Annotated in this window: 442 protein-coding genes, 7 tRNA genes and 1 riboswitch (2 of these 450 cut by a window edge); of the genes, 278 read left to right on the forward strand and 171 right to left on the reverse strand. The window is 67.4% G+C overall.

Annotation, left to right across the window (positions count from 1 at the left end; genetic code table 11):
- Positions 1-687: the 5' portion of an ATP-binding cassette domain-containing protein gene (locus KIT89_RS10565; protein ID WP_297601314.1), read on the reverse strand. The gene continues 294 nt to the left of window position 1, outside the view; only the first 687 of its 981 coding nucleotides appear in the window; its start codon is at positions 685-687; its stop codon lies beyond the left edge, outside the window.
- Between the two features lie 143 nt (positions 688-830).
- On the opposite strand from KIT89_RS10565, the gene KIT89_RS10570 reads away from it, so the two are divergent.
- Positions 831-1,946: an acyl-CoA dehydrogenase family protein gene (locus KIT89_RS10570; protein WP_297601317.1), complete on the forward strand. Its 1,116-nt coding sequence runs from the start codon at positions 831-833 to the stop codon at positions 1,944-1,946.
- Positions 1,947-1,960: 14 nt separating this feature from the next.
- On the opposite strand, the gene KIT89_RS10575 is transcribed toward KIT89_RS10570, so the two are convergent.
- Genes KIT89_RS10575 through KIT89_RS10605 form a run of 7 tightly spaced genes read right to left on the reverse strand, consistent with a single transcriptional unit; the run spans position 1,961 to position 7,553 of the window.
- The gene (locus tag KIT89_RS10575; RefSeq protein WP_297601319.1) at positions 1,961-2,362 is read right to left on the reverse strand and encodes a VOC family protein; all 402 of its coding nucleotides are present in this window, start codon (positions 2,360-2,362) and stop codon (positions 1,961-1,963) included.
- Positions 2,359-2,670, reverse strand: coding sequence for a helix-turn-helix domain-containing protein (locus KIT89_RS10580; protein WP_297601322.1), 312 nt, complete (start codon positions 2,668-2,670; stop codon positions 2,359-2,361). The genes KIT89_RS10575 and KIT89_RS10580 overlap by 4 nt, the downstream gene beginning before the upstream one ends.
- Before the next feature lie 43 nt (positions 2,671-2,713).
- Positions 2,714-3,364 carry a prolyl oligopeptidase family serine peptidase gene (locus tag KIT89_RS10585; RefSeq protein ID WP_297601324.1) on the reverse strand — a complete coding sequence of 217 codons (651 nt, stop codon included), beginning with the start codon at positions 3,362-3,364 and terminating at the stop codon, positions 2,714-2,716.
- 2 nt (positions 3,365-3,366) lie between these two features.
- Positions 3,367-4,359 (reverse strand): serine hydrolase, encoded by a 993-nt coding sequence (locus KIT89_RS10590; RefSeq protein WP_297601327.1) that lies wholly within the window; start codon positions 4,357-4,359, stop codon positions 3,367-3,369.
- A gap of 11 nt (positions 4,360-4,370) precedes the next feature.
- Entirely contained in the window at positions 4,371-5,294 is a 924-nt protein-coding gene (locus KIT89_RS10595) for an LLM class F420-dependent oxidoreductase (protein WP_297601329.1), read from the reverse strand.
- 21 nt (positions 5,295-5,315) lie between these two features.
- Complete coding sequence (locus KIT89_RS10600) at positions 5,316-6,182, reverse strand: SMP-30/gluconolactonase/LRE family protein (RefSeq protein WP_297601332.1); 867 nt, start codon at positions 6,180-6,182, stop codon at positions 5,316-5,318.
- A gap of 24 nt (positions 6,183-6,206) precedes the next feature.
- On the reverse strand, positions 6,207-7,553 hold the full coding sequence (locus KIT89_RS10605; RefSeq protein ID WP_297601335.1) for an MFS transporter: 1,347 nt from the start codon (positions 7,551-7,553) through the stop codon (positions 6,207-6,209).
- A 113-nt stretch (positions 7,554-7,666) separates the two neighbouring features.
- Between KIT89_RS10605 and KIT89_RS10610 the strand changes: the two genes are divergently transcribed.
- Positions 7,667-8,509, forward strand: a complete 843-nt coding sequence (locus tag KIT89_RS10610) for a LysR substrate-binding domain-containing protein (RefSeq protein WP_297603956.1) — start codon at positions 7,667-7,669, stop codon at positions 8,507-8,509.
- 9 nt (positions 8,510-8,518) lie between these two features.
- On the opposite strand, the gene KIT89_RS10615 is transcribed toward KIT89_RS10610, so the two are convergent.
- Positions 8,519-9,094 (reverse strand): TetR/AcrR family transcriptional regulator, encoded by a 576-nt coding sequence (locus KIT89_RS10615; protein ID WP_297601339.1) that lies wholly within the window; start codon positions 9,092-9,094, stop codon positions 8,519-8,521.
- A gap of 65 nt (positions 9,095-9,159) precedes the next feature.
- Between KIT89_RS10615 and KIT89_RS10620 the strand changes: the two genes are divergently transcribed.
- The 4 genes from KIT89_RS10620 to KIT89_RS10635 all read left to right on the forward strand — a co-directional run bounded on the left by KIT89_RS10620 (position 9,160) and on the right by KIT89_RS10635 (position 13,346).
- Positions 9,160-10,143, forward strand: coding sequence for an SDR family NAD(P)-dependent oxidoreductase (locus KIT89_RS10620; protein WP_297601342.1), 984 nt, complete (start codon positions 9,160-9,162; stop codon positions 10,141-10,143).
- Between the two features lie 142 nt (positions 10,144-10,285).
- Positions 10,286-11,320 (forward strand): acyl-CoA dehydrogenase, encoded by a 1,035-nt coding sequence (locus KIT89_RS10625; protein WP_297601345.1) that lies wholly within the window; start codon positions 10,286-10,288, stop codon positions 11,318-11,320.
- The gene (locus tag KIT89_RS10630; RefSeq protein WP_297601348.1) at positions 11,314-12,609 is read left to right on the forward strand and encodes a bifunctional PIG-L family deacetylase/class I SAM-dependent methyltransferase; all 1,296 of its coding nucleotides are present in this window, start codon (positions 11,314-11,316) and stop codon (positions 12,607-12,609) included. Before KIT89_RS10625 ends, KIT89_RS10630 begins: the two co-directional genes overlap by 7 nt.
- Complete coding sequence (locus KIT89_RS10635) at positions 12,609-13,346, forward strand: glycosyltransferase (protein WP_297601351.1); 738 nt, start codon at positions 12,609-12,611, stop codon at positions 13,344-13,346. Before KIT89_RS10630 ends, KIT89_RS10635 begins: the two co-directional genes overlap by 1 nt.
- Here the strand turns inward: KIT89_RS10635 and KIT89_RS10640 are convergent, their stop codons facing one another.
- From KIT89_RS10640 to KIT89_RS10660, 5 genes are read right to left on the reverse strand one after another with little or no spacing between them, the layout of a single operon-like run.
- Entirely contained in the window at positions 13,347-14,579 is a 1,233-nt protein-coding gene (locus tag KIT89_RS10640; protein ID WP_297601353.1) for an alpha-hydroxy acid oxidase, read from the reverse strand.
- Between the two features lie 3 nt (positions 14,580-14,582).
- Positions 14,583-15,257: a GntR family transcriptional regulator gene (locus KIT89_RS10645; RefSeq protein WP_297601356.1), complete on the reverse strand. Its 675-nt coding sequence runs from the start codon at positions 15,255-15,257 to the stop codon at positions 14,583-14,585.
- Between the two features lie 47 nt (positions 15,258-15,304).
- A complete protein-coding gene (locus KIT89_RS10650) occupies positions 15,305-16,399 on the reverse strand; it encodes a Gfo/Idh/MocA family oxidoreductase (protein WP_297601359.1) in 1,095 nt (364 codons plus the stop codon).
- Positions 16,384-17,073: a ThuA domain-containing protein gene (locus KIT89_RS10655; protein ID WP_297601362.1), complete on the reverse strand. Its 690-nt coding sequence runs from the start codon at positions 17,071-17,073 to the stop codon at positions 16,384-16,386. Before KIT89_RS10655 ends, KIT89_RS10650 begins: the two co-directional genes overlap by 16 nt.
- Positions 17,070-19,667: a glycoside hydrolase family 78 protein gene (locus KIT89_RS10660; RefSeq protein ID WP_297601365.1), complete on the reverse strand. Its 2,598-nt coding sequence runs from the start codon at positions 19,665-19,667 to the stop codon at positions 17,070-17,072. The genes KIT89_RS10655 and KIT89_RS10660 overlap by 4 nt, the downstream gene beginning before the upstream one ends.
- A 100-nt stretch (positions 19,668-19,767) precedes the next feature.
- Here KIT89_RS10660 and KIT89_RS10665 point away from each other — a divergent pair, with 100 nt between their 5' ends.
- Entirely contained in the window at positions 19,768-20,619 is an 852-nt protein-coding gene (locus KIT89_RS10665; RefSeq protein WP_297601368.1) for an NAD(P)-dependent oxidoreductase, read from the forward strand.
- 11 nt (positions 20,620-20,630) lie between these two features.
- Here the strand turns inward: KIT89_RS10665 and KIT89_RS10670 are convergent, their stop codons facing one another.
- The gene (locus KIT89_RS10670; protein ID WP_297601371.1) at positions 20,631-21,515 is read right to left on the reverse strand and encodes an SMP-30/gluconolactonase/LRE family protein; all 885 of its coding nucleotides are present in this window, start codon (positions 21,513-21,515) and stop codon (positions 20,631-20,633) included.
- Positions 21,516-21,585: 70 nt separating this feature from the next.
- Between KIT89_RS10670 and KIT89_RS10675 the strand changes: the two genes are divergently transcribed.
- On the forward strand, positions 21,586-22,602 hold the full coding sequence (locus KIT89_RS10675; RefSeq protein WP_297601374.1) for a sugar-binding transcriptional regulator: 1,017 nt from the start codon (positions 21,586-21,588) through the stop codon (positions 22,600-22,602).
- Here KIT89_RS10675 and KIT89_RS10680 read toward each other — a convergent pair.
- The 4 genes from KIT89_RS10680 to KIT89_RS10695 form a co-directional block, all read right to left on the reverse strand.
- The gene (locus tag KIT89_RS10680) at positions 22,579-23,247 is read right to left on the reverse strand and encodes an aspartate/glutamate racemase family protein (RefSeq protein ID WP_297601377.1); all 669 of its coding nucleotides are present in this window, start codon (positions 23,245-23,247) and stop codon (positions 22,579-22,581) included. The two genes, KIT89_RS10675 and KIT89_RS10680, sit on opposite strands and share 24 nt — an antisense overlap.
- A complete protein-coding gene (locus tag KIT89_RS10685) occupies positions 23,244-24,155 on the reverse strand; it encodes a carbohydrate ABC transporter permease (RefSeq protein ID WP_297601379.1) in 912 nt (303 codons plus the stop codon). Before KIT89_RS10685 ends, KIT89_RS10680 begins: the two co-directional genes overlap by 4 nt.
- A gap of 1 nt (position 24,156) precedes the next feature.
- Complete coding sequence (locus KIT89_RS10690; protein WP_297601381.1) at positions 24,157-25,038, reverse strand: carbohydrate ABC transporter permease; 882 nt, start codon at positions 25,036-25,038, stop codon at positions 24,157-24,159.
- Positions 25,039-25,109: 71 nt separating this feature from the next.
- A complete protein-coding gene (locus tag KIT89_RS10695; RefSeq protein ID WP_297601384.1) occupies positions 25,110-26,429 on the reverse strand; it encodes an ABC transporter substrate-binding protein in 1,320 nt (439 codons plus the stop codon).
- A 250-nt stretch (positions 26,430-26,679) separates the two neighbouring features.
- Between KIT89_RS10695 and KIT89_RS10700 the strand changes: the two genes are divergently transcribed.
- Genes KIT89_RS10700 through KIT89_RS10710 form a run of 3 tightly spaced genes read left to right on the forward strand, consistent with a single transcriptional unit; the run spans position 26,680 to position 31,194 of the window.
- Entirely contained in the window at positions 26,680-28,662 is a 1,983-nt protein-coding gene (locus KIT89_RS10700; protein ID WP_297601387.1) for a beta-L-arabinofuranosidase domain-containing protein, read from the forward strand.
- Positions 28,659-29,915, forward strand: coding sequence for a RuBisCO large subunit C-terminal-like domain-containing protein (locus KIT89_RS10705; RefSeq protein WP_297601390.1), 1,257 nt, complete (start codon positions 28,659-28,661; stop codon positions 29,913-29,915). Before KIT89_RS10700 ends, KIT89_RS10705 begins: the two co-directional genes overlap by 4 nt.
- Positions 29,908-31,194 carry a four-carbon acid sugar kinase family protein gene (locus KIT89_RS10710; RefSeq protein ID WP_297601391.1) on the forward strand — a complete coding sequence of 429 codons (1,287 nt, stop codon included), beginning with the start codon at positions 29,908-29,910 and terminating at the stop codon, positions 31,192-31,194. The genes KIT89_RS10705 and KIT89_RS10710 overlap by 8 nt, the downstream gene beginning before the upstream one ends.
- A 7-nt stretch (positions 31,195-31,201) precedes the next feature.
- Here the strand turns inward: KIT89_RS10710 and KIT89_RS10715 are convergent, their stop codons facing one another.
- Genes KIT89_RS10715 through KIT89_RS10735 form a run of 5 tightly spaced genes read right to left on the reverse strand, consistent with a single transcriptional unit; the run spans position 31,202 to position 38,283 of the window.
- Positions 31,202-34,177: a glycoside hydrolase family 2 TIM barrel-domain containing protein gene (locus KIT89_RS10715; RefSeq protein WP_297601394.1), complete on the reverse strand. Its 2,976-nt coding sequence runs from the start codon at positions 34,175-34,177 to the stop codon at positions 31,202-31,204.
- Positions 34,174-35,109, reverse strand: coding sequence for an aldo/keto reductase (locus KIT89_RS10720; RefSeq protein WP_297601397.1), 936 nt, complete (start codon positions 35,107-35,109; stop codon positions 34,174-34,176). Before KIT89_RS10720 ends, KIT89_RS10715 begins: the two co-directional genes overlap by 4 nt.
- 10 nt (positions 35,110-35,119) lie before the next feature.
- Entirely contained in the window at positions 35,120-36,634 is a 1,515-nt protein-coding gene (locus tag KIT89_RS10725; RefSeq protein ID WP_297601400.1) for a DUF4038 domain-containing protein, read from the reverse strand.
- Positions 36,635-37,492 carry a phosphogluconate dehydrogenase C-terminal domain-containing protein gene (locus tag KIT89_RS10730; protein WP_297601402.1) on the reverse strand — a complete coding sequence of 286 codons (858 nt, stop codon included), beginning with the start codon at positions 37,490-37,492 and terminating at the stop codon, positions 36,635-36,637.
- Positions 37,489-38,283 (reverse strand): TIM barrel protein, encoded by a 795-nt coding sequence (locus tag KIT89_RS10735; protein ID WP_297601404.1) that lies wholly within the window; start codon positions 38,281-38,283, stop codon positions 37,489-37,491. Before KIT89_RS10735 ends, KIT89_RS10730 begins: the two co-directional genes overlap by 4 nt.
- Positions 38,284-38,398: 115 nt before the next feature.
- Here KIT89_RS10735 and KIT89_RS10740 point away from each other — a divergent pair, with 115 nt between their 5' ends.
- The 3 genes from KIT89_RS10740 to KIT89_RS10750 all read left to right on the forward strand — a co-directional run bounded on the left by KIT89_RS10740 (position 38,399) and on the right by KIT89_RS10750 (position 43,426).
- Complete coding sequence (locus tag KIT89_RS10740) at positions 38,399-39,169, forward strand: FadR/GntR family transcriptional regulator (protein ID WP_297601407.1); 771 nt, start codon at positions 38,399-38,401, stop codon at positions 39,167-39,169.
- Between the two features lie 2 nt (positions 39,170-39,171).
- A complete protein-coding gene (locus KIT89_RS10745) occupies positions 39,172-41,982 on the forward strand; it encodes an FAD-binding and (Fe-S)-binding domain-containing protein (RefSeq protein WP_297603957.1) in 2,811 nt (936 codons plus the stop codon).
- 175 nt (positions 41,983-42,157) lie between these two features.
- Positions 42,158-43,426, forward strand: a complete 1,269-nt coding sequence (locus tag KIT89_RS10750) for a hypothetical protein (RefSeq protein WP_297601408.1) — start codon at positions 42,158-42,160, stop codon at positions 43,424-43,426.
- Positions 43,427-43,489: 63 nt separating this feature from the next.
- On the opposite strand, the gene KIT89_RS10755 is transcribed toward KIT89_RS10750, so the two are convergent.
- Complete coding sequence (locus tag KIT89_RS10755) at positions 43,490-44,506, reverse strand: LacI family DNA-binding transcriptional regulator (RefSeq protein WP_297601411.1); 1,017 nt, start codon at positions 44,504-44,506, stop codon at positions 43,490-43,492.
- Between the two features lie 100 nt (positions 44,507-44,606).
- On the opposite strand from KIT89_RS10755, the gene rhaI reads away from it, so the two are divergent.
- The 16 genes from rhaI (at position 44,607) to KIT89_RS10835 (ending at position 63,027) form a co-directional block, all read left to right on the forward strand.
- Positions 44,607-45,773 carry an L-rhamnose isomerase gene (gene rhaI, locus KIT89_RS10760; protein ID WP_297601415.1) on the forward strand — a complete coding sequence of 389 codons (1,167 nt, stop codon included), beginning with the start codon at positions 44,607-44,609 and terminating at the stop codon, positions 45,771-45,773.
- Complete coding sequence (locus tag KIT89_RS10765) at positions 45,761-46,114, forward strand: L-rhamnose mutarotase (protein ID WP_297601418.1); 354 nt, start codon at positions 45,761-45,763, stop codon at positions 46,112-46,114. The genes rhaI and KIT89_RS10765 overlap by 13 nt, the downstream gene beginning before the upstream one ends.
- The gene (locus tag KIT89_RS10770; protein ID WP_297601421.1) at positions 46,111-48,141 is read left to right on the forward strand and encodes a bifunctional aldolase/short-chain dehydrogenase; all 2,031 of its coding nucleotides are present in this window, start codon (positions 46,111-46,113) and stop codon (positions 48,139-48,141) included. Before KIT89_RS10765 ends, KIT89_RS10770 begins: the two co-directional genes overlap by 4 nt.
- Positions 48,141-49,571, forward strand: a complete 1,431-nt coding sequence (locus KIT89_RS10775; protein ID WP_297601423.1) for a rhamnulokinase family protein — start codon at positions 48,141-48,143, stop codon at positions 49,569-49,571. The genes KIT89_RS10770 and KIT89_RS10775 overlap by 1 nt, the downstream gene beginning before the upstream one ends.
- 102 nt (positions 49,572-49,673) lie before the next feature.
- Complete coding sequence (locus KIT89_RS10780) at positions 49,674-51,398, forward strand: dihydroxyacetone kinase family protein (protein WP_297601425.1); 1,725 nt, start codon at positions 49,674-49,676, stop codon at positions 51,396-51,398.
- Complete coding sequence (locus KIT89_RS10785) at positions 51,395-51,871, forward strand: ribose-5-phosphate isomerase (RefSeq protein ID WP_297601427.1); 477 nt, start codon at positions 51,395-51,397, stop codon at positions 51,869-51,871. The genes KIT89_RS10780 and KIT89_RS10785 overlap by 4 nt, the downstream gene beginning before the upstream one ends.
- Before the next feature lie 20 nt (positions 51,872-51,891).
- Complete coding sequence (locus KIT89_RS10790; RefSeq protein WP_297601429.1) at positions 51,892-52,647, forward strand: triose-phosphate isomerase family protein; 756 nt, start codon at positions 51,892-51,894, stop codon at positions 52,645-52,647.
- Positions 52,644-53,429: a DeoR/GlpR family DNA-binding transcription regulator gene (locus tag KIT89_RS10795; protein WP_297601431.1), complete on the forward strand. Its 786-nt coding sequence runs from the start codon at positions 52,644-52,646 to the stop codon at positions 53,427-53,429. The genes KIT89_RS10790 and KIT89_RS10795 overlap by 4 nt, the downstream gene beginning before the upstream one ends.
- The gene (locus tag KIT89_RS10800; RefSeq protein WP_297601433.1) at positions 53,413-54,354 is read left to right on the forward strand and encodes an NAD(P)-dependent oxidoreductase; all 942 of its coding nucleotides are present in this window, start codon (positions 53,413-53,415) and stop codon (positions 54,352-54,354) included. The genes KIT89_RS10795 and KIT89_RS10800 overlap by 17 nt, the downstream gene beginning before the upstream one ends.
- A 5-nt stretch (positions 54,355-54,359) precedes the next feature.
- On the forward strand, positions 54,360-55,193 hold the full coding sequence (locus tag KIT89_RS10805; protein ID WP_297601435.1) for an aldo/keto reductase: 834 nt from the start codon (positions 54,360-54,362) through the stop codon (positions 55,191-55,193).
- A 37-nt stretch (positions 55,194-55,230) separates the two neighbouring features.
- On the forward strand, positions 55,231-56,181 hold the full coding sequence (locus tag KIT89_RS10810; RefSeq protein WP_297601438.1) for a 1-phosphofructokinase family hexose kinase: 951 nt from the start codon (positions 55,231-55,233) through the stop codon (positions 56,179-56,181).
- 120 nt (positions 56,182-56,301) lie between these two features.
- Entirely contained in the window at positions 56,302-57,594 is a 1,293-nt protein-coding gene (locus KIT89_RS10815) for an ABC transporter substrate-binding protein (protein WP_297601441.1), read from the forward strand.
- Positions 57,595-57,601: 7 nt separating this feature from the next.
- A complete protein-coding gene (locus tag KIT89_RS10820) occupies positions 57,602-58,567 on the forward strand; it encodes a carbohydrate ABC transporter permease (RefSeq protein WP_297601444.1) in 966 nt (321 codons plus the stop codon).
- Positions 58,567-59,430, forward strand: a complete 864-nt coding sequence (locus KIT89_RS10825; RefSeq protein ID WP_297601447.1) for a carbohydrate ABC transporter permease — start codon at positions 58,567-58,569, stop codon at positions 59,428-59,430. The genes KIT89_RS10820 and KIT89_RS10825 overlap by 1 nt, the downstream gene beginning before the upstream one ends.
- Positions 59,431-59,437: 7 nt before the next feature.
- On the forward strand, positions 59,438-61,801 hold the full coding sequence (locus KIT89_RS10830; RefSeq protein WP_297601449.1) for a glycoside hydrolase family 3 N-terminal domain-containing protein: 2,364 nt from the start codon (positions 59,438-59,440) through the stop codon (positions 61,799-61,801).
- Entirely contained in the window at positions 61,798-63,027 is a 1,230-nt protein-coding gene (locus KIT89_RS10835; RefSeq protein WP_297601452.1) for an endo-1,4-beta-xylanase, read from the forward strand. The genes KIT89_RS10830 and KIT89_RS10835 overlap by 4 nt, the downstream gene beginning before the upstream one ends.
- On the opposite strand, the gene KIT89_RS10840 is transcribed toward KIT89_RS10835, so the two are convergent.
- Together KIT89_RS10840 and KIT89_RS10845 are read right to left on the reverse strand one after the other, a co-directional pair.
- On the reverse strand, positions 63,024-64,055 hold the full coding sequence (locus tag KIT89_RS10840) for a LacI family DNA-binding transcriptional regulator (RefSeq protein WP_297601455.1): 1,032 nt from the start codon (positions 64,053-64,055) through the stop codon (positions 63,024-63,026). The genes KIT89_RS10835 and KIT89_RS10840 overlap by 4 nt on opposite strands.
- A 23-nt stretch (positions 64,056-64,078) precedes the next feature.
- Positions 64,079-65,293 carry an ROK family transcriptional regulator gene (locus KIT89_RS10845; RefSeq protein ID WP_297601458.1) on the reverse strand — a complete coding sequence of 405 codons (1,215 nt, stop codon included), beginning with the start codon at positions 65,291-65,293 and terminating at the stop codon, positions 64,079-64,081.
- Positions 65,294-65,399: 106 nt separating this feature from the next.
- On the opposite strand from KIT89_RS10845, the gene xylA reads away from it, so the two are divergent.
- Genes xylA through KIT89_RS10870 form a run of 5 tightly spaced genes read left to right on the forward strand, consistent with a single transcriptional unit; the run spans position 65,400 to position 71,539 of the window.
- Complete coding sequence (xylA, locus tag KIT89_RS10850; protein ID WP_297601460.1) at positions 65,400-66,590, forward strand: xylose isomerase; 1,191 nt, start codon at positions 65,400-65,402, stop codon at positions 66,588-66,590.
- A gap of 2 nt (positions 66,591-66,592) precedes the next feature.
- Positions 66,593-68,065 carry a xylulokinase gene (gene xylB / locus KIT89_RS10855; protein WP_297601462.1) on the forward strand — a complete coding sequence of 491 codons (1,473 nt, stop codon included), beginning with the start codon at positions 66,593-66,595 and terminating at the stop codon, positions 68,063-68,065.
- Between the two features lie 47 nt (positions 68,066-68,112).
- Positions 68,113-69,768 (forward strand): circularly permuted type 2 ATP-grasp protein, encoded by a 1,656-nt coding sequence (locus KIT89_RS10860; protein ID WP_297601463.1) that lies wholly within the window; start codon positions 68,113-68,115, stop codon positions 69,766-69,768.
- Entirely contained in the window at positions 69,768-70,697 is a 930-nt protein-coding gene (locus tag KIT89_RS10865) for an alpha-E domain-containing protein (RefSeq protein ID WP_297601465.1), read from the forward strand. Before KIT89_RS10860 ends, KIT89_RS10865 begins: the two co-directional genes overlap by 1 nt.
- Positions 70,694-71,539, forward strand: a complete 846-nt coding sequence (locus tag KIT89_RS10870; protein WP_297601467.1) for a transglutaminase family protein — start codon at positions 70,694-70,696, stop codon at positions 71,537-71,539. Before KIT89_RS10865 ends, KIT89_RS10870 begins: the two co-directional genes overlap by 4 nt.
- Here KIT89_RS10870 and KIT89_RS10875 read toward each other — a convergent pair.
- Together KIT89_RS10875 and KIT89_RS10880 are read right to left on the reverse strand one after the other, a co-directional pair.
- Positions 71,536-72,873 carry an MFS transporter gene (locus tag KIT89_RS10875; protein ID WP_297601470.1) on the reverse strand — a complete coding sequence of 446 codons (1,338 nt, stop codon included), beginning with the start codon at positions 72,871-72,873 and terminating at the stop codon, positions 71,536-71,538. The genes KIT89_RS10870 and KIT89_RS10875 overlap by 4 nt on opposite strands.
- Before the next feature lie 5 nt (positions 72,874-72,878).
- Positions 72,879-73,304: a MarR family transcriptional regulator gene (locus KIT89_RS10880; RefSeq protein ID WP_297601472.1), complete on the reverse strand. Its 426-nt coding sequence runs from the start codon at positions 73,302-73,304 to the stop codon at positions 72,879-72,881.
- Positions 73,305-73,377: 73 nt separating this feature from the next.
- Between KIT89_RS10880 and KIT89_RS10885 the strand changes: the two genes are divergently transcribed.
- From KIT89_RS10885 to KIT89_RS10905, 5 genes are all read left to right on the forward strand, one after another.
- On the forward strand, positions 73,378-74,247 hold the full coding sequence (locus tag KIT89_RS10885; RefSeq protein WP_297601473.1) for an alpha/beta fold hydrolase: 870 nt from the start codon (positions 73,378-73,380) through the stop codon (positions 74,245-74,247).
- Between the two features lie 214 nt (positions 74,248-74,461).
- Entirely contained in the window at positions 74,462-75,511 is a 1,050-nt protein-coding gene (locus KIT89_RS10890) for a biotin/lipoate A/B protein ligase family protein (protein WP_297601475.1), read from the forward strand.
- On the forward strand, positions 75,508-76,548 hold the full coding sequence (locus tag KIT89_RS10895) for an iron ABC transporter permease (RefSeq protein WP_297601479.1): 1,041 nt from the start codon (positions 75,508-75,510) through the stop codon (positions 76,546-76,548). Before KIT89_RS10890 ends, KIT89_RS10895 begins: the two co-directional genes overlap by 4 nt.
- Positions 76,545-77,318 carry a heme ABC transporter ATP-binding protein gene (locus KIT89_RS10900; protein WP_297601482.1) on the forward strand — a complete coding sequence of 258 codons (774 nt, stop codon included), beginning with the start codon at positions 76,545-76,547 and terminating at the stop codon, positions 77,316-77,318. Before KIT89_RS10895 ends, KIT89_RS10900 begins: the two co-directional genes overlap by 4 nt.
- Before the next feature lie 17 nt (positions 77,319-77,335).
- Complete coding sequence (locus KIT89_RS10905; RefSeq protein ID WP_297601484.1) at positions 77,336-77,641, forward strand: hypothetical protein; 306 nt, start codon at positions 77,336-77,338, stop codon at positions 77,639-77,641.
- A gap of 21 nt (positions 77,642-77,662) precedes the next feature.
- On the opposite strand, the gene KIT89_RS10910 is transcribed toward KIT89_RS10905, so the two are convergent.
- The 6 genes from KIT89_RS10910 to KIT89_RS10935 all read right to left on the reverse strand — a co-directional run bounded on the left by KIT89_RS10910 (position 77,663) and on the right by KIT89_RS10935 (position 83,681).
- On the reverse strand, positions 77,663-77,947 hold the full coding sequence (locus KIT89_RS10910) for an N-acetyltransferase (protein WP_297601487.1): 285 nt from the start codon (positions 77,945-77,947) through the stop codon (positions 77,663-77,665).
- Between the two features lie 35 nt (positions 77,948-77,982).
- Complete coding sequence (locus tag KIT89_RS10915; RefSeq protein ID WP_297601490.1) at positions 77,983-79,002, reverse strand: LacI family DNA-binding transcriptional regulator; 1,020 nt, start codon at positions 79,000-79,002, stop codon at positions 77,983-77,985.
- A 30-nt stretch (positions 79,003-79,032) separates the two neighbouring features.
- Positions 79,033-80,433 carry a glycoside hydrolase family 1 protein gene (locus KIT89_RS10920; protein ID WP_297601493.1) on the reverse strand — a complete coding sequence of 467 codons (1,401 nt, stop codon included), beginning with the start codon at positions 80,431-80,433 and terminating at the stop codon, positions 79,033-79,035.
- Positions 80,433-81,344 carry a carbohydrate ABC transporter permease gene (locus KIT89_RS10925; RefSeq protein ID WP_297601495.1) on the reverse strand — a complete coding sequence of 304 codons (912 nt, stop codon included), beginning with the start codon at positions 81,342-81,344 and terminating at the stop codon, positions 80,433-80,435. The genes KIT89_RS10920 and KIT89_RS10925 overlap by 1 nt, the downstream gene beginning before the upstream one ends.
- On the reverse strand, positions 81,341-82,306 hold the full coding sequence (locus KIT89_RS10930; protein WP_297601498.1) for a carbohydrate ABC transporter permease: 966 nt from the start codon (positions 82,304-82,306) through the stop codon (positions 81,341-81,343). The genes KIT89_RS10925 and KIT89_RS10930 overlap by 4 nt, the downstream gene beginning before the upstream one ends.
- 76 nt (positions 82,307-82,382) lie before the next feature.
- Positions 82,383-83,681: an ABC transporter substrate-binding protein gene (locus tag KIT89_RS10935; protein WP_297601500.1), complete on the reverse strand. Its 1,299-nt coding sequence runs from the start codon at positions 83,679-83,681 to the stop codon at positions 82,383-82,385.
- 218 nt (positions 83,682-83,899) lie between these two features.
- Here KIT89_RS10935 and KIT89_RS10940 point away from each other — a divergent pair, with 218 nt between their 5' ends.
- Both KIT89_RS10940 and KIT89_RS10945 read left to right on the forward strand, forming a co-directional pair.
- Positions 83,900-84,694 carry a M15 family metallopeptidase gene (locus KIT89_RS10940; RefSeq protein ID WP_297601503.1) on the forward strand — a complete coding sequence of 265 codons (795 nt, stop codon included), beginning with the start codon at positions 83,900-83,902 and terminating at the stop codon, positions 84,692-84,694.
- A gap of 54 nt (positions 84,695-84,748) precedes the next feature.
- The gene (locus tag KIT89_RS10945; protein WP_297601506.1) at positions 84,749-85,552 is read left to right on the forward strand and encodes a GntR family transcriptional regulator; all 804 of its coding nucleotides are present in this window, start codon (positions 84,749-84,751) and stop codon (positions 85,550-85,552) included.
- On the opposite strand, the gene KIT89_RS10950 is transcribed toward KIT89_RS10945, so the two are convergent.
- The 6 genes from KIT89_RS10950 to pgm all read right to left on the reverse strand — a co-directional run bounded on the left by KIT89_RS10950 (position 85,527) and on the right by pgm (position 92,736).
- Complete coding sequence (locus KIT89_RS10950) at positions 85,527-86,789, reverse strand: MFS transporter (RefSeq protein WP_297601508.1); 1,263 nt, start codon at positions 86,787-86,789, stop codon at positions 85,527-85,529. The genes KIT89_RS10945 and KIT89_RS10950 overlap by 26 nt on opposite strands.
- Before the next feature lie 88 nt (positions 86,790-86,877).
- Positions 86,878-87,978, reverse strand: coding sequence for a BMP family ABC transporter substrate-binding protein (locus KIT89_RS10955; RefSeq protein ID WP_297601511.1), 1,101 nt, complete (start codon positions 87,976-87,978; stop codon positions 86,878-86,880).
- A 120-nt stretch (positions 87,979-88,098) separates the two neighbouring features.
- Positions 88,099-89,067 carry an adenosine deaminase gene (gene add / locus KIT89_RS10960; protein ID WP_297603958.1) on the reverse strand — a complete coding sequence of 323 codons (969 nt, stop codon included), beginning with the start codon at positions 89,065-89,067 and terminating at the stop codon, positions 88,099-88,101.
- A 2-nt stretch (positions 89,068-89,069) separates the two neighbouring features.
- Positions 89,070-89,840, reverse strand: a complete 771-nt coding sequence (locus tag KIT89_RS10965) for a nucleoside phosphorylase (protein ID WP_297601514.1) — start codon at positions 89,838-89,840, stop codon at positions 89,070-89,072.
- 102 nt (positions 89,841-89,942) lie between these two features.
- Positions 89,943-91,139 (reverse strand): aminotransferase class I/II-fold pyridoxal phosphate-dependent enzyme, encoded by a 1,197-nt coding sequence (locus tag KIT89_RS10970; protein WP_297601517.1) that lies wholly within the window; start codon positions 91,137-91,139, stop codon positions 89,943-89,945.
- On the reverse strand, positions 91,126-92,736 hold the full coding sequence (gene pgm, locus KIT89_RS10975) for a phosphoglucomutase (alpha-D-glucose-1,6-bisphosphate-dependent) (protein ID WP_297601520.1): 1,611 nt from the start codon (positions 92,734-92,736) through the stop codon (positions 91,126-91,128). Before pgm ends, KIT89_RS10970 begins: the two co-directional genes overlap by 14 nt.
- A 61-nt stretch (positions 92,737-92,797) precedes the next feature.
- Here pgm and pheA point away from each other — a divergent pair, with 61 nt between their 5' ends.
- Complete coding sequence (pheA, locus tag KIT89_RS10980) at positions 92,798-93,751, forward strand: prephenate dehydratase (protein WP_297601523.1); 954 nt, start codon at positions 92,798-92,800, stop codon at positions 93,749-93,751.
- Between the two features lie 9 nt (positions 93,752-93,760).
- On the opposite strand, the gene KIT89_RS10985 is transcribed toward pheA, so the two are convergent.
- Positions 93,761-94,765, reverse strand: coding sequence for a diacylglycerol kinase family protein (locus tag KIT89_RS10985; protein WP_297601526.1), 1,005 nt, complete (start codon positions 94,763-94,765; stop codon positions 93,761-93,763).
- A gap of 51 nt (positions 94,766-94,816) precedes the next feature.
- On the opposite strand from KIT89_RS10985, the gene serS reads away from it, so the two are divergent.
- The 14 genes from serS (at position 94,817) to KIT89_RS11055 (ending at position 111,131) form a co-directional block, all read left to right on the forward strand.
- Positions 94,817-96,082, forward strand: coding sequence for a serine--tRNA ligase (serS, locus tag KIT89_RS10990; RefSeq protein ID WP_297601529.1), 1,266 nt, complete (start codon positions 94,817-94,819; stop codon positions 96,080-96,082).
- The gene (locus KIT89_RS10995; RefSeq protein WP_297601532.1) at positions 96,079-96,897 is read left to right on the forward strand and encodes an HAD family hydrolase; all 819 of its coding nucleotides are present in this window, start codon (positions 96,079-96,081) and stop codon (positions 96,895-96,897) included. Before serS ends, KIT89_RS10995 begins: the two co-directional genes overlap by 4 nt.
- Positions 96,898-96,988: 91 nt before the next feature.
- Positions 96,989-97,073, forward strand: a tRNA-Ser gene (locus KIT89_RS11000).
- Between the two features lie 37 nt (positions 97,074-97,110).
- Positions 97,111-98,418, forward strand: coding sequence for an LCP family protein (locus KIT89_RS11005; protein WP_297601535.1), 1,308 nt, complete (start codon positions 97,111-97,113; stop codon positions 98,416-98,418).
- Between the two features lie 50 nt (positions 98,419-98,468).
- Positions 98,469-98,558 (forward strand) — tRNA-Ser (locus KIT89_RS11010).
- Between the two features lie 315 nt (positions 98,559-98,873).
- Complete coding sequence (locus KIT89_RS11015; protein ID WP_297601538.1) at positions 98,874-103,103, forward strand: LPXTG cell wall anchor domain-containing protein; 4,230 nt, start codon at positions 98,874-98,876, stop codon at positions 103,101-103,103.
- A 363-nt stretch (positions 103,104-103,466) separates the two neighbouring features.
- Positions 103,467-104,645: an extracellular solute-binding protein gene (locus KIT89_RS11020; protein ID WP_297601541.1), complete on the forward strand. Its 1,179-nt coding sequence runs from the start codon at positions 103,467-103,469 to the stop codon at positions 104,643-104,645.
- 53 nt (positions 104,646-104,698) lie between these two features.
- Positions 104,699-105,565, forward strand: coding sequence for a carbohydrate ABC transporter permease (locus KIT89_RS11025; protein ID WP_297601545.1), 867 nt, complete (start codon positions 104,699-104,701; stop codon positions 105,563-105,565).
- On the forward strand, positions 105,562-106,389 hold the full coding sequence (locus KIT89_RS11030; protein WP_297601548.1) for a carbohydrate ABC transporter permease: 828 nt from the start codon (positions 105,562-105,564) through the stop codon (positions 106,387-106,389). The genes KIT89_RS11025 and KIT89_RS11030 overlap by 4 nt, the downstream gene beginning before the upstream one ends.
- A 54-nt stretch (positions 106,390-106,443) precedes the next feature.
- Positions 106,444-107,376, forward strand: coding sequence for an N-acetylmuramic acid 6-phosphate etherase (locus KIT89_RS11035; protein WP_297601551.1), 933 nt, complete (start codon positions 106,444-106,446; stop codon positions 107,374-107,376).
- 1 nt (position 107,377) lies between these two features.
- Positions 107,378-108,319, forward strand: a complete 942-nt coding sequence (locus tag KIT89_RS11040) for an N-acetylglucosamine kinase (RefSeq protein WP_297601554.1) — start codon at positions 107,378-107,380, stop codon at positions 108,317-108,319.
- 8 nt (positions 108,320-108,327) lie between these two features.
- Positions 108,328-109,347, forward strand: a complete 1,020-nt coding sequence (locus KIT89_RS11045) for a Gfo/Idh/MocA family oxidoreductase (protein WP_297601557.1) — start codon at positions 108,328-108,330, stop codon at positions 109,345-109,347.
- A 3-nt stretch (positions 109,348-109,350) separates the two neighbouring features.
- A complete protein-coding gene (locus KIT89_RS11050; RefSeq protein ID WP_297601559.1) occupies positions 109,351-110,385 on the forward strand; it encodes a serine hydrolase in 1,035 nt (344 codons plus the stop codon).
- Positions 110,382-111,131 (forward strand): glucosamine-6-phosphate deaminase, encoded by a 750-nt coding sequence (locus tag KIT89_RS11055; protein WP_297601563.1) that lies wholly within the window; start codon positions 110,382-110,384, stop codon positions 111,129-111,131. Before KIT89_RS11050 ends, KIT89_RS11055 begins: the two co-directional genes overlap by 4 nt.
- A gap of 25 nt (positions 111,132-111,156) precedes the next feature.
- On the opposite strand, the gene KIT89_RS11060 is transcribed toward KIT89_RS11055, so the two are convergent.
- From KIT89_RS11060 to KIT89_RS11075, 4 genes are all read right to left on the reverse strand, one after another.
- Positions 111,157-112,047, reverse strand: coding sequence for a MurR/RpiR family transcriptional regulator (locus tag KIT89_RS11060; protein ID WP_297601566.1), 891 nt, complete (start codon positions 112,045-112,047; stop codon positions 111,157-111,159).
- A 76-nt stretch (positions 112,048-112,123) separates the two neighbouring features.
- Complete coding sequence (rarD, locus tag KIT89_RS11065; RefSeq protein WP_297601568.1) at positions 112,124-113,014, reverse strand: EamA family transporter RarD; 891 nt, start codon at positions 113,012-113,014, stop codon at positions 112,124-112,126.
- Between the two features lie 212 nt (positions 113,015-113,226).
- Complete coding sequence (locus KIT89_RS11070) at positions 113,227-114,441, reverse strand: ATP-binding protein (RefSeq protein WP_297601569.1); 1,215 nt, start codon at positions 114,439-114,441, stop codon at positions 113,227-113,229.
- A gap of 75 nt (positions 114,442-114,516) precedes the next feature.
- Positions 114,517-114,855 carry a hypothetical protein gene (locus tag KIT89_RS11075; RefSeq protein WP_297601570.1) on the reverse strand — a complete coding sequence of 113 codons (339 nt, stop codon included), beginning with the start codon at positions 114,853-114,855 and terminating at the stop codon, positions 114,517-114,519.
- 104 nt (positions 114,856-114,959) lie between these two features.
- Between KIT89_RS11075 and KIT89_RS11080 the strand changes: the two genes are divergently transcribed.
- Both KIT89_RS11080 and KIT89_RS11085 read left to right on the forward strand, forming a co-directional pair.
- Positions 114,960-115,035 (forward strand) — tRNA-Arg (locus KIT89_RS11080).
- 339 nt (positions 115,036-115,374) lie between these two features.
- Entirely contained in the window at positions 115,375-115,938 is a 564-nt protein-coding gene (locus tag KIT89_RS11085; RefSeq protein WP_297601571.1) for a hypothetical protein, read from the forward strand.
- Positions 115,939-116,105: 167 nt separating this feature from the next.
- On the opposite strand, the gene KIT89_RS11090 is transcribed toward KIT89_RS11085, so the two are convergent.
- The 7 genes from KIT89_RS11090 to xerC all read right to left on the reverse strand — a co-directional run bounded on the left by KIT89_RS11090 (position 116,106) and on the right by xerC (position 121,373).
- Positions 116,106-116,240 carry a hypothetical protein gene (locus KIT89_RS11090; RefSeq protein WP_297601573.1) on the reverse strand — a complete coding sequence of 45 codons (135 nt, stop codon included), beginning with the start codon at positions 116,238-116,240 and terminating at the stop codon, positions 116,106-116,108.
- Between the two features lie 131 nt (positions 116,241-116,371).
- Entirely contained in the window at positions 116,372-116,740 is a 369-nt protein-coding gene (locus KIT89_RS11095; RefSeq protein ID WP_297601576.1) for a hypothetical protein, read from the reverse strand.
- Complete coding sequence (locus tag KIT89_RS11100; RefSeq protein WP_297601579.1) at positions 116,737-117,195, reverse strand: hypothetical protein; 459 nt, start codon at positions 117,193-117,195, stop codon at positions 116,737-116,739. Before KIT89_RS11100 ends, KIT89_RS11095 begins: the two co-directional genes overlap by 4 nt.
- Positions 117,192-117,566 carry a hypothetical protein gene (locus KIT89_RS11105; protein ID WP_297601582.1) on the reverse strand — a complete coding sequence of 125 codons (375 nt, stop codon included), beginning with the start codon at positions 117,564-117,566 and terminating at the stop codon, positions 117,192-117,194. Before KIT89_RS11105 ends, KIT89_RS11100 begins: the two co-directional genes overlap by 4 nt.
- A 1,257-nt stretch (positions 117,567-118,823) precedes the next feature.
- Positions 118,824-119,702 carry a HEPN domain-containing protein gene (locus tag KIT89_RS11110; RefSeq protein ID WP_297601585.1) on the reverse strand — a complete coding sequence of 293 codons (879 nt, stop codon included), beginning with the start codon at positions 119,700-119,702 and terminating at the stop codon, positions 118,824-118,826.
- 139 nt (positions 119,703-119,841) lie between these two features.
- Entirely contained in the window at positions 119,842-120,024 is a 183-nt protein-coding gene (locus tag KIT89_RS11115; RefSeq protein WP_297601587.1) for a helix-turn-helix domain-containing protein, read from the reverse strand.
- A 167-nt stretch (positions 120,025-120,191) separates the two neighbouring features.
- A complete protein-coding gene (xerC, locus tag KIT89_RS11120; protein ID WP_297603959.1) occupies positions 120,192-121,373 on the reverse strand; it encodes a tyrosine-type recombinase/integrase in 1,182 nt (393 codons plus the stop codon).
- A 249-nt stretch (positions 121,374-121,622) separates the two neighbouring features.
- Here xerC and KIT89_RS11125 point away from each other — a divergent pair, with 249 nt between their 5' ends.
- Both KIT89_RS11125 and KIT89_RS11130 read left to right on the forward strand, forming a co-directional pair.
- Complete coding sequence (locus tag KIT89_RS11125; protein ID WP_297601590.1) at positions 121,623-122,531, forward strand: pseudouridine-5'-phosphate glycosidase; 909 nt, start codon at positions 121,623-121,625, stop codon at positions 122,529-122,531.
- Between the two features lie 8 nt (positions 122,532-122,539).
- Positions 122,540-123,439: a carbohydrate kinase family protein gene (locus KIT89_RS11130; protein WP_297601594.1), complete on the forward strand. Its 900-nt coding sequence runs from the start codon at positions 122,540-122,542 to the stop codon at positions 123,437-123,439.
- Here the strand turns inward: KIT89_RS11130 and KIT89_RS11135 are convergent.
- The 6 genes from KIT89_RS11135 to upp form a co-directional block, all read right to left on the reverse strand.
- A complete protein-coding gene (locus KIT89_RS11135) occupies positions 123,411-124,310 on the reverse strand; it encodes an EamA family transporter (protein ID WP_297601597.1) in 900 nt (299 codons plus the stop codon). The genes KIT89_RS11130 and KIT89_RS11135 overlap by 29 nt on opposite strands.
- Positions 124,311-124,395: 85 nt before the next feature.
- Entirely contained in the window at positions 124,396-124,770 is a 375-nt protein-coding gene (locus tag KIT89_RS11140) for a hypothetical protein (protein WP_297601600.1), read from the reverse strand.
- Between the two features lie 96 nt (positions 124,771-124,866).
- Positions 124,867-126,225 carry a deoxyribodipyrimidine photo-lyase gene (locus KIT89_RS11145; protein ID WP_297601602.1) on the reverse strand — a complete coding sequence of 453 codons (1,359 nt, stop codon included), beginning with the start codon at positions 126,223-126,225 and terminating at the stop codon, positions 124,867-124,869.
- Positions 126,226-126,256: 31 nt separating this feature from the next.
- Positions 126,257-126,685, reverse strand: a complete 429-nt coding sequence (locus KIT89_RS11150; protein ID WP_297601605.1) for a MarR family transcriptional regulator — start codon at positions 126,683-126,685, stop codon at positions 126,257-126,259.
- A 252-nt stretch (positions 126,686-126,937) separates the two neighbouring features.
- Entirely contained in the window at positions 126,938-127,651 is a 714-nt protein-coding gene (locus KIT89_RS11155) for a winged helix-turn-helix domain-containing protein (RefSeq protein ID WP_297601608.1), read from the reverse strand.
- A gap of 344 nt (positions 127,652-127,995) precedes the next feature.
- The gene (upp, locus tag KIT89_RS11160) at positions 127,996-128,631 is read right to left on the reverse strand and encodes a uracil phosphoribosyltransferase (RefSeq protein WP_297601609.1); all 636 of its coding nucleotides are present in this window, start codon (positions 128,629-128,631) and stop codon (positions 127,996-127,998) included.
- A gap of 26 nt (positions 128,632-128,657) precedes the next feature.
- Here upp and KIT89_RS11165 point away from each other — a divergent pair, with 26 nt between their 5' ends.
- Positions 128,658-129,131, forward strand: coding sequence for a nucleoside deaminase (locus KIT89_RS11165; RefSeq protein WP_297601611.1), 474 nt, complete (start codon positions 128,658-128,660; stop codon positions 129,129-129,131).
- Between the two features lie 16 nt (positions 129,132-129,147).
- On the opposite strand, the gene KIT89_RS11170 is transcribed toward KIT89_RS11165, so the two are convergent.
- Together KIT89_RS11170 and KIT89_RS11175 are read right to left on the reverse strand one after the other, a co-directional pair.
- Positions 129,148-129,507: a hypothetical protein gene (locus KIT89_RS11170; protein WP_297601613.1), complete on the reverse strand. Its 360-nt coding sequence runs from the start codon at positions 129,505-129,507 to the stop codon at positions 129,148-129,150.
- 2 nt (positions 129,508-129,509) lie between these two features.
- Entirely contained in the window at positions 129,510-129,800 is a 291-nt protein-coding gene (locus KIT89_RS11175) for a hypothetical protein (RefSeq protein WP_297601615.1), read from the reverse strand.
- 61 nt (positions 129,801-129,861) lie between these two features.
- Between KIT89_RS11175 and proC the strand changes: the two genes are divergently transcribed.
- Both proC and KIT89_RS11185 read left to right on the forward strand, forming a co-directional pair.
- The gene (proC, locus tag KIT89_RS11180; RefSeq protein ID WP_297601617.1) at positions 129,862-130,689 is read left to right on the forward strand and encodes a pyrroline-5-carboxylate reductase; all 828 of its coding nucleotides are present in this window, start codon (positions 129,862-129,864) and stop codon (positions 130,687-130,689) included.
- Positions 130,690-130,781: 92 nt separating this feature from the next.
- On the forward strand, positions 130,782-131,156 hold the full coding sequence (locus KIT89_RS11185; RefSeq protein ID WP_297601618.1) for a hypothetical protein: 375 nt from the start codon (positions 130,782-130,784) through the stop codon (positions 131,154-131,156).
- 20 nt (positions 131,157-131,176) lie between these two features.
- Here KIT89_RS11185 and KIT89_RS11190 read toward each other — a convergent pair whose 3' ends face one another.
- A complete protein-coding gene (locus tag KIT89_RS11190; protein WP_297601620.1) occupies positions 131,177-131,848 on the reverse strand; it encodes a TrkA family potassium uptake protein in 672 nt (223 codons plus the stop codon).
- Positions 131,841-133,292 (reverse strand): TrkH family potassium uptake protein, encoded by a 1,452-nt coding sequence (locus KIT89_RS11195; RefSeq protein WP_297601622.1) that lies wholly within the window; start codon positions 133,290-133,292, stop codon positions 131,841-131,843. The genes KIT89_RS11190 and KIT89_RS11195 overlap by 8 nt, the downstream gene beginning before the upstream one ends.
- Positions 133,293-133,361: 69 nt before the next feature.
- Here KIT89_RS11195 and KIT89_RS11200 point away from each other — a divergent pair, with 69 nt between their 5' ends.
- The 3 genes from KIT89_RS11200 (at position 133,362) to KIT89_RS11210 (ending at position 134,317) form a co-directional block, all read left to right on the forward strand.
- Positions 133,362-133,847 carry a metalloregulator ArsR/SmtB family transcription factor gene (locus KIT89_RS11200; RefSeq protein ID WP_297601624.1) on the forward strand — a complete coding sequence of 162 codons (486 nt, stop codon included), beginning with the start codon at positions 133,362-133,364 and terminating at the stop codon, positions 133,845-133,847.
- A 106-nt stretch (positions 133,848-133,953) separates the two neighbouring features.
- Positions 133,954-134,148: a helix-turn-helix domain-containing protein gene (locus KIT89_RS11205; RefSeq protein ID WP_297601626.1), complete on the forward strand. Its 195-nt coding sequence runs from the start codon at positions 133,954-133,956 to the stop codon at positions 134,146-134,148.
- A gap of 70 nt (positions 134,149-134,218) precedes the next feature.
- The gene (locus KIT89_RS11210; protein ID WP_003792170.1) at positions 134,219-134,317 is read left to right on the forward strand and encodes an AURKAIP1/COX24 domain-containing protein; all 99 of its coding nucleotides are present in this window, start codon (positions 134,219-134,221) and stop codon (positions 134,315-134,317) included.
- 73 nt (positions 134,318-134,390) lie between these two features.
- Here the strand turns inward: KIT89_RS11210 and KIT89_RS11215 are convergent, their stop codons facing one another.
- Positions 134,391-135,107 carry an HAD family phosphatase gene (locus KIT89_RS11215; RefSeq protein ID WP_297601628.1) on the reverse strand — a complete coding sequence of 239 codons (717 nt, stop codon included), beginning with the start codon at positions 135,105-135,107 and terminating at the stop codon, positions 134,391-134,393.
- Positions 135,108-135,142: 35 nt separating this feature from the next.
- Between KIT89_RS11215 and KIT89_RS11220 the strand changes: the two genes are divergently transcribed.
- Positions 135,143-135,397, forward strand: a complete 255-nt coding sequence (locus KIT89_RS11220) for a glutaredoxin family protein (protein WP_297601630.1) — start codon at positions 135,143-135,145, stop codon at positions 135,395-135,397.
- Complete coding sequence (locus KIT89_RS11225; RefSeq protein WP_297601632.1) at positions 135,398-136,120, forward strand: SOS response-associated peptidase; 723 nt, start codon at positions 135,398-135,400, stop codon at positions 136,118-136,120.
- Here the strand turns inward: KIT89_RS11225 and KIT89_RS11230 are convergent.
- Positions 136,117-136,629, reverse strand: coding sequence for a thermonuclease family protein (locus KIT89_RS11230; protein ID WP_297601635.1), 513 nt, complete (start codon positions 136,627-136,629; stop codon positions 136,117-136,119). The two genes, KIT89_RS11225 and KIT89_RS11230, sit on opposite strands and share 4 nt — an antisense overlap.
- 75 nt (positions 136,630-136,704) lie before the next feature.
- Here KIT89_RS11230 and KIT89_RS11235 point away from each other — a divergent pair, with 75 nt between their 5' ends.
- Complete coding sequence (locus KIT89_RS11235; RefSeq protein ID WP_297601637.1) at positions 136,705-137,217, forward strand: hypothetical protein; 513 nt, start codon at positions 136,705-136,707, stop codon at positions 137,215-137,217.
- Between the two features lie 6 nt (positions 137,218-137,223).
- On the opposite strand, the gene KIT89_RS11240 is transcribed toward KIT89_RS11235, so the two are convergent.
- From KIT89_RS11240 to KIT89_RS11250, 3 genes are read right to left on the reverse strand one after another with little or no spacing between them, the layout of a single operon-like run.
- Positions 137,224-138,015 (reverse strand): DNA-formamidopyrimidine glycosylase family protein, encoded by a 792-nt coding sequence (locus KIT89_RS11240; RefSeq protein ID WP_297601639.1) that lies wholly within the window; start codon positions 138,013-138,015, stop codon positions 137,224-137,226.
- 10 nt (positions 138,016-138,025) lie between these two features.
- Entirely contained in the window at positions 138,026-142,609 is a 4,584-nt protein-coding gene (locus KIT89_RS11245; RefSeq protein ID WP_297601641.1) for an ATP-dependent helicase, read from the reverse strand.
- A 35-nt stretch (positions 142,610-142,644) separates the two neighbouring features.
- The gene (locus KIT89_RS11250) at positions 142,645-143,280 is read right to left on the reverse strand and encodes an alpha/beta hydrolase-fold protein (protein WP_297601644.1); all 636 of its coding nucleotides are present in this window, start codon (positions 143,278-143,280) and stop codon (positions 142,645-142,647) included.
- Between the two features lie 55 nt (positions 143,281-143,335).
- Between KIT89_RS11250 and KIT89_RS11255 the strand changes: the two genes are divergently transcribed.
- Positions 143,336-143,878 (forward strand): NUDIX hydrolase family protein, encoded by a 543-nt coding sequence (locus KIT89_RS11255; protein ID WP_297601647.1) that lies wholly within the window; start codon positions 143,336-143,338, stop codon positions 143,876-143,878.
- A 208-nt stretch (positions 143,879-144,086) separates the two neighbouring features.
- On the forward strand, positions 144,087-153,752 hold the full coding sequence (locus KIT89_RS11260) for a DUF5979 domain-containing protein (RefSeq protein ID WP_297601651.1): 9,666 nt from the start codon (positions 144,087-144,089) through the stop codon (positions 153,750-153,752).
- Between the two features lie 114 nt (positions 153,753-153,866).
- Here KIT89_RS11260 and KIT89_RS11265 read toward each other — a convergent pair whose 3' ends face one another.
- From KIT89_RS11265 to KIT89_RS11275, 3 genes are all read right to left on the reverse strand, one after another.
- Positions 153,867-155,435: a DEAD/DEAH box helicase gene (locus tag KIT89_RS11265; RefSeq protein ID WP_297601654.1), complete on the reverse strand. Its 1,569-nt coding sequence runs from the start codon at positions 155,433-155,435 to the stop codon at positions 153,867-153,869.
- Between the two features lie 333 nt (positions 155,436-155,768).
- A complete protein-coding gene (locus KIT89_RS11270) occupies positions 155,769-156,425 on the reverse strand; it encodes a DUF1684 domain-containing protein (RefSeq protein WP_297601657.1) in 657 nt (218 codons plus the stop codon).
- The gene (locus KIT89_RS11275; RefSeq protein ID WP_297601660.1) at positions 156,422-156,940 is read right to left on the reverse strand and encodes a hypothetical protein; all 519 of its coding nucleotides are present in this window, start codon (positions 156,938-156,940) and stop codon (positions 156,422-156,424) included. Before KIT89_RS11275 ends, KIT89_RS11270 begins: the two co-directional genes overlap by 4 nt.
- A 35-nt stretch (positions 156,941-156,975) precedes the next feature.
- Between KIT89_RS11275 and KIT89_RS11280 the strand changes: the two genes are divergently transcribed.
- Both KIT89_RS11280 and KIT89_RS11285 read left to right on the forward strand, forming a co-directional pair.
- Positions 156,976-157,539, forward strand: a complete 564-nt coding sequence (locus KIT89_RS11280; RefSeq protein ID WP_297601662.1) for a hypothetical protein — start codon at positions 156,976-156,978, stop codon at positions 157,537-157,539.
- A gap of 44 nt (positions 157,540-157,583) precedes the next feature.
- Positions 157,584-157,886 (forward strand): DUF427 domain-containing protein, encoded by a 303-nt coding sequence (locus KIT89_RS11285; RefSeq protein WP_297601665.1) that lies wholly within the window; start codon positions 157,584-157,586, stop codon positions 157,884-157,886.
- Here the strand turns inward: KIT89_RS11285 and KIT89_RS11290 are convergent.
- The 3 genes from KIT89_RS11290 to KIT89_RS11300 form a co-directional block, all read right to left on the reverse strand.
- The gene (locus KIT89_RS11290; RefSeq protein ID WP_297601667.1) at positions 157,878-158,351 is read right to left on the reverse strand and encodes a SprT-like domain-containing protein; all 474 of its coding nucleotides are present in this window, start codon (positions 158,349-158,351) and stop codon (positions 157,878-157,880) included. The genes KIT89_RS11285 and KIT89_RS11290 overlap by 9 nt on opposite strands.
- 66 nt (positions 158,352-158,417) lie before the next feature.
- Complete coding sequence (locus KIT89_RS11295) at positions 158,418-159,575, reverse strand: PQQ-dependent sugar dehydrogenase (protein ID WP_297601669.1); 1,158 nt, start codon at positions 159,573-159,575, stop codon at positions 158,418-158,420.
- Entirely contained in the window at positions 159,568-160,431 is an 864-nt protein-coding gene (locus tag KIT89_RS11300) for a spermidine synthase (RefSeq protein ID WP_297601672.1), read from the reverse strand. Before KIT89_RS11300 ends, KIT89_RS11295 begins: the two co-directional genes overlap by 8 nt.
- A gap of 152 nt (positions 160,432-160,583) precedes the next feature.
- Between KIT89_RS11300 and KIT89_RS11305 the strand changes: the two genes are divergently transcribed.
- Positions 160,584-160,955, forward strand: a complete 372-nt coding sequence (locus KIT89_RS11305) for a group 1 truncated hemoglobin (protein ID WP_297601675.1) — start codon at positions 160,584-160,586, stop codon at positions 160,953-160,955.
- Here KIT89_RS11305 and KIT89_RS11310 read toward each other — a convergent pair.
- Positions 160,952-163,621, reverse strand: a complete 2,670-nt coding sequence (locus KIT89_RS11310; RefSeq protein WP_297601678.1) for an AAA family ATPase — start codon at positions 163,619-163,621, stop codon at positions 160,952-160,954. The two genes, KIT89_RS11305 and KIT89_RS11310, sit on opposite strands and share 4 nt — an antisense overlap.
- A gap of 402 nt (positions 163,622-164,023) precedes the next feature.
- On the opposite strand from KIT89_RS11310, the gene rpoB reads away from it, so the two are divergent.
- The 20 genes from rpoB (at position 164,024) to KIT89_RS11410 (ending at position 189,912) form a co-directional block, all read left to right on the forward strand.
- Positions 164,024-167,515: a DNA-directed RNA polymerase subunit beta gene (rpoB, locus tag KIT89_RS11315; RefSeq protein ID WP_297601681.1), complete on the forward strand. Its 3,492-nt coding sequence runs from the start codon at positions 164,024-164,026 to the stop codon at positions 167,513-167,515.
- 54 nt (positions 167,516-167,569) lie between these two features.
- Entirely contained in the window at positions 167,570-171,418 is a 3,849-nt protein-coding gene (gene rpoC, locus KIT89_RS11320; protein ID WP_297601683.1) for a DNA-directed RNA polymerase subunit beta', read from the forward strand.
- A 205-nt stretch (positions 171,419-171,623) separates the two neighbouring features.
- A complete protein-coding gene (locus KIT89_RS11325; RefSeq protein ID WP_297601686.1) occupies positions 171,624-173,288 on the forward strand; it encodes a GspE/PulE family protein in 1,665 nt (554 codons plus the stop codon).
- Between the two features lie 92 nt (positions 173,289-173,380).
- Entirely contained in the window at positions 173,381-174,862 is a 1,482-nt protein-coding gene (locus KIT89_RS11330) for a PilT/PilU family type 4a pilus ATPase (protein ID WP_297601689.1), read from the forward strand.
- Between the two features lie 110 nt (positions 174,863-174,972).
- A complete protein-coding gene (locus KIT89_RS11335) occupies positions 174,973-176,094 on the forward strand; it encodes a type II secretion system F family protein (RefSeq protein ID WP_367275870.1) in 1,122 nt (373 codons plus the stop codon).
- 135 nt (positions 176,095-176,229) lie between these two features.
- The gene (locus KIT89_RS11340) at positions 176,230-176,637 is read left to right on the forward strand and encodes a type II secretion system protein (protein WP_297601692.1); all 408 of its coding nucleotides are present in this window, start codon (positions 176,230-176,232) and stop codon (positions 176,635-176,637) included.
- A gap of 136 nt (positions 176,638-176,773) precedes the next feature.
- Positions 176,774-177,190 carry a prepilin-type N-terminal cleavage/methylation domain-containing protein gene (locus tag KIT89_RS11345; RefSeq protein WP_297601693.1) on the forward strand — a complete coding sequence of 139 codons (417 nt, stop codon included), beginning with the start codon at positions 176,774-176,776 and terminating at the stop codon, positions 177,188-177,190.
- On the forward strand, positions 177,187-177,774 hold the full coding sequence (locus tag KIT89_RS11350; protein WP_297601695.1) for a prepilin-type N-terminal cleavage/methylation domain-containing protein: 588 nt from the start codon (positions 177,187-177,189) through the stop codon (positions 177,772-177,774). The genes KIT89_RS11345 and KIT89_RS11350 overlap by 4 nt, the downstream gene beginning before the upstream one ends.
- On the forward strand, positions 177,765-179,402 hold the full coding sequence (locus KIT89_RS11355) for a hypothetical protein (RefSeq protein ID WP_297601698.1): 1,638 nt from the start codon (positions 177,765-177,767) through the stop codon (positions 179,400-179,402). The genes KIT89_RS11350 and KIT89_RS11355 overlap by 10 nt, the downstream gene beginning before the upstream one ends.
- Positions 179,403-179,442: 40 nt before the next feature.
- Positions 179,443-180,228, forward strand: a complete 786-nt coding sequence (locus tag KIT89_RS11360; protein ID WP_297601700.1) for an A24 family peptidase — start codon at positions 179,443-179,445, stop codon at positions 180,226-180,228.
- A gap of 8 nt (positions 180,229-180,236) precedes the next feature.
- Entirely contained in the window at positions 180,237-181,286 is a 1,050-nt protein-coding gene (gene pilM, locus KIT89_RS11365; protein ID WP_297601703.1) for a type IV pilus assembly protein PilM, read from the forward strand.
- A gap of 62 nt (positions 181,287-181,348) precedes the next feature.
- Positions 181,349-181,954 (forward strand): hypothetical protein, encoded by a 606-nt coding sequence (locus KIT89_RS11370; protein WP_297601706.1) that lies wholly within the window; start codon positions 181,349-181,351, stop codon positions 181,952-181,954.
- Positions 181,951-182,637, forward strand: coding sequence for a hypothetical protein (locus KIT89_RS11375; RefSeq protein ID WP_297601709.1), 687 nt, complete (start codon positions 181,951-181,953; stop codon positions 182,635-182,637). Before KIT89_RS11370 ends, KIT89_RS11375 begins: the two co-directional genes overlap by 4 nt.
- Before the next feature lie 93 nt (positions 182,638-182,730).
- A complete protein-coding gene (locus KIT89_RS11380) occupies positions 182,731-183,549 on the forward strand; it encodes a hypothetical protein (protein WP_297601712.1) in 819 nt (272 codons plus the stop codon).
- A 287-nt stretch (positions 183,550-183,836) separates the two neighbouring features.
- On the forward strand, positions 183,837-184,211 hold the full coding sequence (rpsL, locus tag KIT89_RS11385) for a 30S ribosomal protein S12 (RefSeq protein ID WP_293170092.1): 375 nt from the start codon (positions 183,837-183,839) through the stop codon (positions 184,209-184,211).
- Complete coding sequence (gene rpsG, locus KIT89_RS11390; protein WP_293170090.1) at positions 184,211-184,681, forward strand: 30S ribosomal protein S7; 471 nt, start codon at positions 184,211-184,213, stop codon at positions 184,679-184,681. The genes rpsL and rpsG overlap by 1 nt, the downstream gene beginning before the upstream one ends.
- A gap of 85 nt (positions 184,682-184,766) precedes the next feature.
- The gene (fusA, locus tag KIT89_RS11395; protein WP_297601717.1) at positions 184,767-186,881 is read left to right on the forward strand and encodes an elongation factor G; all 2,115 of its coding nucleotides are present in this window, start codon (positions 184,767-184,769) and stop codon (positions 186,879-186,881) included.
- Positions 186,882-186,989: 108 nt separating this feature from the next.
- The gene (gene tuf / locus KIT89_RS11400; protein WP_297601720.1) at positions 186,990-188,183 is read left to right on the forward strand and encodes an elongation factor Tu; all 1,194 of its coding nucleotides are present in this window, start codon (positions 186,990-186,992) and stop codon (positions 188,181-188,183) included.
- A gap of 135 nt (positions 188,184-188,318) precedes the next feature.
- Entirely contained in the window at positions 188,319-188,771 is a 453-nt protein-coding gene (locus tag KIT89_RS11405; protein WP_297601723.1) for a hypothetical protein, read from the forward strand.
- Between the two features lie 190 nt (positions 188,772-188,961).
- Positions 188,962-189,912, forward strand: coding sequence for a hypothetical protein (locus KIT89_RS11410; RefSeq protein WP_297601726.1), 951 nt, complete (start codon positions 188,962-188,964; stop codon positions 189,910-189,912).
- 156 nt (positions 189,913-190,068) lie between these two features.
- Here KIT89_RS11410 and KIT89_RS11415 read toward each other — a convergent pair whose 3' ends face one another.
- Positions 190,069-190,842, reverse strand: a complete 774-nt coding sequence (locus KIT89_RS11415; RefSeq protein WP_297601727.1) for an IclR family transcriptional regulator — start codon at positions 190,840-190,842, stop codon at positions 190,069-190,071.
- An 81-nt stretch (positions 190,843-190,923) separates the two neighbouring features.
- Between KIT89_RS11415 and hutH the strand changes: the two genes are divergently transcribed.
- The 35 genes from hutH to KIT89_RS11590 all read left to right on the forward strand — a co-directional run bounded on the left by hutH (position 190,924) and on the right by KIT89_RS11590 (position 214,671).
- The gene (gene hutH, locus KIT89_RS11420; protein ID WP_297601730.1) at positions 190,924-192,465 is read left to right on the forward strand and encodes a histidine ammonia-lyase; all 1,542 of its coding nucleotides are present in this window, start codon (positions 190,924-190,926) and stop codon (positions 192,463-192,465) included.
- A 21-nt stretch (positions 192,466-192,486) separates the two neighbouring features.
- Complete coding sequence (hutU, locus tag KIT89_RS11425; RefSeq protein WP_297601733.1) at positions 192,487-194,184, forward strand: urocanate hydratase; 1,698 nt, start codon at positions 192,487-192,489, stop codon at positions 194,182-194,184.
- Positions 194,181-195,251: an arginase family protein gene (locus tag KIT89_RS11430; protein ID WP_297601736.1), complete on the forward strand. Its 1,071-nt coding sequence runs from the start codon at positions 194,181-194,183 to the stop codon at positions 195,249-195,251. The genes hutU and KIT89_RS11430 overlap by 4 nt, the downstream gene beginning before the upstream one ends.
- A 3-nt stretch (positions 195,252-195,254) precedes the next feature.
- Complete coding sequence (gene hutI / locus KIT89_RS11435; RefSeq protein WP_297601739.1) at positions 195,255-196,448, forward strand: imidazolonepropionase; 1,194 nt, start codon at positions 195,255-195,257, stop codon at positions 196,446-196,448.
- 39 nt (positions 196,449-196,487) lie between these two features.
- Complete coding sequence (locus tag KIT89_RS11440) at positions 196,488-197,477, forward strand: DNA topoisomerase IB (RefSeq protein WP_297601741.1); 990 nt, start codon at positions 196,488-196,490, stop codon at positions 197,475-197,477.
- A 64-nt stretch (positions 197,478-197,541) separates the two neighbouring features.
- On the forward strand, positions 197,542-198,012 hold the full coding sequence (locus KIT89_RS11445) for a hypothetical protein (RefSeq protein WP_297601744.1): 471 nt from the start codon (positions 197,542-197,544) through the stop codon (positions 198,010-198,012).
- Positions 198,013-198,409: 397 nt separating this feature from the next.
- A complete protein-coding gene (gene rpsJ / locus KIT89_RS11450; protein WP_047561503.1) occupies positions 198,410-198,718 on the forward strand; it encodes a 30S ribosomal protein S10 in 309 nt (102 codons plus the stop codon).
- Positions 198,719-198,730: 12 nt separating this feature from the next.
- Positions 198,731-199,381 (forward strand): 50S ribosomal protein L3, encoded by a 651-nt coding sequence (gene rplC / locus KIT89_RS11455; protein WP_297601749.1) that lies wholly within the window; start codon positions 198,731-198,733, stop codon positions 199,379-199,381.
- Entirely contained in the window at positions 199,381-200,034 is a 654-nt protein-coding gene (gene rplD, locus KIT89_RS11460) for a 50S ribosomal protein L4 (RefSeq protein WP_297603960.1), read from the forward strand. The genes rplC and rplD overlap by 1 nt, the downstream gene beginning before the upstream one ends.
- Positions 200,031-200,342, forward strand: a complete 312-nt coding sequence (gene rplW, locus KIT89_RS11465) for a 50S ribosomal protein L23 (protein ID WP_297601751.1) — start codon at positions 200,031-200,033, stop codon at positions 200,340-200,342. Before rplD ends, rplW begins: the two co-directional genes overlap by 4 nt.
- Before the next feature lie 19 nt (positions 200,343-200,361).
- On the forward strand, positions 200,362-201,201 hold the full coding sequence (rplB, locus tag KIT89_RS11470) for a 50S ribosomal protein L2 (RefSeq protein WP_297601754.1): 840 nt from the start codon (positions 200,362-200,364) through the stop codon (positions 201,199-201,201).
- A gap of 12 nt (positions 201,202-201,213) precedes the next feature.
- On the forward strand, positions 201,214-201,495 hold the full coding sequence (gene rpsS / locus KIT89_RS11475) for a 30S ribosomal protein S19 (protein ID WP_297601756.1): 282 nt from the start codon (positions 201,214-201,216) through the stop codon (positions 201,493-201,495).
- A gap of 27 nt (positions 201,496-201,522) precedes the next feature.
- The gene (gene rplV / locus KIT89_RS11480; RefSeq protein WP_297601759.1) at positions 201,523-201,924 is read left to right on the forward strand and encodes a 50S ribosomal protein L22; all 402 of its coding nucleotides are present in this window, start codon (positions 201,523-201,525) and stop codon (positions 201,922-201,924) included.
- A 2-nt stretch (positions 201,925-201,926) separates the two neighbouring features.
- Positions 201,927-202,700, forward strand: coding sequence for a 30S ribosomal protein S3 (gene rpsC, locus KIT89_RS11485; protein WP_297601761.1), 774 nt, complete (start codon positions 201,927-201,929; stop codon positions 202,698-202,700).
- Between the two features lie 5 nt (positions 202,701-202,705).
- Complete coding sequence (gene rplP, locus KIT89_RS11490) at positions 202,706-203,125, forward strand: 50S ribosomal protein L16 (protein ID WP_297601763.1); 420 nt, start codon at positions 202,706-202,708, stop codon at positions 203,123-203,125.
- Positions 203,125-203,460, forward strand: a complete 336-nt coding sequence (gene rpmC, locus KIT89_RS11495; protein WP_297601765.1) for a 50S ribosomal protein L29 — start codon at positions 203,125-203,127, stop codon at positions 203,458-203,460. The genes rplP and rpmC overlap by 1 nt, the downstream gene beginning before the upstream one ends.
- A complete protein-coding gene (gene rpsQ, locus KIT89_RS11500; RefSeq protein WP_297601767.1) occupies positions 203,460-203,780 on the forward strand; it encodes a 30S ribosomal protein S17 in 321 nt (106 codons plus the stop codon). Before rpmC ends, rpsQ begins: the two co-directional genes overlap by 1 nt.
- Positions 203,781-203,812: 32 nt before the next feature.
- Positions 203,813-204,181, forward strand: a complete 369-nt coding sequence (gene rplN, locus KIT89_RS11505) for a 50S ribosomal protein L14 (RefSeq protein ID WP_293170054.1) — start codon at positions 203,813-203,815, stop codon at positions 204,179-204,181.
- A 3-nt stretch (positions 204,182-204,184) separates the two neighbouring features.
- The gene (gene rplX, locus KIT89_RS11510) at positions 204,185-204,544 is read left to right on the forward strand and encodes a 50S ribosomal protein L24 (RefSeq protein WP_297601769.1); all 360 of its coding nucleotides are present in this window, start codon (positions 204,185-204,187) and stop codon (positions 204,542-204,544) included.
- Positions 204,544-205,149 (forward strand): 50S ribosomal protein L5, encoded by a 606-nt coding sequence (rplE, locus tag KIT89_RS11515; protein ID WP_297601771.1) that lies wholly within the window; start codon positions 204,544-204,546, stop codon positions 205,147-205,149. The genes rplX and rplE overlap by 1 nt, the downstream gene beginning before the upstream one ends.
- 90 nt (positions 205,150-205,239) lie before the next feature.
- Entirely contained in the window at positions 205,240-205,638 is a 399-nt protein-coding gene (gene rpsH, locus KIT89_RS11520) for a 30S ribosomal protein S8 (RefSeq protein ID WP_297601773.1), read from the forward strand.
- Between the two features lie 6 nt (positions 205,639-205,644).
- Complete coding sequence (gene rplF / locus KIT89_RS11525) at positions 205,645-206,181, forward strand: 50S ribosomal protein L6 (protein WP_297601775.1); 537 nt, start codon at positions 205,645-205,647, stop codon at positions 206,179-206,181.
- 2 nt (positions 206,182-206,183) lie between these two features.
- Positions 206,184-206,555, forward strand: a complete 372-nt coding sequence (gene rplR / locus KIT89_RS11530; protein WP_297601777.1) for a 50S ribosomal protein L18 — start codon at positions 206,184-206,186, stop codon at positions 206,553-206,555.
- 23 nt (positions 206,556-206,578) lie between these two features.
- On the forward strand, positions 206,579-207,241 hold the full coding sequence (gene rpsE, locus KIT89_RS11535) for a 30S ribosomal protein S5 (RefSeq protein ID WP_293170042.1): 663 nt from the start codon (positions 206,579-206,581) through the stop codon (positions 207,239-207,241).
- Complete coding sequence (gene rpmD, locus KIT89_RS11540) at positions 207,241-207,426, forward strand: 50S ribosomal protein L30 (protein WP_293170040.1); 186 nt, start codon at positions 207,241-207,243, stop codon at positions 207,424-207,426. Before rpsE ends, rpmD begins: the two co-directional genes overlap by 1 nt.
- A gap of 224 nt (positions 207,427-207,650) precedes the next feature.
- Positions 207,651-208,214: a 50S ribosomal protein L15 gene (gene rplO, locus KIT89_RS11545; protein WP_367275890.1), complete on the forward strand. Its 564-nt coding sequence runs from the start codon at positions 207,651-207,653 to the stop codon at positions 208,212-208,214.
- Positions 208,215-208,327: 113 nt separating this feature from the next.
- Positions 208,328-209,653, forward strand: a complete 1,326-nt coding sequence (gene secY, locus KIT89_RS11550) for a preprotein translocase subunit SecY (protein ID WP_297601781.1) — start codon at positions 208,328-208,330, stop codon at positions 209,651-209,653.
- Positions 209,650-210,240 carry an adenylate kinase gene (locus KIT89_RS11555; protein WP_297601782.1) on the forward strand — a complete coding sequence of 197 codons (591 nt, stop codon included), beginning with the start codon at positions 209,650-209,652 and terminating at the stop codon, positions 210,238-210,240. The genes secY and KIT89_RS11555 overlap by 4 nt, the downstream gene beginning before the upstream one ends.
- A 178-nt stretch (positions 210,241-210,418) precedes the next feature.
- Entirely contained in the window at positions 210,419-210,640 is a 222-nt protein-coding gene (gene infA, locus KIT89_RS11560) for a translation initiation factor IF-1 (RefSeq protein WP_021759551.1), read from the forward strand.
- A 72-nt stretch (positions 210,641-210,712) separates the two neighbouring features.
- Entirely contained in the window at positions 210,713-210,826 is a 114-nt protein-coding gene (gene rpmJ, locus KIT89_RS11565) for a 50S ribosomal protein L36 (protein WP_047561540.1), read from the forward strand.
- Between the two features lie 141 nt (positions 210,827-210,967).
- Positions 210,968-211,342: a 30S ribosomal protein S13 gene (gene rpsM / locus KIT89_RS11570; RefSeq protein WP_297601789.1), complete on the forward strand. Its 375-nt coding sequence runs from the start codon at positions 210,968-210,970 to the stop codon at positions 211,340-211,342.
- A gap of 47 nt (positions 211,343-211,389) precedes the next feature.
- Positions 211,390-211,788, forward strand: a complete 399-nt coding sequence (gene rpsK, locus KIT89_RS11575) for a 30S ribosomal protein S11 (protein WP_047561544.1) — start codon at positions 211,390-211,392, stop codon at positions 211,786-211,788.
- 166 nt (positions 211,789-211,954) lie between these two features.
- Positions 211,955-212,944, forward strand: a complete 990-nt coding sequence (locus KIT89_RS11580) for a DNA-directed RNA polymerase subunit alpha (RefSeq protein ID WP_297601792.1) — start codon at positions 211,955-211,957, stop codon at positions 212,942-212,944.
- Positions 212,945-212,999: 55 nt separating this feature from the next.
- Complete coding sequence (gene rplQ, locus KIT89_RS11585) at positions 213,000-213,578, forward strand: 50S ribosomal protein L17 (protein WP_297601795.1); 579 nt, start codon at positions 213,000-213,002, stop codon at positions 213,576-213,578.
- A gap of 64 nt (positions 213,579-213,642) precedes the next feature.
- Entirely contained in the window at positions 213,643-214,671 is a 1,029-nt protein-coding gene (locus KIT89_RS11590; protein ID WP_297601798.1) for a GNAT family N-acetyltransferase, read from the forward strand.
- Between the two features lie 38 nt (positions 214,672-214,709).
- Here the strand turns inward: KIT89_RS11590 and KIT89_RS11595 are convergent, their stop codons facing one another.
- Complete coding sequence (locus KIT89_RS11595) at positions 214,710-216,581, reverse strand: acyltransferase family protein (RefSeq protein ID WP_297601801.1); 1,872 nt, start codon at positions 216,579-216,581, stop codon at positions 214,710-214,712.
- A gap of 72 nt (positions 216,582-216,653) precedes the next feature.
- On the opposite strand from KIT89_RS11595, the gene KIT89_RS11600 reads away from it, so the two are divergent.
- The 4 genes from KIT89_RS11600 to glmM all read left to right on the forward strand — a co-directional run bounded on the left by KIT89_RS11600 (position 216,654) and on the right by glmM (position 220,043).
- Positions 216,654-217,526, forward strand: coding sequence for a tRNA pseudouridine(38-40) synthase TruA (locus KIT89_RS11600; protein WP_297603961.1), 873 nt, complete (start codon positions 216,654-216,656; stop codon positions 217,524-217,526).
- A 151-nt stretch (positions 217,527-217,677) separates the two neighbouring features.
- Positions 217,678-218,124 carry a 50S ribosomal protein L13 gene (rplM, locus tag KIT89_RS11605; protein WP_297601804.1) on the forward strand — a complete coding sequence of 149 codons (447 nt, stop codon included), beginning with the start codon at positions 217,678-217,680 and terminating at the stop codon, positions 218,122-218,124.
- Between the two features lie 30 nt (positions 218,125-218,154).
- Positions 218,155-218,658 (forward strand): 30S ribosomal protein S9, encoded by a 504-nt coding sequence (rpsI, locus tag KIT89_RS11610; protein WP_297601807.1) that lies wholly within the window; start codon positions 218,155-218,157, stop codon positions 218,656-218,658.
- Positions 218,659-218,681: 23 nt separating this feature from the next.
- Positions 218,682-220,043: a phosphoglucosamine mutase gene (gene glmM / locus KIT89_RS11615; RefSeq protein ID WP_297601810.1), complete on the forward strand. Its 1,362-nt coding sequence runs from the start codon at positions 218,682-218,684 to the stop codon at positions 220,041-220,043.
- A gap of 10 nt (positions 220,044-220,053) precedes the next feature.
- Here the strand turns inward: glmM and KIT89_RS11620 are convergent, their stop codons facing one another.
- Both KIT89_RS11620 and coaA read right to left on the reverse strand, forming a co-directional pair.
- Entirely contained in the window at positions 220,054-220,866 is an 813-nt protein-coding gene (locus KIT89_RS11620) for a methyltransferase domain-containing protein (protein ID WP_297601813.1), read from the reverse strand.
- Positions 220,866-221,825 carry a type I pantothenate kinase gene (coaA, locus tag KIT89_RS11625; protein WP_297601816.1) on the reverse strand — a complete coding sequence of 320 codons (960 nt, stop codon included), beginning with the start codon at positions 221,823-221,825 and terminating at the stop codon, positions 220,866-220,868. The genes KIT89_RS11620 and coaA overlap by 1 nt, the downstream gene beginning before the upstream one ends.
- Positions 221,826-221,904: 79 nt before the next feature.
- Between coaA and glmS the strand changes: the two genes are divergently transcribed.
- From glmS to KIT89_RS11675, 10 genes are all read left to right on the forward strand, one after another.
- Entirely contained in the window at positions 221,905-223,755 is a 1,851-nt protein-coding gene (gene glmS / locus KIT89_RS11630) for a glutamine--fructose-6-phosphate transaminase (isomerizing) (RefSeq protein WP_297601819.1), read from the forward strand.
- A gap of 27 nt (positions 223,756-223,782) precedes the next feature.
- The gene (locus KIT89_RS11635) at positions 223,783-224,136 is read left to right on the forward strand and encodes a holo-ACP synthase (RefSeq protein WP_297601822.1); all 354 of its coding nucleotides are present in this window, start codon (positions 223,783-223,785) and stop codon (positions 224,134-224,136) included.
- On the forward strand, positions 224,133-225,227 hold the full coding sequence (gene alr / locus KIT89_RS11640; protein ID WP_297601824.1) for an alanine racemase: 1,095 nt from the start codon (positions 224,133-224,135) through the stop codon (positions 225,225-225,227). Before KIT89_RS11635 ends, alr begins: the two co-directional genes overlap by 4 nt.
- Before the next feature lie 10 nt (positions 225,228-225,237).
- Positions 225,238-225,753 (forward strand): tRNA (adenosine(37)-N6)-threonylcarbamoyltransferase complex ATPase subunit type 1 TsaE, encoded by a 516-nt coding sequence (tsaE, locus tag KIT89_RS11645; RefSeq protein WP_297601827.1) that lies wholly within the window; start codon positions 225,238-225,240, stop codon positions 225,751-225,753.
- Positions 225,737-226,345, forward strand: a complete 609-nt coding sequence (gene tsaB, locus KIT89_RS11650) for a tRNA (adenosine(37)-N6)-threonylcarbamoyltransferase complex dimerization subunit type 1 TsaB (protein WP_297601830.1) — start codon at positions 225,737-225,739, stop codon at positions 226,343-226,345. Before tsaE ends, tsaB begins: the two co-directional genes overlap by 17 nt.
- A complete protein-coding gene (rimI, locus tag KIT89_RS11655) occupies positions 226,345-226,803 on the forward strand; it encodes a ribosomal protein S18-alanine N-acetyltransferase (RefSeq protein WP_297601833.1) in 459 nt (152 codons plus the stop codon). The genes tsaB and rimI overlap by 1 nt, the downstream gene beginning before the upstream one ends.
- Positions 226,800-227,849, forward strand: coding sequence for a tRNA (adenosine(37)-N6)-threonylcarbamoyltransferase complex transferase subunit TsaD (tsaD, locus tag KIT89_RS11660; protein WP_297601836.1), 1,050 nt, complete (start codon positions 226,800-226,802; stop codon positions 227,847-227,849). Before rimI ends, tsaD begins: the two co-directional genes overlap by 4 nt.
- Positions 227,850-227,957: 108 nt before the next feature.
- A complete protein-coding gene (locus tag KIT89_RS11665; protein WP_297601839.1) occupies positions 227,958-228,260 on the forward strand; it encodes a DUF4190 domain-containing protein in 303 nt (100 codons plus the stop codon).
- Positions 228,261-228,357: 97 nt separating this feature from the next.
- The gene (locus KIT89_RS11670; protein WP_297601842.1) at positions 228,358-228,600 is read left to right on the forward strand and encodes a DUF4190 domain-containing protein; all 243 of its coding nucleotides are present in this window, start codon (positions 228,358-228,360) and stop codon (positions 228,598-228,600) included.
- A gap of 81 nt (positions 228,601-228,681) precedes the next feature.
- Positions 228,682-229,356: a DUF4190 domain-containing protein gene (locus KIT89_RS11675; RefSeq protein ID WP_297601843.1), complete on the forward strand. Its 675-nt coding sequence runs from the start codon at positions 228,682-228,684 to the stop codon at positions 229,354-229,356.
- A gap of 22 nt (positions 229,357-229,378) precedes the next feature.
- Here KIT89_RS11675 and KIT89_RS11680 read toward each other — a convergent pair whose 3' ends face one another.
- Positions 229,379-230,560, reverse strand: a complete 1,182-nt coding sequence (locus KIT89_RS11680; protein WP_297601846.1) for an SAM-dependent methyltransferase — start codon at positions 230,558-230,560, stop codon at positions 229,379-229,381.
- A 138-nt stretch (positions 230,561-230,698) separates the two neighbouring features.
- Here KIT89_RS11680 and groES point away from each other — a divergent pair, with 138 nt between their 5' ends.
- Both groES and rarD (KIT89_RS11690) read left to right on the forward strand, forming a co-directional pair.
- Entirely contained in the window at positions 230,699-230,995 is a 297-nt protein-coding gene (groES, locus tag KIT89_RS11685; RefSeq protein ID WP_293169971.1) for a co-chaperone GroES, read from the forward strand.
- 102 nt (positions 230,996-231,097) lie between these two features.
- Positions 231,098-232,045, forward strand: coding sequence for an EamA family transporter RarD (gene rarD / locus KIT89_RS11690; protein ID WP_297601850.1), 948 nt, complete (start codon positions 231,098-231,100; stop codon positions 232,043-232,045).
- Here the strand turns inward: rarD (KIT89_RS11690) and KIT89_RS11695 are convergent.
- Both KIT89_RS11695 and KIT89_RS11700 read right to left on the reverse strand, forming a co-directional pair.
- Positions 232,042-233,373 carry an aminotransferase class III-fold pyridoxal phosphate-dependent enzyme gene (locus tag KIT89_RS11695; RefSeq protein ID WP_297601853.1) on the reverse strand — a complete coding sequence of 444 codons (1,332 nt, stop codon included), beginning with the start codon at positions 233,371-233,373 and terminating at the stop codon, positions 232,042-232,044. The genes rarD (KIT89_RS11690) and KIT89_RS11695 overlap by 4 nt on opposite strands.
- The gene (locus tag KIT89_RS11700) at positions 233,370-234,410 is read right to left on the reverse strand and encodes a phosphotransferase (RefSeq protein ID WP_297601855.1); all 1,041 of its coding nucleotides are present in this window, start codon (positions 234,408-234,410) and stop codon (positions 233,370-233,372) included. The genes KIT89_RS11695 and KIT89_RS11700 overlap by 4 nt, the downstream gene beginning before the upstream one ends.
- 65 nt (positions 234,411-234,475) lie before the next feature.
- Here KIT89_RS11700 and KIT89_RS11705 point away from each other — a divergent pair, with 65 nt between their 5' ends.
- Positions 234,476-235,732, forward strand: a complete 1,257-nt coding sequence (locus KIT89_RS11705) for an ABC transporter substrate-binding protein (protein WP_297601856.1) — start codon at positions 234,476-234,478, stop codon at positions 235,730-235,732.
- A 209-nt stretch (positions 235,733-235,941) separates the two neighbouring features.
- Positions 235,942-237,201, forward strand: coding sequence for an ABC transporter substrate-binding protein (locus tag KIT89_RS11710; protein ID WP_297601857.1), 1,260 nt, complete (start codon positions 235,942-235,944; stop codon positions 237,199-237,201).
- Positions 237,202-237,403: 202 nt separating this feature from the next.
- Here the strand turns inward: KIT89_RS11710 and KIT89_RS11715 are convergent, their stop codons facing one another.
- The 4 genes from KIT89_RS11715 to KIT89_RS11730 are packed head-to-tail and all read right to left on the reverse strand — an operon-like array spanning position 237,404 to position 241,347.
- Positions 237,404-238,177: an ABC transporter ATP-binding protein gene (locus tag KIT89_RS11715; protein ID WP_297601858.1), complete on the reverse strand. Its 774-nt coding sequence runs from the start codon at positions 238,175-238,177 to the stop codon at positions 237,404-237,406.
- Positions 238,149-239,078 carry an ABC transporter ATP-binding protein gene (locus KIT89_RS11720; RefSeq protein WP_297601859.1) on the reverse strand — a complete coding sequence of 310 codons (930 nt, stop codon included), beginning with the start codon at positions 239,076-239,078 and terminating at the stop codon, positions 238,149-238,151. The genes KIT89_RS11715 and KIT89_RS11720 overlap by 29 nt, the downstream gene beginning before the upstream one ends.
- Positions 239,068-240,048 carry a branched-chain amino acid ABC transporter permease gene (locus tag KIT89_RS11725; protein ID WP_297603962.1) on the reverse strand — a complete coding sequence of 327 codons (981 nt, stop codon included), beginning with the start codon at positions 240,046-240,048 and terminating at the stop codon, positions 239,068-239,070. Before KIT89_RS11725 ends, KIT89_RS11720 begins: the two co-directional genes overlap by 11 nt.
- Positions 240,049-240,060: 12 nt before the next feature.
- Positions 240,061-241,347, reverse strand: coding sequence for a branched-chain amino acid ABC transporter permease (locus KIT89_RS11730; protein WP_297601860.1), 1,287 nt, complete (start codon positions 241,345-241,347; stop codon positions 240,061-240,063).
- Positions 241,348-241,662: 315 nt separating this feature from the next.
- Here KIT89_RS11730 and guaB point away from each other — a divergent pair, with 315 nt between their 5' ends.
- Entirely contained in the window at positions 241,663-243,165 is a 1,503-nt protein-coding gene (gene guaB / locus KIT89_RS11735) for an IMP dehydrogenase (protein WP_297601863.1), read from the forward strand.
- A gap of 200 nt (positions 243,166-243,365) precedes the next feature.
- The gene (locus KIT89_RS11740) at positions 243,366-244,322 is read left to right on the forward strand and encodes a hypothetical protein (protein ID WP_297601865.1); all 957 of its coding nucleotides are present in this window, start codon (positions 243,366-243,368) and stop codon (positions 244,320-244,322) included.
- A gap of 128 nt (positions 244,323-244,450) precedes the next feature.
- Here KIT89_RS11740 and KIT89_RS11745 read toward each other — a convergent pair whose 3' ends face one another.
- The gene (locus KIT89_RS11745) at positions 244,451-245,482 is read right to left on the reverse strand and encodes a Gfo/Idh/MocA family oxidoreductase (protein ID WP_297601867.1); all 1,032 of its coding nucleotides are present in this window, start codon (positions 245,480-245,482) and stop codon (positions 244,451-244,453) included.
- 79 nt (positions 245,483-245,561) lie between these two features.
- On the opposite strand from KIT89_RS11745, the gene KIT89_RS11750 reads away from it, so the two are divergent.
- The 5 genes from KIT89_RS11750 to guaA are packed head-to-tail and all read left to right on the forward strand — an operon-like array spanning position 245,562 to position 251,223.
- Positions 245,562-246,680, forward strand: coding sequence for a GuaB3 family IMP dehydrogenase-related protein (locus KIT89_RS11750; protein ID WP_297603963.1), 1,119 nt, complete (start codon positions 245,562-245,564; stop codon positions 246,678-246,680).
- A 29-nt stretch (positions 246,681-246,709) separates the two neighbouring features.
- The gene (locus KIT89_RS11755; protein ID WP_297601869.1) at positions 246,710-248,440 is read left to right on the forward strand and encodes a glycerol-3-phosphate dehydrogenase/oxidase; all 1,731 of its coding nucleotides are present in this window, start codon (positions 246,710-246,712) and stop codon (positions 248,438-248,440) included.
- On the forward strand, positions 248,437-249,189 hold the full coding sequence (locus KIT89_RS11760; protein ID WP_297601871.1) for an SURF1 family protein: 753 nt from the start codon (positions 248,437-248,439) through the stop codon (positions 249,187-249,189). The genes KIT89_RS11755 and KIT89_RS11760 overlap by 4 nt, the downstream gene beginning before the upstream one ends.
- A gap of 4 nt (positions 249,190-249,193) precedes the next feature.
- Positions 249,194-249,652, forward strand: coding sequence for a DUF3817 domain-containing protein (locus KIT89_RS11765; protein WP_297601873.1), 459 nt, complete (start codon positions 249,194-249,196; stop codon positions 249,650-249,652).
- On the forward strand, positions 249,649-251,223 hold the full coding sequence (gene guaA, locus KIT89_RS11770; protein ID WP_297601875.1) for a glutamine-hydrolyzing GMP synthase: 1,575 nt from the start codon (positions 249,649-249,651) through the stop codon (positions 251,221-251,223). Before KIT89_RS11765 ends, guaA begins: the two co-directional genes overlap by 4 nt.
- A 45-nt stretch (positions 251,224-251,268) precedes the next feature.
- On the opposite strand, the gene KIT89_RS11775 is transcribed toward guaA, so the two are convergent.
- From KIT89_RS11775 to KIT89_RS11785, 3 genes are read right to left on the reverse strand one after another with little or no spacing between them, the layout of a single operon-like run.
- Positions 251,269-252,078: a Bax inhibitor-1/YccA family protein gene (locus KIT89_RS11775; RefSeq protein ID WP_297601877.1), complete on the reverse strand. Its 810-nt coding sequence runs from the start codon at positions 252,076-252,078 to the stop codon at positions 251,269-251,271.
- A gap of 35 nt (positions 252,079-252,113) precedes the next feature.
- Complete coding sequence (locus tag KIT89_RS11780) at positions 252,114-252,626, reverse strand: hypothetical protein (RefSeq protein WP_297601879.1); 513 nt, start codon at positions 252,624-252,626, stop codon at positions 252,114-252,116.
- Positions 252,623-253,009, reverse strand: a complete 387-nt coding sequence (locus KIT89_RS11785) for a DUF4190 domain-containing protein (RefSeq protein ID WP_297601881.1) — start codon at positions 253,007-253,009, stop codon at positions 252,623-252,625. Before KIT89_RS11785 ends, KIT89_RS11780 begins: the two co-directional genes overlap by 4 nt.
- A gap of 30 nt (positions 253,010-253,039) precedes the next feature.
- On the opposite strand from KIT89_RS11785, the gene KIT89_RS11790 reads away from it, so the two are divergent.
- The 6 genes from KIT89_RS11790 to sucD all read left to right on the forward strand — a co-directional run bounded on the left by KIT89_RS11790 (position 253,040) and on the right by sucD (position 260,748).
- Positions 253,040-254,119 (forward strand): glycerophosphodiester phosphodiesterase family protein, encoded by a 1,080-nt coding sequence (locus KIT89_RS11790; RefSeq protein ID WP_297601883.1) that lies wholly within the window; start codon positions 253,040-253,042, stop codon positions 254,117-254,119.
- 56 nt (positions 254,120-254,175) lie between these two features.
- A complete protein-coding gene (locus KIT89_RS11795) occupies positions 254,176-256,506 on the forward strand; it encodes an ATP-dependent helicase (protein WP_297601885.1) in 2,331 nt (776 codons plus the stop codon).
- A gap of 98 nt (positions 256,507-256,604) precedes the next feature.
- Entirely contained in the window at positions 256,605-256,940 is a 336-nt protein-coding gene (locus tag KIT89_RS11800) for an STAS domain-containing protein (protein ID WP_297601887.1), read from the forward strand.
- A complete protein-coding gene (locus KIT89_RS11805) occupies positions 256,933-258,543 on the forward strand; it encodes a SpoIIE family protein phosphatase (protein WP_297601889.1) in 1,611 nt (536 codons plus the stop codon). The genes KIT89_RS11800 and KIT89_RS11805 overlap by 8 nt, the downstream gene beginning before the upstream one ends.
- A gap of 125 nt (positions 258,544-258,668) precedes the next feature.
- On the forward strand, positions 258,669-259,832 hold the full coding sequence (sucC, locus tag KIT89_RS11810; RefSeq protein WP_297601891.1) for an ADP-forming succinate--CoA ligase subunit beta: 1,164 nt from the start codon (positions 258,669-258,671) through the stop codon (positions 259,830-259,832).
- 13 nt (positions 259,833-259,845) lie between these two features.
- Positions 259,846-260,748 carry a succinate--CoA ligase subunit alpha gene (gene sucD, locus KIT89_RS11815; protein ID WP_297601893.1) on the forward strand — a complete coding sequence of 301 codons (903 nt, stop codon included), beginning with the start codon at positions 259,846-259,848 and terminating at the stop codon, positions 260,746-260,748.
- A 63-nt stretch (positions 260,749-260,811) separates the two neighbouring features.
- On the opposite strand, the gene KIT89_RS11820 is transcribed toward sucD, so the two are convergent.
- Positions 260,812-261,579: an IclR family transcriptional regulator gene (locus KIT89_RS11820; RefSeq protein ID WP_297601895.1), complete on the reverse strand. Its 768-nt coding sequence runs from the start codon at positions 261,577-261,579 to the stop codon at positions 260,812-260,814.
- Between the two features lie 182 nt (positions 261,580-261,761).
- Here KIT89_RS11820 and KIT89_RS11825 point away from each other — a divergent pair, with 182 nt between their 5' ends.
- From KIT89_RS11825 to chrA, 11 genes are all read left to right on the forward strand, one after another.
- A complete protein-coding gene (locus KIT89_RS11825) occupies positions 261,762-262,523 on the forward strand; it encodes an MIP/aquaporin family protein (protein ID WP_297601897.1) in 762 nt (253 codons plus the stop codon).
- Positions 262,520-263,518, forward strand: coding sequence for a dihydroxyacetone kinase subunit DhaK (gene dhaK, locus KIT89_RS11830; protein WP_297601900.1), 999 nt, complete (start codon positions 262,520-262,522; stop codon positions 263,516-263,518). The genes KIT89_RS11825 and dhaK overlap by 4 nt, the downstream gene beginning before the upstream one ends.
- A gap of 38 nt (positions 263,519-263,556) precedes the next feature.
- Positions 263,557-264,195 carry a dihydroxyacetone kinase subunit DhaL gene (gene dhaL / locus KIT89_RS11835; RefSeq protein ID WP_297601902.1) on the forward strand — a complete coding sequence of 213 codons (639 nt, stop codon included), beginning with the start codon at positions 263,557-263,559 and terminating at the stop codon, positions 264,193-264,195.
- Positions 264,192-266,621 carry a phosphoenolpyruvate--protein phosphotransferase gene (gene ptsP / locus KIT89_RS11840; protein WP_297601904.1) on the forward strand — a complete coding sequence of 810 codons (2,430 nt, stop codon included), beginning with the start codon at positions 264,192-264,194 and terminating at the stop codon, positions 266,619-266,621. Before dhaL ends, ptsP begins: the two co-directional genes overlap by 4 nt.
- 65 nt (positions 266,622-266,686) lie before the next feature.
- The gene (locus tag KIT89_RS11845; RefSeq protein ID WP_297601906.1) at positions 266,687-267,910 is read left to right on the forward strand and encodes a DUF6350 family protein; all 1,224 of its coding nucleotides are present in this window, start codon (positions 266,687-266,689) and stop codon (positions 267,908-267,910) included.
- 9 nt (positions 267,911-267,919) lie between these two features.
- Positions 267,920-268,513 carry a phosphoribosylglycinamide formyltransferase gene (gene purN / locus KIT89_RS11850; RefSeq protein ID WP_297601908.1) on the forward strand — a complete coding sequence of 198 codons (594 nt, stop codon included), beginning with the start codon at positions 267,920-267,922 and terminating at the stop codon, positions 268,511-268,513.
- 18 nt (positions 268,514-268,531) lie between these two features.
- A complete protein-coding gene (gene purH / locus KIT89_RS11855; RefSeq protein WP_297601910.1) occupies positions 268,532-270,127 on the forward strand; it encodes a bifunctional phosphoribosylaminoimidazolecarboxamide formyltransferase/IMP cyclohydrolase in 1,596 nt (531 codons plus the stop codon).
- Positions 270,128-270,149: 22 nt separating this feature from the next.
- Positions 270,150-271,343, forward strand: a complete 1,194-nt coding sequence (gene ddaH / locus KIT89_RS11860) for a dimethylargininase (protein ID WP_297601912.1) — start codon at positions 270,150-270,152, stop codon at positions 271,341-271,343.
- Positions 271,344-271,604: 261 nt separating this feature from the next.
- Positions 271,605-273,446, forward strand: coding sequence for an ABC transporter ATP-binding protein (locus KIT89_RS11865; RefSeq protein ID WP_297603964.1), 1,842 nt, complete (start codon positions 271,605-271,607; stop codon positions 273,444-273,446).
- Positions 273,443-275,251, forward strand: coding sequence for an ABC transporter ATP-binding protein (locus KIT89_RS11870; RefSeq protein WP_297601914.1), 1,809 nt, complete (start codon positions 273,443-273,445; stop codon positions 275,249-275,251). Before KIT89_RS11865 ends, KIT89_RS11870 begins: the two co-directional genes overlap by 4 nt.
- 199 nt (positions 275,252-275,450) lie before the next feature.
- Positions 275,451-276,614, forward strand: a complete 1,164-nt coding sequence (gene chrA, locus KIT89_RS11875) for a chromate efflux transporter (protein WP_367275891.1) — start codon at positions 275,451-275,453, stop codon at positions 276,612-276,614.
- Positions 276,615-276,620: 6 nt separating this feature from the next.
- Here chrA and KIT89_RS11880 read toward each other — a convergent pair whose 3' ends face one another.
- From KIT89_RS11880 to KIT89_RS11895, 4 genes are all read right to left on the reverse strand, one after another.
- On the reverse strand, positions 276,621-278,066 hold the full coding sequence (locus tag KIT89_RS11880; protein ID WP_297601918.1) for an alpha-amylase family protein: 1,446 nt from the start codon (positions 278,064-278,066) through the stop codon (positions 276,621-276,623).
- 83 nt (positions 278,067-278,149) lie between these two features.
- On the reverse strand, positions 278,150-278,599 hold the full coding sequence (locus KIT89_RS11885) for a DUF4282 domain-containing protein (protein ID WP_297601920.1): 450 nt from the start codon (positions 278,597-278,599) through the stop codon (positions 278,150-278,152).
- Between the two features lie 73 nt (positions 278,600-278,672).
- Entirely contained in the window at positions 278,673-279,059 is a 387-nt protein-coding gene (locus KIT89_RS11890; RefSeq protein WP_297601922.1) for an MGMT family protein, read from the reverse strand.
- Between the two features lie 16 nt (positions 279,060-279,075).
- A complete protein-coding gene (locus KIT89_RS11895) occupies positions 279,076-279,528 on the reverse strand; it encodes a GNAT family N-acetyltransferase (protein WP_297601923.1) in 453 nt (150 codons plus the stop codon).
- A gap of 121 nt (positions 279,529-279,649) precedes the next feature.
- On the opposite strand from KIT89_RS11895, the gene KIT89_RS11900 reads away from it, so the two are divergent.
- Entirely contained in the window at positions 279,650-280,867 is a 1,218-nt protein-coding gene (locus tag KIT89_RS11900; protein ID WP_297601924.1) for an NADP-dependent isocitrate dehydrogenase, read from the forward strand.
- A gap of 365 nt (positions 280,868-281,232) precedes the next feature.
- Positions 281,233-283,161 (forward strand): heavy metal translocating P-type ATPase, encoded by a 1,929-nt coding sequence (locus KIT89_RS11905; protein WP_297601925.1) that lies wholly within the window; start codon positions 281,233-281,235, stop codon positions 283,159-283,161.
- Here the strand turns inward: KIT89_RS11905 and KIT89_RS11910 are convergent.
- The 4 genes from KIT89_RS11910 to KIT89_RS11925 all read right to left on the reverse strand — a co-directional run bounded on the left by KIT89_RS11910 (position 283,158) and on the right by KIT89_RS11925 (position 286,572).
- A complete protein-coding gene (locus tag KIT89_RS11910; protein ID WP_297601927.1) occupies positions 283,158-283,580 on the reverse strand; it encodes an Hsp20/alpha crystallin family protein in 423 nt (140 codons plus the stop codon). The genes KIT89_RS11905 and KIT89_RS11910 overlap by 4 nt on opposite strands.
- Before the next feature lie 157 nt (positions 283,581-283,737).
- On the reverse strand, positions 283,738-285,222 hold the full coding sequence (locus tag KIT89_RS11915) for an FAD-dependent oxidoreductase (RefSeq protein WP_297601928.1): 1,485 nt from the start codon (positions 285,220-285,222) through the stop codon (positions 283,738-283,740).
- Positions 285,219-286,154, reverse strand: coding sequence for an FAD:protein FMN transferase (locus tag KIT89_RS11920; RefSeq protein ID WP_297601930.1), 936 nt, complete (start codon positions 286,152-286,154; stop codon positions 285,219-285,221). The genes KIT89_RS11915 and KIT89_RS11920 overlap by 4 nt, the downstream gene beginning before the upstream one ends.
- The gene (locus KIT89_RS11925; protein ID WP_297601932.1) at positions 286,138-286,572 is read right to left on the reverse strand and encodes a hypothetical protein; all 435 of its coding nucleotides are present in this window, start codon (positions 286,570-286,572) and stop codon (positions 286,138-286,140) included. Before KIT89_RS11925 ends, KIT89_RS11920 begins: the two co-directional genes overlap by 17 nt.
- 198 nt (positions 286,573-286,770) lie before the next feature.
- Between KIT89_RS11925 and KIT89_RS11930 the strand changes: the two genes are divergently transcribed.
- From KIT89_RS11930 to KIT89_RS11960, 7 genes are all read left to right on the forward strand, one after another.
- Positions 286,771-287,913: an ROK family transcriptional regulator gene (locus tag KIT89_RS11930; RefSeq protein WP_297601934.1), complete on the forward strand. Its 1,143-nt coding sequence runs from the start codon at positions 286,771-286,773 to the stop codon at positions 287,911-287,913.
- A 68-nt stretch (positions 287,914-287,981) separates the two neighbouring features.
- Entirely contained in the window at positions 287,982-289,241 is a 1,260-nt protein-coding gene (locus KIT89_RS11935) for an extracellular solute-binding protein (protein ID WP_297601936.1), read from the forward strand.
- 107 nt (positions 289,242-289,348) lie between these two features.
- The gene (locus KIT89_RS11940) at positions 289,349-290,275 is read left to right on the forward strand and encodes a carbohydrate ABC transporter permease (protein ID WP_297601937.1); all 927 of its coding nucleotides are present in this window, start codon (positions 289,349-289,351) and stop codon (positions 290,273-290,275) included.
- On the forward strand, positions 290,272-291,126 hold the full coding sequence (locus KIT89_RS11945; RefSeq protein WP_297601939.1) for a carbohydrate ABC transporter permease: 855 nt from the start codon (positions 290,272-290,274) through the stop codon (positions 291,124-291,126). Before KIT89_RS11940 ends, KIT89_RS11945 begins: the two co-directional genes overlap by 4 nt.
- Positions 291,123-292,601 (forward strand): glycoside hydrolase family 3 N-terminal domain-containing protein, encoded by a 1,479-nt coding sequence (locus KIT89_RS11950; protein WP_297601941.1) that lies wholly within the window; start codon positions 291,123-291,125, stop codon positions 292,599-292,601. The genes KIT89_RS11945 and KIT89_RS11950 overlap by 4 nt, the downstream gene beginning before the upstream one ends.
- Entirely contained in the window at positions 292,598-293,569 is a 972-nt protein-coding gene (locus KIT89_RS11955; RefSeq protein ID WP_297601943.1) for an ROK family protein, read from the forward strand. The genes KIT89_RS11950 and KIT89_RS11955 overlap by 4 nt, the downstream gene beginning before the upstream one ends.
- A complete protein-coding gene (locus KIT89_RS11960) occupies positions 293,566-294,366 on the forward strand; it encodes a glucosamine-6-phosphate deaminase (protein WP_297601945.1) in 801 nt (266 codons plus the stop codon). The genes KIT89_RS11955 and KIT89_RS11960 overlap by 4 nt, the downstream gene beginning before the upstream one ends.
- Here KIT89_RS11960 and nagA read toward each other — a convergent pair.
- From nagA to KIT89_RS11975, 3 genes are read right to left on the reverse strand one after another with little or no spacing between them, the layout of a single operon-like run.
- Positions 294,363-295,523 carry an N-acetylglucosamine-6-phosphate deacetylase gene (gene nagA / locus KIT89_RS11965; protein WP_297601947.1) on the reverse strand — a complete coding sequence of 387 codons (1,161 nt, stop codon included), beginning with the start codon at positions 295,521-295,523 and terminating at the stop codon, positions 294,363-294,365. The two genes, KIT89_RS11960 and nagA, sit on opposite strands and share 4 nt — an antisense overlap.
- 28 nt (positions 295,524-295,551) lie before the next feature.
- Positions 295,552-296,409, reverse strand: coding sequence for a formyltetrahydrofolate deformylase (gene purU / locus KIT89_RS11970; RefSeq protein WP_297601949.1), 858 nt, complete (start codon positions 296,407-296,409; stop codon positions 295,552-295,554).
- Between the two features lie 9 nt (positions 296,410-296,418).
- On the reverse strand, positions 296,419-296,874 hold the full coding sequence (locus tag KIT89_RS11975; RefSeq protein WP_297601951.1) for a DUF2867 domain-containing protein: 456 nt from the start codon (positions 296,872-296,874) through the stop codon (positions 296,419-296,421).
- A 61-nt stretch (positions 296,875-296,935) separates the two neighbouring features.
- On the opposite strand from KIT89_RS11975, the gene KIT89_RS11980 reads away from it, so the two are divergent.
- The 8 genes from KIT89_RS11980 to KIT89_RS12015 all read left to right on the forward strand — a co-directional run bounded on the left by KIT89_RS11980 (position 296,936) and on the right by KIT89_RS12015 (position 304,941).
- The gene (locus tag KIT89_RS11980) at positions 296,936-297,499 is read left to right on the forward strand and encodes a TetR/AcrR family transcriptional regulator (RefSeq protein ID WP_297601953.1); all 564 of its coding nucleotides are present in this window, start codon (positions 296,936-296,938) and stop codon (positions 297,497-297,499) included.
- Between the two features lie 52 nt (positions 297,500-297,551).
- The gene (locus tag KIT89_RS11985) at positions 297,552-298,733 is read left to right on the forward strand and encodes an MFS transporter (protein ID WP_297601955.1); all 1,182 of its coding nucleotides are present in this window, start codon (positions 297,552-297,554) and stop codon (positions 298,731-298,733) included.
- 72 nt (positions 298,734-298,805) lie between these two features.
- Complete coding sequence (locus KIT89_RS11990; RefSeq protein ID WP_297601956.1) at positions 298,806-300,038, forward strand: MFS transporter; 1,233 nt, start codon at positions 298,806-298,808, stop codon at positions 300,036-300,038.
- A 202-nt stretch (positions 300,039-300,240) separates the two neighbouring features.
- Entirely contained in the window at positions 300,241-300,519 is a 279-nt protein-coding gene (locus KIT89_RS11995; protein WP_297601958.1) for a type II toxin-antitoxin system RelE/ParE family toxin, read from the forward strand.
- Entirely contained in the window at positions 300,519-300,824 is a 306-nt protein-coding gene (locus KIT89_RS12000) for a HigA family addiction module antitoxin (RefSeq protein ID WP_367275871.1), read from the forward strand. Before KIT89_RS11995 ends, KIT89_RS12000 begins: the two co-directional genes overlap by 1 nt.
- A gap of 62 nt (positions 300,825-300,886) precedes the next feature.
- Positions 300,887-300,970: riboswitch (ZMP/ZTP riboswitch) on the forward strand.
- 42 nt (positions 300,971-301,012) lie between these two features.
- Positions 301,013-302,290 carry a serine hydroxymethyltransferase gene (gene glyA, locus KIT89_RS12005; RefSeq protein ID WP_297601960.1) on the forward strand — a complete coding sequence of 426 codons (1,278 nt, stop codon included), beginning with the start codon at positions 301,013-301,015 and terminating at the stop codon, positions 302,288-302,290.
- A gap of 2 nt (positions 302,291-302,292) precedes the next feature.
- Positions 302,293-303,183 carry a bifunctional methylenetetrahydrofolate dehydrogenase/methenyltetrahydrofolate cyclohydrolase gene (locus KIT89_RS12010; RefSeq protein ID WP_297601962.1) on the forward strand — a complete coding sequence of 297 codons (891 nt, stop codon included), beginning with the start codon at positions 302,293-302,295 and terminating at the stop codon, positions 303,181-303,183.
- Positions 303,184-303,294: 111 nt separating this feature from the next.
- Entirely contained in the window at positions 303,295-304,941 is a 1,647-nt protein-coding gene (locus tag KIT89_RS12015; protein WP_297601964.1) for an ABC-F family ATP-binding cassette domain-containing protein, read from the forward strand.
- 11 nt (positions 304,942-304,952) lie between these two features.
- On the opposite strand, the gene KIT89_RS12020 is transcribed toward KIT89_RS12015, so the two are convergent.
- From KIT89_RS12020 to KIT89_RS12030, 3 genes are read right to left on the reverse strand one after another with little or no spacing between them, the layout of a single operon-like run.
- On the reverse strand, positions 304,953-305,849 hold the full coding sequence (locus tag KIT89_RS12020) for a biotin-dependent carboxyltransferase family protein (protein WP_297601966.1): 897 nt from the start codon (positions 305,847-305,849) through the stop codon (positions 304,953-304,955).
- Positions 305,846-306,466 (reverse strand): allophanate hydrolase subunit 1, encoded by a 621-nt coding sequence (locus KIT89_RS12025; protein WP_297601968.1) that lies wholly within the window; start codon positions 306,464-306,466, stop codon positions 305,846-305,848. Before KIT89_RS12025 ends, KIT89_RS12020 begins: the two co-directional genes overlap by 4 nt.
- Complete coding sequence (locus tag KIT89_RS12030) at positions 306,463-307,215, reverse strand: LamB/YcsF family protein (RefSeq protein ID WP_297601970.1); 753 nt, start codon at positions 307,213-307,215, stop codon at positions 306,463-306,465. Before KIT89_RS12030 ends, KIT89_RS12025 begins: the two co-directional genes overlap by 4 nt.
- 175 nt (positions 307,216-307,390) lie before the next feature.
- On the opposite strand from KIT89_RS12030, the gene KIT89_RS12035 reads away from it, so the two are divergent.
- From KIT89_RS12035 to KIT89_RS12050, 4 genes are read left to right on the forward strand one after another with little or no spacing between them, the layout of a single operon-like run.
- On the forward strand, positions 307,391-308,590 hold the full coding sequence (locus tag KIT89_RS12035; protein WP_297601971.1) for a hypothetical protein: 1,200 nt from the start codon (positions 307,391-307,393) through the stop codon (positions 308,588-308,590).
- Positions 308,587-309,771: a hypothetical protein gene (locus tag KIT89_RS12040; RefSeq protein WP_297601973.1), complete on the forward strand. Its 1,185-nt coding sequence runs from the start codon at positions 308,587-308,589 to the stop codon at positions 309,769-309,771. The genes KIT89_RS12035 and KIT89_RS12040 overlap by 4 nt, the downstream gene beginning before the upstream one ends.
- Positions 309,761-310,423, forward strand: coding sequence for a response regulator transcription factor (locus KIT89_RS12045; protein WP_297601975.1), 663 nt, complete (start codon positions 309,761-309,763; stop codon positions 310,421-310,423). The genes KIT89_RS12040 and KIT89_RS12045 overlap by 11 nt, the downstream gene beginning before the upstream one ends.
- Positions 310,423-311,109 (forward strand): thymidine kinase, encoded by a 687-nt coding sequence (locus KIT89_RS12050; RefSeq protein ID WP_297601977.1) that lies wholly within the window; start codon positions 310,423-310,425, stop codon positions 311,107-311,109. Before KIT89_RS12045 ends, KIT89_RS12050 begins: the two co-directional genes overlap by 1 nt.
- A gap of 72 nt (positions 311,110-311,181) precedes the next feature.
- Here KIT89_RS12050 and KIT89_RS12055 read toward each other — a convergent pair.
- The 3 genes from KIT89_RS12055 to KIT89_RS12065 all read right to left on the reverse strand — a co-directional run bounded on the left by KIT89_RS12055 (position 311,182) and on the right by KIT89_RS12065 (position 314,794).
- Positions 311,182-311,255 (reverse strand) — tRNA-Pro (locus tag KIT89_RS12055).
- A gap of 33 nt (positions 311,256-311,288) precedes the next feature.
- The gene (locus tag KIT89_RS12060) at positions 311,289-312,245 is read right to left on the reverse strand and encodes a metallophosphoesterase (protein ID WP_297601979.1); all 957 of its coding nucleotides are present in this window, start codon (positions 312,243-312,245) and stop codon (positions 311,289-311,291) included.
- The gene (locus KIT89_RS12065; RefSeq protein ID WP_297601981.1) at positions 312,236-314,794 is read right to left on the reverse strand and encodes a transglycosylase domain-containing protein; all 2,559 of its coding nucleotides are present in this window, start codon (positions 314,792-314,794) and stop codon (positions 312,236-312,238) included. Before KIT89_RS12065 ends, KIT89_RS12060 begins: the two co-directional genes overlap by 10 nt.
- A gap of 51 nt (positions 314,795-314,845) precedes the next feature.
- Here KIT89_RS12065 and KIT89_RS12070 point away from each other — a divergent pair, with 51 nt between their 5' ends.
- Positions 314,846-315,010, forward strand: coding sequence for a DUF4177 domain-containing protein (locus tag KIT89_RS12070; protein WP_297601983.1), 165 nt, complete (start codon positions 314,846-314,848; stop codon positions 315,008-315,010).
- On the forward strand, positions 315,007-315,468 hold the full coding sequence (locus KIT89_RS12075) for a RidA family protein (protein ID WP_297601985.1): 462 nt from the start codon (positions 315,007-315,009) through the stop codon (positions 315,466-315,468). Before KIT89_RS12070 ends, KIT89_RS12075 begins: the two co-directional genes overlap by 4 nt.
- Positions 315,469-315,499: 31 nt before the next feature.
- On the opposite strand, the gene acs is transcribed toward KIT89_RS12075, so the two are convergent.
- Positions 315,500-317,464, reverse strand: a complete 1,965-nt coding sequence (acs, locus tag KIT89_RS12080) for an acetate--CoA ligase (protein WP_297601987.1) — start codon at positions 317,462-317,464, stop codon at positions 315,500-315,502.
- A 441-nt stretch (positions 317,465-317,905) separates the two neighbouring features.
- On the opposite strand from acs, the gene KIT89_RS12085 reads away from it, so the two are divergent.
- The 11 genes from KIT89_RS12085 to KIT89_RS12135 all read left to right on the forward strand — a co-directional run bounded on the left by KIT89_RS12085 (position 317,906) and on the right by KIT89_RS12135 (position 328,442).
- Positions 317,906-318,937 carry a CpaF family protein gene (locus tag KIT89_RS12085; protein WP_297601988.1) on the forward strand — a complete coding sequence of 344 codons (1,032 nt, stop codon included), beginning with the start codon at positions 317,906-317,908 and terminating at the stop codon, positions 318,935-318,937.
- Positions 318,934-319,854: a type II secretion system F family protein gene (locus KIT89_RS12090; protein WP_297601990.1), complete on the forward strand. Its 921-nt coding sequence runs from the start codon at positions 318,934-318,936 to the stop codon at positions 319,852-319,854. Before KIT89_RS12085 ends, KIT89_RS12090 begins: the two co-directional genes overlap by 4 nt.
- 112 nt (positions 319,855-319,966) lie before the next feature.
- The gene (locus KIT89_RS12095; protein WP_297603966.1) at positions 319,967-320,188 is read left to right on the forward strand and encodes a DUF4244 domain-containing protein; all 222 of its coding nucleotides are present in this window, start codon (positions 319,967-319,969) and stop codon (positions 320,186-320,188) included.
- Positions 320,185-320,529 (forward strand): TadE family type IV pilus minor pilin, encoded by a 345-nt coding sequence (locus KIT89_RS12100; protein ID WP_297601992.1) that lies wholly within the window; start codon positions 320,185-320,187, stop codon positions 320,527-320,529. The genes KIT89_RS12095 and KIT89_RS12100 overlap by 4 nt, the downstream gene beginning before the upstream one ends.
- Before the next feature lie 5 nt (positions 320,530-320,534).
- The gene (locus tag KIT89_RS12105) at positions 320,535-320,924 is read left to right on the forward strand and encodes an Rv3654c family TadE-like protein (protein WP_297601994.1); all 390 of its coding nucleotides are present in this window, start codon (positions 320,535-320,537) and stop codon (positions 320,922-320,924) included.
- 82 nt (positions 320,925-321,006) lie between these two features.
- A complete protein-coding gene (topA, locus tag KIT89_RS12110; RefSeq protein WP_297601996.1) occupies positions 321,007-323,787 on the forward strand; it encodes a type I DNA topoisomerase in 2,781 nt (926 codons plus the stop codon).
- Between the two features lie 7 nt (positions 323,788-323,794).
- On the forward strand, positions 323,795-324,421 hold the full coding sequence (gene tmk / locus KIT89_RS12115; RefSeq protein WP_297601998.1) for a dTMP kinase: 627 nt from the start codon (positions 323,795-323,797) through the stop codon (positions 324,419-324,421).
- A 9-nt stretch (positions 324,422-324,430) separates the two neighbouring features.
- Positions 324,431-325,591 (forward strand): DNA polymerase III subunit delta', encoded by a 1,161-nt coding sequence (locus KIT89_RS12120; protein ID WP_297602000.1) that lies wholly within the window; start codon positions 324,431-324,433, stop codon positions 325,589-325,591.
- Positions 325,588-327,159 (forward strand): alpha/beta hydrolase, encoded by a 1,572-nt coding sequence (locus KIT89_RS12125; RefSeq protein WP_297602002.1) that lies wholly within the window; start codon positions 325,588-325,590, stop codon positions 327,157-327,159. Before KIT89_RS12120 ends, KIT89_RS12125 begins: the two co-directional genes overlap by 4 nt.
- 39 nt (positions 327,160-327,198) lie before the next feature.
- The gene (locus KIT89_RS12130; protein ID WP_297602004.1) at positions 327,199-328,284 is read left to right on the forward strand and encodes a septum formation family protein; all 1,086 of its coding nucleotides are present in this window, start codon (positions 327,199-327,201) and stop codon (positions 328,282-328,284) included.
- An 85-nt stretch (positions 328,285-328,369) separates the two neighbouring features.
- Positions 328,370-328,442 (forward strand) — tRNA-Thr (locus tag KIT89_RS12135).
- A 175-nt stretch (positions 328,443-328,617) separates the two neighbouring features.
- On the opposite strand, the gene KIT89_RS12140 is transcribed toward KIT89_RS12135, so the two are convergent.
- Positions 328,618-329,850 carry a cytochrome P450 gene (locus tag KIT89_RS12140; protein ID WP_297602005.1) on the reverse strand — a complete coding sequence of 411 codons (1,233 nt, stop codon included), beginning with the start codon at positions 329,848-329,850 and terminating at the stop codon, positions 328,618-328,620.
- Between the two features lie 305 nt (positions 329,851-330,155).
- On the opposite strand from KIT89_RS12140, the gene KIT89_RS12145 reads away from it, so the two are divergent.
- Together KIT89_RS12145 and KIT89_RS12150 are read left to right on the forward strand one after the other, a co-directional pair.
- Positions 330,156-330,860: a slipin family protein gene (locus tag KIT89_RS12145; RefSeq protein ID WP_297602006.1), complete on the forward strand. Its 705-nt coding sequence runs from the start codon at positions 330,156-330,158 to the stop codon at positions 330,858-330,860.
- Between the two features lie 36 nt (positions 330,861-330,896).
- On the forward strand, positions 330,897-331,871 hold the full coding sequence (locus tag KIT89_RS12150) for a DMT family transporter (protein WP_297602007.1): 975 nt from the start codon (positions 330,897-330,899) through the stop codon (positions 331,869-331,871).
- Here KIT89_RS12150 and msrB read toward each other — a convergent pair.
- Complete coding sequence (gene msrB / locus KIT89_RS12155) at positions 331,852-332,283, reverse strand: peptide-methionine (R)-S-oxide reductase MsrB (protein WP_297602009.1); 432 nt, start codon at positions 332,281-332,283, stop codon at positions 331,852-331,854. The two genes, KIT89_RS12150 and msrB, sit on opposite strands and share 20 nt — an antisense overlap.
- A gap of 55 nt (positions 332,284-332,338) precedes the next feature.
- Here msrB and KIT89_RS12160 point away from each other — a divergent pair, with 55 nt between their 5' ends.
- The 3 genes from KIT89_RS12160 (at position 332,339) to KIT89_RS12170 (ending at position 335,972) form a co-directional block, all read left to right on the forward strand.
- Positions 332,339-332,806, forward strand: coding sequence for a GNAT family N-acetyltransferase (locus KIT89_RS12160; protein WP_297602011.1), 468 nt, complete (start codon positions 332,339-332,341; stop codon positions 332,804-332,806).
- A gap of 84 nt (positions 332,807-332,890) precedes the next feature.
- Positions 332,891-335,605: an HtaA domain-containing protein gene (locus KIT89_RS12165; protein ID WP_297602013.1), complete on the forward strand. Its 2,715-nt coding sequence runs from the start codon at positions 332,891-332,893 to the stop codon at positions 335,603-335,605.
- Positions 335,606-335,654: 49 nt separating this feature from the next.
- Positions 335,655-335,972 carry a hypothetical protein gene (locus tag KIT89_RS12170; RefSeq protein WP_297602016.1) on the forward strand — a complete coding sequence of 106 codons (318 nt, stop codon included), beginning with the start codon at positions 335,655-335,657 and terminating at the stop codon, positions 335,970-335,972.
- Here the strand turns inward: KIT89_RS12170 and KIT89_RS12175 are convergent.
- On the reverse strand, positions 335,954-337,081 hold the full coding sequence (locus KIT89_RS12175; protein ID WP_297602017.1) for a hemin ABC transporter substrate-binding protein: 1,128 nt from the start codon (positions 337,079-337,081) through the stop codon (positions 335,954-335,956). The two genes, KIT89_RS12170 and KIT89_RS12175, sit on opposite strands and share 19 nt — an antisense overlap.
- Before the next feature lie 159 nt (positions 337,082-337,240).
- On the opposite strand from KIT89_RS12175, the gene KIT89_RS12180 reads away from it, so the two are divergent.
- From KIT89_RS12180 to groL, 5 genes are all read left to right on the forward strand, one after another.
- Entirely contained in the window at positions 337,241-337,513 is a 273-nt protein-coding gene (locus tag KIT89_RS12180; RefSeq protein ID WP_297602019.1) for a DUF3263 domain-containing protein, read from the forward strand.
- Positions 337,514-337,554: 41 nt separating this feature from the next.
- Positions 337,555-338,136 carry a LytR C-terminal domain-containing protein gene (locus KIT89_RS12185; RefSeq protein ID WP_297602021.1) on the forward strand — a complete coding sequence of 194 codons (582 nt, stop codon included), beginning with the start codon at positions 337,555-337,557 and terminating at the stop codon, positions 338,134-338,136.
- Positions 338,137-338,264: 128 nt separating this feature from the next.
- Positions 338,265-338,468 carry a cold-shock protein gene (locus tag KIT89_RS12190; protein ID WP_297602023.1) on the forward strand — a complete coding sequence of 68 codons (204 nt, stop codon included), beginning with the start codon at positions 338,265-338,267 and terminating at the stop codon, positions 338,466-338,468.
- A gap of 93 nt (positions 338,469-338,561) precedes the next feature.
- Entirely contained in the window at positions 338,562-339,608 is a 1,047-nt protein-coding gene (locus tag KIT89_RS12195; protein WP_297602025.1) for a DUF3048 domain-containing protein, read from the forward strand.
- Positions 339,609-339,718: 110 nt separating this feature from the next.
- Positions 339,719-341,347 carry a chaperonin GroEL gene (groL, locus tag KIT89_RS12200; RefSeq protein ID WP_297602027.1) on the forward strand — a complete coding sequence of 543 codons (1,629 nt, stop codon included), beginning with the start codon at positions 339,719-339,721 and terminating at the stop codon, positions 341,345-341,347.
- 167 nt (positions 341,348-341,514) lie between these two features.
- Here groL and KIT89_RS12205 read toward each other — a convergent pair whose 3' ends face one another.
- The 6 genes from KIT89_RS12205 to KIT89_RS12230 all read right to left on the reverse strand — a co-directional run bounded on the left by KIT89_RS12205 (position 341,515) and on the right by KIT89_RS12230 (position 346,437).
- Positions 341,515-342,183 (reverse strand): heme oxygenase (biliverdin-producing), encoded by a 669-nt coding sequence (locus tag KIT89_RS12205; protein ID WP_297602030.1) that lies wholly within the window; start codon positions 342,181-342,183, stop codon positions 341,515-341,517.
- Positions 342,184-342,275: 92 nt separating this feature from the next.
- The gene (locus KIT89_RS12210; RefSeq protein ID WP_367275874.1) at positions 342,276-342,611 is read right to left on the reverse strand and encodes a DUF2470 domain-containing protein; all 336 of its coding nucleotides are present in this window, start codon (positions 342,609-342,611) and stop codon (positions 342,276-342,278) included.
- A gap of 49 nt (positions 342,612-342,660) precedes the next feature.
- A complete protein-coding gene (locus tag KIT89_RS12215) occupies positions 342,661-342,951 on the reverse strand; it encodes a WXG100 family type VII secretion target (RefSeq protein ID WP_297602031.1) in 291 nt (96 codons plus the stop codon).
- 48 nt (positions 342,952-342,999) lie between these two features.
- Positions 343,000-344,712 (reverse strand): cell wall metabolism sensor histidine kinase WalK, encoded by a 1,713-nt coding sequence (locus KIT89_RS12220; protein ID WP_297602033.1) that lies wholly within the window; start codon positions 344,710-344,712, stop codon positions 343,000-343,002.
- A gap of 12 nt (positions 344,713-344,724) precedes the next feature.
- The gene (locus KIT89_RS12225) at positions 344,725-345,417 is read right to left on the reverse strand and encodes a response regulator transcription factor (protein ID WP_297602035.1); all 693 of its coding nucleotides are present in this window, start codon (positions 345,415-345,417) and stop codon (positions 344,725-344,727) included.
- Between the two features lie 72 nt (positions 345,418-345,489).
- Positions 345,490-346,437 carry an NAD(P)-dependent oxidoreductase gene (locus KIT89_RS12230; RefSeq protein ID WP_297602037.1) on the reverse strand — a complete coding sequence of 316 codons (948 nt, stop codon included), beginning with the start codon at positions 346,435-346,437 and terminating at the stop codon, positions 345,490-345,492.
- A gap of 291 nt (positions 346,438-346,728) precedes the next feature.
- Here KIT89_RS12230 and KIT89_RS12235 point away from each other — a divergent pair, with 291 nt between their 5' ends.
- The 7 genes from KIT89_RS12235 to KIT89_RS12265 all read left to right on the forward strand — a co-directional run bounded on the left by KIT89_RS12235 (position 346,729) and on the right by KIT89_RS12265 (position 354,405).
- Positions 346,729-348,042 carry an extracellular solute-binding protein gene (locus KIT89_RS12235; RefSeq protein WP_297602039.1) on the forward strand — a complete coding sequence of 438 codons (1,314 nt, stop codon included), beginning with the start codon at positions 346,729-346,731 and terminating at the stop codon, positions 348,040-348,042.
- A gap of 87 nt (positions 348,043-348,129) precedes the next feature.
- Entirely contained in the window at positions 348,130-349,059 is a 930-nt protein-coding gene (locus KIT89_RS12240; RefSeq protein WP_297602041.1) for a carbohydrate ABC transporter permease, read from the forward strand.
- A 3-nt stretch (positions 349,060-349,062) separates the two neighbouring features.
- A complete protein-coding gene (locus tag KIT89_RS12245; protein WP_297602042.1) occupies positions 349,063-349,968 on the forward strand; it encodes a carbohydrate ABC transporter permease in 906 nt (301 codons plus the stop codon).
- Complete coding sequence (locus KIT89_RS12250) at positions 349,965-350,720, forward strand: cyclase family protein (protein ID WP_297602044.1); 756 nt, start codon at positions 349,965-349,967, stop codon at positions 350,718-350,720. The genes KIT89_RS12245 and KIT89_RS12250 overlap by 4 nt, the downstream gene beginning before the upstream one ends.
- Positions 350,704-352,944: a glycoside hydrolase family 2 protein gene (locus KIT89_RS12255; RefSeq protein ID WP_297602047.1), complete on the forward strand. Its 2,241-nt coding sequence runs from the start codon at positions 350,704-350,706 to the stop codon at positions 352,942-352,944. The genes KIT89_RS12250 and KIT89_RS12255 overlap by 17 nt, the downstream gene beginning before the upstream one ends.
- A 4-nt stretch (positions 352,945-352,948) precedes the next feature.
- Complete coding sequence (locus tag KIT89_RS12260) at positions 352,949-353,680, forward strand: SDR family NAD(P)-dependent oxidoreductase (RefSeq protein ID WP_297602049.1); 732 nt, start codon at positions 352,949-352,951, stop codon at positions 353,678-353,680.
- Entirely contained in the window at positions 353,680-354,405 is a 726-nt protein-coding gene (locus KIT89_RS12265; RefSeq protein ID WP_297602050.1) for an SDR family oxidoreductase, read from the forward strand. Before KIT89_RS12260 ends, KIT89_RS12265 begins: the two co-directional genes overlap by 1 nt.
- A 25-nt stretch (positions 354,406-354,430) precedes the next feature.
- Here the strand turns inward: KIT89_RS12265 and KIT89_RS12270 are convergent, their stop codons facing one another.
- The 8 genes from KIT89_RS12270 to KIT89_RS12305 are packed head-to-tail and all read right to left on the reverse strand — an operon-like array spanning position 354,431 to position 364,670.
- Entirely contained in the window at positions 354,431-355,390 is a 960-nt protein-coding gene (locus KIT89_RS12270) for a 3-hydroxyacyl-CoA dehydrogenase family protein (RefSeq protein ID WP_297602051.1), read from the reverse strand.
- The gene (locus tag KIT89_RS12275; RefSeq protein WP_297602052.1) at positions 355,387-357,123 is read right to left on the reverse strand and encodes a dihydroxyacetone kinase family protein; all 1,737 of its coding nucleotides are present in this window, start codon (positions 357,121-357,123) and stop codon (positions 355,387-355,389) included. Before KIT89_RS12275 ends, KIT89_RS12270 begins: the two co-directional genes overlap by 4 nt.
- Entirely contained in the window at positions 357,120-358,118 is a 999-nt protein-coding gene (locus KIT89_RS12280; RefSeq protein WP_297602053.1) for a sugar phosphate isomerase/epimerase, read from the reverse strand. The genes KIT89_RS12275 and KIT89_RS12280 overlap by 4 nt, the downstream gene beginning before the upstream one ends.
- On the reverse strand, positions 358,108-360,453 hold the full coding sequence (locus KIT89_RS12285) for a glycoside hydrolase family 3 N-terminal domain-containing protein (RefSeq protein ID WP_297602054.1): 2,346 nt from the start codon (positions 360,451-360,453) through the stop codon (positions 358,108-358,110). The genes KIT89_RS12280 and KIT89_RS12285 overlap by 11 nt, the downstream gene beginning before the upstream one ends.
- Entirely contained in the window at positions 360,450-361,469 is a 1,020-nt protein-coding gene (locus tag KIT89_RS12290; RefSeq protein ID WP_367275875.1) for an NAD(P)-dependent alcohol dehydrogenase, read from the reverse strand. The genes KIT89_RS12285 and KIT89_RS12290 overlap by 4 nt, the downstream gene beginning before the upstream one ends.
- Before the next feature lie 5 nt (positions 361,470-361,474).
- On the reverse strand, positions 361,475-362,248 hold the full coding sequence (locus KIT89_RS12295; RefSeq protein WP_297602058.1) for an enoyl-CoA hydratase-related protein: 774 nt from the start codon (positions 362,246-362,248) through the stop codon (positions 361,475-361,477).
- On the reverse strand, positions 362,245-363,417 hold the full coding sequence (locus KIT89_RS12300) for a CaiB/BaiF CoA-transferase family protein (RefSeq protein ID WP_297602060.1): 1,173 nt from the start codon (positions 363,415-363,417) through the stop codon (positions 362,245-362,247). Before KIT89_RS12300 ends, KIT89_RS12295 begins: the two co-directional genes overlap by 4 nt.
- Positions 363,414-364,670 (reverse strand): iron-containing alcohol dehydrogenase, encoded by a 1,257-nt coding sequence (locus tag KIT89_RS12305; protein ID WP_297602062.1) that lies wholly within the window; start codon positions 364,668-364,670, stop codon positions 363,414-363,416. Before KIT89_RS12305 ends, KIT89_RS12300 begins: the two co-directional genes overlap by 4 nt.
- A 262-nt stretch (positions 364,671-364,932) precedes the next feature.
- Between KIT89_RS12305 and KIT89_RS12310 the strand changes: the two genes are divergently transcribed.
- Entirely contained in the window at positions 364,933-365,634 is a 702-nt protein-coding gene (locus KIT89_RS12310) for a GntR family transcriptional regulator (protein ID WP_297602064.1), read from the forward strand.
- 26 nt (positions 365,635-365,660) lie between these two features.
- Here the strand turns inward: KIT89_RS12310 and KIT89_RS12315 are convergent, their stop codons facing one another.
- Positions 365,661-367,088, reverse strand: coding sequence for an NAD-dependent succinate-semialdehyde dehydrogenase (locus tag KIT89_RS12315; RefSeq protein ID WP_297602066.1), 1,428 nt, complete (start codon positions 367,086-367,088; stop codon positions 365,661-365,663).
- A gap of 203 nt (positions 367,089-367,291) precedes the next feature.
- Here KIT89_RS12315 and KIT89_RS12320 point away from each other — a divergent pair, with 203 nt between their 5' ends.
- From KIT89_RS12320 to KIT89_RS12345, 6 genes are read left to right on the forward strand one after another with little or no spacing between them, the layout of a single operon-like run.
- The gene (locus KIT89_RS12320) at positions 367,292-367,645 is read left to right on the forward strand and encodes a Sec-independent protein translocase TatB (protein ID WP_297602068.1); all 354 of its coding nucleotides are present in this window, start codon (positions 367,292-367,294) and stop codon (positions 367,643-367,645) included.
- A gap of 47 nt (positions 367,646-367,692) precedes the next feature.
- Positions 367,693-367,941 (forward strand): twin-arginine translocase TatA/TatE family subunit, encoded by a 249-nt coding sequence (locus KIT89_RS12325; protein ID WP_297602070.1) that lies wholly within the window; start codon positions 367,693-367,695, stop codon positions 367,939-367,941.
- A 10-nt stretch (positions 367,942-367,951) separates the two neighbouring features.
- Positions 367,952-368,734, forward strand: coding sequence for a twin-arginine translocase subunit TatC (gene tatC, locus KIT89_RS12330; RefSeq protein ID WP_297602072.1), 783 nt, complete (start codon positions 367,952-367,954; stop codon positions 368,732-368,734).
- A 10-nt stretch (positions 368,735-368,744) separates the two neighbouring features.
- A complete protein-coding gene (locus KIT89_RS12335) occupies positions 368,745-369,569 on the forward strand; it encodes a sugar phosphate isomerase/epimerase (RefSeq protein ID WP_297602074.1) in 825 nt (274 codons plus the stop codon).
- A gap of 5 nt (positions 369,570-369,574) precedes the next feature.
- On the forward strand, positions 369,575-370,546 hold the full coding sequence (locus KIT89_RS12340; protein WP_297602076.1) for a Gfo/Idh/MocA family oxidoreductase: 972 nt from the start codon (positions 369,575-369,577) through the stop codon (positions 370,544-370,546).
- A gap of 48 nt (positions 370,547-370,594) precedes the next feature.
- Entirely contained in the window at positions 370,595-371,290 is a 696-nt protein-coding gene (locus KIT89_RS12345; protein ID WP_297602077.1) for an alpha/beta hydrolase, read from the forward strand.
- Positions 371,291-371,302: 12 nt separating this feature from the next.
- Here the strand turns inward: KIT89_RS12345 and KIT89_RS12350 are convergent, their stop codons facing one another.
- From KIT89_RS12350 to KIT89_RS12360, 3 genes are read right to left on the reverse strand one after another with little or no spacing between them, the layout of a single operon-like run.
- Positions 371,303-372,952, reverse strand: a complete 1,650-nt coding sequence (locus KIT89_RS12350; protein ID WP_297602078.1) for a DNA repair helicase XPB — start codon at positions 372,950-372,952, stop codon at positions 371,303-371,305.
- A 41-nt stretch (positions 372,953-372,993) separates the two neighbouring features.
- Positions 372,994-374,853, reverse strand: a complete 1,860-nt coding sequence (locus KIT89_RS12355) for a helicase-associated domain-containing protein (RefSeq protein ID WP_297602079.1) — start codon at positions 374,851-374,853, stop codon at positions 372,994-372,996.
- Positions 374,840-375,103, reverse strand: coding sequence for a multidrug ABC transporter ATPase (locus KIT89_RS12360; protein ID WP_297602080.1), 264 nt, complete (start codon positions 375,101-375,103; stop codon positions 374,840-374,842). The genes KIT89_RS12355 and KIT89_RS12360 overlap by 14 nt, the downstream gene beginning before the upstream one ends.
- Positions 375,104-375,270: 167 nt before the next feature.
- On the opposite strand from KIT89_RS12360, the gene KIT89_RS12365 reads away from it, so the two are divergent.
- From KIT89_RS12365 to KIT89_RS12375, 3 genes are all read left to right on the forward strand, one after another.
- Complete coding sequence (locus tag KIT89_RS12365; RefSeq protein WP_297602081.1) at positions 375,271-375,651, forward strand: cold-shock protein; 381 nt, start codon at positions 375,271-375,273, stop codon at positions 375,649-375,651.
- 8 nt (positions 375,652-375,659) lie between these two features.
- The gene (locus tag KIT89_RS12370; RefSeq protein ID WP_297602082.1) at positions 375,660-376,175 is read left to right on the forward strand and encodes a DUF3027 domain-containing protein; all 516 of its coding nucleotides are present in this window, start codon (positions 375,660-375,662) and stop codon (positions 376,173-376,175) included.
- A gap of 226 nt (positions 376,176-376,401) precedes the next feature.
- Positions 376,402-377,421: a hypothetical protein gene (locus KIT89_RS12375; protein WP_297602084.1), complete on the forward strand. Its 1,020-nt coding sequence runs from the start codon at positions 376,402-376,404 to the stop codon at positions 377,419-377,421.
- A 33-nt stretch (positions 377,422-377,454) separates the two neighbouring features.
- Here KIT89_RS12375 and KIT89_RS12380 read toward each other — a convergent pair whose 3' ends face one another.
- Entirely contained in the window at positions 377,455-377,688 is a 234-nt protein-coding gene (locus tag KIT89_RS12380; RefSeq protein ID WP_297602086.1) for a DUF2530 domain-containing protein, read from the reverse strand.
- A gap of 245 nt (positions 377,689-377,933) precedes the next feature.
- Positions 377,934-379,049, reverse strand: coding sequence for a phosphoserine transaminase (gene serC / locus KIT89_RS12385; RefSeq protein ID WP_297602088.1), 1,116 nt, complete (start codon positions 379,047-379,049; stop codon positions 377,934-377,936).
- Between the two features lie 110 nt (positions 379,050-379,159).
- Here serC and KIT89_RS12390 point away from each other — a divergent pair, with 110 nt between their 5' ends.
- Together KIT89_RS12390 and KIT89_RS12395 are read left to right on the forward strand one after the other, a co-directional pair.
- A complete protein-coding gene (locus KIT89_RS12390) occupies positions 379,160-379,849 on the forward strand; it encodes a metal-dependent transcriptional regulator (RefSeq protein WP_297602090.1) in 690 nt (229 codons plus the stop codon).
- Positions 379,850-380,057: 208 nt separating this feature from the next.
- The gene (locus tag KIT89_RS12395) at positions 380,058-380,933 is read left to right on the forward strand and encodes a C40 family peptidase (protein ID WP_297602092.1); all 876 of its coding nucleotides are present in this window, start codon (positions 380,058-380,060) and stop codon (positions 380,931-380,933) included.
- A 27-nt stretch (positions 380,934-380,960) separates the two neighbouring features.
- On the opposite strand, the gene KIT89_RS12400 is transcribed toward KIT89_RS12395, so the two are convergent.
- On the reverse strand, positions 380,961-381,233 hold the full coding sequence (locus tag KIT89_RS12400; protein ID WP_297602094.1) for a hypothetical protein: 273 nt from the start codon (positions 381,231-381,233) through the stop codon (positions 380,961-380,963).
- 81 nt (positions 381,234-381,314) lie between these two features.
- Between KIT89_RS12400 and KIT89_RS12405 the strand changes: the two genes are divergently transcribed.
- From KIT89_RS12405 to KIT89_RS12415, 3 genes are all read left to right on the forward strand, one after another.
- Positions 381,315-381,968, forward strand: a complete 654-nt coding sequence (locus KIT89_RS12405) for a hypothetical protein (protein ID WP_297602096.1) — start codon at positions 381,315-381,317, stop codon at positions 381,966-381,968.
- 341 nt (positions 381,969-382,309) lie between these two features.
- Positions 382,310-382,810, forward strand: coding sequence for an HNH endonuclease (locus KIT89_RS12410; protein ID WP_297602097.1), 501 nt, complete (start codon positions 382,310-382,312; stop codon positions 382,808-382,810).
- A gap of 213 nt (positions 382,811-383,023) precedes the next feature.
- Positions 383,024-383,962, forward strand: coding sequence for a nuclease-related domain-containing protein (locus tag KIT89_RS12415; protein WP_297602099.1), 939 nt, complete (start codon positions 383,024-383,026; stop codon positions 383,960-383,962).
- Between the two features lie 7 nt (positions 383,963-383,969).
- On the opposite strand, the gene KIT89_RS12420 is transcribed toward KIT89_RS12415, so the two are convergent.
- Complete coding sequence (locus KIT89_RS12420; protein ID WP_297602101.1) at positions 383,970-384,920, reverse strand: alpha/beta hydrolase; 951 nt, start codon at positions 384,918-384,920, stop codon at positions 383,970-383,972.
- A 47-nt stretch (positions 384,921-384,967) separates the two neighbouring features.
- On the opposite strand from KIT89_RS12420, the gene KIT89_RS12425 reads away from it, so the two are divergent.
- The 3 genes from KIT89_RS12425 (at position 384,968) to KIT89_RS12435 (ending at position 387,070) form a co-directional block, all read left to right on the forward strand.
- Positions 384,968-385,507 carry a hypothetical protein gene (locus tag KIT89_RS12425; protein ID WP_297602103.1) on the forward strand — a complete coding sequence of 180 codons (540 nt, stop codon included), beginning with the start codon at positions 384,968-384,970 and terminating at the stop codon, positions 385,505-385,507.
- A 75-nt stretch (positions 385,508-385,582) separates the two neighbouring features.
- A complete protein-coding gene (locus KIT89_RS12430) occupies positions 385,583-386,986 on the forward strand; it encodes a hypothetical protein (protein ID WP_297602105.1) in 1,404 nt (467 codons plus the stop codon).
- A gap of 12 nt (positions 386,987-386,998) precedes the next feature.
- Positions 386,999-387,070: transfer RNA gene (locus KIT89_RS12435), tRNA-Arg, on the forward strand.
- 134 nt (positions 387,071-387,204) lie between these two features.
- On the opposite strand, the gene KIT89_RS12440 is transcribed toward KIT89_RS12435, so the two are convergent.
- Together KIT89_RS12440 and KIT89_RS12445 are read right to left on the reverse strand one after the other, a co-directional pair.
- Positions 387,205-388,557, reverse strand: a complete 1,353-nt coding sequence (locus KIT89_RS12440) for an NAD(P)/FAD-dependent oxidoreductase (protein ID WP_179873105.1) — start codon at positions 388,555-388,557, stop codon at positions 387,205-387,207.
- 67 nt (positions 388,558-388,624) lie between these two features.
- Complete coding sequence (locus KIT89_RS12445) at positions 388,625-388,921, reverse strand: thioredoxin family protein (protein ID WP_179873106.1); 297 nt, start codon at positions 388,919-388,921, stop codon at positions 388,625-388,627.
- Between the two features lie 54 nt (positions 388,922-388,975).
- Between KIT89_RS12445 and KIT89_RS12450 the strand changes: the two genes are divergently transcribed.
- The 8 genes from KIT89_RS12450 to KIT89_RS12485 all read left to right on the forward strand — a co-directional run bounded on the left by KIT89_RS12450 (position 388,976) and on the right by KIT89_RS12485 (position 396,398).
- A complete protein-coding gene (locus KIT89_RS12450) occupies positions 388,976-389,380 on the forward strand; it encodes a heavy metal-responsive transcriptional regulator (protein WP_179873107.1) in 405 nt (134 codons plus the stop codon).
- A gap of 737 nt (positions 389,381-390,117) precedes the next feature.
- Positions 390,118-392,520, forward strand: a complete 2,403-nt coding sequence (locus tag KIT89_RS12455) for a heavy metal translocating P-type ATPase (protein ID WP_297602109.1) — start codon at positions 390,118-390,120, stop codon at positions 392,518-392,520.
- Positions 392,510-392,809 (forward strand): metal-sensitive transcriptional regulator, encoded by a 300-nt coding sequence (locus KIT89_RS12460; RefSeq protein ID WP_179873108.1) that lies wholly within the window; start codon positions 392,510-392,512, stop codon positions 392,807-392,809. Before KIT89_RS12455 ends, KIT89_RS12460 begins: the two co-directional genes overlap by 11 nt.
- 90 nt (positions 392,810-392,899) lie before the next feature.
- Positions 392,900-393,460: a DUF305 domain-containing protein gene (locus KIT89_RS12465; RefSeq protein WP_297602111.1), complete on the forward strand. Its 561-nt coding sequence runs from the start codon at positions 392,900-392,902 to the stop codon at positions 393,458-393,460.
- 36 nt (positions 393,461-393,496) lie between these two features.
- Positions 393,497-394,444 (forward strand): alpha/beta hydrolase, encoded by a 948-nt coding sequence (locus tag KIT89_RS12470; protein WP_297602113.1) that lies wholly within the window; start codon positions 393,497-393,499, stop codon positions 394,442-394,444.
- Positions 394,445-394,477: 33 nt separating this feature from the next.
- Positions 394,478-394,891, forward strand: coding sequence for a hypothetical protein (locus KIT89_RS12475; RefSeq protein ID WP_297602115.1), 414 nt, complete (start codon positions 394,478-394,480; stop codon positions 394,889-394,891).
- A gap of 77 nt (positions 394,892-394,968) precedes the next feature.
- A complete protein-coding gene (locus KIT89_RS12480) occupies positions 394,969-395,547 on the forward strand; it encodes a DUF305 domain-containing protein (RefSeq protein ID WP_297602117.1) in 579 nt (192 codons plus the stop codon).
- Between the two features lie 110 nt (positions 395,548-395,657).
- On the forward strand, positions 395,658-396,398 hold the full coding sequence (locus tag KIT89_RS12485) for a hypothetical protein (protein ID WP_297602118.1): 741 nt from the start codon (positions 395,658-395,660) through the stop codon (positions 396,396-396,398).
- Between the two features lie 520 nt (positions 396,399-396,918).
- On the opposite strand, the gene KIT89_RS12490 is transcribed toward KIT89_RS12485, so the two are convergent.
- The 11 genes from KIT89_RS12490 to KIT89_RS12540 form a co-directional block, all read right to left on the reverse strand.
- A complete protein-coding gene (locus KIT89_RS12490; RefSeq protein WP_297602120.1) occupies positions 396,919-397,329 on the reverse strand; it encodes a PIN domain-containing protein in 411 nt (136 codons plus the stop codon).
- Positions 397,326-397,526 carry a type II toxin-antitoxin system VapB family antitoxin gene (locus KIT89_RS12495; protein ID WP_297602122.1) on the reverse strand — a complete coding sequence of 67 codons (201 nt, stop codon included), beginning with the start codon at positions 397,524-397,526 and terminating at the stop codon, positions 397,326-397,328. The genes KIT89_RS12490 and KIT89_RS12495 overlap by 4 nt, the downstream gene beginning before the upstream one ends.
- 22 nt (positions 397,527-397,548) lie before the next feature.
- A complete protein-coding gene (locus KIT89_RS12500; protein WP_297602123.1) occupies positions 397,549-398,076 on the reverse strand; it encodes a hypothetical protein in 528 nt (175 codons plus the stop codon).
- Positions 398,077-398,172: 96 nt separating this feature from the next.
- Positions 398,173-400,023, reverse strand: coding sequence for a DUF2207 domain-containing protein (locus KIT89_RS12505; RefSeq protein ID WP_297602125.1), 1,851 nt, complete (start codon positions 400,021-400,023; stop codon positions 398,173-398,175).
- Between the two features lie 28 nt (positions 400,024-400,051).
- Positions 400,052-400,384 (reverse strand): transcription initiation protein, encoded by a 333-nt coding sequence (locus KIT89_RS12510; RefSeq protein WP_297602127.1) that lies wholly within the window; start codon positions 400,382-400,384, stop codon positions 400,052-400,054.
- On the reverse strand, positions 400,381-401,484 hold the full coding sequence (locus KIT89_RS12515; protein ID WP_297602129.1) for a crosslink repair DNA glycosylase YcaQ family protein: 1,104 nt from the start codon (positions 401,482-401,484) through the stop codon (positions 400,381-400,383). Before KIT89_RS12515 ends, KIT89_RS12510 begins: the two co-directional genes overlap by 4 nt.
- A 155-nt stretch (positions 401,485-401,639) precedes the next feature.
- Complete coding sequence (locus tag KIT89_RS12520) at positions 401,640-403,334, reverse strand: AarF/UbiB family protein (RefSeq protein ID WP_297602131.1); 1,695 nt, start codon at positions 403,332-403,334, stop codon at positions 401,640-401,642.
- Between the two features lie 4 nt (positions 403,335-403,338).
- A complete protein-coding gene (locus KIT89_RS12525) occupies positions 403,339-403,881 on the reverse strand; it encodes a PadR family transcriptional regulator (RefSeq protein ID WP_297602133.1) in 543 nt (180 codons plus the stop codon).
- A gap of 396 nt (positions 403,882-404,277) precedes the next feature.
- Complete coding sequence (locus tag KIT89_RS12530) at positions 404,278-404,673, reverse strand: phage holin family protein (RefSeq protein WP_297602135.1); 396 nt, start codon at positions 404,671-404,673, stop codon at positions 404,278-404,280.
- 41 nt (positions 404,674-404,714) lie between these two features.
- Positions 404,715-405,041: a helix-turn-helix transcriptional regulator gene (locus tag KIT89_RS12535; protein ID WP_297602137.1), complete on the reverse strand. Its 327-nt coding sequence runs from the start codon at positions 405,039-405,041 to the stop codon at positions 404,715-404,717.
- Complete coding sequence (locus KIT89_RS12540) at positions 405,038-405,520, reverse strand: SRPBCC family protein (RefSeq protein WP_297602139.1); 483 nt, start codon at positions 405,518-405,520, stop codon at positions 405,038-405,040. The genes KIT89_RS12535 and KIT89_RS12540 overlap by 4 nt, the downstream gene beginning before the upstream one ends.
- 162 nt (positions 405,521-405,682) lie before the next feature.
- On the opposite strand from KIT89_RS12540, the gene KIT89_RS12545 reads away from it, so the two are divergent.
- Positions 405,683-406,135, forward strand: coding sequence for a DUF6325 family protein (locus KIT89_RS12545; RefSeq protein ID WP_297602141.1), 453 nt, complete (start codon positions 405,683-405,685; stop codon positions 406,133-406,135).
- Between the two features lie 2 nt (positions 406,136-406,137).
- Positions 406,138-406,404 (forward strand): SHOCT domain-containing protein, encoded by a 267-nt coding sequence (locus KIT89_RS12550; protein WP_297602142.1) that lies wholly within the window; start codon positions 406,138-406,140, stop codon positions 406,402-406,404.
- An 18-nt stretch (positions 406,405-406,422) separates the two neighbouring features.
- On the opposite strand, the gene KIT89_RS12555 is transcribed toward KIT89_RS12550, so the two are convergent.
- Positions 406,423-406,563, reverse strand: coding sequence for a hypothetical protein (locus tag KIT89_RS12555; RefSeq protein WP_297602143.1), 141 nt, complete (start codon positions 406,561-406,563; stop codon positions 406,423-406,425).
- 25 nt (positions 406,564-406,588) lie between these two features.
- A complete protein-coding gene (locus tag KIT89_RS12560; protein ID WP_297602144.1) occupies positions 406,589-406,867 on the reverse strand; it encodes a helix-turn-helix domain-containing protein in 279 nt (92 codons plus the stop codon).
- A 103-nt stretch (positions 406,868-406,970) separates the two neighbouring features.
- On the opposite strand from KIT89_RS12560, the gene KIT89_RS12565 reads away from it, so the two are divergent.
- On the forward strand, positions 406,971-407,933 hold the full coding sequence (locus tag KIT89_RS12565; protein WP_297602145.1) for a sodium-dependent bicarbonate transport family permease: 963 nt from the start codon (positions 406,971-406,973) through the stop codon (positions 407,931-407,933).
- Between the two features lie 10 nt (positions 407,934-407,943).
- Here the strand turns inward: KIT89_RS12565 and KIT89_RS12570 are convergent, their stop codons facing one another.
- Together KIT89_RS12570 and KIT89_RS12575 are read right to left on the reverse strand one after the other, a co-directional pair.
- Positions 407,944-408,660, reverse strand: coding sequence for a cache domain-containing protein (locus KIT89_RS12570; RefSeq protein ID WP_297602146.1), 717 nt, complete (start codon positions 408,658-408,660; stop codon positions 407,944-407,946).
- On the reverse strand, positions 408,657-409,517 hold the full coding sequence (locus tag KIT89_RS12575) for a GntR family transcriptional regulator (protein ID WP_297602147.1): 861 nt from the start codon (positions 409,515-409,517) through the stop codon (positions 408,657-408,659). The genes KIT89_RS12570 and KIT89_RS12575 overlap by 4 nt, the downstream gene beginning before the upstream one ends.
- Before the next feature lie 137 nt (positions 409,518-409,654).
- On the opposite strand from KIT89_RS12575, the gene KIT89_RS12580 reads away from it, so the two are divergent.
- The 4 genes from KIT89_RS12580 (at position 409,655) to KIT89_RS12595 (ending at position 413,794) form a co-directional block, all read left to right on the forward strand.
- Positions 409,655-410,728 (forward strand): ABC transporter ATP-binding protein, encoded by a 1,074-nt coding sequence (locus tag KIT89_RS12580; protein WP_297602148.1) that lies wholly within the window; start codon positions 409,655-409,657, stop codon positions 410,726-410,728.
- Positions 410,729-410,795: 67 nt separating this feature from the next.
- Positions 410,796-411,974, forward strand: a complete 1,179-nt coding sequence (locus KIT89_RS12585; protein ID WP_297602150.1) for an ABC transporter substrate-binding protein — start codon at positions 410,796-410,798, stop codon at positions 411,972-411,974.
- An 88-nt stretch (positions 411,975-412,062) separates the two neighbouring features.
- On the forward strand, positions 412,063-412,974 hold the full coding sequence (locus KIT89_RS12590; protein WP_297602151.1) for an ABC transporter permease: 912 nt from the start codon (positions 412,063-412,065) through the stop codon (positions 412,972-412,974).
- Between the two features lie 7 nt (positions 412,975-412,981).
- The gene (locus tag KIT89_RS12595; protein WP_297602152.1) at positions 412,982-413,794 is read left to right on the forward strand and encodes an ABC transporter permease; all 813 of its coding nucleotides are present in this window, start codon (positions 412,982-412,984) and stop codon (positions 413,792-413,794) included.
- Between the two features lie 14 nt (positions 413,795-413,808).
- Here the strand turns inward: KIT89_RS12595 and KIT89_RS12600 are convergent, their stop codons facing one another.
- The 5 genes from KIT89_RS12600 to KIT89_RS12620 all read right to left on the reverse strand — a co-directional run bounded on the left by KIT89_RS12600 (position 413,809) and on the right by KIT89_RS12620 (position 418,559).
- Complete coding sequence (locus KIT89_RS12600) at positions 413,809-414,066, reverse strand: hypothetical protein (RefSeq protein ID WP_297602153.1); 258 nt, start codon at positions 414,064-414,066, stop codon at positions 413,809-413,811.
- A 95-nt stretch (positions 414,067-414,161) separates the two neighbouring features.
- The gene (locus KIT89_RS12605) at positions 414,162-414,467 is read right to left on the reverse strand and encodes a hypothetical protein (RefSeq protein WP_297602154.1); all 306 of its coding nucleotides are present in this window, start codon (positions 414,465-414,467) and stop codon (positions 414,162-414,164) included.
- A 94-nt stretch (positions 414,468-414,561) separates the two neighbouring features.
- Entirely contained in the window at positions 414,562-415,236 is a 675-nt protein-coding gene (locus KIT89_RS12610; RefSeq protein ID WP_297602155.1) for an SDR family NAD(P)-dependent oxidoreductase, read from the reverse strand.
- A complete protein-coding gene (locus KIT89_RS12615; RefSeq protein ID WP_297602156.1) occupies positions 415,233-416,111 on the reverse strand; it encodes a fumarylacetoacetate hydrolase family protein in 879 nt (292 codons plus the stop codon). Before KIT89_RS12615 ends, KIT89_RS12610 begins: the two co-directional genes overlap by 4 nt.
- A 69-nt stretch (positions 416,112-416,180) precedes the next feature.
- A complete protein-coding gene (locus KIT89_RS12620; RefSeq protein WP_297602157.1) occupies positions 416,181-418,559 on the reverse strand; it encodes a glycoside hydrolase family 3 C-terminal domain-containing protein in 2,379 nt (792 codons plus the stop codon).
- A gap of 81 nt (positions 418,560-418,640) precedes the next feature.
- Here KIT89_RS12620 and KIT89_RS12625 point away from each other — a divergent pair, with 81 nt between their 5' ends.
- The gene (locus KIT89_RS12625) at positions 418,641-419,909 is read left to right on the forward strand and encodes an MFS transporter (protein WP_297602158.1); all 1,269 of its coding nucleotides are present in this window, start codon (positions 418,641-418,643) and stop codon (positions 419,907-419,909) included.
- Between the two features lie 19 nt (positions 419,910-419,928).
- Here the strand turns inward: KIT89_RS12625 and KIT89_RS12630 are convergent, their stop codons facing one another.
- The 3 genes from KIT89_RS12630 to KIT89_RS12640 are packed head-to-tail and all read right to left on the reverse strand — an operon-like array spanning position 419,929 to position 422,797.
- A complete protein-coding gene (locus KIT89_RS12630; protein ID WP_297602159.1) occupies positions 419,929-421,164 on the reverse strand; it encodes an ABC transporter permease in 1,236 nt (411 codons plus the stop codon).
- Complete coding sequence (locus KIT89_RS12635) at positions 421,161-421,880, reverse strand: ABC transporter ATP-binding protein (protein WP_297602160.1); 720 nt, start codon at positions 421,878-421,880, stop codon at positions 421,161-421,163. Before KIT89_RS12635 ends, KIT89_RS12630 begins: the two co-directional genes overlap by 4 nt.
- A gap of 14 nt (positions 421,881-421,894) precedes the next feature.
- On the reverse strand, positions 421,895-422,797 hold the full coding sequence (locus KIT89_RS12640; protein WP_297602161.1) for an efflux RND transporter periplasmic adaptor subunit: 903 nt from the start codon (positions 422,795-422,797) through the stop codon (positions 421,895-421,897).
- Positions 422,798-423,071: 274 nt separating this feature from the next.
- Here KIT89_RS12640 and KIT89_RS12645 point away from each other — a divergent pair, with 274 nt between their 5' ends.
- Positions 423,072-423,347: a GlsB/YeaQ/YmgE family stress response membrane protein gene (locus KIT89_RS12645; protein ID WP_297602162.1), complete on the forward strand. Its 276-nt coding sequence runs from the start codon at positions 423,072-423,074 to the stop codon at positions 423,345-423,347.
- Between the two features lie 49 nt (positions 423,348-423,396).
- On the opposite strand, the gene KIT89_RS12650 is transcribed toward KIT89_RS12645, so the two are convergent.
- Both KIT89_RS12650 and KIT89_RS12655 read right to left on the reverse strand, forming a co-directional pair.
- A complete protein-coding gene (locus tag KIT89_RS12650; RefSeq protein ID WP_297602163.1) occupies positions 423,397-423,624 on the reverse strand; it encodes a hypothetical protein in 228 nt (75 codons plus the stop codon).
- The gene (locus tag KIT89_RS12655) at positions 423,621-423,944 is read right to left on the reverse strand and encodes an ATP-dependent DNA ligase (RefSeq protein WP_297602164.1); all 324 of its coding nucleotides are present in this window, start codon (positions 423,942-423,944) and stop codon (positions 423,621-423,623) included. Before KIT89_RS12655 ends, KIT89_RS12650 begins: the two co-directional genes overlap by 4 nt.
- A 125-nt stretch (positions 423,945-424,069) precedes the next feature.
- Between KIT89_RS12655 and KIT89_RS12660 the strand changes: the two genes are divergently transcribed.
- The 4 genes from KIT89_RS12660 to KIT89_RS12675 are packed head-to-tail and all read left to right on the forward strand — an operon-like array spanning position 424,070 to position 428,762.
- The gene (locus KIT89_RS12660; protein ID WP_297602165.1) at positions 424,070-425,104 is read left to right on the forward strand and encodes an agmatine/peptidylarginine deiminase; all 1,035 of its coding nucleotides are present in this window, start codon (positions 424,070-424,072) and stop codon (positions 425,102-425,104) included.
- The gene (locus KIT89_RS12665; RefSeq protein ID WP_297602166.1) at positions 425,101-426,840 is read left to right on the forward strand and encodes an amidase; all 1,740 of its coding nucleotides are present in this window, start codon (positions 425,101-425,103) and stop codon (positions 426,838-426,840) included. The genes KIT89_RS12660 and KIT89_RS12665 overlap by 4 nt, the downstream gene beginning before the upstream one ends.
- Before the next feature lie 9 nt (positions 426,841-426,849).
- Positions 426,850-427,719, forward strand: coding sequence for a tryptophan 2,3-dioxygenase family protein (locus KIT89_RS12670; RefSeq protein ID WP_297602168.1), 870 nt, complete (start codon positions 426,850-426,852; stop codon positions 427,717-427,719).
- Positions 427,716-428,762, forward strand: a complete 1,047-nt coding sequence (locus KIT89_RS12675) for a hydrolase (protein WP_297602170.1) — start codon at positions 427,716-427,718, stop codon at positions 428,760-428,762. Before KIT89_RS12670 ends, KIT89_RS12675 begins: the two co-directional genes overlap by 4 nt.
- A 13-nt stretch (positions 428,763-428,775) precedes the next feature.
- Here the strand turns inward: KIT89_RS12675 and KIT89_RS12680 are convergent, their stop codons facing one another.
- Together KIT89_RS12680 and KIT89_RS12685 are read right to left on the reverse strand one after the other, a co-directional pair.
- Positions 428,776-429,249: a hypothetical protein gene (locus tag KIT89_RS12680; protein ID WP_297602172.1), complete on the reverse strand. Its 474-nt coding sequence runs from the start codon at positions 429,247-429,249 to the stop codon at positions 428,776-428,778.
- Positions 429,250-429,616: 367 nt separating this feature from the next.
- A complete protein-coding gene (locus KIT89_RS12685) occupies positions 429,617-429,940 on the reverse strand; it encodes a ribonuclease E inhibitor RraB (RefSeq protein ID WP_297603968.1) in 324 nt (107 codons plus the stop codon).
- Positions 429,941-430,036: 96 nt separating this feature from the next.
- On the opposite strand from KIT89_RS12685, the gene KIT89_RS12690 reads away from it, so the two are divergent.
- Both KIT89_RS12690 and KIT89_RS12695 read left to right on the forward strand, forming a co-directional pair.
- Positions 430,037-431,113, forward strand: coding sequence for a Glu/Leu/Phe/Val dehydrogenase dimerization domain-containing protein (locus KIT89_RS12690; protein ID WP_297602174.1), 1,077 nt, complete (start codon positions 430,037-430,039; stop codon positions 431,111-431,113).
- Between the two features lie 92 nt (positions 431,114-431,205).
- Positions 431,206-431,679: an SRPBCC family protein gene (locus tag KIT89_RS12695; RefSeq protein WP_297602176.1), complete on the forward strand. Its 474-nt coding sequence runs from the start codon at positions 431,206-431,208 to the stop codon at positions 431,677-431,679.
- A 24-nt stretch (positions 431,680-431,703) separates the two neighbouring features.
- Here KIT89_RS12695 and KIT89_RS12700 read toward each other — a convergent pair whose 3' ends face one another.
- Complete coding sequence (locus tag KIT89_RS12700) at positions 431,704-432,558, reverse strand: DMT family transporter (protein WP_297602179.1); 855 nt, start codon at positions 432,556-432,558, stop codon at positions 431,704-431,706.
- Between the two features lie 93 nt (positions 432,559-432,651).
- Here KIT89_RS12700 and KIT89_RS12705 point away from each other — a divergent pair, with 93 nt between their 5' ends.
- The 3 genes from KIT89_RS12705 to KIT89_RS12715 all read left to right on the forward strand — a co-directional run bounded on the left by KIT89_RS12705 (position 432,652) and on the right by KIT89_RS12715 (position 435,741).
- On the forward strand, positions 432,652-433,494 hold the full coding sequence (locus KIT89_RS12705) for a putative RNA methyltransferase (protein WP_297602181.1): 843 nt from the start codon (positions 432,652-432,654) through the stop codon (positions 433,492-433,494).
- Positions 433,495-433,697: 203 nt separating this feature from the next.
- Positions 433,698-435,080: a sensor histidine kinase gene (locus KIT89_RS12710; RefSeq protein WP_297602183.1), complete on the forward strand. Its 1,383-nt coding sequence runs from the start codon at positions 433,698-433,700 to the stop codon at positions 435,078-435,080.
- A gap of 10 nt (positions 435,081-435,090) precedes the next feature.
- Positions 435,091-435,741, forward strand: coding sequence for a response regulator transcription factor (locus KIT89_RS12715; RefSeq protein ID WP_297602185.1), 651 nt, complete (start codon positions 435,091-435,093; stop codon positions 435,739-435,741).
- Here the strand turns inward: KIT89_RS12715 and KIT89_RS12720 are convergent.
- Positions 435,735-436,985: a hypothetical protein gene (locus KIT89_RS12720; protein WP_297602187.1), complete on the reverse strand. Its 1,251-nt coding sequence runs from the start codon at positions 436,983-436,985 to the stop codon at positions 435,735-435,737. The two genes, KIT89_RS12715 and KIT89_RS12720, sit on opposite strands and share 7 nt — an antisense overlap.
- Positions 436,986-437,067: 82 nt before the next feature.
- Here KIT89_RS12720 and KIT89_RS12725 point away from each other — a divergent pair, with 82 nt between their 5' ends.
- The 3 genes from KIT89_RS12725 to KIT89_RS12735 are packed head-to-tail and all read left to right on the forward strand — an operon-like array spanning position 437,068 to position 441,392.
- Positions 437,068-440,787, forward strand: coding sequence for an AAA family ATPase (locus tag KIT89_RS12725; protein ID WP_297602189.1), 3,720 nt, complete (start codon positions 437,068-437,070; stop codon positions 440,785-440,787).
- A 21-nt stretch (positions 440,788-440,808) separates the two neighbouring features.
- Positions 440,809-440,979, forward strand: a complete 171-nt coding sequence (locus KIT89_RS12730; protein WP_297602190.1) for a hypothetical protein — start codon at positions 440,809-440,811, stop codon at positions 440,977-440,979.
- Positions 440,979-441,392, forward strand: a complete 414-nt coding sequence (locus KIT89_RS12735; protein WP_297602192.1) for an ACT domain-containing protein — start codon at positions 440,979-440,981, stop codon at positions 441,390-441,392. Before KIT89_RS12730 ends, KIT89_RS12735 begins: the two co-directional genes overlap by 1 nt.
- On the opposite strand, the gene mscL is transcribed toward KIT89_RS12735, so the two are convergent.
- The 3 genes from mscL to KIT89_RS12750 are packed head-to-tail and all read right to left on the reverse strand — an operon-like array spanning position 441,389 to position 442,811.
- Complete coding sequence (mscL, locus tag KIT89_RS12740; RefSeq protein ID WP_297602194.1) at positions 441,389-441,817, reverse strand: large conductance mechanosensitive channel protein MscL; 429 nt, start codon at positions 441,815-441,817, stop codon at positions 441,389-441,391. The genes KIT89_RS12735 and mscL overlap by 4 nt on opposite strands.
- A 23-nt stretch (positions 441,818-441,840) precedes the next feature.
- The gene (locus tag KIT89_RS12745) at positions 441,841-442,155 is read right to left on the reverse strand and encodes an FmdB family zinc ribbon protein (protein ID WP_297602196.1); all 315 of its coding nucleotides are present in this window, start codon (positions 442,153-442,155) and stop codon (positions 441,841-441,843) included.
- A gap of 59 nt (positions 442,156-442,214) precedes the next feature.
- On the reverse strand, positions 442,215-442,811 hold the full coding sequence (locus tag KIT89_RS12750) for a 5-formyltetrahydrofolate cyclo-ligase (RefSeq protein WP_297602197.1): 597 nt from the start codon (positions 442,809-442,811) through the stop codon (positions 442,215-442,217).
- Between the two features lie 36 nt (positions 442,812-442,847).
- Here KIT89_RS12750 and galU point away from each other — a divergent pair, with 36 nt between their 5' ends.
- Both galU and KIT89_RS12760 read left to right on the forward strand, forming a co-directional pair.
- Positions 442,848-443,738, forward strand: a complete 891-nt coding sequence (gene galU, locus KIT89_RS12755) for a UTP--glucose-1-phosphate uridylyltransferase GalU (protein ID WP_297602199.1) — start codon at positions 442,848-442,850, stop codon at positions 443,736-443,738.
- 16 nt (positions 443,739-443,754) lie between these two features.
- Positions 443,755-444,417 (forward strand): GNAT family protein, encoded by a 663-nt coding sequence (locus KIT89_RS12760; protein ID WP_297602201.1) that lies wholly within the window; start codon positions 443,755-443,757, stop codon positions 444,415-444,417.
- A 12-nt stretch (positions 444,418-444,429) separates the two neighbouring features.
- Here the strand turns inward: KIT89_RS12760 and KIT89_RS12765 are convergent, their stop codons facing one another.
- Positions 444,430-445,125, reverse strand: a complete 696-nt coding sequence (locus KIT89_RS12765) for a hypothetical protein (protein WP_297602203.1) — start codon at positions 445,123-445,125, stop codon at positions 444,430-444,432.
- Positions 445,126-445,218: 93 nt separating this feature from the next.
- Here KIT89_RS12765 and KIT89_RS12770 point away from each other — a divergent pair, with 93 nt between their 5' ends.
- The 3 genes from KIT89_RS12770 to KIT89_RS12780 all read left to right on the forward strand — a co-directional run bounded on the left by KIT89_RS12770 (position 445,219) and on the right by KIT89_RS12780 (position 449,242).
- Complete coding sequence (locus KIT89_RS12770; RefSeq protein ID WP_297602205.1) at positions 445,219-446,148, forward strand: hypothetical protein; 930 nt, start codon at positions 445,219-445,221, stop codon at positions 446,146-446,148.
- Positions 446,149-446,198: 50 nt separating this feature from the next.
- Positions 446,199-446,274 (forward strand) — tRNA-Ala (locus KIT89_RS12775).
- Positions 446,275-446,599: 325 nt separating this feature from the next.
- A complete protein-coding gene (locus KIT89_RS12780) occupies positions 446,600-449,242 on the forward strand; it encodes a hypothetical protein (protein ID WP_297602207.1) in 2,643 nt (880 codons plus the stop codon).
- A 55-nt stretch (positions 449,243-449,297) separates the two neighbouring features.
- Here KIT89_RS12780 and KIT89_RS12785 read toward each other — a convergent pair whose 3' ends face one another.
- The gene (locus tag KIT89_RS12785) at positions 449,298-449,972 is read right to left on the reverse strand and encodes a VOC family protein (RefSeq protein ID WP_297602209.1); all 675 of its coding nucleotides are present in this window, start codon (positions 449,970-449,972) and stop codon (positions 449,298-449,300) included.
- 133 nt (positions 449,973-450,105) lie between these two features.
- Positions 450,106-450,945, reverse strand: coding sequence for a DeoR/GlpR family DNA-binding transcription regulator (locus tag KIT89_RS12790; RefSeq protein WP_297602211.1), 840 nt, complete (start codon positions 450,943-450,945; stop codon positions 450,106-450,108).
- Positions 450,946-451,186: 241 nt separating this feature from the next.
- Here KIT89_RS12790 and KIT89_RS12795 point away from each other — a divergent pair, with 241 nt between their 5' ends.
- The 3 genes from KIT89_RS12795 to KIT89_RS12805 all read left to right on the forward strand — a co-directional run.
- Positions 451,187-452,476, forward strand: coding sequence for a sugar ABC transporter substrate-binding protein (locus tag KIT89_RS12795; RefSeq protein WP_297602213.1), 1,290 nt, complete (start codon positions 451,187-451,189; stop codon positions 452,474-452,476).
- 86 nt (positions 452,477-452,562) lie between these two features.
- The gene (locus KIT89_RS12800) at positions 452,563-453,474 is read left to right on the forward strand and encodes a carbohydrate ABC transporter permease (protein ID WP_297602215.1); all 912 of its coding nucleotides are present in this window, start codon (positions 452,563-452,565) and stop codon (positions 453,472-453,474) included.
- Position 453,475: 1 nt separating this feature from the next.
- A protein-coding gene (locus tag KIT89_RS12805) for a carbohydrate ABC transporter permease (RefSeq protein ID WP_297602217.1) crosses the window boundary here: on the forward strand, positions 453,476-453,772 show its 5' end (the start). The gene runs 546 nt beyond the window's last position; only the first 297 of its 843 coding nucleotides appear in the window; it begins with the start codon at positions 453,476-453,478; its stop codon lies beyond the right edge, outside the window.

Here is a 453,772-nt window from a genome sequence, read left to right on the forward strand (position 1 = left end):
CGAGGCTTTCAGCTCGTCTGCGGTGCCCTTGGCGATGACCTGGCCGTTGTCGATGACCGAGATCGAGTCGGCGAGCCGGTCGGCCTCTTCGAGGTATTGAGTCGTGAGCAGCACGGTGGTGCCGTCAGAGACGAGCGTCTCGATGATGTCCCACAGGCCGATGCGGCTGCGCGGGTCGAGGCCCGTCGTCGGCTCGTCGAGAAAGAGCACGGGCGGCTTGATGACGAGCGCGCCCGCGAGGTCGATGCGGCGCCGCATGCCACCCGAATAGCCCTTGACGGGGCGGTTCTGCGCCTCGACGAGGTCGAACAGCTCGATGAGCTCGGTCGCCCGCTGTCGCGCCACCTTCGACCCGAGGTGGTAGAGCCGGCCCACCATCATGAGGTTCTCGAAGCCCGTGAGGTTCTCGTCGACGGCGGCGTACTGGCCGCTCGCGCCGATCATGCGGCGAATCGACTGCGGGTCGGCGAGCACGTCGACGCCGTCGATGACGGCGCGACCCGAGTCGGGGCGAATCAGCGTCGTGAGCACCTTGACGGTCGTCGTCTTGCCGGCGCCGTTCGGCCCGAGCAGGGCGGTGACAGTGCCTTGCGGAACCTCGAGGTCGAGGCCGTCGAGAGCGCGCACGACGGGCGCGCCCTTCGGGGTGTAGGTCTTGACGAGCTCGCTCGCCTCGATGAATGCCATGCGCGCGATGCTAGTGCCGAGATGTGACACCGTGGGGCGCCGTTCGCCCTCGGCGGAGCCGGACGAGTGGTCAGTTGTCGTCGCATCCGTCAGGCGATCCGACGACAAGCGACCACTCGGGGGTGCACGAGTAGCGTGGGGGCATGTCGAGCGTGCTGACACCCGAGCTGCTGCGGCGCGTGCGCGAGCGTGCGCCCGGCTACGACGAGCGCAACGAGTTCTTCACCGACGACCTCGACGAGCTGCGCGCGGCGGGCTATCTGCGATCGCGCAGCTTGAGCGCAGCATCCGCCGATCAGAGGGCGCTTGCCGCGCACGCACCGGCCACGGCCCTGGGGCTCACGATGCACCTGGTCTGGGTGGGCGTCGCGCGCGACCTGCTCGCCGCGGGCGACGCGAGCCTGCAGTGGGTGCTCGACGACGCCGAGCGGGGTGAGCTCTTCGCTTTCGCCATCAGCGAGGCGGGCAACGATCGGGTGATGAGCGACTCGGTGACGCGGGTCGATCGCACAGCAGCGGGCTGGGCGTTCACGGGCACCAAGATCTTCACGACGCTCTCGCCGGCCTGGACGCGGCTCGGCGTGCTCGGTCGCCACGACCCGGCAGAGGGTGAGCCGCAGCTCGTGCACGGCTTTCTCACGCGCGAGAGCAGCGGCATCGAGATCGTGCCCGACTGGAACACCCTCGGCATGCGCGCTACTCAGAGCCACACGACGAGGCTCGACGGCGCCGTCGTGACCGATGGGCGAGTGGCCCGCCTGCTGCCTGTCGGGCCGAGCGGCGACCCCTACACCCTGGCGATCTCGGCCAACTTTCACACCCTCATCGCGAGCGTCTACGCAGGGCTTGCCGATCGCGCCCTCGAGCTCGCGGTCGAGAGTGCGCAGCGCCGCACCAGCCTGCGCTCGAGCGGGGCGGTGCAGGCTCTCGACCCCGACATCCGCTGGCGCATTGCGGATGCTGCGCTCGCCCTCGACGCGCTGGCACCGCAACTGCAGGCCGTCGCACGCGATCGCGATCAGGGTGTCGACAGGGGGGTGCGGTGGCACCGCGACCTGGCGGGGCTCAAGCATCGCAGCGTCGAGACGGCGCGGCACGTCGTCGACCAGGCCATGCGCATCGCGGGCGGCGGGGCCTACCGCTCGTCGGCCGAGCTCAGCCGCCTGCAGCGCGACGTGCTCGCGGGCATCTACCACCCGAGCGACACCGAGGCCGTGCACGCGACCGTGGCCGCCGACCTGCTGGGGCCGCTGCCGTAGCAGGCTCGCTGGGTTCAGTTCGTGAGCTGCGCGAGCTGCACCAGGTTTCCGACGGTGTCGTCGATGATCGCGACCGACACCGGCCCGAGATCGGTGACGTCTTGCACGATCTCGACCCCGTCGGCGCGAAGCTGCTCGACCGCAGAGGTCACATCGGCAACGCCGATCGAGAAGAACGGAATGCCCTCTTCTCGCAGGGCCTTCTGCAGCGCCTGCGCTTGCGGATGCTCGTTCGGTTCGAGCGACAGATCTTGGCTCGGTGCGCCATCGGGCAGGCCGACGGTGAGCCAGTGGTGCTCACCGAGCGGAATGTCGGCACGAATCACATAGCCCAGCAATCGCGTGTAGAAGTCGCGCGCGCGGTGCTGGTCGTCGACGAAGACCGACGTGGTGGTGGTGAGGGGGGCGATGGTCATGATGTCTCCTGAGTAGGGCGAGAGGGGTTCGGTGCAGGGAGGGGCTCGAACCAGCGGCGGGCCGTGGCCAGAGCGTCGAGCTCGAGGTGGTGCCGGGTGGTGCGCCCGTCGCGTTCTGCGCGGACGACGCCGGCGTCGACGAGTACGGCGATGTGCTTCGCGACGCCTTGACGTGTGATCGACATGCCGTGCGCGATCAAGCGTGTGCAGATCTCGAACAGCGCCTGACCATCGCGGTCGAGCAGCATGCCCACGATCGCCAGGCGAACGGGGTCGCCCAGCGCCCGAAAGATCTGGTCAGGCGCCACGGGACAAGATTAGGCAACTAAAAGGTTGCCTGTCAAGGGTCGCTCAGTCGACCCAGCCGAGCTCACGCAGCCACTCGGCGCAGTCGCGCGTCCAGTGCACAGCGGCCCCGGCGGCCTCGCCATCGGACACGCCCGCGACGAGCCCGAGCCCATGCCGCCCGTGCGGGTAGACGTGCAATGAGTGCGGCACGGCGTGGCGAGCGAGGGCGCGAGCGAGTCGATAGCTGTGCTCGACCGGAACCCCGGAGTCTTCGGCCGTGTGCCACAGGAACGTCGGGGGCATGCGGGGCGTCACGAGCCGCTCGATCGACAGCGCAGCGCGCCTCCACGGCGGCGCCCAGCGGCCGATCAGCGCGTGACGAGACCCCGCGTGCGTGGGTGTGAGCATCGACACCACCGGGTAGCACAGCACCGCCGCGTCGACGAGGCCGAGGCTTGCCGCGTGGCCGGCGAGGTGGCCGCCTGCGGAGAAGCCGAGGATGCCCACCCGCTGCACGCCATCAGCTCGCAGCTCGGCGACCCGCGAGCGCACGGCCTCGATCGGGCCGGGGTGCCTCGTCGACACGGGGTAGCGCAGCACCGAGCCGTCGAGACCGAGCGAGCGCACCCACTCGACGACGGGTTCGCCCTCGTGGCTCGCGTGATGGGTGTACCCGCCGCCCGGCAGCACGATGATGTGGGGTCGATCGGCCACGATCACGCCCTCGCGAAGACGGTGTTCTGCAGTTCGTCGAAGCGCACCCCTACGTCGGGCTCGGTCGCATCGAGCCGGTTGGTGAGCAGCACGACGCACACCCCGGTCTTCGGCGAGACCCAGAACTGGGTGCCGCTCCAGCCCGCGTGCCCGAACACGCTGTGGTCGATGAGGCCGGGCCGGCGCGGCAGGTTGAACCCGAGACCGAAGTTCTCGAACCGCTTCGCCGGGTCGGCGTCGATGATGTAGAGCCCATCGGTGAGCGGTCGCTGCATCGCGGTGAGCGTCGCCGAGCTCACGACGGCTCCATCGTCGGTCAGCAGCGAGGTGCCGATGGCGAGCAGGTCGGTGGCTCGCGCGGCGGCGCCGGCGGCGGGGTGGCGCAGACGCAGAAGATCGGCTGGGTCGTGGGCGTAGCGCGCGCCGCCGTGCAGCGCGTGCACGTCGTCGGTGTCGAACGACAGACCAGCCGCGCCGACCGCGGCCGTCAGTTCGGCGAACTCTGCCTCGAAGTCGCGCCCGGTGGCGTGCTCGATGAGGGCGGTGACGCCGGCCCACGCGAGGTTGTTGTACCGGCGGGCGGTGCCCGTGATGAACTCGAGGGGGGCGCGCTCGACGGCGTCGCGCAGGGTGGTCGCACCGCCGTGCGCGGGTGCGCCGAGCACGAGATCGACGATGCCCGATGTGTGACTCACGAGGTGCCGCAGGGCCACCTGCGGGTGTGCGAACTCGGGTAGGGCATCCCGAAGCGGAGTGTCGACCGTGAGCAGACCGCGTTCGACCGCCCGCATGGCGGTGAGAGCGACGAGGGGCTTGGTCACCGAATACAGCGCGAAGCGGTCGTCGACTGCGGCGGTGCGACCCTGGTCGGTGCCGAAGGCTTCGAGGTGCAGCACTCCCTTCGTGTCGGCGATGCCGAGCACGGCGACGGGCAGGCGGCCGGCGTCGACGTGTCGGCGCGTCCACTCGGCGGCGGCAGAGAACGAGGGGGTCATGGATGCTCCGCTCACGTCAGTGCCGGCAGCACGTCGGCCGCGATGAGGTCGAGGTGCTCGAGGTCGGTCATGTCGATCGTCTGCAGGTAGACGCGATCGACCCCCAGCTCGGTGAGAGCACCGAGCCGGTCGGCAACCTCAGTGGGAGTGCCGACGAGCCGCTCGCCGTGGTCTGACGCGGGGTCGATGCCCACGGCGGCGCAGCGCCGCGCGATCTCGGCCGCGTCACGGCCGACGACGGTCGGCCACGCGATCGAGACATCGAGCGTGGCGGGGTCGCGGTCTTCTTCGACGCAGATCGCGCGCACGTTGGCGATCACCTCGGCGAAGCTCTCGAGCGAGCGGAAGCCGATGTTGAACTCGGTGGCATAGCGAGCGGCGAGCTGGGGCGTCTTTCGCGGCCCGCCGCCGCCGACGATGACGGGCATGCGCTCTTGCACGATCTTGGGCAGCGCGGGCACGTCGACGAGCGTGTAGTGGTCGCCCTCGAACGAGAAGGTGGCGCCGTCGGGGGTGGCCCAGTAGCCGGTCATGATCGCGAGCTGCTCGTCGAGCATGCCGAACCGCTTGTCAGGAAAAGGGATGCCGAACGCCTCGTGCTCGCGCGCGTACCAACCGGTGCCCAGACCGAACTCGACGCGACCGCCCGACATCTGATCGACCTGCGCCACCTGCACAGCCAGGATGCCGGGGTGCCGGTGAGTGGCCGAGCTCACGAGGGTGCCGAGGCGAATCGTGCTCGTCTCGCGGGCGAGCCCTGCAAGGGTGGTCCACGCGTCGGTGGGGCCCGGCAGGCCGTCGTCGTCGCCCATCACGAGGTAGTGGTCGCTGCGAAACCAGGCGTGAAAACCGAGTCGTTCAGCGTGCTGTGCGTGGGCGACGATCGTGTCGTAGGTGGCGCCCTGCTGGGGCTCGGTGAAGACGCAGAACTGCATGAGTCGAGCCTACGGCGCGAGTCAGTGGCGTGAGGCCAGCACGGGTGCCCCAGCCACGTCGACTCGGGTGCAGAAGACGGCGCCCGCGTGAGGCTCGAGTGCGCGATCGATCTTGACCGACGAGGTCGTGATGAACAGCGTGCGGCCGTCGTCGCCACCGAGCGTGCACGCGGTGACGTGGCTCACCGGCAGCGTGACGACGTCGGTGAGCTCGCCGTCTGCCGTGTAGCGATGCACGGCAGAGCCGCCCCACAGCGCGACCCAGATGCCACCCTCGACGTCGACGCACAGGCCGTCTGGGGTGCCCTCGGCGGGGTCGATCTCGACGACCACCTCGTAGTCTGCCCACGGGCCATCGTCGGCGGGCAGCCGATAGCGGCGCACCTGCTGCGTCGGCGAGTCGACATACACCGCGCTCGCGCCGTCGGCGCCGAACGCGAGCCCGTTCGAGATGGTGACGCCGTCGAGCACCGTGGTGGTCGACCCGTCGAGCTCGAGGCGGTGCAGCGAGCCTCGACCCTCAGCGGCGTCGTAGGCCATCGTTCCGCAGAGAAATCGACCCTGGGTGTCGCACGCGCCGTCATTCATGCGCACGCTAGGGTCGCTCCATATCTCGGGCAGCGTCGAGAGGTCGCCCTCGGCCGACAGCAGCGCGAAGCCGCGCTCGACGGCGATCACGAGCCCACCGTCGACCCGCGGGCGGAAGGCTGCGGCGACGTCGCCGACGCGCAGCCGTTCGACGAGGGCGCCCGAGCCGTCGATCGTCACGATCTCGCCCGCGAGCATGTCGACGAATCGCAGCTGACCGGTGGCATCGAACCAGACCGGACCTTCGCCGTGCTCGGCCAGAACGTCGGTGAGAAGGGTGGCTGCTCGCGTGTCGACCATGGTGTCGACCCTAACGTCGTAGCCCTAACGCTCGGCGGGAGTGATGCGCGAGCTCGCCACGATCGACACAATCGACTCGCCGCGTCTGAGCCGCACCTGCAGCCGCAACGAGCCCGAGCGGGCGATGAGAATGCCGATGACGACACCTGCGAGCGCGGGCACCGAGCCCGAGATGACGAGCGCGGTCTGGGGCCCGAGCAGCTCTGCGAGGCTGCCCATGAGCGGCCCGCCGATGGCCTGCCCGCCGACCATGATGATGACGTAGAACGACATGACGCGGCCCCGGATGCCCGGGTTGCAGCTCAGCTGCACGAGCGAGTCGGCCATGATCGCGTAGACGAGTCTGGCGATGCCGACTCCGACGAGCAGCGCGAGAAAGACGGCGTACCAGGGCGCCAGCCCGGCCATGGCCTGCAGGCTTCCGTAGATGATGACCGCGGTGATGATGGTGCGCAGGCGCAGCGTGCGCAGCCGCGTCGACAGCAGAGCGCCGGTGAGGGCGCCGACGGCGACGAGCGAGGTGTAGAGCCCGTACCCGGTCGAGCCCGTCTCGTAGACCTCGTTGGCGAAGCCGGTGAGAATCACGGGCAGCGGCATGCCGAAGACGGCGACGAACATGAGCATGAGCATCGGCCAGAAGATGGTCGGCTTCGAGCGGGCGTACCGCAGAGCTTGACGAATCTGGCCGCTCTGCCGCGGCTGCACCGGAAGGATGCGCAATTCGTCGCTGCGCAGCGTGGCGAGGGTGATGACGACCACGGTCGCCGCGATCGCGTTGGCGCCGATGGCCCAGCCCGACCCGGCGACGGCGATGATGACGCCGGCGACGGCCGGCCCGATAAAGCCGCCGAAGTGGAAGACCGAGGCGTTGAGGCTGATGGCGTTCTGCAGCAGCTTCGGCTCGACCATCTCGCTCACGAGCACGACGCGGGCGGGGCTCTCGACGACGAAGACGCAGCCGATCACCGCCGAGATGACGTACACGTGCCACAGTTCGACGACGCCGGTCAGGGCGAGTGTGGCGAGCAGCGCGCTCAGGGCGCCGAAGACCGAGTAGACGACCATGAGCAGCTTGCGCTTCGAGAAGCGGTCGGCGATGACGGCGCCGTACGGCCCCAGCAGCAGCATCGGGCCCCACTGCAAGAAGACGGTCAGACCGACGGCGGCGATGTTGCCGGTGATCTCGAGCACGAGCCAGTCGGTGGCGATGCGCTGCATCCACCCAGCAGTGTGGGCGAGCAGCTGCGAGCCCTGAAACCGGCGGTAGTTGAGCACCTGCAGCGATGAGAACGAGTCGCGCAGGCTCGGAGTTCCGCGGTGCACCGGAATCGGCTCGGTGGGCGGAAACGCTGGAGCGGTGGGATTCGGCACGGTTCTTCAGTCGCGAGCGGTGGGCAGTGCATCCACCCTATGGTCGCCCCGGCCATAGCGAGCAATAATGACGGCTATAAGTGACATGACGAAACGCAATGAAAGGCGGCACCGTGCTCGACCCCGTGTTCTTGCGCAGCTTCGTAGCCGTCGCCGATCTGGGCAGCTTCACCCGAGCCGCCGTGGCCCTGTCGCTCAGTCAGCCCACGATCAGCCAGCACGTGCGCAAGCTCGAGGCAGCGTGCGACCGCACTCTCATCGATCGCGACACGCGCGCGGTGCGTTTGACCGATGACGGGGATGCCCTGCTCGGGTTCGCGCGCACCATTCTCGCCGCGCACGATCAGGCGGTCGGATACTTTCGCGGCTCAGCCATGCGCGGGCGCTTGCGGTTCGGCGCCGCCGACGATCTCGCCCTCACCCAGCTGCCGCAGGTGCTGCGCGACTTTCGCCAGTCGAACCCGCAGATCACCCTCGAGCTCACGGTGGGGCAGAGCGGTGCCCTCATCAGGCGCCTCGAGGCCAGCCAGCTCGACCTGGTGTACGTCAAGCACGAGAGCGGCGAGACCACGGGCAGGCGCGTGCGGCGAGACCGCATGGTGTGGGTGGCCCACCGCGGGTTCGTCATGCCGCAGGCCGGCCCGGTGCCGCTCATCGCCTACCCCAACCCGAGCCTGTCGCGCACGCGCGCGATCGACGCGCTCGAGAGTGCCGGCCGAACGTGGCGGGTCACGTGCACGGTGCGCGAGGTGAACGGTGCACTCGCAGCGGTGCGTGCGGGACTCGGCGTGGCGGTGTTTCCGTCGTCGTTGATTCCGGGCGACCTCGCCGCCCTGCCGTCGACCCTCGAGCTGCCCGAGCTCGGCGAAGTCGACTTCACGCTGCTGGCGCGCGTCGGGGCTGCAGAAGACCCCATCGCTGCACTCAGTGCCGCGATCGTCGAACGGTCGGGGTGAGCGCTGCCGCTATCGCGAGCTGACGACGTCGAGCACGGTGCGCACTCGCGGAAGGGCATCCTGCACTCGATGCACGAGATCGGGGCCGTCGTCGTCGGCGAGCCAGGTGTGCAGCGAGCGCACGAACAGGGCGAAGCCGATGGCCGAGAGCACGTCGGCGTGCTCGGCGGCAAACCCGCGCTCGATGAGCGCCTCGGTGACCGCCTGCTGCCAGCGCGCCTGCTTGGCGAGCTCGCGGCCGGTGAGTGAGACCTCGGTGTCGACGATGCGCTGCCGGGCGCGCAGGACGTCGCGCCCCGGTTGCATGGCCTCGGCGAGCGAGGTCAGCGCGCGGTTCATGAGGTGCTCGGCCGACACCGGCCCGGTCGGTTCGAGAATCGTCGCGATGAGGTGCGGCATGAGCGAGTCGTCGTCGGAGAACAGCACCTCTTCTTTGTCGCCGAAGTGTCGAAAGAAGGTGCGCGCCGTCACCCCGGCCCGCGCGGCGATCTCGTCGATCGTCGTCGCCCCGTAGCCGCGCTCGACGAAGAGACCGAGCGCAGCATCGACGAGTCGAGCGCGAGAGTCGGTGGGCCATCGGGGCATGCGGCAACTCTAGTGTCGGTCGAGACCCAGTTGTGTCAGTTCATGACATCACCTATTCTGCAGCTATGACAGTTTCTGACATCACTCGTCCCACCGTCCTCCTCACCGGCCCGACCAGCGGCATCGGCGTCGGAATGCTCCGCGCGCTCCTGCGGCACCCCTCCCGCCCCCACCTGCTGCTGCTCGCCCGCAATGCGACTGCTCTGGATGCCGCACTCGAGCAGGCGCGAATCGCGGGGCTCACTGCCCACGGAGTGCGGGTCGACCTCGCCGACCTCGCCTCGGTGCAGCGGGCGCTCGCCGAGGGGCGAGCCCTCATCGATGCAGGAGTGATCGCTCCGATCGATGCGGCCCTGCTCAACGCCGGCACGCAGTTCATGTCGCGCGCGAAGCGCGGCGAGCAGGGCCATGAGCGCACCTTCACCGTCAACGTCATCGCTCAGCATCTGCTCGTGACCGGCCTCGAGCCGCTGCTGGCACCGCGTGGGCACGTCGTGGTGATGGGCTCGTCGACGCACCGCGGCAAGAAGCAGTCGTTCAATCTCATCCCCGACCCGCAGTGGCAGGCGCCCGCCGAGCTCGCCACCGCCGACCCGCACGAGGCCCCGACCGAGGCCGCCGGGCGTGAGCGCGGCGGCATCGCCTACGCCTCGAGCAAGCTCGCGCTCGTCACCGCGGCGCACGTCTGGGCCGAGCGGCTCGCCGCGACGGGTCGACGTCTCAACACGTACGACCCCGGGCTGACGGTCGGCACCGGCCTCGTGCGCGACATGTCGGCCTTCCGCTACTGGGTGTGGAAGAACATCATGCCCATCATGGCGCTGCACCCCAAGGCGACCACCTCGCGCATCACGGGGCGGCACGCGGTTGCGCTCGCCCTCGGCGATACCCACATTGGTGTGAACGACGGCTATGTCGAGATCGGCAAGCTGACCCAGGCCGAGCAGGTGACCTTCGATGCTGAGCGCCAACGAGGTCTCGTGCGCTGGCTCGACGAGGTCACCGGGCCCTTCACGGCGATCGACAAGACTGCGCGGGCATCGAGCTAGGTGCGTGAGGGCCTTGCTCTCCGAGCGACCACGACAGAGAGTGAGTGCCGTGTCAACCCGTTGATGCGATGTCGGCGACGCGAGACAGTGACGAGCATGACTCGCTCGCGGCACTGCCCGTTTCACATCGAAAGCTGACTGCATGACCTCGCTACCGGCGGTGACCATCGACTCGACACCGCACGACGCGGGGCCGATGACGGTGCTCGCCGCTCGCCACGCCCCGCGTGAGCTCGACGACTCACTCGCGACTGCCCAAGCACTGGGCCGAGTCTTCACCGCTGCTCCCCGCCGCGACCTGATCGACGAATGGGAGGCCCTCGCGACGCTCGCGTCAGTCGACGTCGGTGCAGCGCGCACCATCGAGCCGCACATCGACGCCCTCTCGATTCTGCGGGATGCTCGCCGCACGGCGTTCGACGGCTTCGAGGTGACGGCACTGCTGTGGGGAGTGTTCGCGGCAGAGGGAGGCGACGAGCCACTCGTCGCGACGCCGAGTGGGCAGACTGCGACGCTCGACGGTGTGAAGCCGTGGTGCTCGTTGGCAGGCCGTCTCGATGCCGCGCTCGTCACGGCGCGCGTCGAGGGCGACGACGAGCGCTCGCTGTTCGCGGTGCATCTCGACGAGGGAGTCACCGTCGACGACTCGGCGTGGGTAGCACGAGGGCTCACCGAGATTCCGAGCGCACCGGTGCGCTTCACCGCAGTGAGGGCGGTGCCCGTCGGCGGGCCTGGGTGGTATCTGCAGAGGCCGGGGTTCGCATGGGGCGGTGTCGGGGTCGCCGCCTGCTGGTACGGAGGGGCCGTCGGCATCGCCCGCGCCGTGCTCCACGCTGCGGCAGCATCGCGCGACCCCCACGCTCTCGCACATCTCGGTGCCGTGGACGAGTTGCTGCACTCCGCTCGACGAGCGATCGCTGAGGCCGCCGAACTGGCGACGCTCGACGACGGAGCCCATCGACTGACCGCCAAGCGCGTGCGGGCGACCGTCGCCCGTGTCTGCGATGAGATCATCGATCGCGCGCACCGAGTGCTCGGCCCTGCGCCGCTCGCGCTCGACGTCGAGTACACGAAGCGAGTCGCCGACCTGCAGCTCTATGTGCGCCAGCATCGCGCCGAGCGAGATCTCGCTTCGCTCGGTGCGTCTCTGACCGACAGCGAGCGACGCCCATGGTGACGTTCGACAGTCGCGTCGCAGGCACCGACCCCGAGGCCTGGCGGCGAGATGCACGACTCCGCTCAGCGCCCCGCTTTACCCTCGACGACCTTGTCGAGCTCGTCGTCGTGGCCGCGCACCCCGACGACGAGACGCTGGGTGCCGGGGGGCTCATGGCTGAAGCATCGCGTCGGGGTGTGCCGATCAAGGTCATCGTCGTGACCGATGGTGCCGGTTCGCACCCTGGCAACCCGGCGATCGCCGACGAGCGATCGCGTGAGCTCGCCTCTGCCGTGACGCGCGTCGCGCCCGACGCGTCGCTCTTGCAGTTGCGTCTCGCCGACGGGCGAACGCTTGAGCAGCGAGAGACCGTGCGGTCGCTGCTCGAACCGCTCATCGAGTCGGCCTCACCCGCGGCGCACATCGTGGCACCCTGGCGTGGTGACGGGCACCGCGATCATCGCGTGGTCGGTGAGGTCGTGGCCGAACTGACCGGCTCGCGCGTACTGCTCGAGTACCCCGTGTGGATGTGGCATTGGGCCGAACCGGGGTCGGCAGACGTTCCATGGGGTCGCATGGTCGCCGTCGAGATTGATCGCGCGCTCAAGCAGCGCGCTCTGCGTGACTTTCCGTCGCAGATGGGCGGCGATGCTCCGGTGCTGCGCCCTGACATGCTCGCGAACTTCGACCGTGGCACTGAGTACTTCTTTGTCACCACGAACTCGATGCCGAGCGACTACTTCGACGACGTGTACGCCAGGCATCGCGACCCGTGGGGGTTCGAGTCTCGGTGGTACGAGTCGCGCAAGCTGTCGATCACCGTTGCGAGCCTGCCTGATGAACGGTACGAGCGTGCCCTCGAGATCGGATGCTCGATCGGGGTGCTGACCGAAGCTCTTGCAGCGCGATGCGACGAGGTGCTCGCGATCGACATCGCTCAAGCTGCGGTCGATCGTGCGCGGCGTCGACTGGGTCGACGTGCACGCGTCGAGCGCGTTGATGCTCTGCGCGACTTTCCCGAGGGCCCATTCGACCTCATCGTGCTCTCAGAGACCGGGTACTACTTCGACGCCAGAGGCCTCGACGCCCTCCTCGACGAGATCGAGAACGCCATGACTGCGAGCGGAACGCTGCTCGTCTGCCACTGGAGGCATCCGGTTGGCGACTACCCGCTCACGGGCGCTCAAGTGCATCGCCGCGTCGTCGCGCGCGGGCTTCCGCTCATCGCGCACCACAGCGAAGCCGACTTCATCCTCGCGGTGTTCTCACGCGACGGTCGCTCGGTCGCTCGCCGCACGGGGCTGATCTAGTGCACGTCGGCGTGGTCGTGCCCGCCCGCGACGAGCAAGCCTTCATCGCTCGCTGTCTCGACGCGCTCGCAGTCGCTCGAGAGCGCGTCACTGTGCCCGTCACAGTCGTCGTCGTGGCCGACTCGTGCGATGACGCCACGGCGGAGGTGGCGTCGAGTTTCGCCGACGTCATCGTGCGTCGAGTCAACGATGGCAATGTCGGCGCCGCGCGCAGCGTCGGATCACGAATCGCGCTCGATCAGGGTTGCACGTGGCTCGCCCACACCGACGCCGACTCTGTCGTGCCACCCCACTGGATCCACGAGCAGGTCATGCTCGCGAATGCAGGCTATGACGTCATCGTCGGCACAGTGCGCCCCGACTTCGCCGACCTCTCTGCGGCCCACGTCGAGCAGTGGCGTGCGACGCATGAGCGCGGCAAGCCCAACGGTCACGTGCACGGCGCGAATCTCGGGGTGCGCGCGGCGACGTACCGGTCGGTCGGCGGATTCGCGCATCTTGCCGAGCACGAAGACAACGACCTCGTCGATCGACTCGTCGCGATGGATGCAGCGATCATCGCGAGCGATCGCGCCGAAGTCATGACGTCGGGCCGACTGCAAGGGCGGACAGCGGGCGGCTACGCCGGGTACCTTCGGCAGGTCGCCGCTGACCTCGAGATCACGCAGTGGGCTCGAGGCGAAGAGAAGGGCCCCGCCGCGAAGACCACCACAGCCTCGCGACGGGGCCCGGCCTAGTCAGCCGCGCGGTACCAGCCGCTGCAACTGGGTCACGTGCCCCGGTTCTAGCTCGTCGAGCGAGCGTACTCCGAGAAGCTTCATGGTGCGCACGATCTCTTCGCGCAGAATCTCGATCGCCCGATCGACACCCTCCCGCCCGCCGGCCATGAGGCCGTAGAGGTAGGCGCGGCCGATGAGGGTGAAGCGCGCGCCGAGCGCGATGCTCGCCACGATGTCGGCGCCCGACATGATGCCCGTGTCGAGGTGCACCTCGGTGTCGTTGCCGACCTCGCGCACCACGGCGGGCAGCAGGTGAAAGGGGATGGGTGCACGGTCGAGTTGCCGACCGCCGTGGTTCGAGAGCGTGATGCCGTCGACGCCGAGGTCGGCGAGGCGCTTCGCATCATCGACCGTCTGCACTCCCTTGACGACGAGCTTGCCTGGCCACTGCTGCTTGATCCACGCCAGGTCGTCATAGGTGACGGTGGGGTCGAACATGTGGTCGAGCAGTTCGGCGACCGTGCCCTTCCAGCTCGACAGGCTCGCGAACGCGAGAGGCTCGGTCGTCAAGAAGTCCCACCACCACCACGGGCGGGGCAGAGCGTTGATGATGGTTCCCGCCGTCAGCGCAGGCGGAATCGAGAAGCCGTTGCGCTTGTCTCGCAACCGCGCCCCCGCCACGGGAACATCGACGGTCACGAGCAGCGTGTCGAAGCCTGCGGCAGCTGCCCGGTCGACGAGCTGCATCGACCGTTCGCGGTCTTTCCACATGTAGAGCTGAAACCAGTTGCGGCCCTCGGGTGCCGCTGCGCGAACATCCTCGATGCTCGTCGTTCCCATCGTCGACAGCGAGAACGGGATGCCCGCCGCCGCCGCCGCAGACGCCCCCGCGATCTCGCCCTCGGTCTGCATCATGCGCGTGAACCCGGTGGGCGCGATGCCGAAGGGCAGCTCGACTCGTGACCCGAGAACATGCCAGCCGGTGTCGACCTGGCTCACGTCGCGCAGAATCGCGGGGTGAAACTCGATGTCGCTGAAGGCCTGGCGTGCTCGGGCGAGGCTCAGCTCGCCCTCGGCCGCGCCCTCGGTGTAGTCGAAGGGGGCCTTGGGCGTGCGCCGCTGCGCGATCGCCCGCAGGTCGTGAATGGTGAGCGCGGCGTCGAGGCGGCGCTTCTTGGCATTGAATGTGGGCGACTTGAAGCGCATGAGCGGTGCGAGCTCACGCGGTCGCGGAAAACGGCGTTTCACCATGGTTCAGTCCTTCGCGTGGGTGAGGTCGTAGCGGGCGAGCAGGCGGTCGCGCGCGCCCTCGATGTGCGCGCGCGTGAGGGTGCCGGCGAGCTCGCGGTCGCCGGCGGCGACAGCGTCGAGAATGGCCTGGTGCTGGGCGACGACGTCGTCGAGCGCGAGCAGGCGGTGCGCCTGCACCTGACCGGTGCACAGCTCGATCTCGCCCATGAGCAGCGCGTGCAGGCGGGCCAGGCGCGGCGAGTGCTGCGCTTCGACGAGTGCGCGGTGAAACGCGATGTCGGCTCGCGCGAGCGGCGCGGCATCGGGAGCGGTCGACGCGGCCGCATCGGCGAGCATCCGTTGTGCGGCGATTGCGGCGACCGGCAGCACGCCGTCGGCCGCGAGATTGCGCAGGGCTGCCTCTTCGACGACGGCGCGACTGGCGTAGAGATCGGCGATGTCGTCGCGCGTCAGCTCGGGCACTCGCGCGGTCTTGTGCGCCGTGCGCCGCAGCAGCCCGTCGGCGACGAGCCGCTCGAGGGCGACCTTGGCGGTCGGCCGTGCGACGCCGAAGCGGTCGGCGATCGCCTGCTCGGTGACGGCGGTTCCGGGTGCTTCGCGCTGGGTCAGGATGCTCTCGCGCAGTGCCTCGTAGACCGCATCGGGCACGCGGGTGACGGCGAGGGCTTCACTGCTCATGTCGGCGACAGTAGCAGATTGTTATACAAGTGCACCAGACGAGCGCGTCAGCGTCGAGCCAGCTCGCTCAAGGCAACAGCCGGTGGGCGGGCAGCCGTCGTGCTGATCTCGAGCGTGGACTTCATCCGCGAGGCCGAGAGAATCGACTGCATGACGTCGAGCACGTGCAGGGCGAGCTCGCCGCCGGCTCTCGGTTCGGCACCGGGTGGGGTGGCAGCGAGATCGACCAGGCCGACGCCCCGGCCCGCGTCGATGTAGCCGGCGTTGACCTCGAGCGTGCGCCACTGATTGTCGCCGAGCGACAACAGCTCGGCGGCGCCGTCGAACCGGTTCGGGTCGGGCACCGTGAGCGTGCCCGATTCACCGTGAATCTCGATGCTCGCCGACCGTGTACCGACGGCGTCGAAGCTCATCACGACGGTGCTGAGCGCGCCGCTTGCGTGCTGCAGCAGAGCGGTCACATGCGAGTCGACGGCCACAGAGATCTCGGTGCCCGCCCGCTCGCCGGTGCCGATCACGCGACTGCCGCGCATCCGGCTGCCCATTCCCGACACGGCCACGACCGGGCCCAGGAGGGTGATGAGCGCCGTGAGGTAGTACGGCCCCATGTCGAGCAGCGGGCCACCACCGGGCTGATAGTAGAAGTCGGGTGCCGAATGCCACCGCTCGTGGCCGGGGGTCACCATGGTCGCGGTCGCGGCGATGGGTGTGCCGATCACGCCGTCGTCGATCGCACGGCGTGCCGTCTGCACGCCCGTGCCCAGCACGGTGTCGGGAGCACAGCCCAGGCGAACTCCCGCGGCCGCGGCCGCCTCGACGATGCGGCGACCGTCGGCGGTGTTCGTCGCGAGCGGCTTCTCGCCGTAGACACCACGACCCGCCTCGATCGCTGCGAGGGCGATCGTCGTGTGCTCGGCAGGGATGGTCAGGTTGAGCGCCACATCGATGTCGTCGCGCTGCAGCAACTGCGGCGTGCTCAGGGCGAGCACGCCGGGCCGAGCGTCGGCGACTGCGATCGCCCGCGCGGCATCGAGGTCGCTCACGGCGACCAAGTGCAGGTCTGCGAGCGAGTCGATCGATCGCAGGTATTGGCCAGAGATGGTGCCGATACCGACGACGCCGACTCTCAGCGGCTCGCCCACAGCAAGCCCCGCTCGATGATGGTGCGCACCGACGGGTGGTCGAGCACCTCTACGCGATGCCCGGCCGTGCAGACGAAGACGCGGCCTGCTCCCCACTGACGCGTCCACACCGACGGGCTGACCACGGGCCGCTGCCAGGCGTCGAACGGTCGTGCCGCGATCGTCGTCGTCGCGAGCACGTCGTTGTAGGCATCGCTCAGCACCCAGTACTGCTCTGTCGTCAGCTCGAAGTCGTCGAGCCCGGCAACGATCGGGTGGTCGCGGCGCTCGGGCACGATCTCGATGGTGTGCGTCAGGTAATTGTCTGACTGCTCGCCGATGCGCTTCTCGGGCTCGATGCCCGCGTGGTGGGCGAACTGCCCTCCGATCATGTGCAGATAGTCGGCGCTGTCGCGATACGAATCAGCGATGCCGCCGTGCCAGCCGCCCAGGCCTGTTCCGTTGCGCACCGCGGCGGTGAGGCCAGCGAGGTGAGCGGCATCGATCGTGCTCATGGTGTTCGCCTGCATGATGAGGTCGACGGTCGCCATGTAGTCGGCGTCGGCGTAGACCTCGGTCGCCTCCTCGACGCGCACCGTGAAGCCGTTGCGCTCGAGATGAGGGATGAACCGCTCAGTCGCTTCTCGGGGTTGGTGGCCATCCCAGCCTCCGCGAACGACGAGCGCAGTCTTCATGATGCGACGGTAGCCCACTCGGCACGCACCTCGTGCTCGCCCGAGCTGAGTGGGTAGACATCGTCATCGCCCAGGTCGAGCACCGCCTCGGTGCCCACCGGAACACGCATCGTGATGACGAGCTCGTCGCCCTCTCGCTTCCAGGCGATCGCCGCGCGGCCGTAGGGGGTCTCGTGTTCGGCCCTCGCCCACGTGAGACCGCCCCCGGGTCGCGGGGCGAACCTGATGCGCCGATAGCCGGGAGCCGCGGGGGCGAGGCCGGCGACCACACGGTGCATCCAGTCGGCGACGGCGCCGAGCGCATAGTGGTTGAACGAGGTCATCGTGCCGGGGTTCACCTCGCCGTTGGGCAGCAGGCTGTTCCAGCGCTCCCAGATCGTGGTCGCGCCCTGCGTCACCGGGTAGAGCCACGACGGGCACTCGGTCTCGAGCAGCAGGTCGTAGGCCGCCTCGAGCTCACCCTCTGCGCTCAGTGCGTCGCAGACGAGCGGCGTGCCCACGAATCCGGTCGCGATGCGGTTGCCCGATTCGCGCACGAGCTCTGCCAGCCGACGTGCCGCAGGCCGGCGCAGCGACGCGGGCAGCAGATCGAAGGCGAGTGCGAGCGCGTAGGCCGTCTGGGCATCGCTCGTCATCGTGGCGTCGTCGTTCACGTATTCGCCGACGAAGGCGTCGCGCGCTGCCTCAGCGAGCGTGCCGTAGCGCGCAGCGTCGTCGTCTCGGCCGAGCAGCGCTGCCATCTGCGACACCTTGCGTGCCGAAGCGCAGAAGTAGGCGCTCGCCACGAGGTGCCGGTCGGTGCGCGCATCGGCCGGGTCTTGCGGGGGTGCGGCGGGGTCGAGCCAGTCGCCGAGTTGAAAGCCCTCGTTCCAGAGGTGATCGTCGCCCGCGAGCGAGTCGATGAGGTCGACCCAGCGTCGAGCGCTCTCGAACTGACGCTCGACGACACCGAGGTCGCCGAAGCGTTCGAAGAGAGTGAGAGGGGTGAAGGTGGCCACGTCTCCCCAGGCCGCGCCAGGTCTGATGGGAGTCCACATGTGATGAGCGGGGATGACGGGCACGTACCAGGGGATCGTGCCGTCATCGAGCTGCTCGCGCGCGACATCTTGCAACCACCCCGCGAGCATGCCCGACGTATCGAACAAGAAGCTCGCGGTCGGGGCGAAGACCTGCAGGTCGCCCGTCCAGCCGACGCGCTCATCGCGCTGCGGGCAGTCGGTGGGAATGTCGACGAAGTTGCCGCGCATGCTCCAGACGACGTTCTCGTGCAGCTGGTTGAGCATGTCGTTCGACGACTCGAACCACCCGGTGCGCTGCAGGTCAGAGTGATAGACCCGCGCGACGATGTCGCCGAGGTCGACGGCGGCATCGAGGTCGCCGGGCCACCCGTCGATCTGCAGATACCGGAAGCCGTGAAACGTGAAGCGCGGCTCCCACTCTTCGGGTGCGGCACGGCCGGCCAGCGTGTACGAGTCGGTCGAGCGGGCATCCCGCAGCGGCCTCGTGTAGATCTCGCCCTCTTGCATGACTTCGGCGGTGCGCATCGTCACGGTCACCCCGCGCTCGCCGCGAACCCTGATGCGCGGCCGGCCGACGAGGTTCTGACCGAAGTCGAGCACCGCAGCGCCTGACGGCGTGCGCAGCACCGCGACGGGCCGCACCTCTTGCGTGCATCTGACGGGCGGCCCCGAGGGCGCTCGCAGCGTTGCCGGGTCGCGTTCTGCGATGGCGACCGCGCTCCACGCGCTCGCGTCGAAGCGCGGAGTCGACCAGCCGTCGAACTCGTCGCGTGCGTCGTAGTCTTCACCGTCGTAGATGCCCGAGCGCACGATCGGAGCGGGTGCCGCGCACCATGAGCCGTCGGTCGCGATCGTCTGACGGCGGCCATCGGCGTAGACCAGTTCGAGCTGCGCGATGAACGACAAGTCGCTGCCGAAGAGGTTGCGAAAGCCGCCTCGCCACCCGAGTCGCCCCCGATACCAGCCGTCGCCGAGCCAGGCGCCGATCGCGTTCTGCCCCTGGGTGATGTGCGCGGTGACGTCGTAGGTGTAGTACCGCAAGTGCTGCGGGTAGACCGTCCAGCCGGGTGAGAGTGCGTCGTCGCCGACGCGCGCACCGTTGATCTCTGCCTCGTAGAGCCCATGGGCGCTCGCGTAGAGCCGTGCCGAGACCAGGTCGGCGTCGACGGTGAACGTGGTGCGCACGAGGGCGGCGCGTCGGTCGTCTGACTCGGGGTCTTCTGGCCACGCTGGCCCGACGGGAGCAGCGCGCCAGTCGCGCGCGGCGAGCAGCCCCGCCTCGAGATGGGTCTCGTCGCTCCACGGCGACCATTCGTCGTCGGCGCCGCGCACGCGCACCCGCACGACGGCGCGCTCGCGTGACGAGAGCGGAGCGTCTGGCCAGTCGACGAGCACCTGGTCGGGCGAGTCGACGCTGAAGGTCGTCGTCGTGCCGCGCGACACTTCGACCTCATAGCCCTTCTGCACCCAGCCGGGCCCGGCGCTCGACTTCCACGACAGTCGCGGTCGCGCCTCGCCGATGCCGAGGGGTTCACGGTGGTGCTCGACGGTGAGCGCGAGAATGCGGGCAGTCACAAGAGTCCTCACTGAATATTCGTGCAGCCATGCATGAGAATGCTGTCGCTGTCATACTAGGTGATGCACCCAGAACCGCACGAGCCCCGGGAGGCCGTTCATGCACGTCGCCGTGACAGGTAGCTCAGGAACCCTGGGGCGCTACGTCGTCGAGCAACTCAGGTCAGACGGCCACGATGTCATCGGTTTCGACCTCGCGGGCCCTCAGGGAGTCGGCTTCACACGCGTCGACCTCGCCGACTACGGGCAGGTGCTCGACGCCCTGCACGGCATCACCGCGCGCCACTCGGGGCTCGACGCCCTCGTGCACCTCGCCGCGATTCCAGTCAATGGTCTCGTGCCCGATGTCACGACGTTCCACTCGAACATGACGGTGAGCTTCAACGTCTTCCACGCGGCGATGCGAGTCGGCATTCCGACGATCGTCTACGCCTCGAGCATCACCGCCATGGGGTTTCCGTTCATGGATGCTCCCGCAGCGCTGCCCGTCGACGAGAGTGCGAGCGAGGCCAACAACACCTACGGCCTCGTGAAAGTGCTCGAAGAGACCATGGCCGCCCAGCTCGTGCGCTGGAAGCCTTCACTGTCGGTGACCGCACTGCGCTTCACGAACGTTGTCGCACCCGGGCAGTACTCCACCTTCGCGCGCGCCGCCGACGTGAGCTACCGTCGCGACCTCATCGGCACCTACATCGACGCGCGCGACGGAGCCCTCGCGGTATCACTCGCCCTCGCTGCCGCCGAGCCGGGGTTCGAGGTCTACAACATCGCTGCGCCCGACTCGGGGCTCGAGATCGTGAGCGACGACCTCGCCGCCACCTGGTTTCCTGACACGCCGATCACGCGACCGCTCGGGCGGTTCGAGTCGCTCATCGACACGACCAAGGCGCAGTCGCGGCTCGGCTTTCACGCGCAGCACCTCTGGCGAGACGAGTTCGCGCGCGAGTCGTGAGTGGCTCGTGATCACCGCGAACGCACGGCAGCAGCATCCCGAGTCGTCGTCCGCAGCCGGTAGAGGCTCGTCGTTGCGGTGATGAACAGGTCGGTGCCGTCTGGCCCGCCGAAGCACACGTTCGATACCGTCTCAGGCACGGCGATGCGCTCGAGCAGCGCGCCGTCGTGAGAGAAGACCTGCACCGAGTCGGCGCTCGACGACCAGATGCGGCCGTCGACATCAACACGAAGCCCATCGGTGGCACCGGGAGTCACCGCGACGACCTCGCGGCCCTCGGCGACCTCGCCGTCACGCACCCGGTAGGCCCTGATCGCCCTCGGTGCACCCTCGATCTGCAGGTAGCCGGTGTCGGCGACATAGAGCGTCGTCTCGTCGGGCGAGAACGCCAGGCCGTTCGGATGCACCATGTCGGTGATCACGGCGGCGACCTCGCCGCTGGAGGGGTCGAACCTGAAGACGAAGCAGCCGCCGTACTCGGGCTCGGCCGGGTGGCCCTCTCGCCCGCTCTCATGGATGCCGTAGGGAGGGTCGGTGAACCAGACGGCGCCGTCTGACGTCACCACGACATCGTTCGGCGAGTTGAAGCGCCGACCCTGCCACTCAGCGCAGAGCGACGTGATCGTTCCGGCGTCATCGCGCTCGACCTGCCGACGGCCGTGCGAGCACTGCACCACTCGACCTTCGCGATCGAGCGTTCGGCCATTCGCGAAGCCCGAGTCGTGGCTGTAGACCGTCGTCTCTCCCGTCGCCGCGTGCCACTCAAGCACGCGGTTGCCCGGCACGTCGCTGAAGCGAACGCGACCAGGGGCCGGAAGCCAGACGGGCCCCTCTGCCCACTCGCACCCCGTCGCGAGTCGTTCGAGAGTGTCGCTGACGGCGATCGCAGAAACCATGGCTACCACTCTGCCACCACGCTGAATAGAATTGCGCTACAGCATCAACATTCGAATGGAGCCTCTTCTCGTGACGACTCGACGCTACGCACCGCCGGTCGATGCGCAGCTGAGGCTGCTCACGAAGGTGGCGCGAATGTACCACGAGCGCGGCATTCTGCAAGCGGAGATCGCCTCGCACTTGAACATCTCTCAAGCCAAGGTGTCTCGACTGCTCAAGCGCGCCGCGGCCGTCGGCATCGTCAGGACGACCGTCACGATCGCACCGGGCCTGCACACCGCGCTCGAAGAAGAGCTCGAGCAGCGGTTCGGCATCGCCGAGGCCGTGGTCGTCGACGTCGACCCCGAGGCAGACGACCGCGAGATCTTCTCGGCGATCGGAGCGGCCGCCGCCACCTATCTCGAGACCACCATGAGCGGTGATGAGAAGGTGGGCATCGCGTCATGGAGCCAGACCCTGCTCGCGACGGTCGACCGCATGCGGCCCCTGCCGAGTCGCGGCGCAACCGATGTCGTGCAGCTGCTCGGTGGCATCGGCGTGCCCGAAGTGCAGAGCCAGGCACATCGACTCGTCGATCAGTTCGCTCGCATTCTCGGCGCGAACCCGGTCTACGTGCAGGCCCCGGGCATCGTGCAAGACAAGCAGATGCAGCGCCGACTGATGCGCGACCCGGCCCTGGCCGACGTCGGCCGGCGGTGGAAAGAGCTCACCACAGCCGTGGTCGGCATCGGCAGCATTCAACCCTCTGACCTGCTCGCGGTCAGCGGCAACGCCTTCTCTGCCGATGAGACAGAGAGCCTCGTGGCTGCTGGCGCGGTGGGCGACATCTGCCACCGCGTCTTCAGACTCGACGGATCTCTCATCACCGGCGACATCGATGACCGCACGGTGTCGATTCCGGTCGACGACTTCCGGGCCATCCCGCGGCGCATCGGGGTCGCCGGTGGATCACGAAAGCTCGCCCCCATCTTGGGCGCTCTGAACGGCCGCTGGGTGACGACGCTCGTGACCGACGTGGTCACCGCCGAGGCGCTGCTCGCCGACGAGCGTGCCGACGACGCGTCAGCGAGCGAGGAAGTCGCCTAGGCGGCGAATGCCGAGCTCGAGGCTCGTGAGCACAGGCACCTCGACGCTCACCGTGTCGGCGGCACCAGCCATCGAGGCCTGAGCGAGTACGATGACGTCACTGTCAGCACTCGCGGCGACAATCGCGTCGCCGACGAGTCGGTCGTGAGTGGCGCGGTCGCCGCTCACGATGGCCTCGAAGGCGCCGTCGACGACGACACCTGTGATGGTGGGGCTCGTGCCCAGCAGCGCTGCGCGCTCATGCAGCAGCGCGGTCGTCGGCGCACTGGTGGTCGCGAGCGTGGCGATCACCGTGATGCGGCCTCCCTCTGAGACGGCAGTATCTGCCATCGCCTCGTCGATGCGCAGCACCGGAATGCCGACGGCGCTTTCGAGTGAGGCCGCGTAGCCAGAGATCGACGAGCACGTGAGCATCACCGCCTCGGCCCCCGAGCTCTTCGCGGCCGAGACCAGGTTCTCGAGCCGGGCGCCGACCGACTCGCGCGACTCGTCGGCGCCCAGGTCGGCGACGATGCGGTCGTCGAGGTAGTTCACCGCGACGACATCGGGCAGGTGCTCGGCGCGCAATCGTGCGACCGGTTCGATCACGACGGCGCCCGTGTGCACGAAGGCCACTCTGGTCGATGCTGGCTGCGACATGGTCATCCCTTCAGTGAGCCGGCGGCCAGGCCCGCCATGATCTTCTTGTTCAAGAACGCGAAGATGATGAGCAGCACGATCACGTTGATGCTGATCGCGGCGAAGAGCGGGCCGTACTGCTGCGTGCCGTACTCGTCGCGCAGGCTCAAGAGCCCCACCTGGATGGTGGCGAGGTTGCGGTTGGTCGTGAACGTCAGGGCGATCAGCAGGTCGTTGAACACGCTGAAGAACTGGATGAGCCCGATCGTGAGCATCGAATTGCGCATGAGCGGCAGCCCGATCACGAAGAACGACCGCAACGGGCTCGCACCGTCGACCGTCGCCGCCTCGAAGATCTCTCGAGGCACCGACCTGAAATAGGCCGCCATGAGGAACGTCGTCAAGGGCAGGCCCATCACGGTGTAGGTGATGATCATCGGCAGCAGCGAGTCTGTGATGCCGAGACGGAAGTAGGCGATGAAGAGCGGAACCAGAATCATCTGCCCCGGCACCATGATGCCGGCGAGCACGAAGAGCAGAGTGGCCCGACGACCCTTCCAGATCATGACCTCGAGCGCGTACCCGGCAGCGACGCCGAAGAAGATGATGAGCGCCACCGAGGGGATCGTCACCAGGATGCTGTTGCGGTAGTTGATCGCCACGTTGCCGCGAGTGAACGCATCGACGTAGTTGTTGAAGTTGAAGAAGTTCTCGGGCAGCGCCCACGTGGGGTTCGTGAAGAACTCGGTCGGCGTCTTGAGCGACCCGAGAATGAGCCACACCTGCGGGTACAGCACGATCACGAGCACGACCGTGACGATGATCCAGACGGGAATGCGGCGTGCGAGGCGAATGGCGCGACGGCGTCGAGCGCCGACTCGCGTGCCGCGAGGCTGGCCAGAGGGGCGCGAGGCGTCGGTGATGGCGGTAGTCATATCAGTCCTCCACTCGCTTGCTCGACGACCGGAAGACGGCGAGTGTGAACACGAGGCACAGCACGGTCAGGACGAGCGCGAGCATGCTGCCGTAGCCGTAGTCGGCATATTCGAACGCGGTGCGGTACATGAAGAGCGTGAGGGGGGCCGTGGTCGTGCCAGGGCCGCCGTTGTTGAGGGCGAGGAGGCTGTCGAAGACCTTGAGCGTCGAATTGAGGCTGAAGATCACCGACGCCAGAAGAATGGGCATCGAGAGCGGAATGATGATGTGCCGCACGAGTCGCAGCCCGCTGGCACCGTCGATGCGCGCTGACTCGATGACCTCTTCAGGAATGTCGAGCAGGCCGGTGTAGAGCAAGACGGCGTAGAAGCCCATCGAGCTCCAGAGCGACATGACGATGGCCACCGTCATGGTGCCGATCGTCGAGGCGAGAAACTCGACGCTGTCGAACCCGAAGGCGTTGAGCAGATCGTTGATGGGGCCCTGGTTCTGGCCGACGGCGACGAAGCTGCGGAAGAGCAGGGCGACCGCGACGGTGGGCAGCACCATCGGAAAGAACACCGCAGTGCGCACGAAGGCCGAGCCCTTGCGCAGGATGAAGACGTACATGAGGGCCAGCAGGTAGCCGAAGGTCACTTGCGCAATCGTGACGATCACCGCGAACGAGACGCTGATCCACAGCGAGTGAATCGCGCGGGTGTCAGTGGCGAAGGTCGCGAAGTTGTCGAAGCCGACGAACGTGAAGCCGCGCAGAGTGTTGCCTGAGAAGAACGAGAGACCCAGCGACCACGCGCTCGGCACCACCTTCAGCAGTACGTACGTGCCCAGTGCGGGAAGCAGCAAGATGAGAACCGTCTTGCGATCTCCGAATACTCGGTTCATGATCGATGCCTACTCCTGTCATGGCAAGGCCCGGCCGCACCCCAGGGTCGCGGCCGGGCCTTGCGTGTCACCTATCGGTTCGAGTCGAGGCTCGACTGCAACTCGGTCATGTACTGCTCGGGCGTCATCTGCCCGGTCGTCAGCAACGACACGTTCGACGACGCGAGCGAGTTCGACTCTGAGTCGAAGAGCGCCTCGAACCAGAGTACGGTCTGCTCGATCGTGGTGATGGTCTCTTGCACGGCGGCGGTCGTGGCAGGCACGCCCGTCACGTCTGAGTTCACCGCGAAGCCCGAGATGACCCCGGCGCTCTCGAGAGCCTGCGCACCGTAGTTCTCGGTGATGCAGACGAGCCAGTCGGCAACCCGCGAGTCGTAGGTCTCGGGGTTCACCGCGTGCGCGGTGCCGGCGTTGGCAGCCCAGTGGTTGATGTCGCCTGCGCCGCCGCTGACACCGGGGAACGGCATGAGGCCCACGTTCTCGGCGCCGATCTGGTTCTCTTCAGCGTTGTTGATGTTGCTCAAGAACCACGATCCGTCGTACTTCATGGCGGCCTGCCCCGACAAGAACGCCGCGTTGGCGGCTGCGGGCTCAGTCGAGATGAAGCCTTCACCGAAGTAGCCGGCCGCTGCCATGTCGGCGAGCGCTTGCGCGCCAGCCAGGTACTCGGGCTCGGTGAGCTCGCGGTTTCCGTCGCGCACGTCGATCATGGCCTCGGGGCCGACGTTGCGGTGGATGTACATGCCCATCAGTCGAGTCAAGGGCCAGTTGGCCGAACCCGGCATGGCGAACGGCTGGTAGCCGGCGGCCAGCAGAGCGTCGCTTGCCGCGATGAGCTCGTCGAAGGTCTGGGGCTCAGAGATGCCCACCTCTTCGAAGATCGCCTTGTTGTACCAGATGCCTTCGATGTTGTATTGGTACGGCAGCGAGACCATGTGACCGTAGACGTTCTTCACGGTCGACGCAGCGGCCGGAAGCACGTTGCCCCACGCGCCCGCCTCGGTCAGAGCCTGCTCGAGGTCGAGCACGAGGTTGGCCTGCCCCAGGTCGCCGCTCGGGCGAACCTGTGCGGTGCCGGCGATGAAGTGAGCGGGCAGTGCGCCCTGGCTCGCGCGCAGCGTGATGGTCTGCACGGTGTCGGCCTGCGCAGTGGTCTGGTGCTCGAGCGGCAGCACCTCGTTTTCGGCTGCGCACTGGTTCGCCGCGAGAGCGTCGAGCTGGTTGCGCAGGTTCTCGTTCTCGTTGGCACTGAGCACCGTGAACGACTCGAGGTTGCTCAGGGTGTCGTCGCCACCTGGTTCGCTGGTCTCGGCGCACGCAGCGAGCGGCACGACCAGAGCGAGAGAGAGACCTGCCGCGAGCGTGAGCCGGCGGCTGTGTCGGATATTCATGCGTCCTCCTTGACGGCGGTCGTCGCGGGCGTCGACCGGATGTGATTGTGAACCTTCGGGAGTGACAGTAGGCGTCTTCGGCGCCTGTGTCAACAGTCAGTGTTGCATATTCATTCACTCCGCCCCATGTTACTGAATATGCATGCAGGCTTGCGCAGACATTCAGGTGCTCCTATGCTGATCCCGCTCGCAGTCGCGCGCAGCGTCGCCCGTCAGACAGACTGACCTCGACGCAGGAGGGAACCTTTCGATGCCGACCACCAAGCAAGGGCGCTCGGGCCGCACTGGATCGAACGCGACGGTGCGCTTCAGCAGCGGGTTCTGGGCCGGCGTGCAGCGTCGCATCGGCGAGACCACGGTTCCCGCCATGGGCAACGACCTCCGCGACGACTCGGTGAGCCCCGCCTGGCGCAACTTCCGCATCGCTGCGGGGCTCGATGAGGGCGCCCACGCTGGCCCTCCCTTTCTCGACGGCGACTTCTACAAGTGGCTCGAAGCCGCACTGAACGAGTACGAGGTGCGCCCGACCGATGCCCTCAAGTCGATGATCGACGAATCGGTCGAGCTCATCGCGAGCGTGCAGCGTGACGACGGATACCTGCACACTCCGACCCTCATCGCGAGCCGCACTGCCGAGGGTGCCCTCGCCCTCGCCGACCGCTTTCACTTCGAGACCTACAACCTCGGGCATCTCATCAGCGTAGGTGTGCGGCACTTCGAGGTGACCGGCGAGCACTCTCTGTTGACGGTGGCACGCGCCGCCGCTGGCTTTCTGCAGCACCTCGCCGACGACAAGCCCCTCGAACTCGCCCGATCGGCCATCTGCCCCTCGCACTACATGGCGGTCATCGAGCTGTACCGAGCGACGGGCGAAGACCAGTACCTTCGGCTCGCCGAGAAGTTCGTCGAGGTTCGCGACGACTTTCAGGGCGGCGACGACAACCAAGACCGGCTTCCGGTGCGCGAGCAGAAGACCGTCGCCGGCCACGCAGTGCGCGCCAACTATCTCTACGCAGGGCTCGCCGACCTCGTGAACGAGACCGACGACGACGAGCTCGAAGCGGTGCTCGTCGGGCTGTGGAACGACGTGGTCGACACGAAGCTCTACATCACGGGCGGGTGCGGGGCACTCTATGACGGGGCATCGCCCTACGGCTTTCCGTGGCAGTCAGAGATCTCTCGCGTGCATCAGTCGTACGGTCGCCCCTACGAGCTGCCGAACACGACAGCCCACAACGAGACGTGCGCCAACATCGGCATGATCTTCTGGAGCGAGCGGATGCTCGCGCTCACCGGTGAGGCTCGCTACGCCGATGTGATCGAGCGCATCGCCTACAACAGCCTGCTCTCGGGCGTGAGCCTCGCGGGCACCGAGTTCTTCTACACCAACCCCCTTCGTCAGGTGCGAGAGCTGCCGTTCGCACTGCGCATGCCCGGCGACACGAACCTGCGACCGATTCCCGACCCTCCGCCCTCAGACGCGCGGCTGCGTCAGCGGTACATGTCGTGCTTCTGCTGCCCGCCCAACGTGGCCCGCGTGCTCACGCGGTTTCACGAGCGAGCGGCAGCGGTCACGAGTGACGGAGTGCGCTTCACCCTCTACGGCGGCTCGACCGTCGATGCCGAGCTCGAGCCGGGTGCGAGAGTGCGGCTCACCGAGGTCAGCGACTACCCCTGGAACGGCACCGTCACCGTCACGGTCGACGAGGCGCCCGATCGCGACCTGCGTGTCGAGCTGCGGGTTCCGGGTTGGGTGACCGGCGCCACCGTCAGGGTCAACGACGAGGTGCCCACGGCTGTCGAGAGTTCGACCTACGCGGTACTCGAGCGTCGGTGGCAGGCGGGCGACCGCATCGTGCTCGAGCTTCCGATGCCCGCACGAGTGCTGCGTGGTCACCGGCTCGCCGAAGACGTGACCAACCAGGTCGCTGTCGTGCGCGGACCGCTCGTGTATGCCGTCGAGAGCCACGATCTGCCCGAGGGCCTGCGGGTCGAGCAAGTGGGCCTTCGTCGGTCGGCGGTGTTCTCGCCGATCACCGTCGATGTGGCCGGCCACGAGCTCGTCGCGCTCGAGGGCACCGCGGTCGCCCTCCCGCCCGCGGGCACCGAGCTGTACAGCGATGTGCCGCACGACGCCGTCGACGAGTTCGCCGTCAGGCTCATCCCCTACTTCGCGTGGGGCAATCGCGGCCCGTCGGAGATGTCGGTGTGGATGCCGGTGGTGTGGTCATGAGCGCCCAGCATGTTCTCGCCACCTACGAGATCGAAACCTCGCTGCCTCTCGAGCACGCCGCCGAAGCTCTGGCCGGCGAGCAATCGACTGGCACCTTCATTCGGGTTCAGCGCGAGAGTGACGACCTGCGAGCGCGCTTCGCGGCCCAGGTCGTGTCGCTCGACGAGCTGCCGCTGTCGGGCCAGACCCCGCTGCCCGGCTTCAGAGGCGACGCCCACGCGGTGCGCCGCGCGCGGCTCGTCATTCGCTTCCCGCTCGACAACTTCGGGCCATCGCTTCCCAACCTGTTGGCAGCTGTTGCGGGCAACCTGTTCGAACTGCGCGAGATGGCTGGCATCAAGCTCATCGACCTCGATCTTCCGAGAGCGTTCGCAGAGCGGTACCCGGGCCCCGCCTTCGGCGTGCCGGGCACTCGTCGACTCATGTCGCGCGACTCGGGAGCCATGATCGGCACGATCATCAAGCCGAGCATCGGCTTGGCTCCGAGTGAGCTCGCCGAGGTGGTCGACGAACTCGTCGGTGCGGGCATCGACTTCATCAAAGATGACGAACTGCAGGCGAATGGGCCGCATGCGCCGCTCGAAGAGCGCATCAAGGCGGTGATGCCCGTCATCGAGCGGCACGCTGACCGCACGGGCAAGAAGGCCATGTACGCCTTCAACATCACCGACGACATCTCACGGCTCGAGCGCAATCACGACCTGGTTCTCGAGAACGGCGGCACGTGCATCATGGTGTGCGCGAACCTCGTCGGCCTGCCGGGGCTCGCGTTCGTGCGAGAGAAGTCTGCCTTGCCCATTCACGCGCACCGTGCGATGCTCGGTGCCCTCATGCGTTCACCTCAGCTGGGCTTCGGCTACACGGCCTGGCAGAAGCTTGCTCGCCTCGCCGGCGCAGATCACCTGCATACGAACGGCCCGCGCAACAAGTTCTATGAGAGCGACCCAGAGGTGTTCAACTCGATCGCCGACGTGCGCCGACCACTGCTCGACTTCGAGTCGACGGTTCCGGTGCTGTCGTCGGGGCAGTGGGCGGGCCTCGCTCACGAGACCTACGCGGCCGTCGACACGACCGACCTCTTGGTCATGGCGGGCGGTGGCATTCACGGCCACCCCGATGGCGCGGTTGCCGGGGTCGAGAGCATGCGCACGGCGTGGGACGCCGCGGTGAGCGGCGAAGACTTCGCAAGTGCTCTCAGCAGGTCGGTGCCCTTGCGGCGAGCAGTGGAGGCGCTGGGCGGCATTCGTGCCTGAGAGCACCGTCGCCTACTACGGTGATGACCTCACCGGCAGCGTCGACGTGCTGCTGCAGTTCGCCCTCGAGGGCTGGACGGGTCGACTGTTCGTCGGGCGGCCAGACGCTGACCGCTTGCGCGCGGCGGCCGAGGCCGTCGACGTGGTGGGCATCGCCGGCATCGCTCGGTCGCTGCCGACCGAGCGGCTCGATGACGAGGTGCGGCCAGCGCTGACCGCGCTTCGCGAGCTCGAGCCCGCGATCGTGCAGTACAAGGCCTGCTCGACGGCCGACTCGTCGCCCGAGATCGGCAGTCTCGGTCGCGTCGCCGAGATCGCCGGGTCGGTATTCGGGGGGGATGCTGTTCCGGCACTGTTCGCGCAGCCCGACTTCGGGCGGTACACCGTCTTCGGCCACCACTTCGCGGCCGAAGCGGGCCGCGTCTACCGGCTCGATCGCCAGCCGACCATGTCGACCCATCCCTCGACTCCCATGAACGAGTCGGATCTCACCGTGCACCTGGCTCACCAGACGGCTCTGCCCGTCGAGTCGATCAGTGTGACCGAGATCGGCGACTCGCGCGCATTCGCAGAACGCCTCACCCGCGAGCACTCGGTGCTCGTGATCGATGCGGTCACCGATGAGCACCTGCTGCTCATCGGCGACGCGCTCTGGCGTCGCGCGGAGCTGTCGTCACCCCTGTTCGTGATCGGCTCGGGCGGGCTCAGCTCGGCGCTCGCGCGGTCGCGTTCTCGACTCGCGAGCACCAGCCCGCCGCTCGGCGCTCTGCCCGACGGCGACGGCCCGGTGCTCGTGGTCTCGGGCAGCCGCTCGCCGCGCACGCGCGAGCAGGTCGAGCATGCGCGCGACGCCGGATGGAGCATCCTGACCCTCGAGACCCACGCTGCCGAGGCGACGGCCCTGAGCGCCCGCGTGATCGCAGAGCTCACCGCGGGTCGAGACGTGGTGGTGAGCGCCGAAGGTGCGCGCCTCGACCTCGAGACTGGCGTGCCGCCCCTCGAGCAGATCGCTGAGGCGTCGGCGCGCATCGTGCGCGACGCGGTGCACGCGACGGCGACACGGCGCGTGATCGTGTGCGGCGGCGACACCTCGGGCAGGGTCACAGCAGGGCTCGGCATCGCGTCGCTGCGCATCGGTGCGAACCCGATCGGCAACGTCGTCGTCTGCATCGCCGAGGCCGAGGCTAGCCCCGTCGACGGCCTGCAGCTGCTGCTCAAGGGCGGGCAGGTCGGCCCGGTCGATCTCTTCACGCGCATCAAGCACCTCGACGCACCGTAGCGGCGCGTCAGGCGAGCAGCCTGATCGTCCACTCCGCGGGCTCGAGCGGCACTCGGTACTGCTCGGGCAGCGCCGGCCCGACAGACGCCGAGCCGAGACCCTGCTGGCGCTGGTCGAGGTTGAGCCAGACGTGACCCGAGTCGCGCAGCTCGAGGGGTGACCGCGCGTCGGCGAGCTGCTCTGAGGTGTGCCGTCTGGCGGTGACGTCGATGAGCGGTGCACCTTCGATGCGCAGGGCAGGCACGCCGAGCCCCTCGAGGGCGAGCCATCGCGTGCGGCTGCGGTTGCCGTTCTCTTGGGGCGTCGGGTAGGGCACCGCGAGGTCGTCGATGTCGGCCGCGTAGCGCCCGACCCGCGAACCCTCGATCGAGTCGACGTAGGTCTCGCCCGGCCCGTGACCGAACCACTCGACTCGGGTGTAGCCGGCCGGCAGTCGCCACCGGGAGCCGAGCCGTGGCACGACGATGTCGCGCGCGCGGTGCGGGGTGGGGCTCCACGGCCCCTTAAACTCGACGCGCATCGTGAGCTCGAGCCCGCCGTCGATGGCACGCCAGCTCGCGGTGTGCTCGACTCGGTGCGGGTGGGCGGCGGCGCCCGTGCGGGTCACGACCTCGAGGCTCTCGCCGGTCAGGGTGACGCGCTCGGTGCGGTGCACGAGTCGGTCGAGCCCCACCGCCGTCCACACCGCGGCGAGGTCGTTGCGGCCACCCTGCCCGCGGTCGTTCTCGGTGGGGGCGCGAAACAGGTCGAGCCAGGGGCCTTCGACGGGTGCGCCGCCGAGCTCGAGCAGCCGGCCGCTGTCGCGGTCGAAGAGCGCCCCACCCAGGGCGATGCCGTCGTCACCGCTCGGTCGGCGGGTGACGGTGCGCGCGGGCGGGGGCGCCGCACGTGCTGGCGCCGCGGGCAGCTCGAGGTCGGGCATCCGGTGCTGCGCCCACGCGACGACGTGACCCGCCGCTGCCCAGGGGGCGTCGTCGCGCGTGCGCGCCTCGACGGTCAGCCAGACTTCGCCGCCCTGGGCCGCCTCGGTGTCGAAGGTCGGCAGGGCACAACGAGACTCGCCCCCGGCGAGTGCGGCGGGCATCGGCAGTTCTGCCTGCGCGAGCCGCTCGCCGTCACGGTCAAGCGTGCAGGTCACTCGAAGGTCGGCGGTGTCGCGAGCGTGCCGTTGATTGCGCAGCACGAGGTCGCCGCCGTCGATCGTGAGTCGCACAGGCTCGAAGGCCTTCGCCACTTCGGCGAGCGCAGGGCTCGGAGTGCGGTCGGCGAAGAGCAGGCCGTCAAGGCAGTACCGTCCGCCGTTCGGCCGATAGCCGTCGACATCACCGCCGTGCATGACCCGTTCGCCCGGCAGGTCGGGGCGGTCGAAGCCGTGGTCGATCCATTCCCAGATGAATCCGCCGCTCAGGCGAGGGTGGGCGTCGAAGATTCGCTCGTAATCCTGCAGCGAACCCGGCCCGTTGCCCATCGCGTGCGCGTACTCGACGAGCACGAACGGCAGCGTTCGACGTCGGGCATCGTCGTCGTCGCTCACGCCGTCGGGGCGCGGCTCGTCGCCACGGCCGATGAGCTCGAGCGCCTCGAGCGAGGGGTACATGACGGCGTAGAGGTCAGAATCTCGATAGCTGGGGTCGCGTTCGTACAGAATCGGCCGGCTGCCGTCGATGCTCAGGATGCTCTCGCGCAGCACCTCGAACCCGCGACCCGCGCCGCTCTCGTTCGCCATCGACCACATGACGACGCTCGGGTGGTTCTTGTCGCGGTGCACCATGCGCTCGAGTCGCTCGGCGAGCATCGGGTACCACTCGGGCTCGTCGGGCGGGTTGCCCTGCCAGCCGGCGTAGATGAAGCCGTGGGTCTCGAGGTCGCACTCGTCGACGACCCACAGGCCGTACTCGTCGCACAGGCTCAGAAACTCGGGGTGCGGGGGATAGTGGCTCGTGCGCACGGCGTCGATGTTGTGCTGCTTCATGAGCTCGATGTCGCGCACCATCGTCGCGCGGTCGAGCGTGCGGCCCGTGCGGGGGTGATGCTCGTGGCGGTTGACGCCGCGAAAGCGCAGCGGGCGGCCGTTGGCGAGCAGCACTCCGTCGGCGATCTCGATGCGCCTGAAGCCGATGGCGAGCTCGATGGTCTCGTCGCGAGTGCTGAGCGTGCCGCGATACAGGCGCGGAGCATCCGCGCTCCACGGATGCACCGGCACGCTCGCTGTCTCGCCAGCGTCGAGATCGAGGCTCAGCTCGGGCACCGCGATGCGTGCCGCACTGCCGTCGCCGACGCTCACGTCGACGCGCAGCGTGCCGAGGCCCGTCGCGGGGTCGAAGTCGGCGTGCACGTGGTGATCGTCGATGGCGGCCGCCGGCCGGGCGAGCAGGTCGACGTCGCGGAAGATGCCGGGTAGCCACCACTGATCTTGGTCTTCGAGATAGGTGCCGATCGACCAGCGGTGCACGCGCACGCACAGCACGTTGCGGCCTGGCCGCACCGTGACGTCGAACTCGGCGGGCAGCCGACTACCCGTCCAGTGACCGAGCTCATGCCCGTTGAGCCAGGCCTTGGCGCATGAGTCGACGCCGCGAAAGCGCAGCACCGCGTGCGTGCCGAAGCCCTCGGGCACGTCGAACGCGAGCCGGTAGTCGCCCGTGGGGTTCTCGTGCGGCACTCGAGGCGGGTCGAGCGGAATCGGGAGCGCCGTGTTCGTGTAGAGCGGACCCTCGGCGTCGCCGCGCAACGAGCGTGCAGGGCCGCCAGCGAGGGGAGTGATCTCTTCGAGCACCCAGTGCGAGGGCACGGCGATGGCATCCCACTGCGCGTCGTCGACGTCGTCGGCGAGAAACTCCTCGCCGGTGCCCGCGGTGGTCGGGCTGAGCCGAAAGCGCCAGTCGCCGTTGAGGCTCAGCCGGGGTGCATCACTGGGGGCGTCGGCGCGAGGTCGGCGCGTGCCGACGCTCGGCCCGATGCGCTCCCAGTAGGCGTCGTTCACGCCCCGGCACCGGCGAAAGGCGAGGGGGCGGGGCCGAGATCGGCGAGCTCGCTCCACACTTCGTCGGGCGGCACCGCAGCGGCCATGGCCTCGAGCTCGGCCATGCGCTCGGGCCGCGAGATGCCGACGACGGTCGTGTCGACGAGCGGCGAGCGCAGCGAATGGTGCAACGCCACGGTGCGCAGCTCGACGCCGTGTCGCGCGCACACGGCGCGAGCCGAGTCGAGCCACTGCTGCAGGCTGCTGTCGATCTCGCGGTAGCCGTAGCGATCTGCTCGACCCGCCCCCAGAATGCCCCCACCGAAGGGCGCCGCGTTCATGACGCCCATGCCGAGCGAGCGGGCCTTCTCGAACAGCTCACGGGCGTCGCTGTCGACGATCGTGAACCGGTTGTGGCTCAGCAGCACGTCGAGGGCTCCCTCGTCGACGAATCGCTCGAGCAGCGGCAGCGGGCCTGCGGCGATGCCGATCGCTCGAACGAGACCCTGCTCCTTGAGCTCGCGCAGGCCCTCGACCGCTCCGCCGGGGGCGAGCGCCTCGTCGATCGTGACGGTGTACGGGTCGTGCAGGTGCAGCAGTTCGAACCGCTCGAGCCCGAGCCGTTCGCGGCTCTCGTCGAACGAGCGCCAGACCCGGTCTCGATCGAAGGCGCCGGTCTCGGGGTCGCGGTCGACCTTGGTGATGATCGTCGGCAGGGCGTCGCCGGTCGACTGCCGCAGTGCATCGCCGAGCACCTCTTCGCTGCGCCCGCCCGCGTACTCGTTCGACGTGTCGATCGCACGGAACGGGCCGGTGAGCATCGCCGCGGCGAGGGCCAGGGCATCCGCGTCATCGATGCCGCGACGGGTGTCGCGCCCGAGGCCCGAGGTTCCGAGCGTGATGGCGCTCACGGGCAGGCCTGAGGCGCCGAGGGTGCGGGGTGCATTCGTCATGGGGTCTCCGTCAGTCGACTCGAGTGATGAGCAGGGCGAGCGCTTCGCCCGCCGGCAGGGGTACGGGTTCGCTCGCGGTCGCGAAGGCGTCGTTGCGGCGAACGTCGTCGAGCACGAACCGGCCCTCGACGGGCGTGCGCGTCATGTTCCACGTGTCGATGATGGTCACCTCGAAGGCGTCACCGGGCTGAAGCCGGTCTCCCGTGTTGCCCTGCGGCAGCCTGAAGACCCACTCGGCAGGCGCCGAGCGGCCGAGGTACTGCACGTACTGCTGCCGGGCGACCCCCGCCACGAAGGCGGGGTCGTCCCACTTGTCGATGGGGTCGAGGCCGGTGACCCAGAGTGAGCGCAGCGTGTCGAGCAGAAAGCGCAACCGCGTGGGGCTCTCGCCCTGCAGGGTGCCGCCCTCGACCATGTGCAGGCCGTCGTCGGGCTTCACGAAGCTCTCGCCGTGCGTGCCGTGGCAGCCAGACACAGTCGTGATCCAGAACCGGTGCACGAGTTCGGCGCCGGTGAGGTTGCCCCAGCGCTCGACCGTGTCGCCCTCGTACTTGAACTCGTCGAGCACGATGGGCTTGCGATAGGCATCGCGATAGAGCACGGCGCGCCCGAAGTCGGCGGGAGCGAGCGCGTTCTGAATCGAGGCGTGCGTGACCCACGGGCGGTTGTGGTCGAACAGCTCGATCCAGTTGTGAATCGAGCGCAAGCGGTCGTAGGGGTCGACCTCGCGCAGCAGTTCTCCCATGGCATCCCACCGAGACCACGGGCGCTGCATGAGGTCGAACTCGTTGCACAGCGACCACCACACGTGCGGGTGCGCGGCGAGCCGGGCGACGAGGTAGCGCAGGTAGATGGCGTCGTCGTCTTCGCTGAGCGCGTCGAGGCCCACACGACCGTTGTCGTACGCATTGAAGATCAGCACGTCGGCCTGCATGCCGCGTGCACCGAGCGCCTCGACCGCGGCGTCGAGTCGGTGAAAGAACTCGGGCACCGGCCGGCGCACGTCGAAGCCGCCGTCGGCATCGTGCTCGAAGGGCAGCAGCTCGGGAATGCGCGGCACGTGGGCGCCCGTCTGCGGAAAGACCAAGAAGCGCAGCTTGGTGAACCCGGCCTCGGCGATCGAGTCGAGCGTCTCGGCCATGAGCTCGTCGCTCTGGTGCATCCAGTTGTAGACGGTCGTGCCGAGGTGCCAGTGCGTCGAGCCATCGGCGTGGGCGAAGTGAAACATGTTCGCGACGCGAACCGGGCCGGGATGCTCGCTCTCGACGACCGTGAACTCACCGGTCGCGCCCGAGAGCTCGGCAGCAGCGCTGCGCGTCGACCACGACCAGCGGCCCGGCCGCGAGGCCGCGATGCGCACGAGATACCGCCGGCCGCCATCCCAGAAACCCGGCACCGAGATGCTCTCGCCGTCGTCGTGCGTGACGAGCGCCGTGACGGGAGCTTCGGCGCCCACCGGCAGAGGCTGCTCAGGGCCGGTGAGCGTCAGTTCGACGACGTCGTGCTGAGCGAACGTGCTCACCATTCAGCGCTCGATGTGGTCGAGGTGCAGCATGCGCGCGAGGTTCTTGTCGAGCTCGTCGTCGCGGAAGACCTTCTTCCAGTCGTCTTTGATGATCGCCTCGCGGCCGTAGTCCATGGCGATGAGGCACGCCTCGCTGAAGGGGTTGTCGCCGCGCAGGGTGTTGGCGAGCGCCACTTGCACGTGGCCGAGCAGAATCGCGCGGGCGGCGGGCTCTGGCACGCCCATGGTCGTGACGGCTTCGTCGAGCGACTCTTTCAAGAGGGCGCCGATCATGCAGGCAATCGTCTCGACGAGCGTCGGCTCGAGCTGCGCGAGCTGCTTGATCGTGACCCAGTGCACGTCGACGACGGGGGCATAGATCGCCCGCACGGTCGTCTCGACGAGGTCGCGCTGGTCGGGGTCGTCTGACTCGACCGCGGCGATGACGTCTTGCGGCGCCGCGATGCCGCCGAAGGTGTCTGCGTATTCTTCGGGCGTCGTGCGCTGCAGAAACACCGAGGGGTGGCACGGGTGGGCGACGGCTTGCGTCACGTCGTCGCGCGTCGTGAGCAGGCCCGCGTATGCGGCGGCGGGGTCGAGGGTCAGCAGGGTGGCGCCGCTGCGCATCTTCGGCACCAGCTCAGCGCTCACGGCACCGAGCGCGAGGTCGGGCACGGCGAGAATCACGATCTCGGCGGCGGCGACCGCGTCGTCGGCCGAGCTCAGCGCGCGGCCTGCTGCGGTGACGCGCTCTTGCCCTACGGGCGAGTTCTCGACGTAGTGCACGGTGTGCTCGGTGCGCTGCAGATTGTCAGAGATGCGCGTCCCCATTTTTCCGCCGGCGCCGATCACGGCGATGGTGCGAGTGGTGCTGGTCATCGGATGCTCCTCAGGTAGTCGAGCGCGCTAGCAGTCCACTCGCGCTCGGTTCGAATCGTGGTCTCGGGGTCGTGCTGCCAGGGCAGCCAGTGCTCGACGATCTCGTTGATGCCCCGCTCGCGCGGAGCGACGGTGCTCAGCAGGTGCGCGTAGTCGTGGCGACCGGTGCCGAGCGGGGTTCCGCTGTAGGTGAAGCCCACCCAACCCTCTTGCCGGGCGAACGCGAAGTCTTTCGCGTGCACGTTGCGCACCCACGGCGCGCACAACTCGACGGCGTCGCGCGGCGACTCGTAGTTGGCGACGACGTTGCCGGGGTCGAGGCAGATGCCGAGGTGCTCGCTCTCGAACGACGCTACGAGGTCGATGAGCACCCGTGTGCCGATGAGCTCGTAGGTCTCGAGGGCGAGCGTCACATCGGCGGCGGCGAAGTCGTCGAGCACGCTCGCGATCGCCTGCCGCGCTGTCTCGACCGAGTCGATGCGGTCGTCGAAGCGGATCATCGAGCGCACGAGTCGCGCGTCGAATCGTTCGGCGAGGCGCAGATACGCCTGCAGGTGCTCGGGTGCCACACCTTTCGTGCCGAGCTCGATCGTGAGCTCGAGCTCGCGGGCGTGGTCGACGAGCCCGCTCAGCTCGCGCTCGTCGGCGCTCGCGATCGACTCGGTGTCGCAGATCTGAAACAGACCGACGTCGAGCGCTCGTGTCGCCGTGAACGCCTCGCGCAGACCGAAGCGCTCGGGGTTGCGGTCAGAGAGCTGCCAGAAGAAGGCGTACGAGCCCAGACCGATCACGACCGGGCCGCCGATCGAGAGAGGGCCGTCGTCGGCACTCGCGCTGCAGTCTTCACTCGGCCCATAGTGGCAAACCGGTTGACCAATTGCAAGCGGCCACGACTAGCATGAGCGCATGGCAGCCCAGGGTGCAGAGGCAGAGCCTCGCGGTGTCGACTCCATCACGAGCGCACTCGGTTCGGCGCAATCGGCCTCGGCGGTCTCGAACGTCGCCACGCGCATGCTCGACCTCTTTCTCAGCGGCGATGTCGCGCCCGGCACGCGACTGCCCGCCGAGCGTCACCTCGCCGAGAGTCTCGGCGTCGGCCGGTCTGCCGTGCGCGAGGCGCTCGCCGCTCTCGAGATTCTCGGCATCGTCTCTGTGCGGCCCGGCTCTGGCACATACCTGCGCGGCAGCGCGAGCGAGTTGCTGCCGCAGACACTGCGGTGGGGGCTGCTCGTGGGCCCGAGCACCACTGATGAGCTCATCGAGTTGCGCTCGGGCCTCGAGATCTTCGTGGCGCGCATGGCGGCCTCGCGAGCCGAACCCGATGCCATCGATAGGCTTGCAGCGCACGTGCAGCACATGCGCGACACGGTCGACGATCTCGCCGAGTTCGCGCGCGCAGACCGAGCTTTTCACCGCGAGCTCGCGCGCACGGCGGGCAACAGTCACGTCATCGATCTGCTGCACGTGACGACGTCGCTGCTGCAGGTCTACGACGATCGCGCCGTGCACGATGCCGACGCGGCAGCACTCGCACTCGCCGAGCACGAAGAGGTGTTCCGCAGCGTCGAAGCGGCAGACCCCGACGCCGCGGCGTCGGCGATGGCGACCCACATGACCACCGCGGCAGCACGCGTGCACGACGAATCGACCGCTCGACGCAGATCGAAGGAGACATGACGATGCCCCTCGCCGGGTTGCTGAGTGCCGTGGCCGACCCCGGCCGTGTGCGCACGGGCGCGATCGACCTCGTGGCCTACGCGAGCGACGCCTCGCACTACCTGCACACGCCCGAAGTGGTCGTCGTCGCCGCCGATGCCGCTGAGGTCGGCGCCATTCTTCGCGCAGCGGCCGAGAGCGGCCGGCACGTCACGTTCCGCTCGGGCGGCACGAGCCTCTCGGGTCAGGCGTCTGGCGACAGCGTCATGGTCGATGTGCGGCAGCGCTTTCGCGGCATCGAGGTGCTCGACGACGGCCGCCGTGTGCGAGCCCAGCCCGGCGCGACGGTGCGACAGGTCAACGCTCGGCTGTCACGGTTCGGCTACCGGCTAGGCCCCGACCCCGCGAGCGAGGTGGCCTGCACGATCGGTGGTGTCGTCGCCAACAACTCGAGCGGCATGGCGTGCGGCATCGACGAGAACACCTACCGCACGCTCGAGTCGGTCATTCTGGTCTTGCCGTCGGGCACCGTCATCGACTCGGCGCACCCCGATGCCGAGCAGCACTTGCTCGAACGCGAACCGGCTCTCGTCGAGGGGCTCATAGCCCTGCAGCGTCGCGTGCGCGAGAACCCCGACTCGGTGTCGATCATCGAGCGGCACTTCGCCCTCAAGAACACCATGGGCTACGGCATCAACAGCTTTCTCGACCACGAGTCGCCGCTCGACCTGCTCGTGCATCTGCTCATCGGCTCAGAGGGCACGCTCGGCTTCGTCGCCGAGGCGACCTTCCGCACCGTCGAAGTGCGCACGCTGCTGGCGACGGGCATCGCGGTGTTTCCGAGCTTGCACGCCGCCACGTCGGCGCTGCCCGCACTCGTGGCGTCGGGCGCGGCGACGCTCGAGCTCATGGATGCGACGTCGATTCGGGTCGGCCAGACCCTCGCCGATGCTCCGGCCGAGATTCTCGGCTTCGAGGTCGGCGACGAGGCCGCGCTGCTCATCGAGTATCAGGGGCGGGATGCTCAGGAGCTCGCCGAGCGCGTTGCACGCGGTGCCGCGGTGCTGCCCGACGCGATGCTGAGGGCTCCGCTCGAGCTGAGCGCCGACCCGCATCGGCGTGCGCGAGCGTGGGCGTTTCGCAAGGGGCTCTACGCCTCGGTCGCGGGGGCCCGCCCGTCGGGCACGACCGCCCTGCTCGAAGACATCGCCGTGCCCGTCGAGGCGCTCGCCGACACGTGCCGCAGTCTGCAAGAGCTCTTCGACCGTTACGGCTACGCCGACAGCGTCATCTTCGGCCACGCGAAAGACGGCAACATCCACTTCATGCTCACCGACCGCTTCGAGGGCGTCGAGGCGATCGGCCGCTATCTCGCGTTCACCGACGACCTCGTCGAGCTCGTGCTGAGCCATGGCGGCAACCTCAAGGCCGAGCACGGCACGGGGCGCGCGATGGCGCCGTTCGTGCGCCGTCAGTACGGCGACGAGCTCTACGAGGTCATGCGCGAGCTCAAGCGCTTGTGCGACCCCGAAGGCATTCTCAACCCGGGTGTCATCATCGACGACGACCCCGAAGCGCACATCCGCAACATCAAGCTCTCGCCGAGCGTCGAAGCAGAGGTCGACCGCTGCGTCGAGTGCGGCTATTGCGAACCCGTGTGCCCGAGCCGCGACCTCACCCTCACGCCCCGGCAGCGCATCGTGGTGCGTCGGGCCGAGGTCGCGGCGAACGAATCGGGCGACGTAGCGCTCGCGGCCGAGCTCGCGAAGGCCTACGACTATGCCGGCGTGCAGACGTGTGCCGCTGACGGCATGTGCGCCACGGCGTGCCCTGTGAGCATCGACACCGGGGCGCTCATGAAACGGCTTCGTCGTGAGAACGCGTCGCCGGTGCTCGCCGCCGGCTGGTCGGCGGCGGCACGCAATTGGGCAACTGTAAGCCGGGTCGGCTCGACGGCCCTCAGTGTCGCCGACGCTCTGCCCGCTGCCCCCATCGTCGGCGTCACCGCCGTGGCCCGCGCCGTGCTCGGTCACGAGACCGTGCCGCGCTACTCGAGCGAGCTGCCCGGCGGTGGCGCCAAGCGCCGATCACTGCGGGGCTCGGTCGGCGGCGCCGCCGATGCGCCCGTCGCCGTCTACCTTCCCGCGTGCGTCTCGAGCATGTTCGGGCCCGGCGGCGAGGGCGGCGGAGCGACTTCGGCGCTCGTCGCCCTGCTCGAGCGCGCCGACGTCTCGGTCATCGTGCCCGAGAGCATCGAAGGGCTGTGCTGCGGCACCCCGTGGTCGTCGAAGGGGTTCAGCGCGGGCTACGACGTCATGCGCGAGAAGGTGCTGCAGAGCATCCTGGATCTCACCGATGGTGGCCGTCTGCCCATTGTGAGCGATGCGAGCAGTTGCACTGAAGGTTTTCACCGGATGCTCGAAGCGAGCGGCACACGCGTCATCGACGCCGTGACGCTCGTTCGTGAGCACGTGCTGCTCCGCGTCGCCGTGACGCAGCGAGTGGGGCGGCTCGCGCTGCACCCCACCTGCTCGACCCGCAAGATGGGCATCGATGGCGACGCGCACGCGATCGCCGCGGCCGTCGCCGACGAGGTCTTCGTGCCGGAGTCGTGGGGGTGCTGCGGCTTCGCGGGGGATCGCGGCATGCTGCACCCCGAGCTCACGGCCTCGGCGACCGCCGATCAGGCGGCCGAAGTCGTGGCGGCCGATGCCGACGTGCACGCCTCGACGAACCGCACGTGCGAGCTCGGCATGACGCGCGCGACCGGTCGCACCTACGAGCACGTGCTCGAGCTGCTCGAGCGCGCGACGCGGACTCTAGACACCGCTTGAGAATGTCTCTACGTTGAGCACTGCTCCACTCCAGTAAGGCTGTCAGGGCGGTGAGCTCTTCTAGCAGTGCTCTTCGCTGTGGAGGAGACACTCGCCGGTTCGCGTTTGCTTTCGCCTGCTGCACGGGCAAGCCGATCGAGAAGTGCGGAACTCAACGAATGCAGGGGTGTAGTTGATGGAGAGTCGACCTGACACTCGCCGCGCGTGGTTGTTGCCTGTCGAGGGCGAGTTCGCGAGGTTCTCGACGATCCTCTACCGGGTCTTGTTTTGGCAATCTGCTCGCGTGGTGTGGGATCAGATCCTTGTGAATCATGACGGTGAAGAGTCGATTCGCGACCGAATTGCCCGTCGAGATGTGACGACTCACTCGCTGGCTCGATACCCGATCGTCGATGCCCCCAAGTGGGGACCTGTGCAGGTGTATCAGCGCGTGTTTCGCATTGACGGCGACCACGAGAAGGCCTTAGGGCAGCGTTCTGATGGCGAGGCCGGAAGCCCTGCCTTCCCCGACCACGAGAAGATGATCCAGGACCACGTCCGAAAGCTTGTGCCCGATGATCTGAATACTGCCGAGCCGATTTCGGAGAGCGAAGTGCTGACGCTTCTCGCAGAACACCGGCACGTTGGCCAAGTTGGGCAACAGGTGGAGGCCGTGGTGCACGACCTGGTCGGACGGGGTGCGACCTACATCATTGGATTCGCGAAGGCGCTCGCGCGATTGATTGACGAACGACAAAGAGCTGCGCTTCTGCCCGAGCAGGAAAGTAAGTCGTCGCTATCGACCGATGTCTTCGCGATTGCCTGGAGTCTGCTTCGCGACAGGCCGATCGATGGGGCCATGATTGACGGCGAAGACTGGGCCTCTGGAGAGTTGTTGCTGAATGCGGCGACGACGGCGTACTTCGATCTCACCGGAAAGAATGTCAATCTCGATCTCGAGCTTCTCGCTGCACTCGAGAGTGCTTCAACGAAGCTGCCCCAGACGCCGCTCTCTGCAGCACCGGCTCCCGGGTCGCTTGCCACACCGGAGAGAGTGGCGGCTCACATCGCGGAGTGGAAGAGGACGTTGGAGTATCAGAGGAAATCGCCAGGGGCGCCGGCGAGTCTGCGTGACGGTGATCCATGGTGGGATCCAGCGATCTTCCGACGGTGGTACACAGTTCGCCTACTCTTCGGAGTGGCTGATCTGATGACCGAGGAGTTGTGGGTCATCTCTTTGCCCGAGATCGGACCGCACCTTCCTCTCGCACCGGGAGTGGTGAGTGTGCGGTACGAAGTCGACTCCTTCGTCGCCTGGCGGGCAGCAATGACCCCCGGAGAGCTGTTGAGAAGCGAGGTGACGAACACAGGCTGGCACCAGAACAATACTGAGGTGCTTAACCTGAAGAGACGATTCGGAGGGACTGTCGAGGAGTACAGGGCGAGGTACGTTGACTCGCTCTGAGCCGAAGAGCTGGTCTGGGAGCCGTGCCTTGAAGCCGCTCGTCTTCGCACCCACCAATATTGTCTAGGGAGCCCCTGGCCGGCTACTCGCGCGCACGACGAGCTCGGGCTGAAACACGACGTCGCGCGGTTCGGTGGGCGGTTCGGCGGTGGCATCGAGCAGCAGTTCGAGCGCTGTCGCTCCGATGAGGTGGCTCGGCTGCCGCACCGACGTGAGGGGCACGATCGTGGCACTCGCGAAGTCGATGTCGTCATAGCCGACGAGCGCGATGTCATCGGGCACCCGTAGTCGGCCCGACATGACGAGTGCCTGTAGCACTCCGACGGCTATGAGGTCGTTGACGGTGAAGATCGCGTCGGGTCGCGACGAGGCTGGTCGTGCGGCGATCTCGTCACCGGCGCGACGGCCATCGATCACCGTGAGGCCGGCTGCTGTGATGACCTCGAGCGAGATGCCGGGCGACTCGGCGACGGCGCGACGGGCGCCCTCGAGTCGGTCGGCCACCTGGCGAATCTCGAGCGGGCCGCCCAGGAAGGCGATGCGCGTGCGGCCCTGCTCGATGAGGTGCTTCACCGCGAGAAAGCCTCCCGCGACGTCGTCGACCGAGACTGCTGAGAATCCCGAGCCGTCTCCGCTGCGGTCGACGAGCACGGCGGGCGTGCCGCGTTCACGCAGTCGCTCGAGCCGCTCAGTGACATCGCCGATCGGCGAGATGAGCACGCCATGCACGCGTTGCTCTTCGAAGAGGTCGAGGTAGGCGGCCTCGCGCGCGGGGTCGTCGTCGCTGTTGCCGAGCAGCACCGAGAGACCGGCGGCGGCAGCGCGGTCTTCTGCCCCTCGCGCGAGGTCGGTGAAGAAGGGGTTGCGCACATCGAGCACGATGAGGCCGACGGTGCTGCTGCGACCGACGCGCAACTGACGCGCGGCGTCGTTGCGCACAAAGCCGAGCTCGTCGATGGCCGCGCGCACGCGGTCGACGGTGGCGGCACTGACCCGATCAGGGCGGTTGAGCACATTCGAGACCGTGCCTACCGAGACGCCCGCGAGTCGCGCGACGTCCTTGATGCTCGCGGCCGCCATGAGGCGAGGCTAGTCGAAACGATTCACTTGACGCGTGAAGCACCCGCGCCTAGAGTTGTGAATCGATTCAATTCGCCTCACGAGAGAGCAGCATCCGTCAATGACGACCTTCGACTCCATCGCCGCCCAGCTCGAGCGCCAGGCCATCGAGCTGCCCTCGTGGGCCTTCGGCAACTCGGGCACGCGCTTTCGGGTGTTCACGACTCCCGGTACGCCGCGCGACCCCTTCGAGAAGATCGCCGACGCTGCGCAGGTGCACGCGCACACGGGGCTCGCGCCGAGCGTCGCCCTGCACATTCCGTGGGACAAGGTCGACGATTACAACGCCCTGCGGGCGCACGCCGAGAGCCACGGAGTCGCGCTCGGCACCATCAACTCGAACACCTTCCAAGACGAGGAGTACAAGTTCGGGTCGCTCGCCGCCAGCGACCCGAAGGCCCGTCAGCGCGCGATCGATCACCACTTCGACTGCATCGACATCATGCACGCCACGGGCTCGCGCGACCTCAAGATCTGGCTCGCCGACGGCACCAACTACCCCGGCCAAGACGACATGCGGCGCCGTCAAGACAACCTCGCCGAGAGCCTCGCCACCATCTATGAGCGCATCGGCGACGAGCAGCGACTCGTGCTCGAGTACAAGTTCTTCGAGCCGGCGTTCTACCACACCGATGTTCCCGACTGGGGTACGGCCTACGCCCAGGTGGCCGCCCTCGGCGACAAGGCGATGGTCTGCCTCGACACGGGCCACCACGCGCCCGGCACCAACATCGAGTTCATCGTCATGCAGCTGCTGCGCCTCGGCAAGCTCGGCTCGTTCGACTTCAACTCTCGCTTCTACGCCGACGACGACCTCATCGTCGGGGCGGCCGACCCCTTCCAGCTCTTCCGCATCATGGTCGAGGTCGTGCGCGGCGGGGGCTATGACGAGGGCAGCGAGGTCGCGTTCATGCTCGACCAGTGCCACAACATCGAAGAGAAGATTCCCGGCCAGATGCGCAGCGTGCTCAACGTGCAAGAGATGACCGCGCGTGCACTGCTCATCGACCGTGAGGCGCTCGACGCCGCCCAGCGCGCCAACGACGTGCTCGCGGCCAACGGCATTCTCATGGACGCCTTCTACACGGATGTTCGCACCCCGCTCGCCGAGTGGCGCGAGTCGCGCGGCCTGCCCGCCGACCCGCTCGCCGCCTACGCCGCGAGCGGCTACCGCGAGCGCATCATCGAAGAGCGCGTGGGTGGGCAGCAGGCCGGATGGAACGCGTGAGAGTCGCCTTCCGCCTGCAGGTGCGCCCCGAGCTGCTCGACGAGTATCGCGCGGTGCACTCGCCCGTGCGCCGCGAGATGCTCGAGGTCATCTCCGCGAGCGGCCGCCGCAACTACTCGCTCTTTCTCGACGAGACCGACGGCTCGCTCTTTGGCTACTACGAGGTCGATGACGACGAAGCGGCGCAAGCGCACCTCGCCGCGAGCGAGGTCGCGACGCAGTGGGAGGCCGAGATGGCTCGCTTCTTCGTCGCTACCGTGGGCCGCGCAGACCAGGCCGCGCGCCGCCTGCCCGAAGTGTTCAACTTGTCAGACCAACTCGAAAGCTCATCACCCTCATGACCGCGAAGACAGAACTCATCGCCCGCAGCAACCGCCTCGGCGCCGAGCCGCACATCACGAACTACGCCGGCGGCAACACCTCGGCGAAGGGCACCGACACCGACCCCGTCACGGGCGAGCCCGTCGAGCTCATGTGGGTCAAGGGCTCGGGCGGCGACCTCGGCACGCTCACCGAGCAGGGCCTCGCGGTGCTGCGCCTCGACCGCATGCGCGCACTCGTCGACGTCTACCCCGGCCTCGATCGCGAAGACGAGATGGTCGCGGCCTTCGACTACTGCCTGCACGGCAAGGGTGGGGCCGCCCCGAGCATCGACACGGCCATGCACGGGCTCGTGGATGCTGCCCACGTCGACCACTTGCACCCTGACGCCGGCATCGCGATCGCGACCGCGAAAGACGGCGAGAAACTCACGAAGAAGATCTTCGGCGACAAGGTCGTGTGGGTTCCGTGGCGCCGACCCGGTTTTCAGCTCGGGCTCGACATCGCCGCGATCAAGGCGAAGAACCCGAACGCGATCGGCTGCATTCTCGGCGGGCACGGCATCACGGCGTGGGCCGACACCTCGAAGCAGTGCGAAGCGAACTCGCGGTGGATCATCGACACCGCGCAGGCCTACCTCGACGCGAAGGGCAAGAAGGCCCCGTTCGGTCGCCCGCGTGCGAAGTTCGCGGCACTGCCCGCCGACGAGCGCCGGGCGAAAGCCGCCGCCCTCGCGGCGACGATTCGCGGCATTGCGAGTCACGACCGCCCCATGGTCGGGCACTTCAGTGACGACGAGCGAGTGCTCGACTTCATCGCGTCAGCGAAGGCCCCCGCACTCGCCGAGCTCGGCACGAGCTGCCCCGACCACTTCTTGCGCACCAAGGTCAAGCCCATGCTGCTCGACCTGCCGGCCGGCGCGAGCGTCGAGGCGAGCATCCAGCGCCTGAAAGAACTCCACGAGCAGTACAGGGCCGACTACACGAAGTACTACCAGAAGCACGCCGATGCCGACACGCCAGCCATGCGCGGCGCCGACCCGCTCATCGTGCTCGTGCCGGGCGTGGGCATGTTCAGCTACGGCGCGAACAAGCAGACCGCGCGCGTCGCCGGCGAGTTCTACCTCAACGCCATCAACGTCATGCGCGGCGCCGAATCGGTGAGCACCTACACCCCGATCAGCGATCGCGAGAAGTTCCGCATCGAGTACTGGGCGCTCGAAGAGGCCAAGCTGCAGCGCATGCCGAAACCCAAGAGCCACGCCACGCGCGTCGCGTTCGTCACGGGCGCCGCGAGCGGCATCGGCAAGGCCATCGCCACACGGCTCGTCGCCGAGGGCGCGTGCGTCGTCATCGCTGACCTCGACCTCGAGAAGGCTCAGGCCGCCGCGGCCGAGCTCGGCTCGAGCGACGTCGCGATCGGCGTGCAGGTGAACGTCACCGACGAGGCACAGGTCGAGCAGGGCATCCGCGATGCCGTGCTCGCGTTCGGCGGCATCGACATCGTCGTCAACAATGCGGGGCTCTCGCTCAGCAAGCCGCTGCTCGAGACCACCGAGGCTGATTGGAATCTTCAGCACGACGTCATGGCCAAAGGCTCGTTCTTCGTGTCGAAGGCGGCCGCGCGCGTGCTCATCGAGCAGGGCATGGGCGGCGACGTCATCTACATCTCGAGCAAGAACTCGGTCTTCGCGGGCCCGAACAACATCGCCTACTCGGCGACCAAGGCCGACCAGGCGCACCAGGTGCGGCTGCTCGCCGTCGAGCTCGGCGAGCACGGCGTCAAGGTCAACGGCATCAACCCCGACGGCGTCGTGCGCGGCTCGGGCATCTTCGCCTCGGGCTGGGGCGCCAACCGTGCCAAGACCTACGGCATCGATGAAGAGAAGCTCGGCGAGTTCTACGCCCAGCGCACCATTCTCAAGCGCGAAGTGCTGCCCGACCACGTCGCCAACGCGGTCGCGGTGTTGACCGGCCCCGACCTCTCGCACACGACCGGGCTGCACATTCCCGTCGATGCCGGAGTCGCTGCAGCCTTCGTGCGCTGATGACCGAATACCGCGACGTTGTTGAAGTGCACTGTGCGGCGGTCGACCTCGGGGCGACGAGCGGTCGCGTCATGCGCGCCGTCATCGGCCCCGACTCGCTCGAGATGGTCGAAGTGGCGCGCTTCGCGAACGGCCCCGTGCGCCACGGCGACGCGCTGCACTGGGATATCAATGCGCTGCGCGCACACATCATGGCCGGTCTGCGGGCGGCGCTCGCCGAAGACCCCCTCATCACCTCGATCGGCATCGACTCGTGGGCGGTCGACTACGGCCTCGTCGCCGAGGGGCGGCTGCTGAGCGCGCCGTATCACTATCGAGACGAGCGAAATGCCGCCGCGGTGGATGCTGTGCACGCCCTCGTGCCGCCCGACGAGCTCTACGCGGCCACAGGTCTGCAGCACTTGCCGTTCAACACGCTCTTCCAGCTCGCGGCTGAGGGCTCGCGACTCGAGCGCGCCGAGCACGTGCTGCTCATTCCCGACCTCGTGGCGTGGTGGCTCACCGGGCGTGCGGTCGCCGAAGCGACCAACGCCTCGACGACGGGGCTGCTCGACCCGCGCACGCGGCAGTGGCACGAGCCGCTCATCGCGAAGCTCGGGCTGCCGCGCGGCATCCTCCCCGAGATCGTGCACCCTGGGGATGAGATCGGCCCGCTGTCGACGGATGCTGCTGCCGAGCTCGCCGCGCCCTCGGGAGTGCGCGTGGTCGCAGTCGGATCCCACGACACGGCCTCAGCCGTCGCGGCCGTGCCCTTCGCGCAGCTCGACGCCGCGTACATCAGCTGCGGAACCTGGGGGTTGGTGGGGCTCGAGCTCGAGCATCCCGTCATGACCGACGCCAGCCGCGAGGCGAACTTCACCAACGAGGGCGGCGTCGACGGCCGCGTGCGGTTCTTGCACAACGTGACGGGGCTGTGGCTGCTGAGCGAGTCGGTGCGCTCGTGGGAGGCGACCGACGGGCCGATCGACCTGCCCGCGCTGCTCGCCGACGCCGCCCTCGTCGAGGGGCCGATCGCGGTGTTCGAAGCGAACGACGCGCGGCTCTCGGCCCCCGGCGACATGCCGCGACGCATCGCCGAGATCATCGCCGAGACCGGCCAGCTCGTGCCCGACTCGCGTGCCGCGTTCGCCCGCGCGATCGTCGAGAGCCTCGCGGCCGCATTCGCCGACGCGGCGCACACCGCCGCACGACTGGCCGATCGTGAGGTGTCGGTCATTCACATCGTGGGGGGCGGATCGCTCAACACGCTCCTGTGTCAGCTGACCGCAGACCGCGCAGGGCTGCCGGTGCTCGCCGGGCCTGTCGAGGCGACCGCGATCGGCAATGTGCTCGTGCAGGCCAGAGCGCTCGGGCTGGGCGGCGACCTCGAGAGTCTGCGGGCGCTCGTCGCTGCGACGCACCCGCCGAGGCGCTTCGACCCCAACCTGTGATACATAACAGCATTTGAGTTAGAATTATCGTCATGCTCGCTCTCGCCAGAAGAGACGGGTGCGACCACCGAACCAGCGTGCACAGAAATGCAGGGCTCGACGATGACCTACCTCACCAATGACCCGAGCGACTTCGTCGCCGAGATGCTCGACGGCTTCGTCGCCGTGCACGGCGACACCGTCTCGCGAGTGCCGGGAGGCGTCGTGCGAGCGCACGAGACGCCGACCGGTCAGGTCGCGGTGGTCATCGGCGGCGGCTCGGGCCACTACCCGGCCTTCTGCGGACTCGTCGGGCCGGGGCTCGCGCACGGTGCGGCGATGGGTGAGGTCTTCGCCTCGCCATCGGCCGCGCGCGTCGAATCGGTGGCGAGGGCGGCCCACGGCGACGCCGGCGTGCTGCTGAGCTACGGCAACTATGCGGGCGATGTGCTCAACTTCGACGAAGCGCAAGAGCGCTTGCGTGCCGACGGCATCGACTGCCGCACCGTCATCGTCACCGACGACGTCTCGAGTGCGCCCGTCGAGCAGTGGCGCACGCGCCGAGGTGTCGCGGGCGACCTCACCGTCTTCAAGGTCGCGGCGGCCGCGGCCGAAAAGGGGCTCGACCTCGACGCGGTGGTCGCGATCGCCGAGCGCGCCAACGAGCGCACGCGCACGATGGGCGTCGCCTTCACCGGATGCACGCTGCCGGGTGCGACCGAGCCGCTGTTCACCGTGCCGCGCGGGCGCATGGGTGTCGGCATGGGCATTCACGGCGAGCCCGGGGTCAGCGAGACCGATGTTCCGATCGCCGACGAGCTCGCCGAGATGCTGGTCTCGACGCTGCTCGACGAGGTGCCAGACGGCGTCGAGCGCGACGGTGCGCGAGTGGCCCCCCTCGTCAACGGGCTAGGCTCGATCAAGAACGAAGAACTCTTTCTGCTCTACGGTGCGGTTGCACGGCGGCTCGAGGCCGCGGGGCTCACACTCGTGCAGCCCGAGGTCGGCGAGCTCGTCACGAGCTTCGAGATGGCGGGCGTCTCACTCACCCTGTTCTGGCTCGACGACGAGCTCGAACGACTGTGGGCCGCGCCCGCATCGGCACCCGCATACCGCAAGGGGGTCGCGTCGAGCGCACACGGAGTGCAACGCGCAGCGGCAGTCGATGCCGAGTCGGCGGTCGACGGTGACGCCGCGCCCGAGTCGATCGAGACAGCACGGATGCTCTCTGCCATGCTCGCGACGACCGCCCGCACGATCGATGCCGTTGCCGATGAGCTCGGGCGGCTCGACGCCGTCGCGGGTGACGGCGATCACGGCATCGGCATGCAGAACGGTGCGCGCGCCGCGAACGAGGCGGCCGCGAAGCTCTCGGGCACGGCCGGCGCCGAGAGCCTGCTGCGGGCGGCCGGCGATGCGTGGGCCGATCGCGCTGGGGGAACCTCGGGCGCGCTGTGGGGGGCGATGCTGCGGGAGGCAGGTCAGGTTCTCGGCAACGACGAAGCACCGGATGCCCGGCGAGTGTCGGCGGCGATCACGGCCGCGGTCGACGCGGTCGAAGCGCGAGGCGGCGCCCAGCTGGGCGACAAGACCATGGTCGACGCTCTCGTTCCGTTCGCACAGACCTTCGAGGCAGAAGTGAGCGGCGGTGCGACGGTGGCCAGTGCTGCACACGCGGCGTCACAAGCTGCGACGCACGCCGCCGCCGCCACGGCAGACCTGACACCGCGTCGAGGTCGTGCCCGCACCCATACCGAGAAGTCGATCGGCACCCCAGACCCCGGCGCGCACTCGTTCGCCCTCATCGTGACGGCCATCGCGGCCGAGTTCGGAGACAGCACCTCATGACCGCACTGCAACCGCTGCGCATCGTCGTCGGCTCAGACGGCGCCGGCTACCGCTACAAAGAGGCGATCAAGGCCGACCTGCTCGCGAGCGACCTCGTCGCCGACGTGCACGATGTCGGGGTCGACGCCGACGGGCACACGCCGTACCCGACCGTCGCCATCGAGGCGGCAGAGAGGGTGGCTCGCGGCGAGGCCGATCGCGCGCTGCTCGTGTGCGGCACCGGGCTCGGAGTCGCCATCGCGGCCAACAAGGTGCCCGGAATCCGGGCGGCGACCGCGCACGACAGCTTCTCGGTCGAACGCCTCGTGCTCAGCAACAACGCGCAGGTGCTGACCCTCGGTGAGCGTGTCGTCGGCCTCGAGCTCGCGCGCCGGCTCGTGCGCGAGTGGTTGACATACCGGTTCGACGAGTCGTCGGCCTCGGCAGAGAAGGTCGCCGAGATCTCCGCCTACGAGCAGCACCACGTCGCGTAGTCCGCGAGCGGCAGGCCGACATGAGCGCGTCGACTCTCATCGGGTTCAGCAGCAAGATGTACTTCAGCCACGCCCGCATGCTCGAGTGGGCTCGCACCGTCGCAGAGACCTGCGCTGAGCATCCCGCGCTGACCTCGAGAGCCGCCGAGCTGTTCGTACTTCCGAGCGCCCCCTCGATCGACGCGGTGTCATCGATTCTGCGCGGCACGGGCATCGCGTGGGGTGCTCAGCACTGCCACCCCGACGACTCTGGTGCGCACACCGGCGACATCAGCGCCGCCGTGCTGGCCGAGTTGGGATGCTCATTCGTCGAAGTCGGGCACGCCGAGCGGCGCCGCGACCATGGCGAGGGCGACGAGCTCGTCGCACGCACGACGGCTGCCGTGCTGCGCAACGGCATGGTGCCCGTGCTGTGCCTCGGAGAAACCGAGCAGACCACCGCAACCGCGGCCGCCGAGGTGGTGCTCGCGCAGGTCGACGCGGCGCTCGCCGACGCACCGGAGGGCCGAGTCGTGGTCGCCTACGAGCCGGTCTGGGCGATCGGAGCGCCGCAGCCCGCGCCCGACGCGCACATTCGCGCCGTGGTCGCCGCGGTGCGTTCAGCCCTGTCGGCGACGGAGGCGAGAAGAGGCAGCGCGGTGATCTACGGTGGAAGCGCGAATCCGGGTCTGCTGACCCGGCTCTCCGACGGCGTCGACGGCCTCTTCCTGGGGCGGTTCGCGCATGATCCGGCAGCGATTCGCGCGATTCTCGACGAAGCAGGAGCACGGGTGTGAGCACCGACAGCAGCGCCGCTGCCCGCCCTGAGCGACTCGCCGACATCACCGAGGCGGTGCTCGCCGAAGGCACCGTGCGCATCGAGGCCCTCGCTGAGCGGTTTCAGGTGTCGCTTATGACCGTGCATCGAGATCTCGACGAGCTGCAGCGTCGCGGGCTCGTGCGCAAAGAGCGCGGCGTCGCGACGGCGCTGCCGACGAGTCTCGTCGAAGCGAGCGAGCAGTATCGCGTGACGAGGCAGAGCGCCGAGAAGGCCGCGATCGCGCGAGCGGCGATCGGGCACCTCTCACCCGGCCAGTCGGTCTTTCTCGACGACTCGACGACGGTGGCCGCACTCGTTCCGCTGCTGCACTCGGTGACGCCGCTCACGGTGATCACCAACTCGCTGTCGCTGCTCACCGACCTTCGCTCGGTTGCCGACGTGACGCTCATGGCGCTCGGGGGCACCTACTACTCGTGGTGCAGCGCGTTCATGGGCGGCGTGACGAACGCTGCGATCAGGCACTTGCGTGCCGACGTCGCGGTGATGTCGTCTGCCGCGGTCGTCGACGGCGTGTGCTTTCACCAGAACGCCGAATCGGTCGAGACGAAGCGGGCGATGTTCGAGCAGGCCGCCACGCGCATCATGCTCGTCGACCACACGAAGTTCGAGCGGCGGGCCCTGCACGCGCTGCTGCCGCTGGCCGACTTCGATGCGGTGGTCGTCGACGCGGGCACGCCCGCTGCGGTTGTCGACGATCTCCGCGCGCGGGGGGCGGTCGTGCATGTCGCCTCGCAGTAGCTCGGCTCAGCGCGTTCTCGTCACGGGCGGTGCCGGCCGCCTGGGGCGCAGCGTCGTGCGGGTTCTGCACGATGCCGGTCACGACGTCATCTCGGTCGATCGGGTGCACGACGAGGGCAGCCCCGGCGAGCAGTACGTCGCCGATCTGAGCGATGCCGCCGCGACCGCCGACCTCGTCGGCCGCATTCGCCCCGAGATCATCGTGCACCTCGCCGCGATCGCGGTGCCGTTCAGCGCGCCCGATGCTGCGATGTATGCCACGAACACCGGCCTCTTCTTCTCGGTGCGAGATGCCGCGCTCACGGCCGGGGTCGCCAGGCTGCTCGTGGCGAGCAGCCCGACGGTGCTCGGCTACGGCGCCCCGCAGGGATGGTCGCCGCACTACCTCCCTCTTGACGAGGCCCACCCGCGCGCGCCGTGGAACGGATACGCCATGTCGAAGGCCGCCACCGAAGACCTCGTGTCGATGACCGCGCGACAGCACCCTGCATCACTCACGATCGGCGCCTTCCGGCCGTGCTTCGTGGTCGCGCCTGAAGAGTGGCACGGTGCGGTCACGCAGCAGGGGCACACGATCGCCGAGCGACTCGACGACCCGTCGCTGTCGGTGACAGCGCTGTTCAACTACATCGACGCTCGCGACGCCGGCGAGTTCGTGCATGCGTGGATCACCGCGCCGGCCGACGTCGTCAACGGCCAGACCTACATCGTCGGCGCCGGCGATTCGCTCGTGCGAGAGCCCCTCGGCGACGTGCTCGCTCGCGTGCGCCCCGAGTGGTCAGAGCTGGCGTCGCACCTCGCACCCACGGCGTCGCTCTTCTCGAGTGACCGCGCGCGAGCCGACACGGGTTGGCGGGCGCGCCGCTCGTGGCGCACCGAGTTCGCGGCAGATGCTTCCGCGACGACGCATTCTGCGTCACGATGAGCACCATGTTCGACCGGCCCGGAATCGTGCTCGGGGTGGCGGCGCTCGTGCTCAACGAGGGCGCCACCGATGAGCGCGCTCGAGACGTGGTGCGCGCGGCCGTGGAGGCGGGAGCGGTCGCGATCGACACGGCGCGCGCCTATGCCAGGGTCGACGACGACTCGGTCGGCGAGCGAGTTGCCGTCGCAGGCCGAGAGGCTCGACCGGAGGTGCCGATCATCACGAAGGCCGGCCACTACCGCGTCTCGGCATCGGCGTGGAACACCGACGGCGGCGAGCAGCGACTGCGCGCCGACGCTGCGCTGAGCGCCGAGGTTCTGGGGGCGCCGCTCGACCTGCTCCTGCTGCATCGAGCCGACCGGGTGGATGACCTCGACGACTCGGTGCGCACCCTGGCGGCGCTGCGCGACGAGGGGGTGGCGCGGGCGATCGGGCTGTCGAACGCCTCGCTCGAGGTGCTGCAGCAGGCGAGCTCGCTGACCCGCATCGACGCAGTGCAGAACCGGCTCGGGCTCGGGGTCGACGCCTTCGCCGAGTACCGCCACTGTCACGAGGCAGGCATCAGCTTCATGGCGTATGCGCCGTTCGGCGGCCCCCGCGCAGCACCGCTGGCCACTCGGGTTCCGCGCGTCGCCGCCCTCGCGGCGAACCGCGGCTCGTCGGTGCATCGCGCCGCGCTCGCCGCGATGCTCGACCTGCTGCCAGGGTTGTGGCCGGTGATCGGCGCCACGCGCGTCGAGTCGGTGCGCGACGCGATGGCCGCCGTCGACGACGTCGTCGATGACGAGCTTCGCGGGGCGTTGACCGACGACCTCGCGTCTCGCGGGGTGGCGATCTAGCCGGGTGCTGCAGCGGCGAGCCTCGTAGGCTGAACCCATGGTCGACCCCACGCCACGACCCGCCCCCATCGTCACGCTGACGATCAACCCTGCGCTCGACGTGAGCACGAGCACCGTCACCGTGCGGCCCGAGCACAAGATGAGATGCGGCCCGAGCCGCGTCGACCCGGGGGGCGGGGGAGTCAACGTCAGTCGAGTCATCGAGAGGCTCGGCGGCAGTTCGACGGCGATCTATGCGGTGGGCGGCGCCACCGGCCAGGCATACCGCCAGCTGCTCGAGGCAGAGGGCATCATCGGCAGGGCGGTGGCCATCGAGGGCAGCACGCGCGAGAACCTGACGATCGATGAGACGTCGACGGGAAAGCAGTTTCGTTTCGTCTTGCAGGGCCCCACGCTCAGCGACGACGAGTGGCAGCGCTGCCTGACCGCGACCGAGGCGGCAATGCACTGGGGCGGCTATGTCGTGCCGAGCGGGTCGCTCGCACCCGGTGTGCCAGACGACCTCTATGCACGGGTGGCCCGGCGAGCGCGAGAGCTGGGCGTGCGCTGCATCGTCGACGCATCGGGAGCCGCGCTCGCTGCTGCGCTCGACGAGGGCGTGTACATGGTCAAGCCCTCGGGCCGTGAGCTGGGTGAGCTCGTCGGCTCGCCCGTGTCGACGATCGACGAGAAGACCGAGGCTGCCCGGCAGCTGGTTGCCGAGCAGAAGACCGAGGTCGTGGCGCTGACGCTCGGCGGTGACGGTGCCGTGCTCGTGACCTCTGAGAGGGCGGTGCACGTGCCGACCGTGCCGATCACCGTGCGCTCGACGGTGGGGGCCGGAGACAGTTTTCTGGCGGCGCTGGTCTTGCGACTTGCCCAGGGTCGAGACCTCGACAGCGCCTTCAGGGCGGGCATCGCGGCAGGGGCGGCGACGTCGACCACTGAGGCCACCGAACTGTGCCACCGCGCCGATGTCGAGCACTTCGAGGAGCAGCTCGCCCGCTGAGGGGCGGAGCGGGCGTGACCGCATCGCAATATGTTGTTGTTGACAGCGAATACGACCCGACGTATATTCAGAGCGTCCAGATCACTTTCGGCAATGTTGTCGAAACTTTCGAGAGGTTCAATGATGAACAGACGAGCACCGAGTCGCTGGGCGGCACTCGCCGTCGCCAGCCTCACCGTCGGAGCACTCGCAGCATGTGCGCCCACCGACGACTCTGCGTCGGAGGGCGACGTCACCATCCGCTGGTGGCACAACGCCACCTCTGACCCGCTGCAAGGCCTCTGGGCCGATGTCGCGGCCGAGTTCGAAGCAGCCAACCCCGGTGTCACCGTCGAAGTGACCGGCTACCAGAACGAAGACCTGCAGCGCACCCTGATTCCGAACGCCCTGCAATCGGGCGACGCCCCCGACATCTTCCAGGTGTGGCCAGGCGGCGAAGTTCGCGCGCAGGCCGAAGCGGGCTACCTCAAAGACCTGAGTGCGGTCGCGGCCGACCTCATCGCCGAGTACGGCGGATCGGTGAAGCCGTGGGAGGTCGATGGAGTGCAGTACGCCATGCCCTTCTCGTTCGGCATCACGGGCATCTGGTACAACACCGAACTGTTCGAGCAAGCAGGAATCTCATCACCCCCCTCGACGCTCGACGAGCTCGAAGATGCCGCGGCAGCGCTCAAGGCGATCGGTGTCGCACCCATCGCCGTCGGCGCGGGCGACCTCTGGCCGGCAGGCCACTGGTGGTACCAGTTCGCGTTGAACGCGTGCTCGACCTCGGTGCTGCAGCAGGCGATCCCCGCTCGCGACTTCGACGACCCGTGCTGGATCCAGGCAGGCGAGAACCTCGAGGCGTTCCTCGAGACCGAGCCGTTCAACGACGGCTTCTTGGCGACGCCCGCTCAGACCGGCGCCGACAGCTCGGCCGGACTCGTCGCCAACGGCAACGCGGCCATGGAGTTCATGGGGCCGTGGAACTCGGGCGTCATCGGCTCGCTGACCGCCGACGCCGAGGTGCCGCCGTGGCTCGGCTGGTTCCCCTTCCCGAGCGTGCCCGGCGGAGCCGGTGACCCGACGGTGACGATGGGTGGAGGCGACGGCTTCGGCGTGAGCGCCAACGCTCCCGACATCGCCGTCGAACTGCTGAAGTACATCCACAGCGCCGAGGTGCAGCAGCGCTTCGCGGCGACCGGTGCCGGCATCGCCGCCCACCCTGCGGCAGCAGACAGCCTCGAAGACGAGAACCTGCGGCAGATCGCCGACGGTCTCGCCGGGTCGTCGTTCGTGCAGCTCTGGCTCGACAGCGCGCTCGGCCCGGAGTTCGGCAACCCGCTCAACCAGGCCATCGTCAACATCTTCGGTGGCGTGGGTACGCCCGAAGACGTCGTCAAGGCACTGAAAGACACGGCCGCAGCGCTGTAGCTGATAGATGACAACCTCACTCCAGGCAGGGCCCGCGGTCACCGCGGGCCCTGCCCCCACCTCGCGTCGTCCACGCACGACGGGCACCGGGCGAAAGTGGCTCGAGATCGGGCTCTTCGCCGGGCCTGCCCTGATCGTGTTCATCATGTTCGTGATCGTTCCCGTCGCGCTCGCCGCGGTCTACAGCCTCTACAACTGGAACGCGCTCGGCCCGCTCGAGCGCTTCATCGGCATCGACAACTATGTGCGCGCGCTGAGCGACCCGCTCTTCTTGCGCGCGATCGGCAACAACTTCACCATCCTCATCGCCTCGATCCTCATTCAGGGGCCACTCGCGATCTCGATCGCCCTCCTGCTCAACCGCAAGCTTCCCGGCCGCGCGGTGATCCGCGCCCTCATCTTCGTTCCCTACGTGCTCGCCGAAGTCATCGCCGGGCTCTCCTGGAAGCTGCTGCTCTCACCCCGAGGCGGTGTCAACGCCCTCCTCGAGGCCATGGGCCTGGGCGACCTCACGCAACCGTGGCTGGCGAACCCCGACATCGCGCTCTGGGTGATGTTCAGCATCCTGACCTGGAAATATCTGGGCTTCGCAATCTTGCTCATGCTGGCCGGGCTTCAAGGAGTACCCGAAGAACTCCATGAAGCTGCGGCCATCGACGGCGCCAACTGGTGGCAGATCCAGACACGCATCACGCTGCCCCTGCTCGGCCCGACCATTCGCATCTGGGTCTTCTTGTCGATGATCGGCTCACTGCAGCTGTTCGACATGGTCTGGGTGACGACGAAGGGCGGCCCGGTCGGCGCCACCAACACCATGGCGGTCTACATGATTCAGTACGGGCAGGGGCAGTACGGCTACGGCAGCGCCATCGCCGTCATCCTGTTCGTCATCTCACTGGCCGTGGCGCTCGTCTATCAGCGCTTCGCGATGCGGCGAGACCTCGCCGGCTCGATGACGACGGGGGTGCGCTGATGACCGTCACGACGAGCTACAAGCGCCAGAAGGCGTTCGACTGGAGTCAGCCCTGGGTCTACCTCGTGGCACTCTTCGTGGTCGTCATCTCGGTCGGCCCCGTCGCCTACATCTGGATCGGCGGCTTCAGAACCACCGCAGACATCAACGCGAACCCTGCGGGATGGCCGACCCCGTGGTCGATCGACAGCTACGTCACCGTGCTCACGTCGACCCGATTCTGGGGCTCGGTGTTCTCGTCGACCGTCGTGGCCGTGGGCACCACCGCAGGCGTCGTCATTCTCGGGGTCATGGCGGCATTCGTCATCGCGCGCTACACGTTCTGGGGCCGCGGAGGGCTGTATGCGCTGTTCGCCGCCGGCCTGATGTTTCCCGTCACGGTCGCCGCGCTGCCGCTCAGCGTGCTGCTGCGTGATCTGGGGCTGCAGGGTTCGTTCGTCGGCCTGATCATTCCGCAGGTGGCGTTCGCCTTGCCCGTCACGATCATCATTCTCGTGCCGTTCTTGCGCGCGATTCCGGCCGAGCTCGAAGAAGCAGCGGTCATCGACGGCGCCACGCGAGTCGGATTCTTCTGGCGCATCGTGCTGCCACTGTCTGGCCCCGGGCTGGTCACGGTCGGCGTGCTGGCCTTCGTCAACAGCTGGAACGCGTACCTGCTGCCGCTGCTCGTCATGGCGGCCGGAGGCATGCCGCAAGATCTCTGGACCCTGCCACTCGGGGTGCAGCAGTTCTCGACGCAGTACTCGCAGAACACCGGTGCGGTGCTCGCCTACACCTCGCTCTCGATGGTGCCGGCGATCGCGTTCTTCTTGTTCGCCGAGAAGCGCATCGTCGGCGGTCTCACCGGCGCGGTCAAGGGCTGAGGCGCGCATGAGCAACAAGACTGCGGCCGTCGTGGGCCTGTGGAGCGACGCCACGGCTCCTGCGCACGAACGCGTCGAGGCGCTCGTCGGTGCGATGTCGACCGCCGAGAAGATCGCCCAGCTGTACGGCGTCTGGGTCGGCGCCGGTGCCGACGGGGGCGATGTGGCCCCGCACCAGCACGACCTGGTCGACGTCGTCGACTTCGACGAGCTGCTGCCCCTCGGTCTGGGTCAGCTCACCCGGCCGTTCGGAACGGTGCCGGTGGATGCTGGGCTCGCGGCGCTCTCGCTGCTCACGACCCAGCGTCGCATCATCGGCGAGAGCCGTTTCGGCATACCCGCTGTCGCTCACGAAGAGTGCCTCGCCGGGTTCGCCGCCTGGGGTGCGACGGCCTACCCGGTTCCGCTGTCGTGGGGCGCCACGTTCAACCCCGAACTGGTCGAGCAGATGTCGCACCGCATCGGTGACGACATGCGGTCGGTCGGTGTGCATCAGGGCCTCGCGCCCGTGCTCGATGTGGTTCGGGATGCTCGATGGGGACGCGTCGAAGAGACGATCGGCGAAGACCCCTATCTCGTCGCCACCGTCGGCAGCGCCTACGTTCGCGGGCTCGAGGCCGCCGGCATCGTCGCCACGCTCAAGCACTTCGTGGGCTACTCGGCGTCACGAGCCGGGCGCAACCTCGCCCCCGTCTCGGTGGGGCCGCGCGAGCTCGCCGACGTGCTCCTGCCACCGTTCGAGATGGCCGTGCGCGAGGGTGGTGCTCGCAGCGTGATGAACTCGTACACCGACCTCGATGGGGTTCCGAGTGCCGCAGACCGCAGCCTGCTCACCGAACTGCTGCGCGACGAGTGGGGCTTCACCGGCACCGTCGTCGCCGACTACTTCGCGATCGCCTTTCTCAAGCTGCTGCACGGCACGGCAGACAACTGGGCCGACGCTGCGCGCGGCGCCCTCGAGGCGGGCATCGATGTCGAGCTGCCGACGGTCAAGACCTTCGGCGAGCCGCTGCGGCGAGCCGTCGACGAAGGGATCATCGCCGAGTCGCTCATCGACACAGCGGTGACGCGCGTGCTGCGGCAGAAGCTCGAACTGGGGCTGCTCGACGCAGACTACGACCCCGTGCCGCTCGCATTGCGCGACCACAGCGCGCTCGACGGCGAATCGGTGCGCGGCACGATCGACCTCGACTCGGCCGAGAACAGGCGACTCGCCCGCGAGCTGGCCGAGCAGGCGGTGGTGCTCGTCAGCAACGACGGGCTGCTGCCGCTCGCTGCTCCCGCGCGCGTCGCGGTCATCGGCCCGAACGCGGCCGAGCCGTATTCGATGCTCGGGTGCTACTCGTTTCCGACCCACGTCGTCACCCAGCACCCCGGGGTCGAGATGGGCATCGACATCGCGACGGTGCTCGATGCCGTGCAGGCCGAATTCGCCTCCGCTCACGTCACTCATGTGGTGGGCACGGGCATCGACGACGGCGCGACGGAGGGCATCGCGCAGGCGGTCGACGCCGCGCGGTCGGCCGACGTGGCGATCGTCGTGCTCGGCGACCGCGCCGGACTCTTCGGCCGAGGCACGAGCGGCGAGGGCTGCGATGCTGAAGACCTCGCGCTGCCCGGCGCGCAGCAGCAGCTGCTCGACGCCGTGCTCGACACCCCGACCCCCACCGTGCTCATCTTGCTGTCTGGTCGGCCATACGCCCTCGGCGATGCACCCGAGAAGGCGGCGGCAATCATCCAGACCTTCTTCCCCGGTGAAGAGGGCGCCGGCGCGATCGCCGGAGTGCTGAGCGGGCGGGTCGAGCCTTCGGGTCGACTGCCGGTGAGCATCCCGGTGCATCGCGGAGTGCAGCCGTCGACGTATCTCGCGGCGCCGCTCGCCCGCAAGAGCGGCGTGTCGAACATCGACCCCACTGCGGCCTTCGCCTTCGGCCACGGGCTCGGCTATGCCGACGTGGTGTGGACAGATCTCGAGAGCCCCGACACCGAGGTGGCCATCGACGGCGAAGCGGTGCTGTCGCTGCGGCTCGTGAACAGCAGCGATCGCGACGCCATCGAGGTCGTGCAGCTCTACCTGCACGACCCCGTCGCCTCGGTCGTGCGGCCCGTGCAACGGCTCATCGGCTACCGCCGGGTCGCTGTCGCCGCGGGCGAGAGCGTTCGCGTGGCGGTGACCGTGCCGATCGACCTGGCTGGTTTCACCGGGCGCGACGGGCGACGCATCGTCGAGCCGGGCGACCTCGAACTCGGCTTCGGGCGCTCGAGCGCCGACATTCCCCTCGTGCATCGCGTGCGCGTCGTCGGAGCCGTGCGCGAACTCGGAGCCGACCGAGCGGTGCACGCGCGGTTCGAGGTGACCGCGGGCTCATGAGCGACCCATACGCGCACCGGCGCGCGTCGGCCGAAGTGACCGTCATCGACGAGCACGGAGCCGCGCAGCCGCATGCCGAGCTGGTCGTCGAGCAGACGAGGCACGACTTCGCGTTCGGCTGCATCGGCTTCGATCTCATCGACCACGCGAATGGCACGGCCGATGAGAGCCGCCTCGCCGACGACTGGCTCGAGCTCTTCACCCTGGCCGTGCTGCCGTTCTATTGGGGAGACTTCGAGCCGCAGCGCGGCAAGCCCGACACGGCGCGCCTGCAGCAGGCCGCCCGATGGTTTCGCGACCGCAAGGTGCGAGTCAAGGGCCACCCCCTGGTCTGGCACACCGTCAAAGCTGCCTGGCTCGACTCGTTGCCCACGCACGAGGTCGAGCGCCTCGTGCGCGAGAGGGTGCGTCGTGAGGCCGCCGACTTCGCGGGGCTCATCGACGAGTGGGACGCCATCAACGAGGTCGTCATCATGCCCGACTTCGTCAACGAGCCCGACGGCGTGCCCAACGCGATCAGTCGGCTCGCGCGCACCCTGGGGCGCGTCGAGATGGTGCGGCTCGCTGTCGACGAAGCCCGATCTGCAGACGCGACAGTGCGGGTGCTGCTCAATGACTTCGACCTCTCAGCCGACTATGAGCGGCTCATCGCCGAGGTGCTCGACGCGGGCGTGCACCTCGACGCCATCGGTGTGCAGACGCACATGCACCAGGGGTTTCGAGGCGAGCAGCTGCTCGACATCGCCGATCGCTTTGGGCGCCTCGGCCTGCCCGTTCACTTCACCGAGACCACGATTCTGTCGGGCGACCTGATGCCGCCCGACATCGTCGATCTCAACGACTACACGCCCGCCGAGTGGCCATCGACGGCTGAGGGCGAAGAGCGCCAGGCGCACGAGCTCAAGCAGCACTACCGCATGCTCGTCGGCCACCCTGCCGTCGAGTCGATCACCTACTGGGGCATCACCGACCGCGGAGCCTGGCTGGGCGCACCCGTCGGTCTCGTGCGCGCTGACGGCAGCCGCAAGCCCGGCTATGACGCGCTCGCGCGACTCATCCGCGACGAATGGTGGCTGTCTCCGCGTGAGATGCGCACCGATGATGCCGGTCGCATCCGCATCGAAGGATTCGCAGGCGACTACAGACTGTCGATGATGGATGCCCGGGGCGAGCTCGCGCTGCCTCGCGGCAGCTCGGCATCAGTCGTCGCGCTCGCCGGGCCCTAGTCGGCGGGCGGCGCCGTCGAATCGCGCACGACGAGACTCGTGGCGAGGTCGATGCGCGGCGAGCTCGCCGACGCGTCGTCGGTGCGGGCGGCGAGCACGAGCTTCGCGGCCTCGACGCCCATCTGCCGCAGCGGCTGGTGCACGGTCGTCAACCGGGGGCTCACCCATCGGCTGAGCGGAATGTCGTCGTACCCGACGATCGACAGATCGTGCGGCACGCTGAGGCCGAGCGCCCGCGCCGCCTCGAGCGTGCCGAGCGCCTGCAGGTCGCTGCCGGCGAAGATCGCGGTCGGGCGATCGGGGCGGTCGAGCAGCTGCATCGCCTCGCGGCGCCCGCCTTCGACATGGAAGTCGCCGAAGCGCACCCACTCGGCCTCGACGGGCAGGCCGGCCGAGTTCATGGCCGAGCGGTAGCCGTCAAGGCGGGCGAGCGAGCACATCATGTCGGCCGGGCCGGTGATGGCGGCGATGCGCCGGTGGCCGAGCTCGATGAGATGCCTGGTCGCGGCGAGGCCGCCTGACCAGTTCGCCGAGCCGACCGAGGGAACATCGGGCGACGGGTCGCCGGCGGGGTCGACGATGACGAAGGGGATCGCGCGCGACCGCAGGCGCTCACGCAGGTCTGGCGGCAGGTCTGAGAAGACCAGCACGACGCCTGCGGGTCGCCGGCGCAACACGCCGTCGAGCCACTCGCTGCCCGGAGAGTGACGATCGCCGGTGACGGTGAGCACGAGACTGAGGCCGTTGTCTTTCGCGACCTTCTCGACGCCGTCGATGAGCTCCATCGACCAGATGCGGTCGAGCTCGTGGAAGACGAGCTCGAGAAGCTCGGCCTTGGTCGATGTTGCACCGTTGCGTCGCTGATAGCCGTGGTGGGCGAGCAGCTGCTCGACGCGAGCTCGAGTCGGAGGTGACACGTCGGGGCGGCCGTTGAGCACCTTCGAGATGGTCGCGAGCGAGACGCCGGCCTCAGCGGCGACGTCGGCGAGGGTGACGCGCGTCTCGGTGCCCTCTGCGGTTGTCGACATGTTTCGAACTCTATCGCCGAAAGTTACGGTGCTGGTGCCGCTGACGGAGCGATCGAGTCGAGAGGGTCGGCGATGAGGCCATCCCACGCCAACTCGGCGGCCCCGATGAGCAGTCGGTGAGAGCCCAGGGCGGCGGGTTCGATGCGCACATCTGCGGCACTCGCCGGCAGCGCGCTCGTGAGCAGCGACGATCGCTGAGCAGCACTCGCCGCGCGCCAGAGCGCAGCGAGGTGGCCGCCGAGCACGATGCGCTCGGGGTTGAGCAGGTTCACGGCACCGCGAAGGGCGATGGCGAGCCACTGCAGTTGTCGTGCGACTTCTGAGTGCACGGGGCCGGTCTCGGCCTCGGCCTCGATCGCCGCGACGAGTGCGAGCTCGAGTGCGTCGTCGTCTGGGTGGCTGAGATCCACCGCAGAGACGAGCGCCTCACGTGAGACGAGCACTTCGAGGCAGCCCCGCGCCCCGCACGCGCACGGCGGCCCCACCGGGTCGATGCCGAGGTGGCCGATCTCACCGGCGTATCCCGCGGCGCCATCCATGGGCCGACCATCGACGACGAGGCCTCCGCCGATGCCGCTCGGCCCGCCGTTCAGGTAGAGCAGCGCGCGGCTGCCGACTCCGGCGCCGAAGGTCTGCTCGGCGCGGCACCCGAGGTGCGCGTCGTTCGCCGCGGCCACCGGCATGCCGAGCGATTCGGCGAGCAGGGCGGCCAGTGGCTCTTCACGCCAGCCCAGGTGCGGCGCGAGGCGCACGTGGCCGTCGCGTCGACGCACCAGCCCTGGCACCGCGACGCCGGCTGCCAGCACCGTCACACCCTGGTGCTCGACCGTCAGCTCTCGCACGGTCTGCGCTGTCAGGGCCACGGTCTCGGCAACGGTCGGCACCGAGTCGACGGGCACCCGCCGACGAGCGATGATCGAGCCGCCGAGCGAGACGAGGGCCACGTCGATCGCGTCGAGTTCGGGGTTGATCGCGGCGACGACACGATCGTCGCGAGGCGCGACCCGCGGGCTCGGCCGGCCCACGCCAGAGCGCGGAACATCGTCGCGCTCGTCGACCCAGCCGTGCTCGGCGAGCACAGACACGAGGTCGCCGATCGTCGAGCGGTTGAGCCCGAGAGCGCGCGTGAGGTCGGCCCGGGTGACCCCTCCGTGGCGGTGCACGATGTCGAGCACGGCAGAGAGGTTTCGGCGTCGAACCGCGCCCGCATCCATTGCTTCTCGCTCTCTGATTCTCACGATCTCAGTCTGGTGCCCATGGTCGCCCACGTGATAGGTTGTGTCAACCAACAAATACGTTCCCGCCCACCGCAGTGACGCGGAGGCGCACCGAGGAGACTCTCTCATGGCACTGAAGCCCACGCCCGCAGATCTGTTCACGTTCGGCCTCTGGACGATCGGCTACAACGGCGCCGACCCCTTCGGCGGGCCCACCCGCGCACCCCTCGATGTCGTGCACGTCGTCGAGAAGCTCGCCGAGCTCGGCGCCTACGGGCTCACGCTCCACGACGACGACCTGTTCGCCTTCGGCTCGAGCGACGCCGATCGGCGCAAGCAGATCGACCGCCTCATCGAAGCGTCGAACGCCACCGGCGTCAAGGTGCCCATGATCACCACCAACCTCTTCAGCGCCCCCGTCTTCAAAGACGGCGGCTTCACGTCGAACGACCGCGCTGTGCGGCGCTTCGCGCTGCGCAAAGTGCTGCGCAACCTCGACCTCGCAGCCGAGCTCGGCGCCCACACCTTCGTCATGTGGGGCGGCCGTGAAGGCGCCGAGTACGACTCGGCGAAGAACGTCGGCGCGGCGATCGAGCGCTACCGCGAGGCCGTCAACCTGCTCACCCAGTACGTCACCGACAAGGGGTACGGCATTCGGTTCGCGATCGAGCCCAAGCCGAACGAGCCCCGCGGCGACATTCTGCTGCCGACGCTCGGCCACGCGATGGCCTTCATCGAGACGCTCGAGCACCCCGAACTCGTCGGCCTCAACCCCGAGGTGGGTCACGAGCAGATGGCGGGCCTCAACTTCACCGCCGGCATCGCCCAGGCGCTCGAAGCGGGCAAGCTCTTCCACATCGACTTGAACGGCCAGCGCGGCATCAAGTACGACCAAGACCTCGTCTTCGGCCACGGCGATCTGCACAACGCCTTCTCGTTGGTCGACCTGCTCGAGAACGGCGGACCGAACGGCGGTCGTGCGTATGACGGCCCTCGCCACTTCGACTACAAGCCTTCGCGCACCGAAGACGAGAACGGCGTGTGGCAGTCGGCTGCGGCCAATATGCGCACCTATCTCTTGCTGAAAGAGCGCGCGGCGGCGTTCCGCGCCGACCCCGAGGTGCAGCAGGCGCTCGCCGACGCGCGCGTGGCCGAACTCACCGAGCCGACACTCGCCGCGGGCGAGTCGGTCGACGACCTGCTCGCCGATGAGAGCGCCTACGAGTCGTTCGACGCGGGCGCATACTTCAACGGCAAGGGCTTCGGCTTCGTGAAGCTGCAGCAGCTCGCCACCGAGCACCTCATGGGCGCTCGATAGCGATGCGCCTCGTCGCGGGCGTCGACTCGTCGACGCAGAGCTGCAAAGTGCTCATCGTCGACGCAGCGACGGGCTCGATCGTGCGCGAAGGGCGAGCGGGGCACCCCGACGGCACCGAAGTCGACCCCGCCGCGTGGTGGAGCGCACTCGTCACGGCCGTCGACGAGGCGGGCGGGCTCGACGATGTCGCCGCGATCTCGATCGGCGGTCAGCAGCACGGGCTCGTCGCCCTCGACACCGAGGGGCGCGTCGTGCGCGACGCCCTGCTCTGGAACGACACCCGCTCGGCCGGAGCGGCCGCCGACCTCATCGCCGAAGTGGGTGCCGACGAGTATGCGCGCCGCACCGGCGTCGTGCCGGTGGCCTCGTTCACCGCGACCAAGCTGCGCTGGGTGCGCGACCACGAGCCAGACAATGCGGCGCGCATCGCGGCCGTCGCGCTGCCCCACGACTGGCTGACCTGGCGCCTGCGCGGCTACGGCCCGAGCGACGAGAGCCCGCTCGGCCCCGTGCTCGACGAACTCGTGACCGATGCGTCTGACGCCAGCGGCACCGCCTACTTCTCAGCGCTCACCGGTGAGTACGACCTCGATGTGTTCGAACGCGCCCTCGGCCGTTCGGCCCGCGTCGCCGGCCCCGCGGGCGTCGACACCCCAGCACCATCGCGCGAGGTGGTGTTGCCGCGCGTGCTCATGCCGCACGAGTCGGTGACGGTCGACGCCGAGACCGCTGAGGTGTCGACGCTGCACGCGGGGGTGCTCGTCGCCGGCGGCGCGGGCGACAATGCGGCAGCCGCGCTCGGCCTCGGGGCCGCCCCGGGTGACGTCGTCGTGTCGATCGGAACAAGTGGCACCGTCTTCGCCGTGAGCGAGCATCCCGTCTCTGATGCGAGCGGCACGGTCGCAGGGTTCGCCGATGCCGCCGGATTCCACCTGCCGCTCGTGGCCACGCTCAACGCGGCGCGCGTGCTCGACGCCGGCGCTCGACTGCTGGGCGTCGATCACGATGGTCTCGCCGAGTTGGCGCTCGCCGCCGAGCCCGGCGCCGGCGGGCTCGTGCTGCGCCCCTACTTCGAGGGCGAGCGCACCCCCAACCTTCCCGATGCGACGGCGACCCTCAGCGGCATGACGCTCGCGAGCACGACGCGAGAGAACCTGGCGCGTGCCGTCATCGAGGGCATGCTGTGCGGGCTCGCCGACGGGCTCGACGCCATCACCTCGCTCGGCGTTCCGGCAGAGCGGCTGCTGCTCATCGGCGGCGCTGCGCGCAACCACGCCGTGAGCGCGATCGCGGCGCAAGTGTTCGGCCTGCCGGTCGTCGTGCCGCACCCCGGCGAGTATGTCGCGCTCGGCGCTGCCGCGCAGGCCTCATGGGCGCTGAACGGCGAGCGGCCGCAGTGGCAGATCGAGTCGCACGCCGACCTGCCCGCCGACCCGCGACGTGAGATTCGCACCGCATACGCCGCGGCCCGCTGAGCACGCACCGAAACATCGCCGCAACACGCCGAGACTAGGCTGAGCCAATGGCCGACCTTTTCGACGGGTATGCGGCGACCGCCGCCCGTTCTGGGTCGGCCGTCGCCTTCGATGAGATGTTCGCGCCCGACAGCGAGGTGCGCCTGCCCTATCGGCAGATTCATGCGGCGCTCGCCCAGATGAGCACCGACGAGCTTCGCGGGCGCACCGAGGCGCTCGCCTCGAGCTATCTCGCGCAAGGCGTCACGTTCGACTTCGCGGGCGAAGAACGACCGTTTCCGCTGGATGCTGTTCCGCGCGTCATCGACCGTGCCGAGTGGAGTCACCTCGAGGCCGGAGTCTCGCAGCGGGTGCGAGCCCTCGAGGCCTTCCTCGCCGACATCTACGGCGCCCAGCGGTGCATCGCCGACGGCGTGCTGCCGGCCAGGCTCATCTCGAGCTCGAGCCACTACCACCGCGAGGCGGCCGGAATCGAGAGCGCCAACGGCGTGCGCATCCAGGTCTCGGGCATCGACCTCATCCGCGATGAGAACGGCATCTGGCGGGTGCTCGAAGACAACGTGAGGGTGCCGAGTGGCGTGAGCTACGTCATCTCGAATCGTCGGGTGATGGCGCAGACTCTGCCCGAACTGTTCGTGTCGATGCGCGTGCGCCCCGTGGGCGACTACCCGAATCAATTGCTGCACGCTCTGCGAGCATCCGCCCCCCGCGGTGTCGACGACCCGACCATCGTCGTGCTCACGCCCGGCGTCTACAACTCGGCGTACTTCGAGCACACCCTGCTCGCGCGGCTCATGGGGGTCGAGCTCGTCGAGGGCCGCGACCTCTACTGCTCGGGCGGGCGCGTGTTCATGCGCACCACCGCAGGGCCGCAGCGCGTCGACGTCATCTACCGTCGCGTCGACGACGAGTTTCTCGACCCGCTCACCTTCAGGGCCGACTCGATGCTCGGAACCCCGGGGCTCATGCTCGCGGCCCGACTGGGCAACGTCACCATCACCAACGCCGTGGGCAACGGCGTCGCAGACGACAAGCTCGTCTACACCTATATGCCCGACCTCATGCGCTACTTCCTCGACGAAGACCCCATCATTCCGAACGTCGACACCTGGCGGCTCGAAGACCCGGGATCGCTCGAGGAGGTGCTCGATCGACTGCACGAGCTCGTCGTGAAGCCCGTCGACGGCTCGGGCGGCAAAGGGCTCGTCGTCGGCCCCGCAGCCAGCCGCGACGAACTCGAGACGCTGCGGTCTCGGCTGCTGGCCGACCCGCGCGGATGGATCGCCCAACCTGTCGTGCAGCTCTCGACGATTCCCACTCTCGTCGATGAGGGCATCAGGCCGAGGCACGCCGACCTGCGGCCGTTCGCCGTCAACGATGGGCACGACGTGTGGGTGCTGCCGGGCGGGCTCACGCGGGTGGCGCTGCCCGAGGGGCAACTCGTCGTCAACTCCAGTCAGGGCGGCGGCTCGAAAGACACCTGGGTGGTCGGTCAGCTGCCCATGGTGGCTGACAGTCACGACGTGCAGGGCATCGTCGCCGAGCAGGCCACCGTCACGCAGTCGATTCCGATCATCTACGACGCGGCGGCTCACGTACCCGACCACAACCCGGCCGACGACCCGCGCAACGACCAGCAGCAACAGCAGCAGCAAGTGAAGAAGAGCAACGGCGCTCCCGCAGTTTCGAGGGGGGCCGAGTGATGCTGAGTCGGATTGCCGAGAGTCTGTTCTGGATAGGCCGATACGTCGAACGGTCTGATGGCACCGCGCGCATTCTCGACGTGCACCTGCAGCTGCTGCTCGAAGACCCGTGGATCGACGAAGACACCGCGTGCCGCTCGCTGCTGAGCGTCATGGGCAGCGACGCGAAGCCCGAGCATGCGCTGACGCGTGCCGACGTGCTGAGCATTCTCGCGGTCGACCGCTCGCATCCCGCCTCGATCGCGTATTCGCTCGGGGCTGCGCGCGAGAACGCCCGCCGTGCGCGCGAAGTGGTCAGCACCGAGCTGTGGGAGGTGCTCAACACGACGCGAGCCCGCATGCCCCGCAAGGTCGCGCCTGAGAAGGTGCACGAGTTCTTCGGCTGGGTGCGCGAGCGGTCGGCGCTCGCCGTGGGCATCGTCGAGTCGTCGACGAGCCGTGACGAAGCGTTCTCGTTCTTCACCTTGGGCCGCTCGCTCGAGCGCGCCGACATGACCGCGCGCCTGCTCGCGACCCGGTCGCTCACCGAGGCGAGCGGCCCCTCGTGGACGACGATCTTGCGCAGCGTCGGAGCCTATGAGGCCTACCTGCGCACCTACCGCGGGGTGCCGAGTGCGAAGAACGCCGCCGAGTTCTTGCTGCTCGACCGGCTGTTTCCGCGCTCGATCTTGTTCGCCGTGTCTCGCGCCGAGCAGTGCTTGCGCGACATCGAGCCCCGCTCTGACCGCGCTGGCATCGGCGATCAGGCGCTGCGGCAGCTCGGGCAGATCCGCAGCGAGCTCGAATACCGGCCCATCGCCGACATTCTCGACGATCTGCAGCGCCACATGGATGCCGTGCAGACGGCGACGAGCGCGACGAGCGAGGCTGTGCGGCAGCGATACTTTCCGACCAACGCGGCACCGAGTTGGGTGGCTGAGAAGTCATGAACCGTCTGCGCGTGCGCCACATCACCGGCTTCCACTACGAGGGAGAGGTGACGGCGTCGTACAACGAGGCCCGCATGCTGCCCGCGAGCGGTGATGGCCAGCTGGTGCTGTTCTCGCACCTCGACATCAACCCCACCTCATCGCAGCACCACTACGTCGACTACTTCGGCACGCGGGTCACCGCGTTCGAGCAGTTGGCGCACCACCGCGAGCTCTCGCTGACGTCTGATTGCCTGGTCGAGTTGCGTTCGCGCCCCTCCACCGAGGGAACGGTGAGCTGGGATGCCCTGCCGGGGCTCGTCGAACGCACCGTGTCGCACGTCGAGAACACGGTGCAGACCCGGCTCACCGAGCCTCCCGCCGAGGTTGCCGAGCGCGCCCGCGAACTCGCGGGCGCGTCGGCCGACCCCGAGTCTGCAGCCCGTGCCATCTGCGACTGGATCCACGACGAGGTCGAGTACATGCCCGGCGTCACGGGTGTGCACACGACGGCCGCCGAGGCCTGGCAGCAGAAGCGTGGCGTGTGCCAAGACATCACGCACCTCGCGCTCGGAGCCTTGCGTACCGCGGGCATTCCGGCCCGCTACGTCAGCGGCTATCTGCACCCCGTGCCCGACGCTGAGATCGGGCAGACGGTCGCGGGTGAGTCGCACGCGTGGGTCGAGTGGTTCGACGGCGCCTGGCAGGGTTATGACCCGACGAACGCCATCGACATCCACGATCGCCATGTCATCGTCGGCCGAGGCCGCGACTACCGTGACGTGCCGCCCCTGCGCGGGGTCTACGCGGGGCCGTCGAGCTCGAGACTCTTCGTCACCGTCGAGATCACGCGCGAGGCCTAAGACTTGCGCGTCTCGGCCTCGACGATCGCGAGTTCTTTCGTGGCCGTGTCGAGGTCGCGCATGCGCGTCGAGTAGTCGTCGCCGTCGTAGCGCACGCGCAGGCGCCACCAGCGGTCGTCGGTGAAGCCACGCCGCACACGCAGATTGCGTGTCGCCCGCATCCATGACAGCGCGATGATGACCGCGGCGAGTCCGCCCACAGCGCCGACACCGAGCGCCCATCGTGGGCCGAACCCGTTCGCGACGAGGCCGACGAGGGGTGCTCCAAGGGGGGTGCCGCCCATGAAGATCGTCAGATAGAGGGCGAGCACGCGACCGCGAATCGACGATCGCACGGTGGTCTGCACGTAGGCGTTCGACGAGGTGACCATGGTCATCGCGCTGTATCCGACGGGCACGAGGGCGACGGCGAAGAGCTCGAAGGTGGGCATGAGTGCGGCGATCACCATCGACACGAAGACGCCGAATGAGGCCAGCACGATCACTCGCAGCCTGGGCCGTTCTCTGCGCGCGGTCGTCAGGGCGCCCAGCACCGAGCCGATGGCGAGCACCGATGACAGCAGCCCGAACTCGGTCGCTCCGCGCCCGAACTCGACGGCCGCCATGGTGGCGGTGAAGATGGCGAAGTTGAACCCGAAGGTTCCGATGAGAAACACCATCGCGAAGACGATGAGCAGGTCGCCGCGCGCCTTCACATAGCGGATGCCCGCGCGCAGCTGCCCGCGCTCTTTGCCCGCCTTGCGCAGGGGGTGCAGCTGCTCTGCTCGCAGCAGTGCGATAGCCGTGAGCATGGCGGCGAAGGTCAGCACGTTCAGCAGCACGACCCAGCCGGCACCGAGCAGTGCGATCAGCACGCCGGCGATGCCCGGCCCGATGAGGCGTGCGCCGTTGAACGAGGTCGAGTTGAGGGCGACTGCGTTCGGCAGCTGCTCTTTGCCGACGAGCTCGCCCACGAAGGTCTGCCGCCCGGGGGCTTCGATCGCGGTCGTGACGCCGAGTGCGGCGGCCAGCACGTAGACCATCCACAGCTCGGCGACGCCGGTGACCATGATGGTGCCGAGTATGGCGGCGAGCACGATCTGCACCGACTGCGTGCTGAACACGAGCCGTCGGCCGGGCACCCGGTCGGCGATGATGCCGGCGAACGGCCCGATGATGAGGGCGGGGCCGAACTGCAGGGCGAGCACGACGCCGACCGCCGCGGCGTCGTTGTCGGTCAGCTCGGTGAGCACGAACCAGTCTTGGGCGGTGCGCTGCATCCAGGTGCCGATGTTCGACACGAGTGCGCCGATGAACCAGATGCGGTAGTTGACGATCGAGAGTGAACGGAACATCGCCTTCACGAGTCGGCGAGCCGTTCGAGCAGCGGTCGGGCCGAGTCGAGCACCGCTCGCTCGTCTGCGGTCAAGGTGGTGAGTTGAGCGTGAAACCACTGCCGGCGAAGCCGTCGGGTCTCGACGATCATGTGCTGGCCGCTCGCCGTCAGCGACACTCGCACCTTGCGGGCGTCGTCATCACTCGGCTCGCGCATGACGAAGCCGCTGGCTTCGAGCGCGTTGAGCGTGCGGTTCATCGAGGGCGCGCTCACTCGCTCGGCGGCGGCGAGCTCGCCCGGAGTGCTTGCTCCGTCGGTCTGCAGTCTCCACAGCACGCCCAACTGCGTGTCGCTGATGCCATCGCTGGCCCGCTCGGCCCTGATGCGCCGCGCCAGGCGCTGAATGACGACACGCAAGTGCTCTTCGGGGTCGGTATGCTCGCTCGTCACCTCGTTAGCTTAGCTCATGAGCGTTGCTAATGAGTTCTTCCCGCCTAGGATCATGCGCAGGAGGCCACACCCTATGCCCACGATCATCGCTGAGCGCCAGCACCGCACCTTCACCGATGACCACGGCGTCGTCATCCACTACTACGTGTGGGCGCCCGGCAAGCCGAAGGCGGTGGTGCAGCTGGCGCACGGCGTCGGCGAGCACGCGCTGCGCTACGAGGCGCTCGCGCAAGCGCTCGTGAACGCCGGCTATGCGGTGTACGCCGACGACCACCGCGGCCATGGTGCCACAGGGGTGGAGTACTGGAAGGGCGACCTGAGCAAGATCGGCAAGCTCGGCGTGGGCGGCCTGCGCGCCACCCAGAAGAATCTGCTCGAGCTGACCGCGATCGCTCGAGCCGAGCATCCGTCGCTGCCGTTCATCATGCTCGGCCACTCATGGGGTTCGCTCATGGTGCAGAACCTGCTCAACGAGGGGGCGCAGCCGTGGAACGCGATCGTGCTCACCGGCACCGCATACCGCTCGCCTTTCGCCATGAACGGGGGCGACCTCAACGCGCGGCACAAGCACCTGGGAACGACGGGGGCCGAGTGGCTCAGCCGCGACCCGGCGGTGGCCGCGGCCTTCGTCGCCGACCCGCTCACGACCGACGCGAAGGTGCTGCAGCTCTTCGGCGTTCGCGACGGCCTGCGCCTCTACGGGTCGCCGAAGCGCATCGACCCATCCATGCCCCTGCTCATCATGGTCGGAGACGATGACCCGCTCGGCGGCGAGAAGAGTGCGAAGAAGCTCGCCGACGCGTACCTCTCGCGTGGCGGCCTCGACGATGTGACCCTCATCGTGTACCCCGGCGCGCGGCACGAGGTCTTCAACGAGACCAATCAAGAAGAGGTGCGCGCAGACCTCATCGCGTGGCTCGACGAGCGGTTTCCCTCCGCCTGATCGCACGCCGTTCGCGCGTCCACCCGGTGCGCGCACGCGCGTGGTCGCGAAGCCTGTCTGGTACCGACGCCCACCGGTGCTGCGTGCATCCGCCCCTTCCACAACAGCGGAGCGCGTGAGGCCCTCTCAGCCTTTCCGCTGTTGTGGAAGCGTGGCAGAACGAGTCAGGCGCCTCCCGGCAGCCGGTGGGGTGCCGCCAACTAAGGTTGACCTTATGCACGGTGAGTTCAAAGTGCCCGGCGGCAAGCTCGTCGTCGTCGACCTCGACTCGACCGACGGCCGCATCAGCGGCTTCCGCCTCGCCGGCGACTTCTTCGTCGAGCCCGACGAGGCCATTCCCGCGATCGAAGCGGCCGTCGACGGGTTGCCCGTCGACGCTGACGCCGCAACGCTCGCCCGCACGATTCGGGATGCCCTGCCCGACGGCGCCGTGCTGCTCGGGTTCAGCCCCGAAGCCATCGCGACCACGATTCGACGCGCGCTCGCGAAGGCGACGAGCTTCGCCGACTACGACTGGCAGCTCGTGCGCGGCCCGGCACTCGAGCCCTTGCAGCAGATGGCGGTCGACCAGGTGCTGTCTGAAGAGGTCGGCGAAGGGCGTCGCGGCCCCACCCTGCGGGTGTGGCAGTGGAGCAGCCCCGCTGTCGTCATCGGCTCGTTCCAGAGTGTGAAGAACGAGGTCGACCTCGGCAACGCTGAGAAGTACGGCTTCGAGGTCGTCCGCCGCATCTCAGGCGGAGGGGCGATGTTCATCGAGCCCGAGTCGGCCATCACCTACTCTCTCTACGCTCCCATCGACCTCGTGCAGGGCATGAGCTTCGCCGACTCGTACGCGTTTCTCGACGACTGGGTCATTCAGGCGCTGCGCGGTCTCGGTATCGACGCCACCTATCAACCGCTCAACGACATCGCGAGCCCCGCCGGCAAGATCGGCGGTGCTGCGCAGAAGCGCCTCGGCAGCGGGGCCGTGCTGCACCACGTCATCATGGCGTATGACATGGACGGCGCGCGAATGGCCGAAGTGCTGCGCATCGGTCGCGAGAAGCTGAGCGACAAGGGCATCGCGAGCGCCGCCAAGCGCGTCGACCCGCTGAAGTCGCAGACCGGCCTCTCTCGCGACGAGATCATCGAGCGCCTCATCGCCACCTTCGGGGCGCAGACCAGTCTCACCGAGTCTGCGCTCACCGACGCCGAGCTGGCCCGGGCGCAGGCGCTCGTCAGCGAGAAGTTCTCGACCCCCGAGTGGCTGCAGCGGGTTCCGTGACCGCGCGTTCACGCGCGTTCGCGCTCGTACTGCTGCTCGCCGGCGTGCTCGTCGGCGGCATCGTGCTGTCGGCCATCACGGGGCAGCTGGCGATCACCCCCACCGAGGTCGCCGGCTCGCTGCTGCGCGCGATCGGCATCGACACCTCCTGGGCTCCGACCGATCCCATCATCGAGAGCACCCTCTGGGTGGTGCGCTTTCCGCGCATCGTCATGGCTCTCGTCGTCGGCGCCGCCCTTGCCGTCGCCGGAGCCGTCATGCAGGCGATCTTCGGCAACCCGCTCGCCGAGCCGGGAGTCGTCGGTGTCTCGTCGGGGGCCGCTCTCGGGGCGGCGACCGCGATCGTGCTCGGCGCATCCGTTCTCGGCGGAGCCGGCATCGCCCTCTTCGCCTTCCTCGGCGGGCTCATCGCCACGCTCCTGGTCTACGTCGTCTCACGGGCGGGTGGGCGCACCGAGGTCGTCACGCTGCTGCTCACGGGTATCGCCGTCAACGCGATAGCCCAAGCCGGCATCGCCTTCGTGCTCTTCATCGCCGACACCGCCAGTCGCGAGCAGATCGTGTTCTGGCAGCTCGGCTCGCTCGGCGGCTCGCTGTGGTCGCAAGTGGCCATCGTCGCGAGCGTCGCCGTCGTCGGAGTGCTGCTCGCGTTCGCACTCGCGAGGCGATACGACCTGCTGTCGCTGGGTGAGCGCAACGCTCGCCACCTCGGCGTCAACGTCGAGCGACTGCGACTCGTCTCGATCGTGCTCGTCGCGCTGCTCACCGGCGTGGCTGTCGCCTTCACCGGCATCATCGCGTTCGTCGGGCTCGTCGTGCCGCACATCATCCGAATGGTCATCGGGCCCGCCCACCGTGGCCTGATTCTGGCGAGCGCCGTCGGCGGTGGTGCGTTGCTCGTGCTTGCCGACCTGTTGACGCGCACGCTCGTCGCCGGCGCTGAACTGCCCATCGGCATGCTCACGTCGCTCGTCGGCGGCCCATTCTTCTTCTGGCTGCTCTACCGCCAGCGTCGACGCAGCGGAGGCTGGGCATGAGCGCCGTCATCTCTGTGCGCGGCGTCAGCGTGCGCCGCGAGACCCGCGATATTCTGCTCGACATCGATCTCGACGTGCGCCTCGGCGAAGTGCTGGCACTCGTCGGCCCGAACGGCGCAGGAAAGTCGACACTGCTGTCGGTGCTCAGCGGCGACCTCTCGCCCGCCTCAGGTTCTGTCGAGCTCGACGATCGGCCGATCTCGAGCTACCGCGCTCTCGAACTGGCGCGCCGCAGGGCCGTGCTGACTCAGGCCAACGTCGTGAGCTTTCCGTTCCGCGTCATCGAGATCGTGCAGATGGGTCGCAGCCCGTGGATGCGCACGGCCGAGCTCGCCGACGACCAGCAGGCCGTGCTCGAGGCCATACAGGCCACCGACATCGAGCACCTGCTGGGTCGACGCTTCACGACCCTCAGCGGCGGTGAGCAGGCGCGCGTCTCGCTCGCGCGGGTGCTCGCCCAGCGCACCCCGGTGGTGTTTCTTGACGAACCGACCGCTGCGCTCGACCTGCGCCATCAAGAAGACGTCATGCGGCTCAGTCGCGAACTCGCCGGCCAGGGTCGAGCGGTCGTCGTCGTCGTGCACGACCTCTCGCTCGCCGGCGCATACGCCGACCGCATCGCCCTGCTCGACGCAGGCCGGCTCGACTGCGTCGGCACACCCGCAGAGGTCATGACGGCAGACCGTGTCGGTCGAGTGTATGGACTCGACGTGCAGATACACCGACTGGGAGCATCCGATCGCCCGGTCGTGCTGCCGCTGCGCGACTGACTCGGTAGGCTCCTGGGGTGATCGAGTGGTGGGGATGGGTGCTCATCGTGCTCGGCGTCGGCGCTCTCGGCACGATTGCTCAGCGTCTCGGCTGGATCGACCTGCGCGGAGACGCCGCTCGACGCGGCGGATCGGGCGGAGGACTCGTCGGCATCGGCGACGAGGTCTTCAACCCCACGCGGCACGAAGCGCAGCTCGAACTCGATCGGCAGACCACCCTTCCGGCGCCGGCTCCGCTCGCTGGTGACGGCGACCTCGGCGTCATCCAGACCGACGGCGATCCCGATGCCGGCGAAGGGTATGAAGGGCGCATCCGGCTCTGACGGCGCAGCGCGCGAGCGCGGTCAGCGCGTCGTCAGCTCGGCGTACTCGGGGTGTCGACGCATCCACGAGACCACGAAACCGCACACCGGCTGCACCCGGTCGGTCGACTGGGCACGCAGCTCATCGAGCACCACTCGCACCACCTCGCCGCCGACACCCTGCCCGCGCTTCACCGGGGGAACCTCCGCGTGCAGCAGGCGAAGAGTCGTGCCCGCGCGCTCATAGATGATGAAGCCCTGCAGCTCGTCGCCGTCGTAGACGGCATAGCGATCGGCGTCTGGCTCGTGCGTGACGGTGAGACTCATGGCTGGCACCCTACCGGCCCGAGGTGGGTGAGCCCTCAGACCGAGTCGCCCTCGGCGAGCGTGGTCGGCAGAATCGTGACGTGGGCAATCTCGCGGCCCTCGATGCGGTCGATGAGCAAGCGCGCCATCGCACGCCCGACGTCGACTGAGGGCTGGTCGATCGCAGTCAATCGGGGTGTCGAGTTCTGCGCGAAGTAGTCATTGTCGATCGAGGTGATCGCCACGTCGCGCGGAACCTCGAGCCCGTGATCGCGCAGCACGGTGAGCGCACCAGAGGCCATCTGCGAACTGGCCGCGAAGAGAGCATCGAACGGGATGCCCCGCTCGAGCATCCGTCGCATCGCGTCTGCTCCGCCCGCGGGCGTGAAGTCGGCGCGCTCGACCAGGTCGGCTTGCAGCCCCGCGGCCTGCAATGCCCGTCTCCAGCCCTCGACCCGGTCGAGCCCGGCGGCCATATCGGCCGGACCCGCGATGGTGGCGATGCGCCGCCGGCCATGCTCGATGAGATGTCTCACTGCGTGCTCGGCCGCGGCCACATTGTCGACGTCGACGTAGTAGGCGCGATCGCCTTCATCACTCATGGGGCGGCCGCCGAAGACGACGGGAAGTGATCGCGAGAGCGCGAGGTATGAGCGGTCGTCGGAGTGGTGACTCAGAATGAGGGCGCCATCGACGTTGCCCGCCTGCAAGAAGTTGCGGGTCTTCTCGGCGTCGCTCTCGGGCGCGATGAGCAGGCTCAGGGTGTATGCCGTGCTCGACAGCGCGAGCGCTACCCCCTGGATCACCGAGGCGAAGTAGGGGTCGGCGAAGAACTTCGCCGTGTTCTCAGGAATCACGAGGGCGATCGCGAACGTTCGTCGAGAGGCCAGGATGCGCGCCGCACGATTCGGCACATAGCCGAGCTCGGCTATCGCGCGCTCTACCGCCGCGATCGCCTCAGGCGTCACGCGCGGCGATGCGTTGATGACCCGTGACACCGTCGACCGCGACACGCCTGCGACGACGGCCACCTCTTCGAGGGTGGGCGCGCTCGAGTGCTGGGTGTCGTGGCTCATGATCGATGTGCGCTCATCATACGAGCAGCATCACTGGATGCTCGCTCGCTGCGATGCGATGAGGGCACGAAATGCGTGGCCGCTGCGCTTGATGGTGCGCTGCTGCGTGTCGTAGTCGACGCGCACGATGCCGAACCTCTTGTCATAGCCCCAGGCCCACTCGAAGTTGTCGAGCAGCGACCAGACGAAGTAGCCCCGCACGTCTGCACCTTCAGCGATCGCCTGCGCGACGGCGTCGACGTGATCAAGCATGTACCGCTCGCGCTCGACATCGTTGATCGAGCCGTCGGGTTCGACGACGTCGTCCCACGCCGATCCGTTCTCGGTCACGTAGAGCGGCGGCAGGGTCGGATACTCGCGACCGAGACGCACGAGCAGGTGGCGCAGGCCATCAGGATTGATCTCCCACCCCATCGCCGTTCGCGGCAGGTTGCGCGTCGGGAACGTGAGATGCTCGCTGCCGACGAACGGGTTGCCCGTGGCATAGTCGGTCGGCCGTAGCCCAGGGGGAGTGCCCTCGGGCAGCGGCCGACCGCTGACCTGGTCGTCGTGATAGTGGTTCACGCCCAGAAAGTCGATGGGTTGTGCGATGGTCTCAAGATCGCCGTCGAGGATGAGCGACGCGAAGTCGTGGTCACGCACGTCGTCGAGAAAGTCGACGGGGTAGCGGCCGAGCACGAGGGGCTCGAGAAACGCACGATTCCAGATGGCGTCGAGCCGCCTGGCCGCGTCGAGGTCTGCCGGGTCGCTCGGGTCTGCCGGCACTGCGTTCGTGAGGTTCAGGGTGATGCCGAGCTGCTGGGCTCCCCGCTCGCGCAATGCGCGTGTGGCCAGGCCATGCGCGAGGTGCTGGTGGTGCAGGGCTGCGAGACCAGCCCGTGGCTCGCTGCGGCCCGGAGCGTGCTCACCGCCGGCATAGCCGATGAGCGACGAGCACAGTGGCTCGTTGAAGGTCGTCCAGTGCGTGACGCGGTCGCCGAGCGCCTCGTGCACGATCACCGCGTAGTCGCGGAAGCGCGCAGCGGTATCGCGGTTCGCCCAGCCACCGCGCGCTTCGAGCGATTGCGGCAGGTCCCAGTGATAGAGCGTCAGCCAGGGCAGAATGTCAGCCTCGAGCAGTTCGTCGACCAGTCGACTGTAGAAGTCGAGACCCGCGGGGTTGACTTCACCGTCGTCGGGTCGCACACGGGCCCAGCTCACGCTGAACCGATAGGCGTCGAGGCCGAGCTCGCGCATGAGAGCGACATCGGCGGGCATCCGTCGATAGTGGTCGACCGCGACAGCGGGAGTATCACCGTTCGCGATCGCGCCGGGAACCCGCGCGAAGGCGTCCCAGATCGAGTCGCCCTTGCCATCGTCAGAGCCCGCGCCTTCAATTTGGGCGGCGGCAGTCGCCGAGCCCCAGAGGAACCCGTGAGGAAATGTGCTCATTAGCCTTTCACGGCTCCTTGCATGATGCCCGAGATGAGTTGCCGACCTGCTGCCAAGAAGAGGATGAGCAGTGGCAGCGTCGCCAGCACTGCACCCGCGAGCACGATCGAGTAGTCGACGTAGTATCCCGACTGTAGCTGGCTGAGCGCCGTCTGCAGCGTCGGGTTCTGCGGGCTGAGCACGATGAGGGGCCACAAATAGTCTGTCCACGCCATCATGAAGGTGAAGAGCCCCAGGATCGCCATCGCGGGGCGGGCCGCGGGCACCGCCACTGTGAAGAAGGTGCGAATCTGGTTGGCGCCGTCCATGCGAGCCGCTTCGATGAGCTCGTCGGGGATGACGCCCACGAGGTACTGCCGCATGAAGAACACGCCGAATGCGGTGACGAGGTTCGGAATGATGATCGCACCGAGCGTTCCCGTCCACCCCAGTTCACGCATCACGATGAACAGCGGGATGATTCCGAGCTGGGTCGGAATCGCCATGGTGGCGATGACGAAGATGAGCAGCCCCTCGCGGCCACGAAACTTGAGCTTCGCGAAGGCGTAGCCGGCGAGAGTCGAGAAGCTGACGACGGCGACCGTGATGACCGATGAGACGAGGATGGAGTTGCCGAGCGCGAGCCAGAAAGGAATCGCATCGAACACCTTCACCGCGTTGGCAAGAAAGTTGCCGCCAGGAATGAGGGGCAGTGTCTCGCCGCGAGTGGCGTTGGTGCCGCTCGCGACGACGAACGACCACCACAGGGGGTAGGCGGTTCCGAGCACCCAGGCGAGCAAAAGGCCATAGCTGAGAAAGCCGGGGCGCAGCGCGATGCCGGAACGGTTTCGGCGACGGCGTGAGCTGGGGGAGTCACCCGCGGCAGGCGCCTCGGTGGGCCTGACGGGAACAAGTGTGGCCGGGGCTGTCATCGTGGGTCTCCCTTGCGCAGAGCGAGCTGTCGCCGAGTTCGGCGGTTGATGCGAGCGCCTTCGGCTGTGGCGATGCGGCGCGAGATGGCGAAGTTGATGAGCCCGATGCCGACGATGAGCAAGAAGAGCAGCCATGCGATCGCGGCGGCGCGGCCGAAGTCTTGTCTGAAGAACGCCATCTCCCACAGGTAGAGCACTGTGGTCTGGAACTGCCGTTGGGCCCCGCCGATGCCGCCGGCGTTGGAGACGTCGAAGAGGCGCGGCTCGGCGAAGATCTGCAGCCCACCGATTGTCGATGTGATGATCACGAAGATGACGGTGGGGCGGATGCTCGGCACTGTGATCGAGAAGAAGCGGCGCGGCGCTCCCGCTCCGTCGATGGCGGCCGATTCGTGCAGGTCGCGGGGCACCGCCTGCATGGCCGCGAGAAGGATGAGGGTGTTGTAGCCCGTCCAGCGCCAGTTGACCATCGTCGCGATGGCGACGTGGCTGGCGAAGACGTCATGCTTCCACTGCACGGGGTCGATGCCGATGAGCCCGATGAGATTGTTCACGAGCCCCGACTGCTCACCGAACACGCTCGAGAAGATCAGGGCGACGGCGACGGGGGTGACGACGTAGGGCAGCAGCACGCTCATGCGCCAGAAGGTGCGCGCCTTGAGGTGCTGGTCGAGGATGGCGGCGAGCACGAGGGCGACGAGCAGCTGGGGGATCGTCGAGAGCAGGAAGATGCTGATCGTGTTGCCGATCGAGTTCCAGAAGAAGCGGTCGCCGAGCACCGCGGCGAAGTTGTCGAAGCCGACGAACTCGCCCTGACCTTTGAGCAAAGGCCAGTCGTGCATCGAGACGACGAGGGTGTAGACGAGCGGAAAGAGCCCGGTGATCGCGAACAGCACGAAGAACGGCGCGATGTAGAGGTAGGGCGAGGCCTTGAGGTCGAGCCGTGCGAGCGAGAGCGACATGCTGATCCGTTTCGAGTGCAGGGGTGGTGACGGGGGTCACGACTTCGGGTCGGTCGTGACCCCCGTCTCGGTAGTACTAGCCGACGAGTTCTTTGAGCAGTTGCAGCGCTTCTGCCCACGCCTCGTCAGCGGTCATCTCACCGCGGTCGAGTGCTTGCAGCGGCGGGCCGAAGACGTTCTCCTGAATGAGCGAGTCATCGGGTCCCTTGAACTGCGCGACCACGTTCACTGCACGTCCGGCGAGGATCGTGCCGACCGGCGCGTCATTGAAGAACGCGTTCGGAGTGGGGTTGGCGGCGAGCTCTTGCTGCGCGGCGATCGTGCTTGGGAAGTTGCCGGCTGCAGCGAACTGCTTGAGCTGCTGCTCAGGCTCGGTCAGCCACGACGCGAGCTTGGCGGCTTCTTCTTTCACCTGGCTGGTCTCTGAGACCGCGAGGAACGCGCCGCCCCAGTTGGCCGCACCGCCGGGGAAGACGTCTGCGAAGTCCCACCCAGTCGAGGCGTCGCCGCCTCCTGCCTCAGTGTTGCCCTGCACGACACCCAGCATCCAGCCAGGGCACACGAAGGTGGCGAAGGTGCCGTCGACGAACGACTGCCCGCCGTTCCAGTCCCACGCGCCCTGGGCGGCCGACTGGCCGCTGAGGGTTGCCGCGGCGAGCTGGTCGAAGCGCGACTTGAGCTCGGCATTGCCCTCGACGTTGAGTTCGCCGTCGGCGGTGTAGTAGCCCTCATCAAGCTGGTTGACCATCGCGTTCCAGACGAAGCCAGAGTGGTCGTACCAGGCCTTGCCCGTCGTGGCGACGTACTCGGCGCCGACGGCGAAGTAGGTGTCCCATCCGCCGTCGAGCAGTTCGGCGACTCCCTCGCGGTCGCTCGGGAGTCCGGCGGCTTCGAACAGCGGGCCGTTGAAGCAGATGCCCTCTGGCCCGATGTCGGTGCCATAGCCGATGACGCGGCCGTTCGGGTCGGTCGCTTGCGCGTACTTCCAGTCGACCCAGTCGCCGGCGCGGTCTTCGATGCCGTAGTCACGCAGGTCGACGAAGTTCTCGCTGACCTCCATGATGGCGCCGAGCCAACCTTCTTCGAGGGCGACGATGTCGCTCAGGCCGCTGCCCGAGGCCAGCTTCGTGAACGTGTCGGTGCGCGCGTTGCCGCCCGTGTCGATGTTGTTCGCGACGATCTTCACCCCGGGGTTGAGGCTCTCGTACTCGGTGTAGAGGTCTTCGTACCCGAAGGTGCCGAAGGTGGTGATGGTGATCTCGACTGAGTCGCCGTCGGCGGGTGCTTCGGTGGGGCTGCAGCCGCTCGCCACGAGGGCGAATGCTGCGGCGCCGGCCGCTGCCGAGATCACGGTGGTGCGTCGTGAGAATGTCACGGTCACTCCTTTGTGTGCGTGGATGGGATCGTGGGAGCGCTCTCACGTGGTGGCATGAGAGCGCTCTCACACTTCGTGGAACACTACGCATAGGGCGACTGCAATGTCAACGCTGATTCCATGTCGAGATGAAACCCCTGATCAGAAGGCACATTCACGCACACGCTGGCGCGGACGAGACTGAACGCAGGGCCGTCTTGTCGCGTTAGGCTCGTTCTGTGGAACGCCCTCGCCCTCTCTGCGCGACCGCCGTGGCATCGATCGTCATGGGCTTGCTGCTCGTCGTGGTCGCCGGTTGCGCCGACGCTCGAGAGCCCATCCCGATGCCGACTGCGTCGGCGCCGTCGGCGAGTGCGACGTCGACGCCGTCGCCGACCCCGACGCCCACTCCGACTCCGACGTTCGACGCAACTCGACTGTCGATCGATGACCCGGCATCGCTCTGGGTGGTCGTGAACAAGCTGCGCCCGCTCAACCCGACCGATTACGCTCCGAGCGACATCGTGAGGGTGCCGGTGCCCTACGCCAACGAGCCCTTCTTGCGGCAAGAAGCCGCCGATGCCGTCGTCGCGCTCTTCGCCGCCGCCGAAGCCGAGGCGGGCCTGCGCCTGCAGGCGCAGAGCGCATACCGCAGTTTCGCCGTGCAGGTGAGGGTCTACAACGGCATCGTCGCGTCGCGCGGGCAAGAGTATGCGAACGTGCGCAGCGCGAGGCCCGGCCACAGCGAGCACCAGACCGGGTTGGCCATCGACATCAGCTCGATTCCGTCAGTCTGCGCGCTCGACCCGTGCTTCGGCGACACCGAGCACGGCCGGTGGCTGGCGGCTAACGCTCATCGCTTCGGCTTTCACCTGCGCTACCAGCCCGGCATGACCGGCATCACCGGCTACAGCTACGAGCCCTGGCACTTCAGGTACGTCGGCGTCGAGCTCGCGACCGAACTGCACGAGACCGGGGTGAGGTCGCTCGAAGAGTTCTTCGGTCTCCCTGCTGCGCCCACCTATGCCGAATGATCCACCCCTGAGGTATAACATCATATTCCCGAGAGTATTCAGGAGGATCCTGGCGTGAGCGACGACGCTACCGTGAGTGGCGCCGAGGCCTTCCTCGGCGAACCGATCCTGGTGTCTCCGGGACAGCCGCTGCGGGTCGCCGTGTATTCGCGCCTCTCTCAGGGGATTCGTGACGGGGTTCTCGCTGCCGGAACGATCCTGCCTCGAGAGACAGAGCTTGCGGAGCTCATCAAGGTGAGCCGCACCGTGGTGCGTGAAGCTCTCATGCTTCTCGAAGAAGACGGGCACATCGTCACGAGGCGTGGGGTGGGTCGATTCGTCGCCGACGCGCTCCCGCACGGCGGCCTCGAGAGGTTTCAATCGATCGAGTCGCTCGTCGGTGCCGGCGCGCGTTCGCTCTCGACGACGGTGCTCATCCACAATCGACAAGAGCCGACAGACTTCGTGCTCGATCACCTTCCCGATACGACCTCTCTGTGGTTCCGCGAGTCGGTGATCGAGGTCGACGGTCGTGGAGCGGCGCTCGTGCAGGAGTATCTTGTCGACGAGCAGCAGCTCGCTCTTGCAGGTCGGGCCCTCGCCGACGCAGCCGAATCGGTCGACCGCGAGGGCACGACGATGCTGGCATCGTTGCTCGAGAGGCTGCCCGGTTCTCTACTCTCGCCCGGCGCGTGCATCGTCGCCGCCAGCATCGCGGGCCCGACTCGTGCAGCGCACTTGTCCATCAAGGCGAACGATCCAGTGCTCGTGATGACTCAGGTCGTGCGCGCCCGATCGACGCCGATTCTCGTCGTGAAGAGCGCGTTCGCTCCGGAGGCGAGCCACCTGTCGATCACCCAGAGTTCATCGACTCGGTAGCCGAAGGGTTGCTCGCGACGAGGCCGTGCGCCAGCGCCATGACCAGCAGGGCCACCGATGCACCGACGGCGACGGCGAAACCCGCTGCGGCGCCCGACTGCTCGACGAGCACCCCGGTGAGTGCGGTGACCAGGGCCTGACCCACCGTCAACATGCTCTGCAACGTGACCAGAACCGTGTTGCGGCGTCGCTCGTGAGCGGCGTTGGCCCCGAGGCTGAACAGGGCCACGAGCACCGCGCCGACGCCGCACCCGGCCACGAACAAGCCGACGAGCACAGCGCCGTCGCCGGGAACGAGGGCGAGCACGGCGGTTCCGGCGACGGCCACGCACGCGAACCACCGCCAACGGCTGCGTAGAGAGATCGTGGGCGGGAGCAGCCCTACGGCGAGCGCAGTGATGATGGCTCCGATGCTCATGATCCCGTAGACGAGGCCCGCGAGCTCGGTCTGACCGAGTGCCGCGAGGTATGCGGTGACCGACGTGAGGGTCGAACCGAAGACGGCGCCCACAGCGAGCATCGCCACGGCGAGCAGCGACAGCTCTGCGCTCCAGGTCGACGGCCGCCGGGCCATGACATCGAGCTCGTGAACCGGGCGAGCAGTCCCGAGTCGTGCCGTGGGGTGCAGAGCGAACGCGATGACGACCGTGGCGGTGAGCACCATGCTGGCGACGAGCGGGGCGGTCGGTGCGAGCAGCGAGGCCAGCAGCCCTACCGCGACGGGGCCGAGCACATACGACGACTCGTCGACGATCGACTCGTAACTCATGGCGAGCGGCAGGGCACGACCGCGGGCATCCGGCGAATGGTGCTCGAGCCGCTGTGCCACGACGGCAGCGCGTGATCTCGACAGCGGTGCCACTTGCGGCATCGTGGCTCCGACCGCCGCTGCCGAGAGCCACAGCGCGGCATCCGATGCTCCGTCGCTCACCGCAGTCAAGAACGCGATCGATGCCGCAATGCTGATGAGCGCGCCGCCCAGCAGCACGGGCCGTTGACCCCAACGATCAGCGAGAGCGCCGAAGACGGGGCCCATGAGTGCCGTACCGATGCCGGCGACCGCGGTGAGGCCCCCCGCGAGCGCGAGTGATCCGCGCTCGATCGTGGTGAGGCTCAAGATTCCGACGAGCATCATGGCGAAGGGAAGGCGAGCGATGAACGAGAGCGGCAGATAGGGGCGACCGGCGACCGTCACCATCTGCCGTGCGAGGTCGCGGGGCGAGAGCGCGTTCGTCACAAGAGGGTCTCCTCGTCAGCGTTCGTGTCGTCTCGGGCAGAGTGAGGCCCCCGCGGCGCGGAGCGCGCGCGGGGGCCGGTGTGATCGTCTAGCCCCGTGGTGAGGAAGGCGAGTCGACGACGAAGGTGCCGGCGATGATGTCTGCTGTGAGCTGCTCGATCTCGGCGATGAGCGATGCACTCAACCGCGACTCCCACTCGTGGAAGGGCGCAATGCCCACGCCACCGTTCTCGAGAGTTCCTACATACGGGTCAGAGCTGAACGAGCCGTCGTAGGTCGACATCGTGACTTCGTGCGCGGCGGTCGTGAGGTTCTTCATCACCGACGTCAGCAAGTAGGCGCCGTAGTCAGGAGCCGTCAGGTAGGCATCGGAGTTGACGCCGATGATGCCCGCATCGGTGCCGCGCTCGTTGATCGCGTCGATCGATGCGATGAAGAGGGTGCCGGCGACCGGCATGATGATGTCGACGTCTTGGTCGAGCAGCCCCAAGGTGATGTTCTTCGCTTGCAGCTGGTCGTCGAAGCTGCCGACGAAGAGTCCGTTCTGGGCTTCGCGATCCCAGCCGAAGAGGCGCACAGAGGTTCCGTGCACTTCGTTGTAGTGCTCGATACCGACCTGGAATCCGTCCATGAACACTGTCACTGACGGAAACGGCATGCCGCCGTAGGTTCCGACCGCCCCGGTGGTGGTCGCACCCGCGGCCGCGTACCCTGCGAGCGCTGCCGCCTGCGCCGTGTCGAAGAGCACCGGCTTGACGTTCGCGAGCTCGAGCGGGCTGAAGTCGTCGTTGGTCACGGTGCTGTCGATGAGCGCGAATCGAACATCCTCGTTGACCAGCGCGACGTCGCGAGTCGCGTTGGCGAGCGCGAATCCGACGGTCACGATCAGATCGCACTGCTGATCGATGAGAGCTTCGATGTTGCCGACGTACTGGTCTTCTGAGGCGGATTCAGCGCCGCGCGCTGTCGTTCCGATCTCGGCAGCTGCCTGCTGCACGCCCTCGAACGTCAACTGGTTGAAGTCATTGTCATCGAAGCCGGTGAGGTCTGACACGGCGCAGGGCAGAAAGTCGACGGCGGCCGGATCGGTCGCGCCTGGCTCTGCCGGTGGTGCAGAGCACGCGCCGAGGGTGAGTGCGATCAGGGCGGCGATGGTGATGCCGCCGGTCACGTTCTTGCTGTGCTGCATGGTGGGTCTCCTCTTTGAGATTCAGGCTGTGGTGGTTCGGGCAGGCACGGTTCGCCTTGAAGTAGGAGGTTATACCTCATACCCTCAGGCGGCAAGGCGGAGTCTCGATTGCCGAGCCGCTCATGTGAGCTTCGCCAGAAGTCGCGCGCGGTCGTCGTCGCCGACGAATGCAGCGTCGACGCTCGTGCGATCGAGGTCTCGAAGGTCTTCGGCGCTCCACGAGAAGGCGCTGCCGAGTAGCGCACGCTCGTGGGCCAGATCGGTGCCGGTCTGCATGGGGTTGTCGTCACCGAGCACGAGCGGCACGCCCGCCGTGCGAAAGCGATTGGCTGGATGCTCGCTCAGGCTCGCGATCGCTCCCGTGAACACGTTCGAGGTCGGGCAGATCTCGACAACGACTCCGTGGTCTGCGCACCACGACAGCACCTCGGGGTCGTCGACGATGTGGGCGCCGTGGCCGATGCGGGTCGCGCCGAGCAGCTCGACGGCCTGGCGAGCAGCCGCGGCCGGACCGGCCTCCGCAGCGTGGCACGTGATGCCCAGACCTGCGGCCCGGGCGATCGCGAAGGCCTCTGCATGGGGTTCGAGCGCCGGGTAGAGAAGCTCGTCACCTGCGAGATCGAATCCCACCACGCCCTTGCCCGCTGCTCGAGCAGCAGCTCGCGCGACACCTCGGTTGGTCTCGTCGTCATGGTGCCGCAGTGCGGCGATGACGAGGCCGATGTTCACTCCGGTGAGGGCGGCTGCTTCGCGCATGCCCTCGCACGCTGCGCTGATGATGTCATCGAGCCCGGCCCTGTCAGTGACGTGGGTAGCGGGCCCGAACCGCAGCTCGAGATGGTCATGCGCGCTGGCGGCGGCATCGATCACGGCCTCGCGCGCGATTCTTCGAACGAACTCTGGCGACTGGAAGAATCGATAGGTCGCGGCGACCTTGACGAGGTATTCGGTGAGGGTTCCTGGCCGCTCGAGCGCGATGGCGCGCTTCCAGCCCTCCGGCGGGTCAGGCTCGCCCGACAAGCGCGCGAGCTCTGCTGCCGTCTCGGGTCTCACCCGGCCCTCGAGGTGACTGTGAAGATTGACGAGCATGGTCACAGTTCCAGTCGCACAGCGGTCTCGAGTGCCGCCTCAATGCTGAGCATCCACCCTTGCTTGAGCGCTTCCTTCACCCCTGAGTACAGGCTCGTTCCGTCGACCAGGTTGCTCGACGTCGAGCAGATCATGCCAGAGCGCACGCCGCGCAGTCGTGCCACCACGTAGAGCGCTGCGCTCTCCATCTCGACGTTGAGAACACCGAGTCGGTTGAGCTCAGAGATCCATTCGGGGGTCTCTGCGTAGAAGGCGTCGTCGCTCGCGTTGATGCCCGAGTGCACGGCGACGTCTGTGCCCGCGGTCAGTTCGCGTGCCACGTCGGCGAGCGTCATCGCGATGCCGAGATCTGGCACTGCCGGAAAACCGTGGTGCGCGTACGCCGCCGTCGTGCCGTCGTTGCGCAGGGCACCCTCGCTGACGAGAAGGTCGCCGGGCTTGACTCCGGCCTGCAGCCCCGCCGACGAGCCCACGCGGATGAACGAGGTCACGCCCACGCGGATCAGTTCTTCGACCGCGATTGCCGTCGAGGGGCATCCCATGCCCGTCGAGGTCGCGGTGATGTGACGGCCCTTGTACCAGCCGGTCATCGTCATGTGCTCGCGGTTGTGCGCGACGGTCTTCACATCGGTGAGAAACTCGGCGACGAGCGGCACACGGAAGGGGTCGCCTGGCAGAAGCGCAACGCTTGAGACTTCGCCGGGGGCGATCGCGATGTGGTACTGGCGTTCGCCTACGCCGGCGGCGTCTTTGTCGACGACTGTGGTGCTCATGGGGACTCCTCGGTGAGTTGATCGGACAATGAGTAAGAGGTTATACCTCATACCTATTGAGGTCGACCCCCTCGTGAGACGGTGACGGCTCTGCCGAGACAGCTAGGTGCGCGATGCGCGCACGACCGCGTCGACGATCTGCTCGACGACCGGCCGGGGCGTGGCCAGAATGATGCGCACGTGCCCAGCGCCGGCCGCGCCGCACGCGCGCCCGTCGGTCACCGCGAGGCCAGCGCGGTCGAGCAGCGTCGTCGCGGGGTCGTCGCCGAGGCCCAGGCGCGAGACGTCGAGCCACGCGATGTAGGTTCCTTCGGGCATCCGGTACCCCGCTTCGGGAAGGCGCTCGGCCAGCAGCTCGCCCAGCAGGCGGCGGTTCGCGTCGTAGTAGTCGACGGTCGCGTCGAGCCACTCGCGACCGTGCCGGTAGGCGGCGGTGTTGCCGATGACACCGAGCGTGCTGGCGCCGTGGCCGGCGATGGGCCCGAGCGCCTGCCAGGTGTGCTCATCGGCGTCGTTGGTCGTGATGAGCTGGGCCGCCTTGATGCCGGGCAGGTTGAACGCCTTCGACGCGCTCGTGGTCGTGATGCTGTGACCGGCCGATGCCGCGCTCACGCTCGCATACGGCACATGCCGCGCCGAGCCGAACACGATCGGCGCGTGCACCTCGTCGGCGAACACGCGGGCCCCGTGCCGTTCGACCACGTCAGAGAGTGCCTGCAGTTCGTCGCGCTCGAACACACGCCCACCCGGGTTGTGCGGGTTGCACAGCACGACGAGGCCCGCGCCCGCCGCGAGCTCGCGGTCGATGGCGTCGAGGTCGAGCACCTCGCGGCCGTCCTGCCGGGCGTGCGGCACTTCGATAACACTGCGACCATGCCGCTGCGGCAGCGTCAAGAACGGCATATATGCCGGAGTCGGCACGATCACGGCAGAGCCAGGGCGCGAGTAGTGCCCGATCGCGGCATCGAGGCCGCTGATGACGTCGCCGACGGCGTGCACGCGCCCGGGCGTCACGACCCAGTCGAAGCGATCGAGCATCCACTCAGCTGTGGCGCGAGCCATGTCGGCGGCGATCGCTCGCGGCAGGTACCCGGTGTGCCCCGCCTGCACGGCGTCATGCAGGGCTCGAGTCACGACGGGGGCCGTGCCAAGATCGCTCTCGGCGACCCACGCGCTGATCGACCTCGCGAACCGGGTCCACTTCATGCTGCCGCGGGCATGCAGCGCTTCGGGGGTGAGGGCGTCCCACGAGGCGAAGAGTGCGGCGCGGTCGAGCGGCGCGAGCTCAGGCGAGTGCATCGTCGACGATCCGCTTCGCCTCGGCCTGCACGGCGCGCAAGTGCTCGATGCCGCCGAACGATTCCGCATAGATCTTGTAGACGTCTTCGGTGCCGCTCGGCCGGGCGGCGAACCACGCCCGCTCGGTGACCACCTTGACGCCGCCGACAGCGGCGCCATTGCCGGGTGCCTCACTGAGGGTCGCCGTGATCGGGTCGCCCGCGAGAGTGTCGGCCGTGATGGCCGCGCCGTCGAGCTTGCCGAGCGCTGCCTTCTGGGCGGGCGTGGCAGCAGCATCCACCCGTTCGTAGACCGGCGAGCCACAGCGATCAGTGAGCGTCGCATACAGCTGCGAGGGGGTCGACCCGGTGACGGCGGTGATCTCGGCGGCGAGCAGCGCGAGCAGAATGCCGTCTTTGTCGGTCGTCCACGCCGAGCCGTCGTGCCGCACAAAACTCGCCCCCGCGCTCTCTTCGCCGCCGAACGCCACCGAGCCGTCGATGAGGCCAGGCACGAACCACTTGAACCCCACCGGAACCTCCCACAACCGCCGCCCGAGACCAGCCGCCACGTGGTCGATCATCGTCGACGAGACGAGGGTCTTGCCGACCGCCGCGTCAGGTCGCCAGTGGGGGCGGTGCGTATAGAGGTAGTCGATCGCGACGGCGAGATAGTGGTTCGGGTTCATGAGCCCGGCGTCGGGCGTGACGATGCCGTGCCGATCGGCGTCGGCGTCATTGCCCGTCAGCAGGTCGAAGTCATGTCGGCGGCTGAGCACGCTTGCCATCGCGCTCGGGCTCGACGGGTCCATGCGAATCTTCTCGTCCCAGTCGAGCGTCATGAACCCCCACTGCGGGTCGACGTGCGGGTTCACCAGGGTGAGGTCGAGCCCGTACCGCTCTGCGATGAGCGCCCAGTAGTCGACGCTGGCGCCGCCGAGCGGGTCTGCCCCGATGCGCAGGCCGCTCTCGCGAACCGCATCGAGGTTCAGGATGCTCGCCAGATCGGCCACGTAGTGCTCGCGGTAGTCGTACCGCTCGGCCGTGAGCTGCGACTGCCGACGTACCCCGCGGTTGCCTCCGGCGATGAGCTCGTTGGCCCGCGCGGCGATCCACCCGGTCGCACCAGAGTCTGCGGGGCCGCCGTGCGGCGGGTTGTACTTGAAGCCGCCATCGCGCGGCGGGTTGTGGCTCGGGGTGATGACGATGCCGTCGCTCTTCGCTTCGGCGTCTCGGTTGTGCCGAATGATCGCGTGGCTGATCGCCGGCGTCGGCACGAATCCGTCGTGCGCATCAACGAGCGCGGTGACGCCGTTCGCGGCGAGCACCTCGAGGGCCGTCTGCTGCGCGGGTGCACTGAGCGCGTGCGTGTCGGCGCCGACGAAGATCGGCCCGCTCGTGCCCTGGCTCGCCCGGTACTCGACGATCGCCTGAGTGATGGCCGCGATGTGGATGTCGGTGAAGGCGCCGTCGAGGCTCGAGCCGCGGTGACCGCTCGTGCCGAACACGACGCGCTGCGCCGGGTCATCGAGGTCGGGCACCCGATCTGCATACGCGGCGAGCAGCGCATCGACGTCGATCAGGTCACTCGGCTGGGCGGGGGTTGCGGCGCGAGACATGCGTCCATCCAACCACCGGCAGGTTCGAAGAGCACCGGATGCCCGCCCATAGACTTCGAGCATGAGCACGCAGCCCGACCCGAAGGCGGTCTACAGCTACCTCGGCCCGGCCGGAACCTTCACCTGGCACGCCCTCGCCCAGGTCGAGGCGGCGGCTGGTGCCGAGTGGCGCAGCGTCAGCAACGTCGGTGAAGCCCTCGACGACGTGGTCTCGGGCCGCAGTGTGGGCGCCATGATCGCGGTCGAGAATTCGGTCGAGGGCGGGGTGAGTGCCACGCAGGATGCGCTCGCGACGATTCCGGGCCTGCGCATCATCGGCGAATACCTGGTGCCCGTGAACTTCGTGCTCGTGGCCCGGCCCGGGGTGACGCTCGACAACGTGCGGGTCGTCGCCGCGCATCCTGTCGCCTACGCGCAGTGCCGGCGCTTTCTCGAGAGCGCGCTGCCCGCCCACGGGCACATTCCGGCCGCCTCGAATGTGGCCGCGCCCGTCAGCCTGCTTGAGCCAGACTCACCGGCGCAGGCCGCCATCGCGCCGCCCGGCATCACCGAGCTGCACGACCTCGTCGAGCTCGCGAGCGAGATCGGCGACAACTCGAACGCCGTCACGCGATTCGTGCTCGTGAGCCGCAGCCACGCCATCGCGCCGCGCACCGGAGCCGACAAGACGAGCATCATCGCCGAACTGCCCGACGACGCTCCCGGTCGACTGCTCGAGATGCTCGAGCAGTTCGCCACGCGCGGCGTCAACATGAGCCTCATCGAGTCGCGGCCCATCGGCGATGCTCTCGGGCGCTACCGCTTCATCATCGACCTCGACGGCCACGTGCTCGATGAGCGCGTCGCCGACGCCCTGCTGGGCCTGCGGCGTTTCAGCCCCAAGGTGATCTTCTTGGGCTCGTACCCGCGCGCAGACCAGCGGCCGGTCGAGTTCGTTCCGCAGTACGGAGACGACATCTTCACGGATGCCCGCGACTGGTTGCGCGGCATCCTCAGCGGCGAGCCCGAGGTGTAGCGAGCCCGCTCACACGCGCTCGTCGGCCTCGCCGGGGGGCACGCGCACGATGAGCGCGGCGGGCAGCACGCGCACCGAGATCGCCGTCACCGTGCCCATCGAGTCGCCGTCGATCTCGAACTCTTCTGGGCGGTCGAAGGCGAGGGTCATGCGGCGACCCTGAAAGTAGCGCAGCGCGCGCACGCGCTTGTCGGCGGCCATGATGCGCCGCCCCACTTTGCTGCGCTGCAAGACGCCGTTCTCCCAGACCACGGCGTAGCTCACGCGCATCCACCCCCACAGATTGCGGGGGCGCATGGCCACCACATCGAGCAGCCCGTCATCGATGCGGGCGTCGGGCAGGATGAGCACGCCGCCGGGCAAGGCTCCGCAGTTGCCGATGAGCAGGGTGTGCACGTTGGTGGTGCGCTGAGCGCTGCCATCGAGGGTGTAGTGCAGTCGCACAGCGTCGACGTCGCGGGCGATGCGCGCGATCGCCTCGACGTAGGCGAGCCACCCGACGCGCTTCTTCAGCTCGGGCTTGGTGGCGCTGACCATCTTGGCGTCGAGCCCGATGCCGACCATGACGACGAAGGCGTGGGTCTCGGTGCTGCCGTCGGGTCGAGTGATCTCAGCCTCGCCCACATCGATCGCGAGGTCTTCGCCCCGCATTGCCGTGGCAACGGCTTCGGGCATGCGGTTGATGCTCACACCCAGGTTGCGCGCGAGCAGGTTGCCGGTGCCGGCGGGCAGCAGCACGACAGGCACGCCCGTATTGGCCATGCCTTCAGCGACGGCCCGCACCGTACCGTCGCCGCCGGCGGCGAGCACGCTCGACACTCCCGCTTCGACGGCCCGGCGCGCGCACCCCTGACCGGGGTCGTCGACGCTCGTCTCGAGCCACAGCGACTCAGCCCAGCCCGCCTCTTCTTCGACCGCTTCGATCTCGGTGCGCAGGGCCTTCACGTCGACCTTGATCGGGTTGTAGATGACGGCAACGCGATGCGGCTGATCGGCCCGTTTCGGCGTTGGCATGGGCACAGAGTAGAGCACTGGCCTTTGAACTCGCGTGACAGACTAGACGGCGTGATCGACCCCCAACTGCTGCGCGACGACCCCGACCGAGTTCGACGTTCTCAACATGCCCGCGGGGCGAGCGAGGCACTCGTCGACGAGGCGATCGCCGCAGATGCCGACCGTCGTTCGGCGATCACGGCGTTCGAGGCGCTGCGTGCCGAGCAGAACGCCTTCGGCAAGACGGTGGCAGCCGCCCCGAAAGACGAGAAGGCCGCGCTCGTCGCCCAGGCGCAGCAGCTCGCCGCCGACGTGAAAGCCGCACAGGCCGCGGCGTCAGAGGCCGATGAGCGTTTCGTGTCGGTGGCAGGGAGCATCCAGAACGTCATCATCGACGGCGTGCCGCCGGGTGGCGAAGACGACTTCGTGACGCTGCGCGAAGTGGGCGAGAAGCCAGCGTTCGACTTCGAACCGCGCGACCACGTCGCGCTCGGAGAGTTGCTCGATGCGATCGATATCGCCCGCGGGGTCAAGGTGTCTGGCTCGCGCTTCTACTTCTTGAAGGGTGTCGGCGCTCGACTCGAGCTGGCCCTCATGAACTACGCGCTCGACACCGCGCTCGACGCCGGGTTCACTCCGCTCATCACACCCACCCTGGTCAAGCCCGAGATCATGAGCGGCACCGGCTTTCTCGGTGCGCACGCCGACGAGGTCTACTATCTGGCCGATGACGAGCTCTACTTGACGGGCACGAGCGAAGTGGCGCTCGCCGGATTTCACGCCGACGAGATCATCGACGTCTCGAACGGCCCGCTGCGCTATGCAGGCTGGTCGACGTGCTATCGCCGCGAGGCGGGCAGCTACGGCAAAGACACCCGCGGCATCATTCGCGTGCACCAGTTTCAGAAGCTCGAGATGTTCAGCTACATCGACCCGGCAGACGCCGAGGCCGAGCACGAGCGGCTGCTCGCGATGCAAGAGGGCATGCTGCGCTCTCTCGGTCTCGCCTATCGCGTCATCGACACGGCAGCGGGCGACCTCGGGTCGAGCGCCGCGCGCAAGTTCGACGTCGAAGCCTGGGTGCCCACGCAGGGGGCATACCGCGAGTTGACGAGCACGAGCAACTGCACCACCTACCAGGCGCGTCGGCTCGACACCCGGCACCGCGGCGCTGAGGGCAAGACCGCCCCCGTCGCCACGCTCAACGGCACGCTCGCGACCACTCGGTGGCTCGTCGCCCTGCTCGAGACCCATCAGCGCGCCGACGGCTCGGTCGTCGTGCCCGAATCGCTGCGCCCCTACCTGCGCGGCTTGTCTGTTCTGGAGCCGACCGGATGACCTCCGCCCCCCGCACCGACAAGAAGCTCATCGCTCTCGACATCGACGGCACCGTGCTGCATGAAGACGGAACCCTGCCCGATGAGGTGGTCGAGCAGGTGCACCGACTGCGAGACGCGGGCCACGAGGTCATGCTGGCGACCGGTCGTTCGGTGGCGATGACGCTGCCCGTGCTCGACCGGCTCGACATCTCACCTGAATACGTCGTCGCCTCGAACGGCGCGATTCTGCTGAAGCGCGACGCCGAGGCGCCGACCGGGTATCGGCGCCACCACGTCGAGACGTTCGACCCCACCGAGGTTCTCACGCGCATCCGCCCGCATCTGCGTCACGCGAACTACGCCGTAGAAGACGAGACGGGCCTCTATCGCTACTCGGGCTCTTTTCCGAACGGCGCGCTCGGGGCGATCAGCGAAGAGGTCGAGTTCGACGAGCTGTGCAACGAGCCGGCGACCCGCGTCGTCGTCATCTCGCCGGGTCACGCCATGGAGGAGTTTCTTGCCGTCGTCGAACTGATGGGGCTGCATCAGGTGAGCTACAACGTCGGCTGGACGGCGTGGCTCGACATCGCCCCCGACGGCGTCAACAAGTCGACCGCTCTCGAGCGGGTGCGCACCGCACTCGACATCGATGGCGCAAACGTCATCTGCGTTGGCGACGGCAGAAACGACATCGAGATGCTGCAGTGGGTGGTCGCGCACGGCGGGCGCGGAATCGCCATGGGGCAGGCCCCTGATGACGTCGTGGCGGCCGCGTCTGAGGTCACAGCGCGCGACACCGACAACGGTCTCGCTCAGGCGCTCGCCACCGTCTGACCGAGCAGCGGCCTCGTTGTCGGCAGATGCATAGGCGCCCCGACCGGGGGTTTCGAAGAACTGTCGGTTAGCATGGAAGACTGATATCCAAGGAGGGCTGTCCGAGCGGCCGATGGAGCCAGTCTTGAAAACTGGTGGGCAGAAATGTCTCGTGGGTTCGAATCCCACGCCCTCCGCTGCTGGCGGCCCTCAGCCATGTGCCTAGGGGAGAAGATGAGCGAACCGATTCGCGATCGTGCGACACGCTCTTTGCCGACGACGGCAGTGCGGCACGGCCGACTGCGACGGTCGCGCGCATGGACGACCATTCTCGGAATTCTCGGCGCGACGATGGCCGTCGTTCTCGTCAGCGGAGTCTCTGTCGCCGCCATCACCATCGCCCAGTTCAATGCCGACATCGACGTCATCGACCTCGTTGAAGCCGAGGGCGAACCGCCCCGAGTGATTCCCACGGTCGGTGAGTGGGAGGGCGGCTTCAATGTGCTCGTCGTCGGGATCGACAACGAGCCTGGCCAGTATGACTCGCGCGCTCGCGGCAGTGCGACGCTCAATGACGTGAACATTCTTCTGCACGTCTCCGAAGACCAGCAGTCTGCAGTCGCGGTCAGCATCCCCCGTGACATGGTGGTTCCTATTCCCTCGTGCCCCGACCCCGAGGGTGGCCGAGCGTCAGGCGCCATGTCGGCACAACCCATCAACGTCGCGTGGTCGTACGGCGGATTGAACTGCGTCGTGCTGACGGTCGAGAAGTTGACGGGCCTGTCGATTCCTTACGCGGGCGCGATCTCGTTCAACGGCGTCGCACAGCTGTCGAACGCCGTTGGAGGCGTCGACGTCTGCATCGACGGGCCGATCAAAGACCGCTACACCGGGCTCGACCTGCCCACGGCTGGCACGCACACCCTCATCGGAGAAGACGCACTCGCGTTTCTGCGCACCCGTCATGGCGTCGGCGATGGCAGCGACCTGGGTCGCATCAGCAACCAGCAGGTCTATCTCTCGTCCTTGATGCGCAAAGTGCAGAACGAGGGCGTGCTGACCGATTTCACCAAGCTGTACGGCATCGCCCAAGTGGCCACGTCGTCGATGCAGCTCTCGTCGAGCCTCGTGAGCCTCGACACGATGGTGTCGATGGCACAGGCGATTCGCAAGGTGCCCACCGAGAACATCGTCTTCGTGCAGTACCCCAACCGGTACGGCACCGCAGAGCCCTACCTGGGCAAGGTGCAGCCGCTCACACGTCAGGCGACGGCGCTGTTCGACCGCATTCGCAACGACGAGAAGTTCGTGCTCGAAGAGGGCAACACCGGCGTCGGTTCGAAGCTCGACACGAGTGAGCCAGCGCCCGAAGAGACTCAGGCCCCCGAGCCCGAGCCGACCGAGGCCCCGAAGAACGGCAAGAACTTCGTCGAGCCAGAACCCGAAGCCACGCTGCCGCCCATTGACGCCGCCCCGCCGGCCGTTCTCGAGGGAGTGCAGGGCCAGACTGCTGCCGACCGCACCTGCTCGCGCGCGAACTGAGGGCGAGCATCCGTCGCCGCAGGGCGGCTATAGTAGTGAAGGCTTCGCCAGGAGACGTCGCATAGTCCGGTCGAGTGCACCACCCTGCTAAGGTGGAGACCCCGTTAAGGGGTCCGAGGGTTCAAATCCCTCCGTCTCCGCAACACGGTTCGATCCACGGTTCGATCCACGGTGCGACGCGCGATCGAACGCGCATCTCTTCTGACGACTCATCGTCGATGCGCTGTCTCGTGCTTCGGGTTCACGGCGAGCTCTGCGTGCTCTGACCGATTCGTCGCCGCAACGGCGTGCGGGTTGCGAAAATTCCTCCGCCCCGATAGGTTGCGAATATTCGCGATCTGTGGGGGATGCGAAAATGAATTCCCGTCGGGGGAGGGATGCTCGAGATGACTCGCACGAGGTCACCACAGCGCGCGGCGCGAACGAGATCGGTGGTGCGAGCGATCGTCGTCACCATGACGACGCTGGCGCTCGTCATCATGTCGAGCGTTCTCACCGTCGCCCCCGCCCACGCCGCGACGGCTGCCGTCACGATCACCCCGTCGACGGCGACCGCCCAGAGCAATGTGCCGGTCACCTTCACGCTCTCGATCACCTGCAACGGACCGGGCAGCTGCGAGAACACCCAAGTGTCGTTCCCCACGCAGGCGGTCACCGGCAATGGGGCCCTCACCGACCTCAGCACCTGGATCGGCAACTCCTCGTGCGGTTCGGTGACGAAGACGGTCAGCCCGGGCCTCGTGACGTTCAACTACGGCACGGTGCTGCCGGGCACGTCGTCGTGCACCTTCCCCGTGCGCGCTCCTGACTACACGACGCTCAATGGCGCCCAGGCGACACTGACTCCGACCATCAGCGGCTCGACATTCCCGTCGAGCACTGCGGCGTCGGCCGTGCTGACCCTGACGGCCGGCCACAACATCTCGATGGGTGCGTCTGCGACCGCACGGGTGCTGCCCGACTCGCAGACGAACTTCGTCATCGCGTTCAACTGCGGCGCGGGCGGCGGCTACACGGGCAATATCGGACTGAGCGCGGTGCGCATCGAGATCCCCCTGCCCTCCACCGTCGTCTACACCGGGTTCACGCCGCGAAACGCTCTGCCCGGCACGTTCACAGCGCCACCCGTCGGCAGCATGGGAGGCACGATCGTCTACGACGATCCCACCGGCGCATCGTGCGGCAACCCGCCCCTCACCATCTCGAACTCCATCGTCATCACTGTCACCGGCACCGTGACCGGAGCAGTCGGCACCCAAGCGTGCATCAACGCCTCCTCGACCTACACGTACATCGATCGGTCGGTCGCCGAGAGCTCGAGCACACCGACGGCGTGCACCCTCATCGTCGACCTGCAGACGCAAGTGACGAAGAGTGTTACCACTCGCTCGCTCGGAAACGCCGGTCAATACCGCTTCGCCGGCAGCACCTACCCGTACACCTTCCCCGGAGACTGGGACCAGTCGGCGGCCTCGGCGTTCTACGAGATTCGCGTGTCGACCGTGCCCACGTCGATTTCGTCAGGGCTCTCCTACCTGATTCGAGACCCCCTGCCGTGCATCGACAACCTTGTCAGCAACGTCTATCTGAGCAATGCGGCGGGGGTGCCGTGCGCGAACCCGGCATTCATTCCCCGACGAGTCACCGCGACAGGATTCGCGCCCACGGCCGCGAACGAGATCGTCGTGCACCACGCAGACGGGTCCACCACGAACGTGGCCTTCGCGAGCGGGGGATGGACCATTCCCACCGGCGGCAGCCCGGTGTCGGAGATCGAGATCCCAGCGTTCGAGAACCAGGGCACGAACTCCGCGGGAGCCATCACCTTCCGGGTGACCGGCTACGCTGCGCCGACCGTCGAACCAGGGCGCCTCATGCGCAACACCGCGACGTCGCAGCCCTACCTCTCGGGAACGACGTCGACGCTCGGCAACCTTCAGACATCGACCACCAACGTGCTCATCGCCGATCTCGGCACCGGCGACATCGGCCGCACCATCTTCCAGCCTGCACTCGTCAGCACCATGACCGGCACCTGCACTGCCGTCGTCGGCCTGCGCAACAACACGGGGCGCAATACCCTGCTCGAGATCACCGCGGTGCCATCGGCGGCGATGTACCTCGACTATCTCGCACCTGTGGGCGCTACCGTCACCGGCACGACCATCAGTCCGCAGCTCGCCGGGCTCACGAACGGTCGCACCTACAACGTGGGGGCGTTGACGCCCACTGTCGTGACCGACTACGACGGAACGGGGCGAACCCTCTATCGCTGGACCATTCCCGCGGGCGTTGTCGCTGTTCCCGGCGTCTATGTCGTGGCCGGGGTGAACGTCACGCTCAACCTCGGGCCGGGATGTGCCGGTACGTATCAGAACGACATGACCCTCGGGTACGGCGAGCCGCTCGAGAGTTGCATCTCGACCTCGAGCGGAGCGCAGAGCGCCCCCCTCAACCCTGCGCAGAACGCCGACCTGCGCACGAACGGCTCGCCGCTGATCGGCAACTACTGCGGAGCATCCGCACCCCTGTCGGTCGCAGCGATCAATCCGGGCTTCACCGTCTCTATGACAGTGCAGGGAAGCCTCGATGCAGCCCCCGCCGCCGCGGGAGTCAACGGCAAGGTCGGCGCCAGCGGGGGAGAAGCCACCTACTCGCTGTCGGTCGTCAACTCCGGCGAGTCGAACCTCGAAGACCCGGTCGTATACAACCTGCTGCCGCGCGTCGGCGACACTGAGGCGTCGACCATGACGGGACGAGACTCGCAGTTCGCGGTGACCTTGCTCACTCTCGGCCCGCTGCCCTCGGGCGTCACCGTGCAGTACTCGACGGCGAACAACCCGTGCCGGCCCGAAGTGCTGCCGAGCAATGCTGGATGCGTGGACGACTGGAGCTCGGCACCGCCGGCGGCGCTCTCGTCGACCACCGCGCTTCGATTCGCCTACTCGGGAACCCTTGTCGTGAACGGCGCGCCAGGAACCTCGGGGTTCACGGTGACGTACGAGGTTGAGACCCCTGCGATCGCGAGCGGCTGGGTCGCCTGGAACAGTGTGGGCGTCAATGCGCTCTCGGGCGGGTCGTTGTTCGGCGCAGCGGAGTCGACGCACGTCGGCATCGAGGCTGCAGGCCAGCCGACCATCGTCAAGGCGTCGGCGACTCCTGAGTACTCCGCCGTGGGCGACATCATCGAGTTCACCTTCACTGTCACGAATGAGTCTGAGGTGAGCGTCTCGAATGTCTCTGTCGTCGACCTGTTCGTCGATGCGGCGACTCAGTCGATCGCTCCTGACGCGACGTGCTCTGCACTTGTCGACCCCGCCGGGGTGTGCGACGGCGAGTCGACCGATCTGCTGCCGGGTCAGTCAGCGGTGTTCATCGCGAACTACGTCGTCACGCAGCACGACCTCGACCACGGCGTCATCGTCGACCGAGCCACAGTGACTGCTGAGCCTGAGCGAGGAGCACCGCTCAGCAACACCTCAGACGATGTCACGGTCGTTGCCGCCCAGGCACCTGCGCTCACTCTCGACAAGACCGTGAGTCCTGTTTCGGTCGATGCTGCAGGAGACGTGGTCGAGTACAGCTTCGTCGTGACGAACACCGGAAATGTGTCGCTGACCGCGGTCGGGGTGAACGAGCTGGTGTTCGGCGGCAGCGGGGCGGTTCCGAGCGCAACATGCCCGAGTGGCACGCTTGCGCCCGACGCCACCGTCACGTGTTCTGCGCAGTACACCGTCACGCAGGCCGACATGGATGCCGGTGCGGTCGAGAACATCGCCGTAGCGATCGCCGAGTTCGGCGGTGTGGGCGTCGTCTCGGCGCCTTCGGCGGCGAGTTTTGCTGCAACCCAGCTGCCTTCGTTGCAGCTCTCGAAGTCTGCAACACCCGCAACGGTGGGCTCCGCCGGGCAACCAGTCACCTACTCGTTCCACGTGACCAACAACGGCAACGTGACGATCGTCGACATCGAGGTGCTTGAGAACGACTTCACGGGCACCGGCACACTCGGCGACGTCGACTGCCCCGCGTCGGTGCTCGCACCGAACGCTGACATGATCTGCACGGCGGCATATGTCGTGACCCAGGACGACGTCGATGCCGGTGTCATCAGCAACAGTGCCAGTGCGAGTGGCGACGACCCGTCGGGAGAATCATTGCCGGCCCCGCCCACGTCGAGCGTCGAGGTCGAGGTTGTTCAGGCCCCGGCCTTGACGCTGGTCAAGACGGCCGACGTCACCGTCGTGAAGGCACCCGGTGATGTTGTGCGCTACGAGTTTCTCGTCATCAACAACGGCAACACCACCTTGAGCGAGATCTCGATCGACGAGACTCACTTCACCGGAAGCGGAGCGCTGGGTCAGATTACGTGCGCGCAGCACACGCTCGAGCCGACGGCGAGCACGACGTGCGCAGCAGAGTACATCACGGTGACCACTGACTTCTCGAACGGCGACCTTCGCAACACGGCGCGCGCGACCGCGTGGTACGGATCGTCGAGCGGAAGCGTCGAAGTCAGCTCCGCTGCGTCTACAGCCTTGATCGAGATCGAGAGCTCGGCAGGCGCCCTTCCCGACACCGGGGCTGCTCTCGCCGTGCCGGGTCTGCTCGCAGGCGCCCTCGCGCTCTTGCTGGGTGGAGCGCTCGTGGCGAGCCGGCGGCGCACTCGCCTTCTCTGCTCCGCGTAGTTCGAGAAAACGTACTGGGCGGGCCTCTAGGGCTCTGCTTCACTGTTGTTCGGGGCGCATGTGCGCGGCCCTCAGGCACGCCCACTCTCGACTGCACTGGCGCGCGGGGTGCTGTGAACTTTGAGTAGGTAAATCTATTTCCAAACGGGCGACTATTCGGTAAAGTGTTGTCACCCGGCCACGGGTGCGCCGACGGAGTCCCACCGCGGCTGTTGAGACACCAGAGAAAGAGGCCACACAGTGAAGAGATCAAGAGTTCTGGGCGCGGCAAGCCTGGCCGTCGTCTTGGGCATAGCCGGTTGCGCCGAGGGAGGCTCGCCGGAAGGACCGACCCAGTCTGACGAGGCGCCCGAGTCGCTGACCATGCTGGTCACGGCGAGCCCGAGTGCCGACGGCCTTCGCGCGCTCGCCGCGGTCTACGAGCAAGAGACCGGCATCGCCATCGAGTTCGTCGACGTGCCATATGAGCAGCTCGCGACGCGCATCATCCTCGCCGGGCAGAGCGGCGAGTCAACCTTCGACATGGCGCAGGTCGACGGATTCACCCTGCCGCAGATCGTGCGGGGCAACGGGTTGCTCGCGCTCGACGACTACCTCGCCGGTGACGACGAGTACGACTACGACGACTTCCCCGAGGGCTTGAAGGCTTACGCGAAGCAGGATGGAGTGAGCTACGGACTACCCCTCTCTACCGAGCCGTATCTGCAGTGGTACCGCACCGACCTGTTCACCGAGCTCGGCCTTGCTCCCGCAACGACGTGGGACGAGGTGTACGAGAATGCCGACGCACTGCAGAGTGCCGGATACTTCGGCCACGCCGGCACCTATGCCGCGACCGGATCCGCGCACCACTTCAATGCTGTTCTCGTGGGATCGGGTGGACGACTGCTCGACCCTGAGACGTTCCGCCCCATGCTCGACACCCCGGTCGCGGCCGCGGCTCTCGACCGGTATCTCGGACTCGTGGAATATGGACCCTCAGGTACGCCCTCGGCGACCATCTTCGACGCCGTCAACTCGTTCAGCCAACTGGAGGTGGGACAGATGACCACGCTGGCATCAGGCTGGTGGAGCACGGTCAACAACCCCGACGAGTCGCCGAACGCGGGCAACTTCGGCACCGCTCCTCCTGCCACAGCGGCCGACGGTGACTACACTCCGGCTGCTGTGCTCTACGGCTGGGTCGCCGGAATCTCGAGCGCCTCGCCGTACCAAGACGCGGCGTGGGACTTCCTCTCGTGGGCGCTCAGCCGTGAGAACGTCAGCAGCTTCATCGACGCGGGTGCGCCGCCGCCGGCTCGTATCTCGACCACGAGCGACCCTGCCTACCTCGAGCAGCTGCCCTACCTCGCTGCGGTCGGCGAATCAGTCGAGACGGGTGTGCCGATCGATCGCATCCCCGAGATGAGCCAGATCATTTCCTCGTTGAGCCAGATCCTCAATGGTATTGCGACCGGTCAGACCAGTCGCGAGGAGGGTCTCGAACGCGCGCAGGATGCCTTGCTGAACATCCTCGTGCAGTCCGGGCGGTACACCGGGTGACGGCTCCCATCGCTCCGGCCGGTGCTCCCCTCCTGGGGGGGAGCACCGGCCGGGTGTTCACTCGCAACGGGCTGAAAGAGAAGGCTGCGTCGCTCGGGTTCGTCGCGCCGATCTGGGTGTTCATGCTCACAGTCGGGCTCATTCCCATTGGGTTCGCGGTGTGGATCTCGTTCAGCAACCTGAGCATCTACAGCGACGGAAGCCAGTTCGTCGGGGTCGACAACTACCTTCGGGCTGTCTTCACCCCGCGATTCGGCGGAACCCTTGCCGTGACCCTGGTCTTCGTCGTCGTCGGGCTCGCCATCCAGTTCGTGTTCGGCTACCTTCTCGCGACGGCACTGCACCGGCAGCTCAAGGGCTTCCGCATCGCTCGCACCTTGCTGCTCGTGCCGATGCTGCTGACTCCCGTGGTCGTGGGCCTCATCTGGGGGTTCATGTTCAACCCCGACCTGGGAATCATCAACGCGGTGCTCGGCACCTTCGGGTTGCAACTGAACTTCTTCGCCGACCCGATTCTCGCGCAGGGCTTGGTGATCCTCATCGACGCGTGGATGCACATCCCATTCGTCATGCTCATGCTCGTCGCCGGCATGGCGAGCGTCTCGGATGAGCCGCTCGAGGCGGCGGCGCTCGACGGTGCCAATTGGTGGCAGACGACCCGTTACATCGTCTTGCCCGCGCTCGCTCCCGTGATCATGGTCACCATGATCGTGCGCTGCATCGACATCGTTCGCATCTTCGACATCGTCTTCACGACCACGCGCGGCGGCCCTGGCACGTCGACCGAGACCGTCTCGATGCTCTCGTACGTCACCACCTTTCAGTTCTACGAGTTCAGCGACGGGGCCGCGATGTCGATCGCGCTCGCCGCCCTCATGTTCCCGGTCTACTTCCTCTACATCAGGTTGACGCGCATATGAAGACACGACGAGCACTCGCCAATCTGCTCACGCACGCGACACTGATCGTCGCTGCGTTCTTCGCGATGTTTCCGCTGTTCTGGGTGCTACTGACCTCGTTCAAGAACAATCGCGATGCCGTTGCGCCCGCCGAACGGGCCTTCGACTTCGTCCCCACAGTCGAGAACTACATCCAGCTCTTCGAGTCGAGCGTCTTCATTCGCGCCGCCGGAACCTCGGTGCTGATCACGCTCGTCGCGACCATGATCGTCGTCGTCGCCGCAACCCTCGGCGGCTACGCCTTCGCACGACTCCGTTTCGCTGGCCGTCGAACTCTGGCCTCGGTCATGGTGATCGTGCAGGTGATCCCCGGAGTGGTGCTGATCGTGCCCCTGTTTCGCATGGTGAGCGGACTCGGAGCCTACGATTACTGGTGGCCGATCGCCCTGGTGCTCGGTGGGCTCAGCATTCCTTTCGGCACCTGGCTCATGCTCGCGTTCTTCCGCGGCTCTCCAATCGAGATCGAGGAAGCCGCCGTGGTAGACGGCGCCAACCGGTTCAAGCTGTTCCGCTACGTGCTGATTCCCATGGTGGCTCCCGGCATCGCCACGGTCGCCATCTTCACGGCGATCGCCGTCTGGAACTCCTTCCTCATCCCTCTCGTGCTTGGTCAGACGCGCGCGCAGACCCTGACGGTGTTCGCGGCCCAGTTCATCACCTTCCAAGGCGTCAACTGGGGGCCGCTCTCGGCCGCGGCAGTGCTCATCATCGCCCCGATCGTGCTCTTCGTGCTCGCCATGCAGCGCCCCCTCGTTCGCGGTCTCACCGCGGGCAGCGTGAAGTGAGTACCACGAGATGACCACGGTCGACACACACCCACACAGGATGTCGAGAGAATCATGAACCCCACACTCGCTTCTGGTGAGAACCCGTCGGCACTGCCGGGCACCGAGCAACGCAACCCTCGCTCGACGCGGCTCGATGAGATGAGCAGTATCGAGATCGTGCGCTTGCTCAATGCGGAAGACCTCCATGCCATCGAGGCGGTCGGCGCGGCGGCCGAATCGCTCGCTGCGCTCGTCGACGATGCCGAGTCGATCGTTCGCGCAGGCGGCAACGTGCACTACTTCGGTGCGGGCACCTCGGGTCGTCTTGGAGTGCTCGACGCTGCTGAGCTGATTCCCACGTTCGGCATCGAACCGACGCTTGTGCGTGCGCGCATCGCCGGCGGTGACGAAGCGATCGTCAACGCCGTCGAGGGCTCTGAAGACTCGGCAGACGACGGGGTTCGGGATGCCCTCGAGCAGGTGCGCGAAGGCGATCTCGTCATCGGCCTCACGGTCTCAGGTACCACCCCTTATGTCGAGGGCGCGTTGCGGTGTGCCCGCGAGTGCGGCGCGCGCACCGCGCTCGTCACGAGCAACCCTGAGGCCGCGATAGCGCCTCTCGCCGATCATGTCATCGTCGCCGACACCGGACCCGAAGTGCTGACCGGTTCGACGCGACTCAAAGCGGGCACGGCGACCAAGGTCATCCTCAACGGGTTCTCGACAGCACTCATGGTGCGGCTCGGCCGCACGTACTCGAACCTGATGGTGGCCGTGGTTCCAGGCAACAAGAAGCTGCGCGAGCGAACCCTGCGAATTCTGCACGAGGTGAACGGAGCCTCGACTGAGCACAATGCACAACTCATCGATGAGGCGGGGGGAGACCTGCGCGTCGCCGTCGTGGCGGCGGCCACCGGAGCCACCGCGGCGTTGGCCCGCGACTCGCTGCTCGACAGCGGCGGCTCGGTGCGAGACGCCATCGTCGCGCTGACACGGGGTTCGTGACGTGACGGTCATCGGGATAGACCTCGGGGGCTCCGGATCTCGAATTGTCGCGGTCGACGGGCACGAGGCTTCGGCGCACGGCCCAGCCTTCTCGGTCGTCGACGGTCGGGCTGATCACGCGTCTCTGATTGACGTGCTCGCCGATCAGCTCGGCCCCATCGAAGGCCCAGTGCTCTCCGTCTCTGCCTCGGTGGCCGGGCTCGTCGCTTCGGGTGAACCTGCCGCGATCGGCGCGGCGGTCGAGCGCGCGTGGCCCGGAGCGCGTTTCGTACTCAGCTCTGATGCTGTGGCGGCGGTGATGGCAGCCTGGGGCGAGCACGGGGGGGCCGTTCTCGCCATGGGCACGGGAGTGGTGGCGTTCGCGACCGACTTCTCTGCAGTGTGGCAACGTTCAGACGGTTGGGGATACCTGCTCGGTGACGAGGGCGGCGCGGCGTGGATCGGTGCTCGCGGCATATCCGCCGCCCTTCGCGAATTCGATCATCGGCCCAGGGGCTCGTCGATGCTGCTCGATGCGCTTGTCGAGCAGATGGGCGAGCCCCACGGAGTACCCGACCTGGTGAGAAGCGCTGCGAACTCAGCCACCGCGCTCGCCACGTTCGCGCCTCAGGTCACGTCAGCCGCCGAACGGGGTGATCACGCTGCGCAGCGCATCATCGACGACGCTATCGACCACCTCGTCGAGACCGGTCTCAGCGTGCTCCACGACGGGGTTCCTCCCCAGCTGGCACTCGTGGGCGGCTTGGCGGCGGTGCCGCTGCTCGCCCACGGGATCATCACCAGGGCGAATGAGCTTCGCCCGGAGGTCTCGGTGATCACTACGCCGCACAGTCCGCTCGACGGCGCCATCCACTTTGCTCGCCTCGCGAGCCGCGACCTGCTGCCTGATCCGCATCCGCCCTATCTCTACACGTCTCATTCATCCATCACCTTCCACTCTTGAGGAGCACAATGAAATTCGGTGTCATCGGCGCGGGAACCTTCGGTTCGCGCCATATCCAGGCTTTCGATCGCCATCCCGATGCTGAGCTCGTCGGTGTGCTCGATCTGAACCGCGAACTCGCAGAGAACGCGGTCGCGAACTTCGCGACGTCGCCGGTGCCGGTGTACACCGACATTGACGAGTTTCTGCAGATCGAAGGGCTCGAAGCGGTCTCTGTCGCCACCCCTGACCACCTTCACGCCGCCCCCGCGATCGCGGTGGCGAAAGCCGGCAAGCACCTGCTCGTCGAGAAGCCGCTCGCAACGACCGTGGAAGACGCCAAGGCGATTCTCGCGGCGTCGCGCGAGGGGGGCGGCCTGCTCATGGTCGACTTCCACAACCGGGTCAACCCTCCTTTCGTCGACGCGTATCAGGCCGTGCGCGACGGTCGCGTCGGAGACGTCAAGTACGTCTATGCGCGTTTGAGCAACACGGTGACCATCGCTTCGATGATCAAGTGGGCGTCGTCTTCGTCGTCGCTGTGGTTTCTTGCCAGCCACATGGTCGATATCGCGCAATGGATCGTCGGCGAGCGCATCGTCAGGGTGACTGCCCGACAACTGACCGGCACGCTGCACGATCGAGGCATTGAGACTCCCGACCTGTTCGTGATCCTGGCGGAATTCGAGTCGGGGGCGTTGGGGGTCTTCGAGCATGCCTGGATTCTTCCGGCCGGCAATCCCAGCAACACCGACTTGAAGTTCGAACTCTTGGGCAGCGATGGGGCGGTGCACATCGACACGACACACAATCGCACGGTCGAGATTCACACGGCCGACGCGCTGCAGTACCCTGCAGTGCTCGTGCCCCCCTACGGCCCGCGAATGACGGGTTTCGTGCTCGACGCTCTCGCTCAGTTCGTCGACGCCGTGCACGGTCGGGGAGACGTTCTCGCGACGGGCGAGGAGGGCCTGCAGGTGACCGCTGTGCTGTGCGCGATTCTCGACTCGATCGAGGCGGGAGAAGCTGTCGAGGTCGAGGCCGTCTGACGGATGCGTATCGACGAGGTGCACGACGACGCTCTGCAGGCGCTGCTGACACAAGGGGTGTCGCAGCAGCTCTTCTCCGGGGCGGCGGCCGCCGTCTCGATCGATGGGAGACGTCAGTTCGCCTGTGCCGGCACGCACGCGTTCGGCGACTCGACGGCAGTCGGGCCGCAGAGCCTCTTCGACCTCGCCTCTGTCACCAAGACGTTCACGGCGGCGGCCATCGTGCGCCTTGCCGTGGCAGGCGAGATCGAGCTCGATGCCGATGTGTCTGAGCTGCTCGAGATCGGGGGAGGCGCGAAAGGCATCACCGTGCGGCAGCTGCTGACGCACACTGCCGGCCTGCCCGCAGAATCCGGAGCATGGCACGACTCGGCGGTTCAGCCAGAAGCGAGAGCCTCGACAGTGCTGAGCGCACCGTTGCTCGACCCGCCGGGCAGCGTTCACCGGTATTCGTGCGTGGGGTACATCGCGGCGGGGGTTGTCGCAGAACGAGTGACGGGCGCGCCGCTCAGCGAGCTGCTGAGAGAGACTGTTCTCGATCCGCTCAGCCTCGGCTCTATCGGGTTCGGCCCCGTCGATCGCACTCGCGCTGTCGCGACCGAGGAGCAGCCCTGGGTCGGTCGTGCGATGCTGCGAGGAGAAGTGCACGATGAACTGTCGTGGTATCTCGGTGGCAAGACAGGCAACGCTGGACTGTTCGCCACCGCTGACGACGTGCTCTCGTTCGCAGAGAGCTTGATCGACGACCGTCTGTTCAACGATGAGGCGAGGCGACTGCTGACCGTCAACGCACTGACCTCTCGTCACCGTGCGCCCTACGGCCAAGCGCTGGGAGCGAGGATCGGTGATCGCGATATCGTCGGCGACCGGCAGGTGCTGTGCCACCCTGGGTTCACCGGCACGATGTGGCTGGCTGATCCCGAGCAGAAGGTTGCTGCGGTACTGCTCACCAATCGGGTTCACCCTCACCGAGATCGAGTCGATCTCGGCGACTTCCGTCGACGCTTCAGCTCTACCGTGCTGGGAGCGCCCCGATGACCCGCATCGTGATCGCTGAGCACTCGGCCGCGGCCGGAGAATTCGCCGCAGATCTCGTCGTCGAGCAGCTTCAGCGCACGTCGACGCCGACGCTCGGTGTCGCGACAGGGTCGACGCCTCTGCCGATCTGGGCGGCGCTGTCGCGACGCCGCATCCCGATGGGCGGGGTGACGGTGTTCGCGCTCGATGAGTACTTGGGTCTCGCTCCAGGGCACCCGCAGAGCTATCGGGCTGTCATCGAACGCGAGATTATCGGGCCGCTCGGCATCGACCCAGGTCGCGCGTTCACACCGCGCACGACGGGTGACCACGAGCTGGCCGCACGCGACTACGAAGCGCAGATCAGAGCGGTGGGCGGCGTCGATGTTCAAGTGCTGGGCATCGGACGAAACGGGCACATCGGGTTCAACGAGCCAGGCTCGTCGCTCGCAGGATCAACCCGCGTCGTGACGCTCTCAGAGGAGACGCGCCGCGACAACGCACGATTCTTCGCCGATGCTCGCGAGGTGCCGACGCACTCCATCACTCAAGGCGTCGGCACGATCTTGCGTGCCCGGCAGCTCGTGCTGGTGGCGTTCGGGCGTCACAAGGCCTCAGCCGTCGCGCGCGCCGTGGAGGGCGCCGTGTCGACGGCGACTCCCGCATCGGCACTGCAGCTGCATTCGGATGCGTGGGTCGTGCTCGACCCCGACGCTTCGGCTGAACTCACGTTCGCACGCGATAGCGCGCTGCGTCTGGAGAGATGATCGGGGCATCGGCGAACTGACCTCGTCAGTGCCCGGTGCGCGGCCGATCGTAGCTGAGTCGATGCGGCTGCACCGCGTTGTACGTCTGCTCCAGAGGTTCGGCGAACTGATCGGTCAACTGCTGGGCGACTCGCACGAACAAGAAGTCGATCACGGCTAATTGAGCAATACGACCAGACATGGCGCCGGGCCGATATCGAGTCTCGCTCGCACTCGTCGTCAAGAGGTGATCGACGTCTCGAGAGATGGGCGACGCAGGAAAGTTCGTGACGAGCACCGTGGTCGCGCCGCGAGCGCGCGCTGCGGCGAGGCTCTCACCGATCTCGACCGTCAGGCCGCTGTGCGAGAAGCCGATGGCAACGCAGCCAGGTGTGAGCACTGCTGCGCTGGTGAGTGCGAGGTGCACGTCACTCCACGCGAACGACACCATGCCGACACGGTGAAGCTTCTGCTGAAGGTCGGTGGCAGCCACTCCGCTGGACGCGACGCCATAGATGTCGACTCGCGGGGCCGCGACGATGGCGCCGGCGACCGCGTCGAGCGTCTCGAGGTTGATCGCAGCGGCTGTGTCTTCGATTGCCTTCCCCTCGTGAAACGCGACTTTGGCCACGACCGATTGAGCGTCGTCGTCTGCAGAGATATCGCTGTCAGAGACTCCGAATCTGCTTCGCGACACTTGTTCTCGCCCGACGGCAGAGGCCAGCTCGCGGCGGAACTCCGCGTACCCGCTGTACCCCAGACTCCTCGAGAACCTCACGACCGAGGCGACCGATGTGTTCGAGGCCTCGGCCACCTCTGTGATGCTTAGGTTGACGGCCAGTGTCGGATCCGTCTGCACGAATTCGCCCACGCGCCGTTCTGAAGGGCGAAGTGCGGGCAGTGACGCTCGCAGCTTGCGCATCACGTCGTCGACCACCGCGGCCTGCCTCTCTCGTGTCTCATCCGGGGTGCTGTCGTGATCTGCTGCGCCGATGCAGCCACGATCGTGGTGTTCACGGTACAACAGCCGGTGGCCGTAGTCGTCGCGCAACGGTCAGCGTGATCATGCCGTCGAGTGCCATGAGGAACAACGCGGCGACGAGCATGATGAACAATATCCAGTCAAAGACTGAGAGCGATTCTCCAAGGGCTATCGCCGCGACGAAGAGCAGCACAGACTCCAGGTAGCCGAGGAGTCCGAACGCAGGCATGCTCAGCCTGAGTGCGGCGTTGAGGTACAACCACATGGCGAGAGCAGCCACGATTGCCATGAGCAGGAGCAAGGGGGTTGGTGCGCTGAACGGCGAGGGCGAGAGCGCGATGAGGGCGACAGCGACCGGCATCAGCATTGCGCATTCGATACCGAAGGCCGCCGGCATGTCGAGACGGAAGCGCCGACGCAATGAGAAATAGAGCGTGTATCCACCGCAGATGACGAAGGTCACCCACGAGGCAGGGCCAGACACTGTCGCGTTGGCGACGACCGCGATGCCGGCGATCGCGACCGCTACCCATTGCAGTGTCGAGAGAGGGTCGCGAAAGACGAGGCGCCCGACGACCACGAGGCAGAGCGGCAGCAGCAGGTAGCCGAATGAGGCGTCGAAGGCGTGCCCGTGAGCGGGGGTCCAGGCGAACATCCACATCTGCACGCCGACGAGCAGTGCGGTGAGCACGAGCACGCCGACGAGCACCTTCTTCGCCCTGATCAGCGTCGACAGTGCTGAGAGCGCTGCTCGACCGGCACCGGTGACGGCGAGCGCGGCGAGAAACAGGGCGGTGATCACGATCCGCCACCCGAGAACCTCTGTCGGCGTCGCGTCGACGACGCCTGCGAGGTAGAAGGTGACGCCGAAGAGCGTGCTCGCGCCGACCGATGACGCGGCTCCTGCAGTCAGGAAGCGCACGATTCTCGCACTCGCGTCGAGCCCAGTTCAGAGGCGTGCAAGCGTCTTTACCCCTCAGAGATCACGCCATCGCGAAGCGCGGAGCAACAACAGTACATCAATTACAGAAAAGTCAATCTACACGAAAATTCTTGACACAGTGTGCGTGTGCCGTGTGCTCACCGGTCGTGAGCGGAAGCGCAGTTCCACTGACTGCATATGTCGATACCTTGCTATCTCGCGATTCTTTGGATCGGCATCTCGATAGTGACGGTCGTGCCGACCCCGAGCTCGCTCGTGATCGACACCGTGCCGCCGTGTGCGTCGACGATCTGCTTAACCAGCGGCAGCCCGAGTCCGACGCCCGGCACCGCCTCGTCGTCGGATCGGTCGGTGCGAAAGAAGCGCGTGAACAACTGCGCGGTGTCGACTTCGGCAATGCCGCTGCCGTTGTCGGCGACCTCGAGCCTGACGCGATCAGAGCCCAGGGCACTCGTCGAGATCGTCACCTGCCCGTTCGCCGCCACCGCGCTGAGCGCGTTCGACAGCAGAGCCCCGATCACTCGCGTGCAGAGCGACAGGTCGGCGCGACACTGCACGGGGCCTCCGACCACCCGCACTGTCACGTCGCCGCGCAGTGCCACGAGTGCAGATTCGCTGACGATCGACGTGGCGAGCGCGGTGAGGTCAAGGTCGATCTCGTGAACATGCAGTCGACTCGTGAACGAGTTCGCCGCCAGAATGAAGTGCTCGATGACCGCTTGCTCGCGTTCGAGATTGCGATCGACGATCGCAAGATAGTGCGCCAGCAGGCTCTCGTCATCGGTGATCTCGTCGCGAGCGAGCTCGAGAAAGCCTTTCATCGCTGTCAGCGGCGTTCGCAGCTCGTGCGACACCGTGCTGATGAGCCGGTCGCGCACGCGCACAGCGTCGACCAGCTCGGTGACGTCGCTCAGGGCGACGACCGTGGCTTCCACCGCGCCTCGAGCGTTTCTCAGGCGACTCGAGCTCGCGCGAAAGGCGTGCGGTGTTCCGTCTGCCTGATGCACCCAGAACAGCTCTTCGACGTGGTAATGGTTGGCCAGCGCGCGGGCGATGGGGCCGTCACCAGGGGGGTATGGCGTCACCCCGTCGGCCTCGTAGGCCTGAATGCTGCGCAGAGTGCTCGTATCGACACTGCCTGCGCCCGCCACGACCGGATGCTCGCGAATGGTGCGATTGACGAGCAGAACCTCGGAGTCAGAGTTGAGCACCACGATGCCGGCATCGACTGTCTCGACGATCGCATCTCGCAGCTGTCGAACCGTGCTCTCGGCAGTCGACGCCGACGCCGCTTCGTCGACCAGCGCGTAGGCGAGGAGGGCAGTCAGCACCATCGCGACGGGAAAGAAGGCGAGCAGTGAGAGAGAGCCGGCGTCAGCCGTGACTGCGCCGGAGGCCAATGACACGACGTCGGGAACGACGAGCAGACACGCGAGGGCTCCCGTGAGCGCCAGCGAGCGCAGGTAGCCGCTCGTGCCGAGCTAGACCGCAGGAATGGTGAGGGCGAGCAGAAGTCGGGTCGTCGAGGTCGGGGCCTGCGCTCGCATGGCGAAGAGTGCGAGCGCGTCGAGAACCGGCACCGCGTAGAAGAGCGCGACGGTGGGTGTCAAGTCCAGGGGGGGCCGCATGACGATCGTCGTGGCCACGATGAGCAGCACGGCGCCGATGGCGGCGCCTGTGGTCAGGAGGGCTTGCGCATCGATCGCCACGATCACGGCGATCGGCAGCAGCAGCGTGCCGATGAACAGCCACTGGGTGACCTGAATGGTGGCGCGCGCGTCATAGGGCTGGGGGAACAGAGTGATGGTCGGCCACCTCATCGCGGGCCCTCCGCTTCGTCACGCACGACCCTAGTGCGAACCGGCCCGACGCACCGAGCCCCGCCCGAGGGCTGATATGCTCGCTCAGTCGCTGTGTGCGATGTGCGCCCGTAGCTCAATGGATAGAGCATCTGACTACGGATCAGAAGGTTGGGAGTTCGAGTCTCTCCGGGCGCGCCACATAAATCCCTGGTCAGGGGCTACTTCTCGAATGGTGCTCCGCCATGCCCGCTACAGTCGTGCAATCTGGGTGCAATTCAGGGGCCGAAAGAGGCCCTCGAAGGCCGAGTCTTGAAAGACGAGCGGGGCTAGTCTTTGGCCATGGATGACCTTGTTTGCGAAGAGTGCGGCTCCGAGCCGATCTACCGTCAGTTCGATACAACTCAGTTGACGGACACCTCCCGGTCTTTCGAGAGCGTTCCCGACCGCTGTTCAAACGATCAGTGCGAGAACGCCTACGGGGGGGCCTTCTCCGGCTTCACCGTGCCGCGGTCTCAATGGAACGCGCGGAGTTAGGGGATGCTGAAACTACTCCGTGCCCTGATTGCGCTCGCACTGCTAGGTGGCGTCGCGTGGGTGATCGTGTGGTTGGCCATCCTGGTGGTCGAGTGGTTCGTTTCTCTCCCGCCAGAGACCATGACGCCGGTCGCGGCGCTACTGGGTGTGCTCCTGGTGCCGATCATCACCTTCTTCACATCGAGGGCACTGGAGCGACGGCGGGGGCGTGAGAACGCAATCCGTGAGAGCAAGACGAAGCTCTATGACGAGATGATGACCGGGCTGATGCGAATGCTGAATCTGCGAAAGAACGCCCCGATGCCCGAGAAAGAGATGGTCGCCTTCTTTGCGGACATCACTCCGCAGATCATTACCTATGGGTCGCGGCGGGTCATTCGAGCGTGGAACGAGTTCCGCAAAGTCTCCCGGGTCTCTCCGAACGACGGCAAGGCGGCTCTGCTGGCCTTTGAGGGTCTCTTGAAGGCGATGCGCGCAGACCTTGGACACACAGTGTTTACGCACCCTCAGGGCGAGTTGCTCGGGGTGTTCGTGAACGACATAGACGAGGCCTTCAAGAACAAGTAGGAGAGATGGGGAGCCGCGCTCCGTGCCAACACAACGCGACTCCCCGGGGGTGCTGTCCTCCGTCAACCGCCCGAAGCCGGAGGCCAGCGGCGCGGCCACCTAAGCAAGGAGGGCTGTGAAGACCGCGCGGTCTGGAAAATTCTTGTTTGGTCAGTAGATGCCTGTGGTCAGTCGTTCACGAATTCTTGATTCTTGTTTGCGGGCTTGAAGTAACGGCGGCGGATTGCATTCTGGAGTTCGGTACTCAGTTCGATTTCGCCCCGCTCGACAAAGCAATGAACCGTGCCGTCGTAGAGGGCCACGTACGCGAGCTTCTTCGAACCTGCTGGATGCGCGACCCGGCACCCTGGCGGGATTCCGTAGGTGACCTTCCCGACCCTCAGCGGCATCGCATTCCCGGCGAACGTAGGTTTCGTGACCTTGAGTCGCGGTCTCATGAGCGGGCCTCCAGACGGTCTCTGAGGAGCGTTGCGAGGGTGCGCAACGACATGATGGCGAATTGATCTTCAGCGGGTCGAGCGGCTCGAAACTGGACGGCGACGCCCAGAGGATTCTGGTCGTCTTGGGCGGCACGCTCGGCGCGGTCGAGAAGCTCGCCGGGTCGAATTTCGTAGGAGGTCGAAGTCAGAATTGAGACACCCTCGACCCCGACGACGTGGCCGTGCGGAGGTCGGAATGCGTCGCTCATGCGATTGGCCAGCGGCACCGGCTGAGCGGTCTCGATGCCCTCGGCCCGCAGTGCGAGCGCGATGCGCTCTCTGTACTCGCGCGAGCGCTTGCGGTTCTGTGCGTCGGCCATCATCGCCCCCGGGTCTCGCCGCGCGTCACGAGCGCACGAGCGGGCGCTGAGTTGATCGTCCGCGATGTCTGGAGACGCCCGAACTTCTGATCGATGTCCCGGAGGGCCTTGCGGCGCTCGCCGTCGTCCACGATGGCGTATGCGGCTCGGCGGGCCTGCTCTCGTGCCTCGTCTGCTTCTGGTGTGCCGGGCGTCCACGATTCGAGGTCATCGGGAGCGGGGCCGGGTCGGAATCGAACCTCACCCCAGCGGGCGAACTGTGCCGCCTCATCATGTACGAGCGCGGGCCATCCGGGAGCGCCGTGGCGGTCTCGTGCGGCCTGAATCAGATCGTCTGTGATGGTGATGGTCTCGCCTCTGGTGGTCACGTGACTGAGCGCCATGATTCCCGTGCTCGTCGGAATCGTGAGTCCAGTCACCAAGAAATGAACTTGGTCGCCAGGCTTGGGCAATTTCATGATTTATTCCCTTCGATGGAGGCGAGCGCCGCGGCGGCGGTCTCTCGGATTTCGTGCGCGAGGTCGCCGCGCTCCCGGGTTTCGAGAGCTTCGGCCAGCGGCTCGGCAAGATGCGGATGGTCGCGGATGACGCGGCCCAGAGCCGCGGCGATGTCTTTGGTGTTCTCGACCTGGCGGAGGATGTCCTCGCGCTCGACCCCCAGGCGCGTCCAGATCGCCATAGCGGCTTTCACAACGGAGTCACCGGCCCGGAGCGCATCCTTCGTCTGACCTGCCGACATAGCGGCATCTGCGAGTGCCTGAGCGCGCTCTGCGGTCTCGATGACCGCGGCCAGCAATGAGAACGGGTCGCTCAGCGTGGTGGCGGTCACGGAGTCCCGCACCGCGGCCCCAGCGTGCGAACGTCCGTGTCTCCGGAGGGCATCGGGAGAGATTTGAAACTGAGCGGCAATCCGCACAATTGGCGCACCGTTGAGCAACGCGCGCTCGACCTCTTGGCGCTGTGGATGCTCGCACGTCGTGCAGGGTCGGCCTGCTCGCTGAGGGGTCGAGGTGGTCATATTTAGTACTATCGTCCAAACCCCTCCAGAAGTTACGTCTCGGTTCGTGACTGCTCCCGAAGGTGCCTGCGCATCCGGTACAAGGTCGCGCGACTACGAGGTTTCGAGCGCCATGCGTTGTACTGCAAGAAGGCGTCCCGGCTCGGCAGTCGGGCGAACAAGGCGAGCACCGCGAGGTCGTCGGTGTCCCACGTGGCTGGCTTTCTGGAAATCGACCCGCCCTTTCGCCCTGCTTCACGTCGCTGAGAAATCCACTCCTCAGACCAGTCTCGGAGTGCCGCGGTCGCGGCGAGGTCGGCCATGGTTTCTACTGTTCCCAACTCAAGGCCGATGCCTGCCCCGTCGTGCAGGCTCCAGGTCTGGCCACGCTCGCGGACGCGAGCTTCGAACAGGGCCGCGAGTTGCGCATGCGATGGCGGAGCGAAGCCATCTCCCTGGAGGTCATTGATAGTTCGATAGCCCCAGTGCTGGAGATAAGTCCAGACATCCAGGTAGTAGCTTCGGGCCGGTCGCACGACCTCGCCCGTTTGCTCGTCTACGAGCGCTCGGGCGTAGTGGCGTCGGAGCGTCGGGAATCGAAGCTGCTTGCGGTCGTCTTTACCTGCGCCTCTTGCTTGAGTTGCCCTGTTCGCGGCGCGACTCACTACTGCGTGATCTGGTTCTGGATTCCCCCTACCGGGGGAACTGGCCTTATCTGAGACAGAAGGGGGCACCTTATCTGAGACAGCCCGAGCGCTGATGTTTCGAGTGCCGGACGGTAGAATGGCGGTCATAGTCAACTCCCGACCGTCGCCTCTCTCTCCAGGATGGGGCGGCGGTCATTTTTCGTAGAGGGTGCGCTAAACGGGCCTCGACCTGTCGCGCGTTGTCTCTCAGTACTATCGACCCGCGAGGCGAGAATCTTGCGGCGAGCGCCGAAGTCGTTAGGCGCATACGGTGCATCAATGCCGATTCGTTTAGCGCATACCGTTTAGCGCGTACGGGCTGACGGGGGTCGTATGCGCTAAGGGTTTAGCGCGAACGTCGCTCAAGTGTTTAGCGCGACGTGCTGGCAAGTAGGCGTGCCAGTTAGATCGATAGCGAAGGCTCGTCTGACGCAGGCAAGCGAAACACAGGTCGATTTCCATTGCCTGACTTCTCCAGGACGCCCGCAGCGACCCGACGACCCATGAAGGCCAGGAAGCTCTCGTACAAGGGCCTGTCCGCATTGTTCAGAGGTCTGACGATTCCGACAAGCGCTTGAAGTTCGATTCCTGTTGCGGACTCGTGCTCCGACAGGTGTCCATGAACCTCTCTCCACCACTCGGAGTCTGCATCCGCTCGAATCGTCATCCATACGCGGAAGTGATAGTCCATCTCCTGCACAAGTTTCGGAATGAACTCACGCCACTTCTTCACATCCTGCGCCCACAGACGCGCGCGGGTTCGCCCTGTGTGCGCAATCTCCCCTCTGATGGTCACGAACCTCATGAGCTTCGTTCGAATCGTCGAGTTGGTCGAGTTGTGCCACGAAACAGAGTCGAGAACTGACTCCCCCAGAACGGAATAGTGCAGTTCCGCAACGCCTTTGGGATTGGCATTGGAGAGTCCGAAGCTTGAGGGGTGATCGTCAAGACCTCGAACGTATGTCCCGACCACCTCCGGAAGTACCTGACGCCAACCACCATCAACTAGTTGCCAAGGATCGATCTTGTTCTTGCTAGTGATGAAATCTTTGGTGGCCTGAGGCAACTCAGCCGCAGGTCTCGTCGCCAGCCATTCGACTAGTTCGACCAGGCTCTCCTCGACGTAGACTTCCCACGCTGCGTACATGAGCAACATGCACGAGCGAAGCAGAGGCCGCTCGTTCTTGGTGGGGAAACTAACCTTTCCATCGGCGCTCTCGTGCCTCATGAGTAGGTTGTCAACGTCGCCAATCAGCCGGTTGAAGAGAACAACTGCTTCCATCTGCGGGACACTTGGGACTAGTCGAACGGGCATCTCGTAGCAACCTTCCCGACATCGCGGAGGCGGGTTCCTTGTCGAAGCCTCAAGTCTCTCCCATAGTACGGACAGGCATCGACTCGCCCCTATGAGCACGTCGAGTTCAGCGGTTCGGCACAGTAAGCGGACGCCCGAGCGCCTCGAGCGCATCCAGGGGGATTCGGATAGAGCGCGCACCGATACGTCGTGCTGGAAGCTCGCCGCGGGAGATGAGTCGGCGCACCGTCTTCTCGGAGATTGAGAGACGCTCGGCGGCGGTGGCGATGGTGACGAGTTGCGAGGTCATGGGGTTGTCCCTAGAACGAAGTCGAGCGAACCCAGGCTTCTGCCTGTCCGCGACTCCGGCCCCTCAGAGGGCGCGCTGGGGTTCGTCATTCCGCCAGCCGCACCGGGTGACCCGGCGCGACCACTCTAGGGCATTCGTGAGAAGCGTTCTTATCTCTCGAATTTGGGCTACTGGTCTGTGCCTGTGTGCGGAAGCTCGGTGACGTTCAACGGGACGACGGGCGGGAGCAGGGGCATCCTGTCGGCCAACTCCGCAGAGCGGTCGTTGACCTTCTTGACGTAGTGGCGCTCGGTTACGGCACTGTCGGAGTGTCCCGAGAAATCTCGCGCCTCGATGAGGCTCGCGCCCGCCGATGCAATCACGTGAGAGACACCGAAGGTTCGCAGGTCGTGCTCCCGAACTACGTCACGGACACCAGCGGCATCGCGCGCGCTGTTCCAGGACTTGTTGAAGTCACTGTCGTGGATGAACTCGGAGCGGCCCTTCGGGGCGAACAACAACGAGTCCGGAAACGCACCCACGTGCGCGGCCAGGTGCGCTTCAACCTCAGGCGTCATCCACGTGGGCAGGGTCTGCACTCGGATGCCACGGTCGCTCTTGGGGGCGCTGACGAACCAGCCCTGACGGGCCACGTAGAGCGCCTCTCGGTGCACGTCAATGACGTAGCGGCCATCGATGAGGGCGAGGTCGCGGCGGCGCAGAGCGCGCCACTCAGAGAGCCTCAGACCGCCGTAGGCGGCGATGAGCACGGCCATCCTGTAGCGGCCCTCGACGCGCTCCGCCAGGATGGCCAACTCATCGAGCGTCGGGGGTCGGTGTGACAACCCCGTAGTGCTCTTCGTGAGCTTCGCCTCGACTGGATTCTTCGTGATGATGCCGTCATCAATGGCAGTGTTCATAATCGCGCGCAAGACTCGCGCCTCTGCGCCCGCTGTGGTTCCACCGACCTTCATGCGACCCGCGTGCCAGGTGCGCACTCGTGCGCTAGTGATCGTCGTGAGGCTGTCTTCTGCGAACTCGGAGAGACCCTTCGCAACATGTCGCCGGTACTCCGTGGCCGTTTTCGGGCGCAGGGGCTGACCCTTGGCATTGGTGCGCTGTGCAATCCAGGTCTCGGCGTACACCTTGAAGGTCTCGGCGCTCGCCGTCTTGGGATTGCGCCATGTTCCCCTCTCGATTTCGACCCGCACGCGTGACTTCCAGGCGCGGGCATCCGGCATTGACGAGAAGGTCATCGGCGCGTTGTAAATGACGCCATCTGGCCCGGGGTAACGCACCTGGATGCGACCGCTCGGGAGTCTGCGGACGTGGCCCCAGTCCTCGCGATTCTTCTTGTACTTGCGCGCCATGGTCACTGCCCTCTCGTGAATTGCACGTGCAATCTGCGTGCAATTCAATCCGTCATCTAGTGTCCATCCTAGGGCACTCGATCAGACAGGAGGGTTCGATAATTCATGAAATAACAGGCATCGAGCGGGGTTCGGCCCTATCGTGCAATCCCGCCAAAAATGGAGACTTTCTGACTACGGATCAGAAGGTTGGGAGTTCGAGTCTCTCCGGGCGCGCTCTTTCCTGTCGATCACCGCTAACCTTGCTCGGTGACCAGCCTGATGCTCTCTGACGAGGTCGCCTCCGCCGTCGCGGACGGCCGCCCCGTCGTCGCCCTCGAATCGACCATCATCAGCCACGGCCTGCCGCGCCCTCGCAACCTCGCGGCGGCGATCGAGTTCGAAGAGATCCTGCGAGAGCAGGGCGTGACTCCGGCCACGATCGCTGTGCTCGACGGGGTTGCTCGCATCGGGCTCGACGCCGAAGGAGTGCGTCGCATCGCCGACGACGAACTGGCGAAGGCGAGCGTGCGCGACCTTCCGATTCTCGTCGCGCGCGGCGCGAGCGGCGCGACGACGGTCGCCGCCACGGCGCATCTCGCGGCACGCGCGGGCATCCGCGTGTTCGCCACAGGAGGCCTCGGCGGCGTGCACCGCGGAGCCAGCGAGACGTTCGACGAATCGGCCGACCTCTCGACCCTGGCGGTGACACCCATCACGGTCGTCTCGGCCGGCGTGAAGAGCGTGCTCGACATCGCTGCCACGCTCGAGCGGCTCGAGACGCTGTCGGTGCCCGTCATCGGCCTCGGCACGACCGAGTTTCCGAGCTTCTGGCTGCGCGAGAGCGGCTTCACGCTCGACTGGTCGGTCGACAGCCCCGAGCAGATCGCCGACATCATGGCGGCGCACGATGCGCTCGGTCACGGTCAGGGCATCGTGGTGGCCAACCCGATCGCTGCCGAGCAGGCGTGGCAGCGAGACGAGCACGACCGAGTGCTGAGCGTGGCGTTCGCCGAGGCCGAGCAGCAGCAGATCAGAGGCAAGGCGGTGACCCCGTTCTTGCTCGGTCGCATCGTCGAGCTCAGCGGCGGGCGCAGCCTCGAGGTCAATCTCGACCTGGCGCGCAACAATGTGGCCGTCGCGGGTCGCATCGCGACGGCCTGGGCCGCGCGAGACTGAGGCGCGACATGACCGGGTCGAGGGTTGTCGTCGTCGGTGACGTCATCGACGACATCATCGTGGTGCCGGCAGGGCCGATTCGCCCCGATACCGATACGACAGCCCGCATCTCACGTCATGCGGGCGGTTCTGCCGCGAACACCGCGGCGTGGATGTCGAGCCTCGGCGTCGACGTCGATTTCGTCGGCTGCGTGGGGGCTGGCGATCGAGAGCGGCACTCGGCCGCGCTGCGAGCGCACGGAGTCACCGCGCACCTGAGCGAAGACTCCGAGCTCGTCACCGGAACGATCGTGATCATCGTCGATGGCGAGCAGCGCACGATGCTGACCGATCGCGGAGCCAACTCGAGCCTCGGCGTTGCGCAGGTGACCGACGAGCTGCTGGCGAACGCCGGGGTGCTGCACCTCACCGGCTACAGCCTCGTCGACTCGTTCACCGCCGACGAGCTGTCGACGCTCATCGAGCGGGCGCACGCGCACGCCGTGCTCGTGACGCTCGACCCCGGCTCGGTCGGCTTCATCGACGACTACGGAGCCGACGCCTTTCGCGACGCGATTCGCGGCATCGACGTTCTGCTGCCCAACCACGACGAGGGTCGGCTGCTCGCCGGCGTCACCGACACCGCCGTCGATGGCACCGAGGCGATGCTGATCTCGCTGCTCGACCTGGCGCCCGCCGTCGTGCTCACTCACGGTGCAGGCACCGTTGCCGTCGCTCGACGAGACCGCGGAGTCGAGAGAGTCGACGTGCACCCGGTCGAGGTCGTCGACCCGACCGGGGCCGGCGACGCCTTCACCGCAGGGCTGATCTCGGCGCTGCTCACCGGCGTCGATCTCGTCGAGGCTGCAGCCGCCGGCGTTCGCGTGGCGGCAGTCGCCGTCACCCGGGCGGGGGCTCGACCGGCCTGACGGCAGCAGACGGCGCCGAGGTCGCGACTGCCCCCGCGCAGGCGATGACGACCGCGGCGATCGCGACGAGCTGCAGCACGCCGAGCGCCTGCCCGAGCACGAGCAGCCCGGCCAGGGCGGCCACGGCGGGCCCGAGGCTCGAGATCACGCCGAACACGCGCGTCGGCATGCGCTTGAGGGCGAGAAATTCCAGAGCGTACGGCAGGGCAGAGGTCATGACGGCGATGCCCGCGAATGCGACGAGCAGCATCGGGTCGATGACGACGGCCTGCACCGCGGGAGCGACTCCGATCGGCACGACCATGATGGCCGCGATGACCATCGAGACGGCGATCGCGTCGACGCCCCGCACTCGGGGCCCCAATCGCGCCGAGGCGATGATGTAGAGCGCCCAGAACACCGCCGCGCCGAGGGCTGCGATGACACCGTAGGCCTCGAGCGCTCCCTGCTCGTCGAGGCCGAGGGCGACCACTCCGAGCGCGGCGAGGGCGACCCACACGAGGTCGCGCCAGCGTCGGGTTGCGGCGACGGCGACGGCGAGCGGGCCGAGAAGCTCGATCGTCACGGCGACACCGATCGGGATGCTCGCGATGGCCTGATAGATGAGCACGTTCATTCCGGCGAGGGCGAGGCCGAGCATCCCGACCCAGAGCCAGGTGCGGCGGGGCCACTCGCGCACGCGCGGCCTGATGACGATGAGCAGCAGGGCCGCGGCGAGCGCGAGGCGCAGGGCCGCCGCCCCGAGTGGGCCCACCTGCTCGAAGAACGAGCCGGCGATGGCGTTGCCGAACTGCACCGACACGATGGCGAGCACGGCCAGCAGCGCGGGGGCGGGCGCGGCGCGAGCAGCGGGCGCGGGGGGCGAGGGCACGAAGGCGAGTATGCCGCACAAGACAATGCGCCCCGCGCGGTTCACGTGAAGAACCGCGCGGGGCGCATCGACCGCTGCGCGTGGCTCAGTCGACCGAGTCGACGCTCCACGGGCTGTCGACCGAGGCGGGCGACGCCGGCGAGGCGGGGCTCGGCGGGCTCGGCGGCGACGGCGGCGACGGAGGCGAATCGACCGAGACGGGCGAGTTGCTCACCGGTGACTGCGGGCTGTTCGAGCTCGACGGGCTGGGCGTCATGATGCTGTCGCTCGACACGCTGAACGCGATCGCGTTGCCCTTCGCATCGCTCGCCGACTCGCCGACCGAGATGCCGGGCACAGAGAGGTTCGTCGATCCGGCGACGAGAGGCAGAGCGTTGGCGGTCGAGACGGCGCCGGCGGCCATCACGCCGATGCTGAGCGCGGAGGCGGCGCCGATGGCGATCCAGTTCTTCGTTTCCATGAGGAGTCCTTTCGTGGTGCGGTGATGCCACTCTCGCTGCCCTGCATGAGACGACCAGGAGGAACGCATGAGACGACTCTCATGCTGCAGCGCACGTCAGGGGGACTTCGCCGCCTTCACCGCGTCGTAGGCGGCGAGCGCCTCGGTGCGCGAGGCGGCGAGGTCGACGATCGGCGTCGGGTAGTCGGGGCTGTCGATCTCGGGCACCCAGCGCCTGACGTACTCGCTCTCGGGGTCGAACTTCTGCGCCTGCAGCATGGGGTTGAAGACGCGAAAGTAGGGGGCGGCATCGGCGCCAGAACCCGCCACCCATTGCCAGCTGGCCGCATTGCTGGCCTCGTCGGCATCGACCAGGGTGTCCCAGAACCACGCTTCGCCCACCCGCCAGTCGACGAGCAGGTTCTTCGTCAAGAACGAGGCGACGATCATGCGCACCCGATTGTGCATCCAGCCACTCGACCAGAGCTCGCGCATGCCGGCGTCGACCATCGGCACGCCCGTGCGGCCCTGCTGCCATGCCGCGAGGTGCTCAGGCTCGGTGTCTCCCCACGGAAAAGCATCGAACTCGGGCCGGTAGTTCGCCGTCGCGAGGTCTGGTCTGGCGAACAGGATCGTGTACGAGAACTCGCGCCAGCCGATCTCGCTGAGAAACTTCGCACGGTTCGCCTGCGCCTCGGGGGCGAGGGGCTCGTGCAGGCGCGACCATACCTGGTGCGGGCTCACCTCGCCGAACCGCAAGTGCGGGCTCAGGCGGCTCGTGGCCTCGAGCGCGGGCTCGTCTCGTCGGTGGTAGAGAGCCAGTCCGTGCTCGACGAACTGCTCGAGTCGATCGTGCGCACCCTCGCTGCCGGGCACCCACGACGCGCGAAGCCCTTCAGCCCAGTCGGGGCGCGTGGGCAGCAGACCCCAGTCGTCGAGCGCATCGCCGTCGACCGCGAGACCCTCGATCGACGCGGGGGTCGGCAGCGGCGGTCGTGGGTCGCCCGTCGCGAGGCACGCGCGCCAGAACGGCGTGAAGACCCGGTAGGGCTCGCCCGAGCCTGAGGTGATGCGCCAGGGCTCGTAGAGCAGCGAGGCGCCGAAGCTCGAGACCACGAGCCCCAAGTCGGTGAGGCGCGACTTGAGCGCAGCATCCACGTCGCGCACAGCGCCGTACCGGCGGTTCCAGAACACGGCCGTCGCACCGGTCTCGGCGACGAGCGACGGGATGACCGTGCCGGCTGCTCCGCGACGCAGCGTCAGGCTCGCACCCAGATCGGCGAGGTCGTCGGCGAGCGCGCTCAGGCTGCCGTGCAACCACCAGCGACTGGCACCACCCAGCGGGCGAGACCCCGGCGACTCTTCGTCGAGCAGGTAGACCACGACGACACGGCCTCCGCGCTCGATCGCCGCGGTGAGTGCCGGGTTGTCGGCCACCCGCAAGTCGTCGCGCAGCCAGACGATGCTCGAGTTCATGCCAGCCACGGTATGGCCGCGACCTGAGTGTTCAGTCGCGCAGGCGCCGGCAGAGCACCGTCAGCTGCTCGAGCTCGTCGGCGGACAGTCGAGTGCCCACGCGTCGCGCGATCGCGTCGGCGTGCGCGACGGCCACGCGCTTGAAGAGCTCGTAGCCTTCTGGCCGCAGCGCGACGATCGTGCCTCTCGCGTCGGTCGCGTCTGGCAGCTTGTCGACGAGCTGGCGGGCCGCGAGCCGATCGATGAGTCGACTGACGCTGGGCTGGCTCAGCAGCAGGTGCGGAATGAGGTCTCGAATGCGCAGGCGCCGTTCGGGCGCACGCGAGAGGTTGAAGAGAACGTCGTACTCGGTGAACGAGATCTCGTTCGTCGGAAACTCGGCGCTCAGCGTGCGCAGCACCGACACCTGGGCGCGAAACAGCGCCTCCCAGGCGTCGACCGCCAGAGCCTTCTCCGTCATGCGATAACTCTAAACGCGGGGTGAGCATGCATCGGCATCACCTCGCTATGGCACAAGTAAGGGCCGGTCACCGAGGCGAGCGACCGGCCCTTTTCCCTTGCACCAAGAGTGTCCTGCAATCACATTCCGCGTCTTCCGCCACAGCAAACGGTTGACGCTCTTGAAAGATATAACGAAAAGGTAACGCTGTCTAGTTATCAATCCGTTATTTTTCAGATTCTTCTGGAGGGGCCGCCAGATGCCCGCGAGGGCCTAGAAGAAGTCGGGGCTCGGCGTCGACGCGTAGCGGATCGACACGTCGGCGTGACGGTCGAAACGGTACCCGGCACCGCGCACCGTGCGCACGATGTCGTCATAGCCGCCGAGCTTCGAGCGCAAGCGGCGCACGTGCACATCGATCGTGCGCTCGTTGGGCACATCGTCGCCCTCGACGGCGTCGGCCCAGAGCGCCGAGATGATCTCGGTGCGCTCGATCGTGCGCCCTTCGCGCAGCACGAGATACTGCAGCAGCTCGAACTCTTTGTAGGTGAGCGAGGCATTCACGCTGTCGAGCAGCACCCTCTTGCGCGAGATGTCGATGACGACGCCCGGCACGATCTTCTCGGCGGGTGCATCGTCGGTGCGGCGGTAGCGCGCGAGGGCCGTGGGGTCTTGCAGGGCGAGCCGCACGACGTCGACGTCACGGCCGCCAGCGCCGGCGGGAGCCAAGGCGACGGCGGCGTGCGTCTCAGCGCCGGGGGCCAGTTCGGTCGTGAGCCGCTTGAGCTCGGTGACGAGCCGGCCGAGGTCGATGCCGGCGGCGGCGGCCTTCGCCTCGTCGAGTCCGACGTAGAGCACGAACCCTCTGGCCTCGGTGCCCTCGGGCACGGCGCGCAACCGAGGAGCCGGCTGCGGTGCGGGTTCTGCACGAGGAGTGACGGGCTGCGGTGCGGTGCGAGTTTCGGGGGCAAGAGCTGCGAGAGACATGGTCGAGACGCTTTCTGCAGAGTCGAACGGCTCGCCGTTCGAGTCGGCGGCGTTCGCGCGAGAGGGAGTGCTGGTGTGCGCATCGTGAGCCAGAGCATCCGGCCCCGATGGGGAGAGGCCGTGGTCGTCGCGGTCGCTCATCGTCAGGCGACAGGGCGGCGAGTCAACGGCACTCGGGCGGGCAGCGAGCTGATCAGGCGCACATTCGACAGCGCGCGTCAACGCCCACCGGCATCATCATGCCAGCGGTCTCCGAGGCCTCGAGGGCGGTCAGGAGCTTCGCGGTGACGGTCATGCGGCTCAGTATCGCTGAGCGCGGCGCAGACCGTCAAGTCAGGCGGAGCCTACGAGACGGTGCCGTAGAGGCGATCGCCGGCGTCGCCGAGGCCCGGAACGATGTAGCCCTTCTCGTTGAGCTTCTCGTCGAGGGCGCCCAGCACGATCGTCACATCGCGGCCCTCTGTCGCCTTCTCGATCATCGCCAGACCTTCGGGGGCGCCCAAGATGCACACCGCGGTGACGTCGACAGCACCGCGCTCGAAGAGGTACTCGATGGCCGACAGCAACGAGCCGCCGGTGGCGAGCATCGGGTCGAGCACGAAGCACTGCCGATTCGACAGGTCGTCGGGCAGGCGCTCGGCATACACGCTCGGCTCGAGGGTGTCGTGGTCGCGCACCATGCCCAAGAAGCCCACCTCGGCGCTCGGCACGAGCTTCACCATTCCCTCGAGCATGCCGAGGCCCGCGCGCAGAATCGGCACGATCAGGGGGCGGGGTTCGCTGATGGCCAGGCCGGTCGTCTCGGCGACCGGAGTGGTGATGGTCACCTCGTGCGTGCGCACATGACGGGTGGCTTCATAGGCCAGCAGCGTCACGAGCTCTTCGGTGAGCGCACGGAAGGTCGGCGAGGGCGTCGAGGCATCCCTCAGCACCGTCAGCTTGTGGGTGATCAGAGGGTGGTCGGCTACGTGCACTCGCATAGGCTCACCGTATCGGAAGGGATGGCATGACCGCAGTGGCCGACAGCGACCGGCGCGCGATGCGTGAGGCGCTCGCCGAGGCGCGCGCGGCGCTCGCCACCGCCGATGTTCCGGTGGGCGCGATCGTGCTCGACGAGTCGGGCACCGTCATCGGCCGCGGCCGCAACGAGCGCGAGAAGCTGCACGACCCCACCGCCCACGCCGAAGTGGTCGCGTTGCGTGCGGCCGCGCGAGCGCGGGGCGACTGGCAGCTGACCGGATGCACGCTCGTGGTCACCCTCGAACCCTGCGTGCTCTGCGCGGGTGCGATACTCGCCGCGCGCATCGACCGCGTGGTGTTCGGCGCCTGGGACGACAAGGCGGGGGCGGCCGGCAGTGTGGTCGACCTGCTGCGCGAGCGGCGACTGCCCTTTCGCGTCGCCGAAGTCGTCGGTGGCGTCGATGATGTCGAGTGCGCGGCGCTGCTGCGCGAGTTCTTCGAGCAGCAGCGCCGCCTCTAGATCAGTCGATCGAGGGTCACCAGAAGACGGCGAGCACCACGTTGATGAGGGCGAGCCCGCCCGCGGCGTGGAAGAACTTCTTGATCGAACGGTCATTGCCGCTCTTGCGCGCGCGCAGCCAGCCGAGCAGCGCCGCGACGAACACGAGCAGGGCGAGCACGAGCTTCACGGCGATCTTCACGTGGTTCAGCTCGGCACCGCCCATCTCGGCGACGCCCACGAGCAGCAGCCCGGTGACGAGCTGCGTGATCGCTCCGCCGAAGACGGCGGCGATCGCGAAGTCGCTGTTCTTGCGCATCTGCAGCAAGAACGGGCCGACGATCGCGGCGAGTCCGATGAAGTGTCCGACGACGAGGGTCGAGTACACGTACTCCATGATCAATCTGCTCCTCTGATGACGAAGATGTCGGTGGGCGGGTTCGCGTCGCCGCGGGGCGCGGCGACTTCGGGTTCGAGCACGACGTCGACGAGCTCGGGCGCGGTGGCGCGCAGGTTGGTGCGCGCTGCGCTCATGATCATGACGACGTCAGAGACCGGAGTGGCGGGGCCGAAACCCACGCGGGCCGCGACGACGGTGGCGCCGTTCACGGTCGACAGCAGATCGACGGTGCCGACGCTCTGCACCCCGGGCGTCGTGAGCAGCACGTCACGGATGGTCGTTGCGAGCACGAGTGCCTCCTCCGCCGCCCGATGCCCGTGTGGCGGCTGTTCTCCAACCTACACTCGACTCATGAGCGAACAGTTGCCCCGCATCGCGATCCTCGGGTCTGGCTCGATGGGCGGGGCCATTCTCACCGGGCTTCGTCACCCCGACGTCGAGGTCGAGGGGGTGCGGGCGACGACGAGGTCTGACGCCTCAGCGGCCGCCTTGCGATCGCAGGGCATCGACGCTCGAGGCGTCGAGCACGACTCAGAGGCGAACACCTGGGCGGTGACGGATGCCCGCCTCGTGCTGCTCGCCGTCAAACCCGCGCAGATCACGAGTCTTCTGGCCGACATCGCCCCGAGTCTGCACCCTGAGGCGCTCGTGGTGAGCGTCGCCGCGGGCGTCACCACAGACGCCATGCAGGCCGTCGTGCCGAATGCAGTCGTCCGGGCCATGCCCAACACTCCCGCCCTCATCGGCCGGGGTGTCACGGGCATCAGCGGTGGCTCGCGAGCGACCGCCGCCGATCTCGCACTCGCCGACGACCTGTTTCGCACCGTCGGCACCGTGGTCGAACTGCCCGAGTCGCAGATCGACGCGCTCTCGACCATCAGCGGCTCTGGCCCCGCCTATGTGTTTCTGCTGATCGAAGAACTGACCCGTGCGGCTGAGGCGATGGGGTTCGAAGAAGACGTGGCGGCGCTGCTCGTGCAGCAGACCTTCACCGGTGCCGCCCTGCTGCTCGAGTCGACCAGCGACGACCCCGCCGAGCTTCGCCGCCGCGTCACGAGCCCGAGGGGCACGACCGAGCAGGCGATCGCCGTGCTGCAGGAGGCCCGGTTGTCTGAACTCTTCGGCCGGGCGGCCGATGCCGCTCTGCAACGAGCAAGGCAACTGGCCGCTGGCGCATAGACGGGGCATAGGCGGCGCATAGTCGGGCCGCGCACGGTGTGAACGGTGATTCGCGAACCTCCGCGACTCTTCGACCGCAAGGGAGCATCCCGATGACTGATCAGACCAGCCCCGCTGCCAGCGCTGACGACCCTGTCGCACCGGCACCGGCACCCGCACCCGCACCCGCAGCGCCGCCACGCGCGCGCGCCCCTCGCGCGCTCGCCATCACCGGCATCGCCGCGGCGGGAGCACTCGCACTCGGCCTCGCGTTCGCCGGCGGAGTCGGCGTCGGGCGCCTGCTGCCCGATCATCGCCCACCGATCTCTGTCGAGGTGCGCGGCCCCTTCGGCGGGCCGAGTGCTGAACGCTTCGACGATCGGCAGCAGCGCGGCGACGATCGCCAAAGCGAGCGGGCCGAGCGGCGAGAGCTGTTCGAACGCTGGCTCGAGCAGCAGCACGACCTTCCGGTCGACTCCGACGAGTAGCGCCGACGGCGTCGGCCGGTTCAGCTGTCGAGCGACGCGAACCGGTCGATGTCGGCCTCGGTGCCCGAGACGATGATGAGGTCGTGGTTCGACACGACCGTCTGCTCGGTCGCATAGGTGAAGGGCTTGCCAGGGCTCTTCACGCCGACGACGGTGATGTTGTACTTGGTGCGCACTTGCGACTCGGTGAGCGACAGACCGCGGATCGGCTTCGGCGGGTACATCTTGACCAGCACGAAGTCGTCGTCGAACTCGATGAAGTCGATCATGCGACCCGAGACGAGGTGCGCCACCCGCTCGCCCGCCTCGGCTTCGGGGTAGATCACGTGGTTGGCGCCGATGCGCGCCAAGATCTTGCCGTGCGACTGGCTGATCGCCTTCGACCAGATCTGCGGAATCTTGAGGTCGACGAGATTGGCGGTGATGAGCACGCTCGACTCGATCGATGAGCCGGTGGCCACGACCGCGATGCTGAACTCGTGGGCGCCGACCTGCCGCAGGGCGTCGATCGATCGAGCATCGGCCTGCACCGTGTGCGTGACGCGCTCTGCCCACTTCTGCACGAGGTTGGCGTCTTCATCGACGGCGAGCACTTCGCGGCCCAGCCGCTGCAGCTGACCGGCCGTGGCGGCACCGAACCGCCCGAGACCGATGACGAGCACGGGAGCGTCGTGGCGAATTCTCTCAACCAACGATGGGCCTCTCTTCTGCCCGCCGGAACAGTCGCCGGCGCTGACTTGCCGCGAGGGCCGCGGCGAGGGTCACTGTACCAACGCGACCCGCCCACATGGTGGCCGCGAGCACGTACTTCGCCGAGTCGGGCAGGTCGTTGCTCGTCAACCCGGTTGAGAGCCCGCACGTGGCGAAGGCAGAGATCACGTCGAAGAGCACCATGTCGAGCGGCGCTTTCGTGATGTGCAGAATGATGATCGACGCAGTGGCCACGATGGTGGCGCCCCACAGCACGATGCTGACGGCGAGGCGCAGAACGTCGTTCGGAATCCTGCGGTCGAACACTTCCATGTCGTCGACGCCCTTGGCCTCGGCGTAGGCGGCCAAGAAGAGCACCGCGAGGGTCGTCACCTTGATGCCGCCGGCCGTCGACGCCGAGCCGCCGCCGACGAACATGAGCATGTCGAGCACGAGCAGGGTCGAACCGTTCATCGCCCCGATGTCGATCGTGCTCAAGCCGCCTGAGCGGGTCATCACCGAGGTGAACACCGCGGTCATCGGTCGTACGGCGCCGTCCTGGGCGCCGAGCGTGTTGCTGTTGTTCCACTCGAGCAGCAGAATCGCGAAGGCCCCGAGCACGATCAGCGCCAGCGTGGTCACGAGCGTCAATCGGGCGTGGATGCTCAGCCGAACCCGCGACCGCGCCCAGCGCGCGAGCGCGAAGATGACCGGAAAACCGATGGCCCCGAGAAACACCGCGACGGCGAGCACTGTGAGCATCCACGGGTCAGCGGCGAACTGCTCCATTCCGTCGGCGAAGGGAACGAAGCCGGTGTTCGTGAAGGCCGAGAGCGAGATGTAGAAGCCCTGCCAGATCGCCGTCCAGACGTCGAACCCGGCGAGCAGCAGGCGGGGCACGACGAGAGCGGTGACGACGAGCTCGATGACGATGGCACTGAGCGCGACCGTGGCCAAGAGCGAGCCGATGTCGCCGAGCCGCACTGCCTGCGATTCAGACACCGGGCCGGCGTGGCCTCGAGCGGGGTTCGTGTCGCTCGCGGCGATGAGCTTGGCGCGCAAGCCGATGCGGCGCGCGACGACGAGGCCGAGAATGCTCGCCATCGTGAGTACGCCGATGCCGCCGATCTGCATCGCGAGCACGATGACGACGTTGCCGAAGACCGACCAGTGCGTCGCCATGTCGACGGTGACGAGCCCCGTCACGCAGATCGCTGAGACGGCGGTGAAGACGGCGTCGGCGAGCGGGGTGCCCGAGCCCTCGCCCGCGCGCGCGATCGGCAGCGTGAGCAAGAGCGTCGTGATCGTGATGAGCCCTGTGAAGACCACGATGGCGAAGCGAGCCGGCGACGCCGTGGCCGAGTCGGTGACCGTGCGCCACGCGCGCGCAAGCGGGTTGCTCGGCTCGTCGCGACGGTTGCCGCGGATGCGATTGCTCGTAGCCATCGACGCTCCTCACCGGCCCGCAGACCGCGTGCAATGGTACTCCCGGCCCAGGCTGACTAGCCTGTTGTCATGGCCGACATCTTTGACGTGATCGCCGACGTGACGCGACGCGAACTGCTGCAGCACCTGCTCGATGCCTCTTTGCGAGATGACGCGGGGCTCGGTGAGCTCAGCGTGAGCGAACTGGTCGAGCGCATGGACGCGACGCAGCCGACCGTGTCGAAGCATCTCAAAGTACTGCGCGACCATGGTCTCGTGACGGTGCGAGAAGAAGGTCAGCATCGCTACTACGCGGTCGACGCCGGCCCTCTCGAAGAAGTCGAAGACTGGGTCATCTCGTTCTTGAGCGCCGGGTTCGACCCGAACGACGACTCGACCTCGCCCGTCTTCGCAGCGTGGGCAGGAGCCGACGTGGCGAACGCCGGCAGCTCGGTCGGTCGGGCAGCGGCTGACGCGTCGCACCAGGCGCGCACTGTCATCCACGGGGCTCAAGAGAAGCTGCACGATGTGGGCGAGGCGGTCACCAAGCGCCTGCCGTGGAAGCGCGACGACTGAGGCCCCCGTTCGCGCGTCTTTACACCAGTCACACCAGCCCCTACCCTGAACGACAGGCACTCGCGCCACATGGCGCGGTGCGATGCCCAGGTGAAGGACACAGCCCATGACGAGAGATCTCTCAGACGTGCGGTTTCTCACGGTTGCCGAAGTCGCCGACATGATGCGCGTGTCGACGATGACGGTGTACCGCATGGTGCACGCCGGCGAGCTCCCCGCGATCCGCTTCGGGCGCAGCTTCCGCATTCCCGAGTCGGCCGTCGCCGCCGCCATCGAGACCCCCATCGCCGACGTCGGCTAGACTCTCGGGGTACACGACACGGTCCTGAACGGGCCGTTGATCCCGTTCAGTTGACGATCAGAGGTTTTTCATGGGTTCAGTGATCAAGAAGCGCCGCAAGCGGATGGCCAAGAAGAAGCACCGCAAGCTGCTGCGCAAGACGCGTCACCAGCGTCGCAACAAGAAGTAGGGCTACGCCCGCACGCCGAGGCGCTCGACCGAGAGGGTCGGGCGCCTTTTCGTGTGCCCAGGGGTCGAGATGCTCAGGGTCGATCGCGCATGATGGGCCAGTCGCGCGCCACGGCATGCCGAGCCAGTTCGGCGTCGGGGTTCACGACCTGCTGGTGGCCGACGAGCTCGAGCAGCGGAATGTCATTGCGCGAGTCGCTGTACGCCCAGCAGTCTGAGAGCCGAATTCCCTTCTCGCCCGCGAGCCGGGCGGCGGCGTCGGCCTTGTGGCCGCCGTGCATCACCGGGCCGAGCAGGGCACCGGTGAAGACGCCGTCGATGCTCTCGACTCGAGTGCCGAGAGCGCCGGTGAGACCGAGCCGCAGCGCGATGACGCTCGCGCAGGCCTCGGGGGTCGCGGTGATGAGCCACACCTCATGACCGTGAGCGATGTGGTCGCGAGCTCGGGCGACGACCTTCGGCAGCATGAGCGCGTGCAGGTAGGCGTCGTAGGTCTCGACGGCGAGCTCTTGCAGCTCTTGCTCGGTGTGGCCCGCGACGAGTTCGAGCGCGCGTTCTCGAGCGCTGAGCTGGTGGCGGTAGTTCTCGCCCACCGACTTGAACCTCGCCTGCTGCCACGCGAACCGTGAGAGATCTCGCCACGTCACATAGCCTCGGCGCCACGCGACACGAGCGAGGTGGTAGATGCTGGCGCCGTGCACGAGCGTGTTGTCGACGTCGAAGAACGCAATCACGCTGGGTGCGTCGCTCGGCCGCTGCGCTGCGCCGGCGTCGTTGTCTGGGGTGGACATCGTCTCCAGCATAGGTCGGTGTCTAGGGTGGTGGTGTGCCCGCTGCCATTGTCACTCTGCTGAGCAAGCCCGGCTGCCACTTGTGCGACGACGCGCGTGCGGTCGTGGCCGAGGTGGTGCGCGACTTTCCGAACGCCGAGCTGGTGGAGGCGAGCATTCTCGACGACGCCGAGCTGCACGCGCGGTACTGGGATGAGATTCCGGTCGTGCTCATCGACGATGTCGTGCACTGCATCTATCGTGTCGACCCAGGGCGACTGCGGGCGGCGCTCGCCGAAAGGGGCCACTAGATGTGCGGTCGATATGCCAACACGAAGAGCGGAGAAGAGCTCGGAGCCTACTTCGAGGCCGATGAGGTCGACGACGTGGCCATGCCTCCGAGCTGGAACATCGCGCCGACGCAGCAGGTGCCGGTGGTCGTCGATCGCGTGCCGAAAGACGAGCCAGATGCGATGCCGTCGCGGCTCGTCACGACGGCCCGCTGGTCGCTCGTGCCTCGATGGGCGACCGAACTGACCAGCAAGTACCCGACGTTCAACGCCCGCAGCGAGACGGTCACCGAGAAGAGCACGTTCAAGAATGCCGTGGTGCGCTCGCGCGCCATCCTGCCCGCCGACGGCTACTACGAGTGGCACACGGTCACCGGCGCCTCGGGCAAGCCCGTGAAGACCCCGCACTACATCACCGATCCCGAAGCGGGCGAGCTCGCCTTCGCGGGTCTCTACTCGTGGTGGCGGGCACCGGTGGCTGACGGTGCCGTGCCGGGGCCGTGGGTGCTGACTGCCACCATGCTGACTCGGGCTGCGCACGGGCCTGCGGCGAGCATCCACGATCGGTCACCCGTCATGCTGCCTCGTGAGGTGTGGGACGAATGGCTCGACCCCACCGTCGAGGGCGACCAGTCGCTCGTCGACATGATCGTTGCCGAGAGCGATTCGGTGCTCGAGCGCCTGCAGTTTCACGCGGTCGCGCCCCTGCGGGGCGATGGCCCAGAGCTGGTGGAACCCGTCTAGCAGGCGCTCCACAGCCCGAGGCCGGCATCGCGCGCCTGCCGCTCCAGTGCCCGCAGCTCGTTCCAGTGCCGGTCGTTCGGCTCGAACAGCACCGCCGTAGCGAATCCCTGTTCGACGAGCGCGGCGTTGATGAACACTCCATCGAGGGTGAACAGGTACATCAGTTCACGATCAAAACGGTCGCGACGGTCGACATCGTAGGTGAACGTCAGTTGAGAACCCTCCGGCGCGAGCTCGGCGATGGCCGCGCTGGCTTCGGGGCCGAAGCACTCGATGTCGGGATACACCTCGGGGGTGTCGATGCCGATGAGTCGCACGCGCACATCGTCGCCGTCGACCTCGAGCCGCAGCGTATCGCCATCGATGATCGAGGTGACGGTGCCGACTCCGTCGTGCTCCGAGGCCGTCGGAGAGGGCCCGAACGTGCTGCCCTGCTGGCACCCGCCGACCCCCGCAGTCAGGCCGATGATGAGGGCCGCTGAGCTGAGGCGGCGAGCGATCGGGGGCATGCTGTGAGGCTACCGGGCGACCGGCGATCGGGCGGGTGGCCGGCGTTAGGCTATGCCCGCGATGAAGGAGCGCTGATGGTCACGAAGAAGTCGAGCGACGTCGACCCGCGGTTTCCGCCCGTCTACCAGCGTGGTGGAGAGTCAGCGTTGCCGCCGGTCAATTCCGCTCCGCTCAGCACCCCTGAGCTCGACGACGCGCCGCTCGCTACCGGTGCCGCGGCCCGATTTGTCTCGAGAGATCGTGAACGGATGCCCTTCGCCACAGTCGCCGCGTCGGCAGTCGACCCGCAGGGCGACGGCCGGCACTTCGAGCTCGTCGTGGCCGGAAACCCGTGGTTGCGCGCACTGTGGGTCGTGGGTTCGGCGGCCACTGCTGTGGGCTTCGCCCTCACGTTCTATGCGGAGTTCGCATTCAGCGCTCCGCCGCCGGGGGGCATCTACGACCCGAGCTTCTACGTGGTTCCGCGCCTGGCCGAGGCGGTCTCGCTGCCGCTCGTCATCGCTGGAGTGGTGGCGCTCGTCGCCGCGACGACGCTGCGTTTAGTGGCGTGGCGCCCCAGCGGCACGTCGGCGATCGAGCGAGAGTAGCTCGACTCAGCGCTGACATTGGGGGCAGAACCAGGTGATGCGCTCGGTGAGTGCATCGTCTCCGAGCAGTCCGCGACGAATCCGCGTGCCGCAGCGGCGGCAGGGCCGACCGTCGCGGTGCGCCACCCAGAGCCGCTCGCCCCGCCGGGTATTGCCGGTGGTCGTGCGCTCGTCGCGGTCTCGATTGGCGCGGATGAGCCGCACGCCCAGGTCGAGCGCAGCCTCGACGTCGATCGCGCCCACGGGCGTCTCGGGCAGCACGCCGCGCAAGAACAGCAGCTCGTTGCGGTAGTCGTTGCCGAAACCGGCGACGGCGCGCTGGTCGAGCAGCGCGAGGCCAATAGGCCTCGCGGGGTTTGCCGTGAGCCGCCGCACCGCCTCGTCGCGATCGAAGTCGGGCGAGAGTGGGTCGGGCCCCAGGTGGCCGATGACCTCGTGCTCGGCGTCGTGCGCGAGGAGGTCGAGCTCGCCAAGCGCGAAGCCGACGGCTTGCCAGGGCGCGCCCTCGGTCGCGGTGGTCTCGAGCACCATACGCGCCTCGAACACGGGGCGACGCCAGCGCTCGCCGAGCCGCATGAGGTGCCAGGCGCCTTCCATCTTGAGGTGCGAGTGCACGGTGATGGGGCCGATGCGCATGAGCAGGTGTTTGCCGCGGGCGACCACCTCGTCGACGGCGTGGCCGCCCAGATCGGCGGTGGCGAAGCGCGGCACGCGCACGTCGCTGCGCAGCACCGTCTGCCCCGCGAGCGCGGCGTGCAGTCGCGCCGCTGCGCGGTGAACGGTGTCGCCTTCGGGCATCTCGTCCCCCTCAGATCCTGATGCGCATGCCTTGAGGCGTGGCGACGAAGCCTGCGGCCTGCAGGGCGTCGGCGAGGGGGGTGCCGAAGGCGCTCGCACCGTTCACCCGTTCGACCCGCAACGACCGCAGGCGAGCGCGCACGACACCCGCCAACTCGTGCGAGGCGGCGGCGAGCACCGCCGGTTCATCGGTGAAGGTCAGCACGCTCTTGCCGCCGCGCTCGAGATAGATCGCCAGGTGTCCGTCGACGAGCACCACGAGGGCTCCGGCTTTGCGCCCGGGTCGGTGCGCTGTCGCCCCAGCGGCCGCGTCGGGCAGGGTCGCGGGCCACGGAAGCGCCGCGCCGTAGGGGTTGGCAGGGTCGGTCGCGGCGAGCACGAGGGGCGACAGTGCTGGAGCCGCATCCGCGTCCCGTGAGAACGTGCGCACCCGGTCGACGGTCGCGGGCGTCGCGAACTGCGCCGCCCCGAGCCCTTCAACGACATAGCCGCGGCGCACTGAACCAGCCTCTTCCATGCGCGCGAGCACCGAGTAGGCCAGCGCGAAGCCGCCGCGCAAACCCTCTGCCTGCACGGCTCCGCGGGTCACGACGCCGTGCCGCTCGATCAATCGATCGACTGCCGCGGTCGTGCGGCGGGTCGCGTCGCTCTCGCGGTCGGGCAGCAGCGACCAACGGCCGGCGACGGTGGGCGGCCCCGATGCGGCGACGGATGCTGGGCGCGCGTACCCCCGGTAGGCACGCGAGCGGGGCGCAGGGCGGCGGGTGCTCGAGCCACCGCCCAGCGTTGCTCGCAGCGGCGCAAACGTGTCATTCGTAAGGTGCCCGGCCCAGACGAGTTGCCACAGTTCGTCGACGAGGCCTGCGTCGTCGGAGGCACCCTCGTCGGCGACCGCGCTCGCAAGCTGCCGAAAGAAGAAGCCGCCCCCGCCCGCGAGCGCGTCGAGAATGCGCTGCTGCCGAGCCGTGAGGTCGATGTCGTCGGGGTCGGTGAGGCTCAGGGGCGCGGTGCCTGCAAGGTGCAGGCTCACCCAGCCGTCGTTACCGGGCAGGCTGCCCGCCCCCGCCCAGATGACGTCGCCGCTCGCACACAGCTCGTCGAGCCACGCGGGGGAGTACTCGCGCACACGGCTCGGCAGCACGAGCGTCTCCCACGCGCTCGCTGCCAGCGCAGCCCCCTGCAACTGCTCGATGGCCTGCAGCACACCGTCGATGCCCTGCAGGCCGGGTCGGGGAGCCGACGAACTCGCCCCGGAACTCGCAGAACCAACGTTCTGCCACGACGGCAAGAATCTTCCCAGCGTGCCAGCGCTGACCGGCTCGATTTCGCGACGCAGGGCCGCGAGGCTGCGCGATCGCAAGCGGCGCAGCACCTCGGCATCGACCCATTCGGTGCCCGAGGCGCCCGGGCGAAACTCGCCCTCGATGATGCGCCGGTCGGCAGCGAGCCGGCGCAGGGCATCCGTCGCGACGGCGACACCAACCCCGTAGCGGCTCGCCGCATCGCTCGCGGCGAAGGGCGTGTGGGTGCGGGCATAGCGCGCCATGAGGTCGCCGATGGGGTCGGGCACGGGGTCGAGGAAGGCGCTCGGCACACCGTGCGGGATCGGAGTGCCGAGCGCATCGCGTAGCCGCGCGGCATCTTCGACCACGGCCCACCGGGCGTCGCCCGCGATCGTGGCCGCGAAGACCCGGTTGGTGCGGGCGAGTTGCTCGAGCGCCGCCGTCACGTCGACCTCGTCGAGAGTGCGGTCGTCGATCTCCGCGATGGTCAACGGCCCCAGGATGCGCAGCAGGTCGACGACCCCTTCGGCGTCACGCGCGCGGCGGTCGGGCGCGAGCCGCTGCAGCTCGGCCTCGGTCTGCTCGATGACGGCCGGGTCGAGCACTTCGCGCAGCTCGGCCCGGCCGAGCAGCTCGGCGAGCAGAGCCGGGTCGATGCTGAGGGCTGCTGCCCGACGCTCGGCGAGCGGGCTGTCCCCTTCGTAGAGAAACGCGGCGACGTAGCCGAACAGAAGGCTGCGCGCGAAGGGCGACGGCAGTTCGGTCTCGACCTCGATGATGCGGATGCTGCGCTGGGCGATGCTCGCGGCCACCTCGATGAGCGACGGCAGGTCGTAGACGTCGCTCAGCACCTCGCGCACGGTTTCGAGAATGATCGGAAAGTCAGGAAACTCCCGCGCAACTTCGAGCAGCTGGCTCGCCCGCTGGCGCTGCTGCCAGAGCGGACTGCGTCGACCGGGGTCGCGGCGCGGCAGCAGCAGGGCGCGCGCGGCACACTCCCTGAAGCGGGCCGCGAACACCGCAGAGCCCCCGACCTCGGCCGTCACGAGATCGTGTAGCTCGTCGGCCTCGAAGAGAAACAGCTCGGCACCCGGCGGCTGCGCATCAGTGTCGGGCAGCCGCACGACGATGCCGTCATCGGCCGCGACTGCGGCGCCGTCGTAGCCATAACGCTCACGGATGCGCGCCGTGATCGCGAGCGCCCACGGTGCGTACACGGCGAGGCCGTATGGCGAGTGCAGCACGACGCGCCAGTCTCCGAGCTCGTCGCGGAACCGCTCGATGATGAGCGTCTGCTCGCTCGGCACCTGCCCGGTGGCAGCTGCCTGCTCGGTCAGAAGCGCCTCGAGGTTGGCGATCGCGCGGTCGTCGAGGCCCGCGGCGGCGAGGCGCTCGCGGCGGGCATCCGTCGACGCGGTAGCGAGCTCACGAGTCGTGCGCCCGACCGCGCGGCCCAGCTCAGCGGGGCGGCCGAGGCCGTCGCCCTTCCAGAACGGCACCTTGCCGGGCTGGCCGTACGCGGGGGTCACGATGACCTGATCGTGCGTGATCTCCTGAATGCGCCAACTCGTCGTACCGAGCGCGAAGACGTCGCCGACGCGAGACTCGTAGACCATCTCTTCATCAAGCTCACCCACCCGCCGACCCGCGCCCTCGCCCGCGATGAAGACGCCGAACAGGCCGCGGTCAGGAATCGTGCCGCCGCTCGTCACCGCGAGCCGTTGCGCACCGGGTCGACCGGTGAGGGTGCCTGAGACGCGATCCCACTCGATGCGTGGGCGCAGTTCGCTGAACCGGTCGCTCGGGTAACGGCCGCTCAGCAGGTCGAGCACGGCGTCGAAGGCGCTGCGGGGCAGGGCTGCAAACGGTGCCGCTCGACGAACCAGGTCGAACCACTGCTCGACGTCGCACGGTTCGAGCGCCACGTGGGCGACCGTCTGCTGCGCGAGAATATCGAGCGGGTTTGCGAGCACGCGCAGCTCTTCGATCAGCCCGGCGGTCATCCGCTCGCTCGTCACCGTGGCGTGCAGCACGTCGAGCCGGTGCTTCGGCACGAGCACACCGCAGCTGATCTCGCCGACCTGGTGCCCGGCGCGCCCGACGCGCTGCAGGCCGCTCGCCACGCTCGGCGGCGCTTCGACCTGAATGACGAGGTCGACCGCCCCCATGTCGATGCCGAGTTCGAGGCTGCTCGTCGCGACGACGCAGCGCAGCCGCCCGGTCTTGAGAGCCTCTTCGATCTCACCGCGCTGCTCTTTGCTCACCGAGCCGTGGTGGGCGCGGGCAAGCAAGGGCTCGGCGCCGCCGGTGGAACCAGCTTGGGCCATCATCGCCGCCGGGATGCTCGCCTCGGGCAGCTCGCCGCCCATGCGCAGGGTGTAGATCTCGTTGAGCCGCGCGGTCAAACGCTCAGCAAGCCGACGCGAGTTCGCGAACACGATCGTCGAGCGGTGCTGCAGCACGCGGTCGACAATGCTCTCTTCGACGTGCGGCCAGATGGAGGGGGTCGGTGGGGCGCCCGACGTCTCGAACGCATCGTCGCCGCCGATCACGGGTGGTTGCGTCATGTCGTCGACCGGCACGACGACGCTGAGGTCGAACGTCTTGGCGGCGGGCGGCTGCACGATCGCGACGGGCCGCCCGCCGCCGAGAAAGCGAGCGACCTCGTCGGGTGGGCGCACGGTCGCCGAGAGCCCGATGCGCTGGGCAGGGTGGGGCAGTCGAGCGTCGAGCCGCTCGAGCGTGAGCGCCAGGTGCGCACCGCGCTTCGTGCCGGCGACGGCGTGCACCTCGTCGACGATGACGGTCGTCACGCCGTCGAGCGTCTCGCGCGCGCTCGCCGTGAGCATGAGATACAGGCTTTCGGGAGTCGTGATCAAGATGTCGGGGGGCGTCTTCTGCAGGGCTCGGCGCTCGGCGCTCGGGGTGTCGCCGCTGCGCACGCCCACAGTGATCGTCGGAGCGGTGCCGCCGAGCCGCAGCGCCGTCTGCGTGATGCCGATGAGCGGCGAGCGCAGGTTGCGCTCGACGTCGACGCCGAGCGCCTTGAGTGGGCTGATGTAGAGCACGCGCGTGCGGTGGCGCGGGTCGTCTGGCGGCGGCTCGGTCGCGAGCCGATCGATCGACCATAGGAAGGCCGCGAGTGTCTTGCCCGAGCCGGTCGGGGCGATCACCAGTGCGTTGCCGCCCGTTGAGATCGACTGCCATGCGCCAAGCTGCGCGGGCGTCGGGGCCGCGAAGGCCCCGCCGAACCACTCACGAGTGGCGGGCGCGAAGCGACCCAGCACGTCGTCGGGGGCTGGCGAGGTCATCCCCTCATTCTCGTCCCGCTCACTGACAGCCCGCCTCAGGGGTACTGCTCGCGCATGAAGGTGAGCACGTCGGCGAGCTCAGCCTCGCTGACCGCGTGCTCGAGCCCTTCGTAGATGCGTTCAGTGAGAGTCGCGTGGTGTGGCAGCCAACGTTGCGTGGCCGTCACGAATGAGTCGGGAATCACCGTGTCATGCGTGCCGCGCCCCCAAAACACCGGCGGAGCGAGTTCGCTCAGCCGGGCATCCGCCGGCGCTGGCCCTGGCACAACGAACCCCGCCAACGAGACGGCGAACGCGAATCGTTCGGGGGCGTGCCGCATGAGTTGGATGCTCATCGCACCGCCCTGCGAGAAACCCAGCAGCCCGACCGACGTCGCTTGCACGCTGTCAAGCCAGTGCAGCACTCCTCGCGCGGCAGCGTTGGCACCGTCGGATCTGCTCTCGTTGCTCGCGCCCTCAAGGTCGTACCAGGCGTAGCCGGGGCCCGCGCGCAGGGGAGCGCGCAGTGATGCGATGACGGGTTGCAGCGGCAGATGGGGTGCAAGCCCGAACAGGTCTCCTTCGTGCGAGCCATAACCGTGCAGCAGCACGAGCAAGGGTCGGTCGGCGCGCTCTGACTCTGGAGCCGACCACAGCACGGCGGTCTCGTCGATCAACTGCATTTCAGTCATGCCCTCCATCGTGTCAGGTGCCCCAGGTCACCGCCCGAACGGTGACAATGGAGCCATGGCTTCTGTGCGCACTCCCGACCCGAACCCGGGCTGGCTCTCTGACGAAGAGCTCGAGCAGATCCGTCAGCGCTTGCCGCTGGTCTATGTGGAGGCCGTGCCCGTTCGCGTCGACGGCATGGGGTCGGTGACCGAGGTCGGAGTGCTGCTGCGGGTGAACCCGGCGGGCAGCATGACGCGCACGCTCGTGAGCGGTCGCGTCATGCACGGTGAGACGTTGCGCGACGCCCTGTTTCGGCACTTGGAGAAAGACTTGGGGCCGATGGCGTTTCCGCAGCTGCCGCCGTCGCCGACCCCCTTCTCGGTGGCCGAGTACTTTCCGTTTCCGAGCCCAACGCGCTTCAGCGACGATCGGCAGCACGCCGTGGCGCTCGCGTATGTGGTGCCGGTGACGGGCACGTGCGAACCGCGACAGGATGCCCTCGAGCTCACTTGGATGACCCCCGACGAGGCAGCATCGCAGCGCGTCGCCGATGAGCTCGAGGGCGGTCGTGGAGCACTGCTGCGCGCTGGGCTCGCCTCGGTGGGCGTGCTGCCGTAGTCACGGGTCTCGACCTCGCCACGAGGCGAAAGTGAAACTCTTTGCCCCCCGAAGTGGGGCGCAAATGACCCCCTCGTGGGGTACGGTTCGCGGCGCGCCTTCGCCCTAGATTGAAGAGTGTTCGCGGTAAGGCGAACAGTCTTCACGTCGCTCGCACGGGGTGCTCCCACCATCCTGACGGGCCGACACCCGGGGGGAACACCGCATCATGAGTCTGTCGTCATCGCACCGCCGCCGAAGCCGGCGCTTCGTTCCCGGGGTGGCCGTCGTGGCCCTCGTGACCCTGTTCTCTCCGTTCATCGCGTTCCAGCCCGCGACGGCAGGCGAAGGCGACCCAGACGAGCCGGTGCTGATCCAGTTCGAGAAGGACGCGATTCCCGCAGCACCGACCGCCGTCGGCCCCGGCCAGACCGTCACCTATCAGTTCACGATCAACTGCTCCTCGCTCGAGACCGACTGCCTCGACCTGACGCTCGCCGACTCGGTTCCTGCTCCGCTCGTGCTGCAGTCGGTGACGATGGCAACGCAGAACCCGCCGATCGACATCCAGATCACCGGCAACGACTTCACGGTCGAGGTGGTCGACGACCTCGGCGGCGGCGCCACCGGCATGCAAGCGGGAACCGGCGTGCAGCTCAACGCCACCGCGACCGTGCCCGCAAACCTCTCCGCTGACTTCGACGGCACCACTCTCGTGAACACCGCGGTCGTGACGGTGTCGAATCGTGCCGACCTCACGCTCGATCCTCCGCGACCCAACGTGGTCGAATCGAGCGCCGAGGTGCTGCTCGCCGTGCCGCGGGTGCTCGGCTCGAATACCACGAAAGACGTCACCCCCGCGACGAGCCCCGCAGTGCAGGGCCGCTCGGTCGCTTTCGCTCTCGGCGCCACCAACACCAGCAACGGCTCGGTCGACGAGCTCGTCATGCAAGAGCCGGCCGACCCTTCGTCGTCGATCCTCACCTACGTCGAGATCACCGGGCTCAGCGGCCTCAGCCTGCCGGCGGGGGCCAACCGGGTGCGGGTCGACTGGTTCGACGGCGCCGACTGGAACGTCGGCACGCCCGCCGCCTCGGCCGCTCTGCCGCCGGGCGTCGACACGGCCGACCTGCGCGGCCTGCGGTTCGTCTTCACCTCGACGACGGGGCGCGTCGATCGCGGCGCGACCGCCGCGATCACGATCGAAGGCGAGTTGACGTCGACGGCGGCGGCAGTGCCGTCGACCCTGACCGTCACGAACACGGCGAGCTCGTGGGTGCGCTTCGGCGACGACTCGACCACGCCGGTTCTCGCCGCCGACACCATTCGCCTCGACCCGACGAGCGTGTCGCCCGTTGCCTCGAAGCAGTTCGAGAACTCGTACGTCATCGGCGGCGTGCTCGAGCGCGTCACCATCGGCGGGCAGAACGGCGGAGACTTTCCCCTCAAAGAGATGACGCTCACCGAGCCCGCCCCGGGCTCGACGTCGCTCGCCGGCCAAGGGTTGAGCTTCGACGGCTGGGTCACCGCCGACATCGAGTGGCCCGTCGGTGCGACCAGTGCCGAGGTCAGCTACTGGTACGAAGGCGATGCCGACTTCAGCGCCCCGGTCACCACCACGACGGTCGACACGATTCCAGCCCCGGTGGATGCCGAGCTCGTGCAGAGCATCCGGGTCAGGTTCATCAGCACCCTGCCGGGGGGCATGGCGCCCGGCCAGTACGCCTCGCTGCCGTTCCGCGTGCTCACCGGCACCGTCGAGACCGACGTCACCACGGTCAACCAGGTTCGCGTCGACGTCGTGACCCTCGACGACCAGACCGGCACGGCGCTCGCCTCAGACGATCTGACCCGCCGAACCTCTCGAGTGAACACGCTCGCGAACAAGACGATCACTCCAGACACTCTCTACGGTGTCGAAGGGGCCACGACGCTGATCTCGCTGCCGAGCAGCATCACGCCTCTGCCCACCTCGGCGGTCGACCCCACCTCATCGACGGTCGGTTCGGTCTCGCTCGTCATCACCGACCCGGTCGACAGCGCCGCCGACGAGTTCTGGAACCACTTCGACCTCACCAACATCGTCGCGACGGCGGTGCCGGCGAACACGACGCTGACCGTGGAGTACTTCACGGGCTCTGAGTGGCTCGTGCTGCCCGGTGCCGACGCGCTGCTCGGCCCGACCTTCTTGAACACGACCATCAGCGGGTCGTTGCGCGAGCAGATCTCGGCGATCAGGTTCACGTACCAGCACCGAGACTTCGAGACCCTCGGCACGCTGCTCAACCCCGGCTTCACCGTGCAGCCGAACCTGCGTTTCGCTCTGCGCGACGAGTTGCGCGACGGCACCGGCGACGCCGCATCGGCGACGCGCACCGAGTCGATCGAGCTGACCAACACGGTGTCGACCGCCGTCACGAACCCCGTCGCGACGCCGCCCGAGGCCACCGACGATGCCGTCGCCTCGATCGAGCTGCTGCCCACCAACGATGGCTCCGGTGGTGGCACAGGCAACATCTCGGCGATCTCGAAAGACTGGCAGCCGGTGCCGAGCACGGGCTTCGAGGCCGTGAATGCTCGCAGCGGCGAGCAGGCGACGGCGCGCATCCGGTGGGGCACCGCCGGCACCACCTTCCACACGGTCGTGCTTTCTGACACCGCATCTGACCCCGCCACGACGCCGGTCGGGCAGACCGTCTTCGAGGCGTTCAACCTGGTGCGCATTCCCGCGATCACGAGCGGAGTGGATTCGCGCCTCACGTTCGACCGAGTGGCGGCCGTGCAGCTCTACATTCCCGGTAGCGGCTGGGTCGACGCGAGCGGCAGCCCGTGCCCCGCGAGCTGCGACGGCACCTTCCCCGGCTACACACTCACCACAGCCGAGCGCACCACCGCCACAGGTGTGCGCCTCATCATCGAAGAGAGCCCCACGCGTGCCGCCCGCATCGGCACGAACCCCGCCGCACCTCCCGTCGGGTCGGGAGTCGCCGCGTCGATGAACCTCGACCGGCGGTTCGATCTGGTCTTCGAGGTGCGCGACGTGCGCCGCTCTGACCCCTCGGTTGCTGTGCTCGGCAGCACGCGCGAGGCGCTCTACAACACGGGGTCGTTCGGTGTCGTCAACAACACCGTGCGCTTCGACGGTCGAGACGCCGACAACGCCGTGGTGCTCACCCGCACCTCGGCTGACTCGATCCAGATCTTCGACCAGCCGCTGACGATCGAGGTGACGAAGACCTGGGTCGACGGACCCCTCGGCACCCCGCCCGACGGAACGCCTCAAGAGTTCTATCCACGAGCACGCATGACCATCGAGGCAGAGAACACCTCGGTCTCGCGGGTCGACGAGTTGTCGATTCTCGACCCCGTCGCGGGCACAGACCCGTTCGACGCCGTCAACCTCTTCGACATCGTGTCGCTCACCGTGCCCTCGGGCGCCACCGACACGGTCGTCATTCTCGAGCGCGAGTCGGGCGACTTCGACTCATTCACCCGCACTGCCGCCCTGGCCTTGATGGCCTCGCAGCTTGCCGACGTCGTCGGCATCGAGGTCGTGCACACCGGACGCATCGACGTGCAGGCGACGACGCGCCTCGTCGTCGACACGCAGTTGCGAGAGTTCTTGCGCAGCGCCCCCGCCACTCGAGTGACCGCCGCCACCAGCGCCTTCGTGCCCAACACCGTGCGAGCGACCATCAGTGATCCTGGTGGACTCACCCAGCCGCCCGAGGGGCAGTCGAACAACACCCTCATCGCGCAGGCGACCGCCAGCGTGTCGGTCGAGAACCTGTCATACGGAGTCACTGCCACCAAGGGCATCCAGGCCGACACCACGGCGACGATCACGGTGCCCGCCACCCAGTTCGAGGGCAACTCGCGCATCGCGACGGTCACCCTCACCGGTCAGCCGTCGGGCAACGTGCGGTCGACCGACATGGTGTTCGAAGACCTCACCCCCTCGTTCTGGAACGCCTACAACTTCACCGGCTTCGGCTCGCACTCGTTCGCCAGCCCGCTCAACCGCGTGAAGGTCGACGTGCTCATCGGGGTCGACTACGTCATCGACGGCAGCGGCGGCATCACAGCAGAGTGCGGCGGTTCGGCCGTGCTCGACGACTGCTGGGTCGAGGGTGCCTTCGGCTCGACTCTGACGCTGCCGACGCTGCCCCCCGGGGCCGTCACCGCTGACATCCGCGGCGTGCGGTTCCACTACACGCGGGCCGACGGTGCCGCATGGGAGCGGCCGTTCAACCCCCTCCAGACCGTGCGCTTCACGGTGACGCGGCGCGATCTGCTGGTCGAGCCGAGCGACCAGCCCGTGCCGTCGACGCTCTACATCTATGACGAGCCGGCACCGGGCGAGTCGCAGATCGGCATCTTCACGAACGACGTCACGGTCACGTCGTGGGCAGATGATGGCTCGGATGCTCCGCTCTGGCAGGCCACCGCCGACGACACCCGGCAGATCCTCTTCCAGCACCGGCCGGCGAAGGTTCGCGTCATCAAGACCCCGTTCGGCCCGCTCACTCTGGGCGCCCCGATTCCCTATGAGATCGAGGTGCGCAACCTGGGCACCGGTCACGACAAAGACCTCGCCGAGCTGCAGATCGTCGACCTCATCCCCGTCGACCTCAGCGGGCCGATGCTCGTGCTCGGCATCGACCCCGAGACGGGCGTCAGCTACCTGCCCGAAGACCTCATCAGCCTCTCGCTCGTGAACACCTCGGGCACGGCAGTGGCTGCCCCATCGTTTACGGCGGTGCTCGGCGCGAGCGGCCCGGGCGGGCAGGCGCTGACGATCACCCCCGACCCGGCCTTCGTGCTGCCGAAGGGGTGGACCTTGACGATCAAGGCGCCGCTGCTGTTCCGGCAGTTCCTCGAAGCGGGCTCCGAGTCGAGCAACTTCGTGCTCAACAGCGCGATCGTCACGAGCGACCAAGAGTTCGACCGCTGCGAGTACTCGACGAACGGTGCTCTCGAACTCGACCCCCAGCTGTTCGTGAGCAGCTGCACCGCGACCACGAAGGTCTGGGCCCTGCCGAGCGCACCGATGAACATCGTCAAGGGCGTCAAGGGCGTTGAAGCGGGCCCGCTCGACCTCGACGGCAACCTCATCATCGACCCCGACACGGGGCTGCCGTTCGACGACCTCGGGGTGATCCGCACCGTCAACAACGGCATCGACTGCAGCGCGCCGACGCTCGATGTCGACGGCACCGACTACTACCGCTACCCATGCGTGCCGATCACTCGACCCGGCGGCACCGAAGAGTGGGTGGGCAACTTCTTCAACGCGGGCAACGTGCGCGTCTTCGAGGTCGTGGCGATCGATGTGCTGCCGCGCCAGAACGACCGAGGCGTCATCATCAACGACGCGCGCTCGTCGCGCTGGGCCCCGGTGCTCACCGAGCGCCCGCGGCTGGTCGGCTGGCCAGACGAGGCGCTCACGGTGTACTACACCGACCGTCTCGACCTGGCGACCCCGCAGTGCAACGGCGCAGACATCCAGTTCGAGCTGGGCATGAACGCGAGCTCGACCCCGCCGATGGTGCAGTCGTATCTGCCGTGCATCACGAGCGGTAGCCCGGGTGGCCTGCCTGATCGTGCTGACCCCATCACGGGGTGGAAGGTCATGCCGTCGGCCCCCGACGCCGCGCTGCTCGAGAGCGTCATCGCCCTCAAGTTCGTCGTCGACTTCACCGTCGGTGTCGACGTCGCAGACCACGGTCTGGTGCCGGGCGACGACATCTCGATCGTCTACCGGTCGCAGACCGCCTCTGAGCCCGTGCTGCGAGAGACCAACGCGAACCTCGCGCGCGACTCGATCGCCTACAACTCGATCGCGGGTGCCGCTCGCGGCCGTGACGGAGACAACGACCTGCCCTACCGGTTCGTCACCGAGCCTCGTAAGGTCGGCGTCGCCCTCGCGACCGGCGCGATCGACCTCGCCAAGGTCGTCGACGGCGCCGCGGCGGCGTTCGCTCCTGCGACCTTCGCGATCGACGTCGCGTGCTCAGTCGACGGAGAGCCGATCTCGCTGCTCGACAGCGCCGGCAACAACCGTTCGCCGTTCACCCTCACCGGCAATGCGGCGTCGACGCGCATCCTCGGCATCCCCCTCTACGCAGAGTGCGACATCACCGAGGTCGGCACCACCGGTGCCACGACCACGGCAGCGCTGCCGCAAACGGTGACCGTGCGGTCGCTCGACTCGAGCCCGTCGGTGGTCTTCAACCCCAGGCCCGCGTTTGACGAGCGCGACCCGATCGAGCTCAGCGAGGTGACCAACACCTACGAGTCTGCGTCGCTCACGATCAGCAAGACCGTGAACATGAATGGTGCCGTCAACGCGGCGGGTGCTCCGGTGATGCAGACCAGCTTCACCTTCAGCATCGCCTGCACCTTCAACGTCGGAGCAGGCCCGCAGCCGGTGTCGGTGACGCCGGCGACCTTCACCCTCAACGACGGCGAGTCGCGCACCTATACGGGGCTCCCCGCCGGTGCCGTCTGCACCGTCACCGAGACCAACACCCGTGGCGCCACCGTGACCAAGACGATCACCACCGGCGGCGCGTCGACCGAGCCGAACGCGACGACCGCGGTGGTGACGCTGTCGCCCGACGCCGAGGGGGGCGCAGCGACCAACACGGTGGCGTACACCAACAGCATTCCGGTCGCCTCGCTGACCGTGAACAAGGTGCTCACGGGCGCGGGTGCGACGCAGTACGGCACCGGCACCTTCACGATCCGCGTGAGCTGCACGAAAGCGGCCACCGTCAACGACATGCCGACTGGTGCCCCGACGAACTCGGTCTGGTACGGCACCTTCACCCTGTCGTCGGCCAGCGGGCTGAGTCGCACGATCGACAACATTCCTGCCGGCTCGAGTTGCACGGTGACCGAGACCGAGAGCGCCGGTGCCACCCAGGTGACCACCCAGGGGGCGATCACCCTCACGGCATCGCCCACGGTCACTCGGTCGGTGACCAACCGATTCGCGCTCGCCTCGCTCGTGGTCGGCAAGACGGTGCAGACCGCAGCCGTCGACGCTGAGGGCAACCCGGTCTACCCCATCGACCCGTTCGCCTTCGAGGTGGCCTGCACCTTCCAGGGCGGCACCGTGCTGGCCACCGGCTTCGCAGCCTCGCCCATGACCTTCGCACTGCGGCACGGAGAGACTCGCACGCTCGCAGGGCTGCCGGCGGGTGCCTCGTGCGTCGTCACCGAGACCGACGATCTCGATGCCGATTCGACCTCGATCGCGCGCACCGTCAACGCCACCTCGACGTCGATCGAGGGCACGTCGACGACGATCGCCTCGCTCGCCGAAGACGTGTCGGGAGCGCCGCGCAACAGCACCCAGTTCACCAACCGCTACGGCGTCACGAGCTTCACGATCTCGAAAGACGTCATCGGCGGGGCAGCCGGGCAGTTCGCGCCCGAGTCGTTCACGGCGAACCTGGTCTGCACGTCGCCCCTCGTCGGTGAGTCGTTCAACGACGACCTCACGGTGCCGGCCAACGGCTTCGTGACGATCGAGAACCTCGCCGACGGCTCGACGTGCACGGTCTTCGAGCGCGATGTCGCCGCGACCGGTGCCGACGCTCACCGTATCGTCGACGACGAGGGCACCGTCATCGACGGCACCGACATTCTCGTGACCACGGGCAACCCCGCGTCGGTCACGCTCGAGAACTACTACCTCACCGGTGAGCTCGAGGTGTCGAAGTCGGTCATCGGCGCCGGCGCCGTGTACGGCGATGGCCCATTCGAGGTGACCCTGGCCTGCGTGCGCGACGGCATCGCCGTCGACATCGCCGGCGGCGCCACTCGCGAGCTCGCTCCCGACGGCACCGTCAGCTACACCCTGCTGCCGTCTGGCGCAGAGTGCACGCTGACCGAGACAGATCGCGGCAGCGCCACCTCGAGCCGCGTCCTCGACGAGAACGGCGACGAGCTGACCACCAACGTCGGCACGGGTTACACCTTCACGGTGATCGTCGACGCCTCTGAGCTCGTCGATGACCAGCCGCAGCCCTCGCTCGAGGTCGAGAACACCTTCGAGCTCGCGAGCCTCGCCGTCTCGAAGACCGTGTCGAGTGCGGCCGTCGATCAGAACGGCGATGCGATCGAGTTCGGGCCGTTCCCGGTCACGGTCGACTGCCTCTTCCAGTCGGTCAACGTCTACGGCACCGGCTACGACGCCGAGACTCAGATGCAGCGCGAGCTCGTCGACGGCGAGACCTGGGTTCTCACCGGGCTGCCCGACGGCGCCGTGTGCACCGTCACCGAGACCGACACCATGAGTGCCGTCGAGACGCGCATCACCACGGTGCGCGACGGCGCCGGCTCGTCGACGACCACCTCGAGTTCGGCGGTGGTCACGCTCGGCACCGAGACGACCGCCGAGATCATGAACGACTACACGGTCGGCTCGATCGAGTTGTCGAAGGCGGTCATCGGCGAGGGCACCGGCGAGTGGGCGGATGCTCCCTTCGAGATCGACGTGACGTGCGTGCTCGACGACAGCACGGGTGAGCGAGTGGTCTTCTCTCACAGCTTCACGTTCGTGCGCGGAGACGACCCGGTGACGATCGAGAATCTCGCGTCGGGTGCGCTGTGCACCATTACCGAGACCGCGACCGGTGGCGCGAGCTCGACGACCGTGACGATCGATGGCGACTCCGTGAGCGGCGTGACCGCCGATGTCGTCATCGCCGATGACCTCGTCGCGGCGACCGTGACGAACACCTTCGGCCTCGGCGAGGTTCGTGTCGAGAAGGTGCGCGACGGCGAGGGCGCAGACACGTGGGGGGCGGGCCCCTTCGAGGTCGAGCTGTCGTGCGTGCGCGACATCGACGGCGTCGACGAGCAGATCGAGATTCCGGGCGGCGCTCTGCGTCTCCTGACGTCTGAGGGGTTCTATCGAGCGACCTACGACCTGCTGCCGATCGACGCGGTCTGCTCGCTCGTCGAGACCCGCACCGCTGGTGCGACGAGCACGAGCATCGATGTCGACGCGGTGACCGTGGGGGCCGCGCCCGTGCAGTTCACGGTGACCAACACCTTCGATGTCGGCAGCGTCGCGATCGAGAAGACGTTCGCCGGCGACGGCACCGGCCTGTTCGTGCAGGGTCCGTACGAGGCGAGCCTCGCGTGCACCCTCGAGATCGACGGTGTCATCACTGACCTCGAGATTCCCGGTGGTGCTGCACGCGAGCTCACCGAGGTGAACGGATACCGCAACGGGTGGCATCAGATTCCGGCGGGCGCAGAGTGCTCGGTGACGGAGACCCGCACGGGTGGTGCTACTCGAGTCGACGCCGTCGATGCCGAGTTCACCGTTGAGGCTGACGAGCAGCACACCGTGATTCTCGAGAACACCTTCCTGCTGGCCGCGTTCTCGATCACCAAAGACGTCACGGGGCCGTTCGCGCACGAAGCGCGTGACGCTGTGTTCCTCATCGAGACCGAGTGCGTGTGGGATCGCGATGGCGAGCAGGTGCCGCTGCTTCCGGGCGGCTGGCCGCGCGAGTCGATCGATCAGGCCGAGAGCGACGACGAGGCGACCGAGCAGCCGACGAGCGTCCGCTCTGAGATTCGCCATGGCGTCACGGTGACCTTCGACAACTTGCCGGCCAGCGCGGTCTGCTCGGTGTCAGAGGTCGACAGCGGCGGCGCGACGATGCAGCTGATGTGGCTCGACGGCGTGCTGCAGCTCGGTGAGCTCACGCTCGCCGACGGCGAGAACGACTCGACCCTCGCGAACGTCTTCATGCTCACGCTCGCCAACACGGGTGTCGAGATCATGCTCTGGCTGTGGGTCATCGCCGCGCTGCTGTTCAGCGGCCTCGTGCTGCTGACGATCGCGCGTCGACGAGCGTCGGCGGGCTAGACCGACAACGCCTCGGCGCAGGGTTCGACGAGAACTGAGCGCAGAGAAGGCCGGGCCCCGGTGGCGCGAAGGCGCGACCGGGGCCCGTGAGCCATCGTGAGCGTGTGGTGACGGTCAGCGCCCGCGGCGCTGCCCTCCCGACGAGTTCGCACGCACGACCTGGCCGACGCGAATCGCTCCGCCCGAACCGCCGCTGGGCGCGGATGCTCGGCGCGAGCCCTGACGAGCTCTCGCCGGTGCTGCCGCAGCCGTGTCGGTCGAGCGTGCAACGGGTGCCGCTGATCCTGACCGTGCCGGGGCCGCGTCGGTGCGCCGCTGGCTCGAACGCTGGCCGCCCTGGCCCGAACGCTGCCCGCCCTGGCCCGTACGCTGACCGCCCTGCCCCGAACGGTTCGCACGCTTGCGCTGAGCGTTCGCACCCTGCGACGAGCCTCCGCCTTCGGGCTGACGCTTGAGCACTGCCGGAAGCTCGTGCTCGGCGACCTTCGGTGCGACATCGCCGATGAGGCGAGTCACTGCTGGCGAGGTCGCGGTGACCTGCTGGGGCTGCACGCGAATCGAGGCCTTGCGCAGCAGGTCGGCCGTGTCTCGACGCTGTTCGGGAAGCACGAGGGTGACCACGTCTCCTGCTGCTCCGGCACGCGCCGTGCGGCCCGAGCGGTGCAGGTAGGCCTTGTGCTCGGTCGGCGGGTCGACGTGGATCACGAGCTCGATGTCGTCGACGTGAACTCCGCGAGCCGCGACATCGGTCGCGACGAGCACTCGCACGCTGCCGTCGCCGAACGCGGCGAGGTTGCGGTCTCGCGCAGGCTGCGACAGGTTGCCGTGCAGGTCGACGGCGGGAATGCCGTCGGCCGTGAGCTGCTTCGCGAGCTTCTTGGCCGTGTGCTTCGTGCGCATGAACAAGATGCGGCGACCGCTGCCCGAGGCAAGGGCCGAGATCATGCGCTTCTTCTCGTCGGTGCCCGAGAGCTCGAACACGTGGTGGGTCATGTCGGCGACGGGCGAGTTCGCCTCGTCGACCGAGTGCGTCACCGGGTCGTGCAAGAACTGCTTGACGAGCTTGTCGACCCCGTTGTCGAGGGTCGCGCTGAACAGCATGCGCTGCCCACGAGCGGGCGTGGCCTTGAGAATGCGGGTGACGCCGGGCAAGAAGCCGAGGTCGGCCATGTGGTCGGCCTCGTCGAGCACCGTGATCTCGACTGAGTCGAGCGAGACGAAGCCCTGCTTCATGAGGTCTTCGAGGCGGCCGGGTGCGGCGACGACGATGTCGACGCCGCGCTGCAGCTGCTGCACCTGCTTGCCCTGCGAGACGCCGCCGAAGATCGTCATCGCGCGAAGTCCGTAGGCCTCGGCCAGCGGCTCGATGACCGCGAGAATCTGGGTGGCGAGCTCGCGAGTCGGCGCGAGCACGAGGCCGAGCGGCTTCATCGGCCGGCGCGGTGCTCCCGTGCGCATGCCGAGGCGCGCGACCATCGGAATCGAGAAGGCGAGGGTCTTGCCCGAGCCCGTCTTGCCGCGGCCGAGCACGTCGCGACCCGCGAGGGTGTCGGCGAGCGTGTCGACCTGAATCGGAAACGCCTCGGTCTTGCCCTGGCCGTCGAGAACCTCGACGAGCGGGTAGGGCACGCCGAGCGCGCTGAACGTGGTGGTGCTGGGGGTGATGAGTGTGGTGCTGGTCATTCTGGTGGTGCCTTTCGTGGTGCTCCGCGCCGCAGCATGCTTCAACTTGCCACGTGTTGCCGCTACGCCGCCGCGATGCGGCAACAAGTGGCAACTCGGCGAGTGTCATGCGCGAGCGAGGGATTGTGGCGACGGCGGCAGTGGCCGACATCGTTCGCCGTGAGAAAGTGTCGAACCGCTCCGGTGCGCGAGTCGGTGCGCGGCGGGCGGGAGGAGTAAGCGTTCTACGACGCAGGAGAACTGAGAACAGTTCTGCCTATGAATCAACCGTAGCAGGTCGCCCTGAAGGGTGCGCTCGAGCCGCATCGCGGTGCCTGCCGCACTCCGCCCAGCTCAGAGCACGAGCCGCCCATCGCCGTAGCGCTCGCCGACCTCAATGTTGACGTCGACGACGTTGCCGGGCGGCGCGAGCGGGCATGCCCAGGCCTCGTCGTAGGCGCACGAGGGGTTGTAGGCGAAGTTGAAGTCGAGCACGAGCGACCACGGTGCGCGACCCCCGCCGAGGTCGGCGCCCTTGACGGTGTCGAGCAGGTAGCGACCGCCGCCGTAGGTTCCGCCGGGCACACGCGAGAGCGCGTCGCGCACGGGCACGAAGATGCCACCGCCGTACGAGGCGAGCCTCCAGACGTCGAGCGTGCCGACGCCGGGCACGTCGACGAGCCCGAGCCGCTCGAACGGCACGACTCCGTCGGTGCCCGTCTCGACGTCGATGCGCGCCGGCTCAGCATCCTGAATCACGCACTCGAACCGCCACGCGGGGTCGTAGGGCTTCACGCGCAGCCCGGTGAACGCCTCGCGGTCGGCGGGCAGCAGGGGCGAGGCGGGGTGGTGGGCGAAGAGCTCGTCGCGGGTGCGCCGCCAGTGGTCGTGCGCTGCGGGCAGGTCGGTCGCGGCACGCAGCTCGCAATAGAGCGCGGCAGTGCGCCGACGCCAATCTGCGACCGCGAGCGCGCTGACGGCCCGGTCAGAAGCGCCGGATGCTGCGCTCATGCCGCGCCGCCTCGAGAGCCGCCCGACTCGCCGAACTGCGCCACCCAGCCGGGCGCGAGCCGCCGCAGCTGTCGGCCCCGCAGTTGCCAGAACACCCAGAACCCGAGCCAGGCGAGGGGCGTCAGCACGCCGGCGCCGAGCTCGAGGGTGTCGCGAAACCGTGTGCGAGCATCCGGTGCAGACGACTCGGGGCTGATCGCCATCTGGTGGTGCCAGCGCGTCACGATGCGCATGGCTCCCGTGAGCGGGCCGCCCTCGTCGTGCACGATGCGGGTGCCGTCGGTCAGCGTCTCGTCGCGCAGTCTGATGAGCTGCGTGCCCATGGGCAGCACGCCGAGCAGCCGCAGCCGCACCCGATGCTCGGTGTTGCTCCAGTGCTCGGGAAAGCCTGCAGGCTCGAGCGACTCGGCCGTCGTGAACGGCCCAGACACCGCGCGGAACACGGCGGGCGAGTGCACGGCCCGCCACGCCGCATCGGCGGGGCAGTCGAGCAGCAGGTCGAGTCTCACGCGCATGCACCCAGTGTGCGCCACCTCGGTACGATCGACCTGTGACCGCGCTCCACGACGACGATCGCCCCGACGCCCAGCAGCGCTATCAGGTGCGCTTCGATGTGGGGCTCGACGGCGCTCGACGCATCGGCGCGAGCGCGCACCTGCTCGTCTGGTGCGACGGTCTCGCGACCGAGCCTCTGCCGACTGATGCTCTGCCACCGCATCTCGAGGTGATCGACGCGCGCTGCGGCGCTGCGGGGACGATCGCCCAGCGGCTGCTGCAGCTGCAGGCAGCGCGCGGCGAGCGAACGATGGTCGCCGTCGTGGCCGCTGGAGCGCCCGTGGAGGCGCCGGAGGGAATCCCGGTCGAAGACCACTTGCTCGCGGGCGCCGTCATCGACGCGCTCGGCGCGGTCGGCATCGATGCGACGAGCCCCGAAGCCGCGGTCGCCGCGGCGGCCTATCAGGGGCTGCGTGGTGCGGTGGCGCACATGCTGAGCGCCTCGGTGGGCGGGCGGATGCTCGCCGCGAGCGCCGGTGCCACTGCCGTGAGCGAGGCGCGGGCGCGCTGGGAATCGACCGAACTCGTCGTGCTGCGGGAATTCGACCTGCCAGCCTGAGGTTGGGTCGAACGACCCGCCATCACTCGACCGCAGGAGGACCCATGAAGGCTCACATCAACGGCACCGTCATCGCCGAGGCCGCAGAAGACGACCTCATCAAGATTGAGGGCAACTGGTACTTTCCGCCGTCGAGCATCGTCGACGGATTTCTGACGACGAGCCCGACGCCGTACACCTGCCCGTGGAAGGGCGAGTGCCAGTACTTCACCGTGACGGTCGACGGCCAGAGCCTGCCCGATCGTGCCTGGAGCTACCCGACCCCGTACGCGAGCGGTATCGAGCGGGTCGGCAAAGACTTCAGCAACTATGTCGCCTTCTGGAAAGAGGTCACCGTCTCAGAGTGACTGAGCCATCGGCGGGGCTGTCTGGTCGCGCCAGGTGATGAGCGCTGCACGGCTGAACGATCGCGAGCACCGGCCGCACGACACGTCGCGGCTGGGTCGCCGAAACCGCACGAACTCGTGCCCTCGCGGGCACGACCCTCGCCAGCGCGCGCGATCATCGGCGATGGGCCCGTCATGGGTGGTGCCGCCGACATAGCCGAGGTCGCGCGCGATCTGGCGCCACACCGGCCCGTGCCCCGTGCCGGGCCCGGCGAGCGCGTGGGCGACTTCGTGCAGCAGGGTCTGGTGGATGGCGTCGTCGTCGAAGCGCTCTGCGAGGTGCCGTGACACCGAGATGCGCTTGCGCCTGAAGTCGCACAGCCCGGCGCGGCGCGTGGCGTTGTCGAACGCGAAGCTCCACGAGTCGTCGAGGTGCAGGGCGATGAGCGATTCGGCCCAGTGCCGCACCCTCTGCATCTCGCTCACGTGGTCGATGCTAGGGGCAACCACCGACACTGCTGTCACCGACGCGGGATGCGCGTGGTGAGCGCCTCAGTCGCGTTGGGTGAGGCCCAGCACGAGCAGCCGATCATCGTCGGGCCCCGGGCGCCCGTTGGCGTCGGTGTTGCTCGTGAGCACGAACAGTCGACCGTCGGGCGTCGCGACCGCATCGCGGATGCGCCCCAGCTGCTGCTCGACGTGCGCCTCGCTCGTGGTCGCCCGCTCGACGTCGATCACCCACAGGCGTTGACCGCGCAACGACGCCATGAACAGGGTGCCGCCCACGAGGCCGAGGCCGCTCGGGCTCGCCTCGCTCGTCGCCCACTGCTGCACGGGGTCGACGAACTCGGGCCTGCCCTCGATTCCTTCGACGACGGGCCAGCCGTAATTGGCACCGGCCTCGATGAGGTTCAGCTCATCCCACGTGTTCTGCCCGAGTTCTGACGACCACAGCCGGCCGTCGGCGTCGAACACGATGCCCTGGGGGTTGCGGTGCCCGAGCGAGTACACGTACGACCCGGCAAAGGGGTTGTCTGCCGGTACCGCGCCGTCAGCGGTGAGTCGCAGTATCTTGCCGGCGAGCGAGTCGAGGTCTTGCGAGAGGCCCGGCGATTGAGCGTCTCCGGTCGTCGCGTAGAGCATGCCGTCTGGCCCGAATGCGAGCCGACCGCCGTTGTGATTCTGCGCTTTCGGGATGCCCGAGAGCAGCACCTCGCTGGCTCCGAGCCCGTACGACCCTGGTGCTCCTTCGAGGTCGAAGCGCACGATGCGATTGTCGGCGGCCGCAGTGTGGAAGGCGTAGAGCGCGGGAGTCGGGTCGTCGAGCACGGCAAGCCCGAGCAGGCCCCCCTCTCCGCCCGCGACCACGTCGGCAACCGTGCCCACCACGCGCACCGAACCGCCTGCCGTGAGTTCGAGAACCTGACCGGTGTCGCGCTCGCTGATGAGCACTGAGCCGGAGGCGAGGGGCACGACCGACCACGGGGTGCGCAGGCCGATGATGAGGGTCTCGACGGTGCCGTCTGGCACCCACTGCTCGATGGCCGGTTCGACCGGCGGCGGCTGCGTCGAGGGGGGCGTGCTCGCGCCGGTGGGGCTGCGATCTGTGCCGCTCGACGAGCAGCCCGCGAGTGCGAGCAGCAGGGCCACACCGAGGGCGACGGGCGAGCGAGCACCCTGAGCGCTGGGCGACCGGCGGCGCTCAGCCACGTCGGCCCGTCATCGTGAAGAGCCCGGCCGAGGGCGCAGGCGACGGCACGGCGTTCTGATCGCTCACCACCGAGGCTCCTGCCACCCACCTCGTGAGGTCGGCGCCGGCGGTGACCGTGGCGGGGTGAGGCCCGCGGGCCATGAGGCGCGGCATCCACTCGAGGGGCAGCTTGGTGCTCGAGGCGATGAGCACGACGTTGCCGAACCGTCTGCCCTTGAGCACGCTCGTCTCGGCGAGCGCAGCGACCTCGGGCAGCACGAGCTGCAGGGTGGCGGCCTGGCCTCGGGCGAAGGCGAGGCCGGGCCCGTCGGCAATGTTCACCGCGAGCACGCCGCCGGGGGCGAGAAAGACCGCGAGCTCTCGATAGAACTCGACGCTCGTGACGTGAGCCGGAATCTGGGCGCCGCTGAAGACGTCGACCACGATGAGGTCGACGGCGCCGTGCAGCGCAGCCGGCAGGCGCCCGAGCGTTGCGCGGGCGTCGCCATAGCGCAAGCGAATCGACGAGTGTCGAGGCAGCGGTAGGTGCTCTCGCACGAAGGCAACCAATGACTCATCGAGTTCGATGACCTGTTGACGAGACCCGGGTCGGGTCGCGTGCACATAGCGGGGCAGGGTGAGGGCTCCTGCTCCGAGGTGCAGCGCGGTGAGCGGTGCGCCGGGCTCACCCCACTCGTCGATGACGTGCCCGATGCGCTGCACGTACTCGAAGAAGAGTCTCGCGGGGTCGTCGAGGTCGACGTGCGATTGGGGTGTGCCGTCGACGATGAGCGTGTAGCTGCCATCGGCCCAGCGATCGGGCTCGATCACGGCGCGCTGCCCGCTCGGCAGGCGCAGTTCGAGGGCGGCGGTCATGCTCGACAGCGTGCCACATGTCACCGTGCGGCACATGAGTGAGCATCCCTCGATAAAAATGAGTAATCGCCGACCTGCCTCGTTCGCCGCCCGCGCGGAAGAATGGCACGGCGGCATGGTGCCGCACGATGACACGAGCAAGGGGGTGCGAGGTGAGTCTGTACGACGACATCGGCGGCGCCCCGGCGATCTCGCTCGCGGTCTCGGTGTTCTACCACCGCGTCGCCGCCGACGAGAGCCTTGCCCGATGGTTCGGCGACGTCGACATCGATCGTCTCGTCGCGCACCAGCGCGCCTTTCTCACCGTCGCGCTCGGCGGCCCCGACGTCTTCACCGGTCGCCAGATGCACGCGGCGCACGGTGGCCTGGGCATCACCGACGAGGCGTACGACGCCGTCATCGAGCACCTCGCCTACGCGCTGCTCGACGTGGGCCTCTCGCACGAGCAGGTCACCGACGTGATCGCCGGCATCGCGCCGCTGCGGGTCGAGATCGTCGACGAGCCTGCGGCGGCCGACGCCTAGGCGCTCGCCAGCAGCCCGAGCGCTTCGGGCAGCTCGTGCCGACTGCGCACACCGAGCTTCGTGTAGGCAGACTGCAAGTGGTTGTTGACGGTGCGGGGCGAGAGAAAGAGCTTCGTGGCGATGTCGTTGCTGGGCAGTCCGCGCGCGGCGAACGTGGCGATCTCGCGCTCGCGGGCGGTCAAGGGCTCGAGCTCATTGCTGAAGTGCAGCGGGGCAGTCGAGGCACCCTCCGTGCGATCGGCCACCGACCGAGCACGCCCGACGAACTGCGCCGCGTCTCGCGCTCGGCCCGCCTGACGGGCTGCGTCAGCGGCGAGCGCGAACGCCTCGGCCGCGTGCAGCAGGTAGCCGTGGCGCTCCCACTCGGTGCCGACGGCGGCCAGCTCGTCGAGAGAGCTCTCGACCATCGCCCGAGCGGTGCGCGTGCGCAGTCGCATGACGGGCGAGTCGGCCTCGGCGAGCATCGTGCCGAGAAGCTCGGCCGCGGTCGCCGGGTCTCCGAGTCGGGCCACGTCGAACGCGAGAATGCTCGCGAAGTCGACGTCGCCAGAGGTCATGCGCAAGCGCGTGCGCTCGATGAGCCGTTCACGAGCCGCCACAGCATTGCCCCCCACGGCTTCGACCCATGCCCACCCCAGCAGCAGCAGCGAGTCAGTCTCGATGAGGTCGTCTGGCACCTCGGCGAGCACGGTGCGAGCCTCTGCGACAAGACCCTGCTGTGCTCGAACTCGTGCGAGCATTCCCCGACCGAGCGGCTCATACCCCCGTGGGCCGCGGGTGCGCGCCCCGGCGATCACGTCTTTCAGCCAGCGGGCAGACGACTCGAGGCGACCCATCGCGAGCATGACAGCCGCCAGAGTGAACTCTGCCTGGCGCCCCCGCAGCTCGTCGTCGAGCTCGATCGATTCGCGCAGTGCATCAGCGGCGAACTGCCGAGCCTCGTCGAGCCGGCACGCCTGGGCGAGCGTCACGGCACGCATGAGATACGCCACCCGCAACGGAATCGACGAGTCGCTGAGGCGAGCCGCCGCCAGCGCTCGCTCGGTGATGTGCAGTGCGTCGTCGGTGCGCCCGAGCGCCACATACGGCACGGCCGTGTTGATGTCGAGCTCGGCCTGCTCGGCGGCGGTGCCGTCGTCGACGATCTTCTCGAGCTCGGCGAGCGCTTCGCGGGGCCGTTCGAGGCCGACCAGAATGCGCGCGCGAGCCTGGAGCAGTCGCCGCGCGGCGTCAGGCAGTCGCTCGGGGGCACCGTCGAGAAGCTCGAGAGCCTCGTCGAATCGACTGCTGAGCGTCACGAGGGCGGTCGCCGTCATCGTGAGGATGCGCGCCGTGCGGTGCTGGTCTGCAGGGTCGGCCTCGTCGAGCCTGCGTGCCGCGTCGAGCGTGGCCAGTGCGTCGTCGACGCGGCCGAGCTTGATGAGAGCATCCGCGTGAATGAGCAGCAGTTCGGTGTCGACGGCGCCCGCTTGCGCAGCGGCGGTCGCCAATCGGGCGACCAGGTCGAAGTCTTCGGTGAGCAGAGCGAGGCGAGCCGCGTCGCCCAGCAGCTCTGCGTCGCCCGGTGCGCCGGCGTCGAGCTTCCAGGTGGCGATGCGCACAGCGTCGACATCTCGGTCTGGTGAGGCCTCTGCGCGGGCGGCGTGGTCGAGCAGCAGGTCGATGCGGCGCAGCGTCGGCACTCGTGACTGCACCGCGGCGATGTACTGCGGGTGCGCGATCGTCGCCACGTAGCGCCCGGCCTCGAGCCGCAGCTGCACGAGCTGACGCTGCTCGAGCTCGCCGAGTGCCGTGCGCAGCTCGGGCTCGCCGAGGTGCGACAAGGGCAGCGACTGGCAGACGGCCAATCGCTCGAGCACATCGAGGTGCGCCTCGCCGAGTGAGCTCAGGCGCGCGGTGATGAGTTCGCCCAGCGCCGCCGAACCCCCCGGAGAACCCTGCAACACCCACGACCCGTGCTGCTCAGAGAGCGCACCAGTGGCGAGTGCGTGGGCGACGAGCTCGCGCAGAAAGAGCGGGTTTCCGCCAGAGGCGCCGTGCAGGGCGACGATGGTCTGGTGCGCGACCGTGTTGCCGAGCACCTCTGGCAGCAGCTGATCGAGGTCGTCGACCGTGAGGGGCGAGAGTGCGATGCGCAGACCGCGATCCGACGTCCACAGCGACACCATGGGCTCGGGCAGCAGCTCGCCGTCGCGAGCGGTGGCGAGCAGGCTCAGCGAGCCGATCGTCGCCAACTGCGCGAGCACGGCCACCGACAGCGGGTCGAGCTGCGGCAGGTCGTCGACGACGACGAGCAGCGGCCCCTCGTCGTCACGGGCGGTCGCGAACTCTTCGACGAAGGCCATGAGCGATGCGGTGTCGGCACCGATGCGGGAGATGTCGTGCCGAGTCGCGCCCAAGATCGGCACGAGGGCCGCGAGCGGCACCGCCGAGAGGCTCGAGCTCGCCACGAGCCGACTGACGCGCCAGCCATCGTTCTCGAGCGACTCGGCGAGCTCGCTCGCGAGCCGAGTCTTGCCCACCCCCGCGTCACCCGACAGCACGACGAGCGACGTGCGCCGCGACGCCAAGGCGGCGGCGGCCTGCTCGAGCGAGGCACTGCGACCCACGAGCGGCCACAGCCCGGCAGCGCGTGCCTGCTGCACACCAGGGGGCATCGAGCTCATGGGGGTGGATCCTCCGCCTGCCAGTGACGGCGCCAGAAGAGCGCTGAAGCGAAGTGTACTCACCGGCAGTGGCCAGTGCAGGGCAGTCACGAGGCGGCGAGAGCACCTGACGCTGCGGGATGCTCGCCTCGGGCATCCCGCAACTGCGCGGTTATAGCGCAGCAGGCCGAATTGGTCAAGAAAGCGACTGGACACGGCGGCGCCAGCGCCCCTAGTATTGAGGTTTGCGCTCCCATGTCTGATCGGCCGTCATATGGCGGACGCCGATCGTGCCCCGAGTATAGCGGCGGGGTGGATTTCTCGTGAGAGGAATCCCCGCGGGTCAGAGCGCGTCCATTCGACCGCATTCACCTGTCGACGTTCGACAGAACCCGGGCCATAGAGCCCACGGAGGTTAGATCCTTGGCTGCTGCGCGCACCGCTAAGAACCAGTCCCCCAAGAACGGCCGCACCGCAACGCGGTTGTCGTTCGCCAAGATCAGCGACACGCTCACCGTGCCTGACCTTCTCGCCCTCCAGACCGAGAGCTTCGACTGGCTCGTCGGTGGAGACGGCTGGAAGGCCCGCCTCGAAGAGGCGCAGGCCGCGGGCCGCAGCGACGTTCCGTCGCACAGCGGTCTCGAAGAGATCTTCGAAGAGATCTCGCCCATCGAAGACCTCGGCGAGACCATGCAGCTCTCGTTCACGAACCCCTACCTCGAAGAGCAGAAGTACTCGATCGACGAGTGCAAAGAGCGCGGCAAGACCTACGCCGCGCCGCTCTACGTCGAGGCCGAGTTCATGAACCACATGACCGGTGAGATCAAGACCCAGACCGTGTTCATGGGCGACTTCCCGCTCATGACCGAGAAGGGCACGTTCATCATCAACGGCACCGAGCGCGTCGTCGTGTCGCAGCTCGTGCGCAGCCCCGGTGTCTACTTCGAGCGCCAGCTCGAGAAGACCACCGACAAAGACATCTACACCGCGCGCATCATTCCGAGCCGCGGTGCGTGGCTCGAGTTCGAGATCGACAAGCGCGACCAGGTCGGCGTGCGCATCGACCGCAAGCGCAAGCAGTCGGTCACGGTCTTCCTCAAGGCGCTCGGCCTCACCACCGAAGAGATCCGCGAGAAGTTCGCCGGGGTCGACTCGATCGAGCAGACCCTCGAGAAAGACGCCATCCTCACCAAGGAAGAGGCGCTCAAAGACATCTACCGCAAGCTTCGCCCGGGCGAGCAGGTTGCCGCCGAGGCCGCGCGTGCGCTGCTCGACAACTTCTACTTCAACCCGAAGCGCTACGACCTCGCCAAGGTGGGCCGCTACAAGCTCAACCGCAAGCTGGGTCTCGACGCTCCGCTGAGCGACTCGGTGCTGAGCGTCGACGACATCGTGGCGACCATCCGCTACATGGTGTCGCTGCACGAGGGCCGCGAGACCATGCCGGGCGTCCGCGCTGGCAAGGCCGTCGACCTGCGTCTCGACGTCGACGACATCGACCACTTCGGCAACCGCCGCATCCGCGCTGTGGGCGAGCTCATCCAGAACCAGGTGCGCACGGGCCTCAGCCGCATGGAGCGCGTGGTGCGCGAGCGCATGACGACGCAAGACATCGAGGCGATCACGCCGCAGACCCTCATCAACGTGCGCCCCGTCGTGGCCGCGATCAAAGAGTTCTTCGGCACCTCGCAGCTCAGCCAGTTCATGGACCAGAACAACCCCCTCGCGGGCCTCACCCACAAGCGCCGCCTGTCGGCGCTCGGCCCGGGTGGCCTGAGCCGTGAGCGTGCCGGCGTCGAGGTGCGAGACGTGCACCCCTCGCACTACGGCCGCATGTGCCCCATCGAGACGCCTGAAGGCCCGAACATCGGTCTGATCGGCTCGCTCGCGTCGTTCGCGCGCATCAACTCGTTCGGGTTCATCGAGACCCCGTACCGCCGCGTCACCAAGGGCAAGGTGTCGGCGACGATCGACTACCTCACCGCGAGTGAAGAAGACGACCACGTCGTCGCGCAGGCCGGTGCGCCGCTCAACAAAGACGGCTCGTTCGCCGAAGAGCGCGTGCTCGTTCGCCGCAAGGGCGGCGAGGTCGAACTGGTGCCGGCCGAGCAGGTCGACTACATGGATGTCTCGCCGCGCCAGATGGTGTCGGTCGCGACCTCGCTCATCCCCTTCCTCGAGCACGACGATGCGAACCGTGCCCTCATGGGCGCCAACATGCAGCGTCAGGCTGTGCCGCTGCTGCGCTCAGAGTCGCCGCTCGTCGGCACGGGCATGGAGAGCTACGCGGCCGTCGACGCCGGCGACGTGATCACGGCGACGGCACCCGGTGTCGTCACCGCGGTGGCTGCCGACTCGGTGACTGTGCAGCTCGACGAAGGCGGAACGCAAGACTACGTTCTGCGCAAGTTCGACCGCTCGAACCAGGGGACCAACTACAACCACCGCGTCGTGGTCAGCGCTGGTGACCGCGTCGAGGTCGGCGAGGTCATCGCCGACGGCCCCGCCACCGAGAACGGCGAGCTCGCGCTCGGCAAGAACCTGCTCGTCGCGTTCATGTCGTGGGAGGGTCACAACTTCGAAGACGCCATCATCCTGAGCCAGAACCTCGTGAAAGACGACACCATGTCGTCGATCCACATCGAGGAATACGAAGTGGATGCTCGCGACACGAAGCTCGGAAAAGAAGAGATCACCCGCGATCTGCCCAACGTGAGCCCCGAGCTCTTGGCCGATCTCGACGAGCGCGGCATCATCCGCATCGGCGCAGAGGTTCGCCCCGGCGACATCCTCGTCGGCAAGGTCACCCCGAAGGGCGAGACCGAGCTCAGTGCTGAAGAGCGACTGCTGCGCGCCATCTTCAACGAGAAGTCGCGCGAAGTGCGCGACACCTCGCTCAAGGTGCCGCACGGCGAGCAGGGCACGATCATCGGCGTCAAGGTGTTCGACGCGCAAGACGGCGACGACGAGCTCGGCTCGGGCGTCAACCAGCGCGTGGTCGTCTACATCGCCCAGAAGCGCAAGATCTCCGAGGGCGACAAGCTCGCCGGCCGCCACGGCAACAAGGGCGTCATCGCGAAGATCCTGCCCGTCGAAGACATGCCCTTCCTCGAAGACGGCACTCCTGTCGACATCGTGCTCAACCCCCTCGGCGTGCCGGGCCGCATGAACTTCGGTCAGGTGCTCGAGATTCACCTCGGGTGGGCGGCATCGCGCGGCTGGAAGGTCGAGGGCAACCCCGAGTGGGCATCCCGTCTTCCCGCCGAAGCGCGCGAGGCGGCTCCCGGCACGAAGGTGGCGACCCCGGTGTTCGACGGCGCCAGCGAAGAAGAGATCGCCGGCCTGCTCGACTCGACCCTGCCCAACCGCGACGGCGTGCGCATGATCGACTCGAGCGGCAAGGCGCGACTGTTCGATGGTCGCACCGGCGAGCCGTTCCCCGACCCGGTGTCGGTCGGCTACATGTACATCTTGAAGCTGCACCACCTGGTCGACGACAAGATTCACGCTCGCTCGACGGGCCCGTACTCGATGATCACCCAGCAGCCGCTCGGCGGTAAGGCCCAGTTCGGCGGCCAGCGCTTCGGTGAGATGGAGGTCTGGGCGCTCGAGGCCTACGGTGCCGCGTACGCGCTGCAAGAGCTGCTGACGATCAAGTCTGACGACATCCTCGGTCGCGTGAAGGTGTACGAGGCCATCGTCAAGGGCGAGAACATTCAAGAGCCCGGTATTCCCGAGAGCTTCAAGGTGCTCATCAAAGAGATGCAGTCGCTCTGCCTGAACGTCGAGGTGCTCTCGGCCGACGGCACGGCCGTGAGTCTGAAAGACAACGACGACGAGGTGTTCCGCGCGGCGGAAGAACTCGGCATCAACATCTCTGCCCGCTTCGAATCGTCGTCGATCGACGAGATCTAAGCCGGCTCCGGTATTCACGAGACACTGACGAGACGTTAGAGAAGAGAAGAACTAGTGCTCGACGCAACAACTTTCGATGAGCTCCGCATCGGCCTCGCTACGGCCGACAACATCAGGGCATGGTCGCACGGCGAGGTCAAGAAGCCCGAGACCATCAACTACCGCACCCTCAAGCCCGAGAAAGACGGCTTGTTCGGTGAGCAGATCTTCGGGCCGTCGCGCGACTGGGAGTGCTCGTGCGGCAAGTACAAGCGCGTGCGCTTCAAGGGCATCGTCTGCGAGCGCTGCGGCGTCGAGGTCACGAAGTCGTCGGTGCGCCGCGAGCGCATGGGCCACATCGAGCTCGCCGCCCCGGTCACGCACATCTGGTACTTCAAGGGTGTGCCGAGCCGACTCGGCTACTTGCTCGACATGGCGCCGAAAGACCTCGAGAAGGTCATCTACTTCGCGGCGTACATGGTCATCTCGGTCGACGAAGACGGCCGTCACGCCGACCTTCCCGGGCTCGAGAACGAGCTGCGGCTCGAGATCAAGACGCTCGAGGGCCAGCGAGACAGCGGCATCGCCGCGCGCATGCAGAAGCTCGAGACCGAGCTCGCCGAGCTCGAGGCTGAAGGCGCCAAGGCCGACCAGAAGCGCAAGGTCAAAGACGCTGGCGAGAAAGAGATGGCCCAGCTGCGCAAGTCGTTCGACGAGCAGATCGGTCAGCTCGAGCGCGTGTGGGAAGACTTCCGCACCCTCAAGGTCGGCGACCTCAAGCCCGAAGACGCCGTGTTCCAAGAGCTGCAAGACCGCTACGGTCTGTACTTCGAGGCGCACATGGGTGCCGAGGCGATCAAGAAGCGCCTCGAGGCCTTCGACCTCGCCGCTGAGAGCGAGCTGCTGCATGAGCAGATCGCCGGCGGCAAGGGTCAGAAGAAGATCCGCGCGATCAAGCGGCTGAAGGTCGTCAACTCGTTCCTGCAGACCGGCAACTCGCCGGCCGCCATGGTGCTCGACGTCGTGCCGGTGATTCCTCCGGAGCTTCGCCCGATGGTGCAGCTCGACGGCGGTCGATTCGCGACGAGCGACCTCAACGACCTGTACCGCCGCGTGATCAACCGCAACAACCGACTGCGCCGCCTGCTCGACCTCGGGGCTCCCGAGATCATCGTCAACAACGAGAAGCGCATGCTGCAGGAGGCGGTCGACGCCCTCTTCGACAACGGCCGCCGTGGCCGCCCCGTGACGGGCACCGGCAACCGCGCGCTCAAGTCGCTCAGCGACATGCTGAAAGGCAAGCAGGGCCGGTTCCGCCAGAACCTGCTCGGCAAGCGCGTCGACTACTCGGGCCGTTCGGTCATCGTCGTCGGCCCGCAGCTCAAGCTGCACCAGTGCGGTCTGCCGAAGATCATGGCGCTCGAGCTGTTCAAGCCCTTCGTCATCAAGCGGCTCATCGACCTCGGCCACGCTCAGAACATCAAGAGCGCCAAGCGCATGGTCGAGCGGTCGCGCCCGCAGGTGTGGGATGTTCTTGAAGAGATCATCCGCGAGCGCCCCGTGCTGCTCAACCGCGCACCCACCCTGCACCGCCTCGGAATCCAGGCCTTCGAACCGCAACTGGTCGAGGGCAAGGCCATCCAGCTTCACCCGCTCGTCTGCGCGGCGTTCAACGCCGACTTCGACGGCGACCAGATGGCCGTGCACCTTCCGCTGTCGGTCGAGGCGCAGGCCGAGGCCCGCATTCTCATGCTCGCGTCGAACAACATCCTCAAGCCGTCTGACGGCCGACCGGTGACGGTTCCGACTCAAGACATGATCATCGGTCTGCACCACCTCACGACCATCCGCGAGGGCGCCATCGGCGAAGGCCGCGCATTCTCGTCGGTCTCCGAGGCGATCATGGCGCTCGACCAGGGCTCGCTGCACCTCAACGCCCCCGCGCGCATCCGCCTGTTCGGCGAGAAGTTCGCCGACGGCCGCGAGCTGCGTGAGACCACGCTGGGGCGCGCGCTGTTCAACGAGCTGCTGCCGGCTGATTACCCGTTCGTCGACGACGTCGCCGACAAGGGCACGATCTCGCAGATCGTGAACGACCTCGCCGAGCGCTACCCCAAGACGATCGTCGCCGCGACGCTCGACAAGGTGAAAGATGCCGGCTTCTACTGGGCGACCCGCTCGGGTGTCACCGTCGCGCTCAGCGACGTCGTGACGCCGCCGAAGAAGAAGCAGATCGTCGCCGAGTACGAGAAGAAGGCCGCCAAGATCCAGTCGCAGTTCGACAAGGGTCTGACGACTGACGACGAACGCCGTCGAGAGCTTGTCGAGCTCTGGACAGAGGGCACCAAGGCCGTCAACGACGAGATGCGGGCGAACTTCCCGGTCGACAACACCATCAACCGCATGGTGACGTCGGGCGCTCGAGGCAACTGGCTGCAGGTCGGCAACATCGCCGGCATGCGCGGCCTCGTGTCGAACCCGCGCGGTGAGATCATCGCGCGCCCGATCATCAACTCGTACCGCGAGGGCCTCTCGGTGGCCGAGTACTTCATCGCCACCCACGGTGCCCGCAAGGGACTGGCCGACACCGCTCTGCGCACGGCCGACTCGGGATACCTGACGCGTCGACTTGTCGACGTGGCACAAGACGTCATCATTCGTGAAGACGACTGCGGCACCACCAAGGGCCTCGACTTCCCGATCGCTCACGATGTCGACGGCACCATCGTGCGCGACGACAACGTCGAGAACCTGGTCTTCGCCCGCACACTCGCGGCCGACGCCGTCGACGCGAAGGGCTCGGTCGTGGCCGAGGCCGGCGCCGACGTCGGCGACGTGCTCATCGACACGCTCGTCGGGGCAGGTGTGCGCGAGATCAAGGTTCGCTCGGTGCTGACTTGCGAGTCGGCAGTCGGTGTGTGTGCATCCTGCTACGGCCGCTCGTTGGCCACCGGAACGCGCGTCGACCTCGGAGAAGCCGTCGGCATCATCGCGGCGCAGTCGATCGGTGAGCCGGGAACCCAGCTCACCATGCGCACCTTCCACACGGGTGGTTCGGCGTCGGCCGACGACATCACGCAGGGTCTGCCCCGCGTGACCGAGCTGTTCGAAGCCCGCACCCCGAAGAGCGCGAGCCCGATCGCCGAGAGCGCTGGCCGCATCTCGATTGACGACTCCGGTGCTCAGTTGAAGATCGTGCTGACGCCAGACAACGGCGACGAAGAGGTGGCATACGCCGTCTCGCGCCGCTCGAACCTGCTCGTCGAAGACGGTCAGCACGTCGAGCTGGGCCAGCAGATCTTCGAGGGTCCGGTCGACCCGAAAGAGGTGCTGCGAGTCAAGGGCGTGCGCGCCGTGCAGCAGCACCTCGTCGAGGGCGTGCAGGGTGTCTACCGCTCGCAGGGTGTGCCGATTCACGACAAGCACATCGAGGTCATCGTGCGGCAGATGCTGCGGAAGGTCACCGTCGTCGACCACGGCGAGACCGACCTGCTGCCGGGCGAGCTCGTCGACCGCTCGAAGTACAACACGTTGAACCGTGCTGCACTGAGCGAGGGCAAGAAGACCGCTTCTGCGCGTCAAGAGGTCATGGGCATCACCAAGGCCTCGCTCGCCACCGAGTCGTGGCTGTCGGCCGCGTCGTTCCAAGAGACCACCCGGGTGCTCACCCAGGCGGCGATGGAGGGCAAGCGCGACCCGTTGCTGGGGCTGAAAGAGAACGTGATCATCGGAAAACTGATTCCGGCGGGCACGGGCCTCTCGAACTACCGCAACGTCACAGTCGAGGCGACAGAAGAGGCGAAGGCCGAGCGGTACCCCAACCGCATCTTCGCCGATGACTCGACCTTCAGCGAGGCCGACCTGTCGATCATCGACTTCGACACCTTCTCGAGCGACGACTACACGCCCGGCGCCTACAGCTAGGCTGCAAACCGAACCGCCGAAGGGCCCGCACCGAACACGGTGCGGGCCCTTCGCGTTCGCGGGGCGCATGTTAACAATGTGACTGGTGTGGACTACCCCCGAACGCGGGGCTATTGTCGGCAGTGCGGCGTGTCATACCTTTGCGGTCAGGCAGTCCGTGCAAGCGGCCCATCGGGGCGTTCGCATCCAGGGGGGAGGGTTTGCCGTGGTTTCCGTCAGTGAAGTGCTCATCATCCGTGGGTTGCTGCCCATCGAGACGCTCGACAAGGTGCGCGACGTCGGCGACGACGCCGTCGTGGGCGAGCTCATCGACAGTGGCCTTGTGTCGGCCTCGCAGGTCGCCTCAGCCAAGGCAGAGGTCGCCGGGCTGTCATTCGTCGAACTCGCTGAGTACCCCGTCGACCGCGCCGCCGTCGCTCTCGTGCCCGCCGCGCTCTGCCGTCGGCACAGCATCCTGCCCATTCACGCGACCGCCACCACGATCACGCTCGCGATGGTCGAGCCCGGCGACGTTCTCGCCATGGACGACGTTCGCGCGCTCACTCGCATGCACGTCGTGGCGGTCGTTGCCGAGCGCAATGACCTGCTGGCGGCCATCAACCGGTTTCACCGCGCCGACAGCGAACTCAGCGACCTCACCACGGCGATCGAAGAAGAGACGGCTCCGTCGCAGTCTGACGAGTTGGCGCTGCGCGATGCCGACCCCGACGATGCGCCGATCGTGCGGTTCGTCAACCTCATCATCGGGCAGGCGATTCAAGACCTCGCGTCTGACATCCACATCGAGCCCGGCGAGTTCGAGATGCGCGTGCGCTACCGCATCGACGGCGTGCTGCACGATGTGCAGCAGGCGCCCAAGAACATTCAGAACGGTGTCATCTCGCGGCTCAAGATCATGAGCGACATCAACATCGCCGAACGTCGACGCCCTCAAGACGGCCGCATGTCGGTGCAGCACGCCGGGCAGGTCATCGACTTGCGCGTGGCGACCCTGCCGACAGTGTTCGGCGAGAAGGTCGTCATGAGAATCCTCGACAACAACGCGACCCGTCGCGACATCGGTGAGCTCGGCATGCTCGAGCGCAATCTCACGGTCTACCGAAACTCCTACACCAAGCCGTACGGCATGATTCTGGTCACCGGCCCGACCGGGTCGGGAAAGTCGACGACGCTGTACACCACGCTGCACGCCGTCTCACGGCCCGAGATCAATGTGATCACCGTCGAAGACCCGGTCGAATACCGCATGGCGGGCATCAACCAGGTGCAGGTGAACCCCAAGGCCGGTCTCACCTTCGCGAGCGCGCTGCGCAGCATCCTGCGATCTGACCCTGATGTCGTGCTCATCGGTGAGATCCGCGACCAAGAGACGGCGCAGATCGCCATCGAGGCCTCGCTCACCGGCCACCTCGTGCTCTCGACTCTGCACACCAACGATGCGCCGAGCGCCATCACCCGACTGATCGAGATGGATATCGAGCCGTTCCTGGTGGGCTCTGCACTCGACTGCGTGGTGGCCCAGCGACTCGCCCGCCGCCTCTGCGACCGCTGCAAGCAGCTGCAAGAGTATGACACCGCCCACCTCGATCAGCTCGGGTTCGGTCGGCGCGAAGATGAGTTCTCGCCGCGGTTTTACCACGCTGTCGGCTGCTCGGCCTGCTCGGGCACGGGCTATCGTGGCCGGCTGGCGCTGCATGAGGTCATGCAGGTGAGCGAAGAGATCGAGCGGTTGGCGGTCGCGCGAGCGTCGAGCGTCGAGATCATGCACACCGCCACGGCGCAGGGCATGCTGACACTGCGTCAAGACGGCTGGGCGAAGGTGCGCGCCGGCATGACGTCGATCGAAGAGGTTTTGCGCGTCGTCGCGTGACGACGCGCTGTGCACGTGCGGCCGTGTCGGGGGGACGCGGCCGCACGGGGGTCGGCAACAATGACAGGCAATCACGAACCGAGGGGGAAGCAATGACCGATCCACAGGGCGCGAGCGGAGCCGTCGACGCGACCGTGGGCGCGCGCAGGGTGTGGTCGGTCACGACCGACGACGCGATGCCGCCGCAGTCGGCGACTCCGCACCTTGCACCTCCTCCTCCGGTCGGCAGCCCCATCGCCACTCCGCCGCCGTCGCCGAGCGCCCCGCCGTTCGCCACGTCGGCGGCTGCATCGATACCGCTGTCTGCACCCAGCCCGATTGCTGTCGCTTCTCCGCAGCTCGCGCCGCCGCCCTCCGCACCGCCCATGCGGCTCGATGCCCCACCTCCGGTCGGCGCCGCCCCCCACGATGCACCGCCTCCGGTGAGCATCGGGGCGGTCACCATGCCGGGCATCCACCCCTCCCTGCTCAGCGCCCTCGACGATCTGGTCGCGCGCGGAGGCTCAGACCTTCACATCGCCGGCGACTCTCGCCCGATGCTGCGGGTCGACGGCGAGCTCGTGCCGGTCACCGACTCTGCCGTCTGGGCTCGTGCTGAGTCTGAATCGGTGCTCGGCAGCATCCTGACCGATCGGCAGCGCTCGGCATTCGAAGACGAGTGGGAGCTCGACTTCGCGATCAGCCCGCGCGGCGACAACCGATTCCGTGTCAACTACTACCGCGAGCGCGACACCATCGCGGCGGCCTTCCGACTGATCCCGAACGAGATCAAGTCGCTCAAGCAGCTCGGTGTGCCGAGCGTGGTCTCGCGCTTCGCCACTCTGCCGCGCGGTCTCGTGCTCGTCACGGGCCCCACCGGTTCGGGCAAGTCGACCACGCTCGCAGCCCTCATCGATCTCGTGAACCGCTCTCGTGCCGACCACATCGTGACGATCGAAGACCCGATCGAGTTCGTGCACCAGAACCAGCGCTCGCTCGTCAACCAGCGCGAGGTCGGCGCAGACACGCACTCGTTCGCCGACGCTCTCAAGCGCGTGCTGCGCCAAGACCCCGACGTCATCTTGATCGGTGAGCTGCGCGACCTCGAGACGGTCTCGACCGCCCTCACCGCGGCCGAGACCGGCCACCTCGTCTTCGCCACGCTGCACACCCAGTCGGCCGCGCAGACGATCGACCGCATCATCGACGTCTTTCCGCCGCATCAGCAGGGCCAGGTGCGCTCGCAGCTCGCGCTGACCCTGCAGGGTGTGGTCTGCCAGACCCTGCTGCCGCGCGCGACAGGCTCGGGCCGCATCATCGCCACCGAGATCATGGTCACGACGGGTGCCATCGCCAACCTCATCCGTGAGGGCAAGACCTACCAGATTCCCTCGTCGCTGCAGGCGGGTCGAGAAGCCGGCATGCACACGATGGACCAGCACCTCGCCGATCTCGTCAACAGCCACATGGTGACGTACGAGGCGGCGGTCGCGAAGATGCAAGACGCTGAGAGTTTCATGAGGCTCGTCCATGCGACGGGCTCACCCTCAGGTGCGGCTGCAGGCTTCGGCGACGTTGCAGGAGGGCAGCGCTAATGGCCTCTACATTGACCTATGCATACACCGGTCGTGATTCAACGGGCAAAGTCGTAAAGGGTCGGGTCGATGCTCCAGGAGAGGCCTCGGTCACGTCGAGGCTTCGAACCATGGGTATTGCGCCGATCTCTATACAGCAGGTATCTGCCGGGTCGGGTCTGAACCGCGAGATCTCGATGGGCGGACTCTTCGACAAGCGCGTGACCATGAAAGACCTGGCCGTCATGAGTCGCCAGATGGCGACCATGATCGGTGCCGGTCTGCCGCTGCTTCGAGCCTTGGCAATTCTCGCGGAACAGTCAGAGAACCCCAAGCTGGCTCAGACTCTCGAGGAGGTGCGTGCCGCCGTAGAGAGTGGTGCCACGTTCTCAGACTCTCTTGCGAAGCATCCAAAGGTGTTCCCGCCTCTCTTAATCAACATGGTGCGCGCAGGAGAGGTTGGCGGATTCTTGGAGTCTGCGCTGGAGTCAGTGGCGCGAAACTACGAGAAGGAAGTGCAACTGCGCGCGACCATCAAGTCGGCTCTGACCTACCCGGTGGTGGTGCTCATCATGGCGCTGGTCGCCGTCGTCGGCATGATCCTCTTCATCGTTCCCATCTTCGAGCAGATGTTTGCTGACCTCGGCGGCACACTGCCCGTACCCACCCTCATACTCGTCGCCATCTCGAACAGTATGATCTGGCTGGGGCCGCTCCTACTGGTCGCGATGATCATCGGCACAGTGTGGTGGCGAGCGAACCGGCACACGCCCAAATTCCGGTCGGTGTACGAGCCGGCACTCTTGAAGATGCCGGTGTTTGGCCCACTCTTCGCCAAGGTCGCTATCGCTCGCTTCTCGCGCAACTTCTCGACAATGGTCGGATCTGGAGTGCCGATCTTGCAGGCACTCTCGATCATCGGCTCGACATCCGGCAACTGGCAGATTGAACAGGCGATCATCAAGGTGCAGGACTCTGTGAGGCAAGGACGCTCGATCTCAGCTCCGCTGCAAGAGGAATCGATCTTTCCGTCTATGGTGACCCAAATGATCGCGGTGGGCGAAGACTCGGGCGCTCTAGAAGCCATGCTCGACAAGATTGCCGACTTCTATGACGCCGAGGTTCAAAGCACGACCGAGCAACTCACGGCACTCATCGAACCGATCATGATCGCCTTCCTGGGAGTCATACTCGGGGGCATGATCGTGGCTCTGTATCTGCCCATCTTCGACATCTTCAATCAGGTCCAGTAGGCGCGCCGAATGCCCCCCGCACTGGGGATGTTCGCGCCCGAACAACGCATACATCATTAGTGGCGGGGGGCCGGTTTCATGTTCCGTGGGGGGCCCACCTATCAACCTTCACTTGATGGGAAAGGAAACGGACACATGTCCATCACTACCGCACTGGAAACACAGCGACGTCGCATCGAGGACAACGAGAAGGGTTTCACCCTGATCGAGCTCTTGGTCGTCGTGCTCATCATCGGCATTCTCGCTGCGATCGCCATCCCGGTCTTCATCGGCCAGCAGAACCAGGCCCGCGACGCTGCAGCGACCTCAGACCTCGCGAACATTCGCGTGGCTATGGTGTCGTACTCGGTCGCCGAAGGCGGCACCTTTGCAGGGGTCACCGTCGCTGACTTGCAAGGCAACGGCTATGTTCAATCGACCACCGCCGCTCCGACTATCGCCAGCGCAGATGCCAACGGCTTTTGTGTGTGGGTGCAGTCAGACTCGGGTACCAACTTCCAGGTGACCGAGGCCGCTGGCGTGACTGAGGGCAACTGCACGTAAGCCTGACAAGGCATGAAGACAGACGTCTTGTCTGTCGGCGGGGCGAGGGCACCAGCTTAGGTGCTCTCGTCCCCGTCGGGCCTCGCTGCAATGGAGAAGCAGAGCAGCGACAGCAATCTGACCGGGGGGAGCAGAGATGAAAAGCGTCGAGACAGCACACCGATTTGCCGCTTCGCACGATCGCGAAGCGGGTTTCGGCTTGATCGAGATCGTCGTCTCGATGTTCCTCCTCGCACTCCTCGCCGTTGCGTTTGCGCCAGTTCTCATCTCTGCCATTCGCGCGAGCGCTGCGAACACCACCACGGCGACAGCTACCCAGCTGGTCAATGAGCGCATGCAGATTGCCCAATCACTCAGCCCAATCTGCGCGAACGTCGCCGGCCTGGTGGGCTCGGCCACTCTTGTCGACTCCCGCGACGTGACCATTGAGGTCACGACCATCGTGGGGGAGTGTCCCGGGGTTGTTGGCACCGTCCGCGTCGAGAGTGTCGCAGTTCGCCTTGACACAGAAGAAGAGTTGGCGCGCGCGTCGACGCTGGTGTTTGTCGAATGACACTTGCGCAGCGACTCCAAGGCTACGAGCAACGGCGAGACCGTGGACTGACACTCGTCGAGCTCGTCGTCGCGGCAAGCCTTCTCTCTCTCGTGCTTGTGGTGGTGGGCGGTATCTTCACCAGCTTGATCAATGCAGAGCGCACGGTGACTCCCCAAAGCCAGGGTGCGACCGCCGCTCAGCTGGCTGCGAGTTCCATCAGCACAGCGATCCGCAACTCGTCGGAGTTTCGCATCACCGACGTGGGGGCAGACCAGCTACTGGTTGCTCGCGTCGCCGGTACGGCCGCGAACATCGAATGGTCGTGCCAGGCGTGGTACTTCACGACGGCCGGCGACGGAGAGATCCGCTCTACCATCGTGAACGATGGTGCCGCCATACTTGCACCCACCCCGGCACAACTGGCCGACTGGACTCTGCTAATCGCTGGGGTTGCACCACCAGCGGGTCAGAACGTCTTCGTTGCAGCAGGATCCAGCTTGACTGTCGCGTTCGACGCGGATGCTGGCGATTCACCAACTATCGCGATCCGACTGACGGCCGCGAGTCTCACCTCCGCGGGAGAGGAAGCCACATGTTTCTGACCAATTTGGTGCGTCGAGTTCGCTCTGACGACCACGGCGTCGCTCTCGCCTCTGTCATCGGCATGATGGCGGTGGGGCTCATACTCACTGCAGTCATATCGACCACAGTGGTGAGCTCGGTCAGCTTCACGTCTCTTACACGGGCTGGTGTGCAGTCGCAGGCCGGTGCCGAAGCGGGAGTCGCGGCCGCGCGCGCGGGTCTTGTCGCCGGCACTTGCGTCGTCAACGGCGGTGTCTATGAGAATGTCCCTGGCGAAGAGCCCGTTTTCGAGGCGACGATCTGGCTCGAGACACCAAGTGGCTGGACGCGAGGTTGCCCGACCAACACTTCGACGCAGGTGCGGATTCTCTCGACAGGATTCGCCTCCGAGACCGGAGCCGGGCAATCATCGGCTCGTGATGAGGCACAGCTAGAGGCAGTGCTGGGCTCAGTCACCGGGACGGGCGGCATCTTTCCGAGCGGCCCCGCCATCTACGCGTATAGCGCTTCAGGGTTCGGCGGGTCCGGAACACTCCTTGCTGTCGACGGTTCAAGCCCCAGCGTCTTGGTCAAGCAGGGAAACGTCACGTGCTCCGGCGCCAGCGGAGGTGATGCCGACTGGGTTGTCGACAACGGCAACTTGACCATCAGTGGATCGTGCCACATCGCTGGTAATGCGTGGGCGTCAGGTTTCACCACGATGTCGGGTGGCGTGCGCGTGAACGGCAACCTGGTGTCAAACGGCATTGACGTTTCGGGAAGCTCGGTCGTTCAAGGCAATGCTTGGTCGACGACTGGGATCACGTTGAGCGGCGGTGGCACCACCATCGGCGGCAACGCAAGTGCGAACGCACTCACCATGAATTCGAGCACTCGCATCGGGGGAAACGCCTGGGTGGCAACAAACACGTACATGACGTGGGGCAGCCAGATCGGCGGTCGATTGACAACGCAAAGCCGCACTGGCCCCAGCGGCACGGTTGGTTCGTTGTCGTTGATTCCGGCCGGTCCTGGCCCGAGCCCGTACCTGACTCCGCCCCGACCGTTCGTTCCAGATTGGGTCGACTATCGGTTCGACCCAGACCTGTGGCCGGGCTTCACTGTTGTCACCTTGAGCGGAGCCTGCAACTATGGCACGTTCAACACCGCACTCGCCACCATTGGGTCGAGTCAAGGCGTGATTGATGCGCGTGGATGCACGAATGGCGAGTTCAATCCAGGAAGCTGGCAGAAGTTGAATCTCGTAAATGACGTCGCCATTATTGCAAACCGGTTCACCATGAACGGGAGCGCCGGGTTCACCGCCACCAACGATGTGCGGCTGTGGCTCATCACCCCCGACACTGTCATCGACGGCTTGCCTACGTGCCCTTCAGGTGCTTCGTTCACGATCGGAGGCTCGTTCACCTTCTCGACGCCGATCTCGACCCTCATCTACACACCCTGTGATGCGAACATCGCCTCGGGCCTTCGCATCAAAGGACAACTGTTTGCCGGTGAGGTTAGCGTTGGCGGGGCCGCTCAGATCTCTTATGACCCCATTGGTATCCCCGGCGTCAACCTCTCGACCGGCGAGCAGTCAGCCGGTGGCACCTCTGAGTCTGACCGGCAAGTACTTTGGATCCGGTCGGTCAACGGTGTCGGCTAGCCTGGTCGCACCCGCGATCGTTGCGGCGCTACTAGGTGCGATGATCGGCTCATTTCTGAACGTGGTGATCCACCGTGTGCCCGCTGGCCGTTCGATCGTTCGACCAGCCAGCGCCTGCCCCGCCTGTGGAGCACGCGTGCGACCTCGTGACAACGTTCCAATCGTGTCGTGGTTGCTTCTCAAGGGTCGTTGCCGCGACTGCGACGCCCAAGTATCGCGCCGCTACCCGATCATCGAACTGGTCACCGCGGCCGCTTTCGCTGGTGTCACCCTCGTCATGGCGGGCGCAGTACTCGATGCTCGCTCGGTGCCATATGCCCTCGCTGCAGTAACCGCACTCGTCGCGCATCTCTACTTCGCGTCGATCTCGATCGCACTTGCGGCGATAGATCTCGACACGCATCGGCTACCCGATGCAATCGTCCTTCCGTCATACGCGGTGGGTGGAGCATTGCTATCGATTGCTGCGATCGCCGCCGACGATCTCGAGGGGCTGGCGACTGCGGCCGCCGGTGCAGGAATCCTCTTCAGTCTCTACTTGACGCTCGCCATGATCACGCCGCGCGGGATGGGTATGGGCGATGTCAAGCTTTCGGGCCTCATCGGCCTCTACCTAGGGTGGGCAGGATGGTCAGCGATCGCCGTCGGCACACTCGCTGCATTTTTGCTCGGTGGTGTGCTCGGCATCATTCTCCTCGCCACTCGGCGGGCGAGTCGCAACACCGGAATACCCTTCGGGCCGTGGATGCTAGGGGGAGCCTGGATGGGAATCATGCTCGGTGAGCCGATCGCGCAGGGCTATCTCGCGATCTTTGGTCTGGACTAAGGGGCAGCATGTCAAGCGGAGTGGTCGGAATCGACATCGGCAGCTCTCTGTTGCGCGCAGTCGAGATTGATGATGCATCAAAGGAACGGCCTACCGTATTGAGGGCACACGAGGTTCCGCTACCCGAGGGTTCGGTCAAACGCGGTGAGGTGCTTGAAGTCCACACAGTAGCTTCTGCCTTCAAGCGATTGTGGGCCGCGGGAGGCTTTCGATCGAAGAATGTCGCGCTGGGTATCGGTGGGCAGAGCGTCATTGTGCGCGATCTTGCTGTGCCCCGCATGCCTTTGCCCCAGATTCGAGAGTCGCTTCCTTTTCAAGTTCAAGACCTATTGCCCGTGCCGGTCAACGATGCGGTTCTCGACTACTACCCGATCTCGGAGGGCCAGGCAGAGTCGGGGCCAATCGTCAACGGTCTGCTCATCGCTGCGTTCAAGCAAGCGGTGAGTTCCAACGTCACTGCGGCGACGATGGCCGGGCTCACTCCCATCAGCATGGATCTCTTGCCGTTCGCCATGACGCGAATGCACAGCTTGTCGTCGCCGACCAACGGATTCGCCGTGCACATGAGTATCGGAGCGAACACCACTTCCATTGTCATTGCACAGGGGGCCGTTCCTCTGTTCGTGCGAATCGTTCCTGCGGGAGGCGACGATGCAACACGTTCACTCATGACGCGTTTGAATGTGCCGCGGGAGAAAGCGGAGGCCCTCAAGCGCGAATTGGGCCTGACCTCCCCCGGCGCGACTGACGAAGAGCGTCGCGCCGTCGAGGTCATCCACGAATCGACCAGCGAACTCCTGACTGCGGTTCGCAACACCCTGGCCTATTTCGCGGGGGTGAGAAGCGGCGTAACGTTCGAGCACCTCTCCGTTGCGGGAGGGGCTACCCGCATGAAGGGATTCGCTAATGCACTTGCAGAATCGACACGGATATCTGTGGTGCCGGTGAACCCACTGGCCGGTGTGACCGTCAGTCGTGCTCTCCGCGGAAAGACGAATGACGAACGAATCCAAGAGTGGATCACCGCGATCGGTCTCGCCATGGGAAGTGCATCGTGAGTCGGCGTGACGCGCGGGAGACGACCTCCATCATCTTGGGAGCCGCCCCACGAGCACGCCTCATGCCGCCAGAGGTTGCTCTGCGTCGCAAAGAAACGGGGCGCAGGCGAGGCCTCATCGCGGTCATGGTTCTGGTTGTTTCGCTCGTTGCTGGAGGCGTTGCAGCCGCCTTCTGGTATGCGGGACAGGCTGAGGCGCGCCTTGCAGCTGAACGCCAGGTTACGGACGAGCTGCTCACTACTCAATTGCAGTACGCCGAAGTAATTCAGGTTCGTTCGCAGCTCGACAGCATCAAGGGAGTTCGAGATCGATTGGGTGCGACGGAAGTGTTGTGGCGCGACGTAGTGACTCAATACTTGGCAGTGCTGAACGCAGAAGAGATTCTCGAGGCTGCCTCGATCACAGGCATTGACCCCAACGGGCCTGCGCTGGGGCTCGCAGACCCATTGAGGAGCCCCCGAGCCGCGACGATTATCATGACGGTGGCGACAGTCGATCTACCGACACCTCACCAATGGCTGCGGTCGTGGAAGCTCTTGGACACGTTTGCGGATGCCAGCATTGACTCCATCCTCGAGGAGGACGGTTGGTATCTCAGCACTGTGACGATCAACTTGGACAGCACCGCGCTCTCAGGACGGACCAGTGAGTCGGAGGTCGAACAATGACGACTGCATCCACGAGGATCTGGACCTTCGCGACCGTCATCGTTGTCATCGTCGTCATCGCGCTCGGGTGGTTTCTCGGGGTCTCCCCCAAGCTCGCTGAGGCTGCGAGACTCGATGCCGAGCGCGCGGCGATCGAGTTGCAGAACGAGGCCACCCGAGTGGTCAATGCGCAACTCGAGCAAGACTTCCGTTCGATCAATAGCCTGCGAACCCAGATCGATGAACTCAGGGATCGTTTTCCCTCCGCCGTCGAATATGACAACGCCATCGAAGAGCTTCTGGCGGGCATCGTTGGTGAGTCGCTGTCGTTGCAGAGTGTTGTTTTGGCGGCGCCAGTGGCTGACAGTCCTGATGCGATTGTCGATGAAAATGGACAGGTTGCCGCTGGCACTCTCGTGCGTGTACCAATCACCATCACGGTGAAGGGGGACTTCAACCGGGCGTTGGGACTTATCAACAGAATGCAGTTGTCAGAACGCTTTGGCATCGTCGTTACCGCCGACTATGTCGATGGTCGGGATGAGGAAGAACGCACGACTGTCATCAACCTCGTGATATTCGTGGTTACCGACTCACCTGTGTCACTTCGTGATGGCAATGATCCGAGCGAGAGTGACGGTGAACCTGTCCCGAGCCCGAGTGCGTCACCCACCGCGGAACCTGACGACGAAACCGATCAGTAGGCGCGATGAAGCTACGCTTCGCAGTCTGAATCTCTTCGGCCACCTCGCCTTGGTAGGGTGACGCGTTCGGATGTCTCAGTGAGAGGACGCGTCATGGCTACGAAGCCCGCACCAGAGCCCGCAGAAGAACCGACGGACAACGAGACCCCGGCGGCGCCAGACTCGACCGCGCCGAGCGCGACGGCAGAGCAGCCCGTCGTCGAGCCGGCGCCCGCCGAGCCCGCACCGGCGGCCGATGCCGCTGAAACTGCTCCGGCAGCGCCCGCGGACGCCCCCGCGACGCCCACGTCGACCGAGGCGACAGCCCCAGTCGCCCCCGAGCAGCCCGCCGTCGTCTTCGTCACGGCGCCGCAGCCGCCGAAGAAGCGCGGCGCGCGCGGGGTCGGAGCCCTCGTCGTCGTGCTGAGCACCGTGCTCTTCGCCGCCGTCTATGCGGTGCTCGTGTTCATCATCGCTCTGCTGAGCGGCGTCAGTGGCGTCATCCAAGCCGCTCAATTCGTCTCATCGGTCAACTTCTACGTTCCGGTGATCGTGTTCTTCTTCGCGCATCTGCTGCTCGTGATCATCGTCAACCGGGGCGGCTGGTGGGCGCATGTGCTCGGCGGGTTCTTCGTCGCACTCGTGGTCTGGATCGGATTCGTCGGCGCCGCCCTCATCTCGGCCGGCGCCGTCGGTGCCGCGTCGAGCGTGGTCTCTGCCATCGTGCTGCAGCAGCTCACGAACCCGCTCGGCTTCGCCGCGGCGATCGCGGCGCGCGAGGTTCCGATCTGGGTCGGCGGCATCGTCTCGAAGCGCGGACGCACCGCTCGCGCGCGCAACGTCGAAGCTCACGCCGCCTACGAGCGCGAATTGGCCGAGCACCGTGCCACCGTCTCGAGCGCACCCAGCACGAGCACGAGAACTGCCGTTTGACCGCGAGCGCACCCGCACTCTATTCTTGACTTCGTGTGTGCTTCGGCGCGCGCTTGTGCCGTGCCGTGAAAACGGCCCGGTCGAGTTCGCGAAGGGCGCACGCAGAGGGTCACTGGATGCTCGTCCGCTTCGGCTGGCGGCCCCACACCCCCACGGCATATCTGTCACCGGTTGAGCCTGCTCGACTGATCCGTCAGATTTCGCGTGAGCCCGAGAGCGATTGAACTCGCACTCGGGGACATCCAACCGCAATCGCTGTCACCGTGCAGCACAGTCAAGGAGCAGTTTTGCCCACTATTCAACAGCTGGTCCGCAAGGGCCGCTCGCCGAAGGTCTCGAAGACCAAGGCGCCGGCCCTCAAGGCCAACCCGCAGCAGCGCGGCGTCTGCACGCGCGTCTACACGACCACTCCGAAGAAGCCCAACTCGGCTCTGCGCAAGGTGGCCCGTGTCAAGCTCAGCAACGGCACCGAGGTCACCGCCTACATTCCCGGTGAGGGCCACAACCTGCAAGAGCACTCGATGGTGCTCGTGCGCGGCGGTCGTGTGAAAGACCTGCCCGGCGTGCGCTACAAGATCGTGCGCGGTGCGCTCGACACCCAGGCGGTCAAGAACCGGAAGCAAGCGCGCAGCCGCTACGGAGCGAAGATGGACAAGAAGTAATGCCACGTAAAGGCCCCGCACCCAAGCGCCCCGTCGTCGCAGACCCCGTCTACGGCGCTCCGATCGTCAGCCAGCTCGTCAACAAGATTCTTCTCGACGGCAAGAAGGGCCTCGCCGAGCGCATCGTCTACGGTGCCCTCGAAGGCGTGTCGGCCAAGAACGGTCAAGACGCTGTCGCGACCCTGAAGAAGGCCCTCGACAACGTGCGCCCCACCCTCGAGGTGCGGTCGCGTCGCGTCGGCGGCTCGACCTACCAGGTGCCCGTCGAGGTCAAGCCGCACCGCGCGAACACGCTCGCGCTGCGCTGGTTGACCAGCTACGCCAAGGCGCGTCGCGAGAAGACGATGACCGAGCGGCTCATGAACGAGATTCTCGACGCCTCGAACGGCCTCGGTGCCGCGGTCAAGCGTCGTGAAGACACTCACAAGATGGCCGAGTCGAACAAGGCCTTCGCGCACTACCGCTGGTAACGACCAGCCTGCGGGCAGGGGCTGAGGGCCCCGGTCATCACCCCTGCTCGCACCCGCAACTTTTATCGAACCGGAGGAACCCCCCGTGGCACAGGACGTGCTCACCGACCTGAACAAGGTCCGCAACATCGGCATCATGGCGCACATCGACGCCGGCAAGACCACCACGACCGAGCGCATCCTGTTCTACACAGGCATCACGCACAAGATCGGCGAGGTGCACGACGGCGCCGCGACCATGGACTGGATGGCGCAAGAGCAAGAGCGCGGCATCACGATCACGTCGGCAGCCACGACCTGCTTCTGGAACAAGCACCAGATCAACATCATCGACACCCCCGGCCACGTCGACTTCACGGTCGAGGTCGAGCGCTCGCTGCGCGTGCTCGACGGCGCCGTCGCGGTCTTCGACGGCAAGGAGGGCGTCGAGCCCCAGTCTGAGACGGTCTGGCGTCAAGCCGACAAGTACGACGTTCCGCGCATCTGCTTCGTCAACAAGATGGACAAGCTCGGTGCCGACTTCTACTTCACGGTCGACACGATCATCAAGCGACTCGGTGCGAAGCCTCTCGTCATCCAGCTTCCGATCGGTTTCGAGAACACCTTCGAGGGTGTCGTCGACCTCGTCGAGATGCGCGCCCTCACGTGGCGCGGCGACTCGAAGGGTGACGTCGAGATGGGCGCCAAGTACGAGATCGAAGAGATTCCTGCCGACCTCGTCGACAAGGCGGCTGAATACCGTCAGGCGCTGCTCGAGACCGTCGCAGAGTCAGACGATGTGCTGCTCGAGAAGTTCTTCGGGGGCGAAGAGCTCACCGTCGCCGAGATCAAGGGCGCCATCCGCAAGATGACGGTGGCCTCTGAGATCTACCCGGTGCTGTGCGGCTCTGCGTTCAAGAACCGGGGCGTTCAGCCGATGCTCGACGCGGTCGTCGACTACCTGCCGAGCCCGCTCGATGTTCCTGACACGATCGCTCACGACCCGCGTGACGAAGAGAAAGAGATCGTGCGCAAGGCCAACTCGACCGATCCGTTCTCGGCGCTCGCGTTCAAGGTCGCTGTGCACCCGTTCTTCGGCCGCCTCACCTACGTGCGCGTCTATTCGGGCGCCATCGAGTCTGGCGCCCAGGTCATCAACTCGACCAAGGGCAAGAAAGAGCGCATCGGCAAGATCTTCCAGATGCACGCCAACAAAGAGAACCCGGTCGACTCTGTCACGGCTGGCCACATCTACGCGGTTATCGGTCTGAAAGACACGACGACGGGTGACACCCTCGCCGACCCGAACGCCCCCGTGGTGCTCGAGTCGATGACGTTCCCCGAGCCCGTGATCGAGGTCGCGATCGAGCCGAAGACCAAGGCCGACCAGGAGAAGCTCGGCACGGCCATCCAGAAGCTCGCCGAAGAAGACCCCACGTTCCGCACCGAGCAGAACCAAGAGACGGGTCAGACCGTCATCAAGGGCATGGGCGAGCTGCACCTCGACATTCTGGTCGACCGCATGAAGCGCGAGTTCAACGTCGAGGCCAACGTCGGCAAGCCGCAGGTGGCCTACCGCGAGACGATCAAGCGCACGATCGAGAAGTACGACTACACCCACAAGAAGCAGACCGGTGGGTCGGGTCAGTTCGCGAAGATCCAGATCATGCTCGAGCCGCTCGAGGTGACGCCCGAGACGAGCTACGAGTTCGTCAACTCGGTGACGGGTGGGCGGGTTCCGCGCGAGTACATCCCCTCGGTCGACGCGGGCATTCAAGACGCGATGCAGGTCGGCGTGCTCGCCGGCTTCCCGACGGTCGGCGTCAAGGCGACGCTGCTCGATGGTGCATCACACGACGTCGACTCTTCGGAGATGGCGTTCAAGATCGCCGGATCGATGGCCTTCAAAGAGGCCGCTCGCAAGGCGAACCCCGTGCTTCTCGAGCCGCTCATGGCGGTCGAGGTGCGCACCCCCGAAGAGTACATGGGCGACGTCATCGGCGACCTGAACTCTCGTCGTGGTCAGATCCAGTCGATGGAAGACGCGACGGGTGTCAAGGTCGTCCGCGCCCTCGTGCCGCTGTCAGAAATGTTCGGATACGTCGGAGACCTCCGGTCGAAGACCTCCGGGCGCGCCGTCTACTCGATGACGTTCGACAGCTACGCGGAGGTCCCGAAGGCCGTCGCCGACGAGATCGTCCAGAAGAACAAGGGCGAGTAATCGCCCGACCTGCGAGGGCTCGCCGAGCCTGAGTACGATACATACACACCAAATCGCGCGGCTTCTGAAACACGGATGCTGGGCAACAAGTCCTGAGGAGGACCCACAGTGGCTAAGGCCAAGTTCGAGCGGACCAAGCCGCACGTCAACATCGGAACCATCGGTCACGTCGACCACGGCAAGACCACGCTCACCGCCGCCATCTCGAAGGTGCTTGCAGACAAGTACCCCTCGGCGACCAACGTGCAGCGTGACTTCGCGTCGATCGACTCGGCTCCGGAAGAGCGTCAGCGCGGCATCACCATCAACATCTCGCACGTCGAGTACGAGACGCCCAAGCGTCACTACGCTCACGTCGATGCCCCCGGCCACGCCGACTACATCAAGAACATGATCACCGGTGCTGCGCAGATGGACGGCGCGATCCTCGTGGTTGCGGCGACCGACGGCCCGATGGCTCAGACGCGTGAGCACGTGCTGCTCGCCAAGCAGGTCGGCGTGCCCTACCTCATGGTCGCCCTCAACAAGAGCGACATGGTCGACGACGAAGAGATCCTCGAGCTCGTCGAGATCGAGGTTCGCGAGCTGCTCTCGAGCCAGGGCTTCGACGGCGACAACGCTCCCGTCATCCAGGTCTCGGGCCTCAAGGCTCTCGAGGGCGACGAGAAGTGGACCGAGTCGATCCTGAAGCTCATGGAAGCTGTCGACGAGTCGATCCCCGACCCGGTGCGCGACAAGGACAAGCCGTTCTTGATGCCCATCGAAGACGTCTTCACCATCACCGGTCGTGGCACGGTCGTGACGGGTCGCGCCGAGCGCGGCACCCTCGCGATCAACTCCGAGGTCGAGATCGTCGGCATCCGCCCGACGCAGAAGACCATCGTCACGGGTATCGAGATGTTCCACAAGCAGCTCGACGAGGCATGGGCCGGCGAGAACTGTGGTCTTCTGCTGCGCGGCACCAAGCGCGAAGACGTCGAGCGCGGCCAGGTCGTCGTGAAGCCGGGTTCGGTGACCCCTCACACGAACTTCGAGGGCACCGCGTACATCCTCTCGAAGGACGAGGGTGGCCGTCACAACCCCTTCTACACGAACTACCGCCCGCAGTTCTACTTCCGCACCACCGACGTCACCGGCGTCATCTCGCTGCCCGAGGGCACCGAGATGGTCATGCCCGGCGACACCACCGACATGACGGTTGAGCTGATTCAGCCCATCGCCATGGAGGAGGGCCTCGGCTTCGCCATCCGCGAGGGTGGCCGCACCGTCGGCGCCGGAACGGTCACGAAGGTTCTCAAGTAGTCCTTCTGCGTCACTCCGTGAGCGGGGGTCGGGCATTGCGCCCGGCCCCCGCTTCGTCGTTCTCGGCGCCCTGTTGCAGGCGGCCCCGACGGCAGTACGCTCGTCGCACGGGCAAGAGGCAGAGCGGAGTAGGCGATGCGCGTCGTGCGCGAGGTGCTGGTGCTGGTCGGGTCGACCGTGCTCGTCTTCGCCGTGCTCGTGCTGCTGGTCTACAACGCTCTCGCGGGGCTCGACGTCGCTGAGCTGGTCACCGTGGTGCCCCAGTTCGTCTTGGGTTTCGCCGGCGCCGCCATCGCCACGTGGGCGCTGCTGGTGACTCTCGCCGCCATCCTGCTTCGCAACCGCGGCTCATGGTGGCGCATCGGCGCCCACGTTCTCTCTGCTGGCATCGCCGGCATCGTCAACATTCCGATCGTGGTCGCCCTCGGTGATGCGGCGGATGCACAAGGCGGGTTCGTCGGAGCCCTCGGCCTGCTCGGCTCGGCCCTCTTCGTGCCGCTCGCCATGCTCGCGACACCGATCGTCGTGCTGCTGCTCGACCGCGGTCGCGCGACGGCCCCACCTCAGCACACTCCGCCATCGCCCTGACGCCAGGGTCGCACCTTCTGGGCGCCAGTGTTCCCGTTGCGCGCGAGCGTGCTCCCTCGGGCCAGAGACTGTCGCGCGCGAAGGGCACAATCGATGGGCGCTTCGTCCACGAGAGGGCTCTGCGGCGGTGCTCTCCACCGAAGAGGCCGGCATTGCAGGCGTCCGAGCTGCGTAGGCGAGCATCCGGAGCATGGATGCTCTGCGCACACCACTCGTCACTCCCGACCCTCGCTCGCGAGGGTGGGGAGTCGAACCGCGCCTCGATGCGCGGGCACGAGCCGGCGAGCTCGTGCGCGTGCGCCGTGCTGTCTACGTGCCCGCGCATGAGTGGGTGCCCGACGATCGTGTGGCGGTCGCGACGCTCGGGGCGCGCGCCGCGCAGGCGAGAGCATCCGTTCCGCTCGTGTTCTCGCATGCGACAGCGGCGCTGATTCTCGGGCTGCCGGTCGTCGGAGCGCACGACCGCTCGCTGCACGTCACCAACCTCACGGCAGCGGCGCGACGCACGCGACACGGCATCGTCTGGCATTCGACCTCTCGGCCTGAGGCCATCGAGGTTCAGACGCAGGGCGACCTGACCGTGACGACACCGCGCCAGACTGCGCTCGATCTTGCACGGTCAGCGAGCGCAGTGACGGCGTTCATCGTCGCGGATGCGGTGGCGCACCGCTCTGGCAACCCGGCGGAGGTGCGCGAGTGGTGGGTTCAGCGTCTGGGCGAGCTCGGGCCAGCTCGCGGAACCCGACGAGCAGCGAGCGTGCTGGGGCTGGTGACGGGACTTGCCGAGTCGCCGCTTGAGTCGCTCAGTCTGCTGCGGATGCATGAACTCGGGTTTCACCTGCCCGAGCAGCAGATCGACGTGCTGACCCGTCGAGGCCTCTTCAGGCTCGACTTCGGGTGGGAGGGCGGCGCGATAGCCGGTGAGGCGGATGGGCGATCGAAGTACGGCGGCATCGAGTCTGCGGCGCAGATGGAGCAGCGACTGTGGGAGGAGAAGCTTCGGCACGACGCGGTGCGCGAGAAGGCGCGGGCTTACCCACGGTGGACGTGGGACGATGCCTGGCTCGGCTCTGGGCCTGAGCGCGCGCTACTCGAAGCGGGGGTTCCTCGGCCGCACAAGCCTGTGCGACTTTCGTACTGACGGGGTTTCGCCGCGAACCCGGGCGGGCGCGGCGGCGAGTGTGCACGCTACGCGCAACTGTGCACGTTCCGGAGGGGCACACTCGTGCGCAGCAGGCACACTCGCGGGGAGGATGCCGCGGGGTGCGGCGCGGGGCCGCGCCGCAACGCGCCGCGCCTACGAGCGACCCTGCAGGCGCGCGCTGAGCGCGGCCGCGGCGTCGCGCACGGCGTCGGTGAGGGCATCCACGTCGGAGGGCGCGACCGCTTCGGCGCGGTAGGTGACGCCGAGCGCGGCGGCGGGGTAGCCCGTGCGGTCGATGCCCGTCGCGGCGACGGAGGCGTAGCCAGCGGTGATCTCGCCGTCTTCGGTGGCGACTCCGTGCTCGCGCGACACTGCGAGGATGCGGTCGAGCTCGGGCAGCGTGCGCGGGCCGACGCCGCGGCGGGTGATGAGCGAGTCGCGGTGGGGGAAGAGCGCCCGAACTTGCGGCTGCGGCAGCGCCGCGAGCATCGCGCGGCCGGTCGCCGTGAGGTGCGCGGGCAGGCGCACGCCGACGCGCACGACAGTGGTCGGTGCGCGCGGCGCTGACGCCTGAGCGACATACGACACGTCGCCGCCGGCGAGCACGGCGAGCTGCGCGACGACGGGCACGGGGGCGGCTCGCACCAGCCGGTCGAGCAGGGGGGTGCCGAGGCGTGCGAGCCGGCTCGCGCTGAGCACTGAGCCGCCGATCTCGGCGACGAGGGCACCCAGGCCGTAGGCGCGCGCCTCGGGGTAGTGCACGACGTAGCCTTCGTCTTGCAGCACGCGCAGCAGCTGGTAGATGCTCGACCGCGGCAGATCCAGCTCGCGCGCGAGGGTCGAGGCGGGCACGGGGTCGCTGTGGTGCGCGAGGTGCGTGACGATGCGCAGGGCGGCGCGGGCGGCGGGAACATCGGGCACGAGCATCCACCACCTTTGTCTGATATCTCAGACAGATTATCGTGCGCGCACGATGCGCGGCGGGGCGCTGCGGCGTTCACTGGAGGAATGCAGATCACGCTCGGCCGCCAGCCCCTCACGATCGACGAGGTCGTCGCCGTCGCCCGGCACGATGCGACCGTCGCCATCGACGCCGGCGCGCTCGACGCGATGGCGGCGACGCGCGCGATCATCGACGGGCTCGCCGACGACGTCGAACCGCACTACGGGGTGTCGACCGGGTTTGGCGCGCTCGCGACCACGCACATTCCCGCCGAGAAGCGCGCCGAGCTGCAGCGCTCGCTCGTGCGCTCGCACGCGGCGAGCAGCGGCCCCGAGGTCGAGCGCGAGGTGGTGCGCGGCACGATGCTGCTTCGGCTGCAGACGCTCACGACCGCACGCACCGGTGCCCGCCCGGTGGTCGCCGAGACCTACGCCGCGCTGCTCAATGCCGGCATCACGCCGATCGTCGGCGAGTACGGCAGCCTCGGCTGCTCGGGCGACCTCGCGCCGCTCGCGCACTGCGCGCTCGCGGTCATGGGCGAGGGAACGGTGCGCGACGCCCGCGGCGCGATCGTGCCCGCGGCCGAGGCGCTCGCCGCGGCGGGCATCGAGCCGATCGAGCTGCGTGAGAAAGAGGGCCTCGCCCTCATCAACGGCACCGACGGCATGCTCGGGATGCTCGCCCTCGCCCTCGCCGACCTCGACCGCCTCGTGGCCACAGCCGACCTCGCCGCGGCCATGAGCGTCGAGGCTCTGCTCGGCACCGATCGCCCCTTCGCCTCGGATCTGCAGCAGCTGCGCCCCCACCCCGGCCAGGCGACCAGCGCCGAGAACATGCGCCGCGTGCTGAGCGGCTCGGCGGTGGTCACGAGTCATCAGACCGATGCCTGCACGCGCGTGCAAGACGCCTACTCGCTGCGCTGCGCGCCGCAGGTGCACGGCGCGGTGCGCGACACGATGGCGCACGCCGCAAGCGTGGCGAATCGCGAGCTCGCGAGCTCGATCGACAACCCCGTCGTCACGCTCGATGGCCGCGTCGAGTCGAACGGCAATTTTCACGGAGCGCCGCTCGGTTATGTGCTCGACTTTCTCGCGATCGCCGTCGCCGACCTCGCGAGCATGAGCGAGCGCCGCACCGACCGCTTTCTCGACGCGAGCCGCAACCAGGGGCTGCCACCCTTTCTCGCTCATGACCCGGGTGTCGACTCGGGCCACATGATCGCGCAGTACACGCAAGCGGGAATCGTGAGCGAGCTCAAGCGCCTGGCCGTGCCGGCGAGTGTCGACTCGATTCCGTCGAGCGCGATGCAAGAAGATCACGTGGCGATGGGCTGGTCGGCCGCGCGCAAGCTGCGGCGTGCGATCGACGGGCTGACACGCGTCGTCGCGATCGAGGTGCTGACGGCCGCACGGGGCCTCGACCTGCGCACCGCCGCACTGGGGGTCGACGCGGCACCGGCGACCGCTGCCGTCGTGAGAGCCCTGCGCGAGCACGTGCCCGGCCCCGGCCCCGACCGCTACCTCGCCCCCGAGATCGAGCATGCCGTGCAACTCACGCACGACGGCACGCTGCTCGCCGCCGCCCGCGCGGTCACCGAGATTCGCTGAACGCCCGACAGGAGAACCGCCATGACCCTTAGCCGTGCGACGAGCTCGAGCGCAGCATCCGGAGCCCGCCCCGTGCGCGCCCACCGCGGAACCCAGCTGCACACCCTCGGCTGGCAGCAGGAGGGCGCGCTGCGCATGCTGCAGAACAATCTCGACCCCGAGGTGGCCGAGCACCCCGACGAGCTCGTCGTCTACGGCGGCACGGGCAAGGCCGCGCGCGACTGGGCGAGCTTCGACGCGCTGACCCGCACGCTCGCCACCCTCAAGGGCGATGAGACGATGCTCGTGCAGTCGGGCCGACCGGTCGGCGTCATGCAGACGCACGCGTGGGCGCCGCGCGTGCTCCTGGCCAACTCGAACCTCGTCGGCGATTGGGCGAACTGGGACGAGTTTCGGCGCCTCGAAGCGCTCGGCCTCACGATGTACGGCCAGATGACGGCCGGCTCGTGGATCTACATCGGCACCCAGGGCATTCTGCAGGGCACCTTCGAGACCTTCGCCGCCGTCGCGACGCAGAGGTTCGGTGGCACCCTCGCCGGCACCATCACCCTCACGGGCGGGCTCGGCGGCATGGGTGGCGCGCAGCCCCTCGCCGTGACGATGAACGACGGCGTCGCCATCTGCGTCGACGTCGACCCCAGCCGCATCGCCCGGCGGCTCGAGCACCGCTACCTCGACGTGCAGGCCGACTCTCTCGAGCACGCTCTCGAACTCGCGATCGAGGCACGGGATGCCCGTCGCGGGCTCTCGATCGGCGTGCTCGGCAATGCGGCCGAGGTCTTTCCGCGCCTGCTCGCGATGGGCGCCCCGATCGACATCGTCACCGACCAGACGAGTGCGCACGACCCGCTCGCCTACCTGCCCGTCGAGCACACGGTCGACGAGTGGCACGCGGCGCGCGAGCGCGACCCGATTGGCTTCGCGGCCGCGGCTCGGGCGTCGATGGCGCTGCAGGTCGAGGCCATGGTCGGGTTCCAGCGCGCGGGGGCCGAAGTCTTCGACTACGGCAACAACATCCGCACCGAGGCTCGCGCCGCGGGGTATGCCGACGCGTTCAGCTTTCCGGGGTTCGTGCCCGCCTACATCCGCCCGCTCTTCGCGCAGGGCAAGGGCCCATTCCGCTGGGCGGCGCTCAGCGGAGACCCCGCCGACATCGCCGCGACCGACCGCGCTGTGCTCGAGATGTTCCCCGAGAACGAGAGCCTGCAGCGTTGGATTCCGATGGCGCAGCAGCGCGTGCACTACCAAGGGCTGCCGGCGCGCATCTGCTGGCTCGGCTACGGCGAGCGCGACAGGGCGGGCGAGCGCTTCAACGACATGGTCGCGTCGGGTGAGCTCATCGCTCCCGTCGCGATCGGCCGCGACCATCTCGATTCGGGCAGCGTCGCGAGCCCCTACCGCGAGACCGAGGCCATGAAAGATGGCAGCGACGCGATCGCCGACTGGCCGCTGCTCAACGCTCTCGTCAACACGGCGAGCGGAGCGACGTGGGTGTCGATCCACCACGGCGGGGGAGTCGGCATCGGCCGCTCGATCCACGCCGGCCAGGTCGTCGTCGCCGACGGAACGGCGCTCGCCGGTGAGAAGGTGCAGCGCGTGCTGACGAACGACCCCGGCATGGGCGTCATCCGCCACATCGACGCGGGCTACACCGAGGGCGAGCAGGTCGTCGCCGACCTCGGCGTGCGCATCCCGATGCGCGAGGGCGGTCTCGAGTGAGCACGTCCGGCGCGAGTGTGCCTGACCCGGGCGGGCACACTCGCGCGCAACGAGCACACTCGGCAGGTGCGGGCGCGGATGCGGGCGGGCTCGCGCACGACCCGCTCTGGCCGCGCGCGGGCGACTGGCCGGCCTGGGCTCCGGGGTCTCGGGCCGATGCTGTGCTCGTCGGCATCCCAACCTGGCGCACCTCGCTGTCGCCGGGCCAGACGCACACCACTCCCACCGCGATTCGGGATGCCCTGCGCTACTACTCAGCCGACGCACTGCTGCGCATTCCTGCTGTCGATCGGTCACTCGTTGCCGATGAGCCGTCGAGCGACCGCAACGAGCGCCCGATCGACGGCGAACTCGCACGACTGAGAGTGCTCGACGCGGGCGATGTGCTCGAGCCCGACGGCGCCGGTGAGGCGGCCGCCACGGCCAGGGTCGCCGAGATCGCGAGCGCAGCATCCCTCGTTATCGTGCTCGGCGGGGACAACGCCGCGACGGTGCCCGCGGCGCTCGGGGCGTGGGGCGACCGCATCGCCACGGCGGGCCTCGTGACGCTGGATGCCCACCACGACCTGCGCGACGGCGAGAGCAACGGGTCTCCGGTGCGCAGGCTGCTCGAGGCAGGGCTTGCCGGTGAGCGAGTCAGCCAGCTCGGCATCGAGCCGCTCGCGAACTCGCGCGCCTACGCGGCGCGAGCCGCCGAGCACGGCATCACCGTCGTCTCGCGCGCCGAGCTGCTGCGCACCCCGATCGACGTCGCCATGAGCGCAGCCCTCCACCGCGCGGCGTCGGCGGGCGGCCCCGTGCACGTCGACCTCGACCTCGACGTGTGCGACCGCAGTGTGGCGCCCGGCTGCCCCGCGAGCGTGCCGGGCGGGCTGAGCGCGATCGAGCTGCGCACCGCCGCGCGCCTCGCCGGGGCGCACCCCTCGGTCACGAGTATCGACTTGACCGAGCTCGACGCTGCGCGCGACAGTGCAGACCGGCGCACCGTTCGGCTCGCCGCGCTGTGCGTGCTCGAGGCGATCGCGGGGTTCGCGACCCGCGCGGGCACAGCGACCAGGCAGGGTTGACGCATGAGCCCCACCACCGGCAGCACCCTGATCACGAACATCGGGCAGCTCGTGACGGTCGACCCGACCGAGCCCGACCGGCCAACGCGTGCCCATGCCGCCCTCGTGATCGACGACGGCTTCGTCGCATGGCACGGCCACGCGGCTGACGCCCCCGCCGCAGATGCGCGCATCGACGCCGACGGAGCCGCCGTCATCCCCGGCTTCGTCGACAGCCACAGCCACCTCGTCTTCGGCGGTGATCGGGTCGATGAGTTCGAAGCACGCATGGCCGGGCGGGCGTACACAGCGGGCGGTATCCGCACGACGGTGGCCGCCACTCGTGAGGCGACAGACGAGGCACTGCGCACCCGACTCGTCCACCTGGTGGCGCAGGCGCGCGCGCAGGGCACGACGACTCTCGAGATCAAGAGCGGCTACGGACTCACCGTCGCCGACGAGCAGCGCGCTCTGCGGCTGGCCCGCGAGGTGACCGCCGAGACCACGTTCCTCGGCGCGCACGTCGTGCCCGCCGACTTCGCCGACGATCGAGACGCGTACGTCGACCTGGTGTGCGGCAGCATGCTCGAGGCCTGCTCCCCGCACGCGCGCTGGGTCGACGTTTTCATCGACTCGGGGGCTTTCACCGTCGACGAGGCGCGCCGCATCCTGCTCGCCGGCCGCGATGCCGGCCTCGGCCTGCGCGTGCACGCCGGCCAGCTCGCCGCCGACGGGGGAGTCGCCCTCGCCGTCGAGCTCGACGCAGCGAGCGTCGACCACTGCACCTTCCTCACCGACGACGACGTGGCACTGCTTGCCGGCAGCGGCACGGTCGCCACGCTGCTGCCGCTCGTCGAGTTCGCGACTCGCCAGCCGTTTCCGGATGCCCGGCGCTTGATCGATGCGGGCGTCGCGGTCGCGATCGCCACCGACTGCAACCCCGGCTCGAACTTCTCGAGCAGCATGCCGCTCGCGATCGCTCTCGCGGTGCGCGAGCTCGGCATGACACCACTCGAGGCCCTGCGCGCCGCGACGATCGGTGGCGCCCGAGCGCTGCGCCGTGACGATGTCGGGCACCTCGGCGTCGGCGCGCGGGGCGATGCCGTCATTCTCGATGCCCCCGACTACCGCTATCTCGCCTACCGGCCCGGGGTTCCGCTCGTCCGCACTGTCGTTGCCGGCGGCATTGTCACGAGCCGCACGGTTCGTGGCGAGTAGGCTCCGATGCCGTGATCGTCGTCTCGCTACCGACCGCCCATGCCGCGACTGCGACGCTCTGACGTCTCGCGGCCGGGTATCGTGCGCGTGCGCGCGGGCCGCGGGTTCAGCTACCGCGATGCGACGGGCTCACGCATCGATGACCCTGTCGTCATCGATCGCATCCGCGCTCTGGCCATTCCGCCCGCGTGGGACGACGTGTGGGTCAGCCCTCACTCGAACGGACACATTCAGGCCGTCGGCACCGACGATGCCGGGCGACGTCAGTATCTCTATCACGCTGCGTGGAGAGAGCGGAAGGATCGCGAGAAGTTCGAGCGCATGCTCGAGCTCGCTGCGAGCCTCCCCACTGCACGTCGCTCTGTCACGCTCGATCTGAAGCGCTGTGCGACTGATCCGAGCGCCGCGCTCGATCGAGCGGTGGTGCTTGCGGCTGCATTCCGCATGCTCGACTCAGGCAGTCTGCGCGTCGGTTCAGAGCAATACGCGGCGGGCAATGGCAGCTACGGTCTGTCGACGCTGCTCTGCGCCCACGTTGCCGTCACGGGTGACAGGGTTGTCACACTGCGGTTTCCGGCGAAGAGCGGTCAAGAGTGGAAGTCGGAGATCGACGATGCGTTGCTCGCCCTGATCGTGCGCAGACTCAAGCGCCGCGGAAGCCGGGCGCGCCTGCTCGCGTGGCGCGACGGCGCAGGGTGGCATCGAGTGTCGGCCAGTGAGATCAACGACGACCTGCGACGACGCACTGGCGGAGACTTCACGGCAAAAGACTTCCGCACTCTCCAGGGCACCGTGGCTGCTGCCAGAGAGCTCGCAGTGCAGGGGCCGCAGACGACACCGACGGCGCGCCGCCGGGCCATCGCGAGAGCCGTGGCTGCTGCGGCGGAGACGCTCGGAAACACGCCAGCTATTGCCCGCTCAAGCTACATCGACCCGAGAGTCATCGATCGGTTCGATCAAGGGCTGACGATCCGCGTCGGCGGCCGTGCGTCGATCGAGTCGGCTCTGTGCGAGTTTCTGCGCGATTGACGAGACCTCCGCCGCCCGGCGAAGAATGACTCCGCCTGACCCTCCGGTGTGCAAGGCTGAGCGCATGGCTCGAGCTCTGCTGCGTGTGGTTGCGACCCTCATCATCACGATCGTGCTGGCGCTCATCGGGCTCGGCATCATGAGCCTCATCTCCGGCAGCGACGCCACCGAGGCGTTCACCGACAGCGCGCCGAGATCGCTGTTCGGCATGACCGGCATCGCCCTCGGGCTCTGGGCGCTCATGCTCATCATCGGTGCGATCGCGCACCGTCACCGCAGAGCGGGCTGGCGTATCGGCACGAGCATCGTGAGCCTCGTGGTGGCGATCGCCGTCAACCTGGCAGTGTTCGCCGTGCTCGCCTTCACGTCGCTCGACGGCGGAGGGTGGGGCTTGCTGATTCTCGCGATCGCCGCCGTGTCGGGGGCCGTGCTGCTCGTGACGGGAGTGGTGGCGGTGCTGCTCGTCGAGCTGGCGATCGTGCGCTCTGCCGCCCCTGTCGCACCCGCTGAAACGGTCGCAGACGAGGTGTCGTAGACCAGTTTCACCATTGTGCGGCGTGTCGCGGCGCAGCGCGACACGCCCGGGTTGCAGCACGTCGTGCGCTGTGGCAGACTCTTCTAGTTCAACACGCCGTGCTTCAGCGCGGCTCACTGCCAGGCAGTGCATAGGACGAGCACCCTTGTGAGAGATCGCAAGCCGGTTGCCAAGAGCCTAGGCCGCGGGTAGCAGAACACAGCTCACACCGATCACCACCATGCCCAGGGGCAACTCTGTGCGTCGTGAGGGCGACACGCCCGAGCGCGGGGGTCGGTCTGCGCAGGAAACAGAACTGCGTTCGTTTGACAGAAGAACAGTGGTGCGACAGCGATTGCGCTCCGCGTGAGGTGCGCCCTGATGGGTGCATCACGTCTAAGAAGGAAGAGAGTTGAGCATGGCGGGACAAAAGATCCGCATCCGGCTTAAGTCGTATGACCACGCTGGTCTCGACGCATCGGCGCGCAAGATCGTCGACACGGTGACCCGTGCAGGCGCCACGGTCGTGGGCCCTGTGCCCCTGCCGACGGAGAAGAACGTCATCGCCGTCATCCGGTCGCCCCACAAGTACAAAGACAGCCGCGAGCACTTCGAGAAGCGCACGCACAAGCGTCTCATCGACATCATCGACCCGACGCCGAAGGCCGTCGACTCGCTCATGCGACTCGACCTGCCCGCCGACGTCAACATCGAGATCAAGCTCTAAGGAATCCGGGACATGTCTGCAATCAAGACGACCAAGGGTCTGCTGGGCACGAAGCTCGGCATGACGCAGGTCTGGGACGAGAACAACAAGCTCGTGCCCGTCACCGTCGTGGAAATCGCTCCGAACGTGGTGACCCAGGTGCGCACGCCCGAGGTCGACGGCTACTCCGCCGTTCAGATCGCCTACGGCGCCATCGACCCGCGCAAGGTCACCAAGCCGCTCACCGGCCACTTCGAGAAGGCCGGCAGCACGCCTCGCCGTCACCTCACCGAAGTGCGCACCGCTGACGCCTCCGAGTACACCGCCGGCCAGCAGCTCAGTGTCGACATCTTCGAGGCCGGTCAGCTGGTCGACGTCGTCGGCACGAGCAAGGGCAAGGGCTTCGCCGGTGTCATGAAGCGTCACAACTTCAAGGGCGTCTCGGCGTCGCACGGTTCGCACCGCAACCACCGCAAGCCGGGCTCGATCGGCGCATCGTCGACCCCCAGCCGTGTCTTCAAGGGCATGCGCATGGCCGGCCGCATGGGTGGCGACCGTGTCACCGTGCTCAACCTCAAGGTTCACTCGGTCGACCTCGAGAAGGGACTGCTGCTCGTCAAGGGCGCGGTTCCCGGTGCTCGTGGCCGACTCGTCTTCGTCCGCAACGCCGTGAAGGGAGCGTAATCGCCATGGCAACCACGCTCGACGTTCTCGACGCCTCAGGCAAGAAGACCGGCTCGGTCGACCTGCCTCCTGCCGTCTTCGACGTGTCTACCAATGTTCCGCTGCTGCACCAGGTCGTCGTCGCGCAGCTCGCCGCCGCCCGTCAGGGCACGCACTCGACCAAGGGTCGTGGCGAGGTCTCGGGTGCCGGCCGCAAGCCGTTCAAGCAGAAGGGCACCGGCCGCGCTCGTCAGGGCTCGATCCGTGCACCTCAGATGACCGGTGGTGGCATCGTGCACGGCCCGACCCCGCGCAACTACGCTCAGCGCACCCCCAAGAAGATGATCGCCGCAGCGCTGCTGGGTGCCATCTCTGACCGGGCTCGCGGAGAGCGGCTGCACGTCGTCGAGTCGTTCGGCACCGACGTGCCGTCGACGAAGGCGGCGGCATCCGTCATCGAGCTGCTCACCACGGGCCGCAACGTGCTCGTCGTGATCGAGCGCGACGACGAGGTCAACCTCAAGAGCGTGCGCAACCTCAAGAACCTGCACGTGATCACCCCTGACCAGCTGAACGCATACGACGTTCTCGTCAGCGACGACATCGTGTTCACGAAGGCGGCATTCGACACCTTCGTCAACGCGAAGACGAAGAAAGAAGAGGTGGAGGCATGAGCATCCACGCCGCCGCGCAGAACAAAGACCCGCGCGACATCATCATCGCCCCGGTCGTGAGCGAGAAGAGCTACGCGCTCATCGACGACGGCAAGTACACCTTCGTCGTCGACCCGCGCGCCAACAAGACCGAGATCAAGCTCGCCATCGAGAAGATCTTCAACGTCAAGGTGGCCACGGTGAACACGCTCAACCGTCAGGGCAAGACTCGCCGCACCCGCTTCGGCACCGGCAAGCGCAAAGACACCAAGCGCGCCATCGTCACGCTGAAGTCGGGCTCCATCGACATCTTCACGGCCGTCGGCTAGGCACGAAGGAACAACGACAATGGCTATTCGCAAATACAAGCCCACGACGCCGGGTCGTCGCGGTTCTTCGGTGGCAGACTTCGCCGAGATCACGCGCTCGACCCCTGAGAAGTCGCTGCTGAAGCCGCTGCCCAAGACGGGTGGTCGCAACAACTCTGGCCGCATCACGACGCGTCACATCGGTGGAGGCCACAAGCGCCAGTACCGCATGATCGACTTCCGTCGCAACGACAAAGATGGCGTCAACGCCAAGGTCGCCCACATCGAGTACGACCCGAACCGCACGGCGCGCATCGCTCTGCTGCACTTCGTCGACGGCACCAAGCGCTACATCCTGGCGCCGAACAAGCTGTCGCAGGGCGACATCGTCGAATCGGGCCCCTCGGCCGACATCAAGCCGGGCAACAACCTGCCGCTGCGCAACATCCCCGTCGGCACGGTCATCCACGCCATCGAGCTGCGCCCCGGTGGCGGCGCGAAGATGGCGCGCTCGGCCGGCGCCTCGGTGCGACTCGTCGCGAAAGACGGCCCGTACGCTCAGCTGCGTCTGCCGTCTGGCGAGATCCGCAACGTCGATGCACGCTGCCGCGCGACGGTCGGCGAGGTCGGCAACGCCGAGCAGTCGAACATCAACTGGGGCAAGGCAGGGCGCATGCGCTGGAAGGGCGTTCGCCCGACCGTGCGTGGTGTCGCCATGAACCCGGTCGACCACCCGCACGGTGGTGGTGAGGGCAAGACCAGTGGTGGTCGTCACCCGGTGAGCCCCTGGGGCCAGTCGGAAGGCCGCACTCGTAGTCGCAAGAAAGCGAGCGACAAGCTCATCGTCCGTCGCCGCACCGCTGGCAAGAAGCGCAAGTAGGAGTCGAGAACAATGCCTCGCAGTCTCAAAAAGGGTCCGTTCGTTGATGACCACCTGCTTCGCAAGGTGTTCGCGCAGAACGAGGCCAAGAGCAAGAACGTCATCAAGACCTGGTCACGTCGTTCGATGATCGTGCCGGCCATGCTCGGCCACACGATCGCCGTGCACGACGGTCGCAAGCACATCCCCGTGTTCGTGACCGAGACCATGGTCGGTCACAAGCTGGGCGAGTTCGCGCCCACCCGCACCTTCCGCGGTCACGAGAAGGACGACAAGAAGGGTCGTCGCCGGTAACCCGGCGGCGTGAAGAGGAGTAAAGACATGGTGGAGTCGATCGCCCGCGTGCGACACATCCGCGTGACGCCTCAGAAGGCTCGTCGCGTCGTCGACCTGATCCGCGGCAAGCAGGCCCTCGAGGCTCTTGCCATCCTGAAGTTCGCGCCCCAGGGTGCGAGCGAGCCCGTCTACAAGCTCGTCGCGTCGGCCATGGCCAACGCGCGAGTGAAGGCAGACGCTGCGAACACCTTCCTCGACGAGCAAGACCTCTACGTGTCTCGCGCCTTCGTCGACGAGGGAGCCACCCTCAAGCGGTTCCAGCCGCGAGCCCAGGGTCGCGCGTTCCGCATTCTCAAGCGCACCAGCCACATCACCGTCGTGCTTGCCACGCCCGACGAACTGGTCGCAGCGGGCTCGAGCACCGGCAAGAAGAAGGCGAGCAAGTAGTCATGGGCCAGAAAGTCAATCCTTACGGTTTCCGTCTCGGAATCACCACCGACCACGTGTCGCGCTGGTTCTCTGACAGCACGAAGCCCGGTCAGCGGTATTCCGACTACGTGGCAGAAGACGTCAAGATTCGTCGGATGCTCACCACGAGCCTCGACCGCGCCGGCGTCGCCCGCATCGAGATCGAGCGCACCCGTGACCGGGTTCGCGTCGACATTCACACCGCCCGCCCCGGCATCGTCATCGGCCGCCGAGGCGCAGAGGCCGAGCGCATCCGCGCCGACCTCGAGAAGCTCACGGGCAAGCAGATTCAGCTCAACATTCTCGAGGTCAAGAACCCCGAGGCCGAGGCGCAACTCGTCGCCCAGGGCATCGCCGAGCAGCTGAGCGCCCGCGTGGCCTTCCGCCGCGCGATGCGCAAGGGGCTCCAGGGTGCTCAGCGCGCCGGCGCCAAGGGTGTTCGCATTCAGGTGTCTGGTCGACTCGGCGGCGCTGAGATGAGCCGGTCAGAGTTCTACCGCGAAGGCCGTGTGCCGCTGCACACCCTGCGCGCGAACATCGACTACGGCTTCTACGAGGCCAAGACGACGTTCGGCCGCATCGGTGTCAAGGTGTGGATCTACAAGGGCGACATCACCAACAAAGAACTCGCTCGCGAGCAGGCGAACCAGAAGTCGTCGCGCCCCGAGCGTCGTGATTCCGACCGCGGTCCCCGTCGTGATGGTGGCCGCCCGGCCACCGCCGCGGCGCCCGTCGCGGCCGGAGCGGAAGGCTAGAGACAATGCTTATTCCCCGCAAGGTCAAGTTCCGGAAGCAGCACCACCCCAAGCGGAGTGGTCACGCGACCGGTGGCACCGAGGTCTCGTTCGGCGAGTTCGGCATCCAGGCCCTCACCCCGGCCTACGTCACGAACCGTCAGATCGAGTCGGCGCGTATCGCCATGACCCGCCACATCAAGCGTGGCGGCAAGGTGTGGATCAACATCTACCCCGACCGTCCGCTCACGAAGAAGCCTGCCGAGACCCGTATGGGTTCGGGCAAGGGTTCACCGGAGTGGTGGGTCGCCAATGTCAAGCCGGGCCGCGTCCTCTTCGAGGTCGCTGGTGTGAGCGAGGAACTCGCTCGCGAAGCCATGACCCGTGCCATTCACAAGCTGCCCCTCAAGGCACGCATCATCAAGCGCGAGGAGGGCGACGCGTAATGGCGATCGGATCGAAAGAGCTGGCACCTGTCGAGCTCGACACTTTTGAAGACGAGCGACTCGTCGACGAGCTGAAGAAGGCGAAGGAAGAACTCTTCAACCTTCGCTTCCAGGCCGCGACCGGTCAGCTCGAGAGCCACGGACGACTGCGCGCCGTCAAGCGCGACATCGCCCGCATCTACACGATCATTCGCGAGCGCGAGCTGGGCATCCGTGCCACGCCCGCCCCTCTCGAGGTTCCTGAGAAGCCGGCCAAGAAGTCGAAGGCCAAGGCCCCCGCGGCCGACGCCGAGGCCTCGGCTGAGCCCACCGACAGCACTGAGGAGAAGAACTGATGGCGACGACCGAGAAGAAGGCCGCTGCCGGCCACGAGTCGGCTGCGCACGACGTTCGCGACGAGTCGGCACGCGGGTACCGCAAGGTGCGCCGCGGCTACGTGACGAGCGACAAGATGGAGAAGACCATCGTCGTCGAGGTCGAAGACCGCGTGAAGCACCCGCTCTACGGCAAGGTCATCCGTCGCACCTCGAAGGTCAAGGCTCACGACGAGCAGAACTCCGCCGGCATCGGCGACCTCGTCCTGATCTCAGAGACCCGCCCCCTGTCCGCCACGAAGCGCTGGCGCCTCGTCGAGATTCTCGAGAAGGCCAAGTAGGCCTTCGCCTGCTTGACCACTAGGAGTAAGAAATGCTTCAGCAAGAATCCAGAGTCAAGGTTGCCGACAACACCGGCGCCAAAGAGCTCTTGACGATCCGCGTGCTGGGCGGTTCGGGTCGGCGCTACGCCGGTCTGGGCGACGTGATCGTCGCGACCGTCAAAGACGCGATCCCCGGCGGCAACGTCAAGAAGGGCGACGTCGTCAAGGCCGTCATCGTGCGCACCGTCAAGCAGACGCGGCGCTCAGACGGCTCGTACATCAAGTTCGACGAGAACGCTGCCGTGATCCTGAAGGCTGACGGAGACCCTCGCGGTACCCGCATCTTCGGCCCCGTCGGCCGTGAGCTTCGCGACAAGAAGTTCATGAAGATCGTCTCCCTCGCACCGGAGGTGCTGTAACCCATGGCCAACATCAAGAAGGGTGACCTCGTGCAGGTCATCACGGGCGCGACCGAGGCTCGCGGCGGAGACCGCGGCAAGCAGGGTCGTGTCATCGAGGTCTTCGCCGAGAAGAACCGCATCCTCGTCGAGGGCGTCAACTACGTCACCAAGCACGTTCGCGTCGGCCAGACGCAGCGCGGCACGAAGACGGGCGGCATCGAGACGCAGGAGGCGCCGATTCACATCTCGAACGTCGCACTCGTCGACCCCAAGACCAAGAAGCCCACGCGCGTCGGTTTTCGCGAAGAGACCGTCGAGAAGAACGGCGTCAAAAAGACCGTGCGTGTGCGGTACGCCAAGAAGTCAGGTGAGAAGTTCTGATGTCAACTGAAACTGCCGCGCCGGCTGGCGCTGCCTTGGCGAACAAGGTCCAGCCGCGCCTCAAGCAGAAGTACCGCTCTGAGATCCACGCTGCTCTGACCAAAGAGTTCGGCTACACCAACCCCCACCAGGTTCCCGGTCTCGTGAAGATCGTCGTGAACACCGGTGTGGGCGAGGCTGCCCGCGATTCGAAGGTCATCGACGGCGCGATCAAAGACTTGACGGCGATCACCGGGCAGAAGCCGCAGGTGACGAAGGCCCGCAAGTCGATCGCGCAGTTCAAGCTGCGTGAGGGCATGCCCATCGGCGCTCACGTCACCCTGCGCGGAGACCGTGCCTGGGAGTTCCTCGACCGACTGCTGTCGCTCGCGCTTCCGCGCATCCGCGACTTCCGCGGCCTGAGCCCCAAGCAGTTCGACGGCAACGGCAACTACACCTTCGGTCTTCAAGAGCAGAGCGTGTTCCACGAGATCGACCAGGACAAGATCGACCGCGTTCGCGGCTTCGACATCACCGTCGTCACCACGGCGAAGACTGACGATGAAGGCCGTGCTCTGCTGCGTGCCCTCGGGTTTCCCTTCACCGCGACCGACGCACCTCAGTAACACTCCACTCGGCCTTCACGGGCCACGATCGGCCAGGTCGGCCCCGGTGTACCGGGAGTCGAAACCGGACGAGAAACGGAAAACCCCATCATGACGATGACTGATCCGGTCGCAGACATGCTGACCAGACTGCGCAACGCCAACTCGGCGTTCCATGAGTCGGTGTCGCTTCCCAGCTCGAAGCTGAAGACGCACATCGCCGAGATCCTCAAGCGCGAGGGCTACATCTCTGACTGGGCCGTCGAAGACGCCCGAGTCGGCTCGACGCTGACGCTTTCGCTGAAGTACGGCCCCAACCGCGAGCGCTCGATCGCGGGCATCAAGCGGGTCTCGAAGCCCGGCCTCCGCGTGTACGCGAAGTCGACCGAGATTCCGAACGTGCTCGGCGGACTCGGTGTGGCCATCCTGTCGACTTCCTCCGGTCTGCTGACTGACCGCGAGGCGATGAAGAAGGGCGTGGGTGGGGAAGTCCTCGCCTACGTGTGGTAACTCGTCATGTCACGAATCGGACGCATGCCCATCGACATCCCCGGTGGTGTCGAGGTGAAGATCGACGGCCAGGCCGTCTCGGTCAAGGGCCCCAAGGGTGAGCTGTCGCTCACCGTGGCGAGCCCCATCGAGGTCGCCCTTGAAGACAACCAGGTCGTCGTGACGCGCCCCGACGACGAGCGCAACTCGCGCTCGTTGCACGGTCTCACGCGCACGCTCATCGCGAACCAGATCATCGGCGTCACCCAGGGCTACTCAAAGGGCCTCGAGGTCGTCGGCACCGGTTACCGCGTGCAGGCCAAGGGCGAAGGGGTCGAGTTCGCACTCGGCTTCTCGCACCCCGTCACCGTGAACCCGCCTGCGGGCATCACCTTCACGGTCGAAGGCAACAACAAGCTCACTGTCAGCGGTATCGACAAGCAGGCCGTCGGCGAGGTCGCGGCCAACATTCGCAAGATTCGCAAGCCAGAGCCCTACAAGGGCAAGGGTGTGCGGTACGCCGGCGAAGTTGTGCGCCGCAAGGCCGGAAAGGCTGGGAAGTAATCATGGGTCTCGGTACTCGAGGAAAGAGCAAGACGGCCGCTAAGGGCCGCCGTCACGCCCGGCTGCGCAAGCGCATCACGGGCACGACCGATCGTCCGCGCCTCGTGGTGACGCGTTCTGCGCGCCACGTGTTCGTTCAGATCGTCGACGACAGCAAGGGGCACACCCTTGCCAGCGCGTCGACGATGGAAGGCGACCTGCGCACGTTCGACGGAGACAAGACTGCAAAGGCACGCAAGGTGGGCGAGCTGCTCGCCGAGCGCGCGAAGAAGGCCGGTGTGGATGCTGTGGTGTTCGACCGTGGCGGCAACCGATACGCCGGTCGCGTCGCAGCGATCGCCGATGGAGCGCGAGAGGGCGGACTCAACCTGTGAGCGAGATCGAGAAGGAGCAGCCCGTGGCTGCAGAGGCCCCCGTCGAGACGGCGGCGTCGTCAGAGCCGAGCACCGAGCCCCGCGAGGCTCGTCGTGGCGGCCGCGAGCGCAGCCCGAACCGCGACCGCGGTCAGCGTGATGCCGAGAAGAGCCAGTTCCTCGAGCGGGTTGTCACCATCAACCGCGTGTCGAAGGTCGTGAAGGGTGGTCGTCGCTTCAGCTTCACCGCCCTCGTGGTCGTCGGCGACGGCAACGGCATGGTCGGAGTCGGCTACGGCAAGGCCCGTGAGGTGCCAACGGCGATCTCGAAGGGTGTCGAAGAGGCGAAGAAGAACTTCTTCCGGGTTCCTCGCGTCGCCCAGACCATCCCGCACCCTGTGCAGGGTGAGGCCGCGGCCGGTGTGGTGCTGCTGCGCCCCGCCGCTGCGGGTACCGGTGTTATCGCCGGTGGTCCCGTCCGCGCCGTGCTCGAGTGCGCCGGAATCCACGATGTGCTGAGCAAGTCGCTCGGTTCGTCGAACACGATCAACATCGTGCACGCCACGGTCGCCGCACTGCAGCAGCTCGAAGAGCCGCGCGCCGTCGCCGCTCGTCGTGGGCTCGAGTTCGAAGACGTCGCCCCGGCGCGTCTGGTGCGTGCTGAGGCGCTGGCCGCCGAAGCCGCTTCCGGAAAGGGTGGTGCGTGATGGCCGCGCAGCTCAAAGTGACCCAGATCAAGTCCGTGATCAGCGAGAAGCAGAACCAGCGCGACACGCTGCGCAGCCTCGGGCTCAAGCGCATCGGCGACATCGTCGTGCGCGAAGACACCCCGGCGAACCGCGGGTACGTGCGCACGGTCGCCCATCTGGTGACTGTCGAGGAGATTGACTAATGGCAGAAGAGAAGAAGCCCGCCGCCGACAAGGCGCCGGCGAAGAAGCCTGCGGCGGCCAAGCCCGCCGCTGAGAAGAAGCCCGCAGCGAAGAAGCCCGCAGCGAGCAAGACCGCAGCCGACTCGGCGCCGGCCAAGAAGGCTCCGGCGGCGAAAGCCGACTCGGCCGACAAGCCCGCCGCGAAGAAGCCGGCCGCGAGCAAGCCCGCTGCGGCCAAGGCTCCGGTGACCAAGGCCGCTGCTGCCAAGGCGCCCGCTGCCACGGCAGACTCGAGCGACAAGGCAACGGCGACGAAGGCTCCGGCCAAGAAGGCGCCGACGAAGAAGGCCCCAGCGGCCGACGTCGCGCGCCCTCAGGTTCTCAAGGTGCACCACCTTCGCCCGGCACCCGGGTCGAAGAAGGAGCGCACGCGCGTGGGTCGCGGTGAAGGCTCGAAGGGCAAGACCGCGGGCCGCGGAACCAAGGGAACCAAGGCTCGCTACCAGGTCAAGCCCGGATTCGAAGGCGGCAACCTGAACTCGGTGATGCGCGCACCCAAGCTGCGCGGCTTCACCAACCCGTTCCGGGTCGAGTACCAGGTCGTCAACCTCGCCGCTCTTGCGGCCCTCTACCCGAAGGGCGGCGATGTGACCATCGCCGACCTCGTGTCGAAGGGTGCTGTGCGCAAGAACGAGAAGGTCAAGGTTCTCGGCGACGGTGAGATTGCGGTTAAGCTCAACGTGACCGTCGACAAGGTCTCGCGCTCTGCTGAGCAGAAGATCGTCGCTGCCGGCGGTTCGATCCAGTAAGCGTCGGGTGGCCCTTCGGGGCCACCCTCGCTTGCGGGTCCGGCCCACTCGGGCCACAGCATCCCTTCGCCGCCGGGCGGGCGGATGCTCATGGTTTTTCTACGGGAGGTCTCGTGTTCAGAGCTATCGGGCGGATCTTCCGCACGCCCGACCTGCGCCGCAAGATTGGCTTCACCCTCGGGATCGTCGCCCTCTTCCGTCTGGGTTCTTTCATTCCCGCGCCGTTCGTCGACTTCCAGAACGTGCAGATCTGCCTCGCGGGCAATCAGGGCGCGACAGGTCTCTACCAGCTCGTCAACCTCTTCAGCGGCGGCGCACTCCTGCAGCTCTCGATCTTCGCGCTCGGCATCATGCCGTACATCACGGCGTCGATCATCACGCAGCTGCTGCGCGTCGTCATCCCGCACTTCGACACTCTTCACAAGGAGGGTCAGGCGGGTCAGGCGAAGCTGACGCAGTACACGCGGTACATGACGATCGCCCTCGCCGTGCTGCAGTCGACGACGCTCATCACGGTCGCTCGTGCCGGCGCGCTCTTCCCGACGACGAGCGGCGTGCCCCAGTGCAGCGACCTCATCACCAACGACTCGTGGTACGCGATCTTGCTCATGGTCATCACCATGACGGCGGGCACCGGTCTCATCATGTGGATGGGCGAGCTCGTCACCGAGCGCGGCATCGGCAACGGCATGTCGCTGCTGATCTTCGTCTCGATCGCTGCGACCTTCCCCTCGGCACTGTGGGCCATCGCGGTCGCCCAGGGCTTCGAGATCTTCCTGCTCGTGCTGGCCCTCGGCCTGCTCGTCATGTCTGCCGTCGTCTTCGTCGAGCAGTCGCAGCGGCGAATCCCCGTGCAGTACGCCAAGCGCATGGTCGGACGCCGCACCTACGGCGGCAACAACACCTACATTCCGATCAAGGTCAACATGGCCGGCGTCGTTCCCGTGATCTTCGCCTCGTCATTGCTCTACCTGCCCGCGCTGATCGCACAGTTCAATCAGCCGGCCGCCGGTGAGACGGCACCCGAGTGGGTCGTCTGGATTCAGAACAACCTCGTGTCGGGTGACAACCCGATCTACATGGTCGTCTACTTCTTGCTCATCGTCGGATTCACCTACTTCTACGTCGCGATCACCTTCAACCCCGAAGAGGTCGCCGACAACATGAAGAAGTACGGCGGCTTCATTCCCGGCATCCGCGCGGGTCGCCCGACGGCCGAGTACCTCGACTACGTGCTCACCCGCGTGACCCTGCCTGGCTCGCTCTACCTGGGTCTTGTGGCACTGCTGCCGCTCATCGCCTTCGCGATGGTCGGCGCGAACCAGAACTTCCCGTTCGGTGGCGCGAGCATCCTGATCATCGTCGGTGTCGGCCTCGAGACCGTCAAGCAGATCGATGCTCAGCTGCAGCAGCGGCACTACGAAGGTTTGCTGCGATGAGTTGCCGCCTGCTGCTCATCGGCCCGCCAGGGGCCGGCAAGGGCACGCAAGCGCAGCGCCTCTCGCAGGCCCTGGGTGTGCCCGCCATCTCGACCGGCGACATCTTCAGAGAGCACTTACGCAACGAGACCGAGTTGGGTCTCAAGGCGAAGGCGTTCATGGATGCCGGCAACAACGTGCCAGACAGCCTGACGAACGACCTCGTGCGCGACCGGCTCTCGCAGCCTGACGCGGCAGACGGCTTCTTGCTCGACGGCTACCCGCGCACAACCGACCAGGTGCGCGCGCTCGACGAGTACCTCGCCGAGCACCACGCAGCGATGGATGCCGTCGTCGAACTCGTCGCCCAGCCCGATGTCGTCGTCGAGCGCCTCAAGCAGCGGGCGCTCGACCAGGGCCGCGCTGACGACGACGAATCGGTCGTGCGCCACCGTTTGGCGGTCTACGCAGAGCAGACGGCTCCGCTCATCGACGTGTATGCCGAGCGCGGTCTGCTCGCGAAGGTCGACGGCATCGGCGAGATCGCCGAGGTCACCGAGCGCATCGAGCGAGAACTCGCCGCGCGCGGCATCCTCTTCACCGCCTGATCGGTTCTCGGCGCCCGACTTGCTGTCAGAGGCCTTTATCACCTAGGCTCGACCCTTGGTGCTTTCGGCACGCCTTCGGCGTGTCTCCATCACTCCCGCCGTGCAGACGGGGGCGACCAGCAGTGGCACCGAATCCGCACGACCAGTAGAGAACCCCACTTACAGCGACGAAGAGGCAATGGCCAAAAAAGACGGTGTCATCGAGATCGAAGGCTCGGTGGTCGAAGCGCTGCCCAACGCGATGTTTCGCGTCGAGCTGACCAACGGCCACAAGGTGCTCGCCCACATCTCGGGCAAGATGCGCCAGCACTACATCCGCATTCTTCCTGAAGACCGCGTGATCGTAGAGCTGAGCCCCTATGACCTGACCCGTGGCCGCATCGTCTACCGCTACAAGTAAGGGTTCGCTGCCGGATAAGGAACGGCCCGGGAAACCACCCGGCGCACGAGGCCAGCGAAAGAAAGTACAGCCATGAAGGTCAACCCCAGCGTCAAGCCCATCTGCGACAAGTGCAAGGTGATCCGCCGTCACGGCAACGTGATGGTCATCTGCGAGAACCCTCGGCACAAGCAACGGCAAGGCTGACTCGAGCCGCAGCTCGACACAGACTCACAACTGAACACACGAATCGGCAGTGCCAGACTCCGCGAGAGCGGATGACACCCCGGGCGGGAGGCCTGGGCACCGGCACTGCTCCACACCTCCCACTCACCTGAAGGAGCCATCATGGCCCGTCTTGCCGGAGTCGACATTCCGCGCGATAAGCGCGTCGAAGTCGCCTTGACCTACATCTACGGCGTTGGCCGTACCCGCTCGCTGCAGACGCTTGCCGCGACCGGAATCGACCGCAATGTGCGCGTCAAAGACCTCACCGACGATCAACTCGTCTCGCTGCGTGACCACATCGAGGGCACGTTCAAGGTCGAGGGTGATCTGCGCCGTGAGGTCGCAGCCGATATCCGCCGCAAGGTCGAGATCGGCTCGTACGAGGGAATCCGTCACCGTCGTGGCCTTCCCGTGCGCGGCCAGCGCACCAAGACCAACGCGCGCACCCGCAAGGGCCCCAAGCGCACCGTCGCCGGCAAGAAGAAGGCGCGCTAGTCCGGCCCCGCCGCGACCCGCGCAATCTACAGGTTTAGGAGAAGACCATGGCAGCACCGAAGTCGGCCGCGCGCAAGCCCCGCCGCAAAGAGAAGAAGAGCATCGCCGTCGGGCAGGCTCACATCAAGTCCACCTTCAACAACACGATCGTCTCGATCACCGACCCGAGCGGCGCAGTGATCAGCTGGGCCTCATCGGGTCAGGTCGGCTTCAAGGGCTCGCGCAAGTCGACGCCCTTCGCCGCGCAGCTCGCCGCCGAGTCGGCCGCGCGCCAGGCGCAAGAGCACGGCATGAAGAAGGTCGACGTCTTCGTCAAGGGGCCCGGTTCGGGTCGTGAGACGGCGATCCGTTCACTGCAGGCCGCTGGGCTCGAGGTGGGCTCGATCAGCGACGTGACGCCTCAGGCGCACAACGGCTGCCGCCCGCCCAAGCGTCGCCGGGTCTGACCTTCTGGCGTTTTCTGTGACGCGGTTCACAGGAGACGCGACGGAGCGCGCGTGACGCGCGCTCCATGCTGACCGCACGAACCACGACAACTCAACACTCGGCGAGCCAGCCACTCGCCGCGCCACAAGTGTCATATGGCGGACACTTTGCCGAAAGGAATCAACAGTGCTCATCGCACAACGTCCCACTCTGACCGAGGAGAGCGTCTCCGAGTTCCGGTCACGCTTCATCATCGAACCCCTCGAGCCCGGGTTCGGGTACACCCTCGGAAACTCGCTGCGCCGCACGCTGCTCTCATCGATTCCGGGTGCCGCAGTGACGAGCATCCGCATCGACGGCGTGCTGCACGAGTTCAGCACCATCACCGGTGTGAAAGAAGACGTCACCGAGATCATCTTGAACATCAAGAACCTCGTCGTCTCGAGCGAGCACGACGAGCCGATAACCGCATACTTGCGCAAGCAGGGCGCCGGCGAGGTCACGGCCGCTGACATCTCGGCCCCGGCCGGTGTCGAGATCCACAACCCCGAGCTCGTCATCGCGACCCTGAACGACAGCGCCAAGTTCGAACTCGAGCTGACCATCGAGCGCGGCCGCGGCTACGTGAGCGCGACGCAGAACCGCAGCGAGTTCAGCGAGGCCGGGCAGGTTCCGATCGACTCGATCTACTCGCCCGTGCTGAAGGTCACCTACCGTGTCGAGGCCACTCGTGCCGGTGAGCGCACCGACTTCGACCGCCTCGTCGTCGACGTCGAGTCGAAGCCGGCGATCACCCCGCGCGACGCGATCGCATCTGCGGGTCGCACGCTCGTCGAGCTGTTCGGTCTCGCTCGCGAGCTCAACACTCAGGCCGAGGGCATCGAGATCGGCCCCGCGCCGGTCGACGCGGTGCTGTCGACCGAGCTCTCGATGCCGATCGAAGACCTCGATCTCTCGGTGCGCAGCTACAACTGCCTCAAGCGCGAAGGCATCAACACGGTGAGCGAGCTCGTTGCGCTCTCAGAGACGCAGTTGATGAACATCCGCAACTTCGGCCAGAAGTCGGTTGATGAGGTCAAAGACAAGCTCGTCGAGATGGGCCTCTCGCTCAAGGACGCGGTTCCGGGCTTCGACGGTGCTCACTTCTACGGCGGCTACGACGACGAAGAGAGCTAAGGGCCTCACGGCTCTCGCTGCTTCTTCCCGACTCTGATACGAAAGAACTCACACCATGCCCCAGCCCACGAAGGGTCCCCGCCTCGGAGGCGGCCCCGCCCACGAACGCCTGCTGCTCGCCAACCTGGCGACGGCGCTGTTCACCCACAAGCGCATCACGACCACTGAGACGAAGGCGAAGCGGCTTCGTCCGCTGGCCGAGCGCCTCATCACGTTCGCGAAGCGCGGCGACCTGCACGCTCGCCGTCGCGTCATGACGGTCATTCGCGACAAGAGTGCCGTGCACGAGCTCTTCACCGAGATCGCGCCGCTCATGGCTGAGCGCGAGGGCGGCTACACGCGCATCACGAAGGTCGGGTACCGCAAGGGCGATAACGCTCCGATGGCCGTCATCGAGCTCGTGCTCGAGCCGGTGAACCCGAAGCCGAAGAGTGCGAAGAAGTCTGCGGCTGCCGCACCGGCACCCGTCGATGAGCCGGCAGACGTCACGACCGACGACGAGCCGGTGGTCGACGAGGCCGTCGCTGACGAGACCGCCACCGACGACTCCGCAGCTGACGAGGCCGCGACCGACGAGGCCGCGACCGACGAAGCAGCTGCCGATGACGTCGAGCCCGAGGCAGAGTCGAAGTAGCACTGCATCGAACGATTGCGTCACGGCCCCCGCTCAGTCGAGCGGGGGCCGTACGCTTTTCAACGTGAACCACGAACCATCTCCCGTGCGCGACCGAGTCGTCGCCCCCGCGCAACTCGACCTGCCTTCCGGGCCTGACGGCATCCACTGGCGCCCTCTCGCCGACGACGATGCTGTGCTCATCACCGATCTGTCTGAGCGCATGAGCCGCCGCGATCATCCGAGTTGGAGCGAGTCGCTCGAAGAGCTGCAAGAAGAGCTCGAGCACTCGTGGGTCGACGCCGCGCGCGACGGGGTCGTGGCCTTCGACGACTCCGGCCTGCTGCTCGCGTTCGGCCTCGTGGTCGAGCCTCCTGAACCACAGTCGATCGTGCGGGTCTTCTTGTTCGGGGGTGTCGACCCCGAGCATCGCGGCCGCGGCATCGGTCGACGGCTGCTCGAGTGGCAGAAGGGTCGCGCGCTGCAGAAGCTCGCAGAGAACGACCACCGGCTGCCCGCGTGGGTGCTGAGCTACGCGGCAGACCTCGCGCCCGAGCACGGTGCACTGCTGCGACGCAGCGGATTCGACGCCGCGCGATGGTTCACGACGCTCGAGTGCGACCTCGCGGCACCGGCCGTGCACAGCCCCGTGCCCGAGGGCGTGGTCGTCGAGCCGTTCACGGCCGAGCGCAGCGATGCTGCCCGGCTCGCGAAGAACGCGGCGTTCGCCGACCACTGGGGCAGCCAGCCTTCGACGCGCGAGCAGTGGGAGTCGATGCAGAAGCTGCCCACCTTCAGGTCAGAGCTGAGCCGGCTCGCGGTCGACGGCGACGAAGTGGTCGGGTTCGTCACGACCGAGGTGAACGAAGACGACTGGCCCCGGCTCGGAGCCAGCTCTGGCTATATCGGGCTCGTCGGCACCGTGCGCCGGTGGCGGGGCCGTGGTCTCGCGGCAGCCCTGCTGAGCGATGTTCTCGAGGCCTATCGTGCGGTCGGCCTCGAGCGTGCGGTGCTCGACGTCGACACCGACAACCCGACGGGTGCGCTGGGCGTCTACACGAGGCTCGGCTTCGCCGCGACCGCTCGCGACGTCGCCTACCGCATCGAGGTCTGACGGTCGCCGCCGTCAGGCTCGGGATGCTCGCGCGCTGTTCACTGCAGCGTCGGGGCTCCCGGCCCGGGTGGCGGCGGGTCGGGCGGGGGGAGCGCGCGCAGAGCATCCACCGCCTCTGAGATCAGTTGGGCGTAGACGCGCCCGCCCGCAGCACCCGGATGCACCTGGTCGCGGGCCAGCAGCCCGAGCTGCGGCGTGATCGTGCCGTGCCAGTCGGCGATGACGACATATCTGAACCGATCGTCGAAGTCGCGCAGCGTCTCGTTGACTCCGGCAATCCAGCCGCGGGGGGCCTGCACGCTGACGAGCACGAGTCGACGCTCGGCGCCGATGGTGCGCCGGATCTGGTGCAGGGTGCTCGCCGCTATCGGCCCATTGGTGCCGAGGCCGATGACCACCACGTCTCCGAGGCGATCGTCGTCGATGAGCGCGGTGAGAATGGTGGGCGCCTCGCGCATCTGCCGGCTGACGGCCGCGTGCACCTCGATGCCGGGCAGCTGCTCGGCCAGGTACGGGGCCGAGGCGAGCATGACAGAGTCGCCGATCGCGGTGATGCCGGCGCCCGCCGGCGGAGGCGGTTCGATCTCGGGCGGCGTGCGCGGTCGCTTCAACGGCACCGCGGGTGGAATCGCGAGGTGCTGGGCACCGAGCACGATGTACTCGGCCGCCTGAGAGCGCTCGGGTGCCCGCACGACGGCCGCTGCCGTGCCCGCCACCATCGTGACCACGAGAGCGCCGGCGAGCCCAGCCACGGTGACGCGGCGAGTGCGTGACCACCCGGCCCCTCCGCGCAAGGCGGGCACGAGGGTGCGCTCGCGCACGGGCTGCTCGACGAAGCGCCAGCTGAGCGCGGCGAGGGCGATCGAGATCACCAGGGCGATGCCGCCGAGCGCCCACGCCTCGGCGCTCCAGCGGTCGATGGCGGGCAGGGCGGCACCGAGCACGATGATGACCGGCCAGTGCCACAGATAGAGCCCGTACGACCGTTCGCCGAGCCAGCGCGGCAGGGGAGCGTCGAGCACCCCCGCTGCCTTTCCGGTGGGGTGCGCGGCGCTGACGATGAGCACCCCGGTGAGCAGCACGGCCGCGACGAGCCCGCCGCGGTAGGTGAGGGCCGAGTCGATCGACAGCACGATCGCGAGGGCGACGAGCCCGAGCGCGGCGAGCGCGGCGGCGAGGTCGGCCGCCCACGCCGCGGGGCGCACGCGACCGGCCGCCGTCGCCAGCGGCTCGCGAGCGAGTGCGAGCCCGGCGCCGAGCAGCAGACCGAACCCGTGGGTGAGCGTCGAGAAGTACGCCGTCGACGCGGCCGCCGGGTCGACCGCGGGGTCGCCGGCGACGATGCCCATGGCGACGGCCGAGGCGAGCGCGAGAGTGAGCGGCAGCGTGATGCGCAACCTGCGCACCGGCAGGGCGAGCAGCGCGATCGTGACGAGGGGCCAGATCAGGTAGAACTGCTCTTCAACCGCGAGCGACCACAGGTGCCGAAACAGTTCGGGGCTGGTCTGGTCGAGGTAGCTGGCTCCATTGGCGATCGACCACCAGTTGCTGCTGAAGGTGAGGGCTCCGGCCAACTGCCACTGAATGCCGACGAGCACGTCACCGCCGATGATGGCGGCGACGGTCGCCGACACTCCGATGACGACGACGAGAGCGGGCAGTAGTCGCCGTGCACGTCGTGCCCAGAATCGCCTCAGTCGCACGCTGCCCGTCGACCGCTTCTCGGCGATGAGCAGCGCGGTGATGAGATAGCCGCTGACCACGAGAAACACGTCGACACCGATGAATCCGCCCGGCGCAAGACCCGGAAAAAGGTGATACGCCAGCACGAGCGTGATGGCGAGTGCGCGAAGCCCGTCGAGGCCCGGCAGGCGCGCGCCGGGCGCCGGGCTGATGGTGACGGCAGACATGGTGGTTACAGCGTCGCGCCGCGCGCCCCCCGGGTCAAATGCTGAGCCGTAGACTCGTCGGTCGTGGAGACTGTGCGGCTGCGGCTCGACGTCGCGTACGACGGGGGTGCCTTCTCGGGGTGGGGCCGCCAACCGGCGCTTCGCACCGTGCAGGCCGAGCTCGAAGACGCCCTCGCCACGCTCGTGCGCGCGCCAGACCCGAGCGTTCGTCTCGTGGTTGCGGGTCGCACTGACGCCGGTGTGCATGCCACTGGGCAGGTCGCGCACTGCGACCTCACGGCAGAGCAGTGGAGCTCGCTCGCGGCGTCGCGGCGTGCGGGCACCGTCGAGCAGTCGATCACTCGTCGACTCAACGGCATCGTCGGGCAGCGGGGCGGCGACGTGGTGGTGTCGCGCGTCACGAGAGCACCCCAGGGCTTCGACGCTCGCTTCTCTGCCGTCTGGCGCAGGTATGAATACCGCATCGCCGACGCGGTGGCCGGCCATGACCCTCGGCATCGCGGATACACGCTGTGGCACGCCGCCGAGCTCGATCATGAGGCGATGGATGCCGCGAGCCGCAGCCTGACTGGCCTGCATGACTTTGCAGCCTTCTGCCGACCACGCGAGGGGGCGACGACCATTCGCACGCTGCTCGACTACGAGTGGAACCGTGACCCCCACGGCGTGCTCGTCGCGACCGTGCGGGCCGATGCGTTTTGCCACTCGATGGTGCGAGCGCTCGTCGGGGCGGCGATCGCGGTCGGCCGCGGTCGACTCGACACTGCTGCCCTGCACACCGTGCTGGCGGGAGCGCGGCGCGAGAATCTGTTCTCGGTCGTCGCCGCTCGAGGGCTCACACTGGTTGAGGTGGGGTACCCGCCTGACGACGAGCTCGACGCTCGTGCCCAGCTCACCCGCGCTCGGCGCGAGCCGCTCGGCCGCTCGTCAGACCCCTCAGATTGACCGGTCGCCCGCGGTGCACTAGGCTCGCTCCTTGGTGTCCGTCGCCGACGGGCATCCGGTTGAGCCCTCCACCGTGGCGTTCTCGTGCGATCTGCACGCGAACTCCCCCCGGAGCGGGATTCACGAACTACTCGACACGAAAGCCGTGATTGTGACGCGCACTTTCAGCCCCACTCCCGCTGACGTTCAGCGCAACTGGGTCGTCATCGATGCCAACGATGTCGTCCTGGGCCGCCTCGCCAGCCACGCCGCCGCCCTGCTGCGCGGCAAGCACAAGCCCACCTTCGCCCAGCACATGGACATGGGCGACTTCGTCATCGTGATCAACGCCGAGAAGGTGGCGCTCACCGGTTCGAAGCTGACGCAGAAGAAGGCGTACCGCCACTCGGGCTACCCGGGCGGATTGACCGCGACGACCTACTCTGAGCTGCTCGAGAAGAACCCGGTGCGCGCGGTCGAGAAGGCCATTCGCGGCATGCTGCCGAAGAACTCGCTGGGCCGTGCCCAGATCAAGAAGCTCAAGGTCTACGCGGGCGCTGAGCACCCGCACGCTGCGCAGCAGCCGACGACCTACACCCTCGACCAGGTCGCCCAGTAGCGGCCGCGCAGACGCTAAAGGACACACATCGTGGCAGACGTTACGAACTCTGACGACACCAACACTCTCGACGAGGCGGCTCCCGAGTCGTACACCACCGAGTCGGCTGCGCCCGTCGCAACCGCCGCGCCCCGCGCCATCTTGTCGGTGGGCGGTCAGGCTGTTGGTCGACGCAAGCAGGCCATCGCCCGCGTGCGCATCACCCCCGGCGCCGGCACCTACTCGGTGAACGGGCGCACGCTCGAGCAGTACTTTCCGAACAAGCTGCACCAGCAGCTCATCAACGACCCGTTCACGGTGCTGCAGCTCGGCGGCGCATACGACGTGATCGCGCGCATCACCGGTGGCGGCCCCTCGGGCCAGGCCGGCGCTCTGCGGCTCGCGATCGCTCGCGCCCTCAATGAGATTGACCGCGAGAACAACCGCGCCACGCTCAAGAAGGCGGGCTTCCTCACGCGCGACGCCCGCGTCATCGAGCGCAAGAAGGCCGGTCTCAAGAAGGCTCGCAAGGCTCCTCAGTACTCGAAGCGCTAGTCGCCCGGGTTCAGGTCGAACACATGGGTCGACTTTTCGGCACCGACGGAGTTCGAGGGCTGGCCAACGGTGACCTCACCGCTGACCTCGCCCTCGGGCTTTCGCAGGCAGCCGCGCTCGTGCTTACCTCTGGTCGGCACGCCGAAGAGCTGCGTGCTGCCGGCAAGAGGCCGACGGCCGTGGTCGCTCGCGACCCGCGGGTCTCTGGGCAATTCTTGACCGCTGCTGTGTCGGCGGGGCTCGCGAGTTCGGGCATCGATGTGCTTGATGCCGGAGTGATTCCGACCCCGGCCGCCGCCTTCTTGGTGAGCGATATCGGGGCCGACTTCGGCGTCATGATCTCGGCCTCGCATAACCCGGCGCCCGACAACGGCATCAAGTTTTTTTCGTTCGGCGGTACCAAGCTTCCCGATGCCGTCGAAGACCGCATCGAGCAGGCGCTCTCGGGCGACAAGCTGGCCCCCACGGGTGCCGGGGTTGGCCGTATTCGACGATTCGCCGACGCCGAAGACCGCTATGTGCTGCACTTGCTGGCGACGCTCGACGTCTCGCTCGCAGGCCTGCACGTCGTCATCGACTGCGCACACGGTGCGGCTGCGGGCATCTCGCCCCGAGTCTTCGCCGACGCCGGGGCGCGCGTGACCGTAATCGGCAGCGACCCCGACGGGCTCAACATCAATGACGGGGTCGGGTCGACCCACCTCGAGCCGCTGCAGGCGGCGGTCGTCGAACTGGGCGCCGATCTCGGTATCGCTCACGACGGTGATGCAGATCGCTGCTTGGCGGTGGATGCTCAGGGCGCGGTCATCGACGGCGATCAGATCATGGCGATTCTTGCCTTGTCGTTGAAGGCGAAGGGTGCGTTGATCGATGACACCCTCGTCGCCACGGTCATGAGCAATCTCGGGCTCAAGAGAGCCATGCAACAGCACGGCGTGCACATGATCGAGACCAAGGTGGGTGACCGCTATGTGCTTGAAGCGCTTGCCGAGCACGGTCTGAGCCTCGGTGGCGAGCAGTCGGGCCACATCATCTTCAGCGAGCACGCGACGACGGGCGACGGCATTCTCACTGGCCTGCAGCTCGCGGCCGAGATGGCACGCACGGGGCGGTCGATCGCTGACTTGGCGGCGGTCATGACGGTGTTTCCGCAAGTGCTCATCAACGTGCGCGGTGTCGACCGCAGCGCGCTCGAGGGCCACGAGGTGGTCGCCGCTGCGGTCGCCGACGAAGAGAGCGCCCTCGGCGAGAGCGGGCGCGTGCTTCTGCGGGCGAGCGGCACCGAGCCGATGGTGCGCGTCATGGTCGAGGCCGCCGACCACCACACTGCTCAGGCCGTCGCCGAGCGCCTCGCCACAGTCGTGCGCGAACAGCTCGCCACCTAGCGTTCGAGAGTTAGCGCGGGCCTGGGCTCGCGAGTAGTTCTCCGTGCGTCATGGTGAGCCAGCCGTGGTCATGCTCTGCCCACTGCGCCCACGCGTCGCTGATGGTCTGCAATTCGTCTCGGCTCGCGTGGCCGCCGTCGAGAGCGTGCCGGGCGAAGTCAGACTCGAGGGCCCGCCGGGCCCACGCGCCGCCCCACCACTCGCGATCGGCTGGTTCGGTGAAGAGCCACACGCTGGCGCTGAAGCGCGGTTCGACGAGGTTCGCTTCGAACGCCCAGGCCCGCAGGTGGCGGGCGGCGTCTGGCTCGCCGCTCGTCGCCCGGTGCACGCGGCGATAGAGGTCGAGCCACAGTGCAAGCCCGTCGAGCTTCGGAAACCATGTCGTGGCCGCGTAATCGACTTCGCGTGCGGCGAGCACTCCGTCGGCGGCGGTGACGCGCGCCATCTCGCGCAGCATTGCCACTGGGTCGGTGACGTGCTGCAGGGTCTGGTGCGTGTGCACGATGTCGAATGAGCCATCGTCGAAGGGCAGTGCGAAGGCGTCGGCTTCGAGAAACCTGACGTCAGTGTTGGGTGACGCCTCGGCAGCGAAGGCGGTGGCGGCCGCGACGGCAGCGGGGGCTGCGTCGACGCCGACGACCGAGGCTGGAGCGAGTCGTTCGGCGAATTCGACCGTGATGGTGCCGGGCCCGCTGCCGACATCGAGCAGGGTGCGACCTGCGGCGAGGTGCGGTTCGAGGTAGTGCGCCGAGTTCGCGATCGTGCGCCACCGATGTGTCGCGAGCACGCTCTCGTGGTGCCCGTGCGTGTACTCCCTGCTCATCAGACCTTCCTCAGCAGCACTGTCTCGACGGTGTGATCGCGCGCCTTGCGCAGCACGAGCGACGCTCTCGCACGGGTCGGCAGAATGTTCTCGACGAGGTTCGGCTCGTTGATCTCGCGCCAGATCTCGCGAGCCTTCGAGCGAGCCTCGTCGACGGTGAGGGCTGCGTAGCGATGAAAGTAGCTGCGCGGGTCGGCGAAGGCACCGCGCTGCAGCGCGAGAAACCGCTCTTCGTACCACTGCGCGATATCGCTCGTGCGGGCGTCGACATAGATCGTGAAGTCGAACAGGTCGCTCACCGCGAGCGAGGCACCTGGCCCTGGCGGCTGCAACACGTTGAGCCCTTCGACGATGAGAATGTCGGGGCGGCGAACGATGATCTCAGCGCCGGGAACCCGATCGTAGGTGAGGTGGCTGTAGACAGGTGCGCGCACTTCGTCGACACCAGATTTCACCCGCGCGACGAATCGCAGCAGTGATCGACGATCGTACGATTCCGGAAAACCTTTGCGATGCAAAATACCCCGGCGGGCGAGTTCAGCAGTCGGCAGCAAGAAACCATCTGTCGTGACGCGCTCGACGCGAGGGGTGTCTTCCCACCTCGACAACAACTCGCGCAAGAGCCGCGCGATCGTCGACTTGCCGACGGCCACCGACCCGGCGACGCCGATCACGAACGGAGTGTGCGAGCCGGTCTCGCCGAGAAAGCTGCGTGTGGCAGCGTGCAGCGAGCGGGCTCCGACGGCGTAGAGGCTCAGCAGTCGGCTAAGGGGCACATAGACCTCTGCCACTTCGCGCATGTCGAGCGCGTCGCCGAGACCGCGCAGTTGCACGAGCTCGGTCTCGCTGAGCGGTTGGGGTGTCTCGGGTGCGAGCGCCGCCCACCGCCGCCGATCGATTTCATCGAACGGACTCGTGTCGCGCGCCATCGCATCGCGCGGTGCACTCGACTCGGCCATCACGCCCACAGTACCCCTGCGCAGGCCCCGCCCGGCCCTGGCGGTCTGTGCAGAGTGACGAGCCCTAGAATGGGCGGCTATGTGCGGAATCGTGGGGTATGTCGGAACCCGGGGCAGCGTCGAGGTGCTGCTGGGCGGGTTGAAGCGACTGGAGTATCGCGGCTACGACTCGGCAGGCGTCGCCGTCATCGACGGTGAAGGGCACCTCGGCACGCGCAAGCACGCCGGAAAGCTCGGAATTCTGACCGACGATCTCTCGGCGACTCCCATCGCTGATGGCAGCACCGGCATCGGTCACACCCGCTGGGCGACCCACGGTGGGCCGACCGACGAGAACGCGCACCCGCACCTCGGCGACAACGGGCGCCTCGCCCTCATTCACAACGGCATCATCGAGAACTTCTCTGAGCTCAAGAGCGAACTGCTCGAGCGTGGCCACGAGTTTCATTCGCAGACCGACAGCGAGGTCGCAGCGTTGCTGCTCGGCGAGGCGTTCACCGAGACGCACGACCTCACGGCGGCCATGCTCGCGGTGGTGAGCAGACTCGAAGGCGCGTTCACGCTCTTGGCGGTGCACGCCGACCAGCCGAACGTGGTCGTCGGCGCTCGCCGCAACTCGCCTCTCGTGATCGGCCTCGGCGACGGCGAGAACTTTCTCGGCAGTGATGTCGCCGCCTTCGTCGAGTACACCCACCGGGCGATGGAGATCGGCCAAGACCAGCTCGTGACGATCCGCCCCGACAGCGTCGAGGTTGTCGACTTCGAGGGAAACCCGGTAACGCCCAGCACGTTCGAGGTCAACTGGGATGCCTCTGCTGCCGAGAAGGGCGGCTGGTCGAGCTTCATGGCGAAAGAGATCAGCGAAGAGCCTGAAGCGGTGGCTAAGACCATCATCGGTCGTGTGCACGAGGGGCTCGTCGATCTGCCCGAGGTCACCGCCTTGGGCGCTGAGGTGCTGTCGAGCATCGACCGCGTGCTCATCATCGCGTGCGGCACCGCCGCCTACGCAGGGCTCGTCGGCAAGTACGCCATCGAGCAGTGGGCCCGCATTCCGGTCGACGTTGAACTTGCCCACGAGTTCCGCTACCGCGAGCCCGTGCTGTCGCCGAACACGCTCGTCGTCTCGATCAGCCAGTCGGGCGAGACCATGGACACCCTGATGGCCGTGAAGTACGCGCGCGAGCAGGGAGCGCGCACGCTCTCGATCTGCAACACCCAGGGCGCCACCATTCCGCGCGAGTCCGACGCCGTGGTGTACACCCACGCAGGCCCCGAGGTCGCCGTGGCCTCGACAAAGGCCTTCGTCGCGCAGATCACCGCGATCTACCTGCTGGGCCTGCAACTGGGCCAGGTGCGCAGCACCCTGAGTGTCGAGCGTGCACGTGGCCTCGTCGCCGAGCTGCAGTCGGTGCCCGAGAAGTTGTCGGCCGTGCTGGCCACCGGTGAACGCATCAAAGAGCTGGCCCATTGGATGGCCGACACCCGCTCGGTGCTCTTTCTCGGGCGGCACGTCGGCTACCCGGTCGCGCTCGAGGGCGCGCTCAAGCTCAAAGAGCTCGCCTACATCCATGCCGAGGGTTTCGCCGCGGGAGAGCTCAAGCACGGGCCGATCGCCCTCATCGAACCGGGGCAAGTGGTGTTCGTGATCGTTCCGAGCCCGCGAGACCCGAGCTCGCTGCACGCCAAAGTGGTCTCGAACATCCAAGAGATCAGGGCCCGCGGCGCGCGCGTCATCGCGATCGCCGAAGAAGGCGATGTGGCCGTGCTGCCACACGCTGACGAGGTCATTCGCATTCCGCTCGCCTCGCCGTTCTTCGAGCCACTGCTCGCCGTCGTGCCGCTGCACATCTTCGGCATGGAGCTCGCTGCCGCCAAGGGCCTCGACGTCGACCAGCCGCGCAACCTCGCCAAGTCGGTCACGGTCGAGTGACCACGGCTGCGTAGGGCGGGCCGCGCTGTGGCGATCGTCGGAGTCGGGGTCGATGTCGTCGACCTCGCACGCTTCGAACGGGCGCTCGATCGCACCCCTCGACTGGTCGACAGACTGTTCACCGACGACGAGCAGGGCCTGCCGCTGCGATCGCTGGCGAGCCGTTTCGCAGCCAAGGAGGCGCTCTTGAAGGCCCTCGGCGAGACATCGGGCGCGCGCTGGCTCGACATGCGCGTCGTCTCGGGGCCCGACGGCAACCCCGACCTCGTCGTCAGCGGGCGGGTCGCCGAGATCGTCGCCGAGCGCGGCATCGGCTCGCTGCACGTCTCGCTCTCGCACGACGCCGGCGTCGCGATCGCCTTCGTGGTGGCCGAGTCATGAACGGGCCACTGCGTGAGGCGCGCATCTCTACTGCGGCGATCACCGGCAACACCGAACTGCTGCGGGCCCGTATCGCGACGCGGCACGCCATGGCGGTCGTCAAGGCAGACGGCTACGGTCACGGTGCGGTGGCTGCCGCACGGGCTGCCCTCGAGGGCGGCGCCGATCACCTCGGGGTCGCCGACCTCGATGAGGCCTTCGAGCTGCGGGCGGCGGGCATCGATGCGCCCGTGCTCGCGTGGCTGCACGGCAGCGCTCTCGACTGCGATGCCGTTGCCGAGGCGGGCATCGCACTCGGCATCAGCTCTCTCGACCAGTTGCAGCTGGCGGCCTCGAGCAGCCACCGGGTGGCCGTGCACATCAAGGTCGATACGGGCCTCAGCCGCAACGGTGTCGCCGAGGCCGACTGGGGGCGGCTCGCCGAGCGGCTCGCGCTGGCGGTGCGCGCGGGCTCGGTGCGGCTCGAGGGGGTCTTCAGCCACCTCTCGAACACCGCGCCAGACGACGATCGAGCGCAGATCACGTCGTTCGAGCGCTTTCTGGATGCCCTGCGCAGCGTCGACCTCGACCCCGGCATTCGCCACATCGCCGCGTCGGCCGCGGCGCTCGACCACCCCGCAGCGCACTACGACATGGTGCGCTTCGGCATCGCGCTCTACGGCATCGCTGCTGAACCGCACCTCAGAGGCACGCTGCCGCTGCGCCCGGCCATGCGGCTCAGTGCCGACGTCGTGGGCGTGAAGCGCGTGCCGGCCGGCAGCGGCGTCTCGTACGGCTACCTGCATCGCACCACGGCCCCGACCACTCTCGCCCTCGTGCCGCTCGGTTATGCCGACGGCGTGCCCCGCGCGACCCAGGGCGCGTCGGTGCGCATCGGTGACGCGGTCGTGCCGGTGATCGGTCGCGTCGCCATGGATCAGTTCGTCGTCGACGCCGGTGACGCCCAGGTTGCCGTCGGCGACCGCGCCGTGCTGTGGGGCGACCCAGCGCAGGGCGACCCCTCGGTCGACGACTGGGCCGACGCGGCGGGCACCATCTCTTATGAGCTCGTCACTCGTCTCGGCAGGCGAGTGCATCGCACGGTGCAATGAACGAGGTGCCATGAACGACTCGACCGTGACGCTGCGGATCGACGACCCCGACGCGATGGCGGCGCTCGGTGCGCGCATCGCGGCCGAAGTGCGCGCCGGCGACGTCGTGCTGCTGAGCGGCGAGCTCGGCGCGGGCAAGACGACGCTCACTCGCGGCCTCGGTGCGGCCCTCGGGGTGCGCGGAACCGTGACGAGCCCGACCTTCGTGCTCGCCCGCACGCATCCCCGCACCGATGCGCCCTCGCTCGTGCACGTCGACGCCTACCGTCTCGGCGGCGCAGACGAGCTCGACGACCTCGACCTGGCCTTCGACGAGTCGATCGTCGTCATCGAGTGGGGAGCCGGACTCATCGAGCACCTGGTCGACGAGTGGCTCGCTGTGACCATCGAGCGCCCGACGGGCGCGGCCGCGCACGCGGTGGCGAGCGACGCCGATCTCGAGCCCATCGAGCCGCGCACCGTGACGATCGAGGGCGTGGGCGCGAGGTGGAGCGACCTAGGCTGGCTGCATGCTGCTGGCGATTGACACTTCGGCGGGCACCTCGGTGGCTCTCGTCGATGACGATGGTCGCGTGGTCGCCGAGCGCTCGACCCCCGACACGCGTCGTCACGCCGAGGTCATCGGCCCCTACCTGCACGAGGTGGTGGCCGCTGCGAGCCCGACCGCTCTGACCGGAGTGGTGGCGGGCATCGGGCCGGGCCCGTACACGGGCCTGCGCGTCGGCATCGCGGCTGCGCGTGCCTTCGCGTTCGGGCGGGGCATCCCGCTGCACGCCGTGGCCAGTCACGACGCGGTGGCCCTCGCTCTCGTGCAGGGCGGCGCTGTCGCGGGGCGATTCGCCGTGGTGACGGATGCGCGTCGTCGCGAGGTGGCCGTCACCGTGTACGGCGCGGCACTGCCCCTGCCGCACACGATCGTGCCCGCTCACCTCGTCGCCCGCATCGACTGGGTGCCAGAGCAGGGCGTGGTGGCACACGAGGTGAGCGAGATCTCTGCAGCCTCGCTGGGTCGCGTGGCGCTCGCGCGCCTCGCAGCGACTCTGCCGGAGGTCGACCCTCGGCCGCTCTACCTGCGGGCGCCCGACGTGACCCTCTCGACACCGAAGCGGGTGAGCTGATGACGGGCGTGGTGATTCGCGAGGCCGGCCTCACCGACCTCGACGCCATCATGCGTCTTGAGGCAGCGACCTTTCCGTCAGACGCCTGGAGCCGAGACATGATGGCGGCCGAGGTCGCCTCACCCCACACGCTCTACCTGGCCGCGCTCTCCGACGGTGAGCTCGTGGGCTATGCGGGCCTCAGCGCTCCGGCGTCGTCGACTCAGGCCGACGTGCAGACCATCGCCGTCGACACCACGCACCGGCGGCTCGGCATCGGCACCGTGCTGCTGCGCCGGCTGCTCGACGCCGCACGGCAGAGGGGCGCGCATGAGGTGCTGCTCGAAGTGCGCGCCGACAACCCTGCAGCGCAGCGCCTCTATGAGCTGCACGGGTTCGCGGCGATCGCGGTGCGGCCGCGCTACTACCAGCCAGACGACGTCGATGCCGTCGTCATGCGGTGCGAGGTGATGGCATGAGCGCGCTGGTGCTCGGCATCGAGACCAGTTGCGACGAGACCGGCATCGGCATCGTGCGCGGCACAGAACTGCTCGCCAACGTCATCTCATCATCGATGGACGAGCATGCTCGCTTCGGGGGCGTCGTGCCTGAAGTGGCCGCGCGAGCGCACCTCGAGGCGCTCGAACCCGCCCTGCAGCAGGCGCTCGCCGAGGCAGGCGTGACGCTCGCCGACCTCGATGCCATCGCCGTCACGAGCGGCCCAGGCCTGTCGGGCGCGCTCATGGTGGGCCTCGGCGCCGCGAAGGCGCTCGCCGTCGCCCTCGACAAGCCCTTCTACGCGGTCAACCACCTCGTCGGCCATGTCGGCGCCGACGTGCTGAGGGCCGACGGTGATGGCGCGATCGAGCTGCCCACGATCGCACTGCTGGTCTCGGGGGGTCACACCTCGTTGCTGCACGTGCGCACTCTCACGAACGATGTCGAGCTGCTCGGCGAGACCATCGACGACGCCGCGGGGGAGGCCTTCGACAAGGTCGCTCGGCTGCTCGGGCTTCCCTACCCCGGGGGCCCGCACATCGATCGAGTCGCGGCAGAGGGCGACCCCGCCGCCGTGAGGTTTCCGCGCGGGCTCACGCTGCCGAAAGATCTCGAGCGGCACCGCTACGACTTCTCGTTCTCGGGGCTCAAGACCGCAGTGGCCCGCCACGTCGAACGGCTGCGTGATGACGGCGCTGCGGTGTCGGTGCCCGATGTGGCGGCGAGCTTTCGTGAGGCCGTCGCCGACGTGCTCACGGCCAAAGCGGTCGCTGCGTGCCGCGACCTCGGGGTGCCGCGACTGCTGCTCGGCGGGGGAGTCGCCGCCAACGCGCGGGTGCGAGCACTGGCCGCCGAGCGCTGCGACGCGGCGGGAGTCGCGCTGCGCATCCCGCCCCTGTCGCTCTGCACCGACAACGGCGCCATGATCGCCGCGCTCGCGGCCCAGCTGATCGACGCCGGGCACGCACCCTCGTCGCTCGACGTGAGCGCCGACTCGACCCTGCCGGTGACCACGATTCACGCCTGATCGCGGCGGCCAACTCGCGGCGCGTGCCGTTGACACCCCGCCGCGGCGCTGAAACGATGAGGGGTGCCCGCTCGGGCGCCACCTCGACCCTCATCAGGAGAGCAATCAATGTCTGACGTCACCCCGCCCCCCGCCCCGGAGCCCACGCCGTACGCTTCGGCACCGGCCGGCCCCAAGACCAACACCCTGGCGATCATCTCGCTCGTGCTCGCGTTCTTCATCTCGCTCGGCGCCGTCATCTGCGGCCACATCGCACTGGGCCAGATCAAGCGCACGGGTGAGGGCGGACGCGGCCTCGCCATCGCCGGCCTGATTCTCGGCTACCTCGGCCTGCTCGTCGGCCTGCTCGTCATCATCTTCTGGGCGAGCATCTTCGGCATCGCTGCGTCGCAGGGCAGCTTCACCTACTAGCAGTCGTGAACGGGCCCGCATCCACGGTGAATCCGAGGGTGCGGGCCCGTATCATGTCTCACACTGCATTCGACGACCCGAAACGGCGTGACGCACCATGACCGACGACAGCGCGACCAGACCGACCAATCGGCTTGCGCCCGTGGCGCTCATTCTGGCGATTCTCGTGCCCATCGCCGGCGCCATTCTCGGCCACATCACCCTGCGCCAGATCGCGCAGACCGGCGAGCCCGGCCAAGGGCTGGCGATGGCCGCCACCATCATCGGCTGGATCGGCACCGTGGCGTGGTTCGTCTTCTGGGGCATCTTTCTCGCCACCCTCGGCTCGCTCTCTGCCTGATCAAAGGCACGACTCGATAGCCTGGTGACAGTGCAGGCGCACCGCCTGCCCGCCGTCTTCCGCCGACGATGAGGAGTCACCGTGGCCAGCTCGAACGTTCCCCCGCCCCCGCCCGCGCCGGGCGGCACTCCGCCTGAGAGCCCGATTCCGGGCACGGGTGACAGTGCGCCCACCACGAAGCGCACCGCTGCGGCGAAGAAGCCCGCGGCGACCAAGAAGCCTGCGGCCGCACAGCTCGCCGCCTCGAAGCCTGCCGCGTCTGCGCCTGCCGAGTCGAAGCCAGCTGCATCACCCGCGCCCTCGGCCGCCGCCGCGCCCGCCGCCGCAGTGCCCCCGCCCCCCGCGCCCGCGGCTGCTCAGACCGCGGCCCCCGCAGCTGCGGCCTTCGTCGAGTCGACGCGCCCCGACCCCTACGCGACACCGCCGGCGACACCGTATGGCGGTACACCCGCGACCCCGTATGCCGGCGCGCCCGCCGGCCCCAGCTCGACGCTGAGCGTGCTCGCACTGGTGTTCGGCATCATCGGCCTCGTGCTCTCGCTGTTCTTCATCGGCCTGCTGCCGGCGATCGCGGGTGTGATTCTCGGCCACCTGGCGCTCAAGCGCGAGCCGCACGCGCGCGGCATGGCCGTCGGCGGTCTCGTCACCGGCTATGTCGGTGTCGCCATCTCGATTCTGTGGGGGCTCGTGATCATCGTTCCCCTCATGCTGCTCTGGTTCGCCGTCGGGGCCGCGGGCACCTTCGGCTACTTCTAGAACCTCCGCAGCGTCGCCGTCGTCAGTCGGCCCGCTCGGCGAGCAGGGCAACCCGTTCGCCGGCGACGCGGGTGAGTATCAGCACGCCTGAGTTCGCGCCGCGCAGCTTCAACCGTGGCCGCAGCGTGGCGGGGTCGATGTCGACACCGCGCTTCTTGATCTCGAGCACACCGATGCCGCGAGCGGCGAGTTCGCGAGCGAGCAGCTTCACGTCGAGCGGAAAGCGCTCGAGCACGCGGAACGCTCGGGCGAACGGCGTCGGCTGCACCCGATCAGCGGTGAAGTAGGCGATGGTCGGGTCGAGCATGCTGCCGTGCAGTTGTCGCGCGAGGTCGCCGATGAGCCTCGCGCGAATGACGGCGCCGTCGGGTTCGTAGAGGTACTCGCCGAGGTCGCCGGCGTCGACGTCGTCTGAGTCTGCGGCGGCGCGCAGTTCGGCTGGCGGCTCGTCACCGCGCAGCACGAGCGCCGCGCGAGCCACCCCGGGCCGAGCGAGCCCGCCAGTCCACAGCACGAGCTCGACGACCTCGCCGTCGATCGACACCCACTGGGCTTCGACATCGTCGGGAATCAGGTCTCGAGGCATGCCGGGAGCGAGCTTGATACCCGAGGGCAGCCGGCGGGCGAGCGACAGCGCCTCGTCGAGGCTCGGCGACCAGTCGTCGGGCGACGTCAGCCTCGTGACGCCCTCACGGCGCGCTGGGTCGAGCCAGAGGCCGTCGACGCCGTCGAGCGGCTGCTCGAGAGCGTCACCGTGCACGACCACCGCCGAGGGCCACGGCGCGAGGTTGTATGAGGCGATGGCCGCCGTGACCTCATCTCGCTCGACGGCGGTGACGCTGAGGTCGAGCGCGGCGAGCGCCATCGCGTCTCCGCCGATGCCGCACCCCAGGTCGGCGACACGGTGGAGCCCGGCGGCCGAGAACCTCCCGGCGTGCAACGCGGCCACCCGCAACCGAGATGCCTGCTCGAGGCCGGGCTGGGTGAAGAGCATCCGATCGGCGAACGGGCCGAACTTCGCGACGGCACGCCGCCGCAGTCGGTACTGCGTGAGCACTGCGGCGACGCGGGCCGGCGAGTGCCCCTCGCGGCGCAAGCGCGACACGAGCGCCACGGCGTCGTCTGTCGTCGCGCTCGGCTCGAGCGAGTCGAGCAGCCCGAGCGCTTCGGGGGTGAGCAACTCGCGCAATTCACTCGCGTCCATCCCCCGATGATGCCACTCGAGCGCCGCGCCCACGTTGGCACTCGGATTGCGTGAGTGCTAACGCCTTCGATACAGTAGGTCTGGCACTCGCAGGTCGAGTGTGCCAACCCCATCGTCGTGAGAAAGAAGAGGTCAACCGTGTCGGTCAGCATCAAGCCGCTCGAAGATCGCATCGTCATCAAGCAGGTCGAAGCAGAGCAGACGACTGCGTCGGGTCTCGTCATCCCCGACACCGCCAAAGAGAAGCCCCAGGAGGGCGAAGTCGTCGCCGTCGGCCCCGGCCGCATCGACGACAACGGCAACCGCGTGCCGATCGATGTCGCTGTCGGCGATCGCGTGCTGTACTCGAAGTACGGCGGCACCGAAGTGAAGTACGGCGGCGACGAGTTTCTCGTGCTGTCGGCTCGCGACGTGCTGGCGGTCGTCGTCCGCTAGTCAGCGACGCAGTTCAGACAACCCCCGGCTCGCCACGGCGAGACCGGGGGTTCGCTGCATCGGGCGGCGCTCGTCTCACTCGGCGCGAGATACAGTGGGCGAGTGCCCGAGAACCGCCTGTCGTCATCGGGACTCGCACTCGCGATCGGCGCATACGGGCTCTGGGGAATCCTGCCGATCTACTTCTTGCTGCTGTCACCGAGCGGCCCAGTCGAGATCGTCGCGTGGCGGGTGCTGCTCTCGCTCGTGTTCTGCCTCGCGCTGCTGGCGCTGACACGCGCATTCACCGCATTCGCCGCCCTGCTGCGAGATCGCCGGGTGATGCTGCTCAGCCTCATCGCCGGCCTGCTCATCGCCGTCAACTGGGTCACCTACGTCTCAGCGTCGACCACGGGCTTCGTCGTCGAGGCCGCGCTCGGCTACTTCATCAACCCCATCGTGTCGATCGCTCTCGGCGTGCTGTTTCTGCGCGAACGCCTCAGAATCGGCCAGTGGGTCGCGGTGGGCATCAGCGTGATCGCCGTGCTCGTGCTCGCGATCGGGTACGGCGAACCGCCCTACATCGCGTTGACGCTCGCCTTCTCGTTCGGCCTCTACGGCTACCTCAAGAACCGCATGGGGCGTCGGGTCTCAGCCGTGTCGGGCCTCACGCTCGAGACGGCCTGGCTGCTGCCGGTCGCGATCGTCGCCCTGCTCTGGGTGCAGCTCGCAGGCGGAGGGCTCACGGCAGGGTCGGCTGGGTGGGGCCACGCAGTGCTGCTCAGCTTCGCGGGCATCGTCACCGCCGTGCCGCTGCTGCTCTTCGCCGCCGCGGCCCGTCGACTGCCGCTGAGCGTCATGGGGTTCATTCAGTACTTCGCGCCGCTGCTGCAGTTTATCTTCGGGGTCGCCGTGCTGGCCGAGCCGATGCCCCTCGAGCGCTGGATCGGCTTCGCGCTCGTGTGGCTCGCGCTCGCCGTGCTGACCATCGAGGCGGTGGTGCAGCGTCGCCGAGCGCGCCGCGAGCAGCGAGCCGAACCGCCCGAGACCGGCCCGGTGCAGACCGTCTAGCTCGTGCGATCGAGGTCGCGCAGCGCGCCATCGAGCTCGGTCGCGAAGCGAACGGCGTCAGCGCTCGAGAACGGCAGCGGGGGGCGCAGCTTGAGCGAGGCGTTGTCGCGACCCGACGCGCTGATCAGGATGCGCCGCTCGCGCAACGCGCCCACCAGCGTCACCGCCGCCCGAGTGTCGGGCTCGCCAGACGCCGGGTCGACCACGTCGACCGAGAGGTAGAGGCCCTGGCCCCGCTCGCCGCGAAGCCGATCGTGCCGCGACACCAGCTCGGCGAGGTGCGCGAGCAGCTCGTCGCCGATGGCGGCCGCGTGCTGGGGCAGCCGCTCGTCGTGCAGCACCTGCCAGGTGGCGTGCGCTGCGGCGACCGCCACCGGAGTGCCCGCAAAGGTGTTGAAGTAGCGCACGCGCTCGCCGAACGCGCGCATGAGGTCACGTCGAGCGACCAGCCCCGCCACCGGAAAGCCGTTGGCCATCGGCTTGCCGATCGTCACGAGGTCGGGTTCGAGGTCGTGCTGCAGATAGCCCCACAGTCGCGACTCGTCGCCGACCGCCCCGAGCCGCCCGAAACCGGGCTGCACCTCGTCGGCGATCACCAGGCCACCGGCGGCGTGCACCTGCCGCTGCACGTCGGCGAGCGCCGCGCGGGTGCCGGGCGATGGCGCGATGAACCCGTCGCTCGCGAAAGCGGTGTCGACGATCAGCGCGGCGACCCCGTGGCCCGCGGCCTGCAGGTCGGCGATCGCGGCGCGAGCATCCGCCATCATGCCGCTGCCGTCACCGATCGGAGGGCGCACGGTGCGCACCCACTCGGCCAGCGAGTCACGACCGCCGAGCGAGGGTGAGATCGCCGCGATCTCGGTCGTCACCCCGTGATACGCGTTCTCGGTGACGATCACCCCGCGGTGCCCCGTCGCCTGCTTCGCCACGCGCAGGGCGAGGTCGTTGGCCTCAGAGCCGGTGCAGACGAGCGTGAGCGCGTCGAGCCCGGTCGAGAACGACTCGAGCAGCACCTCGGCATAGTCGATGAGGCCCTCGTGCAGATATCGCGTGTGCGTGTTGACCAACGCCGACTGCTCGGCGATCGCCGCCGTCACGCGGGGGTGCGCATGCCCCACCGACGGCACATTGTTGTAGACGTCGAGAAACTCGACTCCGTCGCGGGTGTAGAGCTTCGTGCCCGACCCCCGCACGAACTCGACAGGGTGATCGTAGAACAGGCGGTAGGCGGGTGACAGCACCGCCTCGCGCCGCTCGACGAGAGCGCGCGTGCGCGGGTCGAGAGCGTCGCGCCGCTCGGGCCTGAAGTAGGTGGCAGGGCCGATCACTCAGTGCCTCCGATCGATGGCGGCGTGCGTGCGCCGAGCTCGCGGAGGTCGCGAGCGATGCCGCTCAGGTTGCGGCTCGCGTACGGCGCGGCGGCCGGGTTCGCTGCGGCGATGGCCGAGTTCAAGAGCGCGCGCTGAGCAACGCGCAGCAGCACCAGCTCGGGCAGCAGCGTGCGCTCGACGGCGGTGAGCGGCTGCACTGACTCGTAGCCGCTCGCGTAGGCCTGCGCGGCGTCCCACGGTGCGCGCTCGTCACTGACGCATCCGCGCGCATACGAGGCCGCGATCGCGAGATCGGCGACTCGGGGCGTGCGCGTCATATCGCCGAAGTCGAGCACCCCCGTCACGCCGAACGGCTCGGTCGAGACGAGCACATTGTCGCCGTGCAGGTCGTTGTGGGCGAGCAGTGCGGGCAGGGCGGCGAGGCGCGGCAGCACGGCATCCGATGCCCGATCGATCACGCGCGCCACCTCGTCGCGCAGAGAGGGGGTGCTGATCGCCGAGAGCTGTGCGGCGTAGAGGTCGAGCCGCGCGAGATTCCACGCGGTGTCGCTGCCCTGCAGGGCGGGCCGGGAGGTTCCGATGGCGGCGATGGCGGCGGCGAGGCGGGCGTGGAATGCGCCGAGAGTGCGCATGGCCGTCAGCGTGCGGGGCCGGGCGCCGAGCAGCTCGCCGTCGAGAAACGTCAGCACCCGCACGACGCGAAACTCGCCGTGCGCGTCAGGCACTCGACTGACGAGGGCGCCGTCGCGCGAGGGCAGCACTCGCTGCACCGGAAGCTCGTCGTGGTCGCGGGCGAGTTCGGCGAGCACCGACACCTGGTCGAGCACCGCGGCGGGGTCGTCGAGGGGGTGGGCGAACTTCGCCACGACGGTGCCCCTCGGGGTGACGATGCGAAAGCTGTCATCGCGCTCAGTGGCCAGGCGCACGATGCTCTGCACCGTCAAGCCGTGGCTCTCGGCGAGCAGCTGCGAAGCGCTCGACTCGTCGATCGGAGAGAACCCTGCGGTGAGTTGGAAAGGCGACGGCGCGGTCACGGCCACAGCCTATTGCGAGAGAGATAGGGTGCGTCGTACCCCTGGTCTGCAGAAGGAGCACCGCCATGACGCGATCGACCGCCGTCGCCGCATGCATCGCCGCCGCGCTCGTGCTCGCGGGGTGCGCCGAGCCGCGCCCGCTGCCCACACCCACGCCGACGCCGACCGAGGCAGTCGAGCCGACGGGCGATGGTGTTCTGCGCATCGGTGCACTGCTGTCGATGGGAGGTGACGTGACCACGGTGAGCCCCGGAATGGTCGCCGCCATCGAAGTGGCCACTCGAGACATCAATGCCGCCGGCGGTGTGCTCGGGGTTGCGGTCGAGGCCTACTACCGCGATGCGGGCACCCTCGATTCTGAGCAGCTCGAGACGGCATTCGCCGAACTCGTCGCGCGTGGTGTCGACGTCGTCGTCGGCCCGACCGCACCGGCACTGCTCGAGCGGCTGCTGCCGCTCGCCGCCGAGGCAGGAGTCGTGGTGCTCGCCTCAGCCGCCCCGAGCCCAACCGCGGGATCGGTCACGCCGGCCGGGTGTCTCGTGCGCACCATTCCGGCAGTCGACCGCCAGGCCGTCGCGATCGCCCAGTCGCTCGTCGACGACCGTGCCGACTCCGTCGCGGTGATCGCGGGCACCGATGCGCAGGGCCTCTCGGTCGTCGACTCGGTGCGCGCTGCGCTCGACGGCTCGACCACGTCGCTCACCGCCGTCGAGCGAGCCGACAGCAACACGACACCGAGTCGACTCGCCTTCAGCATCACCTCGGCTCAGCCCGACTCGATCATCATCGCGGCCGACCGGTTGACCACGAGCGAGACGGCCGGCATCGTCGCGGCACTGCTCGATCGGGGAGTGCGCGCCGAGCAGCTCTGGTTCACCTCGAGCGCCGTGGCCGACTACTCGAGTGCTCTCGCCGGCGCATCGCTCGAGGGCGCACGCGGGGTGACCGAAGGGGCTGACGCGGGCGAGGCCTTCACCCTCAGGCTGCTGCAGTCTGACCCTCGCCTCGACACCGTGCGCTTTGCGGCCGAGACCTACGACGCCGTCGTGCTCGCGGCCCTCGCAGCGGTGATCGCCGCAGACGATGGCGGCGCCTCGATCGCCCGCACCATCCGCCTGGCGATGACCGGCGGTGTCGCCTGCGTCAGCTACGGCGAATGCCTCGATGCACTCGACAACGACCAGACCGTGAACTACGACGGGCTCTCTGGCCCGCTCGATGTCGACGACGCCGGAGACATCGTCTCGGCCGAGCTGAGAGTTCTTCGGTACGACGCTTCGAATCGCCCGCAGATCGACGGGTCGCTGTCGCTGCGGCCGTAGCGTGGCAGGCCGCAGGCGACGAAAAACGTCGCAGACACGGGGTCGGCAGTAGTGAAATCGTCGTGCTCTGCACTGAGTTCGCAGGTTTCAGGGCGTTACAGGGATGTAACCCGAATGAGTTGTGAATGAAGTCTGTGCACCGTACGGTGACTAGACGGTCATCTTTCGCATGACCTCTTCCTGAACACATTCGAAACCCAAGGAGCAACATGGGCGTATTCACTTCCGGCTCAGGCCGCCGCTCTCGTTCTCTCTCGTCAGTCCTCGGCGGCATCGCCGTCGTGGGCGCCAGTGCACTAGTCCTCGCGGGCTGCGCACCGGCCGAGAGTGAAGAGCCGGCTGGACCGACCGAAGAACTCAGTCTCAAGATCGGCACCATCCTTCCCCAGAGTGGCGCGCTCGCGTTCCTCGGCCCGCCGGAGGAGGCGGGCGTTGCTCTTGCCGTGCAAGACATCAACGAGGCCGACCTCGGCATCACGGTCGAGGCGATCTACCGTGACTCGGGCGACACCACCACTGACACCGCGACCGTCTCGGTGACCGACCTGCTCTCGCAGAACGTGTCGGCCATCGTCGGCGCAGCGTCGTCGGGTGTGTCATTCACGGTCATCGACCAGATCGTCGGCGCTGGCGTCGTGCAGATGTCGCCGGCGAACACTTCGCCGAACTTCACCACGTACGACGACAACGGCCTGTACTGGCGCACCGCCCCCAGCGACTTGCTGCAGGGCGAGGTGCTCGGCAACCTGATCGCTGAAGATGGTGCAGCCACGCTCGGCATGCTCGTGCTCAACGACGCCTACGGCACCGGCCTCGCGGCCGCGCTCGCAGCGACGTTCGAGGCAGCCGGTGGCGAGGTCGTCGCTGAAGAGCTGTTCAACGAGGGTGACACGAGCTTCGATGCTCAGGTCTCCGCGCTGACCGCAGCCGCTCCTGACGCGATCGCCGTCATCACCTTCGACCAGGCCAAGATCGTTGTTCCTGCCCTCGTGGGCGCCGGCTACCCCGGTAGCCAGCTCTACTTCGTCGACGGCAACCTCGCCGACTACAGCGCCGACTTCGAGGCGGGCCTCGTCGAGGGCGCCAAAGGCACCCTTCCGGGCCTCGACATCGCGACCCTGGGTAACTTCCAGGACCGCCTGCTCGAGGTTGACCCCAACCTCACCGAGTTCAGCTACGCGGCCGAGTCGTATGACGCCGTCGTGCTCATCGCGCTCGCGGCTCTCGCCGCTGGCTCGACCGAGGGCGTCGACATTGCGTCGAAGCTGCAAGAAGTCTCGGGTGGCTCGGGCGATGGCGAGAAGTGCACCGACTTCGCGTCGTGCGCTCAGATCATCCTCGACGGTGGAGTGGTTGACTACGACGGCCCCTCCGGTCCGATCACGTTCGACGAGAACGGCGACCCGACTGAGGCGACCATCGGCATCTTCCAGTACAACGCCGACAACACCTTCAGCCGCATCAACTAGTCACGACTAGCGCGACTGAGAAGGGCCCCGACGTCACGTCGGGGCCCTTCTTCGTGCCCAGAGCCAGTGACTCTGCGCGAGTGAGATCTGAGTGGCCTCTGCGCGACAAGATCTGAAAGCTCTGAGCGCGACCGATCACACATACAGAGGTCCCCGCACAGCCTGAACGGCTCTGTGGGGCCCTGTGCGGCGATCTGAGGGGCTAATCCTGCCCGAGAGTTCCGAGATACAGCCCGATGACCTTGGGGTCGTTCATGAGCTCTCGACCCGTGCCGGTGTAGGCGTCGGTGCCCTGATCGAGCACGTAGCCGCGGTCGCAGATCTGCAGGCAGCGGCGCGCGTTCTGCTCGACCATGATCGTCGTGACGCCGGCCTTGTTGATCTCTTTCACGCGCAAGAACGCTTCGTCTTGCCGCACGGGCGACAGACCCGCGCTCGGCTCATCGAGCAAGATCACCTCGGGGCTCATCATGAGCGCGCGGCTCATGGCCACCATCTGCCGCTCGCCGCCCGAGAGCGACCCAGCACGCTGGCCGAGGCGCTTGCCGAGCTCGGGAAAGATGCTGACGACGTAGGCGAGGCGAGAGTCGAGCTCTTTGGGCTTCTGAAACAAGCCCATCTCGAGGTTCTCTTGAATGGTCAGCGTCGGAAACACATTGTTCGTCTGCGGCACGAAGCCCACGCCCTTGGCGACGAGCTTGTTCGCCTTGAGGTTCGTGATGCCGTCGCCGTAGAGCGAAATCGACCCTTCGCGCACCTTGACGAGCCCGAAGATGGCCTTCAGCAGCGTCGACTTGCCGGCCCCGTTCGGGCCGATGATGCCGATGAGCTCACCCGCGTATGCGGTGAGCGAGCACTCGTTCAAGATGTTGATGCCCGGCAGGTACCCGGCGGTCACGTTGTCGACGTGCACGACCAGGTCGCGCGTCTCAGTCGTCATCGTCGCCTCAGCGCTTGTCTTCGTCGGCGTCGTCATCGGCCAGCTCCTTGATCGCGGTGATCACTGCGGTGTCGAGGTCACCGAGGTCTTCGTCGTGGTGCGAACCCAGATAGGCGTCGATCACCGCAGGGTTCGCCATGACCTCGTGCGGGTCGCCTTCGGCCACCACGCGCCCCTCAGCCATCACGACCACCCAGTCGGCGATGTGCCGCACCATGTGCATGTCGTGCTCGACGAAGAGCACCGTCATGCCCTCTTTCTTCAAGTCGAGAATGTGGTCGAGCAGCGATTGCGTGAGCGCCGGGTTGACACCGGCCATCGGCTCATCGAGCATGACGAGCGTCGGCTGGCTCATGAGGGCACGCGCCATCTCGAGCAGCTTGCGCTGCCCGCCCGAGAGGCCGGCGGCATAGTCGTCTTTCTTCTCGACGAGCTTGAACCGCGTGAGCAGGTCGAGCGCACGCGCCTCGATCTCGGCCTCTTCTTTGCTCCAGAACCAGGGGAACAGGGCGCGGGCGAGGCTCTCGCCGCTCTGGCCCTTGGCGCCGAGCTTCATGTTGTCGAGCACCGTCAGCAGCCCGAGCGCCTTCGTGAGCTGGAAGGTGCGCACCTGACCCTTGCGGGCCACCTTGAAGGCGGGGATGCCAGAGATGCCCTGGCCGTCGAAGGTCCACTCGCCGGTGTCTGGCTTGTCGAAGCCCGTGAGCAGGTTGAAGAGCGTCGTCTTGCCGGCACCGTTCGGGCCGATGAGAGCAGTGATCGCCCCGCGCGGAATCTCGAGGTGCTCGACATCGACCGCCGTCAAGCCGCCGAAGCTGCGCTTGATGTGGTCGGCGACGATGATGGGGTCGACCTTCTTGACTCCGGGAGCGGGCTCGCCGATGTGCAGACCGACTGACTTGACCGGGGCGCCCTTGGCGCCAGCGCTACTTGACAAAGGCCAGCTCCTTCTTGTTGCCGAAGATACCTTGCGGTCTATATATGACTATCAGCATGATCGCGAGACCGACCAGGATGAAGCGCAGCTGACCCGCCTGCACGGTCGTCAAGAACGGCAGCCAGCCCACCTCGACCGCGCGAGCGATGAAGCCCGAGAAGAACGACAGCAGCACCCAGAAGATGACCGAGCCGATGATCGGGCCGAACACCGTCGCCGCACCGCCGAGCAGCAGGATCGCGTAGATGAAGAACGTCAGCGAGGTCTGGTAGTTCGACGGAACGACTGCACGAGGCAAGATGAAGATCATGCCGGCGAGCGAACCGAAGACGCCGCCGATCACCAGCGACTGCATCTTGTAGAAGTAGACGTTCTTGCCGAGCGCGCGCACGGCATCCTCGTCTTCGCGGATGCCCTTGATGACGCGGCCCCAAGGGCTCTTGAACAGTCTCCACGTGATGAACGCGGCGAGCGCCACCAGGCCCCAGCCGAAGATGCGCACCCACCAGTCGTACTCGTTGTAGACCCACGGGCCGAAGCCGTAGGTGCCAGGCGGAATCGGGTTCAGCGCGGCGAAGCCGCCCTTGTAGCCCTGCAGACCGTTCGCCGAGCCGGTGACCGAGACGAAGGTGTTCGTCGTGAACAGCAATCGCACGATCTCGGCCGCCGCGATCGTCACGATCGCGAGATAGTCGGCCCGTAGCCGCAGCGTCGGTATGCCCAGAATGAGGGCGAAGACGATGGATGCCACGACACCGGTCAAGATCGCGGCCCAGACCGGCCATCCGAACGTCAGCGTCGCGATCGCGAAGCCGTAGGCGCCCAGCGCCATGAAGCCCGCCTGCCCGAAGTTCAGCAGGCCGGTGAACCCGAAGTGGATCGCCAGACCCAGAGCGGCGAGGGCATAGGCGGCCGTGGTCGGAGAGATGATCTCCTGTGCGGCGTTGGAGATGAGAAGAATCCAGTCGATCATGGTCTGCCCCTAGCCGATTCGTTCTTTGCGTCCGAGGATGCCCTGAGGCCGCACGAGCAGCACCAGGATGAGGATCAACAGCGCCCCGACGTACTTCATGTCTGAGGGGATGATGAGCGTCGACAGCTCGACGAACATTCCGACGATGAGGGCACCGACCAGGGCGCCGAACGCGGTGCCGAGCCCACCGAGCGTGACCGCCGCGAAGGTCAGCAGCAAGATCTGGAAGCCCATGTCCCAGCTCACCCCGGGCCTGAAGTAGGCCCAGAGGATGCCCGAGAGGCCCGCGAGCGCGCCCGCCATGACCCAGACGATGCGGATCACCCGGTCGACGTCGATGCCGCTCGCCGCGGCGAGAGCGGGGTTGTCGCTCACCGCGCGCGTCGCCTTGCCGATGCGCGTGCGCAGCAAGAAGTAGGCGACGGCGAGCAAGACCACGACGCTCAGCGCCATGCTGCCGATGTCGATCCACGACAGGCCGTAGAAGCCGAGCGACAGGGTCGTGTCGGTGGCCCGCGGCAACTGCTGAGTGTCGCCGCCGACGAAGATCTGGTAGACGTACCGCACGGCGAGCGAGAGGCCGATCGAGACGATCATCATGGGGATGAGGCCCACGCCCCTGCGGCGCAGAGGCTTCCACAGCGCGGCATCGTTGAGATAGCCGAGAGCGGCACTGAGCACGAGCGCCATCGGAATCGCCACCCAGATCGGAATGCCCATGATGGTGCCGAAGAGCAGCGCCATGAGGCCGCCGAACGTGACCAGTTCGGCGTGGGCGAAGTTGCTCAGGCCCGTCGTGCCGAACACGAGCGAGAGGCCGATGGCGGCGAGCGCCAGCAGCAGGCCGAAGTTCAACCCGTTGAAGACTCGCTCGATGACCTGGTCGAACAGGCTCGTCGTGTTGCGCTCGCCCTGGCCGATGAAGAAGTTGGCCACGGCACTGCCCGACTGCCCGACGGTGATGGTGCGCACGTTCGGCTGCTCGAGGTTGTCGTCGATGACCGCGATGCCCTCGGGCAGCGTCTCTTCGTTGAGCGTGACGGTGTACTCGCCCCGCTCAGGAACCCCGACGACCCAGCGGCCATCGTCAGCCGACACGGCTTCGACCCTGAACCCGCCGCCCTCGACGACGAGCTGCACTCCGCCGAGCGGTTCGTCGGCGAGCCGCACGATGCCGCTGATGCGGTACTGGTACTCGACGACGACGACGGCTTCTTCTTCGTCTCCGACATCTTGCGCGGCCGCCGGAGCGGCGGCGCCCATGGTGAGTGCGGCCACGACAGCGGCGAAGAGCACTGACGCGAAGCGTCGTCGTGCGTGCCGGGTGTGCGGCCTGCTAGCAGCGTGTGCCACGAAACCTCCAGTTGTTTCGGGTCGGGGCATGCGCTGCCCCGCGGGCCAGCAGGCCCGATTCGTCCACGGTGACGATACGGTCGGATTGTTGCCGAGTTGTTTCCAGAAACAACCGCAACCGCTCAGCCATTATGGTCACGGAATACGTTTCGACCTAACCCGCTTAAGATGAGACACCGGCATTCAGCGCGGCATCCCGGTTGACGACGCACGAGAAATCGTGCTCACGACCCTGTCACCCACGATGCAAGGGGACTCATGGACCAGCCAGACCCGTTCGGCTTCGTCGGACTCACCTACGACGACGTGATGCTGCTGCCCGCGCATACCGACGTGATTCCGAGCGAGGCCGACACCACCTCGCAGCTCACTCGTCGCATCCGCGTGCACGCTCCGCTGATCTCTGCCGCGATGGACACCGTGACCGAAGCACGCATGGCCATCGCCATGGCGCGTCAAGGCGGGCTGGGCATCCTGCATCGCAATCTGTCGATCGAAGACCAGGCGCAGCAGGTCGACAAGGTGAAGCGGTCAGAGTCGGGAATGATCACGAATCCGGTGACCACCACCCCCGATGCGACCGTCGCCGAAGTGGATGCTCTCTGCGCGCAATTCCGCGTGTCTGGCCTGCCCGTGGTCGAAGGAGACGGCCTGCTCGTCGGCATCATCACCAACCGTGACATGCGATTCGTCTCGCGGTTCGAAGCCGACTCGACCCTCGTGCGCGATGTCATGACTCCGACCCCGCTCATCACCGGGCCCGTGGGCATCAGCCAAGACGACGTGCTCGCCATCTTCGCGCAGCACAAGATCGAGAAGCTGCCCCTCGTCGACGACTCGGGGCGCCTGCACGGGCTCATCACCGTCAAAGACTTCGACAAGAGCGAGCAGTATCCCAACGCGACGAAAGACGCTGAGGGCCGGCTGCGAGTCGGCGCCGCGATCGGGTTCTTCGGTGACGCGTGGGATCGCGCCGGTCAGCTGCGCGACGCGGGCATCGACGTCATCGTCGTCGACACGGCCAACGGCGACAGCCGGGGCGTGCTCGAGATCATCGCGCGGCTCAAGGCAGACCCTGCCTTCGCGCACATCGATGTCATCGGCGGCAATGTCGCCACTCGCTCGGGCGCCCAGGCGCTCATCGATGCAGGTGCAGACGCCGTCAAGGTCGGGGTCGGGCCCGGCTCGATCTGCACGACCCGCGTCGTCGCCGGCGTCGGAGTGCCGCAGGTCACCGCCGTCTACGAAGCATCACTCGCGGCACGCCCTGCGGGGGTGCCGGTCATCGCCGACGGAGGGCTGCAGTACTCGGGCGACATCGCCAAGGCGCTCGTCGCCGGCGCCGACACCGTCATGCTCGGGTCGTTGCTCGCCGGCACTGACGAGAGCCCCGGAGACTTGATCTTCGTCAACGGCAAGCAGTTCAAGTCATACCGGGGCATGGGCTCGCTCGGAGCCCTGCAGACCCGCGGCAAGAAGACCTCATACTCGCGCGACCGCTACTTTCAGGCCGACGTGCCGAGCGACGAGCAGCTCATCGCCGAGGGCATCGAGGGCCAGGTGCCTTACCGCGGGCCGGTCGGCTCGGTCGTGTACCAGCTGCTCGGGGGCCTGCGGCAGTCGATGTTCTACACCGGAGGCCGCACGATCGACGAGCTCAAGCAGCGCGGCAAGTTCGTGCGCATCACGGCGGCGGGGCTCAAAGAGTCGCACCCCCACGACATCCAGATGGTCGTCGAGGCGCCCAACTACCGCCGGTAGGCGCGCGGCCGCTCGGCGCGCTCGGGCAACCCGTCGGGGAACACTGCACCTGTTCCGGCGCAGGTGAGGTGAGCCCGGGCGGGTGCGTCGCGCGGGTGCGACGGGTGAGCCGCTCCTTCTCAGGCCGACCGGCCCGAGTGCGTGCCCCCACCTGAGTCGGGTCGCCGCACGACACGGGCGACGTCATCCACACTGCGCGGATGAATCCAGCAGTCGCGGCAGCACTCGATCGGCTCGTCGTCGCGCGAGATCATCGGCTCGAGACGAACTCCGGTTCACGGCTCACGCGCGCGCGGCGTGCCGGCAGGCTGATCTCGCTCGCCCACGGCATCGATGTTCCGGCCGAAGCGGTCACCGGCCTCAGCCGCGCTGATCTGGCGTTGCTGCGAGCGCTCGCCGTTGCCCGTCACGGCCGTGCCCGTCGTCCGCTCGCTCGCCGCTCAGCGGCGCTCGTCTGGGGCATCCCGCTGCTCGACCCTCCGCCGGCGACGGTCGAGGTGCTGGGGTGGAGCCCGGCCGCGACGCGCACCGCGGGCGGCCTGCGGTATTGGGGAACAGCCCATCCGGATGCGCAGCTCGACGAGCGCCACTCGGTCGAGATCACGAGCCTCGCTCGAACGCTCGCCGAGCTCGCCGCATCGAGTTCGTTCGCGGCAGGTGTCGTCGCTGTGGACTGGGGAATACGCGCCCGTGCCAAGCCCGGCGAGCCGAGCGTCACGGTGTCTGAGATCGCCGCAGCCGCTGACGCACTCGGCATGCGCCGAGGACGCGCTCAGGTCGAACGCGTGCTGCGTTTCGCCGATGGCCGTTCGGAGTCGCCCGGCGAGTCCTGGAGTCGAGTGCTCATTCAGCGGCTGGGGTTCGTTGCGCCTGACCTGCAGGTCGGCGTTCGGGGGGTCGACGGAGAGCTGTTCCGAGCTGACTTCGGCTGGGATGACGGCCGCATCCTCGGAGAGTTCGACGGACGCGAGAAGTACACCTCCCGCGCGATGCGCGGCGACCTCTCAGCATCGGAGGTCGTTGTGGCGGAGAAGCGCCGGGAAGACTCGGTGCGAGCGGCAGGGCGCGGCGTCTGCCGCTGGGATTGGTCGGATCTGGTGCATCAGCACCGACTCGCGGCCACGCTGACCACCGCGGGCGTGCCCCGCCGACAGTGACCCGCGCTTCGCCCTTCCTGGAGCAAGCCGCCCGTTCCGGAACGGGTGAGAGGTTCCAGGGCGGGTGCGGGGCGGGTGCGGGGTGCTGGTTGCGGGGTGCGGGGCGCGGCGCGGCGCGGGCCGGGCGGCTAGGGGGTCGCGGAGGGCGTCGGCACCCGGGCGCCCGACTCGTGCGAGCGGATCACCGCATGGGCGAGCTCAAGCGCCCGGCGACCCGCCGACGCCGGAACGGGCGGCGGTGAGCCGGCCCGCAACGCCGTGAGCACAGCATCCAGATGCCGGTCGAAGGTGCGCTCGAATGACCGGGCCTCGTCGTCGAAGTAGCCGGGCCGCCACACGCGCTCGGTCTCGTCGCCGACCGACTGCACGGTCAGCGCTCGCACGGTGTCGTGGATGACCGCGCGGCCCGCAGTGCCGTTGAGCTCGACGCGCTGGGTGTCGGGGTAGGCGTACGACGAGTCGTACGAGCCGAGCATGGTGCCGACGGCTCCCGAGGCGAACTCAAGGGCGATCGCCACTGTGCTGTACGCGCCGTAGGTCATCGAGGTCATCTGCGCGGCGACCGAAGCGATGGGCCCGCACAGGTGCTCGAGCATGTCGAAGCCGTGGCACTGTGTCTCGATGAGGTTGGCGTGCGGCGAGGGTCCGCGGTTGGCCTCGCCGCCGAAGCGCCAAGTGGCGAACACGATTTCGCCGAGCTCTCCGGCCTGCAGAGCCGCCCGCGCGCGCAGCACGGGCTCGGCGAAGCGGTGGTTGAAGTTGATGGCGAAGAACGTGTCGCCGGCGGCGTCGAGCAGCGCGTCTGCCTCGTCGAGGTCGAACACGAGCGGCTTCTCGACGAGCAGCGGCACGCGCGCGCGCAGCAGCTCGAGCGTGGGGGCGAAGTGCTCTTCGTTGGGCAGGCAGACGGTGACGAGGTCGGGATGCTCTGCCTCGAGCATCCCCGCGATCGAGGTGTAGCCCCGCGTGCCGTAGGCCGTAGCGCGGTCGCGGGTGCGCTCGGTATCGCGACCGACCACCGCCACGAGCTCGGTGTCGGTGCGCTCGGTGATGACGCGAGCGTGCTGAGCGCCCCAGCCCCCGGTGCCGACGACGGCGACGCGCAGCGGGGCGACGCCGCGGGTGCCCGGTCGCTCGATGCTGAGTGCGCTGCCCGCCATGGTGACTCCTTCGTCGGGCGGGCCCGTCGCCCGCTGCTCGCCACGCTACCGGCCGCCCCGCCGATAGAGTGGAGCCGTGATGGAGATCGAGATCGGCCGCGCCAAGCGGGCACGCAGGGCGTACTCGTTCGACGACATCGCGGTGGTGCCCAGCCGCCGCACGCGCGACCCCGAGGTCGTGTCGCTCAACTGGAGCATCGATGCGCTGACGTTCAGCATCCCGGTCATCGCCGCCCCCATGGATTCTGTCGTGAGCCCCGCGACGGCGATCGAGATCGGTCGCCTCGGCGGGCTTGGAGTGCTCGATCTCGAGGGGCTCTGGACTCGGTATGAGGATGCTGATGCCCAGCTCGAGCGCATCTGCGAGCTCGACGACGCTGGTGCGACGGCCGAGATGCAGCGCATCTACTCCGAACCGATCAAGCCCGAGCTCATCAGCGCGCGACTCGCCGAGATCCGCGCCGCCGGCGTGCCTGTGGCGGGGGCCTTGAGCCCCCAGCGCACGCATGAGCACCACCAGGCGGTGCTCGATGCGGGCGTCGACCTCTTCGTCATCCGCGGCACGACGGTGAGCGCCGAGCACGTCAGTCAGAGCGTCGAGCCCCTCAACTTGAAGAAGTTCATCTACGAGCTCGATGTGCCCGTGATCGTCGGCGGTGCCGCGACCTACACCGCGGCGCTGCACCTCATGCGCACGGGGGCGGCCGGGGTGCTCGTCGGCTTCGGCGGCGGGGCTGCGAGCACGACGCGGTTGAGCCTGGGCATCCACGCGCCGATGGCGACGGCGGTGAGCGATGTCGCCGCCGCCCGTCGCGACTACCTCGACGAGTCGGGCGGTCGCTATGTGCACGTGATCGCCGACGGCGGTCTCGGCACGAGCGGCGACATCGTCAAGGCTGTGGCGATGGGTGCCGACGCGGTCATGCTGGGCACGACGCTGGCGCGGGCGACGGATGCCCCGGGCAAGGGCTGCCACTGGGGGGCCGAGGCGCACCACCCCGAGCTGCCGCGCGGCCGCAGGGTGAAGGTGGGCCAGTTGGCGCCGCTCGAGCAGGTGCTGTTCGGCCCGAGCGAGACGGCCGACGGTCAGGTCAATCTCATGGGCGCTCTGCGACGATCGATGGCGACGACCGGGTATTCCGATCTCAAAGAGTTTCAGCGGGTCGACGTGGTCGTCGCCCCGTACCCCGCCGGCTGACCCTGCCGGGTCTCGACACTGGAGGTTCTATGGCTCGCACGGTCACCCGCTCGTCGAAGCTCGGCCCGGCCGAACGAGCCGCGGCTATCGAACGCCTCAAGTCGAAAGAGCTCGACGTGCTCGTGGTGGGCGGTGGCATTGTCGGCACCGGCGCCGCTCTCGATGCGGTGACGCGCGGGCTGAGCACCGGCATGCTCGAGCAGCGAGACTGGGGCAGCGGCACGTCGAGCCGGTCGTCGAAGCTCGTGCACGGCGGAATCCGCTATCTCGAGCAGCTCGACTTCAGGCTCGTGCGCGAGGCTCTGCTCGAACGCGGTCTGCTGCTGCAGCGTCTTGCGCCGCACCTCGTGAAGCCGGTGAGGTTTCTCTACCCGCTCACCAAGCCCCTCATCGAGCGGGCGTACATCGGCGCCGGCATGGCGCTCTACGACGTGTTCAGCTACACGGGCGGTCGGCCGCCCGGGGTTCCGCACCACCGGCATCTGTCGAAGCGGCAGGTGCTCAAGGCGGCTCCCAGCCTCGCCGATGACGCATTCACGGGCGGGCTCACCTACTACGACGCGCAGGTCGATGACGCCCGCTACGTCTCGACGCTTGCGCGCACGGCCTCGTTCTACGGTGCGCACGTGGCGAGCCGCGTGCGGGTCGAGGGCTTTCTCAAGGTGGGCGAGCGTGTGGTCGGCGTGAAGGCACACGATCTCGAGACGGGCGAGCACTTCGAGGTGAAGGCTCGCCAGGTGGTCAACGCGACGGGCGTCTGGACCGACGACACGCAGGCGATGGTGGGCGAGCGCGGTCAGTTCAAGGTGCGGGCCTCGAAGGGCATTCACCTGGTGGTGCCGCGCGATCGCTTCCAGTCGACGGTCGGGCTGCTGCTGCGCACTGAGAAGAGCGTGCTGTTCGTGATTCCGTGGGGCCGTCACTGGCTCATCGGCACGACCGACACCGACTGGGATCTCGACAAGGCGCACCCCGCCGCGACGGCTGCCGACATTGACTACGTGCTGTCGAAGGTCAACGAGGTCTTGCGCGTGAAGCTCACGAGAGAAGATGTCGAGGGCGTGTTCGCGGGGCTTCGCCCACTGCTGTCTGGCGAGTCTGACGAGACGTCGAAGCTGAGCCGCGAGCACATCGTGGCCCACACGGTGCCCGGCCTCGTGGTCGTGGCGGGCGGCAAGTGGACGACGTATCGCATCATGGCGAAAGACGCCATCGATGAGGCGGCCGCTGCCCTCGATGGCACGATCGCCCCGTGCGTCACCGAGCACATCTCGCTGCTCGGCGCCGAGGGCTATCAGGCCGCCTGGAACAAGCGCCGCAAGATCGCCCGCGCGTTCGGCGTGCACACCGTGCGCATCGAGCACTTGCTCAATCGCTTCGGCGTCTTGACCGATGAGCTGCTCGACCTCATCGTGGCGCGCCCTGAGCTGCAGGAGCCGCTGCCGGGGGCCGACGACTACATCGGCGCCGAAGTGGTCTATGCGGCCACGCACGAGGGTGCGCTGCACATCGAGGATGTGCTCGCGCGCCGCACGCGCATCTCGATCGAGGCCTGGGATCGCGGTGTCGCTGCCGCCCCGGTGGTCGCCGAGCTGATGGCGGCCGAATTGGGGTGGGATGCTGAGCGCACGCAGTGGGAGATCGACCACTATCTGCGTCGCGTCGCCGCCGAGCTCGCGAGCCAAGAGCAGCCCGATGACGTGAGTGCTGATCGGGTGCGCCTGGAGGCGCCCGACATCGTCGCGTCCACCCGCGCGTGAGCTTCTGGGCGATCGCCCGCCGACCGCGCTGGATCGTGGCACTGCTCTTGGCGCTCGGGGTGGCTGCGGCATTCGCGGCACTCGGCCAGTGGCAGCTCGAGCGGTCGCTCGAGACCGCGGTCGTCGACGAACGAGACACCGAGACCCCCGTGCCGCTCTCGACCCTCGCCGAACCGCAGCAGGTCATGACGAGCGAGGCGAGCGGGCGCATCGTCACCGTCGAGGGGGCGTGGGTCGACGGCGACGAGGTCATCGTCACCGGGCGGCTCAGCGGCGCGGGGGGCGCGGGTGCGGGGGCATCCGGCTCTGAGGGGGCGCCGGGAGACTGGGTGGTGCGGCACTTCGTCGCCGACGACGGCGCGAGCCTCGCGGTCGTGGTGGGGTTCGTGCAGCCGGGGGCGGGCATCCCGACTCTGCCGACGGGTGAGCAATCGATCACGGGTCGATATGTTCCCAGCGAGTCTCCGCAGCTGAGCGACTTCGAGAGCGGCGAGCGCTCGATGATCTCGGTCGCCGAGCTCATCAACCTGTGGGCCGGCGTCGACACGGTGTATTCGGGGTATCTCGTGCTCGACACGGCCCCAGCAGGGCTCGAGACTGTGGCGGCTCCTGCACCAGAGCTCGGCGTCGAGGTGAACCTGCTCAACCTGTTCTACGCGATCGAGTGGGTCATCTTCGGAGGCTTCGCCGTGTACCTCTGGTGGCGCCTGGTGCGCGACGAGCAAGAGAAGCTCGCCGCCGTAGACTGAGAGCATGGTGATCGGCCCGCAGCCTCGAGACGTTCCCCTCATCAGACGAACCCTGAGCGTCTTCAAGGTGTCGTCGATCGTGACGGGCATCTTCTTGCTCGGGCTCGTCGTCATGATGGTGACCCGCTACGGCTTCGGGCGAGACATCGAGCTCGGCGGTGAGAGCGGATTCCTGGCGCTCACGCCGATCGACACACTCACCGGCGTCAACGTCTCGATTCTGCTGCTGACGATTCACGGCTGGCTCTACGTGCTCTACCTGGCGTGCGACTTCGTGCTCTGGCGGGTGGCCTACCAGGGGGCCGTGCCGTGGGCCTTTCTGCGCTTTCTCTGGATCGCCATGGGCGGCATCGTTCCCTTCCTGTCGTTCTACTTCGAGCGCCAGGTGCCGCGAGAGGTCGAAGCGATCATCGCGAGCATGCAGGCGGCCCGCGAGACCGAGAGCGCCGAGACCACCGCATGAGCGACACCGCGCACCGCCCCGTTCTGGTCGTCGACTTCGGGGCGCAGTACGCCCAGCTGATCGCGCGCCGCGTGCGCGAGGCGAGCGTCTACAGCGAGATCGTGCCGCACACGATCACGGCGGCCGAGGTGGCCGCGCTGAACCCTGCAGCCATCGTGCTGAGCGGCGGCCCGTCGAGCGTCTACGAGCCGGGCTCACCGAGCCTCGACGCGGGCATCCTGCAGCTCGGGGTACCGGTCATGGGCATCTGCTACGGCTTTCAGGTCATGGCCCAGCAGCTCGGCGGCGAGGTGGCGAAGACGGGTCGCCGCGAGTACGGCGCGACCACGATGACGGTGCACGGCGACGGCGGGGCGCTGCTCGAGGGGCAGCCCGCGTCGCAGACCACGTGGATGAGTCATGGCGACTCGGTGGCGCGTGCGCCCGAGGGGTTCGCCGTGCTCGCGTCGACCCCAGACACTCCCGTGGCGGCGTTCGCGAGCGACGAGAAGCGGCTCTACGGCGTGCAGTGGCACCCCGAGGTCAAGCACTCAGAGTTCGGGCAGCGCGTGCTCGAGAACTTCTTGCACAAGGCTGCGGGCATCGCCGCCGACTGGAACAGCGGCAACGTCATCGCCGAGCAGGTCGACCGCATTCGCGGGCAGGTGGGCTCGGCGCGCGTGATCTGCGGGCTGTCTGGCGGCGTCGACTCTGCGGTCGCGGCAGCCATCGTGCACGAGGCGGTGGGCGATCAGCTGGTGTGCGTCTTCGTCGACCACGGCCTGCTGCGCGCTGACGAGCGCCGGCAGGTCGAAGAAGACTATGTGGCGGCGACGGGCATCAGACTGGTGACGGTGGATGCTCGCCAGCAGTTTCTCGACGCCCTCACGGGTGTCACCGAGCCCGAGACGAAGCGCAAGATCATCGGCCGCGAGTTCATCCGCACGTTCGAGAACGCCGCTGAGGCTCTCGTGCTCGAGGCGCAGGGCGACGGCGAGGCCGTCAAGTTTCTTGTGCAGGGCACGCTGTACCCCGACGTCGTCGAGTCTGGAGGCGGCACCGGCACGGCCAACATCAAGAGCCACCACAACGTCGGCGGCCTGCCCGACGATCTCGAGTTCGAGCTCGTCGAGCCCCTGCGCACACTGTTCAAAGACGAGGTTCGGGCGATCGGCCGCGAGCTCGGCCTGCCCGAAGCGATCGTGTCGCGCCAGCCTTTTCCCGGCCCTGGCCTCGGCATTCGCATCATCGGCGAGGTCACGCACGAGCGGCTCGAGCTGCTGCGTGAGGCCGACGCGATCGTGCGCGCCGAGCTCACGGCAGCGGGGCTCGACGCCGAGATCTGGCAGTGCCCAGTGGTCTTGCTCGCCGACGTGCGCTCGGTGGGAGTGCAGGGTGACGGGCGCACCTATGGGCACCCGATCGTGCTGCGACCGGTCAGCTCAGAAGATGCGATGACCGCCGACTGGACTCGCGTGCCATACGACGTACTCGCGCGCATCTCGAACCGCATCACGAACGAGGTCACCGGTGTCAACCGCGTCGTGCTCGACGTCACGTCGAAGCCCCCCGGCACGATCGAATGGGAATGAGAAAGGGCCGCCCCGAAGGGCGGCCCTTTCTCATGAGGCACAGAATCAGTCGCCGCGCAAGATCGCGAGCATGCGCAGAATCTCGAGGTACAGCCAGATGACGGTCACCATGATGCCGAAGGCTGCCTGCCAGCCCCAGACGGCAGGGGCGCCGCGCTGCACGCCCGTCTTGATCGACTCGAAGTCGAGCACGAGCGAGTATGAGGCGAGCAGGATCACAAAGATGCCGATGATGACGCCCCACGGAATGCCGAAGATAAAGCTGGGCTCACTGCGCAGTCCGAATGCCGAGTCTGTCACGCCAAAGATCATCAGGCCCAGGTTGATGAGTGAGAACAGCATGTACCCGACGATCGCGACGAGGAAGACCTTGGTAGCGCGCTTTGAAGCGCGAATCTTGCCGCTCGCAAAAAGCGCAAGCACCACTCCGACGACGGCGAAGGTTCCCAATACCGCTTGCGTCACGATTCCGGGGTAGATCGTCTCGAAAATGCCCGAGATGCCCCCGACGAACAGGCCCTGCACGGCCGCGTAAGCAAGCACGAGGCCGGGAGACGGCTTCTTCTTGAAGATGTTGACGAGGGCGAGCACGAAGCCGATGATCGCGGCGGGAATCGTCAGCGCGGGAATGAACCATCCGATCGCTGCGCCGACGAGCAGCACGAAGAACGCCACGACGGTCTTGACGATCGTGTTCTCGTAAGTCATGCGGTCCATCTGCTCGGGCGTCGCCGCCGAGCGCGCGTACAGCTCGTCGAGCTGCTGAGCCGAGGGCTCTTGAGTCCACTGGATCGCCTTCGTGGCGCTCTGCGTGAAAGCAGGTGAGTTCGAGAATGCGGGGTTCGAGGAGGCCATAAGAGCAGTGTAGAGAATCTCTCCGCGAATGCGCTTCACCCAGGCTCAGCAGCGGCTGTGGGGCGTGCCCCTCGCGCGAGCGCGGCAGCCCACCACGCAGAGCCGACGAGCACGACGGTCGAGATCGACATCGCGGCGAGCATCCCGTCGTATTCGCTGAAGACGGCCACCGCGACCACGCCGTTGAGCAGCACGGGCCCGAGCGCCAAGTAGCTGCGGGCTGGCCGGTGCCGCACGATGAGCCAGCAGACGAAGGGCACGGTGAGAGTCCACATCGACTGCGGGCCGGTCAGCAGCAGCCAGACCACGAGGGTGCTCGGCAGCAGGGGCACCAATCGCCTCCATGCCGTCGCCGGCATGAGCAGCCAGCCGAGAACGTGCGCGGACGACCCGACGATGAGCGGGATGAGGTTGAGGGTGCTCGCTGCCTGCAGGTGCACGAGGCCGCCGGCGATCAGCACGAGGCCCACCACGACGCGCTCGCGGTAGCGCCCCCAGCGCAGCTCGAGCTGGGCGGCAGCCTCTGGCACTGCCGCAGTAGCGCTCATCCCGTGAGCACCTGCCAGATGACCACGCCGGCGATGATGGCGCCGACGAGCCAGAGGTAGCCGAGGCCGACCGCGACCCAGGCGATCACGACCCCTCGCTCGCGACCCTTCGATCGTGAGATCTGCCCGGCTGCGATGTGCCCGAAGAGTGCGGCGAGCGGGCTCAGCAGTATGGCGAGGATGAGTGCGGCGACGGCCAGGGCATTGAGGGGGCGGTGCTCGCGGCGGGCTCGCCTCGACGAGGGCTCGTCGAGTGAGACCCCGGGCACTCCCGCGAGCAGATCGGCCCTCGGCTCGCCAGCAGCGAGAGGCGCCGCGGCGGGCGCGGGCGGCGACGACGGGGTCATCAGCGACGGCGGCGGCTCGGGAGTGACGGCGCTCATGCTCAGACGCTATCGCGTAGCGTGGTCGCCGTGACTGAGCCAGGGCCCGCGTCGTCGACGCACCACCCCCAGCCCCCGCTCGTCATCGCGCACCGCGGCGCCAGCGGGTACCGCCCTGAGCACACCGAGGCGGCCTACCGGCTCGCGCTCGCGCTCGGTGGTGAGGCGATCGAGCCCGACGTCGTGGCGACTCGCGACGGCGAGCTCGTGCTGCGCCATGAGAACGAGATCTCGGGCACGACCGATGTGGCCGATCACGCCGAGTTCGTCGATCGTCGCACGACGCGCGAGATCGACGGCGAGCGCGTCACCGGCTGGTTCACCGACGACTTCACGTGGGCCGAGCTCTCGACGTTGCGGGCTCGAGAGCGGTTGCCGAAGGTGCGTCAGGCCTCAGCCCGCTTCGACGATCGGTTCAGCCTGCTGCGGCTGCGCGACCTCATGCGCCTCATCGACGACGCACCGCCCGTCCCCGGCACAGGGCGCCCTGTGCGCCTGGTCGTCGAGGTCAAGCACGCCACCTACTTCGCGGGCCGCGGCCTGCCGCTCGACGAGCTCGTGGCGGACGAGCTGCGCGACTGGGGTTCGCCGGGCCAGCTCGTGGTCGAGTCGTTCGAGCAGACCGTGCTCACCGAACTGCGAGAGCGCGGTCTGCCTGCCGAGTATGTCTACCTGCTCGAGAAGTCGGGCAGCCCCGCCGACCTCGTCGCCCGCGACGGTGCCTCGGCGCTCACCTTCGCCGACCACCTGACGGATGCTGGGCTCGCGCGACTGCGCGCGGCAGGCATCGACGGGGTCAGCGTCGACGCCTCTCTGCTCGTCACGGCGGCCCCCCGGGGTGCGGGCCAGCCTGGCTCTGCCTGGGTGCCGCTCGACAGCGGCCTCGCGGCATCAGACCTCGTCGCTCGCGCTCACGCGGCGCGCCTCAACGCCTACACCTGGACCTTGCGGCCCGAGAACCGCTTTCTGCCCGCCCCGTGCCGCATCGGCCCAGCGGCAGCGGCCCACGGCGACTGGCTCACGTACTTTCAGTCGGTCATGCGCACCGGTGTCGACGGGGTCTTCGCCGACCACCCCGACCTCGCGCTCGAGGCTCGCGCGGCACTGTGAACGAGCCGTCGCCCTCCACGGCGCGCGTCGGCGCATCGACCTAGACTGGGTCGGTCATGAGCACCCCTGCCGCCGCTGCCGTCACCGACGCTGACCCGCTGCTCGACGGGCTCAACCCGCAGCAGCGCACAGCGGTGCTCAGCCGGTCGCAAGCGCTGCTCATCGTGGCGGGCGCCGGGTCGGGCAAGACCGCGGTGCTCACGCGCAGAGTGGCTCGGCTCATCCGCGATCGAGAGCTCTGGCCGAGCCAGATTCTCGCCATCACCTTCACCAACAAGGCGGCAGCCGAGATGCGCGAGCGCGTCGAGCTGCTCGTCGGCCGCGAGGCTGCCCAGGGCATGTGGATCTCGACGTTCCACTCGGCGTGCGTGCGCATTCTGCGCCGTGAGGCTGAGCACTTCGGGTTCGGTGCGGCGTTCACGATCTACGACTCCGCCGACTCCCGTGCCCTCATCAAGCGCATCGTCAAAGAGATGCAGGCCGACACCATGGGCTTCACGGTGAGCGGAGTCGCTGGCAAGATCTCTCGGCTCAAGAACGAACTCATCGACGCCGAGGGCTACAGCCGCCAGCTCAACCCGAATGATCCGACCGAGGTCATGTTCCTCGAGATCTTCCGTCGGTACTCGGCCGAGCTGCGCCGGGCCAACGCCTTCGACTTCGACGACCTCATCGCGCAGACGGTCTATCTGTTCCGCGCCTTTCCGACAGTGGCGGCGCTCTACCAGCGGCGCTTCCGGCACATCCTCATCGACGAATATCAAGACACCAATCACGCGCAGTACGCCCTCATTCGTGAGCTCACGCGCCCGGTCGAGCCGCAGCATGTGCCAGACGACACTCGTGTCGAGCTCGACTCGAGCGGGGGCATCCCCGGTGCGAATCTCACCGTGGTCGGCGACTCCGACCAGTCGATCTACGCCTTCCGTGGCGCCGATATTCGCAACATCGTCGAGTTCGAGCGCGACTTCACGGGCGCAGAGGTCGTGCTGCTCGAGCAGAACTACCGCTCGACGCAGACGATTCTCGACGCAGCCAACGCGGTCATCGCCAACAACTTCGACCGCATCGCCAAGAACCTGTTCACGGCGGTCGGCGCCGGCGACAAGATCGTCGGCTTCACGGGCTACAGCCAGCACGACGAAGCGCAGTTCGTCGCCGACGAGATCGGCACGCTGCATGACTCTGGCATGCCATATAGCCAGATCGCGGTGTTCTACCGCACCAACGCGCAGACCCGAGCGCTCGAAGAGATCTTCATCCGCTCGGCCATCCCCTACCGCGTGCTCGGCGGCACCAAGTTCTACGAGCGAGCCGAGATCAAAGACATGATGGCCTACCTCATCGCGGTCGCGAACCCGTCCGATGGCCTCGCGATGCGGCGCATCCTGAACACCCCGAAGCGGGGTATCGGGCCGGCGACCGAGACCGCCTTGGCGAATCACGCCGACGAGCTGGGCGGCACCATGCACGATGCGCTGCGCGACGCCGCCGCCCTGGGGCTCGGCCCGAAGGTGACGAGCGCCATTCTCGACCTCGCGACGCTGCTCGACGATGTGGCAGAGAAGATCGAGTCGATGCCGGTTCCGGATGCCCTCACGACGATCATCGAGCGCACCAAGTACCTCGAGCTACTGCGAGGCAGTCGCGACCCGCAAGACGAAGCGCGGGCAGAGAACGTCGAAGAGCTCGTGGCGGTGACGCGCGAGTTTCAGAAGAACAACCCCGAGGGCCGGCTCGTCGACTTTCTCACCGAGGTCGCGCTCGTCGCGGCCGCCGACGACCTCGATGACTCGAGCGGCACGGTCTCGCTCATGACCCTGCACACCGCGAAGGGCCTCGAGTATGACGCCGTCTTCATCACCGGAGTCGAAGAGAACCTGCTGCCGCACCAGATGAGTGCCGCTGAGCCGGGCGGCCCCGCCGAAGAGCGGCGCCTGTTCTATGTGGGCATCACTCGCGCCCGCAAGAAGCTGCACGTGAGCCTCGCCATGACGCGCTCGACCTTCGGCGACACGACCGTCGCGAGCCCGAGCCGATACCTGCAAGAGATTCCCGCTGAGCTGATCGACTGGCGCGACTCTCCGGGAATGGGCACTCGGTCGTCGACCCGAAGCCTCGGTGGGGGTCGCGAACGGTTCAGCTACGGCACGTCGCTGCCAGCAGGCAAGCCCAAGACCGAGTGGGCGAACCGGGTGACGGCAACCGTGCGCGACAACGGCGACCTCACCCTCGCGGTGGGCGATCGCATCAGGCACGTCGACTTCGGAGACGGAACGGTGAGCGCCGTGACCGGTGTCGGGGCGAAGAGCATCGCCGAAGTGCAGTTCGACACGGCCGGGCGCAAGCGCCTGCTCATCAAAATAGCTCCGATCGAAAAGCTGTAGCTTTTCGAGCAGACTTTCTGTTCAACGCTTGTCCGCGTTGAACCCGATCGAAAAGCTGTAGCCATAATGGGGTAACACGTCGACCGTAAGGATGCGCGATGGATCTCACAGTGGTGCACCACCCGTTCGGAGTGGCCGAGGTCTCGGTCGCCGGCCGCCTCAACATGGTGACCGCCGCACGCATGCGGGAGGCCATCCAGAGCGCGATCGATGACAACCACCCGAACGTGGCTGTCGACCTCTCACGGGTGGTGTTTCTCGATTCGTCTGGCCTCGGTGCGCTGATCGCGGGGCTCAAAGCGGTGCGGGCGGCAGGAGGAGACCTGCGGCTCGTGCGCCCCGCAGAGCAGGCTCAGCTGGTGCTCGAGCTCACCAACATGAGCTCGACGCTCAAGAGCTACGATTCGGTGGGCGACGCCTTCACTCATGCCTGAGGTCATCGCCCGTTCGGTGCGCTTGAGCAGCCCCCCGGACACGGTCGACACGGTGCAAGATCTGCTGGCCACGATCTGGGCGCAGACCCCCGGGCTCGACCCGGCCGATCGCATGGGAGCCGAACTCGCGATCGTCGAGCTCACGGCCAACGTGATCGAGCACGCGAACGAGGGCGGCGAGATCAGCTTCTCGCTCAACATCGTCGTGTACGACGACCGTATCGAGGCGACCGTGACCGACGGGGGCTCGGTCGATCGCGTCGAGCTCGCCGATCGTGAGATGCCCCACACGCTCGCTGAGCGGGGGCGGGGCCTTCCGCTCATGGAGGCACTCAGCGACAGCGTCGAGCATCGCCGCGTCGAAGGCGTGAATCACTGGACAGTCGTGCGGGCTCGACGGGCCGCATCGGCACCGGCTCGCAAGCCGATGCCGTCGATCTCGATCGCCGGCGTCATCGACGAGATGGCGCGTCAGCGCGCCCTCGACGACATGGGCATTCTCGACACCCCGCCGGAAGAGCGGTTCGATCGTGTGACCCGGCTTGCCGTGCAGCTGTTCGGTGTGCAGAGCGCTGCGGTGAACTTCATCGATCACGACCGGCAGTGGTCGAAGTCGATCGTGGGGCCGGCGAGCCCCGAGATCAGCCGCTCGAAGTCGATGTGCTCGCTCGTGGCGCAGTCAGGAGAGCCGCTCGTGGTCGGCGACATGACGGTCGACGAACGCTACGCAGACAAGGCCGACCCAGACACGATCTCGTTCTACGCGGGTTTTCCGCTGCAGGCCCCCGGCGGCGAGCGCATCGGCGCGTTCTGCATCTACGACCCTCGCCCTCGGCACTTCTCGGCCCGAGAGACCGAGATGCTTCGAGACCTCGCCGTGTGGGTGCAGCAAGAACTGACGGTGAGCCAAGAGCTCAGCAGGGCGTCTGAGGTGCAGCAGGGTCTGCTGCCGCAGAAGCTCCTCAGCATGCCGGGGTGGTCGATCGCTGGCGTGTGCATTCCGGCACGGGCAGTGGGCGGTGACTTCTACGACTGGTACCCGGTGGGGGAGGGGGCGGCGATCACGCTCGCCGACGCCATGGGCAAGGGAATCGGCGCGGCGATCATCGCGGCGACCGTGAGGGCGGTGCTGCGTTCTGCCTCTCGGTTCGGCGACGTGGCGGGCGCGGTCGACGCGGCCTCGGCCGCGCTCTCGATCGATCTCGACAGCGCCGGAGTGTTCGTCACGGCGTTTCACGGGCGCCTCGACATGGATTCTGGAGTGCTTTCATACGTCGACGCAGGTCACGGCCTGTCGGTCATCGCTCATGCCGACGGCACCTCGCAGCGGCTCAGGTCGGCGTCACCGCCCCTCGGCGTCAGCGTCGAGACCGAGTGGTCGCAGCAGCAGGTCACGCTCGAGCCCGGTGACACTCTCGTGGTCATGAGCGACGGTGTGCTCGACCTCTACGACGGCACCCTCGGCTCGCTCGACAATCTGGTCGCCCTCGCCATGCTCACGAAAGACCCGTGGGAGATCATCGACGCCATTCGGGCACGCGCTCGCGGCGCACGCGCAGACGACGTGACCATGCTCGTGGTGCGGCGCGACGACGACGCCTGACGGTCACGGCGTGCTCGACGCGACGGTACAGTAGACACTGCGATTTGTCTCGATATCGAGAAATCTCGACGTCGAGAGACTGATCGCGCTTCCTCTTTCTTGAGCACGCGGATGGGACGAACAGCGTGGATCTTTTCGAGTATCAGGCCCGAGACCTCTTCGAGAAGCACGGTGTTCCCGTGCTGCCGGGCATCATCGCCGACACCCCTGCCGAGGCTCGCGCGGCCGCCGAGTCGATCGGCGGGGTGACGGTCATCAAAGCCCAGGTCAAGATCGGTGGTCGAGGCAAGGCTGGTGGCGTCAAGGTCGCCAAGACTGCTGACGAGGCCGAGCAGCACGCGCAGAGCATCCTGGGCCTCGATATCAAGGGCCACGTCGTGAAGCGCGTCATGGTCGCCGCCGGCGCCGACATCGCTGAAGAGTACTACTTCTCGGTGCTGCTCGACCGCGCCAACCGCAACTATCTGGCATTGTGCAGCTTCGAGGGCGGAGTTGAGATCGAGCAGCTGGCCGAAGAACGGCCGGATGCCCTGGCTCGCGTCGCCGTCGACCCAGGTCGCGGCATCGACCTCGAGGTCGCTCGTGAGATCGCCACCGCAGCGAAGTTTCCCGCCGACCTGGTCGACACGGTCGCGCCGGTGTTCGTGTCGCTCTACGACGTCTTCGTGAAAGAAGACGCCACGCTCGTCGAGGTCAACCCGCTGGTCAAGACAGGCTCCGGGGCCATCGTGGCGCTCGACGGCAAGGTGAGCATTGACGAGAACGCCGAGTTCCGTCAACCGCACCACGCCGAGCTCGCCGACTCTGATTCGGCCGACCCGCTCGAGGCGAAGGCCAAGCAGTATGACCTCAACTACGTGAAGCTCGATGGCGAGGTCGGCGTCATCGGCAACGGCGCCGGTCTCGTGATGTCGACGCTCGATGTCGTCGCCTATGCCGGCGAGGCCCACGGCAACGTGAAGCCCGCCAACTTTCTCGACATCGGCGGCGGCGCCTCGGCCGAGGTCATGGCCGCGGGGCTCGACGTCATTCTCGGCGACCCCCAGGTTAAAAGCGTGTTCGTCAACGTCTTCGGAGGTATCACGGCGTGCGACGCCGTCGCGAACGGCATCGTGAAGGCACTCGAGATTCTCGGTGACTCCGCCACCAAGCCGCTCGTGGTGAGGCTCGACGGCAACAACGTCGACGAGGGTCGGCGCATTCTGGCGGCCGCGAATCACCCCCTGGTGACGCTCGCCACCTCGATGGACGACGGCGCCGACAAGGCCGCCGCGCTGGCTGCGAAGTAAGGGACCACGAACCATGTCGATCTTTCTGACCAAAGACTCCAAGGTCATCGTTCAGGGCATCACGGGCGGTGAGGGCACCAAGCACACCGCTCTCATGCTCAAGGCCGGAACCCAGGTGGTCGGTGGCGTCAACGCTCGCAAGGCGGGCACGACCGTGGCCCACACGGCAGCCGACGGCTCGGCCATCGAGCTGCCGGTGTTCGGCAGCGTGGCCGAGGCGATGGCGCAGACGGGTGCCGATGTTTCGATCGCGTTCGTGCCGCCTGCGTTCGCGAAAGACGCCGCGATCGAAGCCATTGATGCGGGAATCGGTCTTCTGGTGATCATCACCGAAGGAATCCCGGTGCAAGACTCCGCCGAGCTCTGGGCGCACGCCCAGGCCAAGGGCAATGCCACGCGCATCATCGGCCCGAACTGCCCCGGCATCATCACGCCGGGCGAATCGCTCGTGGGCATCACTCCGGCGACGATCACCGGCAAGGGCCCGATCGGCCTCGTGTCGAAGTCGGGCACCCTGACCTACCAGATGATGTACGAGCTGCGTGATCTGGGCTTCTCGACCGCGATCGGTATCGGGGGCGACCCGATCATCGGCACGACGCACATCGATGCGCTCGCCGCCTTCGAGGCTGACCCTGAGACGAAGGCCATCGTCATGATCGGCGAGATCGGCGGCGATGCAGAAGAGCGTGCTGCCGACTTCATCAGGGCCAATGTGACCAAGCCGGTCGTCGGTTACGTTGCCGGATTCACGGCCCCTGAGGGCAAGACGATGGGCCACGCCGGCGCAATCGTCAGCGGCTCTGCAGGAACCGCGCAGGCCAAGAAGGAAGCCCTCGAGGCGGCCGGAGTCAAGGTCGGCAAGACGCCGAGCGAGACGGCGACTCTCATGCGTGAGGTCATCGCGGCGCTGTAGCTGACCGGGGCGCCCACTCGCGGCGCTCGTGGGCGACTCGCGGCACGCGCCGAGGGCCTTCGCTCAGTCGTCGTGGGCAATGACCTTCGGCGGCCACTCTGAGTAGCCGAGCTCGCGCGAGATGTTGCGCGCGGTCTCGCGAAGGTCGTTGAGCACGCCCGCTTCGGGCGGCCACTCGCTCGAAGGCATGACGACCGAGACTGCTGCGATGACCGCACCGCTGCGATCGACCACGGGCACGGCCACCGACGACTCACCGAGCACGGCTTCGTCTTCTTCCATGGCCAGGGCCCGTTCGGCGACTCCGGCGAGTTGCAGGCGAAGCGTGGCGGGGTCGGTCACGGTGTCGCCCGTGAGCGCGCGCAGCGGCTTGGCGAGCAGCTCGTCGGCGGCGCTCGGGTGATATGCGAGCAGCACCTTGCCGAGCGCCGAAGCGTGGGCAGGTATGGTGATGCCCGTTTCGAGCATCTGCTGGCTGCCGTCGGGGCGACGGTTGTGGTGAATGATGATGACCTCGTCAAAGAGTTCGGCGCCCAGTCGCGTCGAGAGCCCGGTGCGTCGAGCGAGTTCACGGGTCCAGCGCATGGCGCGCGCCCGAACGTCGAGGGTGTCGAGGTAGACGTTCGAGAGCTTCAGCAGCGCGGGGCCGAGCATGTAGCGCTGGCTGCCCGGCTCTTTGGCCACCAGCCCGTGGGTCTGCAGCGATTTGACGATGCCGTGCACCGTCGAGGGGGGCAGCTCGAGAATGCCGGCAAGCTCGGTGATGCCCAGGTGCCGAGCACCCTGCAGCGATGACAGCACGCGCGCGGCGCGGTCGATTGCTTGGATCACCGATGAACCTTTCGTGGGGTCTGACCATTATGCGCGCGAACTGATCGCATCTTGTGCAGATTCAGTCTTGACATGCCCCCGTTTTGCGGCAAGTATTCGACATTATCGAATGACGTTCCAGAATCGTTCGGGAACGTGGGGCACGGAGCCCATCGATGATCCGCATGTTCGAAGGAGCACATATGGATGACAACCGGCAGTGGCAGAAGCTCGCCGCCGAATTTCTGGGCACGGCCTTCCTCGTCTTCGTCGGGGTGGGCTCGGTGCCGGCAACTCTCATCGTGAACGGTGACGCGCCGTTCACGATGGCCGATCTGGGCATGATCTCGCTCGCGTTCGGCACCATCGTGGTCGTCACGGTCTACGTGTTCGGCTACATCTCGGGCAACCACATCAACCCGGCTGTCACGATCGGTCTCGCGGTCGCAGGCAAGTTTCCCTGGCGACAGGTGCCGGCATACCTCGCCGCGCAGCTGCTCGGTGCGATCGTCGGCGCCTTCACGATCGTCGGCGTGCTGGGCATGCGCGCGAGCGAGGTCGGCCTCGGCGTCGCCAGCTATGCGAGCGAGACCCCCTGGTACCAGGCGTTCTTCGCCGAGTTCGTCGGCACCTTCTTGCTGGTCTTCGCCGTCTTCGGCGTGATCTACCGCAAGGCCTCGCCCGGCTGGGCGGGGCTCGCCATCGGGTTCGTGGTCTTCGCCGCCATCATTCCCGTGGCTCCGACCACGGGCGCTTCGATCAACCCCGCGCGCACCACCGGCCCCATGCTTGTGCAGCAGATACTGGGCGGCGAGGTCGCCTGGGAGCAGTGGCCGGTCTACGTCGGGGCCGAGCTGCTGGCGGGAGTTCTCGCCGCGCTCACCTTCGCACTGATTGCACACACCTCGACCGACAAGACTGGTCTGAAAGACACCCTCGCGAAGCAGGACGGAGAGGTTCGATGAAGAAACTGATCAATGCACCCGAAGCGGTGCTCGCCGATGCGCTCAAGGGCATCGAGGCCGCGCACCCCTCGCAAAGGGTCGACCACGTCAACCGGGTCATCTACCGCGCCACCCCGAAAGATCACGGCACCGTCGCGCTCGTGAGCGGCGGCGGGTCGGGTCACGAACCGCTGCACGGCGGCTTCGTGGGCTTCGGGATGCTCGACGCAGCCTGCGCAGGAGAAGTGTTCACGTCTCCGACCCCCGACCAGATGCAGGCGGCCACGACTGAGGTCGACCGGGGCGCGGGAGTGCTGCACATCGTCAAGAACTACACCGGCGACGTCATGAACTTCGAGATGGCGGCCGAGCTCGCGGCGATGGAGGCCAAGGTCGAGGTGAAGACGGTCGTCGTGAACGATGACGTCGCCGTGCAGGATTCGCTCTACACGGCGGGCCGTCGCGGAGTCGGTCTCACGGTGCTGCTCGAGAAGATCGTCGGGGCGGCTGCAGAGCAAGGTCGCAGTCTCGACGAGCTGGTGACCCTGGCCGAGGCGGTCAACGCCACCGGTCGGTCGATGGGCATGGCCCTTACGAGCTGCACGGTGCCCGCCGCGGGCAAGCCGACCTTCGACCTGCCAGACGACGAGATGGAGATCGGTGTCGGCATTCACGGCGAGCCTGGTCGTCACCGTGTTCCACTGGCCGACGCACGACACATCGCAGAGCAACTGGTCGAGCCCATTCTCGGCGACCTCGACTTCGGCGGCGCGCCGTCGATCGTCATGCTCAACGGCATGGGCGGCACGCCCATGATCGAGCTCTACCTCATGTATGGCGAGGTCGCGGCAATTCTCGAGAAGCACGGCGTCACCGTGGCTCGTACGCTCCTGGGCAACTACATCACCTCGCTCGACATGGCCGGCTGCTCGGTGACGGTGCTGCGCGCCGACGACGAGATGCTCTCGCTGTGGGACGCCCCGGTCGAGACTCCCGGCTTGCGCTGGGGTCGCTGACTCGGGCATCGGCCAGAATTCGCACATCAAGGAGAACCATGAGCGACACCCTCACCATCGACGGCTTCATCGCCTGGCTCGCGGCATTTCACGCGAGCGTCACCGAGCAGAAGTCGTACTTGACCGAACTCGACTCGGCGATCGGCGATGCCGATCACGGTTCGAACATGGCCCGCGGAATGGCCGCGGTGATGGAGAAAGTGGGCGACGCTCCCGCGGCGACCGCCGACGAGTTGTTCAAAGTGGTCGGCATGACCCTTGTCACCTCGGTCGGCGGCGCCAGCGGGCCCCTGTACGGCACGTTCTTTCTGCGACTCGGCATGGCCGCGGGCCCCGTGACTGAGTGCGACGCTGCCGCGCTCGCCACGGCACTGCGCGCAGGTCTCGACGGCGTGGTCGCGCGAGGCAAGGCAGAAGCGGGCGACAAGACCATGTTCGACGCGATGTCGCCGGCGCTCGATGCTCTCGATGCGTCGGTCGCGGCGGGTGCCACGCTCGCCGAGGCCACCGCGGCTGCGCGCGATGCCGCCGCGGCCGGCCGCGACGCCACTGAACCGCTCGTCGCCCGCAAGGGTCGAGCGAGCTATCTCGGTGAGCGCAGCGCCGGCCATCTCGACCCGGGTGCGGCGTCGACCGCTCTCTTGTTCGACGCTCTCGCGCGGGTCGCAGCAGCATGAGCTCAGTCGGTGTCGTCGCCGTCTCGCACAGCCGCGCACTGGCCGACGCGGCCATCGCGCTCGCTCTCGAGATGACGAGTCAAGGCGGCCCGGCCATTGCCGCTGCGGCCGGCTCGGCCGAGGGCGGCACCGGAACCGACGCCGCCCGCATCGCGGCCGCGATCACCGAGGTCGATTCGGGCGACGGCGTGGTGGTCATCATGGATCTCGGGTCGGCGATCATGAGCGCCGAACTCGCCCTCGAGTTTCTCGAGCCCCCGCTCGCCGATCGAGTGAGACTCGTCGCGGCACCCTTCGTCGAGGGCATGCTCGCAGCCGTCGTGCGCGCGGCCGGTGGAGCACCGCTCGATGAGGTCGCCACCGAGGCGGCAGCGGCTCTCACCCCGAAGCTCGAGCACTTGGGGGTCGCGACGGCGCCTGCCCTGCAGCCGACTGCCGACGGCGGAGCGCCTGATGCCACCGCTGAGGTGGTCGTGCGTAATGCTGCTGGCCTGCACGCTCGACCCGCCGCGATCATCGCGGGCGTAGCGGCAGAGTTCGAGTCGGCCGTCACGTTGAGTGCCGGCGACCGAGCACCAGTCTCGGCAGCGAGCCCGATCGGCATCGCCACGCTCGCCGCGAAGGCGGGCACGGTCGTGCGCATCTCAGCTCATGGTCATGACGCGGGGGCCGCTGTCGCTCGACTGCACGAGCTCATCGACGAAGGCTTCGGCGAAGAGCTGGTCGGCGCAGAGGCGGGGCCTGCGGCCCCTGCAGAGCCAGCTGCCGCTGAGACCGTGCCGCTGACGACCGGCCCGATCGGCGTGAGCGGAGGGCGGGTGATCGGCCCCGTCGTGGTGCTGCGCCGCAGCGTGCGTGAGCCCGATCCGGCCGAGCGGCTCGCCGAGGGTGACATCGAGGCGGCCGTCGAGGCGACGACGGATGCTCGAGAGCGAGTTGCCGATGACTATCGAGCGCGCGCGGCCAGCGTCGATGGGCAGCGTCGCGCGGTGCTCGAGGCGACCGTGGCGATGGCGAACGATCCGGCGTGGATGACGGGGGTGACCACGCGCATCCGCGAAGCCCGCTTGAGCCCAGCGCGGGCGACGTGGGAGACAGCGGCAGAGCTCGTCGAACAGTATCGGCAGGCTGGCGGTCTCTTCGCCGAGCGCATCACCGACCTGCTCGACGTGCGCAACCGCCTCGTGGCGGCGCTGCGGGGCGAGCAGCCGCCGGGAATCCCTGATCGCAGCGAGCCATACATCCTCATCGCCGACGACCTCGCTCCGGCAGACACGGTGACTCTCGACCCGTCGATCTGCCTCGCCCTCGTCACCGAGCAGGGCGGCCCGACGTCGCACACCGCGATCATCGCGCGCGAACTCGGGCTGCCCGCCATCGTCGGCCGCGCTGGGGCAACAGAGATCGCCGATGGCACGCTCGTGCTCGTCGACGGAGACACGGCAGAGTTCATCCTCTCTCCCGACCACGCGGCGCAGGCCACGGCGACAGGCGTCATCACCCTTCCCCCGTTCGTCGGCCCGGGCGGCACCGCCGACGTCCACCGCGTGCTACTGAGCGCCAACGTCGGAGCGCCGCGAGATGTGGCGCGCGCGGTCGAACGAGGAGCCGAAGGGGTGGGGCTGTTCCGCACCGAGTTCTGCTTTCTCGACCGAGACACCGAGCCGACCGTCACCGAGCAGGTGGCCGACTACCGCGCGGTGTTCACGGCGTTTCCTAGCCAGCGAGTCGTCGTGCGCACGCTCGACGCCGGCAGCGACAAGCCGTTGCCCTTTCTCACCGCCGACAACGAGCCGAACCCGGCGCTCGGTGTTCGTGGCGTCAGAACGGCACGGCGAGACCCCGGCGTGCTCGAGCGCCAACTCACGGCGATCGCTGAGGCAGCGGCAGCCGAGAGCGCCGACGCCTGGGTCATGGCACCCATGATCGCCACGCTGGCCGAGACCGAGCAGTTCGTCGCCCTCGCGCGCAGTGCGGGCATCGCGACCGTCGGGGTCATGATCGAGACGCCCGCGGCGGCGCTCACGGCGCGCGAGCTCATGGCTGTCGTCGACTTCGTCAGCATCGGCACCAACGACCTCGCGCAGTACACCCTGGCGGCCGATCGCATGGTGGGGGACCTGGCCGACCTCGCCGACCCCTGGCAGCCCTCACTGCTGCGACTCATGGCGATGATCGGCGAGGCCGGTGCGGCGACGGGCACCCCGGTCGGGGTGTGCGGTGAGGCCGCCGCCGATCTCGCGTTGAGCGCCGTGCTCGTCGGCCTCGGAGCCTCGAGCCTGTCGATGGCGGCCCGCGCGATCACTCCCGTCGGGCGCCGACTCGCCGACGTGACGCTCGATGACTGCAGAAGGGCCGCGCACGCGGCCGTCGAGGCACCCGATGCGCGCCGAGCTCGTGACGCGGCACGCAGCATTCTGGGCTGAGGGCGCCGCGCCCTCGGCGCGGGCGGTCGGCGCGCGCGCCCGACCGCAGTAGGCTCGCGAGCGCCATGACCCGCCGCCTGACCGTCATCTACAGTGCCCTCGAGGCGCTGCTACTCGTGGGGCTGGGCATCGCGGCTCCGTTGAGCATTCTCACGGTGATGTGGGCGGCGCACTACGGCTTCCAGCTCGACTGGGTGATCTTTTGGCACGCGGCCGTCATTATCTGGATGCTCGGCCACGGCGTCACCGTCACCTTTCAGCTCGACCCCGAGGTGGCCGAGTCGCTCGAGCTGGTGGCCGTCGCCGACCCCATCGTGGTCACTCTCGCGCTCAGCGGCTTCGCGCTCGTGACAGCGCTCGCAGGGGTGGCGCTCGGGCGCCGACTGCGCACTCAGCGGCATCGCATTCTCGGTGAGCTGGTCGCGATCACGGGGGTGACGCTGCTCTCAACGCTCGTCATGCTGAGCGCCGCGAACGCCGCGGCACTGCCCTCCCGCTGGCAGGCGGTGCTCTTTCCGGCGCTCGTCTACGGCCTCGGAGTGGCGATCGGGTCGATCGGTGCGACGAACCCGGCGCGAGTGCGGCTGCGCGCGCTCATCGACGACGGGCCGCAGCCGCTCACGGCCGCTCTCGGGGCGGGGCTGCGGGCGGGGCTCGGAGCCGTCGCGACGGTCGCCGCCGCTGGCTCTCTGCTCACGACAGCAGCGCTCGTGCTCGGCTATGGCCAGGTGATCGCGCTCTATGAGGCGCTGCAGGTCGATGTGCTGGGCGGGGTGGCACTCACTGCACTGCAACTGGCTCTGGTGCCGACCCTCGTGATCTGGTCGGCCGCCTGGCTGATCGGGCCAGGGTTCGCGATCGGCGCCGGGTCGACTGTGAGCCCCATCGGGGTGTCGCTCGGCCCGCTGCCGGCGCTTCCCGTGCTCGGGGCGCTGCCGACCGAGCCTTCACCGCTCGGCTTTGCCACGATTCTCGTGCCGGTGCTCGCCGCGTTCGTCGCGGGAGTCGCGGTGCGCCAGCGCATCATGCGCCGCATCGGCGACGCAGCGCTGTGGCCCTGGGCGCTCGCAGCAGCGACGGTCGCCGCGGGGGTCGCGGCCATCGCCGCCGCCTTTCTGGCCTTCGTCGCCGCCGGATCCGCCGGCCCCGGGCGCCTCGCGGTCGTCGGCCCCGACCCGATGGCGATTGCCCTGTGGATGTTCGCCGAGACCCTCATCGGAGCTGCCCTCGGCCTGCTTGCCGGCGGTGCGCGGGCACCTCGGCACGAAGCCCCCGTGCGCACGCGGTAGCCTGGGCGCGTGCTGAGGGTCGTCGTGCTGATCTCGGGCGGCGGGTCGAACCTGCGCGCTCTTCTCGAGCAGTGCCGTGACCCTGAGTACCCCGCGCACGTCGTCGCGGTCGGAGCCGACCGCGACGCAGAGGGGCTCGCGCACGCCGAAGTGTTCGGCATTCCGTCGTTCACGGTGCCCTTCACGTCATACTCGTCGCGCGACGAGTGGGGTGCCGAGATGCTCGCGTCGATCACCGAGTGGCAGCCCGACCTCGTCGTGCTGAGCGGGCTCATGCGCATTCTGCCGCCCGTCGTCGTCGACGCACTCGCCCCCCGCCTGATCAACACTCACCCCGCCTACTTGCCCGAGTTTCCCGGCGCCCACGGCGTGCGCGACGCGCTCGCCGCAGGGGTCACGCAGACAGGGGCGAGCGTCATCGTTGTCGACTCCGGGGTCGACACGGGCCCCGTGCTCGCACAAGAACGAGTGCCCGTGTTGCCCGACGACACCGAAGACCGCCTGCACGAGCGCATCAAGCCTGTCGAGCGGCGCCTGCTCATCGACGTCGTTCGCGGCATCGCTGACGGGTCGATCGAGCTCGGCGCAGCATCCACCCACTGACGATCACTGGAGACACCGATGGCCGGACCCGCCCACGACCCCGCCCTGTACCGCGACCGCGACGCGATTGCTGTGCGTCGCGCACTCGTGAGCGTCAGCGACAAGACCGGCCTGCTCGAGCTCGCGGCGACGCTCGCCGCGGCCGGTGTCGAGATGGTGTCGACCGGTTCGACGGCGGCGACTATCGCGGCGGCAGGGCATCCGGTGACCGAAGTGGCGCAGGTGACGGGCTTCGCCGAGACGCTCGACGGGCGCGTCAAGACGCTGCACCCGAGCGTGCACGCCGGCATTCTCGCCGACCTGCGGCTCGAAGCGCACGAGGCCCAGCTCGCCGAGCTCGGGGTGGCCCCGTTCGACCTCGTCATCGTCAACCTCTATCCCTTCGTCGAGACCGTCGCGTCGGGGGCGCAGGGTGACGCAGTGGTCGAGCAGATCGACATCGGTGGGCCCGCGATGGTGCGCGCCGCCGCCAAGAACCACGCGAATGTCGCCATCATTGTCGACCCCGCCGATTATCGTCTGGTGACCAAGGCGATCACGCTGGGCGGCACCACCCTTCTGCAGAGGCAGCGATTCGCCGCGAAAGCCTTCGCGCACACGGCCGCCTACGACACCGCGGTTGCAGGCTGGTTCGCCGACAACCTCGGCGTGCGCGGCGATCACCCCGCCGCCGACGGCAGCCCGTCGACGATTGATGTGAGGGCGAGCCTGCAGCAGGTGCTGCGCTATGGCGAGAACAGCCACCAGCGCGCCGCCCTCTACCGCGCCGACGGCTCGCACGGCATCGCCCAGGCGACGCAGCTGCACGGCAAAGAGATGTCGTACAACAACTTCGTCGACGCTGACGCCGCCGTGCGGGCGGCCTACGACCAGTCTCAGCCCGCCGTCGCGATCATCAAGCACGCCAACCCCTGCGGTATCGCCGTCGGCTCGTCGATCGCCGCCGCCCATGCCGCAGCCCACGCCTGCGACCCCGTCTCGGCATTCGGGGGAGTGATCGCCGCCAACCGCGTCATCACGCGCGAGGCAGCCGAATCGATCGCGCCCATCTTTACCGAGGTTGTCGTCGCGCCGGGCTTCGAGCCCGAGGCACTCGACGTGCTGCGTGAGAAGAAGAACATCCGGCTGCTCGAGCTGCCCGCGGGCTTCACGCTACCCGACGTCGAGCTGCGGCAGGTGAGCGGCGGGTGGCTGCGACAGAGCGCCGACCGCACGTTTGCGGCAGCGGCCTCGTGGAGCCTCGTCTCCGGGTCTCCGGCGTCGGCCGAGCATCTCGCCGACCTCGAATTCGCCTGGCGCGCGTGCCGCGCCGTCAAGTCGAATGCGATTCTGCTGGCCTCGGGCGGAGCATCCGTCGGCGTGGGCATGGGGCAGGTCAACCGCGTCGACTCATGCCACCTCGCCGTATCGCGCGCCGGTGACCGGGCTCGCGGCTCGGTCGCCGCGTCTGACGCGTTCTTCCCCTTCGCCGACGGTCTGCAGGTGCTCATCGACGCGGGCGTCGCGGCCGTCGTGCAGCCCGGCGGCTCGGTGCGCGACGACGAGGTCATCGCGGCGGCGCACGCAGCCGGCGTGACCATGTACCTCACGGGCGAGCGGCACTTCTTCCACTAGCTCGCGCAGTAGCGTTGTCAGCATGACCCCCCTCGCTCGCCGCCTGCTCGACTCTGCCCTCGCCGCGTTCGCGGTCGCCCTCGTCACGCACCTCGTGACGATCGTGCTCTACTCGGCGATCAACGGCGCGACGCTCGATGTTCTGGTGCAGCTCAACGGCATCTTCGGGTTCTCGTCGCTGCTGCTGTTCGTGTTTCTGACGATCGTCGGCACGGCGCCCATCTTCGAGCACCCACTGCTCACCGCGCTCGTCGGCGTGCTCGCTGCATTCGTCGCCTCATGGCTGGGCGCGCTGCTCGCGCTCGTCGCCTCGGGCAACGCGATCTCGGGCGAGCTCATCGACTACTTGTGGGTGAGCGTCTTCGGCTTCAACCTGCTGTTTCAGGTCGTCGCGGTGCTCTCGCTCGTGACGGTGGGGCGTCGCGTCATCACCATGCGCGCGGCGAGCCGCCCGGCGCGGCGCATTGCGATCGTGCGGATGCCCTCCGCACGTCTCGCCGAAGGCGAGGTGACTCACCTAGAGCACGTGCCCGTCGACGCCGACCTCGCCGATCAGCAGTGGGAGGCCTATGTCGAGACGCTGCGCGCCGAGGGCTTCACGATCGTCGATGTTCCTCCGGCCGACGAGCTGCCCGACTCGGTGTTCGTCGAAGATGTGCTCGTCGTCATCGGATCGACCGCTGTCGTCACGCGGCCAGGAGCAGACTCGCGCAAGCCCGAGGTCGATGCCGCCGAGCAGACGGCCCGAGAGCTCGGGCTGCGCATCGAGCGCATCGTCGCTCCTGGCACGCTCGACGGCGGTGACGTGCTGCAGATCGCCGACACCATCTACGTCGGCCGCGGGGGTCGCACCAACGCCGAGGGCATCCGTCAGCTGCGTGAGATCGCCGGCCGACTGGGCCGAGAGGTCGTCGCGGTGCCCGTGTCGAGAGTGCTGCACCTGAAGAGCGCGGTGACGGCGCTGCCCGACGGAACAGTGGTCGGGCATCCCTCGACGGTCGATGACGTGTCGATGTGGAGGTCGTTCTTGCCGATGCCCGAGCCCGAAGGCGGCCACGTGGTCGTGCTCGGTGACGACCGCGTGCTCATGGCGGCGTCGGCGCCCGAAAGTGCCGAGCTCATCAGGTCGCTCGGCTACCGCGTCGTGACCGTCGACATCAGCGAGTTCGAGAAGCTCGAAGGCTGTGTCACGTGCTTGAGCGTGCTCGTGCGCTGAGGGCTCTCGATAACGCCCGAATCACGATTGCGCCTCACGTCGACAAAGGTATGACCTGAGGCATAGTCTGGAGGGCTGCCCGCCGACCGCGAGCCGCACCACAGCACGCCACCACCACGCCACCGCATCCACCGCACACCGCTGCGGCCACGAGCCGCAGCGACACCTCGAGGACCAACTGTGTCGACGACCACCCCCAGCGCGCCCCGACTGAGCACCTTCAGGGCCATCGCCCGCATCTACCCCTACGCCAAGCCGGCCATGCCGTGGATCTACGCGGGCATGGGCGCGGCGCTCGCCGCGGGCATCGTCACGCTCGTCATCCCGATCGTGCTGCAGGGCCTCGTCGACGGTCCGCTCGCGACGGGCGACCCCGGCCAGATCTGGCCCGCGGCGATCCTCGTGCTCGTGCTCGGCGTGCTCGAGGCCGTGTTCATCATGCTGCGCCGCCTGTTCGTGCTGACCCCCGGCACCCACATCGAGGCCCGCATGCGCAACGGCCTCTACGCGCAGTTGCAAGACCTGCCGGTCGCCTTCCACGACCGCTGGCAGTCGGGCCAGCTGCTGAGCCGCGCGGTGAGCGACCTCAACCTCATCCGCCGCTGGCTGTCGTTCGGCTTCGTGCTGCTCATCGTCAACTCGATCACGATCGTGATCGGCTTCGTGGTGCTCATCAACTGGAGCCTCTGGCTCGGACTGCTCTTTCTCGTCATGAGCATTCCGCTCTGGATCTACGGCTACCTGTTCGAGAACAAGTACTCGGTCATCGCGCGCCGCGCGCAAGACCAGCAGGGCGACCTCGCCACGGCGGTCGAAGAGAGCGTGCACGGCATCCGTGTCTTGAAGGCCTTCGGGCGCGGCAAGCACTCGCTGCTGAAGTTCGCCGACCAGGCTGAGCTGCTGCGCGGCACCGAGATCGAGAAGGCCAAGGCGATCGCCGGCATCTGGTTCTGGCTGCTGCTCATTCCCGACGTCGCGTTCGCCCTGTGCCTGCTCGGCGGCGTCGCGCTCGCGTCGGCCGGTGAGCTCACAGTGGGCGAGCTCTTCGCCTTCTTCGCGACCGCGACAGTGCTGCGCTTCCCGATCGAGTCGATCGGCTTCCTGCTCTCGATGACGTTCGATGCGCGCACGGCGACCGACCGCTTCTTCGAGGTCATGGACGAGATCAACACCATCACCGACCCCGAGTCGCCGAGCACGATCGCCTCGCCGAGCGGCCGGCTCACGTTCGAGAACGTGGTCTTCAGGTATCAGGATGCTGCTGCCGACACCCCCGGAACCCTCAACGGCATCGACCTCACCCTCGAACCCGGCGAGACCATGGCGCTCGTCGGCATCACGGGCAGCGGCAAGACGACGATGACCGCGCTCGCCACGCGCTTGTACGACGTGACCTCGGGGCGGGTGCTGCTCGACGGCGTCGACATTCGCGACCTCACGCGCGAAGAGCTGCGCCGCCACATCGCGATGGCCTTCGAAGACGCGACGCTCTTCTCGGCGAGCGTGCGCGACAACGTGCTGCTCGGCCGGCCCGAGCTCACCGACAGCGACTCGCCCGAGGCGGCGGCCGAGGCAGAGCGAGTGCTCGCCGAAGCGCTCGACATCGCGCAGGCCGACTTCGTGCACAGCCTGCCCGACGGCGTCGACACGACCGTCGGCGAAGAGGGGCTGAGCCTCTCGGGTGGGCAGCGGCAGCGGCTCGCGCTCGCGCGCGCCGTCGCGGCGAACCCCGCCGTGCTCGTGCTCGACGACCCGCTCAGTGCGCTCGATGTCGACACCGAGGCCCTCGTCGAGGCGGCGCTGCGGCGCGTGCTCGCGACGACGACGGGTCTCATCGTCGCTCACCGCCCCTCGACCGTGCAGATGGCCGACCGCGTCGCGCTGCTGCAAGAGGGCCGCATCACCGACGTGGGCACTCACAGCGAGCTGCTCAAGCGCAACGAGCACTACCGCTACGTGCTGTCGTCGCTCGAAGACGAAGAGCTCGCGACTGCCGAGCGCGTCGACCGCGAGCTCAAGCTCGCCGAGCAAGAGGGCCGACGGCGCGACGCCATCGACCGAGAGAGCAGAGTCATCGACAACGAAGGCGAGGTGACCCGATGAGCGTCACAGGAGTAGAAGGCGAAGAGCGCGATGACTTCTCGCGCGCCGAGTCGAAGCAGATTCGCGCCCGGTCGTTGCGGCTGCTGGGTTCGCTCGTGCGCCCCTTGCGCTGGCGCATCGCGGGCACGATGGTCGTGCTCGTCATCTCGATCGCCCTGCAGGTCGCAGGCCCGGCGCTCATCGCGCTCGGCATCAACAACGGCCTGCCGGCGCTGCTCGAGCAGAACGACTGGATGCCGGTCGCACTCGTCGTGGGCGCCTACGTGTTCACGGGCATCGCTGGTGCCTCACTCGCTGCCGCCTTCCAGGTGATCAGCGCTCGGTTGAGCCAGGCGATTCTGCTCGACCTGCGCAAGCGCGTCTTCTTGCACACGCAGCGGTTGTCGCTCGAGTTTCACGAGTCGTACACCTCGGGCCGCATCATCGCGCGCCAGACGAGCGACCTCGACTCGATTCGTGAGCTGCTCGACTCGGGGCTCACGCAACTCGTCTCGGGCATCCTGTACATGGGGTTCACGGCGGCGGCACTCGTCATTCTCGACCCCGTGTCGGGCATCGTGCTCGCCGTGTCGCTCATTCCGCTGCTGGTGCTCACGCGCTGGTTCCAGGTGCGCTCGCAGAAACTCTTCCGGCAGACGCGCGTGGCCTCGGCCCGCCTGATCGTGCACTTCGTCGAGACCATGACGGGCATCCGTGCCGTCAAGGCGTTCCGCAAAGAGCCCCGCAACGAACGCCAGTTCGCCGACCACGTCGAAGACTACAGAGATGCGAACGCCCGCGTGATTCGGCTGTTCGGCATCTTTGACCCGGGCCTTGTGCTCATCGGCAACGTCACGGTCGCGGCGGTGCTCGTCGTCGGCGCTTTCCGTGTCGTCGACGGGGCGTTGCTGGTCGGCTCGCTGCTCGCCATCGTGCTCTACACGCGCCGGTTCTTCGACCCGGCCGAAGAGATGGCGATGTTCTACAACTCATACCAGTCGGCCGCTGCCGCGCTCGAGAAGATCTCGGGCGTGCTGGAGGAGAAGCCGGGCGTGCCCGACCCGACGACGCCGATCGACCTGTGGAAGGCGCGCGGCACCGTGCACTTCGACCAGGTGCGCTTCTCGTACAACGACGAGGCCGTCGTGCTGCCCGAGCTCGAGCTCACCATTCCCGCCGGGCAGACGATCGCGCTCGTCGGCACGACCGGCGCCGGAAAATCGACGCTCGCGAAGCTCATCGCGCGCTTCTACGACCCCACCGAGGGTGCCGTGACGCTCGACGGCGTCGACCTGCGCAAGCTGCACCCGAAAGATCTGCGGCGCGCGATCGTCATGGTGACGCAAGAGGCCTACCTGTTCTCGGGCACGGTCGCCGACAACATCGCGCTCGGCAACCCCGAGGCGAGCCGCGACGAGATCATCGCCGCGGCGAAGGCCGTCGGAGCCCACGACTTCATCGAGTCGCTGCCGAACGGCTACGACACCGACGTCAACAAGCGCGGTGGACGCGTCTCGGCGGGGCAGCGTCAGCTGATCTCGTTCGCTCGGGCGTTTCTCGCCGACCCGGTCGTGCTGATTCTCGACGAGGCGACGGCGTCGCTCGACATTCCGAGCGAGCGCCTGGTGCAGCTCGGCCTGCAGACCCTGCTCGCCGATCGCACTGCGGTCATCATCGCCCACCGACTCTCGACGGTGGCGATCGCCGACCGGGTTCTGGTCATGGAGCACGGCCGCATCATCGAAGACGGCACGCCTGCTGAGCTCATCGCCGGCACGGGCAAGTTCGCCCAGCTGCACGCCGCCTGGCGCGAGTCGCTCGTGTGACACCTAGCCCCGCTGCGCCTCGCCTGCCCGGGAACATCTCACCCGCGCCGGAACGGCAGAGGTGCTCCCCGGCGGGTGCGACGCACGTTCACGGCGGCCGGGTAGGGTTCGGCACGTGAGCGATCAGCCGACGGATGCTGCGCCCGAGCCCGAGCGTGCGGAGGCGCCGCCGCACCGCCCCGAGGGCACGCCACTCGAGGTGCTGCGCGAGTTCACGGTGCTCGGCCTCACCTCGTTCGGCGGACCGGTGGCGCACCTCGGCTACTTTCGCGAGCGGCTCGTGCTGCGGCGCCGGTGGATCACCGAGCAGGGGTACGGCGAGCTCGTCGCCCTCGCGCAGTTCTTGCCGGGGCCGGCGTCGAGCCAGGTCGGCTTCGCACTCGGGGTGCACCGAGCGGGGGTGCTCGGCGGGCTCGCGGCGTTTCTCGCCTTCACTCTGCCGAGCGCGGTGCTGCTCGTGCTCGCCGCGCTTGCCGCGCCATTGCTCGACGGCCAGATCGCGCAAGGGCTCGTCGCAGGCCTGAAGGTGGTGGCCGTGGCGGTCGTGGCTCACGCGGTGTGGGGCATGGCGCGCACGCTGACCCCTGACCTGCGTCGTGGGCTCATCGCGCTCGGGGCGGCGCTCGCTGTGCTGCTCGTCGGCACGGGTTGGGCGCAGATCGCCGCGATCGCGCTCGGAGCCGTGGCGGGCCTCGTGCTGTGCCGTGCGGGTGTCGAATCGATGAGCGATCGGCTGAGCATCCCGATCTCACGTGTCGTGGGAGCGGCGTGCCTCGCCGTCTTCGCCGTGCTGCTGCTCGGCCTGCCCGTGCTGGCGGTGCTCGCGCCGAGCCAGCCGGTGGCGGTGGCCGACGCGTTCTTCAGGGCGGGCGCGCTCGTGTTCGGGGGAGGGCACGTCGTGCTGCCGCTGCTCGAGACGGCGGTCGTCGGGCCCGGCTGGGTCAGCAGCGAGCAGTTTCTCGCCGGCTATGGTGCCGCGCAGGCCGTGCCGGGGCCGCTCTTCACCTTCGCCGCCTACCTGGGCGCGACGATCGCGCCGGGCGCCGAAGGGCTGCTGCTCGCCGCGATCGCCCTCGTCGCCATCTTCGTGCCCGGTTCGCTGCTCATGGTGGGGGTGCTGCCGTTCTGGGGCGCGCTGCAGTCTCGGCCGTCGGTGCGCGCGATCGTGCGCGGGGCGAATGCGGCCGTGGTGGGCATTCTCGCCGCCGCGCTCTACGACCCCGTCATGACGAGCGCGCTCGTCGACGTTTCGACCATCGGTCTCGCGGTCGTGTGCACGGTGCTGCTCATCGTGGTGCGGGTTCCGGTGTGGGCGATCGTCATCATCGGCGCCGGCGGCGGCATGCTGCTCTCGGCGTTCTGAGCGTTCTTATCGCTCGACGGCGCCGACGTGCAGCGCGACGACGCCGTAGCCGGGCACCGTCGCCGTGAAGCGCCCCGCCCCGTCGACCTCGATGAGCTCGCCCGACACCACGTCGCTGTAGCGCCCGGCAGCGAGCGAGGTCTCGAAGGTGGCCTCGGTGCTGGTCGCGCCGGCATTGAAGGCGACGAATCCGTAGGCACCGCGCCCGAAGCCGGTGACCGCTCGCAGCGCGCGATCGTCGAACGTCACGGCGTCGGTCAGCGGCGCATCGCCGACCGCCGAGCGGAAGGCGAGCATGCCCTGCACGAGGGTCCACCGCTGCGGGCACACCCACGCTCCGGGGTCGTAGCGCGGCTGCGGGGCGGCCGAGGCGCCCTCGCACGTCGCGGGCAGCACGGCTCCGGCGTCGTCGAGGCGCGGCCCCGCGTCTCGACCCACGAAGGCGTAGCCGCTCGTGAGCTGCGGCGTGCCGTAGGGATGCGCGAGCAAGAAGGCGAGGCCGAGGGCATAGCGATCACCGTCGGCGTACGAGAGCGTCTCGCCGTTGCGCTCGGTGTCATGGTTGTCGACGAAGCTGATCGACTGCTCGCTGGGTGTTGAGCCGCCCTCGGGCCCGAAGACCACGCGAGGGTTGAGTCGGCCGCTCTCGACCATGCTCGTGATCGTGCGGGCGGAGGTGAACTCCCAGACGTGCCCGTTGCCGAGGTACTGCTCGGGGGTGATGGGCTCGCCTTGGCCGCGGATGACCTCTTGATAGATGCGCGTGCCCGAGGGCAGCCCGGCGACGATCGCGGCGATGTCGGCGGCGGGCATGTGCTTGGCGGCGTCGATGCGAAAGCCTGCAACTCCGAGCGAGAGCAGATCGTCGAGGTAGGCCCGAAGTCGTTCGCGCACGTGGGTCTCGCCCGTGCGCAGGTCGGCGAGGTTCACGAGCTCGCAGTTCTGCACCTCGGCCTCGTCGCGATAGTCGATGATGTCGCCGGTGGGCGACTCGGTGCACTGGTGAAAGTCGTCTGGCCCCCAGATGCCGGGGTAGTCGTAGTGCTCGAAGGCGCTGCCGGCCCATCCCACGCCGGGTGTTCCGAGCCCGGTCATGTGGTTGATGACGGCGTCGGCGACGATGTCGACGTCGTGCTCGGCGCAGGTCGCGACCATGGCGGCGAATTCGTCTCGTGTGCCGAGCCGCGACTCGAGCTGGTAGCTCACGGGCTGATAGTGCACCCACCACTCGTCGCGCACGACGTGCTCTTGGGGTGGGCTCGTGAGCACCCAATCGATGCCGATCTCACCGAGTGCGGGGCATTCGGCTTCAATGGCGGGCCAGGTCCATTGAAAGAGCAGGATGCCCGCGTCGCGTGAACCGGCCGGCTCGGGCGGCGCGGCCGTGGTGGTGCAGCCTGCGGTGATGAGCAGCGCGGCGGCCGCGGTCGCGGCGAGCAGTGCGCGGTGCATCGCGAACCCCCTCGTTCGCGCTCACGATCTGCAAGCGCTTGCAGATACTGTACATCGGCGCGGCGCTGAGGCCGCGGCAACGACTACTTGCGCAGCCCCGCGGTGTTCTCGGCGATCGCGACGAGCGCCACGTTGACCTCGACGAGCATGCGCGCGAGCACGATCGCGACGAGGGTGGCGATCGGCACGAGCACGAGAGCCCCGAGAATCGTGAGAATGCCCGAGATGGGTTGCGCGTTGACCGGCCCCGTCATGAGCCCGACGCCCATCACGACCACGCTGAAGAACGTCACGAGCCCTGCCAGCAGAATGCTGATGAGCAGAATGCCGTAGATGAATCCGGCGATGCGACGGGTGATGAAGGTCGTGAACCTGAAGTCGACGAGCGCCTTGAAGAAGCCCGGAACAGCGCTGACGTCGAGCGACAGCGTCTGCTCGGCCGGGGTGGCCGCGGGGGGCGACGCCGGCGTGGGGGCTGCCGCAGCAGTCTTCGGCTTGCGCGCGTTCGCGGGGGTGGTGGGCGAGTCGGTCACGAGAACCTCCGGAGGGTCAGGATGCACGGCGCACGCCGTCTGGGGCCACGGTATCGCCGCAGACCGTCGAACGCTATGACGACGTGCGCGTGGGCGGGTCGTCGTCGCGCCACGGCGCCCAGCGCGCCGCGGCGAGGTCGAGCCGATAGTCGAGCTCGCCGCTCGTGCCCGAGCGCACCGGCGTGCCCTCGGCGAGGTAGTGCTCGAGTGCCGCTCGCTCGTGGCCGGCAGGCGGCCGCCCGTCAGCCCGCACGACCCGCCACCAGCAGACGCTCGACCCCTCCATCGCCATGACCCGCCCGACCGCGCGGGCACCGCGCGACCCGAGCTCGGCGGCGACGTCGCCGTAGGTCATGACGCGACCCGTCGGAATGCGGTCGACGACGAGCAGCACCGCGGCGCCGAAGTCGAGGGCGGTGCGGTCGAGCGAGTCGTCGGGCGCAGCGCTCGCGGAGGGCATCCGTCGACGGCCCCGATCAGATGGTGAGGGCGCCGATCTTCTCGCCGTACTCGGTCTCGCCGATCTCGACGAAGCCGATGCGGCGGAAGAACTCGCCTGGGCCGTCATCGCCCGTCTCCCAGATGACGGTCACTGTCGAGAAGCCGCGCGCGCGTGCTTCGTCGGCGAGGGCGTGGGCGGCGAACTTGCCGATGCCTCGACCCTGCACGCTCGCGTCGACGTTGATGCGCCAGATGCAGCTGCGAAACTCTTCGCGCGGGTGGTCGGGGTCGAAGTTGCCGCGCACGAAGCCGACGACGTCGTCGCCGTCGAGCACGACGCGCGCCCACGTCGTGGTCGGGTTCACATAGGCGTCGGCTTCGGCATACGAGACCGGAGTCACGAACTGCTCTTGCCCCGGCCGGAGGGTGAGACCGTTCGCCGCCACGATGGTCTTCGCCGACAACTCTTCCAGTCTCAAATCACCCATGACCCCAGGGTAGACGGAACCGCCGAGCCCCGGGGCCGTCGATATATCTTGATGTCGAGATACCGCCCGGAAACGATAGGCTGAAACGCTGAACCGCAGTACTCGAGGGAAGGAATCGCACGTGGAGAAGATCAAGGTCGAAGGAACCGTCGTCGAACTCGACGGCGACGAGATGACGCGCATCATCTGGCAGTTCATCAAAGACCGTCTGATTCACCCCTACCTCGACCTGACGCTCGAGTACTACGACCTCGGCATCGAGCACCGTGACGCCACCGACGACCAGGTGACGATCGACGCGGCGCACGCGATTCAGAAGCACGGCGTCGGCGTCAAGTGCGCCACGATCACTCCTGACGAGGCGCGTGTCGAAGAGTTCGGCCTCAAGAAGATGTGGCGCAGCCCGAACGGCACCATCCGCAACATTCTGGGCGGGGTCATCTTCCGCGAGCCGATCATCATCTCGAACATTCCCCGCCTCGTGCCGGGCTGGAACAAGCCGATCATCATCGGCCGCCACGCTTTCGGCGACCAATACCGTGCCACCGACTTTCTCTTCAAGGGCGAGGGCACGCTCACGGTCGAGTTCACACCGAAAGACGGAGGCGAGCCGCAGAAGTTCGAGGTCTTCCAGTCGCCGGGCGACGGCATCGCTCAGGTGCAGTACAACCTCGACGCCTCGATCGCCGACTTCGCGCGGGCCTCACTCAACTACGGCCTCGCGCGCGGCTACCCCGTCTACCTGTCGACCAAGAACACGATTCTGAAGGCCTACGACGGCCGCTTCAAAGACATCTTCCAAGAGATCTTCGACACCGAGTTCAAGGCCCAGTTCGACGCCGCGGGCATCACCTACGAGCACCGCCTGATCGATGACATGGTCGCCTCGGCCATGAAGTGGGAGGGCGGCTATGTCTGGGCGTGCAAGAACTACGACGGCGACGTGCAGAGCGACACGGTGGCGCAGGGCTTCGGCTCGCTCGGCCTCATGACGAGCGTGCTCACGACCCCCGACGGCAAGATTGTCGAGGCCGAGGCCGCTCACGGCACGGTCACGCGCCACTACCGCCAGCACCAGCAGGGCAAGCCGACGTCGACCAACCCGATCGCCTCGATCTTCGCGTGGACTCGCGGGCTCATGCACCGCGGCAAGCTCGACGGCAACCAGGCCCTCATCACCTTCGCCGAGACGCTCGAAGACGTCGTGATCACGACGGTCGAGAGCGGCAAGATGACGAAAGACCTCGCGATTCTGGTGAGCGACGACCAGGCCTACCTGACGACAGAAGACTTCTTGGCGGCGCTCGACGAGAACCTGCAGCAGCGTCTTGGCTCGTAGTCACTGATCGAACGAGTGGATGCCCGGGGCTGCGTGCCTCGGGCATCCGTCGTTTCGCTGTCTCTCGTCGGCCACTTGCACGCATATACCCCCAGGGGTATTATTGACCCGCGCGTATCCGCGCACCGAACGAAAGGCTCGCCCATGTGCTCACCTGCCCGATGCTCCGCGTGCGGAAAGATCACCTGGTCGGGATGCGGCCAGCACATCGCGCAGGCGCTCGAGGGAGTGCCGAGCGATCAGCGCTGCACCTGCTGACACGATCACCGCTGCCGAACTCGCCACCGGGCTGAACGACGGTGCCCGCGGCAGAGAAGCCCTTTCGGCCCTGGCGGAAGAGCGAGCGGCGCGATAGACCTGACGCTGTGACTCGACTGCTCGCGCTCACCCGGCGGTTTCCGCTCGTGGCGCTCACCCTCGTGGTCGGCGTCGTGGCCGGGGTGCTCGTCGCGACCGTCGGCGAACCCGCCGCTCGATGGCTCATCTCGATCTACGCCCTGGCCATCGCGGCGCTTGAAGCCGTGCACATGATTCGCGGGCTGCTCGCGCGGCAGTTCGGCCTCGACGTGCTGGCAGTGATCGCGATCGTCAGCACCGTCGTCGTGGGGGAGTACTGGGCGAGTCTCATCATCGTGCTCATGCTCACCGGGGGCGAGGCGCTCGAGGTCGCAGCGGCGGGTCGGGCGCAGCGCGAGCTGCGCGCACTGCTCGATCGCGTGCCGCAGCGAGCGCACCGCGTCGACCCAGATGGCACAGTCGTCGACATACCCGCAGCCGATGTTCGCGTCGGCGACCAGCTGCTGGTGCGACCGTCAGAGATCGTCGCGGTCGACGCGGCACTGGTGAGTGCGAACGCAAGCTTCGACGAGTCGTCGCTGACGGGCGAGAGCCTGCCCGTCGACAAGGTGGCCGGAGACCCGGTGCTGAGCGGATCGGTCAACGGCTCAAGTGCCGTCACCGTGATCGCGACGGCCCTCGCCGCAGATTCGCAGTACCAGCGCATCGTCGAACTCGTGCGGGAGGCGGCCAGCAGCAAGGCGCCGCTCGTGCGGCTCGCCGATCGCTATGCCCTGCCGTTCACCGCGGTGTCGCTGGCCATCGCCGCGCTCGCGTGGGCCCTGAGCGGCGACCCCGTGCGGTTCGCCGAGGTGCTCGTCGTCGCCACACCGTGCCCTCTGCTCATCGCAGCGCCGGTGGCCTTCATGGGAGGCATGAGCAGCGCCGCCAAGCGCGGCATCGTCATGAAGAACGCCGGATCGCTCGAGAAGCTCGCTCGAGCACGAACCGTGGCGTTCGACAAGACCGGAACCCTCACCGCGGGCCGACCCGAGGTTGTCGGCGTGCACCCTGAGCCGGGCGTCGACACCGATGAGCTGCTGCGCCTGGTCGGCTCGATCGAGCAGTACTCGTCGCACGTGCTCGCCCTGTCGATCACGCAGTCGGCGGTCGACCGAGGCCTGACCCTCAGCCCGTCGACCGACGCGAGCGAAGCGGCCACATTCGGAGTCGCCGCGACCGTCGAGGGTCGCCGCGTCGTCGTCGGCAAGCCTGCTTTCGTCGCTGAGCACGCGCCCGACCTCACGATTCGGCCGATCGAGAGCGGCGAGGCCGTGGTCTACGCGGCGGTGGATGGCCGATTCGCGGGCGTGCTCGTGCTGCGAGACGAGGTGCGCGACGATGCGGCCGACACTCTCGCGGCGCTGCGCGAGCTCGGAGTCGAGCGCGTGCTGCTGGTCACCGGTGATGTCGAGGCGACCGCGGCGCCGATCGCGGCCCGACTCGGCATCAGCGAGGTGCACGCAGAGTGCCTGCCAGGCGACAAGGTGCGCATCGTGCAGCATGCGCGGCCTCGCCCGGTCATCATGGTCGGCGACGGCGTCAACGACGCGCCGGTGCTCGCCGTCGCCGATGTCGGCATCGCCATGGGGGCAAAGGGCTCGACGGCGGCGAGCGAGTCGGCAGACGTCGTGATTCTGCTCGACGACATCTCGCGCGTCGCGCGCTCGGTCGCGATCGGGCAGCGCACGGTGCGCATCGCCCTGCAGAGCATCTGGCTCGGCATCGCGATCTCTGTCGGGCTCATGCTCATCGCGGCCGTGGGCCTGCTGCCCGCCATCGTCGGGGCGGCCCTGCAAGAAGTTGTCGACCTCATCGCCATCGTGGGTGCGCTGCGAGCGGTGCGCGCGGGCGACGCGCCCGTGCCGGGGCTCGACACTCGAGCTCGTGCCGAGAACGCCGTCGGCCCCGAACCTGCGAGTTCGGGGCCGACAGATGGTGCTGGGGTGGCGGTCTAGGCCGAGACCTCCTGGCGGTCTCCGCTCGTGGCCACCTCGATCTTGCGCGGCTTCGCCTTCTCGAGCACGGGGATCATGACGCTGAGCACTCCGTTCTCGTAGTGCGCCGAGATCTGCTCGGTGTCGATGTCTTTGCCGAGGGTCAGCTGGCGCAAGAAGGCGCCCGCTGCGCGCTCGCGTGCGAGCCACTGCACGCCCTCGTGCGAGCGCGCGGTGCGCTCGGCACGGATCGTCAGCAGCTGGCCGTCGACATCGACGTCGACCGAACCGGGGTCGATGCCGGGCAGGTCGGCGGTCAGCACGTAGTGGTCGCCGTCGCGGTAGAGATCCATCGGCATCACGCGCGGGTTCTCGCGGCGGTCGAGCAGGTTCGCGGCGACGCGGTCGAGCTCGCGGAACGGGTCGAAGATCATGCTCATCGTTGTCGGTCTCCTTTCACGTCGCCCGCCTCAGGCGGGTCGGGGTTCAAGAGTTGAGTCGGTGTGACTCAACTACCGAAATGTTAGCACTCGGCATGCGAGAGTGCCAAGGGTTCGCGCACGGCGAAACCCCTGATGAGCGGCCGTTGTCGACGCGTCAGTACCCGGCGAAGTAGTCGGTCTTGACGCGCTTCGCCCCGGCCCGGCGCAGCGCAGAACGGCCCGCAGACACCAGCCCGGGCGCCCCAGACACGAATGCCCGCCGCGACGCGATGTCGGGCACGGCGGCGAGCAGGGCATCCGGTGTCATGTCGTCTCGCCGCATGACGACGAGTCGCGCGCCCGCCGCCTCGATGACCTCGCGGTAGAGCACCTCGTCATCGTTCGACGGCACGACGATCACGACGATGTCGCGCTGCTCGCCGCGAGCAGTGAGGTCGGCGAGCTGGCTGGCGAATGGGGTCATGCCGATACCGCCGGCGAGCATGACGAGGGGGATGCTTGCATCGCGCGGCAAGGTGAAGTCGCCCGCGATCTGGGTGGCGGCAATACGGGTGCCCGGCTCGAGCGCGGCGAGCGCGGCCTTGAACGAGCTGCCGCCCTCGGGGGTGCGCATGCCGATCGAGAGCCGGGGCGCAGGTGAAGCCGCAAGCTGCGGAGCCGACGCTATCGAGAACGTGCGTCGCATGCCGCGGATGTCGGCCTTGTGCGGCAGGTGCAGCTCGAGGTACTGCCCCGCGTCGAACCGCAGTGGCCGCGAGGGGGTGAAGTGCCACTCGGTCGCCGTGGGCGAGAGCGGGCGGCTCTCGCCCACGCGCACCGAGAAGCCGGTGCGGCGCGAGAGGCCGAAGGCCACGAGGTTGCCGACCACGAGTGCGAGCTCGGGCGACGTGTAGATCGGCCCGAGGCTGAACGGCACCGAGAAGACTACGGCGACGACCGCCGCTGTCAGCCACTGCTGCCAGCGGAGGGGTGGCAGCGTCAGCGGTTCGCTCAGCATGAAGCCGGCGAGAAAGACCACGGGCAGCAGCAGCAGCACCGTCGTGAGCGCCCCGAACGGATCGGTGCCCGTGGCGACCAGTCGCGCACCGACGATGATGACCGCGAGCACGACGAACACGAGACCGACATCGACGCGGCGGGTTCGATCGAGCAGCAGCAGCGCACCCAAGGCCACGATCGGCAGCAGGGCCGGGGTCGCGATCCACCACACTCCGACAGCCTGCCCAGTGTAGTAGCCGATCACTCCGGTGATGAGCACCCCCGCCGCAGCCGGGTTCAGAATGTGCCGACCACGCCACACGATGAGGTACTTCGACAGTGCTGCGATCACCCCGGCGCCCGCCGCGGCGATGAGGCCTGCCGTCGTGAGGCTCGGCAGCACGAGGCACGTGACGATGAGCGCGGTGATGACGCTCGACTCGCGGTGGGCGACCGTTCGTGCCAGCCGTGCCGCGACCTCGTTGGCGCCGAGCGCCGCCACGAGCACGACCCCGAGCGTGCCCAGAATGGCATAGGGGTCAGGACCGATGGCGCCGAGAAAGGCGAGCACGACGGCGAGCGCGAGCACGGCCACGAGCGTCATCGTGGCCAGGCGGTACATGCTGACCTGGCCGGTCACGGCATCCAGTCGTGCTCTCATGCGAACAGCTCCCCGGTGAAGTTGGCGCTCGCCTCGAGGCGACCGTCGATGGTCAATCGAACCCACTGCAGGTCGAACTCGGCGGCAAGGCGCGCCGGTTCGGTCACGAAGAGCGCCGTCGCCAGCGCATCGGCTTCGAGAGCGGTCGCCGCCACGACCCACGTCGCGAGCACCTCGTCGGTCGGCCTGCCGGTCACCGCATCGACGATGTGGTGCAGGCCGTCGCCCCACGATCGCCGCGTGATCGCCGAGGCGCAGACTGCGGCGTCGCGCACGTCGACGACGCCGATCGCCTTCGACGCATCGACGGGGCTCTCAAGCGCGACCCGGATGCTGCGCTCACCCCGCACGCGCACATCGCCACTGGCGTCGATGAGGGTGTCGGTGACGCCGCGCTCGGCGAGCAGGTCGCCGACGATGTCGACGAGGTATCCCTTGCCGGCGGCTCCCACGTCGAGCATCACCGGAGTGATGGCGTCGAGCTCGAGCCTCTCGGCAGTCGGGCGCAGGCTGATCGTGTCGCTCCAGCGCGGCGCTGCGACGGGCTCGCCCGAGGGCTGCAAGCGGTAGGTCGCGTCGTAGCCGAGCCGCTCGAGCGAGGCGCCGACGAGGGGGCTCAGGCGAGCATCCGTCAGGGCGAAGAGTCGCTCGTAGATCGCCATGAGCGGGCCGGCGTCGGCCGGCAGCCGATGGGTTCCGCCGGAGCGGGCGATGCGGGTGACGAGCGAGTCGTCGCGAAACCTCGACCAGTCGCGGTCGAACTGCTCGATGCGCTCGAGCACGGCGTCGAGGTCGTGCGCGGCGAGCGGCGAGCCGAGGTCGGCGCGCGGAGTGCCGGCACCCCCGACCCCGATGCGCCAGGGCGCTCCGATGGCGTCGAACTCGGTGGCGCTCACCGTCGTCGGCGCGGCGGGCTCAGCGCTCGATGGCATCGGCCTTGATCGCGTCGAGCGCGGCACGGAAGCCGTTGCTGGTCAGCGATGAGCCGGCGACGACGGTGACATCGAGGTCATCGATGTCTTGGCCGATGATGAGGTCGCCGATGCCGCCGGCGAAGAGGCTCTGAAAGTTGGCCGTGGTCGGGTTGTTGGGGTTTGTCGTGATCTCGACGCCGGTGACGACGTCGTTCTCGAGCTCGATCACGACGATGATGTTCTCGCTGCCGTTGGGTGATTCGTAGGTTCCGTTGGCCTGGTAGACGCCGTCTCGGTAGCTCTCGTCGACGGGTTCGGTCACCTCGGCGGCGGTCGAGCACGCGGTCAGGGTGGTGAGCAGGGCGGTGGTCGCCCCGAGGGGGGCGGCGAAGCGGGCCACGGTGGTGCGGCCGCGCGCTGTCAGGGTGCGAGTCACGGGTTCTCCTGATGTCGGTCTGCGGTGCGCTGGGCAGAGCGGGCCGGGCAGGGCACCCAGCGTGCGTTCGTGCACCACTCAGCTTGGCGTCTCTCGTTGCATATTCGCTGTGGGCGCTCGAGGGGTTTGCTGGTGCCCACGCACCCCGATCGCCGAGAAGACTTGCAATTTGTTTGTTCGTAAGGTGTACTAACAAACATGACAACGGATGTCGCCGGCTTCGGGCAGCGCCGGGCGCTGCGCCCCAGCACCAAACTGCTGCCCGAGCAGGCCCGCGCGCACAACCGATCGCTCGTCTTGCAGACCCTCTACCGCAACGGTCCGCTCAGCCGGGCAGACCTCGCCCGCGAGACCCGACTCACGCGCGTCACCGTCGGCGACCTCGTCGCCGAGCTCATCGACGAGTCGCTCGCCATCGAGCTCGGCACGCGCGTCGACGGCAACCGGCCGGGCAAGCCGGCGACCCTGCTCGACCTGCACCGAGACGGCCACCGCATCGTCGGCCTCGATCTCGGCGACACCGACGTCTTCCGCGGCGCCGTGCTCGATCTCGACGGCACGATTCTGCATCGCCACGACGTGGATGCTCGCGCCCTCACCGGCGCCGCAGCGACCCGCGCTGTGCACGAGCTCGCCACGGCCCTCATCGCCCTCGCCGATCGCCCCGTGCTCGGCGTGGGCATCGGCAGCCCCGGCGTCGTCGACCTCGATGGCACGGTGCTGAGCGCCCCGAACCGCGGCTGGCGCAACGAAGCGCTGCAGCGCGACCTGCAGCTCGCGCTCGGGGTACCCGTCATCGTCGCCAATGACGCCAATGCGGCCGTGCTCGCCGAGTTCGGCTTCGGCGGAGCATCGCGCGACCTCATGCTCGTCATGGTCGGGTACGGCGTCGGCGCCGGGCTTCTGCTCGACGGCACCCCGCACTTCGGCCCGCGTTCGGCGGCCGGTGAGATCGGCCACGTCGTCGTCGGCACCGACGGAGGCGAGCCGTGCGCGTGCGGCAAGCGCGGCTGCCTCGAGACCTGGCTCGCCGTGCCGCGGTTGCAGGCGCGCATCAGCGCGGGTGAACCCCGCGACGAGGTGCTGCGCCAAGCCGGCGAGCGCCTCGGCATCGCCCTCGCCCCCGTCGTCGGGGCCCTCGACCTCAGCGAAGTGGTGCTCTCGGGCCCCGCAGAACTGCTGGATGGACCGCTCGCCCAGGCGACGGTCGACACCCTCCGTGACCGCACGATGGAGCAATTCCACGGTGCGCTCACGGTGCGCATGACCGCGCTCGGAGCAGACATCGTGATGCGCGGAAGCGCCGTCATGGTGCTCTCGGCGCGACTCGGAGTCTCGTAGCACGAGGCTCCCGCATCACCGGACGCCGGCGTTCGCCGGAGACCATCGCCCTAGGAAAGGAACACAGCATGAGGAAGCTCAGCATCGTCGCGCTCGGCGCGGCGGCTGCCGTCGCCCTCGCCGGCTGTGCGACAGCAGAAGCCCCCGAGGCTTCGACTGGCGCAGAGATCCGTGTGTGGCTCGTCGGCACCGACACCCCCCAAGAGGCCCGCGACTATCTCAAGCAGACCTTCGAGGCAGAGAACCCCGGCAACACCCTGGTCATCGAAGAGCAGGCGTGGGGCGGTCTCGTCGACAAGCTCACGACGAGCCTCTCGGGCAGCGACAGCCCCGACGTCGTCGAGGTCGGCAACACGCAGGCGGCGGCCTTCACGAGCGCAGGCGCCTTTCTCGACCTGACCGACGACTTCGCCTCGCTCGGCGGCAGCGACCTGCTGCCCGGGTTCGTCGAGGCAGGCTCGTATGATGGCGCCTTCTACGCGGCGCCGTACTACTCGGGCGCTCGCGTGGTGTTCTACGACACCGCGCTCTACGACGAGCTCGGCCTGAGCGTGCCCACGACGCTCGACGAGTACGTCGCCAACGGTCAGGCCATCGCCGCGGCGAAGCCCGGAGTCTCGGGCATCTACTTCCCCGGCCAGGACTGGTACAACGCCCTGCCGTACGTGTGGGAGCACGGCGGCGACATCGCCACCTTCGAGGGCGGCGAGTGGGTTGCCGGCCTCTCGAGCCCCGAGTCGATCGCGGGCCTGCAGATGGTGCAAGAGGTCATGACGACCGCTTCTGTCGCCCCGAAAGACGGCAACGAAGCCGAAGCGCAAGTGCCCTTCTGCGCCGGTGAGATCGGGCACCTCAGTGCGCCGAGCTGGTTCAAGTGGGCGATTCTCGCGCCCGCCGACGCCGATGCTCCCGGGTGCCCGGAGCGCGAAGCATCGCTCGGCGTCTTCGCTCTCCCCGGCCTCGACGGCGGGCCCGCGCAGGTCTTCGCCGGCGGATCGAACATCGCCGTCTCGGCCAACTCAGCGCACCCCGAGCTCGCCAAGAAGGCGCTCGCGATCATGCTGAGCGAGGGCTACCAGTCGATCATGGGCGCGGCAGGCCTCGTGCCCGCGCTCGTCTCGCTCGGCGACACGATCGGCACCGACGCGACCGCGCAGGCGATCTCGGCGGCGGCGAGCAACGCCAAGCTGACGCCCGCGTCGCCCGCATGGGCCGAAGTCGAAGCAGCCGGCGTGCTGCAAGACTTCTTCGTTCAGATCGCGCAGGGCGGCGATGTCGCCGCGCTCGCGGCCGCCGTCGATGCCCGCATCGCCGACATTCTGAACTAGTCGCACCTCGACCCGGTGGTGGCCAGTTTGCCCTGGCCACCACCGGACGGTGACCATCGCCCTAGGACGGCGACGGCACTCGCCCAGTCTAGAAGGAGACACCCGTCATGGCCCTGGCACCCACCGCCGTCGGCACGCGCCGTCGCCGCAGCGGAGCCCTCGCCCCCGCGATGCTGCTCGTGCCCACCGGCATCGTGCTGCTCGCGATCATCGGCTGGCCGCTCGTGCAGCTCATCATCATCTCGTTCCAAGAGTACGGGCGGGCCCAGGTGTTCGGGCGGCCGCCCGAGTGGGTCGGCCTGCAGAACTACATCGACGTGCTGGGCGACTCGTTCTTCTGGGCGGTGCTCGGGCGCAGCATCCTGTTCGCCGCTGTCAATGTGGTGCTCACCATGCTGCTCGGCACGCTCGTCGCGCTGCTCATGATGCGACTGCACAAATTCTTTCGACTGCTCGTCTCGGTGGGGCTGCTGCTCGCGTGGGCGATGCCTGCCCTCACCGCCGTCGTGGTCTGGGGCTGGATGTTCGACACCCAGTACGGGGTCATCAACTATGTGCTCAGCCAAGTGCCCGGCGTCGACCTGATCGGCCACTCGTGGCTGATCGAGCCCCTGAGCTTCTTCGGTGTCGCCACCATGATCATCACCTGGCAGAGTGTGCCGTTCGTGGCCTTCACGGTCTATGCGGGCCTCACGCAAGTGCCAGACGAGGTGCTCGAGGCTGCTCAGCTCGACGGCGCGGGTGCCGTCAACCGCTTTCGCCTCATCGTCTTTCCGTACCTCAAGTCGATCTTCGTCGTCATCACCATCTTGCAGATCATCTGGGATCTCAGGGTCTTCACGCAGATCTACGCCCTGCAGGGCATCGGCGGCATTCGAGAGCAGACGAGCACGATCGGCGTGTACATCTTTCAGACCTCGCTCGGCACGGGCGACTTCGGAACAGGCGGAGCGATCGCCGTCATCTTGGTCATCATCATGATGACCATCTCGATCTACTACGTGAAGAAGTCGATTCAAGAGGAGACACTGTGAGCCCAGCACGCGTGCGCCGACGCCTCTGGTCGGTCATCTGGAGTGCGATCGCGGTGGTGGTCTTTCTCTGCAGCGTGTTTCCGGTCTACTGGATGGTCAACACGAGCCTGCTGCCGAACAACCTCATCAGGGGGCCGGTGCCGCACTTCTGGCCAGACGAGCTGACCTTTCGCAACTACGAGCTCGTGCTCTTCGGCGACACTCGCGCACCCTTCCTTCCGGCGCTCGGCAACTCGCTCGCGGTGACGCTGCTGACGGTCATGATCGCGCTGCTGTTCGCCTTCTTGGCGGCGCTCGCCGTGACGCGGTTTCGCTTCAGGGGGCGCAAGGCGTTCATTCTGACGATTCTCGTGATCCAGATGATTCCGGGCGAGGCGATGATCGTCTCGACCTTCCGGGTGCTCGACGGCTGGCAGTTGCTCAACACGATCGCCGGCCTCACGCTCGTCTACGTGGCCACCGTGCTGCCCTTCACGATCTGGACTCTGCGCGGCTTCGTCAACGGCGTGCCGATCGAGCTCGAAGAGGCTGCCATGATCGACGGCTGCACTCGCACGCAGGCGTTCTGGCGAGTCACGTTTCCGCTGCTGGCCCCCGGTCTCGTCGCCACCGGCGTCTTCGCCTTCATCCAGGCCTGGAACGAGTTCTTGCTCGCCCTCGTCGTCATGAGCCGACCCGAGATGATGACGCTGCCGGTGTGGCTGCGCACCTTCCAGCAGGCGACGCAGACCACCAACTGGGCGGCGATCATGGCGGGCTCCACGCTCATGGCCATCCCCGTCATCATCTTCTTCCTCATCGTGCAGGGGCGCATGACGAGCGGGCTCGTCGCCGGGGCGGTGAAGGGATGACCGCGCTCAGCACCGCGCAGGTGCGCGCTCTCGCCGCCGCGACCCTGCTGCCCGGCTTCACCGGAACCTCGCTGCCCGAGTGGCTGTCTGGGCGCTTGCGCGCGGGGCTCGCCGGTGTCTGCATCTTCGGCGGCAACATCGTCTCGCGCCACCAGCTGGCCGCCCTTGTCGGCGAGATCCGCGCCGCCAATCCGCGCGCGATCATCGCGATCGATGAAGAGGGCGGCGACGTCACACGGCTCTACTACGACGTCGGCTCGCCCTACCCCGGCAATGCCGTGCTGGGCCGTCTCGACGACGAGGCCTTCACCGAGCACGTCGCCCGCATCGTCGGCTGGGAGCTGCGGAGAGTGGGCATCGACCTCGATCTGGCCCCAGACGCCGACGTCAACTCGAACCCCCGCAATCCGGTCATCGGCACGCGATCGTTCGGTGCCGACCCCGCTCTCGTCGCCCGGCATACTGCGGCCTGGGTGCGCGGCCTGCAATCGACCGGCGTCGCCGCGTGCGTCAAGCATTTTCCTGGCCACGGCGACACCGAGCTCGACTCGCACCTCGCCCTGCCCGTCGTGCACGGCTCGCTCGAGGCCCTGCGCGGCCGCGAGCTCGTGCCCTTCGCCGCTGCGGTCGCGGCCGAGGCGCGCAGCATCATGACCTCACACATGCTGCTGCCCGACATCGACCCCGACCACGTGGCGACGTTCTCGAGCCGGGTGCTGCAGGGCGTGCTGCGCGGCGAGCTGGGCTTTCGAGGGCTCATCGTCACCGATGCCCTCGACATGGCGGGGGCGAGTGCAGACTCGGGCATTCCCCGTGCCGCGGTGCGCGCACTCGCCGGCGGCAGCGACCTGCTCTGCCTAGGCACCGACACCACCGCCGAGCAGCTCGACGACATCGAGGCGGCGGTCGCTGAGGCGGTCGCGAACGGTGCACTGACTGATGCTCGTCTCGCCGACGCGGCAGACCGAGTCGCCGCGCTCGCGACGGCGTCGGCCGCGCACGCCGATCGGCTGCCGGTGCCCGAGTGGGTCACGCTCGACGACGAGCCCGAGTTCGACGGCGCAGTGCTGCAGCGCGCGATCGATGTGCTGCCCGGCACCGTCGTCGGTGCCGAGAGGGTGCTCGTCGCCCTGCAGACGGTGGCGAACATCGCCGTCGGCGTCGCCCCGTGGGGCCCGGCGGCTGCCGGCGCAGACGTGCGCGGCGTGCACGACCTCGCCGCCGTCGACGCGCTGCTGCTCGAGGTGCCGAGCGATGCGCAGCTCGTGGTGGTGGGGCAGGGCATCCACCGTCATGCCTGGACGATCGCCGCGGTCGAGCGATTGCGACAGCACCGCACCGACACGATCGTCGTCGAGATGGGCTGGCCAGACGCCGCCGCCCTCGAGGTCGACGTGACCACGTGGGGAGCCTCGCGCGCCATGGGCGCGGCGCTGCTCGCCACGCTCGACGCACTCGCGGGCGGCACGGCATGAGCGCGGTGCGAAGCCCCGAGCGCGTGGGAGTCGACATCGGCGGCACGAAGACCCACGGAGTGGTGCTCGACGCGGGGGGCTCGGTCGTCGAGCAGTGGCGCAGCCCGACGGGCTTCGGGCCCGAGCAGGTCGTGGCCACCGCCGTCGCGGCCGTCGAGCGGCTCGCCGAGCTGCGCGGCATCGCCCCCCTCGACTTCGCCACCGTCGGCATCGGAATACCCGGCCGCGTCGACAGTCAGACCGGCCACGTCTCTCACGCCGTCAACCTCGGGGTCGACTCGCTCGACCTCGGCCCGCGCCTCGCCGAGCGGCTCGGCCGGCCCGTGCACGTCGAGAACGACGTCAACGCCGCGGCGCTCGGCGCCCATCACCTCGTGGCTCGACGAGAGTCGCGGTCGCTCGCGTATCTGAACCTCGGCACGGGGCTCGCCGCCGGGCTCGTGCTCGACGGCGCACTGTGGCGCGGCGCGCGCGGAGTCGCCGGAGAGATCGGGCACATTCCCGTCGACCCGAGCGGCGACGTGTGCGCGTGCGGTCAGCGGGGGTGCCTCGAGACTCTCGCCTCGGGGTCGGCACTCGCCCGCCTGTGGCCCGAAGGGTCGGTCGACGGCCGCGCCCCGCGCGCGGGCGAGCTGTTCGCGGCAGCCGAAGCGGGCGACGCGGCAGCGGTGCGCGCAGCCGAGCGCATCGTCGACAACATCGCGGCGGCCGTGCGCATTCTGGTGCTCACGGTCGACGTCGACGCGGTCGTCATCGGGGGAGGCCTGAGCTCTCTCGGTGCGCCGTTGCTGGGCGGGGTGCGCGCGCGGCTCGCCGCCGATGCGCGCACCTCGCCGTTTCTCGCCTCGCTCGACCTCGGCGAGCGCCTGCTGCTCGTGCCGCGCGACGTCGACGTCGCGGCCGTCGGCGCAGCGCTCGTCGGGTCGACCGCACACCCCCACCTCGAGCACGAGCCGGTGCCCGCGTGACCGAGGTCATCATCGTCGACGACCGTGCACGTGCGGGCGCGCTCGTCGCCGACGAGATCGTCAGGCTCGTGCGGCGGCGGGCCGACGCAGTGCTCGGCCTCGCCACCGGGTCCACCCCGCTGCCCGTGTATGAGGCACTGCGCCCCCACGCGGCCCTGCTGCGCGACGTGCGCGGGTTCGCACTCGATGAGTACGTGGGGCTGCCGGCCGGGCATCCTGAGTCGTATCGTGCGGTCATCGAGCGCGAGGTCATCACACCGCTCGGGCTCGACGCCTCACGCGTCAGGATTCCCGGTGACGACGTGCCCGAGATCGACGACCGCGCCGACGAGAGTTCGATCGCCGCAGCGGGCGACCGCTACGAGGCCGATCTCGCAGCGGCGGGCGGGGTCGACCTGCAACTGCTCGGCATCGGTGCCACGGGCCACATCGGATTCAACGAGCCGGGGTCGTCGTTCGCGTCGCGCACTCGCGTGAAGACGCTCACCGAGCAGACGCGGCTCGACAATGCGCGGTTCTTCGCCTCGATCGACGAGGTTCCGTTGCACTGCATCACGCAGGGGCTCGGCACGATTCTCGACGCACGACACCTCGTGCTGCTCGCGTTCGGCGACGCGAAGGCAGAAGCACTCGCCGCGGCCGTCGAAGGGCCGGTGACCTCGTCGCTGCCCGGGTCGGCGATTCAGCTGCACGGCCATGTCACCGTCATCGTCGACGAGGCCGCGGCCGCCCGCTTGCGATTCGCCGACTACTACCGGCACGCGTGGGCGCACAAGCCGAGCTGGCAGGGGCTCTAGGCGTTGTCAGGCAGCTCGGTGACGGCCTCGGAGCCGGCGGCCCAGACGCGCTCGACCCTCCAGTCGTCGTCGAGCACCACCACGTCGGCTGCGTAGCCCACGGCGAGCCGACCCCACTCGTCGTCGCGGCCGAGCACGCACGCGGGGGTGAGGGTCATCGCCTCGACGGCGCGCTCTTCATCGACCCCGGCAACCACGATCGCCGTGCGCAGCGCTGCGTCTTGCGTGAGCGTCGACCCTGCGATGGTCGACGTGCCCGCGAGGTGCGCGATGCCTGCGCGCACCTCGACGTTGAGCGAACCGAGGCGGTAGTAGCCATCGGCGCCGCCGGCAGCGGCCATCGCGTCGGTCACGAGCGCCACGCGGTGGGGTGCGGCCCTGAACGTCATCTGCACGACCGAGGGGTGCACGTGCACGCCATCGGCGACGAGCTCGAGCGTCACACGATCGTCGTCGAAGCCGGCCACGATCGGCCCCGGGTCTCGGTGGTGGATGCCCGGCATGGCGTTGAAGATGTGCGTCACGAGTGTCGCACCGGCATCGAAGGCCGCGCGCGCGAGGTGCTCATCGGCCTCGGTGTGCCCGACCGCGACCACGATGCCGGCGTCGACGAACTGCCGAACCGCCTCGAGCGCCCCCGGCAGTTCGGGGGCGATCGTCACCTGCCGAATGCACCCGTCACCCGCTTCGATGAGAGCGGCGACGGTCTCACGATCAGGTTCGCGCAAGAACTCGGGCGAGTGCGCCCCCCGGCGCCCGATGGCGAGGAACGGGCCTTCGAGGTGCGCCCCGACGACAGTCGGGTCGCTCTCGGTGAGCGAGGCGACCACTCCGAGGCTCGCGACGACATCGTCGATCGGGTTGGCGACGAGCGAGATCACCGATCGAGTGGTGCCGTGCGCGCGGTGGGTGGCGAGGGCCTGGCGAATCTCGTCGGGGCCGTTGTCGTAGGCGGCACCGCCGCCCCCGTGGCCGTGCAGGTCGATGAAGCCTGGTGTGATCGTGCGGCCGCGCAGCTCGAGCGTGGTCGTGGCGTGCGGCAGGGCATCCACGTCGGTGAGGCCGGTCGCCGCGATGCGGTCGCCGTCGAGCAGAACCCAGCCAGGGCGGGAACCGTCGGCGTCGAGCAGTCGAGCGCCAGTGAGCAGGGTGGTCATGGGGCTGCCCTTCGGGTCGGCGAACGGGTCAGTGGAAGATGATGGTGCGCTGGCCATCGAGCAGGACGCGGTCTTCGGCGAACCAGCGCACCGCTTGGCTCAGGGTGCGGCTCTCTTCGTCACGGCCGATGACGACGAGCTCTTCGGGCGAGCGCGAGTGGTCGACCCGCACGACGTTCTGCTCGATGATGGGGCCCTCGTCGAGGTCGCTCGTGACGAAGTGGGCGGTGGCCCCGATGAGCTTGACGCCTCGGGCGTGGGCGCGCTTGTAAGGGTTGGCGCCCTTGAACCCTGGCAAGAACGAGTGATGGATGTTGATCGCGCGCCCCGCGAGCGCGTCGCACAATTCGGGCGAGAAGATCTGCATGTAGCGCGCCAGCACGACGAGCTCGATGTCGAACTCGGCGACGACCTCGAGAATGCGCTGCTCGAACGCCGCCTTCTCGTCGGGGTTCGTCACCGCGTGCGACTCGAACGGGATGCTGTAGAAGGCAGCCAGCTCGGCGAGGTCGGGGTGGTTGCCGAGCACGAGCGGCACCTCGATCGGCAGGTGGCCGCTGCGGTGGCGGAAGAGCAGGTCGTTGAGGCAGTGCGCTGCCTTCGAGACGAGCACGAGGGTGCGCAGGGGCCGACCGACGAGGTCGATGCGGCATTCCATGCCGTAGCGCTCGATCACGCCATCGAGTGCCGCTCGAAGCTCATCGTGGTCGGCGACCGTCTCGGTCTGCAGCCGCAAGAAGAATCGACCAGAGTCGAGGCTCGAGAACTGCTGCAGCTCGGTGATGTTGCCGTCGGCGGCGACGATCGCACCGGTGACCGCGTGCACGATGCCCGGTCGGTCGTCGCAGACGATCGTCACGATCCAGTGGTGGGGGGTCTCGCTCACCTGCTCAGCCTATGCCGCGGCGAGGCGCCTTCTTGCGCGCTCGAGCATCGCGTCGACGACCAGCGGGTGACCTAGCCTGACCGGCCAGAAATAGACACGACCCCGCCAGCCTTTCAACCGCACGGCGGTGACGACTCGCACGAGCCGCGACTCAGGGTCGACTCCGACTCCAACTCTGAAGTCGAGGTGACGATCGTCGATGCTCAGCAGGGCTTCTTCACCGTGCACGGCGCGCACGTCGAAGACATCGCGCGAACCTCGCGGCACTCCGATGAGGGGCGCCATGAGCTCTCTCAGGGCGAATGCAGCCCGAACCCATAGGGGCATGCTGCGCGCGCTGAAGACGGTTCGTGCCCAGAGCGCGGGGTCGATGGGGGCGCCGGGCGGGAGGGCAATGATCGACATGTCGGCGTAGTCGGGCGCGGGCAGGTCGACGAAGACAAGAGAGCGAAACACCGGTTGCATGAGCGCAAAACCCTTCCACACGCCACCGTACGCGGCGTCCCCATACGGTAGCGTATGGTGAGTGAGTACAGCAACGATCGGTGCGCGAGAAACATGGGTCGATGCCGCGTACGCCAGATTTCAGTCGGGGGGCCTTCGCGACGTGAGAGTAGAACTGCTCGCTCGCGACATCGCTACGACGAAAGGCTCGTTCTACTGGCACTTCAGCAACCGCAGGGCGCTGGTCGATGCGGTGATGGCGCGCTGGGAGGCCGAGCAGACCGAAGCGATGATCGCGGCGGCCGAGCATGGCGGTGATGCTCTGTCGCGGTTGCGGCTGCTGTTCTCTGCGGTCGCCGCCGACGCATCGCGGCGCCGTGGTGAAACCACGCTCTATGCAAGCGCGAACGACGAGGGGGTCGGTGACATCGTGGGTCGCGTCTCTCGACGACGCATCGACTACCTCGCCACCACGCTTGGCGAGCTGGGGTTCGACACCGACGAAGCCCGCCGTCGATCAGCCATCGCGCTCGCCGCAGTTGTCGGTCTGCAGCAGCTCACCGTCGTCGCGGGGTACGCGCTCGACGGCATCGAGAGTGACGCCTTGACCGCCACGGCTCTCGCGATGACGACCACTGCCCCCTAGGGGCAGGCATCGCCCTGCCGACAAGGGCCATTCACGGCGCTACGCTGAGCGCGTGCGACTGCCCTGGTCATCTCTGCTGCTGCTGTCTGCCGCCATCTTCGTCGCGGTGACGAGCGAGTTCTTGCCGATTGGTCTATTGCCGCAGATGGCGAACGAGCTGGGCGTCACAGAAGCGCAGATCGGCATGCTCGTGACAGTGTTCGCGGGCACCGTGGTCGTGGCGACGGCGCCGCTCGTGCACGTCACTCGAGCACTGCCGCGCAAGAGCCTGCTGCTCGTGTTGCTCGCCGTCTTTGCGCTCGCGAATCTGCTCGCTGCGATCGCACCCGGCTATGCCGTACTGCTCGTCTCTCGAGTGCTGGGCGGTGCCGCTCACGGGGTGTTCTGGGCCGTCGTCTCGCCCTACGCGGCACGACTCGTCGCACCCGAGCGGCTGGCGAGCGCCGTCGCCATCGCCACGTCGGGAGCCACCCTCGCCTCCATCGCCGGTGTTCCCCTCGGCACGCTGCTGGGGGTCGCCGTCGGCTGGCGCAGCTCGTTCGCGGTCATCGCCGTGGTCGTCGTCGTGATCGCCCTCGCCGTCGCGATCGTGTTGCCCCCCGTCGAGCGCCGTTCGGCGCCCGACCCCGCAGCGCCCGTCGTTCGGGCCCGCGCCTTTCGCGACGCGACGTTCTGGCCGGTCATCGTGTTGTGCGTCACGGTGGCGCTCGTCACCCTCGGGCACGCGACGTTCTACACCTACATCGCCCCGTGGGTCATCGGCGTCGCCGGTTTCGCGCCGGCGAGTGTCGCGGGGGTGCTGCTGCTCTTCGGCGCGGCAGGAGCCGTCGGGGTCGCCGCCGCGGGCGTGCTCGGCGATCGATTCCCGCGCGGGCTCTTGCCCGTTCTGCTCGTCGGTGTCATCGTCTCAGTCACGGCCGTCTCGGCGTTCGCCGCTGTGCCGCCTGCCGTCATCGTGTTTCTCGTGCTGTGGAGCGCCTTCCTCGGCGGTGTGCCCATCATCTTCCAGGCGCGACTGCTGCGCACTGCCTCAGAGTCACTGCGCGACATTGGTTCGGCGTGGTTGACAGTGGCGTTCAACGTCGGCATCGGCGGCGGCGCACTCGCGGGCGGCCTGGTGCTCGAGACGTGGTCGCTAGCCGCGCTACCGCTCGTCACCACCGCGTGTCTGGTCGTCGCGCTCGTGATGGTGCTCGTGAGCATCCCGACGCGGCGACGAGTGGCGGTAACGTAGACGGCGGATTCCCGTCTCGGGGTCACCGTGCTCGTCAGCGGCGTCTCGCTGACCGCGAAAGCTCTTCTCGTCATGACGTCTGCAGACCGCCCGTTTCCGTGGGTGGGGCTCATCACCCTCGCCATCGCCATCTTTCTGCTCGTCACGAGCGAGTTCTTGCCCACCGGGCTGCTGCCCGCCATGGCGAGCGACCTCGGGGTGACGCAGTCGCAGATCGGCCTGCTCATCACGATCTTCGCCGGCACCGTGGTGGTGTCGGCTGCGCCGCTCGCGGCGCTCACGCGGCAGTACTCGCGCAAGAGCCTGCTGCTCGTCGTGCTCGCGGTGTTCGCCCTCGCCAACGTGCTCGCCGCGATCGCGCCCAACTATGAGATGCTCGTCGGCTCGCGCGTGCTCGGCGGTCTCGCGCACGGACTCTTCTGGGCGATCGCGGGCGCCTACGCCGGCCATCTCGTGCCGCGCCATCAGCTCGCTCGCGCCGTCGCCGTCACGAGCGCCGGCGGCACGACCGCGTTCGTGCTCGGAGTGCCCCTCGGCACCGCGCTCGGCCTCGCGCTGGGCTGGCGGGCAGCGTTCGGTGTCATTGCGGCGCTCGTCATCGTCATCGCCGCGCTCGTCATCAAGTTCTTGCCCGCCGTCGACCACCGCATCTCACTCGCGACGGGAGAGATTCGCCTCTCGGTGCGCCGAGACCCGACCATGCCCTCGGTGCTGTTCGTGTGCCTGCTCGTCGTCATCATCATGACCGGCCACAACGTGTTCTACACCTACATCGCACCCTTCGTGCTCGACACCGCAGGGTTCGCGCCCGAGGCGCTCAGCGTCTTGCTCTTTCTCTACGGGGGAGCGGGCGCGATCGGCCTCGTGCTGGCCGGAGTGGTCGGCAGCCGGTACCCCCGAGGCGGCCTCTATGGGATGCTCGCCACCGTCATCCTCGCCGTGAGCGTCTTGGCGCTTTTCGCCGGGGTGCCCCTCGTGGTGGTGTTCGCATTCATCGTGTGGGGCGCAGCCTTCGGCGGGCTGCCGACCCTGCTGCAGACGCGCTTGCTGCAGGTCGCCTCTCCCAACGTGCGCGACGTCGGCTCTGCTCTGCTCACGACGGCCTTCAATATCGGCATCGGCGGCGGAGCGGCGATCGGCGCTGGGCTGTTCGCGCTGTCCGGAACGTTGTGGTTGCCCTGGGTCGAGGCCGGGGCGCTCGGGCTCGCGATCGTCGCACTGCTCGTCATGGAGGCGAGGCGCCGGGCGCGCGGCGTGCCGCTCGTGACGAGACCTATCCCGGTCGTGAGGAACGATTCGCCGTAGGTCGCGCGAGCTGCCGCGGCATTCGCCCGGCGCGTCGTCCCCGACCTGCGATCGACGACGTCAGGTTGTGGACGATGGCGGGCGTTCTCGAGTGAGCTTGGCCACACTTGCCGCTTGCTCACCCAGCACAGGCAAGGAGCCGACTCGACATGAACAATCCCACGAGTGTGTTGCGTGATGCGCAACGCGGTACGCTACCATCGTGATCAAGTCCTTCCGACACAAGGTCTTGCACTTGTTGTTCGAGACGGGCAGTGCCGCAGGAGTGCAACCGAACCACGTACCGAAGCTGCGCATGCAACTGGCCGCGCTCGACTCGGCACAGACGATCGATGACATGAGCATCCCGGGCTTCCGACTCCACCCGCTCAAGGGCGGGATGGCCGGGCGCTGGTCGATCACCGTGAGCGGCAACTGGAGAGTGACGTTCGAGTTTCGCGACGGAAACGCCTACGTTCTGGACTACGAGGACTACCACTGATGGATGAGCTGACCCCCATGCACAACCCGCCGCACCCCGGCGAGTTCCTCGCCACTGTCTACCTCGAGCCGTTCGGCGTGAGCGGGCGTGAGCTCGCTGCTCAGCTCGACGTCTCGCCCTCGACCCTGAGCCGAATGCTCAAGGGCACCAGCCGCGTGACGCCCGAAATGGCACTGCGGCTGTCGAAGGCAGTCGGCCGCAGTGCCGAGAGCTGGTTAGCGATGCAGGATGCTCACGACCTGTGGCTCGCGCGCCAAACCCTCGACCTTGCGCGCGTGCGCCCGCTGTGGCTCGCCGCATCCTGACCGCAAAGCGAGCATCCCGAACTGCGACCTGACCGCGCGCCCGCAGGCACGCCGCGGTAGACTGGCTCTGTCGCGACTGGCGTTCAGATGGGTCACCATCAGGAAGCGACTGACACGGTGTGGGGCCGTACGCCTGGGCCCCAAACGCACACCCGCCGGCGAGTCCGGCCGAGCCCAAGGAGCCCTCCGTGTCTGATCGACTGCCTTCTTCATTCAACGACGCGCTCGTCGACGTCGACCCCGAGATCGCCGCCGTGCTCGATCAAGAGCTCAGCCGCCAGCGCCACACCCTCGAGATGATCGCGAGCGAGAACTTCGTGCCGCGCGCGGTGCTCGAGGCGCAGGGCTCGGTGCTCACGAACAAGTACGCCGAGGGCTACCCCGGCAAGCGCTACTACGGCGGCTGCGAGTTCGTCGACATCGCCGAGAGCCTCGCCATCGAGCGCGCGAAGTCGCTCTTCGGTGCCGAGTTCGCCAACGTGCAACCGCACTCGGGCGCCACAGCCAACGCCGCAGTGCTGCATGCGATCGCAAGCGCCGGCGACACGATCCTCGGCCTCGAACTCGCCCACGGTGGGCACCTCACGCACGGCATGAAGCTCAACTTCTCGGGCCGCCTCTACAACGCGGTCAGCTACGGCGTGAATCCCGAGACGATGCTCATCGACATGGATGCTGTACGCGACGCCGCCCTCGAGCACAAGCCTCGAGTCATCATCGCAGGCTGGTCGGCGTACCCCCGCCAGCTCGACTTCGCAGCCTTCCGTTCGATCGCCGACGAGGTCGGTGCAACCCTGTGGGTCGACATGGCGCACTTCGCCGGGCTCGTCGCCACCGGATTGCACCCCAACCCGGTTCCCTTCGCCGACGTCGTGAGCTCGACCGTGCACAAGACCCTCGCGGGCCCGCGCTCCGGTGTGATTCTCAGCAACAACGAAGACCTGTTCAAGAAGCTCAACTCGGCCGTGTTCCCCGGCCAGCAGGGCGGGCCGCTCATGCACGTCATCGCGGCCAAGGCCGTGGCGTTCAAGCTCGCCGCGTCACCCGAGTTCGCCGACCGTCAGCAGCGCACGGTGCGGGGTGCGAGCATCCTCGCCGATCGGCTCACCTCAGACGACGCGCGCGCCGCCGGCGTCGACGTGCTCACGGGCGGCACCGATGTGCACCTCGCGCTCGTCGACCTGCGCACGAGCGAGCTCGACGGCAAACAGGCCGAAGACGTGCTGCACGAGGTCGGCATCACGGTCAACCGCAACTCGGTGCCCTTCGACCCGCGGCCTCCGATGGTGACGAGTGGGGTGCGCATCGGCACGCCCGCGCTCGCCACGCGCGGCTTCGGCGACGAAGAGTTCACCGAGGTCGCCGACATCATCGCGCACGCGCTCATGCCGCAGCCCGACATCGCGGCATTGCGTGCGCGGGTCGAGACGCTCACGACCGCGTTTCCGCTCTACCCGGGGCTGTAGCCATGAGCGCTTCGACAGCGCAGCGCCTCGACGGCTCGGCCACTGCGGCGGCGATCAAGGCCGAGCTCACGCTGCGCGTCGCCGCCTTGCGCGAGCGCGGCATCGTGCCGGGCCTCGCGACCGTGCTCGTCGGCGACGACCCCGGCTCGCAGTGGTACGTGGCAGGCAAGCACAAAGACTGCGCCGAGGTCGGCATCGCGTCGATCCGTCGCGACCTGCCTGACACCACCACGCAAGCTGAGCTCGAATCCGTCATCGACGAGTTGAACGCCGACCCCACGGTGACGGGCTTCATCGTGCAGCTGCCCCTGCCGAAGCACCTCGACACCGACGCGATTCTCGAGCGCTTGCATCCCGACAAAGATGCCGACGGGCTGCACCCCACCAACCTGGGCCGCCTCGTACTGCGCGTCGATCGGCCGATCGACACGCCGCTGCCGTGCACGCCGCGCGGCGTCATCGAGCTCGTCGAACGCCACGGGCTGTCGTGGGCCGGCAAAGACGTGGTCGTGATCGGGCGCGGCGTCACGGTCGGTCGGGCCATCGGCTCGCTGCTGACGCGGCGCGAGTACAACGCGACCGTCACGCTGACACACACGGGCACGACCGATCTCGCATCGCACTTGCGTCGGGCCGACGTCATCGTCGCCGCGGCCGGCGTGCCCGGCATCGTGAAGGCCGCCGACGTCAAGCCCGGCGCGATCGTGCTCGACGTCGGCGTCTCGCGGCTCGTCGACCCCGACACTGGCGTCTCGCGCATTGCGGGCGACGTGGCCGACGACGTCGCGACGGTCGCGTCGTGGATCTCGCCGAACCCCGGCGGCGTCGGCCCCATGACGCGAGCCCTCCTGCTCGCCAACGTCGTCGAGACGGCGGAGCGCGCCACCCGCTAGACCGCACCAGCCCCCGTTCGCTACCCTGGTGGCATGGAGTTGTGACGCAGTCGACCGTCCCGCGCCCGAGGCTGAGCCCGGCGGGAACACTGCGAACCCTGGCGGAACTCCATGTCTACAACTCTGTCTACTGGCACGCGCGCGCCCCTCATCGCGCGCGGTGTGACCCGAATCGTCGACGGCCGCGAGGTGCTGAGCGGCGTCGACCTCGTCGTGCCGCCCGGCGCGCGACTCGGCCTCATCGGCGAGAACGGTGCGGGCAAGTCGACTCTGCTGCGCCTGCTGGCGGGCGTCGACGAGCCCGACGGCGGCGAGATCGAGCGGCCCGTGCGGCTCGGCTGGCTGCCGCAAGAGGTGCCGTTCGATGACGGGATGCCCGTCTCGAGCATCCTCGACGCCGCCGAAGCGCCTCTGCTCGACGTCGAACGCCGACTCGAGGCGGCAGCGGCTGCGCTCGACGGCGACCCCGACGCGGCCGAGGCCTATGCCGCCGCGCTCGACGAGGCCGAGCGCCTCGAGCTGTGGAGCCGGCACGCGCGCCGCGATGCGCTGCTCGAGGCCTTCGGTGTGGCGAGCATCCCGGGCTCGACGCCGCTCGGGGCCATCTCGGGGGGCCAGCGCAGTCGCCTCGCCCTCGCGGCGCTGCTGTTCAGCCGACCAGACGCGCTCGTGCTCGATGAGCCGACCAACCACCTCGACGATCGCGCCGTCGAGTCGTTGCGCGAGCACCTGCTCGCCTGGAGAGGCCCCGTGCTGTTCGCGAGCCACGATCGCGCGTTTCTCGACGACGTGGCCACCGAACTCGTCGACCTCGACCCGAGTCGGCGAGCGGCGTCGGGCGAGAACGGGGGAGGGCAGGCGGTGCGCTACGGCGGCGGGTTCACCGACTACCTCGCCGAGAAGGCGCTCGAGCACGATCGATGGGTGCGCGACCACGCGCTCGAGCAGCGCGAGCTCGGGCAGTTGCGTCAGACCGTGAAGGTCACCGCACGCGAGCTCGGCAACGCCGACCGTCGCGTGCGCGACAACGACAAATTCGTCAAGAACTTCAAGCAGGCGGGTATCGACACGGCGGTGGCCCGCCGAGTGCGTGACGCCGAGCGGCGCCTCGCCGAGCTCGAGACGGCGCAGCTGGGCGCCCCGCCCGAGCCGCTGCGCTTCGCCGGGCTGCCGTCGGGCTTCGCCGCACTCGACGACGAGCAGCCGCTGCTCGCGCTCGAGAACGCGGCGGTCAACCGCCGGCTCGCACCCGTGACGCTCGCACTGCGCGCTGGAGACCGGATGCTCGTCACGGGTCCGAACGGCTCGGGAAAGTCGACGCTGCTCGGGGTGCTCGCGGCGAGCATCCCGATCGATGGCGGTCGGCGCACCGCGCGACAGAAGGTGCGCGTGGGCGTGCTCGCCCAAGACACCCGCATCGCCGAGCCGCACCGCACGCCCCGCGAACTCTATGCGGCGGCGCTCGGTGAGGGGCGGGCGGCGGCGGTGCCGCTCGCGAGCTTGGGGCTGCTCGCCGACCGCGACCTCGACCGCCCGGTCGGCGCGCTCTCGGTCGGGCAGCAGCGCCGCGTCGAGCTCGCGCTCGTGCTCGGCCGACCGCCGCACGTGCTGCTGCTCGACGAGCCCACGAACCACCTCTCGCTGCAGCTCGCGACCGAGCTCGAAGACGCGCTCGGCACCCACCCTGGCGCCGTCGTCGTGGCGAGCCACGACCGCTGGTTGCGCCGCCGCTGGTCGGGCCCCGAGCTCACCCTGTGATTCGATGCGGGTCAGTAGCGGCCGGTCGCGAGGCGCACACGCACGCGCTGCCCCGGCCGCAGCTGGGCGAGCAGATCGAGCGAGCCGTCGACGACGACGGCGATGACGGGGTATCCGCCCGTGACGGGGTGGTCGGGGCCGAGCACGGTGGGCGCGCCGTCGGGGGAGACCTGGATGCTGCCCCACAGCATTCCCTCACTCGCCAGCTCGACGCCCGCGAGGTGGGCACGCCGCTCGAGCGCTGCACCTTCGAGGCGCACCCCCGTGCGGTCGCTGCGCGCCGACGTCACCCACTCGCTCGAGAGCAGCACGCGCCACGCGTCATCGGTGAACCAGTCGAGTCGCGGGCCCGGCCGCACACCCAGCTCGACGACCCCATCGGCGGGGGCATCGATCGGCACGAGGTCGGCAGCGGGCACGGGCGTCGCCGGCGCGGGCCCGATCGGCAGCTCGTCACCGGCGCGCAGCGGCTCGGGTCCGAGTGCGGCGAGAGTGTCGCGCGAGCGAGAGCCGAGCACAGGGTCGACCTCGATGCCGCCCCGCAGAGCGACTGTCGTGCGCAGGCCGTGCGTCACCGGGCCGAGCTGCAGCTCTGCGTCGGCCTCGACGAGCACGGCGGTGTGGGGCTCGACGCGGAGACGCCGACCGTCAGCACCGAGCAGTGCGGTCTCGCCCCGCGCCCCGGTCACGGCGAACCAGGTGCCAGCGGGCAGGCCCAGCCGAAGACCGCCGAGCAGGCACTCGAGTGCGGCGGCGGTGTCGGGGTTGCCGACGAGGCGATTGGCGAGCCGATGCGCTGCGCGGTCGAAGGCACCCGAGGCGCTCAGACCCCAGCGCGCGAGGCCAGGGCGACCGAGGTCGTGCACGAGCGTGAGCGCGCCCGGCTCGATGACGCGCACGACGCTCACGCCTGCACCTCGGTGAACCGCACACGGGTGCCCGGGGCGACGAGTGCTGGTGGGTCTCGTTCGGCATCCCACAGCACCGCGTCGGTGCGCCCGATCAGCTGCCAGCCCCCGGCAGACGCCCGCGGATACACGCCGCAGTAGTCCGCGGCGAGGGCGATCGACCCCGCCGGAACTCGTGACCGCGAGGTCGCGCGGCGCGGCACGGCGGGCAGTCGTGCTGCGCCGACCGGCACGAGGTACCCGAATCCGGCAGTGAAGCCGATGAACGCGCACACCCACTCGACCTCGGCGTGACGCTGCGCCACCGCGTCGACCGAGCACCCCCAGGCCGCGGCGACGACGTCGAGATCGTCACCGTCGTAGATGACGGGCAGCGTGATCGTGTCGCCTGCGGGCAGATCGAGAGCGGTGACCCCGTGCTCGCGCAACCAGTACTCGGCGTGACCGAGCCCGATCACCTCAGGGTCGATGCGCACGAGCACCGTGCGCGCCCCCGGCACGAGTTCGATAACGCCGGGCGCAGGCGCCGCACTCCAGGCGGCGTGCGCCCCCAGTGCGAGCTCGAGCGAGTCGAACTCGGCGAGCAGCGCGCGGTCGCCGTACGGCAGCACTCTCATGCGAACGCGGTGACCTCGACGCCGGCACGGTCGAGCGCAGTGCGCACGGCCCTCGCGAGGTCGACGGCGCCCGCCGTGTCGCCGTGCACGCAGAGCGAGTCGACGCGCGCCGCGACCTCGGTGCCATCGAGCGCGACGACGACGCCTTCGGTGGCGATGCGCACGGCCCGCTCGGCGACGTCGCGCGGGTCGGTGAGCACCGCACCATCGAGGCCGCGTGGCGCCAGGGTTCCGTCGGCGAGGTAGCCGCGATCGGTGAAGGCTTCGCGCACGAACCGCACCCCGGCTCGCGCGCACGCGGCCTCGATCGCCGAGCCCGGCAGCCCCAGCACCGGCAGGGCGAGGCCGTGGGCGACATCGACGACCACTTCAGCCACCTCGAGGTCGACGGCGACGCGGTTGTAGAGCGCGCCGTGCGGCTTGATGTGGCTGAGCACGCCGCCGACGTGCGCTGCCATGCCCGCCAGTGCCGACACCTGATAGAGCACGTCGGCGTGCAGCTGCTCTGCCGGTACCTCCATCTCGCGACGACCGAACCCGGCAAGGTCGCGATACGACGGATGCGCTCCGATCGCCACGCCGCGCAACACGGCGGTGCGGCACGCGTCGAGCATGACCGTCGGGTCTCCGGCGTGAAACCCGCACGCCAGATTGGCGCTCGTCACGAGCTGGAGCATGCTCGCGTCGTCGCCCATGCTCCACGCCCCGAACGACTCGCCCAGGTCGCTGTTCAGATCGACGGTCGGCATGCCGAGAGCCTACGGCCCGCAGGCGCGGTGCGGGAGGCCGGGTTGCGCCGCCATGCGCTGTGCGCGCGTGCGACCATTCGTGAGCATCCCCCGAATGAGGTCTGGTCGCCGCGCTGCGCCTGAGCAATAATTCGTCGGGGGCCAACAGGCCTCCACCACGACGAGAGGGGTACGAGTGCCACTCGGCCTGCCCCCTCACCTCGCCACGCGCACCACGAGCACGGCCGTCGCGCGAGCCGGCCACGCCGGCGCGGCCGTGTGCCTCGTCGGCATCGGTGTCATCGTGATCTCAGTGCAGGCCTACCTGCCGCAGTTGATCGTCTGGCCGGCGCTCATCGTGCTGCTGCCGATGATCGTGCTGCTCGTGCTGCTCGAGCGCGCTCCGAGCCCGTTCATCGCGGCCAGCTACCTGCTCATCGGCGGCTTGTGCGTCTTCTGGTACACCCTGATCGTGTCGCGGCAGCTCGACACTCCCGTCGCGAACGACGACTACACGATCATTCTGTTCAAGCTCGCGCTGATTCTCGTGATCGGAGTCGGCTCGAGCCTGAGCGCGTCGATGCTCTGGACCACCGGCGGGTTCATCGTCGGCGAGGTCGCCTCGCTCTGCGCTCTGCTGTGGCTCGGCTCGGCCTGGGCTGTCGACCCGATGACCGTCATCGCGTGGTTCGTGATCGTCGGGCTTCTGGGATTCATGCGCCTCGAACGGTTAACTCACCTCGACGCGCAGGTCGAGCTCTACCGAGCGGCGCGCGACGAGATGCTCGCAGAGGTGCGCGGCGTGTTCGAAGCTCGAGCGACAGCGCTGCTGCACGACACGGTGCTCAATCAGCTCGCCGTGATCACCGCGACGCAGAGAGCCTTGTCGCCCGCGGCGCGCGACGCCATCACCGCCGACCTCGAGTCGATCGTCGGTCAGCAGTGGTTCGAGGTCGAGCCCTCGACGGGTGCCGCAGACGCGCACCGCGCCTCTCGCCTGCGAGATGCCATCGACGATGCGGCGGCGGGTGACGTGAACGTCACAGTATCGGGTTCAGAGCACGCGCTCGACGCGCTCGACAGCGAGGCGTTCGACGAGTTCACGCGCGCGATCGCGCAGTGCATCGCGAATGTGCGAAGGCACGCGGGCGTCGGCGAGGCCGACGTGGTGCTGGGCGGCTCTGACCATGAGGTGTCGGCGATGGTCATCGATGCGGGCCGCGGCTTCGCGCTCGACGCGCAGACCGACGGCCGACTCGGTGTGGCGACGAGCATCGTCGGGCGGCTCGAGACCATCGGCGGCACCGCAGTCGTGTGGTCGCAGCCCGGCCAGGGCACCTCGGTGCTGCTACGGGTGCCGATCTCAGACGCTGCCGTGCGAGGCGATTCGTCATGACGTCGCACCCCCGTCTCGTCTCGCGCCCCGAGCTCGCTCCGGCAGAGATCACTCTCGAGCGGCTCGATCCGCTCTCAGCTGCCGCTGCACGACCGGTGACGACAGGAGCAGCTGTGCTCATCATCGCCGTTCCGGTCGTCTCGATCGCCGTCAAGCTCGACGAGATCGTGCAGCCGGCGTGGCTCGTGCTGTCATTCGCTGCCCTCGTCGCTGTCGCGTGGTTGCTGCTCGATCGCTCTCGCGTGTATCGACCACTGTGGAAGACCTCGTCGGCGCAAGTGCTGCAGCTGCTGCTCGTCGTGATGACGGTGGCGAGCGTCGTGTCGACCTTGACGGCCAACGCCTATCTGCGCGACGACTGGGCGCCCTACGTCATCGGGGTCGTGCTCCTCGCGCTCGCGCCCTATCGCCCCGCGCGAGAGATCGCCTTCTGGGCAGCGGTGCACACGCTGCTCTGCGCGGTGCTCGGCATGCTGCAGGCGCCGTGGGCGATCAGCGACGTTCCGACCCTCACCTACGCTGTGACCGGCTCGCTGGGTGTCGCTCTGCTGGGGTTCGCCGCGGCAGCCTTCGCGCGCTCGTTGAACGGTGCCCTCCGCCACTGGCACGACCGGGCGTGGATGTCTGCCGAGCAGGCGGTGGTGCAGCAACGCACAGGGGTTGCTCGCTCGGTGCAGCAGCAGCGCATCACGCTGCTCAACCGCGAGGTCGTGCCCTACCTCAGCAGCATTGTCGGCGCGACCGAGCTCGACGACGGCGACCGCGACGAAGCGCGGCGTCTCGCCCGCAGCATCCGCGCCCTGCTCGTGGCCGATGTCGAACGCTCGTGGGCTCAGACCTTGCTCGATGAGCTGACAGCGCGGCACCCGCAACTCAACATCGAGGCGGTCGCCGATGACCCCGAGAACGCGGGTGAGGCAGCGTCGCTCGAGCAGCGCACCCTCGTGCGTGCCATCGCCGACGTGAGCATTCGACGCCTCGCAGCCACGAAGGTCGAGCTGCGGCTGCGCGCTCCGCAGGGGCGACTGAGCGTGCGATGCGAGATCATGACACCGCTCTCGATGACGGATGCTCGCCGCGAGCTGCGAGGCATGATCGAGATCGTGCGCGGACTCACCGAGAGTTCGCGGGTCATAGAGCGCGAGGGTCGAATCGCCCTAGAGTTTGAGTATGGATACTGACGGTCGCACGCCCCACAGCGTGCGCCTCGCGATTCTCGACGATCATGAGCTGCTGCTCGACAGCCTCGCGTCGTGGATCGATGCTCACGCCCCCGACTTCGAGCTCGTGCTGACGGCACCGACCTGGTTCGAGCTGGTGCAGAGCGATCAGTTTCCGACCGACCTCGTGCTGCTCGACTTTCAACTGCAAGAGCCGGTGTCGATCGAGGCTCGGGTGCGCACCTGCCGCGCCGCCGGTGCGAAGGTGATCGTGCTGACGAGCCTCGATACCGCCGAGGCGCGCGAGCGTGCCTTTGATGCGGGTGCGTCAGCATTTCTGGCGAAGACGATGCCGCTCGGTGAGGTCATGGAGACCGCACGCAGGGTCATGGGCATGCAGTCGACCGGCGAGCCGGTGCGCGACTGGAGGCCGCTGCCGAAGGGGGCCGAGCACCCTGCACGGCCGAAGCTGTCGGTGAGCGAGAAAGAGGCGTTGGCGCTCTATGCGAACGGGTACAGCATGAGTGAGGTGGCAGCCCAGATGCACGTGCAGTACGAGACCGCGAAGACCTATCTGCGCCGGGTGCGCGAGAAGTACGGCCGAGCGGGGCGGCCGGCGAGTTCGAAGGCCGACCTCATTCGTCGGGCCGCAGAAGACGGGCACCTGCTCTGATGGCCAAGCTCTACTTTCGGTACGGGGCCATGAACAGCGGCAAGAGCACCTCGCTGCTGCAGGCCGCCTACAACTATGAAGAGCGCGATCAAGCGGTCGTGCTCGCGAAGCCGCGCGTCGACACGAAGGGCGATCAGACGATCGTCTCGCGTCTCGGCGTGACCCGCCCGGTCGACTTCACGATCGATGCTGGCGACGACGTCTACGCGCGATTCCAGGCGCATCGCGCCTCGGTCATTCGCGAGTCAGGGCGCGATGTCGCGTGCCTGCTCGTCGATGAGGCGCAGTTTCTCACGATGCAGCAGGTCGACGATCTGCTGCGCATCGCCGTGCGCGAAGACGTGCCTGTACTGGCCTACGGAATCCGCACCGACTTTCAGACCGTCGCGTTTCCGGGCAGCCGCCGCCTGCTCGAGATCGCGCACTCGCTCGAAGAGCTGAAGACCATCTGCCGCTGCGGTCGCAAAGCGGTCTTCAACGGGCGCTCGATCGACGGAGTGTTCGTCTTCGACGGCGACCAGGTCGCGATCGACGGGGTCGATGTGACGTACGAATCGTTGTGCGCGGCCTGCTATCTCGACGAGTCGGGTGACAATCTCGCCTCAGGGTGGCGCGCCCCTGTCTCGCTCGACGACGTCGACCCGCTCGTGGTCGGCGCGCTCGGCCCCGACGACGACTTCAGCTGAGTCGCTCGCGCCGCTCGGGTGCGGCAGAAACGATGATCGGGACCGCCCTCAGGCGATCCCGATCAGTGTGAGTCGGGGTAACAGGATTTGAACCTGCGGCCTCGTCGTCCCGAACGACGCGCGCTACCAAGCTGCGCCATACCCCGGTGCTGCCGGTGCACGAGTGCGAGGGCAACCCGTCAAGAATAGCCGATGTCGTCGGCGACGAGCGTCACGAGCACCGCCTCGGGCGGGCAGGCGAATCGCACGGGTGCGTAGATCGACGTGCCGAGCCCCGCAGACACGTTCACGTACGCGGCCTTGTGGGCGTGCTGCCACACCGACAACCCGCGAGCTCTGTCTCGAGGAAGGTCGCAATTGGTCACGAGCGCACCGACGCCGGGAACACAGACCTGCCCGCCGTGGGTGTGACCCGCGAAGATCAGGTCGGCGCCCTGGGTGGTGAAGGTGTTGAGCACCCGCTGATACGGAGCATGGGTGACTCCGATCATGACGGCCGGGTCATCGGTGTCGTCGTCGTCGAGCTCGCGCAGAGCATCCACCTGCTCCGGCAGCTGATCGAGGCGATCCCACCCGCGGTGAGCATCGTTGACGCCCATGAATTCGAGAACCGATCGGTTGATGACCAGTTGCCCGACGGCGTTGTTGAGCGGCATCCAGCCGAGTCGATCGCGCAGCAGAGCCTCGAGGCCGTCGATGTCGATGCGTGTGGCCGACGCCGTCTCGCCCTTCGATGGGCCCATGAGGTAGGCGAACGGGTTCTTCGGGCTCGGGGCGAAGTAGTCGTTCGAGCCATGCACGAACACCCCTGGCACATCGGCCAGTGGAGTCAGAGCGCGGGTCAGCGCCTCGAGCGCATCGGGGTGACCCATGTTGTCGCCGGTGTTGACGACGAGATGCGGCTGCAGATCGGCGAGCGAGCGAACCCACTCGACCTTGTCGCGCTGCCACGGCGCCAGGTGCAGGTCGCTGAGGTGCAGAATGCGAATCGGATCGGCCCCGGGCGACAGCACGGGCACGACCTCACGACGCAATCGATAGGCACGACGTTCGATCGCGATGCCGTAGACGGCCGCGGCCGCCGCTGCCCCGAGGGCTGCGACGGCCGCGGTTCGCGCGACTGCGGTCACTGACACGAGTTCTTCGACACGGTCAGCGTGATCGTCGTCTCATACTTCACCTTCGACCCTGCCGCAGGACTCTGCGCCGTGACGATGTTGTGCAGGTCGGGATTGCCGCCTTCTTCCTCCGGCGGAATCTGCACGCACGTCTGAGCGACGTTGGTGAACCCGGCGTTGTTGAGTATGCCGCGCGCCGTGTTGTAGTCGACTTGAGGTGTGACCACGTCGGGCAGATTGATGAGGTTGCCCAGACTGATCGTCACCTTGACGGTCATACCGCGCGCGAGCAGGGTTCCCGGCGCGAAGTTCGCGCCGGTGACGAGGCCCTGTGCGAGCGCCGAGTCGGTCGAGTCGCCGACTTCGAAGCGGAACCCGAGTCCTTCGAGCAGCGACTTCGCCTGCTCTTGCGTGAACCCGGCGATGTCGGGCATCTGCACGCCCGAACCGGTGAGCAGTCTGCCGGGAGGGGCCGGGAATCCGAGGCCGCCGTACTGCGCGTTCACGGCCGCCATGAGCGGTCGGAAGATGTCGTGGCGCACTGCAGAACCGCTCGGGTAGCGCAGCATCGAGACACGGCCGGTGACGTTGCCCACCCAGACGGCGGTGGCGACCTCGGTGGTCGTGCCGACCATCCAGGTCTGGTTGTACGAGTCGGTCGATCCGGTCTTGCCGACGATCGGCACGCCGTCGCCGATGCGCGAGCGAGTCGCCGTTCCGCCCGTGATGACGGCGGCCATGGGAGCCGCTGCCGCGGCAGCGACCTCAGCCGTGATCGCTCGGCGGCAGTCGATCGACTGACCTGGCAGCTCGTTGCCGCCGCGGTCGACGATGCGGTCGACGGCGATGGGCTCGCAGTAGACGCCACCGTTGCCGATCGTCGCGAACGCCGACGCCATGGTCAGCGGCGCGATCTCGTTCGTGCCGAGGATCGCCGAGGGGTTGGTCTGCAGCGGGTTGCCGTCGGCGCGGTGCACACCCATCGACTCAGCGGCCGTGCGGATGGCGCACTGGTCGAGCTGCTCGCCCATCGATGCGTACGCCGAGTTGACCGAGCTCACGGTGGCGTTGAAGACGCTCATCGCGCCGCCCCCGCCGCCGCCGGAGTTCTTGAACCGCCAGAGGCCGCCCCAGGGGCCTCCGCCGTCTTCGCACGTGTCGAGGAAGGCGGCCTGGTTCAGCTCGAACCGCGACGCGTCGACGATCTCGTTGAGCCCGCGGTTCTCTTGCAGCCAGGCGACGAGCCCGAAGATCTTGTAGGTCGACCCGGTCTGGAACCCGCTCGAGCCGCCGTACTGGCGGTCGGTGGCGTAGTTGATCGCCGTCGTGGTCGGGTCTTCTGCACCCCGCAGCGAATCGTCGAAGGCGCGGTTCTGGGCCATGGTGATGATGCGGCCGGTGCGCGCCTCGACCGACACCGCCACGCTGCCGATGTCGAGAATCGTGCTCGTGGGCGGAATCAGCTCGCGCACACGGTCTTGCGCCACGCCCTGCAGCGAGAGGTTCATCGTGGTGTAGACGTCGTAGCCGCCGAGCTTCCAGTTGGCCAGTCGCTCTTCTTCGGTCGACCCGAGCGATTCGAGGTTCTTGACGTTCTTCACGACGTAGTCGCAGAACTGCTTCGCGTAGGCGCTCGCGGCGATGCAGCCGTTCGCGGGCGGAGTGATCGTGACGAACTCTTCGTCGACGGGCGTGTCGAGCGCCTCTTGCAGCTCGGCTGCCGTGATGAAGCCCTCTGAGGCCATCGCTCGCAGAATGTAGTTGCGGCGCGCTTCGTTGGCCGGGTACTTCTCGGGCGAGTTGAGCGCACGGGCGCCCGGCTGCTGCACGATCGCGATGAGGCTCGCCGCCTGTGCGATGGTGACGTCGCTCGCCGGTACGCCGAAGTACTGCTGCGCTGCCGCTTGAATGCCGTAGGTGTTGCCGCCGAAACCGGCGATGTTCAGGTAGGCGAGAAGAATCTCGTCTTTCGTGTACTCCTTCTCGAGCCCGATCGCGAGCTTCGCCTCTTTGAGCTTGCGCTCGAGACTCTGCTCTTGCGCCTGGGCGATGAGGGCGTCACGCTCTTCGATCGTGTCTGCCTTGAGAGCCTCGGTGATGAAGATGTTCTTGACCAGCTGCATCGTCAGAGTCGATGCACCCGACTCGACGCCGCCTGAGCTCAGGTTGCCGAGGCCGGCGCGGATGATGCCCTGCATGTCGACGCCGCCGTGCTCGTAGAAGCGACGGTCTTCACCCGCGATCGTGGCGTCTTTCACATACTGCGACACCTCGTCCCACGACACTTCTTCGCGGTTCTCGGCGAAGACCGTGGCGATCTGCACGAAACCGTCGTCGGGGTTGGCAGTGTTCTGCGCATAGAGCGCGTTGCGCTGCGTCTGCTCGTTGATGCGGATGTATTCGGGAAGACCTTCGAAGATTCCGATGGTGTTGCTCGCTGCCATTCCGGTGACGGCGAGGGCCGGGGTGACCATGACGGTCACGAGAACTCCGGCGAGTGCGCTGAGCCCGAGCATGCCGGCGATAGCGCCGATGACTCCTGAGGCTTTCTGATTCTGGGCAGACATATGCTTAAGGGTACGCCACCGGGCTTATGACGACGCTGAATGGAACCTGCAATGACTCAATGGGAGTACCTCACGACTCCGCTCATGATTCACACGACTCAAGCGATTCTCAACAACTGGGGGTCAGAGGGCTGGGAGCTCGTGCAGGTCGTGCCCGGCCCGGAAGGCGGGCTCGTCGCCTATCTGAAGCGCCCGGTCGAGGCGGTGTCGGCATGAGCCGCATCGACGCTCGACTCGCCGAGCTCGGCATCAGCATCCCGCAGCTGGCGAAGCCGGTGGCCGCCTATGTTCCCGCCACCACGAGCGGAAACCTGGTCTTCACCGCCGGGCAGCTGCCGTTCGTCGACGGGGCCCTGCCCGCCACCGGCAAGGTCGGTGCCGAGGTGAGCGCCGACGATGCCGCTGGCTACGCGCGCATCTGCGTGCTCAACGCGCTCGCCGCCGCCGAGAGCGTCATCGGCTCGCTCGACCGCGTGACGCGCGTCGTCAAGGTGACGGGATTCGTGGCCTCTGCCCCCGACTTCTCGGGCCAGCCCGCAGTGCTCAACGGCGCGTCGACCGTGCTCGGCGAGATCTTCGGCGACATCGGCCAGCACGCGCGCAGCGCCGTCGGCGTGGCGGTGCTGCCGCTCGATGCCCCCGTCGAGGTCGAACTCGTGCTCGAATTCGCGTAGCTCGAGTTCGCCCAGCTCGGAGTCGCCAGCGCTACTGCATCGTGTCGCTGATGAGGCGGATGACGCTCGTGTCGGTGAGCGTCGTCGTGTCGCCGATCTCGCGCCCCTCGGCCACGTCTTGCAGCAGCCTGCGCATGATCTTGCCCGAACGGGTCTTCGGCAGCTCGGCGACGATGAACACCTGACGCGGCCGGGCGATGGCACCGATCTGCTGGGCGACATGCGCTCGCAGCAGATCGCTGGCCTCGCTGGCCGTCACCGTGCCCTCTTTGCGCGAGCGCAGAATGACGAACGCCACGACGGCTTGCCCCGTGGTGTCGTCGTGCGCGCCGACCACGGCCGCCTCGGCCACGAGCTCGTGCGAGACGAGCGCCGACTCGATCTCCATCGTCGACAGGCGGTGGCCCGAGACGTTCATGACATCGTCGACGCGCCCGAGCAGCTGCACGTCGCCGTCTTCGTCGAGGTGGGCTCCGTCGCCGGCGAAGTAGTACGGGCCGCCCTCGAGGTGCGCGAACTTCGACCAGTAGGTCTCGCGAAAACGGTCGGGGTCGCCCCAGATGCCGCGCAGCATGCTCGGCCAGGGCTCGGTGACGACGAGCAACCCGCCGGCCTCCTTGCCCACGTGCATGCCCTCGTCGTCGAGCACGTCGATGCTGATGCCCGGCAGCGGCACTTGCGCAGACCCCGGCTTGGTGGTGGTGATGCCGGGCAGGGCGCTGATCATGATGCCGCCCGTCTCGGTCTGCCACCAGGTGTCGACGATCGGCGTGCGACCGCCGCCGATGATGTCGCGGTACCAGACCCATGCCTCGGGGTTGATGGGCTCGCCGACCGAACCGAGTACGCGCAGGCTCGACAGGTCGAACTCTTGCGGCACCTCGCGGCCGATCTTCATGAATGAGCGAATCGCCGTCGGGGCTGTGTAGAAGATCGAGACCTTGTACTTCTGGATGATCTCCCACCAGCGCCCCGCGTGCGGGGTATCTGGCGTGCCCTCGTAGACCACTTGCGTCGCGCCGTTCGCGAGCGGTGCGTAGACGACGTAGCTGTGCCCAGTGATCCAGCCGACGTCGGCGGTGCACCAGTAGACGTCGGTCTCAGGGTGCAGGTCGAAGACGTTCTTGTGGGTGAAGGTGGTCTGGGTGAGGTAGCCGCCCGAGGTGTGCAGAATGCCCTTCGGCTTGCCGGTCGTGCCCGAGGTGTAGAGGATGAAGAGCGGGTTCTCGGCCGGGAAGGCCTGGGCCTCGTGCTCGTCGCTCACCGCCGCCATCTCGTCGTGCCACCACAGGTCGCGGCCATCGACCCAGGGCACGACGTTCTCGCCGCGCCGCACGACGAGTACGTGCTCGACGGTCGCAGCGTTCGCCGAGAGCGCCTCGTCGACCGTCGTCTTGAGCGGAAAGACCTTGCCCTTGCGCCAGCCGCCGTCGGCGGTGATGACGAGCTTGGCATCGGCATCCTCGATGCGCGCCCTGAGCGATTCGGCGCTGAAGCCGCCGAACACGACCGAGTGCACGGCGCCCAGGCGGGCGATGGCGAGCATGGCGATGATCGCTTCGGGAATCTGCGGCATGTAGATCGCCACGCGGTCGCCCTGGCCGATGCCGAGCTTCGCGAGCACGTTCGCGGCGCGCTTCACCTCGCTCGTCAGCTCGGCGTAGGTGATCGTGCGAGAGTCGCCGGGCTCGCCCTCCCAGTGAATGGCCACGCGGTCGCCGTTGCCCGCGAGCACATGGCGGTCGAGGCAGTTGTATGCCACGTTGAGCTCGCCGTCGTCGAACCAGCGCGCGAAGGGCGGGTTCGACCAGTCGAGGGTCTGCGTGAAGGGAGTGTGCCAGTGCAGTTCTCGCGCTTGCTTCGCCCAGAACGCGAGCCGGTCGGCGCGCGCCTCGTCGTAGATCTCGGGCTTCGCCACGGCGTTCGCGGTGAACGCTGGGTCGGGCGCAAAGCGGCGGTTCTCGTGCAGAAGGCTGTCGATCGAAGTCGTTGACATCGTCATCCTTGGTCGATGTGAAGCGGACTGGCCTGGTCTGCCGCGTTCGTGACGGGGAACCCCGCCATCTTAGAGCCCGACGGGTTCGGGCGCCTTTCACGCCCTCGGATGAGCAGAAAGTGAAACATGAACAGTACGTTTCACCCCCCTTCGGGGGGCATTTTGCTGAGTCCTCCCTATGGAGGACAAAATGGGGGGCGAAAAGTCTTGACGTGGCGAACAGTCGCAATACACTTGACATCGTCAGCAGCAAGTCTGACTTAGGCAGCGCGAAAGATTCCCCCCAATCCCGTGTTGCTGTGGCGGCGTCCGATTCCCCCCAATGTGGACGCCGCCCCTGACGTCACGAAGGCCCCTCCTCATGAGGGGCCTTCGTTCTTTCTCTCCCCGGATGCCCTCCGCACGCCCTCGGCGACGCCCGACGCCGCGCACTCTCGAGTCATGCAGCGCTTCGTGCCTCGAGACCCGCGGGTGCCCCGCCTCACCATCGAGCAGTCTGAAACGGATGCGAGCTCGTCGACGGCGTCGGCCCCGGCACTCGAACGCACCTTCAGCGCAGCAGTGCGGGCGGCACTGGGCCCGCTCGCCGCCGTCGCCGCCGACCCGGAGGCGACCGACGTCTTTCTCACCCCAGACGGCGCCGTGTGGCGCGACCGCGGCACGGGCACCGAGCGCGTTCTCGGCGTGCGTTTCGAGCCTGCAGCAGCTCGTGAGCTCGCCATCGCACTCATCAGCGCGGGTGGCCGGCACGTCGACGAGTCGACGCCGTGCACCGACGTGCGGCTCGGTGAGGGCATGCGGGTGCACGTCGCGCTGCCGCCGATCGCCTGGTCGGGCACCGCCATCTCTCTGCGACTGCCGCGAGTTCACCGCGTGACACTCGAGGCGAGCGGCGTTGGCGATGCCGCACTCACGGCACTGCGCCGAGCGCTCGTCGAGCGAGAGACCGTGCTCTTCACCGGGGCGACGGGCAGCGGCAAGACCACACTGCTGGCGGCATGGCTCAGCGACGCCGCCTCGAGCGATCGCATCGTCGTGATCGAAGACGTCGCCGAGGCGGCGATCGCGCATCCGCATGTGGTGGCCCTCGAGTGCCGGCAGGCGAACATGGAGGGGGCGGGCGAAGTCGACCTCGCGAGGCTGGTGCGTGAAGCACTGCGCATGCGCCCCGATCGCCTCGTGGTGGGCGAATGCCGTGGTGCCGAGGTGCGCGAGTTTCTGGCTGCCCTCAACACCGGTCATCGCGGCGGCGCCGGCACGCTGCACGCCAACTCGATCGCCGACGTCGCCGCGAGGCTCGAAGCCGTCGGCATGATCGCGGGGTTGACGCCAGAAGCGCTGGCGCGCCAGGCCATCAGCGGCATCGACCTGATCGTGCACCTCGAGCGCTCGCGAGACGGCCGACGTCGGGCGAGCCTCGGCAGGTTCGCGCTCGATGACCGCGAACGGCTCACCGTCATCGCAGAGTCATGATGACGAGTGATGCGGCCCTCGCCCAGCACCTGCACCGCCTGGCGGTGCTCATCTCGGCGGGCGTTAGCCCGGTTGCGGCGTGGGGGCATGTCGCCGACGCGGCCGAGCCGACCGACGAGCTCGCACAGCGCGTCGCCGACGCAGCGGTCGACGGGTGCGACGTGCCGACGGCGATCGACGCAGCGCTGCAGCCCGCCGACGGCGTGATCCGACCGACGGCCGAGCGTTCGTGGCGCGCGCTCGAGGCCGCGTGGCGCGTGGCGCTGGCGAGCGGCGCCCCGCTCGCTCCCGCCCTGAGGGCCTTCGCCGACGCCTTGCGCGACCGCGAGGCCGCGCGGCGCGATATCGAGGTCGCCCTCGCGGGGCCCCGGTCGACGGCGCGCATCGTCATGGTGCTTCCCGCAGTGGCGGTGCTGCTCGGGCTGCTCATGGGAGTCGATCTCGCCGCCACCCTCACGTCGCCGCTCGGCGCGGCCTCTCTCGTGCTGGGCGGTGTGCTCATCATCGCCGCGAGACGATGGATGCGGCGGCTGCTGCGCGCCGCCGAGCCGCCGCAGTCGAGCGACGCGCTCGCCCTCGATCTGCTCGCCGTCGCCGTCGCCGGAGGGGGTGCACCTGAGTCGGCCGCGGCCCTCGTGCTGCACGAGCTCGAGCGAGTCTCGGCCCCGGTCGATGCGGGTCGGCTCGACGGGCTCGTTCGGCTCTCGCGTCGCGCCGGAGCGCCCCTCGGCGAGCTGGCGAGGGCTGAAGCGGCACAAGTGCGCGCCCGCGAGCGGGCCGATGCTCGTGAGGGTGCTGAGCGACTCGCTGTCAGACTCATGCTTCCCCTCGGAGCATGTGTGCTGCCGAGCTTTCTGCTGCTCGGCGTCGTGCCCATGCTGCTCGGCCTGTTGTCCTCCACAGCGCGGGTGTTCTAGGCGCGGGGCATCGGTGAGCATCGCCCCACGCCGCGCCGAGCGGGTGTTCGCCAGACTGCTCTCGTTCGTGCCGACCCCAGCCCCTCGCGGGCCCGACGAACGGACACCGATGATGACCGACTCCCCCCTCTCCTCTCACCGAGACGCTGCTGCCCGCGCATCGCGACGCCGATCGCTGCTCACCGACGATCGGGGCGCGGCCACGGCCGAGTACGCGATCGCGACCATGGCGGCGGTCGGGTTCGCGAGTCTGCTCGTCGTCATCATGCAGAGCGACGAGGTGCGCGGCATTCTCACCGACCTCGTGCGCACGGCGCTCACGGTCGGGGGGTGACCCGGCTGACCGCCTCGAGAGACCGGGGTGCGGTGACCGCCGAAGTGGCGGTCACCCTGCCCGTCGTCGTGCTGGTGCTCGCAGCGTGTCTCGGCGGCCTCGGTCTCGCGGCTGCGCACGTGCGCGCTCAAGATGCCGCAGCCGACGCCGCGAGGCTGCTCGGCCGGGGCGAGGCTCTCGAGGTGGCGCAGCAGCACGTCGCCCGAACTGTTGCCGGTGCGACCCTTGTCGTGACGCGACCGCGCGATCTGGTGTGCACGACGGTGCAGTTCGAGCAGCGCGTCATGCTCGTGCCCGTCGTGCTCACGGCGTCATCCTGCGCGCTCGACGGCGGGTGGTGACCCGGGTGCGCCGCACACTCGTGCACGACAGTCGAGGGGCGGGCAGCGTGCTCGTCGTCAGTCTCGTCGCGGTGGTCACGATCACCGGGCTGACCCTGCTCGGCGCCGGCCACGCGCTCGTGCGCGGCCAGCAGGTCACGGCGGCCGCCGATGCCGCGGCGCTCGCCGCCGCCGACGTGCTGCTGGGCTGGGTGCCGGGCGAGCCGTGCGAGGTTGCCGAGCGCGTCGCGGCCGCCCATCGCGTGCGACTCAGCCAGTGCGCCGCCGAAGGGCTCAGCGTGGTCGTGCGAGTCGAGACGGGCATCCTCGGCATCACCGTTTCGCGGTCAGCCCGCGCCGGTGCGCCAGACGCTCTGCGCGAGCGCTCAGCAGAATCATGTGTATGGTGTGCCTGATCGCGGCATTGCGCCGCGGCATCAGTCGGGGTGCGGAGAGAATCCCCCCGGGCGCACCATCACGACAGTAAAGAGGAACCCCGTGTCACCAGCCAAGAAGCTCGTCATCGTCGAGTCGCCTGCCAAGGCGAAGACGATCGGCAAGTACCTCGGCGACGACTTCGAGGTGCAGGCCTCGGTCGGGCACATTCGCGACCTCGTCGAACCCAAGAACCTTCCGCCCGAGCTCAAGAAGGGCCCGCTGGGCAAGTTCTCGATCGATGTCGAGAACGGCTTCGAGCCCTACTACGTCGTCTCTGACTCGAAGAAGAAGACCGTTGCCGATCTCAAGCGTGCGCTGAAAGATGCCGACGAGCTCTGGCTGGCCACCGATGAAGACCGCGAGGGCGAGGCGATCGCGTGGCACCTGCTCGAGGTGCTGAAGCCGAAAGTGCCCGTCAAGCGCATGGTCTTTCACGAGATCACGGCCGAAGCGATTCAGCGCGCGGTCGATGCCACGCGCGACCTCGACACGGCGCTCGTCGACGCGCAAGAGACGCGCCGCATTCTCGATCGGCTCTACGGCTATGAAGTGAGCCCCGTGCTCTGGCGCAAGGTCGGCCCCGGGCTGAGCGCGGGCCGCGTGCAGTCGGCGGCGACGCGACTGGTGGTCGACCGCGAACGCGAGCGACTCGCCTTCGTGACGGCGAGCTATTGGGATCTCGACACCACCATGACCCCGACCGGCGGCGATGCGCCCTTCACCGCGCGGCTCAACCGGCTCGACGGCAAGAAGGTGGCCTCGGGTCGCGATTTCACCGATCGCGGCGAGCTCAAGAACGCCGACACGGTGGCGCTCGACGAAGCAGTCACGACGACGCTCGCTGACGCTCTGCGCGACCCGGCGCTCGCCGTCACGGTGACGGGCGTCGAGTCGAAGCCGTACACGCGTCGACCCGCCGCGCCCTTCACGACCTCGACACTGCAGCAAGAGGCCGGGCGCAAGTTGCGGTTCACTGCCCGTCAGACGATGTCGGTCGCCCAGTCGCTCTACGAGAACGGCTACATCACCTACATGCGCACCGACTCGACGACGCTCTCGAAGCAAGCCGTCGACGCCGCGCGCGCGCAGGCGGCGCAGTTGTACGGTGCCGACACCGTGCCCGACCAGCCGCGGGTCTACGCCAGCAAGTCGAAGAACGCGCAAGAGGCGCACGAAGCCGTGCGCCCCGCGGGCGACGTCTTCCGCACCCCGAGCGAGCTCGAAGGCACCCTTCGGGGCAACGACTGGAAGCTCTACGACCTCATCTGGAAGCGCACGGTCGCGAGCCAGATGGCCGACGCGCGCGGCCAGACCGCGAGCGTCACCATCGAAGCGGGCCCGACGCCGGCGAGTGCACAGCCCTCGGGCGTGATCGCTGAGTTCGCCGCGAGCGGCACCGTCATCACCTTCCGCGGCTTCCTCGCCGCCTACGAAGAGAGCCGCGACGACGAGCGAGAGCTCGCAGACAAGAGCGAACCGGCCGAGGCCAAGCTGCCGCCGCTCACCGTGGGCCAGGCGCTCAGCGTCGTCGACGTCGAGGCGAAAGGTCACGAGACGAGCCCGCCGGCGCGCTACACCGAAGCCAGCCTGGTGAAGGCGCTCGAAGAGCGAGGTATCGGTCGGCCCTCGACCTATGCGGCGATCATCTCGACCATCATCGACCGCGGCTATGTCACGCCACGGGGCACCGCGCTCGTTCCGAACTGGGTCGCCTTCTCGGTGGTGCGCCTGCTCGAAGAGAACTTCTCCGACCTCGTCGAATATGACTTCACCGCTGAGATGGAGGCCGACCTCGACCGCATCGCCAACGGCGAAGCCGACCGCACCGAGTGGCTGAAGGGCTTCTACTTCGGCGACGACCGCCAACCCGGCCTTCGGCCCGTGGTCGACAATCTGGGTGAGATCGACGCCCGAGCGCTCAACTCGATGCCCATCAGCGACACGATCACCCTCCGCGTCGGCAAGTACGGCCCCTACCTCGAGGTGGCAGAAGAGGGCTCCGAGACGCCGCGACGGGTGAGCATTCCGTCAGAGCTCGCGCCCGACGAGCTGACGCCCGCTCGAGCCCAAGAGCTCATCGATGCGCCGATCGCCGGTGACCGCGTGCTCGGCCTCAACCCGGAGACGGGCAAGCAGGTGGTCGCCAAAGACGGTCGCTTCGGGCCGTACGTGACCGAACTCGACCCTGAACCCGTTGCTGACGCAGAGCCCGCGTCGGCTGCACCGATGGTCGACACCACGACCGGAGAGGTTCTCGACGAGGGCGCGGTCACGAAGAAGCCAGCCGCCAAGAAGAAGGCTCCGGTCGAGAAGCCCCGCACAGCCTCGCTGTTCAAGAGCATGGATCCGGCCACCGTCGATCTCGAGACGGCACTCAAGCTGCTCAGCCTTCCCCGAGTGGTAGGCGACGACCCAGAGTCGGGTGAGCCGATCACGGCGCAGAACGGCCGCTACGGGCCCTACCTGAAGAAGGGCACAGACACGCGATCGCTCGACGCAGAAGATCAGATCTTCGAGATCGACCTCGCGGGTGCCGTCGCGAAGTTCGCCGAGCCCAAGTACGGAGCCCGCAAAGCTTCGAGCGCGCTGAAAGAGTTCGACGCTGATCCGGTCAGCGGCAAGCCGATCAAGCTCAAAGACGGCCGCTTCGGCCCCTACGTGACCGACGGCGAGACCAACGCGACGGTGCCCCGCGGAGAAGATCCGATGGAGGTCGATTTCGAGCGAGCGGTGCAGCTCATCGCTGACCGACGAGCGAAGGGGCCAGCCAAGAAGCCGGTCAAGCGTGCGGCGAGCGCCGGAGCCAAGAAGACGCCGGCGAAGCGCGCCGCCAAGAAGTGAGCCCCACATGACCGAGTCGGGCCTCTTCATCACCCTCGAAGGCGGAGACGGCTCGGGCAAGAGCACCCAAATGGGTGCCCTCACCGAGTGGCTGCAGCAGAAAGGCCGCACCGTCGTGCAGTCGCGCGAACCGGGGGGCACTGACCTCGGGCTCGAGCTGCGCGAGATCGTGCTGCACCGTCGCGGTGATATCGCTCCGCGATCCGAAGCGCTGCTCTATGCGGCCGACCGTGCCCACCACGTCGCCACGGTGGTGCGCCCAGCCCTCGACCGCGGCGAGGTCGTGATTCAAGACCGCTACCTCGACTCGTCGGTCGCCTACCAGGGCGCCGGGCGAGTTCTCGACCCCGACGAAGTGCGCGACCTCTCGCTCTGGGCCACCGAGGGTCTGCTGCCGCACCTCACCGTGCTGCTCGATCTCGACCCCGCTGTCGGCCGCGAACGGCTCGAAGCCAGCCGCACGCGCTACGACCGGCTCGAGTCGGCCCCAGACGACTTCCACGAGCGCGTGCGCCGGGCATACCTCGCACTTGCCGCAGCCGAGCCGACGCGGTTTCTCGTGCTCGACGCAACTCGCCCGGTCGACGAGCTGCAGGCGAGCATCCGCGACCGAGTGTCGCACCTGCTCGGCTAAGGTGACCGCATGACCGCGTGGGACGAGCTGACCGGTCAGCAGTCGGCGATCGACGCCTTGCGCGAGGCCGCGGCCGACCCCGAGGCGATGACGCACTCGTGGCTCATCACAGGGCCGCCGGGGTCGGGGCGCTCGAATCTCGCCTTCGCATTCGCGACGACCCTGCTGCAGGGCGACAGCACCGGCGCTGATGCCGAGCACACGGCCGCCCTCGTCGCGGCGCGAACGCACCCCGACCTCGCGGTGCTCGCCACCGACCGGGTGATCATCTCGATCGACGAAGTGCGCCAGCTGGTCTCGCACAGCCAATACTCACCGAGCATCGCGCCCTACCGCGTGATCGTCATCGAAGACGCCGACCGCATGACAGAGCGCACCTCGAATGTGCTGCTAAAGGCGCTCGAAGAGCCGCCGCCGCGCACCGTCTGGGTGCTGTGCGCGCCGAGCGCCGCCGACCTCATTCCCACCATCCGCTCGCGCGTGCGCACCGTGCGGCTGCGGGTGCCAAGCGTCACCGAGGTCGCCGAACTGCTCGAGCGCCGAGACGGTATCGAGCCGGCGCTCGCCGAGCGGGCCGCTCGTGAAGCGCAGACTCACATCGGCATGGCCTTACGGTTGGCGACCGATGCCGATGCCCGCGAGCGACGAGCGCGAACCCTCGCCCTGGCGCTGGGGGTGAACAGTGTGAGCGGCGCGGTGCTGGCGGCTGAGCAACTGGTGGCGATCGCCACTGACGATGCCAAGGCCCTCACGGCTGATCGCGAAGAAGAAGAGCGCGCGGCCGCACTGCGCTCACTCGGCGTCGAGCCCGGTGGGGCAGTGCCCGCGGCGTTGCGCGCCAGCCTCAAAGCTCTCGAAGAAGACCAGAAGCGAAGGGCGACGCGCTCGGTGCGCGATGGCATTGATCGCGTGCTCGTCGACCTCATGTCGCTCTACCGCGACCTCGCACTGCTGCAGCTCGGTGCCGGCCTCGACCTGGTCAACGAGTCGATCCGCGGCGACCTCGAGGTGGCGTCGCGCGAGAGCAGCGCGCAGCAGTCGCTCGCCGCCCTCGATGCGATCGCGCTCGCCCGCCGACGCATCGAAGGCAACGTGCCGCCGACGCTCGCACTCGAAGCCATGCTCATCTCGGCGAGCGGCCGCGCACCGACGCTAGGCTCCATGTCGTGAATCGACGAACCAGGGGCAGCGGTCGCGCCGTCCTCGCCTCTCTCGTGCTCGTGCCCGCGCTGCTGCTGAGCGGCTGCGTGCCCTCGTGGCTGCAAGAACTCGTCTCGGGCGGCACCGTCTCGACTCCCACGGGCGAAGAGGTCGCCGAAGAGCTTCGCCCGTACTACCACCAGGTGCTCACCTGGTCGGGGTGCGGCGGAGGGGCCCAGTGCGCCACGGCCATCGCCCCGCTCGACTGGAACAACCCCGGCGAGGGCGACGACATCGAACTCGCCATGGTGCGACACCCTGCGAGCGGCGGTCAGGCTCAGGGCTCTCTGTTCATCAACCCGGGCGGGCCGGGGGCCTCGGGCTTCGACTTCGTTCGCGAGAGCGTCGACTTCGCCGTGAGCACCGACCTGCAGCGCGCCTTCGGCATCGTGGGCTGGGACCCACGCGGCGTCGGCCGGTCGAGCGCCGTCACGTGCTACACCGACGCGGCCGACATGGACGACTTCATCTACGGCATTCCCGAGGCGGAGTTCGGCACCCCCGAGTGGGAGGCCGAGGTGACCGAGAGCTCGATCGCCTTCGCCGAGGCCTGCGCTGAGAACACCGGCCCGCTGCTCGGTTTCGTCGACACCAACAGCACGGTGCGCGATCTCGACATGATGAGGGCGATTGTGGGGGATGCCCAGCTCAACTACTTCGGATACTCCTACGGCACCGACATCGGTGCCCGCTACGCCGACCGTTTTCCCGACAAGGTCGGGCGCCTGGTGCTCGATGGTGCCACCGACCCGACGGCCAGCACCTTCGACGTGGTGCTCGCCCAGTCAGAAGGCTTCGAGAATGCGTTGATCGCATACCTGGTGGCGTGCCCCGAGCTCGGCAGTTGCCCGTTCCCCGGCACCGTCGATGAGAGTCTCGCGCTCATCAGCGAGCTCTATGAGCGTCTGGGCACCGACCCCATCAGGGCGACTGATGGCCGCTACTTCGACGGCGCGGTGCTCGATATCGCGATCGCGACCGCGCTCTACGACCGCGGCTCGTGGTCGTTCTTGAGCGAGATGTTCACCGAACTGCGCACGGGCGTGGTCGAGACCGGCTTCTTCTTGGCCGACTTCTACTACGGGCGCGAGAACGGCGAGTACATCGACAACTCGCTCGAAGCCTTCATCGCGATCAACTGCCTCGACTATCCGGCAGAGACCGACCGCGAGGTCATCGCTGCGCAGAACGAGCAGATCAGGGCCGTGGCGCCGACGACGACGGGCGAGGCGTCACCGCTCGGCGACGTGCTGTGCGCCAACTGGCCGCACCAGTTCGACGGCGAGCTCGGGCCGGTCAGCGGCACGGGGGCCGCCCCGATTCTCGTGATCGGCACAACGGGCGACCCGGCCACGCCGTACCAGTGGGCCGTGGCGCTCGCGGGCCAGCTCGAGAGCGGCGTGCTCTTGACCTGGGTGGGAGAGGGGCACATCGCCTACGACGAGGGCGACCCGTGCATCAACGATGTCGTCGACGCCTACTTCATCACTGGTGCGGTGCCGCACGACGGTCTCGTCTGCGACCCCGACGGTCCGTAATCGCGCACGAGGCAGCCTGCAGAGAACGAAGGGGGCACCATGTCGACGAATGACGCGCCTGCTGACTCGGCCGCGCCACCAGCGCCGTCAGCGCCCTTCGCGGTCGTCGCGCTCGCGCTCGCGGTGGCGCCGCTCGCTCTGCTGCTGATTCCGTTGCCCGGCATGGGCCTGCCGGCGGCGATCGTCATCGGCGCAGCGATGGTGCTCGCGATCATCGCTCTCGACCGGGCGACGCACGCCGGCACAGGGCGAGCACTCGCAGTTGTCGCGCTCACGCTGTCGGTCGTCACCGGCGTGGCGTCGACGGCAGCAGGTCTCGCCTCGACACTGCCGACGGCGTTCGAGGCAGTCAGCGAGCGCTTCGACAGGCAGGGCATCGACATCGTGGGTGCGGGCGCCGAGCCCGCCACGCAGTCGCCCGCAGCTCAGATCTCGGCCATCTGGGTGGTCGACGAGTTCTTGCACCACTGCGGGGTGGGCCACTTGCACGCTGCCCCCTCGGGCGACGATGAGCGTGTCTTCGTCGTCGGTCAACGACCGGTGTCGACCGATCGCTTCGACTTCACGGTGACCGTGATCGCCGCGACCTGGAGTTGGACGGGGTCTGCCCGCGGCGACGCTCCGGCAGGCGGGCAGGCCATGTCTGGTCGCGAGAGCAATCCGCACGGTTGCGCCGACATCGTCATCGATGCCGAGACCGGCGATCGCATCGTCGACGGCGTCGGTGCCGCGGGAGGTCCCGGTGACGCTGCTGCACCGGAGGGCGAGGTCGCGTTCTGGGATCTCGAGGTGGGAATGTGCCTCAACGACGAGAACCTCGACGAGACCGTGTCGACCATCCCCCTCGTCGACTGCGATCAGCCGCACGACAGCGAGGTGTACGCGATCGTCACACTGCCCTCGGGCCCGTACCCGGGCGACGACGAGGTCAACGTGCTCGCCGATGAGGCGTGCCTCGACGCCTTCGAGCCCTACGTCGGCACGTCGTACCAGCGCTCGCTGTACTACTACGCCTACTACTGGCCAGACAAGCGCAACTACGCCTACGGCAATCGCGACGTCATCTGCGTCTTGTTCGACCCCGAGGGGCCGATCGTCGGCACTCTGCGCGGCTCGGGCTTGTGAGCCTCGGGGCTGTGAGCTGTGACGCGCGCGCAGGTGCGGCTGTGATCGGCTAAGCTTTCTCACCGTGCCGCGGCTCGCCGCGTGCGCCGCCTTAGCTCAGTCGGCAGAGCGTCTCACTCGTAATGAGAAGGTCGTGGGTTCGATTCCCACAGGCGGCTCTGATCCTCTCCCCCTCACTTGCGCTGTGTGCGAGCCGCGCCCAGCGTGACGCGATGCGTCACGCCCACAGGCGGCTCTCTGACCCCGTCTTCGGCGACGACAGTGGCCGAAAGTGGCAAGAGGCGTGAAACTTTCCGGCACTGATGCCACGTTCCGCGACTGTCACGCGCGGCGTCAGCCGCCCGCCGCGGCCACGCGCATGACCGCCGGCTTGCGGAACGCGAAACCCTCGGGCTCGGTCGCATCGACCACCCTCAAGCGCCCGAGTCGATCCCAGAGCGCGGTGATGGCGCCGGTCGTCTGAGCTCGTGCGAGGTGCAATCCCAAGCACGCGTGCACGCCGAACGAGAACGACAGCGAGCGCGAAGCGTTAGGCCGCGTGATGTCGAAGCGCAGCGGGTCGTCGAAGTGGGCAGGGTCGCGGTTGGCGGCGAGCACGCTTACCCCGACGAACTCGTGCTCGGGCAACTCGACACCTCCGATGGTGACAGGCTCGGCCGTCCATCGCTCGATGAACGAGACGGGTGGAATGAGGCGCCGTGCTTCTTCTTGCGCTCCGCTGAGCAGGGTGCGATCATCCATCGCCGCCGCTTCCTGATCAGGATGCTCGGCCAGCAGATACAGCGTGTTCATCACCGACGCCTGAATGGTCTCGATAGCGCCGAACAGCACGACGCGCAGCTGGGCCGCGAGCTCGTCGTCGCTGAGCCCGTGCGAGTCGTCGCCCGCGACCTGCGAGGTGAGCGAGTGCGTGGGGGTGCGGCGAGCGGCGGCGAGCTCGTCGAGCAGCAGGGCGGTGAGCTCGCCGCGAGCGGCGTCGGCGCGGCGCATCGGCTCGGGGTCTCCGGTGTACTCCATGGCGCCGGCGAAGTCGCTGTAGAAGCCGTCGATGCGCTCGGTGTCGTCGAGCGAGAGCCCGAGCAGCTCGCCCGCCATGAGCACGGCGAAGGGGGAGGCGAAGCGAGTGCCGAGGTTCCACGGCTCGTGGGCGTCGCCCTCGATGGCGTCGATCAGTCGGTGGGCGAGCGCGGTGATGCGCTCGCCGTAGCGTGCCTCGATGTCGCGGTTGCGAAAGGGGGCCTCGAATGGCCGACGCTGCGCGTCATGCGACTCGCCGTCGCTCGTGAGCATCATCGGACCGAGCGAGTTGCGCACCATGTTCTGCTCGACTTCGACCGTCATGGGTGCCGTGGGGTTCAGCACCTCGCGCGCGGCGTCGCGACTGGTGACGAGCCAGCCGCCGAGCTCGGGCATCCAGGTGACCGGTTCTGCCTCGCGCAGTTCGTCGAGTCGGTGCTCGCGGCCGGCGAGCGAGAGGTCGTCGATCGTGAGTCGCGCCCCGAGCGGAAACCGTGCCTGCCGCTCGGCGTCGAGGTCGGTGCCGACATCGGCCTGAGTGATGACCATGCGAACTCCTTCGTACGCGAACGATCTCAGACTATGGGTGCGGTGTGCCCGGCGCTAGACTGTGGCCGCTGTTCGAGCACAACTCGGCTGAGGGGCAGTTGCCTTGAGGTTCCGAGAGCAGCACGTGTCTGAAAAACACTCTGGTGAGGCGGTTCGATTCCGCACAACAGACGTGTCCGCGCCGGCTCTCTTCGGAGAAGATTTGGGGAGGCCTTGCGGTCGCGACGTCGGTTCGCCGACGAGGGCGACCCCGTCACCTCAAGGACGCCGAGCGCGGGCACGTCGCCCCGAACGAAGAGGTCAGTATGTCGTGGAGTGTCATGACGCCGGATGCCACTGTGGTCACCGCGGGTCGATGGGTCGTGGTCGCGCCGTGGGCGAAAGCCGTGGTCGTGCGAGATGGGGTTCACACGTCGACCGAGGGGCCGGGCCGCTACCGTCGGCGTCGACGGTCGACGTGGCACGTGCTCGACCTGAGGCCCCGCGTGCTCGTCATTCCGACGCAAGAAGTGCTGACGGCCGATGGCGTGCAGGTTCGCCTCTCGCTCGTCGCTACCGCCCAGGTCATCGATCCGGTCGCGTGGATCTTCGCCTCTGCCTCGCCGTTCGAGACGATCTACGCCGCTCTGCAGGTGGCTCTGCGCAACCGTGTGGCGAACCTCGAACTTGCGGCGATCGCCCAGAGCAGAAGCACTCTGCTCGACGGTGCCGATGACGAACTCGCCCCCACTCTGGCTGAGCTGGGTGCGACGGTCACGGGCATCACTCTCAAAGATGTCACGCTGCCGATGGAGGTGCGGGAAGCCATCGCCGAGACGGCCCTCGCCCGTCAACGGGGTCTGGCCGAGCTCGAGCGCGCGCGCTCCGAAGCCGCGGCCATGAGGAGTCTGGCGAACACGGCGAAGCTCCTCGCCGATCACCCGGCACTCATGGAGCTGCGGACCCTGAAGGCAGCCGCCGAGGGCGCGAACATCATCATTCACCGCGACGGCGTCGCGCGCCACGACTAGGCGGTCACGCGCGGCGGGCGTGGGATGCTGGGCGCAATGAACGCGAACACCGGCCCGCGCGGCCTCACGCTCGTCGCGATCGCGGCCACTGTCGTCGCCGGCGTCGGCGTCGCCACGCAGAGCCGCATCAACGGCGAACTCGGCCAGCGGCTCGACGACGGCTTCACCGCTGCGCTCATCTCGTTCAGCAGCGGCTGGCTGATTCTGCTGATTGCGCTCGCCTTCTCGCCGAGAGGTCGATCGGGGCTTCGGCGGCTCGCCCTCGAAGTGCGTGAAGGCAGGCTCGCGTGGTGGGTGCTGACCGGTGGGCTTGCCGGGGCGTTCTTCGTGCTCGCGCAGGGCCTCGTTGCCGGCATCATCGGGGTCGCGATCTTCACGATCGCGATCGTCACGGGGCAGACCATCACGGGTCTCGTCGTCGATGCCACGGGTTTCGCCGGAGTACGGCGCACCGCCATCGGCCCCGCGCGGCTTCTCGGCGCCGTGCTCACTGTCGCTGCCGTGGGTGTCGCCGTGCTTCCGCGACTCGGCGGCGACGACTTCGCGGCCGCCGCGATCGTCTTGCCGTTGCTCGCGGGGCTCGCGGTCGGGCTGCAGCAGGGGTTCAACGGGCGGGTGCGCACCGAGTCGCGGTCGGCGCTCGCGGCGACGACCGTCAACTTCACCGTCGGCACAGCGGCACTCGCCGTGGCGACGGCGGTGCACCTGGCGATCTCAGGCTTGCCCGAGGCTTTGCCGAGCAACCCGTTGCTCTACCTCGGCGGCGCGGTGGGCACGATCTTCATCGCCATTCAGAGCGTGGCCGTCACCCGCATCGGGGTGCTCGTGCTCGGGCTGTGCCTCGTGGCGGGTCAACTGGCGGGCTCGCTGCTGTTCGACGCCGTCGCGCCGCTCGGCCCGAGCTCGACGACGGCGACCGCGATCGCCGTGGTGCTGGCCTTCGCCGGGGTGCTCGTGGCGAGCATCCGGTGGCCGAAGCGAGACGGTGCGGCTACTCGCTCTCGGGCGTGAAGTCGAGCGCGAGCGAGTTCATGCAGTAGCGATCGCCGGTGGGCGTGCCGAAGCCGTCAGGAAAGACGTGGCCCAGGTGCGAGCCGCACGAGGCGCAGCGCACTTCGGTGCGCACCATGCCGAGCGAGGTGTCTTCAATGAGTTCGACCGCTTCAGGCCGCACCGATTCGTAGAAGCTCGGCCAGCCGCAGCCCGAGTCGAACTTGGTGCCGGCCACGAAGAGTTCGGCGTTGCATGCGCCGCACGTGTAGATGCCGGCGCGGCTCTCGTCGAGCAGCTCACCCGTCCAGGCGCGCTCGGTGCCCGCCTGGCGCAGCACTTGGTAGCGTTCTTCGCCCAGCTCGGCCCGCCACTCTTCTTCGGTCTTCTGCACTTGGTAGCTCTTGCCGTCTGTTGCCGGTGTCTGGCTCATGGCCCCTCACTCCTCGCCCGAGGGCGGTTGGTCTCGCTCCATTAAACTCGCAACCGTGCCCGACTCTTCCCCGATTCGCAAAACCTGGAGCGAGCTCACGGTCGACGAGTTCTACGACATCGCCCGCGTGCGCACCGAGGTGTTCTATCTCGAGCAGCGCATCGACGACATCGAGCTCGACGACGACGACCGACTCGAGTCGACCGAGCACTGGTGCATTCGCGACGATGCGGGGGTGGCGGCCTATCTGCGCGTCATCGTTCGTGAGTCGCCTCGAGAGGGTGATCGGGATGCTCGCCACCTGATCGGCCGCGTCGTCACTCGCGCCGACCGTCGCCGCCAGGGTCTCTCGCGCCGGCTGCTCGACGAGGTGATCGAGCGCCACGGGGCGCACCCGTTGGCGCTGCACGCCCAGGTGGCGGTCATGGCGGTCTATGCGGCCGTCGGGTTCGAGCCGTACGGCGAGCAGTATCTCGAAGCGGGTATTCCGCACATCGGCATGTATCGGCCCTCGCAGGTCTAGCCCTCGCCGACGTGTTAGGTTAGCCTTACTTCATCTACGAAGGTAAGGCTAGCCTTACTCACCATTCTCACTCCAGGAGCCGCTTTGCTCATCGCAGCGCTGCGCCGACGCACCCCCGTGCTCGCGCTTGTCATCGCCCTCTCGACCGCCTTCGCCGTGCTGGCGTCGTCATTGCCGGCGTTCGGCACTGTCGAGCCCGACACCGCGGCCGTTGAGACCCACGAACAACCCACCGACATCGACAGTGAGGCCGCCGACCCCCTCGTCGACGATGCGCCCGTCAGCGATGGCGGGGTCGTCATGAGCGACACGCGGTCGAGCGCTGCTCGACTCGCCCCTGTCGCTGCGGGGGCTCCGACGATCTCGGTGTCGAAGACTGAGGGTCTGGTGTCGGGTGAGGTGATCACGGTGTCGGGTGAGAACTTCGGGCCGGTGCCGCCGGCGACGACGGCGACGCGTTTTCCGCTGGCGGGCTCGTTCGGTGGTGTCTATGTCGTGTTCGGCTCGTATGCCGAGGTGTGGAAGCCCAGTGAGGGTGCCGGCAGTGCTGCGCGCAAGGCGGCTCCTGGTCAGACCCGGTGGGTGGTGAACCCTGAGAACGTGGCCACGATCGGCGGCGCGAACGCTGGCGGTGTCGCGATCGAGGCCGATGGTTCGTTCGAGGTCGAGTTGACGGTGACGGACGAGTTCGTCGGCATGCTCGAGAACGGCCGGCTCGGCGTCTACACCTTCCCCGGCGGGGGAGCGTCGTATGCACCGTTCGAGACCGAGACGCTGCTGGCCTTCGCCCCTCCCGCGCCGACGATCTCGGTGTCGAAGACTGAGGGTCTGGTGGCAGGCGAGGTCATCACGGTGTCTGGTGAGAACTTCGGCCCGGTGCCGCCGGCGACGACGGCGACGCGTTTTCCACTGGCGGGTTCGTTCGGTGGTGTCTATGTCGTGTTCGGCTCGTATGCCGAGGTGTGGAAGCCCAGTGAGGGTGCCGGCAGTGCTGCGCGCAAGGCTGCCCCTGGTCAGACCCGGTGGGTGGTGAACCCTGAGAACGTGGCCACGATCGGCGGCGCGAATGCTGGTGGTGTCGCGATCGAGGCTGATGGTTCGTTCGAGGTCGAGTTGACGGTGACGGACGAGTTCGAGGGCATGCTCGAGAACGGCCGGCTCGGGGTCTACACCTTCCCCGGTGGGGGAGCGTCGTATGCACCATTCGAGACCGCCACGCTCGTCGAGTTCGCAGGCCCGGTGATCGAGCCCGAGCCCGAGCCCGAGCCCGAGGTGACGGTGCCCCCCGCCACGCCCACCCCGAGCGCCGGCACGCTTCGCTGGGGAGTCAAAGAGTCGTTCCGCAACTACGTCACTGGCTCGATCGCACAAGGCACCATTCGTGTCTCTGGCGCCTCGAGCGACGGATCGGTCGTCGTGTTTCCGCAGACCTCTGCCACCGGCGCCACCGACACAATCGCGTACGGCGGCTCTGTGCGCTACAGCGGGCACAGCGGTGCGCTCGATGTGACGATCGCTTCGCCCACCGTGCGCCTCGTCTCGAGCACTCGCGGTGAGCTGGTCGCCACGGTCAACGGCAGCCGCGTCACGCTCGCCACCCTTTCGCTCGCGAACGGCGCTCGTACGGTGCTGCCCGACGGTGCGGTGCGCTACTCGGGCGTGCCCGCTACGCTGACGGCGGCAGGCGCCCCTGCCTTCGCATACGGCGGCACGGCGTTCTACCCGGCCGGCACCGCGCTCGACGCGGTGACCTTCACGATCGGGGCGCCCTCGAGCGCGAGCGGCGCAGCGCGAGTCGTCAGCGCCTACACGGGCTCGAGCATCCCGACCACCCCACCGGCGAGCACCGGCGCCGAGCTGCAGGGCGATGACCCGAACTCCCTGCAGCCGGGCCAGCGCATCACGGTCTCGGCAGGCGGCTTCGCCGCCAACGAGACCGGCATCGCCGTCGTGATCTACAGCGAGCCTCTTGTGCTGAGCCAGTCGGTCACGGCCGATGCGTCGGGCGTCGCGACCTGGACGGGCACCCTGCCTGCCGATCTCGTGGGCGTGCACACGCTGACCCTGCAGGGCAGCGTCGACCGCGGCATCGTGGTCACCATTCGCGAGCTGGCGCAGACCGTCTCGCTGGCCGGTTCGTGTCTCGTGTCGGATGCTGAGCTCGAGTGGGGCTTCAAAGAAGCCTTCCGCGCCTACATCAGCGGCTCGATCGCGAACGGCGAGTGGCAGCTGCTCGAGGGCGCCGAGTACGAGACTCCGAGCTTCGCCTTCGGCGGTGCCGGCGCCATCAACCCCCGCACGGGCGAAGGGCAGTTCGACTTCACCGGCGGCATCCGCTTCACGGGGCACGGCGGCATTCTCGACACCACGGTGTCGAACCCGCGCGTCGTCATGATCGATGGCGACACCGCGCAGCTCGTGCTCGACGTCATCGGCACGACGCAAGACGGTGTGGCGGTCGAGGCCGAGGGTGTGGTCTTCGGCGACATCGACCTCTCGGCCGCAGCGCGATCGGCCGATGACGGAGTGCTGACGATCACGGGTGCCCCTGTGACGCTCACCGCGACGGGTGCCGACGCCTTCGGCACCTACCCCGCAGGCGAAGAGTTCGACCCCATCACGATCACCGGCACGCTCGCCGACGACTGCGGCGACGAGCTCGTCGCCTCGCCCGAAGCGGAGGCACCGGCGACGAGTGATGGCGCGATCGAGTGGTGGGTGTGGGCGCTGCTCATCGCGGCAGTGCTCGCCGTCATCACCGTGGTCATCGTGATGCTGCGGCGCCGCGCCGCGGCCTGACTCGGCTTGCCTCAGCGGTGGAGGCTCGCGCTCGTGCCACAATGCGAACGTGAGCTCCACCGCTGAGGTGTATCGGCGGTTCGCCCGCGATCAGGCGCACCGGTCGAGTTTCGCCGTCTGGGCCGAGACCATCGCCGACGACTCCGACTGCCTCGCGCTCATCGACACGCTCGCCGAAGCCGAGCGCGAGCCCGCGATCGTGCTGTGGGCGGCGCGAGCTGCCGGGCTGCGTGAGAACGGCGAGATTCGCGCGTGGATCGAAGGCGAGTGGGATGCCGTGGCCGAGCTCGCGCACGAGCGCTGCGCGGCGCTCACGGTCGCCCGTCGTGCCGCGCTCGCGACCGCCGGTCAGCTCTCAGGAGCGTAGATCGCTCGCGCCAGTGCATCGAGCACTGCAGGCGTGCGGGGGCCGAAGCTCAGAATCTCACCATCGGCCATGTCGACGAATCGGCGCAGCTCGCCCGCTCGGGTGAGGCCGATCGCGGGCTTCGCGGCGATGAGCGCGTCGACGCCGCCGACGCTCACGAGCCCGCCGGTCATGACGAGGATCAGGTCGGGGTTCGCGGCGACGAGCGCCTCGTCGGTCATCGGCCGCAGGCCCTGCCAGCCGATCTCGCCGGCCACGTCGATGCCGCCGACGGCTTCGATGAGCTCGTCTGCTCCTGACTCTTCGCCGAACAGGTAGTAGATGCCCGAGGTGCCGCGCAGGTAGAGGAACATGATGCGCACGCGGTCGGCGGGGTCGCTCGGGCGGATCGACTCGATCTCGGCGATCACCTCGGCGAGCTCCGACTGCAGGCGTTCGGCGAGCAGGTCTCCGGTCTCGGGCGAGCCGAGAGCCGCCGCCACTTGGCGGGCGAGCTCGCCGGGGGCGGCGAGCCCCGGTTCGGCATCCACGTAGACGACGGTGATGCCGGCCTCGCGCAGTTGCAGCACCACGTCGGTGGGCCCCACCGTGCCGTCGGTGATGACGAGGGTCGGGCGCAGTGCGAGCACGGCCTCGCTGCTGATGGCGTGGCCGCTGCTGGTGACGATGGGCAGGTCGGCCGCCTCGGCGAAGGTCGTCGAGACGTCGCGACCGATGACGTCGTCGCCGAACCCGAGGGCGAACACGGTGGCGGCGATCGAGCCGGCGATGTCGAGGGCGAGGATGCGGCTCGCGTCGGTGACGACCACCTCGCGATCGCCCGCGAGGTCGCGAGAGGTCACCGTGACAGGAAGCGATTGGGGCGGATCGTCGCTCACCGGGGTGATCGAGGCCGAGCCGAGCAGCGCCGTCGACGGCCCCGCGTAGTCGCGGGGCTGCTGCAGCACCTCGAGCTCGCTGAGCGGCACGCGGGGGCTGCTGCTCGTGGGCTCGACGAGCGGCGGCGCGGTCGACACGGCGCACCCGGTGAGCAGTGCCGCGGCGCTCAGCGTGGCGACGAGGCGCAGCAGCGGTCGCCGGTTCGTCGCACGGCGCGGCTGCAGGGTCATGAGGGTCCGGTGGAGTGAGAGAGCGGAAAGGGTTAGGTAAGCCTAACCACAGCGGCTGGATGCGAGGTGCACAGAGGCGCGACCGAGCCCTTCCAGCCTCGCGCAGGCCCCGCGCGCCGCCCAGGGTCGAAGGTCCCGGCGTTCTACCCTGACATCACTATGACGACTCGCCCCGAGGTGCTCGACGACCGCGCTCAGCGCGTGCTCGAGTTCGAGCGCCAGTGGTGGGGTCACAGCGGTGCGAAAGAGCAGCGCATTCGAGCCGAGTTCGGGTGGACTGCGGCCCGCTACTATCAAGTGCTGAACGCCGTGATCGACACCGCCGTCGCCGTGCGGTACGACCCCGTGCTCGTGGGTCGCCTGCGCGAGTTGCGCGATGACCGCGCAGAGCGGCGTCGCACGCGTCGACCCCCCGTCGACGGTGCTGCGTAGCGTCACCGCTCACCGTTCCCCGCTCGAGAGGCGTCACCACGATGGCCGAGTTTGACCCCGATCGCTTCGACGACATCGCCGATGAACCGGGCCGCGTCGGTGCTCACCGTGCGCCTCGACCGCGGGGCCGCGGCTTCGTCATGGTGGCCTGGGCGGCACTCGCGAGCGGCGCACTCGTCGTGGGCGGCCTCTATGGGCTCTCGCTCATCTCTGACAGCGTCTCGTTCGAGATTCCGGGGTTCGTCGCCGAGCCCGAACCAGAGCCCGAGAACACCGACGAGCCCGAGCCCGAGCCGACGGTCGACCCGATCACCGATCCGGCCCTCGCCGACCTTCCCGAAGGGTTCACGATCACCATCCTCAACGGCGCAGGAGTCGACGGCCTCGGCGAGACCGCGCGCGACCTGCTGACGGCGCCCGGATGGCCCGTCGGCACCGTCACGGCGGCCGGCCAAGACGACCTCGCGCAGACGGTCGTCTTCTACTCGACCCCCGACCTCGAAGGCGTCGCCCGCGGCATGGCGGCGCTGCTCGGCGTCGGCGTGGTCGAGATCTCTGACGCCTTCCCCGGGGCGCCGATCACGATCGCGCTGGGCCTCGATTTCGCCGAGATCGCGCCCTGATCGCGCACCTCGATTTCGGGCCTGTTTCGGCTCAGTAACGAGTCATCGACGGAGTGCTTCCGACTCTGGCGCACGGGCTCCTCCGCGAGTACTCTCGCGGAATCCCCCTGCACTTGAGGAGCACCACCATGGCCCACGGAACCGTCAAATGGTTCAACGCCGAGAAGGGTTTCGGCTTCATCACTCTCGACGGCGGCGACGGCGATGTCTTCGTGCACTACAGCGCGATCGACATGCCCGGCTACAAGGTTCTCGACGAGGGCCAAGCGGTCACCTTCGAGATCGGCACCGGCACCAAGGGGCCGCAGGCCGAGGGCGTGCGCCTCGCCTGAGCGAGCATCCATTCGCGGCGGTGACGGATGCTCGGCACGGCGCACCGCCCCCGCAACGTCGTGCGGCGACAGCCGAGCACTACAGTTGCCGTCATGAGCAGGCGACTCGGCCGCGGCGCGGCCCTCGGAGCAACCGCAGCGGCACTCATCGTGCTCGTCGGCTGCACCGCTGACGAGCTGCCGGTGCCCACATCGAGCCCGACGCCCACCTTCGTCTCGAGCTACGAGGCGCCGCCGCCCTTCGACCTCGCCCCGTTGACGGGCGCGGCCGTGCCCGTCGGCAGCCTGACCGCGCCCGCGTTCGCCGCCAAGATCGACAACCACCCGAGCGCTCGGCCGCAGGTCGGTCTCGATCGAGCCGATGTCGTGTGGGAGATCCTCGTCGAAGGCGGGTTGACGCGCTACATCGCGGTCTGGCAGTCAGACATTCCCGACACGATCGGCCCGATCCGCTCGGTGCGGCCCGTCGACCCGGCCGTCGTCTCGCCCCAGGGCGGCATCTTCGCGTTCTCGGGGGGTCAAGACCGGTTCGTGCAGGCCATGCGCCAGGCGCCCGTCTACAGCGCCATCCACGGGCAGCGCGACACCTCAGACACGATGTTCCGCGGGCAGAACGCACCGTCGCCGCACAACGTTCTCGTGCGCGCCGCGCAGATCGTCTCAGAGCAGAGCCAGTTGCCTGCTCCGCCGCAGCAGTTTCCCTTCGCCGAGAGCGTGAGTGCGGCGACGGCGACGAAAGAGGGCGCGCCGACGACGCGCATCGACCTGAGGTTCGGCGGCTCGGCGACACCCGCCTGGGTCTGGAGCGCCGACGCTGAGCGCTGGTTGCGCTACATGACGGGGGGCTCGCCCGATACCGCTCAGGGCGGCGCGCAGTTGTCGGCCGTGAACGTCGTCGTGCTGCGAGTCGACGTGCAGGTCATCCAGAGCATCCCGACCGTGGGATTGATCGGCAGCGGCGAGGCGTGGGTCTCGACCGGCGGCGCGACCGTGCAGGCTACGTGGTCGAAGAGCTCTCTCACCGATCAGATTCGCATTCTCGACGCCAACGGAGTCGCCGTGCGCCTCGCTCCGGGCACCACCTGGGTCGAGCTCGTGCCCGTCAATGGTGCCGTCTCGTTCTCGACGCCCGCCACATAACCGTTCTGGCTTGCACTCGACCCCTCCGAGTGCCAGAATCGTTTAGCACTCACGCTCTGTGAGTGCCAAGAGCTACCGTACGTGAAGCGTCCGGGAGGGACGAGAGACACATGGCTAAGATCATCGCTTTCGACGAAGAGGCCCGTCGCGGCCTCGAGCGCGGCCTCAACATTCTGGCTGACGCCGTCAAGGTCACGCTGGGCCCGCGTGGGCGCAACGTGGTGCTGGAAAAGAAGTGGGGCGCCCCCACCATCACCAACGACGGCGTCTCCATCGCCAAAGAGATCGAACTCGACGACCCGTTCGAGAAGATCGGCGCAGAGCTCGTCAAAGAGGTCGCCAAGAAGACCGACGACGTCGCCGGTGACGGCACGACCACCTCGGTCGTGCTCGCCCAGGCGCTCGTGCGCGAGGGCCTGCGCAACGTCGCCGCTGGCGCCGACCCGATCAGCCTCAAGCGCGGCATCGAGAAGGCCACGCAGGCCGTCTCAGACCAGCTGCTGAAGAACGCCAAAGAGGTCGAGACCAAAGAAGAGATCGCGGCCACCGCGAGCATCTCGGCGGCCGACCCCGAGATCGGCGCGCTGATCGCCGAGGCCATCGACAAGGTGGGCAAAGAGGGCGTCGTCACGGTCGAAGAGTCGAACACCTTCGGCACCGAGCTCGAGCTCACCGAGGGCATGCGCTTCGACAAGGGCTACCTGTCGGCATACTTCGTCACCGACCCTGAGCGCCAGGAGGCGGTCTTCGAAGACCCCTACGTGCTCATCGTCAACGGCAAGATCTCGGCGATCAAAGACCTGCTGCCCGTCGTCGACAAGGTGATCCAGAGCGGCAAGCAGCTGCTCATCATCGCCGAAGACGTCGAGGGCGAGGCTCTGGCCACGCTCGTCGTCAACAAGATTCGCGGCATCTTCAAGTCGGTCGCCGTCAAGGCTCCCGGCTTCGGCGACCGTCGCAAGGCCATGCTGCAAGACATCGCCATTCTCACCGGTGGTCAGGTCATCAGCGAAGAGGTCGGCCTCAAGCTCGAGAACGCCACGCTCGACCTGCTGGGTCGCGCGCGCAAGGTGGTCATCACGAAGGACGAGACGACGATCGTTGAGGGTGCAGGCGACGCCGACGCCATCGCGGGTCGCGTCAAGCAGATTCGTGCCGAGATCGAGAACACTGACTCTGACTACGACCGCGAGAAGCTGCAAGAGCGTCTCGCCAAGCTCGCGGGCGGCGTCGCCGTCATCAAGGCTGGCGCGGCCACCGAGGTCGAGCTCAAGGAGCGCAAGCACCGCATCGAGGATGCCGTTCGCAACGCCAAGGCGGCTGTCGAAGAGGGCATCGTCGCCGGTGGTGGTGTCGCCCTGATCCAGGCCGGCAAGATGGCGTTCGAGTCGAAGGCGCTCACCGACCTCGTCGGTGACGAGGCCACGGGCGCGAACATCGTCAAGGTCGCCATCGACGCTCCGCTCAAGCAGATCGCGCTCAACGCGGGCCTCGAGCCCGGCGTGGTGGCCGACAAGGTGCGCCACCTCGAGGTGGGTCACGGCCTCAACGCCGCCACCGGCGAGTACGTCGACATGCTCGGTGCCGGCATCGCCGACCCGGTGAAGGTGACGCGCTCGGCGCTGCTCAACGCGGCATCGATCGCCGGCCTCTTCCTCACCACCGAGGCGGTCGTGGCCGACAAGCCCGAGAAGAACCCGGCGCCTATGGGCGACCCGAGCGGCGGCATGGACTTCTAAGTCACCAGCCGTCGCCGGTCACCCGGCACGCACGCCCGAACAGGGCGGTTCCGCACAGGAGCCGCCCCGTTCGCGCGTCTGCAGGTTCGCGCCGCTGCACGGTCGCAGCGTGCAGGCATGGCTCGGCCCGCCGTGCGGCTCGGCGAGCGCCATCGACCTGAGAACGGTCAGGCGGCGACAGCGCGCGAGCTGAGCTGCTCGAACACGCGAGTGTTGAAGTCGTAGGCGACGAGCACCTCGTCGATCACCCGGTCGCGCTCATCGGGCACCCACGGCGCCGCGTCGAGCTGCGCGCGGTAGGCGTCTTTGAACGCCGCCGGGTCGGCGATCTGATCGAACAGGTAGAACCCGATGCCGTTCGTCTCGAAGCCGAACTGCCGCGCGACGACACGACCGATGTAGAGGCCGCCCGAGAGGTCGCCGAGGTAGCGCGTGTAGTGGTGGGCGATATACCCGGCCGGCCACTCTGCGGCGACCTCGCGAATGCGAGTGGCGTACTCGCGGGTGGCGGGCATGAGCTCGAGGCGCTCGCGCCAGTCGTCCCCGACCAGGAAGGCGAGGTCGGTCTCGAGTGCCGGCAGTCGGCTGAGCGCGGGGGAGAGGAAGGGAGCCACGAGCGGCACCGCACGCATGGCGGGCTCGACGCCCTCGAGCGCCTCGTAGATCGCCCAGTGCTGCGACACGAGAGCGATGTAGTCGTCGCGCGTCGCGCGACCAGCCATGAGCTCGCCCATGAACGAGGCCCCTTCGCTGTCGCTGTGGCTGTTCGACGTGCGCTCGCGCACGAGGCGCGAGAACGGAACGACGTCGCCAGCGGTACCGGGGGTGCTGCTCATGATCGGGCTCTCCAGAGGTTAGGTGAGCCTAATCTTAGCTAACGAGGGTGCCGCGGGCCAAGAGCGGCCGTGCGCCACTCGGGCGGGTGAGCCTACTCGTGCGGGCGGGGCTCGATGCCGAGCTCGGCGCACGCACGGTCGTAGAGCGCGACGATCTCGCGGCGAATCTCAGGGCGCTCGGTGATGGGCGCCCGCCACTCGACGCGCAGGGGCAGCTCATCATCGTTCTCGCCGCTCGCACTCGTGTAGACCCAGTCGCCGCCGCTCCCGTCGACCCCCACCATGCGAGCGCTCACCGCCAAGGCGTCACCGAACGCTCGAGCGATGAGCAGATTGTCGTCTGCGTGGTCGTCATTCATGTGGTGCAGCACTGCGGCGACGATCGCAGGCTCGAAGGCATGCGGAGTGTCTTGATCGTGATGGGTCACCCTGCAAGCCTAGGGGCGCGGCTCGTGCCCTCACACCGGCAGAGCGACCTCAGCGCACGAACATGCGGGCGGCCTGCTGCTCGACCTCGGCATACCCCTGGCCCGCGTGCATGAGTGCTTCGTTCATCGCGGTGAGCGTCTGCTCGACCCTCTGATACGCGGCCGTCCACTCGCCCAGCAGCGACTGGAACGCCGTCGCAGCGCCACCGCTCCACGCGCTCTGCAAGCCCGAGAGGTTCGCCTGCAGGCCCGCGGCTTCGGCCTGCAGTCGGGCGATCGAGCCGCGTGTCGCCGCGGTGGCCGAGAGTACGGCGTCGCTGTCGACCTGATACCGAGTCATGAGGTGCTCCCTTCGGCCCGAGACGTTCGCTCGAGTGCCGCACGAAGGCTAGGCGCGAGCAGAGGAGCGTGCGGGGGCGCCGGTCGTTGCGCGAGCATCCATCGTCGTTGCCTCGCTGGGGAGGAGAGGAAGCGAGACGCGGAACGTGGCCCCGCCCCCCGGCGTATCGAGCACGTCGACGCGGCCCTTGTGCAGCGCGACGATCGACGAGACGATCGCAAGCCCGAGCCCAGAGCCGCCGGTGTCTCGCGTGCGCGACGAGTCTGCTCTGAAGAACCGCTCGAAGATGCGGTCTTTGAGCTGCGGGGCGATGCCGTCGCCGTGATCGACGACCGCGATCGTCGCCATTCCCGCCTCGGCATCGACACCGACGGCGAGCTCGATCGGCGAGCCGGCAGGAGAGAAGCGAAGAGCGTTGCCGATGAGGTTCGTGATGACCTGGCGAATCTTGTTCTCATCGCCGAGCACGACAGCCGAGAAGCCTGCGGGCGGTGCGCTCTCGATGAGGGGCGCGACCGCGGGCGCGGGTGCGCGTCGAGACCGCAGCGTCCGCAACCGGGCGATCGCCGAGCCCGCGAGTGCGATCGGGCCGCTCGCCGTCGTGGGGGGCCGGATGCTCGCCGCGTGATCTGGCTCGAGCACAGCATCCCCCGCCGCATCATCGTGAGCGGCATCGTCGACGACGACCGACACCTCGCGGTCGGGAGCGCCCGCGCGCGCGTCGAGAGCCGCATCGCGGGCGAGGGGCACGAGATCGACGGAGGTGAGTTCGAGCGGCCGCGACTCATCGAGGCGGGCGAGCTCGAGCAGGTCGCTCACGAGAGCCCCCATGCGAATCGCCTCCTTCTCGATGCGCTCCATGGCCTGGCCCACCTGCTCGTCGCCGGCGAGCGCGCCCATGCGGTAGAGCTCGGCGTAGCCGCGCACCGAGACGAGGGGCGTGCGCAGCTCATGGCTCGCGTCGCCGACGAAGCGGCGCATCTGCGAGATCGTGGCCGCGCGGTCGGCGAAAGCGCGATCGATGCGGCTGAGCATGGCGTTGAGCGAACGGTTGAGCCTGCCGACCTCGGTGTTGGGGGTGGCACCGCTGAGGCGCTGGCTGAAGTCGCCGTCGGCGAACCGGGCGGCCGTGGCCTCGACATCGCGCAGGGGTCGAAAAGTCGAGGTGACCAGCAGCCGGGTGAGGGCGGCGCTCAGAATGACGACGACGAGGCCGAAGCCCAAGAAGATCGACGCGAACGAGCCGATGATGGCGTTCGTGTCGGCGAGGTCTGCGCCGATGATGAGCGTCGCCTGCTGCGACGCGCCGGTCTCGCCGCCCGTCACCTGCAGCGGAAAGGTCACGACCCGCCACTGCGTGGTGCGATCGGCGCTCGTGAGCGTCACCCCGCCCTGCAGTTCAGAGACGTAGTGCAGCGTGAGCCTCGACACGTCGGGAGCCTGCGAGCGGCGACTCTCAGCGAGGTTGTCGTCGATCAGCTCACCCTCAGAGCCGACCGCTCCGAAGTAGAACGGGTTCGAGAAGACCGAGGGCGTCAGCTCGTCGAACGTGTCGAACTCGTCGACCGTGAACGATTCGGGAACATCGTCTGCCGCCTGGCGAATCTGCCGGTCGACCTCATCGATGAGCGTCGTCTGCAGCACCGTCAAGGTTCCGACGCCGACGACGAACAGCCCCAAGGTCACGACGAAGACCGTGACGCCGGTGATCTTCGAGCGGAGAGAGATCGACTCCCACCACTGGGTCAGCTGCTCATGCATGAAGAGCCAAGGTTAGACCTTGGCGGCCTTGAGCATGTAGCCGAAGCCTCGCTTCGTCTGGATCAGCGGCTCGTCCGTGTGGGGGTCGAGCTTGCGCCGGAGGTATGAGATGTAGCTCTCGACGATGCCCGCGTCTCCGTTGAAGTCGTACTCCCAGACGTGGTCAAGAATCTGCGCCTTCGAGAGCACCCGGTTGGGGTTCAGCATGAGGTAGCGCAAGAGCTTGAACTCGGTCGGGCTCAACTCGATGACCTCGTCGCCGACGGTCACCTCGTGCGTGTCCTGGTCCATCGTCAGCCCACCGGCCCGAATGACCGCGTCGTCTTCTTCTTGCATGGTGCGCCGCAGGATGGCCTTGATGCGGGCGACGATCTCGTCGAGGCTGAACGGCTTGGTGACGTAGTCGTCGCCGCCGACCGTGAGCCCCATGATCTTGTCGTCGGTGTCGTCTTTCGCCGTGAGGAAGAGGATCGGGCTCGTGTAGCCGCTCGACCGCAGGCGCTTCGTGACGCCGAACCCGTTGATGTCGGGCAGCATGACGTCGAGGATGATGAGGTCGGGTTCTTCTTCGAGCACCGCCGAGATGGCTTGAGCCCCGTTGCCGACGGCCCGCACGGCAAAACCGGCGAAGCGCAGGCTCGTGGTGAGCAGGTCGCGAATATTGGGCTCGTCGTCGACGATGAGAATCTTCGGTCCGTCAGGCATGACGGTATTCTCTGGGGTTTTAGTGGGAGTTTGCTGAATGCCGAGCGCCTCGCGATGTCACAGCGACGCGGCTCAACGTGCGGGGTGCACGACGTTGCGAAGGGGGCTGCCGGCCGTCAACCGCTCGAGGTTCTCGGCAAGCAGCCGACCGACGCCTTCGGGCCTGCCGCCGGCCGCGTGCGGAGTGAGAATCAGGTTGGGCGCCGACCAGAGAGCTGCGTCTGCGGGCAACGGCTCGGGGTCGGTCACGTCGAGCGCTGCGCCGCCGAGACGGCCGGCCTCGAGCGCATCGACGAGAGCGGCGTGATCAATGGCATCGCCTCGACCGACATTGACGACCCATGCGTGCGAGGGAAGGCGCGAGAGCACTTCTGCATCGACCACCTTCTGGGTCTCGACCGTCGACGGCAAGATGAGCACGAGCACATCGGTCGAGGGCAGTTCGGCCGCCACGGAGTCGGCAGCCACCACCCTGATGCCGTTGTCGACCCTCGCGGTACGAGCCACCCCGGTCACCTCGGCGCCGAGATTCGTGAGCATCGACGCGAGTGTGCGCCCGATCGAACCGAAGCCCCAGATGGTGACCCTGGCGCCTTGCAACGTGGTGAATCGCGCGGGAGCGTCGATCGGTTGAATGCCTCCGAGGCCCGAATCCCATTGACGCGCACCCTGCGCATCGTGTGCTCGGTGCAGCGAGCGCGCGCCCGCCAGCATGAGGGCGAGGGCGTGCTCGGCCACGGGGCGATCGTGCAGGCCGCGCCCGTTGCACACCACGACGCTCTCGTCGAACCCGGCGCGCGCCATGTATTCGTACCCCGCAGAGACGAGTTGCACGAAAGCGAGCGAGTGGAGTCGCTGCGCAGCCTCACGGAGACGGTCCATGGGCATCCCCCAGAGCACGAGAACCGATGCATCGAGCGCGTCGTCGGGCAGTGTGAGGTTCGGGTCGTAGCGAATCACCTCCACGCCATTGGGCATGGCAGTCTCGAGCGCGACGGTGGTCGGAACCAGAATTTTCATGACTCTCCCGTCTCGTGGGGTCGCAGGGCGTCGCGACAGGCGCGCTTCCATCCTAGAATCCGATCGTATTTTTATGCGGGGCGATGACGTGATCGAGGGGTCGAGTCGGCAGGCGGATCCGACCCTGATGCCCATTCTCGGCGCCAATTTGCTCGCAATAGTCGAGCCTACGTGACAATCGCGGCGCCATTGCGAGACTGGGTGTTGACGAATCGCGCGCCATCGTGAATACTCCTGAATACGATCCGATCGGAAGCGGGCGGTGGCTTCCATTGAGCAAAGGAGCTCTGCATGACACAGCACATCGATAGGCGCCTCTTCCTCCAGGCGTCGGGTGCCACGGTTGCCGGTGCCGGACTGCTGGCACTGGCGGCATGCGCACCAGCAACGAACGGACCAGCAGCGAGTGGCCCCTCACGGGTGCGCGTTGCGTGGTGGGGTGGCGATGTTCGCCACGCCAAATTCAATGGAATCTATGACCTCTTCGAGGCGCAGAACGATGGCGTCACGATCGAACGCGAGTTCGCTGACTTCAACTCGTACTTCGAGCGGCTTCCGACCCAGTTCGCCGGCGGCAATGCTCCTGACGTCTTCCACGTCACCGAGCGGCAGGTAGCCGACTACGCGAGCCGTGGCCAGATCGCCGACCTCGAAGCCCTCGCTGACCAGGGGCTCATCGATCTGAGCTACTTCTCACCCCAGTCGCTCGACGCCGGTCGCTATGGCGACCGCCTGGTGATGCTGCTCGTGGGTGCCACCATTCCGGCGACCATGTACAACCAGACGGTCTTCGAGAACGCTGGCGTGGCGACACCTGAGAACGACTGGACCTGGAACGACCTCTACAGTGCGAGCGAGCAGCTGGCCCAGTCGGGCGTGCTGGGCTCGACCTACCAGGCGATCTCCACCCCGCTGTTCGACACCTTCCTCAACCAGAACGGCAAGAGCCTGTTCGCGCCGGATGCATCGCCCGAGCTCAACTTCGCGGCGAGCGACGCCGAAGAGTGGTTCACCCTCTGGAAAGACCTGCAAGACGCGGGGCTGTGCCAGACGGCAGAGTCGTCGGCCGAGCAGCAGGGGGCACCGTTCGAAGACACCTCCTTCGCTCGTGGCGAAGCAGCGATGCACGTGCAGAACTCGAATCAGCTGGTGACCTTCCAGACTGCGATCGGTGCAGAGAACCAGTTGCGCCTCTCTGCCTTCCCCCAGATGGGCGCGCAGCAGCTGTCGCTCGTGATCGGCAGCTACGTGTGCGTCAACGAGGGCTCGCAAGTGAAAGAAGACGCTGCGCGAATCGTCGACTTCTTCGTCAACGACCCTGAAGCGAACCGCATCTTCGGTCTCGAACTGGGCACGCCCGGCAACTCCAACTGGTCAGAGGCCGTCGCCGGTGATCTCGCCGAGGTCGACGGCCGCGTGCTCGAGTTCGCCGACGCTGTCGAGAGCCAGTCGGTGTTCGCCACGCCTCGCCCCGCGGGCAGCGCGCGCGGTGAGTCGCTGCTCATCGAGCTCGGCCTCGCGGTGGGCTTCGGCCAACTCACGGCGGCCGAGGCGGGCAACCGGCTCGTGGACGAGCTCAGCGACTCGATCCAACAGGCGTCGTAGCCCGTCGCTCTATTCTCGGCAGTGCGGGCCCCGCTGGGCGGGGCCCGCTCTGCCCTGACCATACGTCTGAGGGAGACGAGAAACTTCATGGCTACTCAAGCGCCACCGAAACGATCGAGCAAGCGCCCGAGTGAGTATGCGCGCAAAGAAGCTCGAGCTGCGTGGATCATGCTCACTCCTTGGCTGCTCGGCCTCACCCTCATCACGGCGATCCCCATGCTCGCCTCGCTCTACTTGTCGTTCACGAACTATCCGCTGCTCGCGGCGCCTCGCTGGGTCGGCTTCGACAACTATGTGCGGTTGTTCGACGACCCGCGGTTCCTCGCCTCCATCGGCGTGACGTTCCGCTATGTCTTCATCTCGGTGCCTCTGCAGCTGGCCTTCGCACTCGGCCTGGCCCTCTTGCTCAATCGCGGGCTCAGCGGGCTCAAGTTCTACCGCAGCGCGCTCTATCTGCCCTCTCTGCTGGGCGCGAGCGTCACGATCGCCATCTTGTGGCGACAGGTCTTCGGCCAGAACGGCATCTTCAACGACTTCCTGGCTCTGTTCGGCATTCAAGGAATCAGCTGGATCGGCAACCCTGACTGGGCTCTCTCGACGCTCATCGTGCTCAACGTCTGGACATTCGGCTCGCCCATGGTCATCTTCCTGGCCGGGCTTCGCCAGATTCCCAAGGAGTACTACGAAGCGGCATCAGTCGACGGTGCTCCACGAATGTCGCAGTTCTTCCACATCACGCTGCCGTTGCTCACGCCCGTGGTGTTCTTCAACGTCATCTTGCAGTTCATCCACGCCTTCCAGGCCTTCACCCCGTCGTACATCATCAGTGGCGGCAGCGGCGGGCCGGTCGACTCGACGCTGTTCTACACGCTCTACCTGTATCAGCGCGGGTTCACCCAGTTCCAGATGGGCTACGCCTCGGCGATGGCGTGGATCCTGCTGCTCATCATCGGACTCTTCACCGCGGCGAACTTCATCGGCGCGCGGTACTGGGTCTTCTACGGAGACGAGAAGTAAGTCATGGCGATCGCACCCATCCGCACCCGTCGCATCGATCCTGACTCGGTGCCGACCACCACCCTCGCAGGTTCGAAGTCGACGAAGTTCACTCGACTGATGCGCCACCTCCTGCTGCTCACGCTCGCGCTCGTCATGCTGTACCCGGTGATCTGGATGCTCTCGAGCTCGTTCAAGCCAGCCGATGAGATCTTCACCAACCCGGGCCTCTGGCCTCGCGAGTGGACTCTCGACAACTACATCAACGGTTGGACGGCTCTGCAGTTCGGCTTCGAGCGCTACTTCCTGAACTCGACGGTCATCGCCGTCGCCGCTGTCGTCGGCAATCTCTTCTCGTGCTCGCTCGCCGCCTTCGCGATCGCTCGCCTGAAGTTTCGCGGAAGCAAGTGGGTGCTCGCGATCGTGCTGCTGACGATCATGCTGCCCTACCACGTCGTCGTCGTGCCGCAGTATGTGGTGTTCTCATCGCTGGGCTGGGTGAACACCTTCTGGCCCTTGATCTTGCCGAAGTTCCTCGCCACCGACGCATTCTTCATCTTCCTCATGGTGCAGTTCATCCGCGCTCTGCCGCGCGAACTCGACGAAGCGGCGCGCATCGATGGGTGCGGCCCGTTCGGCATCTACTTCCGCATCATTCTGCCGCTGACGATGCCGGCGCTCGCAACGACGGCGATCTTCACGTTCATCTGGACCTGGAACGACTTCTTCACCCCGCTCATCTACTTGAACGACCCGGCGGTGCACACCCTGCCGATCGCACTGCGGAGCTTTCTCGACTCGACAGGCATGTCGTCGTTCGGCTCGCTCTTCGCCATGTCGCTCTTGGCACTGGGCCCCATAGTCGGCTTCTTCATCGTGGCCCAGAAGTACCTCGTCGACGGCATCGCCACCACCGGAGCGAAGGGATGACCTCGCCCGTGCTCGAGATCGATCCCCGATCGGCGATCGATCTGAGCTTTCGCATCGATCCCGCGCACTTCAGGTGGGGCGGCGACCGCGTGCTCTCTGAGCGACTCGACGACGGCGCACCCTTCAGCACAACCCGATTCGGTCAGTCTGCGCACGCATTCACCCACGCGGACGCGCCGAGTCACGTGATGGCCGACGGCACCGACCTCGCTGACCTGCCGCTGTCGACGTGGGTCGGCACCGCCACGGTGATCGACGTGAGCTCGTGTGCCGACGACGCCGCTATCACTGCAGACACGCTCGAGCGCACGAACACGCACATCGAGGGCGACGAGATTCTGCTGGTCAGAACCGACTGGGATCGCCGCCGCGATATCGCCGACGCGAGCTATTGGGCAGAGTCTCCGTGGCTCGATCGCTCGGCTGCCGAGTGGTTGCACGAGCGGCGGCCTCGCGCGGTCGGCTTCGACTTTCCGCAAGACGCGGCGATTCGTCGCGCGGTGGCCGGCGAACGGCCCGCGCCCGAAGACTTCGTGACGCACGACGTTCTCTTGCGCCACGGCATCGGTCTCATCGAGTACTTGCGCGGGCTCGACCAGATAGGCGCGCGAGCCCTCCTCGTCGCTGCACCGATCGCCCTCGAGCGTTCTGACGGCGGCCCCTCACGGGCCGTGGCATTCCCTCTCCGAACGGAGAAACCCCCCACACCGCAGCGACCGCTGCAGAAAGGTCATCGTGATCTCACTACATGAGGGGCGCACCAGCGCCTCGCTCAACGGCCCATGGCACTACGCCCTCGACGAGTCGCTCGATGGAGAGTCGGCGGGATGGGCGACGCCGGAGTTCGACGCGTCAGGGTGGAAGAGCCTTGACCTGCCGACCAACTGGTACCTCACTGAGATCGGGGACTTCTTCGGCACCGTCTGGTTCCGACGCACGTTCACTGTGCCCGCAGACTTCGATGGCCAGCGCGTCTTCGTGCGGTTCGGGGCTGTCGACTACTACGCCGACGTCTGGGTCAACGGCCACTACCTGGGGTCGCACGAAGGCATGTTCAACTCATTCGAGTTCGACATCACCGATGTCGTGAACCGCGAGGGCGAGAACGTCATCGTGCTGAAAGACGGCGCGCCGCGTGACGAGACCGAGTACATCCAGGCGGTCTTCAACGACAACCCGCTGTCGACCGACTACAAGAGGCACCAGGCGAAGGCCCTCACGCAGATCAAGGGCCACATGATCGACGCGATGCACCGCCTCGGCTCGATGACGAAGTTTCGTCAAGACGGCACGTCGGGCGGCCCCTGGGGCAGCATCGACCTCATTGCGCGTCCTGATGTCTACGTCGACTATCTGAAGGTCTTCACGCGCATCGGCATGAAGAAAGACTGGTTGGGCGATCAGCTCGACAAGCCAGACGGAACCGGGCTCGTCGCCGTCGACGTCGACATCGTCAACACCACCGGCAAGCCGGTCGAGACGTCAGCTCGCATCGCGATCTCACCGAAGACCTTCGAGGGAGAGACCGTGACCGGGCCAGACCGACGTCTGGTGGTGCAGCCGGGCAAGTCGACGATCAAGCTCGTGCTCACGGTGCCCAAAGCGCGCCTGTGGTGGACGTGGGATCAGGGCCAGCCCGACATGTACACCGCGACGGTCTCGGTCGCCGATGACTCGATCTCGCAAGACTTCGGCATCAAAGAGGTTCGCCACGACGAGCAGACCGGCCACTGGTACCTCAACCACAAGCGCATCTTCCTGCGCGGCATGCGCTACATCACGTCGCAGTGGCTGAGCGAGGGCAACCGAGAGCTCTGGAACGACGACCTCACGAAGATGCTCGACATGCAGATCAACTCGATTCGCATCGGCAGCCACGTCGAACCCGACGAGTTCTACACGATGTGCGACGAAATGGGCTTCTTGGTCTGGCAGGTCTTCCCGCTGCACTACTGCGTGAGCGACTCAGACGACTTCATCGAGCGTGCGTCAGAGATGATTCACGACATGGGCCGCATGCTGGTCAACCACGCGTCGATGGGCATGTGGAGCGTGTTCAAAGAGCCCGAGATCTATCTGCTGCCGGACAAGCCGAACAACTTCTTCCGGTTGTGCCAGATTCTCAAGGAGACGCTGGCGACGGTCGACCCGACAAACTGGATTCACCTCGGCGACTACCGCGAGGGCGCCCAGAACCTCATGATCGGCGGCGTGCAGCCGGGCGACATGGACTTGAGCCAGAAGGTCATCGAGCCCCAGATCGTCGAGTTCGGAGCCGCATCGATTCCGGTGCTCGAAACGCTCAAGACCTTCATTCCCGAAGACAAGCTGTGGCCGCCGCACTGGGACACCTGGGAGTACAACGGGCTGTTCTACGACCTCGCGTTCAAGTTCGCCAAGATCGAACTGGGCAATTCACTCGAAGAGTTCATCGACAACTACCAGTCGTATGAGGCCCTTGTCGTCAAGGAGCAGATCGAGTTCTTCCGCCAGCGCAAGTACTCGCCCGTCGCGTCGATGTACTTGTACTACTGGAGCGACTCGTGCCCGATCATCGGTTCGGGCCTGCTCGATTACTACCGTCGCCCCTACAAGGTGTACGAGTGGATGAAGGCCGTGTACACGCGAGTGCTCGTGAGCCTCGAGCGTGAGGTCACGCCCTACGTGATCGGTCGCGAGAAGGTGTACCAGCCCGGCGAGACCTTCGTGGCGAAGCTCTGGGTCACCAACGACTTCGACCACGCGTTCGAGGGAACAACCGGATCGTGGACGATCACGCACCGCGAGTCGGGAACCGAGGTGGCGAGCCAGTCGTTCCAGGGCACGCTCCCGGCCGACTCGGTCGAGCGCGTCGACTCGGTCATGTGGTTGATTCCGGCCGATGCCGAGCGCGGCGAGTACCGCATCGACATGCTCGTGTCAGACGCCGAGGGCAACGAGCTGTCGCGCAACTTCACCGACATCGTGGTGCGTTGATCAGATGACCGACCAGAGAGTAGTCGTCATCACCGGCTCTGCAAGCGGAATCGGGCAGGCCACCGCGGCCTCCTGGCTTGCTCGAGGTGCCACGGTGCACGGCTGGGATCTCTCTGAGCATCAACCCGACCCGGCGCCCTCGGGGGCGCCGGGTCGGTGGGTGCCGCATCGCGTCGATGTCGGCGACGAAACCGCCATCGTCGAGGCGATGGCAGCCGTCATCGCCTCTGACGGCCGCGTGGATGTGCTCGTGACGAGCGCGGCGGTCGGTTTTCCCGAGCCGTTCGCCGAGATCTCTGCAGATAGCTGGAATCGTGTGCTGCGCATCAACGTGACTGGCACGATGCTCTGCATTCGTGAAGCGCTGCCGGGAATGGTCGAACGCGGTTCGGGGTGCGTCGTGGTGATCTCGTCGATCGCCGGACGCACCAAGAGTGTGGCGAATGGCGCGCACTACACCGTCTCGAAGTACGGCCTCATCGGGCTCACGCGGCATCTTGCTGCCGAGCTCGCCGGCACGGGTGTGCGCATCAACTGCGTCGCACCGGGGCCCACGAACTCTCCGATTCTGACCGCGAACGCTACCGACGACGAACTGCAGTCGATCATCGACCGCACGCCGCTGCGGCGCATCGCCGAACCTGAAGATGTCGCCTCGGTGGTGCTCTTCGCCGCGGATGATCGTGCTCGCCACGTTCACGGCGCGGTGCTCGACGTGAACGGAGGGCTCTACTGATGGCCGGCCATCACGACAGCGCGCCGGGGGCTTTCGTCACGGGCGCGAGCAACGGCATCGGCGAGGCGGTCGTCGATCTCTTGCTCGACGAGGGCTGCACGGTGACGGGGGTCGATCGCACGATGCCGGCCGCGCGCATCGACGCGGCGTTCACGCCCCTCGGCATCGACCTCACCGACCCTGAAGCGCAGCGCGCCGCCGCGCTCGAGGCCGCCGCCAGGTCGGGCGGACAACTGCAGTCTGTCGTCACTCACGCCTTCATGGGCTCTGCGACACCGTTGAGCGAGCTCACGCTTGCCGGGTGGAACGAGCTGCTCGATCTCAACCTGACGGCAGCGATGCTGACGGTGCAGTCGTGCTTGCCGGTGCTCGCAGACCATGGGTCGATCGTCATCACCTCGTCGATCGCCGGTCGGCGATACAGCAGTGTGATGGGGCCGCACTACACGGTGGCGCGGTATGGCCTGATCGGCCTCGGCCGGCACCTCGCCGCCGAGCTGGCCGGCACGGGGGTGCGGGTCAACGTCGTGTGCCCGGGGCCGCCCGATACGCCCGCACTCTGGCAGGTCACGACCGCAGAGCAACGCGAGCGCATCGCCGCGGCCACACCGACCCGGCGCCTTGCTGCACCCCGCGATGTCGCCGAAGCGGTCGTCTTCTTGCTGGGCGATGGCGCGAAGCACATGCACGGCGCCGTCATCGACGTCAACGGCGGGCTCGCCTGACGCGCCCCCTCAGAACATCGCTCGACTAGGTTCTCTCGTCGAAGGGGTGCGGGCCGAGCTCGTCGATCAACTGCTGCACGCGAACGTAGGCTTCGTTGCGGTAGGCGATGAGCTCGGCGATGCGGGCCGGATCGATGTCGCGAAACCCTGCGCCCGTCTTGGTGCCGAGCTTGCCCTGCTCGACGAGCTCGCGCAGAGCATCCGGGGTCGCGAAGCGCTCTGTGAAGCGCGTTTGCAGCGACCGGTAGCAGAATTCGTACACGTCGAGGCCGGCCATGTCGGCGATCGCGAACGGCCCGAAGAAGGGCAGACGCATTCCGAATGTCGTGCGCACGATGAGGTCGATGTCGTCAGCCGTCGCCACCCCTTCTTCCATGAGCTGGGTCGCTTCATGAAAGAGCGCGTACTGCAGGCGGTTGACGACGAAGCCGGTCGCGTCGGTGACGGTTGCCGGTGACTTGCCCGCTGAGCGCAGCAAGGTCGCCACCGCATCGACCGCGCTCGAGCGAGTGCTGTCGTGGGGGATGAGCTCGACGCCGGGAATGAACGGGGCGGGGTTGCTGAAGTGAACTCCGAGAAACCGTTCAGGGTTCTGCACGTGCGTGGCGAGCTCGCCGATCGAGATCGTCGACGTGTTCGAGCCGATGATCGCGGTCGGGTTCGCCGCGCTGATGCGGCCGAGCATCTCGGCTTTGACGGCCGGAATCTCGGGCACTGCCTCCTCGACGAACTCGACCCCCTCGACTGCTTCTTCGACCGATGCCGCTGCTCGCACGTTGCGTGCAATCGTCTCGGCCGCGTCGGCGACGAAGAGCTTCTGCTCGGCGAAAGCGCCAGCTTCGGCGATGATGCGCTCTCGATTCGCGCTCGCGATCTCGGCTGACTGGTCGCTCAGCACCACCGAGCAACCGGCGAGCGCGAGCACTTGAGCGATGCCTCCGCCCATGTAGCCGGAGCCGACAACGGCGATCGTCGAGATGGTCATGATGATGGATGCCCTTCCGTCGAGCTCGCCAGGCGAGCGAGTGCAGCAGCGATGAGTGCGAATGACTGCGCGCCGGGGTCGGCATGCCCGAGGCTGCGTTCGGCGAGCGGTCGTGCACGCCCCCGTTGCGGTGTGAGTGCTGACGTCGACGCGGCGGCGCTGGCGGCTGCGTCGGCAGCCGTGTGCAGCGTTGCAGCGGCCGAACCACCGGTCGACGCGAGAATCGCGTCTCGCCACGGCACCATGCTGTCGAGCATCGTCTTGTCTCCGACCACGGCCCCACCGAGGTCAGAGACTGCCGAGACGGCGGCGCGTGCCGCGTCGTCGAGCATCGTCGAGAGCGAGCCGTGCTCGACGAGCGGGGCGAGCGATCGCAGAATCGCTCCCCAGAGGGCGCCCGACGTGCCGCCCGCCCGGTCGCTCCAGGCTTCGGCGGCGGCCTGCAGCGCGGCTGAGGCGCCCGAGGTCGTAGCGGCCGTCGCTGCCTCGACCGCCGCCGTCGAACCGCGCGTCATGCCGATTCCGTGGTCGCCGTCGCCCGCCACCTGATCGAGTCTGCCCAACTCGTCTTCTGCCGCCATGAGTTCGTCTCGTATCGTCGTCAGCACCTCGACGACGACGGTGGCGCGCATGATCGACGACGGCGATGCATCAGCGAGCGGCCCCGACGGCGACTGCGCAGAGTGAACACGCGGGCGGGAGGAGCGCGAGCCCCTCCCGCCCACAGCCCCACGAAGCGCACCTGGCTTGCGGTATGCCGGGGTGTGCGCTGCGTCGGTCCAGAGGCCCGCGAGCTCGTCGTCGGGCCAGAACAGTGTGAGAGAGACGCCAGACATGTCGAGGCTCGTGACGAGGCGGCCGCATTCGGGCTCCATGATGCGAACACCGTGCGCCTCGAGTCGGCGCGCGACAGCGTTGTAGAGCACGAAGAGCTCTTCGTCGCCGATCGAACCGAGGCTGTTGAGCAGCGGCACCACCCGGTCGTCGGCACCGTCGGGGCGCTCGTCGAGCAGCGGCCCGATGAGCGCGTCGGCGATGCCGTCGACGTCGGCCAGGGGCACGTCTGTGATGGCAGGTTCACCATGGATGCCGAGCCCGATCGACATCATGCCTTCGGCAACTCGGAACAGTGGTTCAGAGGCGCCAGGCAGCGTGCATCCGCCGAATGCGATACCCAACGTGCGCGTGCGCGCGTTCGCCGCCTGCGCGAGGCGCTCGACTGAGTCGAGATCTGCGCCGCGCTCGGCTGCCGCCCCGGCGATCTTGAACACCACGAGATCACCGGCGATGCCGCGCCGCTGACCAGCCTGCGACGCAGGAGCGCTGGCGATGTCGTCGGTGACGAGCACCGTGCGCACCTCGATGCCCATCGTCGAGAGTCGCTGCACCGCTTCACCGAAGTGCAGAACGTCGCCGGCGTAGTTTCCGTAGCTCAGCAGAACCCCGGCACCCGCCTCGACTTCGCTGATGACGTCGACCGCCTGCCGTGCTGACGGTGAGGCGAAGATGTTGCCGCACACCGCTCCCGCCGCGAGGCCTTCGCCGACGAGCCCTGCGAAGGCGGGATAGTGCCCAGACCCCCCGCCGATGACGACCGCGACGTGGCCTTCTGCGAGCGGGTGCGCTCGCACGACTCCGCCATCGACACGTCGCACGAGATCAGCGTGCACTGCGCACAGACCGGCGAGGGCTTCATCGACGAAGTGCTCGGGGTCGCCCACGACCGTGGTCACGTCGGCTCCTCGAGCACGTCGTCGAGGGCCGGCTGCACGACAAGGCTCGCCGCACTCGGCTCGAGACGTTCGGGCAGGATGTACTGCCGCAGGTAGTCGCGGTTGCGAGCGCAGACGCTGAGCCCGTCGCCGCCGTAGTTCTCGAGGCACATCACGCCGCGAAAGCCGAGTTCGATCGCTCGGCCGACCGCCCAGCGGTAGTCGATGATGCCGACGTCCATGGTCGACGGCGCGGTCGACACGATGCTGCCGTCGGCGCTCTCTGAGCGAGAGTAGTTCTTCATGTGCCAGAAGTTCGTGTACGGCAGCGTGGCCTCGAAAGCCTCGCGCCACGACTCGATCGGTCGATGCAGTCGCACGAGATTGCCGATGTCGGGGTTGAGCCCGACCCGCGGATTGTCGATCTCGGTGACCAGTCGAACAGCGCTCTCTGCCGTGCCGAGGAAGGTGTCTTCGTACATCTCGAGTGACAGCACGATGCCCAGCGACTCGGCGTGGGCACCCAGTTCACGCAGCCGCGCGACGGCATCGCTCCACCGTTCGGCGCGATCCACGTGCCCAGTCGCCGTCCAGAACCACAACTGCCGCTGCTGCTCGGCGCTGAGAGCCTGGTGCAGACCCACCGAGACAGTGGTGATGCCGAGTTCAGCCGCGGCGTCGATCGAACGGTGCGAGTAGGCGAGGTTCGCATCACCCTCTCGATCGTCGATGACGCTGCGGCGGATCACCGAGAGAGATGCCGCGCGCAGACCGTGGTCGTTGAGTGCTGCCGTGAGGCCAGCAAGGCCCTCGGCACCGAGATCTCCCGGGCGAATCCAACTGTCGGTGAGGTCGATGCGCGTGAAGCCGCAGCGGCGAACCTCGCCCAGGGGGCCGTGCCAGGCCTCTTCTCCGGCGTGCGTTGCGTCTCGGCCATGACGATCGGTGCTGGCGAAGGGCAACGCCGCTGCAGCGATCGGCCAGGTCGAGCGCGTGAGCGTGGCGTCATTCGTCATCGACGGTCACCTCCGGTCTGAGGGTTCGGCGAGGTCCGACTGCCCGCACGCCGCCGGTGAGCTCGATCGACACAGCGCGCCCTTCGTCGGCGCTCGAGAGTGCCGCGCGCAAGTGGAGCTCGCCTGGTTCGACGATACGGTAGCCGTGCAGGCCCGTGAACGAGAAGCAGTCGCTCGAGATCGCCATCGTGACGGTGCGAGTCTCGCCCGCCGTGAGCGCCAGGCGTCGAAAGCCGATCAGTCGAGTGACCGGCTGCACCACTTGCGCAACGGGGTCATCGACATACAGCTGCACGACGGTCTCGCCGTCGCGCTCGCCGGTGTTCGTGACGCTCATCGTCGCTGTGACGCTCGCATTCACCGCGACGCGATCTCGATCGACCTCGAGGGCCGTGACGTCGAAGGTGGTGTAGGAGGCACCGTGGCCGAAGGGGTAGGCGGGCGACACTGAGATGCTCGAAATGCGATCGCCGTCTTTGCCGAGCGGCGGTGCTAGGTAGGTGTGCGGCAGGGCGTCGGGCGTACGGGGAATCTCGACCGGCAGGTGGCCGCTCGGCACGACTGCGCCGCTCATGACCGCGGCGATCGCGTCGGCGCCTTCTGCACCCGGCATGAACGATTGGATGCTCGCAGCACTCACCGCGTCGACCTCACCCAGCGCGTACGGTCGTCCCGACACGCACAGCAGAATGACGGGTGTGCCGGTGCTCGCCAGTTCGAGCACCAGTTCTTGCTGCACACCCGGAAGGCGCAGGTCGGGTGCGTCGGAGCCTTCGCCCGATGTGCCTTCGCCGAACATGCCCGCTCGGTCACCGACAACGACGATGACGACGTCACTCGAGCGTGCGAGGTCGCGCGTCTCGGCGAACCCGGATGTGTCGAGCGAGTCGAGCTCGCAGCCGCGAGCGACAGTGATCGTCGACGATGGCAGAGCGTCGCGGAGCGCATCAGGAAGGCTCCGCAGGGGGATTCCCCATTCGAGCTCCGGGTGCCGCGGAAGCACGTGGATCGGAAACGAGTAGCACCCCAGGTATGAACTGGGGTCATCGGCGCACGGGCCGATGAGTGCGATGCGCTGAGGCCGATCGGCGAGTGGCAGCACGCCCTCACGGTTCTGCAGCAGCACGATCGAGCGCTCGGCGATCTCGCGGGCGATCGATCGGTTGCGAGGCGAGTCGAGGTCGACGAGCGCGGGCGCGGCAGGCTGCCAGCCTTCGTCGAGCAACCCGAGCTGGGCCTTCTGCGTCAGCACGCGCAGAGCAGCGCGATCGATGAGCGAGCTGTCGAGCACCCCATCGTCGACGGCGCTCTCGAGCTCGGCGAACCCCATCGTGTACGGCAGCTCGACGTCGAGGCCTGCTCGCAGAGCGAGCACGGCTGCGTCTCGCAGGGTGGCGGCGACCCGATGCTTCGAGCCGAGAAACGGCACCGACCAGTAGTCGGAGACGACGGTTCCGTCGAAACCCCACTCAGTTCGCAGAATCGAGGTGAGCAGTCTCGGGTCTGCAGCCGATGGCACGCCATCGAGGTCGGTGTACGAGTTCATGACGCTGCGCGCGCCGCCGAGCCTGATCGCACTCTCGAACGGCGGCAAGACGATGTCGGCGAGTTGCCGCGGGCCCAGGTCGACCGGCGCATGGTTGCGGCCACCGCGTGAGCCGGCGTGGCCGGCGAAGTGCTTGAGCGTGGCGATGATGCCCGTGCTCTCGAGCCCTCGAACGTACGCGGTGCCGAGTTCGGCAACGACGTGCGGGTCTTCGCCGAGCGTCTCTTCGACCCGGCCCCAGCGGTAGTCGCGCACGACGTCGAGAACAGGCGCGAGCGCCTGGTGCACCCCGAGCGCCCGCAAGTCGTCTCCGATCGCGCTGGCCATGCGCTCGACGAGCTCTGGGTCGAAGGTCGCCGCCCACGCGATCGCGGCCGGATACACCGTGGCGCCGAGAGTCGTGACGCCGGTGAGGCACTCTTCGTGCGCGATCGCAGGAATGCCGAAGCGATTGCTGCCGATCACGGTGAGCTGCGAGTCGTGCAGCGCGGCCATGCCGTCGATCGACGGCACCGGCTCAGTGCCGAACACTCGAGTCAGGTGCCCGAGCCCGCGTGCGGCCGACTGCTCGAGCGTGGGGCGCGCTACGCGCCGGAACCCCTCTTGACCTGGCGCGATCACCGCGCCGTCGTCGCGCCGGTCTTCCCAGTGCGATCCGAGCTGAGCGATCTTCTCGGCAGTGGTCATCTCGTCGAGAAGTGCCTGAGCTCGCTCTCGCGGCGACAGCGAGGGGTCGTGCCATCTCGCGCGCACCGTCGACGAGAGCCGTTCTGCCGGTGCCGTGCTCATCGGTGAGGCTCGACGATCGCCTTGATGTGGCCAGACGCCGGGTTGAGCTCGAGCGCTGACTGCGCGTCGGCGAGCGCGTGCCGACTCGTCACGAGCGCGTCGAGCTCGACGGCGCCAGACGCGGCCAGATCGAGTGCAGCCGGCCAGGTCGATGCGTATCGGAAGGTGCCCGTCACAGAGATCTCATACCGCTGAATGCGAGAGACCGGAAGCACAGCCTCATCGGCACCCATCCCGACGAGCACAGCTCGACCACCGGCGCCCAACGCACCAATACCGCCCGCGACCGCCGGGGCGGCACCGGAGCATTCGATGAGCATGTCGGCGCTCGGAAGCGGGTCGGTGCCAGCGAGGTGCGTCGACGTCGCGCCCAGAGCCGCGGCGGTGTCGAGTCGCTGCTGTGCGACATCAGACACTGCGACATTCGTGCAACCAAGAGCTCGAGCGACCTGCAGAACGAGCAGCCCCACCGGCCCGGCGCCGGTGACGAGCAGTCGCTCACCGGGCCGCACGTTGGCTTTGCGGCACGCCCAGTAGGCGACCGACAGGGGCTCGAGCAACGCGCCGGCCGCAGTGCTCACAGTGTCGGGCAGCGCGGTGACGAAGTCTGACGGCACCGCCACGAACTCGGCGAACGCGCCGTCGACGGGAGGGGTCGCGAAGAACTGCACATCGGGGCACAGGTTGTATGCCCCCGACCGGCAGGCTCGGCAGTGACGGCACGGAACACCCGGCTCGATGCTCACTCGTGAACCCACGAGCGAGTCGGCGACGCCGTCTCCGACGTCGACGACAGTGCCAGCCGCTTCATGGCCGAGCACGAGCGGAGCATCCACCACGAAATCTCCGACTCGACCGTGCTGGTAGTAGTGCACGTCTGAGCCGCACACGCCGACCGCTTCGACCCTCACCAGCACCTCACCCGCAGCAGCACTCGGGGTCGGGCGCTGTTCGATCACGAGATCGCGAGCCGCGCGCAAGACACTGGCGCGCATCATCGACGGAATCTCGGGCACGGTGATCACTCTCCTGTGAATCGGGGGGGCTGCCGAGCGATGAACGACTGCACTCCGTTGCGGAAGTCGGCGCTGGAGTACACACGGTCGAAGACGTCATCGACGGCGACGTCGCCCGTCGCGGCGTCGAGTCGAGCCTGAAACTCCTTGATCGACGCGACGGTGAGGGGAGCGGCGGCGGCGAGTCGCTCGACCGTTCGCTGCACCTCGTTCTGCAGGGAATCATCGTCGACGAGTCGAGAGATGAACCCCGCCGCGAGCGCCTCGTCTGCATCGATGATGCGCCCCGTCATGAGCAGCTCGGTGGCGAGCCGGCGGCCGAGCAGCGCGTGCAGCCGGGCGATGGAGGTGGCCGAGATCGTATTGCCGATCGTGTGCGCGATCGGTGACCCGAAACGCGAGGCCGGCGAAGCGATCACGATGTCGCTGAGCGCAGCCAGCACGAGGCCGCCACCGACGCAGACGCCTTCGACGACTGCGACGATCGGGATGCGCAGCGCTGCGAGAGCCGACTGCACCTGCCGCATGGCGGCCTCGTAGCGCACTCCGTCGGCACCGCTCTCGATCGCGGCGAGCTCGCGAATGTCGGTTCCCCCCGCGAAGTGGCCGTCGCCGCCGCGCAGCACGAGCACTCGCACGGTCGCGTCATCGCGCACGCGCTCGAGCTCAGTCTGCAGCGCGTCGTACATCGCGTAGTCGATGGCGTTGCGCTTGCCCGCATTCGACAGGGTGATCGTGACGACCGCCTCACGCCGGTCGATGAGAACCTCACCGGTCATGCCGGGTCTCCGGCTGCCTGCTCGCCGAGAAGCTCTGCCCGGTGCTCGTCGAGCAGAGGCGGGTGCCGCCGAGCTGCGGCCGGAGTGCCGCTGAACTTGACGGGAAAGCCGAGCGTGCTCACTTCGCCTTCGACGGGGTGAGGGATCGTCTGCACCATCTCTCGAGCGAGTGTGTGCGGGTCGTCGAGCACGCGGTCATAGGTCTGCACGAGCCCCGCCGGAACCCCGGCTGCGAGCAGCTTCTCGACCCACACCTCTGAGGTGTCGGTCGAGAGCGCCGAGCCGATGATCTCGGCAAGTTCTGCGCGATTCGCCATGCGATCGGGATTGGTGGCGAACCGCGCATCGTCGCGCAGGTCTTCCCGGCCGAGAGCGGTGCACAGGTACCCCCACAGGCGCTGATTGTTGGCCCCGACCGTGATCCATCCGTCGCTCGTCGGAAACGCCTGATACGGAGCAGACATGCGGTGTGCTGAGCCGGTCGCGACAGGCACGTTTCCGCTCGCCCAGTACTCGGTGGCTTCCCACACTGAGAATGCGATCGCACTGTCGTAGAGCGATGTTTCGAGATACTGGCCCTCTCCTGTGCGCAGCTTGTGCGCGTACGCGGCGAGAATGCCGTATGTGCAGAAGAGTCCGGCACCGATGTCGGCCACGGGCACGCCCGCTTTGACAGGTTCGCCGCCCGGATTGCCGGTGATGCCCATGATTCCGGCCATGCCCTGTGCGATGAGGTCGTATCCCGGTCGGGTGGCGTATGGCCCGTAGTGACCGAACCCGGTGATCGAGGCGAAGATGATCGAGGGCTCGATGGCTCGCAGCGATTCGTAGTCGATGCCCAGTCGCTTCGTGACGCCGGGTCGGTAGTTCTCGATGACGACATCCGCTCCGCGCACGAGCGAGTGCAGTTCGGCGAGGCCGTCGGGTTCGCGAAGGTCGATCACCACGCTCTTCTTGTTGCGATTGAGCGCGAAGAACGCGGGGCCGTCGTCACCCTTGCCCGACCGGCCCCACGAGTGGCGTGTCTGATCGCCTCCGCCGGGGGGCTCGACCTTGATGACCTCGGCGCCGAGGTCGGCCAGCAGCATGGTGCTGAAGGGGCCGGCCATCACCTGGGTGAGGTCGATCACGCGCATGCCGTCGAGGGCCCCGGGGTTGACCGCCGTCATGACGTCTCCTTCATCGTCGCAACAGGTGCTGCGAGCGGCGCGTCGCCCATCAACGAGTCGAGGTCTCCGTCGATCGCGGCTTCGACCAGCCGACTCGCGCTCTCGATCGTGAGAACTCGTGGATTGTTCTCTGAGAGGCGCACGGCGCGCAGTCCGCTTGCCGCGATCGCGCCCGCACGTTCTCTGGCTACGCCCATCTCGCCCAGAGTACGGGGAATTCCTATGCCGGCCAGAAAGTCGGCGACGAGGCGGGGGGCTCTGCGCGAGAGAGCGTCATCGTCACCCTCCGCACCGAACACCCGCGCGATCCGGGCCATCTCCTCCACGCGTTCGGAGCGATTGAACGCCATCACGTACGGAAGCAGGCAGCCGACCCCGACGCCGTGCGGCGTCGACGTCTCGGCGCCGATCGGGTACTGCAGGGCGTGGGCTGCCGCCGTACCGGCGGTGCCGAAGGCCATGCCGGCCAAGAGCGATCCGTACATCGACTGCGAGCGAGCGCGAGCGTTGAGCGGGTCAGCGTAGGCGATCGGCAGCCCTTCGACGATGGCGGCGATTCCCTCGAGTGCCAGTGAGTCGGTGAGCGCACTGCGGCCGACGAAGACTCGCTCTCGTGCGAGGTCTGCATCGCCCGTGCGCGATCGAGCCGTGTACGACTCGATGCAGTGCGCGAGGGCATCCGCCCCCGCGCTCGCGGTGACCGACGGCGGGCACGAGTAGGTGAGCTCGGGGTCGCAGATCGCGACGACGGGGATCAGCTCAGGGCTTGAGATGCCCACTTTGGTGCCGAGATCGGAGTCTGTGACGACGGCGACCGGGGTGGCCTCAGAACCCGTGCCGGCCGTCGTGGGCACGGCGATGAGCGGCACGTTCGGACCAGGAACTCGGAATTCGCCGTAGTAGTCAGATGGCGTGCCACCGTGACGCAGCATGGTCGCGACGACTTTGCCGAGGTCGATGCAGCTGCCGCCTCCGACGGTGATGACCAGGTCGCGGTCGAGATCGCGAGCGAAGTCAGTGGCGCGAATCGCGAGTTCTGACGGCAGTTCTGGGGTGACCTCGGCCCAGACTGCGGTCTCGACCCCAGCCTTCTCGAGTTGATGAAGCATCTCGTTCAACTCATCCGAGTTCGCCAAGTGCTGGTCGACGACGAGCAGTGCCTTGCTACCTTCGCGTGCAGCAACCCAGGGGAGCGCAGCGCACATGCCCGGCCCGAACATGATCTCGCGGGGTGAGCGCAGCAGTGCCAGCATCAGTCGTGCACCTGCGGGCCTGATCGCCGCGTCGCGTCGGCGGGATTCTCGCACTTCATCGTGGTCCCGGGGTCTCAAGGGTGTGAATACGATCCGATCGGATCTGATGTGATCGACACTATGACTCCCATCTAGCCCTGTCAAGTCAGCGAGAAACGCCGAGCGACTGTTGCCTCTGGCGTGAAGGGGGTGCCGCGCAATACGATCTGATCGACAGCCCTCAACCGGTCGCTCACGAAAACAGAAGAGGGGAGCGCTGCTCATGACCACTGAACAGCAGGCGCCCGCGCCCGAGATCGCGGTGACTCGCGGGCGAAAGGCTCAGCCACCGATCGGCGGCGAGGTCTACGAAGAGCTGCTCTCTCGCATTCTCGCCTCGCAGATCGGGCCCGGTGGCCGCATCACGATCGATGCGATCGCCCGAGAGCTCGGGGTCTCGCAGACTCCCATTCGCGAGGCGCTGCACCGCCTCGAGGCCGACGGTGTGGTCGTGCGCACTCACATGGCCGGCTACCGCGTTGCACCGAAGATCACTCGAGAGCAGTTCGAGAATCTCGTCGAAGTGCGCCTGCTGCTCGAGCCGGCCGCCGCCCGTCGCGCCGCCGAGCGCGTGACAGACGATGAGCTGGCGGCTCTCCGATCAGTCGCCGACTCGATGACGCCGAGCATGATCGCCACATCGGGCGAGCGCGGCTATGCGCTGTTCTCGCAGAGAGACGCGCTGCTGCACGACGCGATCGCCGAAGGGGGGCGCAACTCGTTCATTCGCGACTCGCTCGCTCGGCTGCACACCCATGTGCACCTGTTCCGTCTCGCCGACCATGCGAACATCACCGAGCGCGCGATTGGCGAGCACGCCGAGATCATCGCGGCGATCGGTCGTCGAGACCCTGATGCGGCAGCGTATGCCATGCGACACCACGTCGAAGCATCGGCCGAGCGGTTTCGCACGGCCTTCGACTGAGGCCTGTCGCGCAGGCCGCGACGCCGTTAGGCGTCGAGACCGATGTACTTCTCCTCGAGAAACTCGAGGATGCCCTCCGAGCTGCCTTCTCGCCCCAGCCCGCTCTGCTTCATGCCGCCGAATGGCGCCGCGGGGTCGCTGAGCACGCCGCGGTTCACGCCGACCATGCCCGCGTCGAGTCGTTGCGCGACGGCGAGCGCTTCGCCCTCCTCGCCGTAGACATAGGCGATGAGACCGTACTCGGTGTCGTTGGCCCATGAGACCGCGTCGTCGATGTCGTCGAAGGGGACGACCGCCGTCACCGGCCCGAAGATCTCGGTGCGCGTGATGGTAGACCCATGCTCGACGTCGAGGAGCATGGTCGCCGGATAGAACGCCCCGGGCTCGATGGGGGTGCCTCCGAGCACGATGCGGGCGCCCTCGTGCTCTGCCGTCGCGACGAGCTCTGCCACCTTGTCGCGCTCAGCCGTCGACACGAGCGCGCCGAGACGATTGCCCTCATCGAGACCGGGCCCTACCGCGTAGTCTCGCAACCTGTCACGGAGCTTGGTCGTGAACTCGTCGTGCACGCTGCGGTGCACGTAGAAGCGGTTCGCTGCGGTGCAGGCAGAACCGCCGTTGCGCATCTTGGCCACCTCGGCTCCGGCCACTGCGGCGTCGACGTCGGCGCTGGCGAGCACCACGAAGGGTGCATTGCCCCCGAGCTCCATCGAGGCGCTGACGACGCGGTCGGCGGCTTCGTGCAGCAGCACTCGGCCGACCTCGGTCGAACCGGTGAATGAGAGCTTGGCCACCGCCGGGTGATGAAGCATCGCCGACACGGCTGGTCCCGTCGGCACCGGTGTGACGAGATTGACGACGCCCTTGGGCACGCCTGCTCGCTCGAGCGTCGCGACGATGTGCGCCGCCGTCAGCGGCGTCTCGCGCGCGGGTTTGAGAATGCACGTGCATCCGGCAGCGAGAGCCGGCGCAATCTTGCGCGTCGCCATCGCCGCAGGAAAGTTCCATGGCGTGATGAGCACCGAGACGCCGATGGGTTGGCGCGTGACGACGATGCGCTTGTCGCCCGACGGTGAGAGGCGGTAGTCGCCGCCGATGCGCACGGCTTCTTCAGAGAACCAGCGGAAGAACTCGGTCGCGTAGTCGGCCTCTGCGCGAGCATCCGCCAGCGCCTTGCCGTTCTCTCGCACGATGAGTCGCGCGATCTCTTCGCGATCTTCGCGCAGCAGTTCGAAGGCGTGCCGCAAGATCTCAGCGCGCTCACGCGGCGCCGTCGCGGCCCACCCCGCGGCCGCGCGGTCAGCCGCTTCGACTGCGTCGATGCAGTCTTGCTCGGTCGCGATGGCGACCTCGGTGATCGTGCTGCCGTCTGAGGGGTCGAGCACCGCGAAGCGGCCGCCGTCGGCGCCCGGTCGCCATGCGCCGTCGATGTAGAGATCGGTATACAGGGGCATCGTCGAACCTTTCGCGGGGATGATGCGGGGACGGGCACCGAGTCGTCCGCGGTGTGGTGCGCCTCGACCGTGCGTGTTATCGTATCGTATCGTATTCGCGTCTCGATGAGGAGGCTGATCATGCACGACCGCACCACGATGGCAGTCGACGCAGCGCAGTGCGCGCCCTCGTGCACCGTGGCCACCGTGCAGGCGGGTGCGACATGTTCGGCCTGACCATCGAGAAGCTGCTCATCATCGGCATCATCGCCGCGATACTGATCGGCCCCGACCGCCTGCCCCGAGTGGCGTCGTACCTCGCCGCACTCATCAGGGGGGCGAAGCGCCTCGCCGAAACCGGCAAAGAGCGGTTGCGCGACGAACTCGGCGACGAGGTCGACGAGATCGACTGGCAGACGCTCGATCCGCGCAGGTACGACCCTCGGCGCATCGTGCGCGAGGCCGTCACCTCGAGCCTCGACGACGACACGCCCAAGCCGAAGCCTCCGCCTCCGTCGTCGCGCTACCGACCGCGCAACGTCGACGAGACCGTCCCCCCCGAACAACCCGCAGCCTGAACCCTCGACTCCCACGACCACCGCACTCACCATCGATCGGAGACATCATGCCCGCCAACCTCGGAGGCTGGACCGGCCTCATCCTCATCCTCGTCGTGATCCTGCTCTTCGCGGCGCCCAAGCTTCCCGGGCTCGCCCGCAGCCTGGGGCAGTCGATGACGATCTTCAAGAAAGAGGTGCGCGCGAAAGACGACGATGACACCTCGACGAGCGGCGCCGCGGCACCGGGCTCAGAAGGTGCCGCGTCGTCGACGACGGCGACCGACGCCGAATCTCCGCGCTCCACCGTCGGCTGAGGCTCGAGACATGCCCGCTCAGCGTCGACGGCGCATGAGCATCGGCGAGCATCTGCGTGAACTCCGTCGTCGCCTCGGCATCAGCGCAGCCGTGCTGCTCGTTGCGGCGGTCGCGGGGTTCTTTCTCGCCGATGTCGTGTGGGCCGAGCTCAGTCGGCCCCTGCAGCAGGTGGCCTTGGCATCGGGTCGAGAAGCGCAGATCAACTACACCTCGGTCACCGAGGCCTTCGACACCCGCATGATGATCGCGCTCGCGATCGGCGTCGTGCTGTCGTCGCCCATGTGGCTCTACCAGACGTGGGCATATGTCGTGCCAGCGCTCAAACGTCGCGAGAAGCTCTACGCCGTCGCCTTTCTCGGGGCCGCCGTGCCGCTGTTCGCCGCGGGCTGTGCGGCGGGGTGGTTCGTGATACCGAACATCGTCACTCTGCTCACCAGCTTCGCGCCTGAGGGCTCTGCGACGCTGCTGACGGCACGCACCTACCTCGACTTCGCCCTCAAACTCATCTTGGCTGTCGGCGTCGGCTTCGTGCTGCCGATTCTGCTCGTCATGCTCAATGCGATCGGCGTGCTGACCGGAGCTGCCATTCTGCGCTCGTGGCGCTGGGCCGTCATCGTCATCGCTCTCTTCACCGCGCTTGCGACCCCGGCCGCCGACGTGCTGTCGATGCTGCTGCTCGCCGCACCCATGCTCGGTCTGTACTTCGCCGCAGCCGCGATCGCCGTGCTGGTCGACAAGCGTCGAGAGCGAGCGCTCGCCAAGCTCATTCACTCCGACGAGGTGTCGGTCTGATGGAGGTCTCATGATGGATGCCCCTTCCCCAGTTCTGCCAGAGCGCATCGCGGTCGCCACGCTCGGGTTCGACGGTTTCGGCGATGAGGCTTTCGAGCCGGCGTTCAGCGGTCTGCCCGACACGGGCTTTCGCAGCGTCGAGTTCAACTGCTGGTATGCCCGCACGATCACGCCGCAGGGGCTCGCGTCGATTCGCGACCGCAGCGCGGCGATCTGCGTGACCCCGGTGTCTCTGCATGTGCCATCGTTCTCACCGGGGCCCGAACCCAGCGATCTGGCGCGCGAGACGGCCCGCTGGTGCTGGTTGATCGAGGCCGCCACCATCGTCGGCGTCACCCTGCTCAAGTGCACGGGTCGAGACCGCGGCGAGGCCGGGGGAGTCGAGTCGATCATCGCGCTGCTGCGAGAGGTCGCACCCGTCGCAGCCGAGCGCGGCGTGCGCATCTCGCTCGAGAATCACGCGAACAACGTGCTCGAGTTCGCCGAAGACTACGACCGCATCTTCGACGCCATCGACGACCCGGGGGTAGGCATGTGCCTCGACACCGGCCACTTCGCTGCGTCAGGAGTCGACATGCTCGCCATCGTCGACCGATTCGGCTCGCGCATCAACCATGTCGACTTGAAAGACTGCGCCGGGCCCGGTCGCGAGTTCGTGCCATTCGGCGACGGCGTCGTCGACTTCGATGAGGTGCTCGACGCTGTCAACGCGACCGGCTATTCGGGCTATCTCGTGGTCGAGTTTCCTCGACGAGGGGACGACACGGCGCTCACCGATCTCGCCGCGGGAGCCGCCATCGCCCGTCGTCACGTCGACGAGGTCGACCGAGCATGAACGACATGACGTTCGGCGTCATCGGCGCCGGGGGAATCGCACGCAAGCACCTCGACGCGATCTCGGCCGTGGGCGGCGCCCGCGTCACCGCGGTCGTCGACCTCGACGCTGATCGGGCCCGCTGGCTGACAGAGGCGACGTCTGCCGAGTTCGTCTCGCGGCCAGAGCTGCTCATCGGCCGGGTCGACGCCGTGTTGATTCTCACACCGCCTCGAGCGAGGCTCGACCCGGTGCGCACGCTCGTCGACGCCGGTATGCCGATCTTCTGCGAGAAGCCGCTCGCCGCCACCGTGGCAGACGCAGAGCTGCTCGCAGAGATCGTCGAGAGCGGGCCGGGGGCGCCCTTCATGATGGGCTTCATGAGGCGGTGGCACCCCCCGCACTCCGCGGTGCGCGCGGTGATCGAGTCGGGGGCTCTCGGCGAGGTCGTGCAAGTGCTGCGTCAACGCATCGGCCGCATCGACCTGCCTCAGGGCAACTGGAGGAGCAGCCCTGGTCAGCTGTGCGGCATCACGATGGAGTCGGCATCGCACGACTTCGACCTGCTGCGGTGGCTGTTCGGAGACATCGCGCGCGCCGCGGGCGAAGTGGTCGAGTCGAGGCCAGAGCTGCCGGGGTTCGATGAGTCGATGGCGGCGACCCTGCGCTTCGAGACTGGACTCTCTGGCGCCCTGCAGGTCTCGTGGCAGAGCCGACTGGCCAGAAACTCTCTGACCGTCGTCGGCACCGAGGGCTCACTCGCGCTCGACGGGCCCGGCATGTGGTCGAGCCGCACGCTCACGGTCGTGACAGCCGAGGGCGAGACAGTGCGCGAGTTCTCTGAGAGCGATGCGATCGACGACGGATACACGGGGCAGATGGCGGCATTCCTCGCGCTCGTGCGAGGCGAGCATGTCGAGCACCCCGGCGTGCGTGACGGACTCGCGACCGTGCGACTCTCGCAGTCGGTTCTCGACCACTCGGCCGCTGCGGAGTGACTGGGCGGCTGCGCGCCGATGTCAGAGCTCACCACTACCGTCACTGACATGAACATCGTGATGATTGCGGGCTTCTGGCTCGATGGCGATTCCTGGGGCGACGTGACGCCCGCGCTCACGGCGGCCGGGCACACCGTGCACACCCCGACCCTGCCCGGCAAGCGGCCGGGCGACACCGACCTCTCGGGCATCGGTCTGAGAACGCACGTGGATGCTGTGCTCGAGATCGTCGACGCGGTCGACGGCCCCGTGGTGCTCGTCGGTCACTCGGGCGGCGGCAGCGTCGCATGGGCGGTCGCAGATGCCCGCCCCGACGCGGTTGCCCGTGTCGTCTTCGTCGACGCCCTGCCGTTTCCGGCCGGCAGCGCGATCAACGACGAGCTTCCGGTCGAGGGCGACGGCGTTCCGCTGCCCGACTGGGGCTTCTTCGAGGCTGAAGACCTCGTCGACCTCACCGACGAGCTGCGTGATCGTTTTCGAGCCATCGCGAAGCCAGAGCCAGCGGGCGTCGCCGTCGAGCCTCAGCAGCTCGGCAATGAGTCGCGGTTCTCCGTGCCCGTCACGGTCATCGCGTGCGAGTTCACCGAAGCGACGATCCGCGCGGCGATCACGGGTGGGGCGCCGTGGGCGAGCGAGCTCGCCTCGCTCGCCAGCCTCGACATCGTCGAGCTGCCCACGGGTCACTGGCCGCAGTTCACGAAGCCGGTCGAGCTGGCGCACGCAATCCTCGCCGCGGTCGACTGAGCGACGCTGGTCTCAGGCCGCAGCGGCGATCTGATCGGCGTCGAGAATCGTGTAGCTGTATCCCTGCTCGGCGAGAAAGCGCTGCCGGTTCTGAGCGAAGTCTTGATCGACGGTGTCACGTGCGACGAGCGTGTAGAAGCTCGCCGGAATACCGCTCTGCTTCGGCCGCAGCAAGCGACCCAGGCGCTGTGCCTCTTCTTGGCGTGAGCCGAACGAACCCGACACCTGAATCGCGACCGTCGCTTCGGGCAAGTCGACAGAGAAGTTCGCCACCTTCGAGACGACGAGCACCGGTGTGCGGCCATCCCGAAACTCCTGGTACAGCCGTTCGCGCTCGTCGACCGACGTGGCGCCCGTGAGTTGCGGCACCCCCAACGACTCGGCGAGCTCGTCGATCTGATCGAGGTACTGCCCGATGATCAAGATGCGCTCGCCCTCGTGCTGCTCGACCAGCCGTTTCACGACAGCGAGCTTCGCCGGCGCCGTGGCGGCAAGCCGATAGCGCTGATCGTCGGCGCTCGCCGCATACTCGAGCCGCTCGCTCGCCGGCAGATCGATGCGCACCTCGAAGCAGCTTGCCGGTGAGATGTAGCCCTGCGCCTCGATCTCTTTCCACGGAGCATCGAAACGCTTCGGCCCGATCAGGCTGAAGACGTCGCCCTCTCGGCCGTCTTCGCGCACGAGCGTGGCCGTCAGCCCCAGTCGACGTCGAGCCTGCAGCTCAGCCGTCAGCTTGAACACGGGGGCCGGCAGCAAGTGCACCTCGTCGTAGACGATGAGCCCCCAATCGAGCGCGTCGAGCAGGGCGAGGTGAGCGTACTCGCCCTTTCTCTTGGCGGTCAGAATCTGGTAGGTGGCGATCGTGACCGGCTTGACCTCTTTCACCTGGCCCGAATACTCGCCGATCTCGTCGTCGGTGAGGCTCGTGCGCGCCAGCAGCTCTGCTCGCCACTGGCGAGCCGACACCGTGTTCGTCACCAGAATCAGCGTCGTCGTGCCCGCCTTCGCCATCGCACCAGCACCGACGAGGGTCTTGCCGGCTCCGCACGGCAGCACCACGACGCCAGAGCCGCCGACGAAGAACTGGTCGATCGCCTGCTGCTGATAAGGCCGCAAGCCCCACTCGGCGAGGTCGAGGTCGATCTCGTGGGGGGTTCCGGGGGTGTACCCCGCGAGGTCTTCGGCGGGCCAGCCGATCTTCACGAGCTCTTGCTTCACCTGGCCGCGCGCCCACGGCGCCAACTCGAAGGCCGAGTGATCGATGCGCCGCGTCAGCAGCGGAGCGACCCTCTTGCTCGACGCGATCTCGGTGAGCACTGCAGCATCCGTCGACCGCAGCACGAGCGCGCCTTCGTCGTTGCGCACGATGATGAGGCGGCCGTAGCGGCCGACCGTCTCGGTGATATCGGTGGCCACCGACTGCGGCACCGGAAACTTGGCATACCTCTCGAGCACGGCGAGCATCTCGTCGGCCTCGTGGCCGGCGGCGCGAGCGTTCCAGAGGCCGAGTCGGGTGATGCGGTACGTGTGCACGTGCTCCGGTGCGCGTTCGAGCTCGGCGAACACGGCGAGAGCGTGCCTGGCCTCGTCGGCTCGCGGGTTCGCCACCTCGAGCAGCACGGTGCGGTCGCTCTGAACGATGAGCGGGCCGTCAGGATTCATAACGGGCCAGTCTAGTTGGCCAGCCTGAGAGCCCGAGGTCGCTACTCGAGAGGCTCGAGCGCCGTGATGCTCGACACCGGCAGGGTGCGCTCGATGTCAGATGCGGTGTCGCGACCGCGCACGCGCCCCGCCGCAATACCCGTCGGCTCAAGCACGAACGAGCGCTCGCTGCCGTCGGCGAGCGTGACCGTTGCACGCACCGTGAGCTTGCCGCGCAGCGCAAGCTGCCACTGACGGGCCACCCACGCGCCGTCGCCGTCGATGCCGACCGTCGATCCTGTTCGGATGCGCGCGACCGCCGCAGCCACACTGTCGTCGACAGCGGGGGGCGCGGGCTGAGCACGCGAGCGACCCGGCCGCTCGGGGGTGGTGGTGCCTTCGTCGGTCGCCGCCGGATACCGCGCATCGATGAGAGTCCACAGCACGACGGCGGGCTCGTGACGGCTCACGGCCCGATGCGGGCCGACTCGTCGCAGCCCCAGAGCGGCGGCAGCCGCATCGACCAGCATCGATTCGAGCAGCACCGGGTCGGCGCTGCGCACGCCGGTGCGCGCGCCGAGCTCGGCCGCCTCATCGTGCTCGAGCGCACCCACCCGGATGACGCCGTACCGCCGAGCGGTCTCGTCGATCAAGTACACCAGTGGCTGCGGAAGGCCGGTGAGCGAGATCGTCGACAAGAACGTCGTCAGCGACTCGGCCGACTCGCCCATCGCGATCGCGCGCGTCACGCTGTCGGCGGTGATGCGGTAGCGGCCCGCGAGAGCCGTGCTCTCGACTTCGGCGGTGCGCCGCAAGCGCTCGTCGAGTTCGCCCGCGAGCGGGCCCGGAGACACGATGGTCAAGTCGTGCTGCAGATACACCTGGCGCACCTCGGCGGGCACCAGTGGCGCGAGAGCCGCTCGCGCAGCCTCTGCACCTGCGGTCAGCAGCGCGTGGCCGATACTGGTCGCTCGGCCGTCGACCGACACACCGAGACGCTCAGCCTGCTCGCCACGATCGCGCAACCGCTCGCGAACTGCGTCTGAGCCGGCCGGGTACAACCACGACACGATGACCTCGAACGCAGAACCCCACACCGAGTCGATGCTCTCGGTCAACGCCGTCGTGAGGTCGTCAGGAAGAGAGTCGATCCACGCCGTGGCGAGCTGCGCCCACCGAGACGCCGGGTCGAGGCGGCGCCACACGTCGCCCGCCTCAGTCGAGCTCGCCGAGCCGTCGACCTCGACGACGAGCCCGGCCTGCGACGCGAGATCGACGAGGGCAGGCACGGCGTCGACGTCGACACCGGCGGCGGCGGCGAGTCGTTTCGCGTCGGGAAGCGACAGCCCGCCCCTGGCGAGCAGACGACCGGGCGTCTCTGCGAGAGCGAGCACCACCTCGGTCACCGCGACCGTGGTCGTGAACGCGTGCTCGGCCCCCGTGCGGTCGAGCTTCTGCCGAGTCGCCGCGTCGAGAGCGACGGGCGAGAGTCGGGCGGCGGGAGCGGTCAGCTCGTCGGCCGTCGGCAGACCCCGCGCTGGCCACTCGGCGAGTTCGGCCCGCACGGCGGGCCAGACGACCACTCGAGCATCGACGAGGTCGATGAGCAGAGCATCCGTCGCCGCAGAGAGGTCGATCGCGACCTGCTCGGCGTCACGGCCCAGGCGAGCGCCGAGCTCTGCCAGGGTTGCGCCCTCATCAGCCTGCGCTGCAGCCGACAGCGCCGCGAGCGACCGCCGAGTGAGCGCTGACAGGGCAGACGCGATCGCCGACGGGTCGAGCAGGGCCTCGGCGAGATCGAACACGTCGCGCAGAGAAGTCGGCGAGATCGCGCGATCGCGAATGACTCGCGCCACGCGGTCGTCGTCGAGGTCACGCAGTCGCGCGGCGAGCGCGAGGGAGGCGGCGCTAGTTGCCGGCATCCTTGGCGGCCCGCCCCCGACGCACGGCGCTGACCACGAGCAGAGTGATGATCAGCACGAAACCGATGGGCAGGCCGATGAGCGGCATCATGACGACGACGGGCCAGATGCCGGTCGAATAGTCGATGCTCGCTCCAGTAGCGATGATGAGCGCCACGAAGCTCGCCAGACTCACCACGATGACCGCGGCGACCATATAGGCCAGCACACGCTCGAGGCGGTGGCTCATCACGAACGATTCTTCGGGCATGAGTCAAGAATAGGTGCCGCACGACCCGGCGACCTACCCCGAGTGCTGGGGGTATGCCGCACAAGCGTGCTTCGTCGAGAGCGGCGGCACCGGTCGATGCTCGGCCCCGCGCGCACCGTCGAAGACCGGTAGCCTAGAGGCTCACCACCATTCGCATAGGAGATCTCATGCCCACCGGCAAGGTCAAGTTCTACGACCAAGAGAAAGGCTTCGGCTTCATCGCATCAGATGAAGGCGACGAGGTCTTTCTGCACGCCTCGGCGCTGCCCGAAGGTGCGGTGGTGAAAGCCGGCACTCGACTCGAATTCGGGGTGGCAGACGGCAAGCGCGGTGCGCAGGCGCTGTCAGTGCGCGTTCTGGATGCGAAGCCCACGCTCGCGCGAGTGAACCGCAAGTCGGCCGACGACATGTCGATCATCATCGAAGACCTCGTCAAGCTGCTCGACGGCATCGGCACCAACCTCAAGCGCGGCCGCTACCCCGACTCGGCGCACGGTGCCAAGATCGCGGCCATGCTGCGCAAGGTCGCCGACGAGCTCGATGCCTAGGCCCGCTCGTGGCTAGGGCGACGAAGAAGACTGCGGCCGATCCCTCGGGGGCTGCCGATGCGGCGACGCTCGAGCCTCTCGCCCGCCACGCGCTCGCCGAGATCACTGCGGCTGCCAACGTCGGAGCCTTGCGCGACATCGTCGTGGCCGACGATGTCGCCACTGTGCGCTTCTCGACGACCCAGGGCGGCTACCCCGGTTGGTACTGGACGGTGGCCATCGCCGTGAACCCCGGCATGCAGCCGGGGGTGCTCGAGACCGAGCTGATTCCCGCTGAAGGGGCGCTCACGGCTCCTGACTGGGTGCCGTGGGCCGATCGCCTCGACGACTACTTGGCGCAGCAGGCCCTCGAGCGCGAGGCGGCGGGCGACGGTGACGCCGACGACTCGTCCAGGCTCGACTCAGACGACGACGATGACGACCTGCACGACGAGCACGACGTGCACGGAGACGATGGCGACGACGTGTTCGACGGCGTCGACATCGACCTGCACCTCGACGACGAGTCGCTCACCGTCGAGTAGCCCGCGCCGCGCCGCGCCCGAGGGTGCCGCGTGAGTCGTCGTTCGTGGCACGAGTCGTGAAACGTGGCACGAGTCGTGAAACGTGTCGCGACTCTTGCCACGAACGGCGACTCTCGGCGGCGAGTTCTGGCGCTGAGGAGTCCTTCACGGGCGAGGCTCAACCGCACGGGGCCACCGGTCGCGCTGAGCTACCCCGCCGGCCGCAGCACACTGGCACGCTCGCGCGATGAACTCTCTCGATCCATTCATGACGACGTCGGCGGCATCAACCCTCGCCCCTTCCGGGTCAGCGTCTGCGCTGAACCCGGCACCCGCGCCGACACTGCTGCGTCTCGCCGAAGAAGTAGATGAGGGCATTCGTTCTCGGCAGTACCGAGCGGCTCGACGCGGCGACCTAATGCGACTGGCGCCCGGTGCCTTCGTGCCGGCCGACGAGTGGTCAGAGCTCGGGCCAGACGCACAGTATCGCCTGGTGATCGAGGCGACGCTCGAGCGAGTGCGCGACGGCGAGGTGCTCTCGCACTGGTCGGCCGCAGCGCTGTGGCGACTGCCCATTATCGGAGCATGGCCCGCGAGGGTGCACGTCACTGCTCCGGTCGATGCAGCTCGTCGATCGACTACGGTGCTGCGTCGTCATCGACGACAGCTGGCCGACGTGCCCGCCGCATTTCTCGGCACCCCCGTGACCTCGCTCGCCGAAACGGTCATCGACATGGCTCGCGTCGCGCCGTTCGCCACTGCCGTGGCGATGGGGGATGCCGCGCTTCACTCGCACGAACACCCCGGGTCGACGCCTCATCACCGCGGAGTCTCGCGATACGACCTCGAGCGCGTGCTCACCGCTTCGTCAGAGCGTCGTGGTGCCGCTCGCGCTCGCCGAGTGCTCGGCTTCGTCGACGGGCGCGCCGATCGACCCGGTGAGTCGCTCTCGCGCGTGACCATGCACCTGTTGGGTGTGCCGACTCCTGTGCTGCAGCACCGCGTCGTCGGCCCGCCGGGCAAGGTGTACTACCTCGACTTCTACTGGCCCGAGCAGAACATCGGCGCAGACTTCGACGGCCGCATCAAGTACACCGACCCGGCGTTCCGCGGCGGGCGAACCGCCGACGAGGTGGTGTATGACGAGAAGCTGCGCGAAGACGAGGTGCGGCTCGACCTCGATGGATACGGTCGGTGGGATTGGCGGGTCGCCGGTTCGTCTGAACTTCTCGCGGAACGTCTGCGGCGCATCGGCCTGCGCTGGTAGGAGCGGAGGCGGGGCGGGATCGGGATGCTCGAGCTAGGTGCGGCGGCGGCGCGAGACGAGCAGGCCAATGAGCCCGAGTGCCACGCCGACGCCGATCGTGGTGAGCACGCGGGCGGGGTCGAACGGGGCGGGTGCGGCGAGCATCCCGAGCACGACGGCGAGGCCCACGAGCCAGCCGCCGAGCCCGACCGCGAACGCGAGCGTGTCGTTCGTCGTCGCGGGTTCGGGCTGCGGGCGGCGCTCGGCGTGCGGAACGTAGAGCCTCATGCACCCCAGTCTGGCAGTTCGCGGTTCGAGAGCAGCCATTCTTGGCACGAGTCGTGAAACGTTCGGCGACCCATGCCACACACTGCGACTCGGGCTGCTCGACGGTGCGGCGGCGGCCAGCGCGGTGCGGCGGCGGCGCGGGCGGTGCGGAACGGCGGCGTGGTGCCGACCGGGCCGGCGTGGCGCCGACCGGGCCGGCGCGGCCCGGCGTGGTGGCGGCCCGCGCGGCGGCGAGCAGCGCGGCGCTAGGCGGCGAGAGCTCCGAGCACGTGGTCGATCGAGCGGGTGAGCTGCCGCACGTCGTCAGGCTCAACGGCGACAAAGGTGGCGACGCGCAACTGGTTGCGACCGAGCTTGCGGTAGGGCTCGGTGTCGACGATGCCGTTGGAGCGCAGCACGGCGGCAAGGTGCGCGGCGTCGATCGACTCATCGAAGTCGATGGTGACGACGACTTGAGAGCGGTGCGCGGGGTCGGCCACGAACGGGGTCGCGAGCTCGTGCGCGTCGGCCCACGAGTAGAGGTGCTGCGAGCTCTCGGAGGTGCGCGCGCTCGCCCAGGCGAGGCCGCCCGACTCGTTCATCCAGCGCAGTTGGCTGTCGAGCAGCACGAGCGTCGCGAGCGCGGGAGTGTTGAGGGTCTGGTTGAGCCGCGAATTGTCGATTGCGGCGGTGAGCGACAAGAACGGCGGAATGTACCGGTCTGACGCCCCGAGTGACGCCGCGCGTTCGAGGGCGGCCGGGCTCATGAGCGCGAACCACAGCCCACCGTCGCCGGCGAAGTTCTTCTGCGGCGCGAAGTAGTAGACGTCGGTCTCGGCGAGGTCGACGTCGATGCCGCCGGCGGCGCTGGTCGCGTCGACGAGAGTCAGAGCATCTGGGGCCGTGCCGATGCGGCGCACGGCAGCGCTGACTCCGGTGGAGGTTTCGTTGTGGGGGTAGGCGTACACGTCGACGCCGTCGACGACGTCGAGCGTGCCGAGGGTTCCGCCGGGGGTCTTGACGACGTGCGGTGCTTCGAGCCAGGGGGCCGACGCCGAGGCGACGAACTTCGAGCCGAATTCGCCGAAGTCGAGGTGCGCACTGCGACGTTCGATGAGGCCCGCCGCGGCGACATCCCACAACGCAGTCGACCCGCCATTTCCCAGAACGACCTCATAGCCGTCGGGCAGTCGGAACAGTTCGGTGAGCCCTGCCCGCACCTGACCCACGAGGTTCTTGACGGGTGCCTGTCGATGCGAGGTTCCGAGGATGCTCGCCGCGGCCAAGAGGTCGCTCAGTTGCTCGCTGCGCACCTTCGAAGGGCCGCACCCGAAGCGTCCGTCTGAGGGCAGAAGCTCGGCGGGGATCACGATGTCGGCCATTCGGCCATCGTACCGAGAGCGCGACGGCACACGCCGCCACAGGCGCCCCAGCGGTGGGCGCGCTGGCTTAGGCTAGGCAAGCCTGACTTCTGATCATGAGAGGGGGAGTCGTGACCGACCTCGTCGACACCACCGAGATGTACTTGCGCACGATTCTCGACCTCGAAGAAGAGCAGATCATTCCCTTGCGTGCGCGCATCAGCGAGCGGTTGGGTCACTCTGGCCCGACAGTGTCACAGACCATCTCACGCATGGAGCGCGACGGCCTGGTGCGAGTTGAAGGAGATCGGCACCTCGAGCTGACCGAAGACGGCAGGGCGAAAGCCGTCTCGGTCATGCGCAAGCACCGTCTTGCCGAGCGCTTGCTCGCCGACGTCATCGGACTCGACTGGGCGTATGTGCACGATGAGGCGTGCCGGTGGGAGCACGTGATGAGTGAGCAGGTCGAGCGGCGCATTCTCGATATGCTCGACAACCCGACCGAGTCGCCCTACGGAAACCCGATTCCGGGCCTTGAGCACTTGGGTGGTTCGGCCGCGACGGAGTTTCTCGATGGAGTGATCTCGCTCACGCACGCTGCTGCGGTGGGGATGCGCAGCGGCGTCATCCGCCGCCTCGCCGAGCCGGTGCAGGTCGACCCCGACCTGCTGCACCAGTTGCGAGAAGCGGGGGCGGTACCCGGCGCCGAGGCGCGAATTCGTCCAGAACCGAACGGCTATGTCAGCGTCGAAGTGATGGGCCGCGACGAGGGCATCGACCTGCCCGCCGAGATCGCACAGCACATCTATGTTGCTGAGTGAGTTCTGATCACTACATCTAGTGCTGGCGAGTCGGTTTGTAACACTTCCGTTATCTCACGTACACTCAACCAGTTGCCGCCCAAACCCAACCGGTCGGCGACTCTGACGCAGAACGCTTCGCATGCCCGTCTTCTGCAATCAGACCGTGGACACCACGAAATTAGGCGGGCCGCCTAGTGTGAGCGGCGAAGCGCAGGAGGTTACACCTTTGAATCACCGCATCAACCCCGAGTCGAACGACTCGACCACCTCGAGTTCTTCTGAACTTTCGCACCACGGCCGCCGGGCTTCTGCTCCGGCCAAGAAGCGCTCTTTTTTCGCCCGTCGCGAGGGTGCGACGACCCCGGCCATGGCGACCGCCGAGGTCGTGCCCGCCATCGCCGCCGTGCCCGTGTCGTCTCGCCACGCGGGGTGGAAGCGCACCGCCATGAACATGGGCGCCATGACGGCCGCTACGGCCATCGTCGCAACGCTCGCTCTGCCGGGCACCTCGCTGCAGCCGGCCGCAAACGCCGAGTCGAATCAGACCGCCGAGGCGGTCGCTGAGCTTCGGGCCACGTCGTCGCAAGAGATCGAGTTGACCGCTGCCGAGCCGGTCATCGTCGACGCGAGTCGCGCCGAATTCTCGGCGACCGACCCCGCGGCACTTCGCCGAGCTGAACTAACAGCCCAACGCTTGGCGGCAAGAGCCGCGTGGAGTGGACCGTCGGTCGGCGACTTCCTCGCTAACCCTCCCTACCCCAACTTCAGTCTCGACCAGGTCGTGCAAGTTGCTTTGCAGTATCAGGGAGTGCCGTGGGTTTTCGGTGGCACGACTCCCGCTGGGTTCGATTGCTCTGGATTCGTGCAGTATGTGTATGCGCAGTTCGGAATCGCATTGCCACGGACGGTGAGCCAGCAGGGCGCCGCTGGAACGCGCATTTCACGCGCCGATGCTCGCCCTGGTGACGTCGTCATCATGCCGGGTCACAACGGCATCTACATGGGTAACGGCACCTTCATCGACTCGCCCCGCGCGGGTGCTGTCATCAGCGTTCGCCCCATCTGGTCTGACAACTACTACATCGTCCGCTACGGAATTTGACGGGCATCCGTCGGCTGTGCGTCAACCTTAACGACCGATGACGCGGCGCGCCTTGACCTCGCAGACCGCCGAGATCGACACGATGACGTCGCTGTTCGCTCGATGACGGCCGGAGGCTCTTCCCTGCGCGGAAGTCTGCTTGGGGTGGCCATGTTCGGCTCGAGTCTGCTCGTAGGGTGCACCGTTGCGGCTGTCGACACTGATGCGACGGATGCACAGCCCATGCCCGTCGCAGTGAGTCATGTGCACGGCGTTGATGTCGATGACGGTCGCGAGCGGGTTGTCATCGCGACGCATCACGGACTGTTGAGCGTTGATCTATTGGCAGCAGGTGGCCCCTCGTCGCCTCCTGCGGTCTTGGGCGACTACCGCGGCGACGTCATGAGCTTCGTGCGTGTCGACAACCGCTTCTTGTTGTCAGGGCACCCGCCCGCAGGGTCGGATGAGCCCGCGAACGTCGGTATTCTCGAGGCGGATCTCGACGCTCGTGACTGGCACGCTCTCGCGCTCTCGGGAGTGGTCGACTTTCATGCCATGTCACACATGACCGAGGGCGAGTCGTCGCTCACCGCGGGAATCGACTCGGCAACGGGTCGAGTGATGACGAGCAATGACGGTGGTGTTTCATGGCACCAGGGTGCAACCATCGCGGCACGCGATCTCGCGATTGAGCCGTCCATCATCAGCATTGTCGCCACGACAGAAGACGGACCAGTCATCAGTGACGACCTCGGTCAAACCTGGCAATCGATCGAACGGGCTCCGCTGCTCGTGTTGGTCGAGGCGGGCTTCGACACTGACAGCCAGCGACGAGTATTCGGGGTCGACGTGCACGGAGCGTTGCACGTTTCGCCCGACGGCCTCGAGTGGCAGTCTCTCGGCGTTCTTCCCATTCAGCCCGATGCATTCGGAGTCGGTGAGAGCGGCACCATCGTGATCGTGAATACTCAGTCGGTCATGAAGTCGCGAGACGGGGGCCAGTCCTGGTCGCAGATTGCCGACCTCAGCTTGCCAGCAGTGAGTGTTGAAGGTTGAGCGTCGGCAAGTGAACGGCCCGTGAATCGGCGCGCCTCACCGCGAGTGCGCGCCTTTTCTGGGTTAGCCTTGCCTTCTCGGCGTCGACTGGCGCACGAGAGGAGAGGCTATGTGTGAGCGACGAGACATCCAAACCGTGGATGCGCGCGCCGTCTTTCGCATAGCCGTCGCCGTTCGCTGGATCGCGCCCTGTCGCGGTTCTGCGGGGATGAGCACTGTCGTCTGACGGCAGTGCTTTTTTTGTGCCCGAAAGGGCGCGCGTCGACCCTCGCACCGTGAGGCACCGAGACCCGAAGGAACGCCCGCAGGCCATGCGGGCCCGTTCGACAGGAGCCTCCACTATGCGCACTCTCGTACTCAACGCGGGCTACGAGCCGCTCGCCGTCGTGTCGTTTCGGCGAGCTCTCGTGCTCGTCATGAATGAGAAAGCGACGATTCTGACGTCTGATGGCGAACACCCCGTGTTCGGCATCGAGGGCACGTGGGATCGCCCGAGTGTCATCGTTCTGCGCCGCTATGTGCGCGTGCCGCACACTCGGCAGGTGCCGCTCACTCGGCGCGGTGTGTTGCGGCGCGACGGCAACCGCTGTGCATACTGCGGGGCGAACGCGACGACGATCGATCACGTCATGCCTCGTTCGCGCGGCGGTGCCGACACGTGGGAGAACTTGGTGGCGTGCTGCTTGAAGTGCAATAACCTCAAGAGCGACCGCACCCCGGCCGAGATGCGCTGGAAGCTTCGGGTGACGCCGAAGGCACCCCACGACACGGCGTGGCTCGTGCGGGGCATTGAGCGGCCTCAGCCCGACTGGAACGAGTACCTAGCGCCGCTCGCGGCGTAGATTCAGGATGCTCGCCGCGCGCTCGCGCCGGGAGGGAGTTTCTACTTTCGCAATGTGCCTCTCGCGGCACATGCCGCGCGGGGCACAGAGCGACCCCCGAAGAGGGGAGGCATGCTCGGTTTCTGCGTCGTTAGTGTGGTCTGAGAGGACAGACAGACCATGCAACCAAGTGACGATAGTGCCCTTGCGCGGGCTTCCAGCACCGCGGGTGTCATGCGCTCGCGCGAGGCGGGCTACTCGGTTGCTCAGAAGTGCCTCGAGATTCAGTCGGCTGCCGAACTCGCACAACCCTCGCTGCGCCAGGCCAAGTACACCACCCTTCACCCTGATGCGTGGTCGTGGTACGTGGGCGCCATCGGCGAACTAGAAGTCGGCCGCTTGCTCAGTAGGCTTGGGCCTGAGTGGACAGTTCGTCACTCCGTTCCCATCGGTGAAGGAGCGACCGATATCGATCATCTCGTGATTGGTCCGAGCGGCGTATTCGCGCTCAACACGAAGCGGCATGCTGACGCGAGTATTTGGATAGGTGATCGCGTACTCAGGGTCAACAACCAAAACCAGCCGTATCTGGGCCGCTCGCGCGTCGAGGCGGCCGACGCCTCACGACGACTGACGGCCGCGGTTGGTTTCAGGGTTCCGGTCACAGCTGTTCTTGTCTTCGTTGAATCAAGAGTTCTCAACGACGTGCGCGAAGGTACCCGCACGAATCCGATCATTGTCAGTGCAGATGAACTGGTCGCGTGGCTCAGCGAGCAACCGACATCACCGGCGAGCCCACAGCAGCTCGAGGCGGTTCGGCGTGCAACTGATGACCCATCTACGTGGCATGTCGACCCCACGGCCGCTGACACTTTTCGAGTCATGGAACGATTTAGACGATTGATGGCTGCCGTCGGCCCGACTCCACCGCCGCCCAGTGTGGAGAACGGTCACCGTGTCTACCCGCCTGCACGAACGCTCGCCCGATCACCGTCTCTTGCGCGGCCGTCATCGCGTCGGCCGTCGCGGCGCGAGCAAGCGAGACGTGCTCGTAGAACTGAAGATCTCATCAAGCTGGGCTTGCTGATCGTCGCAGGGTTGACCTACCCGGTGTGGGGGCCAGGGTTCATCGAAGCGCTCACTTCCGCGCTGACTCCGTCGGTGGCGCCGTAGCATCTGCTCAATGCGCGCTGAGCATGCCCCGCAGGGCGTCGATCTGACGTCGCAAGAAGTCGCATGAGACTGCGGCCTTCGGTTCGGCAACGTCGAAGCCGTGGTACGCGCCCTGCACGACGTGCAGTTCGCAGTCGACGCCCGCGGCGGTGAGGCGCCGCGCGTACTCGACGTCTTCGTCGTGGAAGAGGTCGAGGGTTCCGACGCCGATCCACGCTGGCGGCAAGTTGCTGAGGTCGGTGCGGCGCGCGGGCACGGCGAGTTCGAGAGTGGCGGCGTCGAGGGGCGTTGCGGCGGGGCCGGACGTGCCTGCGCCGAGATACATGCCCCAGCCGAGGCGATTGCTGCGCACGCTCCAGAGGCGCAGGCCGCGCGGGTGGGGGGCGTCGTCTGACCCAGTGCGATCATCCAGCATCGGATACATCAGTACCTGACCGGCCACCGCGACCTCGCCGCGATCGCGAGCGAGCAGGGCGAGGGATGCGGCGAGCCCGCCTCCGGCGCTCTCACCGATCACGGCAATGCGGTTCGCGTCGACATCGGGTTGCGCAGCCAACCACTGCAGCGCGCGGTAGCAATCGTCGAGCGGAACCGGGTAGGGGTGCTCGGGCGGCATGCGGTAGTTGACGCTCGCGGCGACGGCTCCGAGCTCGTCGGCGATGCGTCGGCACAGCGGATCACCTTGCATGGCCGAACCCACGATGAGACCGCCGCCGTGCATGTGCAGAACGGCCGGGCGGCGCACGGCATCGTCGGCACTGGTGCCCTTCGGTCGTTGCACCCGCACCGTGATACCCTCACCGATCTCGACGAGCTCGCCGCCGGCGGGCGGCTTCTGACTGCCCACACGCGCTATCGCTCGAAAGATGCGCCGGTTGCCTCGCGTCGCCGAGGTGGGGGGCATGAAGCGTGCTCGTGTGAGGTCGGGGTGGTATTCGGGGGCGTCTTTGCCGGTCATGTGTCGACTCTAGACACCCGCAGGTGCCGTGCCGCTACCCTGACGTCATGTCGGTGAGTCGCTTCGAGAGCACGTTGACGGGAGGCCACCCGAACTCGCTCGGCAACACCGTGAGTGTTGTCGACGAGGTGCTCGCCGATCGCGCGCTACTCGCCGACCTCGTGGCGTGCTATCGCAGCGACGATGCAGTGGTGCGGCTTCGCGTCTCGAGCGCGGTCAAGCGCGTCGCCCAGCAGCGGCCCGAGTGGGTGGTCGCGCACCTCGACGACCTGCTCGGCTGGGTGGCCGAGATCGATCAGGCCTCGACGAAGTGGACTCTCGCGATTGTGTACGTGCTGCTCGACGCGCTCATGAGCCCGCTGCAGCGAGACGCGGCCATCGCGATCATGCAGGCAAACCTGCACTATGACGACTGGATCGTGCAGAACACCACTGCCGAGTCTCTCGCCCACTTCGCGCGGCAGCGCCCCGAGCTGGCCACGTGGCTTGTGCCTGAGTTGCGCACGCTCACGACCAGCCGCCACAAGTCGGTGCGCGGGCGAGCCCAGAAGCTGCTGAACTCGCTCAGAGCCATCGAGCGAGTTTGATCCCGACCCCTCTTCTGGCGGTGAGCCGAAGTCGACATTGCCCATAGGCTGGAGTCAGAACGCGAGAGGGTACTGATGAGTCTGAAGTCAACGGGTCGACGAATGGTTGCTACCGGGGTGCTGATCATCGCCCTCTGTGCCACGTCGTCAGTGGCGGCATTCGCGGCGCCCGTGGTGCTCGACGATGAGAGCTTCAGGGGATCGTCGACTGCAGCGGACGCATGGTTGTATGGCGGTTCGAACACTGCGCCGTGCCTCACGGCGGGTACGGGAGCGACGCCGGTCACGTCACTGCCCTCCTGCGGTATCGGCGAGGCGCCCGGAGACGGCATCTTGCGCCTCACCGAGAGCAACTCACAAGCAAGCTACGTCATTCTCAACACGCCTATCGACACCACACGAGGGCTCGAGATTTCGTTCGACATGTTTCAGTACGGCGGTGGCTTTGACCCGGGCGACGGCATGGCACTCATGTTCATCGATGGCGCGGTCACGCCAACCTCGAGCGGCGCTACCGGAGCGGGCCTCGGTTACGCGAGCATCGGCTCGACTCCCGGCATTGCTGGAGGCTACGCGGCGATTGCTTTCGACACCTACGGTGCCTTCTCGGCAGTCGGTGTCGGTTCTGGCGGGGCGCCCAACCAAGCGAACAGTATCGTCGTGCGCGGTAGCGAAGCGACCAACTATCAGTACATCACCCGTGTGGCCGCCTCAGGGTCGCTGTCGAGCGGTACTAGTTGGGATCGCGAGCTGGCGCGTCGACCCGTCGTGGTCAACATCAGCCGTCTCGGGATCATGTCAGTCGCCATTGACTACGGGTCGGGATTCGTCACTGAGTTGACGGGCATCGATCTCACGACGATCAACGGCGAGGGGTCGATGCCAGAATCGCTGAAACTCGGCTTCACCGCGTCGACGGGTGGGGCCACCAACTGGCACGGAGTTCAAGACTTCACGGTCACCACCCTCGCCCCCGATCTCGCGATCGGCCTCGCCCCGGGCTCGATCGACCCGGGCACTCTTCAAGGCTCGATGTCGATGACCGTGTCGAACGACGCAGCAGCGGGTTCGACCAATGACACCGTCACGCTGACGAGTACGCTGCCGGCGGGCATCACGGCGCTCAGCGCAACAGGTACCGGTTGGTCGTGCGCCACTGTCGGCCAACTCGTGACGTGCACCCGCGCCGGTACGGGCGCCGATCGCCTTCACGCTGGCGAGTCATACCCCAACGTCACGATGAATCTGGCTGCATCAAGTGTCGCAGTGCTACCGGTGACGATTACCGCGTCGGTCTCGATCGCAGATGATGCTGATGCGGCGAACAACTCCGCGGCTGGTGAACTCACGCTCGGTGCGGCGCTTGCCGACACGGGTGCGAATTCTGTCGGCTGGGGACTAGTTCTTGCCTTGCTGATGACAGTCGCGGGCGTGGTCGCGATACGGGCGCGACGCGTCAGTGTGCCGATCAGCGAATAGAGTGGATGCACCGCCTCTGTAGCTCAATGGAAGAGCAGTTCCGTCCTAAGGAAAGGGTTGGGGGTTCGAGTCCCTCCAGGGGCACCGACCGGAATATCCGACCGGAATATCTCAATAGGCGATCCATCAGCAATTTTGGACTGCTGTCGGCTCCGTTTTTGGTGTCACGAGCGGCTCGCTGCCGAACCGCGATCGGCCCAGCCTGATGAGTGTCTCAGTCAGAGCATGGAGCCGAGATCGGAGCCAACGGAAGGGTAGGTAGCCGTCGCGGATTTCAGCTGTCGGGTGGTGAGGCCGAGCTTGATAGCAAGGCCGAAGGTGTTGATCACTTCCGAGTAGCCGGGGCCGAGGAGGTGCGCCCCGAGGATCTGATCGGTCGCTGAGTCGACGATCACCTTGGTGGCGGCTGTGGTTTCACCGACACGGTAATTGCTGTACCAGCCACTGGTGTCGTGGAACCGTACGGAGGTCTCGCGGCCGTCGCGAGCGGCTTCATGCTCGAGCATCCCGACTCGATTCAGCTCCGGGATTGTGAACACGGTAGACGGCACACCGGCATAGTCGGGCACCGTCTCGGTGCCCTTGATCATGTTGGATGCGGCCACCTTGCCCTCGAAGACTGCCACGGGTGTGAGGCGCTCGCCGGGGGTGTCCGCCGCGTCACCTGCGGCGTAGACCGACGGATTGCTGCGGCTCTGCAAGTGCCCGAGCACGTCGATACCCTGTGGCCCCGACGCGATATCGGCTGCAGCAAGGTCGAGGCCGTTGAAGTTGGGAACGCGCCCCGCGCCATGCACGACCAAGTCTGTGTCGATGGTGGTCGTGGCACCGTCCTGATCGACCGCGACGTTAAACCGTGTGGGCGTGCGAGTGACTCCGCTGACGGAGCTGCTGTGGTTCACGCGTATCCCTGCCTGCTCGGTGCGGCGCACGAGCAGGTCGACGAGATCCGGGTCGAATGCACGCAGCGGACGTTCGCCGTGATCGATGATCACGCAGTCCACGCCAGCGCGCGCTGCGATGTGGGCGAACTCGAACGAGATGAATCCGCCGCCGACAAACACGATCCTGGCGGGCAGCGCTTCGAGGTTGAGGAATTCGGTGCTGTCGATCAGGTACTCATGGCCGGGGAACTCAAGCGGTCGGGGCCGTGCCCCCGTGGCGATGAGGAATCGTCTCGCGGAATGCTGTTCGCCGTTGATCTCGAGGTCGTGAGGGCTGACGAATCGGGCGTCCCCGTGAAATGTGGATACGCCGTTTCGCTTGAGCCTGGACTCCATGGCGTCAGGAACGTCGTCGGTGAAGCCGTGCTTGTGCTGCATCAGTGCTGGCCAGTCGAGCGCGAGCCCGTTCTGGTCGATGCCCTTGCCCTGCATCAGGCGAGCATCGTCGATGACCTCCGCACCACGGCGCAGAATCTTCTTCGGGTCGCAGCCGCGCAGGGCACATGTGCCCCCATAGGGGAGGGTGTCGACGATGCCGACGCGCCAGCCGTGGGATGCACAGCGGTTAGCTGCGGTGATTCCTGCCATCCCCGCGCCGATGACGAACAGGTCGTATTCCTCGCTCACAGATTTCCTCCCATTGGCCTTAGCGATAGGGAACGATGAACGGGAACCATGTGCGCACTGAGTCTTCTCATGCGGGGATCGCGTCGCGCAGCTGTTCCAGTGTGGGGGAGCCGGCTAATCCAGCTGGCGTCCCGTACACGCGGCAGGCGAGCCCGACGTCGGCCGATGGGTCGGCGAAGCGATCTACTCCATCCACAAGAATGCTCGGCGAGCCACGAAAGCCGATCGCCTCTGCCTCTTCCAAGGTTTCGACCAGCCTGTGGTTCACGGTGATGCCAGGGCGGTCCGCCGCGATAGTCGCCAATCGTTCGGCCGCGATCAACCAGTTTGGGCACCCGTCGAAGTACTGCAGCGTGATTTCCATTCTCGAACCATAAACGTTGTAGCGCGATACAAGGTCAAGTGGTGAAATGGGCCTATGAAGATTGGCGATCTATCCACAGCCAGCGGTGTGCCCTCGCAGACAATTCGGTTCTACGAGCGACGGGGACTGATATCGCCGTCTGCGCGTGGAGGCAATGGGTATCGCCGATATGACGACGCGGCCAAATCGCGCCTCACCTTCATTCGATCTGCTCAGGCGGCAGGCCTGACGCTCGCTGAGATCGCCAGCATCATCAACATCCGTGAGGCCGGCGAAACACCCTGCGAGCACGCGTCGGCGCTTCTTGCCACGAAGCTTGAGGACGTGCAGCGCCGGCAACGCGAACTTGCTGTCCTGGAAGCAGAGTTGCATCAGATGATCGCCGCGAGTCGAGAGCTAGACCCCACCGACTGTGAACCGGGCAGCGTCTGCAACGTCATAGTGAAGGTCGGTCAATAACGTGATGGGGACGCCCAGAGTGCCGCCTTCCCCGAGGACCCTGATTCAGCCGCAGCCGCAGCAGCAACAGCGCGGTCCGGTGTCGAAGTCGCCATTGTTCAGCGACCGAGTGGGCGTCGAATCTGGACTCCTGCCTCGCGTAGCGCTCTCAGGACTGTGTGATTGTCGTAACCCAATCTTCGGCCAATCGTGCCGCTCGACTCACCTTGTTCATACAGCTCTGCCGCGAGCGTGATCTCGACCGAACTCATTCCCCGCGACGTGGCAACTCCTCGGATCGCCAGCACCTTCGCCGCCGTTGTACGTGAGATGCGGAACTCACGTGCGACCTGCCGCATGTTCCGGACCTCGTCATATCGGGCCACAAGTTCGTCTACTTCCCGTTCGCGTAACTGGCGTGCTCTGCGGGAAGTTCCGGACACCCCCTCTTCAGGGCGGTCTCGCTTCATCGATCGGAACAGTAGTTCCTGAGGTGGCGTCTGACCCGCCGGGGGGTTCGAGTAGACCTGCAGCAGGTGCACTGGTATTCCGGTCGGGTATTCCGCTCGGGGGAGCTACTCGTCACCCCTGCACTTGCAGAGCTCGTCTTCGCCCCTGCCTCTTGCGGGGACATCTGTCGTCGGTGGGTAGACCGATCTCGTCCATCGAGTGTTCAATCACGCGCCTCCAAAAGCCTTTACGCATATACCCCCCTGGGGTATACTGGGGTAAGAAGCCCCTGCGGGTAAGGAGAAGCAATGCAGCACCACGATCACAATGTCCACCCTTCGCTGGCATCGACGAGCACACCGGAGTCGAAGCTTGCGGTGTGTCCTGTGATGCCTAACAACGCGGTCGTGAAGAGCGACTCAGAGGAAGCAGGTCTCTACCGAGATTTTCACGGGCAAAGGTACTGGCTGTGCTGCGAAGGATGCGTCCTCCGCTTTGACGCGGATCCGGAGAAGTTCGCGGCCTCTGCTGAAACGCTCCCGTCTCCCCACGAAGTGATCCGGCGACGAGCGGCGTCCGAAGACAAGCACGCCCACAATGCCCCCACCCACCATGAGCATGGTGGACATCAGTCGTCGGACCAATCCGCGATGCAACACGGTGCGCACGCTGGCCACGCTGGTCACGCTGGTCACGGTGATCACGTGGGTCAGTTCCGACGTCTCTTCTGGATCATGTTGGTGCTGGCAGTGCCAGTGGTTGGGCTCTCGAGCATGTTCGCCATGCTTCTTGGCTACGAACTTCCTGACTGGCCTTGGGTGACCTGGGTTTCGCCGCTGTTCGGTTCGGCCATGTATTTCTGGGGTGGTCGGCCCTTCCTGGTGGGAGCAGTCTCGGAAATCCGATCCCGCAAGCCGGGAATGATGCTGCTCATTGGACTTGCCATCACCGTCGCATTTGTCGCGTCGCTCGGCGCAAGCCTTGGGCTCCTTGATCATCAGCTCGACTTTTGGTGGGAGCTTGCACTGCTGATCGTCATCATGCTCCTTGGTCACTGGATCGAAATGCGTTCCCTCGCGCAAACGACATCGGCGCTTGACTCGCTGGCCGCTTTACTTCCTGACGAGGCGGAAGTCGTGGACGGAGATCAGTTCCGCACAGTCGCGCCGGCAAATCTGGAACTCGGCGACGTGATTGTGGTGCGTCCTGGTGGTCGCGTTCCGGCGGACGGCCGGGTCGTTTCTGGTTCTGCGAGCATGGACGAGTCGATGATCACCGGTGAGTCACAGACTGTGACACGGAGTGAAGGTGCAATCGTCGTCGCTGGCACAATCGCGACCGACTCATCGATCCGTGTTGAGATCACCGCGGTGGGCGACGACACTGCGTTGGCAGGCATTCAGCGCCTGGTCACCGAGGCGCAGAATTCGACGTCGCGTGCACAACGGATCGCAGACCGCGCTGCCGCATGGCTATTCTGGTTCGCGCTTGCCGCCGGAGTCGTCACTGCGGTCGTGTGGAGCCTTGTTGGTCTTCCGGAGGATGCGGTCATTCGAACCGTTACGGTCCTGGTCATTGCCTGCCCGCATGCCCTCGGTCTTGCCATTCCGCTCGTTGTTTCGATCGCGACCGAGCGAGCTGCTCGTGGAGGCGTTCTCATTAAGGATCGTCTCGCCCTTGAAAGCATGCGGACAGTCGACACCATCCTGTTTGACAAGACGGGCACCCTCACAAAGGGTGAGCCGACGGTCACTTCAGTCGAAGCGATTGATGGGTTCACCCAAGATCAGGTCGTAGCGCTCGCTGCCGCGGCTGAGTCCGACTCCGAACACCCGCTGGCTCGTGCAATCGTCGAGTCTGCACGACGCCGCGGCATTGACGTGCCAACGGCGAGTGACTTCACCTCTTCCCCAGCAGTTGGGGTGACCGCGCTCGTCGAGCGCAAGAAAGTTCGCGTGGGCGGGCCACACCTCCTTACTGAAGAGAACGGGACAGAGCTCGCAATCGCGGATGAGTGGCGCAAGGAGGGAGCAATCATCCTCCACGTCGTGTCGGACGGAACAGTGGTCGGGGCGTTGCGCCTGGCTGACGCGATCAGAGATGAATCTCGAGAAGCGGTAGAGGCGTTGCACGCTCTTGGACGTCAGGTCGTGATGATCACGGGTGATGCCGAGGCAGTCGCTCACACGGTCGCAGCCGAACTCGGTATCGATCGTGTCTTTGCTGGCGTTCGTCCAGAGCACAAGGCGGCCAAGGTGCGGGAGCTTCAGAACGAAGGTCGCTCGGTCGCGATGATCGGTGATGGCGTTAATGACGCTCCGGCCCTTGCACAAGCAGACGTCGGTATCGCCATTGGTGCCGGTACTGATGTCGCCATCGCTTCGGCCGGGGTGATCTTGGCAAGCTCTGACCCGCGATCGGTGCTGTCGGTGATTCAGCTCTCGAAGGCTTCCTATCGAAAAATGAAGCAGAACTTGTGGTGGGCGGCGGGCTACAACCTCCTCTCGGTGCCGCTTGCTGCTGGTGTGCTAGCGCCAATCGGGTTCGTGCTACCCATGTCCATCGGGGCTGTCCTGATGTCGGTTTCCACCATCGTGGTCGCATTGAACGCGCAGTGGCTGCGACGCCTTGACCTGAAACCCGAGGCGAGCGTGAAGGCCATCCTGGGTTCGGTATCCCCGCCGAAGAGGGAGGTTGCGCATGTCAGCTGATCAGGCCACCCACGGCTACCTTGCCGATAAAGACAAGTATCTTGTTCGACTCAAGCGCATCGAGGGCCAGGCGCGTGGAATTCACCGGATGGTGGATGAAGAGCAGTACTGCATCGACATCTTGACTCAGATCTCGGCCCTCACAAGCGCGCTACAGGGCGTGGCCGTGGGGCTACTGGATGAACACTTGAAGCACTGTGTCAGCGATGCCGTTCGATCTGGCGGTGACGTTGCCGAAGCCAAGCTTGAGGAGGCAGCCCAAGCAATCGCGCGTCTGGTGCGCTCCTAGAACGAGGTGAGGCGTTGCAGTGGTTCAGCCATTGCGACGCCTCGACTTGTTTTCAAGTCGAGTACTAATACCCACGAAAGTGGAAGGAGGATGACAGTGAAAAAACGTATAGCAATCATTTCCGGGATCGTTGCGATTCTTGGAATAAGTGTCGCAGGAGCGCTCACTTGGATGAACCGAGCCGAACCATTCAACGATCGAGACGTAGCCTTCGCCTCGAACATGGTTCCCCACCATGTGGGGGCCCTGGAGATGGCAGAAGTCATTCTGGCCAAGGAGGGAATCCCCGCTGAGGTTCGAGAGCTCGCAGCCCGGATTGAAGCAACCCAGCAGCCCGAGATCAATCAGATGAATGCATGGCTCAAGGAATGGGATGCGCCATCTATGACGGGAGGCCATGGCGGTCACGCCATGATGATGAGCGGCATGATGAGCGAAACAGACATGATGGCCCTGGAGGACGCACAGGGTGTTGAGGCTGCCCGGCTGTTCCTGGAAGGAATGATCGTGCACCACAACGGCGCAGTAGAGATGGCCCAGGTCGAAGTTGAGGGGGGCAAGTACCCCGAAGCCGTCGCGCTCGCTCGAGCCATCATTGAGCAGCAGACCATCGAGATCGCCGAGATGGAGCGTCTCCGTGCAAACCTCTAGTGCACAGCTCGCGCTTGCTGGCTACGCTCCACGATCATGAACGTGTGGCACGTCGTGGGTACAGCGGCCCTCGCAGCTCCGCCGCTCGTATGGTCGAGCCTTCACGCGCATTCTCCTGAAGTTCGGCGGTGGCGACAGGGCACCGGCCAGCGCACCCAGGTCGCGGGCCTCGGGGTGCGCGTGTTTGGAACCGGCGAGACGGTCGTTGTGCTGCTCGCGGGCCTCGCCTCGAGTGAGCGATTCTGGGGCAAGTCATATGACGTGCTCGGGCAGATCGCGCGCGTCGTAGCCATTGACCCGATCGGATTCGGTGCCTCGATTCACCATCCGGCGCTTCGGAAGACCGTCGATGCGGGGGTGCACGTCGATGCCGTGCTCGACGTGCTGCGGACCCTCGACCTTCTTTCTCGGCCCGTTGTGTTTGTCGGCCACTCTATGGGCGCATCCCTGGCGATCCGGGCGGGCGCGAGACACGCACCTACGCGTGCAGTCGTGGCTTTCGATGCTCCCTTGTATCGTTCAGCTGTGGAGGCCAACGACCGCATCCGGCATATGGGCTGGTTCGAGGCGCTGCTCTCGCAAGGCCCGCTGGCCGAAAGAGTGTGCCACTGGATGTGCGACAACCGCACCGTGGCACGCGGCGTTGCAGTCGCCATCAGCCCCCGACTGCCTGTCGCGATCGCCCGGGACTCCGTCGAACACACCTGGCCGGGCTACATCGCAGGCTTCGACTCGCTCGTGCGAGATCCTGGGTGGTCTGATGCACTTGTCGACTTGGCCGTCCGGAACGGCCCGGTGCGACTGGTCGACGGCGGTAGAGACCCCGTGCAGGTTCCCGGAGGGGCCGACGAGATCGCTCAGAGGTTTTCGAACGTTTCGTCCACACGCTTACCTGGCGGCCATCGTCTGCCTCTCAGCGACCCCGCCGGCTGTGAATCGATCGTGCGCGCTGTTCTCAGCGAATACGCTGAATCGGATTCCTGAGGTGTGAGAGAATACCCCCTGGAGGTATGGCAGATGCTTCGGCGCTTCGGATATGGGCTGCTGATCGCGATGTTCGCGGTCGTCGGCGTCGCCATGGGCGCCCATGGATCGACCCCTGCCGGTCATTCGACTGCAGCATCGAGCGCGGTCGCTGGTTCTGTGACCTCCATGGAGCACAGCCACTCTGACGCTGTCGCTCCTCACGTGGAGGCCATCGGTCCGGATGAGCAGGTTTCCGTGTGCGTTGATTGTGCAGACGATCACGCCGCGCTGTTGATGGCATGTGTATACCTGGCACTGATCGTTGTCGTCAGCCTGGTTCTTCCCCTCGTGGCTTCCCGATTTGGCTTGTTGGCCCCGAGCGTATCGACACTCGACAGCACACCTCGCCGTCTTGCGGAACCGCGCCCTCCTGAGCTTTCAGAACTCTGCATCAACCGTCAGTGATTCGCCGCCGGATGACCGCGTAGTCACGCCGTCATCACCGCGACCGAACAGCCAACACTGACGAAAGAAGTAGAACCATGAAAAAGTCATTCCGTACCCGCGCGCTCGCAGCGGGTGCACTCGCCCTGATCAGCATGGTAGGGCTCGCCGCATGCTCGACCACCACCGAGCCGTCTGAGAGCTCTGGCGCCAACATGGCAGACGTCATGTTTGTGCAGATGATGATCCCGCACCACGAGGGAGCCATCGAGATGAGCGACATATTGCTGTCGAAGTCCGACGTCGACCCCGAGGTCGTTGCGCTGGCCGAACAGATCAAGGCCGCCCAGGGGCCCGAGATCGAGCAGATGAAGCAGTGGCTCGACGACTGGGGCATGCCCACCATGAGCGACAACATGGATGGCATGGATCACGGCGGCATGGGCGGCATGGCAGGCATGACCGAAGAGGACATGCAGGCACTCGAGGACGCCAGTGGATCTGAAGCAGGGGAATTGTTCCTCGAGCAGATGATCGTCCACCACGAGGGCGCAATCGAGATGGCGGAGGACGTGCTTGATGATGGCGAGCACCCCGGCGTGCGCGAGTTGGCGCGAAACATCGTCGCCAGCCAGAAGGCGGAGATCGAGCTGATGCGCTCGATGCTGGACTCGTGATGCGGCGGACAGGCGCGGCCGCAACAGCGGTCGCCGCCCTCTCCGTCGGCCTGGCGGGATGCACTTCCCCAGCGACGGAGACCCCCATCGTCGTGTCGCACGTTCACGCTGTGGATCTTGACCCGCTGAGCGATACTGCCTACGTCGCGACGCATGAAGGAGTCCTCAGCGTGGCGGCGGACGGTTCGGTCGAACGCATCGGCCAATGGGCAGGCGATGTGATGGGGATGGCGCGCTCCGGCGACACCATCTACTTCTCAGGCCACCCGGCACCCGACGAGAATCTGCCGCCGAACATCGGCGTGTATGAACTCAGCGTGCAAAGTGGGGAGTTCGCTCCGATTTCCCTTATCGGAGAAGTGGACTTCCACAGCATGACGATCGCGCAGTCGCCTGACGGGATGGCGCTGGCTGGCATTGACTCGGCCACAGGTCAGGTCATGGTCAGTCGGGACGGTGCGCAGAGTTGGGCGGTAGGAATGCCGATCGGCGCGCGCTCCCTCAGCTGGGATGCGAACGCCGCGAGGCTCTACGCAACGACGGAGCAGGGTCTCCTCGTCAGCACCGACGACGGCATGACGTTCACCGCCGTGGACGAAGCTCCGCTCTTGGTTCTGATCGCGTCGAGCCCGGCGGACGCGTCAACTGAGGCGTTCCTCGTCGGAACCGACGTCGACGGCTATGTTCACACCAGCCCCGACGGCGTCACGTGGACGTCGATTGGGTTGGCACCACCCCTCTCGGATGCCCTGGCGGTTGGCAGCGACGGCTCGATCGTCGTGGCCGGGATCGAGGGGGTGCATCGGACTGAAGATCGCGGAGCCACCTGGACGGTAATCGCGGAGTTCTGACTTGCGTGGGGTGCGGCAGTGTGCCGCACCCCACGTGGAGCAGCGACTGCTGTCGATCCGGGTGACTCATGAGGAGCATCGCCCTTACCTTCGATTGGCAGCCGGCCTGATCGATACTCCGCGGCGACGCAGCGCCCTCAAGATCGTGTGGTTGTCGTAACCCAATTGTTTGCCGATCGCAGAACTCGATTGACCCCGTTCGTAGAGCTCAGCGGCTTTGGAGTTCTCGGATTCGCTCATCCTGCGTGATGCGTCAATGCCGTGGTCTTTGAGGATGCGCGCGACAGTAGTACGGGAGAGCTGGAACTTCTTCGCAACGGTTCGAATGTTGCGGACCGCGCGATAGCGATCGACGACGGCCTCTGCTTCGTATGCTCGTAGTTGGCGGGCTCGCCGTCGTGGTTCCGGGCTGACATCCTCGTGCTCGCGGGATGTCGAGCGGAAGAGCAGTTCTCGAGGCGAGACGACCCCTCGAGAGGGGTTCGAGTAAACCTGTAGCAGGTGCACCTCGCGAAACCCACTATGCGCCTTCGACGCTTCGAAGCCGAAGGTCGCAATGGCGAGTAGCGTGCACGAAGTCGCGATCGGCGCTGAGCAATTCGAGATCGTGGGTGATGCACAACTGCGCGATGAGAGCGTCGATGGTGCCTAGCTGCACTCCGGCACTGCGGCACGTGTTGCGCAACTCGGCGGCCGCGACGTGATCGGCGAGTGTCGGCTGCACCGCAGCGAGCAAGCTGAAGCGGCGACGAATCTCGGCCTGGGTTCGCTCTGGCAGAAATCCTTGAAGCAGTTCTTGAATGATGAGTCCCGTCGTTACGACGAGCTCTGACTTAACTACCTTCGTCAGTTCAGTCACCGCAGGGCTGTTGAGCGGCACATCGCGCCGAAGAGCGAGTGACCACACGCTCGTATCGACGAGCACTGTCATGCTCGCGTGCGTTCCGCCTTGTAGTCGACCGAGTCGTCCCAATCGAGAGTGCCCACGAGATCGAGCAAGCCGAGTTGTTCGCGTCGGGCAATGAATTCTTGCAAGGCGCGAGTTACCGCCGCCTTCTTGGTAGTCTCGCCGCTCACCTCAAAGGCGCGTTGCAGTAGGTCGGGATCAAGTGCCAAATTCGTCGCCATCACGGCCTCCTTACACACAAGTCTACACAGATCGAGCGCGCGGCCCTGAGCGGGGAAACGGCCGTCGAGGTGCGCACGCGTCGCATTCGCAGGTAGCGAACGGATGCGGACCAGGAATGACAACAGCGCGAGGAAGGTCGTCGCCGAGAGAGTATGAAGCGAAAGAGTACATCGGCCCCGTGGAGGCCCACTTCTCATGGTCAGAGATCTGTATACCCAGAAGACGGATTCCCCGACGGCCCAGCAACTCTTCAACAACTGAGACGCGTGGCCAATCAAAGCCTTCGGGGTGCCCTGAAGCGTCCACGACGCTGTAACCGAGGGCGACGAAACGCGTGTCGAGCTGCGGTAGCGTCTCGTCGTCGGCCGGAATGGCACCGTCGATCGCACTGAGCTCACTGGGGTTGAAGTCTCCCGAAAACGAGTGAGTAACAGTGCAGATGTCGCTGACGCGTAGGTCGGCGTCGAGGCAGACCATCGTGAGTGCTCCCGGTTCGCGGCACTCGCCGAACAAGAGGGTGTGAAGGTCATAGCCTGCTTCAATGATCATTCGCCGAGCGTAGGGGTGCGCCTTCGCTCGCGTTACTCAAAGTATGAGGCGGTGGCATGTCGAGGCCACCGCGACCCTGTGGACGACATCAGTGCACTACCGCCCGCCGCCGCCGCCACCTCCGCCGCCTCCGCCCGAGAAGCCGCCACCAAACGAGCCGCCCGAGAAGCTGCCACCGCTGCTGCCTGACCACGTCGAGCTTGATGCTGGCGCGGTTGTTGTCGTGGTCATCCCGCGCACCGCCGTCGTGAAGAGCGCCACCTCGAAGCCGCTGCGCCCCACAAACCAGTCGGGGGTCGTGTCAGTGGCGGCGACGCGCACGGCGAGTTCGCGCATCCACTGTTCTTCGACACCCCACATGACGGCCCACGGCAGCAGCCTTTCGTAGAGCTTGATGAGTTCGAGGTTGTCACCGACGTCGATGCGTTCGGCGCCGCTCGGGCTCTGCAATACGCGCAGTCGTTCTTCTTCGGCGACGGTCAGGTAGAGCTTCATTCCCTCGAGGTAGTCGCGCGCTTCGCGGCCCTTCTCGGTGAGTTGCAGGGGGCGAATGGCGAGCCCCATCGCCACGAAGCTGGCGAACAGCGCGAAGAGCGCTGAGGCCGCAGCGAGGGGAATCGGTTCGAGAAACATTGCGCCCGTGAAAATGAAGGTGAGAAAGGCGACGGCAATAATGACCCATTGCGCCACCAGCATGAGACCCCCGAAGGCGCGCCCGGTCGGCTTGCGTCTGAAGCCTTGCGTCTCGAGCGAACCGTGCGCAGCAGTCGACAACTTCGACAGTCGGGTCGCCAGGGTCGAGTCGTACTCTCCGTAGGGGGTAAGTTTTCCGGGTTCGCGAGAGCGGCCAAACAGCGCGTCGAGCAGCGCGAGGTCGAGCGCATCGGCGCGATCGTCAGTGAGGTACTGCAGTGTGTACGGCGCATCTCCCGAATCGACCGCGTATGCAAGAATGCGCAGATTCTTGCGAACGGCCAGCCTCACCATCGCGGCGGGAATGCCAGCGGATGCTCGCCACACGAGCTGCGACGATTGCAGAATGTCGATTCCGTCGGGTTCTGAGTACTGCGGAATGATGACGCCGCGACTCTTCGCCCCGCGACCCGCGCGCACGCGCGACACGATCGCCGCGATGAGCGCCGCAATGCTGCCAAGGCCGAGAGTTGCCGAGAACGCGTGCAGCCACCACGGCGCCGGCGGTGGGGGAGGCGGAGGTGTGGGGCGAACCGGCTCAGGCGTGAAGAAAGTGCCGGGCTCGAAGCCGATTGCCACGGTCACCGTTTCACCGGGCTCGAGGTCGGTCGCGCCTGCGACATAGATGGTTCCCGGCCCTTCTTCGGTGGGCGGAGAGTCGATCTCGCAGAGGTCGGTGCCGCCGAAAGCGCCCACGTAGCAGACCGCATTGCCGGTCAGAAGTGGCGCCAACTCACCATCGATGCGTACGGTCGCGCTCACGCGGCCGAAGGGTTGTTGCCACCCCGTTCCGTTGACGTCCCAATAGAACTCGTCAGAGGCAGTGTCGTCGAATGACCGCACGACGTTCTGCTGTGTGTAGCTGATGACGTAGGTTTGCACCCCGCGCACAAACTCGTCGGTGCCGAGATAGAGCTCGATGAAGCCCGCCGAATAGTAGGTCTCGAAGTAGACCGGTGCGCCGGATTCGTCGACGACGCTTTGCACGCTCGTGTTCAGCGGAACCCCGTCGTAGTCGTCGGGAATCGCTCGAATGATGCCCCGGTTCTGGTCGAAGTCAGGAAAGCGGGCAACGATCGTTTCGACGACCTGCAGGTTCGACGTGCCGTCCGCTTCGCGGCTCAGGGTGTAATCGGCGTCGAATGAGTCGAAGGTGAAATTGCTGGTGTCTGCCTGCGCAGCACTCGGGGTGATACCGATCGCGAGCACACCGGCGAGCATGAGCGTGAGGGCGAGCCGAGCGAGAAGACGCATGCCGCCCACCCTAGCGAGCGGCTATGCGCTACGACTCGGGGTCGTACATGAACTCGCGCACTTCTTGAGGGCACCGGCATGAGACCGCGATCTTCTGTGCCCAGTGCAGCGCTTCGTCGCGCGTCGGCACTTCGATAACGGTGTAGCCACCGTCGAAGGGTGGGTAGCTCGGGCCGGTCACCGTGCCGTCTGCGGCAATCGTGACAGGCTCAACCTCTTCATTGATGCCGCCACCGAAGACGTACGCGCCGGCAGCCTTGATCTCGCGGATGACGGCGTGCGAGTCTTCGCCCGCGGCGGCCCACTCGTCGGGGGAGAGGTTCATCGCCGCACTCGGAAACGAGATGAGGTACTTGGTCATCGTCGCGCTCCTGTCATTGTGACCTTCAGGTCTAGTCGCAACCAGCGCGCGAGGTCAAGCAACTCGTGGTCGACGGCGTCGCGCATGCTCGTGGTGAACGGCACGTCTTCGATGAGGCCGTGCACCGTGAGTGTTCCGGCGCGACGATCGGCACGAGCATCCACCGAGCCGATGAGGCGCTCGCCGTGCAGAATCGGCATTGCGAACGGGCCACGGCGGCGCAACCTCTCGGGCTTGTACATTTCGACCCCGTAGTCGAAGTCGAACAGCCGCATCTGTCGTTGCTTGTCGGTCATGAGGCGATCGAACGGTGACAGCAGCACGGTGCGCCCAGAGAAGTCGCGGTCGAGTTGCGCGGGGTCGACGCGCCACCGACCAGGAACGCCGTCGATCACCGCTGGTTCGCCGACCGGCACGACTCCGTGCAGTTCTCGCGGTGACACAGCGATGCTGTCACGCATGATTCCGCAAGCCGCCAGCAGGTGTTCGCTGCGAACGCGCGCCGCTTCGTCGCGCGGCACCTCGGCGGCGGGCGGCAGCACGCGCTCAGCGAGATCCCACACGCGATACCGCCCCGCTCGACCGACGACGGCGAGCTCGCCCGCGCCGTGCAGGCACTCGAGCATTTGGGTGACGTTGCGGTCGTTCGTCCAGCCCGTCGATGGCCACGGAGCCACCGCTTCATCGGGAATGTCGGCCGACGTCAACGGCCCCAGATCGGCAATGCGGTTCAGGATGCTCTGCCGAAACTCTGCGTTCGCCTCGACCCACCCTCGCGCGCCCGAGCGGTCGAGCCAGGTGCGCATGCCCGCGGTGAAGAGCCCCACGTGACTGAGGGGCCGCAGCATCCAGATGCGTTCCCACACGCGACCCATCGCGAGCGCGCGCTCGGCGTCGCCGAGGCGCACCTCGTCACCGAGTCGCGAGTAGAGCACGTGATCGGCCGCTGGCATGACGATGGTCGTGAGCTCGACGCGGATCATGGCGAGACTGCGCACAACGTCGTCGATCGAGCCAGCGTCGGCGTCGTAGTCGAGCTGTGCAGCGCGCACGGCTATGCGCCGGGCTTCATCGAGGCTCAAACGCAGCGCGGCGGTCACAGGGGCAGAGTACCGCGGGGCTCCGACGGCGTGCGGATCGAACTCGTGGTCGAGTGTGCCCCTTGTGCGCGAGTGTGCTCATCCGGAACAGGCACCGTCGCGCGCAGGGGGCACACTCGCGGAGGTGACCCTTCTCGGTACGCTTCAGCTGCGGGCTACCGCAGCCGCCACGGCGCGAGCACGTGCAGTAGCGGCAACACCGAGGCGCCGAGCAGCACCCAGCTGAGCACCTCGTCGCTCTCGCGCAGTAGCACTCCGCCGAGGAGGAGCGCTGCAAAGAGGATCGCCGAGGTGGTGCGGCGCTGACTGGCGTCGAGCACGCGCAAGCGCTGTTCGACTTCGGGGCTGCGCACGGCGAGCTCACCACGGTCGAGGCGCGTGGCGAGAGCATCCATTCGTTGGGGCAATCGGGCGAGGGCCGAAACGATGGCGAGCGCTTCGCGACCGACCGAGCGCGCGGTCGACGCGCCGCCTCCGTTGAGCAGTGTGCGGGCAAAGGGGTCGACGGCATCCCACATGTTGAAGTCGCGGTTGAGGGCGCTCGTGACTCCCGAGATGAGCGAGACGGTGCGGATGAGAAGCAGAAAGCTCTCGGGTAGCTGGAACGGCAGAGTGCGAATGACTTCGCTGAACTGCCGCGCGAAAGCCTCAAGCTCACGCGGGTCGATGCGGGTGAGTTCGGCGACTCCGACTCCGCCGAAGCGATCGAACAGAGCGGTGATGGCGCGTTCGAGCTCGACGGTGTCGGCCGAGGGCAGCAGCACCCCGAGTCGCTGAGTGGCGACGACCCAGGCGCGCGCGTCGCGGGCGACGACGGCGAAGATGAACTGCTGCAGGCCGTCTCGCAGCTCGTCGGTGATCTCGCCCATCATGCCGAAGTCGATGTAGGTAAGGGTGAAGCCGAGCTCGGGGTGGGGCGTCACGAAGATGTTGCCGGGGTGCGGGTCGGCGTGAAAGAAGCCGGCGACGAAGATCTGCTGGAAGGTTGCGCGAGCGAGCTCAGCGGCGACGGCGTTCGGGTCGATGCCCGCGGCCTGCAGCGCCTCGACGTCGGTGATCTTGATCGCTGTCACGTCGGCGAGGGTCAGTACGCGAGTCGACGAGCGTTCCCACACGATCTCGGGGGCGTTCACGCGGGGATCGTCGGCGAAAATCTGGGCGAAGCGTTCAGCGTTCGACGCTTCGTGCAGGTAGTCGATCTCATGCAGGCTCGTCTGGGCGAACTCTTCAACGAGTGCGGGTGCGTCGGCGCGACGCGAGACGAGCTTCACGCGCGACAGCCAGCCGCCGAGCTTGCGCAACGCGGCCAGGTCGACGGCGACGACATCTTCGATGCCCGGTCGAAGCACCTTCACCACGACGTCGCTGTAGCCGAGGTCGGCAGCGATGCCGGGCGACAGCCGCGCTCGGTGCGCCTGGCCGAGCGAGGCCGCGGCGATCGGCGTCGGGTCGAAGGCGGTGAAGGCCACATCGAGCGGGATGCCCAGCTCACGCTCGGCCTGCTCGACGATGCGCGCGAAGGGCTCGGGGGCTACTTCGTCTTGCAGCCCTTCGAGTTCTCGAGTGATCTCGGGCGGCAGAATGTCGAGCCGCGATGACATGAACTGCCCGACCTTGATCATGAGCCCGCCGAGCTCGGCGGCAAGGTCGTGAAATCGCCGAGCGAGCTTCTGCAGTCGCTTGATGCGGCCTCGCGCGGCGAATCGGCCGAGGCCGAGTCTCGGCAGCACGATCTCGAACCACCAGGCTTGAGCGAGGGCGCGCATCTCGAAGCGCATGATGCGTCGGTATCGCGCACGGAACGCGCGACCCTGCGGGGGAGCGCTGACCTCGCCGCGAGTGGGCGGCATACCGCTAGTCCTCGGCGAGGATGGCGTAGAGAGACTTGCGCGTCTGGTCGAGCAGCGCGGCGGCGCGTTCTTGCTGCTCGCGCGTTCCACTCTGTGCAACGACGGCGACGGCCTGCGCGAGTTTCGCGCCCGCCTTCGGTACGGCCGTGCCGCGGTCGGCCCACCCTCGGTCGGCCCAGTGCGGCAGGTGCCACGCTCCGTGCGCGTCGTCGGTGTCGCTGGCGTCGGCAGCCGCCGCTCGACCTGCGTCGGTGAGCGCATAGACGGTGCGCTCGCCGTCGTGCTGCGTGCTGACGAGCCCCTCGTCGGTGAGTAGCTGCAGTGTGGGGTAGACGGCGCCCGCGCTGGGCATCCACTCGCCGCCGCTCGCGGCCGCGATCGCATTAATGATCTGGTGACCGTTCATGGGTTCGCCGGTGAGTGCGGCCAGAATGGCTCCGCGTACGCCGCGGTGTGACTCGCGAGCGCCGGCGCGCGGTGCGAAGGTGTCGCGCAAGTTCTCGACCGCCTCCCGAATGTCGAAACCAGAGGGTGACGAACTGCGCATGGGGGTTCCTTCATCGAGTATGGGCGAGGGGCGGGAAGCTCGCCTCTCTCAGTTCAGACGATACGACCGTCACCTGAACACCCGCCGACGACGGGGCGGGGCTGGGCAGGGCTGGGCTGGGCGGGGGCCCGGGGTCGCGAGCGCCGGGTGCTGGGCCGCGGGTGGGGCTACTGCGCGTGTGTTGCTGACTCAGGGCAATTGCTGCTGGCAACATTTCAACAACTACGGAAGAACCTGAACTCACATCACGAAGCTCCGTAGTTGTTGAAGGCGTCGCGCAACAGGGGAACTGCTCTCGTGGTGAAGGCCGAAGGCCGGCGCGATCGAGGAGCGCTGTGCCACAAGAGGGGCGCTGTGCCACACGAGAAGCGCCCTGCCCTACGACGGCGCCGTGGCTTACTTCGAGCTCGTCCCGGGGTCGGCGAGCTTGCCCTTCAAGAACAACAGCGGCAGCAGCCAACCGCCGAGGGCCGTGATGAGCCAGACGATGAGGCTCGCCAACACCCAGGTGTCGATGCCGCTCAGCGTGATGCCGCCCGGAAACAGGCTGGCAAGCAGCAGCGCGACAAAGGTTGACACAAGCCCGATGCCGCCGAGCACGGCGGGCGCATACTTGCGCGCCATATTGACGATGAAGGGGGTGAGAATGCTCTGCGCGAGAGCGAAGACGCCGACCGCGATGATGAACCCCGAGATCGAGAGTTCGAACCCGGGCAAGATCCACGACGTCACGAGCAGCGCAAGCGCAGCCGTGCCGAGGTAGATCGCGAGACGAATCAGAAACCGAATCATGGTCTCATCGTGCACCCATCTCGAACACTTGTCACCTGCGATCAAGCCTCGCGCAACTCTTCGGCGATCTGCTTGATGCCGGCCAGACGGTCATCCCACGCGGCACCGACCGCGTCGAGCGAACGCGCGGTCGCCGCGAGCCGCTCGCCGATGACGCGATAGCGAACCTCTCGACCGACCGGAACAGTGTCGACGACGCCGACCTGGTGCAGCACTGCGAGATGCTTGGCGATCGCTTGACGACTCACGGGCAGTCGTTCGGCGAGGGCCGAGGCAGACGCTTCACCGGCAGAGAGCGCCTCGAGAATTGACCACCGAGTCTCGTCACCGAGCGCGGCAAAGACAGGAACGAGGGCAGCGCTGGTCACCCGGCGCCCTGAAGGTAGTCGACGAGTTCGTCGAGCTCTGATGTCCAGCCACCCTGGTTGTCTCGCATGCTGAGCGTTGGATCGGGGAGGTCGCCGAAGCCCGTTTCGACAACCGTGAGCCGAGTGCCGCCGTCACTGGAGTCAAGGGTGAAGCGAAAGAGCGTCGAGAGAGCGAACACCTCGTCGTCGGTCGCGCTGTCGTCATGGGGCCGGACCGCCCACCGGTAGGCGACAACGCGAGGAGGGTCGAGTTCTTCGATGCGCAGGGGAAAAGCGCCGTAGCCCTCGAACCCCACTGACCCACGGGCGCCGACAGCGAGAGAGTCGAGTGCGGCTGTCTGGCCGAACCAACGCGCGAGATGCTTCGGTTCGGTGATGGCGGCCCACACCGTCGACAGCGGTGCCGCGATCTGAATGGTGCGGCTCACCGTGAATTCGTCATCGTCGATAACGGCAGGAGGGTTGGACGCAACGCTCATGGGAAGTCCCTTCTTGTGTGTGCAACCACAGGGTTGCACACATTCTAGGTAACTGCAACGTTTGAGTTGCACAAGCGCTCACAGCATCCCGCTGAACGTGTGCCGTGAACCGGACTGCGGTGCACGGCGCCTCGCTACGCTGACCTCGAGCAAAGGAGCCTCATGGCAGATCATTCGTCAGACAGCTATGAACGACTCGGACCAATCGACTACGTCGTCATCGAGTTCCCTGGCGGAAACGTTACGGGGGCGGGCTTTCGCCGCATCGTCGAACTGGTGGATGCTGCGCGCATTCTCGTGCTCGACCTCGAGTTCGTGCGCACCGACGCCGACGGCGAGGTGAGCACGATGGAAGCCCACGACCTCGGCGAGATCGACGGAGTCGACATGGCCTTCTTCGACGGCGCCGCCAGCTACCTTCTCGATGACGACGACATTCTCGAGATCGGCCAATCGATGTCGTCGAACAGCGTTGCCGCCATTGTGATCTACGAAGAGTTGTCGATGGTGTCGGCGCTCGCCGCGTGGGAGGGCGAGGGGGCAGTGCTGCTCGCCGAAGGTCCGATTGAGGTCGAGGCGCTCGTTGCCGCGATTGATGAAACAGAGAAAGACTGACCATGAGACTTCTCAGAACCGCCACCCACGCCGCCGTCGCGAGCTCGGTGCACGGCAAAGTGCAGCGCCGACAGCATTCGAAGTGGGCTCAGCAGGCGGCCGCGGCTCCGGCCGCCGCGCCTGCAGCAGCAGCGCCGGCACCGGAGCCGGCTGCGGCAAGCGACATGAGCGCCACACTGGAGCAGCTGAAGCAGTTGGGCGAACTGCGCGATGCCGGAATCCTGACCCCTGAAGAGTTCGAGGCCAAGAAAGCCGTCATTCTGGGCTGATCGCTACGAGCGGCGCCCCTAGTTGTTGAGCAGAACGAACAGCAACGTGGTGCCGCTCACCGTGAGGCCCACGAGGCCGATGATGAGCACCCACGTGACGATCTTCATGTTGCGCACTTTGCCCATGAAGCCGACGGGGCGGTCGTCGTGATCTGACATGGTGCGAGCCTACCGCCGACTCGCATCACCGCAGGTCGGCGAGCGCGGCGATGAGTTCGCCCACGGTGTGGCCAGCATTCGACGGGTGCCTGAGCGGTTGCGTCGGAACGACTGAGTAGTGGTTGCGGCGCCCTCGCCGCTCTCGCTCGAGGTAACCCGTGGCGGCGAGGTCGCCCAAGATCGTGACGGTTGAGCGAGTCGAGATTCCGACCTCGTCGGCGAGTTGTTGCACTGTCGCGTCGGGGTTCTTCGCGACGGCGACGAGCACGTGTGCGTGGTGCGTCAGAAAGGTCCACGTCGACATCGCTCCATTCTGCCAGCCCGGACAAAAAGGGTGAAGTGCACTTCCTGTATAGTGTTCAAAGCGTGAAGCACGCTTCATCTATCTAGTCGCCCGGAGCCGCCCCGTGATTCTTGAGACTGCCGTCGCCAATCTGCTCTCACCCCCCGTTCTCGCCTTCCTGCTCGGCGTGATCGCGGTCGCCGTGCGATCAGACCTGCGTGTGCCCGAGGCGCTCACCAAGACCATCTCGCTCTACCTTCTGCTCGCGATCGGTCTCAAAGGAGGCATGGCGCTGAGAGAAGCAACCTTCACCGAGGTGATCGGGCCGCTCGTGCTGTCGTTGCTGCTCGGCGTCGCGATTCCGTTCGTCGTCTTCATCGTGCTGGGCGTCGTGTCGCGTCTCGGCCCCGTCGATCGCGGCAGCGTCGCTGCGCACTATGGCTCGACATCGCTCGTCACCTTCACGGCCGCGCTCGTCTTTCTCGAATCGCTCGCGATCGAGTACCCCGGGTATGCCCCCGCGCTTCTGACGGTGCTCGAGATTCCGGGCATCGTGGTCGGCATCGTGCTGGCTAGTCGCGCGTCGACCACGGGGGTGCGCTGGGGGGCTGCGCTGCACGAGGTCTTTGCCGGCACGTCGATCTTCTTACTCACGGGTGGTCTGCTGCTCGGTCTCATCGTCGGTGAAACCGGCTACGCGGGGGTGCGCCCGTTCTTCGAAGAACCGTTTCGCGGCGTGCTCGCCCTGTTTTTGCTGAGTCTCGGAATCGAAGCGGGTCAGCGATTCGGCTCGCTGCGGCATGCCGGTTATGGGGTGCTCGTGTTCGCAGCGGTCTTTCCGTTCGTGGTCGGCAGCGCCGTTGCGGCGATCGCGGTGCTCGCCGGCATGGGCCAAGGTGGCGCCGTCGTGCTCGCGATCTTGTGCGGCAGCGCCTCATACATCGCGGCGCCGGCCGCTGTGCGGCTCGCGCTGCCTGATGCGAACCTCGCTGTTCCACTCGCGGCCAGCATTGGCGTGACGTTTCCGATCAACCTCGCTCTGGGCATCCCGTATCTCACGTGGCTGTCGGCAGTGCTCACCGGGTGAGCACTGCCCGTCAGCGTGCGATGAGCACGTCGAGCGCCATACCGGGGCAGGCGAAGCGCTCGAAGTCGGCGAGATCATCGCCGCGCAGAGTGTCACCCGTCGCGCGCGCGGGGCTCGTCGAGAGCAAGACTCTGCCGACACCGTTGACGATCGAGATGTCGTCGCCGAAGGCGGCGAGCCGAGGCGTGAGGTCTCGCTCGACGCGATCGATGAGCAGGTCGAGAGCGACGGCGCCAACGAACTCGCCGTCGATGTGCACCGGAGCCGCAACGGTAATCGTGTATTCATCGCTGCACAGGTAGTCGACGTATGGACCGGCGACGTGCGGCTGACCAGTGGCGAGCGGCACTCGATACCACTCGAGCTCGCTGTAGTCGATGTGTTCTTTGTTCACCGACTGTGCGGCGAGCACGAGCTGGGCGCGTTCGGGCCCCTGCCACCAGGCGAGGTGACTGTTGGCGTCGGCGAGAAAGTCGAGGGCGGCGATGAACCCGGCACCGTACACGGGCAGGTCGATCGTGTCGAAGACCGCCTGCGCTTCGGGTTCGACAAGATCGTCGAGTCGGTCGATCGTCAATGGCTCCTGTCGGCGCAACTCGGCCAGTTCGAGGGCGAGCGAGTCTTTCCAGGTCGCCAGAGCGTCGATGGCCCGGCCGAAGTAGTCGGTCACGAGGTCGACGGGGTGGTCGGCGGTGCGCGACGCGGGCGATGCGGGGTGGATGCTCACGCGGTGCTCCTCTCGGTGCGGGTCGTGGCGAGCGGCGTCGGGCCGCTGTGACGTTCACGATAGGCGATGAGCCACTCGACGGCATGACGCACGCTCTCGCGCAGCGCCTCGGTGGCGCCGCTCGCGTCTGCGGCCTCGACCGCCGTCAGCACGGCGAGCAGTCGCTCGCGTGAGAGTTGACGACTCTCAGGCTCGGTGTCGATGAGGGCGAGCAGGGGCGAGAACTCGCCCTGCAGCTTCATCTGCTCGCGCGTGAGCCGAGCAGACTGGCTGAGCGCCGCGACCTCGATGACCGCATCATCTGAGGCTCGGCGCCACGCGGCCAGGTCATGGTCGTCGACGCGTTCGAGTCGCGTGCGAATCATGATGGTTTCGCTCGGGTCGGCCCGCCGTGCGGCGAGTTCGACACACGCAGCCGTGATGGCGACGTAGTGCTGGGCGGCGTCACGCAGGCTCACTCGAGAACTGTCGGCGAGCGCGCGAGTGGCGAAGCGGACTGGGTCGGCGCTGTCGGCGATGAAACTACCGCCGTTGCGACCGCGCCGCGTCACGATGAGCCCGCGTTCGCGCAGTGCGAGCAGTGCTTCTCGAGCGGTCGCGGGGGCGACCCCGAAAGCGGCGGCAAGCTCGGTCTCGGCGGGCAGTCGCTCGCCCGCCGCGAGCACGCCGCCCATGATCGCTTCGGCGATGCGCCGCTCGACGAGTGCGGCTCGACCTTCGTCGCCGATCGGCTGAAACACGGCGCTGTGCAGTCGGGTCGGTCGACCCGAGCGGGGCGCAGCGCTGCGGGGGCTCATGCCCTCATTGTCTCGCACGGGCAAGGGAGTCGGCTGAGTGGGCGCGGTGGGAGCATCCACGTTCTTGCTCCTCTCTGCGCACGCCTCTGTCGCGCAATCGCCGCACCCCTGTTACGCGATTGAAACAAAAGATATGAAACTATAGCTTTAGAGTTCTAGCACCGACCACAACGATGTCTCGGAGGAATACCGTCGCAATGTCTGCCCCTGAAGCGTCGACCACGACCGCCACACCCGACCCTGAGCACGGCCACGGCGGGGTCGAGCTCACCACCGTGACGAAGCGATTCGGCGACACCGTCGCCGTCGACAACTTGACCTTGAGCGTCGAGTCTGGCGAGTTCTTCTCGATGCTCGGCCCCTCGGGGTCTGGCAAGACCACCGTGCTGCGGCTCATCGCCGGGTTCGAAGAGGTCACCGGGGGCACCATCACCATCGCGGGAACCGATGTGACGCGCGCTGCCCCGTTCGACCGCACCGTCAACACGGTGTTTCAGGACTACGCGCTTTTTCCGCACATGACCATCGCCGACAACGTGGGTTACGGCCTGCGTGTGCGCAAAGTCGACAAGGCCGAGCAGCAGCGCAGAGTCGGCGAGGCGCTCGAACAAGTGCGGCTCAGCGAGCACGCCAACCGACTGCCTCACCAACTGTCGGGCGGCCAGCGCCAGCGCATCGCCCTCGCCCGCGCCCTCATTCTGAAGCCTCGTGTGCTGCTGCTCGACGAGCCGCTCGGCGCCCTCGACAAGCAGCTGCGCGAACAAATGCAGATCGAGCTCAAGCAGATTCAGCGCGAGGTGGGCATCACTTTCATCTTCGTCACACACGATCAAGAAGAAGCTCTCACCCTCAGCGACCGCATCGCCGTGTTCAACAACGGCCGCGTCGAGCAGGTCGGAACCCCGCGCGAGGTCTACGAATACCCGCAGACCGCCTTCGTCGCTGGCTTTCTGGGCATCTCGAACCTCATCGACGACGCCCACGCAGAACGGCTCACCGGTGTGCCCATGGCCCTGAGCGTGCGCCCCGAACGCGTACGCCTCGTGGATGCTCGCACCGAGCCCGCCGCCCACGAGACCAGCGTCGACGGCACGATCGTCGAGACGGTCTACACCGGCCCGACGACGCGGTTCATCGTCGACACCGTCGACGGCCTGCGCATCGTCGCCGAACGCCACAACGACCACGCGCCGAGCGACAACGCACCCTTCCACCGCGGCGACACCGTGCGCGCGGTGTGGGTGACCGAGCACGCTGCCGTCGTTCCCTGAATCGTCACCATTGCCGCCACCACAGCCCGCTCTATCGAACCGCACCATCCCACACCAAGGAGAAACCATGAAAAGCAAGTTGATGGCAGTCTCTGCCATGACGGCTGCCGCGGCGCTGCTGCTGGCAGGCTGTGCCACCTCGGCCGGCGAAGAGACCCCCGGTGGGCTCGTCTTCGACGTGCCAGACGTGCCCATGCTCGACGCACTCGGTGACCCCGAAGGCTCAGTCGACATCGTCGCGTGGTCGGGCTTCGTCGAACCCGCCTGGGCCGACACCTTCACCGAAGAGACCGGCTGCGTGGTCAACCGCCGCGTTGCCGGCACGAGTGACGAGATGGTGCAGCTCATGCGCACCGGCGACTATGACCTGGTGTCGGCCTCCGGCGACGCGAGCCTGCGTCTCATTGTCGGCGGCGACGTCGCGCCGATCAACACGGCACTGATTCCGAACTTCTCTGACGACATCGTTGCGGGAATGAAGGGTCAGCTGTACGACACGATCAACGGCAACGTCTACGGCATTCCGATCGGGCGCGGCGCCAACATTCTGCAGTACAACGCCGATGTCGTCACCGAGACGCCCACCAGCTGGGACATCGTCTGGGAGGCCGACAGCCCCTATGCCGGTCAGGTCACGGCCTACGACGCCCCGATCTACATCGCCGACGCCGCGGTCTACCTGATGTACCACCAGCCTGAGCTGGGCATCCAGAACCCGTACGCGCTCGACGAGACGCAGCTGGCCGCCGCGGTCGACCTGCTCAAGAAGCAGAACGCGATCGTCAGCGAATACTGGGCAGACCCGGTCGCACAGATCACCTCGTTCCTCGGCGGCACCACCGTCGCCGGCACGTCATGGGAGATCTTGCGCAAGCTGACTGCCGACGACCGCATGCAGGGCACGCTGCCGCAAGAGGGCTCGACCGGTTGGTCGGACGCGTGGATGATCTCGAGCGAGTCAGACGCACCCACGTGCGCCTACCTCTGGATGGACTACACCAGCCAGGCTGACGTCAACGGTGCCATCGCCATGAACTTCGGCATGGCTCCCGCCAACGGCGCGTTCTGCGAGTCGAGCGACGAAGCTGCCGCTCACTGTGAAGAGTTCAACGCTCTGAACGAAGAGTACTTCGAGAATGTCTGGTACTGGACCACCCCCATCGAGCAGTGCATCGACGGTCGCACCGAGGTGCGTTGCACGAGCTTCCAGGAGTGGACCAACGCCTGGGCAACCATCAAGGGCTAGACCCTGACCGCGGTGGGGCGAAGCCGAACACTTCGCCCCACCGCACCACCGTCACCACCCCACGCCTCGAACCGCACGAAGGACGACTGTGACCACGACGACGACTGAGCGGCCGCCGACGACGCCCCGGCCCGCGCCGGCGAGCAAGCCCGTCTCGACGCTGCTCTACCGGCACCGCTGGATGCGCCTGGTGGGGCTGTTGAGCCTGCCGCTGACCTGGCTCGTGGGGCTCTACATCGTGTCGCTCGCACTGCTGCTCGTCACGGCGTTCTGGTATATCGACTCGTTCACCTCGAAGGTGATTCCGGGTTTCACTCTGCAGAACTTCGCGCTCGTGTTCAGCGAGCCCGCCTACATCAATACCTCGCTTCGCACCCTCGGCATCGCCCTCTCGGTGACCCTGCTGAGCGCGCTCTTCGCGATTCCGCTCGGCATCTTCATGGCGAAACTTGCCTCGCCCTGGGTGCGCGCGGTGCTCGCCGTCGCCATCACCCTGCCGCTCTGGGCTGGCTACCTCGTGAAGATTCTCGCCATGCGCATCACCTTCACCGAAGAGGGGCTCTTCAACTGGCTGATGGCGCCCTTCGGCATCAGCGGGCCCGGCTTCAGCATCCTCACTGTCGTTCTCACGCTCACCTACCTGTGGTTTCCGTATATGGCGCTTCCCGTCTACACGGCCATTCGGCAGATTCCTGTCAACCTGTTCGACGCATCGTCTGACCTCGGGGCGCGCGGGTTCACCACGATTCGCACGGTGGTGCTGCCGCTTCTTTGGCCCGCCCTGATCGCCGGCAGTGTCTTCACGTTCTCGCTGAGCCTCGGCGATTACATCGTCGCCCGCTTTGTCGGCGGGGCGAACTCGCAGATGATCGGCAGCATCATCGCCTCGAACATCAACCTCAACCCGCCGGTCGCTGCAGCGTTCTCGGTGATACCGATCGGGTTCGTCGTCATCTACCTGCTCGTCACCCGGCGCACCGGCGCCCTCGAAAGAATGTGAGGCGGCCATGCTGAGGCTCACTCGAGGCGCCAAAGTCTCGTTCGGCGTCATCGTCGCGATCGTGCTGATCTTCATGTACGCGCCGCTGTTTCTCGTCATCATCAACTCGTTCAACGAAGCGCCGATCGCCAACTGGCCGATTCGCGGGTTCACGTTCGATTGGTGGGTTCGGGCCTTCGAGAACGACGCGCTGTGGGCGGCCGTGCGCAACTCGTTCATCGTCGCGACAGGTGCCATGGTCATCGCCCTGCTGCTGGGCACGCTCGCGGCTTTCGCGCTGCAGCGCTACGACTTCTTCGGCAAGAGCACCGTCAACCTGCTCATCGTGTTGCCGATCGCGCTGCCCGGCGTCGTCACGGGTGTGGCGTTCAGCAACTCGTTCAACAACGTGCTCGAGCCCATCGGCATTCAGGTGGGCTATTTCGGCATGATCATCGCGCACGCTACCTTCTGCATTGTCATGGTGTTCAACAACGTGTTCGCCCGGTTGCGTCGCATGAACCCGAGCATGCAAGAGGCCTCGATGGATCTCGGAGCGAGCCTGTGGCAAACCTTCCGCCTGGTGACTTTTCCGCAGTTTCGCACTGCGTTCGTCGCTGGCGGCCTGCTCGCGTTCGCTTTGAGCTTCGACGAGATCGTGGTGACGATCTTCACGGCCCCCGCCGGCGTCGACACGCTGCCGCTGTGGATGTTCAACCAGATGGCGAGGCCCAACGAGGCCACTCAGGTGAACGTGATTGCGACGGTGCTGATTCTGCTGTCGTTCATTCCGGTCTACGTCTCGCAGAGGCTCAGTCGTGCCGAAGAAGACGAGCGGTAGCCGAGCGTCTCAGCTCACAGATCGAGTTCGAGCATGGGCGACCAGTCGCCGATGCTCTCGCTGAAGCTGAGCGCTGCAGCGCTCGTCTGCACGATCACGGTCGAGCCGCTCGTCACGCACACGTCATACTGCACCCCCGGCATCGACGTCACCCGCACGAAGCCACCGCCGCTGCGAATGGCGGCGATGATGCTTTCACGCAGCTGATCGAGATCGGCCGAGGTCGGAAGGGGAATGCGAAAAGCGTTGACGATGAGCGTTGACGTAGTCACGATGGCCTCCAGGTTGCAGGCCACGCTAGTCGGCACTCGAGATTGTTGAAACGGCCTTGCGCATTCGGCAACGAAACGCTAGCGAGTGCGCGCCACTACTCGACAGAGGTTGGGGGCGGGTCGTCGTTGAGGTGCACAGCGCCGCCGGCAGAGGTCAAGATCAGGTGCTCGATCCACTCGCGGTTGAGCGAGGGCGGGCGCGAGCCCGAGTAGGTGATGTGAATCGGCACACCGTTGTCGACCCACAGGGCGTGGCGCCCGCTGCCCGCGTCTGCGGGCAGCGCCCAGGTGAGAAAGAAGTTTTCGCCTCGCCGCAGCTTCGTGCTGATGACGACCTGCATGTGCGCCAGCAGGCGATCGTCGAAAGAAAAATCTTCGTTGTGATAGCGCAGAACGCCCACGTGAAACCCCCCATGAACCCGTGCTCGCATGTCGATGAGAGTTCAGCGGTTGAGTATATACCCCCCGTTTGGGGGTCAAGCAAGGTGTTCGCTGTCAGTACGTCGCGCGACCCCCGCTGATGTCGTACACCGCTCCCGTCGAGAAGCTGACCTTGTCGCTGCAGAGCCAGGCGATGAGTTCGGCCACCTCTTCGGCGGTGCCCACGCGCTTCATGGGGATGAGATTGGTGATGTGCTCGAGCACCTCGGGCGCCGTCGTGGCGTTCATCGGAGTGTTAATGACCGCCGGGGCGATGGCGTTGACGAGAACCCCCGTGGTTGCCAGTTCTTTACCCGCCGACTTGGTCAGAGCGATGACGGCGGCCTTCGTCGCCGAGTATGCCGCGAGGTTTGGGTTGCCGTCTTTGCCTGCCATGCTCGCGAGGTTGACGATGCGGCCCCACCCTCGTTCGATCATGCCGGGGATGCTCGCCCGCATGGTCGCGACTGTGCCGAGCACGTTCACCTCGAAGGTGCGGCGCCATTCGTCTGCGGTGGTCTCGATGAGTGGCTTGTTGGGCCCGACGATGCCGGCCGAGTTGACGAGCACGTCGATGCCGCCGGCCTCGCGCACCGCTGCCGCCACGGCGGCGTCGTCGGTGACGTCGACGTGAGCATCCACGTCGCCGGTGAGATCGAGGGTGACCACCTCGAGGCCGTCAGCCCGCAGCCGCACGGCGGCGGCCGCGCCCAGCCCGCTCGCGGCCCCCGTGACGAGCGCTCGTCTCATCGTGGGGCCACCACTCGCTGGTGCTGCGTGCCGAGGCCGTCGATGCTGAGCCGCATCGTGTCGCCGATCTGCAAGTAGGTCGGGGGAGTCATGCCGAGGCCCACGCCCGGCGGGGTTCCGGTGTTGATGAGATCGCCGGGCTCGAGCACCATGAATTGGCTGACGTAGTGCACGATCGTCAGCGGGTCGAAGACCATGGTCGAGGTTGACCCCGTCTGACGCCGCTCGTCGTTGACGTCGAGGCTCATGCCGAGGTTCATGACCTCGAGCTCGTCGGGCGTGGCGAGCCACGGGCCGGTGGGGTTAAAGGTTTCGGCCGACTTGCCTTTGAGCCATTGGCCGCCCCGCTCGAGCTGAAACGCGCGCTCGCTCACGTCGTTGACGAGCACATAGCCGGCGATCGCGTCGGCCGCCTGCTCGCGACTCTTGAGGTAGCTCGTGCGTCGGCCGATGACGATGCCCAACTCGACCTCCCAGTCGAGTTTGGTGGCTCCGCGCGGCATGATCACGTTGTCGTTCGGCCCGACCATGGTGTTGGGACTCTTGGTGAACAGAATCGGTTCGTCGGGCACCGGCATGCCCGATTCGGCAGCGTGGTCGCTGTAGTTGAGGCCGATGCAGATGATCTGATGCGGCCGGGCGATCGGGGCGCCGATGCGCTGATCTCTCAAGGGATGCACGGTGCCCGCCGCGATGCGCTCGGCCACGATCGGGGCGAGGTGGTCGAGCCCGCCGCTGCCGAACCAGCGCTCGTCGAATTCGTCGACGACATCGGCGAGATCGACGTACGACCGCTCGTCGGCGGGGGTGTCGGGGTGCGAAGCGAGGGCGGCGGGTGTCTCGTGCCCGGGCTCGCCGATGCGCATGAGTCTCATGAGGGCCTTTCGGTGCGCGGCGCCGCGAACGTCGGCGTCCGGGTGTCAGCGTATCGCTTTACATATGATCTAACGACTCGCGACGAGTCTGCTCAGGCCTTCCAGCGGGCGGCGATTGGCGAACGCGACCACGGCATCCACGGTCTTCCAGGTCACCCTTCCCTGCGACATCTGGGCGAGACCCCGCAGGGGCAGTTCGGCGACGGTGCGCTCGATGAGCGCCATCGAAGCAGGGTCGTTCTTGTCGTCGTCGCTCAGCGGCATCATGCGTCTCATCGCCCACGACAGTGCACGGCCTGTGAGGGTGTGGGCGATGTCGCCGATCGTCGACTCGCGCGTGAAGGGGCGCGCGGGCGCCGCAGCAGGAATCTTGCGACCGAGACGCCGCGCCCACAGCGCATCGCTCGCCGCGATCGGGGGCGTGCTCGATGGCTCGCCCGAGTCGGTCGCGGTGCCCTTGACATCGAGCGTGACGACCGCCTCGACGAGCTCGCTCGAGCGCGCGACCTCGAGGTCGACAGGGCCGCGCGGCAGCGCCCAGCTGCTGGTGCGAGCATCCCAGAAGCGAAGGTCATCGGCGTCGACCGAGACCTCGATCGCCCGGGTCTCACCCGGCCCGAGCGGCGCCCGCGCGAATCCGACGAGTTCGCGGCGCGGCCGCAGCACCACCCCCGAACGGTCGTGCGCGTAGACCTGCACGAGCTCGGTGCGGGCCCGCTCGCCCGTGTTCGTCACCTCGACCGAGATGGTGACGCTGACACCCGCGGCAATGGATGCTGCACTCGCGCGCACCGCCCCCCACTCGCTCGAGCCGTAGCCGAGACCGTGCCCGAACGCGAACGCCGGCGAGACCTCGGCGGTGGTCGCATGCCGGTACCCCACGAACAGCCCCTCTCGGTAGTGCACCTGCGCGCGATCACCCGGAAAGTACGGGTCAGCGGCGACGTCACCCTGCGTCACCGGCCAGGTCTCGGCGAGCCGACCCGCAGGCTCGACCGCACCGAGCAGCGCGTCAGCCAGGGCGCCGCCGCTCGCCTGCCCGCCGAGGTAGCTCAGCAGAATCGCGGCGACCTCATCGCGCCAGGGCAGCAGCACCGGGGCGCCCACGCTGAGTGCGACCACCGTGCGCGGGTTCACGGCGGCCACGGCCTCGACGAGCGCGTCGTGTTGCGCCGGCAGCGCGAGGGTCTCGCGATCGAAGCCCTCACTCTCGGCTATGCCCGGCAGTCCGACCATGACGATCGCGACATCGGCATCGCGCGCAACCGCGACGGCCTCATCGATGAGAACGGCATCGGGGGCAGAACGCACAGGCTCATACCCGGGAGAGTAGGTGACCTCGAAGCCCGCTGCTTCGAGCGCCTCGCGCGCCGTCGTCAACCGGGTCGGAGTCACGAGCGAGCTGCCGCTGCCCTGGTAGCGCGGTGCTTCGGCGAAAGCGCCGATGAGGGCGACGCGGGTGCCGGGCTGGAGCGGAAGGATTCCGTCATTCGTGAGCACGACCGAGCTCGATGCGGCCGCGCGGCGGGCGAGCGCGTCGTGAGCCTCGAGCAGCTCGGGCATCGTGGGGGCTGGCCCGGCGGGGGCATCCATCGCCAGGTCGATGACGCGCTGCGCTGAGAGCGCGACGTGCGCCGGGTCGAGCGTGCCGTCGGCGAGGGCGGCTCGCAGGGCGGGTTCGGTGCCGGCGCCACCGGGCATCTCGAGATCCATGCCGGCGGTGACCCCTGCGGCCCGGTCGGCGGTGGCGCCCCAGTCGCTCACGACGACGCCGTCGAAACCCCACTCGTCGCGCAGAATGTTGGTGAGCAGCCACCGGGCACCGGTCGCGTGGTGGCCGTTGACCCGGTTGTAGGCGGCCATGACCATGCGCGGCGCACTCGCACGCACGGCGAGCTCGAAGCCGCGCAAGTACAGCTCGCGCAGCGTGCGCTCGTCGACGATCGCGTCGATGACGAAGCGCCGGTGCTCTTGATTGTTCACGGCGAAATGCTTGAGGCAGGCCCCCACACCGGTGCTCTGGATGCCCCGCACGGCGCTCGCCGCCAGACGACCGCTCAGTAGCGGGTCTTCGCTGTAGTACTCGAAGTTGCGCCCGCACAGCGGATGCCGCTTGATGTTCAAGCCGGGCCCGAGCACGACGTCGACACCGAGCGCCCGTGCTTCGCGCCCGACGGCCTCGCCGACCTCGCGCACGAGCTGCTCGTCCCAACTGCTGGCGAGGGTCGCGGCGGGCGGAAAGCACGTCGCGGCCACGCTGCTGGCCAGCCCCAAGTGGTCTGTCGCGTCGAGCTGGGCGCGCAGCCCGTGCGGGCCGTCAGCGAGCATGACGCTCCGGATGCCCCGCTCAGGCAGCTCGCGGGTGCGCCAGAAATCGGCTCCCGAAAGCAGCGAGAGCTGCTCGTCGGCGGTGAGGGCTGAGGCGTTCGCGGCGCTGCGATCTGTCACGAGGTCGAGACTATTTCATGGTCGTGCGGTCGCCGTCGTACGCTGTGCACGGCGCAATGGTGCGCCGCGAGAGGAAGCACGATGCCGACCACCTCACCAGAGCAGACGGCGTCGGTCGCCGACCCCACCGAGCGCGTGCCCATCGTCGGCCCCCTGCGCAGTCTGCTGCTGTGGTTCATGCCGGGCACCCTCGGAATCTTCATTCTGTGGGGCGCGATTCCGACGGTGCTGCTGCCGTTGCAGGTCGAGCAGCTCGACCCCGTCAACAAGGTGGCCAACCTCGCCATCGTGACGACGATCGGCGCGCTCGCGGCGATGATCGCGCAACCCGTCGCAGGCACCATCAGCGATCGAACGCGCAGCCGGTTCGGCAACCGGGCGCCCTTCATCATCGGGGGTGCGCTCATCGGCGGCCTCGCCCTGGTGGCCCTCGGCCTCTCGAACACCATCCTGCTCGTCGCACTGTGCTGGGTGCTCGTGCAGGTGTCGTTCAACATCGTGCAGGGGCCGTTCTCGGCGATGCTGCCCGATCGAGTGCCAGAGTCGGTGCGCGGCTCCTTCGCCGCCATGATCGGTGCGATGACGATGGTGGGGTCGCTCGGCGGCGTGATTCTTGCCTCACTGCTCTCGGCGAACATCCCGGGGGCGTACCTCGTGCTTGCGGGAACCTCGGTGGTGCTGCTGACGCTGTTCGCCATCTTCACAGGGCCGCGCGACAACCGTGGTGAGCCGCGCCCCGCCTTCCGGGTGCGCGACTTCGCGATGACCTTCTGGGTGAACCCGATCGCGCACCCCGACTTCTTCTGGGCCTTCACCGGCCGCTTGCTGCTCTACACCGGCTACTTCCTCGTCGTCGCCTATCAGCTGTACCTCTTGCAGGACTACATCGGGCTCGGTGCCGAAGCAGTGGTCTTGCTGCCCTTCGTCTCGGCAGCGGCCCTGCCGACGCTCGTGCTCGCCATCGTCATCTCAGGCCCGTGGTCAGACCGAGTCGGGCGACGCAAACCCTTCGTGTTCGCGTCGTCACTCATCGTCGGGCTTGCGCAGCTCGTGCCGTGGATCTGGCCAACCTTCGAGGGCATGATCGTGTTCGCACTCTTGGCAGGGTTCGGCTTCGGCGCCTTCCAGGCGGTCGACACCGCTCTGGTGTCGCAAGTGCTTCCCGACTCGCATGCCCACGCCAAAGACCTCGGAGTCGTCAACATCGCTGCCACCTTGCCGCAAACCGTGGCACCGGCGCTCGCCGGAGTGGTCGTGTTGACGTTCGGCTTCGCCGGGCTCTTTCCGGCCGCGATCACCCTGAGCGTGCTGGGGGCGTTCGCGGTGCTGCCGATTCGGTCGGTGCGCTGAGCGATGGGCGCATCGCCAGCTAGAACCTGATCGCGTCGATGACCTTGACCCGCAGTGCGACGAGCGCGGGAATGATGCCGGCCGCTGCACCGACCACGACGGCCGAGATGAGCCCGGCCAGCGCCGCGCCGAACGGAAACGGCGGCACGTCTTGCAGGCCAGAGAACATCGCCGAGGTCACCCATTCGCTGCGCATCACGACCACGACGAGCACGATGCCCACGATGCCCGCCACGGTGGTCGCGACGAGATTCTCGAGCAGCACGGCCGCGAACACTCGACCCGACGTGGCACCGAAGCTGCGGCGCACACCGATCTCTCGAATGCGCTGGCGCATGGCGACCAGCTGCACGTTGACGAGACTGAGCGCGCCGAGCAGCAGCACGATGCCGGCGATCGCGCCGCTTACGAGCTGGAACACGAGAATCGAGTCGGTGTAGCCGCTCTGAGAACCCCAGTCGCTGCGATTGAGCGAAAGCACCAGCCCTTCGTCGAGGCCTGCGCGCAAGTCCATCGCCAGCACGGGGCCGAGTTCATCGACCATCGCGGGTGGCACCCAGAACTCACGATTGACGTAGGTGTCAGCCGGAAGCGAGCCTGCTCTGGCGACGTACGAGTCGTAGAGCATGTCGATCTTGTTGTTCGTATCCCAGAAGCCCTCGCGCGGTGTCACGCCCACGATCGGGTAGGTGCCCGCGAGATCGCCCGTCATAGTGAGCGTCGGATGCGTCGAGAGGGGCGGGCTGCCGAGCGACTCCCACAACGGGGTGCTGATGACGACGGGCGGCGCGAGCAGCTCTGCGTCTGAAGCCTGCAGCCATCTGCCCTCAGACACCGTGAGCCGGTGGATCACCGGGTAGTCAGGGTCGATGAGTCGTGCGGCGATGGGCGTCACGCCGTCGATCAGTTGCACGGGCACGGTGATCGAGCCGTCGACCACTCGAGCCGTGTGGCTGAACGAGTAGCGCTCGCTCACCTGCGCCACGTGGGCGTCAATCGCGGCCCAGTCGACGGGCGAGCCGTCAGTGCTCGAGACGTTCATCGCGATCGTGGCGATGCGACCTCCGTAGCGATCAGACTGCTCGGCCATGAGTTGCTTCTGGTACTCGCCGAACGCGACGACGGCGGTGAGGGCCGCCACGGCAATGCCGATGCCGAGCAGGCTCAAGAGCACCCGCAGTCGGTGGGCGCGCAACTCTGCCCAGGCGTCGGTGAGCGCACCGACGAGAGGCACCATGCTGACGCGCGCGGTCATGCCAGACCCTCCCCACCGGAGAGCGTGCTCGCGGCGAACGCTCGGTCGAGGTCGGCCGACTGCAGCACCCCTGCGTCGAGGCGATAGTGCCGCCGTGCTCGGGCGGCCACGTGCAGGTCGTGGGTGATGGTGACGAGTGCGGCGCCAGAGTCGGCGGCGACCTCGTCGAGCAGGGCCATGATGCTCGCCCCCGTGTCGAGGTCGAGCGCACCGGTGGGCTCGTCGGCCAGAATCAGTCGAGGGCTGCGCACGAGGGCGCGGGCGATCGCCACGCGCTGCTGCTCGCCACCAGAGAGCTGATCGGGGGTCGACGCCAGACGGTGCTCGAGGCCCACCCGCTCGAGCATCGCCGTCGCGAGCTCTCGCCGGCGCCAGAACATCGCACCCGTGGCGTAGCTGAGCGGCATGACGACGTTCTCGAGCGCAGTGCGCCCCGCGAGCAGATTGAACTGCTGGAACACGAAGCCGACCTGCCGGCCGCGCAGGCGATCGAGCGCACCCGCACTGAGCGAGGCCGTCGACTGATCGCCGACGAACACCTCGCCAGCACTGGGAGCATCGAGCAGACCGAGAATGTTCAAGAGTGTGGTCTTGCCCGAGCCGCTGCGGCCGACGATCGACACGTGGTCGCCGGCATCGACGTCGAGGTCGACGCCGCGCAGAATGTCCAATCGCGAGTCATCGGGCAGCAGCACGCTCTTCGAGACGCTTCTCAATGAGACCAGACTGGTCACCAGCTGATGCCCGTCTCGCAGAACTCCTGGCCGGGGGCGATCTCGTAGCAGAACTCTTCGACCGGTGCTGCAGCACCGGGAACGAACTGCCGAATGAGTTCGCCTTCTGAGAGCCCGTCGATGACCTCCACCATTGAGCCGTCGCTCACCCCCAGCACGACCTCGCGCGTCTCGGGCTCAGAGCCGTCGCCCTTGTCGACCCAGACGATGCCGCTGCCTGCGCCGCCTTTCACTGCGGTGGTGGGGATGAGCAGCGCGTCATCGACACTGCCGACCGCGATCGTGAGCATCGCTGGCAGCCCGGGAAACACCACCTGATCGGTCGGCACAGAGCATCGCACACTCGTCGTGCCGCCCTCAGACACCTGGGTGCGGAGCCCCGTGCAGTCGAAGGGCGCGGGGCCGCCTGTGATCGTCACGCTGGCGTTCGAGGGGGCATCGAGCAGTCGATACAGCTGCACGGGCTCGACGGTGCTGAGCACGTGATAGCGCGCCGGTTCGAGCGACGCGATCTCGCCGCCCGTCGACACCGTCTGCCCCTTCACGAGCGAAAACTCGGCAAGGTCGCCAGCCTCGGGTGCTGCGATTTCAAACACGCGCGACGGAAAGTCTTGTTTGACGGTGACGAGCACTTGCCCCGCGTACACGGCCTGCCCCTGACTGACGTGCACGTGCGTGATGGTTCCGTTGACTTCTGAGCGCACCGGGTATGCAGCATCGCGCGCGATCGTGCCGCTCAAGGACAACTCATTGACGATCGAGCCGCGCTCAACCGACGTGACCGGATCAGCGATCTCAGCGAACGGTTGCTCGGCGCTGATCTGAGCGTCGGGAAAGAAGGCGAGTTTGGTCAGGGACGCCGCAATGGCGACTCCGATGATGACGAAGAGGATGGGCATGACCCATCGACGCCAAATCTGCATGGTGGTTCCTGTCGATGAAGAGCGGTGGCTCGAGAAGTCAGCGCTCGCACCCCGCAGCGCCCGGGAAGACGCTAACAGCAGTCTTGCGCGATCAGACTCATCCTCAAGTACCGTTTCACGGCGCGAGATGCGTCTTTAGCATGATCTGCCGTGCTGCGACAAGGGGTGTGCTCGCACTGACGGCATGTGCTTGGGTTGGCCGGGCCTTGACGTTCGAGGCCTGCAACATCAACTCGACTGGGAGGTCGACATGGGCATCATCGGATGGATCATTCTCGGATTGGTTGCCGGAGCGATCGCGAAGGCGATTCTGCCGGGGCGCCAGGGTGGCGGCTGGCTCATCACTCTCGTGCTCGGCGTCGTCGGCGCTCTGCTCGGCGGCTTCATCGGAAGCCAGATCTTCGGCGTGGGCATCGACGGGTTCTTCGACCTGAGCACCTGGCTGCTCGCGATCGGCGGCTCGATTCTCGTGCTGCTGATCTACGGCCTCGTCACGCGCGGATCGCGCGCCGGAACCACTCGCTGATCACTGAGCGAGAGAGGGGCCGATGCTGGAAACAGCGTCGGCCCCTTCGCTATTCTTCGCCCGCGATGTGCTCGGGGTCGCTCGTATCGACGAGCCCGATCGCGACGCCGGTGTGGATGAGAAGGTCGGCGACCTGCAGCTGACCCCGACCGTGGTTCACCCGCAGCCAACCGGCGGTGCCGGTCGACAAGATGGCCTCGATCTCGACCTTCAGGTCGCTCGCGTGGCGGGGCACGATGTACTCTTCGCCGTCGTAGTGGATGGTCGTGCGCATCACGCGACCTCACCTTCTGCCGTATCGGCGGTCGGCTCGGGCACGATGTACAGCCCGGCGGGAGTGTTCGCCAGCAGCATGAGCTCGTCGATCCACGCGCGATTCAGCGAGGGTGCTCGGCTGCCGAAATACTTGAACGAGATCGGAATCGTCGGGTGCACCCAGATGACGCTGCGGCCGTTGCCGATCGACGCATCGTCTTTCCAGCTGAAGTAGAAGGCTTCGTTGCGTCGCAACTTGGCGCCCATCACCATCTGCAGATGAGCGAGCGTGCGGTCGTCGAAGTCGGCCGACAGAGTCGAGTCGTAGGTGAGCGTTCCCATCGTTCCCCTCGATGCGCGTGGACGGTCAGGCAAAGCCATTATCTCACCGCGTCGGTCAGTCGTCAGCATCGCCAGAGTGCGTTCTGACCTGTCGCGCACCGAGGCACCGTCGATAGGCTCGCGGCATGACCTGGCGCATGCCCGCAGAGACCGCCCCGCACGATCGCATCTGGATGGCCTTCCCTCGAGAGGGCGAAGTCATGGGCGACAGTTCGGCCGCTCGCGAGGCGACCTACGCGGCTTGGACGAACGTTGCTCATGCGATTCTGCCGTTCGAGCCCGTGACGATGGTCGTCGACCCGAGCGAGCTCGCCCGAGCACGGCAGTTGCTGAGTGCCGAGATCGAGATCGTCGAGGCACCGCTCGACGACTTCTGGATGCGCGACATCGGCCCCACGTTCGTCATCGACGACGAGACGGGCGAGCTCGGTGGCATCGACTGGGTGTTCAACGCCTGGGGTGACCAGGGCGGAGAGTTCGCGCGCGACGCTCTCATCGCCGAGTTCGTGCTCGACCAGGCGGGGGTGACTCGGGTGCCAAGCTTGCTGGTGAACGAGGGCGGAGCGATTCACGTCGACGGCGAAGGCACCGTCATGGTCACCGAGACGGTGCAACTCGACCCGGGTCGCAACCGCTACGCCACGAAAGAGCGGGTCGAGGCCGAACTCGCTCGCACCCTGGGCACCTCGCGAACCATCTGGCTGCCGCGCGGGCTCACGCGCGACTACGAGCCGCTCGGCACGCGCGGGCACGTCGATATGATCGCCACCTTCGCCTCGCCGGGAGTCGTGCTCGTGCACGAGCAGCCAGACGCCTCGCACCCCGACCATGCGGTCATGCGCGAAGTGCGTGCGGTGCTCGAGCAGTCGACGGATGCCGCGGGCCGAAGCCTGCAACTCGTCGACCTGCCGGCCCCGAGTCAGCTCACCGACGACGAAGGATTCGTCGACTGGAACTACGTCAATCACCTCACCGTGAACGGTGGCGTCATCGCGTGCGGCTACGACGATGAGGTGGCGGATGCTCGTGCCCGCGAACTGCTGGGCGCGGCGTACCCCGGGCGCGAGGTGGTCACGGTCGACGCCCGCGAGATTCTCGCGCGGGGCGGCGGCATCCACTGCATCACGCAGCAGCAGCCGCGCGTCGGCAGCGCCGCATGAGTCGCATCGCGCTCGTCGAGACGAGCATCCCGCAGTTGGCGACGGCGCTCGCCGCCGGAAAGGTGACAGCTGTCGACCTCGTGCAGGGCTACCTCGACCGCATCGCGGCCTACGACCGCGAGCCGTCGGCCGATGGCGCCCGCCCCGCCCTCAACGCCGTGATCGTCGACAACCCCGCCGCGCTCGACGAGGCGCGGGCGAGCGACGCACGGCGAGCATCCGGCGCTTCTCTCGGCCCGCTCGACGGCATTCCCTACATCGCGAAAGACAGCTACATGGTGCGCGGCCTCACCGTGGCAAGCGGGTCGCCCGCCTTCGCCGACCTCATCGCGCAGCACGACGCCTTCACCGTCGAGCGTTTGCGCGCCGCCGGCGCGATCTGCCTCGGGCTCACGAACATGCCGCCCATGGCCAACGGCGGCATGCAGCGCGGGCTCTACGGCCGCGCCGAGAGCCCCTACAACCCTGCCTACCTGACGGCACCCTTCGGCTCGGGTTCGTCGAACGGTTCGGGTTCGGGGCTTGCCGCGAGCTTCGCGGCGTTCGCGCTCGCCGAAGAGACGTGGTCGAGTGGCCGAGGCCCGGCGAGCAACAACGGCCTGTGCTGCTACACCCCGAGCTGGGGAGTCATCTCGGTGCGCGGCAACTGGCCACTTGTGCCGACGATGGACGTCGTTGTTCCGTACACGCGCACGATGGCCGAGCTGCTGCTGGTGCTCGACGCAGTGGTGGCCGGCGATGCCACGGCGCGCGGAGACTTCTGGCGCGTGCAGCCGTGGGTGAGCATCCCGCCCGCATCGCAACTGCGCCCCGAGTCATACCCCGCCCTCGCCGACCCGGCCGCACTGCGCGGTGCGCGCCTCGGGGTGCCGCGCCTCTATATCGGCGACACCGCGAACGACGACCCGATCGAGACTCGGCCGTCGGTGATTGCGCAGTGGCAGAAGGCGCGCGCTGATCTCGAGGCGGCGGGCGCGTCAGTAGTCGAGGTCGACCTACCGGTCGTGCGCGACTACGAATCGCGGGGGCGAATGGATGACCGGTCTCTCGTCGCCCGCGGCTTCGTGCCCCCCGGCTATGCCGAGCGTGAGCTCTACGAGCTGAGCATGTGGGGGTGGAGCGAGTTCTTGCGCTCCAACGCCGACCCCGCACTGCATGAGCTCGCCGATGTTCAGCCTGACCTGATCTTTCCGACGCCGCCCGGGTCACTGCCGGGTCGCTACGACGACCACCTCAGCCGGTTCGCGCCCGAAGATGTGCCGCTCGAAGAGTATGTGCACCGCGCTCGCGCACACGGTGTGCCCGAGCTCGACGAGATCGACGATCTGCCCGAGGGGGTGCTCGGCCTCGACCGTGCCCGTCGAGAACTCTTCGACGAGTGGCTTGAGCGCGAAGGCCTTGACGCGATCGTGTTTCCGGCGGTCGCCGACATCGGCCCCGCCGACGCCGACGTGAACCCCGCGAGCGCAGAACTCGCCTGGCGCAACGGCACGTGGGTGGCGAACGGCAACCTCGTGTGGCGGCACCTCGGCATTCCCACGGTGCAAGTGCCGATGGGCTTGCTCGATGACATCGGCATGCCGATCGGCCTCACGTTTGCGGGTCGCGGCTGGGACGACGCCCGACTGCTCGCCTTCGGCGCGGCCTTCGAGGCGTCTGCGCGGCGTGCGGGCTCGGCGCTCGGTAGCACGCGGGTGGCCCCGGCGCTCACGCCCGAACTGCCGGTCGAGGGCTAAGGTCACGAGGTGACCGACAACGAGAACACCCGCGAGATCGACGAGGGAATCGTCACCGATTTCTCGACGCGCATGAGCTACGGCTCATACCTGGCACTCGACGAGCTGCTGCAACTGCAGCGCCCCATCAGCGAGCCCGAGCACCACGACGAGATGCTGTTCATCATCCAGCATCAGACGAGCGAACTCTGGATGAAGCTGCTGCTGCACGAGGCTCGCGCGGCCCGTCAGTGCCTCATTGATGACGACCTCGGCGGTGCGCTGAAGCGCATCGCGCGCATCAAGCACATTCAAGAGGCGCTCATTCAGCAGTGGAGCGTGCTCGCGACACTCACACCCACCGAATACGCCGAGTTCCGCGGTTTTCTCGCCAACTCGTCGGGCTTTCAGTCGCACCAGTACCGCGCTATCGAGTTCATTCTGGGCAACAAGAACGCCGGCATGCTCAGTGTCTTCGAGAGCGACCCGGCGGCACACGCTGTGCTCGACGGGCTACTGCACGAGCCGAGCCTGTACGACGAGTTCTTGCGGCACCTGGCGCGGCAGGGCATCCCGATCCCCGCGAGCGTGCTCGAGCGCGACGTGACGAAGGCGCACGTCTTCACGCCCGAGCTCGTGCCTGTGTTCGTGTCGATCTACGAGGGGGCGCACGGCCCCGACGAGGCGAACTGGCGCGTCTACGAGGCCTGCGAAGAGCTGGTCGACCTCGAAGACAACTTTCAGCTCTGGCGCTTTCGCCACTTGCGCACGGTGCGCCGCACCATCGGGTTCAAGCGCGGCACGGGAGGCTCGGCGGGCGTCGACTTCTTGCAACGAGCGCTCGACCTCACCTTTTTTCCTGAGCTGTACGCGGTGCGCACCGAGATCGGTCAGCAGTGACACCGAAGGTGATGGATGCTCCGCCGGCCGTCTTCGCCGTCGACGACGTCTGGCGCGGCACGTGGATGGGCCCGAGCCTCGTGCGTCGTGGCGGCTCGACGCTGCACTATGTCGGCCCGGTGGACTCGTCGGTGCCAGCCGCCGAGCCATTGCCCGGAGTGCTGCTGCCCGGGTGGTGCGACCACCATGTGCACCTGCAGCTCTTGCCGAACGATGCCCGCACGTCGCTCGCGCAGGGGGGTCTGTCGAGGGTGATCGATCTCGGCGGTGAGCCTCGCGAACTGTCGGAGTTGCCAGTCGTCGATGCCTTCGGCGTCGAGGTCGTGCATGCTGGCGCGTTTCTGACGGCGCCCGGCGGGTACCCGAGCGACCGGGCGTGGGCGCCCACGGGTTCGTGGCGCGAGATCGCCTCGGCCGATGATGCCGAGTCGGCCGTGTTCGAGCAGGTTGCACTGGGCGCATCGCGCATCAAGATCGCCCTCAACGCAGAGGCCGGGCCGGTCTGGAGCGATGCGCTTCTCGCCGAGGTCGTCGCCGACATCCGCGCGGTGGGGCTGCCCGTGGTGGCGCACGTCGAGGGCGCAGGGCAGGCGGCGAGGGCCATCGCGGCCGGCGTCGACGTGCTCGCTCATGCGCCGTTCAGCGAGGTGCTGCCGCACGAGCTCATCACGCAGGCTGTCGCGCAGGGTCAGCGGTGGGTGTCGACGCTCGCCATCCACGCCGATCGCGCGGCAGCGCTCGAGAATGTGCGCGCCTTCCGGGCTGCGGGCGGTGAGGTGCTCTACGGCAGCGACCTCGGCAACGGCGAGCAGCCGCTCGGCGTCAACCAGGCCGAGCTCGCGGCGCTCGCCGAGGCGGGGCTCGATGAGACCGCTGTGCTGCGCGCTCTCGTCGGCGGCTTCGGTCGGGGCCGCTGGAAGAAACGCGTGACCTGGATGCTCGAGCGCCCTGCTTCGGTGCTCGACCTCGCCAGCGCTGTGTCGGTGGGCGTCGGCGATCTCGAGTCGCTCTCTGAGCGGAGCCGGCGCACCCCCGGCTCGTGATTGCCGCAGTCGGCTACAGGGGGTGCCGGATGTCGGTCTCGCAGTAGACGGTGGTGCGGGCTTCGGTCGATGCGCACGCGCCATCGATCAGCGTGAGGTCGTCAAGCGCACGAGGCAGGGTCAGCACGTATCGCACCTGGTCGTTGCCCTGGCACTCCGCCGCTTCGGGCGGGCCAGGGCTCACGGTGAAGGTGATGACGGCTTCGGTCTCGGTGAGCTCGACCGTCGGCTCGTTGACGGTTCCGGTCACGCCGCTGTTGCACCCGAGGCGCGTCACGAGCACGGCGATCTCGGTCGACGTCGCGTCGAGTTGCTGCTGCGGTGCGAGCTCCCACACCGCGGTCGCGCGGTCGCTCTCGATGATGGTCGTGCACGCTCCGAGGGTCAGAGCCATCGTCGAGGTCAGCGCTAGCGACGCTGCCCATGCGCCGATCGTCGTCGCCATCGTTCGGTGTCGCACGGAGTCAGCCCCTGCCTTCGCGGTCATCCCACACTCTACAAAACTCGTCAGATTCCGGTTCGACTGACGCTGCACGAAGCGTGTCTGCCCTAGAACGGGGCCGTGGCCGGTGCTGGTGCTGGTGCTGGTGCTGGTGCTGGTGCTGGTGCTGGTGCTGGTGCTGGTGCTGGTGGTGATACCGGTGCCGGTGCCGGTGCCCGCATGCTTCCGCAACAGCGGACGGGGCGAGAACGATTCACCCCTTCCGCTGTTGTGGAAGGAGCGCGAAGGCAAGTCGTGTGCCGTGCACAGACAGACAGCGAAGAGCAGGCGAAGAGGGGCGTTCAGGCGGGGGCAAGCCGGGGCAGACGGGGTCAAGCCGGGGGAGGCGGGCGGCTGGGCGGCGCGGGCCGGCCTAGCCCTGCACGAGGGGAGCGCCCCAGCCGTCGTAGTCGCCGTGGTGCCCAGCGACGACGCCGAAGACCTCTTCGACCATGCGGTCGGCCGTCTCGACATCGACCGTCGCCTGCTGCGTGGCCCGCAGCGTCGCGCGAAACACCATTCGCCGCGCGACCGTCACGCTGTAGCCGAGCTGCTCGAGGGCGGCTGCCGCGGCGCGAGCATCCTTGATGGCGGAGAAATTCGCGAAGTGCTCGACCTCGCGGGGTGCGTCGACGTTGTCACGCATCTTGATGCGTTGCGAGTACTGCTCGACGTTGCACGTCAAGTGCGTCTGCATATCAGCCACTCGCGCGATGGTAGACCAGTATGGAGATAACCGCACATCCCGCGGACCACATACACCGCCACAAGCGGTGTGCACTTGGAGGCTTCAATGTTGAACACCATTGCGTCGAACACCACCGCGCCCACTCTGCTGCCCGACTTCGATCACGAACGGGTCACCACCGTCACCGGCTCGCGATCGGGCTTGCGCATCACCGCCGCCCTGCACTCCAGCGCCCTCGGCCCGGCCCTCGGCGGCTGCCGGCTCTGGACCTATGACCACTGGCTCGACGGTGTCGCCGACGCGATGCGACTCTCCCGTGCGATGACCATGAAGAACGCGCTCGCCGACGTCGGAGCGGGCGGCGGCAAAGCCGTCATCGCGCTCGCGGCGGGCGATGAACTCGATGCCGCGCGCCGACGCGACGCCCTGCTCGACCTCGGCGACCTCGTCGAGTCGTTCGGCGGCGCCTACATCACGACCGAAGACGTCGGAGTCACCGAGCGCGACATGGCCATCGTTCGAGAGCGCACCCAGCATGTCGTCGGGCTGCCCGCCGACGATGGCGGGTCGGGCGAGCCCGCCGCCGGCACCGCGCTCGGCGTGTTCGTCTCGATCGAGCGCGTGCTGCACGCGGTGTTCGGCTCGGCGTCGATCGAGGGCCGCACCTTCGTCGTCTCAGGGCTCGGGCAGGTGGGCGCGCGACTCGCCCGGCTGCTCGCAGGCGCGGGCGCCACTCTGTTCGTCACCGACATCAACCCCACCGCGCTCGCCATCGCCGACGAGCTCGGCGCCACCTGGATCAGCCCAGACTCCGCCGTCACGACCGAAGCCGACGTGTTCGTTCCCGCCGGCCTCGGCGGCATACTCACCGCACCCGTGATCGAGCAGCTGCCGGTGCGTGCCGTGTGCGGCCCGGCGAACAATCCCCTGGCCGAGCGAACGGGAGCCGACGCCCTCGCCGCGCGGGGCATCCTGTACGCCCCCGACTACGTCGTCAACGCGGGCGGAGTCATCCACCTCGCGCTCACCGAACGGGGCGAGAGCGCGGCAGACGTCGAAGCCCGGCTGCGCAGCATCGGCGACACCCTCGCCGACGTGCTCGCCAGCGCCGACGCTCGGGGCATCACGCCCCTCGACGCCGCCGACGCCATCGCGCTCGAGCGCGTGGCGGCCGCGCGCTGAGCGCGCGCACCTGAGAAGTCAACCCCCTGACGTCGCGCGAGCCCTCGACCTAGCGTGGGCACGCACGACCAGCGAACGAAAGGGAGTTCGACATGGCTACCGTCACGTCACAGATCGACATCGACATGCCCATCTCGACCGTCTACAACCAGTGGACGCAGTTCGAGAGCTTTCCGCAGTTCATGGGGGGCGTCGACTCGGTGATCCAAGTCACCGACACCCTCACGGCGTGGAAGGTCTCGATCGCGGGGGTGTCGCGCGAGTTCGAGGCCGAGATCGTCGAGCAGTCGCCCGACGAGCGCGTCGCCTGGAAGTCGACCGCCGGTGAAGAGCACAGCGGCGTTGTCACCTTTCACCGCCTCGACGCAGATCGCACCCGCATCGCCCTGCAATTGACGTGGGAGCCGCAAGGAGTCGTCGAAACGGTGGGCGCCCTGCTGCAGGTCGACGACATTCAGATCGACCGCGACCTGCACCGATTCAAAGAACTCATCGAGCAGAACGGCTTCGAGACCGGAGCCTGGCGCGGAGAAGTCGACCGCGAGCCAGACGCCACCGGCCGCTGACGCGGCCGCTCGTGCTCGCGCCGCTCAGAGCGACGCGAGCACGAGCGCGCCCGAAGCGACGACGAGGCCGACAATCTGCCAACGGGTCATGAGCTCGCGCAAGAACACGCGGCCGATGATCGCCGTGAAGATCGGGGCGGCGGGCGCCAATATCGCGAGCAGCACGAGGTCGCCCGCCTGTAGCGCGAGAACGAGGAACAGGTTGCCCGTGATGTCGAGGGCTCCGGCGGCGATGGGGATCAGTACGAGTGACCGTCGAGCGCGCAGCGAGGCTGTGATCGCGCGCCCGCGCCGGTAGAGCGTCCAGCCGAGAAAGAGCACGGCCACGACGGTGACGCCGATGCGCGCGCCGACGAGCGGCCACATGCCATCTGGCTCCGGCGCGGCGTTGATGGTGATGACGAAACCCGAGAAGAGCAGCGCAGCGATCATCGCCAGCACGGGGCCGCGCGCGCTGACTCGGTGCCCGTCGACGGGGCGTCGGTACGTGACGAGCAAGATCGCGACGATGCACAGCGCGAGACCGATCGCGCGCAGCGGCGTCATGGGGTCGCCCGCCACAAGCCCTGCGAGAGTGATCATCGCCGTCGTGACGACCGCGATGATGGCGCCCGCGATCCCCGCGGGCCCGATGGCGAAGGCGCGGTAGGCGATCGGGAGGCCCGCGCCGCCGAAAACACCGGCGACGAGTCCGATCGCAAACCCGACAGAGCTCGGTGTGCCCGGCATGAACGCGGCATAGACCACAGCGAGCACGATCGACGACAGCCCCGCGACCGAGACGACGATGGCCACTGGCAGTCGACGCGAGGCGACGCCCCCGATCACGTTGCTCATCGAGACGAACAGTGCGTTGATGAGGGTGAAGACGACAGCCATGTGCAGACCTTCGAGCAGAGTGAGAGTGGCCGCCGAACCAACTCGGGAGTCGCCTCACTCAGCTTACCGAGCGCGCCCTGTACGGTTGCGCGAGTGACCACACTCGACGCGGCCTTCGCCATTCTGCAGTGCCCGAGCTGCGGCGACCCGCTGACTCTGGCCGACGACGGTGCCACGTGCACCCAGCGCCACCACTTCGATCGCGCCCGCCAGGGCTATCTGAGTCTGCGCGCTGCGCACAAGGGCAAGGGGGCTCCGGCCAGCGGTGACACCCCTGAGATGCTCGAGGCGCGCGACCGCTTCCAGTCAGACGGCTTCCACGACGAGATCGCGGCTGCCGTGCTCGCCGCCGTGCCGGCCGACGCGCGCGGTTGGCTCGCCGACCTGGGTGGCGGCACCGGGTGGTATGCCGCCCAGATTCTGGATGCTCGCCCCGAGCTGCACGCCCTCGTACTCGATGCTTCCGCGGCCGCTGTGCGCATTGCCGCCCGCGCGCACGAGCGACTGGCGGCCGTGAGTGCCGACGTGTGGAGCGGTATTCCCGTGCGCGACGCCAGCGTCGAGGTCGCCCTGCGCGTGTTCGCGCCGGGCAGCGCGGCCGAAGTGCGCCGCATTCTCGCGCCGGGCGGCACCGCCGTGTTCGCCGTGCCGCATGCAGACCACCTGCGCGAGCTCGGGCACGGGCTCAAGCTCATGAAGGTGCCGGCTGGCAAGGCAGACGAGGTGGCGGCGAGCATCCCTGAGGCGACTCTGGTGAGTTCGGTCGAGGTGCGACGTCGCGTCGAACTCACGGTCGAGCAGGCGCTCGACGCCGTGTTCATGGGGCCCAACGCTTTTCATCAGGATCGCGCGAAGGTCGCAGCCGTGCTCGAGGGGTGGAAGGCGCCGATCAGTGTGACGCTCGCTGTGACCGTCGTGGCCTTGCAGGTCCCTTAGTCGCTCTTGCTGGCCCAGATTCGCCTCGAATCGTGGGTTTGCCGTGTCATAGCGCCCATGTGCGCCAGATCTGGCACAGAAGGGCGGGGGTTAGCCCCCGGAGAGCTCGTGGGTGGGCTGGATGGCCGCGGTAGCGCCGCTTCGCGAGGCTTGAGGGGTCGCGCGCACCCTGCGTCGTGGCAGTCTGACCTCAGGAGAAACTCATGACCACCGCCCCCGCCGCCACTGCGGCCCCCGCCGCCGACAGTTGGAGCTACGGCGCCGTCTGGCGCCGCGTGCCCCGCGCGCTCGGCTACCTTGTGCCGACGTTCATCATCGCGATCGTCGTCGCGACCGTTCTCAGTTCGCTCGTCTCTGGCGCCGTCAGCTTGCTGATCGTGCTCGTCGGCATCTACGTGCTCGCGCTCACCCTGCTGCTGGCCCGATACACCGGACAGTTCGAGATCGCGCGCCTGCGCCTCTCGGGTGAGACACCCATCGCGCAGCCGGTGTGGCCGAGCGACCCGAGCATGGTGTGGTGGAAGCGCTGGTTGCGCCCCCTCGCCAACGGGCGTTACTGGCTTGCTCTGCTGCACGGTGCGATCATCGCGCCGATCATCGCGACCGTCAGCTTCGTCGTGCTGACAATCTGGTTGACCCTCATCACGGTCGCGATTGCGATGCCGATTCGCCTCGCCGTGCTCGGAACCCGCGACTGGGAGTTCAACCCCCGCACCGCCGACTGGGTGATCGCGAACGGCTGGCTGCAGAGCGTGGCGCCTGCGATCGCTGTCGCGGCCATCATTCTCGGCGTGATCGCCGTCGTCACCCTGCCCTACGTGCTGCGCGGCCTCACCTGGCTGCACGCGGCGATCGCCCGGCCGTTCTTGGGTCGCTTCACGAACGAGCAGCTCGAGCAGCAGGTGTCGAATCTGTTCACCTCACGGCAGGCCGCCGTGGCCGCCGAGGGTTCGGCCCTGAGCCGCATCGAGCGTGACATTCACGACGGCCCGCAGCAGCGCCTCATCCGCCTGCAGATGGATCTCGCCGCCGCCGAACGCCGTCTCGCCGACGGAAGCGCCGACCCCGCCGAGGCGACGGCTTTGATTCAGGATGCCCGGCGTCAGGCCCAAGACGCCCTCGACGAGTTGCGCAACCTGTCGCGTGGCTTTGCTCCGCCCCTGCTGCTCGATCGTGGCCTCTTCGCGGCCCTGGAGTCGCTGGCTACCCGGTCGAGCATTCCGGTGACGCTCGCGACCGAGCTCGGAGCGACGGCGAACCTGCCAGACGAGGTGGCGCGCAACGCCTACTTCGTGGCGAGTGAGCTCATCGCGAACGCCGCGAAGCACTCGACGGCGAACCGCATCACGCTCAGCGTCTCGGCGGTCGACGGCGAGCTCGTCATCACGGTGACCGACGACGGCGTGGGCGGAGCGGTCGAGAAGACCGGGCACGGCCTTGTCGGGCTGCGCGACCGCGCGGCAGGCATGGGCGGCACTTTCGCGGTGTCGAGCCCCGATGGCGGCCCGACCGAGGTTCGCGTCACGTTGCCGCTCGCGGGCGTGGGCGCAGCATCCGTCGCCGCCGACAGTGCGCCGACTGCCTAGGCTGAACGCCATGCCAGCCCTTCGCGTTGCGGTCGCCGATGATTCGGTGCTGCTGCGCGAAGGGCTCGTGCGCGTGCTCGGCGACGCGGGGGTGCAGGTGGTCGGGTCGTTCGGCGACGCAGACTCGCTGCTCGCCGCGCTGCCCGGCCTCGCGGCCGATGCCGTCGTGCTCGACGTGCGCATGCCCCCCACGTTTCGCGACGAGGGGGTGCGCGCCGCGATCGAGTTGCGGCGGCAGCACCCCGGGGTCGCGATTCTGCTGCTGTCGCAGTATGTCGAGGTGGCCTATGCGCAAGAGCTGCTGGCCTCGGGCACGGGCGGCGTCGGCTATCTGCTGAAAGACCGCGTCATCTCGCTCGACGAGGTGCGCGATGCTCTCGACCGTGTCGCCGCGGGCGGAACCGTGCTCGACCCGGAGGTGATCACGCAGCTCATGGCCCGCCGAGTCGACCCCCTGCAGTCGCTGACGCCGCGAGAGCGCGAGGTGCTCGAACTCATGGCCCAGGGGCGCACGAATGCCGCGATCGCCGCAGCCCTGTTCATCGGCGTCGGAGCCGTCGAAAAGCACATCTCGGCCATCTTCGCCAAGCTCGGTCTCGACGCGGCTGAGGGCGACCACCGCCGTGTGCTCGCCGTCTTGGCGTGGCTGCAGGCTCAGTAGCGGGCGAGAACCTCGGCATCGCGCGCGTGGGTGAGCGCGCGGCGCACCGCGTCGAGAGCGTCGACCGGTTCGGTGTCGATGAGGGCGAGGGATGCCCGCAATTCGATTTCTGCCTCGTTGAGCCGCGCGCGCGCCCCGGCAGAGCCGCCCGACGTCAGTGCGGCGCGGGCCGCAGCCACCTGGGCTTCAGTCTGCACTCGTGCGGCCTGAAACGCCTCGCGCGCGTGCGCGAGGCGTTGCGCCTGCGTGCGCGACGAGGCGAGCGCCACCTCGACGGCGTCGAGCGCTCTGCGCAGGTCGTCGAGCTGCTCGAAGGGGTCGGTGGGTGCGCTGCCCTGCGCGGGGCCGCTCATCGTGCGGTCGAGCTGGGCCACCGCCGCGGTGATGGCCGCGCCCGAGTCGCCGTCGGGCGCGGCGGCGGCAGCCTCGAGCGCCTCTGACCGCACGGTGCGAGAGTCGTCACGCAACCTCGTGAGCGCTGCGACCGCGTCGTCGAGCCGCGCGGCCGTCGCACCCACCAGGCCCAGAGTCTGCTCGGCCGAGAACAGCAGGCGCTCGGCGTCGGCGATGGTCGTCATCACCCGGGGGGCGGGGGCGGTGAGCCCGGGGGCGGCGTCGGCTGCGAGGCTGTCGGCACGCTCGAGTTCGCGGGCAGCTCGCTCGGGGGCGTCGGCGGCGGGGCCGAGCGTGGCGGGGGAGTTGTGCTCGAGCAGGGCATCCCGTTGCCGCGTGACGGCGACGAGGCGCTCGCGGGCGTCGGCGATGCCGCGACGCAACCGGTCGAGTCTGTCGCCCGCGGTCGATTCGAGTGATCGGCGATCGCGAAAGGCCGTTGCGTGCTCGCCCAGCTCTCGGTCGATGCGGTCGGCGAGCATGACGATGCGGGCCGCGCGCTCGCGATTGGCGAGACCGGCGCCGGGCTCGTCGTCGATGAGCCGATGCAAGCGGAAGATCTCGGCACGGTCGGAGCGCGCCTGTTGCACGGCATCGAGGTAGTCGGCGGCGGCAGTCTCGCCGAACTGCGCGATCGCGAACTCGACGTCGCCTTCGCCCTCGGCGATGCGGTCGTCGGCGCGCACGAGAGCAGAGCCCGCGCGGCGGCGCACCTCGCCCGAGACTTGTGCCGGGCGGGTGCGGCGGCGGGAGACGATGACGAACCCCACGACGAACACGGCGCCGATGACGACGAGCACGGTCACGCCTCCGGCGACGAGCGCCGAGACGAACCCGCCCACAATCTCCACGCCGCAATTCTAGGCGGGCCGGTTCGGTGGCAGACCGGCTGAAATGCCGAGAATCTAGGGGCTCTCGCCGTAGGGTGGCCGCGTGTGGCGTGCCGACCGATACGACGATCATGAGATCGACGCCGACGACGCCAGCGGGGCGAACCCGCTGCAGCCGTCGTCGGTGCGGTTCGACGACCCTCGGGTGGTGCCCATGAACGTCGCGGCCCCGATGTGGCATCGCTGGCTCGCCGAGCTCGCGCAGGTGGGTGGGCCCAGCACGCTGCTGCACTTCGCCGACGACCCGCGCGGCCGCATCGAGCTGGGCACGAGCCACCCCGGTGGTCTCGCACGCTTCATCGCCGGAAGCCCCACACTCTTGAGCAATCTCGTGCGTGACGATGTGGCGCTCAAGCACGCGCGCATCGCCGCCGAGCGCATCGCCGACGCCGGTGTCGAGTTGGCGAGTGCTCGAGGCATCGACGCCGTGCACCTCGGCATCGGATTGGTGTCGTGGCGCTTCGACGGGGTCGACCACTGCGCACCTCTGCTGCTGCGCCCGCTGCGGCTGCGTCGTCGGGGCCGCGATGTCGAGTTGACGCTGACGCACTCTGTTCGGGTGAACCCCGCTCTCGTGCGGGCGCTCGCCGAGCAGTTCTCGGTGCACCTCGATGAGGCGGCGTTCGTCGCCCTGGCGCATGATGGCGACTCGTTCAAGCCGAACCCGCCGCTCGATCGGCTGAGGGGTCTCACCGCGCACCTCGAGGGCTTCACGATCAGCCCTCGACTGATCGTGAGCACGTTCGCCGAGGTGGCCCCGCAGCTCGTCGCCGACGCTCACGATCTCGCCCACCCCGTGCTCGATGCCCTGGCCGGCAACACGAGCGCCCGATGGGCCGTGAATGAGGGGGTGTCGCCGGTCGAGGCGGCGCCCGCCGATCAGCGCCCGCCCGAGACTGATCTGCTGCTGCTCGACGCCGATGCCGAGCAAGAGCACGTGATCGCGTCGATCGTGGCCGGCAATTCTCTCGTCGTGAAGACGCTGCCCGGCACGGGCGCGACGCAGACTGTGGTCAACGCGCTCGGGGCACTCGTCGCCCACAACAAGCGCGTCTTGGTGGTGAGCCCGCGGCGGGCGAGCCTGCGCACCATCTCGCAGCGCTTCAGCGATATCGGGCTGCCGGGCATCGCCGTCTCGCTGCGCAGTCTGCACCGCGATGTCATCAGGGCCATCAGCCGCAACGAGAAGACCCAGCGGCCTCAGGTGGCCGACGTCAACGAAGCCCTCATGCGCCTGCGCGCGGTGCTGCTCGACTATCGCGAAGCACTGTCTCGCCCTGATCCGCAGCTCGGCATCAGCGTCATCGACTGCGTCACCGAGTTGAGCCGTCTGGCGCTGCTGCCCACCCCACCGACCACGCGGGCGCGGCTCAGCCGGGCGGCCGTCGAGCTGCTCGCCTCTGACCGGCGTGAAGCGGCCGAGACGATGGTGCACGCCGCCGAACTGGGTCAGTTCAGCTACGGGCCCGCAGATTCGCCGTGGTACGGAGCCACCTTCCAGACCGGTGACGAGGCCGCGCAGGCTCAGCAACTGGCTCGACGGCTGCACCTCGAGAGCGTGCCGCGGCTCATCGAGCGGGGTCGGGCGCTCATCGCGTCGACGCCGATGCGCCCCTTCGAGACGATCGCCGAGCTTGGCATCTACGTTCGGCTGCTCGCCGATCTTCGGCACACTCTCGACAAGTTTCAGCCCGCGGTGTTCGATCGTTCGCTGAGCGAGCTCATCGCGGCGACCGCGCCTCGGCGAGAGTCGTCGACCATGCCCGCGGCCACGCGCCGCCGGCTCAAGGCGCTCGCGAAAGAGTACTTGCGGCCGGGAGTCAGCGTGAGCGATCTGCACGAGTCGCTCACCCACATTCAGCAGCAGCGCGTGCTGTGGCAGCGCTTCGTGCCCAGCGGCATCACTCCGACCGTGCCGGTGGGCATCGCCGATGTCGCCGTGGCCCTGCAGCAGGTCGAGCTCGACCTCGCCGCCCTCGATGCGCCGCTGGGGCACCACAGCCGCGACCAGCAACTGGCCCACCGCCCGCTCGGCGACCTGCATCGGCTGCTCGAGGCGCTGGCGGCCGAGAGCGATGTCCTCGCCAACCTGCAAGAGCGCACGACGCTGCTGCGACAGCTCGAACGGTGGGATGTCGCACCGCTGCTGAGCGATCTGGCGACTCGCCACGTCGCGCGCGATCAGGTCGCCGCCGAGCTCGAGCTGGCCTGGTGGCGGTCTGCCCTCGACAGCCTGCTGCAGCACGACCGGGCACTGCTGGGCGTCGAGAGCGATGTGCTCGAACGCCTCGAGGCCGACTTCAGGCTCGTCGACGAGACGCATGCCGCCGGAGCCGCGCAACTGCTCGCGTGGCAGCTCGCCGAGAACTGGTCGATCGGCATCACCGACTGGCCCGATGAGGCCGACGCGCTGCGCACAGCGCTCAGGTCTGGTCACCTGTCGTCGGCGACGCTGCACGGCGAGGCCCCGCACCTCAGCCGACCGATCGCGCCGATCTGGCTCGCGTCGCCCTACGACGTGCACCTGGTCAGCGACGAGATTCCGTTCGACACCGTCATGCTGCTCGACGCCGGGGCGGTCACGGTGGCCGAGGTGGCGAGCGCCGTGCGTCGCGGCCGTCAGGTGGTCGCCGTGGGCGACCCGGTGACGCAGGCCCCCGCGCCGTTCCGCATCGCGATCGGCGACGTGGTCGATGATGGCGATGTGGATGCCCGGCACGCCGGCTCGGCACTGTTCCAGTTGAGCGAGCTGCTGCCGGCGGCGTCGCTCACGCGCTCGTACCGCGCGGGCGGCGAAGACCTCGCCGAGCTCGTGAACCGCAGGTTCTACGCCGGCCGCATTGAGTCGTTGCCGTGGGCCGGATCGTTTCTCGGGCATCCCTCGATCGCCGTCGACTACCTCGAGGGCGGCCACGGCATGCCCGACGACGACACGGGAGCGATCGAGAGCGTCGACGTCGAAGTGCACCGCACCGTCGAGCTGGTCATCGAGCACGCTACGGCGCGTCCGCACGAGTCGCTTATGGTCATCACCGCGAGCGCGAAGCACGCTGGTCGGGTTCACGCGGCGGTGCTCGAAGCGCTCACCCACCGGCCCGACTTGCACGATGTGTTGCTGGGCGACCGCGCCGAGCCGTTCGCGGTGCTCACCATCGAGCAGTCGGTGGCGCAGGCGCGCGACCGCGTGATCTTCTCGATCGGCTTCGGTCGCACGCCGCACGGGCGAGTGCTGAGCGAGTTCGGGTCGCTGGGGCGGCCCGGGGGCGATCGCTTGCTGGCCGTCGCGATGACGCGAGCGCGCCGCTTCGTGCGCATCGTCAGCTGCATCCGCGCCGGCGACCTCGACGACGACCGACTCTCGCACGGCGCGCGAGCGCTCGCCGACCTGCTCACCGATATCGAGGCGCGCCGCACCGCAGACGAGCTGCCAGACGACAGCGACCCGATGCTCATCGACCTCGCCCGCAGGCTCGAGGCGCGCGGCATGAAGGTTGCGCTCGGGCACCGCGGCAAGCTGCCCCTGGTGGCGAGCCGCGGCGGGTACTGCGTCGCCGTCGAGACCGATGCCGCCCTCAGCGGGCTGTCGCTGCGCGAGTCGTTGCGCTTGCGCCCCGACCTGTTGCGTCGGCTCGGCTGGCACTACGCGCGCGTGCACGTCTTCGAACTCTTCAGCGACCCTGAGGCCGTGGCCGATCGCATTCTCGCGCTCGCGGGTGGCTCGCCGTCGGGCGCAGCCACCGAAGAGCTCGCGATCTCGCGCTGAGGGGGCGCGTAGCCTGGTGGCATGAGCGAGACGGATGCGGGGCGCGCCCCGAGCGGCCACCGTCGCACTGCGCGCCGGGTGACGACAGCGCCACCCCCAGGGTCTGACCCGGCGCCGAGTGCCGAGCCGCCGCGGCACCAGGTCGACGACAACGATGAGCGCCTGCGCGCCGAGAAGCCCCCGCACTACTGATGGTGTCGAGCGACCTGCCCGCAGCGCCGGGAGAGACCGATCTCGGGGTGCTGCTGAGGTCGATGCACCCCGAGGTGCTCTCGGGCGACTGGTTCTTCACCACCGTCGACTCGGCGGGTGACGTCGCCGCGGCTGCCACCGTGCGCGAACCTGAGGGGCTGTCGGTGGTCGTCGACCGGGCCGAGGCCGAGCGCATCGGAGCCCCGACGTCGCACGCCTATCGGTGGATCACCCTGCGGGTGCATTCGTCGCTCGACGCGGTGGGTTTGACGGCGACGGTGAGTGCGGCACTCACCGAGCGCGGCATCAGTTGCAACGTGATCGCGGGAGCCTTCCACGATCACCTGCTCGTGCCGGCGGCGCGCGTCGACGACGCGGTGGCGGCGCTGGTCGTGCTCGCCGAGTCTGCCTAGGGCGTCGCGCCGTCGCGCTTCGCGAGCAGGTCGCGTATCTCGGCGAGCAGCTCGAGCTCGGTCGGCGCCGCGGCCTCGTCGACGACGGGCTCTCCGGCGCGGCGGCGCTGCTCGGCGTGCCGCTTGAGATGGTTGATGGGCACGACGAGTGCGAAGTACACGACGGCGGCGACGATGAGAAAGTTGAGCACCGCGCCGATCACCGCACCGAAGTACATCACCGACTCACCCCCCGACACCGTCGGAATCGCCACCGGCAGCGCTTCGGCGAGGGTCTCGGCGTTGAACAGCGCCCCGATGAGCGGGTTGATGACGGCGTTGACGATCGAGGTGACGACCGCGGTGAAGGCTGCGCCGATGACGACGGCGACCGCGAGGTCGATGACGTTGCCGCGAACGATGAACTCTTTGAATCCCTTGAGCATGCGACGATGCTACGTCGTGAGGGCTACGTCGCGGCGGCCGGCGCGGGCGACGACGTGGTCGTCGATGATGCACCGGATGCTGAGCTCGCGGCCTTCTCGCCCGAGCTCTTCGAGCTCGACTCGCTCGAGGTCTTCTCGCCCGACGACTTCTTGTCAGACCCCGCCCGGCTGTCGGTGCGGTAGAAGCCCGAGCCGTTGAACGTGACGCCGATGGCAGAGAAGACCTTGCGCAGCCTGCCCTCGCACGAGGGGCATTCGGTCAACGAGTCGTCGGTGAAGGCCTGCTGAATGTCGAACGCCACCGAGCACTCGGTGCAGCGGTACGAATACGTGGGCATGGGGTGACCTCCACCCTCCAGAATACGATGCGGAAGGGCATCCCCCTGACCGGCCGCGACTACGCCGAGAAGCGCACGATCGCGCTGGGGGTGACCGCGCCGTCGACCGCCTGATCGTGTCGTTCTCGGGGCAGTTCGTCGACGACCTCTCCGTCGAAGACGACGGCGAAGACGGGCGGGCGTCGATCCATCGAACCGAGGGTCTTGTCGAAGTAGCCGCGGCCCCACCCCATGCGCATGCCGCCCCGGTCGACGGCGGCGGCGGGCACGAAGATGAGCCCGACGTCGTTGATGGCGATCGGGCCGAGCACTTCGGTGGTCGGAACCGGCATGCCGATGAGGTCGCTCGACTCGTCTGCGGCGTCGAAGGTCGCCCAGTCGAGCAGCCCGTCATCGCGCGATACCGGCAGCAGCACCCGGATGTTCTGCTCGGTCGCCCAGCGCAAGAACGGCCTCGTCTCGGGCTCGTCGGGCGTGGCGAGGTAGCACGCGATCGCCTCGGGCGCGAGAGCCGTCGTGAGCGAGATGAGCTGCTGCGTGAGCGACTCGGTGGCGCTGTCGCGCTCGAGCTGCGACCGGATGCGCCTGCGCTCACGCAACTCGGCTCGCAGGGCGCGCTTGGCCGTGATCGCGTCGCCATCGGGCTCAGAAGGCATACAGCCATGCTAGGCCCGCCCCGATACGCTGAGCCCATGAAGCGCAGAATCAGCAAGGCAGTCATTCCCGCGGCCGGGCTCGGAACCAGGTTCCTTCCCGCCACCAAGGCGATGCCGAAAGAGATGCTGCCCGTCGTCGACAAGCCCGCCATCCAGTACGTGGTCGAAGAGGCCGTGGCGTCTGGGCTCACCGACGTGCTCATGATCACGGGGCGCAACAAGACGGCGCTCGAGAACCACTTCGACCGGGTCGGCGAGCTCGAGGCGACCCTCGAGAAGAAGGGTGACACCGACAAGCTCGCGAAGGTCGAATACTCGACCGACCTGGCTGACATGCACTACGTGCGGCAGGGCGACCCCCTCGGTCTCGGCCACGCCGTGCTGCGCGCCCACATGCACGTCGGGCGCGAGGCGTTCGCGGTGCTGCTCGGTGACGACATCATCGACCCGCGCGACCCGCTGCTCGATCGCATGATCGAGGTGCACGAGTCGAAGAACACGAGCGTCATCGCCCTGCTCGAGGTCGACCCGGCGCAGGCGCACCTGTATGGCGTGGCGACGATCGAGCAGACCGACGACCCCGATGTGGTGCGCGTCATCGACCTGGTCGAGAAGCCTGCCCCCGGCACGGCCCCCTCGAACCTCGCCATCATCGGCCGCTATGTCTTGAAGCCCGAGATCTTCGACATTCTCGAGCACACCGAGCCCGGCAAGGGCGGCGAGATTCAATTGACCGATGCTCTGCTCGAGCTCGCCGGCGACGATGAGGCTGGCGGAGTGCACGGCGTGGTGTTCCGCGGCAGGCGGTATGACACGGGTGACCGTCTCGACTACATCAAGGCGATCGTGCAGCTGGCGGTCGAGCGCGACGACCTCGGCCCCGAGCTGCGGCCGTGGCTGCGCGAGTTCACCGCACGCATGGATTAAGCAGCAGGACTCTGCAGTGGCACCCACCATCCCTACCTTGCGCGACGAGGCCACCGTGCTGCGCCCGATTCGGGTGCGCGACGCTCGTGCTCTCGAACGCGAGCTGCTCGAGAGCCGTGCCTGGCTGCGGCCGTGGGAGGCCACGAGCCCCTCGGCTCCGATGAATTGGGATACCCGCGGCAGCATCCGCTCGCTACTGGCCGGCGCACGCGCGGGCACCGGTTTGCCGTTCATCATCGAGACCGAGGGTCGACTGGCGGGGCAACTCAACGTCAGCGGTATGTCATACGGCTCGCTCGCCTCGGCCTCGATCGGCTACTGGGTGGGCGCAGGCTTCGCAGGGCGTGGCTTGACGCCCACCGCTGTCGCGCTCGCGACCGACTACGTGTTCTTCACGACGGGGCTGCACCGCATGGAGATCTGCATCCGCCCCGAGAACGCGCCGTCGTTGCGCGTCGTCGAAAAGCTCGGCTTCAGGTATGAGGGCCTCCGTCGCCGCTTCATCCACATCAACAACGATTGGCGCGACCACTTCTGCTTCGCCCTGACGGTCGAAGAGGTGCCCCAGGGCGTGCTGAGCCGCTGGAAGTCGGGCCGTGTGAACCCGCTCGCGGCCGAGGTGCCCGAGGTCGACCGCATTGCCGCCCGGCAGGGCATCCCCTTGCCGCCCGCGCGGTAGGCGACCGTCTCGCTACAGCGACACGAACGGAATCGTGAGCGTCAGCACGAGGCCGACCGCGAAGATCGCCGAACTCACGCCGATCAGCACGAACTGCGAGCGCCGGCTCTTGAGCACAGCGGCGACACCGAGCAAGAACAGGGCGACAGCGAAGAGCACGGTGTTGAGAGTGAGTCGATCACCGTTCGTGTTCGCGTCGTCGCCGGCAGCGGTGGCCTCGGCCGCGTCGTCGTTGAGGTCGCTCCACGCGCCGAAGAGGCTCTCGAGGTAGGGCTCGTGGTTCTGCGGCGGCGTGTAGAAGTTGGGGTCAGCTTCGTTCTCGACATCGGCCCACGCGATGGCAGCGGCAAGTTCGTCAGAGACGGCGACGAAGCTCAACAGTTCGTGCTTCTCCGTCGCGAGCTGCGCGATGAGTGGGTCTGAGGCGCCCATCTCGACCTCGAGTTCGAGCAAACGGGCGAGCGTCGAAGAATCCTGCACGAACTGCTGGTTGCCTTCAAGGTACGCAGACTCGGCTTCGGCGGTCAGCCGGGTCGACTGAGCGTAGTACGAGTCCATCTTCGAGCCGTACAGCGCGGCTTGGAATGACGCGTAGGCGGTGAACACCGACACAATGCCGAGCATGATGACGATAATCAGCTCGACGTTGCCGAAGAGGCTCGAGATGCGGCGGGGCTCAGACGGTGCGGGGGCAGGGGTCGACGACAAGATGCTCCTCGATGAAGGGGGTGGTGGCCTCGCGTCTGCAGACACTCCGCTGGCCTCCGGCGAAGACCGGCTGTCGAATCGTACCGTTGCGGCATGGATGTCACGTCGGGCGGCACGGCGATTCTCATCGCGGTCGCCGCCGCGCTGTGGCTGCTGTATCTGGTGCCCATGTGGCGCCGTCGCTCTGAGTATCTGGCGACAGAGCGCAACGCGATTCGACTGCAGCAGACGCTGCGCATCATGGCGCAGTCTGCCGATGTTCCGGCAGAGGTTCGGGCTGAGCTCACCGCGCGCGACGTGGCCGCGCAGCAGCGCACGCTCGCGGCCCGCCAGCGTGAAGAGGCAGCGATCGCACGAGCGCGCGAAGCTGCCGCTCAGCGTGCCCTGCGGGCGCGACTCACCGAGACCGCACCTGGCCTCGTCGCCGAAGTGGATGCTGCACGCCGCGGTCAGCGTCGCCTTCGACGTTCGCGTGCCGTCACCTCACTGCTCACCCTGCTCGGCATTGCCGGAGTCGTCGTCTCGATCACCACCGCCGCGTGGGCCTGGGCCGGGTTCGCCGCGTTCGTCGTGATCAGCGGCATCACCCTGCTGTCGGGGCTGGCCCGGGCGAGCCGCCGACGCACGGCCGATGTCGTCACGACGGCCGCACCGCGGTTCGTCGACCTCGCGCCGCCCGCGCGTCGCGCCGCACCGGCACCGCGCCGCGAGTGGACTCCGACGCCGCTGCCCAAGCCCACCTACCTCAGCGCTCCGGTCGTGCCGGCGGGGGCCGTGGCTCCGGCTCTCGACCATGCGGCCGCGCTGGCCGCGGCGGCTGCCGCCGCCGAACGCGCTCAACGCGTGGCGGCAGCGGCGCGCGCCGCCGAGGTTGACACCGACGTGGATGCCCGGCCAGAGCATCCGGCCCGCCCCGCCGCGGCGACCGCAAGCCGGTTCGATCGCATGGGACTCGTCGACCAGCTTCCGACGCGACCGCCCGACCTCGACGAGGTTCTGCGTCGGCGTCGCGCCGCGAGCTGATCTGCCGTTCAGCACCGCTGCGCCGCGGTGATAGTGTGGTGACGCTCTACGGGCCTGTGGCGCAGTTGGTAGCGCGCCTCGTTCGCATCGAGGAGGTCAGGGGTTCGAATCCCCTCAGGTCCACCATCCCAAGTCGCCACTATTCAGGCAGACCCGAGACTGCAGCACTCGGGTTTACCAGGATGGGCATCTCCGCACACGCGCCGATGGTGAGGAACAAGCTCTATCGGCCTCATCGCTGAGCAATCCTTGGCGAGAACCTCGGTTCGGCATAAGGTTGGTCGACTAGTGACGGGAGGCTCGTTGAACGATCGAGTTTGGGTTCTCCCGTTGGTCGGACCCGCCGCACTCCAAGCTGTTGGTGGAGTCAGTTCCGTCGTGCGAGCCAATGTCGGGACTCTATTGAGTGAGGCAGCGCCAGACCCCTCTTGCCTATTTCAGAATTCCTCCGATGAAATCACCTGACGTTGTCTTTGTTGCCTGCCTTTTCCTCGTTAGCGCGCTCGGCCTCGTTCTTGCGTACATAGACCCTGCTGTAGGAGCACTCGGCGGCTTGACTGTCGTGGTCGGGTCCGATGGGGTCTTGTGGCAGGTGCAGACAACCTTTTTATCCGTGGGATTCGCGGGTCTTGCAATTGCCGCTCAGCTCTTCGCGGAGGCTCCAACGGCGGTAGGGGCTAGTAGAAGCAGTGTTCTCGATCACGTCCGAGCAGGGTGGTTCGTAGGCGTCGGCTTGACAGCGAATCTGATCATAGCGGTCCAAACGGCGTGGCTTCCGAGCCCAATCGGGGCATTGGGTGTGTCACTGTTCTGGTTCCTTCCGACGGTAGCTCTACTCGTCAACTCCTCCATTCGACTTGTGGCCCTGTTCGGCAACCCGTCTCGGCTGGACGAGGTCGTGCGAACGTCGTTGGTGGATACGCTTGCACGTCGCCTTGAGTTGACAGCGAAGTCGCAAGGTGAGTCTCAACGTCGACTTAAGTCGCTAGCCAAGCTGGGCCTGCGTCTCGGAGACCTCACGGAGCGAACTGCCGTTCTCAATGTTCCGGTGCCGCGAGCTGGACTCGTTTTCAAGGGGGTGAAACCACAGGTACTAAGTCACGCTCTCGCACTCCTTGCCCCCGCGGTAGCGACAGGTGGTGCTGGCCCCATGGGCACTGCTTATAGCCCCGCCCAGGTGTCCATCGAATTATTGCCCGGCGAGCGAACTCGGTTCGGTCAGACGGCATTTCGCGTGGGGTCTGATAGGCCTTTGCCCGACGAGCTTAGGAATCGTCTGATTCGTACACTCCAGGCGAGCGTCGACTTTGAGTCGGCCGATGTCGTCACGCCCGAGGAGGAAACCGATCGGGAGATTGCCAACCTGAAGGACGCAATTGGCGTGAGCCTTAGGACTGGGGCCTTTGGAACTGCCGAAAGAGCTCTCAAGCTCCTGAGCGACGTTGTTCGGAGCGTTTGGATTTCTAGATCCGACACAGCAGAATCCTCGAAAAGACCGAATACGAGGCAAAGAGACTGGTTGTTCCGGAGCATCTGGGAAGTCGAACAGGATGCAACTCTCTCATCGCGAAGCGCCGATCTCTTCATTAATCAAGCGATGACTAGAGCAATTGAGGCGCCAAAGGTTAACTCGATCGCTTATGTGGAGGAGTGCCTGCGAAGTTTCGAGCACCTCTGGTCTGAGATTCTCGTCGACGAGAGGAGCTCCTCCGAGCGGCACCTGAATCGAATCTGCACCTGCATACAGAATTTAGCCGAGTACTCATTTCCGTTCGCCGATTTGCGAAGCGAGCTTCAATCGAGGGCGGTGTGGTCGTTCGTCGCGATCGTCAAGCTCTCGGTGGAGGCTGGACGCCCGGATTCAGCGGTTCGCGCGGCACAGGAATTGGTCGGACTATTCGAGTACGGCGATCACAAGGAGAGCGGTCGAGCTGATGTCCGCGCCGGCCAACTTGTGCTTTCAGGGTGGCTCCGGTACCGACGCTCACGAGATGACCAGCACGGAACCACTTACTTCGCTCTTGAAACCATCCTCGTACCCAATGGCTCGAAGAAGGAAATTCTCAGAGCTCGCGAAGTTGCGGAAGCTGCTACGTCACATTCGCGATGGGATTGGTGGGAGTTGGACGATGGTGGTTCCCGTCGCGTGCGGACGATGCAGTTGGGTCGCTATGTCGACCAAGTTGAGCTTGAGGCACTCGCCAAAGCTCGCGGATCACTCCCCGAGGCGGCCAACCAGACAATCTCATCGACCTACGAGCGTCTTCTACGGCTAGCAGAAGAGACTGGGACTGACGAAAGCGAGACTGGACCGAACGCCACGCTGAAGGAGGCGCTCGCGGCGCGCGTCCAGGAATGGCAACACGCAGAACGCGAACGGCTGGGCCGCGAGCCGATCTCCCGCGGCCGCGTGGAGCGAATCGCCGCTTCGATTCGGGAGACTTTCAAGGCAGGAACGCGACTCGCCGAAGTCATCCCGACTGTCCAGCGGCAGTCTTCCAAGGCCGAGTCGGCTCGCCCTATCCTCGGCATGAATCTTCGAGTTCCGCGCGACTATGTAGTTGATCGCGTGTTCAACAACACCTACGCGGACCCCTCCGACTTGGGCCGGATGATCGCCCGCGGCTTTCAGGATGCAGAGGACGCAAAGATCGTAGACGTGTTGCGGTCCGTCTCCCCTTTTCCGAGTGCGGCGAACGAGGCCGCAATCATCCGCGCTATCAAAGACCTGGGATCCGCCGCTAGAAACTTCGCGTTCCTCACCCCTTACGGTGGCCTAGACGATCTCGATGAGTGGTACTCGCGCGACTTGGCGGAGGCGCTCGAGAGCGTCGAGCGGATCGAAACCGGAGCGCTCGAGCACGAAGCGATCCTTTTCGATCGAAATAGCTCCCTAAAGTCTGTGAGGCGGCCCGAGGCGAAGAACGGACTCGAGACAGTTGGAGGCACAACCATCTCACTAGGGGTTTTCGATGATGTGGTGAGTGACGGTGAGCCCCAGGTTCGGCTCGAGTCTGGTGAGTACTTCGTGGTTTGGCCAGGACCTAAGCCACGCGTCGTGCGCTTCGTGTCTGATCTTTGGGCCCCCGAGTAGTGCTTCGTAGGCGAGGGCGCTTGGCGTCATGTTGAAGACAATGCCCACATGATGTTTAGGGCATCATGAGATGCGTGTCTGTCCACGACGCGATGTCGACTCCATGGTTATCGGGCGACGCGAGGGTCCACCACGCCGGGGCGTGCGAGTCGTCGACGAGCCTGCCGCCCGCCGCGAGTGCAGCGTCGACGCGTGCCTGAGCCTGGTCGGCCGGCACGAAGACGTCGAAGTGCGTGCGGCCCCTCGATGCGGTGTCGCCGGTGATCGGGTTGAAGGCGAGCTGCGGCCCGCCCCGCAGTGGGTCGACGGCATCGGTGTCGCCGAGCGGCTCGTACCCCAACGCGGCCGTGAAGAAGGGGCGCACGTCGACCTGCGAGTGCTGGGCTACGTAGATGCCGACTGACTGCACCCGCGATGGCTCGGGTGTGAAACCCAATCGGGCGGCCGCCTCTGACACGGCGGCGGCGAAGTGCGCCGTTGTGGCCGGGATGCCCTGCTCATCGCGATACGGCACTTTCACCACTACTGCCTCCGGGCGTACATCGAAGTCGGGTCGTACGCCGAAACGCTCGGCGGCGGAGATCGCGGGCTCGAGCAGTTCTGCCGCATGCGAGAGAGACTCCGCGGCGAACACGGCTTGCGGCCCAGCGCCAGTGACGCGCCAGTCGCCAACTCCCGACGCTCTGTGGAACTCGGCTGCGGAGAATGTCGGGATCTGCTCTGCGCTCACGGATGGCTCCTTCACCTCTTGCACGCGCCACCGCCCGTCGGCGAGAGCTGGCGGTGGGGTTCACCGTACTCCGACGAGCTGCCGGGCCGTCGAGCACGCGAGAGCACTCTGCAGACTATGGTCTGGCTCGTAGTCAGGGCCGAGACGTCGACTCTGGAGCGACGACGGTGACGCCCGCGAGGTCGAGTGCTTCAGCGAGCTCACCTGTGGGCAGTTGATCTGTCACGAGATAGTCAGCAATCTCGAGCGGCGCGACCTGTGCGAAGAGCCGGCGATCAAACTTCGACGAGTCGGCGAGCACGACGACCGTGTTTGCCCGACGCATCATCTCGTGCATCATTGCGGCCTCACCAGCGTTGCTCGTCGTGTAGCCGTCGCTTGCAGACACTGCGCCGACGCCGATGAGTGCAATGTCGCAGCTCAAGTCGATGGCCTGGTCGCCGGTCGTGAGTCGCAGCAGCACCGGTCCAGTAGTCGATTGGGTCACGGTGCGCACCGCGCCACCGAACACATAGATGTCTCGCACAGCGTCGGGAGCGATCTCTGAGGCCAGCAACAGGTTGTTGGTGGCGACGGTGAGATCACGGTGATCGTGCAGTGCTCGCGCCACTGCGAGGGCGGTGGTTCCTGCGTTGATCATGATCACAGCACCGTCACCGATCAGGTGAGCCGCCAGTCGCCCGATGGTCTCCTTCTCACGGCTCTGCAGCCGCAGACGCTCATCGATCGCTCGGTCGGTGCGTGGCACCGTGTGCACACTCACAGCGCCTCCGTGCGTGCGCACGACCAGCCCGTCGGCGTCGAGTTGGTCGAGGTCGCGGCGAATGGTGTCGATCGAGACGTTGAAGCGCTCTGACAATTCACTGACAGTCACTTGCTTGACATCGTCCACGTGCGCGACGAGGTCAGCCTTGCGCCCCGCGGGGAGTCGTCGGCGAGAGGGCTCGACCCTGAGGGATTCTTGCTGATTCACGCGCCCATCCTACGGCGGCCTCCCGCGACACACCGCTAGTTCGTGCAAAAAACGGAAAGAAGAGCGCAGGAATGCCGCGAGATATCGCAACGGGGGACTGCATGGCGCTGTTATCTGCTGGTATCTGCCGGAAATGTGGAGCACTTCACCTTGACACTGCAGAAAACTGCGTTTACGATTCGAAGAAGTTGCACCAATGCGCACTAAAGTGCGTAATACAGAATCCCGAGAATGGAGAATCATGAGCAACGACGCTCACGGGGCGCATCGAGCGCTTCGTATCCTGGGCGGCACCGTCGCCGCAGCAACGCTGATCATCACGGCCGGTTGCACGGCCACCGCAGAACCAGCCGACAACGACACCATCACTCTCGAGTTGGCACAGTGGTGGGAGCCCGAGCTTCCGGCCGGCGCACTCCGCGCAATCGTCGACCAGTTCGAAGCCGAGAACCCCGGTGTTCGAGTCGAACTACTGAGTGGTCCGTACGCCTCAACGAAAGAACAGCTCTTTGCCGGTGCAGCAGCCGGCACGATGTCAGATGTCGTCGGTCTTGACGGCGCCTGGGTGAGTGACTTCGCGAAGCAGGGTGCTCTTGCCGACATGACGCAGCTCATGGCCGATGCCGGATACGACGACAGCCAACTCGCGAGCCAGATTCAGCTCGAGGGTTCGACCTACATGATTCCGGTCGTCAACTTCGTCTACCCCATGTTCACCAACAACGACCTTCTCGGTGCGGCCGGGGTCGAGGGCGTGCCGAGCAACCGCAGCGAGTTCCAGGCGGCGGCAGAAGCGGTGAGCGGCCTCGGCGACGGCACGAGCGGATGGGTTCTTCCCCTCTCGCTTGAGACGCCCAACGGTATTCAAAACGACGTGATGTCGTGGGTGTGGGCCTCGGGCGGAAGCATGCTGTCGAACGGTCAACCTGACTTGCTCAACAGCGACGTGCGGTCTGCTGTCAACTACATTCAGGGCCTGTGGGATGCTGGCGCGATCGCACCCGGATCGTTCACGCTCAAAGAGCAAGACAAGCTCGAAGAGTTCACGAACGGCCGAGTGGGAATGATGATCTCGTCTCTCGCGCACATCAACATCATTCGCGACGCGAACCCCGATCTCGACTTCAGCATTTCGGCTTTGCCCGCCGAAGACGGCTACGAGGGCGAGCGCGGCATCCCCTACGCCTCGTGGGGTATCGGAGTGTCTGAATCGTCTGAGCACCCTGAAGAGGCATGGAAGCTCGTTGAGTTCCTCATGAGCGTCGACGTCAACGCCGAGCTGTCGACGATCGCCAATGCCTTCCCCGGCAACACGCAGTCGGTGCCCGACTTCGTGCAGGGGGACGCAGTCTTCGCGACGGCCTTCGAGATCTACCAGAGCGGCTACCCCGCGAACGAGTTCGTCGGTCTCCCTGTCGCTGAACAGCTCATGCGACTGTTCGCCGAGCAGCTGCAGCGAGCTCTCGACGGCCAGCAAACGGTCGAAGAGGCCCTGCAGAAGGCGCAAGACGCCTGGCTCGCAGAGTTCTAGAGACTGACCGCCCACCGGGCCGTGCCGCGGATGACCACCACCTCCGCGGCGCGGCCCGCCACCCTCAGCGCAGAGGAATGACTACCGTGACCACCCTGCACTCGAGCCGCCGCACGGCGCTCGCCCGCGGGTACCGCCGCACCGAGCCATACCGGTTCTTGTCGCCGACCATCATTCTGATGCTCGTTCTCATGGCGCTGCCGATCGGGCTCGTCGTGAGCTACTCGATCTACGACAACGTCATCACGAACCGCAACCCGAGTCTCGTGGGCCTAGAGAACTACATCAAGATTCTCTCTGACCCCACCTTCACCATCGCGATCGGCAACACGGTCTTCTTCACCGTGGGAAGTGTCGCGGTGCACCTCGTGCTCGGGCTCGGGTTTGCGATGCTGCTGAACTCGCCGCTCATCAGCGCGTGGGTGCGAGGAATCTTCCGGGTGATCTTCATTCTTCCGTGGCTCTTCACCGTCGCGATCATCGCCGTCTTGTGGCGCATGCTGCTCAGCCCGAACGGCGTCATCAACTACCTTCTCGTCACCCTGGGCCTGCCGGCTCAACAACTCGAATGGCTCAGCGACCCTCAACTGGCGCTGTGGGCGGTGACCTTCATCAACATCTGGGCCGGCTACCCGTTCTTCATGATCAGTCTGCTTGCTGGCCTGCAGGGCATTCCGGCCGACCTCTACGAAGCAGCCACCGTTGACGGGGCGTCACCGTGGCAACGCTTCATTCACGTCACCTTGCCGCAGTTGCGCCCGATCATCATCAGCATGATGCTGCTCGACCTCATCTGGACCTCTCAGCAGTTCGCCCTCATCTGGATGACGACCGGCGGCGGCCCCATTACTGCCACAGAAATGCTCAGCACCTACACCTACAAGCTCGCCTTCAGCCGCTACGAGTTCGCCCTCGCGTCGACGAGCGCCGTCTTGATCTTGGCGATGTCGATGGTTCTCGCATACTTCTACGCCCGTCACCAGAAGGCGAGAGACTGACATGACTCACTACACCGTTCGCCGTCGCCTCACGCGATTGGCCGTCATCGTCGGACTGTTGGCAGGCGCGGCATTCGCCGGGCTGCCGATTCTGTGGATGCTCTCAAGCTCGTTCAAGGCCAACCCCGAAATCTTCGCCTACCCGCCCCAATTGGTGACACCAGGATTCTCTCTCGACGCCTATGTGAGCATCCTCACCGATCCGGTCAAGATTCGGTTCTTCATCAACAGCTACGTGGTGGCACTCTCGGTCGTCGCCCTGACTCTGCTCGTCGCGATTCACGCGGCCTACGCGTTC

The sequence above is a fragment of the Microcella sp. genome (assembly GCF_025808395.1).
Taxonomy (GTDB): Bacteria; Actinomycetota; Actinomycetes; order Actinomycetales; family Microbacteriaceae; genus Microcella.

Excerpts from the sequence above, each read along its gene's own strand:
- KIT89_RS10570 (WP_297601317.1), top strand. The coding sequence starts at position 831 with ATGTCGAGCGTGCTGACACCCGAGCTGCTGCGGCGCGTGCGCGAGCGT.
- KIT89_RS10575 (WP_297601319.1), bottom strand. The coding sequence starts at position 2,362 with ATGACCATCGCCCCCCTCACCACCACCACGTCGGTCTTCGTCGACGAC.
- KIT89_RS10590 (WP_297601327.1), bottom strand. The coding sequence starts at position 4,359 with ATGACCCCCTCGTTCTCTGCCGCCGCCGAGTGGACGCGCCGACACGTC.
- KIT89_RS10595 (WP_297601329.1), bottom strand. The coding sequence starts at position 5,294 with ATGCAGTTCTGCGTCTTCACCGAGCCCCAGCAGGGCGCCACCTACGAC.
- KIT89_RS10600 (WP_297601332.1), bottom strand. The coding sequence starts at position 6,182 with ATGGTCGACACGCGAGCAGCCACCCTTCTCACCGACGTTCTGGCCGAG.
- KIT89_RS10615 (WP_297601339.1), bottom strand. The coding sequence starts at position 9,094 with ATGCCCCGATGGCCCACCGACTCTCGCGCTCGACTCGTCGATGCTGCG.
- KIT89_RS10620 (WP_297601342.1), top strand. The coding sequence starts at position 9,160 with ATGACAGTTTCTGACATCACTCGTCCCACCGTCCTCCTCACCGGCCCG.
- KIT89_RS10625 (WP_297601345.1), top strand. The coding sequence starts at position 10,286 with ATGACCTCGCTACCGGCGGTGACCATCGACTCGACACCGCACGACGCG.
- KIT89_RS10630 (WP_297601348.1), top strand. The coding sequence starts at position 11,314 with ATGGTGACGTTCGACAGTCGCGTCGCAGGCACCGACCCCGAGGCCTGG.
- KIT89_RS10640 (WP_297601353.1), bottom strand. The coding sequence starts at position 14,579 with ATGGTGAAACGCCGTTTTCCGCGACCGCGTGAGCTCGCACCGCTCATG.
- KIT89_RS10645 (WP_297601356.1), bottom strand. The coding sequence starts at position 15,257 with ATGAGCAGTGAAGCCCTCGCCGTCACCCGCGTGCCCGATGCGGTCTAC.
- KIT89_RS10655 (WP_297601362.1), bottom strand. The coding sequence starts at position 17,073 with ATGAAGACTGCGCTCGTCGTTCGCGGAGGCTGGGATGGCCACCAACCC.
- KIT89_RS10665 (WP_297601368.1), top strand. The coding sequence starts at position 19,768 with ATGCACGTCGCCGTGACAGGTAGCTCAGGAACCCTGGGGCGCTACGTC.
- KIT89_RS10670 (WP_297601371.1), bottom strand. The coding sequence starts at position 21,515 with ATGGTTTCTGCGATCGCCGTCAGCGACACTCTCGAACGACTCGCGACG.
- KIT89_RS10680 (WP_297601377.1), bottom strand. The coding sequence starts at position 23,247 with ATGACCATGTCGCAGCCAGCATCGACCAGAGTGGCCTTCGTGCACACG.
- KIT89_RS10685 (WP_297601379.1), bottom strand. The coding sequence starts at position 24,155 with ATGACTACCGCCATCACCGACGCCTCGCGCCCCTCTGGCCAGCCTCGC.
- KIT89_RS10690 (WP_297601381.1), bottom strand. The coding sequence starts at position 25,038 with ATGAACCGAGTATTCGGAGATCGCAAGACGGTTCTCATCTTGCTGCTT.
- KIT89_RS10695 (WP_297601384.1), bottom strand. The coding sequence starts at position 26,429 with ATGAATATCCGACACAGCCGCCGGCTCACGCTCGCGGCAGGTCTCTCT.
- KIT89_RS10700 (WP_297601387.1), top strand. The coding sequence starts at position 26,680 with ATGCCGACCACCAAGCAAGGGCGCTCGGGCCGCACTGGATCGAACGCG.
- KIT89_RS10705 (WP_297601390.1), top strand. The coding sequence starts at position 28,659 with ATGAGCGCCCAGCATGTTCTCGCCACCTACGAGATCGAAACCTCGCTG.
- KIT89_RS10720 (WP_297601397.1), bottom strand. The coding sequence starts at position 35,109 with ATGACGAATGCACCCCGCACCCTCGGCGCCTCAGGCCTGCCCGTGAGC.
- KIT89_RS10725 (WP_297601400.1), bottom strand. The coding sequence starts at position 36,634 with ATGGTGAGCACGTTCGCTCAGCACGACGTCGTCGAACTGACGCTCACC.
- KIT89_RS10730 (WP_297601402.1), bottom strand. The coding sequence starts at position 37,492 with ATGACCAGCACCACTCGCACCATCGCCGTGATCGGCGCCGGCGGAAAA.
- KIT89_RS10740 (WP_297601407.1), top strand. The coding sequence starts at position 38,399 with ATGGCAGCCCAGGGTGCAGAGGCAGAGCCTCGCGGTGTCGACTCCATC.
- KIT89_RS10745 (WP_297603957.1), top strand. The coding sequence starts at position 39,172 with ATGCCCCTCGCCGGGTTGCTGAGTGCCGTGGCCGACCCCGGCCGTGTG.
- KIT89_RS10750 (WP_297601408.1), top strand. The coding sequence starts at position 42,158 with ATGGAGAGTCGACCTGACACTCGCCGCGCGTGGTTGTTGCCTGTCGAG.
- KIT89_RS10755 (WP_297601411.1), bottom strand. The coding sequence starts at position 44,506 with ATGGCGGCCGCGAGCATCAAGGACGTCGCGCGACTCGCGGGCGTCTCG.
- rhaI (WP_297601415.1), top strand. The coding sequence starts at position 44,607 with ATGACGACCTTCGACTCCATCGCCGCCCAGCTCGAGCGCCAGGCCATC.
- KIT89_RS10765 (WP_297601418.1), top strand. The coding sequence starts at position 45,761 with ATGGAACGCGTGAGAGTCGCCTTCCGCCTGCAGGTGCGCCCCGAGCTG.
- KIT89_RS10770 (WP_297601421.1), top strand. The coding sequence starts at position 46,111 with ATGACCGCGAAGACAGAACTCATCGCCCGCAGCAACCGCCTCGGCGCC.
- KIT89_RS10775 (WP_297601423.1), top strand. The coding sequence starts at position 48,141 with ATGACCGAATACCGCGACGTTGTTGAAGTGCACTGTGCGGCGGTCGAC.
- KIT89_RS10780 (WP_297601425.1), top strand. The coding sequence starts at position 49,674 with ATGACCTACCTCACCAATGACCCGAGCGACTTCGTCGCCGAGATGCTC.
- KIT89_RS10785 (WP_297601427.1), top strand. The coding sequence starts at position 51,395 with ATGACCGCACTGCAACCGCTGCGCATCGTCGTCGGCTCAGACGGCGCC.
- KIT89_RS10790 (WP_297601429.1), top strand. The coding sequence starts at position 51,892 with ATGAGCGCGTCGACTCTCATCGGGTTCAGCAGCAAGATGTACTTCAGC.
- KIT89_RS10800 (WP_297601433.1), top strand. The coding sequence starts at position 53,413 with ATGTCGCCTCGCAGTAGCTCGGCTCAGCGCGTTCTCGTCACGGGCGGT.
- KIT89_RS10805 (WP_297601435.1), top strand. The coding sequence starts at position 54,360 with ATGTTCGACCGGCCCGGAATCGTGCTCGGGGTGGCGGCGCTCGTGCTC.
- KIT89_RS10810 (WP_297601438.1), top strand. The coding sequence starts at position 55,231 with ATGGTCGACCCCACGCCACGACCCGCCCCCATCGTCACGCTGACGATC.
- KIT89_RS10815 (WP_297601441.1), top strand. The coding sequence starts at position 56,302 with ATGATGAACAGACGAGCACCGAGTCGCTGGGCGGCACTCGCCGTCGCC.
- KIT89_RS10820 (WP_297601444.1), top strand. The coding sequence starts at position 57,602 with ATGACAACCTCACTCCAGGCAGGGCCCGCGGTCACCGCGGGCCCTGCC.
- KIT89_RS10825 (WP_297601447.1), top strand. The coding sequence starts at position 58,567 with ATGACCGTCACGACGAGCTACAAGCGCCAGAAGGCGTTCGACTGGAGT.
- KIT89_RS10830 (WP_297601449.1), top strand. The coding sequence starts at position 59,438 with ATGAGCAACAAGACTGCGGCCGTCGTGGGCCTGTGGAGCGACGCCACG.
- KIT89_RS10835 (WP_297601452.1), top strand. The coding sequence starts at position 61,798 with ATGAGCGACCCATACGCGCACCGGCGCGCGTCGGCCGAAGTGACCGTC.
- KIT89_RS10840 (WP_297601455.1), bottom strand. The coding sequence starts at position 64,055 with ATGTCGACAACCGCAGAGGGCACCGAGACGCGCGTCACCCTCGCCGAC.
- xylA (WP_297601460.1), top strand. The coding sequence starts at position 65,400 with ATGGCACTGAAGCCCACGCCCGCAGATCTGTTCACGTTCGGCCTCTGG.
- xylB (WP_297601462.1), top strand. The coding sequence starts at position 66,593 with ATGCGCCTCGTCGCGGGCGTCGACTCGTCGACGCAGAGCTGCAAAGTG.
- KIT89_RS10860 (WP_297601463.1), top strand. The coding sequence starts at position 68,113 with ATGGCCGACCTTTTCGACGGGTATGCGGCGACCGCCGCCCGTTCTGGG.
- KIT89_RS10865 (WP_297601465.1), top strand. The coding sequence starts at position 69,768 with ATGCTGAGTCGGATTGCCGAGAGTCTGTTCTGGATAGGCCGATACGTC.
- KIT89_RS10870 (WP_297601467.1), top strand. The coding sequence starts at position 70,694 with ATGAACCGTCTGCGCGTGCGCCACATCACCGGCTTCCACTACGAGGGA.
- KIT89_RS10875 (WP_297601470.1), bottom strand. The coding sequence starts at position 72,873 with ATGTTCCGTTCACTCTCGATCGTCAACTACCGCATCTGGTTCATCGGC.
- KIT89_RS10885 (WP_297601473.1), top strand. The coding sequence starts at position 73,378 with ATGCCCACGATCATCGCTGAGCGCCAGCACCGCACCTTCACCGATGAC.
- KIT89_RS10890 (WP_297601475.1), top strand. The coding sequence starts at position 74,462 with ATGCACGGTGAGTTCAAAGTGCCCGGCGGCAAGCTCGTCGTCGTCGAC.
- KIT89_RS10900 (WP_297601482.1), top strand. The coding sequence starts at position 76,545 with ATGAGCGCCGTCATCTCTGTGCGCGGCGTCAGCGTGCGCCGCGAGACC.
- KIT89_RS10910 (WP_297601487.1), bottom strand. The coding sequence starts at position 77,947 with ATGAGTCTCACCGTCACGCACGAGCCAGACGCCGATCGCTATGCCGTC.
- KIT89_RS10915 (WP_297601490.1), bottom strand. The coding sequence starts at position 79,002 with ATGAGCCACGACACCCAGCACTCGAGCGCGCCCACCCTCGAAGAGGTG.
- KIT89_RS10920 (WP_297601493.1), bottom strand. The coding sequence starts at position 80,433 with ATGAGCACATTTCCTCACGGGTTCCTCTGGGGCTCGGCGACTGCCGCC.
- KIT89_RS10925 (WP_297601495.1), bottom strand. The coding sequence starts at position 81,344 with ATGACAGCCCCGGCCACACTTGTTCCCGTCAGGCCCACCGAGGCGCCT.
- KIT89_RS10930 (WP_297601498.1), bottom strand. The coding sequence starts at position 82,306 with ATGTCGCTCTCGCTCGCACGGCTCGACCTCAAGGCCTCGCCCTACCTC.
- KIT89_RS10955 (WP_297601511.1), bottom strand. The coding sequence starts at position 87,978 with ATGCAGCACAGCAAGAACGTGACCGGCGGCATCACCATCGCCGCCCTG.
- add (WP_297603958.1), bottom strand. The coding sequence starts at position 89,067 with ATGCTCGTCAATCTTCACAGTCACCTCGAGGGCCGGGTGAGACCCGAG.
- KIT89_RS10965 (WP_297601514.1), bottom strand. The coding sequence starts at position 89,840 with ATGAGCACCACAGTCGTCGACAAAGACGCCGCCGGCGTAGGCGAACGC.
- KIT89_RS10970 (WP_297601517.1), bottom strand. The coding sequence starts at position 91,139 with ATGCACTCGCCTGAGCTCGCGCCGCTCGACCGCGCCGCACTCTTCGCC.
- pgm (WP_297601520.1), bottom strand. The coding sequence starts at position 92,736 with ATGTCTCGCGCCGCAACCCCCGCCCAGCCGAGTGACCTGATCGACGTC.
- pheA (WP_297601523.1), top strand. The coding sequence starts at position 92,798 with ATGAGCACGCAGCCCGACCCGAAGGCGGTCTACAGCTACCTCGGCCCG.
- KIT89_RS10985 (WP_297601526.1), bottom strand. The coding sequence starts at position 94,765 with ATGCCAACGCCGAAACGGGCCGATCAGCCGCATCGCGTTGCCGTCATC.
- KIT89_RS10995 (WP_297601532.1), top strand. The coding sequence starts at position 96,079 with ATGACCTCCGCCCCCCGCACCGACAAGAAGCTCATCGCTCTCGACATC.
- KIT89_RS11005 (WP_297601535.1), top strand. The coding sequence starts at position 97,111 with ATGAGCGAACCGATTCGCGATCGTGCGACACGCTCTTTGCCGACGACG.
- KIT89_RS11015 (WP_297601538.1), top strand. The coding sequence starts at position 98,874 with ATGACGACGCTGGCGCTCGTCATCATGTCGAGCGTTCTCACCGTCGCC.
- KIT89_RS11020 (WP_297601541.1), top strand. The coding sequence starts at position 103,467 with ATGCTGGTCACGGCGAGCCCGAGTGCCGACGGCCTTCGCGCGCTCGCC.
- KIT89_RS11030 (WP_297601548.1), top strand. The coding sequence starts at position 105,562 with ATGAAGACACGACGAGCACTCGCCAATCTGCTCACGCACGCGACACTG.
- KIT89_RS11035 (WP_297601551.1), top strand. The coding sequence starts at position 106,444 with ATGAACCCCACACTCGCTTCTGGTGAGAACCCGTCGGCACTGCCGGGC.
- KIT89_RS11045 (WP_297601557.1), top strand. The coding sequence starts at position 108,328 with ATGAAATTCGGTGTCATCGGCGCGGGAACCTTCGGTTCGCGCCATATC.
- KIT89_RS11050 (WP_297601559.1), top strand. The coding sequence starts at position 109,351 with ATGCGTATCGACGAGGTGCACGACGACGCTCTGCAGGCGCTGCTGACA.
- KIT89_RS11055 (WP_297601563.1), top strand. The coding sequence starts at position 110,382 with ATGACCCGCATCGTGATCGCTGAGCACTCGGCCGCGGCCGGAGAATTC.
- KIT89_RS11075 (WP_297601570.1), bottom strand. The coding sequence starts at position 114,855 with ATGAGGTGGCCGACCATCACTCTGTTCCCCCAGCCCTATGACGCGCGC.
- KIT89_RS11085 (WP_297601571.1), top strand. The coding sequence starts at position 115,375 with ATGCTGAAACTACTCCGTGCCCTGATTGCGCTCGCACTGCTAGGTGGC.
- KIT89_RS11095 (WP_297601576.1), bottom strand. The coding sequence starts at position 116,740 with ATGATGGCCGACGCACAGAACCGCAAGCGCTCGCGCGAGTACAGAGAG.
- KIT89_RS11100 (WP_297601579.1), bottom strand. The coding sequence starts at position 117,195 with ATGAAATTGCCCAAGCCTGGCGACCAAGTTCATTTCTTGGTGACTGGA.
- KIT89_RS11110 (WP_297601585.1), bottom strand. The coding sequence starts at position 119,702 with ATGGAAGCAGTTGTTCTCTTCAACCGGCTGATTGGCGACGTTGACAAC.
- KIT89_RS11115 (WP_297601587.1), bottom strand. The coding sequence starts at position 120,024 with ATGACCTCGCAACTCGTCACCATCGCCACCGCCGCCGAGCGTCTCTCA.
- xerC (WP_297603959.1), bottom strand. The coding sequence starts at position 121,373 with ATGGCGCGCAAGTACAAGAAGAATCGCGAGGACTGGGGCCACGTCCGC.
- KIT89_RS11130 (WP_297601594.1), top strand. The coding sequence starts at position 122,540 with ATGACCGGGTCGAGGGTTGTCGTCGTCGGTGACGTCATCGACGACATC.
- KIT89_RS11140 (WP_297601600.1), bottom strand. The coding sequence starts at position 124,770 with ATGGAAACGAAGAACTGGATCGCCATCGGCGCCGCCTCCGCGCTCAGC.
- KIT89_RS11145 (WP_297601602.1), bottom strand. The coding sequence starts at position 126,225 with ATGAACTCGAGCATCGTCTGGCTGCGCGACGACTTGCGGGTGGCCGAC.
- KIT89_RS11150 (WP_297601605.1), bottom strand. The coding sequence starts at position 126,685 with ATGACGGAGAAGGCTCTGGCGGTCGACGCCTGGGAGGCGCTGTTTCGC.
- KIT89_RS11155 (WP_297601608.1), bottom strand. The coding sequence starts at position 127,651 with ATGTCTCTCGCAGCTCTTGCCCCCGAAACTCGCACCGCACCGCAGCCC.
- upp (WP_297601609.1), bottom strand. The coding sequence starts at position 128,631 with ATGCGAGTGCACGTAGCCGACCACCCTCTGATCACCCACAAGCTGACG.
- KIT89_RS11165 (WP_297601611.1), top strand. The coding sequence starts at position 128,658 with ATGACCGCAGTGGCCGACAGCGACCGGCGCGCGATGCGTGAGGCGCTC.
- KIT89_RS11170 (WP_297601613.1), bottom strand. The coding sequence starts at position 129,507 with ATGGAGTACGTGTACTCGACCCTCGTCGTCGGACACTTCATCGGACTC.
- proC (WP_297601617.1), top strand. The coding sequence starts at position 129,862 with ATGAGCGAACAGTTGCCCCGCATCGCGATCCTCGGGTCTGGCTCGATG.
- KIT89_RS11185 (WP_297601618.1), top strand. The coding sequence starts at position 130,782 with ATGACTGATCAGACCAGCCCCGCTGCCAGCGCTGACGACCCTGTCGCA.
- KIT89_RS11195 (WP_297601622.1), bottom strand. The coding sequence starts at position 133,292 with ATGGCTACGAGCAATCGCATCCGCGGCAACCGTCGCGACGAGCCGAGC.
- KIT89_RS11200 (WP_297601624.1), top strand. The coding sequence starts at position 133,362 with ATGGCCGACATCTTTGACGTGATCGCCGACGTGACGCGACGCGAACTG.
- KIT89_RS11205 (WP_297601626.1), top strand. The coding sequence starts at position 133,954 with ATGACGAGAGATCTCTCAGACGTGCGGTTTCTCACGGTTGCCGAAGTC.
- KIT89_RS11210 (WP_003792170.1), top strand. The coding sequence starts at position 134,219 with ATGGGTTCAGTGATCAAGAAGCGCCGCAAGCGGATGGCCAAGAAGAAG.
- KIT89_RS11215 (WP_297601628.1), bottom strand. The coding sequence starts at position 135,107 with ATGTCCACCCCAGACAACGACGCCGGCGCAGCGCAGCGGCCGAGCGAC.
- KIT89_RS11225 (WP_297601632.1), top strand. The coding sequence starts at position 135,398 with ATGTGCGGTCGATATGCCAACACGAAGAGCGGAGAAGAGCTCGGAGCC.
- KIT89_RS11230 (WP_297601635.1), bottom strand. The coding sequence starts at position 136,629 with ATGCCCCCGATCGCTCGCCGCCTCAGCTCAGCGGCCCTCATCATCGGC.
- KIT89_RS11235 (WP_297601637.1), top strand. The coding sequence starts at position 136,705 with ATGGTCACGAAGAAGTCGAGCGACGTCGACCCGCGGTTTCCGCCCGTC.
- KIT89_RS11240 (WP_297601639.1), bottom strand. The coding sequence starts at position 138,015 with ATGCCCGAAGGCGACACCGTTCACCGCGCAGCGGCGCGACTGCACGCC.
- KIT89_RS11245 (WP_297601641.1), bottom strand. The coding sequence starts at position 142,609 with ATGACCTCGCCAGCCCCCGACGACGTGCTGGGTCGCTTCGCGCCCGCC.
- KIT89_RS11250 (WP_297601644.1), bottom strand. The coding sequence starts at position 143,280 with ATGACTGAAATGCAGTTGATCGACGAGACCGCCGTGCTGTGGTCGGCT.
- KIT89_RS11255 (WP_297601647.1), top strand. The coding sequence starts at position 143,336 with ATGGCTTCTGTGCGCACTCCCGACCCGAACCCGGGCTGGCTCTCTGAC.
- KIT89_RS11260 (WP_297601651.1), top strand. The coding sequence starts at position 144,087 with ATGAGTCTGTCGTCATCGCACCGCCGCCGAAGCCGGCGCTTCGTTCCC.
- KIT89_RS11265 (WP_297601654.1), bottom strand. The coding sequence starts at position 155,435 with ATGACCAGCACCACACTCATCACCCCCAGCACCACCACGTTCAGCGCG.
- KIT89_RS11270 (WP_297601657.1), bottom strand. The coding sequence starts at position 156,425 with ATGAGCGCAGCATCCGGCGCTTCTGACCGGGCCGTCAGCGCGCTCGCG.
- KIT89_RS11275 (WP_297601660.1), bottom strand. The coding sequence starts at position 156,940 with ATGCGCGTGAGACTCGACCTGCTGCTCGACTGCCCCGCCGATGCGGCG.
- KIT89_RS11285 (WP_297601665.1), top strand. The coding sequence starts at position 157,584 with ATGAAGGCTCACATCAACGGCACCGTCATCGCCGAGGCCGCAGAAGAC.
- KIT89_RS11300 (WP_297601672.1), bottom strand. The coding sequence starts at position 160,431 with ATGACCGCCGCCCTCGAACTGCGCCTGCCGAGCGGGCAGCGCGCCGTG.
- KIT89_RS11310 (WP_297601678.1), bottom strand. The coding sequence starts at position 163,621 with ATGAGCTCGATGCCCCCTGGTGTGCAGCAGGCACGCGCTGCCGGGCTG.
- KIT89_RS11330 (WP_297601689.1), top strand. The coding sequence starts at position 173,381 with ATGACCGATCCACAGGGCGCGAGCGGAGCCGTCGACGCGACCGTGGGC.
- KIT89_RS11335 (WP_367275870.1), top strand. The coding sequence starts at position 174,973 with ATGGGTATTGCGCCGATCTCTATACAGCAGGTATCTGCCGGGTCGGGT.
- KIT89_RS11340 (WP_297601692.1), top strand. The coding sequence starts at position 176,230 with ATGTCCATCACTACCGCACTGGAAACACAGCGACGTCGCATCGAGGAC.
- KIT89_RS11345 (WP_297601693.1), top strand. The coding sequence starts at position 176,774 with ATGAAAAGCGTCGAGACAGCACACCGATTTGCCGCTTCGCACGATCGC.
- KIT89_RS11350 (WP_297601695.1), top strand. The coding sequence starts at position 177,187 with ATGACACTTGCGCAGCGACTCCAAGGCTACGAGCAACGGCGAGACCGT.
- KIT89_RS11355 (WP_297601698.1), top strand. The coding sequence starts at position 177,765 with ATGTTTCTGACCAATTTGGTGCGTCGAGTTCGCTCTGACGACCACGGC.
- KIT89_RS11360 (WP_297601700.1), top strand. The coding sequence starts at position 179,443 with ATGATCGGCTCATTTCTGAACGTGGTGATCCACCGTGTGCCCGCTGGC.
- pilM (WP_297601703.1), top strand. The coding sequence starts at position 180,237 with ATGTCAAGCGGAGTGGTCGGAATCGACATCGGCAGCTCTCTGTTGCGC.
- KIT89_RS11370 (WP_297601706.1), top strand. The coding sequence starts at position 181,349 with ATGCCGCCAGAGGTTGCTCTGCGTCGCAAAGAAACGGGGCGCAGGCGA.
- KIT89_RS11375 (WP_297601709.1), top strand. The coding sequence starts at position 181,951 with ATGACGACTGCATCCACGAGGATCTGGACCTTCGCGACCGTCATCGTT.
- KIT89_RS11380 (WP_297601712.1), top strand. The coding sequence starts at position 182,731 with ATGGCTACGAAGCCCGCACCAGAGCCCGCAGAAGAACCGACGGACAAC.
- rpsG (WP_293170090.1), top strand. The coding sequence starts at position 184,211 with ATGCCACGTAAAGGCCCCGCACCCAAGCGCCCCGTCGTCGCAGACCCC.
- KIT89_RS11405 (WP_297601723.1), top strand. The coding sequence starts at position 188,319 with ATGCGCGTCGTGCGCGAGGTGCTGGTGCTGGTCGGGTCGACCGTGCTC.
- KIT89_RS11410 (WP_297601726.1), top strand. The coding sequence starts at position 188,962 with ATGGATGCTCTGCGCACACCACTCGTCACTCCCGACCCTCGCTCGCGA.
- KIT89_RS11415 (WP_297601727.1), bottom strand. The coding sequence starts at position 190,842 with ATGCTCGTGCCCGATGTTCCCGCCGCCCGCGCCGCCCTGCGCATCGTC.
- hutH (WP_297601730.1), top strand. The coding sequence starts at position 190,924 with ATGCAGATCACGCTCGGCCGCCAGCCCCTCACGATCGACGAGGTCGTC.
- hutU (WP_297601733.1), top strand. The coding sequence starts at position 192,487 with ATGACCCTTAGCCGTGCGACGAGCTCGAGCGCAGCATCCGGAGCCCGC.
- hutI (WP_297601739.1), top strand. The coding sequence starts at position 195,255 with ATGAGCCCCACCACCGGCAGCACCCTGATCACGAACATCGGGCAGCTC.
- KIT89_RS11440 (WP_297601741.1), top strand. The coding sequence starts at position 196,488 with ATGCCGCGACTGCGACGCTCTGACGTCTCGCGGCCGGGTATCGTGCGC.
- KIT89_RS11445 (WP_297601744.1), top strand. The coding sequence starts at position 197,542 with ATGGCTCGAGCTCTGCTGCGTGTGGTTGCGACCCTCATCATCACGATC.
- rpsJ (WP_047561503.1), top strand. The coding sequence starts at position 198,410 with ATGGCGGGACAAAAGATCCGCATCCGGCTTAAGTCGTATGACCACGCT.
- rplC (WP_297601749.1), top strand. The coding sequence starts at position 198,731 with ATGTCTGCAATCAAGACGACCAAGGGTCTGCTGGGCACGAAGCTCGGC.
- rplW (WP_297601751.1), top strand. The coding sequence starts at position 200,031 with ATGAGCATCCACGCCGCCGCGCAGAACAAAGACCCGCGCGACATCATC.
- rplB (WP_297601754.1), top strand. The coding sequence starts at position 200,362 with ATGGCTATTCGCAAATACAAGCCCACGACGCCGGGTCGTCGCGGTTCT.
- rpsS (WP_297601756.1), top strand. The coding sequence starts at position 201,214 with ATGCCTCGCAGTCTCAAAAAGGGTCCGTTCGTTGATGACCACCTGCTT.
- rplV (WP_297601759.1), top strand. The coding sequence starts at position 201,523 with ATGGTGGAGTCGATCGCCCGCGTGCGACACATCCGCGTGACGCCTCAG.
- rpsC (WP_297601761.1), top strand. The coding sequence starts at position 201,927 with ATGGGCCAGAAAGTCAATCCTTACGGTTTCCGTCTCGGAATCACCACC.
- rplP (WP_297601763.1), top strand. The coding sequence starts at position 202,706 with ATGCTTATTCCCCGCAAGGTCAAGTTCCGGAAGCAGCACCACCCCAAG.
- rpmC (WP_297601765.1), top strand. The coding sequence starts at position 203,125 with ATGGCGATCGGATCGAAAGAGCTGGCACCTGTCGAGCTCGACACTTTT.
- rpsQ (WP_297601767.1), top strand. The coding sequence starts at position 203,460 with ATGGCGACGACCGAGAAGAAGGCCGCTGCCGGCCACGAGTCGGCTGCG.
- rplN (WP_293170054.1), top strand. The coding sequence starts at position 203,813 with ATGCTTCAGCAAGAATCCAGAGTCAAGGTTGCCGACAACACCGGCGCC.
- rplX (WP_297601769.1), top strand. The coding sequence starts at position 204,185 with ATGGCCAACATCAAGAAGGGTGACCTCGTGCAGGTCATCACGGGCGCG.
- rplE (WP_297601771.1), top strand. The coding sequence starts at position 204,544 with ATGTCAACTGAAACTGCCGCGCCGGCTGGCGCTGCCTTGGCGAACAAG.
- rpsH (WP_297601773.1), top strand. The coding sequence starts at position 205,240 with ATGACGATGACTGATCCGGTCGCAGACATGCTGACCAGACTGCGCAAC.
- rplF (WP_297601775.1), top strand. The coding sequence starts at position 205,645 with ATGTCACGAATCGGACGCATGCCCATCGACATCCCCGGTGGTGTCGAG.
- rplR (WP_297601777.1), top strand. The coding sequence starts at position 206,184 with ATGGGTCTCGGTACTCGAGGAAAGAGCAAGACGGCCGCTAAGGGCCGC.
- rpmD (WP_293170040.1), top strand. The coding sequence starts at position 207,241 with ATGGCCGCGCAGCTCAAAGTGACCCAGATCAAGTCCGTGATCAGCGAG.
- KIT89_RS11555 (WP_297601782.1), top strand. The coding sequence starts at position 209,650 with ATGAGTTGCCGCCTGCTGCTCATCGGCCCGCCAGGGGCCGGCAAGGGC.
- infA (WP_021759551.1), top strand. The coding sequence starts at position 210,419 with ATGGCCAAAAAAGACGGTGTCATCGAGATCGAAGGCTCGGTGGTCGAA.
- rpmJ (WP_047561540.1), top strand. The coding sequence starts at position 210,713 with ATGAAGGTCAACCCCAGCGTCAAGCCCATCTGCGACAAGTGCAAGGTG.
- rpsM (WP_297601789.1), top strand. The coding sequence starts at position 210,968 with ATGGCCCGTCTTGCCGGAGTCGACATTCCGCGCGATAAGCGCGTCGAA.
- rpsK (WP_047561544.1), top strand. The coding sequence starts at position 211,390 with ATGGCAGCACCGAAGTCGGCCGCGCGCAAGCCCCGCCGCAAAGAGAAG.
- rplQ (WP_297601795.1), top strand. The coding sequence starts at position 213,000 with ATGCCCCAGCCCACGAAGGGTCCCCGCCTCGGAGGCGGCCCCGCCCAC.
- KIT89_RS11595 (WP_297601801.1), bottom strand. The coding sequence starts at position 216,581 with ATGTCTGCCGTCACCATCAGCCCGGCGCCCGGCGCGCGCCTGCCGGGC.
- glmM (WP_297601810.1), top strand. The coding sequence starts at position 218,682 with ATGGGTCGACTTTTCGGCACCGACGGAGTTCGAGGGCTGGCCAACGGT.
- KIT89_RS11620 (WP_297601813.1), bottom strand. The coding sequence starts at position 220,866 with ATGAGCAGGGAGTACACGCACGGGCACCACGAGAGCGTGCTCGCGACA.
- coaA (WP_297601816.1), bottom strand. The coding sequence starts at position 221,825 with ATGGCCGAGTCGAGTGCACCGCGCGATGCGATGGCGCGCGACACGAGT.
- glmS (WP_297601819.1), top strand. The coding sequence starts at position 221,905 with ATGTGCGGAATCGTGGGGTATGTCGGAACCCGGGGCAGCGTCGAGGTG.
- alr (WP_297601824.1), top strand. The coding sequence starts at position 224,133 with ATGAACGGGCCACTGCGTGAGGCGCGCATCTCTACTGCGGCGATCACC.
- tsaE (WP_297601827.1), top strand. The coding sequence starts at position 225,238 with ATGAACGACTCGACCGTGACGCTGCGGATCGACGACCCCGACGCGATG.
- tsaB (WP_297601830.1), top strand. The coding sequence starts at position 225,737 with ATGCTGCTGGCGATTGACACTTCGGCGGGCACCTCGGTGGCTCTCGTC.
- rimI (WP_297601833.1), top strand. The coding sequence starts at position 226,345 with ATGACGGGCGTGGTGATTCGCGAGGCCGGCCTCACCGACCTCGACGCC.
- tsaD (WP_297601836.1), top strand. The coding sequence starts at position 226,800 with ATGAGCGCGCTGGTGCTCGGCATCGAGACCAGTTGCGACGAGACCGGC.
- KIT89_RS11665 (WP_297601839.1), top strand. The coding sequence starts at position 227,958 with ATGTCTGACGTCACCCCGCCCCCCGCCCCGGAGCCCACGCCGTACGCT.
- KIT89_RS11670 (WP_297601842.1), top strand. The coding sequence starts at position 228,358 with ATGACCGACGACAGCGCGACCAGACCGACCAATCGGCTTGCGCCCGTG.
- KIT89_RS11680 (WP_297601846.1), bottom strand. The coding sequence starts at position 230,560 with ATGGACGCGAGTGAATTGCGCGAGTTGCTCACCCCCGAAGCGCTCGGG.
- KIT89_RS11705 (WP_297601856.1), top strand. The coding sequence starts at position 234,476 with ATGACGCGATCGACCGCCGTCGCCGCATGCATCGCCGCCGCGCTCGTG.
- KIT89_RS11710 (WP_297601857.1), top strand. The coding sequence starts at position 235,942 with ATGGGCGTATTCACTTCCGGCTCAGGCCGCCGCTCTCGTTCTCTCTCG.
- KIT89_RS11715 (WP_297601858.1), bottom strand. The coding sequence starts at position 238,177 with ATGACGACGCCGACGAAGACAAGCGCTGAGGCGACGATGACGACTGAG.
- guaB (WP_297601863.1), top strand. The coding sequence starts at position 241,663 with ATGGACCAGCCAGACCCGTTCGGCTTCGTCGGACTCACCTACGACGAC.
- KIT89_RS11740 (WP_297601865.1), top strand. The coding sequence starts at position 243,366 with ATGAATCCAGCAGTCGCGGCAGCACTCGATCGGCTCGTCGTCGCGCGA.
- KIT89_RS11745 (WP_297601867.1), bottom strand. The coding sequence starts at position 245,482 with ATGGCGGGCAGCGCACTCAGCATCGAGCGACCGGGCACCCGCGGCGTC.
- KIT89_RS11750 (WP_297603963.1), top strand. The coding sequence starts at position 245,562 with ATGGAGATCGAGATCGGCCGCGCCAAGCGGGCACGCAGGGCGTACTCG.
- KIT89_RS11755 (WP_297601869.1), top strand. The coding sequence starts at position 246,710 with ATGGCTCGCACGGTCACCCGCTCGTCGAAGCTCGGCCCGGCCGAACGA.
- KIT89_RS11765 (WP_297601873.1), top strand. The coding sequence starts at position 249,194 with ATGGTGATCGGCCCGCAGCCTCGAGACGTTCCCCTCATCAGACGAACC.
- guaA (WP_297601875.1), top strand. The coding sequence starts at position 249,649 with ATGAGCGACACCGCGCACCGCCCCGTTCTGGTCGTCGACTTCGGGGCG.
- KIT89_RS11775 (WP_297601877.1), bottom strand. The coding sequence starts at position 252,078 with ATGGCCTCCTCGAACCCCGCATTCTCGAACTCACCTGCTTTCACGCAG.
- KIT89_RS11780 (WP_297601879.1), bottom strand. The coding sequence starts at position 252,626 with ATGAGCGCTACTGCGGCAGTGCCAGAGGCTGCCGCCCAGCTCGAGCTG.
- KIT89_RS11785 (WP_297601881.1), bottom strand. The coding sequence starts at position 253,009 with ATGAGCGCCGTCACTCCCGAGCCGCCGCCGTCGCTGATGACCCCGTCG.
- KIT89_RS11795 (WP_297601885.1), top strand. The coding sequence starts at position 254,176 with ATGAGCACCCCTGCCGCCGCTGCCGTCACCGACGCTGACCCGCTGCTC.
- KIT89_RS11800 (WP_297601887.1), top strand. The coding sequence starts at position 256,605 with ATGGATCTCACAGTGGTGCACCACCCGTTCGGAGTGGCCGAGGTCTCG.
- KIT89_RS11805 (WP_297601889.1), top strand. The coding sequence starts at position 256,933 with ATGCCTGAGGTCATCGCCCGTTCGGTGCGCTTGAGCAGCCCCCCGGAC.
- sucD (WP_297601893.1), top strand. The coding sequence starts at position 259,846 with ATGTCGATCTTTCTGACCAAAGACTCCAAGGTCATCGTTCAGGGCATC.
- KIT89_RS11825 (WP_297601897.1), top strand. The coding sequence starts at position 261,762 with ATGGATGACAACCGGCAGTGGCAGAAGCTCGCCGCCGAATTTCTGGGC.
- dhaK (WP_297601900.1), top strand. The coding sequence starts at position 262,520 with ATGAAGAAACTGATCAATGCACCCGAAGCGGTGCTCGCCGATGCGCTC.
- dhaL (WP_297601902.1), top strand. The coding sequence starts at position 263,557 with ATGAGCGACACCCTCACCATCGACGGCTTCATCGCCTGGCTCGCGGCA.
- ptsP (WP_297601904.1), top strand. The coding sequence starts at position 264,192 with ATGAGCTCAGTCGGTGTCGTCGCCGTCTCGCACAGCCGCGCACTGGCC.
- KIT89_RS11845 (WP_297601906.1), top strand. The coding sequence starts at position 266,687 with ATGACCCGCCGCCTGACCGTCATCTACAGTGCCCTCGAGGCGCTGCTA.
- purH (WP_297601910.1), top strand. The coding sequence starts at position 268,532 with ATGGCCGGACCCGCCCACGACCCCGCCCTGTACCGCGACCGCGACGCG.
- ddaH (WP_297601912.1), top strand. The coding sequence starts at position 270,150 with ATGACCCCCCTCGCTCGCCGCCTGCTCGACTCTGCCCTCGCCGCGTTC.
- KIT89_RS11865 (WP_297603964.1), top strand. The coding sequence starts at position 271,605 with ATGCCGTGGATCTACGCGGGCATGGGCGCGGCGCTCGCCGCGGGCATC.
- KIT89_RS11870 (WP_297601914.1), top strand. The coding sequence starts at position 273,443 with ATGAGCGTCACAGGAGTAGAAGGCGAAGAGCGCGATGACTTCTCGCGC.
- KIT89_RS11880 (WP_297601918.1), bottom strand. The coding sequence starts at position 278,066 with ATGCACCGCGCACTGCTCGCCGCGACCGCGGCCGCCGCGCTGCTCATC.
- KIT89_RS11890 (WP_297601922.1), bottom strand. The coding sequence starts at position 279,059 with ATGCCCTCCGCGAGCGCTGCGCCCGACGACTCGCTCGACCGCACCGCC.
- KIT89_RS11895 (WP_297601923.1), bottom strand. The coding sequence starts at position 279,528 with ATGGGTGATTTGAGACTGGAAGAGTTGTCGGCGAAGACCATCGTGGCG.
- KIT89_RS11910 (WP_297601927.1), bottom strand. The coding sequence starts at position 283,580 with ATGAGCATGATCTTCGACCCGTTCCGCGAGCTCGACCGCGTCGCCGCG.
- KIT89_RS11915 (WP_297601928.1), bottom strand. The coding sequence starts at position 285,222 with ATGAGAGCACGACTGGATGCCGTGACCGGCCAGGTCAGCATGTACCGC.
- KIT89_RS11920 (WP_297601930.1), bottom strand. The coding sequence starts at position 286,154 with ATGCCATCGAGCGCTGAGCCCGCCGCGCCGACGACGGTGAGCGCCACC.
- KIT89_RS11930 (WP_297601934.1), top strand. The coding sequence starts at position 286,771 with ATGACAACGGATGTCGCCGGCTTCGGGCAGCGCCGGGCGCTGCGCCCC.
- KIT89_RS11935 (WP_297601936.1), top strand. The coding sequence starts at position 287,982 with ATGAGGAAGCTCAGCATCGTCGCGCTCGGCGCGGCGGCTGCCGTCGCC.
- KIT89_RS11940 (WP_297601937.1), top strand. The coding sequence starts at position 289,349 with ATGGCCCTGGCACCCACCGCCGTCGGCACGCGCCGTCGCCGCAGCGGA.
- KIT89_RS11950 (WP_297601941.1), top strand. The coding sequence starts at position 291,123 with ATGACCGCGCTCAGCACCGCGCAGGTGCGCGCTCTCGCCGCCGCGACC.
- KIT89_RS11955 (WP_297601943.1), top strand. The coding sequence starts at position 292,598 with ATGAGCGCGGTGCGAAGCCCCGAGCGCGTGGGAGTCGACATCGGCGGC.
- nagA (WP_297601947.1), bottom strand. The coding sequence starts at position 295,523 with ATGACCACCCTGCTCACTGGCGCTCGACTGCTCGACGCCGACGGTTCC.
- KIT89_RS11975 (WP_297601951.1), bottom strand. The coding sequence starts at position 296,874 with ATGCAACCGGTGTTTCGCTCTCTTGTCTTCGTCGACCTGCCCGCGCCC.
- KIT89_RS11990 (WP_297601956.1), top strand. The coding sequence starts at position 298,806 with ATGACGTCTGCAGACCGCCCGTTTCCGTGGGTGGGGCTCATCACCCTC.
- KIT89_RS12000 (WP_367275871.1), top strand. The coding sequence starts at position 300,519 with ATGGATGAGCTGACCCCCATGCACAACCCGCCGCACCCCGGCGAGTTC.
- KIT89_RS12010 (WP_297601962.1), top strand. The coding sequence starts at position 302,293 with ATGAGCGCTTCGACAGCGCAGCGCCTCGACGGCTCGGCCACTGCGGCG.
- KIT89_RS12015 (WP_297601964.1), top strand. The coding sequence starts at position 303,295 with ATGTCTACAACTCTGTCTACTGGCACGCGCGCGCCCCTCATCGCGCGC.
- KIT89_RS12025 (WP_297601968.1), bottom strand. The coding sequence starts at position 306,466 with ATGAGAGTGCTGCCGTACGGCGACCGCGCGCTGCTCGCCGAGTTCGAC.
- KIT89_RS12030 (WP_297601970.1), bottom strand. The coding sequence starts at position 307,215 with ATGCCGACCGTCGATCTGAACAGCGACCTGGGCGAGTCGTTCGGGGCG.
- KIT89_RS12040 (WP_297601973.1), top strand. The coding sequence starts at position 308,587 with ATGACGTCGCACCCCCGTCTCGTCTCGCGCCCCGAGCTCGCTCCGGCA.
- KIT89_RS12045 (WP_297601975.1), top strand. The coding sequence starts at position 309,761 with ATGGATACTGACGGTCGCACGCCCCACAGCGTGCGCCTCGCGATTCTC.
- KIT89_RS12050 (WP_297601977.1), top strand. The coding sequence starts at position 310,423 with ATGGCCAAGCTCTACTTTCGGTACGGGGCCATGAACAGCGGCAAGAGC.
- KIT89_RS12065 (WP_297601981.1), bottom strand. The coding sequence starts at position 314,794 with ATGTCTGCCCAGAATCAGAAAGCCTCAGGAGTCATCGGCGCTATCGCC.
- KIT89_RS12070 (WP_297601983.1), top strand. The coding sequence starts at position 314,846 with ATGACTCAATGGGAGTACCTCACGACTCCGCTCATGATTCACACGACT.
- KIT89_RS12075 (WP_297601985.1), top strand. The coding sequence starts at position 315,007 with ATGAGCCGCATCGACGCTCGACTCGCCGAGCTCGGCATCAGCATCCCG.
- acs (WP_297601987.1), bottom strand. The coding sequence starts at position 317,464 with ATGTCAACGACTTCGATCGACAGCCTTCTGCACGAGAACCGCCGCTTT.
- KIT89_RS12085 (WP_297601988.1), top strand. The coding sequence starts at position 317,906 with ATGCAGCGCTTCGTGCCTCGAGACCCGCGGGTGCCCCGCCTCACCATC.
- KIT89_RS12090 (WP_297601990.1), top strand. The coding sequence starts at position 318,934 with ATGATGACGAGTGATGCGGCCCTCGCCCAGCACCTGCACCGCCTGGCG.
- KIT89_RS12095 (WP_297603966.1), top strand. The coding sequence starts at position 319,967 with ATGACCGACTCCCCCCTCTCCTCTCACCGAGACGCTGCTGCCCGCGCA.
- tmk (WP_297601998.1), top strand. The coding sequence starts at position 323,795 with ATGACCGAGTCGGGCCTCTTCATCACCCTCGAAGGCGGAGACGGCTCG.
- KIT89_RS12120 (WP_297602000.1), top strand. The coding sequence starts at position 324,431 with ATGACCGCGTGGGACGAGCTGACCGGTCAGCAGTCGGCGATCGACGCC.
- KIT89_RS12130 (WP_297602004.1), top strand. The coding sequence starts at position 327,199 with ATGTCGACGAATGACGCGCCTGCTGACTCGGCCGCGCCACCAGCGCCG.
- KIT89_RS12140 (WP_297602005.1), bottom strand. The coding sequence starts at position 329,850 with ATGGTCATCACTCAGGCCGATGTCGGCACCGACCTCGACGCCGAGCGG.
- KIT89_RS12145 (WP_297602006.1), top strand. The coding sequence starts at position 330,156 with ATGTCGTGGAGTGTCATGACGCCGGATGCCACTGTGGTCACCGCGGGT.
- KIT89_RS12150 (WP_297602007.1), top strand. The coding sequence starts at position 330,897 with ATGAACGCGAACACCGGCCCGCGCGGCCTCACGCTCGTCGCGATCGCG.
- msrB (WP_297602009.1), bottom strand. The coding sequence starts at position 332,283 with ATGAGCCAGACACCGGCAACAGACGGCAAGAGCTACCAAGTGCAGAAG.
- KIT89_RS12175 (WP_297602017.1), bottom strand. The coding sequence starts at position 337,081 with ATGACCCTGCAGCCGCGCCGTGCGACGAACCGGCGACCGCTGCTGCGC.
- KIT89_RS12180 (WP_297602019.1), top strand. The coding sequence starts at position 337,241 with ATGACGACTCGCCCCGAGGTGCTCGACGACCGCGCTCAGCGCGTGCTC.
- KIT89_RS12185 (WP_297602021.1), top strand. The coding sequence starts at position 337,555 with ATGGCCGAGTTTGACCCCGATCGCTTCGACGACATCGCCGATGAACCG.
- KIT89_RS12190 (WP_297602023.1), top strand. The coding sequence starts at position 338,265 with ATGGCCCACGGAACCGTCAAATGGTTCAACGCCGAGAAGGGTTTCGGC.
- KIT89_RS12195 (WP_297602025.1), top strand. The coding sequence starts at position 338,562 with ATGAGCAGGCGACTCGGCCGCGGCGCGGCCCTCGGAGCAACCGCAGCG.
- groL (WP_297602027.1), top strand. The coding sequence starts at position 339,719 with ATGGCTAAGATCATCGCTTTCGACGAAGAGGCCCGTCGCGGCCTCGAG.
- KIT89_RS12205 (WP_297602030.1), bottom strand. The coding sequence starts at position 342,183 with ATGAGCAGCACCCCCGGTACCGCTGGCGACGTCGTTCCGTTCTCGCGC.
- KIT89_RS12215 (WP_297602031.1), bottom strand. The coding sequence starts at position 342,951 with ATGACTCGGTATCAGGTCGACAGCGACGCCGTACTCTCGGCCACCGCG.
- KIT89_RS12220 (WP_297602033.1), bottom strand. The coding sequence starts at position 344,712 with ATGCATGAGCAGCTGACCCAGTGGTGGGAGTCGATCTCTCTCCGCTCG.
- KIT89_RS12225 (WP_297602035.1), bottom strand. The coding sequence starts at position 345,417 with ATGCCTGACGGACCGAAGATTCTCATCGTCGACGACGAGCCCAATATT.
- KIT89_RS12230 (WP_297602037.1), bottom strand. The coding sequence starts at position 346,437 with ATGAAAATTCTGGTTCCGACCACCGTCGCGCTCGAGACTGCCATGCCC.
- KIT89_RS12235 (WP_297602039.1), top strand. The coding sequence starts at position 346,729 with ATGACACAGCACATCGATAGGCGCCTCTTCCTCCAGGCGTCGGGTGCC.
- KIT89_RS12240 (WP_297602041.1), top strand. The coding sequence starts at position 348,130 with ATGGCTACTCAAGCGCCACCGAAACGATCGAGCAAGCGCCCGAGTGAG.
- KIT89_RS12245 (WP_297602042.1), top strand. The coding sequence starts at position 349,063 with ATGGCGATCGCACCCATCCGCACCCGTCGCATCGATCCTGACTCGGTG.
- KIT89_RS12250 (WP_297602044.1), top strand. The coding sequence starts at position 349,965 with ATGACCTCGCCCGTGCTCGAGATCGATCCCCGATCGGCGATCGATCTG.
- KIT89_RS12260 (WP_297602049.1), top strand. The coding sequence starts at position 352,949 with ATGACCGACCAGAGAGTAGTCGTCATCACCGGCTCTGCAAGCGGAATC.
- KIT89_RS12265 (WP_297602050.1), top strand. The coding sequence starts at position 353,680 with ATGGCCGGCCATCACGACAGCGCGCCGGGGGCTTTCGTCACGGGCGCG.
- KIT89_RS12270 (WP_297602051.1), bottom strand. The coding sequence starts at position 355,390 with ATGACCATCTCGACGATCGCCGTTGTCGGCTCCGGCTACATGGGCGGA.
- KIT89_RS12280 (WP_297602053.1), bottom strand. The coding sequence starts at position 358,118 with ATGACGAATGACGCCACGCTCACGCGCTCGACCTGGCCGATCGCTGCA.
- KIT89_RS12285 (WP_297602054.1), bottom strand. The coding sequence starts at position 360,453 with ATGAGCACGGCACCGGCAGAACGGCTCTCGTCGACGGTGCGCGCGAGA.
- KIT89_RS12295 (WP_297602058.1), bottom strand. The coding sequence starts at position 362,248 with ATGACCGGTGAGGTTCTCATCGACCGGCGTGAGGCGGTCGTCACGATC.
- KIT89_RS12300 (WP_297602060.1), bottom strand. The coding sequence starts at position 363,417 with ATGACGGCGGTCAACCCCGGGGCCCTCGACGGCATGCGCGTGATCGAC.
- KIT89_RS12305 (WP_297602062.1), bottom strand. The coding sequence starts at position 364,670 with ATGCTGGCACTGCTGCGCTCACCCCGCGAGATCATGTTCGGGCCGGGC.
- KIT89_RS12310 (WP_297602064.1), top strand. The coding sequence starts at position 364,933 with ATGACCACTGAACAGCAGGCGCCCGCGCCCGAGATCGCGGTGACTCGC.
- KIT89_RS12315 (WP_297602066.1), bottom strand. The coding sequence starts at position 367,088 with ATGCCCCTGTATACCGATCTCTACATCGACGGCGCATGGCGACCGGGC.
- KIT89_RS12320 (WP_297602068.1), top strand. The coding sequence starts at position 367,292 with ATGTTCGGCCTGACCATCGAGAAGCTGCTCATCATCGGCATCATCGCC.
- KIT89_RS12325 (WP_297602070.1), top strand. The coding sequence starts at position 367,693 with ATGCCCGCCAACCTCGGAGGCTGGACCGGCCTCATCCTCATCCTCGTC.
- tatC (WP_297602072.1), top strand. The coding sequence starts at position 367,952 with ATGCCCGCTCAGCGTCGACGGCGCATGAGCATCGGCGAGCATCTGCGT.
- KIT89_RS12335 (WP_297602074.1), top strand. The coding sequence starts at position 368,745 with ATGATGGATGCCCCTTCCCCAGTTCTGCCAGAGCGCATCGCGGTCGCC.
- KIT89_RS12340 (WP_297602076.1), top strand. The coding sequence starts at position 369,575 with ATGACGTTCGGCGTCATCGGCGCCGGGGGAATCGCACGCAAGCACCTC.
- KIT89_RS12345 (WP_297602077.1), top strand. The coding sequence starts at position 370,595 with ATGAACATCGTGATGATTGCGGGCTTCTGGCTCGATGGCGATTCCTGG.
- KIT89_RS12350 (WP_297602078.1), bottom strand. The coding sequence starts at position 372,952 with ATGAATCCTGACGGCCCGCTCATCGTTCAGAGCGACCGCACCGTGCTG.
- KIT89_RS12355 (WP_297602079.1), bottom strand. The coding sequence starts at position 374,853 with ATGCCGGCAACTAGCGCCGCCTCCCTCGCGCTCGCCGCGCGACTGCGT.
- KIT89_RS12360 (WP_297602080.1), bottom strand. The coding sequence starts at position 375,103 with ATGCCCGAAGAATCGTTCGTGATGAGCCACCGCCTCGAGCGTGTGCTG.
- KIT89_RS12365 (WP_297602081.1), top strand. The coding sequence starts at position 375,271 with ATGCCCACCGGCAAGGTCAAGTTCTACGACCAAGAGAAAGGCTTCGGC.
- KIT89_RS12375 (WP_297602084.1), top strand. The coding sequence starts at position 376,402 with ATGAACTCTCTCGATCCATTCATGACGACGTCGGCGGCATCAACCCTC.
- KIT89_RS12380 (WP_297602086.1), bottom strand. The coding sequence starts at position 377,688 with ATGAGGCTCTACGTTCCGCACGCCGAGCGCCGCCCGCAGCCCGAACCC.
- serC (WP_297602088.1), bottom strand. The coding sequence starts at position 379,049 with ATGGCCGACATCGTGATCCCCGCCGAGCTTCTGCCCTCAGACGGACGC.
- KIT89_RS12405 (WP_297602096.1), top strand. The coding sequence starts at position 381,315 with ATGAGCTTCGTGCGTGTCGACAACCGCTTCTTGTTGTCAGGGCACCCG.
- KIT89_RS12410 (WP_297602097.1), top strand. The coding sequence starts at position 382,310 with ATGCGCACTCTCGTACTCAACGCGGGCTACGAGCCGCTCGCCGTCGTG.
- KIT89_RS12415 (WP_297602099.1), top strand. The coding sequence starts at position 383,024 with ATGCGCTCGCGCGAGGCGGGCTACTCGGTTGCTCAGAAGTGCCTCGAG.
- KIT89_RS12420 (WP_297602101.1), bottom strand. The coding sequence starts at position 384,920 with ATGACCGGCAAAGACGCCCCCGAATACCACCCCGACCTCACACGAGCA.
- KIT89_RS12425 (WP_297602103.1), top strand. The coding sequence starts at position 384,968 with ATGTCGGTGAGTCGCTTCGAGAGCACGTTGACGGGAGGCCACCCGAAC.
- KIT89_RS12430 (WP_297602105.1), top strand. The coding sequence starts at position 385,583 with ATGAGTCTGAAGTCAACGGGTCGACGAATGGTTGCTACCGGGGTGCTG.
- KIT89_RS12445 (WP_179873106.1), bottom strand. The coding sequence starts at position 388,921 with ATGGAAATCACGCTGCAGTACTTCGACGGGTGCCCAAACTGGTTGATC.
- KIT89_RS12450 (WP_179873107.1), top strand. The coding sequence starts at position 388,976 with ATGAAGATTGGCGATCTATCCACAGCCAGCGGTGTGCCCTCGCAGACA.
- KIT89_RS12455 (WP_297602109.1), top strand. The coding sequence starts at position 390,118 with ATGCAGCACCACGATCACAATGTCCACCCTTCGCTGGCATCGACGAGC.
- KIT89_RS12460 (WP_179873108.1), top strand. The coding sequence starts at position 392,510 with ATGTCAGCTGATCAGGCCACCCACGGCTACCTTGCCGATAAAGACAAG.
- KIT89_RS12465 (WP_297602111.1), top strand. The coding sequence starts at position 392,900 with ATGACAGTGAAAAAACGTATAGCAATCATTTCCGGGATCGTTGCGATT.
- KIT89_RS12470 (WP_297602113.1), top strand. The coding sequence starts at position 393,497 with ATGAACGTGTGGCACGTCGTGGGTACAGCGGCCCTCGCAGCTCCGCCG.
- KIT89_RS12475 (WP_297602115.1), top strand. The coding sequence starts at position 394,478 with ATGCTTCGGCGCTTCGGATATGGGCTGCTGATCGCGATGTTCGCGGTC.
- KIT89_RS12480 (WP_297602117.1), top strand. The coding sequence starts at position 394,969 with ATGAAAAAGTCATTCCGTACCCGCGCGCTCGCAGCGGGTGCACTCGCC.
- KIT89_RS12490 (WP_297602120.1), bottom strand. The coding sequence starts at position 397,329 with ATGACAGTGCTCGTCGATACGAGCGTGTGGTCACTCGCTCTTCGGCGC.
- KIT89_RS12495 (WP_297602122.1), bottom strand. The coding sequence starts at position 397,526 with ATGGCGACGAATTTGGCACTTGATCCCGACCTACTGCAACGCGCCTTT.
- KIT89_RS12500 (WP_297602123.1), bottom strand. The coding sequence starts at position 398,076 with ATGATCATTGAAGCAGGCTATGACCTTCACACCCTCTTGTTCGGCGAG.
- KIT89_RS12505 (WP_297602125.1), bottom strand. The coding sequence starts at position 400,023 with ATGCGTCTTCTCGCTCGGCTCGCCCTCACGCTCATGCTCGCCGGTGTG.
- KIT89_RS12510 (WP_297602127.1), bottom strand. The coding sequence starts at position 400,384 with ATGACCAAGTACCTCATCTCGTTTCCGAGTGCGGCGATGAACCTCTCC.
- KIT89_RS12520 (WP_297602131.1), bottom strand. The coding sequence starts at position 403,334 with ATGCCGCCCACTCGCGGCGAGGTCAGCGCTCCCCCGCAGGGTCGCGCG.
- KIT89_RS12525 (WP_297602133.1), bottom strand. The coding sequence starts at position 403,881 with ATGCGCAGTTCGTCACCCTCTGGTTTCGACATTCGGGAGGCGGTCGAG.
- KIT89_RS12530 (WP_297602135.1), bottom strand. The coding sequence starts at position 404,673 with ATGATTCGGTTTCTGATTCGTCTCGCGATCTACCTCGGCACGGCTGCG.
- KIT89_RS12540 (WP_297602139.1), bottom strand. The coding sequence starts at position 405,520 with ATGAGCGTTGCGTCCAACCCTCCTGCCGTTATCGACGATGACGAATTC.
- KIT89_RS12545 (WP_297602141.1), top strand. The coding sequence starts at position 405,683 with ATGGCAGATCATTCGTCAGACAGCTATGAACGACTCGGACCAATCGAC.
- KIT89_RS12550 (WP_297602142.1), top strand. The coding sequence starts at position 406,138 with ATGAGACTTCTCAGAACCGCCACCCACGCCGCCGTCGCGAGCTCGGTG.
- KIT89_RS12555 (WP_297602143.1), bottom strand. The coding sequence starts at position 406,563 with ATGTCAGATCACGACGACCGCCCCGTCGGCTTCATGGGCAAAGTGCGC.
- KIT89_RS12560 (WP_297602144.1), bottom strand. The coding sequence starts at position 406,867 with ATGTCGACGTGGACCTTTCTGACGCACCACGCACACGTGCTCGTCGCC.
- KIT89_RS12580 (WP_297602148.1), top strand. The coding sequence starts at position 409,655 with ATGTCTGCCCCTGAAGCGTCGACCACGACCGCCACACCCGACCCTGAG.
- KIT89_RS12585 (WP_297602150.1), top strand. The coding sequence starts at position 410,796 with ATGAAAAGCAAGTTGATGGCAGTCTCTGCCATGACGGCTGCCGCGGCG.
- KIT89_RS12595 (WP_297602152.1), top strand. The coding sequence starts at position 412,982 with ATGCTGAGGCTCACTCGAGGCGCCAAAGTCTCGTTCGGCGTCATCGTC.
- KIT89_RS12610 (WP_297602155.1), bottom strand. The coding sequence starts at position 415,236 with ATGAGACGAGCGCTCGTCACGGGGGCCGCGAGCGGGCTGGGCGCGGCC.
- KIT89_RS12615 (WP_297602156.1), bottom strand. The coding sequence starts at position 416,111 with ATGAGACTCATGCGCATCGGCGAGCCCGGGCACGAGACACCCGCCGCC.
- KIT89_RS12625 (WP_297602158.1), top strand. The coding sequence starts at position 418,641 with ATGCCGACCACCTCACCAGAGCAGACGGCGTCGGTCGCCGACCCCACC.
- KIT89_RS12630 (WP_297602159.1), bottom strand. The coding sequence starts at position 421,164 with ATGACCGCGCGCGTCAGCATGGTGCCTCTCGTCGGTGCGCTCACCGAC.
- KIT89_RS12640 (WP_297602161.1), bottom strand. The coding sequence starts at position 422,797 with ATGCCCATCCTCTTCGTCATCATCGGAGTCGCCATTGCGGCGTCCCTG.
- KIT89_RS12645 (WP_297602162.1), top strand. The coding sequence starts at position 423,072 with ATGGGCATCATCGGATGGATCATTCTCGGATTGGTTGCCGGAGCGATC.
- KIT89_RS12655 (WP_297602164.1), bottom strand. The coding sequence starts at position 423,944 with ATGGGAACGCTCACCTACGACTCGACTCTGTCGGCCGACTTCGACGAC.
- KIT89_RS12660 (WP_297602165.1), top strand. The coding sequence starts at position 424,070 with ATGACCTGGCGCATGCCCGCAGAGACCGCCCCGCACGATCGCATCTGG.
- KIT89_RS12665 (WP_297602166.1), top strand. The coding sequence starts at position 425,101 with ATGAGTCGCATCGCGCTCGTCGAGACGAGCATCCCGCAGTTGGCGACG.
- KIT89_RS12680 (WP_297602172.1), bottom strand. The coding sequence starts at position 429,249 with ATGACCGCGAAGGCAGGGGCTGACTCCGTGCGACACCGAACGATGGCG.
- KIT89_RS12685 (WP_297603968.1), bottom strand. The coding sequence starts at position 429,940 with ATGCAGACGCACTTGACGTGCAACGTCGAGCAGTACTCGCAACGCATC.
- KIT89_RS12690 (WP_297602174.1), top strand. The coding sequence starts at position 430,037 with ATGTTGAACACCATTGCGTCGAACACCACCGCGCCCACTCTGCTGCCC.
- KIT89_RS12695 (WP_297602176.1), top strand. The coding sequence starts at position 431,206 with ATGGCTACCGTCACGTCACAGATCGACATCGACATGCCCATCTCGACC.
- KIT89_RS12700 (WP_297602179.1), bottom strand. The coding sequence starts at position 432,558 with ATGGCTGTCGTCTTCACCCTCATCAACGCACTGTTCGTCTCGATGAGC.
- KIT89_RS12710 (WP_297602183.1), top strand. The coding sequence starts at position 433,698 with ATGACCACCGCCCCCGCCGCCACTGCGGCCCCCGCCGCCGACAGTTGG.
- KIT89_RS12715 (WP_297602185.1), top strand. The coding sequence starts at position 435,091 with ATGCCAGCCCTTCGCGTTGCGGTCGCCGATGATTCGGTGCTGCTGCGC.
- KIT89_RS12730 (WP_297602190.1), top strand. The coding sequence starts at position 440,809 with ATGAGCGAGACGGATGCGGGGCGCGCCCCGAGCGGCCACCGTCGCACT.
- KIT89_RS12735 (WP_297602192.1), top strand. The coding sequence starts at position 440,979 with ATGGTGTCGAGCGACCTGCCCGCAGCGCCGGGAGAGACCGATCTCGGG.
- mscL (WP_297602194.1), bottom strand. The coding sequence starts at position 441,817 with ATGCTCAAGGGATTCAAAGAGTTCATCGTTCGCGGCAACGTCATCGAC.
- KIT89_RS12745 (WP_297602196.1), bottom strand. The coding sequence starts at position 442,155 with ATGCCCACGTATTCGTACCGCTGCACCGAGTGCTCGGTGGCGTTCGAC.
- KIT89_RS12750 (WP_297602197.1), bottom strand. The coding sequence starts at position 442,811 with ATGCCTTCTGAGCCCGATGGCGACGCGATCACGGCCAAGCGCGCCCTG.
- galU (WP_297602199.1), top strand. The coding sequence starts at position 442,848 with ATGAAGCGCAGAATCAGCAAGGCAGTCATTCCCGCGGCCGGGCTCGGA.
- KIT89_RS12770 (WP_297602205.1), top strand. The coding sequence starts at position 445,219 with ATGGATGTCACGTCGGGCGGCACGGCGATTCTCATCGCGGTCGCCGCC.
- KIT89_RS12780 (WP_297602207.1), top strand. The coding sequence starts at position 446,600 with ATGAAATCACCTGACGTTGTCTTTGTTGCCTGCCTTTTCCTCGTTAGC.
- KIT89_RS12795 (WP_297602213.1), top strand. The coding sequence starts at position 451,187 with ATGAGCAACGACGCTCACGGGGCGCATCGAGCGCTTCGTATCCTGGGC.